The sequence below is a fragment of the Pelagibius sp. 7325 genome (assembly GCF_037652055.1).
Lineage (GTDB): Bacteria > Pseudomonadota > Alphaproteobacteria > Kiloniellales > Kiloniellaceae > Pelagibius.
This window is the reverse complement of sequence record NZ_JBBKAH010000003.1, coordinates 336,417-790,946: the sequence shown is the minus strand read 5'-3', so window position 1 is coordinate 790,946 and position 454,530 is coordinate 336,417. Positions and strand designations below refer to the sequence as shown.

At 66.6% G+C, this 454,530-nt stretch carries 412 protein-coding genes, 3 tRNA genes, 1 riboswitch and 1 other annotated feature (2 of these 417 running past the window's edge); of the genes, 246 read left to right on the top strand and 169 right to left on the bottom strand.

Annotated features, from left to right (window positions below; translation table 11 throughout):
- From WDC82_RS12750 to WDC82_RS12685, 14 genes are all read left to right on the top strand, one after another.
- On the top strand, positions 1-92 hold the 3' end of the coding sequence (locus WDC82_RS12750) for a glycosyltransferase family 4 protein (protein WP_340117699.1). The gene continues 1,069 nt to the left of window position 1, outside the view; only the last 92 of its 1,161 coding nucleotides appear in the window; its start codon lies beyond the left edge, outside the window; the stop codon is at positions 90-92.
- Positions 92-1,195 carry a glycosyltransferase gene (locus tag WDC82_RS12745; RefSeq protein WP_340117698.1) on the top strand — a complete coding sequence of 368 codons (1,104 nt, stop codon included), beginning with the start codon at positions 92-94 and terminating at the stop codon, positions 1,193-1,195. Before WDC82_RS12750 ends, WDC82_RS12745 begins: the two co-directional genes overlap by 1 nt.
- A gap of 1 nt (position 1,196) precedes the next feature.
- Complete coding sequence (locus WDC82_RS12740) at positions 1,197-1,763, top strand: class I SAM-dependent methyltransferase (RefSeq protein ID WP_340117697.1); 567 nt, start codon at positions 1,197-1,199, stop codon at positions 1,761-1,763.
- Positions 1,760-2,563 (top strand): glycosyltransferase family 2 protein, encoded by an 804-nt coding sequence (locus WDC82_RS12735; RefSeq protein WP_340117696.1) that lies wholly within the window; start codon positions 1,760-1,762, stop codon positions 2,561-2,563. Before WDC82_RS12740 ends, WDC82_RS12735 begins: the two co-directional genes overlap by 4 nt.
- 177 nt (positions 2,564-2,740) lie before the next feature.
- Positions 2,741-4,060, top strand: coding sequence for an extracellular solute-binding protein (locus WDC82_RS12730; RefSeq protein ID WP_340117695.1), 1,320 nt, complete (start codon positions 2,741-2,743; stop codon positions 4,058-4,060).
- A gap of 106 nt (positions 4,061-4,166) precedes the next feature.
- Entirely contained in the window at positions 4,167-5,114 is a 948-nt protein-coding gene (locus tag WDC82_RS12725; protein ID WP_340117694.1) for a sugar ABC transporter permease, read from the top strand.
- Positions 5,111-6,049 (top strand): carbohydrate ABC transporter permease, encoded by a 939-nt coding sequence (locus WDC82_RS12720; protein WP_340117693.1) that lies wholly within the window; start codon positions 5,111-5,113, stop codon positions 6,047-6,049. The genes WDC82_RS12725 and WDC82_RS12720 overlap by 4 nt, the downstream gene beginning before the upstream one ends.
- Positions 6,050-6,069: 20 nt before the next feature.
- Positions 6,070-6,234 carry a hypothetical protein gene (locus WDC82_RS12715; protein WP_340117692.1) on the top strand — a complete coding sequence of 55 codons (165 nt, stop codon included), beginning with the start codon at positions 6,070-6,072 and terminating at the stop codon, positions 6,232-6,234.
- Between the two features lie 3 nt (positions 6,235-6,237).
- Positions 6,238-7,335, top strand: coding sequence for an ABC transporter ATP-binding protein (locus WDC82_RS12710; protein ID WP_340117691.1), 1,098 nt, complete (start codon positions 6,238-6,240; stop codon positions 7,333-7,335).
- A complete protein-coding gene (locus tag WDC82_RS12705; protein ID WP_340117690.1) occupies positions 7,328-8,326 on the top strand; it encodes an ABC transporter ATP-binding protein in 999 nt (332 codons plus the stop codon). Before WDC82_RS12710 ends, WDC82_RS12705 begins: the two co-directional genes overlap by 8 nt.
- 13 nt (positions 8,327-8,339) lie before the next feature.
- Complete coding sequence (locus WDC82_RS12700) at positions 8,340-9,971, top strand: dihydroxyacetone kinase subunit DhaK (RefSeq protein WP_340117689.1); 1,632 nt, start codon at positions 8,340-8,342, stop codon at positions 9,969-9,971.
- Positions 9,972-9,978: 7 nt separating this feature from the next.
- Entirely contained in the window at positions 9,979-11,034 is a 1,056-nt protein-coding gene (locus WDC82_RS12695) for a LacI family DNA-binding transcriptional regulator (protein WP_340117688.1), read from the top strand.
- Positions 11,035-11,058: 24 nt separating this feature from the next.
- Positions 11,059-12,114: a sugar phosphate isomerase/epimerase gene (locus WDC82_RS12690; protein WP_340117687.1), complete on the top strand. Its 1,056-nt coding sequence runs from the start codon at positions 11,059-11,061 to the stop codon at positions 12,112-12,114.
- A gap of 59 nt (positions 12,115-12,173) precedes the next feature.
- Complete coding sequence (locus WDC82_RS12685) at positions 12,174-13,334, top strand: Gfo/Idh/MocA family oxidoreductase (protein WP_340117686.1); 1,161 nt, start codon at positions 12,174-12,176, stop codon at positions 13,332-13,334.
- A 9-nt stretch (positions 13,335-13,343) separates the two neighbouring features.
- On the opposite strand, the gene betC is transcribed toward WDC82_RS12685, so the two are convergent.
- Entirely contained in the window at positions 13,344-14,936 is a 1,593-nt protein-coding gene (betC, locus tag WDC82_RS12680) for a choline-sulfatase (RefSeq protein WP_340117685.1), read from the bottom strand.
- 134 nt (positions 14,937-15,070) lie between these two features.
- Between betC and WDC82_RS12675 the strand changes: the two genes are divergently transcribed.
- The 6 genes from WDC82_RS12675 (at position 15,071) to WDC82_RS12650 (ending at position 23,570) form a co-directional block, all read left to right on the top strand.
- Positions 15,071-15,991, top strand: coding sequence for a LysR substrate-binding domain-containing protein (locus WDC82_RS12675; protein WP_340117684.1), 921 nt, complete (start codon positions 15,071-15,073; stop codon positions 15,989-15,991).
- A 460-nt stretch (positions 15,992-16,451) separates the two neighbouring features.
- Positions 16,452-18,041, top strand: a complete 1,590-nt coding sequence (locus WDC82_RS12670) for an ABC transporter substrate-binding protein (protein WP_340117683.1) — start codon at positions 16,452-16,454, stop codon at positions 18,039-18,041.
- A gap of 2 nt (positions 18,042-18,043) precedes the next feature.
- The gene (locus tag WDC82_RS12665) at positions 18,044-19,135 is read left to right on the top strand and encodes an ABC transporter permease (protein ID WP_340117682.1); all 1,092 of its coding nucleotides are present in this window, start codon (positions 18,044-18,046) and stop codon (positions 19,133-19,135) included.
- Positions 19,132-19,959: an ABC transporter permease gene (locus WDC82_RS12660; RefSeq protein ID WP_340117681.1), complete on the top strand. Its 828-nt coding sequence runs from the start codon at positions 19,132-19,134 to the stop codon at positions 19,957-19,959. The genes WDC82_RS12665 and WDC82_RS12660 overlap by 4 nt, the downstream gene beginning before the upstream one ends.
- Positions 19,952-21,583 (top strand): ABC transporter ATP-binding protein, encoded by a 1,632-nt coding sequence (locus WDC82_RS12655; protein WP_340117680.1) that lies wholly within the window; start codon positions 19,952-19,954, stop codon positions 21,581-21,583. Before WDC82_RS12660 ends, WDC82_RS12655 begins: the two co-directional genes overlap by 8 nt.
- 1 nt (position 21,584) lies before the next feature.
- Positions 21,585-23,570 carry a CocE/NonD family hydrolase gene (locus WDC82_RS12650; RefSeq protein WP_340117679.1) on the top strand — a complete coding sequence of 662 codons (1,986 nt, stop codon included), beginning with the start codon at positions 21,585-21,587 and terminating at the stop codon, positions 23,568-23,570.
- Positions 23,571-23,579: 9 nt separating this feature from the next.
- Here the strand turns inward: WDC82_RS12650 and WDC82_RS12645 are convergent, their stop codons facing one another.
- Positions 23,580-24,563, bottom strand: coding sequence for an alpha/beta hydrolase (locus WDC82_RS12645; RefSeq protein ID WP_340117678.1), 984 nt, complete (start codon positions 24,561-24,563; stop codon positions 23,580-23,582).
- Positions 24,564-24,783: 220 nt separating this feature from the next.
- Here WDC82_RS12645 and WDC82_RS12640 point away from each other — a divergent pair, with 220 nt between their 5' ends.
- Positions 24,784-25,728, top strand: coding sequence for a methyltransferase domain-containing protein (locus WDC82_RS12640; RefSeq protein ID WP_340117677.1), 945 nt, complete (start codon positions 24,784-24,786; stop codon positions 25,726-25,728).
- 49 nt (positions 25,729-25,777) lie between these two features.
- Here WDC82_RS12640 and WDC82_RS12635 read toward each other — a convergent pair whose 3' ends face one another.
- The 5 genes from WDC82_RS12635 to WDC82_RS12615 form a co-directional block, all read right to left on the bottom strand.
- Positions 25,778-27,061, bottom strand: coding sequence for an ammonium transporter (locus WDC82_RS12635; protein ID WP_340117676.1), 1,284 nt, complete (start codon positions 27,059-27,061; stop codon positions 25,778-25,780).
- 209 nt (positions 27,062-27,270) lie between these two features.
- Positions 27,271-28,002, bottom strand: a complete 732-nt coding sequence (locus WDC82_RS12630) for a response regulator (RefSeq protein WP_340117675.1) — start codon at positions 28,000-28,002, stop codon at positions 27,271-27,273.
- 55 nt (positions 28,003-28,057) lie between these two features.
- Positions 28,058-29,683 carry an ATP-binding protein gene (locus WDC82_RS12625; RefSeq protein WP_340117674.1) on the bottom strand — a complete coding sequence of 542 codons (1,626 nt, stop codon included), beginning with the start codon at positions 29,681-29,683 and terminating at the stop codon, positions 28,058-28,060.
- 115 nt (positions 29,684-29,798) lie between these two features.
- Positions 29,799-30,914 (bottom strand): glutamine synthetase beta-grasp domain-containing protein, encoded by a 1,116-nt coding sequence (locus WDC82_RS12620; RefSeq protein WP_340117673.1) that lies wholly within the window; start codon positions 30,912-30,914, stop codon positions 29,799-29,801.
- A gap of 268 nt (positions 30,915-31,182) precedes the next feature.
- Complete coding sequence (locus WDC82_RS12615) at positions 31,183-31,584, bottom strand: DUF1127 domain-containing protein (protein WP_340117672.1); 402 nt, start codon at positions 31,582-31,584, stop codon at positions 31,183-31,185.
- A 519-nt stretch (positions 31,585-32,103) separates the two neighbouring features.
- Between WDC82_RS12615 and WDC82_RS12610 the strand changes: the two genes are divergently transcribed.
- From WDC82_RS12610 to WDC82_RS12580, 7 genes are all read left to right on the top strand, one after another.
- Positions 32,104-32,433, top strand: a complete 330-nt coding sequence (locus WDC82_RS12610; protein ID WP_340117671.1) for a DUF1127 domain-containing protein — start codon at positions 32,104-32,106, stop codon at positions 32,431-32,433.
- A gap of 14 nt (positions 32,434-32,447) precedes the next feature.
- A complete protein-coding gene (locus WDC82_RS12605; RefSeq protein ID WP_340117670.1) occupies positions 32,448-33,011 on the top strand; it encodes a YgjV family protein in 564 nt (187 codons plus the stop codon).
- A 262-nt stretch (positions 33,012-33,273) separates the two neighbouring features.
- Positions 33,274-33,399 (top strand): type B 50S ribosomal protein L36, encoded by a 126-nt coding sequence (gene ykgO / locus WDC82_RS12600; RefSeq protein WP_340117669.1) that lies wholly within the window; start codon positions 33,274-33,276, stop codon positions 33,397-33,399.
- 263 nt (positions 33,400-33,662) lie between these two features.
- Positions 33,663-35,150 carry an FAD-linked oxidase C-terminal domain-containing protein gene (locus WDC82_RS12595; RefSeq protein ID WP_340117668.1) on the top strand — a complete coding sequence of 496 codons (1,488 nt, stop codon included), beginning with the start codon at positions 33,663-33,665 and terminating at the stop codon, positions 35,148-35,150.
- 14 nt (positions 35,151-35,164) lie between these two features.
- Positions 35,165-36,391, top strand: coding sequence for a glycolate oxidase subunit GlcE (gene glcE, locus WDC82_RS12590; protein WP_340117667.1), 1,227 nt, complete (start codon positions 35,165-35,167; stop codon positions 36,389-36,391).
- Between the two features lie 17 nt (positions 36,392-36,408).
- Positions 36,409-37,707, top strand: coding sequence for a glycolate oxidase subunit GlcF (gene glcF, locus WDC82_RS12585; RefSeq protein ID WP_340117666.1), 1,299 nt, complete (start codon positions 36,409-36,411; stop codon positions 37,705-37,707).
- Between the two features lie 77 nt (positions 37,708-37,784).
- Positions 37,785-38,228, top strand: a complete 444-nt coding sequence (locus tag WDC82_RS12580) for a hypothetical protein (RefSeq protein WP_340117665.1) — start codon at positions 37,785-37,787, stop codon at positions 38,226-38,228.
- A 17-nt stretch (positions 38,229-38,245) separates the two neighbouring features.
- Here the strand turns inward: WDC82_RS12580 and WDC82_RS12575 are convergent, their stop codons facing one another.
- Complete coding sequence (locus WDC82_RS12575) at positions 38,246-39,328, bottom strand: M14 family metallopeptidase (RefSeq protein ID WP_340117664.1); 1,083 nt, start codon at positions 39,326-39,328, stop codon at positions 38,246-38,248.
- Between the two features lie 81 nt (positions 39,329-39,409).
- Here WDC82_RS12575 and WDC82_RS12570 point away from each other — a divergent pair, with 81 nt between their 5' ends.
- Together WDC82_RS12570 and WDC82_RS12565 are read left to right on the top strand one after the other, a co-directional pair.
- The gene (locus tag WDC82_RS12570) at positions 39,410-39,979 is read left to right on the top strand and encodes a hypothetical protein (RefSeq protein ID WP_340117663.1); all 570 of its coding nucleotides are present in this window, start codon (positions 39,410-39,412) and stop codon (positions 39,977-39,979) included.
- A gap of 73 nt (positions 39,980-40,052) precedes the next feature.
- Complete coding sequence (locus tag WDC82_RS12565) at positions 40,053-40,820, top strand: methyltransferase domain-containing protein (protein WP_340117662.1); 768 nt, start codon at positions 40,053-40,055, stop codon at positions 40,818-40,820.
- A gap of 7 nt (positions 40,821-40,827) precedes the next feature.
- On the opposite strand, the gene WDC82_RS12560 is transcribed toward WDC82_RS12565, so the two are convergent.
- From WDC82_RS12560 to WDC82_RS12540, 5 genes are all read right to left on the bottom strand, one after another.
- On the bottom strand, positions 40,828-41,607 hold the full coding sequence (locus WDC82_RS12560) for a M48 family metallopeptidase (RefSeq protein WP_340117661.1): 780 nt from the start codon (positions 41,605-41,607) through the stop codon (positions 40,828-40,830).
- A 141-nt stretch (positions 41,608-41,748) separates the two neighbouring features.
- The gene (pyk, locus tag WDC82_RS12555) at positions 41,749-43,167 is read right to left on the bottom strand and encodes a pyruvate kinase (RefSeq protein WP_340117660.1); all 1,419 of its coding nucleotides are present in this window, start codon (positions 43,165-43,167) and stop codon (positions 41,749-41,751) included.
- A gap of 54 nt (positions 43,168-43,221) precedes the next feature.
- The gene (locus WDC82_RS12550; protein WP_340117659.1) at positions 43,222-44,532 is read right to left on the bottom strand and encodes a glycerate kinase; all 1,311 of its coding nucleotides are present in this window, start codon (positions 44,530-44,532) and stop codon (positions 43,222-43,224) included.
- A 20-nt stretch (positions 44,533-44,552) separates the two neighbouring features.
- Positions 44,553-45,317 (bottom strand): FadR/GntR family transcriptional regulator, encoded by a 765-nt coding sequence (locus WDC82_RS12545; protein ID WP_340117658.1) that lies wholly within the window; start codon positions 45,315-45,317, stop codon positions 44,553-44,555.
- 220 nt (positions 45,318-45,537) lie between these two features.
- Positions 45,538-45,990 (bottom strand): NUDIX hydrolase, encoded by a 453-nt coding sequence (locus WDC82_RS12540; protein WP_367576128.1) that lies wholly within the window; start codon positions 45,988-45,990, stop codon positions 45,538-45,540.
- A 74-nt stretch (positions 45,991-46,064) separates the two neighbouring features.
- Here WDC82_RS12540 and WDC82_RS12535 point away from each other — a divergent pair, with 74 nt between their 5' ends.
- A complete protein-coding gene (locus WDC82_RS12535; protein ID WP_340117657.1) occupies positions 46,065-46,967 on the top strand; it encodes a dihydrodipicolinate synthase family protein in 903 nt (300 codons plus the stop codon).
- Positions 46,968-46,972: 5 nt separating this feature from the next.
- Positions 46,973-47,470, top strand: a complete 498-nt coding sequence (locus WDC82_RS12530; protein WP_340117780.1) for a GNAT family N-acetyltransferase — start codon at positions 46,973-46,975, stop codon at positions 47,468-47,470.
- A gap of 90 nt (positions 47,471-47,560) precedes the next feature.
- Here the strand turns inward: WDC82_RS12530 and WDC82_RS12525 are convergent, their stop codons facing one another.
- The 3 genes from WDC82_RS12525 to WDC82_RS12515 all read right to left on the bottom strand — a co-directional run bounded on the left by WDC82_RS12525 (position 47,561) and on the right by WDC82_RS12515 (position 50,351).
- Positions 47,561-48,304, bottom strand: coding sequence for a DUF6683 family protein (locus WDC82_RS12525; protein WP_340117656.1), 744 nt, complete (start codon positions 48,302-48,304; stop codon positions 47,561-47,563).
- 80 nt (positions 48,305-48,384) lie between these two features.
- Complete coding sequence (locus WDC82_RS12520) at positions 48,385-49,311, bottom strand: cation diffusion facilitator family transporter (RefSeq protein WP_340117655.1); 927 nt, start codon at positions 49,309-49,311, stop codon at positions 48,385-48,387.
- Between the two features lie 5 nt (positions 49,312-49,316).
- The gene (locus WDC82_RS12515; RefSeq protein ID WP_340117654.1) at positions 49,317-50,351 is read right to left on the bottom strand and encodes a 4-hydroxyproline epimerase; all 1,035 of its coding nucleotides are present in this window, start codon (positions 50,349-50,351) and stop codon (positions 49,317-49,319) included.
- 149 nt (positions 50,352-50,500) lie between these two features.
- Between WDC82_RS12515 and WDC82_RS12510 the strand changes: the two genes are divergently transcribed.
- From WDC82_RS12510 to WDC82_RS12495, 4 genes are all read left to right on the top strand, one after another.
- Positions 50,501-51,328, top strand: coding sequence for an N-formylglutamate amidohydrolase (locus WDC82_RS12510; protein ID WP_340117653.1), 828 nt, complete (start codon positions 50,501-50,503; stop codon positions 51,326-51,328).
- Between the two features lie 38 nt (positions 51,329-51,366).
- A complete protein-coding gene (locus tag WDC82_RS12505; RefSeq protein WP_340117652.1) occupies positions 51,367-52,527 on the top strand; it encodes a carboxylate-amine ligase in 1,161 nt (386 codons plus the stop codon).
- Positions 52,528-52,610: 83 nt separating this feature from the next.
- Positions 52,611-52,907, top strand: coding sequence for a DUF1244 domain-containing protein (locus WDC82_RS12500; protein ID WP_340117651.1), 297 nt, complete (start codon positions 52,611-52,613; stop codon positions 52,905-52,907).
- 170 nt (positions 52,908-53,077) lie between these two features.
- Complete coding sequence (locus WDC82_RS12495) at positions 53,078-53,326, top strand: DUF2312 domain-containing protein (protein ID WP_340117650.1); 249 nt, start codon at positions 53,078-53,080, stop codon at positions 53,324-53,326.
- Between the two features lie 27 nt (positions 53,327-53,353).
- On the opposite strand, the gene WDC82_RS12490 is transcribed toward WDC82_RS12495, so the two are convergent.
- The gene (locus WDC82_RS12490; protein WP_340117649.1) at positions 53,354-53,890 is read right to left on the bottom strand and encodes a hypothetical protein; all 537 of its coding nucleotides are present in this window, start codon (positions 53,888-53,890) and stop codon (positions 53,354-53,356) included.
- 231 nt (positions 53,891-54,121) lie between these two features.
- Here WDC82_RS12490 and WDC82_RS12485 point away from each other — a divergent pair, with 231 nt between their 5' ends.
- The 3 genes from WDC82_RS12485 to nthA are packed head-to-tail and all read left to right on the top strand — an operon-like array spanning position 54,122 to position 55,496.
- The gene (locus WDC82_RS12485; protein WP_340117648.1) at positions 54,122-54,517 is read left to right on the top strand and encodes a nitrile hydratase; all 396 of its coding nucleotides are present in this window, start codon (positions 54,122-54,124) and stop codon (positions 54,515-54,517) included.
- Positions 54,514-54,801, top strand: coding sequence for an SH3-like domain-containing protein (locus WDC82_RS12480; protein ID WP_340117647.1), 288 nt, complete (start codon positions 54,514-54,516; stop codon positions 54,799-54,801). Before WDC82_RS12485 ends, WDC82_RS12480 begins: the two co-directional genes overlap by 4 nt.
- Positions 54,798-55,496 (top strand): nitrile hydratase subunit alpha, encoded by a 699-nt coding sequence (gene nthA / locus WDC82_RS12475; RefSeq protein ID WP_340117646.1) that lies wholly within the window; start codon positions 54,798-54,800, stop codon positions 55,494-55,496. Before WDC82_RS12480 ends, nthA begins: the two co-directional genes overlap by 4 nt.
- A gap of 6 nt (positions 55,497-55,502) precedes the next feature.
- Here the strand turns inward: nthA and WDC82_RS12470 are convergent, their stop codons facing one another.
- Positions 55,503-56,129, bottom strand: coding sequence for a glutathione S-transferase family protein (locus tag WDC82_RS12470; protein ID WP_340117645.1), 627 nt, complete (start codon positions 56,127-56,129; stop codon positions 55,503-55,505).
- Between the two features lie 193 nt (positions 56,130-56,322).
- Here WDC82_RS12470 and WDC82_RS12465 point away from each other — a divergent pair, with 193 nt between their 5' ends.
- Positions 56,323-57,087, top strand: coding sequence for an SDR family oxidoreductase (locus WDC82_RS12465; RefSeq protein WP_340117644.1), 765 nt, complete (start codon positions 56,323-56,325; stop codon positions 57,085-57,087).
- Positions 57,088-57,239: 152 nt separating this feature from the next.
- Positions 57,240-58,304, top strand: a complete 1,065-nt coding sequence (locus WDC82_RS12460; RefSeq protein ID WP_340117643.1) for an alpha/beta fold hydrolase — start codon at positions 57,240-57,242, stop codon at positions 58,302-58,304.
- 15 nt (positions 58,305-58,319) lie between these two features.
- Here WDC82_RS12460 and WDC82_RS12455 read toward each other — a convergent pair whose 3' ends face one another.
- On the bottom strand, positions 58,320-61,826 hold the full coding sequence (locus WDC82_RS12455) for an indolepyruvate ferredoxin oxidoreductase family protein (protein ID WP_340117642.1): 3,507 nt from the start codon (positions 61,824-61,826) through the stop codon (positions 58,320-58,322).
- 449 nt (positions 61,827-62,275) lie between these two features.
- Between WDC82_RS12455 and hppD the strand changes: the two genes are divergently transcribed.
- Both hppD and phhA read left to right on the top strand, forming a co-directional pair.
- A complete protein-coding gene (gene hppD / locus WDC82_RS12450) occupies positions 62,276-63,394 on the top strand; it encodes a 4-hydroxyphenylpyruvate dioxygenase (RefSeq protein WP_340117641.1) in 1,119 nt (372 codons plus the stop codon).
- A gap of 136 nt (positions 63,395-63,530) precedes the next feature.
- The gene (phhA, locus tag WDC82_RS12445; RefSeq protein ID WP_340117640.1) at positions 63,531-64,334 is read left to right on the top strand and encodes a phenylalanine 4-monooxygenase; all 804 of its coding nucleotides are present in this window, start codon (positions 63,531-63,533) and stop codon (positions 64,332-64,334) included.
- A gap of 26 nt (positions 64,335-64,360) precedes the next feature.
- Here the strand turns inward: phhA and WDC82_RS12440 are convergent, their stop codons facing one another.
- The 5 genes from WDC82_RS12440 to WDC82_RS12420 all read right to left on the bottom strand — a co-directional run bounded on the left by WDC82_RS12440 (position 64,361) and on the right by WDC82_RS12420 (position 72,430).
- Positions 64,361-68,797 carry a protein kinase gene (locus WDC82_RS12440; RefSeq protein WP_340117639.1) on the bottom strand — a complete coding sequence of 1,479 codons (4,437 nt, stop codon included), beginning with the start codon at positions 68,795-68,797 and terminating at the stop codon, positions 64,361-64,363.
- An 8-nt stretch (positions 68,798-68,805) separates the two neighbouring features.
- On the bottom strand, positions 68,806-69,276 hold the full coding sequence (locus WDC82_RS12435; protein WP_340117638.1) for a hypothetical protein: 471 nt from the start codon (positions 69,274-69,276) through the stop codon (positions 68,806-68,808).
- Between the two features lie 234 nt (positions 69,277-69,510).
- Positions 69,511-69,735: a hypothetical protein gene (locus tag WDC82_RS12430; protein ID WP_340117637.1), complete on the bottom strand. Its 225-nt coding sequence runs from the start codon at positions 69,733-69,735 to the stop codon at positions 69,511-69,513.
- 186 nt (positions 69,736-69,921) lie between these two features.
- Complete coding sequence (locus tag WDC82_RS12425; protein WP_340117636.1) at positions 69,922-70,443, bottom strand: acyloxyacyl hydrolase; 522 nt, start codon at positions 70,441-70,443, stop codon at positions 69,922-69,924.
- 178 nt (positions 70,444-70,621) lie between these two features.
- On the bottom strand, positions 70,622-72,430 hold the full coding sequence (locus WDC82_RS12420) for a long-chain fatty acid--CoA ligase (RefSeq protein WP_340117635.1): 1,809 nt from the start codon (positions 72,428-72,430) through the stop codon (positions 70,622-70,624).
- A 187-nt stretch (positions 72,431-72,617) separates the two neighbouring features.
- On the opposite strand from WDC82_RS12420, the gene WDC82_RS12415 reads away from it, so the two are divergent.
- The 3 genes from WDC82_RS12415 (at position 72,618) to WDC82_RS12405 (ending at position 77,901) form a co-directional block, all read left to right on the top strand.
- Positions 72,618-74,432, top strand: a complete 1,815-nt coding sequence (locus tag WDC82_RS12415) for a M3 family oligoendopeptidase (protein ID WP_340117634.1) — start codon at positions 72,618-72,620, stop codon at positions 74,430-74,432.
- A 116-nt stretch (positions 74,433-74,548) separates the two neighbouring features.
- Entirely contained in the window at positions 74,549-76,429 is a 1,881-nt protein-coding gene (locus tag WDC82_RS12410; RefSeq protein ID WP_340117633.1) for an alpha/beta fold hydrolase, read from the top strand.
- A gap of 71 nt (positions 76,430-76,500) precedes the next feature.
- A complete protein-coding gene (locus WDC82_RS12405; protein WP_340117632.1) occupies positions 76,501-77,901 on the top strand; it encodes an AarF/ABC1/UbiB kinase family protein in 1,401 nt (466 codons plus the stop codon).
- A 6-nt stretch (positions 77,902-77,907) separates the two neighbouring features.
- Here WDC82_RS12405 and WDC82_RS12400 read toward each other — a convergent pair whose 3' ends face one another.
- From WDC82_RS12400 to WDC82_RS12385, 4 genes are all read right to left on the bottom strand, one after another.
- Entirely contained in the window at positions 77,908-79,440 is a 1,533-nt protein-coding gene (locus tag WDC82_RS12400) for a pyridoxal-phosphate dependent enzyme (RefSeq protein WP_340117631.1), read from the bottom strand.
- A 208-nt stretch (positions 79,441-79,648) separates the two neighbouring features.
- Positions 79,649-80,083 carry a hypothetical protein gene (locus WDC82_RS12395; protein WP_340117630.1) on the bottom strand — a complete coding sequence of 145 codons (435 nt, stop codon included), beginning with the start codon at positions 80,081-80,083 and terminating at the stop codon, positions 79,649-79,651.
- 71 nt (positions 80,084-80,154) lie between these two features.
- Positions 80,155-80,760 (bottom strand): DNA polymerase III subunit epsilon, encoded by a 606-nt coding sequence (locus WDC82_RS12390; protein ID WP_340117629.1) that lies wholly within the window; start codon positions 80,758-80,760, stop codon positions 80,155-80,157.
- Complete coding sequence (locus WDC82_RS12385) at positions 80,760-81,662, bottom strand: sulfotransferase (protein WP_340117628.1); 903 nt, start codon at positions 81,660-81,662, stop codon at positions 80,760-80,762. Before WDC82_RS12385 ends, WDC82_RS12390 begins: the two co-directional genes overlap by 1 nt.
- Before the next feature lie 386 nt (positions 81,663-82,048).
- Here WDC82_RS12385 and WDC82_RS12380 point away from each other — a divergent pair, with 386 nt between their 5' ends.
- The 14 genes from WDC82_RS12380 to WDC82_RS12315 all read left to right on the top strand — a co-directional run bounded on the left by WDC82_RS12380 (position 82,049) and on the right by WDC82_RS12315 (position 99,653).
- The gene (locus tag WDC82_RS12380) at positions 82,049-83,254 is read left to right on the top strand and encodes a Re/Si-specific NAD(P)(+) transhydrogenase subunit alpha (protein WP_340117627.1); all 1,206 of its coding nucleotides are present in this window, start codon (positions 82,049-82,051) and stop codon (positions 83,252-83,254) included.
- 5 nt (positions 83,255-83,259) lie between these two features.
- Positions 83,260-83,670, top strand: coding sequence for an NAD(P) transhydrogenase subunit alpha (locus WDC82_RS12375; protein WP_340117626.1), 411 nt, complete (start codon positions 83,260-83,262; stop codon positions 83,668-83,670).
- 15 nt (positions 83,671-83,685) lie between these two features.
- On the top strand, positions 83,686-85,086 hold the full coding sequence (locus WDC82_RS12370) for an NAD(P)(+) transhydrogenase (Re/Si-specific) subunit beta (RefSeq protein ID WP_340117625.1): 1,401 nt from the start codon (positions 83,686-83,688) through the stop codon (positions 85,084-85,086).
- A gap of 158 nt (positions 85,087-85,244) precedes the next feature.
- A complete protein-coding gene (gene cobW, locus WDC82_RS12365) occupies positions 85,245-86,294 on the top strand; it encodes a cobalamin biosynthesis protein CobW (protein WP_340117624.1) in 1,050 nt (349 codons plus the stop codon).
- Between the two features lie 6 nt (positions 86,295-86,300).
- Entirely contained in the window at positions 86,301-90,056 is a 3,756-nt protein-coding gene (gene cobN / locus WDC82_RS12360; RefSeq protein ID WP_340117623.1) for a cobaltochelatase subunit CobN, read from the top strand.
- Positions 90,056-90,691 (top strand): cob(I)yrinic acid a,c-diamide adenosyltransferase, encoded by a 636-nt coding sequence (gene cobO, locus WDC82_RS12355; protein WP_340117622.1) that lies wholly within the window; start codon positions 90,056-90,058, stop codon positions 90,689-90,691. Before cobN ends, cobO begins: the two co-directional genes overlap by 1 nt.
- A 19-nt stretch (positions 90,692-90,710) precedes the next feature.
- Entirely contained in the window at positions 90,711-92,225 is a 1,515-nt protein-coding gene (locus tag WDC82_RS12350) for a cobyric acid synthase (protein ID WP_340117621.1), read from the top strand.
- 74 nt (positions 92,226-92,299) lie between these two features.
- Positions 92,300-93,424 (top strand): sirohydrochlorin chelatase, encoded by a 1,125-nt coding sequence (locus tag WDC82_RS12345; protein ID WP_340117620.1) that lies wholly within the window; start codon positions 92,300-92,302, stop codon positions 93,422-93,424.
- Positions 93,425-93,554: 130 nt separating this feature from the next.
- Positions 93,555-94,193: a precorrin-8X methylmutase gene (locus tag WDC82_RS12340; protein WP_340117619.1), complete on the top strand. Its 639-nt coding sequence runs from the start codon at positions 93,555-93,557 to the stop codon at positions 94,191-94,193.
- Between the two features lie 5 nt (positions 94,194-94,198).
- Entirely contained in the window at positions 94,199-95,416 is a 1,218-nt protein-coding gene (cbiE, locus tag WDC82_RS12335) for a precorrin-6y C5,15-methyltransferase (decarboxylating) subunit CbiE (protein WP_340117618.1), read from the top strand.
- Positions 95,413-96,120 (top strand): precorrin-2 C(20)-methyltransferase, encoded by a 708-nt coding sequence (locus tag WDC82_RS12330; RefSeq protein ID WP_340117617.1) that lies wholly within the window; start codon positions 95,413-95,415, stop codon positions 96,118-96,120. Before cbiE ends, WDC82_RS12330 begins: the two co-directional genes overlap by 4 nt.
- Positions 96,114-97,946, top strand: a complete 1,833-nt coding sequence (cobJ, locus tag WDC82_RS12325; RefSeq protein WP_340117616.1) for a precorrin-3B C(17)-methyltransferase — start codon at positions 96,114-96,116, stop codon at positions 97,944-97,946. Before WDC82_RS12330 ends, cobJ begins: the two co-directional genes overlap by 7 nt.
- Positions 97,943-98,707 carry a precorrin-4 C(11)-methyltransferase gene (cobM, locus tag WDC82_RS12320; RefSeq protein WP_340117615.1) on the top strand — a complete coding sequence of 255 codons (765 nt, stop codon included), beginning with the start codon at positions 97,943-97,945 and terminating at the stop codon, positions 98,705-98,707. Before cobJ ends, cobM begins: the two co-directional genes overlap by 4 nt.
- Before the next feature lie 142 nt (positions 98,708-98,849).
- Positions 98,850-99,653 (top strand): MBL fold metallo-hydrolase, encoded by an 804-nt coding sequence (locus WDC82_RS12315; RefSeq protein ID WP_340117614.1) that lies wholly within the window; start codon positions 98,850-98,852, stop codon positions 99,651-99,653.
- Between the two features lie 47 nt (positions 99,654-99,700).
- On the opposite strand, the gene WDC82_RS12310 is transcribed toward WDC82_RS12315, so the two are convergent.
- From WDC82_RS12310 to WDC82_RS12295, 4 genes are all read right to left on the bottom strand, one after another.
- Complete coding sequence (locus WDC82_RS12310; RefSeq protein ID WP_340117613.1) at positions 99,701-100,774, bottom strand: adenylate/guanylate cyclase domain-containing protein; 1,074 nt, start codon at positions 100,772-100,774, stop codon at positions 99,701-99,703.
- An 8-nt stretch (positions 100,775-100,782) separates the two neighbouring features.
- Positions 100,783-101,145 (bottom strand): group 1 truncated hemoglobin, encoded by a 363-nt coding sequence (locus WDC82_RS12305; RefSeq protein ID WP_340117612.1) that lies wholly within the window; start codon positions 101,143-101,145, stop codon positions 100,783-100,785.
- A 120-nt stretch (positions 101,146-101,265) separates the two neighbouring features.
- A complete protein-coding gene (locus tag WDC82_RS12300) occupies positions 101,266-102,549 on the bottom strand; it encodes an NAD(P)/FAD-dependent oxidoreductase (RefSeq protein WP_340117611.1) in 1,284 nt (427 codons plus the stop codon).
- Between the two features lie 11 nt (positions 102,550-102,560).
- Positions 102,561-102,872 (bottom strand): c-type cytochrome, encoded by a 312-nt coding sequence (locus WDC82_RS12295; RefSeq protein ID WP_340117610.1) that lies wholly within the window; start codon positions 102,870-102,872, stop codon positions 102,561-102,563.
- A gap of 244 nt (positions 102,873-103,116) precedes the next feature.
- On the opposite strand from WDC82_RS12295, the gene mscL reads away from it, so the two are divergent.
- Both mscL and WDC82_RS12285 read left to right on the top strand, forming a co-directional pair.
- Entirely contained in the window at positions 103,117-103,563 is a 447-nt protein-coding gene (mscL, locus tag WDC82_RS12290; protein WP_340117609.1) for a large conductance mechanosensitive channel protein MscL, read from the top strand.
- 64 nt (positions 103,564-103,627) lie between these two features.
- Positions 103,628-104,101 (top strand): GreA/GreB family elongation factor, encoded by a 474-nt coding sequence (locus WDC82_RS12285; protein ID WP_340117608.1) that lies wholly within the window; start codon positions 103,628-103,630, stop codon positions 104,099-104,101.
- A gap of 267 nt (positions 104,102-104,368) precedes the next feature.
- On the opposite strand, the gene corA is transcribed toward WDC82_RS12285, so the two are convergent.
- The 5 genes from corA to WDC82_RS12260 form a co-directional block, all read right to left on the bottom strand.
- Positions 104,369-105,340, bottom strand: coding sequence for a magnesium/cobalt transporter CorA (corA, locus tag WDC82_RS12280; protein WP_340117607.1), 972 nt, complete (start codon positions 105,338-105,340; stop codon positions 104,369-104,371).
- Positions 105,341-105,469: 129 nt separating this feature from the next.
- On the bottom strand, positions 105,470-106,324 hold the full coding sequence (locus WDC82_RS12275) for a universal stress protein (protein WP_340117606.1): 855 nt from the start codon (positions 106,322-106,324) through the stop codon (positions 105,470-105,472).
- A gap of 8 nt (positions 106,325-106,332) precedes the next feature.
- Complete coding sequence (locus tag WDC82_RS12270) at positions 106,333-107,817, bottom strand: SulP family inorganic anion transporter (RefSeq protein ID WP_340117605.1); 1,485 nt, start codon at positions 107,815-107,817, stop codon at positions 106,333-106,335.
- 67 nt (positions 107,818-107,884) lie between these two features.
- Positions 107,885-107,940 (bottom strand) — a sequence feature (sul1 is cis-regulatory element that is thought to sense ions involved in sulfur or methionine metabolism; They are found in Alphaproteobacteria).
- Positions 107,941-108,033: 93 nt separating this feature from the next.
- Positions 108,034-108,813 (bottom strand): cobalt-precorrin-6A reductase, encoded by a 780-nt coding sequence (locus WDC82_RS12265; protein WP_340117604.1) that lies wholly within the window; start codon positions 108,811-108,813, stop codon positions 108,034-108,036.
- Positions 108,810-109,919, bottom strand: a complete 1,110-nt coding sequence (locus WDC82_RS12260; protein ID WP_340117603.1) for a cobalt-precorrin-5B (C(1))-methyltransferase — start codon at positions 109,917-109,919, stop codon at positions 108,810-108,812. Before WDC82_RS12260 ends, WDC82_RS12265 begins: the two co-directional genes overlap by 4 nt.
- A gap of 71 nt (positions 109,920-109,990) precedes the next feature.
- Here WDC82_RS12260 and cobA point away from each other — a divergent pair, with 71 nt between their 5' ends.
- The 6 genes from cobA (at position 109,991) to WDC82_RS12230 (ending at position 117,050) form a co-directional block, all read left to right on the top strand.
- Positions 109,991-110,830: a uroporphyrinogen-III C-methyltransferase gene (cobA, locus tag WDC82_RS12255; protein ID WP_340117602.1), complete on the top strand. Its 840-nt coding sequence runs from the start codon at positions 109,991-109,993 to the stop codon at positions 110,828-110,830.
- Positions 110,827-112,179, top strand: a complete 1,353-nt coding sequence (locus WDC82_RS12250; RefSeq protein WP_340117601.1) for a cobyrinate a,c-diamide synthase — start codon at positions 110,827-110,829, stop codon at positions 112,177-112,179. Before cobA ends, WDC82_RS12250 begins: the two co-directional genes overlap by 4 nt.
- Before the next feature lie 337 nt (positions 112,180-112,516).
- Positions 112,517-113,362 (top strand): mechanosensitive ion channel domain-containing protein, encoded by an 846-nt coding sequence (locus WDC82_RS12245; RefSeq protein ID WP_340117600.1) that lies wholly within the window; start codon positions 112,517-112,519, stop codon positions 113,360-113,362.
- Positions 113,363-113,509: 147 nt separating this feature from the next.
- A complete protein-coding gene (locus WDC82_RS12240; protein ID WP_340117599.1) occupies positions 113,510-115,540 on the top strand; it encodes an AsmA family protein in 2,031 nt (676 codons plus the stop codon).
- An 80-nt stretch (positions 115,541-115,620) separates the two neighbouring features.
- Complete coding sequence (locus WDC82_RS12235; protein ID WP_340117598.1) at positions 115,621-116,088, top strand: LEA type 2 family protein; 468 nt, start codon at positions 115,621-115,623, stop codon at positions 116,086-116,088.
- 185 nt (positions 116,089-116,273) lie between these two features.
- Positions 116,274-117,050, top strand: a complete 777-nt coding sequence (locus WDC82_RS12230; RefSeq protein ID WP_340117597.1) for a DUF2189 domain-containing protein — start codon at positions 116,274-116,276, stop codon at positions 117,048-117,050.
- Positions 117,051-117,074: 24 nt separating this feature from the next.
- Here WDC82_RS12230 and ccoS read toward each other — a convergent pair whose 3' ends face one another.
- The 8 genes from ccoS to ccoN form a co-directional block, all read right to left on the bottom strand.
- A complete protein-coding gene (gene ccoS, locus WDC82_RS12225) occupies positions 117,075-117,257 on the bottom strand; it encodes a cbb3-type cytochrome oxidase assembly protein CcoS (RefSeq protein ID WP_340117596.1) in 183 nt (60 codons plus the stop codon).
- On the bottom strand, positions 117,254-119,626 hold the full coding sequence (locus WDC82_RS12220) for a heavy metal translocating P-type ATPase (protein ID WP_340117595.1): 2,373 nt from the start codon (positions 119,624-119,626) through the stop codon (positions 117,254-117,256). Before WDC82_RS12220 ends, ccoS begins: the two co-directional genes overlap by 4 nt.
- The gene (locus WDC82_RS12215; protein ID WP_340117594.1) at positions 119,614-120,135 is read right to left on the bottom strand and encodes a FixH family protein; all 522 of its coding nucleotides are present in this window, start codon (positions 120,133-120,135) and stop codon (positions 119,614-119,616) included. Before WDC82_RS12215 ends, WDC82_RS12220 begins: the two co-directional genes overlap by 13 nt.
- Positions 120,132-121,631 (bottom strand): cytochrome c oxidase accessory protein CcoG, encoded by a 1,500-nt coding sequence (gene ccoG, locus WDC82_RS12210; protein ID WP_340117593.1) that lies wholly within the window; start codon positions 121,629-121,631, stop codon positions 120,132-120,134. Before ccoG ends, WDC82_RS12215 begins: the two co-directional genes overlap by 4 nt.
- A 69-nt stretch (positions 121,632-121,700) precedes the next feature.
- Complete coding sequence (ccoP, locus tag WDC82_RS12205) at positions 121,701-122,570, bottom strand: cytochrome-c oxidase, cbb3-type subunit III (RefSeq protein WP_340117592.1); 870 nt, start codon at positions 122,568-122,570, stop codon at positions 121,701-121,703.
- A gap of 3 nt (positions 122,571-122,573) precedes the next feature.
- The gene (locus WDC82_RS12200; RefSeq protein WP_340117591.1) at positions 122,574-122,723 is read right to left on the bottom strand and encodes a cbb3-type cytochrome c oxidase subunit 3; all 150 of its coding nucleotides are present in this window, start codon (positions 122,721-122,723) and stop codon (positions 122,574-122,576) included.
- Between the two features lie 11 nt (positions 122,724-122,734).
- Positions 122,735-123,463 carry a cytochrome-c oxidase, cbb3-type subunit II gene (gene ccoO, locus WDC82_RS12195; RefSeq protein WP_340117590.1) on the bottom strand — a complete coding sequence of 243 codons (729 nt, stop codon included), beginning with the start codon at positions 123,461-123,463 and terminating at the stop codon, positions 122,735-122,737.
- Positions 123,464-123,478: 15 nt separating this feature from the next.
- Positions 123,479-124,969 (bottom strand): cytochrome-c oxidase, cbb3-type subunit I, encoded by a 1,491-nt coding sequence (gene ccoN, locus WDC82_RS12190; protein WP_340117779.1) that lies wholly within the window; start codon positions 124,967-124,969, stop codon positions 123,479-123,481.
- Between the two features lie 587 nt (positions 124,970-125,556).
- Between ccoN and WDC82_RS12185 the strand changes: the two genes are divergently transcribed.
- The gene (locus tag WDC82_RS12185) at positions 125,557-127,677 is read left to right on the top strand and encodes a S9 family peptidase (protein WP_340117778.1); all 2,121 of its coding nucleotides are present in this window, start codon (positions 125,557-125,559) and stop codon (positions 127,675-127,677) included.
- A 5-nt stretch (positions 127,678-127,682) separates the two neighbouring features.
- On the opposite strand, the gene WDC82_RS12180 is transcribed toward WDC82_RS12185, so the two are convergent.
- On the bottom strand, positions 127,683-129,662 hold the full coding sequence (locus WDC82_RS12180; RefSeq protein WP_340117589.1) for a methyl-accepting chemotaxis protein: 1,980 nt from the start codon (positions 129,660-129,662) through the stop codon (positions 127,683-127,685).
- Positions 129,663-129,876: 214 nt separating this feature from the next.
- On the opposite strand from WDC82_RS12180, the gene WDC82_RS12175 reads away from it, so the two are divergent.
- Positions 129,877-130,566, top strand: coding sequence for a glutathione S-transferase family protein (locus WDC82_RS12175; protein WP_340117588.1), 690 nt, complete (start codon positions 129,877-129,879; stop codon positions 130,564-130,566).
- 15 nt (positions 130,567-130,581) lie between these two features.
- On the opposite strand, the gene WDC82_RS12170 is transcribed toward WDC82_RS12175, so the two are convergent.
- Positions 130,582-131,088 carry a helix-turn-helix domain-containing protein gene (locus WDC82_RS12170; RefSeq protein WP_340117587.1) on the bottom strand — a complete coding sequence of 169 codons (507 nt, stop codon included), beginning with the start codon at positions 131,086-131,088 and terminating at the stop codon, positions 130,582-130,584.
- A gap of 131 nt (positions 131,089-131,219) precedes the next feature.
- Between WDC82_RS12170 and WDC82_RS12165 the strand changes: the two genes are divergently transcribed.
- Positions 131,220-131,696 carry an SRPBCC family protein gene (locus tag WDC82_RS12165; RefSeq protein WP_340117586.1) on the top strand — a complete coding sequence of 159 codons (477 nt, stop codon included), beginning with the start codon at positions 131,220-131,222 and terminating at the stop codon, positions 131,694-131,696.
- A 78-nt stretch (positions 131,697-131,774) separates the two neighbouring features.
- Here WDC82_RS12165 and WDC82_RS12160 read toward each other — a convergent pair whose 3' ends face one another.
- Positions 131,775-132,812 (bottom strand): cytochrome-c peroxidase, encoded by a 1,038-nt coding sequence (locus WDC82_RS12160; RefSeq protein ID WP_340117585.1) that lies wholly within the window; start codon positions 132,810-132,812, stop codon positions 131,775-131,777.
- 256 nt (positions 132,813-133,068) lie between these two features.
- Entirely contained in the window at positions 133,069-135,429 is a 2,361-nt protein-coding gene (locus tag WDC82_RS12155) for an outer membrane beta-barrel protein (RefSeq protein ID WP_340117584.1), read from the bottom strand.
- Positions 135,430-135,667: 238 nt separating this feature from the next.
- On the opposite strand from WDC82_RS12155, the gene WDC82_RS12150 reads away from it, so the two are divergent.
- Positions 135,668-135,949 carry a hypothetical protein gene (locus WDC82_RS12150; RefSeq protein WP_340117583.1) on the top strand — a complete coding sequence of 94 codons (282 nt, stop codon included), beginning with the start codon at positions 135,668-135,670 and terminating at the stop codon, positions 135,947-135,949.
- Positions 135,950-136,111: 162 nt separating this feature from the next.
- Here WDC82_RS12150 and WDC82_RS12145 read toward each other — a convergent pair whose 3' ends face one another.
- The 4 genes from WDC82_RS12145 to WDC82_RS12130 all read right to left on the bottom strand — a co-directional run bounded on the left by WDC82_RS12145 (position 136,112) and on the right by WDC82_RS12130 (position 139,963).
- On the bottom strand, positions 136,112-137,269 hold the full coding sequence (locus tag WDC82_RS12145) for a hypothetical protein (protein ID WP_340117582.1): 1,158 nt from the start codon (positions 137,267-137,269) through the stop codon (positions 136,112-136,114).
- A 399-nt stretch (positions 137,270-137,668) separates the two neighbouring features.
- On the bottom strand, positions 137,669-138,811 hold the full coding sequence (locus tag WDC82_RS12140; RefSeq protein ID WP_340117581.1) for a hypothetical protein: 1,143 nt from the start codon (positions 138,809-138,811) through the stop codon (positions 137,669-137,671).
- 6 nt (positions 138,812-138,817) lie between these two features.
- Positions 138,818-139,384, bottom strand: a complete 567-nt coding sequence (locus tag WDC82_RS12135) for a sigma-70 family RNA polymerase sigma factor (RefSeq protein WP_340117580.1) — start codon at positions 139,382-139,384, stop codon at positions 138,818-138,820.
- 315 nt (positions 139,385-139,699) lie between these two features.
- On the bottom strand, positions 139,700-139,963 hold the full coding sequence (locus WDC82_RS12130) for a hypothetical protein (RefSeq protein WP_340117579.1): 264 nt from the start codon (positions 139,961-139,963) through the stop codon (positions 139,700-139,702).
- A gap of 464 nt (positions 139,964-140,427) precedes the next feature.
- Between WDC82_RS12130 and WDC82_RS12125 the strand changes: the two genes are divergently transcribed.
- Together WDC82_RS12125 and WDC82_RS12120 are read left to right on the top strand one after the other, a co-directional pair.
- Positions 140,428-141,717: a CHASE2 domain-containing protein gene (locus WDC82_RS12125; RefSeq protein WP_340117578.1), complete on the top strand. Its 1,290-nt coding sequence runs from the start codon at positions 140,428-140,430 to the stop codon at positions 141,715-141,717.
- A gap of 85 nt (positions 141,718-141,802) precedes the next feature.
- A complete protein-coding gene (locus WDC82_RS12120; RefSeq protein ID WP_340117577.1) occupies positions 141,803-142,102 on the top strand; it encodes a hypothetical protein in 300 nt (99 codons plus the stop codon).
- A gap of 7 nt (positions 142,103-142,109) precedes the next feature.
- On the opposite strand, the gene WDC82_RS12115 is transcribed toward WDC82_RS12120, so the two are convergent.
- The 3 genes from WDC82_RS12115 to WDC82_RS12105 all read right to left on the bottom strand — a co-directional run bounded on the left by WDC82_RS12115 (position 142,110) and on the right by WDC82_RS12105 (position 145,435).
- Positions 142,110-142,697: a queuosine precursor transporter gene (locus WDC82_RS12115; protein WP_340117576.1), complete on the bottom strand. Its 588-nt coding sequence runs from the start codon at positions 142,695-142,697 to the stop codon at positions 142,110-142,112.
- A gap of 96 nt (positions 142,698-142,793) precedes the next feature.
- Positions 142,794-143,987, bottom strand: coding sequence for a DUF1501 domain-containing protein (locus WDC82_RS12110; RefSeq protein ID WP_340117575.1), 1,194 nt, complete (start codon positions 143,985-143,987; stop codon positions 142,794-142,796).
- Between the two features lie 11 nt (positions 143,988-143,998).
- Positions 143,999-145,435 (bottom strand): DUF1800 domain-containing protein, encoded by a 1,437-nt coding sequence (locus WDC82_RS12105; RefSeq protein ID WP_340117574.1) that lies wholly within the window; start codon positions 145,433-145,435, stop codon positions 143,999-144,001.
- Positions 145,436-145,670: 235 nt separating this feature from the next.
- On the opposite strand from WDC82_RS12105, the gene WDC82_RS12100 reads away from it, so the two are divergent.
- Both WDC82_RS12100 and WDC82_RS12095 read left to right on the top strand, forming a co-directional pair.
- A complete protein-coding gene (locus WDC82_RS12100) occupies positions 145,671-146,228 on the top strand; it encodes a hypothetical protein (protein WP_340117573.1) in 558 nt (185 codons plus the stop codon).
- 191 nt (positions 146,229-146,419) lie between these two features.
- Positions 146,420-146,893: a GcrA family cell cycle regulator gene (locus WDC82_RS12095; protein WP_340117572.1), complete on the top strand. Its 474-nt coding sequence runs from the start codon at positions 146,420-146,422 to the stop codon at positions 146,891-146,893.
- A gap of 72 nt (positions 146,894-146,965) precedes the next feature.
- On the opposite strand, the gene WDC82_RS12090 is transcribed toward WDC82_RS12095, so the two are convergent.
- Positions 146,966-148,555 carry a gamma-glutamyltransferase gene (locus tag WDC82_RS12090; RefSeq protein ID WP_340117571.1) on the bottom strand — a complete coding sequence of 530 codons (1,590 nt, stop codon included), beginning with the start codon at positions 148,553-148,555 and terminating at the stop codon, positions 146,966-146,968.
- Between the two features lie 222 nt (positions 148,556-148,777).
- Between WDC82_RS12090 and WDC82_RS12085 the strand changes: the two genes are divergently transcribed.
- Positions 148,778-149,335 carry a TIGR02281 family clan AA aspartic protease gene (locus WDC82_RS12085; protein ID WP_340117570.1) on the top strand — a complete coding sequence of 186 codons (558 nt, stop codon included), beginning with the start codon at positions 148,778-148,780 and terminating at the stop codon, positions 149,333-149,335.
- Positions 149,336-149,344: 9 nt separating this feature from the next.
- Here the strand turns inward: WDC82_RS12085 and WDC82_RS12080 are convergent, their stop codons facing one another.
- Positions 149,345-150,757: an amidase gene (locus WDC82_RS12080; protein ID WP_340117569.1), complete on the bottom strand. Its 1,413-nt coding sequence runs from the start codon at positions 150,755-150,757 to the stop codon at positions 149,345-149,347.
- A gap of 232 nt (positions 150,758-150,989) precedes the next feature.
- Here WDC82_RS12080 and WDC82_RS12075 point away from each other — a divergent pair, with 232 nt between their 5' ends.
- Complete coding sequence (locus WDC82_RS12075; protein ID WP_340117568.1) at positions 150,990-151,337, top strand: hypothetical protein; 348 nt, start codon at positions 150,990-150,992, stop codon at positions 151,335-151,337.
- Positions 151,338-151,388: 51 nt separating this feature from the next.
- Complete coding sequence (locus WDC82_RS12070) at positions 151,389-152,669, top strand: amidase (RefSeq protein WP_340117567.1); 1,281 nt, start codon at positions 151,389-151,391, stop codon at positions 152,667-152,669.
- A gap of 9 nt (positions 152,670-152,678) precedes the next feature.
- On the opposite strand, the gene WDC82_RS12065 is transcribed toward WDC82_RS12070, so the two are convergent.
- Both WDC82_RS12065 and WDC82_RS12060 read right to left on the bottom strand, forming a co-directional pair.
- Entirely contained in the window at positions 152,679-154,880 is a 2,202-nt protein-coding gene (locus WDC82_RS12065) for a PAS-domain containing protein (RefSeq protein ID WP_340117566.1), read from the bottom strand.
- A gap of 202 nt (positions 154,881-155,082) precedes the next feature.
- On the bottom strand, positions 155,083-155,598 hold the full coding sequence (locus WDC82_RS12060; RefSeq protein ID WP_340117565.1) for an adenine phosphoribosyltransferase: 516 nt from the start codon (positions 155,596-155,598) through the stop codon (positions 155,083-155,085).
- Positions 155,599-155,848: 250 nt separating this feature from the next.
- Here WDC82_RS12060 and WDC82_RS12055 point away from each other — a divergent pair, with 250 nt between their 5' ends.
- Positions 155,849-157,183: an aspartate aminotransferase family protein gene (locus WDC82_RS12055; RefSeq protein ID WP_340117564.1), complete on the top strand. Its 1,335-nt coding sequence runs from the start codon at positions 155,849-155,851 to the stop codon at positions 157,181-157,183.
- The gene (locus WDC82_RS12050) at positions 157,180-158,040 is read left to right on the top strand and encodes a 3-keto-5-aminohexanoate cleavage protein (protein WP_340117563.1); all 861 of its coding nucleotides are present in this window, start codon (positions 157,180-157,182) and stop codon (positions 158,038-158,040) included. Before WDC82_RS12055 ends, WDC82_RS12050 begins: the two co-directional genes overlap by 4 nt.
- Positions 158,041-158,145: 105 nt before the next feature.
- On the opposite strand, the gene WDC82_RS12045 is transcribed toward WDC82_RS12050, so the two are convergent.
- Both WDC82_RS12045 and WDC82_RS12040 read right to left on the bottom strand, forming a co-directional pair.
- Positions 158,146-158,715: a copper chaperone PCu(A)C gene (locus WDC82_RS12045; protein WP_340117562.1), complete on the bottom strand. Its 570-nt coding sequence runs from the start codon at positions 158,713-158,715 to the stop codon at positions 158,146-158,148.
- A 101-nt stretch (positions 158,716-158,816) separates the two neighbouring features.
- Positions 158,817-159,278, bottom strand: a complete 462-nt coding sequence (locus WDC82_RS12040; protein WP_340117561.1) for a hypothetical protein — start codon at positions 159,276-159,278, stop codon at positions 158,817-158,819.
- Between the two features lie 445 nt (positions 159,279-159,723).
- On the opposite strand from WDC82_RS12040, the gene WDC82_RS12035 reads away from it, so the two are divergent.
- The 5 genes from WDC82_RS12035 to WDC82_RS12015 all read left to right on the top strand — a co-directional run bounded on the left by WDC82_RS12035 (position 159,724) and on the right by WDC82_RS12015 (position 166,288).
- Positions 159,724-160,704: a TAXI family TRAP transporter solute-binding subunit gene (locus WDC82_RS12035; RefSeq protein ID WP_340117560.1), complete on the top strand. Its 981-nt coding sequence runs from the start codon at positions 159,724-159,726 to the stop codon at positions 160,702-160,704.
- A 167-nt stretch (positions 160,705-160,871) separates the two neighbouring features.
- Positions 160,872-163,505 (top strand): TRAP transporter permease, encoded by a 2,634-nt coding sequence (locus WDC82_RS12030; protein ID WP_340117559.1) that lies wholly within the window; start codon positions 160,872-160,874, stop codon positions 163,503-163,505.
- Between the two features lie 18 nt (positions 163,506-163,523).
- Positions 163,524-163,952 carry a universal stress protein gene (locus tag WDC82_RS12025; protein WP_340117558.1) on the top strand — a complete coding sequence of 143 codons (429 nt, stop codon included), beginning with the start codon at positions 163,524-163,526 and terminating at the stop codon, positions 163,950-163,952.
- Positions 163,953-164,199: 247 nt separating this feature from the next.
- Complete coding sequence (locus WDC82_RS12020; RefSeq protein ID WP_340117557.1) at positions 164,200-164,946, top strand: hypothetical protein; 747 nt, start codon at positions 164,200-164,202, stop codon at positions 164,944-164,946.
- Positions 164,947-165,202: 256 nt separating this feature from the next.
- On the top strand, positions 165,203-166,288 hold the full coding sequence (locus WDC82_RS12015) for a DUF2336 domain-containing protein (RefSeq protein ID WP_340117556.1): 1,086 nt from the start codon (positions 165,203-165,205) through the stop codon (positions 166,286-166,288).
- Positions 166,289-166,357: 69 nt separating this feature from the next.
- Here the strand turns inward: WDC82_RS12015 and WDC82_RS12010 are convergent, their stop codons facing one another.
- From WDC82_RS12010 to WDC82_RS11995, 4 genes are all read right to left on the bottom strand, one after another.
- Positions 166,358-167,728: a TRAP transporter large permease subunit gene (locus tag WDC82_RS12010; protein WP_340117555.1), complete on the bottom strand. Its 1,371-nt coding sequence runs from the start codon at positions 167,726-167,728 to the stop codon at positions 166,358-166,360.
- Positions 167,728-168,351 (bottom strand): TRAP transporter small permease subunit, encoded by a 624-nt coding sequence (locus WDC82_RS12005; RefSeq protein WP_340117554.1) that lies wholly within the window; start codon positions 168,349-168,351, stop codon positions 167,728-167,730. Before WDC82_RS12005 ends, WDC82_RS12010 begins: the two co-directional genes overlap by 1 nt.
- A 151-nt stretch (positions 168,352-168,502) precedes the next feature.
- Positions 168,503-169,564: a TRAP transporter substrate-binding protein gene (locus tag WDC82_RS12000; protein ID WP_340117553.1), complete on the bottom strand. Its 1,062-nt coding sequence runs from the start codon at positions 169,562-169,564 to the stop codon at positions 168,503-168,505.
- Positions 169,565-169,827: 263 nt separating this feature from the next.
- Positions 169,828-170,889, bottom strand: coding sequence for a TAXI family TRAP transporter solute-binding subunit (locus WDC82_RS11995; RefSeq protein WP_340117552.1), 1,062 nt, complete (start codon positions 170,887-170,889; stop codon positions 169,828-169,830).
- A 296-nt stretch (positions 170,890-171,185) separates the two neighbouring features.
- On the opposite strand from WDC82_RS11995, the gene WDC82_RS11990 reads away from it, so the two are divergent.
- A tRNA-Pro gene (locus WDC82_RS11990) sits at positions 171,186-171,262 on the top strand.
- Between the two features lie 159 nt (positions 171,263-171,421).
- Here WDC82_RS11990 and WDC82_RS11985 read toward each other — a convergent pair.
- From WDC82_RS11985 to WDC82_RS11965, 5 genes are all read right to left on the bottom strand, one after another.
- A complete protein-coding gene (locus WDC82_RS11985) occupies positions 171,422-172,678 on the bottom strand; it encodes a 2Fe-2S iron-sulfur cluster-binding protein (RefSeq protein WP_340117551.1) in 1,257 nt (418 codons plus the stop codon).
- 44 nt (positions 172,679-172,722) lie between these two features.
- A complete protein-coding gene (locus WDC82_RS11980) occupies positions 172,723-174,402 on the bottom strand; it encodes an ethylbenzene dehydrogenase-related protein (RefSeq protein WP_340117550.1) in 1,680 nt (559 codons plus the stop codon).
- 32 nt (positions 174,403-174,434) lie between these two features.
- Positions 174,435-176,108 (bottom strand): ATP-binding protein, encoded by a 1,674-nt coding sequence (locus tag WDC82_RS11975; RefSeq protein ID WP_340117549.1) that lies wholly within the window; start codon positions 176,106-176,108, stop codon positions 174,435-174,437.
- 64 nt (positions 176,109-176,172) lie between these two features.
- Positions 176,173-176,604: a rhodanese-like domain-containing protein gene (locus tag WDC82_RS11970; RefSeq protein ID WP_340117548.1), complete on the bottom strand. Its 432-nt coding sequence runs from the start codon at positions 176,602-176,604 to the stop codon at positions 176,173-176,175.
- A 228-nt stretch (positions 176,605-176,832) separates the two neighbouring features.
- The gene (locus WDC82_RS11965; protein ID WP_340117547.1) at positions 176,833-177,336 is read right to left on the bottom strand and encodes a pentapeptide repeat-containing protein; all 504 of its coding nucleotides are present in this window, start codon (positions 177,334-177,336) and stop codon (positions 176,833-176,835) included.
- 470 nt (positions 177,337-177,806) lie between these two features.
- Between WDC82_RS11965 and WDC82_RS11960 the strand changes: the two genes are divergently transcribed.
- Positions 177,807-178,064: a hypothetical protein gene (locus WDC82_RS11960; RefSeq protein ID WP_340117546.1), complete on the top strand. Its 258-nt coding sequence runs from the start codon at positions 177,807-177,809 to the stop codon at positions 178,062-178,064.
- 31 nt (positions 178,065-178,095) lie between these two features.
- Here WDC82_RS11960 and WDC82_RS11955 read toward each other — a convergent pair whose 3' ends face one another.
- Complete coding sequence (locus WDC82_RS11955; RefSeq protein WP_370661548.1) at positions 178,096-179,118, bottom strand: polyprenyl synthetase family protein; 1,023 nt, start codon at positions 179,116-179,118, stop codon at positions 178,096-178,098.
- 296 nt (positions 179,119-179,414) lie between these two features.
- On the opposite strand from WDC82_RS11955, the gene WDC82_RS11950 reads away from it, so the two are divergent.
- From WDC82_RS11950 to ppdK, 7 genes are all read left to right on the top strand, one after another.
- On the top strand, positions 179,415-179,633 hold the full coding sequence (locus tag WDC82_RS11950) for a DUF2007 domain-containing protein (RefSeq protein ID WP_340117545.1): 219 nt from the start codon (positions 179,415-179,417) through the stop codon (positions 179,631-179,633).
- Entirely contained in the window at positions 179,630-180,421 is a 792-nt protein-coding gene (locus WDC82_RS11945) for a methyltransferase (protein WP_340117544.1), read from the top strand. Before WDC82_RS11950 ends, WDC82_RS11945 begins: the two co-directional genes overlap by 4 nt.
- A gap of 144 nt (positions 180,422-180,565) precedes the next feature.
- Positions 180,566-181,453, top strand: coding sequence for a S49 family peptidase (locus WDC82_RS11940; protein WP_340117543.1), 888 nt, complete (start codon positions 180,566-180,568; stop codon positions 181,451-181,453).
- A gap of 66 nt (positions 181,454-181,519) precedes the next feature.
- On the top strand, positions 181,520-181,771 hold the full coding sequence (locus tag WDC82_RS11935) for a hypothetical protein (protein WP_340117542.1): 252 nt from the start codon (positions 181,520-181,522) through the stop codon (positions 181,769-181,771).
- Between the two features lie 179 nt (positions 181,772-181,950).
- The gene (locus WDC82_RS11930) at positions 181,951-182,862 is read left to right on the top strand and encodes a glycine--tRNA ligase subunit alpha (protein ID WP_340117541.1); all 912 of its coding nucleotides are present in this window, start codon (positions 181,951-181,953) and stop codon (positions 182,860-182,862) included.
- The gene (glyS, locus tag WDC82_RS11925) at positions 182,862-184,952 is read left to right on the top strand and encodes a glycine--tRNA ligase subunit beta (protein WP_340117540.1); all 2,091 of its coding nucleotides are present in this window, start codon (positions 182,862-182,864) and stop codon (positions 184,950-184,952) included. Before WDC82_RS11930 ends, glyS begins: the two co-directional genes overlap by 1 nt.
- An 81-nt stretch (positions 184,953-185,033) precedes the next feature.
- The gene (ppdK, locus tag WDC82_RS11920) at positions 185,034-187,703 is read left to right on the top strand and encodes a pyruvate, phosphate dikinase (RefSeq protein ID WP_340117539.1); all 2,670 of its coding nucleotides are present in this window, start codon (positions 185,034-185,036) and stop codon (positions 187,701-187,703) included.
- 84 nt (positions 187,704-187,787) lie between these two features.
- Here the strand turns inward: ppdK and WDC82_RS11915 are convergent, their stop codons facing one another.
- From WDC82_RS11915 to WDC82_RS11900, 4 genes are all read right to left on the bottom strand, one after another.
- Positions 187,788-188,627 carry a peptidoglycan-binding protein gene (locus tag WDC82_RS11915; RefSeq protein ID WP_340117538.1) on the bottom strand — a complete coding sequence of 280 codons (840 nt, stop codon included), beginning with the start codon at positions 188,625-188,627 and terminating at the stop codon, positions 187,788-187,790.
- 183 nt (positions 188,628-188,810) lie between these two features.
- On the bottom strand, positions 188,811-189,641 hold the full coding sequence (locus WDC82_RS11910; protein WP_340117537.1) for a class I SAM-dependent methyltransferase: 831 nt from the start codon (positions 189,639-189,641) through the stop codon (positions 188,811-188,813).
- A 108-nt stretch (positions 189,642-189,749) separates the two neighbouring features.
- Positions 189,750-189,977, bottom strand: a complete 228-nt coding sequence (locus WDC82_RS11905; RefSeq protein ID WP_340117536.1) for a hypothetical protein — start codon at positions 189,975-189,977, stop codon at positions 189,750-189,752.
- A 331-nt stretch (positions 189,978-190,308) separates the two neighbouring features.
- The gene (locus WDC82_RS11900; protein WP_340117535.1) at positions 190,309-190,809 is read right to left on the bottom strand and encodes an Hsp20/alpha crystallin family protein; all 501 of its coding nucleotides are present in this window, start codon (positions 190,807-190,809) and stop codon (positions 190,309-190,311) included.
- Positions 190,810-191,032: 223 nt separating this feature from the next.
- Here WDC82_RS11900 and meaB point away from each other — a divergent pair, with 223 nt between their 5' ends.
- A complete protein-coding gene (meaB, locus tag WDC82_RS11895; RefSeq protein ID WP_340117534.1) occupies positions 191,033-191,953 on the top strand; it encodes a methylmalonyl Co-A mutase-associated GTPase MeaB in 921 nt (306 codons plus the stop codon).
- A gap of 5 nt (positions 191,954-191,958) precedes the next feature.
- On the opposite strand, the gene WDC82_RS11890 is transcribed toward meaB, so the two are convergent.
- The gene (locus tag WDC82_RS11890; RefSeq protein WP_340117533.1) at positions 191,959-192,864 is read right to left on the bottom strand and encodes a folate-binding protein; all 906 of its coding nucleotides are present in this window, start codon (positions 192,862-192,864) and stop codon (positions 191,959-191,961) included.
- Positions 192,865-193,005: 141 nt separating this feature from the next.
- Here WDC82_RS11890 and WDC82_RS11885 point away from each other — a divergent pair, with 141 nt between their 5' ends.
- The gene (locus WDC82_RS11885) at positions 193,006-193,962 is read left to right on the top strand and encodes a glycosyltransferase family 9 protein (protein ID WP_340117532.1); all 957 of its coding nucleotides are present in this window, start codon (positions 193,006-193,008) and stop codon (positions 193,960-193,962) included.
- Here WDC82_RS11885 and WDC82_RS11880 read toward each other — a convergent pair.
- Positions 193,959-194,885: a glycosyltransferase family 9 protein gene (locus WDC82_RS11880; RefSeq protein WP_340117531.1), complete on the bottom strand. Its 927-nt coding sequence runs from the start codon at positions 194,883-194,885 to the stop codon at positions 193,959-193,961. The two genes, WDC82_RS11885 and WDC82_RS11880, sit on opposite strands and share 4 nt — an antisense overlap.
- Before the next feature lie 135 nt (positions 194,886-195,020).
- Between WDC82_RS11880 and WDC82_RS11875 the strand changes: the two genes are divergently transcribed.
- The 6 genes from WDC82_RS11875 to WDC82_RS11850 all read left to right on the top strand — a co-directional run bounded on the left by WDC82_RS11875 (position 195,021) and on the right by WDC82_RS11850 (position 203,242).
- On the top strand, positions 195,021-195,818 hold the full coding sequence (locus WDC82_RS11875) for a hypothetical protein (protein ID WP_340117530.1): 798 nt from the start codon (positions 195,021-195,023) through the stop codon (positions 195,816-195,818).
- Between the two features lie 31 nt (positions 195,819-195,849).
- Positions 195,850-196,899 (top strand): glycosyltransferase, encoded by a 1,050-nt coding sequence (locus WDC82_RS11870; protein ID WP_340117529.1) that lies wholly within the window; start codon positions 195,850-195,852, stop codon positions 196,897-196,899.
- Between the two features lie 27 nt (positions 196,900-196,926).
- Positions 196,927-198,276 carry a dihydroorotase gene (locus WDC82_RS11865; RefSeq protein ID WP_340117528.1) on the top strand — a complete coding sequence of 450 codons (1,350 nt, stop codon included), beginning with the start codon at positions 196,927-196,929 and terminating at the stop codon, positions 198,274-198,276.
- A 149-nt stretch (positions 198,277-198,425) separates the two neighbouring features.
- A complete protein-coding gene (locus tag WDC82_RS11860) occupies positions 198,426-200,033 on the top strand; it encodes a hypothetical protein (protein WP_340117527.1) in 1,608 nt (535 codons plus the stop codon).
- A gap of 114 nt (positions 200,034-200,147) precedes the next feature.
- Entirely contained in the window at positions 200,148-201,323 is a 1,176-nt protein-coding gene (locus WDC82_RS11855) for a hypothetical protein (protein ID WP_340117526.1), read from the top strand.
- Between the two features lie 188 nt (positions 201,324-201,511).
- A complete protein-coding gene (locus tag WDC82_RS11850) occupies positions 201,512-203,242 on the top strand; it encodes a hypothetical protein (protein ID WP_340117525.1) in 1,731 nt (576 codons plus the stop codon).
- A gap of 22 nt (positions 203,243-203,264) precedes the next feature.
- Here the strand turns inward: WDC82_RS11850 and WDC82_RS11845 are convergent, their stop codons facing one another.
- Complete coding sequence (locus WDC82_RS11845; protein ID WP_340117524.1) at positions 203,265-204,329, bottom strand: lipid A deacylase LpxR family protein; 1,065 nt, start codon at positions 204,327-204,329, stop codon at positions 203,265-203,267.
- A gap of 307 nt (positions 204,330-204,636) precedes the next feature.
- Here WDC82_RS11845 and WDC82_RS11840 point away from each other — a divergent pair, with 307 nt between their 5' ends.
- The 10 genes from WDC82_RS11840 (at position 204,637) to WDC82_RS11795 (ending at position 212,252) form a co-directional block, all read left to right on the top strand.
- Positions 204,637-205,806, top strand: coding sequence for an acetyl-CoA acetyltransferase (locus WDC82_RS11840; protein ID WP_340117523.1), 1,170 nt, complete (start codon positions 204,637-204,639; stop codon positions 205,804-205,806).
- Positions 205,807-205,827: 21 nt separating this feature from the next.
- Entirely contained in the window at positions 205,828-207,411 is a 1,584-nt protein-coding gene (locus tag WDC82_RS11835; RefSeq protein ID WP_340117522.1) for an acyl-CoA synthetase, read from the top strand.
- The gene (locus WDC82_RS11830) at positions 207,408-207,941 is read left to right on the top strand and encodes a PCC domain-containing protein (RefSeq protein ID WP_340117521.1); all 534 of its coding nucleotides are present in this window, start codon (positions 207,408-207,410) and stop codon (positions 207,939-207,941) included. The genes WDC82_RS11835 and WDC82_RS11830 overlap by 4 nt, the downstream gene beginning before the upstream one ends.
- Positions 207,938-208,324 (top strand): PPC domain-containing DNA-binding protein, encoded by a 387-nt coding sequence (locus WDC82_RS11825; RefSeq protein ID WP_340117520.1) that lies wholly within the window; start codon positions 207,938-207,940, stop codon positions 208,322-208,324. Before WDC82_RS11830 ends, WDC82_RS11825 begins: the two co-directional genes overlap by 4 nt.
- Before the next feature lie 32 nt (positions 208,325-208,356).
- Entirely contained in the window at positions 208,357-209,343 is a 987-nt protein-coding gene (locus WDC82_RS11820) for an MDR family oxidoreductase (protein ID WP_340117519.1), read from the top strand.
- Positions 209,312-210,022 carry a methyltransferase gene (locus WDC82_RS11815; protein ID WP_340117518.1) on the top strand — a complete coding sequence of 237 codons (711 nt, stop codon included), beginning with the start codon at positions 209,312-209,314 and terminating at the stop codon, positions 210,020-210,022. Before WDC82_RS11820 ends, WDC82_RS11815 begins: the two co-directional genes overlap by 32 nt.
- Before the next feature lie 6 nt (positions 210,023-210,028).
- The gene (locus WDC82_RS11810; protein ID WP_340117517.1) at positions 210,029-210,958 is read left to right on the top strand and encodes a lipid kinase; all 930 of its coding nucleotides are present in this window, start codon (positions 210,029-210,031) and stop codon (positions 210,956-210,958) included.
- Positions 210,942-211,376 carry a hypothetical protein gene (locus WDC82_RS11805; protein WP_340117516.1) on the top strand — a complete coding sequence of 145 codons (435 nt, stop codon included), beginning with the start codon at positions 210,942-210,944 and terminating at the stop codon, positions 211,374-211,376. The genes WDC82_RS11810 and WDC82_RS11805 overlap by 17 nt, the downstream gene beginning before the upstream one ends.
- A 65-nt stretch (positions 211,377-211,441) precedes the next feature.
- Entirely contained in the window at positions 211,442-211,945 is a 504-nt protein-coding gene (locus WDC82_RS11800) for a DNA starvation/stationary phase protection protein (protein ID WP_340117515.1), read from the top strand.
- Positions 211,946-212,072: 127 nt separating this feature from the next.
- Positions 212,073-212,252 carry a PLDc N-terminal domain-containing protein gene (locus WDC82_RS11795; RefSeq protein WP_340117514.1) on the top strand — a complete coding sequence of 60 codons (180 nt, stop codon included), beginning with the start codon at positions 212,073-212,075 and terminating at the stop codon, positions 212,250-212,252.
- A gap of 63 nt (positions 212,253-212,315) precedes the next feature.
- Here WDC82_RS11795 and WDC82_RS11790 read toward each other — a convergent pair whose 3' ends face one another.
- Complete coding sequence (locus WDC82_RS11790) at positions 212,316-212,705, bottom strand: response regulator (RefSeq protein WP_340117513.1); 390 nt, start codon at positions 212,703-212,705, stop codon at positions 212,316-212,318.
- A 145-nt stretch (positions 212,706-212,850) separates the two neighbouring features.
- Positions 212,851-214,437, bottom strand: coding sequence for a short-chain fatty acyl-CoA regulator family protein (locus WDC82_RS11785; RefSeq protein WP_340117512.1), 1,587 nt, complete (start codon positions 214,435-214,437; stop codon positions 212,851-212,853).
- 234 nt (positions 214,438-214,671) lie between these two features.
- Here WDC82_RS11785 and WDC82_RS11780 point away from each other — a divergent pair, with 234 nt between their 5' ends.
- The 7 genes from WDC82_RS11780 to WDC82_RS11750 all read left to right on the top strand — a co-directional run bounded on the left by WDC82_RS11780 (position 214,672) and on the right by WDC82_RS11750 (position 221,325).
- Entirely contained in the window at positions 214,672-216,015 is a 1,344-nt protein-coding gene (locus WDC82_RS11780; RefSeq protein WP_340117511.1) for a substrate-binding protein, read from the top strand.
- Between the two features lie 115 nt (positions 216,016-216,130).
- The gene (locus tag WDC82_RS11775) at positions 216,131-217,147 is read left to right on the top strand and encodes a branched-chain amino acid ABC transporter permease (protein ID WP_340117510.1); all 1,017 of its coding nucleotides are present in this window, start codon (positions 216,131-216,133) and stop codon (positions 217,145-217,147) included.
- Between the two features lies 1 nt (position 217,148).
- On the top strand, positions 217,149-218,300 hold the full coding sequence (locus WDC82_RS11770; RefSeq protein WP_340117509.1) for a branched-chain amino acid ABC transporter permease: 1,152 nt from the start codon (positions 217,149-217,151) through the stop codon (positions 218,298-218,300).
- A gap of 10 nt (positions 218,301-218,310) precedes the next feature.
- Complete coding sequence (locus tag WDC82_RS11765; protein ID WP_340117508.1) at positions 218,311-219,066, top strand: ABC transporter ATP-binding protein; 756 nt, start codon at positions 218,311-218,313, stop codon at positions 219,064-219,066.
- Positions 219,063-219,824, top strand: coding sequence for an ABC transporter ATP-binding protein (locus WDC82_RS11760; protein WP_340117507.1), 762 nt, complete (start codon positions 219,063-219,065; stop codon positions 219,822-219,824). The genes WDC82_RS11765 and WDC82_RS11760 overlap by 4 nt, the downstream gene beginning before the upstream one ends.
- 248 nt (positions 219,825-220,072) lie before the next feature.
- Positions 220,073-220,318 (top strand): hypothetical protein, encoded by a 246-nt coding sequence (locus WDC82_RS11755; protein WP_340117506.1) that lies wholly within the window; start codon positions 220,073-220,075, stop codon positions 220,316-220,318.
- Positions 220,297-221,325, top strand: a complete 1,029-nt coding sequence (locus WDC82_RS11750; RefSeq protein WP_340117505.1) for a proline racemase family protein — start codon at positions 220,297-220,299, stop codon at positions 221,323-221,325. The genes WDC82_RS11755 and WDC82_RS11750 overlap by 22 nt, the downstream gene beginning before the upstream one ends.
- Positions 221,326-221,543: 218 nt before the next feature.
- On the opposite strand, the gene WDC82_RS11745 is transcribed toward WDC82_RS11750, so the two are convergent.
- From WDC82_RS11745 to WDC82_RS11680, 14 genes are all read right to left on the bottom strand, one after another.
- A complete protein-coding gene (locus WDC82_RS11745) occupies positions 221,544-222,995 on the bottom strand; it encodes a calcium-binding protein (protein WP_340117504.1) in 1,452 nt (483 codons plus the stop codon).
- Positions 222,996-223,163: 168 nt separating this feature from the next.
- Complete coding sequence (locus WDC82_RS11740) at positions 223,164-223,379, bottom strand: hypothetical protein (protein WP_340117503.1); 216 nt, start codon at positions 223,377-223,379, stop codon at positions 223,164-223,166.
- Positions 223,380-223,530: 151 nt separating this feature from the next.
- The gene (locus tag WDC82_RS11735) at positions 223,531-225,117 is read right to left on the bottom strand and encodes an AAA family ATPase (RefSeq protein ID WP_340117502.1); all 1,587 of its coding nucleotides are present in this window, start codon (positions 225,115-225,117) and stop codon (positions 223,531-223,533) included.
- 116 nt (positions 225,118-225,233) lie between these two features.
- A complete protein-coding gene (locus WDC82_RS11730; RefSeq protein ID WP_340117501.1) occupies positions 225,234-225,827 on the bottom strand; it encodes a peroxiredoxin in 594 nt (197 codons plus the stop codon).
- Entirely contained in the window at positions 225,785-226,891 is a 1,107-nt protein-coding gene (locus tag WDC82_RS11725; RefSeq protein ID WP_340117500.1) for a hypothetical protein, read from the bottom strand. Before WDC82_RS11725 ends, WDC82_RS11730 begins: the two co-directional genes overlap by 43 nt.
- A 112-nt stretch (positions 226,892-227,003) precedes the next feature.
- A complete protein-coding gene (locus WDC82_RS11720; RefSeq protein ID WP_340117499.1) occupies positions 227,004-227,795 on the bottom strand; it encodes an enoyl-CoA hydratase-related protein in 792 nt (263 codons plus the stop codon).
- A 147-nt stretch (positions 227,796-227,942) separates the two neighbouring features.
- Positions 227,943-228,620 (bottom strand): hypothetical protein, encoded by a 678-nt coding sequence (locus WDC82_RS11715; protein ID WP_340117498.1) that lies wholly within the window; start codon positions 228,618-228,620, stop codon positions 227,943-227,945.
- Between the two features lie 287 nt (positions 228,621-228,907).
- Complete coding sequence (locus WDC82_RS11710; protein ID WP_340117497.1) at positions 228,908-229,675, bottom strand: hypothetical protein; 768 nt, start codon at positions 229,673-229,675, stop codon at positions 228,908-228,910.
- A 145-nt stretch (positions 229,676-229,820) separates the two neighbouring features.
- A complete protein-coding gene (locus WDC82_RS11705; protein WP_340117496.1) occupies positions 229,821-230,747 on the bottom strand; it encodes a DMT family transporter in 927 nt (308 codons plus the stop codon).
- Positions 230,748-230,900: 153 nt separating this feature from the next.
- On the bottom strand, positions 230,901-231,365 hold the full coding sequence (locus WDC82_RS11700; protein ID WP_340117495.1) for a hypothetical protein: 465 nt from the start codon (positions 231,363-231,365) through the stop codon (positions 230,901-230,903).
- A gap of 148 nt (positions 231,366-231,513) precedes the next feature.
- Positions 231,514-232,302 (bottom strand): NAD(P)-dependent oxidoreductase, encoded by a 789-nt coding sequence (locus tag WDC82_RS11695; protein WP_340117494.1) that lies wholly within the window; start codon positions 232,300-232,302, stop codon positions 231,514-231,516.
- A 63-nt stretch (positions 232,303-232,365) separates the two neighbouring features.
- On the bottom strand, positions 232,366-233,661 hold the full coding sequence (locus WDC82_RS11690; RefSeq protein ID WP_340117493.1) for a TRAP transporter large permease: 1,296 nt from the start codon (positions 233,659-233,661) through the stop codon (positions 232,366-232,368).
- Between the two features lie 6 nt (positions 233,662-233,667).
- Positions 233,668-234,210 carry a TRAP transporter small permease gene (locus tag WDC82_RS11685; protein WP_340117492.1) on the bottom strand — a complete coding sequence of 181 codons (543 nt, stop codon included), beginning with the start codon at positions 234,208-234,210 and terminating at the stop codon, positions 233,668-233,670.
- Positions 234,211-234,311: 101 nt separating this feature from the next.
- Positions 234,312-235,316: a TRAP transporter substrate-binding protein gene (locus tag WDC82_RS11680; RefSeq protein WP_340117491.1), complete on the bottom strand. Its 1,005-nt coding sequence runs from the start codon at positions 235,314-235,316 to the stop codon at positions 234,312-234,314.
- 197 nt (positions 235,317-235,513) lie between these two features.
- Here WDC82_RS11680 and WDC82_RS11675 point away from each other — a divergent pair, with 197 nt between their 5' ends.
- From WDC82_RS11675 to WDC82_RS11655, 5 genes are all read left to right on the top strand, one after another.
- Positions 235,514-236,263 (top strand): FadR/GntR family transcriptional regulator, encoded by a 750-nt coding sequence (locus WDC82_RS11675; protein ID WP_340117490.1) that lies wholly within the window; start codon positions 235,514-235,516, stop codon positions 236,261-236,263.
- Between the two features lie 146 nt (positions 236,264-236,409).
- On the top strand, positions 236,410-237,315 hold the full coding sequence (gene kdgD / locus WDC82_RS11670; protein WP_340117489.1) for a 5-dehydro-4-deoxyglucarate dehydratase: 906 nt from the start codon (positions 236,410-236,412) through the stop codon (positions 237,313-237,315).
- 26 nt (positions 237,316-237,341) lie between these two features.
- Entirely contained in the window at positions 237,342-238,469 is a 1,128-nt protein-coding gene (locus WDC82_RS11665; protein WP_340117488.1) for a mandelate racemase/muconate lactonizing enzyme family protein, read from the top strand.
- Positions 238,466-239,323 carry an amidohydrolase family protein gene (locus tag WDC82_RS11660; RefSeq protein ID WP_340117487.1) on the top strand — a complete coding sequence of 286 codons (858 nt, stop codon included), beginning with the start codon at positions 238,466-238,468 and terminating at the stop codon, positions 239,321-239,323. Before WDC82_RS11665 ends, WDC82_RS11660 begins: the two co-directional genes overlap by 4 nt.
- A gap of 75 nt (positions 239,324-239,398) precedes the next feature.
- Positions 239,399-239,683: a YrhK family protein gene (locus tag WDC82_RS11655; RefSeq protein ID WP_340117486.1), complete on the top strand. Its 285-nt coding sequence runs from the start codon at positions 239,399-239,401 to the stop codon at positions 239,681-239,683.
- A gap of 10 nt (positions 239,684-239,693) precedes the next feature.
- Here the strand turns inward: WDC82_RS11655 and WDC82_RS11650 are convergent, their stop codons facing one another.
- The gene (locus WDC82_RS11650; RefSeq protein WP_340117485.1) at positions 239,694-240,458 is read right to left on the bottom strand and encodes a PRC-barrel domain-containing protein; all 765 of its coding nucleotides are present in this window, start codon (positions 240,456-240,458) and stop codon (positions 239,694-239,696) included.
- A gap of 190 nt (positions 240,459-240,648) precedes the next feature.
- Here WDC82_RS11650 and WDC82_RS11645 point away from each other — a divergent pair, with 190 nt between their 5' ends.
- Positions 240,649-240,858: a dodecin gene (locus tag WDC82_RS11645; RefSeq protein ID WP_340117484.1), complete on the top strand. Its 210-nt coding sequence runs from the start codon at positions 240,649-240,651 to the stop codon at positions 240,856-240,858.
- A gap of 3 nt (positions 240,859-240,861) precedes the next feature.
- Here the strand turns inward: WDC82_RS11645 and WDC82_RS11640 are convergent, their stop codons facing one another.
- On the bottom strand, positions 240,862-242,103 hold the full coding sequence (locus WDC82_RS11640; RefSeq protein WP_340117483.1) for an MFS transporter: 1,242 nt from the start codon (positions 242,101-242,103) through the stop codon (positions 240,862-240,864).
- A gap of 466 nt (positions 242,104-242,569) precedes the next feature.
- Between WDC82_RS11640 and WDC82_RS11635 the strand changes: the two genes are divergently transcribed.
- Positions 242,570-243,427, top strand: coding sequence for an OmpA family protein (locus WDC82_RS11635; RefSeq protein ID WP_340117482.1), 858 nt, complete (start codon positions 242,570-242,572; stop codon positions 243,425-243,427).
- Between the two features lie 33 nt (positions 243,428-243,460).
- Here WDC82_RS11635 and WDC82_RS11630 read toward each other — a convergent pair whose 3' ends face one another.
- The 5 genes from WDC82_RS11630 to WDC82_RS11610 form a co-directional block, all read right to left on the bottom strand.
- On the bottom strand, positions 243,461-244,627 hold the full coding sequence (locus WDC82_RS11630; protein WP_340117481.1) for a mechanosensitive ion channel family protein: 1,167 nt from the start codon (positions 244,625-244,627) through the stop codon (positions 243,461-243,463).
- A gap of 178 nt (positions 244,628-244,805) precedes the next feature.
- On the bottom strand, positions 244,806-245,669 hold the full coding sequence (locus WDC82_RS11625; RefSeq protein WP_340117480.1) for a hypothetical protein: 864 nt from the start codon (positions 245,667-245,669) through the stop codon (positions 244,806-244,808).
- Complete coding sequence (locus WDC82_RS11620) at positions 245,669-246,556, bottom strand: hypothetical protein (protein WP_340117479.1); 888 nt, start codon at positions 246,554-246,556, stop codon at positions 245,669-245,671. Before WDC82_RS11620 ends, WDC82_RS11625 begins: the two co-directional genes overlap by 1 nt.
- Positions 246,553-246,759: a hypothetical protein gene (locus WDC82_RS11615; RefSeq protein WP_340117478.1), complete on the bottom strand. Its 207-nt coding sequence runs from the start codon at positions 246,757-246,759 to the stop codon at positions 246,553-246,555. Before WDC82_RS11615 ends, WDC82_RS11620 begins: the two co-directional genes overlap by 4 nt.
- A 133-nt stretch (positions 246,760-246,892) precedes the next feature.
- A tRNA-Thr gene (locus WDC82_RS11610) sits at positions 246,893-246,967 on the bottom strand.
- Between the two features lie 260 nt (positions 246,968-247,227).
- Here WDC82_RS11610 and WDC82_RS11605 point away from each other — a divergent pair.
- From WDC82_RS11605 to WDC82_RS11540, 14 genes are all read left to right on the top strand, one after another.
- A complete protein-coding gene (locus WDC82_RS11605) occupies positions 247,228-247,467 on the top strand; it encodes a hypothetical protein (RefSeq protein WP_340117477.1) in 240 nt (79 codons plus the stop codon).
- Between the two features lie 139 nt (positions 247,468-247,606).
- A complete protein-coding gene (dcd, locus tag WDC82_RS11600) occupies positions 247,607-248,161 on the top strand; it encodes a dCTP deaminase (RefSeq protein ID WP_340117476.1) in 555 nt (184 codons plus the stop codon).
- Between the two features lie 20 nt (positions 248,162-248,181).
- Positions 248,182-249,471, top strand: a complete 1,290-nt coding sequence (murA, locus tag WDC82_RS11595) for a UDP-N-acetylglucosamine 1-carboxyvinyltransferase (protein ID WP_340117475.1) — start codon at positions 248,182-248,184, stop codon at positions 249,469-249,471.
- Positions 249,472-249,574: 103 nt separating this feature from the next.
- Entirely contained in the window at positions 249,575-250,114 is a 540-nt protein-coding gene (locus WDC82_RS11590) for a DUF2948 family protein (protein WP_340117474.1), read from the top strand.
- A gap of 186 nt (positions 250,115-250,300) precedes the next feature.
- The gene (gene hisG / locus WDC82_RS11585; RefSeq protein WP_340117473.1) at positions 250,301-250,978 is read left to right on the top strand and encodes an ATP phosphoribosyltransferase; all 678 of its coding nucleotides are present in this window, start codon (positions 250,301-250,303) and stop codon (positions 250,976-250,978) included.
- Positions 250,968-252,275, top strand: a complete 1,308-nt coding sequence (hisD, locus tag WDC82_RS11580) for a histidinol dehydrogenase (protein WP_340117472.1) — start codon at positions 250,968-250,970, stop codon at positions 252,273-252,275. Before hisG ends, hisD begins: the two co-directional genes overlap by 11 nt.
- Positions 252,276-252,296: 21 nt before the next feature.
- Entirely contained in the window at positions 252,297-252,833 is a 537-nt protein-coding gene (locus tag WDC82_RS11575) for a UPF0262 family protein (protein ID WP_340117471.1), read from the top strand.
- Between the two features lie 6 nt (positions 252,834-252,839).
- Positions 252,840-253,283 (top strand): arsenate reductase ArsC, encoded by a 444-nt coding sequence (locus WDC82_RS11570; RefSeq protein ID WP_340117470.1) that lies wholly within the window; start codon positions 252,840-252,842, stop codon positions 253,281-253,283.
- A 220-nt stretch (positions 253,284-253,503) separates the two neighbouring features.
- Positions 253,504-253,722, top strand: a complete 219-nt coding sequence (gene infA, locus WDC82_RS11565; RefSeq protein WP_340117469.1) for a translation initiation factor IF-1 — start codon at positions 253,504-253,506, stop codon at positions 253,720-253,722.
- A 16-nt stretch (positions 253,723-253,738) separates the two neighbouring features.
- Complete coding sequence (locus WDC82_RS11560) at positions 253,739-254,392, top strand: nucleoside triphosphate pyrophosphatase (RefSeq protein WP_340117468.1); 654 nt, start codon at positions 253,739-253,741, stop codon at positions 254,390-254,392.
- Positions 254,393-254,399: 7 nt separating this feature from the next.
- Positions 254,400-255,587, top strand: coding sequence for a ribonuclease E/G (locus WDC82_RS11555; RefSeq protein WP_340117467.1), 1,188 nt, complete (start codon positions 254,400-254,402; stop codon positions 255,585-255,587).
- Between the two features lie 4 nt (positions 255,588-255,591).
- Positions 255,592-255,822 (top strand): DNA gyrase inhibitor YacG, encoded by a 231-nt coding sequence (locus WDC82_RS11550; RefSeq protein WP_370661545.1) that lies wholly within the window; start codon positions 255,592-255,594, stop codon positions 255,820-255,822.
- A complete protein-coding gene (locus WDC82_RS11545) occupies positions 255,823-256,785 on the top strand; it encodes a trypsin-like peptidase domain-containing protein (RefSeq protein WP_340117466.1) in 963 nt (320 codons plus the stop codon).
- A gap of 221 nt (positions 256,786-257,006) precedes the next feature.
- A tRNA-Phe gene (locus WDC82_RS11540) sits at positions 257,007-257,082 on the top strand.
- A 116-nt stretch (positions 257,083-257,198) separates the two neighbouring features.
- Here WDC82_RS11540 and WDC82_RS11535 read toward each other — a convergent pair.
- A complete protein-coding gene (locus WDC82_RS11535; RefSeq protein WP_340117465.1) occupies positions 257,199-257,435 on the bottom strand; it encodes a hypothetical protein in 237 nt (78 codons plus the stop codon).
- Positions 257,436-257,896: 461 nt separating this feature from the next.
- Here WDC82_RS11535 and WDC82_RS11530 point away from each other — a divergent pair, with 461 nt between their 5' ends.
- The 11 genes from WDC82_RS11530 (at position 257,897) to WDC82_RS11480 (ending at position 268,217) form a co-directional block, all read left to right on the top strand.
- Positions 257,897-258,616: a response regulator gene (locus WDC82_RS11530; RefSeq protein WP_340117464.1), complete on the top strand. Its 720-nt coding sequence runs from the start codon at positions 257,897-257,899 to the stop codon at positions 258,614-258,616.
- Between the two features lie 41 nt (positions 258,617-258,657).
- Positions 258,658-260,112 (top strand): ATP-binding protein, encoded by a 1,455-nt coding sequence (locus WDC82_RS11525; protein ID WP_340117463.1) that lies wholly within the window; start codon positions 258,658-258,660, stop codon positions 260,110-260,112.
- A 245-nt stretch (positions 260,113-260,357) separates the two neighbouring features.
- Positions 260,358-260,825, top strand: coding sequence for a (2Fe-2S)-binding protein (locus WDC82_RS11520; protein ID WP_340117462.1), 468 nt, complete (start codon positions 260,358-260,360; stop codon positions 260,823-260,825).
- A gap of 13 nt (positions 260,826-260,838) precedes the next feature.
- The gene (locus tag WDC82_RS11515; RefSeq protein WP_340117461.1) at positions 260,839-263,013 is read left to right on the top strand and encodes a molybdopterin cofactor-binding domain-containing protein; all 2,175 of its coding nucleotides are present in this window, start codon (positions 260,839-260,841) and stop codon (positions 263,011-263,013) included.
- 1 nt (position 263,014) lies between these two features.
- Complete coding sequence (locus WDC82_RS11510; protein ID WP_340117460.1) at positions 263,015-263,389, top strand: hypothetical protein; 375 nt, start codon at positions 263,015-263,017, stop codon at positions 263,387-263,389.
- Positions 263,355-264,641 carry an NAD(P)/FAD-dependent oxidoreductase gene (locus WDC82_RS11505; RefSeq protein WP_340117459.1) on the top strand — a complete coding sequence of 429 codons (1,287 nt, stop codon included), beginning with the start codon at positions 263,355-263,357 and terminating at the stop codon, positions 264,639-264,641. Before WDC82_RS11510 ends, WDC82_RS11505 begins: the two co-directional genes overlap by 35 nt.
- 44 nt (positions 264,642-264,685) lie before the next feature.
- Complete coding sequence (soxX, locus tag WDC82_RS11500; protein ID WP_340117458.1) at positions 264,686-265,114, top strand: sulfur oxidation c-type cytochrome SoxX; 429 nt, start codon at positions 264,686-264,688, stop codon at positions 265,112-265,114.
- 3 nt (positions 265,115-265,117) lie between these two features.
- Positions 265,118-265,609: a SoxY-related AACIE arm protein gene (locus WDC82_RS11495; protein ID WP_340117457.1), complete on the top strand. Its 492-nt coding sequence runs from the start codon at positions 265,118-265,120 to the stop codon at positions 265,607-265,609.
- Positions 265,609-265,926 carry a thiosulfate oxidation carrier complex protein SoxZ gene (gene soxZ, locus WDC82_RS11490; RefSeq protein ID WP_340117456.1) on the top strand — a complete coding sequence of 106 codons (318 nt, stop codon included), beginning with the start codon at positions 265,609-265,611 and terminating at the stop codon, positions 265,924-265,926. The genes WDC82_RS11495 and soxZ overlap by 1 nt, the downstream gene beginning before the upstream one ends.
- Positions 265,923-266,711: a sulfur oxidation c-type cytochrome SoxA gene (gene soxA / locus WDC82_RS11485; protein WP_340117455.1), complete on the top strand. Its 789-nt coding sequence runs from the start codon at positions 265,923-265,925 to the stop codon at positions 266,709-266,711. The genes soxZ and soxA overlap by 4 nt, the downstream gene beginning before the upstream one ends.
- Positions 266,712-266,858: 147 nt before the next feature.
- A complete protein-coding gene (locus WDC82_RS11480) occupies positions 266,859-268,217 on the top strand; it encodes an adenylate/guanylate cyclase domain-containing protein (protein WP_340117454.1) in 1,359 nt (452 codons plus the stop codon).
- A 110-nt stretch (positions 268,218-268,327) separates the two neighbouring features.
- Here the strand turns inward: WDC82_RS11480 and WDC82_RS11475 are convergent, their stop codons facing one another.
- The gene (locus WDC82_RS11475; RefSeq protein ID WP_340117453.1) at positions 268,328-269,089 is read right to left on the bottom strand and encodes a DUF72 domain-containing protein; all 762 of its coding nucleotides are present in this window, start codon (positions 269,087-269,089) and stop codon (positions 268,328-268,330) included.
- Positions 269,090-269,432: 343 nt separating this feature from the next.
- Here WDC82_RS11475 and WDC82_RS11470 point away from each other — a divergent pair, with 343 nt between their 5' ends.
- From WDC82_RS11470 to WDC82_RS11455, 4 genes are read left to right on the top strand one after another with little or no spacing between them, the layout of a single operon-like run.
- On the top strand, positions 269,433-270,719 hold the full coding sequence (locus tag WDC82_RS11470; RefSeq protein WP_340117452.1) for an NAD(P)/FAD-dependent oxidoreductase: 1,287 nt from the start codon (positions 269,433-269,435) through the stop codon (positions 270,717-270,719).
- A 26-nt stretch (positions 270,720-270,745) separates the two neighbouring features.
- Positions 270,746-271,162 carry a RidA family protein gene (locus WDC82_RS11465; protein WP_340117451.1) on the top strand — a complete coding sequence of 139 codons (417 nt, stop codon included), beginning with the start codon at positions 270,746-270,748 and terminating at the stop codon, positions 271,160-271,162.
- A gap of 17 nt (positions 271,163-271,179) precedes the next feature.
- A complete protein-coding gene (locus WDC82_RS11460; protein ID WP_340117450.1) occupies positions 271,180-271,854 on the top strand; it encodes a DUF1028 domain-containing protein in 675 nt (224 codons plus the stop codon).
- Between the two features lie 46 nt (positions 271,855-271,900).
- Complete coding sequence (locus tag WDC82_RS11455) at positions 271,901-272,869, top strand: LysR substrate-binding domain-containing protein (RefSeq protein WP_340117449.1); 969 nt, start codon at positions 271,901-271,903, stop codon at positions 272,867-272,869.
- 3 nt (positions 272,870-272,872) lie between these two features.
- On the opposite strand, the gene WDC82_RS11450 is transcribed toward WDC82_RS11455, so the two are convergent.
- Positions 272,873-273,838 carry a DUF4340 domain-containing protein gene (locus WDC82_RS11450; protein ID WP_340117448.1) on the bottom strand — a complete coding sequence of 322 codons (966 nt, stop codon included), beginning with the start codon at positions 273,836-273,838 and terminating at the stop codon, positions 272,873-272,875.
- Between the two features lie 237 nt (positions 273,839-274,075).
- On the opposite strand from WDC82_RS11450, the gene WDC82_RS11445 reads away from it, so the two are divergent.
- The 7 genes from WDC82_RS11445 (at position 274,076) to WDC82_RS11415 (ending at position 282,868) form a co-directional block, all read left to right on the top strand.
- Positions 274,076-274,936: a MurR/RpiR family transcriptional regulator gene (locus WDC82_RS11445; RefSeq protein ID WP_340117447.1), complete on the top strand. Its 861-nt coding sequence runs from the start codon at positions 274,076-274,078 to the stop codon at positions 274,934-274,936.
- A gap of 184 nt (positions 274,937-275,120) precedes the next feature.
- Positions 275,121-276,680 (top strand): ABC transporter substrate-binding protein, encoded by a 1,560-nt coding sequence (locus WDC82_RS11440; protein WP_340117446.1) that lies wholly within the window; start codon positions 275,121-275,123, stop codon positions 276,678-276,680.
- Between the two features lie 204 nt (positions 276,681-276,884).
- The gene (locus WDC82_RS11435) at positions 276,885-277,805 is read left to right on the top strand and encodes an ABC transporter permease (RefSeq protein ID WP_340117445.1); all 921 of its coding nucleotides are present in this window, start codon (positions 276,885-276,887) and stop codon (positions 277,803-277,805) included.
- On the top strand, positions 277,805-278,698 hold the full coding sequence (gene nikC / locus WDC82_RS11430) for a nickel transporter permease (RefSeq protein WP_340117444.1): 894 nt from the start codon (positions 277,805-277,807) through the stop codon (positions 278,696-278,698). The genes WDC82_RS11435 and nikC overlap by 1 nt, the downstream gene beginning before the upstream one ends.
- A 10-nt stretch (positions 278,699-278,708) precedes the next feature.
- Complete coding sequence (locus WDC82_RS11425; RefSeq protein ID WP_340117443.1) at positions 278,709-280,442, top strand: ABC transporter ATP-binding protein; 1,734 nt, start codon at positions 278,709-278,711, stop codon at positions 280,440-280,442.
- Positions 280,443-280,455: 13 nt separating this feature from the next.
- Entirely contained in the window at positions 280,456-281,439 is a 984-nt protein-coding gene (locus tag WDC82_RS11420; protein ID WP_340117442.1) for a hypothetical protein, read from the top strand.
- Positions 281,440-281,452: 13 nt separating this feature from the next.
- Positions 281,453-282,868 (top strand): D-aminoacylase, encoded by a 1,416-nt coding sequence (locus WDC82_RS11415; RefSeq protein ID WP_340117441.1) that lies wholly within the window; start codon positions 281,453-281,455, stop codon positions 282,866-282,868.
- Between the two features lie 123 nt (positions 282,869-282,991).
- Here the strand turns inward: WDC82_RS11415 and WDC82_RS11410 are convergent, their stop codons facing one another.
- Positions 282,992-283,882, bottom strand: a complete 891-nt coding sequence (locus tag WDC82_RS11410; protein WP_340117440.1) for a MurR/RpiR family transcriptional regulator — start codon at positions 283,880-283,882, stop codon at positions 282,992-282,994.
- A 189-nt stretch (positions 283,883-284,071) separates the two neighbouring features.
- Here WDC82_RS11410 and WDC82_RS11405 point away from each other — a divergent pair, with 189 nt between their 5' ends.
- From WDC82_RS11405 to WDC82_RS11375, 7 genes are all read left to right on the top strand, one after another.
- Positions 284,072-284,590, top strand: coding sequence for a TRAP transporter small permease (locus tag WDC82_RS11405; protein ID WP_340117439.1), 519 nt, complete (start codon positions 284,072-284,074; stop codon positions 284,588-284,590).
- A 1-nt stretch (position 284,591) separates the two neighbouring features.
- Positions 284,592-285,872 (top strand): TRAP transporter large permease, encoded by a 1,281-nt coding sequence (locus WDC82_RS11400; protein WP_340117438.1) that lies wholly within the window; start codon positions 284,592-284,594, stop codon positions 285,870-285,872.
- Between the two features lie 42 nt (positions 285,873-285,914).
- Positions 285,915-286,958: a DctP family TRAP transporter solute-binding subunit gene (locus tag WDC82_RS11395; protein ID WP_340117437.1), complete on the top strand. Its 1,044-nt coding sequence runs from the start codon at positions 285,915-285,917 to the stop codon at positions 286,956-286,958.
- 79 nt (positions 286,959-287,037) lie between these two features.
- On the top strand, positions 287,038-288,279 hold the full coding sequence (locus tag WDC82_RS11390) for a diaminopropionate ammonia-lyase (protein WP_340117436.1): 1,242 nt from the start codon (positions 287,038-287,040) through the stop codon (positions 288,277-288,279).
- Positions 288,276-288,524 (top strand): hypothetical protein, encoded by a 249-nt coding sequence (locus WDC82_RS11385; RefSeq protein WP_340117435.1) that lies wholly within the window; start codon positions 288,276-288,278, stop codon positions 288,522-288,524. Before WDC82_RS11390 ends, WDC82_RS11385 begins: the two co-directional genes overlap by 4 nt.
- Before the next feature lie 5 nt (positions 288,525-288,529).
- Positions 288,530-289,468, top strand: a complete 939-nt coding sequence (locus WDC82_RS11380) for an N-carbamoyl-D-amino-acid hydrolase (protein WP_340117434.1) — start codon at positions 288,530-288,532, stop codon at positions 289,466-289,468.
- Entirely contained in the window at positions 289,465-290,946 is a 1,482-nt protein-coding gene (locus WDC82_RS11375; protein ID WP_340117433.1) for a hypothetical protein, read from the top strand. Before WDC82_RS11380 ends, WDC82_RS11375 begins: the two co-directional genes overlap by 4 nt.
- Before the next feature lie 15 nt (positions 290,947-290,961).
- On the opposite strand, the gene WDC82_RS11370 is transcribed toward WDC82_RS11375, so the two are convergent.
- From WDC82_RS11370 to WDC82_RS11355, 4 genes are all read right to left on the bottom strand, one after another.
- A complete protein-coding gene (locus tag WDC82_RS11370) occupies positions 290,962-291,930 on the bottom strand; it encodes an MBL fold metallo-hydrolase (RefSeq protein ID WP_340117432.1) in 969 nt (322 codons plus the stop codon).
- A 187-nt stretch (positions 291,931-292,117) separates the two neighbouring features.
- Positions 292,118-294,352 (bottom strand): tetratricopeptide repeat protein, encoded by a 2,235-nt coding sequence (locus WDC82_RS11365; RefSeq protein WP_340117431.1) that lies wholly within the window; start codon positions 294,350-294,352, stop codon positions 292,118-292,120.
- 209 nt (positions 294,353-294,561) lie between these two features.
- Positions 294,562-296,175 carry a DEAD/DEAH box helicase gene (locus tag WDC82_RS11360; RefSeq protein ID WP_340117430.1) on the bottom strand — a complete coding sequence of 538 codons (1,614 nt, stop codon included), beginning with the start codon at positions 296,173-296,175 and terminating at the stop codon, positions 294,562-294,564.
- A 277-nt stretch (positions 296,176-296,452) separates the two neighbouring features.
- Positions 296,453-297,367, bottom strand: a complete 915-nt coding sequence (locus WDC82_RS11355) for a DMT family transporter (RefSeq protein ID WP_340117429.1) — start codon at positions 297,365-297,367, stop codon at positions 296,453-296,455.
- Positions 297,368-297,497: 130 nt separating this feature from the next.
- Here WDC82_RS11355 and WDC82_RS11350 point away from each other — a divergent pair, with 130 nt between their 5' ends.
- A complete protein-coding gene (locus WDC82_RS11350; protein ID WP_340117428.1) occupies positions 297,498-297,758 on the top strand; it encodes a hypothetical protein in 261 nt (86 codons plus the stop codon).
- 10 nt (positions 297,759-297,768) lie between these two features.
- On the opposite strand, the gene WDC82_RS11345 is transcribed toward WDC82_RS11350, so the two are convergent.
- Complete coding sequence (locus tag WDC82_RS11345; RefSeq protein ID WP_340117427.1) at positions 297,769-298,632, bottom strand: DUF2189 domain-containing protein; 864 nt, start codon at positions 298,630-298,632, stop codon at positions 297,769-297,771.
- A 225-nt stretch (positions 298,633-298,857) separates the two neighbouring features.
- Here WDC82_RS11345 and bluB point away from each other — a divergent pair, with 225 nt between their 5' ends.
- Complete coding sequence (bluB, locus tag WDC82_RS11340) at positions 298,858-299,520, top strand: 5,6-dimethylbenzimidazole synthase (protein WP_340117426.1); 663 nt, start codon at positions 298,858-298,860, stop codon at positions 299,518-299,520.
- 7 nt (positions 299,521-299,527) lie between these two features.
- On the opposite strand, the gene WDC82_RS11335 is transcribed toward bluB, so the two are convergent.
- Positions 299,528-300,376, bottom strand: coding sequence for an amino acid ABC transporter substrate-binding protein (locus WDC82_RS11335; RefSeq protein WP_340117425.1), 849 nt, complete (start codon positions 300,374-300,376; stop codon positions 299,528-299,530).
- 261 nt (positions 300,377-300,637) lie between these two features.
- On the opposite strand from WDC82_RS11335, the gene WDC82_RS11330 reads away from it, so the two are divergent.
- A complete protein-coding gene (locus tag WDC82_RS11330; protein ID WP_340117424.1) occupies positions 300,638-301,039 on the top strand; it encodes a DUF4168 domain-containing protein in 402 nt (133 codons plus the stop codon).
- On the opposite strand, the gene WDC82_RS11325 is transcribed toward WDC82_RS11330, so the two are convergent.
- Positions 301,011-301,934: a LysR substrate-binding domain-containing protein gene (locus tag WDC82_RS11325; RefSeq protein WP_340117423.1), complete on the bottom strand. Its 924-nt coding sequence runs from the start codon at positions 301,932-301,934 to the stop codon at positions 301,011-301,013. The genes WDC82_RS11330 and WDC82_RS11325 overlap by 29 nt on opposite strands.
- 74 nt (positions 301,935-302,008) lie before the next feature.
- Here WDC82_RS11325 and WDC82_RS11320 point away from each other — a divergent pair, with 74 nt between their 5' ends.
- From WDC82_RS11320 to WDC82_RS11310, 3 genes are all read left to right on the top strand, one after another.
- The gene (locus WDC82_RS11320; RefSeq protein WP_340117422.1) at positions 302,009-302,236 is read left to right on the top strand and encodes a hypothetical protein; all 228 of its coding nucleotides are present in this window, start codon (positions 302,009-302,011) and stop codon (positions 302,234-302,236) included.
- Between the two features lie 112 nt (positions 302,237-302,348).
- Complete coding sequence (locus WDC82_RS11315; protein WP_340117421.1) at positions 302,349-302,930, top strand: permease; 582 nt, start codon at positions 302,349-302,351, stop codon at positions 302,928-302,930.
- Positions 302,927-303,439, top strand: a complete 513-nt coding sequence (locus tag WDC82_RS11310) for a hypothetical protein (protein ID WP_340117420.1) — start codon at positions 302,927-302,929, stop codon at positions 303,437-303,439. The genes WDC82_RS11315 and WDC82_RS11310 overlap by 4 nt, the downstream gene beginning before the upstream one ends.
- Positions 303,440-303,442: 3 nt before the next feature.
- Here WDC82_RS11310 and WDC82_RS11305 read toward each other — a convergent pair whose 3' ends face one another.
- Complete coding sequence (locus tag WDC82_RS11305; RefSeq protein ID WP_340117419.1) at positions 303,443-303,703, bottom strand: ParB N-terminal domain-containing protein; 261 nt, start codon at positions 303,701-303,703, stop codon at positions 303,443-303,445.
- Between the two features lie 218 nt (positions 303,704-303,921).
- Between WDC82_RS11305 and WDC82_RS11300 the strand changes: the two genes are divergently transcribed.
- Positions 303,922-304,542 (top strand): LysE family transporter, encoded by a 621-nt coding sequence (locus WDC82_RS11300; RefSeq protein ID WP_340117418.1) that lies wholly within the window; start codon positions 303,922-303,924, stop codon positions 304,540-304,542.
- 13 nt (positions 304,543-304,555) lie between these two features.
- On the opposite strand, the gene glpK is transcribed toward WDC82_RS11300, so the two are convergent.
- The 3 genes from glpK to WDC82_RS11285 all read right to left on the bottom strand — a co-directional run bounded on the left by glpK (position 304,556) and on the right by WDC82_RS11285 (position 308,638).
- The gene (gene glpK / locus WDC82_RS11295) at positions 304,556-306,049 is read right to left on the bottom strand and encodes a glycerol kinase GlpK (protein WP_340117417.1); all 1,494 of its coding nucleotides are present in this window, start codon (positions 306,047-306,049) and stop codon (positions 304,556-304,558) included.
- Positions 306,050-306,569: 520 nt separating this feature from the next.
- Complete coding sequence (locus WDC82_RS11290) at positions 306,570-306,827, bottom strand: HNH endonuclease (protein ID WP_340117416.1); 258 nt, start codon at positions 306,825-306,827, stop codon at positions 306,570-306,572.
- A 50-nt stretch (positions 306,828-306,877) separates the two neighbouring features.
- The gene (locus WDC82_RS11285; RefSeq protein ID WP_340117415.1) at positions 306,878-308,638 is read right to left on the bottom strand and encodes an acyl-CoA dehydrogenase; all 1,761 of its coding nucleotides are present in this window, start codon (positions 308,636-308,638) and stop codon (positions 306,878-306,880) included.
- 177 nt (positions 308,639-308,815) lie between these two features.
- Here WDC82_RS11285 and WDC82_RS11280 point away from each other — a divergent pair, with 177 nt between their 5' ends.
- Complete coding sequence (locus tag WDC82_RS11280) at positions 308,816-310,003, top strand: Xaa-Pro peptidase family protein (protein ID WP_340117414.1); 1,188 nt, start codon at positions 308,816-308,818, stop codon at positions 310,001-310,003.
- On the opposite strand, the gene WDC82_RS11275 is transcribed toward WDC82_RS11280, so the two are convergent.
- Positions 310,000-310,908, bottom strand: coding sequence for a LysR family transcriptional regulator (locus WDC82_RS11275; protein ID WP_340117413.1), 909 nt, complete (start codon positions 310,906-310,908; stop codon positions 310,000-310,002). The two genes, WDC82_RS11280 and WDC82_RS11275, sit on opposite strands and share 4 nt — an antisense overlap.
- A 95-nt stretch (positions 310,909-311,003) precedes the next feature.
- Here WDC82_RS11275 and WDC82_RS11270 point away from each other — a divergent pair, with 95 nt between their 5' ends.
- The gene (locus WDC82_RS11270; RefSeq protein WP_340117412.1) at positions 311,004-311,633 is read left to right on the top strand and encodes a pyridoxamine 5'-phosphate oxidase family protein; all 630 of its coding nucleotides are present in this window, start codon (positions 311,004-311,006) and stop codon (positions 311,631-311,633) included.
- 78 nt (positions 311,634-311,711) lie between these two features.
- A complete protein-coding gene (locus tag WDC82_RS11265; protein ID WP_340117411.1) occupies positions 311,712-312,665 on the top strand; it encodes an alpha/beta hydrolase in 954 nt (317 codons plus the stop codon).
- Between the two features lie 72 nt (positions 312,666-312,737).
- Here WDC82_RS11265 and WDC82_RS11260 read toward each other — a convergent pair whose 3' ends face one another.
- Positions 312,738-313,031: a hypothetical protein gene (locus tag WDC82_RS11260; RefSeq protein ID WP_340117410.1), complete on the bottom strand. Its 294-nt coding sequence runs from the start codon at positions 313,029-313,031 to the stop codon at positions 312,738-312,740.
- Between the two features lie 600 nt (positions 313,032-313,631).
- On the opposite strand from WDC82_RS11260, the gene WDC82_RS11255 reads away from it, so the two are divergent.
- The 4 genes from WDC82_RS11255 to WDC82_RS11240 all read left to right on the top strand — a co-directional run bounded on the left by WDC82_RS11255 (position 313,632) and on the right by WDC82_RS11240 (position 317,737).
- Complete coding sequence (locus tag WDC82_RS11255; RefSeq protein WP_340117409.1) at positions 313,632-315,332, top strand: methyl-accepting chemotaxis protein; 1,701 nt, start codon at positions 313,632-313,634, stop codon at positions 315,330-315,332.
- Between the two features lie 494 nt (positions 315,333-315,826).
- Positions 315,827-316,450, top strand: a complete 624-nt coding sequence (locus tag WDC82_RS11250; RefSeq protein ID WP_340117408.1) for a response regulator — start codon at positions 315,827-315,829, stop codon at positions 316,448-316,450.
- A gap of 121 nt (positions 316,451-316,571) precedes the next feature.
- Complete coding sequence (locus WDC82_RS11245) at positions 316,572-316,778, top strand: DUF4169 family protein (RefSeq protein ID WP_340117407.1); 207 nt, start codon at positions 316,572-316,574, stop codon at positions 316,776-316,778.
- Positions 316,779-316,813: 35 nt separating this feature from the next.
- Positions 316,814-317,737, top strand: a complete 924-nt coding sequence (locus tag WDC82_RS11240; RefSeq protein WP_340117406.1) for a DMT family transporter — start codon at positions 316,814-316,816, stop codon at positions 317,735-317,737.
- Between the two features lie 49 nt (positions 317,738-317,786).
- Here WDC82_RS11240 and WDC82_RS11235 read toward each other — a convergent pair whose 3' ends face one another.
- On the bottom strand, positions 317,787-319,229 hold the full coding sequence (locus tag WDC82_RS11235; protein WP_340117405.1) for an FAD-binding oxidoreductase: 1,443 nt from the start codon (positions 319,227-319,229) through the stop codon (positions 317,787-317,789).
- Between the two features lie 95 nt (positions 319,230-319,324).
- Positions 319,325-320,308, bottom strand: a complete 984-nt coding sequence (locus WDC82_RS11230; protein ID WP_340117404.1) for an L-threonylcarbamoyladenylate synthase — start codon at positions 320,306-320,308, stop codon at positions 319,325-319,327.
- Positions 320,309-320,471: 163 nt separating this feature from the next.
- Between WDC82_RS11230 and WDC82_RS11225 the strand changes: the two genes are divergently transcribed.
- The 9 genes from WDC82_RS11225 to WDC82_RS11185 all read left to right on the top strand — a co-directional run bounded on the left by WDC82_RS11225 (position 320,472) and on the right by WDC82_RS11185 (position 329,975).
- On the top strand, positions 320,472-321,665 hold the full coding sequence (locus WDC82_RS11225; RefSeq protein ID WP_340117403.1) for an aminotransferase class I/II-fold pyridoxal phosphate-dependent enzyme: 1,194 nt from the start codon (positions 320,472-320,474) through the stop codon (positions 321,663-321,665).
- A gap of 64 nt (positions 321,666-321,729) precedes the next feature.
- Positions 321,730-321,887, top strand: a riboswitch (FMN riboswitch).
- An 89-nt stretch (positions 321,888-321,976) separates the two neighbouring features.
- Positions 321,977-322,492 carry a 6,7-dimethyl-8-ribityllumazine synthase gene (locus WDC82_RS11220; RefSeq protein ID WP_340117402.1) on the top strand — a complete coding sequence of 172 codons (516 nt, stop codon included), beginning with the start codon at positions 321,977-321,979 and terminating at the stop codon, positions 322,490-322,492.
- A 140-nt stretch (positions 322,493-322,632) separates the two neighbouring features.
- Entirely contained in the window at positions 322,633-323,391 is a 759-nt protein-coding gene (locus WDC82_RS11215; RefSeq protein WP_340117401.1) for a sulfite exporter TauE/SafE family protein, read from the top strand.
- Positions 323,392-323,702: 311 nt separating this feature from the next.
- The gene (locus WDC82_RS11210; protein WP_340117775.1) at positions 323,703-324,671 is read left to right on the top strand and encodes a tripartite tricarboxylate transporter substrate-binding protein; all 969 of its coding nucleotides are present in this window, start codon (positions 323,703-323,705) and stop codon (positions 324,669-324,671) included.
- A 119-nt stretch (positions 324,672-324,790) separates the two neighbouring features.
- Positions 324,791-325,297, top strand: coding sequence for a hypothetical protein (locus WDC82_RS11205; RefSeq protein WP_340117400.1), 507 nt, complete (start codon positions 324,791-324,793; stop codon positions 325,295-325,297).
- Between the two features lie 2 nt (positions 325,298-325,299).
- Positions 325,300-326,835 (top strand): tripartite tricarboxylate transporter permease, encoded by a 1,536-nt coding sequence (locus tag WDC82_RS11200; protein WP_340117399.1) that lies wholly within the window; start codon positions 325,300-325,302, stop codon positions 326,833-326,835.
- A 2-nt stretch (positions 326,836-326,837) separates the two neighbouring features.
- Positions 326,838-328,118 (top strand): hypothetical protein, encoded by a 1,281-nt coding sequence (locus WDC82_RS11195; RefSeq protein ID WP_340117398.1) that lies wholly within the window; start codon positions 326,838-326,840, stop codon positions 328,116-328,118.
- Positions 328,119-328,308: 190 nt separating this feature from the next.
- Complete coding sequence (locus WDC82_RS11190; protein WP_340117397.1) at positions 328,309-329,253, top strand: alpha/beta hydrolase; 945 nt, start codon at positions 328,309-328,311, stop codon at positions 329,251-329,253.
- Positions 329,254-329,333: 80 nt separating this feature from the next.
- On the top strand, positions 329,334-329,975 hold the full coding sequence (locus tag WDC82_RS11185) for a DUF2238 domain-containing protein (RefSeq protein WP_340117396.1): 642 nt from the start codon (positions 329,334-329,336) through the stop codon (positions 329,973-329,975).
- 6 nt (positions 329,976-329,981) lie between these two features.
- On the opposite strand, the gene WDC82_RS11180 is transcribed toward WDC82_RS11185, so the two are convergent.
- From WDC82_RS11180 to WDC82_RS11160, 5 genes are all read right to left on the bottom strand, one after another.
- Positions 329,982-331,742 carry a sulfate permease gene (locus WDC82_RS11180; RefSeq protein ID WP_340117394.1) on the bottom strand — a complete coding sequence of 587 codons (1,761 nt, stop codon included), beginning with the start codon at positions 331,740-331,742 and terminating at the stop codon, positions 329,982-329,984.
- A gap of 30 nt (positions 331,743-331,772) precedes the next feature.
- Entirely contained in the window at positions 331,773-333,455 is a 1,683-nt protein-coding gene (locus WDC82_RS11175) for a TIGR01244 family sulfur transferase (protein ID WP_340117393.1), read from the bottom strand.
- A gap of 53 nt (positions 333,456-333,508) precedes the next feature.
- Positions 333,509-334,372 carry an MBL fold metallo-hydrolase gene (locus WDC82_RS11170; RefSeq protein ID WP_340117392.1) on the bottom strand — a complete coding sequence of 288 codons (864 nt, stop codon included), beginning with the start codon at positions 334,370-334,372 and terminating at the stop codon, positions 333,509-333,511.
- Positions 334,373-334,413: 41 nt separating this feature from the next.
- A complete protein-coding gene (locus WDC82_RS11165; protein WP_340117391.1) occupies positions 334,414-334,614 on the bottom strand; it encodes a DUF2892 domain-containing protein in 201 nt (66 codons plus the stop codon).
- Between the two features lie 159 nt (positions 334,615-334,773).
- Complete coding sequence (locus tag WDC82_RS11160; protein WP_340117390.1) at positions 334,774-335,436, bottom strand: Crp/Fnr family transcriptional regulator; 663 nt, start codon at positions 335,434-335,436, stop codon at positions 334,774-334,776.
- A 424-nt stretch (positions 335,437-335,860) separates the two neighbouring features.
- Here WDC82_RS11160 and WDC82_RS11155 point away from each other — a divergent pair, with 424 nt between their 5' ends.
- Positions 335,861-336,586: a hypothetical protein gene (locus tag WDC82_RS11155; RefSeq protein WP_340117388.1), complete on the top strand. Its 726-nt coding sequence runs from the start codon at positions 335,861-335,863 to the stop codon at positions 336,584-336,586.
- Between the two features lie 15 nt (positions 336,587-336,601).
- A complete protein-coding gene (locus WDC82_RS11150) occupies positions 336,602-337,081 on the top strand; it encodes a GFA family protein (RefSeq protein ID WP_340117387.1) in 480 nt (159 codons plus the stop codon).
- A 148-nt stretch (positions 337,082-337,229) separates the two neighbouring features.
- Here the strand turns inward: WDC82_RS11150 and WDC82_RS11145 are convergent, their stop codons facing one another.
- A complete protein-coding gene (locus WDC82_RS11145; protein ID WP_340117386.1) occupies positions 337,230-337,475 on the bottom strand; it encodes a hypothetical protein in 246 nt (81 codons plus the stop codon).
- A 458-nt stretch (positions 337,476-337,933) separates the two neighbouring features.
- Between WDC82_RS11145 and WDC82_RS11140 the strand changes: the two genes are divergently transcribed.
- Together WDC82_RS11140 and WDC82_RS11135 are read left to right on the top strand one after the other, a co-directional pair.
- Positions 337,934-339,286, top strand: a complete 1,353-nt coding sequence (locus tag WDC82_RS11140) for a hypothetical protein (protein WP_340117384.1) — start codon at positions 337,934-337,936, stop codon at positions 339,284-339,286.
- A 191-nt stretch (positions 339,287-339,477) separates the two neighbouring features.
- Positions 339,478-340,464, top strand: a complete 987-nt coding sequence (locus tag WDC82_RS11135; protein WP_340117382.1) for a DUF4142 domain-containing protein — start codon at positions 339,478-339,480, stop codon at positions 340,462-340,464.
- A 175-nt stretch (positions 340,465-340,639) separates the two neighbouring features.
- Here the strand turns inward: WDC82_RS11135 and WDC82_RS11130 are convergent, their stop codons facing one another.
- Positions 340,640-341,821, bottom strand: a complete 1,182-nt coding sequence (locus WDC82_RS11130) for a cytochrome c peroxidase (protein WP_340117381.1) — start codon at positions 341,819-341,821, stop codon at positions 340,640-340,642.
- Positions 341,822-342,062: 241 nt separating this feature from the next.
- Between WDC82_RS11130 and WDC82_RS11125 the strand changes: the two genes are divergently transcribed.
- The 3 genes from WDC82_RS11125 to WDC82_RS11115 all read left to right on the top strand — a co-directional run bounded on the left by WDC82_RS11125 (position 342,063) and on the right by WDC82_RS11115 (position 343,470).
- Positions 342,063-342,503: a RidA family protein gene (locus WDC82_RS11125; RefSeq protein ID WP_340117380.1), complete on the top strand. Its 441-nt coding sequence runs from the start codon at positions 342,063-342,065 to the stop codon at positions 342,501-342,503.
- A gap of 81 nt (positions 342,504-342,584) precedes the next feature.
- Positions 342,585-343,097 (top strand): hypothetical protein, encoded by a 513-nt coding sequence (locus WDC82_RS11120; protein WP_340117379.1) that lies wholly within the window; start codon positions 342,585-342,587, stop codon positions 343,095-343,097.
- On the top strand, positions 343,066-343,470 hold the full coding sequence (locus tag WDC82_RS11115; RefSeq protein WP_340117378.1) for a PRC-barrel domain-containing protein: 405 nt from the start codon (positions 343,066-343,068) through the stop codon (positions 343,468-343,470). Before WDC82_RS11120 ends, WDC82_RS11115 begins: the two co-directional genes overlap by 32 nt.
- Before the next feature lie 114 nt (positions 343,471-343,584).
- Here the strand turns inward: WDC82_RS11115 and WDC82_RS11110 are convergent, their stop codons facing one another.
- Positions 343,585-344,553 (bottom strand): aldo/keto reductase, encoded by a 969-nt coding sequence (locus tag WDC82_RS11110; protein WP_340117377.1) that lies wholly within the window; start codon positions 344,551-344,553, stop codon positions 343,585-343,587.
- Between the two features lie 254 nt (positions 344,554-344,807).
- Here WDC82_RS11110 and WDC82_RS11105 point away from each other — a divergent pair, with 254 nt between their 5' ends.
- Positions 344,808-345,023 (top strand): DUF1127 domain-containing protein, encoded by a 216-nt coding sequence (locus WDC82_RS11105; protein WP_340117375.1) that lies wholly within the window; start codon positions 344,808-344,810, stop codon positions 345,021-345,023.
- Positions 345,024-345,281: 258 nt separating this feature from the next.
- Here WDC82_RS11105 and WDC82_RS11100 read toward each other — a convergent pair whose 3' ends face one another.
- Complete coding sequence (locus tag WDC82_RS11100; RefSeq protein WP_340117374.1) at positions 345,282-345,905, bottom strand: LysE family translocator; 624 nt, start codon at positions 345,903-345,905, stop codon at positions 345,282-345,284.
- Positions 345,906-346,685: 780 nt separating this feature from the next.
- Entirely contained in the window at positions 346,686-347,516 is an 831-nt protein-coding gene (locus WDC82_RS11095) for a hypothetical protein (RefSeq protein ID WP_340117373.1), read from the bottom strand.
- A 428-nt stretch (positions 347,517-347,944) separates the two neighbouring features.
- Here WDC82_RS11095 and WDC82_RS11090 point away from each other — a divergent pair, with 428 nt between their 5' ends.
- From WDC82_RS11090 to WDC82_RS11075, 4 genes are all read left to right on the top strand, one after another.
- Positions 347,945-348,937, top strand: coding sequence for a hypothetical protein (locus tag WDC82_RS11090; protein WP_340117372.1), 993 nt, complete (start codon positions 347,945-347,947; stop codon positions 348,935-348,937).
- Positions 348,819-350,480, top strand: a complete 1,662-nt coding sequence (locus WDC82_RS11085) for a DNA polymerase Y family protein (protein WP_340117774.1) — start codon at positions 348,819-348,821, stop codon at positions 350,478-350,480. Before WDC82_RS11090 ends, WDC82_RS11085 begins: the two co-directional genes overlap by 119 nt.
- A 170-nt stretch (positions 350,481-350,650) precedes the next feature.
- Positions 350,651-350,983 carry a DUF559 domain-containing protein gene (locus tag WDC82_RS11080; RefSeq protein ID WP_340117371.1) on the top strand — a complete coding sequence of 111 codons (333 nt, stop codon included), beginning with the start codon at positions 350,651-350,653 and terminating at the stop codon, positions 350,981-350,983.
- A 192-nt stretch (positions 350,984-351,175) separates the two neighbouring features.
- Positions 351,176-354,418: an error-prone DNA polymerase gene (locus tag WDC82_RS11075; protein WP_340117370.1), complete on the top strand. Its 3,243-nt coding sequence runs from the start codon at positions 351,176-351,178 to the stop codon at positions 354,416-354,418.
- Positions 354,419-354,451: 33 nt separating this feature from the next.
- Here WDC82_RS11075 and WDC82_RS11070 read toward each other — a convergent pair whose 3' ends face one another.
- Entirely contained in the window at positions 354,452-354,970 is a 519-nt protein-coding gene (locus WDC82_RS11070) for a PAS domain-containing protein (protein ID WP_340117369.1), read from the bottom strand.
- Between the two features lie 282 nt (positions 354,971-355,252).
- On the opposite strand from WDC82_RS11070, the gene WDC82_RS11065 reads away from it, so the two are divergent.
- Positions 355,253-356,188 (top strand): hypothetical protein, encoded by a 936-nt coding sequence (locus WDC82_RS11065; RefSeq protein WP_340117368.1) that lies wholly within the window; start codon positions 355,253-355,255, stop codon positions 356,186-356,188.
- 7 nt (positions 356,189-356,195) lie between these two features.
- Here WDC82_RS11065 and WDC82_RS11060 read toward each other — a convergent pair whose 3' ends face one another.
- The 8 genes from WDC82_RS11060 to WDC82_RS11025 form a co-directional block, all read right to left on the bottom strand.
- Positions 356,196-357,626, bottom strand: a complete 1,431-nt coding sequence (locus WDC82_RS11060; RefSeq protein ID WP_340117366.1) for an aspartate aminotransferase family protein — start codon at positions 357,624-357,626, stop codon at positions 356,196-356,198.
- A 186-nt stretch (positions 357,627-357,812) separates the two neighbouring features.
- A complete protein-coding gene (locus WDC82_RS11055) occupies positions 357,813-359,630 on the bottom strand; it encodes an ATP-binding protein (RefSeq protein WP_340117365.1) in 1,818 nt (605 codons plus the stop codon).
- A 323-nt stretch (positions 359,631-359,953) separates the two neighbouring features.
- Positions 359,954-360,628 (bottom strand): hypothetical protein, encoded by a 675-nt coding sequence (locus WDC82_RS11050; RefSeq protein ID WP_340117364.1) that lies wholly within the window; start codon positions 360,626-360,628, stop codon positions 359,954-359,956.
- Between the two features lie 240 nt (positions 360,629-360,868).
- Positions 360,869-361,408 (bottom strand): hypothetical protein, encoded by a 540-nt coding sequence (locus tag WDC82_RS11045; protein ID WP_340117363.1) that lies wholly within the window; start codon positions 361,406-361,408, stop codon positions 360,869-360,871.
- A gap of 76 nt (positions 361,409-361,484) precedes the next feature.
- Complete coding sequence (locus tag WDC82_RS11040) at positions 361,485-362,207, bottom strand: amino acid ABC transporter ATP-binding protein (RefSeq protein WP_370661547.1); 723 nt, start codon at positions 362,205-362,207, stop codon at positions 361,485-361,487.
- A gap of 240 nt (positions 362,208-362,447) precedes the next feature.
- Positions 362,448-363,338, bottom strand: coding sequence for an amino acid ABC transporter permease (locus tag WDC82_RS11035; RefSeq protein ID WP_340117361.1), 891 nt, complete (start codon positions 363,336-363,338; stop codon positions 362,448-362,450).
- Positions 363,339-363,348: 10 nt separating this feature from the next.
- Entirely contained in the window at positions 363,349-364,095 is a 747-nt protein-coding gene (locus WDC82_RS11030; RefSeq protein ID WP_340117360.1) for an amino acid ABC transporter permease, read from the bottom strand.
- Positions 364,096-364,327: 232 nt separating this feature from the next.
- Entirely contained in the window at positions 364,328-365,164 is an 837-nt protein-coding gene (locus WDC82_RS11025) for a transporter substrate-binding domain-containing protein (protein WP_340117359.1), read from the bottom strand.
- 360 nt (positions 365,165-365,524) lie between these two features.
- Here WDC82_RS11025 and putA point away from each other — a divergent pair, with 360 nt between their 5' ends.
- Positions 365,525-368,680, top strand: a complete 3,156-nt coding sequence (gene putA, locus WDC82_RS11020; RefSeq protein WP_340117358.1) for a bifunctional proline dehydrogenase/L-glutamate gamma-semialdehyde dehydrogenase PutA — start codon at positions 365,525-365,527, stop codon at positions 368,678-368,680.
- 102 nt (positions 368,681-368,782) lie between these two features.
- On the opposite strand, the gene WDC82_RS11015 is transcribed toward putA, so the two are convergent.
- From WDC82_RS11015 to WDC82_RS11000, 4 genes are all read right to left on the bottom strand, one after another.
- Positions 368,783-369,847, bottom strand: coding sequence for a Glu/Leu/Phe/Val dehydrogenase dimerization domain-containing protein (locus tag WDC82_RS11015; RefSeq protein ID WP_340117357.1), 1,065 nt, complete (start codon positions 369,845-369,847; stop codon positions 368,783-368,785).
- A gap of 220 nt (positions 369,848-370,067) precedes the next feature.
- The gene (locus WDC82_RS11010; protein WP_340117356.1) at positions 370,068-371,270 is read right to left on the bottom strand and encodes an iron-containing alcohol dehydrogenase; all 1,203 of its coding nucleotides are present in this window, start codon (positions 371,268-371,270) and stop codon (positions 370,068-370,070) included.
- 270 nt (positions 371,271-371,540) lie between these two features.
- Positions 371,541-372,866 (bottom strand): TRAP transporter large permease subunit, encoded by a 1,326-nt coding sequence (locus WDC82_RS11005; RefSeq protein WP_340117355.1) that lies wholly within the window; start codon positions 372,864-372,866, stop codon positions 371,541-371,543.
- Positions 372,863-373,486, bottom strand: coding sequence for a TRAP transporter small permease subunit (locus WDC82_RS11000; RefSeq protein WP_340117353.1), 624 nt, complete (start codon positions 373,484-373,486; stop codon positions 372,863-372,865). The genes WDC82_RS11005 and WDC82_RS11000 overlap by 4 nt, the downstream gene beginning before the upstream one ends.
- A gap of 709 nt (positions 373,487-374,195) precedes the next feature.
- Between WDC82_RS11000 and WDC82_RS10995 the strand changes: the two genes are divergently transcribed.
- On the top strand, positions 374,196-375,239 hold the full coding sequence (locus tag WDC82_RS10995; protein ID WP_340117351.1) for a hypothetical protein: 1,044 nt from the start codon (positions 374,196-374,198) through the stop codon (positions 375,237-375,239).
- Between the two features lie 85 nt (positions 375,240-375,324).
- On the opposite strand, the gene WDC82_RS10990 is transcribed toward WDC82_RS10995, so the two are convergent.
- Positions 375,325-375,924 (bottom strand): 2-hydroxychromene-2-carboxylate isomerase, encoded by a 600-nt coding sequence (locus WDC82_RS10990; protein ID WP_340117350.1) that lies wholly within the window; start codon positions 375,922-375,924, stop codon positions 375,325-375,327.
- Positions 375,925-376,114: 190 nt separating this feature from the next.
- On the opposite strand from WDC82_RS10990, the gene WDC82_RS10985 reads away from it, so the two are divergent.
- Positions 376,115-376,660 (top strand): hypothetical protein, encoded by a 546-nt coding sequence (locus WDC82_RS10985; RefSeq protein WP_340117349.1) that lies wholly within the window; start codon positions 376,115-376,117, stop codon positions 376,658-376,660.
- A 118-nt stretch (positions 376,661-376,778) separates the two neighbouring features.
- The gene (locus tag WDC82_RS10980) at positions 376,779-377,711 is read left to right on the top strand and encodes a cyclase family protein (RefSeq protein ID WP_340117348.1); all 933 of its coding nucleotides are present in this window, start codon (positions 376,779-376,781) and stop codon (positions 377,709-377,711) included.
- A gap of 274 nt (positions 377,712-377,985) precedes the next feature.
- Here WDC82_RS10980 and WDC82_RS10975 read toward each other — a convergent pair whose 3' ends face one another.
- On the bottom strand, positions 377,986-379,590 hold the full coding sequence (locus WDC82_RS10975) for an acyl-CoA synthetase (protein ID WP_340117347.1): 1,605 nt from the start codon (positions 379,588-379,590) through the stop codon (positions 377,986-377,988).
- Between the two features lie 112 nt (positions 379,591-379,702).
- Here WDC82_RS10975 and WDC82_RS10970 point away from each other — a divergent pair, with 112 nt between their 5' ends.
- Entirely contained in the window at positions 379,703-380,536 is an 834-nt protein-coding gene (locus WDC82_RS10970; protein WP_340117346.1) for an SDR family oxidoreductase, read from the top strand.
- A 21-nt stretch (positions 380,537-380,557) separates the two neighbouring features.
- On the opposite strand, the gene WDC82_RS10965 is transcribed toward WDC82_RS10970, so the two are convergent.
- Positions 380,558-381,226, bottom strand: coding sequence for a TetR/AcrR family transcriptional regulator (locus WDC82_RS10965; protein ID WP_340117345.1), 669 nt, complete (start codon positions 381,224-381,226; stop codon positions 380,558-380,560).
- Between the two features lie 117 nt (positions 381,227-381,343).
- On the opposite strand from WDC82_RS10965, the gene WDC82_RS10960 reads away from it, so the two are divergent.
- Together WDC82_RS10960 and WDC82_RS10955 are read left to right on the top strand one after the other, a co-directional pair.
- Positions 381,344-382,396, top strand: coding sequence for an efflux RND transporter periplasmic adaptor subunit (locus WDC82_RS10960; RefSeq protein ID WP_340117344.1), 1,053 nt, complete (start codon positions 381,344-381,346; stop codon positions 382,394-382,396).
- Between the two features lie 2 nt (positions 382,397-382,398).
- Positions 382,399-385,482 carry an efflux RND transporter permease subunit gene (locus tag WDC82_RS10955; RefSeq protein WP_340117343.1) on the top strand — a complete coding sequence of 1,028 codons (3,084 nt, stop codon included), beginning with the start codon at positions 382,399-382,401 and terminating at the stop codon, positions 385,480-385,482.
- Positions 385,483-385,493: 11 nt separating this feature from the next.
- On the opposite strand, the gene WDC82_RS10950 is transcribed toward WDC82_RS10955, so the two are convergent.
- Positions 385,494-386,033, bottom strand: coding sequence for a PAS domain-containing protein (locus WDC82_RS10950; RefSeq protein WP_340117342.1), 540 nt, complete (start codon positions 386,031-386,033; stop codon positions 385,494-385,496).
- A gap of 303 nt (positions 386,034-386,336) precedes the next feature.
- Here WDC82_RS10950 and WDC82_RS10945 point away from each other — a divergent pair, with 303 nt between their 5' ends.
- Together WDC82_RS10945 and WDC82_RS10940 are read left to right on the top strand one after the other, a co-directional pair.
- Positions 386,337-386,759 (top strand): PACE efflux transporter, encoded by a 423-nt coding sequence (locus WDC82_RS10945; protein ID WP_340117341.1) that lies wholly within the window; start codon positions 386,337-386,339, stop codon positions 386,757-386,759.
- Between the two features lie 97 nt (positions 386,760-386,856).
- Entirely contained in the window at positions 386,857-387,858 is a 1,002-nt protein-coding gene (locus tag WDC82_RS10940) for a lysylphosphatidylglycerol synthase transmembrane domain-containing protein (RefSeq protein ID WP_340117340.1), read from the top strand.
- A 7-nt stretch (positions 387,859-387,865) separates the two neighbouring features.
- Here the strand turns inward: WDC82_RS10940 and WDC82_RS10935 are convergent, their stop codons facing one another.
- Positions 387,866-389,137 carry a lipopolysaccharide biosynthesis protein gene (locus WDC82_RS10935; protein ID WP_340117339.1) on the bottom strand — a complete coding sequence of 424 codons (1,272 nt, stop codon included), beginning with the start codon at positions 389,135-389,137 and terminating at the stop codon, positions 387,866-387,868.
- A gap of 23 nt (positions 389,138-389,160) precedes the next feature.
- On the opposite strand from WDC82_RS10935, the gene WDC82_RS10930 reads away from it, so the two are divergent.
- The 8 genes from WDC82_RS10930 to pgmG all read left to right on the top strand — a co-directional run bounded on the left by WDC82_RS10930 (position 389,161) and on the right by pgmG (position 399,943).
- On the top strand, positions 389,161-390,525 hold the full coding sequence (locus WDC82_RS10930) for a hypothetical protein (protein ID WP_340117338.1): 1,365 nt from the start codon (positions 389,161-389,163) through the stop codon (positions 390,523-390,525).
- Positions 390,526-390,601: 76 nt separating this feature from the next.
- On the top strand, positions 390,602-392,365 hold the full coding sequence (locus WDC82_RS10925) for a hypothetical protein (RefSeq protein WP_340117337.1): 1,764 nt from the start codon (positions 390,602-390,604) through the stop codon (positions 392,363-392,365).
- A gap of 69 nt (positions 392,366-392,434) precedes the next feature.
- Positions 392,435-394,525 carry a molybdopterin oxidoreductase family protein gene (locus WDC82_RS10920; RefSeq protein WP_340117336.1) on the top strand — a complete coding sequence of 697 codons (2,091 nt, stop codon included), beginning with the start codon at positions 392,435-392,437 and terminating at the stop codon, positions 394,523-394,525.
- Positions 394,526-394,616: 91 nt separating this feature from the next.
- Positions 394,617-395,327, top strand: a complete 711-nt coding sequence (locus WDC82_RS10915) for a VWA domain-containing protein (protein ID WP_340117335.1) — start codon at positions 394,617-394,619, stop codon at positions 395,325-395,327.
- A gap of 23 nt (positions 395,328-395,350) precedes the next feature.
- Positions 395,351-396,085, top strand: coding sequence for a hypothetical protein (locus tag WDC82_RS10910; RefSeq protein ID WP_340117334.1), 735 nt, complete (start codon positions 395,351-395,353; stop codon positions 396,083-396,085).
- Between the two features lie 184 nt (positions 396,086-396,269).
- Positions 396,270-397,148 (top strand): UTP--glucose-1-phosphate uridylyltransferase GalU, encoded by an 879-nt coding sequence (galU, locus tag WDC82_RS10905; RefSeq protein WP_340117333.1) that lies wholly within the window; start codon positions 396,270-396,272, stop codon positions 397,146-397,148.
- 46 nt (positions 397,149-397,194) lie between these two features.
- Entirely contained in the window at positions 397,195-398,517 is a 1,323-nt protein-coding gene (locus WDC82_RS10900) for a UDP-glucose/GDP-mannose dehydrogenase family protein (protein WP_340117332.1), read from the top strand.
- A 4-nt stretch (positions 398,518-398,521) separates the two neighbouring features.
- A complete protein-coding gene (pgmG, locus tag WDC82_RS10895) occupies positions 398,522-399,943 on the top strand; it encodes a phosphoglucomutase/phosphomannomutase PgmG (RefSeq protein ID WP_340117331.1) in 1,422 nt (473 codons plus the stop codon).
- On the opposite strand, the gene WDC82_RS10890 is transcribed toward pgmG, so the two are convergent.
- Positions 399,924-400,799 (bottom strand): 23S rRNA (adenine(2030)-N(6))-methyltransferase RlmJ, encoded by an 876-nt coding sequence (locus WDC82_RS10890; protein ID WP_340117330.1) that lies wholly within the window; start codon positions 400,797-400,799, stop codon positions 399,924-399,926. The genes pgmG and WDC82_RS10890 overlap by 20 nt on opposite strands.
- Positions 400,800-400,939: 140 nt before the next feature.
- Positions 400,940-402,208: a D-alanyl-D-alanine carboxypeptidase family protein gene (locus WDC82_RS10885; protein ID WP_340117329.1), complete on the bottom strand. Its 1,269-nt coding sequence runs from the start codon at positions 402,206-402,208 to the stop codon at positions 400,940-400,942.
- A 287-nt stretch (positions 402,209-402,495) separates the two neighbouring features.
- On the opposite strand from WDC82_RS10885, the gene WDC82_RS10880 reads away from it, so the two are divergent.
- Entirely contained in the window at positions 402,496-403,251 is a 756-nt protein-coding gene (locus WDC82_RS10880; RefSeq protein WP_340117328.1) for a hypothetical protein, read from the top strand.
- 33 nt (positions 403,252-403,284) lie between these two features.
- On the opposite strand, the gene WDC82_RS10875 is transcribed toward WDC82_RS10880, so the two are convergent.
- Positions 403,285-404,052, bottom strand: a complete 768-nt coding sequence (locus WDC82_RS10875) for a peptidase (protein ID WP_340117327.1) — start codon at positions 404,050-404,052, stop codon at positions 403,285-403,287.
- 483 nt (positions 404,053-404,535) lie between these two features.
- On the opposite strand from WDC82_RS10875, the gene WDC82_RS10870 reads away from it, so the two are divergent.
- The 4 genes from WDC82_RS10870 to WDC82_RS10855 all read left to right on the top strand — a co-directional run bounded on the left by WDC82_RS10870 (position 404,536) and on the right by WDC82_RS10855 (position 409,384).
- The gene (locus WDC82_RS10870; RefSeq protein WP_340117326.1) at positions 404,536-405,132 is read left to right on the top strand and encodes a phasin family protein; all 597 of its coding nucleotides are present in this window, start codon (positions 404,536-404,538) and stop codon (positions 405,130-405,132) included.
- 354 nt (positions 405,133-405,486) lie between these two features.
- Positions 405,487-405,810, top strand: a complete 324-nt coding sequence (gene clpS / locus WDC82_RS10865) for an ATP-dependent Clp protease adapter ClpS (protein ID WP_340117325.1) — start codon at positions 405,487-405,489, stop codon at positions 405,808-405,810.
- 7 nt (positions 405,811-405,817) lie between these two features.
- The gene (clpA, locus tag WDC82_RS10860; protein WP_340117324.1) at positions 405,818-408,139 is read left to right on the top strand and encodes an ATP-dependent Clp protease ATP-binding subunit ClpA; all 2,322 of its coding nucleotides are present in this window, start codon (positions 405,818-405,820) and stop codon (positions 408,137-408,139) included.
- Positions 408,140-408,295: 156 nt separating this feature from the next.
- The gene (locus tag WDC82_RS10855) at positions 408,296-409,384 is read left to right on the top strand and encodes a metal-dependent hydrolase (protein WP_340117323.1); all 1,089 of its coding nucleotides are present in this window, start codon (positions 408,296-408,298) and stop codon (positions 409,382-409,384) included.
- Between the two features lie 18 nt (positions 409,385-409,402).
- Here the strand turns inward: WDC82_RS10855 and WDC82_RS10850 are convergent, their stop codons facing one another.
- Positions 409,403-410,170 carry a DUF1194 domain-containing protein gene (locus tag WDC82_RS10850; protein ID WP_340117322.1) on the bottom strand — a complete coding sequence of 256 codons (768 nt, stop codon included), beginning with the start codon at positions 410,168-410,170 and terminating at the stop codon, positions 409,403-409,405.
- 494 nt (positions 410,171-410,664) lie between these two features.
- On the opposite strand from WDC82_RS10850, the gene WDC82_RS10845 reads away from it, so the two are divergent.
- The gene (locus tag WDC82_RS10845; RefSeq protein ID WP_340117321.1) at positions 410,665-411,714 is read left to right on the top strand and encodes a HAMP domain-containing sensor histidine kinase; all 1,050 of its coding nucleotides are present in this window, start codon (positions 410,665-410,667) and stop codon (positions 411,712-411,714) included.
- Positions 411,711-412,514, top strand: a complete 804-nt coding sequence (locus WDC82_RS10840; protein WP_340117320.1) for a response regulator — start codon at positions 411,711-411,713, stop codon at positions 412,512-412,514. The genes WDC82_RS10845 and WDC82_RS10840 overlap by 4 nt, the downstream gene beginning before the upstream one ends.
- A gap of 94 nt (positions 412,515-412,608) precedes the next feature.
- Here WDC82_RS10840 and WDC82_RS10835 read toward each other — a convergent pair whose 3' ends face one another.
- The 3 genes from WDC82_RS10835 to WDC82_RS10825 form a co-directional block, all read right to left on the bottom strand.
- Positions 412,609-413,796, bottom strand: coding sequence for a GNAT family N-acetyltransferase (locus tag WDC82_RS10835; RefSeq protein WP_340117319.1), 1,188 nt, complete (start codon positions 413,794-413,796; stop codon positions 412,609-412,611).
- Positions 413,797-413,887: 91 nt separating this feature from the next.
- A complete protein-coding gene (locus tag WDC82_RS10830) occupies positions 413,888-415,264 on the bottom strand; it encodes a glutamine synthetase family protein (protein ID WP_340117318.1) in 1,377 nt (458 codons plus the stop codon).
- A gap of 49 nt (positions 415,265-415,313) precedes the next feature.
- Positions 415,314-415,781 carry a RidA family protein gene (locus tag WDC82_RS10825; RefSeq protein WP_340117317.1) on the bottom strand — a complete coding sequence of 156 codons (468 nt, stop codon included), beginning with the start codon at positions 415,779-415,781 and terminating at the stop codon, positions 415,314-415,316.
- Positions 415,782-416,164: 383 nt separating this feature from the next.
- Between WDC82_RS10825 and WDC82_RS10820 the strand changes: the two genes are divergently transcribed.
- On the top strand, positions 416,165-417,988 hold the full coding sequence (locus tag WDC82_RS10820; RefSeq protein WP_340117316.1) for an ATP-binding protein: 1,824 nt from the start codon (positions 416,165-416,167) through the stop codon (positions 417,986-417,988).
- A gap of 172 nt (positions 417,989-418,160) precedes the next feature.
- The gene (locus WDC82_RS10815; protein ID WP_340117314.1) at positions 418,161-419,960 is read left to right on the top strand and encodes an SLC13 family permease; all 1,800 of its coding nucleotides are present in this window, start codon (positions 418,161-418,163) and stop codon (positions 419,958-419,960) included.
- 155 nt (positions 419,961-420,115) lie between these two features.
- Here the strand turns inward: WDC82_RS10815 and WDC82_RS10810 are convergent, their stop codons facing one another.
- Complete coding sequence (locus WDC82_RS10810) at positions 420,116-421,489, bottom strand: ATP-binding protein (protein ID WP_340117313.1); 1,374 nt, start codon at positions 421,487-421,489, stop codon at positions 420,116-420,118.
- Entirely contained in the window at positions 421,486-422,187 is a 702-nt protein-coding gene (locus tag WDC82_RS10805) for a response regulator (RefSeq protein WP_340117312.1), read from the bottom strand. Before WDC82_RS10805 ends, WDC82_RS10810 begins: the two co-directional genes overlap by 4 nt.
- A gap of 320 nt (positions 422,188-422,507) precedes the next feature.
- Between WDC82_RS10805 and WDC82_RS10800 the strand changes: the two genes are divergently transcribed.
- The 3 genes from WDC82_RS10800 (at position 422,508) to WDC82_RS10790 (ending at position 425,411) form a co-directional block, all read left to right on the top strand.
- Positions 422,508-423,287: a MipA/OmpV family protein gene (locus WDC82_RS10800; RefSeq protein WP_340117311.1), complete on the top strand. Its 780-nt coding sequence runs from the start codon at positions 422,508-422,510 to the stop codon at positions 423,285-423,287.
- 137 nt (positions 423,288-423,424) lie between these two features.
- Positions 423,425-424,567 carry an amidohydrolase family protein gene (locus WDC82_RS10795; RefSeq protein WP_340117310.1) on the top strand — a complete coding sequence of 381 codons (1,143 nt, stop codon included), beginning with the start codon at positions 423,425-423,427 and terminating at the stop codon, positions 424,565-424,567.
- Positions 424,568-424,685: 118 nt separating this feature from the next.
- On the top strand, positions 424,686-425,411 hold the full coding sequence (locus WDC82_RS10790) for a hypothetical protein (RefSeq protein ID WP_340117309.1): 726 nt from the start codon (positions 424,686-424,688) through the stop codon (positions 425,409-425,411).
- 223 nt (positions 425,412-425,634) lie between these two features.
- On the opposite strand, the gene WDC82_RS10785 is transcribed toward WDC82_RS10790, so the two are convergent.
- The gene (locus WDC82_RS10785) at positions 425,635-429,342 is read right to left on the bottom strand and encodes a vitamin B12-dependent ribonucleotide reductase (protein WP_340117308.1); all 3,708 of its coding nucleotides are present in this window, start codon (positions 429,340-429,342) and stop codon (positions 425,635-425,637) included.
- A gap of 416 nt (positions 429,343-429,758) precedes the next feature.
- Positions 429,759-430,802, bottom strand: a complete 1,044-nt coding sequence (locus WDC82_RS10780; protein WP_340117307.1) for a DUF6352 family protein — start codon at positions 430,800-430,802, stop codon at positions 429,759-429,761.
- A gap of 318 nt (positions 430,803-431,120) precedes the next feature.
- Between WDC82_RS10780 and WDC82_RS10775 the strand changes: the two genes are divergently transcribed.
- From WDC82_RS10775 to WDC82_RS10745, 7 genes are all read left to right on the top strand, one after another.
- The gene (locus tag WDC82_RS10775; protein ID WP_340117306.1) at positions 431,121-431,645 is read left to right on the top strand and encodes a PAS domain-containing protein; all 525 of its coding nucleotides are present in this window, start codon (positions 431,121-431,123) and stop codon (positions 431,643-431,645) included.
- Positions 431,620-432,936: a methyl-accepting chemotaxis protein gene (locus WDC82_RS10770; RefSeq protein ID WP_340117305.1), complete on the top strand. Its 1,317-nt coding sequence runs from the start codon at positions 431,620-431,622 to the stop codon at positions 432,934-432,936. The genes WDC82_RS10775 and WDC82_RS10770 overlap by 26 nt, the downstream gene beginning before the upstream one ends.
- Before the next feature lie 81 nt (positions 432,937-433,017).
- Positions 433,018-434,490, top strand: coding sequence for a HAMP domain-containing sensor histidine kinase (locus WDC82_RS10765; protein WP_340117304.1), 1,473 nt, complete (start codon positions 433,018-433,020; stop codon positions 434,488-434,490).
- A 134-nt stretch (positions 434,491-434,624) separates the two neighbouring features.
- Complete coding sequence (locus WDC82_RS10760; RefSeq protein ID WP_340117302.1) at positions 434,625-435,002, top strand: NADH:ubiquinone oxidoreductase subunit NDUFA12; 378 nt, start codon at positions 434,625-434,627, stop codon at positions 435,000-435,002.
- Positions 435,003-435,078: 76 nt separating this feature from the next.
- Complete coding sequence (gene mlaD / locus WDC82_RS10755; RefSeq protein ID WP_340117301.1) at positions 435,079-435,561, top strand: outer membrane lipid asymmetry maintenance protein MlaD; 483 nt, start codon at positions 435,079-435,081, stop codon at positions 435,559-435,561.
- 134 nt (positions 435,562-435,695) lie between these two features.
- A complete protein-coding gene (locus WDC82_RS10750; RefSeq protein ID WP_340117300.1) occupies positions 435,696-435,944 on the top strand; it encodes a hypothetical protein in 249 nt (82 codons plus the stop codon).
- 76 nt (positions 435,945-436,020) lie between these two features.
- Complete coding sequence (locus tag WDC82_RS10745) at positions 436,021-436,425, top strand: DUF2155 domain-containing protein (RefSeq protein ID WP_340117773.1); 405 nt, start codon at positions 436,021-436,023, stop codon at positions 436,423-436,425.
- A gap of 41 nt (positions 436,426-436,466) precedes the next feature.
- On the opposite strand, the gene WDC82_RS10740 is transcribed toward WDC82_RS10745, so the two are convergent.
- The 7 genes from WDC82_RS10740 to WDC82_RS10710 form a co-directional block, all read right to left on the bottom strand.
- Complete coding sequence (locus WDC82_RS10740; protein WP_340117299.1) at positions 436,467-437,774, bottom strand: hypothetical protein; 1,308 nt, start codon at positions 437,772-437,774, stop codon at positions 436,467-436,469.
- Positions 437,775-437,907: 133 nt separating this feature from the next.
- Entirely contained in the window at positions 437,908-438,558 is a 651-nt protein-coding gene (gene aat, locus WDC82_RS10735; RefSeq protein WP_340117298.1) for a leucyl/phenylalanyl-tRNA--protein transferase, read from the bottom strand.
- A gap of 19 nt (positions 438,559-438,577) precedes the next feature.
- Positions 438,578-439,921 (bottom strand): acetyl-CoA carboxylase biotin carboxylase subunit, encoded by a 1,344-nt coding sequence (gene accC / locus WDC82_RS10730; protein WP_340117297.1) that lies wholly within the window; start codon positions 439,919-439,921, stop codon positions 438,578-438,580.
- 15 nt (positions 439,922-439,936) lie between these two features.
- A complete protein-coding gene (locus WDC82_RS10725; RefSeq protein WP_340117296.1) occupies positions 439,937-440,383 on the bottom strand; it encodes an acetyl-CoA carboxylase biotin carboxyl carrier protein subunit in 447 nt (148 codons plus the stop codon).
- The gene (gene aroQ, locus WDC82_RS10720; RefSeq protein WP_340117295.1) at positions 440,383-440,841 is read right to left on the bottom strand and encodes a type II 3-dehydroquinate dehydratase; all 459 of its coding nucleotides are present in this window, start codon (positions 440,839-440,841) and stop codon (positions 440,383-440,385) included. The genes WDC82_RS10725 and aroQ overlap by 1 nt, the downstream gene beginning before the upstream one ends.
- A 99-nt stretch (positions 440,842-440,940) precedes the next feature.
- On the bottom strand, positions 440,941-441,726 hold the full coding sequence (locus WDC82_RS10715) for a DsbA family protein (RefSeq protein WP_340117294.1): 786 nt from the start codon (positions 441,724-441,726) through the stop codon (positions 440,941-440,943).
- A gap of 150 nt (positions 441,727-441,876) precedes the next feature.
- Positions 441,877-443,148, bottom strand: a complete 1,272-nt coding sequence (locus tag WDC82_RS10710) for a M48 family metalloprotease (RefSeq protein ID WP_340117293.1) — start codon at positions 443,146-443,148, stop codon at positions 441,877-441,879.
- Positions 443,149-443,338: 190 nt separating this feature from the next.
- Between WDC82_RS10710 and WDC82_RS10705 the strand changes: the two genes are divergently transcribed.
- On the top strand, positions 443,339-444,922 hold the full coding sequence (locus WDC82_RS10705) for a gamma-glutamyltransferase (protein ID WP_340117292.1): 1,584 nt from the start codon (positions 443,339-443,341) through the stop codon (positions 444,920-444,922).
- A gap of 54 nt (positions 444,923-444,976) precedes the next feature.
- Positions 444,977-446,128 carry an aminotransferase class I/II-fold pyridoxal phosphate-dependent enzyme gene (locus WDC82_RS10700; protein WP_340117291.1) on the top strand — a complete coding sequence of 384 codons (1,152 nt, stop codon included), beginning with the start codon at positions 444,977-444,979 and terminating at the stop codon, positions 446,126-446,128.
- A gap of 4 nt (positions 446,129-446,132) precedes the next feature.
- Here WDC82_RS10700 and WDC82_RS10695 read toward each other — a convergent pair whose 3' ends face one another.
- Together WDC82_RS10695 and WDC82_RS10690 are read right to left on the bottom strand one after the other, a co-directional pair.
- Positions 446,133-446,864, bottom strand: a complete 732-nt coding sequence (locus tag WDC82_RS10695) for a hypothetical protein (RefSeq protein ID WP_340117290.1) — start codon at positions 446,862-446,864, stop codon at positions 446,133-446,135.
- A 147-nt stretch (positions 446,865-447,011) separates the two neighbouring features.
- Entirely contained in the window at positions 447,012-449,882 is a 2,871-nt protein-coding gene (locus WDC82_RS10690; protein ID WP_340117289.1) for a ribonuclease E/G, read from the bottom strand.
- Between the two features lie 801 nt (positions 449,883-450,683).
- Here WDC82_RS10690 and WDC82_RS10685 point away from each other — a divergent pair.
- Entirely contained in the window at positions 450,684-451,973 is a 1,290-nt protein-coding gene (locus tag WDC82_RS10685) for an N-acetylmuramoyl-L-alanine amidase (protein WP_340117288.1), read from the top strand.
- 377 nt (positions 451,974-452,350) lie between these two features.
- Positions 452,351-454,530, top strand: partial view of a penicillin-binding protein 1A gene (locus tag WDC82_RS10680; protein WP_340117772.1) — the 5' portion only. 214 nt of this gene lie beyond the right edge of the window; the window shows 2,180 of its 2,394 coding nt (coding positions 1-2,180); its start codon is at positions 452,351-452,353; its stop codon lies beyond the right edge, outside the window.

Here is a 454,530-nt window from a genome sequence, read left to right as displayed (position 1 = left end):
GGAGCTTGGGGGCGGCCGGACACGCCGACTACGCGGAGCACCACACTTGGACGGTCCGCGCCAAGCGTATACTGGAGGCGGCGGGGGCCTGATGCGCAAAATCTTCATCCTGGTGCCGTCGTTCAGTCCGACCGGCCCCGTGAAAGGGGCCGTGGCCCTGGCCAATGCGCTGGCAACGGAGCGGCCGACGACGCTGGTGGCGGTGAAGCCCGGTCCTGGCGTCGAGGCTCCGATCAATCCGGCCGTCGCGGTGCGGACATTGGGCGGTGGCGTGCGGGCGGTGCGCGCCTACCGGGCGATGCTGGAGGAGGCCGGCGGGCGCTCTTCCGTCGCGTCCATTTCCTATTGTCTGTCCGCCGACGCGGTGAACCTGATGTGTCGCCGCGCGGCCGTTACCTGCTCCAGCGTGCGCGGCAATTTGCCCCGCAACTACCGCATGGACTATGGCCCCAAGGGCCTGCCCTTGGCACTGGCCCATCTGACCGCACTGCGCGGACTCGATCACGTTGCCGCCATGACCGCCAGCATGGCGCGGCAGGTCGCTCCGTTCTGCGGCCAGATGCCCGTGGTCATCGGCAACTTCATCGACGAGCCCGCCGTGGAGCGCTTCCGCGCCACAGAAGCCAGGGCAGGGGAATGGCGCTTCGCCTTTGTCGGCAGCCTGTCGCGGCGCAAGCAGGCCCACCTTGTGTTGCATGCCGCCGCCGCCCTGCTGAGCGCTGGGCACGACGTCCGGGTGGACCTGATCGGCGAAGGCCCCTTGCGGGCGGATCTGCAAGCGGAAATCCGCAGCCTGGGCCTCGGGGATCGTGCCGTCCTGCACGGCCACCTCGCCGAGCCCTGGCCGCTGCTTGCGGCTGCCGACGCCATGGTCCTGCCCTCGTTATCGGAGGGCATGTCGCGCGCGGTGCTGGAGGCTTTGCATCTGGGCGTTCCCTGTGTCCTGCGCAATGTAGACGGCAACGCCGAGGTCGTGACGCCCGGAGTCAACGGCACCCTGTTCACCGATGATGCGGAGTGTGCCGCCGCCATGGAGCGGGCGGCAATCCTCTCCCGTTCGTTGCCGCCGGGCCGCAAGAGTCTGCTGCCGGCGAACTGCCGCCAGAGCGAGGCCGCCCGCCGCATGCTGGCTTTGGTCGAGACCGGCCACGGCGCCGCCGCCGAGGCCGCGGAAACCGAAATTCGGAAGGCCTGACGTGACCGACTCTCAACTCGACTACGCCGACTATCTCAAGCAACGCAGCTGGAAGGGACTGCTATACCGCCGGTATGTCCTTTACCCCCGCCTCTGCCGCCAGTTGACCGGGCATGTTCTGGATATTGGCTGCGGCATCGGCGATATGCTGGCCTTCCGCCCGGATACCGAAGGCGTCGACGTCAACCCGCACACCGTTGCGCTGTGCCGGAAGCGCGGCCTGCACGCGCGGGAGATGGCTCCCGACCGCCTGCCTTACGCCGACGCGGCCTTCGATGGCGCGATGATGGACAACGTTCTGGAGCACATCGCCGAGCCCGGTCCGATCCTCGGCGAGGTCCGCCGCGTACTGGCACCCAGCGGCACGTTTGTTTGCGGGGTCCCGGGCCGGCGGGGTTTCGCCGCCGATCCGGACCATAAAGTTTTCTATGACGAGGGGGCACTGCGCCGCACGGTCGAGACCTATGGCTTTACCACCCGCACGGTCTTCCATATGCCTTTTCGCAGTAGTTGGCTCGAAGCGCGCATGAGCCAGTACTGCGTCTATGGGGTGTTCGAGCGAGCATGACACCGGAAAGGGAACGTCTGACCATAGGCATCGTCACCTACCGCAGCGCTGGCCTGGTGGAAACGGCGGTTTTGTCGGCCCTGGCGGCAATGCCGGAAGACGTAGACGGGCGAGTGATCCTGATCGACAACCAAAGCCCTGACGACACCGCGCAGGTCAATGCCCGGCTGGCGGCGGGCGATCCGCGTGTCACGGCGGTGGTGAACGACAGCAACGCGGGCTTCGGCGGAGGCCACAACAAGATCCTCGCTATGGTCGACAGCACATGGCATGTCTTCTGCAATCCCGACATCACGGTCATGCCGGGGGCGCTCGACGCCTTGGTCAACGTCCTGCGGCACCAGCCGGACGTGGCCATCGTTAGTCCGCGTGTGCATTTCGAGGATGGCCGCCTGCAACCGCTGAACCGGCGCCCCCCGACCTTGTGGGATCTGTTCCTGCGCCGCTTCATGCCCCGCCCCTTGCGCCCGGTCTTCCGGAAGCGGATGGAGCGGTACGAGATGCTGGATGTCGGCTACGACAAACCGTGTGACGTGCCGTTCTCCAGCGGTGCCTTCATGGCGTGCCGTACGGGCGCTCTGAAGGCCGTCGGCGGCTTCGACGAGCGCTATTTCCTTTACTTCGAGGACGCCGACCTGTCACGCGCGCTGCAGCGGGCGGGATGGCGGACCATCTACTGCCCGGATGCTCTGGTGCTGCATGGCTGGCAGCGGGAGGCTCACAAGAGTCTCAGTGGCGTTCTGAACTTCATCCGCTCGGCTGCTCGATATTTCAATAAGTGGGGCTGGCGCCTGTTCTAATCCGACGTTTCCATTGGGCAATCTTCCCGATGTCTTCCTGAAACGGTCTCGGGCCGGCTTGCCCCAGCTGCATTCTGATGTACGCACCTCAAAAGTTCGTTGACTTGAGGTACGTAACGCATTTAACGTCTCTGGGATGAGCGCAGGAAACACATGCGCCGCAACAGGGAGGAAATGATGAAAAGAATGGAAGCCGCCGGTCTCGGCGCGCTGCTTGCCGTTTCCGTAGCCTTGCCCACGGCCGCCTCGGCCGACACTCTCACGCTGTGCTGGGCAGCCTGGGATCCGGCCAATGCCCTGGTCGAGCTTTCCAAGGAATTCGAGGCCGAGTCGGGCCACACGATGAACTTCGAGTTCGTGCCCTGGCCGAACTTTGCCGACCGCATGCTCAACGAACTGAACTCCGGCGGAAAGCTCTGCGATCTTCTCATCGGCGACAGCCAGTGGATCGGCGGCGGCGCCGAGAACGGCCACTACGTCAAGCTGAACGATTTCTTCGATGCCAGCGGCATCAGCATGGACGACTTCGCGCCGGCCACCGTCTATGCCTATTCGACCTGGCCCAAGGGGACGCCGAACTACTACGCACTGCCGGCGATGGGCGATGCCAACGGCTGGTTCTACCGCAAGGACTGGTTCGCGCGCGACGACATCCGCGCGGCCTACAAGGAAAAGACCGGCCAGGACCTGCGCGAGCCGCAGTCCCAGAAGGAACTCCTGCAGATCGCGCAGTTCTTCCAGGGCCGCGAGATCGACGGCAAGACCGTCTACGGGGCAGCCATCTTCACCGAGCGGGGTTCCGAAGGAATCACCATGGGGGTGACTTCCGCGCTCTATCCCTGGGGCTTCCAGTACGAGTCCGAGCCGGGCACCTACAAGATGGAAGGCGCGGTGAACTCGCCCGAGGCGGTCGAGGCACTGGAATTCTACAAGGAGTTCTATAAGACCGCGACGCCGCCGGGCTACACCAACTCCTACATGGGCGAGTCGCTCGACGCCTTCAAATCCGGCCAGGTGGCGATGGCGATGAACTGGTTCGCTTTCTTCCCCGGGCTCTATGCCGATCCCACAACCGGCGGCGACAAGATCGATTTCTTCGTCAATCCGCCGCAGAACGTGGCCGGCAGCACCCTCGGCGGGCAGGGCATCTCGGTCGTCACCTACTCCGAAAAGAAGGATGCGGCCCTCGAGTACATCAAGTGGTTCGCTCAGCCCTCGGTGCAGGCCAAGTGGTGGGAACTCGGCGGCTATTCGGCCCACAACGCCGTGCTCAACGACCCCGGCTTCAAGGACAGCGCCCCCTTCGCCGGCGACTTCCTGGTGGCCATGAATGACGTAAAGGATTTCTGGCAGGAGCCAGCCTATGCCGAACTGCTTCTGGCCATGCAGAAGCGCATCCATGACTACGTCGTGGCCGATCAGGGCACCGCAAAGGAAGCCTTGGACAAGCTGATCGAGGATTGGACGGAAGTCTTCGAGGACGAAGGCAAGCTGTAGCACCGATCCTGGCAAGGCCGGGTCCGCCGGGTCCGGCCTTGCCCCTTCTCCTCCGGGGACGCGATTTCCCCGGGAACTGATCGAAACCGGGAAGCGGATAGACGAGATGTCCATCGGAGCCTTCGATCGCGTCGCCGCGGCGACGCCACAGCGGGTCGCGCGCCGCATTCGCGGATTGTCGGATCGTGCGATCGCCTGGATCTTCGTGGCGCCGACCATCGGCCTGCTGCTGGCGATCAACATCTTTCCGCTGATTTGGACCATCCAGCTCAGCTTCACCGACTACAAGGCGAACCGGCTGGGCCGCGAAGTCGAGAATGTCGGCCTGCGCAACTACGAGCGCATTCTCACCGACAGCGACGTGTGGCTGAACATGCAGGCCACCGCCCACTTCCTGCTGTGGACGATCGTCCTGCAGGTGCTGCTCGGCTTCGCGCTGGCCTGGCTGATCCACCGCAACTTCAGAGGCAATGCCTTCTGGACGACGATGATCGTGCTGCCGATGATGCTGTCCCCGGCGGTCGTCGGCAACTTCTGGAAATTCCTCTATCAGCCGCAGATTGGCCTCTTCAACTACGTCGTCGCCTTCTTCAGCGGCGCCGAGCCGTCGAGCTTCGAAATGCTGGGCCAGGTCAACCTGGCGCCCTGGGCCATCGTGATCGTCGACACCTGGATGTGGACGCCCTTCGTGATGCTGATCTGCCTCGCGGGCCTGCGGTCGATCCCGAACTACATCTACGAGGCGGCCGAGATCGACCGCGCCTCAAGGTTCCGGCAGTTCTGGACGATCACGGTGCCGATGGTGCTGCCCTTCCTGATGCTGGCGGTCCTGTTCCGGGGCATCGAGAATTTCAAGATGTTCGACCTCGTGGTCCAGCTGACCGGCGGCGGTCCCGGCTCCACGACCGAGCTGACCTCGATCAACCTCAAGCGCGAGGCCTTCGAAAAGTGGCGCACTGGCTACGCCAGCGCCTATGCGATCATCCTGTTCGTTACCGTCTTCGGTCTCGCGAGCATCTATGTCAAAGCACTCAACCGGGTGAAGCAGCGATGAGCGGCCATTCTATCACGCAAGCGTCGGGGCGCGCGAAGTGGACCGCCGGAACGCTGGTCGTTCTCTACGCGGTGATCACCCTCGCCCCGCTGCTCTGGATCCTGATGACGGGCTTCAAGTCACCGTCGGACGCCATCGCCTATCCGCCCAAGCTGGTGTTCGAGCCGACGCTGGAAGGCTACGTCAATCTCTTCACCCAGCGCACGCGGCAGACCGACGATTTCCTCGCAAGCAATCCGCCGCAGACATGGTATGACGAGATCGTCCGCCAGTACGACATGGTCATCGTCGGGCCGTCAAAGTTCGGCGAACGCTTTCTCAATTCGGTCATCATCGGTTTCGGATCGACCTTCCTCTCGATCTTCCTAGGAACACTCGCGGCCTATGCGTTCAGCCGGTTCAAGATTCCCCTGGCGGACGATCTTCTGTTCTTCATCCTCTCGACCCGAATGATGCCGCCGATCGCGGTGGCCATCCCGATCTTTCTGATGTACCGCCAGCTCGGACTCTCCGATACGCATCTGGGTATGATCCTGCTCTATACAGCGGTGAACATCTCGCTGGCGGTGTGGCTGCTCAAGGGCTTCATCGACGAGATCCCGCGGGAGTACGAAGAGGCCGCGCTGATCGACGGTTACACGCGGTTCCAGGCCTTCTACAAGGTGGTGCTGCCCCAGGCGGCGACGGGTATCGCCTCGACCGCGATCTTCTGCCTGATCTTCGCCTGGAACGAATATGCCTTCGCGGTGCTGCTGACCTCGGCCACGGCGCAGACCGCGCCGCCCTTCATTCCGACGATCATCGGTGTCGGCGGCCTGGACTGGCCGGCGGTCGCGGCCGGCGCCACCCTGTTCCTGCTGCCGGTCATGATCTTCACCATCCTGTTGCGCAAGCACCTGCTGCGCGGCATTACCTTCGGCGCGGTGCGCAAATGAGCGGCTTTATCCGAGGCTTGTTGCGGCTGCGGCGAGGACCGTGGGAGATCGTTGCCACCATCCTGATCGCGCTTGGCGTATTCATGCTGATGCAGTCGTTCGTGCTGTGGGCCTTCACCTACTCGTTCTTCGTCACGCTGCTGGGCACGGTGATGTTCATCGTCGTCAGCCATTTTCGCGAGTAGGCCATGGCGCAGATCGTCATAAAGAATCTCAAGAAGCAGTTCGGCGACTTCACGGCCGTGCGCGAGAGCTCGTTCACAATCGAGGACGGCGAGTTCTTCATGCTGCTCGGGCCGTCCGGTTGCGGCAAGACGACGACGTTGCGGATGATTGCGGGCCTGGAGCTTCCCACCAGCGGCGAAATCTACCTCGACGGCGAGGAAATCAGCCAGAAGCGGCCGCGCGAACGCGACATCGCCTTCGTCTTCCAGATGTTCGCGCTCTATCCGCACATGAACGTGCGCAAGAACATCTCCTATCCTCTCGTCAGTCAGGGAATGCCGCGGGCGAAGATACGAGAGAAGGTGGCCGAAGTGGCCAGGATACTCGGTATCGAGGACATCCTGGACCGCCCGGTAGGAGGGCTTTCCGGTGGCGATCGCCAGCGCGTGGCGCTGGGCCGGGCCATCGTCCGTGAACCGAAGGCCTTCATGATGGACGAACCGCTCGGGGCGCTCGATGCGGAGTTCCGTGAGCAGATGGCCGAGGAGCTGCGCGCACTGCACGACCGCATGGGCGCCACCACGGTTTACGTGACGCACGATCAGCTCGAGGCCATGCAGATGGGTGACAAGATCGTCGTTATGAACAATGCGGTGGTGGAGCAGTTTGGGCCGCCGCAGGAGATCTACGACAAACCGGCGACGGTGTTCGTCGCCGACTTCATCGGCTCGCCGCCGATGAACTTCCTGCCCTTCAGCGGCCGGCTCGCGGCGGGCGCCGACAGGGTCGCGCTGAATGGCGCCAGCTTTGCCGTGCCGGTGCTGCGCGAGGGCGCCCAGGGGGATCTGCTGTTCGGCGTGCGGCCGGAACACATTCGCCTGGTTGACGACGGCGGCTACCGCGCGGAGGTGCTGGCAACGGAGTACCTCGGCACCACGCAGATCGTCACTCTGCGGTCCCACAATGGCGATCTCAAGGCGCGGATCAGTTCGGACCAGCCCGTGCGGACCGGCGAGACCGTTGGCCTCAGCTTCAATGCAAGGACTATATCGCTCTTCGAGGCGGCCACGGGACGCGCCCTGCGTTCCGAACTGAATGAAGGGGTGCTGGGCGATGGCTGAAGTCGTGCTCGCTGGCGTCAGCAAGTCGTTCGGCCAGACGCAGGCAATCAGTGACGTCGACCTGACGGTTCCCGACGGCAGTTTCGTGGTGCTTCTGGGGCCGACCGGCGCGGGCAAGACGACGACCCTGCGGCTGATCGCGGGGCTCGAGAAGGCCGACGCGGGCGACATCAGCATCGGCGGCCGGCGGGTGAACCGGAAGACGCCGGCGCAACGCGACGTGGCGATGGTGTTTCAGCAGTATTCGCTCTATCCCCACCTGAGTGTGCGCGAGAACCTCGCCTTTCCCCTGAAGTCACCCGTGCTGAGGACCCCGGCCGCCGATATCGCCCGCAAGGTCGCGGAGGTGGCCGAGGTGCTGCACATTTCCCACAAGCTCGACAACAAGTCGACGGAGCTTTCCGGCGGCGAAATGCAGCGTGTCTCCATCGGGCGGGCGCTGGTACGCGATCCGGCGGTCTACCTGATGGACGAGCCGCTTTCCTCCCTCGATGCGAAACTGAGGGCCGACCTGCGGATCGAACTGAAGCGGATCCATGCGGAGATGGCGGCGACGCTGCTGTATGTCACCCACGACCAGATCGAGGCGATGACCATGGCCAGCCATGTCGGCGTGCTCGATCACGGGCGGCTGGTGCAGTTCGGCACGCCCCGTGAAGTCTACGAGAGCCCCCATACGACCTATGTCGCCGCGCGCCTGGGCCAGCCGCGGATCAATCTGTTGCCGGCAGGGCTGTTCGGCGAGGCGGCGCCGCCGGGGGCGGTGCAGATCGGCCTGCGGCCGGAGCACGTCGGCATCGGTGACGGCAAGGACGCGCAGATCGTGCGGGTCGAGCACCTGGGCGATCAGACGCGCCTGCACTTGAAGTTCGCAGGATACGACGTGGTGACTCTGACGGATCCGCATACGTCGCTCGAATCAGGGCAATCCATCGCCATCGCGCCGAAGAACCCGCTGTTCTTCGATGCCGACGGCCTGAGAATTCGGTGAGGGAGGGGAGAGAATGGCGCAGTTCGTGAATGCCAAGGAAGCGCTGGTAACCGAGGCGCTCGACGGCCTTCTCGCCACTGCGGGCGGCAAGCTGGCCCGGCTTGACGGCTATCCGCACATCAAGGTGGTCTATCGGGCGGACTGGGAGCGCACGAAAGTCGCGCTCGTCTCCGGCGGCGGCTCCGGCCACGAGCCGGCCCACGCCGGCTTCGTCGGCCCCGGAATGCTGACGGCCGCGGTCTGCGGCGAGGTCTTCGCCTCGCCGTCGGTGGAGGCGGTGCTCGCCGGTATCCTGGCGGTGACGGGCGAAGCGGGGTGCCTGCTGATCGTCAAGAACTACACCGGCGATCGGCTGAACTTCGGGCTGGCGGCCGAGCGCGCCCGCGCCCTTGGCCGCAAGGTCGAGATGGTGGTGGTGGACGACGACATCGCGCTGCCCGATCTGCCGCAGCCGCGCGGTGTGGCGGGGACCCTGTTCGTACACAAGATCGCCGGCGCCGCCGCGGAGGCCGGGGAAAGCCTGGGGCAGGTCGCCGCCAAGGCGCGGGCGGTCGTCGCCAAAATCGCCTCCATCGGCAAGAGCCTGGACACCTGCACGGTCCCCGGCTCGCCGAAGGAGGACAGGATCCCGAAAGGCAAGGCTGAGCTGGGCCTGGGCATTCACGGTGAGCCGGGCGTGGAGCAGGTGGATTTCACCGGCGCCAAGTCAGCGGTGGACATCGTGCTCGAGAAGCTGCGTCCGTATCTCGACGGCGCGGGCGGGGGAACACGGGTGGCGCTGCTGAACAATCTCGGCTCCACCACGCCGCTCGAGATGGCGGTGCTCGCCCATGCCCTGGCCGAGGCTGGCGTTGCGCAGCAGGTCATCGGGCCTGCCCCGATGATGACGTCGCTCGATATGCACGGCTTCTCCGTCTCCATCATCGAAGCCGACGATGCCGAACTTGCAGCGCTGGCTGCCCCCGTGCCGATGGCGGCGTGGCCGGGCATGAACAAGGTAGTCGCCGTGCCGGTCGCTCCGCTGCCGGACGGCCTGACGCCGATCGAGCCGATCCCTTCCGTCAACCCCCGCATCCGCGCCACCCTGGAGCACGTGGCGGATCTGCTGATCGCGGCCGAAGCAAAGCTGAATGAACTTGACGCCAAGTCCGGTGACGGCGACACCGGCAGCACCCTGGCCACCGCCGCGCGCGCGCTAAAGGGCAGTCTGGACCGCATGCCGCTGGCGGATCTGACCCAACTCTTTCCGGCGCTCGGCAATGAGCTGAGCCAGACGATGGGCGGATCGTCGGGCGTCATTCTGGCGATCTACTTCAATGCGGCCGGGGATGCCTGCGCCAACGGCCAGACGGTTCACCAGGCCTTGCGCGAGGGGCTGCGCCGTGTCAGCGAAGTGGGCGGCGCCCAGGTCGGCGATCGGACGATGATCGATGCCCTGGCCCCGGCGCTGGAGGCGTTGGAGCATGGCCTCTCCGCTGCCGCCGCTGCGGCGCGGACCGGCGCCGACAGCACGGCCGCGATCCACCGGGCCAAGGCCGGACGGGCGGCTTATGTGCCCGAGAAGAACCTGCAGGGTTACAACGATCCGGGCGCCGAGGCCGTCGCTCTGCTGCTGGAAGGTCTTGCTGAGAATATGAGGGTTTGAAGCCGTCTTGGATCCAGCCGATCTGAAAACCTCCGACAAGCCGACGGTCAACGATATTGCCCGTGTGGCCGGGGTCAGCCTTGCGACGGTAGACCGCGTCCTGAACGCCCGGCCCGGCGTGCGCTCGGCGACCGTCGAAAAGGTCCAGCGGGCGATCGCCGAGCTGGGCTACATCCGCGATACGGCCGCCGCCAACCTTGCCCGGCGGCGGGTATACAACCTGCTGTTCGTTCTTCCGGCGACCGATAACGAGTTCGTCCTCGCCTTGCGTGACCAGATCCTGCTGCAGGGCCAGAAGCTCGCGCATGACCGGACCATCCTGCACACGATCACCGCGACTCCCTTCGACCCGCAGGCGATCGTCGCCATCCTCGACCGCTTGGCGCCCGCCGACACCGACGGCGTCGCGGTGTTCAGTCCCGAAACGCCGGCCGTGCGCGACGCGGTCCGGCGCGTGCGGGACAAGGGTATTGCCATTGTCGCGCTGGTTTCCGACCTGCCGAGTTCCGCGCGCGATCACTTCGTCGGCATCGACAACGTCGCGGCCGGGCGCACGGCGGCCCGCCTGATGGGCCGCTTCGTCCGACGGGCGGGCCAGATTCTGGTGATCACCGGATCCCGCCTCGCGCGCGACCACCTGGAGCGCCGCCACGGTTTCGATCAGGTCATGCAGGAGGCCTACCCGGAACTGGAGGTCGTCGCCTCGATCGAGGGGCGCGACGACCCCGGCCTTATCCACCGGCTGCTGCCCGACGTCTTCGCCAGCTACCCTGACCTTTGCGGCATCTACTCCTCGGCGGCGGGCAACGCCGGCCTGGTCCGTTTCCTCGAGGAAGCCGGGGTCCCCAAGGATCTTGTGGTGATCGCCCACGAACTGACGCCGATGACGCGCGCCGCGCTCAGCGCGGGCACCTTCGATGCCCTGATCTCGCAGGACACCGGCCATCTGGTCCGCTCGGCGGTGCGCCTGCTGAAGGCGACCGCCGACGATGTCCCCTACGATCCCACGCAGGAACGCATTCGCATCGACATCTATCTGAACGAAAACTTGCCCCCGGAGTAACGGGCGCGGAGAGGGAGGAAAGAGATGAAAACGATCAAAGGCCCTGCGCTGTTTCTGGCGCAGTTCGCCGGTGACGCGGCGCCGTTCAACACCTGGGACAGCATCACCAGATGGGCGGCCGACTGCGGCTACAAGGGCGTTCAGGTGCCCAGCTGGGACCGGCGCCTGTTCGATCTCGACAAGGCTTGCGAGAGCAAGGACTACTGCGACAGCTTCAAGGGCAAGGCGCGTGAGAACGGTATCGAGGTCACGGAGCTTTCGACCCACCTGCAGGGCCAGTTGGTTGCCGTGCATCCGGCCTATGATGCGGCCTTCGACGGCTTTGCCGATCCCTCGGTGCGCGGCAATCCCAAGGCGCGGCAGGCCTGGGCCGTCGACCAGGTGATGAAGGCCCTGACGGCTTCGAAGAACTTGGGGCTCAGTGCCCATGTGACCTTTTCCGGGGCACTGGCCTGGCCCTACGTCTATCCCTGGCCGCAACGCCCGGCCGGCCTGATCGAGACCGCCTTTGACGAGCTGGCCGCGCGCTGGCGCCCGATCCTCGATCACGCCGAGGACTGCGGCATCGACGTCTGCTACGAGATTCACCCGGGCGAGGACCTGCATGACGGGGTGACCTTCGAGATGTTCCTCGAGCGGCTCGGCGACCATGCGCGCTGCAACATGCTCTACGATCCCTCGCACTACATGCTGCAGTGCCTCGACTATCTCGATCACATCGACATCTACAAAGACCGCATCAAGATGTTTCATGTGAAGGACGCGGAGTTCAATCCGACGGGCAGGCAGGGTGTCTATTCCGGCTATCAGTCCTGGGTGAACCGCGCCGGGCGATTCCGCTCGCTGGGCGACGGACAGATCGACTTCGGCTTGATCTTTTCGAAGATGGCGGCCAATGATTTCGAAGGCTGGGCCGTGGTCGAATGGGAGTGCTGCCTCAAGCATCCCGAGGACGGCGCGCGCGAAGGCGCACGCTTCGTCGCCGATCACATCATCCGCGTGACGGAGCGCGCCTTTGACGACTTCGCGGATGGCGGTGCGGACGAGGCCGCCAACCGGCGCGCCCTGGGCATCGGCTGACGCCGGCGCCGGCCGGTCCATCGGGGAGCAGTGCGCGGAAAGCCAAGAGGAGGTACCGAATGCCGATCGCAGGCAGCACAGAAGACCGCGGGCGCCGCATCCGTCTCGGCATGGTGGGCGGGGGCAACGATGCCTTTATCGGCGCGGTGCACCGGATCGCCTCGCGCGTCGACGATAAGTACGAGTTGCTGGCCGGGGCGCTCAGTGCGACGCCCGAGAAGTCTCAGGCCAGCGGGGCGGCGCTCGGCCTTCCGCGCGTTTACGACGACTTCAAGCAGATGGCGGTGCGCGAGGCCCGGCGCAAGGACGGCATCGAAGCGGTCTCCATCGTGACGCCGAACCATGTGCACTTTGCCGCGGCGCGCGAGTTCCTGAAGCGCGGTATCCACGTCATCTGCGACAAGCCGCTGACGTCGACGCTGGCGGATGCCAAGAAGCTGGTGAAGGCGGCGGAGGCTTCGGGCGCCCTCTTCATTCTGACTCACAACTACACCGGCTATCCTATGGTGCGCCAGGCACGCGCGATGGTGCAGGAGGGTGAACTCGGCAAGATCCGCGTGATTCAGGTCGAGTATCCGCAGGACTGGCTCACCATCGAGCAGGACTTCAAGCAAGCCAATTGGCGCACCGATCCGGCGCAGTCCGGGGCCGGCGGATCGACGGGCGACATCGGTACCCACGCCTTCAATCTGGCCTGCTTCGTCTCCGGCCTGGAGGTCGAAAGTCTCGCCGCGGACTTGCAGGCCTTCGTGCCGGGGCGGCGGGTCGATGACAATGCTCACGTGATGCTGCGTTTCGCGGGGGGCGCACGGGGCATGCTGTGGTCGTCCCAGGTGGCGCCCGGCAACGAGAATGCGCTGCGCATCAGGGTCTACGGCGAGAAGGGCGGGCTCGAGTGGGCGCAGGAGGATCCAAACTACCTCTGGCACACGCCGTTCGGCGAACCCAAGCGGCTGCTCACCCGCAACGGTGCTGGAGCGGGTGCCGCGGCCGCGCGGGCCAGCCGCATCCCGCCGGGTCATCCCGAAGGCTACCTGGAAGCCTTCGCGACGATCTACAGCGAGGCTGCCGCGGCGATCCTGGCGGCCCGCGACGGCAAGCCAACACCCGACGGCATCATCTATCCCAGCGTGCGCGATGGCCTGAAGGGCGTGCAGTTCGTTTCGGCCTGCGTGAAGTCCGCGAAGCGTAATGCGGCCTGGGTGCCACTGGATCACTAGCGCCAGGCATCACGGAAAGCGGGCCTCTTCCTCGACCACGTTGAGGTCCATGTGGTTGCGCATGTAGCGCTGGGCGGCGTCCAGCTCCGGCTGGTGGTCCCAGGGCTGGTAGCGGCCCTGGCGCAGGGCGTCGTAGACCACCCAGCGGCGCGCCTGGCTCCGGCGCACCTCGGCATCGAACTGTTTCAGGTCCCAGCGCGCAAGCACCTGATCCATGTAGGCGGCGACGCGCGCCGCCTGGTCCGGGTCGCGGGCGAGGTTGGTCAGCTCCTGCGGATCGTTCTCCAGGTCGAAGAGCTGCGGTGGGTCGAGCTCGCAGTGATTGAACTTGAAGCGGGCGTCGCGGATGGAGACCAGCGGCGCGGAGGAACCCTCGCCGGCGTATTCCATCGTCACCGGATGCTTGCGCGGGCTGCCGGCGGCGATCGGCAGCAGTGATTCGCCGTCGAGATCGCCAGCATCCCGCTCCACCGGCACGCCGGCCATCTCGCAGAGCGTCGGCAGCAGGTCGAGGGTCGAGACCGGCGTGTCGATGCGCCCCTGGCCGAGGCCAGGTCCCGCCATCATCATCGGGATGCGCGCCGAGCCCTCGAAGAAGCTCATCTTGAACCACAGGCCGCGCTCGCCCAGCATGTCGCCGTGATCGGCGCAGAAGATCACCACGGTGTCGTCTTCCAGGCGGCAGCGCTTCAGCGCGGCGAGGAGGCGGCCGATCTTGTCGTCGAGATAGGAGATGTTGGCGAAGTAGGCGCGCCGCGCACGGCGCACATGGTCTTGCGTCACCTCGAGCCCGCGAAAGTCGACGGCCTCCAGCAGGCGCTTGCTGTGCGGATCCTGGTCCTCGTAGGGAATCGCCGCGACCTCCGGCAGCAGCGCCGGGCAGTCCTCGTAGAGATCCCAGAATTCCTGACGTGCGACGTAGGGATCGTGTGGATGGGTGAAGCTCACCGTCAGGCACCAGGGCTGCGCGCCCTTCAGGCGTGCCAGGCGGTAGAGCTCGGCCTCGCCGTGAAAGGCGACCTCGTCGTCGTATTCCAGCTGGTTGCTGATCTCAGCGACCCCGGCACCGGTAACGGAGCTGAGGTTGTGGTACCACCAGTCGATACGTTCGCCCGGCTTGCGGTAGTCCGGCGTCCAGCCGAAGTCGGCAGGATAGATGTCGGTGGTGAGGCGCTCCTCAAAGCCGTGCAGCTGGTCTGGACCGACGAAGTGCATCTTGCCGCTCAAGACGGTGCGGTAGCCGGCGCCGCGCAGATAGTGCGCAAAGGTCGGCAGCGAAGCCGTCACCTCGGCGGCGTTGTCGTAGACCCCCGTGCGCGAGGGCAGCATGCCGCTCATGAAGGAGGCGCGCGAGGGCAGGCAGAGCGGGCTCGGCGTATAGCCGTTGCGGAAGCGGCGCGAGCGCGCGGCCAGCGCCTTCAGATGCGGGGCGTGCAGAAAATCCGCCGGCCCGTCGGGACAGAGCGTGCCGGTCATCTGGTCGACCATCAGGATCAGGAAATTGGGCCGCCGGGTCATCTCTGCCTCGCTCTGTCGGGGAAATTGCAGCGCCGCATCGCCGCAGGGGGCCGCAGCCGGATCGCAGGCGACGCCGAGAGCCACTCAATCCGCTTATGGCTTGAGTGGCGAGGCACGCTGTCCGAATACCGGCGGGAGCCGATTTATACGAGACTCTATGGAGGATTTTGCCTTACTGTAAAGAGGTGTCCGGCTGATGACAGATATAAAGAGCATTTATGTCTCGTAATCCCCTCGATATCGGCTGCCTGCGTTCCTTCGACGCCGTGGCCCGCCACCGCAATCTGTCGCGGGCCGCGGAGGCGCTGGGCACGACCCAGCCGGCGCTGTCCTACCGGATCCGCCAAATGGAGGAGCAGCTGGGCGTGGCGCTGTTCCGCCGGCGGCCGCGCGGGCTGGAGGTGACGCCGGAGGGGGAGGTGCTGCAGACCGCGGTGCGCCAGGGGCTGGAGCGCATCGACGAGGCGGTGCAGTCGATCGCCCGGCGCGCCGGCACGCCGACAGTGCGCCTGGCCACCGACTTCGCCTTCGCCGCTTTCCGCCTGATGCCGCATGTCGCTGACTTCCGCCGCGCCCATGCCGGGGTCGACATCCACATCGTCGCCACCCAGTCGCTGGACCCCGAGATTGCCGACGACGTCGACCTGGCGGTGCTGTTCGGCGACCGCGACGACTTCGCGGAGTCGTTCGCCGGCGGCATGAGCCTGCTAATCCCGGAGCGCGCGACGGCGGTCTGCGCGCCGGGATTCCTCAAGCGTTACGGCCCCTTCGAGCGCGTCGAGCAGCTGCTGGACGTGCCGCTGGTCCATCTCGACAGCGACAGCGACAGCGGCGGGCGCTGGTTTACCTGGGAAAGCTGGTTCGACCAGGCCGGGGTGAGGCGGCACCCGACCGCCAGCGCCCTCAGCTTCAACACCTATACCCTGGTCATGCAGGCGGTGCTGGCCGAGCAGGGCGTCGCGCTCGGCTGGATGGGGCTGGTCGACGATCTGCTGGCCTCCGGCGCCGTGGTGCGGGCCTGCGACTGCACTCTGGGCAGCCCGCGCGGCTACTGGCTGCTGCGCCGCAAGGGGCAGCAGCGCGCCGAAGTCGATCTCGTCGCCGAGTGGCTGAATTTGCCGCGGGACCGTGCCGCATGAGCCTCGCCATCCGCATATCGCCGCCCGCGCCGGCCCGCCGGATGCTGTCAGGAGGTTGTCGGGATTTCGCAAATTGTGGCCGTTCCGGGATATCTCGGCCGCCGCCGGAGCGTGCCACAATGCAAATAACGACAAGAACGCGGGGAACAGGGACCGCGGTGAAACAGGGCTCGCAGGATTCCAATCGGATCGCGTGCATGGCCCCGGCTGCACTCTCGCGGCCGGGTGGTGTCCGTTTGACGCTGGCGGCGACGGCTGCTATTCGACGTCCCCTCAGACACATAGACAAGATTTTCGGCGGCACGATTCTGGATGGCGGCGCAGGCGGCGCGCCGTTGCCGTCGCGTCCTGTTTCGCGCCTGCGTGGGAGCAGGGCGCGGAACACATCAGTTTCACTGAATAACCGGGAGCCTTCCCGGCAGCAACGACCAACAGCAGGGAACAGAGAGGCAGTAAAAAAATGGACAGCTATCTGAAATATCTTGGCCGCGAGGCGGCGCTCGGGCGGCTCTCGCGCCGCGAATTCATGGGCCGCGCCGCGGCACTGGGCGTGACCGTGCCGCTGGCGAGCAGCCTGCTCGGCAGCAGCGTCCTGGCGGCGGGCCCGCAGAAGGGCGGCCACCTGAAGTGCGGCCTGCAGGGCGGCGCCAGCAGCGACGTGCTGGATCCCGCCAAGTGCACCTCGCAGGTCTGTTTCATGACGGGGCGGAACTGGGGCGACACCCTGGTCGAGAGCCATCCGACGAGTGGCCAGCCGGTCGCCTCACTGGCCGAGTCCTGGGAGGCTTCGCCGGACGCCAAGGTATGGACCTTCAAGATCCGCAAGGGTGTGCAGTTCCACAACGGCAAAGAGGTGACCGTCGACGACGTGGTGGCGACCCTGAAGCGCCACAGCGACGAGAACTCGCAGTCCGGCGCCCTCGGCATCATGAACTCGATCAGCGAGGTCAAGGCCGACGGCGGCAACCTCGTGGTCAGCCTGCCGGAAGGCAATGCCGACCTGCCGCTGCTGCTCTCCGACTACCATCTGGTCATCCAGCCGAACGGCGGCAACGACGACCCCAATGCCGGTATCGGCACCGGTCCCTACAAGGTGGCGAGCTTCGAGCCGGGCGTGCGCGTGACCTTCGAAAAGAACACGAACGACTGGCGTGACGACCGCGGCTACGTCGACTCGGTGGAGATCGTCGTCATCAACGACGCCACCGCACGCACGGCGGCGCTGTCCTCCGGCCAGGTGCACTTCGTCAACCGCATCGACCCGAAGACCGTCGACCTGCTGAAGCGCGGGCCGAACATCAAGATCGAGAACACCTCCGGGCGCGGCCACTACGTGTTCATCATGCATTGCAACACGGCGCCCTTCGACAACAACGATCTGCGCCTGGCGCTGAAGTACGCCATGGACCGCGAAGCGATGGTCTCCACGATCCTGCGCGGCTTCGGCAAGGTCGGCAACGACTTCCCGATCAACGAAACCTACGCACTGTTCCCCGAGGGCATCGAGCAACGCAGCTACGATCCCGAGAAGGCTGCCTTCCACTTCAAGAAGTCCGGCCACTCCGGCTCGGTGCTGCTGCGCACCTCCGAGGTCGCCTTCCCGGGTGCCGTCGACGCCGCCGTCCTGTACCAGGAGTCGGCGAAGAAGGCCGGCATCGACATCGAGATCAAGCGCGAGCCGGGCGACGGCTACTGGTCCAACGTGTGGAACGCGCAGCCCTTCAGCACGTCGTACTGGGGCGGCCGTCCGACCCAGGACCAGATGTACACCACGGCCTACTATTCGAAGGCGGACTGGAACGATACGCGGTTCATCCGGCCCGACTTCGACAAGCTGCTGCTGGAGGCTCGTGCCGAGCTTGACCAGGCCAAGCGTGCCGACATGTACCGCGAGATGGCCCTCATGGTGCGTGACGAGGGCGGCCTGATCCTGCCGATGTTCAACGACTTCATCAACGCCCTCGGCAAGAACGTGGAAGGCTATGTCCACGACATCGGTAACGACATGTCCAACGGCTACGCGGCGACGCGAGTCTGGCTGACGGCGTAACCATGGTGCAGGACAGCGGGCCGGCGGTAGGCGACCGGCAACCGCAGGCGGGCATGGCGGCGGGCTACTCCGGCCCGCCGCCGGCCAACCGCCCCTCCGCCGCCTCCGGGCCGGGCGGTTGGGCCGGCCTGCGGCGGCGCATGCCCCTGGCGACCCTCATCGGCCAGCGCCTGGTTCTCAGTGCGGTGCTGCTTTGGGCCGTCTCCGTGGTCGTCTTCCTCGGCATCGAGGCATTGCCCGGCGACTTCGCACAGACCTATCTCGGCCAGTCGGCGACGCCCCAGGCGGTCGCCAACATCCGTGCCGAACTGGGCCTCGACCGTCCGGCTCTCGCCCGCTATGCCGATTGGCTGGGCGGCGTGGTTCAGGGCGACTTCGGCAATTCCTGGGCCAGCGGCACTTCGGTCACCGAGCAGATCGCGCTGCGGCTCGGCAACACCCTGTTCCTCGCCTTCTGGGCGGCGCTGGTCTCGGTGCCGCTGGCCGTCGGCCTCGGCATGCTGGCAGTGCACTTCCGCAACCGCTGGCCGGACCGGCTCATCAACGTGATATCCCTCGGCGCGATCTCGCTGCCGGAATTCTTCGTCGGCTATATCCTCATCCTCTTCATCGCCGTGCAGGGCGGCTGGGTGACCTTCCCCTCCACCGTTTACGCAGGCATGTCCTTCGGGCAACGCCTGGAAGCCATCATCCTGCCCTGCGCCACCCTGGTGCTGGTGGTGCTGGCGCACATGATGCGCATGACCCGCGCGGCGATCCTCAACGTCATGGCATCGGCCTACGTGGAGACCGCCGAGCTGAAGGGCCTCGATACCCTGCGCATCATCGCCAAGCACGCGGCGCCCAACGCGCTGGCGCCCATCATCAACGTGGTGGCCCTGAACCTCGCCTACCTCGTCGTCGGCGTGGTGGTGGTCGAGGTGGTCTTCGTCTATCCGGGAATGGGACAATACATGGTGGATGCGGTGACGGTGCGCGACATGCCGGTCGTGCAGGCCTGCGGCCTCATCTTCGCGGCGGTCTACATCCTGCTGAACATGACGGCAGACATCCTGGGCATCCTCGCCAATCCGCGCCTGAGGCACCCGCGATGAAGTGGCGAGCGATTCCCCTAAGTGCCTGGATCGGCCTCGCCGGCATCGCCGCGGCGCTGATCTGTGCCCTCTTCGCGCCCTGGATCGCCCCCTTCGGCGAGCGCGAAGTGGTCGGCGACATCTGGCTGCCGATGGGCGGTGACTTCATCCTCGGCACCGACAATCTGGGCCGCGACCTGCTGTCGCGCCTCATCTACGGCGCGCAGACGACGATCTTCGTCGCCCTGGCCGCCACCATCCTGTCGTTCTCGCTGGGCGTGATGCTGTCCTTCACGGCGGCGGTGGTGGGCGGCTGGACCGACCAGGGGCTGTCGCGCCTGAACGACCTGATGATGGCGATCCCGACCCTCATCTTCGCCCTCATCGTGCTGGCGGTGCTGCCGCAGGAGCTGTGGATCCTCGTTCTGGTGATGGCGGTGCTGGATTCCACGCGCGTTTTCCGCCTGGGCCGCGCCGTCGCGGTGGACGTCACGGTCATGGAATTCGTCGAGGCGGCACGGCTGCGCGGCGAGGGGCGCATGTGGATCATCTTCCGCGAGATCCTGCCCAACACCCTGTCCCCGCTGCTTGCCGAGTTCGGCCTGCGCTTCGCCTTTGCCGTGCTGTTCCTCTCCACGCTGTCCTTTCTCGGCCTCGGCATTCAGCCGCCGGAGGCCGACTGGGGCGGCATCGTGAAAGACAACAAGGACGGCATCATCTTCGGCATCCCGGCGGCGCTCATTCCCGGCGGGGCCATCGCCGGCCTCGCGATCTGCGTGAACCTGGTGGTCGACTGGCTGATGAACCGCACCTCAAGCCTGAAGGGAGGGCGCGGCGATGGCTGATCTGCTCGACGTTCGCAACCTGAAGATCGGCGCCACCGCCTATCCACCGGGTGAGCCGCCGCAGGACATCACCATCGTCCACGGCGTTTCCTTTACCCTGGAGAAAGGCAAGGTGCTGGGCCTGATCGGCGAATCGGGCGCCGGCAAGTCCACCATCGGCCTCGCCGCCCTGGCTTACGGGCGCGGCGGCGTGCGCATCACCGGCGGCGAGGTGCTGCTGGACGGTGAGAACATTCTGGCGTTCGGCGGACGCGGCATCCGCGACGTCCGCGGCCGGCGCGTCTGCTACGTGGCTCAGTCGGCTGCGGCGGCCTTCAATCCGGCGCACCGGCTGGGTGACCAGGTGATCGAGGCGGCGCTACGCCACGGCGTTATGAGTCGCAGCGAGGCCTGGGAGCGGGCCAAGTATCTGTTCAGCGTGCTTGGCCTGCCGGATCCGGACAGCTTCGGCCAGCGCTACCCGCACCAGGTCTCCGGCGGCCAGCTGCAGCGCGCGATGACCGCCATGGCGCTCTGCCCGGGGCCGGAGCTCATCGTGTTCGACGAGCCCACCACGGCGCTGGACGTGACGACACAGATCGACGTGCTGGCGGCCATCAAGCGCGCCATCGAGGAAACCCACACCGCGGCGCTCTACATCACCCACGATCTCGCGGTGGTGGCGCAGATCTCCGACGACATCATGGTCCTGCGCCACGGCAACACCGTGGAATACGGACCCGTGCAGCAGATCATCGAGGCACCGCAGGAGGACTACACCCGCGAGCTGGTCTCAGTGCGCCAGATTCAGAAGCAGGAGGCGCCCGAGCAGTCGGACGCCGTGATCCGCATCGACGGCGTGGACGCAGCTTACTCCGGCCACTTCAAGGTGCTGCACGACGTCAGCGTTCATCTGCCGCGCGGTCAGACCCTGGCGGTGGTCGGCGAGTCGGGGTCCGGCAAGTCGACACTGGCCCGCGTCATCACCGGCCTGCTGCCGCCGTCCAAGGGGGCGGTGACGTTCAAGGGAGAGACGCTGCCGCCGAAGTTCGCCGAGCGCAGCAAGGAGCAGCTGCGTAAGATCCAGATGCTCTACCAGATGGCCGATACCGCGATGAACCCGCGCCAAACGGTGCGCGACATCGTCGGCCGTCCGCTGACCTTCTACTTCGGTCTACACGGTGGTGAGAAGACCCGGCGCGTCGCCGAGCTGCTGGAGCAGATCGAGATGGGCAAGGGCTTCATCGACCGCTATCCGGCGGAGCTCTCGGGCGGCCAGAAACAGCGCGTCTGCATCGCCCGCGCGCTCGCCGCCGAACCCGAAGTGATCCTCTGCGACGAGCCGACCTCGGCGCTGGATCCGCTGGTCGCCGCCGGCATCCTGAAACTGCTGATGCGCCTGCAGAAGGAGACCCAGCTCTCCTACCTCTTCATCACCCACGACATCGCGACGGTGCGCGCCATCGCGGACTCCATCGCGGTGATGTACCAGGGCCGCGTGGTGCGCTTCGGGCCGAAGTCCCAGGTATTGTCGCCGCCCTTCGACGACTACACCGACCTCTTGCTGAAGTCGGTACCGGAGATGCGCATCGGCTGGCTGGAAGAGGTGCTGGCGACACGGCGCATGGGCAGCGCGGGCCACTGATTTGAGCGATACCGGTTTCCGCGTTCTCGAGCACGAATGGATCGTGCTGGCCGACGGCACGCGGCTGGCGGCGCGCATCTGGCTGCCGGACGCGGCCGAGACGGTGCCCGCGCCCGCCGTGCTGGAATTCCTGCCGTACCGCAAGCGCGACGGCACGGCGCCGCGCGACGAGAGTACCTACCCCGTCTTCGCCGCAGCGGGCTATGCCGGCGTACGGGTGGATATCCGCGGCTCTGGTGAATCCGAAGGCGTCATCGACGGCGAGTACACCCCGCGAGAACTGGCCGACTGCTGCGAGGTGATCGAGTGGATCGCCGCGCAGCCCTGGTGCAGCGGCGCGGTCGGTATGATGGGCATCTCCTGGGGCGGCTTCAACGCGCTGCAGGTGGCGGCGCTGAAACCGGCGGCGCTCAAAGCCGTGATCTCCATCGCCTCGACAGTCGACCGCTTCGCAGACGACATTCACTTCAAGGGCGGCGCGCAACTCTCGGCCAATCTCTCCTGGGCGGCGACCATGCTGGCCTACCAGTCGCGCCCGCCCGACCCCGAGCTGGTCGGCGAGCGCTGGCGCGACCTGTGGATCGAGCGGCTGGAGGGCGAGCCGTTCTTCCTGGAGGCGTGGCTCGCCCATCAGCGCCGCGACGCCTTTTGGAAACACGGCTCGATCTGCGAGGACTTCGACGGCTTCGATGTGCCGGCCCTGATGCTGGCCGGCTGGGCCGACGGCTACCGCAACACGCCCTTGAAAGCCGTCGCGGGCCTGGGCAGCAAGGCGAAGGCGATCATCGGCCCCTGGGTCCACAAGTATCCGCACTTCGCCTGGCCGAAGCCGCGTATGGATTTCCATCGCGTGGCGATCCGCTTCTGGGACCGCTGGCTGAAAGGCGTCGAGAACGGCGCCGAGGATGACCCGCAGGTCACCGCCTACATCCTGGAGGCACCGCGCCCGGCGCCGCGGCGCGAAGCGGACCCGGGCCGCTGGATCGCGATCGACCGTTGGGCCGGAGGCCCGGTGCGCCGTCTTGCGCTGCGGGACGACGGGCGCCTGGCGGCGGAAGGCCAGGCTGGCAGCAGGACCATTGCGTCGCCGCCGGACACCGGAATCATGGGCGGCGAGTACTTCACTCTTAAGCCGGGTGCCGAGCTGCCCGCCGACCAGCGGCCCGACGACGGCGGCAGCATCGTCTTCGAAACGGATATATTGCCCGAACCGCTGGAGCTTCTGGGCCAGGCGGTACTGACGGCGACCGTGAGCGTGGCAGCGGAGACCGCGCTGCTCGCCGCGCGGCTGGTGGACGTGCATCCCGACGGCACGGCGACGCGCATTGCCCTTGGCGTCCTGAACCTCGCGCACCGCGGCGGCAGCGAAAATCCCGGGCCGATGCCGCCGGGCAAGGGGGCCGCGGTGAGCCTTGCGCTGGATGCCTGCGGCTACCGTCTGCCGGCGGGCCACAGACTACGGCTTTCGCTGTCGAACGCCTACTGGCCGCAGGTGCTGCCGACGCCGGGGGCGGCGCCGGTTCAGCTGCAGCTGGAAGGCGCTGTCCTGACGTTGCCGCTGCTGGGCGGGCACCAGAATATCGCGGTGCCGGAGCCGGGCAATCCCGATCCGCTGCCGACCTACATCGAGCACACGGCCATGGCGACGCGCCACGCCGTGGCGCGCGACCTCACCGCCGGCGAGACGCGCTACAGCATTCTGGAGGACACCGGCGCTTTCGAGCATCCGGATACGGGCCTCACCACGCGGCAGGTCCGCGAGGAGACCTGGACCCTGCCGCTCGGCGATCCCGACAGGGCCTCGGGCGAGTGCCGCTGGACGACCGAGATGTCGCGGTGCGCGTGGTCGGTGCGGACGCAGAGCGTCGCGACGCTTCAGTGTAGCGCGGAGAGTTTCGCGATCAGCGCCGAAGTCGAAGCCTTCGAGGGCGATGAATCGATCCACCGCAAGACCTGGCGCAAGGTAATTCCCCGCGAGCTGATGTAGGTGCTTTGGTCAGCAGCGGTCGAGCAATTCCCCCAACCCCCGACACAGCGCCTCGAAGCCCGTTTTGGCGCCGGGGCTGCGGTGGCGCGCGCGCAGCCAGGCATGCACCATCTGCGGCTCTTCGCGGTAGGCGACGTCGACCCCGGCTTCAGCGAGGCGGGCGGCGTAGTGGCGGCCGTCGTCGCGCAGCGGGTCGAAGTGGGCGGCGGTGATGTAGGCCGGCGGCAGGCCAGCCCAATCCGATGCCGTCAGCGGGTGACCGTAGGGATCGCCCTCCGGCGCCGCGAGGATCTCGCGGTAGAAGCGCACGTCGTGGGTGGTGAGGCCCGGCGCCTCGGCCATCTCCAGGTAGGAGCCGGCGTCCAGGGCGCCACCGAGGACGGGGTAGATGAGCGCCTGGCCGACGATGCGGGGCAGGGGGGCGCCCTGGCGCCAGCCGGCCGCCTTCAACAGGTCCATGGCCGCCGGGCCGCCCCGGCCGGCGTCGCGCAACGTCATGGCCACCCCGGCGGCGAGACTGCCGCCGGCGCTGTCGCCGGCCACAGCCAGGGGGGTGACCCCGTCCGCCCCGTCTGCCAGCACGGCGGCGAGGCAGTCGGTCAGCGCCAGCGGAAAGCGATGCTCCGGCGCCAGGCGGTAGTCGACGGCGGTGAGCACGGCTCCAGTGGCCTGCGCCAGCTCGGCGCAGACCGCGTTGTGGCTGTCGAGGCCGCCGACCACGAAGCCGCCGCCGTGGAAGTAGACGATGGCGGCCTGATGGCGCAGCACGGCAGGGCGGTAACGGCGCAGGGGCACCGGGCCCGCTGGATGGCGGGCGACAGCCGCTTCTGCCGTCAGCCCGGCCGGCGGCGGGACGTCGAAGTTGCGGCAGAGGGCGTCGTACCACTGGCGCTGCTGGGCGACCGGGGCATCCGCGGAATCCGCCGGGTAGAAGCGCTCCACCTCGGCGATGAAGGCGAGAATCTCAGGTTCTTGAGGGCTGGGCGAAGGCATGGTGTCCGGTTCTTGGGCTTGAGGGGCCGGCGGGCTCGGGCAAAAGACGGCGACGGCCGCGGTCCCAGTCGCGACTCACTATCAACTAAATGATTATACCGATTTCCGCCATTAAGCGATTGTTTGTCATTTCGCGTTAACGATATTGCTGCCCCGGCCTGTAACCACGCCGCAGCAGGTGGGCGCATCGTCGAGTGAGAACGATAAGAGAAAGGTGCCTATGGCTCTGCCCTCCAAAGCAGCTGCCAAGCCGGGCAAGAAAAAGATCCCTTTCTGGGTGCGCTTGAAGGCGTGGTGGGAAGGCTACGATCTGGCGATCCGGCAAAAGCAGAAGACCTTCGCGGATGTCCCCGACTTGCCGCAGGATGAACCCGTGGCTGATGCGATGTCGCGGCGCCTGGAGGTCATGCAGGACATCTGGGGCAAGGGCATGTCCGGACCGGGCGACGAGGACTACATCCTGCGCCTGGTGAAGCCCTTGGGCCTCAACCCGGCCCATACCGTGATCGATGTGGGCGCTGGCCTGGGCGGCGCGACGCGGCTGATTTCCGAGAAATTCGATATCTGGATGACCGGCCTGGAGGCCGACCGCGAGGTCGCCGAGGCGGGCATGGAGCTCTCCACCATGGCCGGCTTGGCCAAGCGGGCGCCGATCCACTACTTCGACATGGACAAGTACGAGTTCCGCGAGAATTCGACCGACTGCGTGTTCTCCAAGGAAGCCCTCTACATGGTGGAGGACAAAGATCGCCTGCTGAAGGAGATCGTCCACATGATCAAGCCGCGCGGTCAGATCCTCTTCACCGACTACGTGCTGTCCGAGAAGGCGGACGAGCGGGCGGTCTATGCCTGGGCCGAGGGCGAGCCGAAGAAGCCAACGCCCTGGACCATGCGCGACTACGAGGTGGCGCTGACCGAGCACCGCCTGGACATCCGCATCAAGGAAGACATCACCGAAGAGGTCTACGGCATCATCACCGGCAGCTGGGCAAGGTTCCTGTCCAGCCTGAAGGGCAAGACGGTGGACAAGAAGACTGCCGAGGCGGTGACCGAGGCGGTCGAGCTGTGGACCCGGCGGACCAAGGCGATTGATGCCGGAGCCCTCAGAATCTGCCGATTCCACGCTCTCAAGAAAGAAGCGGAGAAAATGCTCTCCGACTGGTAGGAAAGCGGCCCGGCGGAGGCGTCTGCGCCGCCACCGGGCGTGATCCGATCTAGGAACGCAACATCGCTTCCGCCCCTGCCTTTCGAGTCTCCGGGTAGGCCATGGTGCCCAGTTCGACCCTGTCTATGCCCAGGGCTTCTTCGGCCTGGCTGAGGCGCAGGCCGATCGTGAACTTCAACAGCAGCCAGGCAGCACTGCTGAGCACGACCACGAAGGCCCCCACGGCGCCCACGCCCAGCAGCTGAGTGAGAAAGCCCGCCTCCGGATGCGTGAGCGGCACGGCCAACGTGCCCCAGATGCCGGCGAAGAGGTGCACCGGGATGGCGCCGACCACGTCGTCGATCTTGCAGCGGTCGAGCAGCGGCGAGGCCAGCACGACGAGACAGCCGCCCACCGCGCCGATGAGGATCGCTTCGCCGACCAGGGGTGTGTCCGGACCGGCGGTGATGCTGACCAAACCGGCGAGCGCGCCATTCAGGACCATGGAAAGGTCGATCTTCTTGCCGATGACCTGGGTCAGGATCACAGCTGCCAGCACGCCGCCGGCCGAGGCCATGGTGGTGTTGGCGTAGATGTTGGCGATGGCAATGGCGTCCGCGCCGCTGCCAAGAGCGAGTTGCGAGCCGCCGTTGAAGCCGAGCCAGCCGAACCACAGGATGAAGGTGCCGAGCGTGGCCAGGGGCAGGGAAGAGGCGGGGAAGCGCTGAGCCTTGCCGGCTGCGTCGTACTTGCCCCGACGCGCGCCGAGGACGATCGCGCCCGTCAGGGCCGCCCATCCACCGGTGGAGTGCACCAGCGTCGACCCCGCAAAGTCGGTGAAGCCGAGCGCACTGAGCCAGCCGCCGCCCCACGCCCAGGCACCCTGAATCGGGTACACCAGGGTTGTGAAGAAGGCGATGAAGGCGAAGAAGGCCCAAAGGCGGATGCGCTCCGCCAGTGCGCCGGAGATGATCGACGCGGACGTGGCGACGAAGACCATCTGGAAGAACCAGTCGGAAGACGCGGCATAGCCGGCCGAGAAGTCGCCGGCCAGCGCCGCAGCATCGTCCGCCCGCCAGACGCCGAACGACCCGATCACACCGCCGTCGACGCCGTCGTACATCAGCTTGTAGCCGGTCAGGTAGAAGGCGACCCCGGCCACCGCGAACAGCACCACGTTCTTCAGCAGGATCGTGGTTACGCTTTTGGCTCGTACAAGGCCGGACTCCAGCATGGCGAACCCCGCGGCCATCCAGAGCACCAGGAATCCGTGCACCAGGAAAGAGAAGGTGTTGAAGATGAAGCTGGCTTCCGCCGAGACCGCGGCCTGGGCCGGCAACGCGGCCGCCGTCATGAGAAGGGCCGCTCCCACGATCCCCGCGGGCCGCATCCAGAACGGGCCCGGAAGCCCTTTGCGTAGATTCCGCATTGCTTGTGTTTCCTTTCGTGCGGCCTTTACGGAACCGCGTGCAGAGCTTTTTCCGAACCCCGGCTGACTAAGACCCTGAGGTATCCAATGGATTTCTTCTGCGCGGCTATTCGGTTTCTAATGTTTCCAAGTCCTCAGCACGGCTGGCTGCAGAAGACGTAGCCGATGCCGCGCACGGTCTTGATGACTTCAGGCCTGCCCGGATCGGCCTCGATCTTGCGGCGAAGGCGGGCGATGCGGATGTCGATGGAGCGGTCGAGGGGGTGCCAGCTCCTGTTGTGCGCCAGCTCCAGCAGCTGGTCGCGGTTGAGGACCCTATTGGGCCGGCTGGCGAAGAGCTTCAGCAGATCGAATTCCATCGCCTTCAGTGGAATTTCCTGGTTGTCCTCGTCGAACAGCTTGTGCGAGTCGAGATCGAGACGGCAGGTCCCGAAGGCGACGATGCGGCGCGGCTCTGCCTCCGCCTTCGCCTCGGGTGTGGCGCTGACGGATTCGCGACGGCGCCGGACGATGGCCTTGATCCGGGCCAGAAGTTCGCGCGGGTCGACGGGTTTGGGCAGGTAGTCGTCGGCACCCAGTTCCAGGCCGACGATGCGGTCCGTGGTGGCGCCTGAGGCGGTCGCCATGACGATGGCAATGCGTGTCTCGTCGCGCAGATAGCGCGCCAGCGACAGGCCGTCCTCGCCCGGCATGGTGATGTCGAGGATGGCGAGGTCGATCGGCATCGCGGTCTCGACCAGGCGCCGCATCTCGGCGGCATCCTTCGCCACCGTCACCTCGAAACCGCGGTCGTCGAGGTAGTCCTTCAGCGTTTCCCGCACGTCTTCTTCGTCATCGACGACGACGATATGGATTTTCTTTTCCATCTCTTCTCTCATTCGGTTTGGCGGCGCATTGAGCGCCGCGGACGCTGCGTCAATTTCAGCGCGATTGCGATCTCAGGATCAGCTCAACCACCTGGCGCACGTCGCGCGGTGTAAAGGGCTTGTCGATACAGGGCCGCTCGGTGGAATCGATGAAGTCCTTCAGCTGCGGCGTGAGAGTATCCCCCGTGATGAAGGCGAAGCCGCGCAGCTGGTCGGGATACCGGTTGCGCAGCGTGCGGAAGAAGCTGGGTCCGTCGATGCCCGGCATGCGGATGTCGCTGAGGATCACCTCGTAGCGGTGGCGCTTCAGCTTCTGCAGGGCGATGCTGGCCGAGGTGACGTAGTCGACGCAGTGTCCGTCATGTTCCAGGGTCTCCGAAAGGCTGAGGCCCAGATCCTGCTCATCGTCGACCACCAGAATGCGGCAGACCGCGGAGCAGTCCCAGACGGCCGCGCGGGCGGGCGGCGGCGGTGCGATTTCGGCGCAGGGCAGCTTCAGCACGAAGACCGCGCCGCGGTCGTGCCCCTGCCCCAGCGCGATGCTGCCGCCGTGGCCTTCCATGATGCGATGGCACAGGCTGAGGCCCATGCCGGTGCCGACGCCCACTTCCTTGGTGGTGAACAGCGGCTCGAAGATCCGCGAGTGGATCTCCGCAGGAACGCCCGGCCCGTTGTCTTTCACTTTGACGATGACCTTGCCGTCCTGTTTGCGGCAGCACGAGGTGATCGTCAGGCGGCGCGGGCCATCGATGCCCTGCAGCGCGTGGTGGGCGTTGACCAGGAGGTTGGTCAGTACCTGGCGAAGCTGATCGGCATCGCCGCGCACCGGCGGCAGGTTCTTCGCCAGGCGCGCGGTGACCTCGATGCCCGAGGTGCGCAGGGAGTAGGCGGTGACCTCCAAGGCATCTTCAACGACCGCGTTTAGATCCAGGGGCAGCATCTCCGCCGGCTCCTGGCGGGCCATGGCGAGGAACGACTTGACGATGCGCGCGCATCGGTCGGCGGCCCGGGCGATGCGCGAAGCCCTGCGCGCACTGCGTTCGTCGGCGGCCGACTCCTCCATCGCGGCCGCCTGCATGACCAGGACCGAGAGGGGGTTGTTCAGCTCGTGGGAGATGCCAGCCAGCAGCTCGCCCATGGCGCTCAGCCGGGCGCTCTGCTCCAGCAGTTCGCGCTGCTGCGCGACTTCGGCCTGGGCGGTGCGCAGCTCGGTGAGGTCGAAAAGCCCGGAGACGATAACCTCCTCGCTGCGGAACTTTAGAAGACGCGATGAAACCGCGCAGGGGAACACCGTGCCATCGGCTTTGCGGAAGCGAACTTCGAGTGCCTCTACCGCGCGTGCTTCACGCAGGCGGTGCAGGTAGGTCTGCCGGTCAGTGGGGTCGGCCCAGCGGTCCAGCACGCTCTGCGCGGCGCGGGGGCCCTTGTACCCCAGGAGCCGGGCCGTTGCGGGACTCTCGTAAAGGATCCGGCCGTCATCGACGCGGTTCAGCGTGATGGGAACCGGGCAGCAATCCAGGACATAGCGCAAGAGGTCTTCACTGCTGGTGCCGCCGAGCGGGGCAGCGGCTGACTGCGCAGGCTCTACCCGGCTCCCGTTGGGCTCCCGCTCGGCCAGTCCCTGATCGCTGGAGCGCCGCCATTTCGCCTGCACCCCCGTGAACGTCTGCAAAGGAGCCATCGCTGCAATCATCCATTTCCACCGGCCAGCCGAAGCCCCTGGCCTGTTGCATTAGCTCCGGTTTGCGGAAGAACTCGGGGCCGGGTGACAGGAATGCTTCCCGGCCTCGAAGACATCAGGCTGCGACCGATAAGCCGTGCACCGAGTCGAAGACCTCCTCGACCCCAAACACGGTCGCGATGAGCGAGCCGGCGACGACGTAGGGGTCCGCGTTGGCGCCCGGCCGACGGTCTTCCAGATAGCCGTAGCCCTTGGTGGCCACGGGCTTGGGCACCCGGATCGACGCACCGCGATGGGCGATGCCCCACTTGAAGGTGTTGATGTCGCACGTCTCGTGCAGTCCCGTCAGGCGCTCGGCCAGCTTGTCGCCGTAGTGGCGGATGTGCTGGACATGCCGCCGCTCCAGGCGCTGGATCGCCGTCTCGATGGCCGCCATGCCGATGGCCGGGTCACGGGTCTGCGCGGTCGAGAAGTTGGTGTGCATGCCGGCACCATTCCAGTCACCCTTCACCGGCTTGTTGTCGAAGGAGACCTCGACGCCGTGGCGCTCGCCGAGACGGTGCAGCAGCCAGCGCGCCAGCCAGGTGTGGTCGCTGATCAGCAGCGCGTTGCCGGTCTCGCCCTCGATGCCGCGGAAGCCGACCTGAAACTCCCACTGGCCCGGCATGACCTCGGCATTGATGCCGTAGATCTGGATGCCGGCTTCGAGGCAGGCGCGGGCATGCTCTTCGACGATCTGCCGGCCGTAGATGCGGTCGGCGCCGGCGCCACAGTAGTAGGGGCCCTGCGGCCCGGGGAAACCGTTCGCCGGAAAGCCGAGCGGCCGTCCGTCGCGGTAAAGAGTGTATTCCTGCTCGAAGCCGACCCAGGGATCAGTCTTCTCGCCGCTGCCGGCGGCGGCAACACCGGCGTCGGCAGCCGCCATCACGCTGCGCAGCGTGGCGCGCTGGTTGGACGCATGGGGGCTGCCGTCGGGATTCTGCACTTCGCAGAGCACCAGGTAATTCCCGGCACCGCGCAAGGGGTCGCGCACGACGCAGACCGGCTCCAGCAGGCAGTCGGAATCGTCGCCGTTGGCTTGCTCGGTCGAAGAGCCGTCGAAGCTCCAGGCCGGGAAGTCGCTCGCACGAGGTGTCTCCGGCACACTCACAACGCGGGATTTCGAACGGGTGCGCTGGATGGGGTGGCCGCCGTCCAGCCAGATGTACTCAGCGTAGCTGAGAGCACTCATAACCAATTTCCTTTCGTCGAATTTTCAATCGAAGTCGCTCGGCGCGTCGCCCGAACCGGCTGACTGTCCGCAGATCTTTCGAATCATACGGGCATCTGGCGGCATGGGTTTCGCGCCCGGCAGTTGGCTATGCCCCCCACGTTTCCGGGAGGTGTCGGCAATTCGGCAGAATTGTTTCCATTGTTGATATGCCGAAGGACGCAGAGTGCCACTTTGGGGAAGCGCGCCCGAAGCGCCGCACGACGGACGCGCTTCCCCGGGCTGCCGATCACCGCGCAGTGCGGTGTCCGGCAACCAAGGCGGCGTGGCGGGCGGCCCACAGGATTCGGGTGCGGTCGAGCCCGATGTCGTGCAGGACAGAATCGTCGAGGGCCGACAGGATGCGGGTCGTCCGATAGACGCGGTACTTGCAGACGATCCGCGCGAGCGCCGTGGCAACGGTGGTTCGCCAATCGGCCGCGGTGGCGGGCTTGGTGTTTGGGAAAAGGGTTGCTGCTGAATAGGCCATGGTCTTCTCTCCGTTTGCTGTCGTCTCCGCCGCGGCATGCGAACGGAAAGTCAATTCATCGACGTTTGTGTTCCCCGATAGCGGCGCCGGGCGGGCGAGGTAGCGCTTTTGCCCGGTCACGCACAGGGGTGGAACGCGGGCCACCAGGCCCTGCTGCATCATGAGCCGTGCCGGCTTTCTCGCCGGTGCGGCGTCCGAAGATTCTCGTGCTTGCTGATCGGTCGTTCAGGGTCCTGCGGCGTCCCAAGAACAGTCGGCAGCGCCCCCAGGCCGCGTCCTGGTCTGCGTCTGACCGGCTCCTGCGGTTGGCGGTGCATTGCCCGTGACGCTGACTCTGCCGCCCGTGCGTTGTAGCCAGCGTTGTAGCGCCGGTGGCAATGACGCCGCCGAAGCGTTGTTTTTTTACCGCCGAAACTATCCCTGCCGCCGGATCTGTCCGGGAAAGCTCAGCTGTATCGAGCCGAACTGCTCATGATTTCAAGAGGATCGGCGGTCCAGCTGCCCTTTGTCGGACAAGCCGCGCGCCCGCCCCGCTCGCCTGGCGCGGCTGAAACAACGGAAACCCAAAACCTCTCTGTGTGAAGCCGCCTGGAAACGTTGCGGGCTCAATTAGTGGGGCATTACCGGAGCGCGCCCGAAGTGGGCTGGTGCCCGGCAACCACAAAACAAGAGGAAAACGCCATGACCTATTCTTCTGAGAACTTCTCGCCGGCTATGGAGGCCCGCAGACACTCGATCCGCCGTTCGACCGAGGGCGGCCCGGCTTTCGCGGTCGCTTCCCGCAAGGCGACGGCGGCGGTCGAGCGTGCGCGCTGGACGGCCGGGTCGCTGGTGGAAACCTACGCCTACTGGCGCAGCGTACGGGAAACGACCCGTCAACTGTCCCTGCTGGACGATGCGGCCCTGCGCGATATCGGGCTGGACCGCGGTCAGATCCCGTCCGTCGCACGCCGTCTTGCCCTGAAGAAGCAGCGGCCCGCGACCGGTCGGGTGCCGCATCGCGCCGGCTAGCGGGAGATCGGACAATGTCCATGCTCGACGCTGGCCTGCTGCAGGATCTGCCCGCGACGCTCACGGGCGTTGCCGCGGCGCTCTGCCTGACCGCTGCGCCGGCATTCCGGGACCGGCGGATGATTCTGCTGGCTCAACTCGCGGCCGGAATCTGCTTCTCTGCGCACTATGTCTGTCTCGGCATCTCGGTCGCTGCGGCGGCCAACATGCTGGGCTCGGTGCAGACCGCCGCGGCTTTGTTCTCCGCCAGAAGTGCGGCAATGAACCGGCTGGGATATGCGTTGATCGGCCTGATGGCACTGGCCGGCCTGTTTTTCTGGCAGGGGTCGATTTCCGCATTGAGCATGGCCGCGATGATCCTGATCGCCTTGGCGCGCATGCAGATGAATGAACTCCACCTGCGCGTTCTGCTGCTGGCCGGCGGCTGCTTCTGGATGATGCACGACTACCTCGGGGAGGCATGGATCGCGCTGGTTGCCGATGTCGGCGCCTTCACGATGGGGGCAGCCGCCCTGTTCGCTCTGCTGTTCCGGGTCACCATCGAGTGGCGGGCGGCGGCGCCCGTCTCCCAGGCCTGATCGAGAGCAGAGGGAGCTTAGAAATGCCGCAATCTAGGAAATTATCCCCCTTTGGGGAGGGGCGGCCGGGCGACCGCTCCATCCCCCGCGGCGGGCGACCCCAGGGGGGCGCGACACGATCCGAAAAAAGGCTGTTTTCCACCGTTCTCGACAAGGTTGACAGGTACCGCGGCGATGCCTATCTTCCCGGCTTTCCGCGTGCCGGGGCAAGTCCGGCCCGGCCCCTTCGATTGGCTGCGGGGCCGGCAAAGAGGATAGAGAAATGAAGGTCGTTAACTCTCTGAAGACCGCGAAACTGCGCGAAAAAGGCTGCCGCATCGTGCGCCGCAAGGGTCGCGTCTACGTCATCAATAAGAAGAATCCGCGCTTCAAGGCCCGCCAGGGCTGAGGGTCCGCGCCGGGCCCAGGTCAGGGCCGCGGCGCAACCGACCGGAATCGACGTGATTTGGGCCGCGCTCCCTCAAGGGAGCGCGGCCTTCCGTTTGCCTGCCTTCAGGGCTCCGGCCGAGCCTTTTGCGATCTTCAGAGGCGGCCCGAGCCTCTAAGGATTGACCCCGCAGGCCCATCGGGCCATAGTTTCCCAAAAATTGGTAATACCAATTATGCCGCCCTTCGGTTCTCAAGCGGGGCAGGCCAGGGAGAGAGATGCCGATGCAAATGCCCGAGCCGGACCGGCAGGTCATCGCCGCCAAAGCCGACATCGTCGCCGCCTTGCGGGCCATCGTGCCCGGCGAGGGGGTGATCGTCGATGAAGACGAACTGCGGGCCTACGAGACCGACGGCCTCACCGCCTACCGTCAGCTGCCCCTGATCGTCGTGCTGCCGGAGACCACCGCGCAGGTCTCCCAGGTCCTCAAGGCCTGCCAGGCGCGCGGGGTGAAGGTGGTGCCGCGCGGGGCCGGCACGTCGCTCTCCGGCGGCGCCCTGCCGCTGGCCGACGGCATCATCCTCGGCCTCGGCAAGTTCAACCGCGTGCTGGAGATCGACTTCGACAACCGCTGCGCCGTGGTACAGCCGGGCGTCACCAACCTCGCCATCTCCAAGGCAGTGGAGGCGGAGGGCTTCTACTACGCGCCCGACCCGTCGAGCCAGATCGCCTGCACAATCGGCGGAAACGTGGCGGAAAACTCCGGCGGCGTGCACTGCCTGAAGTACGGCCTCACCACCAACAACCTGTTGGGCCTGGAAATGGTGCTGATGGACGGCACCATCCTGCGCCTGGGCGGCAAGCACCTGGACGCCGAGGGCTATGACCTGCTGGGCATCATGACCGGCTCGGAAGGGCTGCTCGGCGTGGTGACCGAGGTGACGGTGCGCCTCCTGAAGAAACCGGAGACGGCGCGCGCGCTTCTGCTCGGCTTTCCGACCAACGAGCAGGCCGGCGACGCGGTGGCGGCGATCATCGCCCACGGCATCATCCCGGGCGGCATGGAGATGATGGACAAGCTGGCGATCCACGCCGCGGAGGATTTCGTTCATGCCGGCTACCCGCGCGACGTCGAAGCGCTGCTGATCGTGGAACTCGATGGACCGCAGGCGGAGGTCGATTACCTGATCGGCGAGGTCTCCCGGATCTGCGATGACAAGGGTGCGGTCACCAGCCGCATCAGCGAGAGCGAAGAGGAGCGTATGACCTTCTGGGCCGGCCGCAAGGCAGCCTTCCCGGCGGTCGGGCGTATCTCGCCGGACTATTACTGCATGGACGGCACCATTCCGCGCGCGCAGCTGCCGCTGGTGCTGAAGCGCATGCGCGAACTCAGCGAGCACTACGGCCTGGGCGTCGCCAATGTCTTTCACGCTGGCGACGGCAACCTGCATCCCTTGATCCTCTACGATGCCAACAAGCCGGGCGAGCTGGAAAAAGCGGAGGACTTCGGCTCCGATATTCTGCGGCTCTGCGTCGAGGTCGGCGGCGTGCTGACCGGCGAGCACGGCGTCGGCGTCGAGAAGCGCGACCTCATGGGTACGATGTTCAACGAAATCGACCTAAAGCAGCAGCAGCGCGTGAAATGCGCCTTCGATCCAGACGCGCTCTTGAACCCCGGCAAGGTCTTTCCGCAGCTGCATCGCTGCGCCGAGCTCGGCCGCATGCACATCAGCGGCGGCAGGCTGCCGTTCCCCGACCTTCCCCGCTTCTGATGCCCGCTAAGACCATGACGGCAGACAAGGGAACGGTTTTCACACCGGAAACCACCGATCAGGTGGTGGAGGCCGTCCACTGGGCAGCGAACGCGGGCGAACCGCTGGAGATCGTCGGGCGCGGCAGCAAGCGCGGCCTCGGCCGCCCGGTGCAGGCGGGGCACGGCGTCGATCTTTCGCGCCTCGACGGCGTCACGCTCTACGAGCCTGAAGAGCTGGTGCTCTCCGCACGCGCCGGCACGCCGCTTGCCGCCATCGAGGCGCTGCTGGAAGAACATCGCCAGATGCTGGCCTTCGAGCCGGCGGATCTCGGCCCGCTGCTGGGCGGCGCGCCCGGTGCCGGCTCCATCGGCGGCATGCTGGCTTGCAACCTCTCCGGCCCGCGCCGCATCAAGGCCGGCGCCGCGCGCGACCATTTCCTCGGCGTCTCCGCCGTATCCGGCCGCGGCGAGCTCTTCAAGTCCGGCGGCCGCGTGGTGAAGAACGTTACCGGCTACGACCTCTGCAAGCTGCTCTGCGGCTCCTACGGCACCCTCGGTGTGATGACCGATGTAACGGTGAAGGTGCTGCCGCGCCCGGAGAAGACTTACACGGTGCTGCTGCTGGGCCTCGATGACGCGACGGCGGCCAGGGCCATGGCGCGCGCCCTGGGCTCGCCGCACGAGGTCTCCGGTGCGGCCCACCTGCCGGCGGCCCTGGCGGCGAAGTCAGGCGTCTCCTATGTCGCCGGCGCCGGGGGCGCCGTCACCGCGATCCGCGTGGAAGGGCCCGGGCCGTCCGTGGAATACCGCTGCGCCGCGCTGCGCCGCGAGCTTGGCGACCTCGGAACGACCGAGGAACTGCACAGCCAGAACTCGCTGACCTTGTGGCGCGAGCTGCGCGACGTGAAGCCTTTCGTCGACGTCTTCGATCATGCGGTGTGGAAGATTTCCGTGGCACCGACCTCGGGCGCGGGCGTGGTCGCGGAGATCGCGCACGGCGCGGCGTTTTACGATTGGGGCGGCGGGTTGATCTGGCTGGCGCTGCCCTCGGGTGGCGACGGCGGGGCCCAGCGCGTACGCGATGCGGTCGCCAAGGTGGGCGGCCATGCGACCCTCGTGCGCGCGCCGCTGGAGCTGCGCGCCGCCGCAGCGGTGTTCCAGCCGCAGGATGCCGCTACTGCTGCGCTTACTCAGCGCCTGAAGGACGGCTTCGATGCCCAGGGGATTCTCAATCCGGGCCGCATGTACCCCGGGCTATGAAGGGCGGTCTCTAAGGCATGCAAACGAACTTCTCCCTGACCCAGCTGGCCGATCCCAATATCGCGGAAGCAGACAGGATCCTGCGCGCCTGCGTGCACTGCGGCTTCTGCACCGCGACCTGCCCGACCTACACCCTGCTGGGCGACGAGCTGGACAGCCCGCGCGGGCGCATCTACCTCATCAAGGACATGCTGGAGAACGACCGCGATGCTTCGGCCAAGGTCGTCACGCACATCGATCGCTGCCTGTCGTGCCTTTCCTGCATGACCACCTGTCCGTCCGGCGTGCACTACATGCACCTGGTCGATCATGCCCGCGTGCACATCGAGAAGACCTACCGCCGGCCGTTGCCGGACCGCCTGCTGCGCGGATTGCTGGCCGCGGTGCTGCCGTATCCGACGCGCTTCCGCTTCGCACTGCTCGGCGCCTACTTCGCCAAGCCGTTTGCCGCGCTGATGCCAGGGCGCCTGAAGGGCCTCATCGCCATGGCGCCGAACGAGACGCGGCCGCCCAGCGGCGTCGACCGCCCGCAGGTCTTCAAGGCCGTGGGCCCGCGCCGTGCCCGCGTCGCGCTGATGACCGGCTGCGCGCAGAAGGTGCTGGCGCCGGAGATCAACGAGGCGACGGTGCGCCTCTTGACCCGCCACGGTGTCGAGGTGGTGGTCGCCAAGGGGGCAGGCTGCTGCGGCGCGCTCGTGCATCACATGGGCAGGGAAGAATCGGCACTGGATTCCGTCCGCGCCAACGTCGCCGCCTGGACGCGCGAGCTTGAGGGTGAGGGGCTGGATGCCGTCATCATCAATGCTTCGGGCTGCGGCACCACGGTGAAGGACTACGGTTTCATGCTGCGCGAGGACGCTGGCTGGAAGGACAGGGCGGCCAAGGTGTCGGCCCTCACCAAGGACATCACCGAGTACATGGACGGGCTCGGCCTCATGGGCGTGAAGGACGTGCGGAGCCTGACCGTCGCCTATCATTCCGCCTGCTCGATGCAGCACGGCCAGCAGATCCGCCGCGAACCCAAGGCACTTCTGGCGGCCGCGGGCTTTGCGGTGAAGGAGGTGCCGGAGGGTCATCTCTGCTGCGGCTCGGCCGGCACCTACAATCTGCTGCAGCCCGAGATCGCCGAGCGGTTGAAGGCGCGCAAGGTCGCCAACATCGAGAGCACGCGGCCCGACCTCATCGCCACCGGCAACATCGGCTGCATCACCCAGATCGCCGGCGGCACCGGCATCCCGGTGGTGCACACGGTGGAACTGCTCGACTGGGCGACCGGCGGCCCCAAGCCGCGGGCGCTGGAGCAGCAGACCGGCTGACAAAAGTCGGGCGATGGCCTATCTTCAAGTCAGCCGGTGACGTCTGCCGGATCCTTCGCGACCAGAGGGAGCTTGCCATGCGGACGAGTCTTGCCTTCATCGGGTTGGCCCTTGCCTTGGGGCTGGCCGCCTGCGCCGGATCCTCCGCTGATCCGCTGGAGCCGAACCGGATGCGGTTGACCGAGATCACGGTCGCCGACGATCCCAAGACCGACGTACGCTATCCCGTATTGCTGTCCTACGAAGCGACCGGCGACGTGCGGATCATCCACAGCTGCTTCACCTGGCTGGACGAGAACGGTGTTTCCAGCTGGCTCGATGACTGGACGGGGCTCGGCGACGGGCCCTATTGCCTCGGCCCGGAGAGTGCGGAAATCCCTGGTGCGGTGACGACGATGCTGGTGAGCGGTTATCCCGGCACCTACCGGCTGCGCGCCTATGTCCGTTATGAGGGCGGCGGCGAGGTCTTGATCTCGAACGCCGTGTCGCGTGAGGTGATTTTGACGCAGCGCAATCCATAATTGGTTGAGGGACGCCCTTAGCCCGCCAGCCCCGCCAGTGCCAAACGCTGCGTTTCGACCGCGCGATCCCAGATCATCTGCTTCCAATCGTCGGCGTCCTGATAGAAGGCCTCGCGCAATTGCGCCTTGATCGCCTTGCCCTGGGCCGAGGCGGGATCGCCGTGGAGATGCAGCCAGTTGTCGGCGCGCAGCGCCAGCTTCACCTCCTCGCTCGGCTGGGTGCCGTACTCGAGCGCGATGGCGGTCACTTCCGCCTGGGGAACGGCCGCTTCCATGCCGATCACGTTGAAGCCGCGCACCTCGGTCGCCGACGAGGTGCCGAGCCCGGGACAGGTGAAGTCGTCACCGTACCAGTCGCGCACGCGCGCCATCATCGGCGAGCCCGGACTGGCCGGGCAGATGCGCTCGCCGTGGCCGCGCGGGCCGAGGCCGGTGTGATAGTCGATCACCGCCACCCGGCCGGCGTTGCTTAGGTGGCGGGCGAAGATCCGCTTCAGGGTGTGGTGCGACCAAGTCGGCTGCCGCCCGCCGTAGAAGATGCCGCCGGGATGCTTGTACTGGCCGTTGGTGATTGCCGCCTGCAGGCCGCCCGCGCCGTGCTCCTCCGCGTAGGCCGCCAGCACGGCGCCGGTGGCGGCGATGGTGGCATCGTCCCAGGTCGGCGGGCAGAGCGCCTCGGCCAGTGCGTCGTAGCCGGGGTTCTCCGGCAGCGGGCCGGAGAAGTCGGCGAAGTTGCGGTTGAGGTCGACGTTGTCCTCGGTGACGCGGCGCAGCCAGGCAAAGCCATGCGGATTGATCGCGTGGATCGCCAGATAGGCGATGCCGCTTTCCAGTTCGCCGGCGAGGCCCGTCTCGAACCATCCGGTCTGCACGCCGGAACCGCAGAAGCCCTCGACTCCGTGAGTGCCGGCGACGGTGACGAGCACGCGCTCGGCATCCTGCGGACCGAGCCAGGCGACGTCGGTGGCGAGATCCTCGCCGTTCGGCCCCTGCGCGGGGTGGGGGTAGCTGAATAGCGCGGCGCCGGCCGCCGCGGCCGCCGCGGTGAAACGGCGGCGGGCCTCGGCGTAGTCGGCGGAGAAACAAGCGGCGGCGGACATTCTTCGCCCTCAATTACTTGTGATCTATCGACATTTCCGGTGAGCTTTGGTCCCAGCAACAATTGCGTCATAATCCACAGTATGAAGCGCCTGCCAATCACAGCCTTCGCAATTTCCCTGCTGCTGGCGGCCACCCTCAGCGGGCCATCCTCCGTGCGGGCCGACCAGAACGACGGCCGGCTGGAGGCTTTGTTCGTACGCCTACTGGAAGCGCCGGCGCCCGCCGAAGCGCAGACAGTGGAGGGCCAGATCTGGCGCATCTGGCTGGAGTCCGACGACGGCGCGGTGCGCGCGCTGATGCACGACGGCCTCGATGCGATGTCACGCGGCGACTACCGCCACGCGCTCGCCAAGTTCGACCAGATGGTGCTGATCGCGCCGGACTTTGCCGAGGGCTGGAACAAGCGCGCGACGGTGTACTACCTGCTGGGAGACTACGCGGCGTCGCTGGGCGACATCGCCAAGACTTTGAAGCTGGAGCCGCGCCATTTCGGTGCGCTCGCCGGCAAGGGCCTAGTCTACACGGCGCTGCAGGACGAGCGCCGTGCGCTGGAGGCCTTCGAGGCGGCACTGGCGATCCATCCCAATCTCATCTCGGCGGCGCTGAACGCCGAGCAGCTGCGCAAGATCATCCGCGACCGCGAGATCTGACCGCTTCCGTGTTGGTCGGTCTTGCCGCGCTTGCTATCGTGCGGTCGACGCACAAACCAAGCGGAGGCGGGGCGTGGGCCAGTACCCCGACGAATTCATCGATCGGCTGCACCTCGTCTGGGGCATGGGCTTTCTTTCGCCGGGCGGGCCGGAGGAAGTCGCCGCCATCGTGCGGGGCCTCGACCTCGCGGGCGCGGCTTTGCTGGATATCGGTTGCGGCAGCGGCGGGCCGGCTATGGTGCTGGCCCGCGAGAAGGGTGCCGAAGTCATCGGCATCGACGTCGAGCCGCAGCTCATCGAACGCAGCCGCCGTCTGGCAGAGGAGGCGGGGCTGGGCGGCAAGGTTTCCTTCAAGCTGGTCGAGCCCGGTCCGCTGCCCTTTGCGGCGGAGCGCTTTGATGTGATTTTCAGCAAGGATGCGCTGCTGCACATTCCTGACAAGCAATCGCTCTACAAGGAAGTGCTGCGGGTGCTGAAGCCCGGCGGCGTCTTCGCGGCCAGCGACTGGCTGGCCGGCGAAGGCGCGGCGCAGGACGCGGCCTTGCTCAGCTACATCGAACTGGTGGGGCTGGACTTCACCATGGCGACGGCGGCGGAAACCGCGGCGGCGATGCGCGATGCGGGCTTCGAGGCGGTTTCCACCGTCGACCGCAACGCCTGGTATGCCGAAGTATCGGCCCGGGAGGTCGCCGCCATCGAAGGACCGCTGCGCGACGGGATCATCGCGGTGTCCAGTCCGGAGATCCATGCGCGCTGGCTGGCGGCGCGACGGCAGCTCGCCGAGGCGACCCGCCGCGGCGCGCTCAGGCCGACGCACCTGCGTGGGCGCCGGCCGCTTTAGGCGCTAGTCAGATGTTCGCGCGGTAGACCGGCATGACCTCGGTTAGCGCCGCGCGGATGTTCTCGATGCGGTGTTCCGGGTTCGGGTGTGTGGAGAGGAACTCGGGCGGCTGGCCGGCCTCAGCCGTGGCCGCTGCCATGTTCTGCCACAGCGCGATGGCGGCTTCCGGGTTGTAGCCGGCGCGCGCCATGTACTGCAGGCCGATGCGGTCGGCCTCCGCCTCGGCGGCGCGGGAAAACGAAAGCTGGCCGACACCTGTGGCCATCTGCACCAGCTGGCCCACGGCCTCGTCGCCGATGCCGCTTGCACCCAGCGCGGTCTGGATTGCGGCACTCTGGGACATCTGTTCGGAGGGATGGCGGGCGACGACATGGCCAACCTCGTGAGCCAGCACCGTGGCCAATTGGTCGTCGGTCCTGGCGATCTTCAGCATGCCGCTGTTCACGCCGATTTTGCCGCCCGGCAAGGCGAAGGCATTGGGCGTTTCGTCTTCGAACAAAACGAACTCCCAGTCGATGCCTTCGGCGCCGCTGGCGGCGGCGATCCTCTCACCCATCCGCTGCACCCGGTTCTGTGCTGCGCTGTCCTGGGAAACGGGCGTCTCTGCCTTGATCTGTTGCCAGGCCTCGGCCCCCAGCTGGTTGGCCTGCTCCTCGCTGATCAGCATGAGCTGCTCACGACCGGTGACGGGCGCCTGGGCGCAGCCGGCTACGACAGCGGGAACGAAAGCAAGGCCAGCCAGCACAGCAGCGCGCGCCAACGGCCTCCGGATAACGGCAGCAGCCATTCTGTCAACTCCTCGCCCGTGATGGCGTTAACGGGAACGCTTTTCGGCGTTCCTCAAAACGACAACCACGTCAAGCGCGGGGAGTTCCTTAAGTGGAGCCGGTTTCTCACCGACGGCGGCCCGCTGTGCCGGGCGGTTCGGCTACTGCCGGACTCGCGCGATGCGCAGCATGTTGGTGGTGCCCGGGGTCTTGAAGGGCACGCCGGCGGTGATCACCAGCGTGTCGCCGAGGTTGGCGAAGCCCTCACGCACGGCGAGGCGGCAGGCCTTCTCGACCATCTCCTGGGTGTTGGAGACATCGTCGGTCTGCACACAGTGCGCGCCCCACAGCACCGCCAGGCGCCGCGCGGTGCTGCCGTTGTTGGTCAGCACCATGATCGGCACGTTGGGGCGCTGGCGCGCGGCGCGCAGCGCGGTGGAGCCGGACATGGTGTAGTTCACGATGGCGGCGGTGGAGAGCGTCGAGGCGACCTGCGAGGCGGCGGCGGAGATGGCGTCGGCGCCGGTCGCCTCGGGCTCGCCGTCGCGCGCGTGCAGGATGCCGCGATAGGCCGGGTCGGCCTCGGTCGAGCGGATGATGCTGTCCATGAAAGCGACGGCCTCGCGCGGATATTTGCCGGCGGCGGACTCTGCCGAGAGCATTACCGCGTCGGCACCATCGTAGACGGCGGTCGCCACGTCGGAGGCCTCGGCGCGGGTCGGCGCCGGCGCAGAAATCATCGATTCCAGCATCTGCGTGGCGACCACCACCGGCACGCCGGAAAGGCGGCAGGCGTGGATGATCTGCTTCTGGCGGCTGGGGATGGTCTCCGGCGGCATCTCGACGCCGAGGTCGCCGCGCGCCACCATGATGGCGTCGGACAGCGCGATGAGCTGAGGCAGGCAGTCCAGCGCGGCAGGCTTTTCCACCTTGGTCATGATCGACGCACGGTTGTCGACCAAGCGGCGCGCTTCGGTGAGATCCTCCGGGCGCTGGATGAAGGAGAGCGCGATCCAGTCGCAGCCGAGCTGAAGGGCGAATTCCAGGTCGGCGCGGTCTTTCGTGGTAATCGGCGAGATCGGCAGGATGACGCCCGGCAGGTTGACGCCCTTGTGGTTGCGCAGCGGGCCGCCGGTGACCACCCGGGTTTCGGCGTAGTCGGGCGCGCAGTCCAGGACCTCGAGGCGCAGCTTGCCGTCGTCGATCAGCAGCGCCGTGCCCGGCGAGATCGCCGCGAAGATCTCCGGGTGGAGCAGCGGCGCGCGCTTGTCGTCGCCCGGCGTCTCGTCGAGGTCGAGGCGGAAGGACTGGCCCGCCTTCAAAGTCACCTCGCCGTCCTTCACCGTGCCGATGCGCAGCTTGGGGCCCTGCATGTCGGCAAGGATGCCGATGGGCCGCTCGACCTCCGCCTCCACCTCGCGGATGGCGGTGTAGGTTTTGCGGTGGTCGTCGTGGGTGCCGTGGCTGAAGTTGAGGCGGAACACGTCGGCCCCCGCGCGGAACAGTTCGCGGATCATCTCCTTGGAGGAGCTGACGGGGCCGAGGGTGGCTACGATCTTTGCTTTTCTTTGGCGTCGCATGGCGCGGAGTCTACCCAGGATTCGGTGTCGGCCTAATCGAATTTTTCGTGACCATCAGGCGCAGGTCGGGTCGGAGGCGATCAGGATGGCACGGAAGTCGTTCACATTGGTGAGCGTGGGCCCGGTGACGACGAGGTCGCCGAGCGCGGAGAAGAAGCCGTAGCCGTCGTTGTCCGCCAGCATGGCCTTGGCGTCGAGCCCGGCGTCGGCGGCGCGGGCCAGGGTGCGCGGGCCCATCAGGGCGCCGGCGTTGTCCTCGCTGCCGTCGATGCCGTCGGTGTCGCAGGCGATGGCGTGGATGCTGTCCATCCCTTCCCCCGGCGTGCTTTCCAGGGCGACGGTGAGGGCGAGGAGGAATTCAGCGTTGCGTCCGCCGCGGCCGTTGCCGCGCAGGGTCACGGTGGTCTCGCCGCCGGAGAGGAGGACGCAAGGCGGTTTGGCCGGCTGACCGAAGCGAGCCGCCTGGCGGGCGATGCCCGCCATCACCTGGGCCACCTCGCGGGCCTCGCCCTCGATGGAATCGCCCAGGATGACCGGCGTCACGCCGGCCGCGCGCGCGACCGCGGCGGCGGCCTCCAGCGAGTCCTGCGGCCGTGCGATCAGGTGGGTTTCGCAGGACGCGAGGCGCGGGTCGCCGGGCTTGGGAGTCTCCTCGGCGGCGGCCTGCAAATGTTTGCGTACCGATGACGGTGCGTCGATGTCGTACTTGTCGAGGATTGCCAGGGCGTCGGCGAAGCTGGTCGGGTCGGGCACCGTCGGGCCGGAGGCGATCACCGCCGGGTCATCGCCCGGCACGTCGGAGATGAGGAGGCTCACCACCCGGGCCGGCGCCGCGGCGGCGGCGAGGCGCCCGCCCTTGATGGCCGAGAGGTGCTTGCGCAGGCAGTTCATCTCGTCGATGGCGGCGCCGGAGCGCAAGAGCGCCTTGTTCACGGCCTGCTTTTCTTCCAGGGAGATGCCCTCGGCGGGCAGCGACAGCAGCGCCGAGCCGCCGCCGGAGATGAGACAGAGCACGAGGTCGTCGGGGCCGAGGCCCTGGACCATCCGCAGGATGCGGCCGGCGGCGTCGAGCCCCGCCTGGTCGGGTACCGGGTGGGCGGCCTCGACCACCTCGATGCGCCGGCAGGGCACGGCGTGGCCGTAGCGGGTCACCACCAGACCCTGCAGATCACCATCCCAGTTGTCCTCCACCGCGCGGGCCATGGCACCGGCGGCCTTGCCGGCGCCCACCACGATGGTGCGTCCCCCTGAACCTTTCGGCGGCGGGGGCGGCAGGAACCGCGGCACGGCCTTGGCCGGGTCGGCGGCGGCCAGAGCCGCGTCGAACAGCCGGCGCAGCAGGGCGCCGGAATCGAACTCCGTCATGATACGGCCCTGTGCCGGGGTCAGCCTTGGGCGGCAGCTTGCGGCAGCGCGGCCGCCGCGGCGGCGGCCTCGCTCTCGCCCTCATCCTCTTCGTAGCGCGACAGCACGGTGTTCAGGTGCTCGCGCATGGCCTCCTCGGCGCCGTCGCCGTCGCCACGCTGGATCGCCGCCCAGATGGCGCGATGCTGTTCCATGAAGCGGCGGTCGTCGGCCGGGCTGGCATACAGGCTGTAGCGGTGGAAGGCGAACATCTGCTCCAGGATATCGCCCAGCACCGACATCAGGTGCATGAAGACCGCCGAGTTGGAGGCCTTGGCGATGGCCAGGTGGAAGTTCAGGTCGTCCTCCGCCTTGGCGCGCGAGGGACGGTCGGGGCTCATGATGATGGCAAAGCAGCGCTCGATCCCCTCCAGCTGTTCCGGCGTCGCCCGCTCGGCCGCGCGGCGTGCCGCCCAGACCTCCAGGTTGGCGCGCACCTCGGCGAGGTCGTGCAGGTTGTTGCGATTGGCGCGCACCAGGCGGGCCAGCGCCGAGTCGAGCTGGTCGGCGGCCGCGGTGATGCGGGTGCCGCCGCCCTGTACGGCGGTGACGAAGCCCTGCGCCTTTAGCTGCTGCAGGGCGGCGCGCACGGAAACACGGCTGACGCCCATCATGTCGGCCAGCTGGCGCTCGCCGGGCAGGCGTTCGCCGGGCGCCAGCTCGCCGCTGGAGATCATGCGCAGCAGCTCGCCGGCAATGCGGTCGGCCACGCGCTCGCGGGGGATTTCCTGAAATCGACGGTCCATAGCTTTTTACCGGTCCTGCGGCGTCCGTGCGGCAAGGCGGTCCTATGGACTGCCCAGTGGCGGACTTGACCGGCCTCCCTCTTCGTGTGTTGGCTGCCTTATTGGCATTTTGGTATGACCACTTTGGAACCTATTAAAGCGGCATTCGGCCCACCCCGTCAAGCGGCCGGTGGAAAGGCATTCCGAAAATTTGCGGAGTAGGGGTAGAAACTCCAAAGAGTCAGCGCGTTAGCGCTAAAGCCCGGGCGATGACATCGGTGACGCCGGGGCACAGCGGCTGCGGCAAGGCGGTGGGGTCGGCCCAGCAGGCTTCCAGGGCGTCGTCGCGGGCCTCGGCCTCGCCCGAGCGCCAGTCCAGCCGAATGGCGATCATGACGTGGTGGTGATTGCCCTCGACCAGGTCGACCGCCTCGATGACCCGCGGATTGGTGCCGATGACGCCGGTTTCCTCGTAGAGTTCGCGCAGCGCCGCGAGCGAGACGGCCTCGCCCCATTCAACCTTGCCGCCGGGAAAGCCCCAGTGGCCGGCCTGCGGCGGGTTGGCGCGGCGCACCAGCAGCACCTCAAGCGTGCCGGCCGGGCGCGCGCCGTGGTGAACTGCGGCGTCGCGCGTCATCACCGCCAGCACCGAAAGGCGGGGCCCTGGTGCGGCGGAACGGGAGGGTCTGTCCATGGTACTTCCCAGATCGGCGGGGCCGCGCCATGCTAGGAGCCCGGCGTGTTTCAGGCAATCGGAGGCGAAGTACCATGACGGTTGAATGGCAGGGCGTGTTCCCGGCGGCGACGACGCAGTTCACCACGGCGGGTGCCGTGGATATGGAGGCGACCACGGCGCATCTCGACCGGCTGATCCGTGCCGGCGTGCACGGCCTCGTCATGTTGGGCACGGTGGGCGAGAACTGCTCTCTGACGGCGGAGGAAAAGCGCGCCGTGGTGAAGGCGGCGGTGGAGAAATCGGCCGGCCGCGTGCCGGTCATCGCCGGCGTCGCCGAGACGACGACGGCAGAGGCCTGCCGCTATGCCGCTGACGCCGAGGCGCTGGGCGCCGACGGACTGATGGTCTTGCCGGCGATGGTCTACAAGGCCGACGCGCGCGAGACCATGGCCCACTACCGCAGCGTCGCGCGCGCCTCGGCCCTGCCGGTCATGTGCTACAACAATCCCGTCGTCTACGGCGTCGACATCACGCCCGAGATGTTCGCCGAACTGGCCGACGAGCCGACCCTCGCCTGCATCAAGGAATCCTCCGACGACCCGCGCCGCCTGACCGACATCGTGAACGCCTGCGGCGAGCGCTACGTGCTGTTCGGCGGGGTCGACGACCTGGTGATGGAATCGGTGATGCTGGGCGCCGCCGGCACCGTCGCCGGGCTGGTGAACGCCTTCCCGGAAGAAACGCTGCGCCTGTGGACGCTGGCGAGCGCCGGGCGCTATGCCGAGGCACTGGACCTCTATCGCTGGTTCACGCCGGTGCTGCACCTCGACTGCCACCCCAAGCTGGTGCAGTACATCAAGCTGGCCCAGGCCCTGTGCGGCTACGGCACCGAGGACTGCCGCCCGCCGCGCCTGGCGCTGGAGGGCGAGGAGCGGGCACGCATCACCGCGCTCATCCAGCGCGCCATCGACACAAGGCCGAAGCTGGCGGCGTGACGGCGATGGAGGTTTCGCCCACTGCCGATGAACGCATCGAGATCATCGCCCGGCCGGAACGATTCGACGATTGGGAAGGCCTGCTCGCTCTCCTGCGCGAGGCCTTTGCCTATATGGACGGGCGTATCGACCCGCCGTCGTCGCTGCACAGCTTTGACGCGGCCAAGCTGGCCGCGAAGGCGGCGGAGGAAGACCTCATACTCGCCTTTCTGGACGGCGACCTCGTCGGCTGCCTCTTCGCCGCGCCGCGCGGCGACGCGCTCTATCTCGGCAAGATCGCGGTGAAGCCCGGCCTCAGGGGCAGGGGCATCGCCCGGCGCATGTTCGAGCTGGCCGAGGCGAGTGCGAGAACGCGGGGTTTCGCGGCGCTGGAGCTGCAGGCGCGCATCGAGCTGGTGGAGAACCACCGCACCTTCACGGCGCTGGGCTTTCGCAAGACCGGCGAGGGTTGCCACCCCGGCTACTCCCGGCCGACCGACGTGAACTTCCGCAAAGCGCTTTAGCGGGACGCAAGACGCCGCCTTGCGCTGCCGTCTCGGGACGAGGTCAATTTTTTCAGTGTGAGCCGTAAAGCGGGTGCCGTTTCAGGCAGCCTAGCGTTCGACGAAACCCTGGTCGGTCAGCCGCAGGCGGTCGAGGTCGACGCCGACGGAGAGGAAGACGGCGTGCAGGTGTTCGCGCAGGCGGGCGAGGGCCTCGTCGTTGCCGGTACGCCGCAGCTCGTTCGCGCTGTTCGCGGCGACGGTGGTCATGTACGCCATGACGGAGGCCGCCTGCTGTTTCTCCGCATTGCTCATGCGCGCGACCTGCCCCTGTGCCGCCATGCCGGCGGCGATGCTGTCGCGCACCGCACGGATTGCGCCGGCGCCGGCGCCGACGTCGTTGCTGTTCACCACCTGCCAGGAGATCAGATAGGTGGCGGCGGTGATGTCGGCCATGTTTTCGATGGAGAGCTCGGCCTGGTTCAGGACCTCGGTGAACTGGAGCCACAGGTCATCGCTGCGGATCGTCAGCCGGACTTGTTCTTCCAGCTGTTCGCCCTCGGTAACCGCCAGCACGCTGGCCAGCAGCTTCTGCCGCGTCGCGCGCTCCACCTCCGGTGACGGCACGAAGGACAGGCTGTCGAGGATTCCCTGGGGCACCGCCGGGGGCAGGCCGACCAGCGTCGGCTTGCCGACGGCCGCGAGGCTCTGCTGGAAAATATCGGCGCGGTAAATTGCGGTGAGGCCCAGGGATCCGGCACCGCGGTTGTCTGACGAAGTCTGGGCGGTCTGGAATGCGGCTTGAGCGGGTGCTGCCAGCAGAGCGGCGATCAGCGCAAGAAAGAGGAAACGCATGGGCTCTCCGAGGGTGACAAGTCGTGGTTCATCATTTGACGCTGCCGAGGCCGTCTGCAACCTTTCAGCACGGTGAATTCTCAATCATCGCCGCAGTGTCCGCGCTCGATCTGCACGGTGGAGTGGTCAATGCCGAAGCGGTGGGACAGCACCTCCTTGATGCGCAGCAGGGTTGTTTGAGGATCGGCGGCCTCGGTCATCTTTGCATGAAGGGTCAGCAGCGGCATCTCCGGGGTCAGAGACCAGGCATGGATATGATGCACGTCCTCCAGGCCGGGTACGTCGTCCAGGAGGGCCCGGCGCAGGTCCTTCGGCTCGATCTGCGTCGGCGTGCCTTCCAGCAGGATGTGCACCGACTCGCGGACCACCAGCCAGGCGCTGCGCAGGACCAGCAGGCCGACCAGCATCGATAGAAGGGGATCGATGGGCATCCAGCCGGTCCACAGGATCACCAGCGCGCCGGCGATGGCGGCGGCCGAGCCGAGCAGATCGCCCAGCACGTGGGCGGCGGCGCCGCGCATGTTCAGGTTCTCGCGGTCGCCGCCGTGCAGCACCCAGAAGGCGGCGATGTTCACGACCAGGCCGAGGGCGGCGACCCCCAGCATGAGGCCACCTTCCACCGCGACCGGGTTCATCAGCCGCTGGATGGCCTCGATGAAGATCCAGGCCACGATGGCGACCAGGACGGCGCCGTTCACGAAGGCGGCGAGCACCTGGCCGCGGTGGTAGCCGTAGGAGCGCCGCGGGTCGGCCGGGCGCCGCGCGATGCGGAAGGCACACCAGGCGAGCGCCAGGCTGGCCGCATCGGTCAGCATGTGCGCGGCGTCGGCAAGCAGCGCCAGCGATCCGGAGATCAGGCCGCCGGCGACCTCCGCTCCCATGAAGCCGGCGGTGAGCAGGAAGGCACAGAGCACGCGCGTCTCGTTGCTGGCGCCGTGCGCGTGGCCGTGAGCATGGCTGTGACCGTGACCGTGACCGTGGCTGTGACCGGCGTGATGGTGGCCCATGGGAGTCACACCACCTGGAAGCCGTGCGCGTAGGGATCGCGCGCGTCGATGGTGATGGTGTTGAGGCCGGTCATGCGCGCCCAGCCCTCGATGGAAGGCACGATGCCCAGATGATTGCCCACCCGCGTCTCGGCCTCGACGCGGCCGGTGAAGAGGCTGCCGATGATGCTCTCGTGCACGAAGCGGTCGCCGGTTTTCAGGCGGCCCTTGGCGTGCAGCTGCGCCATGCGCGCCGAGGTGCCGGTGCCGCAGGGGCTGCGGTCGATCGCCTTGTTGCCGTAGAAGACGGCGTTGCGGGCGTCGGCTTCCGGCTTGGTCGGCTTGCCGGTCCACAGGATATGGCTGACGCCCCGGATGGTGGGGTTGTCCGGGTGGACGACCTCGATCGTTTCGTTCAGCGCGCGGCGCAGCAGCGGCGAGAGGCGCAGGATATCGCCCGGCGTCAGGTCGGCGAGATCGTTGTAGTTCGGCTGCGGCTCGACGATGGCGTAGAAGTTGCCGCCGTAGGCGATGTCGACGGTGAGGCTGCCCAGCTCCGGGCAGTCGGCAGTGATCCCCTCGGCGGCCAGATAGGAGCCGACGTTGGTGAGGCGTACCGAGTCGACGTAGCCGTCCTTGAGGAAATAGCGCGCCTCGACCAGGCCGGCCGGAGTCTCCAGGCGCAGCAGGCCGGGCTCGCGGGGCTGCACGAGGCCGCGCTCCACCGCGAAGGTGACGGTGCCGATGGTGCCGTGGCCGCACATCGGCAGGCAGCCGGAGGTCTCGATGTAGAGCACGCCGATATCGCAGTCGGGGCGGCCGGGGGGGTAGAGGATGGCGCCGGACATCATGTCGTGGCCGCGCGGTTCGAACATCAGGCCGGTGCGGATCCAGTCGTAGCGGGCGAGAAAGTCCTGGCGCTTCTCGCTCATGCCCGCGCCGGCCAGTGACGGGCCGCCGGCGGCGACCAGCCGCACCGGATTGCCGCAGGTGTGGCCGTCGATGCAGAAGAAGGTGTTGGGACGGATGCCGGCGTCGCCGGCTGCGGGCGCTTCGCTCATGGCCGGCAGTATCGGGGCGGCCCCCCTTCTTGACAATGGGCCTTTGCCGGGCGGCAACCTTATGGTTGACGCGCTGTTTACCGCCTCCGCGGCGCCGTTCGCGGCGGGGCTTTTCCTGACAGCGGCCCGGCGGCTATAGTCAGCGCCTTATGTCGACCGCAGAGATCACCACCTCTTCCCTCGAAGAACCGCAGGAATCCGGGCTTCTGGCGCCGGACGAGCCGCGCCCTTTTGAGCTCTTCAACGGCGCCGGCGCGGCGCCGGTGCTGCTGCTGTGCGACCATGCGACGCGCTTCATCCCGCGGGCGCTGGAGTCCCTCGGGCTCGACGAGGCGGCGCTGACGCGCCACATCGCCTGGGACATCGGCATCGCCGAGGTGACCCGCCAACTGGCCCGGCGGCTCGATGCACCGGCGGTGCTCAGCCATTTTTCGCGCCTTATCGTCGACCCCAACCGCCCGCTGGACAACCCGACGCTGATGCCGGAGGTCAGCGACGGCACCGTGGTGCCCGGCAACCGCGGCCTCGGCGAGGCGGCGCGCAGGGCCCGCGTCGAGACCTTTTTCCGGCCCTACCACGGCGCCATCGCGGCGCAGATCGACGCCATGATGGACAAGGGCAGGACGCCGGTGCTCGTCTCCATGCACTCCTTCACGCCGATCATGCACGGCCTGCAGAGGCCATGGCAGATCGGCATTCTGTGGAACCGCGATCCGCGCCTGCCACGGCCGCTGATGGACCGTCTGCGCGCCGACGGTCTGACGGTGGGCGACAACGAGCCCTATTCGGGCGCCGACGGCCACGGCTACACCCAGCACACGCACGGCGACCGCCGCGGCCTCGCCAACGTGCTGATCGAGGTGCGCCAGGATCTGATTGACACCCAGCACGGTGCCGCCGACTGGGCCGAGCGCCTCGCCGCGGCGCTGGAGTCTGTGCTGGACGATCCGGCGCTCTACCGCATCGGGCACGACTGAACCGGCGGACGGCGCCTGACAGAGGGGGAGGCGGGGGAATGAGCAGCAGTCTGCGCCGGGAGCCGAGCTTCACCGTCGGCATGGAGGAGGAATACCTCCTGGTCGACCGCGAGACCCGCAACCTGGTGGTCGACCCGCCCGACAGCCTGATGACCCGTTGCGAGCAGGAACTGGGCGAGCGGGTCGCCCCGGAGTTCCTGCAGTCGCAGATCGAGGTCGGCACCAGCAAGTGCGAGACGGTGGCCGAGGCCGGCGCCGAGCTGGCCGAGCTGCGCCGCACCATCGCGCGCATCGCCGGCGATTACGGTCTCGCCCCCATCGCCGCCTCCACCCATCCCTTCGCCCAGTGGGACACCCAGAAGCACACGCGCAAAGAACGCTACGATGACCTGGCGCGCGACATGCAGGCGGTGGTGCGGCGCCTCGTCATCTGCGGCATGCACGTGCACTGCGGCCTCGACGACGACGAGCTGCGCATCGACCTGATGCAGCAGATCAGCTATTTCCTGCCGCACCTTCTGGCGCTCTCGACCTCCTCGCCGTTCTGGCGCGGCGAGGTGACCGGCCTCAAGTGCTACCGCCTCTCGGTGTTCCACGAGCTGCCGCGCACCGGCCTGCCGGAGACCTTCGACAGCTTCGGCGAGTACCAGCGCCACCTCGACGTCATGGTGCACGCCGGCCTGCTGGAGGACGGCTCCAAGATCTGGTGGGACATCCGGCCCTCGGCGCGCTTTCCCACCCTGGAGATGCGCATCGCCGACGTCTGCACCCACCTGGAAGACGGCGTCACCATCGCCGCGCTCTACGTCAGCCTGCTGCGCATGCTCTACATCCTGAAGCGCAACAACCAGCGCTGGCGCAAGTACTCCAACATGCTGATCGACGAGAACCGCTGGCGCGCGCAGCGCTATGGGCTCGACGAAGGCCTGGTCGATTTCGGCAGGGGCGAAGTGGTGCCCTACGATACCCTGCTGGAGGAGATCATCGGGCTAGCGGGCGAGCATGCCCAGGCGTTGGGCTGTCTGACCCAGGTACAGCACGCGCGTGAAATCCTGCGCCGCGGGACCTCGGCGCACCGCCAGCTCGCGGTCTATGCCGAGGCCACGGCCGGCGGCGCGGACAAGCACGAAGCCCTGCGCCAGGTCGTCGACTACCTCATCGAGGCCAGCGTGCCGGCGGCCGCCCCCGCAACGGTGTAAGCCCGCAACCTGGAAATTGGGCCGACAGCGCCCCAGATTCTCCTTATGTCAGAAGCAAGAAGTCAGTAGGAAAGAGGACCGTTATGGACGACAAGACCCGCACCGAACTGGAGGCCGCCGCCTTCCGCACCCTGGTCGAGCACCTGCGCGAGCGCACCGACGTGCAGAACATCGACCTGATGAACCTCGCCGGCTTCTGCCGCAACTGCCTGTCCAAGTGGTACCTGGCCGCCGCCGAGGACAAGGGCATCGAGATGGACTACGCCAAGGCGCGCGAGATCGTCTACGGCATGCCCTACGAGGCCTGGAAGGACAAATACCAGACCGAGGCGACGGCCGAGCAGAAGGCCGCCTTCGTCGACAGCCACAAGCACGGCTAGCCGTCCGGTTCCGCTGGCGCCGGGCCGCGCGGCCGGACGGGTTATCCCCGCTTTTCCCGTCGCCGGCGGGCCGATCCGGCGTTGTCAGGCCGCGCTTCGGGGGCTAGTCTCGCGACCCTTCAAGAGGGTCGAATCCCGCAGGACCCCAGTAGAAATCTAGGAGTTTATGCATGTCTGATGTTGGCGGCATCGGGGCGGACCGGCTGCGCACTTTCATCGAGCGCATCGAGCGCCTGGAAGAGGAAAAGGCGGCGCTGACCGCCGATATCCGCGAAGTCTATTCCGAGGCCAAGGGCGAGGGCTTCGACACCAAGGTGATGCGCCACGTCATCCGCCTGCGCAAGATGGACACCGGCGACCGTCAGGAGCAGGAAGCCATTCTCGACCTCTACAAGCAGGCCCTGGGCATGCTGGGCTAGGGATGAAGGGCTGAGGAAGGGCCGGTTCTACAGCAGGCCGCTGGTCTGCGACTTGGCGAGATCCTCGGCGCTCTTTTCGGCCACCTTCTGCTTCACGAACTCCTTAAATTCCTGCAACAGGGCCTGCTGGTCGTCGGGCGACATCGCGTCGAAGTCTGCCTGGGTCATGCCTTTCGACCTGAGGAAGGAGTCGAGATAGCGCTCCTCCGGCGTCTGGGCCATGTACTCCAGGAAAGCCCGGACAGCGCCTGAGGTCTCTTCCTCGTCTTCCTCGAGGCTGACCGAGGCGACGGCCTCATCCTCCGACGCGCTCTCGGCGCGTGCGGCGTCCTTGGCCGACTCTTGTGCCAGCTGCTGGGCGATGAAAGCGGTATTCACCGGCGCATCGGTCCGGTCGCCCTGAACCGCCCGGGCGGCCGCGGCTTTCTGCTGTTTATGCTCTTCCAGCCGCAGCGCCATCTTGTCCAGCACGTCGCCATAGTCCGTGGCACCGCTGGCCGGCGCGGCGTTGGTGAGGCCCCAGCTCAAGTAGCTTTGGGAATAGGTGCTGCTGACGGCGGTCATGGCTTCGGCCCTCGTTTGCCGGTCTGTAGGGGTCAAAACGCTTGCGGGAAGGAGGTGCAACTTTCGCGCCAGCCGCTGGTCGCGCCGGCGCCGCGGAGTTCCGCGTGGCCCGACGGGCGGTTCTTGCCGGTGACCCGGCAAAACCTGCCGGGAGGGGGAAAGCCTTGCCCCCTTGGCACCTCTTTTTGCTGCCCGTTGACGCTGTCGCCCGGCCCGGCCGATACTGGCGGCATGAGCAAGGAAAGAGACGACGAAGAGGTGCTGCGGCGCCACCATGACATGGGCGGGCTGCCCGCGGGCCCCGTTGACCCATACAAGCCTGGGGCGGAACACGACTACGCCCCCTGGGAGAAGCGGGTCGACGCCATCCTGCGCCTGCTGGGCGATCCCAAGCGCGGCGTCATCAAGACGGATGAGCTGCGCCGCGGTATCGAGGAACTGGGCCCCGGTGCCTACGACGCGATGAGCTACTACGAGCGCTGGATCGCCTCGATCACCAACAACCTGCTGGAAAAGGGCGTCATCACGGTGGACGAGTTGGGCCGCCGCATGGCCGCCATCAGCGAGGCCTGGCCGGCCGGGGTGGAGGCCCCAAAGACGTCCCGCGATGAGGAGAACAAGCGGTGACGGCGCGCTTCCGGGTCGGCGAGACCGTGACGGTGCGCGCCGCTTTTCCGCCGGGCCACGTGCGCACGCCTTTCTTCCTGCGCGGCAAGACGGGCCGTGTCACCGAGGTGCTGGGTCCCTACCGCAACCCGGAGGAGCTGGCCTACGGGCGCAGCGGCGAGCCGGCGTTGCCGCTCTACCGCGTGCTGTTCCCCACGGCGTCGCTGTGGGACGGTTACGACGGGCCGCCGCAGGACACGACCGTGGCCGACATCTATGAAAACTGGCTGGAGGTGTTGCCGTGAGCCACGACCACGACCACGATCACGAGCACGGGCATGGTCATGACAATGCGCACCAGCCGCACCCCTTCCAGCCGGACCTGGAGGAGGCGCCGCTCACCCACTACCAGGCGATGACCCAGGCGGTGGCCGAGCTGCTGATCGAGAAAGGCCTGTTCTCCGCCGACGAGCTGCGCGCGATGGTCGAGGCGATCGACGCCAAGAGCCCGGCGGCCGGCGCCCGCATGGTGGCGCGCGCCTGGGCCGACCCCGCCTTCAAGGAACGCATGCTGGCCGACGTGAACAAGGCGGCGCGGGAACTGGACATCGACGCCGGCGGTATCCCGATCCGCGCGGTGGAGAACGCCGAAGGGGTGCACAACGTTATCGTCTGCACCCTCTGCTCCTGCTACCCGCGCCTGCTGATCGGCCTGCCGCCGGACTGGTACAAGTCGCGCGCCTACCGCAGCCGCACGGTGCGCGAGCCGCGCAAGGTGCTGGCGGAATTCGGCACCACGATCCCCGACGAGGTCGAGGTGCGCGTGCACGATTCCACCGCCGATTTGCGCTACATGGTGCTGCCGGTGCGCCCCGCCGGCACGGAGGGCTGGGACGAGGCGGCGCTGGCCGATCTCGTCACCCGCGACTGCATGATCGGCGTCACGCTGCCGAAGAGTCCTGGGTCGAAAACTCCCGGGCCGAAAGGGCCTGCTGCCTAAGCGCGATCAATCCGCTTCCGCGGGCATGTCCGCGTCGTCGAGTTCCGTGGCGCGGCGGTGCGCCGGACGGTCGCCGACGCGGGCGTAGTATTCGGCGAAGCCGGGGCGCTGCTCGATCGAACCAAACTGCAAGCCCCAGCCGATCTGGGCGCCGAGGTAGAGGTCGGCGGCGGTGAACTGTTGGCCGCAGATGTAGCCCTCGGCGGGGAGCAGTTTTTCCAGGGCATCCAGGGTGCGCGCGTAGCTGCCGTAGCCGGCGAGGCCCTGGTTGCGCTCGCCCTGCGGCTCGAATCCCATGGTGTGGTTGGTCGTCGCCTGCTCCAGCGGCCCGGCGGCGAAGAAGAGGGCCTGGTAGTAGGTGTCGCGCCGGTCCGGCGGCGGGGCGAGGCCGGCCTGCGGGAAGGCGTCGGCGAGGTAGGCGCAGATCGCCGCGCACTCGGTCACCACCCGGTCGCCGTGGCGCAGCACCGGCACCTTCCCCATGGGGTTCAGCGCCAGGAACGCCGGCGTGCGCATGGCCGGGCCGAAGTCGGCCACCTTCGCCTCGTAGGGGCAGCCGACCTCCTCCAGCATCCAGCGGACGATGCGCCCGCGCGACATCGGGTTGGTGTAGAGGATCACTTCTGGGTTCATCGAGCGTCTCCAGCGATTGGCGACCGGGAGCCTAACCGCAAGCGCGCGAACCGTCATCTTGACAGGCTCCTGCCGTTTCACCGTGCGCAAGATTCGGACACAAGCTCCGGATAGAGGGAGCCCTCCGCCAACTGCTCTTCTCGCTCCGGGCCGTTCGATGGGGTTCGGCCAAGACTGATGTTAGGAGCAAGTCATGAGTGCATTGGCAGATAAAGTCGCCATCGTCACCGGTGCCAGTTCGGGGATCGGCCGGGCAGCGGCATTGCTGTTCGCTGCCGAGGGAGCCAAGGTGGTGGCCGCGTCGCGTCGCAAGCCGGAGCTCGACCTTCTGGTGAAGGAAATCGTCGAACAAGGCGGCCGGGCGGTCGCTGTTGCCGGCGATGTGAAGGATCCTGCGCATGCCGAGAGTCTGGTCGCGACGGCCAGGGAGCAGTTCGGCGGGCTCGACATCGCCTTCAACAATGCGGGAACGCTGGGGGAGATGGGGTCCGTGGCGGAAGTCTCCCTGGACGGCTGGCGCGATACCCTGGAGACCAACCTGACCAGCGCATACCTGGGCGCCAAGCACCAGATCCCGGCGATGAGCGAGCGCGGCGGAGGGTCGCTGATTTTCACGTCCACCTTCGTCGGACATACGGCCGGCATGCCCGGCATGGCGGCCTACGCGGCCAGCAAAGCGGGGCTGATCGGCCTGACACAGGTGCTGGCGGTAGAGCACGGGGCGGCGGGGATCCGCGTCAACGCGCTGCTGCCGGGCGGCACCGACACGCCGATGGGCCGCAGCGTCGCCAATACACCGGAGATGAAGGCTTTCGTCGAAGGGTTGCACGCGCTGAAACGCACGGCGTCGCCGGAAGAGATCGCTCGCGCGGCGCTCTACCTGGCATCGGACGGCGCCAGCTTCATGACCGGCACCGCGATGCTGATCGACGGCGGCGTCTCGATCTGCCGGACCTAGAGCTGAGCGCGATCCGCCGGTAGGCCGGGCGGGGCAGCGTCAGTATACCCCGCCCGCACTACCCCCTTCGTCCGTCTGCCGCCGCGTTGGCGATCCTGCTAGGCTGCGACGCCGCATGGGCGTTTCGACGCCCGCAACAGGGGAGGCGGGGCATGGCCGTCAACATCTACTTCGCGACCAACCGCAAGGTGCTGAAGGACGGCGACGACGCCGAGATCGGCGAGACCTTCCACGAGAATTTCGACGAGCTGCGCTTCGGGCGCGCCAGCTTCACCGGCAGCGAGCTCTACAAGAAGGATCTCGACTCCTTCATCGGTAAGGCGAAGGTCCACGTCCCCAAGGAGAAGCTAAGCCTGGAGGACGCGGCGAAGTCGAAGCTGGGCAGCACCGCGATCTTCGACGAGGTGCGCCAGGAGATGCTGAAGAAGGGCGATGCCCTGATCTTCGTGCACGGTTACGACCACAAGTTCCGCGAGGCCGCAGGCCGCGCCGCGCAGTTGCAGCAGTGGCTCGCCGCCGGCGGCAAGGACATGGCCGTACTGCTGTTCACCTGGCCCTCGGCGGGCGCCGGCGTGTCTCGGCGCACTTACGCCGACGACCGCAAGCGCGCGGAAATTTCAGGCCCGGCGCTGGGCCGTGCCTTGCTGAAGGCAACGGACTTCATCCGCAACACACCGCGCAACGACCGCTGCAACGGGCGCATCCACCTCCTCTGCCACTCGATGGGAAACTGGGCCCTGCGCGGCGCGGTGCAGGCGATGCGCACCTTCGTCGGCAACAACATTCCGCCGCTGTTCGACGAGGTGATCCTGGCGGCGGCCGACGAGGACGACGACACCCTGCAAAGCAACTACAAGGTCGCGCCGCTGCTGCGCGGCTGCCGGCGGATCACGGTGTACTACAACCACCAGGACCTGGCGCTGAAGGCCAGCGACTACGCCATGGGCAATCCGGACCGCCTGGGCCGCAGCGGACCCTGCCTGACGCCACAATGCCCCTCGAAGGTTGCGGTGGTGAACGTCTCGCCGGCAGTCGTCTGGCAAGCCAAGGGTGCCGCCGCCTGGACCGCCGATCCCACCGGCCACCAGTACTTCCGCAACAACACCCGTGTCCGCCAGGACATCCTGCAGGTGCTGGGCGGCAAGCTGGACGAGGATTTCGTCGCCGACAAGGAGCGACGCAGGAACGATATCGGCGACTACTGGCGGCTGGTGTAGGCGGCTGTCGGCCCTCTACTCCGCCGCCACGGCGGCGCGGCGTTGGGGCAGGGTGGGGTCGCGGAAGGCGGCCAGCAGGTCGGCCTCGCAGGCCTTGGCGGTCTTCAGGTGGGCTTCCTTCACGTGTCCGAAGCCGCGGATCTTCTCCGGGATCTCGGCAAGCTCCACCGCCAAGGCGTGGTTGTCCGGCGTCAGCTTCACCAGCACCTCTTCGATCAGCGCCTCATAGTCGGCGATCAGCCGGCGCTCCATCCTGCGCTCGGCGCTGTAGCCGAAGATGTCGAAGGCGGTGCCGCGCAGGCCTTTGAAGCGGGCGAGCACGCCGAAGGCGGCGAGCAGCCAGGGGCCGAAGCTCTGCTTCTGCAGGTGGCCGGTCTCAGGATCGCGCTTGGCCAGCAGCGGCGGCGCCAGGTGGAAGGAGAGCTTGTAGTTCCCTTCGAACTGCTGGCGCAGGCTGTGCTTGAACTCCGGCCGGCTGTAGAGCCGTGCCACCTCGTACTCGTCCTTCACGGCCAGCAGCTTGAAATAGTAGCGCGCGACCGCTTCGGCGAGGCCGCTGAAGCCCGCTGCCTTGCCCGCCTCGGCCCGGCGCACCTTCTCGACAAGTGCCTTGTAGCGTTCGCCCAGCGCAGCGTTCTGGTAACCGGTGAGGAAGTTCACGCGGCGGGCAATGAGCTCGTCCAGGCTCTGGGAGAGCTGGTGCGCCTGAGGTGCGGCGCCCGCGGACTGCTTGGGCGTCACCGCCTTTTCGACGGCGGCGAGGTCGTGGGCCGCGCGGCGGCCCCACAGGAAGGCGGCCTTGTTCGCTTCGACGGCCACGCGGTTCAACTCGATGGCCTGCTCGATGGCGGCGGCGGAGAGCGGCACCAGGCCCTTCTGCCAGGCGTAACCCAGCATGAAAAGGTTGGTGGCGATGGAATCGCCGAGCAGCGCCGTGGCGATGCGCGTGGCGTCCAGGAAGTCGGCCTGGCCGGGCCCGGCGGCCTCGCCGATGAGACGCTGCATCTCGGCGCCGGGGAAGGCGAGGTCGGGGTTGCGGGTGAAGTCGCCGGTCATCACCTGGTGGCTGTTGATCACCGCACGGGTCCGCCCGGTGTTCATCTTGGAGAGCGCCTCGTAGCCGGCGGCGACGACGAGGTCGCAGCCGAGGATCAGGCGGGCGCTGCCGGCGGAGATGCGCACGGCATGGATATCCTCCGGCTTCGGCGCCAGGCGCACATGGCTGACCACCGCGCCGCCCTTCTGCGCCAGGCCCGCCATGTCGAGCACCGAGCAGCCGCGCCCCTCAATGTGCGCGGCCATGCCGAGCAGGGCGCCGATGGTGACCACGCCGGTGCCGCCGACCCCGGTGATGACGATGCCGTAGGGGCGCTCCAGCGCCGGCACCTGCGGCTCGGGCAGGGCCTCCCAGACCGCCTCGGCCTTGCCGCGCCCGCCTTCGGGCTGCTGCTTGCGGATCTTGCCGCCGTGCACGGTCACGAAGCTGGGACAGAAGCCCTTCAGGCAGGAGAAGTCCTTGTTGCAGGATGACTGGTCGATGGCGCGCTTGCGCCCGAACTCGGTCTCGACGGGCACGACGGAGACGCAATTGGACTGCACCGAGCAGTCGCCGCAGCCTTCGCAGACCGCCTCGTTGATGAAGGCGCGCTTGGGCGGGTCGGGATAGCGTCCGCGCTTGCGGCGGCGGCGCTTCTCCGCGGCGCAGGTCTGGTCGTAAAGCAGCACGGTGACGCCTTCGACCTCGCGCAGGTCCTTCTGTACGCGGTCCAGGTGGTCGCGGTGCTCGACGGTGACGCCGGGCGCCCAGTCGACGCCGAGGGGATATTTCTCCGGCTCGTCGCTCACCACCACGATGCGCTTCACGCCCTCGGCGGCGACCTGACGGGTGATCATCGCCGGGTCGAGCGGGCCGTCGACCGACTGGCCGCCGGTCATCGCGACGGCATCGTTGTAGAGGATCTTGTAGGTAATGTTGACGCCGGCGCCGACCGCGGCGCGGATCGCCAGGATGCCGGAATGGAAATAGGTGCCGTCACCCAGATTGGCGAAGACGTGCTTCGTCTTGGAGAAGGGCGCCTGGCCGACCCAGGGCACGCCCTCGCCGCCCATCTGGGTGAAGGTCTCGGTATGGCGGTCCATCCACTGCACCATGTAGTGGCAGCCGATGCCGGCCAGCGCGCGGCTGCCCTCGGGCACCTTGGTGGAAGAATTGTGCGGACAGCCGGAGCAGAAGTAGGGCACGCGCGCCATCGGCGTCTTGCCGCCCTCCATCGACTTTTCCTTCTCGGCCAGAAAGCGCAGGCGCTGGGCGATGTCCTCGCTGGTATGGAAGCGGGCGATGCGCTTGGCGATGGTGCGCGCGATGCGCGCCGGCGTCAGCTCGCCGATCGACGGCAGCGCCCATTCGCCTTCCTCGTCGAACTTGCCGACCACGCGCGGGCGCACGTCGGCGCGCCAGTTGTAGAGCTGCTCCTTCACCTGGTTCTCGATGACAGCGCGCTTTTCCTCGACCACCAGGATCTCTTCCAGGCCCTCGGCGAACTTGCGGATGCCTTCGCGCTCCAGCGGCCAGGACATGCCGACCTTGTAGACGGCCAGTCCGATCTGCTTGGCGCGTTCCTCGTCGATGCCGAGGTCGTCGAGCGCCTGGCGCACGTCGAGGTAGGCCTTGCCGGCGGTGATGATGCCGAAGCGGCGCTGGTTGTCGCCGATCACCATCTTGTCCAGCTTGTTGGCGCGGGCGAAGGCAAGGGCGGCATAGACCTTGTAGCGGTGCAGGCGCTCTTCCTGCTCCAGCGGGCTGTCGGGCCAGCGGATGTGGAGGCCACCCGGCGGCATCGCGAAATCCTCGGGCAGCACGATCTGCGTGCGCTGGGGGTCGACATCGACGCTGGCCGACGACTCGACCGTCTCGCTGATCGTCTTGAAGCCGATCCAGCAGCCGGAGAAGCGGCTCATCGCCCAGCCGTAGAGACCGAGGTCGAGGAACTCCTGGACACCCGCGGGATTGAGCACCGGGATCATGAGGTCCTTGAACGCCAGCTCGCACTGGTGGGCGGTGGTCGAGGACTTGGCGGTATGATCGTCGCCGGCCAGCAGCAGCACGCCGCCGTGCTTAGAGGTACCGGCCATGTTGCCGTGGCGCAGCACGTCGCCGGAGCGGTCGACGCCGGGGCCCTTGGCGTACCACATGGAGAACACGCCGTCGTAATTGGAGTCGCCGAAGAGGTCGAGCTGCTGGGTGCCCCAGATGGCGGTGGCGGCCAGGTCTTCGTTCACCCCGGCCTGGAAGTGGATGTGGTGCTTCTGCAGGAACTGCCGGGCCTGGGCCATCTGCTGGTCGACGCCGCCCAGCGGCGAGCCTCGGTAGCCGGTGACGTAGGCGGCGGTGTTGAGGCCGGCGGCGAGGTCGCGCTGGCGCTGCATCATCGGAAGGCGCACCAGCGCCTGGGTGCCGGTCAGGAACACCCGTCCGCGTTCCAGGGCATACTTGTCGTCGAGGGAAACCGCCTGCAAAGCCATCGTCAGAAGTCCTACCCTCCGTTGCGGCACTCGGTTTTTTCGGTCCGCGTCCACATTTCAGTCAAAGGTTGCGGCCGACACAGTAAATAAAAAGGTAATTCATACTGACCTACCGTACAATTTCACAAAGCGATTACTCCGCAGAAAGCAAGGAAAGGCCGGAATGTCGGTCGTTACGAATCATATCGTAAGCAAAGCCGGTGCGGCGACGAAAGATTAACGCCGGCGCCTTTGTCGACTCCTGCCTCTGTTGCGCTGCAACACGTCATGCGGGCGTTGCGCGGCGCCGGTACTGCGTCCTAGCATGGGGTGGAACGACAGCCAGCGAACACCGTTGATGGTTACAAGCTGGCGCATTAAGGGGGGCTTACGTTGTGGCAACGGCGCGGCCCCGTCGGCCGGAGGTCCGCGCAGCTTGAAGGGTTCCAGGCCCAAAAGGGATGCGAGACATGGCACAGGCAGCACAGTCGTCGAACCAGGGTTCCGACAATCTCTCCGGCGGTCTGTGGGACAATCCCATGCAGACCGACGGCTTCGAGTTCGTGGAGTTCACCTCGCCGGAGCCGCAGGCCCTTGGGCGCCTGTTCGAGACCCTGGGCTTCACCGCCGTCGCGAAGCACCGCTCCAAGGACGTGACGCTCTACCGCCAGGGCGACGTGAACTTCATCCTCAATGCCGAGCGCGAGGGCTTCCCCCAGGCCTTCACCCTGCTGCACGGACCCTCGGTCTGCGCCATCGCCTTCCGGGTGAAGGACGCGGCGGCGGCCTGCAAGCGCGCCCGGCAGATGGGCGCCTGGGTGGTCGAGTCGACCGCCGGACCGATGGAACTGAACATCCCGGCCATCAAGGGCATCGGCGATTCGCTGATCTACCTGGTCGACCGCTACGGCGACAACGGCTCGATCTATGACGTCGATTTCAAGCCGATTCCCGGCGCCGAGCAGCAGCCGGCCGGCGCAGGTCTGACCTACATCGACCACCTGACGCACAACGTCTACCGCGGCCGCATGAAGGAGTGGGCGGACTTCTACACCCGCCTCTTCAACTTCCGCGAAATCCGCTACTTCGATATCGAGGGCAAGCTGACGGGGTTGAAGTCCAAGGCGATGACCAGCCCCTGTGGCAAGATCCGCATCCCGATCAACGAGAGCGCCGACGACAAATCGCAGATCGCCGAGTACCTGGACGAGTACAAGGGCGAGGGCATCCAGCACATCGCGTTGGGCACCGACGACATTTTCCGCTCGGTCGAGAGCCTGAAGCAGAAGGGCGTCGCCTTCCAGGACGGCGTGCCGGACACCTACTACGAACAGGTCGACCAGCGTCTGCCGGGACACGGCGAGGACCTCGCCCGGCTCGCCGCCAACAAGATTCTCATCGACGGCGCGCCCACGGAAGACGGCGGGCGCCTCTTGCAGATCTTCACCAAGAACGTGGTCGGTCCGGTGTTTTTCGAGTTGATCCAGAGGAAGGGCGACGAGGGCTTCGGGGAAGGCAACTTCCAGGCCCTCTTCGACTCCATCGAGGAGGACCAGATCCGCCGCGGCGTCCTGAAGGCCGAAGGCTGATCTTCCTAGCTAAAGGGGAAGGGGATTTAAAGGTTCGGTAAGGGCCGGGCTGGCATGCTTGGTTTCCAAAGAATGGATCGGGGTCGGTACCGTTTCGGGGGTCGTTGCTTCCCATTGAAAGGGAAGGAGAGAGACCATGGCCAAAACGACCACATACGAGTCGAAGATCCCCGACGCTAATGGGATCATCCCCTATTCCCGCGACGAGAACGCCGTCTGGCGCGACCTGCGCACACGCCAGGCCAGGCTCCTGCCGGGCCGCGTCTGCAACGCCTTCTTGAAAGGCATCGACGCCCTGGAATTGCCCCATGACAGGGTGCCGCAGTTGAAGCAAGTGAACGCGCGTCTCGAGGAGATCAGCGGCTTCGGCGTAGAGCCGGTGCCGGCGCTGATCTCGCCCAGGCGCTTCTTCACCCTGCTGGCCGAGCGCAAGTTTCCGGCCGCCACCTTCATCCGCCGCCGCGAGGACTTCGACTACCTGCAGGAGCCCGACGTCTTCCACGAGATCTTCGGCCACTGCCCGATGCTGACGCTGCCGACCTACGCCGACTTTCTGCAGAAATACGGAGAGGCGGCATTGCGGCTCGACAAGTCCTATCTGTGGATGATGCAGCGCCTGTTCTGGTTCACCGTGGAGTTCGGCCTGATCAGGACGGAAGAGGGCATCCGCATCTACGGCGCCGGCATTGCGTCCTCGGCCGGTGAGACGCCTTATGCCGTGGAGAGCGACAAGCCGGAGCGCCGTCCGTTCGATGCGTTGACCGTGTTCCGCACGCCCTACCGCATCGACATCTTCCAGACCGTCTACTACGTGATCGACAGCGCCAGGCAACTCTACGACCTGGTGTCGAGCGACCTCGTGCCGATCATGGACGAGGCCAAGCGCCTCGGTTCCCTGCCGCCGACCTTCCCGCCGAAGGAAGAGGCAGGCGCGGCTTAGCGGCGCGACGGTCAGAGTACCGCTCGTCAATTCAAGCGGCAGGCCCGGGACGGTTCGCCGGCGCCGAGGTACTGCGTGCGCAGCGCCTGGTCGAAGGAGGTACCGGCGATTTCGCAGGCCCGAGCGATGCTCAACTGATCCCACAGCTTGACCTGGCCGTCGTCACCCGCTGTCGCGAAGCGCTGGCCGTCAGGGTGAACGGCGATACGCCAGCTAGCACCTTGATGGCCGGTCTGGCTTTCGGTCAGGCGACGCCCCGTCGGGGTGTCCCAGAGGTGAAGGCGGCCCTTGCGGTCGGTGACGACAAGCGTGATACCATCCGCAAGGAACGTCAGATCGGTGGCCCCGCCGCTGTGCCCGGTCATCGTCGCCAGCTGCTTACCATCCCGCAGATCCCACATCGTCACGATCTCTTCGCTGGAGGCCGTTGCCAGCCGATCGCCGTCCGGGCTGAAGGCGACGCTCCAGATGACGCCGCTATCCGCCGCAAGCTCCCGCCTCAGGGTGCCGGCGGCCAGGTCCCACAGAAAGACACGGCTATCCGTGCGCGCGACCGCCAATGCCGCCCCGTCCGGCGACAGCGCGGCTCGGGTCACTTGGCCGCCCGGGGGTAGCGGGAGCGCAGCCCCGGCGATGCCGTCCTCGACGGTCCAAAGGCGCACGCCGTCATTGCTGGCGGTGATCAGCCGGCGGCCGTCGTCAAAGAAGGCCAATGACCAGACCGAGCCCTGGCCGCCAGGAGCCGACCAGAGCAGCGTGCCGCCAGCAGCGTCCCACATTCGGACCTCGCCGCTGCGGTCACCAGAGGCCAGCAACGTGCCGTCCGGGGAGAAGGCGACGGCCCAGACCTGGCCGGCATGGCCTGAGAGCAACTGGGGATCGTGCTCACTACCGAGCTGCGATAGCCGGATGATGCCGGCATCGTCGCCGATCGCCATCCGTTTGCCGTCTGGACTGATCGCGACTCCTTTGGCCGCCTGTCCGGAAACCCAGTACTGCTGCGCCAGCGGGTGCTCGCGAGCCATGGTCCAGAGGCGGATCAGTTGGTCACGGCCGAGGGTCGCGACGACCCGGCCGTTCTGGCTCAGTTCGACGTCGATGATCGGCTGGCTGTGCCCGCTAGCCGTCGTATTCAGCAGGCGGTCGTGGCTCAGGTCCCAGAGATGCAGGGCGCCATCGGAGCCGCCGCCGATGAGGATTACTCCATTCGGTGTGAAGGCGATGTCATTGATGCCGCCGGCACCGGTGAAGGCCTGCCCTACAATGTGGCCGCTCGGATACTCCACCACCATGGAAGTGGCGTCGCTGCTTGCGGTGGCGAAGCGGTCGCCGCGCGGGCTGAATTCCAGCCTCCAGATGTCACTTGTATGGGCGCCGCGGATCGGCTTGAAAAGAGGAGTGGCCGAAGGCAGCGCCCAGCCGAAGATATCGCCTTCACCATTGCCGGCGATCAGGCCTTTGCCATCGGGGGCGAAAGCGACGCTAAGAAAGTCGCCGACTCGCTTTATCAGCGGCGTTTGAAGCGCAGCGCCGGGGTCGACCCCCCAGAGCTGCACGGTGCCGTCTTCTCCGGCAGACGCGAGGGTCTTGCCTTGCGGGTCGAAGCGGACGCCCCAGACCACGTCTGCGACCTGCCCGACATCCCTTTCGCTGCCGCCGAGGCCGTCGGCTACTGTCCAGTAGTGTATTGCGCCGTCGTCACCCGCCGAAACCAGACCGTGACCGTCGGGGGAGAAGGCGAGATCCTGCACGCCTCCCTTGTGTCCGTCCAGGCTGGGGCCGATCGGGTGCCGAGCCGCGGCATCGATCAGGACGATGGTGCCGTCCCGCTGTCCTGCAGCCAGCAGGGACCCATCCGGAGACATGGCGAGCGACAGGGCGTCCCCTACGGAGATCGGGCTACCGAGCAGGAAGGGGCCGCGGCCGGATAAGACCCGCCGCGCCGCGATCATCGATGCACGGGCGTCGAAACCCGGGTGCGCGATGCCACTCCGCACTACCGACTCCGACGCCAGGGACAGGGCAAGCAGCGGATCAATGTTGATCAAGCCGTGGGCCGCTGCGCCGAGAGCTCCGGCGAATCGAGCCGTGGCGACACCCCGCGCCGTCTCGGCAATCTCTTCGTTCCGCTGTGCTTCCTGCAGTGCCACAATGGCCACCAACGATGCGCCGGAGGCACCGACGGCCAGTGCGATCAGCACCGCGATGCCAAATCGCCGACCGCGCCGCCGCCGTCGGTCCCGCTCTGTAGCCGCGGCCTCCTGCTCTGCTTTGGCGGTGGCTGAGGCCTGCAGGAAGGTTGACTCCGGCTCGCCCGCCAGATCGGGATTGCGCGCCAGCCATTCCTGCGCGGTGAGCAGGGGTGTCCCCCGATACAGCAAGTCCGAGTCCCGCGCCGCGAGTTCCCACTCGGCCGCTGCCCGGGCAATGCGCTGGCGCATCCGCAGGTCGTCACGGCTCTCCTCGATCCAGCCGCGCAGGCGGGGCCAGGTCCGCAGCAGTGCCTCGTGGGCGATCTGTATTGACCGGTTATCGACTGTCAGCAGACGAGCATCGGTCAGTCGTTCGACCACCCTTTGCATGACCTCCGGCTCCGGGTCGTGCTCGATGTCGGCACGCGCCATGATCCTGCGAACGTCGGAAGTTCCCTCACCAGGGGCGACGAGGCGCAAGAACAGTCGCTTGGTCGCGTTGCGCTCACGTGGTCCGAATGCCTCCTGATAGGTTGCATCGGCGGTTTGGCTGATGGCGCCGGCAACCCCGCCGGCCTTGCGGAAACCATCCAGTGTCAGGCGGTTTCCCTGGCGGCGAATCCATGTCTCCACCAGAGCATGGGCGACCAGCGGCAGTGAGCCGGCCTCATCGCCGGCTTCGTCGACGATCGCTTCGGTCAGGTTGCGCTCGACATAGAGGCCAGCACGCCGCGCCGGCTCGCAGATGGCGCGGCGCAACTCCGCGCGCGTCATCGGTCCAACCAGCACCTGATTGTCTGTGATGCACTGGGCCAGCCACGGCACCTGTGCACATGCGGCGTAGAAATCGGCGCGCACGGCAATGACAACACGAACCTTGCTGTCGGCCGGGTCGGTCATGGCGGAGAGCGCGGCAATGAAGCCGTTGCGCTGGCGTTCCGTTGCCAGGGTGAACAGCTCCTCGAACTGATCGATGCAGAGCAGCAGCGGTGTCTGTGCCTCGCTTGAGTCGCCCAGGTGTCGCGCCAGGGTCGGTCGCACCAGCAAGTCTTCGATGGAGACGGCGGAGCGGCCGGACGGCAGGGATGCCGCGACGCGGTAGTGCAGCTCGACCAAGGGATCGCGGCCGGGGGTGAAGAGGACCGAGCGCCAGTTCTCGCTGCCGGTTAGTGCCCCTGCGGATAGGGCAGGAATCAGCCCGGCGCGCACTAACGACGATTTGCCGCTGCCAGAGGGGCCGCCGACGACCAGGACCCGATCACGCTGTAGGCGACGGACCAATTCGTCGATCAGAGCTTCACGGCCGAAGAAGCTCGCTGCGTCCTCGGGCTGGTAGGCTGCAAGTCCCTTGTAGGGGCAGCACGGCGAATGCCCGACGGTGATGTCGAAGCGTTCGACCTGGCTTGTGGACATTTCACCGGCGAGCGCATCGTGGGCCGCCGAGCGCCAGCTTTCGATGGTGACAAACCTGTCTTCGGGACTGAGCGCCATGCCTTGCTCGACTACAGGGTGCCAGGCAGCGGGCAGGGTGGGCAATTGACTTGCCAGGTTCTCGGCCTTCGGCGGCTGACGCGCGGTCAGCACATGCCACAGCAAGGCCGTTAGCGAATAAATGTCCGAGGCAGGCCCGATTCCGGCGGTTCCGTCGCGCTGCTCCGGAGCTTCATAGAGTGGCGTGCCGCCAAGCAAGGTGGCCATCGGTCCGTGCTTTATCAGGTCCTTGGCGATGCCCAGGTCGCCGATCAGGATGCGCTCATCGGGATCGACAAGGTGAACCTCACGCCTGACATTTTCGACGAGCGTTGCCGCGGCGTCGACCGGACTGCGACGCACCGATTGAAATAGAATGTTTTCAGGCTTGATGTCACGGTGGACGACCCCGGCTTCGTGAATCGCGCCGAGTCCGTCTGCCAGCGCATCGATGAGGATCGTGAGTTCACGGGGGTCCGGCCCGGCACCTTGTTCCGGTCGGATTCTCCCGGCGAGGGTGGCGCGGTCGGCAAAATCCATCACGATATAAGGCCGGCCGTCGTTCAGCCTCCCGACGTCGTGGACGGTGACGACGTTGGGCGAGCGAATGCGTCGCAGGAGGCGGGCCTCCTCCACGAAGCGCATTTGCACATCCGCGTCGTTCGCGAGGTTGGGGTGTAGAATCTTTATGGCAACGAAAGATTCGAGCTCTTCATCCCAGGCGCGAACGACGCTGGCGAAGCCGCCTCGCGCTATTTCATCGCGAATGCGATAGCGGCCGACGTATGAAGGCAGCGCCATCCGTGCCGCTACAGATGATCACCGACATCGACGCACTGGTAGGCCTTCGGATCGAGAATGTCGTGGTTCCTATCCGCGGCACAGACGCACAGCGTATGTGCGCCATTCCGCGCCGATACCGACGCCGCGCTCTGCGTCACATAACCGGGAAACTCGTCGGTCGGATGCCAATCGCCCTGCTTTACGCCGTAGGTCGGCTCGGCGTTGTTGCTGACCTGCTCGATCGTATAAAGCTCACCCCACCAGACATGAAAATGGTTCTTCGACATGTCCGGTTTGAAATTGGCTTCAAGGGTGAGTCGCAACTCGTCGCCGACCTTGTCGACGGCGGCGATCTTCACTTCGCAGCCGTCCACCGGGCAGGCGTTGGGAAGGTCTTCTTGCGCCTTTGCGCCGACACCAGCCAGGGCAAGAAGAACTATACCGAATGCCGCACAACCGAGCTTTGCGCGACACGTCGCGGAATCGCCACTCGTCATAGAACCGCCTCCGGGATTGACGGAGCAGTATTCGCTCCTGTCCGGATAGGGTTCTTCCCCTAGCGGAGGGGAGTCAAGGGCCCTGCGTTACGCGTTCGAGGGTGTGTCGGTTCTTCAGTGGTAGCGCCCGTCAGGAGCACAACCTTCCGATGTGTCCACACGCGGCTAACTGGCGCGCCCGGCTCGGTGCGGATCGAAGCCGCGCTCATACCTGCAGGGGAAGGATGCTGCGCCTCAGCCGACCGTCGGGCCGATTGCGGTGCGCGAACACTTGATTTTCACGTACTCGTCCTCGCGGTGGGTGGCGAGCGAGGTGCCGGCGAGGTAGGCCTGCCCGTTGAGGCCGCAGAGCAACTCGTTGGCGGCATCCGGGCCGTTGATGACGGCCGCGGCGCTGTTGATCTGGCAGTCCTGCGGCGCCAGGGAGACGGAACACACCAGAATCAATACTTTGAACATCGTTTCAACTCCTGGAGCCCTGCCTGAGTTGAGCGTCGGCGGTGCAATCCACCGGGGCCGAATCGGACAGGCATAATCTCAAGTATGAAACAGCGCTGCCTGTTCAAGGTTGCCAAATGCCACCCAAACGCCACAACCGGCCGCGGCGCCTTCTCGGCGGGGCAGACCTTCCAGCGTACCCCCGGCTCAGAACAGCACGTCCAGCGGCAGGTGATAGTAGAGGTTCAGCACCTCGGTGCCGGGGTTGTCGTCGCCCAATTCGGCATTGGAGATGTGGCTGAAGGCGAGCGAGAGGCGCGACCGGTTTTCGAACTGGTAGCCCAATTCGATTTGGCTGCGGAACTCGACCGTGTGACCCAGATCCTTGCCGCCACCGTCTTCGTAGAGGCCGGGCGCGAAGCTGCCGGTCAGGACCACGGCATCGAAAAAGGTGATGTCGACCAGCACGCCGATGCCGCCCCAGACGCTGCCATCGGAGGTAACCTCGACGCCGCCCCAGGGCTTCAGGAACAGGAAGTCGTCGCCGTGGCGGTATTCCAGGCGGAAGTCCACTGCTTCGTCGTCCGAAAGGTTGAAGTCGTACCAGCCGACGCCCGCGCTGATTACCGCCGGGGTCTCGTTGAGGGCAATCTGCGCGGCCGCGCGATCGCTTGCCGAAAACAGGGCAGCGCACAGCAGCGCGGCCAGAAGCGCCAGACGTATTATCACCGTTGATTCCCCCGAATCAGAGACGACTTTTGAAGACGATCTATTGGGACAGAATTCTTGCCGAATTTGCAACGGAGGGCAAGGCCGACATCCGAAGGGCACAGCGGATTGGGCCCAGGTCGCGGCCGGGGGAAGAGATGTGACTCTTTCGAGACTCTGCACGGCCTCGAAAGATCGCCTAGTAGAGGTTCTCCAGCACCTCGCCGTAGGCCGCCTTGATCTTGTGGCGGCGGATCTTCATGGTCGGCGTCATCATGCCGTTCTCCACCGTGAAGGGGGCGTCGAGGATGGCGAAGCGGCGCACCTTCTCCAGAGAGGAGAGGTTGGCGTTCACGCGGTCGACCACCTGGGAGAGGGCGGCGCGGAACTCCGGGTCTTCGCGCAGCCGGGCAAGGTCGGACGGCTTGCCGTTGCCGCGGCACCAAGTGGCGGTGAACTCGTCGTCGGGTACCAGCAGCGCCACCAGGTGCGGGTGTTTGTCGCCGTAGACCATGGCCTGCTGGATTTCCCGTTGCAGGGTGAGGAACCCCTCGACGCGGGCCGGCGAGACATTGTCGCCGCCAGAGAACACGATGATGTCCTTCTTGCGATCGGTGATCTTGAGGTAGCCGTCGGCGTCGAACTCGCCGATGTCGCCGGTGTGCAGCCAGCCGTCCTTCAGCACTTGGTAGGTCGCGTCCTCGTCGTTCCAATAGCCGGTCATCACCAGCTCGCCGCGCACCAGGATCTCGCCGTCCCCCGCAATCTTCACCTCGACGCCCTGCAGCGGCGGGCCGACGGTGTCCAGCTTCACCTTCCACGGCGGGTTCACGGAGACCACGGGTGCCGACTCGGTCTGCCCGTAACCCTGCAAGATCGGCAGGCCGAGCGCGGTGAAGAACAAGCCGATGTTGTAGTTCAGGGCGGCGCCGCCGGAGACGATGGCCTTCACGCGCCCGCCGAAGCGGCGTCGGATCTTGTCGCGCACCAGGCGCTCCAGCGCAAAGTCCTGCAGGCGTTCCCACAGGGTGAGGCTGCCGGGGTCGTGGTAGCGCTTCTCGCCCAACGCGACCGCCTTGTAGAACAGCTTTGCCGAGAGGCCGCCTTTCTTATCGATGCCGCGGCGGATGCGCAGGTGCATCGACTCGTAGAGCCGCGGCACCGCGGTCATGATGGTGGGCCTCGCCTCGCCGAGGTTCTTCAGCAGGTGGTCGACGCCCTCGGCGTAGTAGATCTCCGCCCCGATGGTGATGGGGAAGAATTGCCCCGCCGTGTGCTCGTAGGAGTGCGACAGCGGCAGGAAGGACAGGAAGATCTCGTGGCCGAGCCCCAATCGCTCCAGGACCTTGTAGGCACCCATACAGTTACAGATGATGGCACCGTGGCTCAGCATGACGCCCCGCGGCACGCCGCCGGTGCCCGAGGTGTAGATGATGCACGCGGTATCGCCGCGCTGGGCCCGGGCGGCGACCTCCTCGACGTCGTCGCCGGCTTCCTGGAGCAGGGCTGTGCCCTTTTCTTGGACCGCCTCCCAGCGATGCAGCGGCACGGCACCGGCGTGGGCGCGCCGCGGCTCCTCGACGGCGATGACCCATCGGCAGGCCGGGGCATCCAGCACCGCCGGCAGCAGGCGATCCGCCAGCGCCGTGGTGGAGACGATGGCACCAACCGCGCCGCTGTCGGTCAGCACGTGGCGATGATCGCTGGTCAGCGCCGTGGTGTAGGCCGGCACGGTGATGCCCCCCGCGGCCATGATGGCGAGGTCCGCGACCAGCCATTCCGGGCGGTTCTCCGCCACCAGGACGACGCGGTCGCCGGGCTGCAGCCCCAGGTCGCGCAGGCCGCGCGACATCGCCTTCACCTGACCGGCGATCTCCGCCCAGCTCTGCGAGACGTAGCGGCCGCCCTTTTCGCCCGGCACCTTGTGCCACAGAAAGGGGGCCTTGCCTCCCGCGGCGGCCTGGTCGAAAAAGGCCGCGGTCAGCGATCGGCAGGCGTCGAAATCCATTGTTTCTCCCCGAAAGCCGCCGCTGATTGGGCGGATTCTTGATGGCGCGGCTTTGGTCCCTCGGGCCGGCGTGGCCCTTGGCGAAGCAGTATTTGCGGCCTATATCGCAAGGGGTCAAGATATAGACTGTTTCCGGTTTCCCGAGGCGGGGCCGGATCGCCCCTTTCAGACAGACAGGTGTTCTATCGTGACCGCGACCCCCCACGCGCAGCCCGATTCCAAGTCCGTTGTCGACGAAACCCTGGGTGAGCTGCCCATCTGGAACCTCGCCGATCTCTACCCCGCCCCGGATTCGCCGGTCCTGAAGGGCGATCTGGAGGCCAATGCGGCCAGGGCCAAGGCCTTCCATGCGCGCTACGCCGGGCGTCTGCAGGAGCTGAACGGTTCGGCGCTGGGCGCGGCCATCGCCGAATACGAGGCGATCCAGGAAACGCTGGGGCGCATCATGAGCTTCGCCCAGTTGGTCTACTCCGGCGACATGAGCGACCCCAAGGTCGGCCGCTTCTTCCAGTCGATGCAGGAACGCTGTACGACGATCTCGACCGAACTGGTGTTCTTCACGCTGGAGCTGAACCACCTGGACGAGGCGGCCCTGGAGGACAAGCTGCAGGCGCCGGAGCTGGCGCGCTACCGGCCCTGGCTGCGCGACCTGCGCGCCATGCGCCCGCACCAGCTCTCCGACGAGATCGAGCGCCTGCTGCACGAGAAGTACGTTGCCGGGCGTGCCGCCTGGACACGGCTTTTCGACGAGACCATGGCCGGCTTGCGTTTTCCCTTCCGCGGCGAGCAGCTGACCTCGGCGGAGATTCTCAACCGCCTCACCGAGCGCGATCCCGCAGCGCGGCGCGAGGCGGCCAAATCGCTGGGCTCGGTGCTGGGCGGCAACCAGCGCACCTTCGCGCTGATCACCAACACCCTGGCCAAGGACAAGGAGATCGAGGACAAGTGGCGCGGCTTCGCGCGGCCGGTGTCCTCGCGCAATCTCGCCAATTTCGTCGAGGACGAGGTGGTCGATGCCCTGGTGTCGTCGGTGCAGGCCGCCTATCCGCGGCTCGCCCACCGCTACTACGCCTTGAAGGCGAAGTGGTTCGGCGGCGACACCCTGCCTTACTGGGACCGCAACGCGCCGCTGCCTGATGACGACGACCGCGTCATTCCCTGGAAGGATGCCCGGCGCCTGGTGCTGGACGCCTACGGCGAGTTCTCGCCGGCGCTGGCCGCCATCGGCCAGCAGTTCTTCGAGAAGTCGTGGATCGACGCGCCGGTGCGCCCCGGCAAGGCGCCCGGCGCTTTCGCGCACCCGACGGTGCCCTCGGCGCACCCCTACCTGCTGCTCAACTACCAGGGCCGCACCCGCGACGTCATGACCCTGGCGCATGAGCTGGGGCACGGCGTGCACCAGGTGCTGGCGGGACCGCAGGGGCATCTGATGGCGGACACGCCGCTGACCCTGGCGGAGACCGCCTCGGTGTTCGGCGAGATGCTGACCTTCCAGGCCATGCTGCGCGCCGAGAAGGACGCGAAGCGGCGCAAGGTGATGCTGGCCTCCAAGGTGGAGGACATGCTGAACACCGTGGTGCGGCAGATCGCCATGCACGAATTCGAGACCCGCGTGCACGCGGAGCGGCGCGAGGGCGAGCTGCTGCCCGATCGCCTCGGCGAGATCTGGCTGGAGACCCAGCGCGAGAGCCTCGGGCCCGCCATCGCCTTCGACGACGACTACCGGAACTTCTGGGCCTACATCCCGCACTTCGTCCACGTGCCCTTCTACGTCTACGCCTATGCCTTCGGCGACTGCCTGGTGAACTCGCTCTACGCGGTCTACGAGGGCGCCCAGGCGGGCTTCGCGGAGAAGTACCTGGACATGCTGCGCGCCGGCGGCAGCAAGCGCCACAAGGAGCTGTTGGCGCCCTTCGGCCTCGACGCCTCGGACCCGGCGTTCTGGCAGCGCGGCCTGGGGGTGGTGGAAGGCCTCGTGGCCGAGCTGGAGGCGATGGACTAAGGCCGTGGCCTGGTTCGATCATCGGTGTTTTTGATCTGGCTCAGGGCAACGCTGGCCGGGCTGTCATTTACTGCGTGTAGCCTGTCACCCGGCACGGCGACTTCCAGGAGGCCGTCATGGCGGCAAAGCAAAAACGCCTGAAACTGGCGACAAGAGACGGCCAGGCGGTCGTTGTGGCCAACGGCGCCACCGAGGCGCCCGACGTCGGGCGCCTGCCGGACGTTTCCGGCCACGCCACCGGCGGTGAGGTCGCGCCCTCACCGCCACCCTTACCGGGCCTCTTCGGCGGCGAGGCGCTGGACCGCATGCTGCACGCCGGCATGGCGCGTGCCACCGCCGGCATCTCGCCCGCGGCCCTGGGTCTTGCCTATGCGGACTGGGGAATGCACCTCGCCGCCGCGCCGGGCAAGCAGGCACAGCTTGCGCAGTCGGCCTGGTCGTCGGCCTTGCGGCTGGGGCTCAATGTCGCGCGGCGCGCGGCCGGCGGCACCTGCGCGCCCTGCATCGAGCCCGCGCACGGCGACAAGCGCTTCCAGGATGAGGCCTGGTGCCGGCCGCCCTTCGACCTCTTCGCGCAGAGTTTCCTGCTGACCCAGCAGTGGTGGCAGGAGGCGACCACGGGTGTGCGCGGCGTCTCGCGCCACCACGAAGCCGTGGTGTCCTTCGCCACGCGACAGCTGCTCGACGTCTTCTCGCCATCGAATTACGTCCCGACCAATCCGGAACTGCTGCAGGAGACGCAGGAGCAGGGTGGTGCCAATCTCTACCGCGGCTGGCTGAACGCGCTGGAGGACGCGGAGCGGCGCATCACCGGGCGCGGACCGGCCGGCACTGAGAACTTCCGTCCCGGCGAAACCCTGGCGGTGACGCCGGGGCGCGTGGTGTACCGCAACGACCTCATCGAGCTGATTCAATACAGCCCGCAGACCGAGACGGTGCATCCGGAACCGGTGCTGATCGTCCCGGCCTGGATCATGAAGTATTACATCCTCGATCTCTCGCCGCACAATTCGCTGATCAACTACCTCGTCGGCCAAGGCCATACGGTGTTCTGCGTGTCGTGGAAAAACCCCGGCGAGGACGACCGCGACCGCGGCATGGACGACTACCGGCGCCTCGGCGTCATGGCGGCGCTGGACGCCGTCAACGCCATCGTGCCGCAGCAGAAGGTGCAGGCCGTCGGCTACTGCCTGGGCGGCACGCTGCTGTCGATTGCGGCGGCGGCCATGGCGCGCGACGGCGACGACCGCCTGAAGACGGTGACGCTGCTGGCCGCGCAGACCGATTTCACCGAGGCCGGCGAGCTGATGCTGTTCATCGACGAGAGCCAGCTCGCCTACCTGGAAGACGTCATGTGGTCGCAGGGCTACCTCGATACCACGCAGATGGCCGGCGCCTTCCAGCTGCTGCGATCCAACGACCTCATCTGGTCACGCCTCATCCACGACTACTACCGCGGCGAGCGGGCCAGCCAGACCGACCTGATGGCATGGAACGCCGATGCCACGCGCATGCCCTATCGCATGCACGCGGAATACCTGCGCCGCCTGTTCCTCAACAACGACCTCGCGCAGGGCCGCTACGAAGTGGAGGGCCGGCCGGTCGCATTGACCGACATCCGCCAGCCGATCTTCGCCGTGGGCACCGCGAAGGACCACGTGGCGCCCTGGCGCTCGGTCTACAAGATCGCGCTGCTGACCGACGTGCCGGTGACCTTCCTGCTGACCAGCGGGGGGCACAACGCCGGCATCGTCACGCCGCCGGGCCATCCCCGGCGCATCTACCAGATCGGCGAACTGCACGATCACGAGGGCTACGTCGACCTCGACCGCTGGCGCGAGGCGGCGCCGGTTCACAAGGGCTCCTGGTGGCCGGCCTGGCAGGCCTGGCTGGCGAAGCATTCCGGCACGCCGGCAGCGCCGCCCGTCCTGGGCAATGCCCAGGCAGGCTATCCGCCGCTGGACGCCGCGCCGGGGCGCTACGTGCATCAGGCTTAACGGGAGTTAGCCAAACCCCGCCTCAATTGCGTCTCTGGACTTCCGGGGCGGGCGGGCCCACCTTCTAGGGCATGTCACAGCAGGACAGTGAACTCCCGGAAGACGACGAAGCGGCGGACTTTGGCAGGGAGGGCGATTCCCGCCTTTCCGGGCGGGTGCGCCGCTACGCCAAGGTCGGCTCCTCGGTCGGCGGTCTCGCCGCCCAGGTGGTCGGCGCGCGCTACCTCGGCCTCGGATTCGACCGCGGCAAGCATTCCTCGGATCTGAAGGCGGCGCTCGGCGGGCTCAAGGGGCCGCTGATGAAGGCGGCGCAGATCCTCGCCACTATTCCCGATGCGCTGCCCAAGGAGTATGCCGAGGAGCTGCGTCAGCTGCAGTCCAACGCGCCCTCCATGGGCTGGCCCTTCGTGAAGCGCCGCATGCGCAGCGAGCTGGGGGCGGACTGGGAGAAGCAGTTCAAATCCTTCGAGCGCGAGGCGGCGGCCGCTGCCTCCCTGGGACAGGTGCACCGTGCCGTCGCTCTCGACGGGCGTAAGCTTGCCTGCAAGCTGCAATACCCGGACATGCTCTCCGCCGTGGAGGCGGACCTGCAGCAGCTGAAGATCCTCTTCGGCATCTACCGGCGCTACGACCGCGCCATCGATCCCTCGAACATCTACCACGAACTGGCCGAGCGCCTGCGCGAGGAGCTCGATTATGAGCGCGAGGGCCGCCACATGCAGCTGTACCAGGACATGCTGCGCGGTGAGAAGGGCGTTCACGTTGCTGACCTGGTGCCGGAGCTTTCGACCCGGCGCCTGCTGACCATGACCTGGCTGGAAGGCCGGCCCCTGCTCGACTTCGTGAAGGACGACGTGACGGTGCAGCAGCGCAATGCCGTCGCCATGAACATGTTCCGCTGCTGGTACGTGCCGTTCTATTTCTTCGGCATCATCCACGGCGACCCGCACCTGGGGAACTACACCATCCGCGAAGACGGCACGGTGAACCTGCTGGACTTCGGCTGCATTCGTGTCTTCCCGCCGACGTTCGTGAAGGGGGTCATCGATCTCTACTTCGCCCTGGAGCGCGACGACCCGGAGCTGGCGGTGGAGGCCTACCGGATCTGGGGCTTCACCAACTTGAGCAAGGATCTGCTGGCGGCGCTGAACCTCTGGGCCGCCTTCCTCTACGCGCCGCTGCTGGAAGACAAGCCGCAGAAGATCATGGGCGACAACGGCAGCCTCTACGGCGCCAAGGTGGCCGGCGAAGTGCATAAGGAACTGCGCCGCCTGGGCGGCGTGACGCCGCCGCGCGAGTTCGTGCTGATGGACCGCGCCGCCGTGGGGCTGGGTTCGGTCTTCATGCACCTGGATGCCGAGATCAACTGGCACCAGATGTTCCACGACCTCATCCGTGACTTCGACGTCAAGGACCTGGAAAAGCGCCAGGCCAAGGTGCTGAAGGCCCGCGACCTGCCGCTGCCGAAATAGGGCGGCTCAGGCGGCCGGCTTTCTTTCCGTCGCTTGCGCCACCGTCTGGCGGGACTGCAGCCAGGCCGGGAAGAAGCCGTAGGGGTCGAGCTTGGCTTCGGCATCGAAGGCGATGCCGCTCGCGATCAGCAGCTTCTGCAGTTTGCCGCTGCGATAAGCGTCGAAAGTCTCGGTGCAGCCGCCGACGAAGGTGCCGCCGACGAAGACCTGCGGGATGGTGCGGATGCCGGTCCGCGCGCTGAGGGCGGCGCGGACACGCCCGCCCATATCGTCCCGTTGCAGAGGCACCGAGTCGATGTCGATGGAGCGGTATTTGATGCCGAGGCGTGCGAAGAGCTTACGCACCGACCAGCAGAACTCGCACCATTCCAGGGCGAACATGATCACCGGCTGCTCCGCATCGCTGAGGGCCTGGGTCAGGTAGGCCACGGCCTCGACATCGGGTTCGCGGGCCGGGGCCGCTGCCGCTGCCGGCTGTGGCGCGGGAACCGGCGCCGGCAGGTCGAAGCGGCAGCTGGGAGTCGAGCGGGAAATCTCCATCTCCTCTTCGCTCATGTCGACGCCGACGTGCTCGAACAGCACGGTGCTGAGGTAACGCTCTCCCGTGTCCGGGGCCATGAAGAGGATGTTGCTGCCCTTCGGCGCGGTGCGGGCGACTTCCAGGGCGCCGGCCAGCGTCGCGCCGGCGGTGATGCCGGTGAAGATGCCTTCCTTCAGGGCCAGCGCGCGGGAGAGGCGCAGGGCCTCGCTACCGTTTACCGGGACGATACGGTCGGCGTGACTCGCCGACAGCGCGTCCTCGGTCAGCTTGGGGATGAAGTCAGGGCTCCAGCCCTGCATGGGATGCGGCCGCGCCGTCGGGTGGCTTTCGCTCGGTGCGCCGCCCGTGCCGCGCGACTGGCCGATGCCGCTGCCCAGCACCTGGGCATTGTCCGGCTCGCAGAGGATGATCTGCGTCTTCGGGCTTTTTTCCTTCAGCACGCGGGCGACGCCCTTCAGCGTGCCGCCGGTGCCGGCGCCCGTCACCCAATAGTCCAGGCCGATGTCCGCGAAGTCGGTGAGGATCTCGCGCGCCGTGGTGCGGGAGTGAATCTCCGCGTTGGCCTCGTTTTCGAACTGGTTGCAGACGAACCAGCCGTGTTTCTTGGCCAACTCGTTCACCTTCCTCAGCATGCCCATGCCGCGCTCCGCGGCCGGTGTCAGCACCACCTTGGCGCCGAGGAAGCGCATCAGCTTGCGCCGTTCGATGCTGAAGGCCTCTGCCATGACGATGACCAGCGGGTAGCCCTTCTGCGCACAGACCATGGCAAGGCCGATGCCGGTGTTGCCGCTGGTTGCCTCGATCACCGTCTGGCCCGGCTTCAAGAGGCCGCGCCGCTCGGCGTCCTCGATGACGCCGAGGGCCAGGCGGTCCTTCACCGAGCCCATCGGGTTGAAAGCCTCCAGCTTGGCGTAGAGGTTCACACCCTCGGGCGCCAGATTGTTGATGCGCACCGCCGGCGTGCCGCCGATGGTTTCCAGGATGGATTCATACCGCATGGTGATGTTCTCCGCTGATTCAGCAAGGCCGCAGCGGCGGGCGCGATCATGGTCGCGCAGTCGTCGGCCGGGCGGGCCTTCTAGCGCTATTTGCTGCCGGTCGCGGCAAAGAGACAAGGTTTCAATTGAAACAGTTTGTCTGAAACGATTGAGATGTTTGTTGCCGCCGGTGCCGGTCGGCGTAGTGGGCCTGGCCGCAGCGAGGCGGCTACAGCCCCGTCTCCACCACCTCGCAGGCGTGGCCGGTTTGCTTGCCCTTGGCGTCGAAGTCGATGGCGATGAACTCGTCCGACTCGACGAAGGTCGGCGAGGCGGGATTGCTTTTGCTCTCCGCGCTCGGTTCGCTGAACACGACGGAGCAGGCGGGTGATTCCTTGCGCGGCTTGCAGTCGGTCGCGCCGATATGGTCGGTGTTGACGTCGACCTCGCCCTCCGCCGCGGCGGGCGCGGTGCGGGCGTCGAAGACCGCGTAGTCGATGCCTTCGCTCTGCAGGTATAGGACGGTGTCCTGGAAGGTCATCTCCGGCTTCAGCCAGCCCTGCACCTTCTTCCACAAGGCGCCTTTGCAGGCTTTGCCCTCCTGGGCCACCGCGGGGGAGGTGGCGAGGAGGCCCAACAGGGCAATCAGCAGAAGGCGGTGCATGAACCCGTCCTTTGATTGAATAGTATTGAGCCCATGGTGCCATGGGTTGAGCGGCGGGGGAACCCCGCGTGTCATTCGCCCTCCGCCGGCGCCTTCATGTGCAGGAGGGTGCGCAGCAGGTTGGCGTAGCCGCGCGCGTCGTCGATGGAGAAATGGCTGTGCGGCACGTGGCCCAGCCACTCCGGCGGATAGCCGCCGGTGAAGCAGGCGCTGAAGTCCCAGCCCGTGCGCCCGGCGGCGAAGGCCTGGATGCAGAGCCCGGCGGTGTAAAACAGCCGCTCGCCCTCCCACGGTCCCTTCAGCATGCGCACATCGAGGAAGCGCCGGAGGTAGTAGTCGATCCAGGCGCCGTCGAAGGCGAGGGGATGGGCCGCGAAGATCGGCTGGCCCGGCAGGCCCCGGACCCAGTCGACGTAGCGCTCCATGACGGCCTGCGGCGGCTGCGGGTTCGTGGTGGCCGCCGCCCAGGCCTCGGGAAAGCCTTTGAACCATTCGATGGTGACGGGGTTCTCGCCGGCCTCGGGCAGGGTCTCCAGCACCGCCTCGAAGCTGTCGATCTCGCCGCCGCCCGCATCGACCGCGACCGAGGCGAAGGCCAGCATGGAGTGCTCGCCGGGCGTCGGCCCGTTCACCTCGATGTCGGTGACCACGTAGACGGGATTGGGGAGGGGCGGCATCACACCTCATACCCGGCGGCGGTCAGCGCCTCGCCGGCGATTTCGCAGTAGAGCCGGTTGCACTCCTCGTCGAAGTGGTTCTTCCAGTCGCCGGCGATGCCCTTGCGGACGAAACTCGTCGGATCGGCCTCGCCGGGCCGGCGGCCACCGGAGGCGACGGAGAAGGCGTTCTGTTCGACGACCTTGGATACGGTCGCCGCGGAGGCGTCGCAGCCGAACCACTGGAACAGCTTCCTCATCTCGCCCTGCGCGTCATCCAAGAGACTCTCGTAGCGGATGGCGAAGTGGCGTCCCGGGTGCTCGGCGTCATCTTTGCGGAACTTCGCCATGGTGTCGCGCCAGGTGGCGGCGTGGCCTTGGATGCGGGCCAGGAAGTCGGCGCGGTTCTCTTCGGCCAGCGGCTCGCGGTCCGGGTAGAGGTGGAACCACAGCGAGACGAAGCAGTCGCGCCCGTCGCGGGTGGTGGAGACCACGCGGGCCTCCGGCAGGATGCGCCGCCAGGAGGCCAGCTCGCGCTTGTAGTCCGGGTCCTTGTCGCCGATCCATTTCGGGGCCGTCTTGCCGGCCGTCGCCGCGTGGCGCTGCACGGCACCCAGGCGATCCAGGAAGAGGTATTGCATGACGGCGACGGCCTGGGTCTGGCCGAGCGGCTGGTAGACGGCCGCTTCCTTGTAGATCTTGTCGTTGGTCTTGGTCAGTGCCTCGTTATAGGCGCGCAGAGCCGGGCCGAGCTGGGTGAGGAAGGCGTTCAGCTTGCTCTCGCCGCCGCAGGCGATCTCCGGGTGGCTGTCCAGCATGCGCTGCAGCCATGTGGTGCCGGACTTGGTGACGCCGGTGACGATGAAGCTGCCGGTGCCGGCCAGCAGCCCCTGAAGCGCTTCGGTTTCGGATAGCAGCTTCACCCGATCGGTCCCCGCTTGCGATTCGCCCCCTTCTTGCCGGGGACGTGGTCTTTTCGCCGTCCCTCTTATCGGCGCTTGCCCGCGATGTCTACCGGGCGCGGGCCGTGGCGGACCTTCTCCGGTCTGGCTCCGGTCTGGCGCTCAGTCCGCGGATGCGTCAAGTGGTCGCTAAAGTGGTCTGATCCGTCGTCCATGCGCAAAATAGGGTTGAAACCGGCTGGCGCGCCCGTCATTAACATGCACACTAGGTCAAACGGCCAATTGCGTTGACCTTTTCGGATTTCATACTATTTTCTTCCACTTAAGTCCTAATCTGGAATCGTTCTGGAAAGTATCGGGGAAACTCTCGGGGCATACCACGGGGCAGTAAGAGGGACATCCAAGGCATGAAGATCGCTATTCCCAAGGAACAGCGCCCGGACGAAGCGCGCGTCGCGGCCTCGCCTGAGACGGTCAAGAAGCTGATCAATCTCGGCTTTGAGGTCGCCGTCGAATCAGGCGCCGGGGTCCGTGCCGCCATTCCCGACGAGGCCTATGAAAAGGCCGGCGCGAAGATCGCTGCCGACGCCACCGTCGCCTTTGGCGGTGCCGATGTGGTCGCCAAGGTGCGCCGCCCGCTGCCGGGCGAAACCAAGGGCCTCAAATCCGGTGCGCTGGTGATCTGCATCCTCGATCCCTTCCGCGCTGGCGACGAACTGGACCCGCTGGCCAAGAGCGGCGTCACCGCCTTCGCCATGGACCTCATTCCGCGCATCACCCGCGCGCAGTCGATGGACGTGCTGTCCTCGCAGTCGAACCTGGCCGGCTACAAGGCGGTGCTGGACGCTGCCTCCGTGTACGGCTCGGCCTTCCCGCAGATGATGACGGCGGCCGGCACCGTGCCGCCGGCCAAGGTGCTGGTCATGGGCGCCGGCGTCGCCGGCCTGCAGGCCATCGCCACCGCCAAGCGCCTGGGCGCCATCGTCTCGGCGACCGACGTGCGTCCGGCCTCCAAGGAGCAGGTGCAGAGCCTGGGCGGCAAGTTCGTCGCGGTCGAGGACGAGGAGTTCAAGCAGGCCGAGACCGCCGGCGGCTACGCCAAGGAGATGAGCGAGGAGTACAAGAAGAAGCAGGCCGCGCTGATCGCCGAGACCATCGCCAAGATGGACATCGTCGTCACCACCGCGCTGATCCCCGGCCGCCCGGCGCCGAAGCTGATCACCCGTGAGATGGTCGAGTCCATGAAGCCCGGTTCGGTCATCGTCGACCTGGCGGTCGAAACCGGCGGCAACTGCGAGCTGTCGCAGCCCGGCAAGGTGGTCGACCACAACGGCGTGAAGATCGTCGGCCATCTGAACGTGCCGAGCCGGCTCGCCGCCGATGCCTCGGCTCTCTATGCACGCAACATCTACAACTTCATCGAACTGCTGGTCGACAAGGAGTCGAAACAGCTGAAGGTAAACTGGGAAGACAAGATCGTCGCCGACACCTGCATCATCCGCGACGGCAAGGTGGTCCATCCGGCGCTGGCGCCCAAGGAGGCGGAGCCGGCACAGGAACCGGCGCCCGAACCCGAGAATACCGATAATTCCAGCGACGGACAGGGAGGCTGACGTCCATGGCCAACGAGACCTTCTCTGAACGCGCCGCAGAGATTGCCAACCAGGCGCAGTCGCTTGCCAACGACGTTGCCTCGCTGGCCGTCGAGGCGAGCCGCATGACGGCCGAGAGCGCCGCGGGCCATGGCTCGGCCACTCTGGTGGTCGGCCTCACGGTCTTCGTGCTGGCGGTCTTCGTCGGCTACCATGTGGTCTGGCGTGTGACGCCGGCGCTGCACTCGCCGCTGATGGCCGTCACCAACGCCATTTCCTCGGTGATCATCGTCGGCGCCCTCATCGCCGCCGGCCCGGCCGACGTCGGCTTCAGCGAGATCATGGGTCTGCTCGCGGTGATCCTCGCCTCGGTGAACATCTTCGGCGGCTTCATCGTGACGCAGCGCATGCTGTCCATGTTCAAGAAGAAGAAGTAGGGGGCCTGGACAATCATGAACGCTGATCTCGCAGCGCTGCTGTATCTCGTCGCCGCCGTCTGCTTCATCCTGGCTTTGCGCGGCCTGTCGCACCCGACCACCAGCCGGTCGGGCAACCTCTACGGCATGGTCGGCATGGCCATCGCCATCTTCACCACCCTGGCGACGCCGGGTGTGGTCAGCTACTGGCTGATCGTCGTCGGCATCCTCATCGGCGGTACCATCGGCACGGTCATCGCCCTGCGCATCCAGATGACGGCCCTGCCGCAGCTGGTGGCCGCCTTCCACTCGCTGGTCGGACTCGCCGCGGTCTTCGTGGCCGCCGCCGCCTTCTTCCGGCCGGAAGCCTACGGCATCGGCGTGACCGGCGACATCAACGTGGCGAGCCTCATCGAGATGTCGCTCGGTGTTGCCATCGGTGCCATCACCTTCACCGGCTCGCTGGTTGCCTTTGCCAAGCTGCAGGGCTTGGTCAGCGGCCGGCCGCTGGTCTTCCCGATGCAGCACCCGCTGAACGCGCTGATCGGGATCGCGCTGCTGGCGCTCGTCGTGTGGCTCTGCGTCGGCCAGTCGCCGCTGGTGTTCTGGCTTATCGTGCTGCTGGCGCTGGCGCTCGGCTTCCTGCTGATCCTGCCGATCGGCGGCGCCGACATGCCGGTGGTCGTCTCGATGCTGAACTCCTATTCGGGCTGGGCAGCCTGCGGCATCGGCTTCACCCTGCACAACAACCTGCTGATCATTACCGGCGCGCTGGTCGGTTCCTCGGGCGCCATCCTCAGCTACATCATGTGCAAGGGCATGAACCGCTCGATCTTCAACGTCATCCTCGGCGGCTTCGGTGGTGAGACCGCCGGTGCTGCGGCCGGAGGCGGCGATGACGATCGCCAGGTGAAGTCCGGCGCGGCCGACGATGCGGCCTTCCTGATGGGCAATGCCGAGAAGGTCATCATCGTCCCGGGCTACGGCATGGCGGTCGCCCAGGCCCAGCACGCCCTGCGCGAGATGGCCGACCTCCTGAAGTCCAAGGGCGTGGACGTGCGCTACGCCATCCACCCGGTGGCGGGCCGCATGCCAGGGCACATGAACGTGCTGCTGGCCGAGGCCAACGTGCCCTATGACGAGGTCTTCGAGATGGAGGAGATCAACCGCGAATTCTCCTCTACCGACGTCGCCTTCGTCATCGGCGCCAACGACATCACCAACCCGGCGGCCAAGACCGATCCGGCCTCGCCGATCTACGGCATGCCGATCCTCGACGTCGACAAGTCCGGGCAGGTGCTGTTCGTGAAGCGCTCCATGGCCAGCGGCTACGCCGGCGTGCAGAACGAGCTGTTCTTCCGCGACAACACCATGATGCTGTTCGGTGACGCCAAGAAGATGTGCGAGGACATCGTCAAGGCGCTGGAAGCGGATTGAGCCGCTAGGCCGGAATCGGTCGCTGCCGGGACAGCCCGGCGGCGGCTCCCGGTGCCTAATCTGACGGGCTGAAGGCGGCCCCGGATCGGCCCGTTCGGGGCTTGATCCGGGGCCGCTTCCGGTTCACCCTCCGGGCGATGCGTCAAAACAGGTAGGCCATGTCAGAAAATCCCAGAATTCCGGCGGGAAAGATCCCCGCAACCGTGATCACCGGCTTCCTCGGGGCCGGCAAGACCTCCGCCATCCGCCACCTGCTGCAGAACGCCAATGGCCGGCGCATCGCCCTGGTGATCAACGAGTTCGGTGACCTCGGGGTCGACGGCGAGATTCTGAAGGGCTGCGGCATCGAGAGCTGCGGCGAGGATGACGTGGTGGAACTGGCCAATGGCTGCATCTGCTGCACCGTGGCCGACGACTTCCTGCCGACCATTCAGGCGCTGCTCGACCGTCCGCAGCCGCCCGATCACATCGTCATCGAGACCTCCGGTCTGGCGCTGCCCAAGCCCCTGGTGAAAGCCTTTGCCTGGCCGGAGGTGCGCACCCGCACCACGGTCGACGGCGTCATCACGGTGATCGACGGCCCGGCCGTCGCCGACGGCCTCTTCGCCGGCAATCCCGACGCCGTGGCCGCCCAGCGCGCGGCCGACGAGACCCTGGACCACGACACGCCCCTGGAGGAGCTTTTCGAGGAACAGCTGGCCTGCGCCGACATGGTGGTCATCAACAAGGCCGATCTGCTGGACGAGGCTCGCCTCGCCGAGGTGGAGGCCGTGGTGGCACGCCACCTGCGCCCGGCGGTGAAGATCCTGCGCGCCAGCCACGGTGCCATCGACATCGCCGTGCTGCTGGGCCTCGACGCGGCGGCCGAGGACGACCTCGACAGCCGCTGGTCGCACCATGACGCATCAGGCGAGCACGACCACGACGACTTTACCTCCTTTTCCGTCGAACTCGGCGAAACCGACACGCCCGATGCCCTGCTGGCGCGCCTGCGCCCGGTCATCGCCGCCCACGACGTGCTGCGCGTGAAGGGCTTCGCCGCGGTCACCGGCAAGGCCATGCGCCTCGTCGTGCAGGGTGTCGGCGAACGCCTGCAGCACTACTACGATCGCGACTGGCGCCCGGAGGAGACCCGCGCCACGCGCCTCGTGTTCATCGGCGAGACCGGCCTGGACGAGGCGGCGATCCGCGCGGCCGTCGCCGGCTAGCCGGCCATGCATCTTCTCCAGGCGACCCCCGGCAGCATCACCGACGGTTCGGAAGCGGTCGACCTGGGCCAGGACCCCGGCGACATCGTCTTCCTCTCGGCGGCGGACACCGAGCTGGCCGCGCTCTCCGCGGCGCAAGCGACGCTGGATGAAGGGGCACCCAGCCTGCGCCTCGCCAATCTCATGCAGCTCGGCCACAACATGTCGGTCGACCTCTATGTAGAGCAGGTCATCTCCGGCGCCCGGCTGGTGGTGGTGCGCCTGCTGGGCGGCGAGAGCTACTGGCCCTACGGCGTCGAGCAGGTGAACGCGGCCTGTCGCGCAAAGGGCATCAAGCTCGCCGTGCTGCCGGGCGACGAGCAGCCCGACCCGGCGTTCTCGGCCTATACGACGCTGGAAGAAGAGGCCGCCTTTCGCCTGTGGCGCTACTGCATCGAGGGCGGGCCGGAGAACGCCCGCCACTTCCTGCTCTATGTCGCCAGCCTCATCGGCCGGGACACCGACTGGCAGGAGCCGCGCCCGCTGCTGCGCGCCGGACCCTATTGGCCGGGCAAGACGCAGCCCGGCCTCGACGACCTGCGCGCGGAGTGGAAGACGGCGGCGCCGGTGGCGGCCATCGTGTTCTACCGGGCGCTGCTGCAGGCCGGCAACCTGGCTCCCGTCGATGCGCTGATCGTCGCCCTGAAGCAGCAGGGGGTGAACGCGCTGCCGCTCTACTGCAACTCCCTGAAGGACGTGCAGAGCGCCGAGGTGGTCCGCGGCCTGCTCACGGAGTCCTCCTGCGAGATCATTCTGAATGCCACCGGCTTCGCGCTCTCGGTCCCCGGCGCGGCGCGGGCCGAGACGCCCTTCGATGCCTGCGACGGCCCGGTTCTGCAGGTCGTGTTTTCCGGCGGCAATGCGAAATCCTGGGCGGCGGGCACCACCGGCCTCTCCGCCCGCGACATCGCCATGAACGTGGCGCTGCCCGAGGTCGACGGCCGTGTCCTGACCCGCGCGGTCTCCTTCAAGGGCGAGGCGCGATTCGACCCGGCGACGCAGACTTCGGTGGTTGCCTATGAGCCGCAGGCCGACCGCATCGACTTCGTCGCCGCGCTGACCGCCAACTGGCTGCGGCTGAAGCGGATGCCGATCGGCAGACGCAGCCTTGCCATCGTGATGGCCAACTACCCGAACCGGGACGGACGGCTCGGCAACGGCGTCGGGCTGGACACGCCGGCGGGCACCCTGAACGTCTTGCGGGCGCTGAAGGCCGAAGGCTACGACACCGGTGACCTGCCCGCCGACGGCCAGGCCCTCATCGAACGTCTGGCGGCAGGGCCGACCAACGACCTCACCGACCGTGCCGCGCGGCCAGGCGGCGAGCGCTATGCGGTGAAGGCTTACAAGCGCTTCTTCGGGACGCTTCCCGAGAGCGTCCGCGCGGCGGTCACCGCCCGCTGGGGCGAACCGGAGAGCGATCCCTTCGTCGAGGACGGTGCCTTCCGCCTCGCGGCCTTCACGTTGGGTAAGGTCGTCATCGGGCTGCAGCCGGCGCGCGGCTACAACATCGATCCCGTCGCCAGCTACCACGATCCGGGCCTGGTGCCGCCGCATGGCTATCTCGCCTTCTACGCCTGGCTGCGCGAGGCGGCGGGTGCGGGAGGGGGCGTGCAGGCGGTGGTGCACATGGGCAAGCACGGCAACATGGAGTGGCTGCCGGGCAAGGCGCTTGCGCTCAGCGAGGACTGCTTCCCGGAAGCCGTCTTCGGCCCGCTGCCGCATCTCTATCCCTTCATCGTGAACGATCCCGGGGAGGGCACCCAGGCCAAGCGCCGCGCCCAGGCGGTCATCGTCGACCACCTGACGCCACCGCTCACCCGCGCCGAGAGCTACGGCCCCCTGGCGGAGCTCGAACGGCTGGTCGACGAGTACTACGACGCCGCCGGCCTCGACCCGCGCCGCTTGAAGGTGCTGCGCGACTCGATCCTGGAACTCTCCGCCACGACGGGCCTCGACAAGGACTGCGGCATTGGTGCCGAGGACGACCCGGAGACGGCGCTCGGCAAGCTCGACAATCATCTCTGCGAACTGAAAGAGCTGCAGATCCGCGACGGCCTGCACATCTTCGGGCAGTCGCCGGAGGGCGGCCAGCTCACCGACCTGCTGGTGGCCTTGACCCGCCTGCCGCGCGGCAAAGGGGAGGGCGGCGATGCTTCGCTGATCCGCGCGCTGGCTAAAGATCTCGGGCTGGAGGGCTTCGATCCCCTGGACTGCGTCCTGGGCGAGGCCTGGAACGGTCCGCACCCGGTGGCACTGGGCGATGCGAAAGGCTGGCGCACCCTGGGTGACACGGTGGAGCGCCTGGAAGAGCTGGCGCAGGCCCTGGTGGCGGGTGAACGCTCAGCCGATCCGGCCTGGACCCGCACCACCGCCGTGCTGGCGAAGATCGACAGCGTCGTGCGCCCGGCCGTCGCCGCTTCCGGCAGTGCCGAGATCGCCGGACTGCTCACCGGCCTCAAGGGCTGCTTCGTCGAGCCGGGGCCCTCCGGCGCGCCGACGCGCGGGCGCCTCGACGTGCTGCCGACGGGGCGCAATTTCTACTCGGTCGATACCCGCACGGTACCGACGCCCGCGGCCTGGCAGCTCGGCTGGGCCTCTGCGGAAAGACTGCTGCTGCGCCACAGGCAGGAGGAAGGCGCCTGGCCGCGCCGCCTCGCGCTCTCGGCTTGGGGCACCGCCAACATGCGCACCGGCGGCGACGACATCGCCCAGGCGCTCGCCCTCATGGGCGTGAAGCCGACCTGGGAGACCGCGTCGCGCCGCATCACCGGCTTTGAGATTCTGCCCCTGTCGGTCCTGGACCGTCCGCGCGTCGACGTGACCCTGCGGGTTTCCGGCTTCTTCCGAGACGCTTTCCCGGCGCAGATCGATCTGGTCGACTCGGCGGCGCGCGCCGTCGCCGCGCTGGACGAGCCGGCGGAACAGAACCCGCTGGCCGCGCAGGTCGCTGAGGACAAGGCCAAGATGATCGCCGAGGGTGCGTCGGACGACGAAGCAACGCGGCGCGCCGGTTTCCGCGTCTTCGGCTCCAAGCCCGGCGCTTACGGCGCGGGCCTGCAGGCCCTCATCGACGAGCGCGGCTGGCAGGAGGCGGCGGATCTCGCCAAGACCTATCTCGCCTGGGGCGGCTATGCCTACGGCGCGGGCGCCGGCGGGCAGGCGGCGCAAGGGCTGTTCGAGGACCGCCTGAAGAAGGTCGAGGCGGTGGTGCACAACCAGGACAACCGCGAGCACGATTTGCTGGACTCCGACGACTACTACCAGTTCGAAGGCGGCATGACGGCGGCGGTGGAGCATCTCTCCGGGGCGCGGCCTGTCGTCTACCACAACGACCACTCGCGGCCCGAGAGCCCGAAGATTCGCACCCTGGAGGAGGAAATCGCCCGCGTGGTGCGCGCCCGCGTGGTCAATCCCAAGTGGATCGCCGGCGTTATGCGCCATGGCTACAAGGGCGCCTTCGAGATGGCGGCGACGGTGGACTACCTCTTCGCCTTCGCGGCGACCACCCGTGCGGTGGCCGACCACCACTTCGATGCCGTCTATGCCGCTTACCTGGAGGACGAGAGCGTGCGAGACTTCCTGGAACGCCACAACCCGTCGGCGCTGAAGGAAATAGCCGAGCGCTTGAGCGAGGCGCAAGAGCGCGGCCTGTGGCGCCCGCGCTCCAACTCCGCCGCCGCAGAGCTGAACGCGATGAGACAGTTGGAGGTTGCCGAATGATGACCGACTTGAACGAAGAGGAAATCAACGCCCGCGCCAACGAGAAGGCAAAGAAGCGCAAGGCCGCGCGGGAGAAGATGCTGGCCGACAAGACCAGGGAAAAGGGCCTGCTGATCGTCCATACCGGCAAGGGCAAGGGCAAGTCGACGGCGGCCTTCGGCCTGGTGTTCCGGGCGCTGGGCAACGGGATGAAGGTCGGCATCGTGCAGTTCGTGAAGGGCAAGTGGGAGACCGGCGAGCGCCATGCGCTGGAGAAGTTCGCCGATCAGGTGACCATCAAGGCGATGGGTGAGGGCTTCACCTGGGACACCCAGGACCGCGCGCGCGACATCGCCGCCGCGAGGGGTGCCTGGGACATGGCCAAGCAGATGATCGATGCCTGTCGCGGTGAAGACCGTCCCTACGACATGATTCTGTTGGACGAGCTGAACATCGTGCTGCGCTACGACTATCTGCCGCTGGAGGAGGTCGTCGAATTTCTGAACGGCCGGCCGGAGATGCTGCATGTCATCGTGACCGGGCGCAACGCCAAGCAGGAACTGATCGATGCCGCCGACCTCGTCACCGAGATGACCCAGGTGAAGCATCCCTTCCGCGAGCAGAACGTGAAGGCCCAACTGGGAATCGAGTTTTGACTCTCGGGGTCGAGTTCTGATGACGAAAACCCCGGCCATCATGCTGCAGGGAACCGGCTCCGACGTCGGCAAGTCCCTTCTGGTGGCCGGACTCTGCCGCGCATTTACAAAGCGCGGCCTCACGGTACGCCCCTTCAAGCCGCAGAACATGTCGAACAACGCTGCGGTGACGGCGGACGGCGGCGAGATCGGCCGCGCCCAGGCGCTGCAGGCGCGCGCCTGCGGCGTCGCCCCCACCACCGACATGAACCCGGTGCTGCTGAAGCCGCAGAGCGAGATCGGCGCGCAGGTCGTCGTTCAAGGAAAGATCCGGGGCAACGCCAAGGCACGCGAGTACCAGGCCCTGAAGGTCGAGCTGCTGCCCAAGGTGCTGGAGAGTTTCCAGCGTCTCGGAGAGCCGGTGGACCTGGTTATCGTCGAAGGCGCCGGCAGCCCGGCGGAAGTGAACCTCCGCGCCGGCGACATCGCCAACATGGGCTTTGCCGAGGCGGCCGACCTGCCGGTGCTGCTGGTGGCCGACATCGACCGCGGCGGTGTCATTGCCGCGCTGGTCGGTAGCCATGCGGTGCTGAGCGAGGCCGAGGCGCGCCGCGTTGCCGGCTACGTGGTGAACAAGTTCCGCGGCGACGTCAGCCTCTTCGATGACGGTCTCGCCATCATCACGGCGCGCACGGGCTGGCCCGCGCTGGGCGTGGTGCCGTTCTTTCCCCAGGCGGCGAAGCTGCCGGCAGAGGATGCGGTTTCTCTCTCTCGGGCGGAAGTTGCCGAGGGCCGCGCGCTCAAGATCGCGGTGCTGCAACTGGCGCGCATCGCCAACTTCGACGACCTCGATCCGCTGATCGCCGAGCCCGACGTGGCGGTGGACTTCGTGGCGCCGGGCAGGGCGCTGCCGGGGGATGCCGACCTTGTCATCCTGCCGGGCTCCAAGGCGACGCTGGCCGACCTCGCGTTCCTGCGCGACCAGGGCTGGGACATCGACCTTGCGGCGCACCTGCGCCGCGGCGGCCGCGTGCTCGGCATCTGCGGCGGTTACCAGATGCTGGGGGAGACGGTCAGCGATCCCGACGGTATCGAAGGCCCGGCCGGGGAGGCTGCCGAAGGGCTCGGCCTGCTGGATGTCGAGACGGTGCTGACCGGCGACAAGGCCCTGAAGGACGTGCGCGGCATCCACCTGGAAAGCGCCACCGCCATCCGCGGCTACGAGATGCATGTGGGCGTGACCACGGGCCCGGGCCTGGCGCGCCCTTTCGTCGATCTCGACGGGCGCTGGGAGGGTGCGGTGTCCGCCGACGGTAAGGTGGCCGGCTGCTACCTGCACGGGCTTTTCGCAGCCGACGGCTTCCGCGCGGCCTTCCTCGCCGGCCTGAAGGACCGCGCTGCCTCGGGCCTGGCCTATGACGCCCAGGTGGAGACGGTGCTGGACCAACTCGCGGCGCATCTGGAAGCGCACCTGGACCTCGATCGGGTGCTGGATATCGCAAGGGGTGTCAAGACGGCGCATTTCCCTTTGCCCCGCCCCCAACGGGCCCCGTAAAGTCCCGGCCAAGCAAAAGGTCCTTTCCCAGGCAGGTTTCGGGCAGGCAAGGGCAGGCGTTTAAGGAGAGCGAAGTGGAATTGATTGGCGAGAAGATCGGCGTGATGGTCTGCGGGCACGGCAGCCGCGACGAGGGCGCGGTGCGCGAGTTCGAGGCCGTGGCCCGCGGCATCCGCGAACGCCTGCCGCAGTACCCGGTGGAAAGCGGATTCCTGGAATTCGCCACGCCGATCATCCGCACGGGGCTCGACAAGCTGCGCCAGCAGGGCGTCACCCGCTGCCTCGCCGTGCCGGGCATGCTGTTCGCCGCCGGACACGCCAAGAACGATATTCCCTCGGTGCTGAACACCTACCAGGCGCAGCACCCGGAGATGACCATCGACTATGGGCGCGAGCTGGCGATCGATCCCAAGCTGCTGCAGGCGGCCGCCGCGCGCATCGAGCAGGCTTTGCAGGCGGCAGGCGGCGATGTGCCGCGCCACGAGACCATGCTGATGGTGGTCGGGCGCGGCGCCTCCGATCCCGACGCCAACTCCAACGTCGCCAAGGTCATGCGCCTGCTGTGGGAGGGCTTCGGCTTCGGCTGGGGCGAAACCTGCTATTCCGGAGTCACCTTTCCTCTGGTCGAGCCCGGCCTGGAGCATGCCGCGCGCCTCGGCTACAAGCGCATCGTCGTGTTCCCCTACTTCCTCTTTACCGGCATTCTGGTGCAGCGCATCTACGACCACACCGACCTGGTGGCCGCGCGCCATCCGGAGATCGAATTCGTGAAGGCCGGCTACCTGAATGACCATCCGGCGGTGCTGGATGCCTTTGCCGAGCGGGTGCAGGAGATCCTGGACGGCGAGAACCTGATGAACTGCAAGCTCTGCAAGTACCGCGCCCAGGTGCTCGGTTTCGAGGCGGAGGTCGGCCTGGCCCAGGAAAGCCACCACCACCACGTGGAGGGCGTCGGCACCGGCGTGGCGGAGCACCACCATGATCATGGCCATGACCATGATCATGGAGACGGTCACGGGCATCACCACGACCACCACCAAGATCATGACCACGGCCATTCGCACGGCCACGGCCACGGCCACGGCCATGACCATGGCCATTCCCACGATCACGGCCATTCCCACGATCATGGCCACCACCCCTATCCGCATGCCGACCATCCTCTGGGACCGGTCAGCATGAAGAAGAAGACGGCGTGACCACGGTTGCCGCATTGTCATGCCCGGGCTTGACCCGGGCATCCATGGCGATACGGGGTGACGTGGCGCAATGGACCCGCGGGTCAAGCGCGAAGGCGACAGGTTTTCTGTGTTGTGGAGCCGTGCTCCTATGACCACCACACTCCACGATTACATCCGCGACCCGCAGGAGATCATCCGGCGGTCGTTCGAGATCGTGCGGGCGGAGACCGATCTCTCGGCGCTGCCTGCCGATGTCGCCGAGATCGCCCTGCGCGTGGTGCACGCCTGCGGCATGCCGGAGATCGCGCCGGACCTCGCATACGGCGGCGACCTCGCCGGCGCCGGGCGCGCCGCTTTGCAGGCCGGCGCTGTTGTGCTGGCCGACTGTGAAATGGTGGCCGACGGTGTCACCCGCGCGCGCCTGCCTGCCGGCAACCGCGTCGTGTCCACCCTCAATGATGCGCGCACGCCTGACCTCGCCAGACAGCTTGGCACCACGCGCTCGGCGGCGGCCGTCGATCTCTGGCGCGACGACCTGAAGGGCGCGCTGGTGGCCATCGGCAATGCACCGACGGCGCTTTACCACCTGATGGAAATTCTCGCGGCAGGTGCGCCGCGTCCGGCGGCGATCCTCGCCTTTCCCGTCGGTTTCGTCGGCGCGGCCGAGTCGAAAGAAGCGCTTATTCACGCCGATCTCGGCGTGCCCTACCTGACGCTGCGCGGGCGGCGCGGGGGCAGCGCAATGGCGGCGGCGGCGGTAAATGCGCTGGCCCGCGCGGGGCTTTGAGCGTCATGTTGGATCGTTCGGCACCCTGGCTTTCCATCGTCGGCATCGGCGAAGACGGTCTTGCCGGCCTGACGCCGGCGGCGCGCGCGCTGGTTGACGACGCGGAAGTTTTCGTCGGCGGCGAACGTCACCTGGCGATGCTGCCGCAGGACCATCGCGAACGTCTTGCCTGGCCATCACCTCTTGCAACACTGCTCGACGAAATTGAATCGCGTCGCGGAACCCGCGTCTGCGTACTAGCATCCGGCGATCCACTGTGGTACGGCGTTGGTGTCTCGTTGCTGAAGCGAATCCGGCGCAGCGAGATAACCATCCTGCCCGGGCGGTCGTCATTCACCCTTACGGCCGCCCGGATCGGATGGCCCCTGGCAGAAGTCGACTGTCTGACGCTGCACGGTCGCCCCCTCTCGCTGCTGCATCCTCATATCCAACCGAACGCCAAACTGATCGTCCTCAGCGAGGATGCCACGACGCCGGCGGCGGTTGCCGCGTTGCTCACCGCTCGCGGTTTCGGCGCCAGCCGCATGACCCTGCTCGAGCATCTGGACGGCGAGAAGGAACGCTGCCTAGAAGGAATCGCAGCGGAATGGTCGGCCAATGACGTCGCCGATCTCAACACCATCGCCATCGAATGCCTTGCCGGTGCCGAAGCCGTGCTGCTGCCGCGCACGCCCGGCCTGCCGGATGACGCCTTCCGCCATGACGGCCAGATGACCAAGCGGGAAGTGCGCGCGGCGACGCTGGCCGCCCTGATGCCTGTCGCCGGGCAACTGCTGTGGGACGTCGGTGCCGGCTGCGGTTCGATCGCCGTCGAATGGATGCGCGCCGCGCCGCGCGCCCGCGCGGTTGCCATCGAACGCAAGGCCGAGCGCCGCGCCATGATCGCCGACAACGCCGAGAACCTCGGCACGCCGCAGCTGCAGATCGTCGGCGGCGAGGCGCCGGACGCACTCTACGGACTGGAGGCGCCGGACGCGGTCTTCATCGGCGGCGGTGCTTCCAAACCCGGCCTCATCGAGGTGTGCTGGACCGCGCTGAAGCCGGGCGGCCGCATGGTTGCCAACGCCGTCACCCTGGAAGGCGAGGCGGCGCTGCTCGCCTGGCAGAAGCAGCACGGCGGCGCACTCACCCGTTTCGCGATCTCCCGCGCCGAGCCGGTCGGCCCCTTCCAGGGCTGGCGGCCGATGATGCCGGTGACCCAGTATCAGAGCATGAAATCATGACCGGAACCCTCTACGGCCTCGGCATCGGGCCGGGCGATCCCGACCTCATCACCTTAAAGGCACTACGCCTCTTGCAGGCGGCGCCGGTCGTCGCTTATCCGGCGCCGGACGACGGTGACAGCCTGGCGCGCGCTATCGTGGCTCCGCACCTGCCCGGCGGGCAGACCGAGATCGCGATCCGCATGCCCATGGTGGCGGCACGCTTTCCGGCGCAGGAGGTCTACGACCGCGCGGCGGCGGAGATCGGCGACCATCTGGCCGCCGGCCGCGACGTGGCGGCGCTCTGCGAAGGCGATCCCTTCTTCTATGGCTCCTTCATGTACCTCTTCGGCCGCGTCGCCGAACAGCACAAGGTCGAGGTGGTGCCCGGCGTTTCGTCGCTGACCGCCTGCGCGGCGGTGCTGGGCGCGCCACTTGCCGCGCGCAATGACGTGCTGACCGTGGTCCCGGCCCCGCTGCCGGCCAATGCGCTGTCACATATCCTGCGTGACACCGACGCGGCGGCGATCATCAAGGTCGGCCGCCACCTGGCAAAGGTGCGCAAGGTGCTGCGCATTCTCGGCCTCTTGGACCATGCCCGCTACGTGGAACGGGCGACGCTGAGCGAGCAACGCATCCTGCCGCTGGCTGAAGTGGCGGAAGACAGCGCGCCCTACTTCTCGATGATCCTGGTCCACCGCCGCGGGGAGGCCTGGACATGCTGAAGCTCGCCCCGGCCTTCATCGTGCTGACGCCGGGTGGCGCCGCGCTCGCGGAGCGTCTCAAGGACGCCTGTCCACAGTCCCTGATACACGGCAAGCGCGGGCGTGTCGATGCCGCCGACGTTCTCTTCGACGACTTCACGGCGACCGTGCAGGCAGTTTTCCTGCAAGGCCGGCCTGTCGTCGGCTTCGCCGCGGCGGGCACGCTCATTCGTGCGCTGGCGCCGGTCATCGCCGACAAGCAGGGCGAACCACCGGTCATCGCTATCGCCGAGGACGGCGCCGCAGTGGTGCCGCTGCTGGGCGGCCATCGCGGCGCCAACGCCCTTGCAACGACCTTGGCCGGGATCCTCGGAATCGACGCGGCGGTGACCACCGCCGGCGACCGCCGCTTTGCGGTGGCGCTTGACGCTCCGCCCGCCGGGTGGCGCCTCGGCAATGCGGAAGACTACAAGGCCTTCACCGCCACCCTGCTGGGCGGCGAAGCGGTGAGCCTCCAAGGTGAGGCGCCCTGGCTGGCGGAAAGCGGTCTGCCCTTCGCCGACGATGCGGCGCTGAGGCTCGAAGCGACCGAACGGGTCGGAACACCCGCCGCCGATTGCCTCGTCTACCACCCGGCGCGGCTCTGCCTCGGCGTCGGCTGCGAACGCAACGCCGATCCGGCAGAATTGCAGACCCTGGTGCGCTCGGTGCTGACACAAGCCGGGCTCTCGCCGCTGGCGGTCGCCGGGGTCTTCTCCATCGACGTGAAAGCGGACGAAGCGGCGGTGCTGGCGCTGGCGGAGAGCTTGGGCGTGCCGGCGCGCTTCTTCGATGCCGCGACGCTGGAAGCGGAAACGCCGCGCCTTGCCAATCCCTCCGACCTGGTGTTCCGCGAGGTCGGCTGCCACGGCGTCGCCGAGGGCGCCGCGCTGGCCGCCGCCGGACCGCAGGGGGAGCTGATCGTCGCCAAAACCAAATCGCAGCGCGCCACCTGTGCCGTCGCCCTCGCACCCACCATTGTTGATGCGAAGAGGGTCGGGCGCGGGCGCGGCACCTTGAGCGTCATCGGCACCGGCCCGGGCGATCCTGTCTGGCGCACACCGGAGGCGGAGGCCGCGGTGCTGCGCGCGACGGATCTCGTCGGCTACGGTCTCTATCTCGACCTGCTGGGGCCGCTTGCTGCCGGCAAGGCGCGCCACGGCTACGAACTGGGCGAGGAGGAAAAGCGCGTGCGCGTGGCCCTCGACCTCGCCGCCGAGGGGCGCGACGTGGCGCTGGTATGCTCCGGCGACCCCGGCATCTACGCCATGGCGACCCTGGTGTTCGAGCTGCTGGAGCGCGGCGGGCGCGAAGATTGGTCTCGTGTCGGGGTGACCGTGATGCCCGGCGTCTCGGCGCTGCAGGCGGCGGCGGCGCGCGCGGGTGCGCCCATCGGCCATGACTTCTGCACCATATCGCTCTCGGACCTGCTGACCCCCTGGGAGGCCATTGAGCGGCGCCTCAAAGCCGCTGCCGAAGGCGATTTCGTCATCGCCTTCTACAATCCGGTCTCCAAGCGGCGCACGCGGCAGCTCGCCGCGGCGGTGGAGATTCTGAAAGGTCACCGCCCGGCCGACACCCCGGTGGTGCTGGCGCGCAACCTGGGACGGGAGGGGGAGACCTTCACCGTGGTCGATCTCGCCAAGCTGACGGCGGACATGGTCGACATGCTGACCGTGGTGCTGGTCGGCTCCAGCGAGACGCGGCGGGTCGCGCGGTCGGATGGCACGGCCTGGGTCTACACGCCCAGGGGTTACGCCGGCAAGGCGGTAAAGGATTCGGAAAAGATTGCGGGGAACGCGGCATGACCGTCTATTTCATCGGTGCCGGTCCGGGGGCCCCCGATCTCATCACTCTGCGCGGGCGCGACCGCATCGCCGCCTGTCCGGTGGTCCTCTATGCTGGTTCGCTGGTGCCGGCGGAGGTCGTCGCCTTTGCCCCGGAGGGAGCGAAGGTGATGGATACCGCGCCCATGACCCTCGACGAGATCATCGCCGAGATCGAGGCGGCGCACGTAGCGGGCCATGACGTGGCGCGGGTGCATTCGGGTGATCCCTCGCTCTACGGCGCCATCGCCGAGCAGATCCGCCGGCTTCGCGCGGTCGGCATTCCCTTCGAGATCGTGCCGGGCGTACCGGCCTATGCGGCGGCGGCGGCTGCGCTGGAAAGCGAACTGACCCTGCCGGAGGTGAGCCAGACGGTGATCCTGACGCGCACCACCATGAAGGCCTCGGCGATGCCCGAGGGCGAGGACCTGGCCACCCTCGGAAAATCGGGAGCCACGCTGGCCATCCACCTCTCGATCCGCAACCTGAAGCACATCGAGGCCGAACTGACGCCCCACTACGGCGCCGACTGCCCGGTGGCGGTGGTCTACCGCGCCTCCTGGCCGGACCAGCAGATCATCCGCGGCACCCTCAGCGACATCCGTGAAAAGGTGCGTGCCGCCAAGATCACCCGGACGGCCCTCATCCTGGTCGGCCGTGTGCTGGGCGAGACCGACTTCATAGACTCCAAGCTCTACGACCCCAACCACGTGCACGTGCTGCGGCCCAAGCGCAGCGCATAAGGACCCGGGCGGCTTCCGGAAAGTCCCTGGCGCGTCGCGGGCGCTGCTGACACAATGCCTGCCTTGGCGTGACCGCCTATTCCACTGTCTACGAACGATGCCTTGCCGGCTTCTACCGGCACGCGCGCGTGGGAGGAATGGTATGGCCCGGATTCTTGTCAGCATCGTTCTGTTCTTTGGCTTCCTGCCGTCCCTGGTGCTGCTGCCCAACGCGGCGCGGGCGAGCCAGTGTGTCGCCTATGTCGAGCGACAGCCCGGCGTCGTGCCGGTCCGCTTCGAGACGGCACAGACCTCCGGTGCCGTGGAGATCACCTACATCACCCACTCGACCTTCCGTCTGAAGACGCCGGCGGGCGTGGTGATCGCGACGGACTATGCGGGCTATGCCGGGCCCGGTCCTGTGCCGACGGTGGCCACCATGAACCACGCCCACGAGACGCACTTCACGCCGTTTCCCGATCCGGGCATCCGGCATGTACTGAAAGGCTGGAACCCGGAAGGCGGGCCGGCGGTCCACAAGCTGACGGTCGAGGACGTTTACATCCGCAACGTCCCGACCGATATCCGGTCCTGGGGTGAAGCGGTCGAGCCCTTCGGCAATTCGATCTTCATCTTCGAGGTAGCCGATCTCTGCATCGGGCACCTGGGGCACCTGCACCACAAACCGACGGCCGAGCAACTGGCCCTGATCGGCCGCCTGGACGTGGTCTTCGCCCCCGTCGACGGCAACATGACGCTGGATCTGCCGTCGATGATCGAGGTGCTGCAGGACCTGCGGGCGAGCCTCGTCATCCCCATGCATTACTTCGGCAGTCACACCCTCAACGTCTTCCTGGCCGGCATGGCCGCGGACTTCGACATCAGGGCATCGGCCAGCGCCACCATCGAGGTGTCTCTGCGCAACCTCCCGAAGCAGCCGACGGTCCTGGTGCTGGGCGGAGGTTGAGACACCCTCCCGCATGATGTCTCCGGCGTTTGCCGGTGACAATCGGATCAGTCGCCAAAGGCCGCGGCGTCGACCTGGAGGTTTTCGGCGCCCAGCAAGTGGTAGATCCGACGGCGACCGAAACCGCGGAGCTCGACTTCGCCGCGTTCCTCGATCTGGAAATGGGCGCGCAGGCGCGGGTGCATCTCCTCGCTGAGCAGCACTTCCATCGGTCCGGCGAGGGCCTCCAGGCGAGAGGCCAGATTTATGCCGGGGCCGAAGATGTCGTAGACGTACTTCTGGATACCGACGACCGAGCCGATCACCGGGCCCGGTGCTAGCCCGATGCGGCAGCGCCAGGTGATCTTCTGCGTTTCGTTGCGACGCTTCAGATAGCGCAGGCACAGAAGGGCGAGACGGGCAATCGCCGGGGCATGGTCCGGATTGGGCTCGGGCAAGCCGGCGACGGCCACGTAGGCATCGCCCATGGTCTTGATCCGTTCGCATCCCTGGTGCTCGGCGATGCGGTCGAAGGCCGTGAAGATGTCGTTCAGCTCGGAGACGATGGTGGCCGGGTCGTGCTCCACAGACATCTGGGTGAAGCCGACGAAATCCAGCATGAGAATTGAGGCTTCGTCGAATCGCTGTGGTGTGGTGACGCCGAAGGTCTTCAATTCGTGGTAGACGGACTCGGGCATGATGTTTAGCAGCAGCTTTTCGGCGCGCTCTTTTTCCTTCTTCAGCAGCCGGTTCTGTCGCTCAACCATGCCGGAGTAGGAGGAGATCATCGACTCCAGTTCGTGCACCTTGGTGACGTTGTGCAGTTCGATGATCACCCAGTCCCCTTCCAGCAACACCGCCCGCGTCGCGACCAGGGAGAGCGCATGAATGCGCCGACGTACCTTGACCTCCATGTTCGCCTTGTAGGTCTCGCCTGCATCGAGTGCCGTGCGCAGGGCCGCGGCATCGAGCCCGGCGATGCCGCCATCCAGGCTGCCCTCGCCGGCGTCGAACTCGGGCAGCCAAGCCAGTACGAGGCTGTTGCGAAAGACCACGCGCAGGTCGGGGTAGCTGGCGATGATCAGCCCCACGCCGACAGTTTCCAGCAACATCTTGTTGAAGGTGTCGAGCTGAAAGGCCATTGCCGGGCCTAGGTTCGGGAGACGATGTAGGGTTGGCGGCTTTTGATATCAGCAATAACCGCCTGGACGTCCTCGCTCTTGAAGTCGAACTCTTCGAGAGTCTGCTGCAGCAGGCCAGCCATGGTGTCGAAGGCCTCCTGGCTAACGCCTATGTTGCGATGGACCTGCTCAAGCACTTCATTGGTGTAGGAAGCGGGGCCGCCCATGACCTGCGAGATGAACTTGGTCTGGTGATCGACGAGAGTTGCCATGTCGACGTCGTCGAAGTAAGGCCCGACCACGTCAGAATCCAGCATCTTGCCATAGAATGACAAGACTACCTGGTGCACGGTTCCGAAACCACCGTAGCGCTCAAACATCGTGGATTTCATGCGCATCCCCCCGGATCAGCAGCGGCCAGGCAAAGCCTAGCACGCTTTGCCACCCCACACGATAAGAGTGAGGCGGATTGTACAGGCGGCGGCCGGGCCCGGGCGGCTGCAGAAGCTCGCTCAGCCAAAAATATCCTGCGTGATGCTGTCGTACCAGCCGCGGGCGTAGTCGGCCTCCCTCTGGCGGAAGCTGTGGTCGGCGTCTCCGGGGCTGAGGCCCCCGGCACCTTCCAGTTCGACAATCTTGCCGTCCTGCACGTTGTAGACACCGGCAACGGAGATGCCGTAGTCCGGCGCCACCAGGCTGTAGCAGGTGTTGACGAACTTCGGTGCTGCCGGATCCTGGCCGTTCAGTACCGAAGCGATGGCTGCGGCGGCGACCTTGGCCTGGGTCGAGGCGGCGAAGCCTGACTTCGGCATCGGCGCGGCGATGGTGGCGTCGCCGATGACATGGATGCCGGGCACCAGCGCCGACTCGAAGGTCGCCGGCTGCACGGGGCACCAGCGGGTGTTGTCGGCAAGGCCGGATTCCTGTGCGATCCTGCCCGCCTGCTGCGGCGGGATGAAGTTCACAACGTCGCCGGCCACCTCGCCGAAGTCGGTGTGCAGCGTCATCGTGTCCGCATCGACCCGCACCACGCGCCCGTCGTTCTCCAGGTTGCGGTAATCGATCATACCGGGATAGAGCTGCTCCCAGCCCTGCTTGAAGAGGCCCTGCTTCGAGAAGCTCTTCTTGGGGTCCAGGGCGATGATCTTGGACTTCGGCTTATGGGTCTTGAAGTAGTGGGCGACCATGCTGATGCGCTCGCCCGGGCCCGGCGGGCAGCGGAAGGGATTGTCCGGCGGCGAGATGACGAAGACGCCGCCGTCCGGCATGGCCTCCAATTGGCGTCGCAACAGGGTGGTCTGTGCCCCGGCCTTCCAGGCGTGCGGGATCTTCTCGACGATGGATTCATCGGCGCCCTCGATGGCACCCCACTTGAAGTCGATGCCCGGCGAGACAATCAGGCGGTCGTAAGGCACCGCGCTGCCGCCGGCCAGCCGGACTTCTTTTCTCTCGGCGTCGATGGCCGCGGCCAGGTCTTGGACCACAGTGACGCCGTGGCGGCGCAGCCCGTCGTAGCCGTGGGTAATGCGCCCGATGGGGTTGACGCCGCCAATCACCGTGTTGCTGAAGGGGCAGGTGACGAAGGTCTCGTTGGGCTCGATCAGCGTGACCTCGAGTCCGCTGTCGAAGCGGCGCAGGTACTTCGCGGCGGTGGCGCCGCCGAAGCCGCCGCCGATGACCACCACTTTCGCGGTGGCGGCCTTGGCGACGTAGGGCGCAGCGAAGGGAGCGGCTGCCGCGGCGGCCAGCAGGGTGTTGAAGCGACGGCGGCCAATGCGGATGCTTGTCTTGGTCATGGCTCTCCCCCTCACTTGCCACCGCTGAAGTAGGCGGCGAGCATCCTGATTTCCTCATCGGTGAAGCCCTTGGCGATGCGCACCATCACCGTCGACGGCTTGGAACCGTCGCGGAAGCGCATCAGGGTCTCGACGATATAGTCGGCCGACTTGCCGTCGATCGACGGCATGGCGCCGGCACTGTGGCCGTCGGTGCCGTGACAGGAAAAACAGGTGTTGGCCAGGATGGCGCCGCGGCGCTCGTCCGCCATGGCATTGCCGGCGCTGAACAGCAGTGCCGCCGCTAGGGCAAGCACCACCGGTCCCGCAAATTGGGTCTGCATGATTGGTCTCTCCCCACGTCCTTTTCGTTGTTCCGGGTCTTCATGACCGTACCCAGCGCGAAAATAGTGGCCCAAATAATTTTACGGCGCAATGTGGGAGAATAGCGTCAGTCTGGCCGTACTTCCTATTGTCCCTTCCGGTTCCTAGCCTAAGGATTTAATCTCAGCGATTATCGCCTGCGTCCCTGCCGTGCCGGGGGCGCCGGACGGGGGATGGTCGCGCAACCTCTTGGGGGACCAGGGAATGTTGAAAGAGTTCAAAGAATTCGCCATGCGGGGCAATGTCCTGGACATGGCGATCGGTATCGTCATCGGCGCCGCCTTCGGCAAGATTGTGACTTCATTCGTATCCGACATCCTGATGCCGCCCATCGGTCTGCTGCTCGGGGGGGTCGATTTTTCCAACATTTTCATCGTGCTCGGCGGCGGCGACTACGACTCGCTGGAAGCTGCCAAGGAAGCCGGTGCGGCGACCTGGAACATCGGCCTCTTCATCAACACCGTGATCGACTTCCTGATCATCGCCTTCGCCATCTTCCTGGTGGTCAAGGCGGTGAACAACATGAAGCGCAAGGAAGAGGTCGTGCCGCCGCCGGATCCCACGGAGAAGCCCTGCCCCTTCTGCGTCACGCCGATTCCCATCAAGGCGACGCGCTGCCCCCACTGTACCTCGCAGCTTGAACCGGCCTGACGACGATGGAAGGATGCCGCCTCGCTGGCATCCTTCCCTCTCTTCCGGAACCAGAAACCTATCGATGACGCAGGATATCCGCACCCTCATCACCCCTGAGGGCCTCGCCCGTTTTGAGCAAGAACTGAAGAAGCTGCAGGAAGAGCGCCACGAGGTCTGCGCCATCGTGTCCTGGGCCGCCGGCAACGGCGACCGCAGCGAGAACGGCGACTACATCTACAACAAGCAGCGCCTGCGCCAGATCGACAAGCGGTCCGGCTGGCTGGCGCGCCGCCTGAAGAACGCGACCGTCGTGCGCCCGCAGGAGCAGAGGGCGAACGGCAAGGTGCGCTTCGGCAGCTGCGTCACCTACATCGACGAAGATGACGTGAGCCACAGGGTGCGCATTGTCGGCTACGACGAGGCGGATCTGGCGCGCGGTGAAATCTCCATCGGCTCGCCGGTCGCCCGCGCCCTCATGGGCAAGAGCGCCGGCGAGGGCATCGAGGTGGAGACGCCTCAGGGCGTGAAGTACCTCGACATCGAGGCGGTGGAGTAGGCTAACCCGGATTTCTCAAACTATCGCGGGCGTCACGGAGGCGAATTTGACGACAGGCCAGGAGAGACGCGAAGAGCGTATCGGGAATACGGTCGAGCGGCTCGACGCCGCCTGTCGTCAAATTCGCCCCGCCCTTCGGGTCGCATCAGCAAGCGGGCGCGCGGCGTCCAAGCCCTCAACCGTAGTCCCTGCTACGCTTTTCGGGCTTCTCCTGGTGCGCCCGCTTGCTGATGCGATGACGCTCCGTGATAGTTTGAGAAATCCGGGCTAGAGCCAGCCGCGGCGCCAGAAGTACCACAGCGGCAGGGCCGCCGAGATGACCATCAGCAGGATGGCAAGGGGATAGCCCCAGGGCCACTCCAGTTCAGGCATGAAGTGGAAGTTCATGCCGTAGACCGATGCGATCAGCGTCGGCGGCAGGAAGGCGACCGCGGCGACCGAGAAGATCTTGATGATGGCGTTCTGCTCAATGTTGATCATGCCGAGCGAGGCATCCAGCAGGAAGGTGATCTTCTGGGACAGGAAGCTGGCGTGATCGGTCAGCGAGCGCGCATCGCGCGCGAGGGTCTTCACCCGGGAGCGGATGTCCTTGTCGCTTTTGCGGTGGGTGGTTGCCTGACCCAGGAAACCGATGAGCCGCTCCAGCGTGACCAGACTGTCCCGGATGTTCGAGATGAGATCGCCCTTGCGCCCGATCGCTTCGAGTACGGCCTGGAAATTGCGGCTGGTGGTCCGCATCACCTCCTTGTGCTGGAAGACGTCGTGGGAGATGCCGTCGATGTCGCGGCCGGCCCGCTCCAGGATGTCGGCGATGCGGTCCACGATGGCCTCGAGCAGGGCGACGAGCACCACTTCGCCGTTGGTGCAGCCCATCGCGACCTTCTCCGCGCGCATGGGAAAGGTCTGAAACGCGCGCGGTTCGTGGTAGCGGATCGTCACCAGCCGGTCCGCCGCCAGAACGAAGGTGACCGGGGCCATCAGCGGGTTGTCGCGGTCGGCCTGCGCGGGCAGCGTCGCCGTCATGAAGGCCGCGCCGTCCTCGTAGTAGAGCCGGGAGGAGACCTCGATCTCCTCCATCTCCTCGCGGGTCGGCAGGTCGACCCCGAGTTTCGCTTCCAGCCCGGCGGCTTCCTCGGCCGTCGGGCTCAGCAGATCGAACCAGACAATTCCGTCAATCGCATCGCCCGGCCGGTCGTCCAGCCGCAGGCGGCCGTCGGCGTTCAGGTATCGACGGATCACCGGTTGGGTCCTCCTGGTGTTGGCTCGGGTCGGCTCGGTCGTCGCTGTGCCGGCGGATCGGCGTCAGTCGAGGGGAGCCTAGCCCAGCTCTTGCCGGCAACCAAGTCGCCCGCCCGACCCTCGCAGGGCTCAGCGGAACAGCACGACGGGAACCTTACAGGAGCGGATCATTTCGGTCGTCGTCGAGCCGATGATGAGGCTGCGGATGCGTGAATGGCCGTAGGCGCCCATCACCAGCAGGTCGATCCCTTCGGACTCCACGGCCTGGGCAATGGCGGTCTCCGGCTGGCCCGGCAGAATGGCTGCATCGACGCGGTAGCCGCCGGCCTCCAGCAGCGCCTTGGCATCGTCCAGGCGCTTGCGGTTTTCCGGGCTGTCGGCGCCGGCGGTGATCAGGCGGCACTCCAGGCCGGCGAAGAGGTCGCTGCGGGCGATATGGTCGACCGCCTTCATGGCGCTGGTACCGCCGTCGTAGGCGATGAGGAACCGCCTGATCGGCCTGAAGGCACGCGCAGCGACGAAGACCGGCTTGTGGCTGGAGCGGATCACCCGCTCGAGGTTCGAGCCCAGGTGCAGCCTGGCGAAGTCGGCTGCCTCGCCGCGCTTTCCGACCACGATCATCGCGGCCTCCGCCTCCCATTCGGCGACGGTTTCCACGACGTCGCCGATGCGGAGTTTCGAGCTGACGCCGGCGCTGCCGTCGGCGGCAAGGCGCGCCTCCGCGTCTTCCAGGATCGCGCGGCCACGCCGCTGCGCCAGCTTGGCGCGCTGCTCGTCGAGGGCGCTCAATTCCTCCAGCAGGGCGGTGCGGGCACCCAGGGTGATGTTGCCGCTGAGGTTGGCCGGGGCGCTGGCGGTCTCGCGCCGCCCCAGGACGTGCAGCAGTTCGACCGTGGCGCCGGTGCGCCCGGCGATCCAGGCGGCGTGGTCGCACACACTCTCGGAATAGACCGAACCGTCGACCAAGGCGATGAGTTTGGTCATGCTTCCCCCTAGTGCCCCATCAGGCGTTCCAGCGCCCCGGGCCTATCGTGGACCGCGAGCCTGTCGACGATGGTCTCGCTGGCCTGGTTGAGGCCGATGATCTCGACCTCGGCGCCTTCGCGGCGGAATTTCAAGACGATCATATCCAAGGCGGCGACGCTGGAGATATCCCAGATGTGCGCGCGGCTGACGTCGATGGTGACCCGTTCCAGGGCTTCCTTGAAGTCGAAAGCGGCCGTGAAGTCGTCGGCCGAGGCGAAGAACACCTGCCCCTCGACGACATAGGTTCGCGCGGTGCCGTCTTCTGAGAGAGCCGAGGTGACGCGGAAGATCTGCGCGATCTTCCAGGAAAAGAAGATGCCCGACAGCAGAACGCCGACGAGCACGCCGATCGCCAGGTTATGGGTCAGCACGACGCAGACCACCGTCGCCAGCATGACGACGGAGGAGCTGCGCGGATGAAGCTTCAGGTTCTTGATCGATGACCAGCTGAAGGTGCCGATGGAGACCATGATCATAATGGCGACCAGCGCCGCCATGGGAATTTGCTTCACCCAGTCGCCCAGCACCACGATCATGAACAGCAGGAAGACCCCGGCACAGAAGGTCGAAAGGCGTCCGCGGCCGCCGGACTTCACGTTGATCATCGACTGGCCGATCATGGCACAGCCCGCCATGCCGCCGATGAAGCCGGTCGCGGTATTGGCGATGCCCTGGCCGATGCACTCCTGGTTCCGGTTGCTGGGGGTGTCGGTGAGGTCGTCAACGATAGTTGCCGTCATCAGCGATTCCAGCAGGCCCACCGCGGCCACTGCCGCCGAATAGGGCAGCACGATCATCAGGGTCTCAAGGTTGAGCGGGACGTCCGGCACCAGGAAGACCGGCAGTGTGGAGGGCAGCTCGCCCATGTCACCGACGGTGCGGACCTCGAGCCCGAGGGCCATGGCGGCGGCGGTCAGGACGATGATGCAGACAAGCGGAGAGGGGATCGACCTGGTGATGTAGGGGAAGAGGTAGATGATCGCGAGCCCGGCGGCGACCAGAACGTAGGTCAGCCAGGGAACACCGATCAGCTCCGGCAGCTGGGCCATGAAGATGAGGATCGCCAGGGCGTTCACGAAGCCGGTGATGACCGAGCGGGAGACGAAGCGCATGAGATAGCCGAGTCTCAGGAGCCCGGCGGCGATCTGCAGCACGCCCGCCACCACGGTCGCCGCCAGCAGATACTGCAGCCCGTGTTCCTTCACCAGGGTCACCATTAGAACCGCCGTCGCGGCGGTGGCGGCCGATATCATGCCCGGCCTGCCGCCCGTGATGGCCGTGAGGACCGCAATCGAGAAGGAAGCGAAGAGCCCGATCTTGGGGTCGACGCCCGCGATAATCGAAAAGGCGATGGCTTCGGGGATCAGAGCCAAGGCAACGACCAGCCCGGCCAGGACATCGCCGCGAATGTTGCCGATCCATTGATCGCGGTAGGCGAAGAAGACGTTCATGGAATTCCGCGGAAAGAGGGGCCGCACGGGATCGATGGATCCGCTGGATTGAGTATTGGTTTTGGAGTGTTTTCCGGCGGATCAGCGGCCGGCAGAGCCACCCGGGATCTCACCGGGTCCGTGCGTATCCGCCCTCTATAGGCGGAAAGTTGCTGCACCGCAACATAATAGGGCTTTTTTTGGCGGGAACGGGCGGTTCTCCGCGCCTGCAGAGGCTTACAGGCGGCCCTCGATCCAGCGCAAAGCCTCCTCCACGGTGCCGACGGTCTCCTCGGCCTCGTGCGGGGGGCGGTCGATCATGATGACCGGCAGGCCGAGTTCCCGCGCCACGGCGATCTTGGCGTAGGTCGCCTCGCCGCCGGAATTCTTGGTGACCAGCGCCTGGATGCCGTGTAGCGCAAAGAGCGCGCGCTCGCCGTTCACCTCGAAGGGGCCGCGGCCCAGCACCACTTCGTAGCGCTCCAGCGGCAGCTTTTCACGCGGTGAGTCCACCGTGCGCACCAGGAACCAGATGCCCGGCAAACCGGCGAAGGCGTCCAGTTCGCCGCGGCCGACGGCGAGGAAGACGCGCTCTGCGAGGCCCGGCAGCGCCTCGGCGGCGGCCTTTGTGTCGGCGACGTGGATCCACCTGTCGCCTGCGGTCGCGCGCCAGGGCGGGCGGGCAAGATGCAAACGCGGTGTGCCGCTGTCGCGGCAGGCGGCCGCCGCGTTGGCGGAGATGCGCGCGGCGTAGGGGTGGGTGGCGTCGACCACGAGGTCGATGCCTTCGCGCGTGAGATAGTCGGCCAGGGCCGTGACCCCGCCGAAGCCGCCGACCCGCAGGCCGCCCGGCAGGCTCGCCGGCTGCTCGGTGCGTCCGGCTAGCGAGGAGATCACCTCGACATCGTCGCGGCTGGCGAGATGCTCGGCCAGCTCCCGTGAATCGCCGGTGCCGCCCAGCAGCAGGATGCGGCGCGGTTTCGTTCCGGCCTGGTAGTGCGCAGTCTCTTTCGTCATGCGGGCCAGCCTGCCGCCTTGCCGGCGAGATTGCCAGTGCGATCGAACACCAGCACCTCGACCGCGGTTTCGGATGCTTCCCCCTTTTCAGCCAGCAGGCTGAGCGCGACGTGGCGCGCGCGCGCCGCCACCGCATCCGCCAGCGGCAGCCCGGCCGCGGTGGCAGCGTCGAGCACTTGCTTGGCGGTGTTGGCGCCGCGTGCCTCGGCGACCAGCGCCTCGGGCGCGCCAAGCTCGACGAGAATCAGGGCCAGGAGGTCGAAGTCCACTTGGCTCCTGCCCGAGTGCAGGTCGAGCGCCCCGGCGGCCAGCTTACAGAGCTTGCCGAAGCCGCCGGCCAGGGTGAGGCGGGGCAGGGGATGGCGGCGCAGGTATTTCAACAGGCCGCCGGCGAAGTCGCCCATGTCGAGCAGCGCCCCTTCCGGCAGACCGTAGAGCTTCTGCACAGCGGCCTCGGAAGTCGAACCGGTGCAGGCGGCAGCGTGGTCGATGCCGGTGGCGCGCGCCACGTCGATGCCTCTGTGAATCGAGTGGATCCAGGCCGCACAGGAAAACGGCACCACCACGCCGGTGGTGCCGAGAATGGAGAGGCCACCGAGAATGCCGAGGCGCGGGTTCCAGGTTTTCTGCGCCAGGGCCTCGCCGCCGTCTACCGAGATCTCGATCTCGACGTCGCCCGGGTCGCCATGGGCGGCGGCGATCTCGGCTATCACGCCTTGCATCATCCGGCGGGGGACGGGATTGATGGCCGGCTCGCCGACCGGCAGCGGCAGGCCGGGCTTGGTAACGGTGCCGACGCCGGGGCCGGCCGTGAAGGCAACGCCCGAGCCTGCCGCGCCGCGCCGCAGCGTCGCCTGCACGGTGGCCAGGTGGGTGACGTCGGGGTCGTCGCCGGCGTCCTTCACGATGGCCGCGCTGGCCCAGCCGTCGCCGAGGGCTTCGCGGGCCAGGGCGAAGGCCGGCTGCTCGCCCTTAGGCAGGGTGATGCTCACCGGGTCCGGGAAGCGGCCGGTCAGCAGCGCGGTATAGGCGGCCTTGGTCGCCGCCGTGGCGCAGGCTCCTGTGGTCCAGCCGCGCCGCAACGCGCCTTCCGGTTTGCGAGTCATGTCGCTATTCTACAATTTCAGGCTTTTCACTGACTAGGACAGCCGGACCCCCGGCGTCTAGAGTGCTCTCCATGGAACCTACCGATCTTTCTCTGCCGGCCTTCGAGCCGGGAAGCGTGTGGCTTGTCGGCGCCGGGCCGGGCGACCCGGGCCTGCTGACCCTGCACGCCGTGAATGGCCTCCAGCAGGCCGATGTGGTGGTCTACGATGCGCTGGTCGGCGCCGCGGTGCTGGACCTCGCGCGTCCCGATTGCCAGAAGATCCATGCCGGCAAGCGCGGCGGCAAGCCCTCGCCGGTGCAGGCCGACATTTCCCAGCGTCTGGTGCGCCTCGCCAAGGAGGGCAAGCGGGTGCTGCGCCTCAAAGGCGGCGATCCCTTCGTCTTCGGGCGTGGCGGCGAGGAAGCGCTGGCGCTGGTCGCCGCCGGGGTGCCCTTCCGCATCATCCCCGGCATCTCCGCCGGCATCGGGGGGCTCGCCTACGCCGGCATCCCGGTCACCCACCGCGACACCAACTCGACCGTTACCTTCGTCACCGGCCACGGCGTCGGCGGCGAAGTGCCCGACGGCATCGACTGGGCGGCGCTGGCCAAGGGCGCGCCGGTCATCGTGCTTTACATGGCGCTGAAGCACATCGGCACCATCGCGCAGAGACTGCTGAAGCACGGCCGAGCGGCCGTGGAGCCGGTCGCCGTGGTCAGCCAGGCGACACTGCCGGAACAGGTGATCCTGGAGACCACGCTCGGCACCTGCGCGGCCGATATCGCCGCCGCCGGTATCGAGCCGCCCTGCATCGTGGTGATCGGCGAGGTGGTGCGCCTGCGCAACGGCCTCGACTGGCAGGGCCTTGCCCACGGCCGTGTGCTCGACCCCAATCCCCTGGGACTTGCCCGGCAGCGCGAGACGGGATGATCCCCGGCCTTCTCCTCGCGGCCCCGGCATCGGGCAGCGGCAAGACCACCCTGACCCTCGCGCTGCTGCGGGCGCTGAAGGACCGGGGTATCGCCGTCTCCTCGGTGAAGGCGGGCCCGGACTATATCGACCCGGCCTTCCATCATGCCGCCGGCGGACGGCCCTGTCTCAATCTCGACGGCTGGGCGATGCGCCCGGAGACTCTCGCCGCCGCCCTCGCGCAGGCTGGTGAGGGCGCCGAGCTGATCCTTGGCGAGGGTGTCATGGGATTGTTCGATGGCGCGCCGGTCGCCGGCGGCCTGGCGGGGCTCGCCGCCGGCTCCACCGCCGAACTCGCGGCGCTGACCGGTTGGCCGGTTTTCCTGGTCATCGATTGCAAGGGCATGGGGGCGTCGGTTGCCGCTCTGGCGCGCGGCTTCGCCGGTTTCCATGAAGCCGTCGAGGTTGCCGGCGTGATCCTGAATAATGTTGCCAGCCCCCGCCACGAGGCCCTGCTGCGCGCCGCCTGCGAGGCCGCCGGGCTCAGGGTGTTCGGGGCGGTCGCCCGCAATGCGGCGCTCGCACGGCCGTCGCGCCATCTCGGCCTGGTGCAGGCCGGCGAGGATGTCGCCCTGGACGACTTCCTCTTGGCGGCAGCAGGCATCATCGCGGCTCAGGTTGACCTGGACGCTTTGCGCAGGGTGGCACGGCCCGCACGCCTCAGTGGGGCGACCACCTCGCCGCCAGCCCCGCCCCTGCCGCCGCTGGGCCAGCGCATCGCCGTCGCCCGCGACATCGCCTTCGCCTTCACCTATCCGCTGCTGCTGGAGGGCTGGCGCCGTGCCGGCGCGGAACTCGTGCCTTTCTCCCCGCTGGCCGACGAGGCGCCCGACGCGGCGGCAGATGCGGTCTACCTGCCCGGCGGCTATCCGGAGCTGCACGCCGGCCACCTTGCCGGTAGCCCTTGCTTTCTCGCCGGGCTGAGAGGGGCTGCGCGGCGCGGGGCCGTCATATACGGCGAGTGCGGCGGCTACATGGTGCTGGGGCAGGGGCTGGAGGACGCCGAGGGACTGCGCCACGCCATGGCCGGGTTGCTGCCGCTCGAAAGCTCCTTCAAGTCACCGCAGCGCCACCTCGGCTACCGTCGGGGCGTAACCCGGGCGGCGGGGCCACTTGGTCCGGCCGGTACCGCCTACCGGGGGCACGAATTCCACTATGCCTGTGTGCTGGGCGCCGAGGGGCCGTCGGAGACCGCTTTGTTCGACGCTGCGCCCGCTACGGCTTCGGCCGGGCCTAGCCTCGCCGTCGGCCAGCGTAACGGCGGCGTCTTCGGCTCCTTCCTGCATCTCGTCGACCGAGAAGCCTGTTGAGGCCGGTCGCGCGGAGATTTGGAGCGACTCTTCACCCTGGGTTGCAAGACGACACAGTTTTGTTTTTGGTTCGCAGGGGCCCGCTGGGCTGTAGTTCGGGCTCGATTCGGGGCGGATCAGGCAAAAACTCCTAGGACAACCTACGCAGACCATTCAATTTCCGCGGGTTGCTGTCTAGAATGACCGTCGAGCATCCGGCCAGCGCCGACTGACCGAAGCGATTCCCGCGCGGGTCCTGGGTCCGCCTGGCGAGAGAGGACGCGAATCGACAGCGGCGACCATGGCCGCGCCAAGCGGAAGCAACAGGCCAAGCGGAAGCAACAGGAAGGAAGGGTGGATGGATATCGGAGTGGGGGAGCAGTCTTTCGAGGAACTTTGGACGATGGTCGTCGCCTTGGTGACCAGCTACGGTCTCAGCGTCATCGGCGCCATCGTCATCCTGGTCGTCGGCTTCGTGATCGCCGGTTGGGTCCGTCGCAGCGTCGAGAAGGGGCTCAGCAAGTTCCGCAAGGTCGACGAGACGCTGCGCAGCTTCTTCTCCAGCCTGGCCTACTACGCCGTCATCGTCTTCACCATCATCGCCGTGCTGTCGCAGTTCGGCGTGGAGACGACCAGCTTCATCGCCGTTCTCGGCGCCGCCGGCCTGGCCATCGGCCTGGCGCTGCAGGGGACGCTCAGCAATGTTGCCGCCGGTGTCATGCTGCTGCTGTTTCGGCCGTTCAAGGTGGGCGACTACATAGACGGTGGCGGCCTCGCCGGCACGGTGAAGAGCATCAGCCTCTTCGTGACCGAGCTGGCGACACCGGACAACGTGCAGATCATCGCGCCGAACTCTCAGCTGTGGGGCTCGGCGATCAAGAACTACTCCTTTCATCCGACGCGGCGTGTCGACATTGCGCTGGGTATCGCGTACGAGGACGAGATCGACAAGGCCCTGGCCGCCATCGTGGAAGAGGCAAAGAAGGATTCCCGCGTGCTGGGTGATCCGGAGCCGATGGCCGCGGTGACCGACCTGGGCGACAGCTCGGTGAACTTCACCGTGCGCGTCTGGTGCAACGCCGCCGACTACTGGCCACTGAAATTCGACCTGACGAAGAACCTGAAGAACCGAATGGATGCCGAAGGCATCACCATCCCCTATCCGCAGCGCACCGTCCATACGGTCGGTGCCATGGTGGATTGATGGGGCGGCAAGGCTCTGAATGACCAACGGGAACGGCAGGCAGCCGCAGGCTGCTGAAACGGAACACTGGGTGGGACGACGCGTTATCGGGGGATAACGGCGCGGCTGCTGCGGTAGCGCGCGCTTCGATCGGAGGTTTTACAAGACATGAAGAAGCTGCTCATCGGCCTGGGCGTCCTCGTCGTGCTGCTGCTGGTGGCCGTCGTCGTCGTTCCCATGCTTATTCCCTTGGACAGCTACAAAGGCGAGATCCAGGCGCAGGTGAAGGAGAAGACTGGGCGAGACCTGCGCATCGACGGCGACATCTCCCTCTCATTGCTGCCGACGCTTGCGGTGTCTGTCGAGAACGTCGGTTTCGCCAATGCTCCCGGCGCCACCACGCCGGAGATGGCGACTATCGACCGCCTCGACGTTGCCCTGCAGATCCTGCCGCTGCTGAGCGGCGAGGTGGCGATCGACCGCTTCGTCCTGGAACAGCCGGTGATCAACCTGGAGGTCGACGCCGAGGGCAGACCGAACTGGCAGTTGCAGATGGCCGACGGCGCCGCGGCGCCCGCCGGCGGGACGGGCGGCGGTAGTGCCGCCGGCGACAGCGGCGCCGCGGTCGGCGAATTGCGCCTGGGCGACGTGCGCCTGATCGACGGCACACTGAACTACGTCGACCGCCGAAGCGGGCAGGAGCTGACGGTCAGCGAGGTGAACATGGAGCTGTCGCTGCCGTCGCTTGCCGAACCCTTCACGGCCGACGGCTCGGCCGTGTGGAACGGCAAGACCGTATCGCTGGAGGTCGATGCGGAGAACCCGCGCGCCCTGATGAACGGTGAGACCACCAACCTGGCGATGAACGTGGAGTCCGAGCCGGTGAACTTCACCTTCGACGGGGCCGCGCGCAACGCCGAGGCGCTGGGTCTGCAGGGCAAGCTGGCACTCGATGTGCCGTCGATCCGCGAACTGGCCGCCTGGACCGGCAATCCGCTCGATTTCCCCGGCGACGGGCTCGGGCCTTTCAATATCGCCGGCGACCTGGAAATGACGGGTGCCAAGGTGGCGCTGACCCAGGCGACGATCAAGCTGGACGAGATCAACGGCAATGGTCTCTTCGCGGTCGATGCCACCGGCGCCAAGCCGATGGTGAAGGCGGAGCTGACGGTCGATCAGCTGAACTTCAACCCCTACCTGCCGGCGGAACAGGAAGGTGCGGCCAGCGACGGCGGCCAGGCGGCGTCGGGCTCATCCGGAGGCGGTAATGGCGGCGCCGGCGGCGGCGAGTGGAGCGACGAGCCGATCGACGTCTCGGCGCTGGGCATGGCGAATGCCGACCTCGCCTTCAACGCCGGCGGCATCCAGTTCAAGGACGTAAAGATCGGCCAGAGCCAATTGACCGTCGTGCTGCAGGACAGCAAGCTGACCGCGGACCTCGCCGAGATGCAGCTCTATGACGGCGCCGGCAAGGGTAAGGTCGTGGTCGACGGCAGTGCTGCCAAGCCGTCCATCACCGCCGATTTCGATCTGGCGAACTTCCAGGCCGGGCCGTTCCTCAACGACGTTGCGAAGTTCGACCGCATTCTCGGCACCACCGAGAGCAAGGTGTCGGTGAAGACCACCGGCGCCAGCCAGCGCGAACTGGTCTCGAATCTTGCCGGCAATGGTGCGGTGGTGTTTCGCGATGGTGCCATCAAGGGCATCAACCTTGCCGCCATGATGCGCAACATTTCCACGACGGCCATCGAGCAGTCTTTCGACGATGCCGAAGCGACGGACTTTGCCGAACTGTCCGGCAGCTTCACCATCGAGAAAGGCATCGTCAGCAACAAGGACCTCTCGCTCATCGCGCCGCTGGTGCGCATGACCGGCGAGGGCACCGTGCCGCTGCCGCCGCGCACCGTCGACTATGTCGTGAAGCCGAAGCTGGTCGGCAGCATCGAGGGTCAGGGCAGCACCTCCGATCTGGCTGGTGTCGGCGTGCCGATCAAGGTTTCCGGACCTTGGAGCGACATCTCCTACAAGCCGGACCTCGAAGGGCTGTTGAAGGATCAGCTCAAGGATCCCTCGGCCGTCATCGAGCAGCTGCAGGACGGCGAAGGCGCCAAGGGCCTGCTGGAAGGTCTGAAGCCAGGCGGTGACAGCGGCGAGAGCACGTCGCCGCTCGATCTGAAGAAGAAGCTGTTCGGCAATTGACGGCGCCACGGCAGCGCGCCCCAAGGGCGGACACCGCAGAAGGTCATCCAGCCCGCTGGGGCCGCCGCCGTGCGGTCGCCTTGGCCGGTGCGGCCCTTGCCGCACCGCTGCTGCTGGCGACCTGCGGCGTCACCGGAGACCCGGTGCCGCCGCTGGTGCGCCTCGCCGATCTGCGGCTGGTGGAGAGCAGCGTCTTTGAACAGCGCTTCGAGATCGACCTCAGGATCGGCAACCCGAACGACTTCGCCCTGCCGATCGACGGCCTCACCTTCGACCTGGAGGTCAACGGCGAGTCATTCGTTCGTGGCTTCAGCGACCAGCGGGTTACCATTCCGCGCCTGGGTGACGGGCTGGTCTCGGTGGCGGCTTCGACCACCCTGATCGAGGTTGTGCGCCAGCTGCTGCTGCTGTCCCAGCGTGGCGACCTGACCTACCGGCTGAGCGGCCTTGCCTATCTGCAAAGCTTCGCCCGCCGCTCGGTGCCCTATCAGTCAGAGGGCACCTTCCGTCTCGGTGGCCCCGGTGACGGTTCAGAACGATCGATCTAGACCTGTTAACCTTTTGGTCTGGCAGGGATTCGGCGGATTTCAGAACGCTTCCGAAGCCTGCGTCACTGCGCTATTCTGTAGCTGGGCTTGGTAGGGCGCCCATGACGGCACGGGGGAAACTCTCGGCCGAAGCAATGACGACGCGGGGTCAACCCCGCGCGCAACCGGTGTCCGGAGGAAAGCCTATGGCAGTTACCGATAGTCCCTTAAATGCATTCCCGCCGGTGAACCGGCTGGCGACTGACCGGCCCTGGGCTTGGCTCGCCGCCGGCTGGGCGGACATCAAGCGCGCGCCTGGAGTCAGCCTGGCTTACGGCGCCATCTTCACGGCCATCAGCTTCGCGATCACCGCGGGGGTGTTCTTCGCCGGCATGGAATACCTGCTGTTCCCGCTGGCCGCTGGCTTCATGCTGGTCGGCCCGATGCTGGCAGTGGGGCTCTACGAGACCAGCCGGCGTCTGGAAAGCGGCCAGCCGGTATCGCTGTTCTCGGCGCTCTTCGTCGCCACCCGCTCGCCCATGCGCCTCGCCTTCGTCGGTGTAACGCTGATGGCGCTGCTGCTGATCTGGATGCGCGCGGCGCAGCTGCTGCTGGCATTGTTCCTCGGGCCGAGCGAGTTTCCGCCCCTGGCTGAGGCAGTGCCAACCTTGCTGCTGACGCCGGAGGGTGTCGCTCTGTTGGTCGTCGGGACCTGCGCCGGGGCGGTGCTGGCGGCTTTGGTCTTCTCGATCAGCGTGGTCTCCGTGCCCCTGCTGATGGACCGCGACATCGATTTCGCCACGGCGGTATTCACCAGCCTGCAGGCGGTGATCCGCAATCCCAAGCCGATGCTGATCTGGGCCTGGCTCGTCGCCCTGCTGACCGGCATCGGCCTGGCGACCTGCTACGTCGGTCTTATCGTCACCTTCCCGCTGGTCGGCCACGCCACGTGGCACGCCTACCGCGAGACGGTCGGCCGCTGAACCTTACTACGTACCGAAAACTTCCTACTGCTGCCTGCCGTTCGCTTCGCGCGGCGGCAGTGGCTTGTCTTCATCGTCCAGCAGGATGCGGTGGGCGGCGCCGTCCAGGTCGTCGAACTGGCCGCTCTTCAGCGCCCAGAGGAAGCCGGCGAGACCGAGCAGGCCGAGGAAGAGGGCGGCCGGGATGAGGTAGATCAGCGCGCTCATTCGGCAGCCTCCAGCCGGTGTCGCTGCGGCGCTTTGATGCCGCGCAGCTTCACGCTGGCGAGGTTCAGCCTCAAGGCATTGGCCGTCACGATGATCGAGGAGCCGGACATGGCGACCGCGGCGATCAGCGGGGTGACGAAGCCGGCGACGGCGATGGGTACGGCGATCAGGTTGTAGAGCATCGCCAGCCCGAAGTTCTGCAGCACCAGGCGGCGCGCGCGGCGGGCGGTATCCAGCGCCTCGACCAGCGGCGTCAGGCGCTCGCCCTGGAAAATGATGTCGGCGGCAATCTGGCTCACGTCGGCGGCGTCGGCCGGGGACAGCGAGGCGAAAGCGGCGGCGAGCGCGGGCGCGTCGTTGAGGCCGTCGCCGATCATCGCCGTCTTGCGGCCCTGGGCGGCCAACTCTTCCAGCCGTGCGATTTTGTCGGCGGGGCGGCAGTCGCCGCGCCAGGTGGCGATGCCCAGGCGCTGTGCGAGTTCGGCGACCACCGGAGCGCGGTCGCCCGACAGCAACTCCACGGCAAAGCCGCGCTGCTGAAGGTGGGCGATGACCGACGCGGCATCGGGGCGCGGGGCGTCATGGAAGGTGAAGCGCAGGGGCCGGCGGTCGTTCCCGCTCAGCCACAACTCCATGGCGGCGGTCCCTTCCTCGTCCGCGTCTTCGGCGATGCCACACCAGGCGCGGCGGCCGAGGCGAAGGGTCGTCCCGCCCAAGCGCGTTTCGAGGCCGTCGCCGGGATGCTCGGTCACCGCGGCATCGAGCGCCTTGGACTCGATCTCCGCAGCGGCAGCGGCGCGGCAGAGGGCGCGGGCCAGCGGGTGGCGGCTTTCGGCGGCGATCGCCGCGGCCAGCGCCAGTTCATCGGCGGGGATCGCCTTCAGGTTCTGCAGCTCCGGCCGGCCGGCGGTGAGAGTGCCGGTTTTGTCGAACACCAGGGTGTCGACCGTGGCGAGACGCTCCAGCGCGTCAGCGGATTTAACCAGCACGCCGCGTTTCATCAGGCGCCCGACCGCGGCGATCTGCACGGCCGGGACGGCGAGGCCCAGAGCGCAAGGGCAGGTAATGATCAGCACCGCGATGGCGTGCATCAGGGAACCCTGCCAGGGCAGGTCGGAGAAGGCGAGCCAGCCCAGGAGGGTGCCGCCCGCGAGAATGTGCACGGCCGGGGCATAGAGCCGCGCGACGCGGTCGGCCAGCCGCACGTAGCGGTCGCGGCTTTGCTCGGCAGTCTCCATCAGACGCACGATCTCGGCCAGCAGGCTGGCGTCGGCGGACTTGGTGACGGTGATCCTGAGAGCGCCGCCCCCGTTCACGGTGCCGGCGAAAACCTCGCTGCCGGGCAGCGCCGGACGCGGCAGGCTCTCGCCGGTCAGCAAAGAGGTGTCGATCTCCGAGCGGCCGAGCGAGACTAGGCCGTCGACCGGGATCCGCTCGCCGGGCGCAACCGCCACGGTCATGCCTGGCTCAAGGCGGTTGATCGGCAGGCTCAGCAGGTGGCCGTCGCCGTCCACCACCGTTGCCGCGGTGGCGCGCAGGGCGGTCAGGTTCTCTGCCGCCGAGCGCGCGCGCCCGCGCAGTTGCAGGTCGAGGAAGCGGCCGATCAGCAGGAAGAACAAGAGGGTGATCGAGGCGTCGAAATAGACATGCTCGCCGCCGCGCAGCGTCTCGGAGAGGCTCATGCCGGATGCCAGGATGACGGCCAGCGAGATTGGCACGTCCATGTTCGTGGCGCCGCCGCGCAGGGCGCCCAAGGCAGAGCGGAAGAACGGCCGCCCGGCGTAGGCGACGGCGGGCAGGGCGATCAGTGCCGAGACCCAGTGCATCAGCGCGCGGGTCGCCGGACCCATGTCCTCGGCGAGGCCGCTCCACACCGAAACGGACAGCAGCATGACGTTGCTGGCGGCAAAGCCGGCGACCGCCAGCGCGCGCAGCAGCTCACGGCTCTCCCCGGCCTCGGCGCTCTCCATATGCTCAGGGTCGAGGGGAACGAGGCGGTAGCCGCGCGCCGCGACAGCGGCCAGCAGCGGCTCGGCGGTGGTGACCTTGGGGTCCCACTGCAGCCTCAGGCGGCGGGTGCCGAGGTTCACGCGTGCCTTGGCGAGGCCGGGCAGGCCCTCGACGGCGCCCTCGATGGTGCGGATGCAGCTCGGGCAGTGCAGGTTCTGCACGATGAGCGTCAGTGCGTCGCAGCCGTCATGCTGGTGGACAATGTGGTCGGCGAAGTCGCTCAGGCGCAGGCCGCCGCCGAGCGCGCCGGCAGCCTCCGCCGTCGCGCCGCCGGGACAGCAGCCGAGCGCCAGGGGGCTGACCGGGCCGCAGAGCGCGCCCGCCGTCTCCTGGCTGTCGCGGGTCCTTATTTGAGCCATAGGCGCGCCTTCATTTCGAAGGGGGCGTTGCGGCCGTCGGCGGCGCTGACCACAAGGTCCCAGTTGCCGCGCTCCGGCAGGGCGACCACGGTGCGGTAGCTGCCGGGAGCGGCCTCCTGCCAGACCAGCGGCTGGTCGACGCCCTCGTGGGTCGGACGCCGCAGGGTGCCGCTGAGGACGAGGCCGCTGAGCGGCGCGCCGTCCTTGCCGGTCATCGTGACGGTGATGGAGTCTTGCGTGGCGGACAGCGGACCGGCGCTCACGCTGCCCTGCCAGCCGAGATCGCGCTGCGCGTCGCGGGCGGCCAGCACCTGGTTGTAAGCAAGGCCTTCCTTGAAAGGGTTTGCGGTGGTCACGCCGGTGAAGGTGTCGAGCGCGAGGACAACGAAGACCACGTTCACCGCGATGACGATGCCGAACATAGCCAGCATGGCGAAGAGGACATGCCTGCCGCGGATCACCCGCCCGCTCGGGTTAAGTCCTTCGGGATTGCGATCTTCCATAGTCATCTGTCCGGTCCCCGGAACACCGAGTCATAGCTGACTGCGGTGCCGCTTGCCTTGTCAACCACCTGGAAGCGGATATCGGTGGAATCGCCTTCCAGAGCGGCCGGCGGGGCCGCGACGAAGACGCGGTAGCTCTCCAGGCTGTCCGGTCCGACCGGCAGGTCGTCCGCCGTCACGTCGGCGCCCACGACGTCCAAGGTGGCGCCCGCCAGCCCTTCCAGGCGCAGCGAGAAGACGCGCGCGTCGTGCTGCTTGTTGATGATCTTGACCGTATAGCCGTTGCGGATCGAACCGTCGGACAGCGCCACGAACAGCGGATTGCGGTCGCGCAGCACATTCACATCGAGGTCACTGCGCGTGGCCAGGGTGAACAGCATGATCAGGCTGACGACGACAATGATCGCCGTGTAGACGACGGTGCGCGGGCGGATCAGTCGCAGGCGTGGCTTTTCGCCGGCACGCGCCCGCTCCACGTTAGCCAGGGTATCGTATGAGATCAGGCCGCGCGGCAGGCCGACCTTGTCCATGACCTGGTCGCAGGCATCGATGCAGAGCGCGCAGGTGATGCATTCCAATTGCTGACCGTCGCGGATGTCGATGCCCATGGGGCAGACGGCGACGCATTGGTTGCAGTCGACACAGTCGCCCAGGCCGGTGTCCGTCACACCCTTTTTGCGGGCGCCGCGCGGCTCGCCGCGGTCCTCGTGGTAGGTGATGACCAGGGACTCTTCGTCCAGCAGGCCACCCTGGATGCGCGGCCAGGGGCACATGTAGGTGCAGACCTGCTCGCGGGCGAGGCCGCCCAGCAGATAGGTCGTGAAGGTGAGGGTGCCGATGGTGACGTAGGCGATGGCCGGCGCTTCGAAGGTCGCCAGCTGGGTCGCCAGGGTCGGCGCGTCGGCGAAGTAGAACACCCAGGCACCGCCGGTGAGGGCGCCGATCACCAGCCAGGTGACATGGGTCGCCCCCTTGCGGACGATCTTGTTGACGCTCAACGGCATCTTGTCGAGCCGGATGCGCGAGGCGCGATCGCCCTGGAAGAAGCGTTCGACGGCGATGAAAAGGTCGGTCCAGACGGTCTGGGGGCAGGTGTAGCCGCACCACACCCGCCCGGCCAGCGAGGTGACGAGGAACAGGCCGATGGCCGCCAGGATCAGCAGACCGGTCAGGTAGTAGACCTCCTGCGGCCAGATCTCGATGAAGAAAAAGTAGAAACGGCGGCCCGGGAAGTCGATCAGCACGGCCTGATCGGGCGCGTTCGCCCCGCGGTCCCAGCGCAGCCACGGGGTCACGTAGTAGACGGCAAGGGTCGCCGCCATGACGATCCACTTCAGACGCCGGAAGCTGCCGCGTGCCAGGCGCGGATAGATCTTGATCCGCTTCTGGTAGAGGGAGCGCCGTTCCTTCTTGTTGACCGGTTCAGCGTCGGAGCGTTCTACGCCTTCTCTTTGGGCTGCCGGCTTCGCGGTGGCGTCCTGCACAACCGCTTGATCGACCATTCTCGTTTCCCAATCCTACGAAAGAAGCCCAGGAGCGGGGAGCCCCACGGCTCCCCTTCATCCAGGGCGTTATTGGCCGCCGCCCAGCGAGTGGACGTAGACGGCCAGCTGCTTGATGGTGGTCTCGTCCAGCCGGTTGGTCCAGGCCGGCATCATGCCGGAGCGGCTGTGGGTGATCGTCGCGACCACGTCGGCCTTGCTGCCGCCGTAGAGCCAGATCGCGTCAGTCAGGTTGGGTGCCCCCAGATCCTCGATGCCCTTGCCGTCCTCACCGTGGCAGGCGCTGCACTGCTCGGCGAACACCGTCTCGCCGCGCGCCGCCGCCGCGGCATCGGTTGCAGAACTCGACAGCGAGAGCACGTACTCGGCGACGTCATTGATCTGGTCGCGTTCCAGGATCTGGTCGGCGCCGAAGGCCGGCATCTGGTTGAAGCGGGTTTCGTCGTGCTCCGAACGGATGCCGTAGTGGATCGTCTGGCTGATCGCCTCCAGGCTACCGCCCCAGATCCAGTCGTCGTCGTTCAGGTTGGGGTAGCCGGTGGAACCGGCCGCACCGAGGCCGTGGCACTGCGAGCAGTTCACGGCGAAGGCCGAGCCGCCGCCGGCGATGGCGAAGTCCAGCAGCTCGCGGTCGTTGGTAATCTGCTCCAGCGAGGCCTGCTCGATGCGGTCGAGATATTGCGCCTGTGCCGCGCGGGCCGCCTGCATCGACTCTTCCAGCTTGGCGCGGGAGGAGTAGCCGATGACGCCGGTGGTGAAACTGTTGATCAGCGGCCAGGCTGGCATGACGACCCAGTAAGCCAGCGCCCAGAGGCAGGAGACGTAGAAGGTCCACAGCCACCAGCGCGGCAGGGGGTTGTTCAGCTCTTTGATGCCGTCCCACTCGTGGCCGGTGGTTTCGATGCCCGAAACCTGATCCACTTCCTTCTTGTGTGCCACGACTCAGTCCTCCTCGAGCGGCAAGCGCGCCGCCTGTTCAAACTTTTCCTTGTTCGACGGCCAGAAGGCGTAGGCCAGGGCGCCGGCGAACAGAATGACCAGGTAGATCAGGCCGTAGGTGGCGGCGAAGTGTGCGACTTGTTCGTAGTACATTTCACGTCCTCCTAGCGGTAGTTGGCTTCGGGCTCATAAGCCTCGAAGTCCACCAGGGTGCCGAGTACCTGTAGGTAGGCGATCACCGCGTCGAGCTCTGTCAGCTTGGCGGCATTGCCGTCGAAGTTGGAGACCACGGCGCCGGGATAGCGCTCGGTCACCGCCTCGGCGCCGTCCGAATCCGGATCCGCCTGGGCCACGATGTCCTGCCTGGCCATTTCAATCATGGCGTCGCTGTAGGGGACGCCGATCAGCACGTTGGTGCTGAGGTGCGCCGCGATGTCGTCCGTCCGCAGCGGGGTTTGCGCCAGGAAGGGATAGCCGGGCATGATCGATTCCGGCACCACGCTGCGCGGGTCCGCCATGTGGGCGACGTGCCAGCCGTCCGAATAGCGGCCGCCGACGCGGGCGAGATCCGGGCCGGTACGCTTGGAGCCCCACTGGAAGGGATGGTCGTACATGCTCTCCGCCGCCAGGGAGTAGTGGCCGTAGCGTTCCTCTTCGTCGCGCAGGGGGCGCACCATCTGGCTGTGGCAGTTGTAGCAGCCTTCGCGGATGTAAATGTTCCGCCCGGCCAGCTCCAGCGGGGAGTAGGGGCGCATGCCCTTCACCTTCTCGATGGTGCTTTCCAGGTAGAACAGGGGGGCGATCTCGACCAGACCGCCGACGGACACCACCAGCAGGATGAGAACCAGCAGGAGGATCGAGTTCTTCTCGATGACGTCGTGCTTGAATGCCATTGTCGGGTTCCTCCCTTACTCGGCAGCCGCGACGGCCGGGCGGCCGGCGGGGGCGCCGATGCGGCCTTCCTCGCGGATGTCGCCGCGGATCGTCCGCCAGCAGTTGTAGACCATGATCAGCGCGCCGATCAGGTACAGCAGGCCGCCGAGGGCACGGATGACGTAGAAGGGGTGCATCGCCTCGACGGTTTCCACGAAGGAGTATTCGAGGAAGCCGAGGGTGTCGTAGGCGCGCCACATCAGGCCCTGCAGGATGCCGGAGACCCACATCGCGGTGATGTAGAGCACAATGCCGATGGTGGCGACCCAGAAGTGCAGACTGACCAGAGCCAGCGAGTAGAGCCGCTGGCGGTTCCACAGCTTGGGTACCAGGAAGTAGAGGGCGCCGAAGCTGACGAAGCCGACCCAGCCGAGCGCACCGGAGTGCACGTGGCCAACGGTCCAGTCGGTGTAGTGGCTGAGCGAGTTCACCGCCTTGATCGACATCACCGGGCCTTCGAAGGTGCTCATGCCGTAGAAAGCGACCGAGACGGCCAGCATGCGCAGGACCGGGTCGGTGCGCAGCTTGTCCCAGGCGCCCGACAGCGTCATCAGGCCGTTGATCATGCCGCCCCAGGACGGCATCCACAGCATGATCGAGAAGGTCATGCCCAAGGTCTGCGCCCAGTCGGGCAATGCCGTATAATGAAGGTGGTGCGGCCCGGCCCAAATGTAGAGGAAGATCAGCGACCAGAAGTGGACGATCGACAGGCGATAAGAATAGACGGGGCGGTTCGCCTGTTTCGGCACGAAGTAGTACATGATGCCGAGGAAGCCTGCGGTCAGGAAGAAGCCGACCGCGTTATGGCCATACCACCACTGGGTCAGCGCGTCCTGGACACCGGCGAAGAGCGCATAGCTCTTGGTGCCGGACAGCGATACCGGCAGGGCCAGGTTGTTCACGATGTGCAGCATCGCGATGGTCACGATGAAGGCCAGGTAGAACCAGTTCGCCACGTAGATGTGCGGCTCGCGGCGCTTCATCAGGGTGCCGAGGAAGACCAGCAGGTAGACCACCCAAACGACGGTCAGCCAGAGATCGACATACCACTCGGGCTCGGCGTACTCCTTGGACTGGGTGACACCCAGTACGTAGCCGCTGGCCGCCAGCACGATGAACAGCTGGTAGCCCCAGAACACGAACCAGGGCGCCCAATCGCCGGCCAGCCTTGCGCGGCAGGTTCGCTGCACCACATAGAACGAGGTGGCGATCAGCACGTTGCCGCCGAAGGCGAAGATCACCGCCGAGGTATGCACCGGCCTGAGGCGGCCGAAATTGGTCCAGGGCAGATGGAAGTTGAGTTCGGGAAAGGCGAGCTGGGAGGCAATCACCAAGCCGGCGAGGAAGCCGACCACGCCCCAGAACAGCGAGGCGATGGTGCCGGCCCGGATCACCGCATTGTTGTAGCGGGTGCCGTCCTCGACTTCCGCCGTGCCTTCCGCTTCATCGTAGTGCCGCTTGATCATCCAGAAGATGCCGAGCGCGCAGAAGGCGACGAAAAGGTAACCGTGGAACGCGATGGCGCCGTCGTGCGCATTCGCGACGAGGAACAGCCCCATAATGCCGGCCAGCGCCAGTACCAGGCCCGCCAAGAGGGTCATGGGCGTTGTGCCGGATGCCTCGGTTGAATTGCTCATCTGATGCCCCAGTCAGGTTCGAGACCATTTGTCAGTATTGCAGGTGCCGCATGGCGTTCAGCCCAGGTTGCGCTGCCGCGACAGTCCCGGGGTGGTCGCCGTCCTTTTGGCAGCCCCTTACGGCCCTTCTCATGGCAGGTCCCCGGGAGGGTGCCATTGATCCAGGTCAAAACCCGGAAAAGCCTTGCCTTCTATGGGCTTCGCGCTCAGCGCTCTGCGGCGTCTGGACTCCATGCTTTGCGCGGAGTCCTTATAGAATGCTAAACCCTGAGCCACTCTGCGACAGAAAGACGCGTGTTTCCTGGGATACCAGGGGTTTATTTGCGCCCGACTAGAAAGAAAGACCCAAATCTGTGCCGTCCAATAGAGCCCCCGAAGCCGCTCCCCCCCAAACGCCGGCCCCGACTCCGGGCCAGCTGCGGCCACCCGTCGCACCCCGCAAACCCGTCAGCGTCGCCCTGCACGGGGTGACCCGGGAAGATCCCTATGCCTGGCTGCGCGACGACAACTGGCGCGAGGTCATGCGCGACCCCGCCGTGCTGGGCGCGGAGATCCGCGCCTACCTGGAGGCCGAGAACGCCTATACCAAGGCGGCGATGGCGCCGACCGAGGCCCTGCAGCGGCAGCTCTTCGCCGAGCTGAAGGGCAGGATCAAGGAAGACGACAGCACGGTACCCAGCCCGGACGGGCCCTTCGCCTACTACCAGCGCTACGAGACCGGCGGCCAGCATCCGGTGTTCTGCCGCTGCCCCACGACCGCGAATCGAGCTGCCGGGAACTGGGCCGCCACTGACGGGGCGGAGCGCGACAGCGAGGAGGTCCTGCTGGACGGCAACCGCGAGGCCGAAGGCACCAGCTTCTTCAGCGTCCACGCCTGTCAGCACAGCCCGGACCACCGGTTGCTGGCCTACGCGATCGACCGCAACGGTTCGGAGCGCTGCCGCATCAACGTGAAGGACCTGGAGAGCGGCAGCCTGCTGCCCGACGAGATCGAGGAGGCGCAGGGCGCGCTGGCCTGGGCCAACGACGGCAAGACGCTGTTCTACGTCACCCTCGATGCCGAGCACCGCCCCTCCAAGGTCTTCCGCCACCGCCTGGGCGACGAATCCTCCGCCGACGCGCTGATCTACGAGGAGCCCGATCCCGGCTTCTTCGTCGGCCTCGGCAAGACCGAGAGCGACCGCTTCATCGTCATTTCGACGCACGACCACACCACCTCCGAAGTGCGGGTGATCGACGCCGACAGGCCGGACAGCGCGCCGCGCCTCATCGCGCCGCGCGAGCGCGACCTCGAGTACGAGGTGAGCGACCAGGGCGACCGCTTTCTCATCCTCACCAATGCCGACGGCGCCATCGACTTCAAGATCGTCGAGGCACCGCTCGACGCGCCGGGGCGCGAGAACTGGCGCGACGTGGTGGCGCACAAGCCGGGCTGCCTGATCCTCGGCCTCGAGTCGTTCAAGGACTACTTCGTGCGCTTGGAGCGCGAGAACAGCCTGCCGCGCCTCGTGGTGACGGCGCTGCCTTCGGGCGAAGAGCATGCCATCGCCTTCGACGAGGAGGCCTATTCTCTCGGCCTGGTGCCGGGCTACCTCTACGACACCACTCGCCTGCGTTTTGCCTATTCATCGCTGACCACGCCGCAGCAGGTCTTCGATTACGACATGGCCAGCCGCCAGCGGGTGTTGCTGAAGGAGCAGGAGGTGCCGAGCGGCCACGATCCCGACGACTACGAGGCGCGGCGCATCCTGGCGCGCGGCCACGATGGCGAGGAAGTGCCGGTGTCGCTGGTTTACCGCAAGACGACGCCGCTCGACGGCTCGGCGCCGCTGCTACTCTATGGCTACGGCTCCTATGGCATGTCGATTCCGGCGGCCTTCTCGACGAACCGCTTCAGCCTGGTCGACCGCGGCTTCATCTACGCCATTGCCCATATCCGCGGCGGCACCGACAAGGGCTACGGCTGGTATCTGCACGGCAAGCGGGAGCATAAGGTCAACACCTTCAAGGACTTCATCGCCGCGGCCGAGGGACTGATCGACCTCGGCTTGACCCGTGCCGGGCATATCGTCGGCCATGGCGGCTCGGCCGGCGGCATGCTGATGGGCGCGGTCGCCAACATGCGCCCGGATCTCTTTCGTGGCATCATCGCCGAGGTGCCCTTCGTCGATGTACTGACGACGATGTGCGACAAGGACCTGCCGCTCACTCCGCCGGAATGGCCGGAGTGGGGCAATCCGCTGCAAAGCGTCCAGGCCTACAATATCATCGCCGCCTATTCGCCTTACGACAACGTCGAGGCCAAGGCCTATCCGGCGATCCTGGCGACCGCGGGTCTCACCGACCCGCGCGTCACCTACTGGGAGCCGGCCAAGTGGGTCGCCAAGCTGCGCGCCACCAAGACCGACGACAACCTGTTGCTGCTCAACACCATCATGACCGGCGGTCACGGCGGCGCCTCGGGCCGCTTCGACAAGCTGCACGAGGTGGCCTTGGCCTACGCCTTCGCCCTGCTGGTCTGCGGCAGGGCCGACTGATCGCGTCAGGCGGCCTTGACAGAGGTGAGGAAGCTTTCGATCTCCTTGCGCAGCTTTGCCGCTTCGCTAGAGAGGTCGGAAGCGAGGGTGGTTACTCGGCTCGCCGCCTCGGTGGTGTCCTTGGTCGCAGTATCGACCTCTGCGATGTTGACAGTCACGCCCTCGGTGCCGCTGGCGGCCTCCTGAACGTTCTTGGCAATCTCCTGGGTCGCTGCGCCCTGTTCTTCCACGGCGCTGGAAATCGACGTGGCGATCTCGGCGATCTGCTCAATTGTGCCGTTGATGTCTTTGATGGCGCCGACCGCCTGGCCAGTGGAGCCCTGCATGCTGGCGATCTGCTGACTGATCTCCTCGGTCGCCCTGGCGGTTTGCGTTGCCAGCGATTTCACCTCACCGGCCACTACAGCGAAGCCCTTGCCCATCTCACCAGCGCGCGCCGCTTCAATGGTGGCATTCAGTGCCAAGAGGTTGGTCTGCTCGGCGATGTCCTGGATCAGGTTGATCACGGTGCCGATCTTGTCGGCGGCGCCCGCCAACTCGGTCATCGTCTTGCTGGTATTGGTGGCCTGACCCATAGCCTTTTGTGAGACGTCGTTCGAACGGGTCACCTGGCGGCCGATCTCGGCGATCGCGCTGTGCAGTTCTTCGGACGCCGCAGCCACCATCTGGACGTTTGAGGAGGCCCGCTGCGCGGCGATGGAGGCGGCGCCCGAGCGCTCCTTGGTCAGTCGTGCCGTTCCGCTCATGGTCTCGGCCGTCTCATGCAGCTGGCCGGCGGCGGCAGTCACAGTGCCGAGGGCATTGCCGACCATGTGGTCGAAGTCGGAAATGAGCTTCTCGATCAGCTTGGACCGCTTTTGCTGAGTAGCACGCTGTTCTGCCTGCTCGGCCTCCAGCCGCTGGCGCTCGATTGCGTTTTCCTTGAACACAAGCACGGCACGGGCGATGTCGCCGACCTCATCCCGACTCTCCGTGGACGGGACCGCAACGGTGGTGTCGCCCTCGGCGAGGCCTGACAGGGTTTCGGTAATGCGCAGCAGCGGACGGCTAACACTGCGACCGATGATGACCCCGAAGGTGATGGCGACCGCAAGGACCGCGATCCCAGCGATTGCAAAACTCCAACGGGTCATGTCGCGGGCAGCCTGCAGCGATTCCTCCGCTGCCGCGGCACCTTCCGTCGCAACGGCGAAGGTACGGTCGAAGTCTGGCTGCATCTTGGCGAAGATATCGCTCAGCGCGGCCGTCTCAGCGACTAGTGCGCCCGCCGTTTCGGCCCATGTATGCATATCTTTCTGATACTCGTCCATCAGCGCCGAGACCTCCTGCTTGAAGGAGTCGGAAAGAACCGCCTGAGCGAGCAGGCTGTCGAACTCCTGACGGCGCTCGTCGATGCTGGCGATGTACTTGGGATCGCCACGCAGCATGAAGTCTTTCTCGTGCCTGCGCATCATCAGCATCTTCACCGTGAGGGGGTCCAGGTTCGCTTCGGCCAGCTTGGTCTCGACAGCATGGACTGCGGCGCGGAGCGTTCCCTGCAGTCCGCTTTTCTCGTCCAGGCCCATTTCCTGGTGACGGCGCACTATCGCATCGAACTGCTGCTGGTGGGCGCTCACGCCCTCGCGCAGACGGGCGATCTCGTCCTTGATCGGCGCCGAGACAGCCATGTTGGCAACCTGTGTCAGGGCGTCGAGGACGTCTGCTGCCGCGGTCGCGTATCGTTCAGCATACTTCATTTCGCGTCGGATAATGAAGTCCTTCTCGCTGCGGCGCAGCTGCAGCGTGCCGTTTTCGATCTGCTGGGACAGTTGGGCGAGGAGGGCCTGGTCCTGCTGCTTTTCGAAGGCACGGCCCATCTGTAGGTCGCCGACCAGATAAGCAATGCCGAGAGCGATGACGGCAATGGTGCTGATGGCGGAGAGCAGGCCGATGCGTGCCGCAATGCGCAGGTTGCTAAGGACAGCAGAAATTTTCGATAAGGACATGATGATTGCGACACCGTCGGCGTGTGGGAGAAGAAGGGTGCGCAAATTTGCAGTTGAATCATTGGCAATCTATGAAGATCGCCACGAAGCCCGGAGGCTATGGGCAACTTTCAATTTTCCGTTGAATGCGCCAGGCGTTAACTTGTTCATATTCGGCAAGAGATGGACTGGCGGCAGGTTTGTCGGCAAAAACTATAGGGAGATGATTTTGAAGATGTACGACCTCGCGGGGGCGGATCCGCTCCTGCGCTTCAGTCCTTATTGCTGGCGCACCAGGATGGCGCTGGCGCATAAAGGCCTGGACGTCGAAACCGTTCCCTGGCGCTTCACGGACAAGGACGCCATCGCCTTTTCCGGCCAGACGCGCGTGCCGGTGCTGGTCGACGGCGAAAAGGCCATCTCCGATTCCTGGGATATCGCCTGCTATCTGGACGCGGCCTACGCCGACCGCCGCGCCCTGTTCGGCAGCGCCGATGCCAAGGGCGCCGCTCTTTTCATCAAGCGCTGGTGCGAGGGACAGCTGCATCCGGCGCTGGTGCGTCTCATCGTCGCCGACATCGTGAAGGTCATCGATCCGAAGGACGTCGCCTATTTCCGCGAAAGCCGCGAGAAGGCCCTGGGCGCGACGCTGGAGGACTACTGCGCGGCAAAGGCCGAGAACCTGAAGCACCTCCACGCCGTCCTGGCGCCGCTGCGCTTCACGGTGAAAGACCAGCCCTTCATCGGTGGTGATGAAGGACCGGCCTACAGCGACTACATCGTCTTCGGCGCGCTGCAGTGGGCGCGTTGCTCCTCACCGCAGGACCTGCTGGCGGAGGATGATCCGGTCGCCGCGTGGTTCGACCGCCTGCTGAACCTCTACGGCGGGCTCGGCGCCAAGGCGCCGCGGCCTCAGGTGCGTTAGGGCGGCTTAGCGCGGCTATCGCTCCGCCTGTTCGGCGCAGACTTCCTCGTAGGCTGCCTGCAGCCGCTCGCGCACGCCCGGGCCGCGGAGCTTGCGTGCCGGGGCGCTGCCCAGATGCGTCTCGCGCAGCTCTGCCATGAAGTCCTGCCACAACGCCGGGCCGCCCTGGGCCAGCAGTTCGGCGCGGATGCTGAGCTCCGGCGTGACGGGCAGATGGCGCACGCCCCAGGCGCCGATCTGCGCGAAGACCGGCAGCAGCTCGATGGCTTTTTCGGTCAGCGAGTAGATGGCCTTCTGCTTGTGGCTGGGGTCGTCGGCCTTGGTGATCATCCCCTCGTCCTGCAGCATCTTGAGCCGGTCGGCCAGGATGTTGGAGGAGATGCCTTCCTGCGAGCGCAGCATCTCGCGGAAGTGGCGCCGGTTGCCGAACATCATGTCCCGCAGGATCAGCAGTGACCAGCGATCGCCGATGATTTCGAGCGTGAGGTTGATCGGGCAGCCGGAACGGTGCTCGCCGGGCATGGTCGTGTATCCTCCAAAAACTGATTGCAATATTGCATCAGTTTCTCTAGCCTACAACTGATTGCAAAATGAAAGCAGTCTGGTGCGGCGGTGACGCTGGCGCCGGGTCACAAGAGCAGGAGGAAAGGACGATGGCCGAACGCTCTGTGAAGCACGCAACTTTCGTGATTGAGCGCGACTACGCGGCGGCGCCGCACGCCGTATTCGCCGCCTGGGCCGAGACTGCCGCCAAGAAGGCCTGGTTCGCCGGGGAAGACGAAGGCTGGGATGACGTGGAGCATGCCATGGACTTCCGCGTCGGCGGGCAGGAGCGGGCCACCGGCCGGCAGCCGGGCGGCCCCCTGCATGTCTGCGACGCGGTCTACCAGAACATCGTGCCTGACCGGCGCATCGTCTGGACCTACAGGATGTCGCTCGACGACAAGCTGATCTCGATGTCGCTGGCGACGGTCGAGTTTCTGCCCTCAGCCAAGGGTACGCGGCTGATCTATACCGAGCAGGTCACCTTTCTGGATTTGCTGGATGACACGGAATCGCGCGAGGCCGGCTGCGCCTGGCTGATGGATCAGCTGGGTGAGCATCTCGCCGCGGCGACGGCGACTGTGTGAGTGCTGCAAAGAAAAACCGGGGCCCCGCAACGGGGCCCCGGTTTCCTTTCCTCCCGGATCGGGACAGTCAGTCCTGCGCTACGGCTTCGGCCGTGGCGTGTCGGCTGCGCTGGGCGGCAGGATCGGATAGCTCACCTGGGGCTGATCGCCGGTCAGGGCGTGCAGGAAAGCGGTGATCTTGTCGACCTCCTCATCGCCGAGGTCGGCACCGAGCTGAGTCGAGCCCATGACCGCCACAGCCTGGCGCAGATCCCACGCCTTGCCGGTGTGGAAGTAGGGCGGTGTCAGCGCGATGTTGCGCAACGTCGGCACCTTGTAAACGTACTCGTCGTCGACCGACTTGGTGACCTCGAAGCGTCCCTTGTCGGTGGGCGGCAGGAAATCGGCGCCGGGCCGTTCGACCACGCCGAAGGGCTGGTACATGCTGCCGCCGATGTTGATGCCGTTGTGGCAGGAGGCGCAGCCCTGGTCGATGAAGAGACGCAGGCCCTCCTTTTGCTCCGCCGTCATCGCATTTTCCTCGCCGCGCAGGTAGCGGTCGAAGGGGGCATGCGGGGTGATCAGCGTCGCCTCAAAGAGAGCGATGGCCTTCAGCATGTTGTCGAGGTTGATCGGGTCCGGATCATCCGGGAAGGCGACCTTGAACGTCTCGGCGTAGCCAGGAATTGCCTTCAGCATGCCGACGGCGTGTTCGTGGCTGGATGCCATTTCCATCGGGTTGATGATCGGGCCGCCGGCCTGTTCTTCCAGGTCCTTGGCGCGACCGTCCCAGAACTGGGCGGTATTGAACACCGAGTTCAGCACCGTCGGTGCGTTGCGGCCGCCCTGCTGCCAGCGGTGGCCGACCGAGGTTTCCAGCATGTCCACACCACCCAGGCCGATGGCGTGGCAGGAGTTGCAGTTGATGGTATGGCTTTCCGACAGGCGCGACTCGAAGTACAGCATCTTGCCGAGTTCGACCTTTTCGGGTGTCGCCGGATTGCCTTCCAGTTCCGGCGCGCCGACCGGAATGGGTTCGAACAGTCCCCTGGCTTCCTCCAGAAGACCGTCGTCCGCCAGCGCCGCCGTTGCGGTGACCAACGCGCAACAAGCGACCAGCGCGGTACGAATAAGCATTGGAGCCCTCCTCTCGCTTATACCCAGGACAGACATTCGCGAGCGTTGTTGCATCGTTTGAACCGGCGGGCTGACCGGGGCCGTTGACCCGGCCCTTTGCAGGTGGCGTCTTGTCTGTCTGGAACTGGAATTACTCGAAAGCGGGGGCGAAAGCTTTGACCCAGGTCAAGCTTTTCCCGAAATCGCAGTTTTTGTGATCTTTCGCGCCTTTCTGGCCACGCGTCGTTTAGAGCCAAATGAAATTCGGCCCGACGCTTCAGAAGCGGATGCCGATGGCGGCGCGAAACAGGCTCTCGCTGTTCTCGAAGGACTCGGTGCCGCCGCCGACCTGCAGCGAATTGTTCTCGTAGTCGGTGTAGCTGTACTCCATGCGGGCGAATACACTCTCCGAGATCGGCAATTCGAGCCCCCCGCCGAAGCGGGCACCCAACAGAATTTCGTCCTCTTGGGCCGATGTACCTGTGGTCGCCACACTGGTGCTGAACTGGCTCGCTATCACGCCAGCGCGGGCATAGGCGAGGGCCCCGCCCGGCAGTACATAGCCGGCCCTGAGGGCAGCACCGAGGCCGGCCTTCTTTTCGATCTTGAAGATGCGGCCCGTCGGCTGGCGTTCGCGGTTCCAGGTAACGTCGCTGACCTCACCCTCGACCTCGCCACCCAGGTAGATGCGCCGCCAGACCGCGCCGTAACCGGCAAAGACGCCGCCACTGGCCCCTTCGTCGCCCGAGTCGGCGTTGGTGAAGGCCCCCGCCTGGCGCGGGCCGCCCTGGTGGCTGTGCAGGGCGCCGTGCCCTGCCCCGAGGCCGACATAGAAGCCGCCGACGTCGGGTTCCGGCTCCGGCTCGAGCTTCTCGTTCTTGGCGCCGCTAGGAAAGCGGTAGCCGATCCCGAGCCGCACCATGCTTTCGTTGTTGGCGAAGTTGTCGCGGCCGCCGGGGTAGGTGATGTCATAGTCCTTGTAGGAGGTGTAGCTGTAGTCGAGGCGCAGGAAGAAGTCGTCCACCACCGCGGTTTCGGCACCGAGGCCGATGCGCAGACCGGTAATCGCATCGGAGTCGTCGTAACTGTCGCCGCCTTCGCTGTAGTTGGTGTCGAAGTAGGTTTCGACAACGCCGAAGCGGCCGTAGATCATGGAGTAGTCGTTCAGCCAATAGCCGATGACCGGGCCGGCGGAGAGAGAGCCGTCTTTCTGCACCGAGAAGACCCGCCCGTCGGGTGCATTGGTATGCTCCCAGTGCGCTTCGCTGAACTCGGCGTCGACCTCGAGGCCGAACTGCCAGTCGCCCGCCCTCAGGGCATAGCCGGCAAAGAGGCCGCCGCCGAAGCCGCGGTCGGAGAAGTCGGCGGTCTGGCTGCCGCCGCCGCCGCGAGGGCCCTCCAGTTCCGTGCCGACGTTGGGAAAGCTTCCCTGCAGGCCGAAGTAGAGGCCGCCGAGATCGGCAACCAAGTCGGGACCGGAATCGGGAGCGTCGGGATCGTAGGCCGGCACCAGTTCCGCGCCCAGGGTGAAGAACACCCGGTGCTCGTCGTAGTCCTCGTCGGGGTCGCTGGAATCACGCTGCACGAAATCGTAGCTGGTATCGAGGAAGATATTAGGCGTCACATGATAGCGGCCGCCGAGCCCCGCCTGCAGGGTATTGTCGTCGCGCGACACGCCCTCGTACTCGGCCTGGTAGTAGGAGAAGGAAGCGTCGATGCTGAGATCGCGGCGCAACTGCTGGGTCAACGAAGCACCGAGCCCGGTGCTGAGGTAGCCGGAAGCGCCGAGAAGTGTGGTCTCCTGCACCGTGCGGCTGACGAACGCCTCGACCGTGGTGGTGCCTCGCGGGCGCCATTCCAGGCTGAAGCCGAAGTCCGGTGCGGTAACGCTCTCAAGCGCCGGGTCGTCGTAGTACTGCCCGAGCAAACCGAAGAAGCCTTCGACGTCGAGCATCGGGCCCGGCCGGTAGCGTAGGCCAAAGGCGGCGCTGAAGCCGTCGGAATCGCGGTCGAAGCCGGCGTCGTCGCGTGCCGTGTCGTAGTCGCGCAAGTCGAAGACGCCCTGGGTGAAGACCTCGTAGCCGGGGCTGACGATGTAGCCGGCGCGCAGGCCGGCGGTGTAGAGGTCGCGGTCGCGGTCGTCGTTGTTTATCTCGCCGCCAGCCGCGTCGATGTCGCTGAAGTCGATCCGCCCGTAAGTGCCTCCGACACGCAGCGTCACGTCGTCGAAGCGGTTGAGGCTGCCGATGTAGGCCTGCGTATCGTAGTAGAGTGTCGGATCGTCGCCGTCCACGTCGTCGGGAGACTGCCGCTCCTCGTGGTCGCGCCCGAAACTGACGCCGCCGAACACCATGTTCTTCGGTGCGATGCGGTAGCTGGCGTCGAATCCGAAGGAGAAATCCTCGTAGTCCTCGCTGGTTTCATCCCAGTAGCGCCCAATTTCGGCCGAGCCGAAGAGCTCTAGGCTGAGCAGTTCGTCCGCGCCGGTGGTCAGCGATACTTCAGGCGTGATGACGGTAATGCCATCGCCAACTTTGTCGTTGCGCGTGGCGTAGACGTTGTCGCTGTAGCCCTGCGAGACCGAAAGGCCAGCGTCCAGCGCGAAGGGTCCGACCTTGACGGCGTCGTCTTCCGCCATGGCACTCTGCGTAGAGGGCGTGCTCTGCGGAGAAGGATCGCTCTCAGATTCTTGCGCCAGAGTGGCGCCCGCGGGCCATAGGAGGCCCGGCAGCAGCCAGACTCCTACGACCAACGAAGAATAGCGCACCAACATACTTCCCCCCGCTCTGATCTCGGAATACATCCCACGGGTTGCCGGCTCGGACGGTTCCCGCTTGCTTGACACCAAAGCCAAGCTCCGTGCCAGGGCCTCAGGGATGATCGTCAGCGCCTTCTTGGTCACTATGGCCGTGGTCGTCGACAGCGCTGTCGGGCCGGTGGAAAACGCGGTCTTCCACCGAATGGCCGCTGCCGGGTGTGCTCCGGTCAGCGTGGCCGCGGCCCTTGCCTGTGCCGTCCGGTCCGCCACCCCTTTCCCCGCCGGAATCGTGGCCTGTGGCGCTGTGGCTGTCGCCGCGGCCGCCACCTCCGCCTCCGTGGCCGCCGCTGTGTTCCTGCGCGATGAGTGCCGCGGCGGCAGCCGGCGATTGCCCGATTGACGGGACGAGTGCAAAAGTAGCGAGCGCTGCCGCAAGCGGGACGGTTAGATACGACTTTGCCGGTAAGCAGCGGATCTTGCTCATTGAGCTGTCCTTCGAAAGACGCCGCCCGCCCGACAGGCGCGATGTTGCCGGGCGGTACGAAAGGCTTGGCCCTCGGAGTCAGTTCATTGCCACCGGTACCGGAACCGCGTGGAGGAATTCGATGACCGCGCGGGAGTCATCGGCCGACTGCAGGAAATCGTCGGCACCCCCGGCGGTGCTATCGGTCCAGTCCTGACCGTCGAAGACGGCGTCCATCACCGACTGCGTGACGGTCTCGTAGGTACCGTCGCCGTCCGGATCGGCAAGATAGGTAAGGGTGACGCCGTCATAGGCGACGGCTCGGCTGTAGTCGTAGCTGGAGAAATCGTAGTAGTCGATGTTGCCGGTCGCGACGTCCACCTGGTTGATGCCAAGGATGGAGTTCAGATAAACGATCTCGTCGAGAGTGAGCGCCGAGGTCTTGTCGGTGGAGGCAGCCAGCAGCGAGGCGACGTCGAAACCGTCGGGAAGGTTGCTGACCGTGCCGCCGGTCATGATGAAGGTATAGAGCGCGAGATTTTCCAGCGGCGAGTCGATGGCCACACCGTCGACCACCAGCCGCCCAGCCTCGTCCAAAGTGACGACGCTGCCGTCGGTCAACTTGGTCAGGGCTTCGTCAAGCGCGTGCGTGAGGACTTGTGTTGGGGCACGACTGACGCTGGTGCGGCCGAGTTCGACCTCGACCACGAGGTCCTCGTACTGCTCCGGCAGTTCGCCGTCCTCGGTGAGTTGGACGACGGTGCCGTCGGCCAGGATCGGCTGTACATGGCCGTTGGCGTCTAGGAGTGGTTCGCCGTTCTCATCGCGCAAAATGATCCAGAGGTCCCCGTAGAGGTCGCCCTTTGTGGTGCCCGCGCCGGAGGGCTGGCCGCCGCCCCTCGAATGGGGGTTCAGTTCGCGGTTGCCCTGTGCCCAGGCCGGCCGGTCCGAATCCTCCTCGCCGTCTTCTTCAAGGATGATGATGATCCGCTTGCCTTTGCCGCGGAATATCTGCTCCTCCAGCACCGACATGATGTCGTCGCTGCCCCGGCGCTGCCCCTGGCCGGTGGTGGGACCGCCCTGGCCACTGCCGCTGCCCGCGCCAGCGTACTTGCCCTGCGCGGCTGCTGCCTTACCGGCCACGGACGGCGTGCCGTCATCAGCCGGGGTAAAGGTGAAGGGTAGCAGGATCAACGCCGTGGCCAGTGCGGTGGTGGCCAGGACAGTTGAGTGGAAGGAACGGGGGTTGGGGCTCATAGCGCATCCTTTCGGCGTGTTTGTTGTTTTCCCGGCTCGTGGGCGCATCCAGACGCTCCGCTACGACGCTTGGCCGGATGGAGATCCTTATGGCGCTGCATGATCCCAAAGGGTCAATTTGGCTAGCTCGAGTATAAGCAAACCGATTATTGTGTCTGTGCGTATCTAGCTCCCATGATGCAAATCAATCCTGCAATGGAATGTAGGTTTTTGATCATTTCTCCTGCCGGCGCACGGTGACGTGTCCCTTCGCCTGGACCGGCGGTGGGCCGGCCAGCATGGCGGCCTGTCAAAGAAGTCGATTTAGGGGGAACTTGGATCGTTGTTCCTGGAGGAAGGCCCAGGATCCGGTCGGAAGCCTGTTCGCGATCGACGGCGCCGACCAAGGAGCGCGGCGGCTCAGGTTTCCTTGGCAGTGTCGCCCGCTTCGGGCAGCGGTACCGGGATCAGCGGGCTGCGCTCGATGGCGGGATCGACGCCCGGCAGCGGTGCCGCCGGTGCGCTTTCGGTCGGTGCGCTGGGTACCGTGGACTCCGTTGCCTCGGTGCCGGCCGTCGATCCGGCTGGCGCCGCCACCGTTCCCCCTGCGGGTGCCGCTTCGTGGCGCAGGCTGTCGCTGACCGCCTCGGCGAGGCGCAGCAGCTTGTCCTGCTCCATCTGGCCGACCAGGCTGTAGGCCATGTGGGCGTCCTGCCACATGAAACGCGAGGCTGCACCATCGCGCGCGAAGGTGAAGCTGGTCTGCCCGGCCTTGCCGCCGGCACGCATGGTGAGAGTGACGCGCTGACCGGCGTCGTCCTGGTAAAGCAGCTGCGCCGCCGGCGGCCCGCCGGCGGTGGTGATTACCCGCTCACCGATCAGCTCGAAGCCGAGAGCCGCAAGGTCCGGGAGGGTGGCCGGTGCAGCACCGGAGGCGGTGGTGTTGCCGGTCTGCGCGGCCAGCCAGGCGGCCACTTGCCGCTCGCTGGCCTTGCCTCCGGCGGCAACTGGGCCTCCGGTGGCGACTGGCGTCGCGGCTGACAGTGCCGGTCCCAGCTTTTGGGTTGTCTGAGGGGATGCCGGCGCCGTCTGCGCCGCCTGACGGGTGAAGGCGACGAGAGGATCGTGGTTCCAGCCGTTCTGTTCCAGCGCAATCCAACCAGCCGCGCCCGCGCTCACCAGCAGGGCAATCGAAGCGGCCAGGCGGGAAAGGCGGCGCGCGGTCGTTCGAGCTTTGGGCTGCGTCACGGCGCGCCGGAGGTCGAGCTGCGCCTCGACCTCATGCGCCAAAGCGGTCAGACCCGGGGGCAGTGCGGCGGCGCTGCGCGCGGTGGGGTCTCCCAGCTCGTCCAACGGATCGAAGAGCGCGTGCAGGCCGATGTTCTGGCTGCGGTAGGCGGCGAGCCGCGCCGCTTCGTGCGGCGCGGCGGCGAGATAGGCCTCGACGGCCGCGCGACGGCGGTTGTCGAGCTGACCGTCGACGTAGGCCTGCAACTCGTCTTCGCCGACGGTGCTACCACCGTCGCAGAAGCTGGAATTGGATCGGTTCGAAGCGACACCCACGGGACGTCATTGCACCTTTCGTAGATTGGCTGCGATTGCGGGGCGCGCCGGCGGCACCCGGCGCAGGTCGGCCAACGGCGCGCCGTTCATCAAACGGCGCAAGGCCTCGCGGCCGCGCGACAGGCGCGACATTACGGTACCGATCGGCACGTCCAGGACCGCGGCGGCATCCTTGTAGGTCATGCCCTCATAGCCAACCAGCAGCACCGCCTGGCGCTGTTCCTCCGGCAGGCGAGTGAGCGCGTCCGCGAGGTCGTGCAACTCCATCTGTCCGTACTGCGGGGCAGGGCGCGCCATCAGGTTGTCCAGTGCTTCTTCGGGCAGCGCATAAGACCAGCGGCGACGCTCATTGAGACGGTCGATATGTGCGTTGTGCAGAATGGTGAAGAGATAGGCCCGCAGATTGCGGATGTCATCCGTCTGTCCGCCGTTCAACTTACGGCAACGCGCCAGGACGCGGCTGAGGCACTCCTGCACCAGATCGTCGGCTTCCGCCGTGTTGCCGGTCAAGGCGCGCGCGTAGCGCCTGAGACCCGGAATGTGCTCAAGCACCGTCGTTTCCGCTTTTGCCACGCTCTTTGCCTCCTGCCTTCTTGCCTTTGGCGCTAACGGCCGAATACCGTTGCGCAGGAGTCGAAGGTAGGCAGGCTGAGTCAGCCTGTCTTGGAACCTTAACGGGTCCGATTTGTGGCGAATTGTGGTGGCTGCTGCCGCATTCATGACAAAACTCGCGGGCTTCCAATTCTACCGCAGGTGAGGCGCCGACGTCGCGAGGATGGCCCGGCGGGCCGTCGTCGCGCCAGGGCGCAAAGGGGCCCGCCGGTGTTTCCGGCGATCGCCCGGCGCAGGCTTGTCGACCTGCCGCCGGGCGAAGCTAACCGGCATCGCCTATTGGCTGCTGCCCGGCATCGTGCTGTCGGGAGCGCTGCCTTCGGGCTGCTCCATTTCCGGCGGCGCGGCGGACGGTCCACTGCTGTCCGGGGCCATCGGCGTGCTGGTGCTGCCGGTGCCGCTGCCGCCTTCGGGCACTGCGCCCTGCTGCTGCTGCATCGGCGCGGACGAATTCTCTGAGGCCTGCTGCTCGTCGCAGGCGGCGAGGCCAAGGGCCAGCGCCGCGGCGGCGAAGGTGGTGAAAAGAACGGACTTGGACATCGGTCAAACCTCCAAAGGCATGAATCGAAAACGCATAATGGGAGGTGAAGGGGCGGCGGCCGGCGCTAGGGGAGAGAGCTGCGCCGACCGCCTCTACGGGCCGTGAGGGAAGAGCACGCCCGTATTTCATCGACTCGGGCACCTTGTGAAGACATCGCCAGACACAGTCGATCTTCACCGTTATCGGCGCCTTCGCGCGGCGCAAGGCGCCGCCGTTCCCAAAGGCGCTTTCCCATAAAGACCCATGGTTCTCGGCTTTATTCCCCCTGCATCCTAGAGGCCGGCCTGCTTGGCGGAGGCAAAAGTGGGGCGCGACCGGTAACGCTTCGCTAAGCTCCCCGACGGCATCTTGGGGCCAGATAGGTGCGCGACTTGACCGCGCTCGGATTATTGGGGTTCGCTGAGACATGGGGACGGGGAAACAGACCTGCGTTCCGACAACGGGCGAGGGGGTACGGCGGACAATGCGCTGGTTTGACGGGCTCGCGGCGGTGGCGGTCGCTGCCCTGGCGGCCTACCTGGTTTCGCTGCCGCCGCTCAGCGCCCTCGAGGGTCCGGCCTTCGATCTGCTGCTGCGCGCGCGCCAGGAACTTTACGGACCGGAACTATACGCCCGACTGCCGCCCGCCAACGGCGCCACTGCGTCGGCCTCACCCGTTATCGTGGTGGCGCTCGATCAGGAAACGGCCCTGCGGCCGCCCTTCGACCGCCTGCCGCAGGAACTTTGGACCCCGCAGATGGCCGAGGTCATGCGCTGGGTGCTGGATGCCGGCGCCCTGGTGATCGCCCAGCAGGAAGCCTTCGTCGCTTCGGCAGAAAGCGCCGTTGCGGGCTATGATGCCGACTATCTTGAGCTGCTGCGCAGCGCCGGCGCCGAGGGGCGCATCGTGCTGGGGCGCCGGGCACCGGCGCCGGACCGGCTCGGCCCCACGCCGGCACATGCCGACGCCGTCGGCGGCGACCGCAACGTGCGTCACATCGCGCTCCATTCGGATGCCGATGGCGTGCTGCGTCATGCCGCGCTCTACGAAAGCAGCCGTGATCGCAGCGGCACGGTCAGTCTGAACCCGTCTCTGGCGCTGGAGCTGGCCGCACGCGTGATCGGCGAACGTCCGCACCTGTTGTACGGCAGCGACCTGATGCTGGGCCGCTACGCGATTCCCGGCTCTGACGTCAACGCCATGCTGCTGAACTTCCAAGGCGGCGACGGTGGCATTCCGGTGTTCTCGCTCGGCGATCTCTACGCTTGCGCCGAGGCTGGCGATGACGGGTTCTTCCGCAAGCATTTTGACGACAAGGTGGTGGTCTTCGGACGCACCGACCTGCCGCGGGTGCGCCGGGTGACGGCAGCGCGTTTCCTGGATCTGCATCTCGCCGATCGTTACGCGCCGCGCTGCCGACTGGATGTCATCGAAAGCCTCGTCGGCCGCGACAACGCGGCCACGACGCCCGAGGTGGTGGTGACCGCGACGGCGGTGCGCAACCTGCTGCAGCGCGAGGCAGTGAAGAGCGTGCCGCCCGCCGTGGTCGTCGTCATCGCGGCGCTGCTGGCGCTGGCGACGGTGTGGGCGGTATTCCGGCATGCATCCTATCTCGCCGGCGGGGCCATCGTGCTGCTGCTCGCGGGCTGGGGCTATCTCGCTGTGGTGATGCTGGCGCGGGAAACCTGGCTGATACCGTTGGCCCAACCCGCCGTGGCGGTCGCCACCGCTTTTGTGGCCGCGTGGCTTTACAAGGCCGTGAGGCGGTTGTAGCCCGGATTGAGGCAGGTCAATGCCTCCCGGCGGCTCTGCGCCGATCCTGCTTCCCCTGGACCGCAGCAGTAAGGGAGCCGCAGGCATGGCACGTAAACCGATCGCGCCGCTCGCAGCGCTGGGCATCGCCCTGGTGGCGCTGTGGCCTGCGCAGCCCGTTCCGGCGCAGGAATGGCAGGCGCAGCTGAACGAGCAGATACTGCGCGAGTACGACTGCGAGGTGGCCTTTCTCAGCCAGGTGGCCGAGCGCATGGTGAACGGTGACCTGGTGGTGCTCGCCAAGGTGCACTGCATCGACAAGCGCACCTTCGATGCTTATCGCGACAGTGCCTTCGAGCCGTTCGAGATTCACCCCTGCGAGAACCCGGACAACCGGGTCTGCTGAACGTCCCTTAACGCGTCGCCGTCGGCAGGTCGCCGTTCGCCAAGTGCGGGCGCAGCGCCGGCATCAGCAGGCGGAAAGGCACCAGCATCAGCGCCGCCATCGCCATTTTGGCGCCGAAGTCGCCGAGCGCCCACTGATGCCAGGGCAGGCCGGTGCCGGCGAAGGCGATGGAAAAGAACAGCAAGGTATCGACGATCGAACTGAGGGTGGAGGACGCCAGTGGGGCTTTCCACCAGCGCGCCTGGCGCAGCCGGTTGAAGATGGCGACGTCCAGCAGTTGGGCGCTCAGGAAGGCGGTGCCGGAGGCGATCGCGATGCGCGTGTCGACCAGCAGCGACAGGGCCACCGCCAGCGCGAAGCCGGCCGCGATGACGATGCGGGCGGCCTTGGGCCCCAGGCTGCGGTTGGTCAGGTCCGTCACCAGGAAGGCGATCGGATAGGTGAAGGCACCCCAGGTCAGCCAGTCCTCGGTCCTGTAGCCCTCGATGAAGACCGGGAACTGCACGGCATAGTTCGACAGCACGACCACGGCCGTCATGGCGACGATGCCGGCAACGATGCCGGGGGTGGAGAGCTTGAAACGCGGTTCGCTCATGGCAGGGCCCTGATGTTCCTGGGTGTGGCGGCGCTGTCGTAGCAGATGCGGACGGCCGAGGCCAGGGCCAAGCAGAACTGCCGAGAATCCCTGAATTCAGCCGAAAAGCGGCAGCGGCGCGTGGCGCCCGAGACTGCCGGGGGCCGGCGGCAGGCCGAGCCAGCCCTGGGCCACGGCGGCATAGAGCCGGCGGAAGTCCAGGCGGGGCGTGAGGTCGCCGCCCTCGAGATCGTCGAGCCGGGGCTGCTCGCCGTAGAAACCGCCGCCGAGGCGGCCGCCCAGTAGGAAATGCGGCGCCGCCGTGCCGTGGTCGCTGCCGCCGCTGGCGTTCTCGGCCGCGCGGCGCCCGAACTCGGCATAGGTCACCACGAGGACCCGGTCCCACGCGCCGACCTCGATCATGGCCTGGCGAAAGGTGACGAGGGCCTCGGCGAGGTCGCCCAGCAGGGCGGCATGGCGCGGCGCCTGCTGGGCATGGGTGTCGTAGCCGCTGTGCTGGAGTTTGAAGAACGAGGCAGGCACGCCGGCGGCGATCAGATCCGCGGCAAGTTCGAATTGCCGCCCCAGCGCTGATTTCGGGAACGTCGTGGTGATCGGCGGCGCTTCTTTCAGGCGGCGGGCGACGTCGAGCGCGGCGCCGTGCATCCTTGCGCGCGTGGTCAGAATGTGGGCGAGCGCGGGGTTGCCGGTCGGCGTTTCTTGCCCATCCAGAAGACGCACGGCCTGGCCCAGTTGGCGCGGATCGCGCATCACCACAGGGGCGAGGGCGCTGCCGGCTAGCGGTCCCTCCGGCCCGCCCAGGACGATGCCCTGAGCGTCAAAGGCGGGATCCTCGATGGCGGATTGCGCTGTCCCGTCGATGCCGGTCTCCGTCAGGACCCGGTGCAGCCAGCCGTCCTGCAGCGTCTCCTCGGCGGTGGACGCGCTGTTCCAGATCTCGATGGAGCGGAAGTGGGAACGGTTGGTCGGCTTGTAGCCGACACCCAGCGCGACACCGAGATTCTTTGCCTGCCAGAGCGGCATCAGCGGCGCCAGCGCCGGATGCAGGCCCAGGCGCTCGTCGAGTTGCAGCACCCGGTCGCGCGCGATGGCAAGCGTCGGCCGCGCGGCGGCGTAGTGCGCATCGGCATAGGGGATGACGGTGTTGAGGCCGTCGTTGCCGCCGTTCAGTTCCACCAGCACCAGGATGCGCGGCGCCGGTGCCGAGCGCGCGAAGGCCCGCGGCAGGGTGCCGATGAAAGGAGCGATGGCCGCGGCGGTCAGGAGTTGGCGTCGCGTGAGGGCGGGCATCAGTGCCTTTCCTACTTCAGGTGATAGGCGGGATCGGCGAGCAGGCTGCGCGCCAGCGCGCCGCTTGCCCGGCGGTCCAGCACGGCGGCATCGACCGGCGGGATCGCCAGCATCAGCGTCGTCATCGCCTCGGCGCCCTGCCAGGGGGCGGGAAGGCCGGCGACCCAGGTGTCGAAGAAGGCCGCGCGGTGCTGGGCGTTGCTCTCGACGGGGCGCTCCATGCCCGCGGCTGCCGGTGTGGCGGTTGCCGCCTCAGCGCTGCCGGTGAGGCGCGCCAGCAGGGTTTGGCGGTCGAGCAGGCTGGCGCCGGTGATCCATGCCGTGCCGCCGGGCCAGCCCTTCACGTCGGGCGGATCGAAGAGGTCCTGGCCGAGGCGCCTGGTCAGCCAGGCGAGGTCGCGGTCGTCGTTCACCGGCAGGTCGAAAAGGCGCAGACTGCCGACGACGAGGTCGACCGGCGACTTGACGAGGCGGCCGCGGTTCTCCGGCGCCCAGAAGGCATCGCTGGTGAAGATCGCCGCCAGCAGCGGTTTCATCTCGTAGCCGCCGTCGCGAAAGATCGCGGCGAGGCGTCGTACTTCCGCCGCGTCGGGGGCCTCCGAGACGAACTGCCGCCATAACTTGACGACGATGAATTCCGCCGTCTCGGGACGATCGAGCAGGAGCGCAATGACGTCGTCGCCGTCGAAGGTGCCGCGCCGGCCGAGGATTTCCTTTTCGCCGCCGTCGTGCCAGGCGGCGCGAAAGCGGAACGCATCCGTTTCGCGGTCGAGGCTCCAGCCGGTGAAGGCGCGCGCCGCTTCTTTCAGATCGGCCTCGCTGTAGCGGCCTTCGCCGAGGGTGAAGAGCTCCATCAGCTCGCGCGCGAAGTTCTCGTTGGGCGCTCCTTTGCGGCTGCTTGCGTTGTCGAGGTAGATCAGCATCGCCGGATCGCGCGCGATGGCGTGCAGCAGCGCCGCGAAGTTGCCGAGCGCATGGCGGCGCAGCAGTACGTTCTGGCGATAGAGCAGGGCGGGCGCCTTCACCTTGGCCAGACTGGAGGTGAAGTGATTGTGCCAGAAGAGGGTCATCACTTCGGTGAGCGGGCTGGGCGTCGTGCGCATCTCGGCGAGCCACCAGGCTTTCAACTCGCGGCCCTGCTCGCGCTGCGTATCGCGCAGGGCGAGGCGCTCGGCCTCGCTCATGCTGCCGCGTTTCGGCGGCAGCCAGTCGGCTTCCCATGCGGGCGGCGGCGTAACGGCGGTGCTGCCGGCGCGTGTCAGGATCGCGGCCGCTGCCTCTTCGCGTGTCAGCGGGGCGAGCGCTTCGATCTCCGCCGCGGAGCCGCCGAAACCGCTGCGCGCCAGGAGGTGACGGGCCTCGGCAGCGTCGAGGGCCGGCGCGGGGGCGGGGGCCGTCACAGCCGCCAAAATCATCATGCCGCAGAGCAGGGTTCGAATCACAGGCATGGCCGTCGCTTCCGCCGCTGTCTCATTGTTACACCCATTGCGAGGCTTTCATCCCCGGCGGCCTATGGGCTAGTCTCCAGCCGCCGCGGCCCGCTTGTCGCTCTCTGGAGCATCTACGCAATCCGGCGGCGGCAAGCTTCGGGGAGTTGTCCTGCCTTTGCAATCAGAGTCCCAACGAGCTCTCTTAGGGCGGTCCCTTTGCGGGCGCAGCCTTGCGGGGCTCCGCCACGGCCTTGTGCTGGCGCTGGCGGTGTTTGCCCTGCTGCTGGCCGCGCTGCCTGCGCGGGCCGAGCCCCTGACGCTGCCGCCGGCGCCCTTCAAGGCGCTGCCGGAGGGCACCTTCATGGTGTGGGAGAACCTGGACAGCGGCAAGCGGGTCGAGGGCGTCGTCGGGCGCACCAACGGCCTCATCGTGTCGTGGATCTGGGAAGGCCGCAGTTTCTCCAGCTTCGCCCACATCTGCATGGACTGTGTCGCCGCCGGCGTGTCGCCGGACGGCGGTGTCCTCGGCCAGCTGTTTCCGCTGGAGGTCGGCAAGGCGGTAGGCTTCACCCGACGCTGGGCCGGGCAGGCCTGGCGCGACCGCATCGAGGTGCTGGGCGCCCAGCGGGTGACCGTTCCGGCGGGCACCTTCGATACCTACGTGCTCCTGCGTCGCTCGGAACAGGTCGGAAGCGACTGGCGCGCCGAGCAGCGGGTCTGGTACGCCCCGGAATTGGGCTGGGTGGTGAAGTTCGAAGGCTACAACAACCAAGGCGCCGGCGAACGCTGGCAGGCCGTCAGATTCGACTGATCCGCGCAACCGCCGCGCGGATAACCGCTTGGGATGAAACGCCGCGGGCGGTTGATTCACAGAAAACGGCGGTTTTCCACAGATTTCAGCCTAGACTCTCTGCGGCCCCCGCTATATTGTGCATCATGTCGTCATCTAGACGACATATAGTATATGCCGCAACATGTAGCCAAAAGCATAGAGGCAATCGCATGACTTGGACTGAAGAACGAGTTGCGGAACTCATGCGGCTCTGGGAAGCAGGACGGAGCGCGTCGGAGATCGGCCGCCTGCTTGGGGTTTCGAAGAATTCCGTCGTCGGCAAGGCCCATCGGATGAAGCTGAAGGCCCGCCCGTCGCCCATTAAGCGCGGTTCCGCGCCGCAGGTGCGGCGTCCTGCCGTCGCCCAGATCGCCAAGCCCGCCGTTCCGGCGCAGTCCGCGGTTCAGGCGGCACCGAAGCAGGTTGGGGCGCGTGCCGCTCGGCCCGCTCCGGCTCCGACCCCGCGGCCGACGCGCACGGTGGCTCGCGGCAAGGGACCGAACTGCTTGTGGCCGATCGGCGATCCAGGCGACCAGGACTTCCATTTCTGCGGGGAACCGGCGGTGCCCGGCAAGCCGTATTGCGACGAGCACTGCGCGCGCGCCTACATCGTGCGTCACCGCAACGAATCCGAAGCGGCCTGACCTTTCAGCGGATCCTTCCGGCACCTGCAGGCTGCGGGTGCCGGCAGACCGCACCCGGCTCCGCCTACCGGATCAGGACGGAGCGTTGACCAGCGCGGCACCGCCGCGCCTCGGATCGCCCGCCGCCGAGAGTTCTCCCGCGGCGCTGAGCGCCACCCCATGGACGCCGCCGAAAAACAGGTTGTGCATCGGCCAGGCGACGGCCTGATACCCCTGGTCCTGCAGCAGCGTCAGCCTGTCGGGCAGGCTGACGCCCTGCGCTTCGGCGCCTTCCAGGTTGGCGACATTGCCCTCGACGTGCAGCCGCGGCGTCTCGATCGCCTGCGCAATCGGCAGGCGGTGGTCGAGCAGATTGATCAGCACCTGCAGCACCGCGGTGCGGATGCGGTTGGAGCCGCCCGAGCCGATGGCGTAGAGATCGCCTTGCGCCGAGGTCGCCAGGGTCGGCGCCATCATGGAGGACAGGCGGCAATCCTGCGGCCAGCGGTGAAAGCCGCCGTGGTTGAGATCCTCCTCGCCCAGCATGTTGTTCAGCATGATGCCGCTTCGCGGCAGCGGCGTGCCGCAGCCTTCGCCGTTGGAAAGGCTCATGGCCGCGAGGTTTCCGTCGCCGTCGACCACGCTGATGTGGGTGGTGCCGCGGGTGAAGGCGGCCTTGCCTTGAACCTCTTGCTTGTAGCGTTCCAGCAGCGCCGGATCGAAGAGGCGCTCGGCCGCTGCCGCGATGCCATCTTCCAGGCGCGCTTCGATGCGTGCCTTGTTGGTGAGTGCCATCACCCGCGCCATCTGCAGCGTCGCGGCGTCCGTGCCGCTGCCGTGGCATGCAGGGGACTCCGCGGCCAGCAGCGCCAGCGCGAAGGCGATCAGCATGCCGCCGCAAGACGGCGGCGGGTTGGTCACCACGCGGTGGCTGCGGTAGTCGCAAACGAAGGGCGCGCGGCGGATGACCGAGTAGCCGGCGAGATCCTCTTCGCTCACGAGTCCTCCGGACTCGGTGCAGAGGCGCACGAGGCGCCGCGCAAAGTCGCCTTCGTAGAAGAGACGCGCGCCTTCGCTGGCGAGCGCTTCCAGGCTGTCGGCCAGTTCCGGTTGCTTCAGTTGCGCGCCCGGACGCAGCAGCGCGCCGCCGGCGTCGAGGAAGAGGTCGCGCGAGGCCGCGCTGGCCTGCAGGATCGGCGCCACGATCTCGAAAAGGTAGCCGTCGATAGGGCGCAGCTCGACGCCGTCGCGCGCGAGCCGCACCGCCGGCTGGACGATGCGCGCCATCGGCAGGCGCGCGAGGTCGTCGTGGATGGCAAAGAGGCCCTTCACGGCGCCCGGCACGGCGACGGCGCCGATGCCGATATGAAACTCCTGCGTCGCGGTGCCGAAGTCGGCGAGGATCGGATAAAAGTCAAGACTGGCGAGATCGCGGCGCTGCTTCGGTGTCTGCACGAAGAAGTCGTAGAGCAGCGGGCCGCGCCCCGCCGGCTGCGCCAGCAGGAAGCCCCCGCCACCCAGAGAGGCGAGCACCGGCTCGGCCACCGTGGCGGCACAGAAGGCGGCGAGCACGGCGTCGAAGGCATTGCCGCCCTCGGCCAGAATCTCAGCCGCGGCCTCGGCCGTCGCCGGATGGCCGCAGGCCACCGCGCCGCGGCGTTGCCGACTACTCTCGTTGCCCATGTGCCTGTTCCGCGCGCTTCCGCGCATTTTTAACAGTTGAGCGCAGAGGGTGGCGATTTTCCGCCGCTCTTGCAACGCTGCGGGCCAAATCGGACCTGCGTTTTAACCAAGAAGCTAAGAAAAGCGTTAAGCCCCCGCGGGGCACCATTGGGGCAGGGCGGCGCAACAGGCACCGGCCTTGCGATGCGGTATCGGGAAGCACACGACTGGGCGAAGCGAGCGATGTCCGGCTATCACGACGACAGCGTGCCGCGATCGAGCGGCCTCATCGGGCACAGCCTGCGCATGGGTGCGGTGGTGATCGCCGGCGGTCTGCTGCTGGTGTCCTTCATCGGCCACGATGACGCCGTGCTGCTGTCACCGGCCGCCGAAACGCTCAGCGCCCGGCAGGCCCCGCGGCCAGCCGCGCCGGTCTCCGAGCTGGTCCTGCAGGCCGGCCCGCACGGCCACTTCATCGTCGACGCAGCCGTCAACGGCAAGACGATCACTTTTCTGGTCGATACCGGCGCCAGTGCGATCTACCTGACGCCTGAGGATGCGAAGCGCCTCGGCTGGCCGCCGCAGCGCCTTACCTTCAGCGAGCGCTATAGTTCCGCGGCGGGCGAGGTGCGGGCCGCCCCAGTCACACTGCGCACGCTGCGCATCGGCCAGCTTGAACTCTTCGACCTGCCGGCCTCGGTGGGTGAACAGCGGAGTGAAATTTCGCTGCTCGGCATGACTTTCCTGAAGCGCCTCGAGAGCTATCAGGTGCGCGGCAACCGGCTCATCCTGGCCTGGTAGCGTTCGCCGTCATTCCTTCAATGTTTTCTCGAGATCGGGGAAGGGCCAGGGCGCGGCCTTCTCGTAGGCGCGCGCCGCGCGCAGCACCAGAGCGTCGGCAAAGCGCGGCCCGACGATTTGGAAGCCCGCCGGCAGTCCCGCTTTGGTGAGTCCGCAGGGCACGCTGGCGGCCGGCTGTTGCGTCAGATTGAAAGGATAGGTGAAGGGCGTCCATTCCGGCCAGCGCGTCATGCCGCTGCCGGGCGGCACCTCGTGTCCAGCTTCGAAGGCCGCAATCGGCAGGCTGGGCGTCACCAACAGGTCGTAGGTCTGGTGGAAGCTGTTGGCGGCGACGACCAGGGCCTCGCGGCGTGCCATGGCGCCCATGTAATCGAGCAGCGTGTAGCTGCGTCCCTCTTCGGCGACTGCCTGCAGGCCCGGATCCATGCCGGCGATCGCGGCGGCGTCGAAGCGTTGCAGCAGCTTTGCGGCGCCGGCGAACCAGTGCATGCGGAAGACCTCTTCCGCTCCTTCGGTGTCGGGCTCGGCTTCGATGATCTCCGCACCGAGGTCCGCCAGCGTCCGCACGGCCTTGGCGACCAGGGCGGCGATCTCCGGGTCGACCGGACGGCCGCGCAGGGTGGGGGCGAAAGCGATCTTGAGGCCTTCGATACCTTCGTCCAGGCCGTGCAGGTAGTCGGCGCCATCGTAGGGCAGGCTGTAGGCGTCGCGCGGGTCCGGCTCGCTCATCACGTTCAGCAGCAGGGCCGCGTCGGTGACGCTGCGCGTCATCGGGCCGACATTGGAGAGGATGCCGAAGGGGCTGGCGGGGTAGGCGGCGACGCGCCCGAAGGTGGCCTTCAAGGCAAAGGTGCCGGTGAAGGCGGCGGGGATGCGCACCGAGCCGCCGGCGTCACTGCCGGGGGCCAGTGTGCACAGGCCCGCGGCCAGGGCGGCCGCCGTACCGCCGCTGGAGCCTCCCGGCGTCTTGCTCGGGTCCCAGGGATTGCGGGTTATGCCATCGAGCGGCGAGTCGGTGACGCCCTTCCAGCCGAACTCCGGCGTCGTCACCTTGCCCAGCATGACGGCACCGTGCTCGCGCAGGCGCGCGACCGAGGGGGCGTCCTCGTCCCAGCGCTGGTCGCGGGCGATCGCCTTGGAGCCGCGCAGCGTCGGCCAGCACTTGGTCAGAAGCACGTCCTTGATGGCCGTGGGCACGCCGTCCAGCGGGCCGCGCGGCGCGCCCAGGCGCCAGCGCTCTTCCGATTCCGCGGCACTGGCCAATGCGGTTTCGGCGGCGACGAGGTTGAAGGCATTCAGCTTGCCGTTGTAGCGCTCGATGCGATCAAGCATCGCACGCGCCGCCTCTACCGGCGACAGCGCGCCGCTGCGGTAGAGTTTCACCAGGCGGCTTGCCGTCATCATGGCGATATCGTCGCTCATGCCGTCTCCCACTGTGTTCTTCATTGCAAGAGGTTGCACGGCACGCCAGGTAAGGACGTGCCGCATCCCGGAAATCCCCGGCGACTGCCCAGGCCGGCTATTCCTGGCACGGCGCCCTCATTCTGTCGAGGCCGTGGCCTGTCGCCGTGGGGGCGGATCTGCCGCAAAGCGGACATGATTGACGGCTAGTTTGGACGTAATGTTTAAGGCCATGCGAGCGAGGAGCAGAGCAATGAGAATCCGAACCGAACTCAAGCGGCCGGCCCGGTTTCTGGCCATCGGCTTGCTGGGCCTTTGCCTGGCCGTGACGCCGCTGCCGCTGCTCCTGGGGCAGGCGCAGGCACAGAGCGCCACCCCGGCCAAGCCTGAGGACGCGCCCGATGGATCACCGAGCGAGCTGGCGCGCGAAGGCCTGGAGCAGATGCTGCGCGCACTGCGCTTGCTGGTGCAGAGCATTCCGCAGTACGAATTGCCTGAGGTTCTGGAGAACGGCGACATCATCATCCGGCGTAAGCATCCTCAACCCGATTCTGATCGGCCGGAGAACGCGGAGCCGAACATCGACGAGACGGCGACCTGAGCGCCGCCCTGGAAAGAGATACCGGGAGGGGAAGCCGAAAGTGGGGAAGCGATGAACGATCAGAAGCAGGCCGCCGAAACCGACGGCGCCAATCCATTTGCCGCGCTGGATGCCGGCCGTCCGCCGTGGGACGCCCTGGGCGCATTCGTGCCGGCACCGCAGCCGCAGATCGCCGGTTCCGCGACGGGACCGCTGGCCGGCTCCACCTTTGCCGCCAAGGACATCTTCGATGTGGCCGGTTTCGTTACCGGCTGCGGTAATCCCGACTGGGCGCGCGGGCATGCGCCGGCCGAGCGCCACGCGCCGACGGTGCAGACCCTGCTCGACGCGGGCGCGGAACTGGTCGGCAAGACCATCACCGACGAACTGGCTTACAGCCTCAACGGACAGAGTTTCCATTACGGCACGCCGACCAATGTGAACGCGCCAGGGCGCATTCCCGGCGGCTCGTCCTCCGGCTCCGCCGCGGCAGTTGCCGGCGGCCTTGCGGATTTTGCGCTGGGCAGCGACACCGGCGGCTCGATCCGCGTTCCCGCCAGCTACTGCGGGCTCTACGGCCTGCGGCCGACGCATGGGCGCATCACCCTGGAAGGCGTCATGCCGCTGGCGCCGGGCTTCGACACCGTCGGCTGGTTCACCCGCGACGCGGCGCTGCTGCGGCGCGTCGGCGGCGTGCTGCTTGGCGGCCCGCAGGCCGAGAGCCTGGGCAGCGCCGGGCGCTGGAAGCGCCTGCTGCTGGCCGAGGATGCCTTCGCCCTGGCGACACCGGCGGCCCAGGCCGCGCTGGCCCCCTTCGTCGGGCGGCTGGAACAGCGTCTGCTGCCGGCAGAGAAGATCGCGGCTGCCGAGACCGGCACCTTGGCGGATTGGATGTGGCGCTTCCGCCATATTCAGGCGCGCGAGATCATGGCCACGCACGGAGCCTGGATCGCTGAGACCAAACCGTCTTTCGGGCCGGAAACTCAGGAGCGCTTCGATTGGGCGGCGACCATAACGGAAGACCAGGGCGCGTCGGCGCGCGAAGCCCGTGAGGGCTTCGCCAAGCGGCTCGCCGAGCTTCTGGGCGACGATGCGCTGCTTTGCCTGCCGTCGGCACCCGGCATCGCTCCGCGCACCACCAGCACGGCGGAGGAACTGGTGGCCCACCGCGGCGCAGTGCTGAGCCTCACCTCCATCGCCGGCCTGGCGCGTCTGCCGCAGGTATCACTGCCGCTGGCGAAGGTGGAGGGCTGTCCGCTGGGGCTGTCGCTGATCGCGCCGGCCGACTGCGACGAGGACCTGCTGGCCTTCGCCGAGGCCTTCTGCGCGACGGAAGAGCGCCTGGATATTTGACGGGGCGCCCTACGCCGCGTCGACGGTCTTTTCGCTGATGCGGTTTTCCGGCAGCGTGACGGTGATGGCGGTGCCCTTGCCGAGTTCGCTCTGCAGCGTCAGCGTGCCGCCGTGCACTTCGATCAGGGCGCGGCACAGGGGGAGACCCAGGCCGGTACCCTCGTGCTTGCGGCTGAGCCCCGATTCCACCTGGGTGAAGGGCTCCAGCATGCGCGCCTGCTCGTCCTTGGCGATGCCGATGCCGGTGTCGATGACTCGGAAGCCGGCGCCCATGCCGGGGCCGCCCCAAGCCTCGACGGTGATGCTGCCGCCGGAGGGCGTGAACTTCACGGCGTTGGACAGCAGGTTGATGAGGATCTGCTTCAGGCGGCGCGCGTCCGCCGTCACCAGGGATAGCGGTTCGGCGTAGTCGGTCTCGAGGGTGATGTTGTTCTCCCGCGCGCGCGGGCCGATCAGGCGCATGCCCGAAGCGATCACCTCGCGCAGATCGACTTCTTCCTCGTAGAGGTCGATCATGCCGGCTTCGGCCTTCGATACGTCGAGGATGTCGTTGATGATGGTGAGCAGGTGGTTGCCGCTCTCGTGGATGTTCTGGATGTAGTCGCGGTAGTTGTCGTGGCCGATGGCGCCGAAGACCTGCTGCAAGATCAGCTCCGAGAAGCCGATGATGGCATTTAGCGGCGTGCGCAACTCGTGGCTCATGGTTGCCAGGAACTCGCCCTTGGTGCGGTTCGCCATTTCGGCGGCTTCCTTGGCGCGCAGCAGTTCCTGCTCGGCCAACTTGCGCTGGGTGACGTCGCTGAGCGAGCCGGCCATGCGGTAGACGTGGCCGCTTTCGTCTCGCACGCCGAGACCGCGCGAGTGAACCCAGCGGTATCTGCCGTCGTCGCCGCGCATGCGATACTCGTGGTCGTAGTACTCGGTCTTGCCGCGCAGGTGCTGGCGCATGCGTTCGCGCATCACCTCGACGTCGTCCGGATGGATGCGGCCGATCCACTCGTCTGCGTTGACCACCGGTTCGCTGCCTTCGATGCCGACGATCTCGCGCAGGCGGCGCGACACGTAGACGCCGTCGACCTTGTCACCCCATTCCCAGATGCCTTCATTGGCGCCGCTGAGGGCGAGGGCATAGCGCTGCTCGCTCTGGCGCAGCGCCGCTTCAATGCGCTTGGTCTCAGTGATGTCGGTGTAGACCATCACGTAACCGCCGTTGGGCAGGCGGCGGTTGCGGTTCTCCAGCACAGTGCCGTCGGGGCGCACCCGCTCCATGCGCGCCTGCAGGTTGGTCAGCAGAATCTCGGTGCGGCGCTGGACTTCTTCCTCGGTCATCCCGGCACCGTATTCGCCGCGCTGGGCGTTGTACCGGACGAGATCCTGGAAGGTGGCGCCTTCTTCCAGCATGTCGCGCGGAATGCCGAGCAGCTTTGTGAACTCGCTGTTGAAGGCGACCAGCTTCAGGTCCTTGTCGAACAGGCAGACCCCGACCGGAATGTTCTCGACGATCGCGTTCATCAATCGGGCCTGCCGCTCGGCCTTTTTCTCGGCCGCGGCCTTTGCCTGCTGCGCGGCGCTCAGGGCGGCGAAGATCATGCAGATCATGCAGGATAGCACCAGGCCGGTGTGCAGCACGACGCGCCAGTCGCCGTTCGGGTCGAAGGCACTCATGTGCGGATCGAACAGCTGGCGCAGCATCTGGGTCAGCAGGTAGGTGCAGAAGATCAGCAGGGTGCCGGCGCAGACGATGGAGATCGGCCGCTTGTGCGGGCGATAGTGGCGCCAGAACAGAATGCCGGCGCATCCGACGCCGCCCGCCGCGCCGAGGCTGAGCAGCACCAGCACCGGCAGCGGTACCTCCGGGTTGATCAGGCAGGTCGAGGTTCCGGCCAGCACCAGGGTGCAGGCGACCAGCAGAAGTTGCAGGTGATCGCGCAAGCCGAAGAAGCGCAGGGTGCCGCCCAGCAGCAGCAGGGCGATGATCGTCTGGCCACCCTCGTGTATGGCCAGGAAGCACGCAGGGTCGAAGGTCGAGGCGAAGGCCAGGGCGCCGAGGCGCAGGGCCTCCATGCCGAGACTGGCCGCCCACCAACTGAGCGCCGGGTTGCCGTCCGCCTGGCGCGCGGAGGTCAGCGCCATGACGGCCAGCATCGCCGGGGCCATGGCGGCGACCAGCATCACCGCGGCGAAGGAGAAGGTGGTGGCCTCGACTGGCATGACCTCGGCAAAATCCCGTTACAGCCCGCGGGCGATCGAGGTGGGACTGCCGGCCGGACGGGTCGCGTCCGGCCTGGGTACCCCTCGCTCGCCTATAGCGCGCAAACAGGGATTGATAGCCGATTAGAGTTAATTGAACCTAAAAATCTCAGGATTTCCGCAGGTTTGGCCGGGAAAGCCGGGGGAGCGGCGCTCCGCCGCTTCAGCTGTCGTAGGCAATCAGCGTTTCGACCGGGATATCCAGATTGTCGCGCCCGTTGAGAAAGGTCAGCTCAATGATGCAGGCGGCCCCGGTCACGTCGGCGCCGGCCGAGCGCAGCAGCTGGGCGGCGGCGTTCATAGTGCCGCCGGTGGCCAGCAGGTCGTCGACCAGGAAGACCTTCTGGCCCGGCTGCACGGCGTCAGCCTGGATCTCGATGGTGTCGGTGCCGTACTCGAGGTCGTAGGTGTAGGGCAGGGTGGCGCCGGGCAGCTTGCCTTTCTTGCGCACCATGACGAAACCCTTGTTGAGCCTGAGAGCCAGGGGGGCGGCGACCAGGAAACCGCGCGATTCGATGCCGGCCAGGACATCGGGCTCGTGCCGGTGGACGATCTCGGCCAGCCGCTCCACCGTCGACTGCCAGGCGGCGGGATGCGCCAGCAGAGGCGAGATGTCGTAGAACAGGATGCCCGGCGTCGGGAAATCCGGAATCCCGCGGATGTGCTCTTTCAGGTCCATGGCCCCTCGCGCTCCCTGCTCGATCGTACGGTGCCGGGTCATACCCTCAAAGGGGCCCGGCCGGGCGGCATCCTACTGGCCGCTCTCCCTGCAGGCAACGCAAGGGAGCCTTTCGGGAACCGCGCGGCCGCGTGCCGTGACAGAAGGTTCCAAGCTGGCCTAGACTGATTTCCCACCCGCGGTTTCCCATGACTGAAGTTCCGCCGCACCGCCAGCCCCTTTTCACCACCAGGCCTTGAGAGCATCTGCCGTGAGCTACGTCTTCCCGCGCCACACCAAAGCCCGTTATCCGGTCGCCGTCGCCGGCGAGGGTCCCTACATTACCGACAGCACCGGCAAGCGCTACATCGATGCCTCCGGCGGCGCCGCGGTATCGTGCCTCGGCCATGGCCATCCGGCGGTGGTCCAGGCGATCAAGGATCAGGTCGACAAGATTGCCTATGCCCACAGCGGCTTTTTCACCACCGAAGCCTCCGAGCAACTGGCCGAGCACCTGATCCAACGGGCGCCCGAGGGCATGGCCCGGGTCTACTTCGTCTCCGGCGGGTCCGAAGCCAACGAGACGGCGCTGAAGCTGGCGCGCCAGTTCCACCTGGAGAACGGCGAGCCGCAGCGCTCCCACTTCATCGCCCGGCTGCAGAGCTATCACGGCAACACCCTGGGTGCCTTGTCGGTCGGCGGCAACGCGGCACGGCGCGCGCCCTATCAGCCGCTGTTGAGCCCCGCCAGCCACATCGATCCCTGCTATGCCTATCGCCACCGGCGTCACGACGAGAGTGAGGAGGCCTACGGCCGCCGCGCCGCCGACGCCCTGGAGGCGGAGATCCTGCGCGTCGGACCCGAAAAGGTCGCCGCCTTCATCGCCGAGCCGGTGGTGGGCGCCACCCTGGGCGCGGTGCCCTCGGTGACCGGCTACTTCAAGCGCATCCGCGAGATCTGCACCCAGTACGGCGTGCTGCTGATCCTCGACGAGGTGATGTGCGGCATGGGGCGCACCGGCAGCCTCTTCGCCTGCGATCAGGACGGCATCGCGCCCGATATCCTCACCTGCGCCAAGGGCCTGGGCGGCGGCTACCAGCCGATCGGCGCGGTGCTCTGTTCAGGGCGCATCTACGACGCCATTGCCGGCGGCTCCGGCGCCTTCGAGCACGGCTTCACTTACATCGGCCATGCCACCGCCTGCGCCGCGGCGCTGGCCGTGCAGCACACCATCGAGGGCGAGGACCTGCTGGCCAACGTCCGGCGCCAGGGCGACGCCCTGCGCGAGGCGCTCGAGTCGCGCTTCGGGAATCACCACCACGTCGGCGACATCCGTGGGCGCGGCCTCTTCATCGGCCTCGAACTGGTCGCCGACCGTGCGACCAAGGAGCCCTTCGATCCGGCGCTGAAGCTGAACGCGAAGATCAAGCAGCGCGCGATGGACGAGGGCATGGTGTGCTATCCCGCCGGCGGTACCGTCGACGGCAAGCGCGGCGACCACGTGCTGCTGGCCCCGGCTTTCATTGTGCAACAGGGGCATCTCGACGAGATCGTCGACAAGCTGGGCCGCTCGATCGATGCCGTGCTGGCGGGGGCCGGCGCGTGACGGATGCAAGTTTGCAGGTCGACTGGACGCCGATGATCCTGGCGGTGGCGCCCAACGGCGCGCGCAAGACCCAGGCCGACCATCCGGCAGTGCCGATTTCGCCGGCGGAACTGGCGGCCACGGCGGCGGCCGCGCAGGCGGCCGGTGCCTCGATGATCCACCTGCACGTGCGCGACGGCGCGCAGAAGCACAGCCTCGACGTTGGCGCCTACAGGGAAGCGACGGCGGCGGTGCGTGAGGCCGTCGGCGAGCGCATGGTGATCCAGGTCACCAGCGAGGCCGTTGGCATCTACAATGCCAACCAGCAGCGTGCCATGGTGCGCGCGCTGGAGCCGGAGGCGGTCAGTCTCGCCATCCGTGAACTGATCCCCGACGAGTCCGAAGAGGATGCCTCGCGCGAATTTCTTGCCTGGCTTACCGGCACCGGCATCCTGCCGCAGTACATCCTCTACGCGCCGGAAGACGTGGCCCGCTTCGGGCGGCTGCAGGCGGAGGGCGTGGTGCCGCCGGGGCCGGCGTTCCTGCTGTTCGTGCTGGGGCGCTACACCCCGGGCCAGCGCTCGGTGCCCAACGACCTGCTGCCCTACCTCAGCGAGATCGCGGCCTGGCCGGAGGCGGAGAAACTGCCCTGGGCGATCTGCGCCTTCGGCCCCAAGGAGACCGCCTGCGTCACCGCGGCGGCGACCCTGGGCGGCCATGCCCGCGTCGGCTTCGAGAACAACCTCTACCTGCCGTCGGGGGCGTTGGCGCAAGACAACGCGGCGCTGGTTGCCGCCGGCGCGGCGGCGGCCGCGGCGATCGGCCGTCCGTTGGCCGACGCCGCCACCGCGCGCCGCATCATGACCGGCGGCGCCTAGATCGGATCACGCCAAGACGGAACCGCTGAGTGGTTCCGTCTTGGCGTGAGTCTTGGGGATCACCTTCGGCGATTCCATTCGGCCCTGACCTGCTCCAGCGTCCGCTCAGTTGGACGATCCAGGGGTGCCGTGGTTCATGCCGCCGTGGCCCATGCCACCTTGGGCGCCGCCCATGCTGCTGATCGCTTCAACCGCGACTTCGACGGTGATCTCGCCGGCGTTCTGGAAGGTGAGGGTGAGGGGGAAGTGGTCGCCTTCCTTCAGCGGCGCCTTGAGGCCGATCAGCATGACGTGAAAGCCGCCGGGCTGCAGTTCGGCCATGGCGTTCGCCGGCACATCGACGGCCTCGACTTGGCGCATCTTCATGACGTCGCCTTCCATCATGTGGGTATGGAGTTCGACACGCTCGGAGACGTCGGCCGCCACGGCCACCAGGCGGTCGCCCCCGCCCGCATTGTGGATGGTCATGAAGGCGGCGCTGTTGCGGGCCGGACCGGCGGAGGCGCGTGCCCAGGGATGATCGATCTTCAAGGCCCCCAGGGTGAACTCGTGGGCGCGGGCACCGCTGCCGAAGGCGGCCAGGGAAACGGTGACGGCGGCAGCCAGCAGAATGGCGCCGATAACCGTCTGGCGGCGGGTGGCGGCTGCGGGAAAGCAGAAAGCGTTCGAAGTCATTGGAATGGATCCTCATGGCGGCATGGCATCGCCCGCTCTTGGCGGCGGCCACGATCTCTGAAAAGGCGTCAGGGGTGGCGAAGAGCGCTTCGCCGATGCGCTCAGGCCGCCGGTGGGCCGCGGGAGAGCGCGCTGAGGCCGTCGCGGCCGGCGCGGGCGGCAGCCGCCGTGGGCTGCGAGGCAGGGGCGCCGACGGCGCGCACTGCCAAGACCACCGGCGTCGGCAGGTCGGCGAGGCCGTTCTGCGCGAATGCGGTGCAGACCGGGCAGGCGTTCAGGTGCCCGGTATCGTGGTCTGCCGGGTGCGGGGTGGCGGGGGCTTGCTCCGCCGGGATGCCGGCCGGGGCCAGGCGGATCTCGCCGTCGGCGGCGCAGATATCGAGATAGGCCGGATATGGGGCTGCCGGGACGCCGGCTTCCGCGTCCGGCGGCCCCGCCAGGGCCGCGACCAGCAGCATGGCAAGGCCATGTCCGAGCAGGCCCAGGCCTGCAAGCGCGCTGGCGACCAGCGTGCCGACTCGGGGCCGCTGGGGGCAGCGGGAAAGGGGGCGGCGTCGAAGCATCGTGGGCGGACCATAGAGCAGTCCTTGCGGGCGTTCCAGCGTCTCCGGTGAGCCGGTGGGCCTGTTGAGGGTCGGTTCAGTGTGCGCCCTCGGCTGACCAAAGGCACCGGGCCAAGGGGAGCGGAACAACGGGGGTAGACATTCCGGCGCCGGGAAGTGTTCAATAGGCTGAAAAATAACGGTGGTCTAATCACCGAACCAAAGACACAGGGAATTGCGTTCTGACAAGCCTTGCTTTGCACGTCGAGCCGGGAAGGCATGACGACCCTCATTGTTCGGGGGGCGTGGTTGCCGCCTTGCCGCTTGGCCGTCAGCAATCGTGCCTGTGCCTTCCGGACTGACAGATGCCGGACAAACTGATTCTGGGGGAATACCGCGCGTCGCCGCGAGGGCACGCGTCTCACGAATTCGATCCACAGACGAAAGAATTGGGAGCAATCAACCCATGAAATTGATTTCCTTGAAATCCGCCATGCTGGGCTTCTCCGCGGCGGCGATGCTCGCCGGCGGTGTGACGACGGCCCACGCGCAGGAGAAGTTCGTCACCATCGGCACCGGTGGCCAGACCGGCGTCTACTACGTGGTCGGCCAGTCGATCTGCCGCCTGGTCAACCGCGGCTCCGGCGATCACGGCATCAAATGCACCGCGCCGTCGACCGGCGGCTCGATCGCCAATCTCAACGCCATCGCCGCCGGCGAGCAGGACATGGGCGTCGTCCAGTCCGACTGGCAGTACCATGCCTACAACGGCACCAAGCCGGACACCTTCCCCCAGGCCAACAAGGACCTGCGGGCAGTGTTCTCCGTGCACCCGGAGCCCTTCACCGTCGTGGCCCGCAAGGATTCCGGCATCAAGTCCTTCGAGGACCTGAAGGGCAAGCGGGTCAACGTGGGCAACCCCGGCTCCGGCGCCCGCGGCACCATGGAAGTGCTGATGGAACGGCTCGGCTGGCAGATGAGCGACTTCAGCCTGGCCGCCGAACTTCAGTCGGCCGAGCAGGCTTCGGCGCTCTGTGACAACAAGATCGATGCGATCGTGTTCACGGTCGGCCACCCGAGCGGCACCATCAAGGAAGCCACCACGTCCTGCGAATCGGTGCTCGTCGAGGTGACCGGGCCGGAGGTCGAGAAGCTGATCAGTGAGAACGCCTACTACGCCCAGGCGACCATTCCCGGCGGCACCTACGACGGCACCGCCGAGGACGTCGTGACGTTCGGCGTCGGCGCGACCTTTGTTTCCTCCACCAAGGCGGACGAGGAAACCATCTACCAGGTGGTCAAGGCGGTGTTCGACAACTTTGACCGCTTCAAGAAGCTGCATCCTGCCTTCGCCAACCTGAAGGAACAGGACATGATCACCAACAACCTCTCTGCGCCACTGCATCCGGGCGCCGAGCGCTACTACAAGGAGCGCGGCTGGATGTAGGATCGAGCCGGCGGGCGGGAGACCTCTCCCGCCCGCTTCCTTTCTTCGCTGGCTTCACGAAAGTGCATCGCGAGCGTTTCCGATAAGCCCGATCGAACGGGACGAGACGCTGGCTTTCGGGGGAACAGCAGCCGCCGGCCGGGGGGCTGCGAGACTGGGGACTATCAATGGCTGACGATTCCAAGCCCGGTGCGGCGGGACAGGCAGGCGGCGGGCGCCCGCTGAGCGACGAGGAACTTCAGGATCTCGTTGCCTCAACCGACACCGGCGGACGCTCGCCGACCGGCATCCCTCTTCACATCATCCTCTGGGTCGCCGTTGCCTGGTCGCTGTTCCAGATTTGGATCGCCTCGCCGCTGCCCTATGTCCTGTCCGCACTCACCGGCTGGCAGGCCGTGCTGAACAGCACCGAGTCGCGCGCGATTCACCTCGCCTTTGCGATCTTCCTGGCATTCCTTGCCTATCCCGCGTTGAAGCGCTCGCCTCGGCACTACATTCCGATCCAGGACTGGGTGCTGGCGCTGGTCGGTGCTTTCTGCGCCAGCTACCTGTTCTGGTTTTACGATTCCATCGCGCAGCGTCCGGGCATTCCCAACACGCAGGATATCGTCGTGGCCTGCATCGGCATGGTCATCCTGCTGGAAGCGACCCGCCGCGCGCTGGGGCCGCCGCTGACGATCATCGCATCGATCTTCCTGATCTATACTTTCTTCGGCCCTTACATGCCGGCGCTGATTTCCCACCAGGGTGTCTCGTTGTCCGGCGTCGTCTATCACCAGTGGACGTCCACTTCGGGCGTCTATGGTACCGCGCTGGAGGTCTCCACCAGCTTCGTGTTCCTCTTCGTGCTGTTCGGCTCCTTGCTCGACAAGGCCGGCGCCGGCAACTACTTCATCAAGGTCGCCTTCTCACTGCTCGGCCACTACCGCGGCGGCCCGGCGAAGGCGGCGGTGGTCGCCTCGGCGATGACCGGACTGATTTCCGGCTCCTCCATCGCCAACGTGGTCACCACCGGCACTTTCACCATCCCGATGATGAAGCGCACCGGTTTCTCGTCCGAGAAGGCGGGGGCGGTTGAGGTCGCATCCTCCGTGAACGGCCAGATCATGCCGCCGGTGATGGGCGCCGCCGCTTTCCTGATGGTCGAATATGTCGGCATCTCCTATTTCGAGGTGGTGAAGCACGCCTTCATCCCGGCGCTGATCTCCTACATCGCTCTGGTCTACATCGTGCACCTGGAGGCGATGAAGGCGGATATGCAAGGCCTGCCGCGGGCCGAGGCGCCGAAGCCCCTCGTGCGCGTCGCTATCGGCGTGCTGCTGGGATTCCTGATCACGGCGGCGCTCTCGATGGCGTTCTACTACGGCCTCGGTTGGGTCAAGCCGCTGCTTGGCGATGCCACCCCCTGGCTCGTCGCCGTGCTGCTCACGGCCGTCTATGTGGGCCTCATCCGCTTCTGCGCCCGCTATCCCGAACTGGAGCTTGACGATCCTTCGTCGCCGGTCGTCTCGTTGCCAAAGGTTGGGCCGACGGTAAAGTCGGGCCTGCATTTCCTGCTGCCCGTCGTCGTGCTGATCTGGTGCCTGATGGTGGAGCGGATGTCGCCCGGCCTTTCCGCCTTCTGGGCAACGGCTTTCATGGTCTTCATTGTGGTGACGCAGCGCCCCATCTTCGCCTTTTTCCGCGGGACGGAACTGACCGCTACCTTCGGCCGCGGCTTTTCGGAGCTGTTTGACGGCCTGGTGACCGGCGCCCGCAACATGATCGGTATCGGTATCGCCACGGCGACCGCCGGCATCATCGTCGGCTCGGTGTCGCAGACGGGCATCGGCCTGGTGCTGGCCGACCTGGTGGAGATTCTGTCGCTCGGCAACATCATGCTGGTGCTGCTGTGGACGGCGGTCCTCAGCCTCATTCTCGGCATGGGCCTGCCGACCACGGCGAACTACATCGTGGTATCGGCGCTTATGGCACCGGTCATCGTGCAGCTGGGCCAGGATGCGGGTCTCATCGTGCCGCTGATCGCCGTCCACCTCTTCGTGTTCTATTTCGGCATCATGGCCGACGTCACGCCGCCGGTCGGCCTCGCCTCCTTCGCTGCGGCGGCGGTATCCGGCGGCGATCCCTTGAAGACGGGCTTCATCGCTTTCTTCTATTCGCTGCGTACCGCGGCGCTGCCGTTCCTCTTTATCTTCAATACCGACCTGCTGCTGATCGACGTCGGATGGCTGGGCGGCATCGGTGTATTCATAGTGGCGACCGTGGCGATGCTGCTGTTCGCGGCGGCGAGCCAGGGCTACTTCCTGACGCGAAACCGCATCTACGAGACGGTGCTGCTGCTGCTCATTGCCTTCACGCTGTTCCGCCCGGGCTTCTGGATGGACATGATCTCGCCGCCCAACCGCGACGTCGCGCCAAGCAACATCATTGCGGTCGCCGACCGCATGACGGCGGGGGAAATCCTGCGGCTCCGCGTCGACGGCGTCGACTCCATCGGCAATCCGCGCAGCTTCGTCGCGTTGCTGCCGCTGGGTGAGGGCGAGACCGGCGAGGAGCGTCTCAGTTCTGCCGGCCTGGAGCTCTACATGGACGGCGACAAGGTGCTGATCGACAATGCCGCCTTCGATTCGCCGGCCCAGGCCGCCGGCCTGGAGTTCGACCAGGAAATCGTCACCGTGAAGGAGCCGCTGGACCAGTTGCCCAAGGAGTTGATGTACATCCCGGCGCTCCTGGTGCTGGGGCTCATCGTCTTCATGCAGCGCGGGCGCCGGGAGCGCCGGCCGGCGGCGGCGACCGCCTAGAGGGGGAATGTGACCAAGATGTTCAAGGATATCCTGCTGCCGGTCGACATCGGCAATCCGGACACGCAGGCAAAGGCCGTCAGCACTGCCGTCGAGATGGCGAAGGCCTTCGGCTGCCGCCTGCATGTCATGACCATCGTGCCGACCTTCGGCGAGGGATTCGTCTCTTCCTTCTTCCCGGCGGATTACCAGGAAAAGGCGTTGGCGGTTGCGGACGAGCATCTGCACGCCTTCGTGCGGCAGCGTATCCCCGAAGATCTTCCGGTACAGCACGTGGTCGCCTGCGGCACGATCTACGAGGAAATCCTCGGTTTTGCCAAGAAGCACGACGTCGACCTCATTGTCATGGCCTCCCACCGCCCGGAACTCAGCGACTACCTGCTTGGCCCCAACGCCGCCCGGGTCACCCGCCACGCCAACTGCTCGGTCCTGGTGATCCGCCCTTAGCGGGGGGGGCAGCGTCACGCCAGGCCAAGGACAGCGCCCGGGATGCGTGTGGTTGTGCGGGCGTCAGGTGGCCGGCAGGCGACGCTTAAACATATTCTCATCGACTTTCGGCTAGTCTTAGAATGACGGGCCGTGGCGGCCCTCACGGCGACGTGATGGAATCCGGCTGGCGGCAGCGGGGCTCGCTGCCTAGGTTACTGCTGGCGGCCCGGCCGCTGTTTGGGTTGGCGATGCTATGCGAAGTGACGTGAAAATTCAGGAGGCTGCGCTCGACGCCGATTTTCCGCTGGAAGATCTGCCGACTGCGCAGTTGGAGGACATGGCCGAGGCGGGTGCCGAGGTCATGGATGTCCACCGTGTTCTCGCCAAAACCGGCGACAACATCGTCGGCGAGTTGCTGAAGCACAACGGCACGTTTTACGAGTGGGACCACTATCCGCCGGGCGACGTCTACGACCATGAAACCCACGGCCAGTTCTACTACCATGCCCACGCTTCCGATCAGCGCTTCCAGGGCGAGCACGGCCATTTTCATACCTTCGTGCGCCCGCGGGGCATGCCGGCGGGCATCCAGCCGGCCAAGGTGCCTGGCTATGTCGCGCCAGAGGACCCCAATGACGCCCTCAGCCACTTGATCGCCATCGCCATGACGCCCGCGGGGCTGCCGTTTCGCCTGTTCACCGTGAACCGCTGGGTCACCGGCGAGGTGTGGTACAGGGCCGATGACGTCATTCGCATGCTCGACGTCTTCATGATCGACCACGCCCAACCCTCCTGGCCGGTGAATCGCTGGATCGGGGCCATGGTCCGCCTGTTCAAGCCGCAGATCGCCGATCTGCTGCACGCGCGCGACCGCAAGGTGGCCGCCTGGCTGGACCTGGCGCCCGACAGCGACGTCTTCGAAGACCGCGACCTCGAAGTGACCTCTTTCCTGGACATCTCCATCGACCGCCAGGTCAGCGGCGTTGCCGCGGCGCTGCTCGCCCGTCGCTAGCTGCTTAGCGGCCTGATTAGGTTACCCGCCGGTTAACGCCGGCAGCGGCCAGGTGCCGCGAGGCCGGGCGGGTTGCCGCTTGATGGGGTAGGGCCGGTAAATTTTAAGCATGAATTAACGTCAGGCCCGGATAATCCGCCTGTTGAGGCACCGCGCAAGCCCGATCGGTATGGCGCTTGCGGGGTACCGCGTTCGTCCGGGCTTGACCGAGAGAGACATGACAGGAAGCCTTTCCCAGGAAGACGTTGCCCGATTGATGGCGGATCCCTCGCCGGACGTGCGGGCCGAGACGACCTCGAAGATCGCGGCACAGTACGATCGCAAGTTCCCGCGCATGACCGAGGCGGAGCGCAAGCTGGCGGAGGAAATCTTCCGCCGGATGGCGCGTGATGCCGAGGTGCTGGTGCGCGAGGCCCTGGCCGCCAATCTGAAGGCGACGCCGGATCTGCCCCGCGACCTGGCCGTGGCTCTGGCCAAGGACGTCGACAGCGTGTCCCTGCCGGTGCTGAAGTATTCCGAGGTGCTGACCGACGACGACCTTATCGAGATCCTGCGCAGCGAGAACGCCGCCGCCAAGCAGGTCGCCATCGCCCAGCGCCCGACGGTGTCGACCGCCGTCGCCGACGCTCTGATCGATACCGGCAACGAGACCGCGGTCGCCCGCCTGGTCGCCAACGAAGGCGCCGAGCTGACCGAAGCCGCGCTCGGCCGCGTGATGACCGAATACACCGGTAGCGAGGCCGTCGCCGAATCGATGGCGCGCCGTCCCAGCCTGCCGGCGACAATTTCCGAACACCTGGTATCGGCCATGGCCAAGAAGCTGGAAAGCTACCTGGTCAGCAAGCATGATCTGCCGGCCGATGCCGCCGCGAACCTGATCCTGCAGACCCGCGAGCGGGCGACCGTGAGCCTGCTGAGCCGTGGTGCCCAGGGTGCCGATCTGGAGGAACTGGTCTTCCAGATCCACGTGAACGGGCGCCTGACCCCGACCCTGATCATTCGCGCGCTGTGCGTGGGCGACATCGCCTTCTTCGAGGCGGCGATGGCGCGCCTTGCCAACGTACCGATGAAGAACGCCAAGAAGCTGATCCACGATGGCGGCGACCTCGGCCTGCGCTCGATCTATGAGAAGGCGCGCATGCCCGAGCGGCTGTTCAGCGCGGTGCGCGCTGCGGTCCAGATATGCGGAGAAGGTGAGTACGACGGCGGGCGCAACGATCGCGAGCGTTTCGTCGCGCGCATTATCGAGCGCCTGCTGACTCAGTTCGAGGACCCGGCGTCGAAGATGACCCAGGACGACATCGATTACCTGATGAACAAGCTGCGCCAGCTCGCGGCCTGAGATTTCGGTAGGGGAGTGCCAGAACGGCGCCGGTCCTGAGGGGCCGGCGCCGTTTTCTATTGTCCGGCTTCAGTTCAGCAGCACCCGGGGCAACCAGAGCGCCAGGTCGGGGAAGGCCATGACCAGCCCGAGGCCCACAAGCTGCAGCAGGACGAAGGGAATGATTCCCTTGTAGATCTGCTGGATCCTCACCTCCGGCGGCGCGACGCCTTTCATGTAGAAGAGGGCGAAGCCGAAGGGCGGCGTCAGGAACGAGGTCTGCAGGTTCACCGCCAGCAGGATGGCGAACCAGTAGACGACCTCGCGCTGCGGCACGTGATCGCCGAAGTCCAGGCCGGCGACGATCGGTGCAAACACCGGCAGCACGATCAGCGTGATCTCGATCCAGTCGAAGAAGAAGCCGAGGAAGAACACCAGCCCCATGATGACCAGCAGCAGGCCCCAGGGGCCGAGGCCCATGTGCTCGATCAGGTCGGTGACCAGGAAGTCGCCGCCCAGCACCCGAAACACATAGGAAAAGCAGGTGGCGCCCAGGAAAATGCCGAACAGCATGCCGCCGGTCAGGGCCGAGCGTTCCACCACGTCCTTCAGCACGGAAAAGCTCAGCCGCCGCTTCAGGATCGCCAGGAAGATCGCCCCCGCGCCACCGACGCCGGCCGCCTCGGTCGGCGTGGCCCAGCCGAAGAGAATCGAGCCGAGCACCAGGAAGACCAGAAACAGCGGCGGAATGAAGGAGCGCAGCACCATCGCCGCGATGCCGCCGGCCGTGCTCGGCCCCTCATCTTCGGGCAGCGGCGGCGCCAGCTTCGGCTTCCAGCTGCAGAGGATCAGGATGTAGAGCATGTAGAAGCCGGCCAGCAGGAAGCCGGGAATGATCGCTGCGACGAAGAGATTGCCGACGGAGCGCGCCAGCAGCTCGGCCATGATCACCAGCATGATCGACGGCGGGATCAGAATGCCCAGGGTGCCCGAAGACGCGATGGTGCCGGTTGCCAGCGGGATGTTGTAGTTGCGCTTGATCATCTCCGGCAGCGCCAGCAGCGTCATCATCACCACCGACGCGCCGATGATACCCGTGGTCGCCGCCATCACCGTGCCCATGATGGTGACCGACAGCGCGAGGCCGCCGGGTACGCGGCGCAACAGTACCTGCAGACAGTGCAGCAGGTCGCTGGCGACGCCGCTGCGTTCCAGCATCGTCCCCATGAAGATGAACATCGGAATCGCCGTCAGTACGAGGCTTTCGGCGATGCCGCCCCAGATGCGCGACTGCAGGCTGAAGAACTGGATGAAGGAAAAGGCATCCAGCATCATGCCGATGAAGCCGAAGGTGAGGCCGACGCCGCCCAGTACGAAAGCGACCGGATAGCCGCTGAACAGAAGGATGCCCAGCGCCGCGAACATGAAAAGGGGCAGGTAGTAGACGAGATCGAACGCCATTACCGGGTCTCCCCGTTGCGCGGGGGGCTATCCTGGTCGCGCAGGACGGTCGGCACGATTTCGTCGAGGTGCTCGACCTCGGCTTCCTCGATCTCGTGAACTTTGCGGCGCAGGTCCTCGGGCCCGAACAGCTCGACGACCTTGCGCAGCAGGGTGGCGATGCCGGCCAGCGCCAGGAGTGTGAAGCCGAGGGGGATGGTCGACTTGATGAGCCAGCGGTGGGTCAGGCCGGTCGCCGAGGCCGAGATTTCATTGGTGCTGTAAGCGCGCTCGACGAAGTCGATGCCGAACCAGATGACAAGGCCGCAGAACGGCAGCAGGAAGAAGAGGCAGCCGAGGATCTCCAGCCACCACTGGGTGCGCTCCTTGAGGTTCTCGCGCACCAGATCGATGCGGACGTGGGCATCCTTCAGATAGGCATAGCCGAGGCAAAAGACGAAGAGGATGGTGTGCAGGTGCCATTCCGCTTCCTGCAGCTTGGTCGATCCCAAGACGAAAAAGCGCCGGGTTATCACGTCGAAGATGGTGACCAGAATCAGGGCCAGACCGGCCCAGGCCGCGATCTTGCCGATCTTGGTAATGACGCGGTCCAGCCCGTCGCTGACCCTTATCAGCAGTTCCATAGCCGATTCCCCTCGTCCGGAATGCAGCCGCCTCCAGGGCGGAAACCAAAAAGGAATAGCGCCGGAGCTCGTTGCCGAGTCTCCGGCGCTATCCCATCAAAGTTCTTTGAGCCAAAGACCTATGACAGGTCCGGAACGCCAGGCATCCCGATCACAGGTAGCCCAGGTCGCCCCATACCTTGTACTGGGTGCGGAACGCGGAGAGCGAATCCCACACCTTCTTGAAGTTGGGATTCGATGCGGCCAGATCCGCGGCCACCTCGTTCCACGCTTTCTCCAGTTCGGCAAGAATTTCCGGCGACCAGCGGTGGATCGTGACGCCCTTTTCCTGCAGTTCGGCCAGCGCGGCACCCTGGATGGCTTCGCCCTCGGCCAGGCCGGCACGGATGTTGTCACCGCACACGGCTTCGATCTGCGCCTTCTGGGTGTCGGACAGGGCGTCGTACTTGTCCTTGTTCATCATCAGGTCGAACAGCGTCGACTGCTGATGCCAGCCCGGGAAGTAGTAGTGCTTGGCGACCTGGTAGAATCCGAGGTCGAGGTCGATGGCTGGCATGGAGAACTCGGTCGCGTCGATCGAGCCGCGCTCCAGCGCCGGGAAGATGTCGCCGCCGGCGAGCAGCTGCGTCGAGACGCCCATCTTCTCCATCACCTTGGCGCCGAGGCCGAAGAAACGCATCTTCAGGCCTTTGAGGTCGTCGATGCTGTTGATCTCCTTGCGGAACCAGCCGGAAGCCTCCGGCGCGATGACGCCGCACATCACACCTTTGATGTTGTACTGGGCGTAGAGCTCGTCGAAGAGCTCCTTGCCGCCGCCATGGTAATACCAGCCCAGGTACTCGCCCGCGCGCGGGCCGAAAGGCACGGCGGCGAAGAGGGCGAAGGTCTCGTCCTTGCCGGTCCAGTAGCCGGGCGTCGACCAGCCGGCGTCGACCGAGCCGGCGGAGATGGCATCGAACATCTCGAGTGCCGGCACCAGGGCGCCGGGCTCGTAGAGCTTGAACTGCAGTGAGCCGCCGGAAACCGTCTCCATATGGTCGGCGAGACGCACGCCGAGGGTGCCGAGTTGCTTCAGCTTGCTGCCGTAAGCGCTCGCCAGGTTCCAGCGGACGGTCTTGTCCTGGGCCTCGGCATCGCCGGCGACGCCGAGAGCCATCACGGCCCCGACCGTCAGCGCCGAGACGGCGAGCTTCATCGTCTTGCGGATGCGCATTAGAAAAGTCCTCCCGTTCGTTTCGCACCCGCCGGCACGGCTGGCGGGCATCGTTAATTTCCCCCTTCGATGCCCTCGCAAGTTGTTGCCGCTGTAGGTTCACCGAAGCGGTCCGAAGCTAGCCCATGGCTCTGAGGCTCACAAGCTCAAACCACAGTAAGTTGAGGTATTTAGATTCATTACAGAGTACGACTTTACAGCATAGAGATTTCAGACAGGAAGGGCTGCAGACGAACGATCTGCGCGTTCAGCCCGCGGCGCGCTCAGCCGGGCGCGCGGTCCGCTGCTCTCTGCCGCTCAATCAGCCCTATATCCTGATAGAATTGCAGCGCACCTTCGTGCAGCGGCAGGCCGATGCCCTCCAGCGCGGTATCCAGGCGAATGCTGCGTCCCTTGGCATGGCCGCGGTCGAGCAGGCGCCGCGCGTCGCTGCGCCACAGCGCATCGAGGATGCCGTAGATGGTCTCGGCGCTGACGTCGTTGCGGGTGATCCACTGGGCAGCGACCGACAGCGTCTCCACCGCTCCGACGCCGCCGTAGACCCCGGCGGGAATGCTGTCCTTCTGCAGGAACGGATTGAGCTTTACCAGGGTGGCGGTCTCGGGGCCGCTGATCGGCACCAAGCTGATCTCCATCTGCTCGCCGGCCCACTGCACCACCTTGGCGGGATATCCCGCGATCAGAAAAAAGGCGTCCAGCTCGCCGGCCGCCAGCTTGTCCATCGCGTCGTCCGATTTCAGGTAGGAGACTTCGAGGGTCTGCTCGGTCAGGCCGAAGGCCTCCAACACCAGCCGCGCGCCGACCAGGGTGCCGGATCCTGCCTGGTCCAGCGCCACGCGCTTGCCGGCGAGGTCCCCGACGCGGCCGATGCCGCTGTCGCGCCGCACGACCAGATGGAAGGATTCGGGGTAGAGGTTGGCGATGGCGCGCAGGGAGTTGAGGCGGCCTTCGTCCGCGAAGGCATTTGTGCCGGCATAGGCCCAGAACGCCACGTCGGACTGCACGAAGCCGGACTCGATGCGGCCGGCGGCGATGTCCTTCACGTTGGCGACCGATCCGCTGGACGACTGGGCGACCGCGACTAGCCCGGGCACGCCGCAGGTATCGCCCGACTCGCAGGTGCCGGCCGGGTTGCTGATGGCCTGGGCCACCAAGCCGGCGATGGGGTAGTAGGTGCCGCCGATGCCGCCGGTGCCGATGCGGAACAGGGACAAGTCTTCAGCAGCAGCCGGCAGGACGGCGAGGCCGCCGCCCAACCAGCCCAGGCCGGCGGCGCAGATACCCGCAATGACGGCGGTGGCCACCGCCCGTCGAATCGCCCTCATAACTTCCTCACAAAAAGGACGGCAGTAAAAGGACCGCGGTGCGATCGGCGGCATGAGTGCGCGGCAGCGGCGCCTGACACCGGGGCCGAAGCGGGGTGCATCCCGCCCCATTCTCGCTCCCAGGTCAACAGGACAGTACCGGCACTAACCAGAAAGTGCTGCGCGGGGAATCCCCATGGTTAATACCGGGTAAAGCGCGGCGGTGGCCGGCATTTCCGCAGTCCGGCGACAGCCTGCCAGAAACCCTGTTCGCCAGGATTGCAAAGCGTCTGGGGAGCCGCTATAACGCGCCGCGCCGGGGAGTAGCTCAGCCTGGTAGAGCACTACGTTCGGGACGTAGGGGCCGGAGGTTCGAATCCTCTCTCCCCGACCAATCTTTCCAAGGACTTGGCAGTGTCAGCCACCTCAGGAGATTGGTCCGGCGCAACAGACGGCAGCCCACCCGGGCAGGCCGTCCTCATACCCCCAAAGATAACGCCGGAAGCCGCAGCCAGTTGGGCGCGGCATCGCGCCTGGATGGCGGTCAGCCGACTTACCGGCGGTCGGCCGCTCGCCCGATGACGGCCGGAGCCGCGCCGGTGACCTGACTCAATCCTTGCCCGTTGGCGTGGCCATCGTCGGGCTGGCCGTTGGCGGCGGCCGGTAGCGCCCCCAGAGGGGCCGCCTCCGGCAACACCGTGGCCGGCAACAAGGCCTCGCGGCTTTTGGGGTGGCGCAGGCGGCCCACGCTCAACAGGCCGCGCATGCCATCCAGCAGCTTGTTGAAGCTGCCGGGCCGGGCAGCCGCGTCGTCTGCCTGCGGGCCGGTCACGTGGAAGGGATCGGCGTGCACCTGCGCGCGGGCGACGCCGGCGTCCGTCAGTGCCTGCGTGACCGCGTCGACCATCTCCGGCGGGCCGGCCACGTAGAACTGCGCGTCCATATTGCGCTCCAGGTCCGCCAGCACCACCTCGGCCAGGTTGCCGCGGCGCCGCGTCGTCTCGCCCTCGGGCTCCGACAGCACCGTCTCGACGGTGCAGTTCCTGTGGTGCGCCGCCAGCAGTTTAAGTTCGCGCTCGTCGTAGACATGGGCTTCGCCGCGCACACCGAAATAAAGCCGCACCGAGCGGTCCGGCTGGCTGTTGAGCGCCGTGCGGGCAATCGACTTGGCCGGGGCGAGGCCGGAGGAGCCGGCGACCAAGACCAGCGGCCCCTCGTCGTCGGGACGCAGATGGGCGCTGCCGTAGGGGCCCTCGATCTGCACCGGGTCGCCTGGCTTCAGCTGGCGGTCGATGTGCTCGCTGACCCGGCCGCCGGGAATCACGCGGACATGGAACTCCAGCACCTCGTCGCCGGGTACGCTGGCCATGGAGTAGGCCCGCGCGGGCAGGCCGGCGAACTTCAGGCGCGCGAACTGGCCGGCGGCGAATTGCAGAGGCTCCTCCGGCCAGAGATAGATCCGCTTCACCAGCGGGCTGACCTGCTCGACGTTGGTCACCTGGGCACTGAGGCGGCGCACCGGCAGATCGACGGCAACGGTGCCGCCCAGCCAGGCGACGTGCACGTCGCTCTGCGGCCGGGCGCGGCAGGCGAGGACGAAGCCGGCGGCCTTCTCGGCGCTGCTCAGCACGGCGCTGTCGTAATTCTTCATCGCCACGTCGCCCGACAGCAGCAGGCACTTGCAGGTGCCGCATTCTCCGGTGCGGCAGCCGTGCGGAAAGGGCACGCCGCCGTCGAGGGCGGCATCCAGGATGGTTGCCTTGCCGGTTTCGATCGGAAGCGGCCACTGGCGGATGGTGAGTTTCGGCATGGTCGTCTTTCCGGCTGTTCCCCTGATGCTGCCCCGGACCGTCCTTAACGAAGCTCGATCTGCAGCGGACGCAAATGAAACGAGTGGCGGGTCTGCGTGTGGTCGAACACCGAAACCCAGAGGTAGGTACCGTCGGCGATGGCGACATCGTAGTCGGACGCTGTCGACAGCCGGCGTTTCACCTCCATGCGCCACCAGCCGTCGCGCCACTCGGCAACCGCCGCTACATCACCGCGGTCGCCCTCGAAGGGTGCTTCGGCGATGACGCTGGGCATCACCGTGCCGACGGGGAAGAGGGCGTCGAGTTCCGGCGTCGCATCGACCACCAGCGCGCGCGGCAGCCACCAGGCCCCCTCGTCGCTGGCCGCGGGGTCGAGATCGATGGTTCCCATGCGCTGCTGCAGGATCTCCGGCGAGCGCGGCAGCCAGCGTGGCTCGACGATGCCGTCGTCGAACTTCCGCCAGTTCATGGTGAAGCCGCCGGCGGTTTTGGGGTCCTGAGTGTAGCCCCCCGTATAGCGTGTCGCCGGATCGTCCGGCGGCGACAGCGGCGGCCCGAAGTGGTTGTCGTCGATCTGCTCCAGCGGGCCGCTGCGCACCGATTTCCAGTGCCACACATCGACCAGGGTGCCATCGGTGGTGTAGTGCAGGCCGCGCCCGTTGGGGCCGCCGGGGCGCCCGTCCAGCGGCTGCTGGCCGAGATGCGAAGTGCTAAGCGCTGCGAGGTGCGAATCACGCGACAGCATCACCGCGAACTTGTCCTCGTAGTAGACGTTCTCGTCCTGGCGCGCATAGTCGCTCTGCAGCACGCGCCAGCCCTCGGCCGTTTTCTGCAGTGGAAGGTGCTTCTGGCTGCGCGTGGCGTCGGGCCATTCGAACAGCAGGTAGACGTACTCGCCGTCGTGTACGCCGCTGATCAGCACCGGGATACTGCCCTGCGGCAGGTTCTGCCCATTATGGGTTTCGACGCGCGCCGTTGCCGCGCTCTGCCATACGGCCTCATCGCGCAGGCCGTCCAGCCGCGGCGGGCTGTCGGTCTTGGCGATGACCAGCGCGGGCAGGGTCGCCTGGTCGACGGCGACGATCGCCGCGGCGACGGCACTGGCGGTGACCACGGCGATACAGGCGGCCGCCACGTAGGCGATGCGCGGCGTGATGATCTTCAGCAGGCCGCGCCAGCCGGCCATGGCCCATTGGGCGGCGATGTGCAGCAGCACGTAGGCGACCAGGCTCCAGGCCAGGACGCGGTGCAGCGTGGTGAGGGTCTGCTGATCCAGTGGCGCGATGTTGAAATAAAGCAGGCTCCCGGAGACCACCGCGGCGCCGATCAGCAGGAAGGCGATCCAGTACACCAGCACGTTGATCGCCTGCCAGCGGGTGCGGCGGTCGTGCGACTTGAGCGCGCGCAGCCGGCTGCCATCGATGGCGACGCGCGGTGCCAGCTGGGCGAAGGCCAGGAAGGCGATGTAGCCGATGCAGAAGGCGGCGAGCGCCCAGGCGGACCACAGATGGAGGATGTAGACGTTGCCCTGCGGCAGCATGCCCGACAGCGCGTGCGACCAGCTCGCGTCGGTGGCATCGCCGGCGATGCGCAGGCCGGTAACAAGGTTAACGAGGAAGAGTGCGACGATGGACCAGTGGAGAAGGGCGGTAGCGAAATCGCTTCTCAGACGTTGACGCCAAGTTCTCTCGGGCGAGAGCCCTGGCGATTCCCTCTCTTGCACTGTCTGCCCCCCTGCAAGTTCGATCCCCCTGGTCAGCGACTTGCCCGGGCCAGCTGGGCCGGGGGCGCCGCTTTCATTTCTGGCGGGTGCGCCTGCGCTTCTGCGGTTTGGCGTCCTTCTCCTGCCGGTTGCGGTAAACGGATGCTGGCTGTGGTGCCAACGCCCCGTTCGCTGTTCAACCTTAGCTCACCTGAATGCAGTTCTACTAGCGCTTTTGTCAGGGGAAGCCCCAGGCCGGTGCCCTCGAAGCGTCTCGACAGGGAGTTGTCGATCTGGGTAAAGGGTTGCATGGCCAGGGAAATTTCCTGCTCGGTCATGCCGATGCCGTTGTCGACGATGTGCAACTCGCAGCTGCCGTCGTCGGCCTGGCTGGCGCGCATTACCACGGTGCCCCCGCTGGGGGTGAACTTGATGGCGTTGGACAGCAGGTTGAGCAGGATCTGCCGCACGCGGGTATCATCGGCCAGCAGCAGGGGGACCTCCCGCGGAGGCTCCACCACCAGGGCAACCCCGGCGGCCTCTGCGCGCTCGGCCATCAGGCGGCTGCAGGAGTCGAAGAGTTCGTCCACGCGGATCGGCAGGTGGCGCAGTTCCAGCTTGCCGGCCTCCACCTTGGCGATGTCGAGGATGTCGTTGATGATCTCCAGCAGGTGGCGGCCGCTCTGGTGGATGTCGCGGGCGTAGTCGTTATAGCGGTCGCTGCCCAGGCTGCCGTGCAGCTCGCGCAGCATGATCTCGGAAAAGCCGATGATGGCGTTGAGCGGCGTGCGCAACTCGTGGCTCATGTTGGCGAGGAACTCCGACTTTGCCCGGTTGGCCGTCTGCGCCTGGTCGCGGGCGTTGGCCAGTTCGGCGCTGCGCCGGGCCTCTTCATGCTGCAGGACCTGGTTCTCGATCGACTTCTCTTTGAACACTTGCACTGCGCGCGCCATGTCGCCGACCTCGTTGGCGCGGCCGAGGTTGGGCACGGGTGCCGTGGTGTCGCCGGTGGCGATGCGCCGCATCGCACCGACCAGATGGGTCACCGGCCGGCCGATGAGGAAGACAAGGATGTACCAGGTGATGCCGAGCGCGACGAGACCGCTGAAGAAGGCCGCTGCCGACCAGATGGAGAGCTTGGCCTGGATCGCCTTCAACTCGACGAAATTAGCGGCGGAATGTTCGGCCACGCGATGGCGCACGGTTTCGGCGAAGATCGCGAGTGCCGTGCGGTAGTCGAGCCATTCGTCGTGGTTGTGCTCCAGCAGCAGCAACTCGTCGGGCGTCGGCACCGGGCCGATCTCTTCGAACAGGCCGCGGGTGCGCTCCAGGAAGGCGGGCAACCCGGCGATTGCGCGCGCGGCGCGCTGACGCGTTGCGTCATCCGAAAAGCTCGATAGCCGGCTTTCCACCCGATTCCAGCCGGAAATCAAGCGCTTGCCGAAATCAGGCAGCTCGTAAGCGATGCTCTGGGCGGCATAGATGCCGCCGCTGACTCCGATGATTCGATAGCTGAGCGAGGCAAGGTCGTCGGAAAAGGTATCGATGGTCCGCCGTGAGGACTCGTTTTGCTCGACGATGTCCTGCATGAGGGCGTGGTCGCGCTGCAAGGCATAGGAGAGGGCCGCGAACTGGGCGACAAGAACCACCAGGAAAACCAGCAGGGCGATCTGCGCCTGGGTCCTGATGCGTCCAAACCAGCCCCAACCTCGAGCACGGCCAAGCACCTGCCAGTCCTCTCCTCGGCAACGTCAAAGGACGAAAACGGCGACGATAGGGACGGCGCCCGCGTCAGCGGGCGACAGGATGATCCCCCGCCGCCCAGTCGGCGTAACCGCCGCGCATCCACATCACGTTGCTGTAGCCGGCCTCGGCTGCCCGCAGGGCGGCCCAATAGCTCTTCCAGCCGGTCGAGCCATGGCTGTAGAAGACGATGCGGCCGTTCTTGTCGGGCCCCAGGAAACGGGTGTCCAGGGTGGTGGCCGTGGCGTCGTAGTGGTCGGCGGCGTACTCGGCGCCCGGCACGTGGCCATCGGCGTAAGACGCTTTCTTTCTCAGGTCGTAGACCCGGACGCCCTGGTTGAGCAGCGGACGCAGCTCGTCGGGCGTTACGATGGTCACACCATCCAGGTGTGTCGGTGTTTCCTCGGCAGCGGCTGCCGGCTCGGCGGCAGCCAAAACCAGACCGAAGCAGAGCATAAGTGCCGTCATAACCCAGCGCATGGAACCTCACTCCGAATTGTTAACCATTCTTTAGGCAACAATTTAGGGCTGGGACGCTAACGAGACATTAACGCCGGCTGACATTTGCCAACCGCAGGTTTATTCAAAGGCTTAGCTGTCTCATCGGCAGGCGCAACAGTGGCGTGCATAGCGGCGGCGGGAACAAAGCCCGCCGTTGAGGGTTGCGTGCACCGCCTCCGCACCCCCCGCCTTTTGTGGGCAGCCCGCTTAGTGCCGCCGCCGCCGTTCGATCGCCCGGTCGAGGATCCGGGTATCGATGTTGGTCGGCAGGCCGGTTTCCGGGCTTTCGCCCAGCAGGGCGTTCTCCAGACGGGTGTCGGTCAGCTTAGCCTCGCTGAAGTCGGCGCCGCGCAGGTCGGCCATGTGAAAATCTGCCCGCGTCAGGTCGGCGCCCGAAAAGCGCGTGCCGTTCAGCAGACTGTCGGCGAATCGGCAGCCGCTCAGGGTCGCCCCGTCCAGGCGGGCGCCGGTCAGATTGCTGCCCGCAAAGTCACATTCGACGAGGTCGGCCCCGCTGAGGTCGACGCCGCGCAGGTCGAGCCCGCTCAGGTCGCAGCGCAGCAGCACCGCGCGCCGCCCGTCGGCGCGGCCGGCTTGGAAGCGGGCATGGGCATCGAGCAGCGGCCGGAGCTGCATCTCGGTCAGGCGGGCACCGATCAGCACCTTCTGCGGCGGCCGGTCCCGGGTCAGCGTCTCGGAAAGCTTGGTCATTACCTATGTCCTCACCCCCAATGGAAATCTGCGGCGAAAGTGCGGTCGCTCGTCGTAACTCCAGTCAAAAAAAGGGGGTCGAATAAATCGACCCCCAGTTCTTGAATATGCGATGTCGGTCGGCGTGGAATGCGAGACAAAAGGTGCGATGCGGAGTACTTAGATCAGGAATGCGATATGGGTTTGTCTCTCTGTCCGAACGATGACTAGAATATACGCCGCCGCAGTCAGCTCGTCAATGAAAAAATACATCCGCCAGAAAATTTACTTCATGTCATCACCGCATATTCTCAAAAACTAGGGCATAATAGCCGAAATAGGGATTAGATCGCGCATTTCGCGCCAATAAATAGGGCATTATGTCCAATTCAGTTTTCTGGGCTCGGACAAAATGCCCTGTATGGCTTGTCTGTCTGGGCAAATTGCCCTATACTCTTGGGAATGCGACGCTGAAATGAGGACGGATCGCGGTGCCCGAAACCACGGATGACGAAGAGGCCATGACGGCCGAGCAGCTGCGCGAGCTTTGCACCCGCCTCTACGGAGCGGGGCGCTGGCAAACCGCGCTGTCGAAGGAGCTGAGGGTGAACGACCGGACGGTGCGCCGCTGGGCCTCGGGAAAGGCAAGGATCCCACACCCGGTGGCGCTGTGCGTGAAGCTCATGGTTTTCCTCGACGAGCTGTCGTGGCTCGGCGAGTGGCGGCAGACCATTCAGGAGGATTTTTAGGGCTTATTGCCCTAGAGATTCGGCCGGCCGGTCAGTAGGCCCGGTCGACGCAGAAATCGACCACCTCGAGCAGGGCCTCCTTGGCCGCGCTGTCCGGGAAGCTCTCCAGGGCCTGGCGGGCCGAGGCACCGTATTCGCGGGCCCGCGCCATGGCGTCGGCCAGCGCGTCATGGCGCTGCATGTAGTCGATGGCCTGCTCCAGGTCGCCGTCGCGCTGGTCCTGGTCCTCCAGGCAGCGCCGCCAGAACGCCCGCTCGGCCTCGTCCGCCCGCTGGACGGCCAATACCACGGGCAGGGTGATCTTGCCGTCGCGGAAATCGTCGCCCACGGCTTTGCCCAGTTCGGCCTGCAGGGCCGAGTAGTCCAGCACGTCGTCGACCAGCTGGAAGGCGATGCCGAAGCCGCTGCCGAAGCGCTCCAGGGCGGCTTCCTCGGCCGCCGGGCGGTCGGCCACCACGGCGCCGATACGGCAAGCCGCAGCGAACAGGGCGGCGGTCTTGGCCTCGATCACCTGCATGTACGCGGTCTCGTCGGATGAGATGTCGTTGGCGGTCATCAGCTGCAGCACCTCGCCCTCGGCGATCACCGCCGAGGCGTCCGAGAGGATGCGCAGGACGTCGAGGGAGCCGTCGGCGGTCATCAGCTGGAAAGCCCGGCTGAACAGAAAGTCGCCGACCAGCACGCTCGGCTTGTTGCCCCAGACGGCGTTGGCTGTCGCGAGGCCCCGCCGCAGGTCGCTGGCGTCGACCACGTCGTCGTGCAGCAGCGTCGCGGTGTGGATGAATTCGACGCAGGCGGCGAGGCCCAGATGGCGCTCGCCCGAATAGCCGCACAGGCTTGCCGAGGCGAGGGTCAGCATGGGGCGCAGCCGCTTGCCGCCGGCGGCGATGATATGGCTCGCCAGCTGGGGAATCAGCGCCACGGGTGAATGCATATGGCGGACGATCAGGCGGTTGACCGCCTGCAGGTCGTCCGCCACCAAGCGGCTCAGCGGCTCCAGGCCGCCGTTCGCCGGCCCTTTCGCCTGTTTGTCGAGTTCGGCGGCCAGCGCCAAGACACACCCCTCACGCTTTTCCAGGGCCTTGGGCGCGCGGCCCACGGCGCCCTCCTGCCCGCACCTCTTGGCCGGCTTGAACGGGCCAAGTCTGAACTACGCCGGCCTCCAATTGAACTAGGCCGGGGCTGCGGTTTGCCCAGCGCAAGTTCGTCGCACCGGCCATGGCCGGCAAACTGCAAGCACCCGGCAAACCTTTGTGGCAGCATAGGTTGAACCGCGGAACGGTCAAGCCCGATACCCCGCTGCGACGATAGGCAACAGCTGCGACGAAACGCGCTATAAGAAACCCCACGATGAAAGAATTGCTGCGCACCAACGATGTCGTGAAGCTCTCCTGGGTCGAAGCCTTGCTGGCGGACGCCGGGATCGGCTGCGTGGTGTTGGATCTCCACACCAGCATCCTGGAGGGCTCGATCGGTATCCTGCCGCGCCGCCTGATGGTGGCGGATGAAGACCTGCCGCGCGCCCAGGGCGTGCTGCGCGATGCGGGAGAGGGGGCGTTGATCCAATGACCCTGCTGCCGCCCCGCGACGCCGCTGGCCGGAATACCGGTGATTTCGCCGACGCCGCGCTCACCGAGGATGCTTTCCTGGGCGGGCGTCTGCGGTTGCGCCAGCCGGCCGCAGGTTACCGTGCGGCCATCGACCCGGTGCTGCTCGCCGCCGCGATCCCGGCTGCGGCCGGCGACAGCGTCGCCGACCTCGGTTGCGGCGTGGCGACCGCCGGTCTTTGCCTCTTGGCGCGGGTGCCGGGGGCCCGGGTGAGCGGACTGGAGTTACAGGCGCCGCTCGCTGATCTGGCCATCCAGAATGCCATCCTCAACGGATGCAGCGATCGCCTGGCAGTGGTGCTGGGTGACGTGACGGCGCCGCCTGCCGCGCTAATTCCCGGCGGCTTCGACCACGTCATGCTGAACCCGCCCTATCTGGAATCCGGTGCGGCGCGGGTTTCGGCCCACGAGATGCGTCGGATTGCCACGGTGGAGGGGCCTGCGAACCTCGCCGCCTGGATCACCTGCGCCCTGGGCCTGCTGCGCCCGCGCGGCAGCCTGACGGTGATCCACCGCGCCGACCGGCTGGACCGCCTGCTCGCCCTGCTGCCGCCCGCCTGTGGTGACCTCGCCGTCTTTCCGCTGTGGCCGCGCCAGGGGGAAAACGCCAAGCGGGTGCTGGTGCAGGCCCGCAAGGGCAGTGCCGGACCGCTGCGCTTTCTTGCCGGGCTGGTTCTGCACGATGCCGGCGGCGGCTTTACGCCGGCTGCCGAGGCCGTGCTGCGCGACGCCCGGGGGCTCGATCTTTGACGGTCAGGCCCCTAAGTAATACACGACCATAAGTAATGGGGCCCGCATACGGCGGGCTGGCCTCAGCTTATCGTGGAATGTTATGCAGTCCGCGGGGTCCAACCCGATAACAGGTAAGTAATTGAGAAGGACGTTTCTCCCGGCATGTTTCGTACGATCTGGAGCCTCCTGACCTTCGAAGGGCTGCGCCGGCCGCGGCCGGAGGTCGCCGTGCTGCGGCTGACCGGCACCATCGGCGGCTTCGGCCCGCTGCGCAGCGGCATGAGTCTGGCCAGCGTCGAACCGCTGATCGAGCGCGCCTTCGTCCAGAAGCACTTGAAGGCGGTCGCCCTGGTGGTGAACTCGCCGGGCGGTTCGCCCGCACAGTCGGCCCTCATTGCCAAGCGCATCCGCGACCTCGCCCGGGAAAAGGAGATTCCGGTGCTCGCCTTCTGCGAGGACGTGGCGGCCTCCGGCGGTTACTGGCTGGCCTGCGCCGCCGACGAGATCTTCGTGCAGCCGACTTCCATCGTGGGCTCGATCGGGGTCATCACCGCCGGTTTCGGCTTCACGGGGCTGATGGAGAAGGCGGGTATCGAGCGGCGCCTCTACACCGCGGGCGAGCGCAAGTCGATGCTCGATCCCTTCCGCCCGGAAGATCCGGAGGATGTTTCCCGCATCAAGGCATTGCAGCAGGATCTGCACACGGTCTTCAAGGACATGGTGCGCGACCGCCGCGGCCACCGCCTGAAGGCCGAGGAGTCGGTACTGTTCAGCGGCGAGTTCTGGGCCGGCGGCAAGGCCGTGGAACTGGGGCTTGCCGATTCCGTAGGTGAACTGCGCCAGGTGCTGCGTGACCGCTTTGGCAAGCGCGTGCGCCTGCGCCGCATCCAGGGTCCCAAGCGGTTGCTGCGGCGCCTTGGGATCGGGCGCGGGCGCAGCGACAGCGGCCTTGTGCCCTGGGCGGGCGGCTTCCCGGCGCCGGAAGACTGGGCCTCCGGAGTCATCGCCGCGGTGGAGGAGCGCGCGTTGTGGTCGCGCTTCGGCCTCTAGGTTTAGCCGGCTGTTGACCTCACCCCTCCCGCCACGCTTAATGCCGCCATGTTCGGACTGCCCTCCATGCAAAAGCTGATCGTTCTCGCCGCCATCGTGGCCGCGGTGTGGTACGGCTTCAAGTTCCTCGGCAGGCTGCAGAAGCAGCGCGCGGAGGAGGCGAAGCTGCGCGAGGCGCAGGGCGCCCGCCCGGCCAAGAAGGCCGACAAAGGCGCGCAGAAAGGCGGCAAGGTCGCCGTCGAGGACCTGGTCCCCTGTCCCTCCTGCGGCGCTTACGTGCGCGCCGGCAGCACCTGCAGCTGCGGCCGCAAGGTCTAGGTCCACCGCCACTCCAGACTCCATGAAGGTTAATGGCGCGGGCCCGGCTTCGGGCGGCACCGGCCTTGTTTGTATGCCGATCCCTTTGCTTGATTCAGGGTAGGGGCCCCGCTAAGGTGCGGCCCGCGTTTCGCGCTGCAGCATGCTGCGAGACCTCAAGAAAAACGCCCGAACCCCCGATGTCCCACGCCGATCCGGAAACCTGCTTTCAGCGCCTCATCCTCCGCCTGCAGGACTTCTGGGCGCGGCAGGGTTGCGTCATCCTGCAGCCCTACGACCTGGAGGTCGGGGCGGGCACTTTCCATCCGGCGACGACCCTGCGCGCCCTGGGTCCGGGCAGCTGGAAGGCGGCCTATGTGCAGCCCTCGCGCCGGCCCACCGACGGGCGCTACGGCGAAAACCCCAACCGGCTGCAGCACTACTACCAGTTCCAGGTCATCCTGAAGCCCTCGCCGCCGAACAGCCAGGAGCTCTACCTGGACTCGCTGAGGGCGATCGGCATCGACCCGCTGGCGCACGACATCCGCTTCGTCGAGGACGACTGGGAAAGCCCGACGCTGGGCGCCTGGGGCCTGGGCTGGGAGGTCTGGTGCGACGGCATGGAGGTCAGCCAGTTCACCTATTTTCAGCAGGTCGGCGGCATCGACTGCAATCCGGTCTCCACCGAGCTGACCTACGGCCTGGAACGCCTCATCATGTATGTGCAGGGCGTCGAGAACGTCTACGACCTCGACTGGGACGGGGTCCCAAAGGACCAGGGCGGCAAGACCTACGGTGACGTCTACCTGGCCTCCGAGCAGCAGTTCTCCGCCTTCAACTTCGAGATCGCGACGACCGACATCCTGTTCCAGCACTTCAAGGACGCCGAGGCGGAATGCCAGGCGATCCTGAAGTTCGGCGCGGACAAGGGGCGACCGATGCCGCTGCCGGCCTATGACCAGTGCATGAAGGCGAGCCACGTCTTCAACCTGCTCGACGCGCGCGGCGTGATCTCCGTCACGGAACGCCAGGCCTATATCGGGCGCGTGCGCGCGCTGGCCAAGGCCTGCTGCGAGGCCTGGGTGGCGACGCAAAACGGCGGGACCAGGTGATGGCCGAACTGCTGATCGAGCTGTTCTCCGAGGAAATCCCCGCGCGCATGCAGGCGCGCGCCGCCGACGACCTGAAACGCCTCGTCACCGAGGCGTTGAAGGCTGCCAACCTCTCTTTCGACGCGGCGCAAGCCTACGCGACGCCGCGCCGCCTGGCGCTCGTGATCGGCGGCCTGCCGACGCAGCAGCCTGACGTGACCGAAGAGAAGAAGGGTCCGAAGTACGGCGCTCCCGCCCAGGCGATCCAGGGCTTCATGAAGGCCAACGGCATCAAGTCGCTGGATAAAGAAGCCGAGCTGCGCGAGACCGACAAGGGGCCGTTCTATTTCGTCGTGCGCAAGGTCGCCGGCCGTGCGACCGCCGAGGTGCTGCCTGAGACCCTGAGCAAAATCTTTGCCGAGCTGCCGTGGCCGAAGTCGATGCGCTGGGCCGGCGACAGCCAACGCTGGGTGCGGCCGCTGCACGGCATCGTCGCGGTCTTCGACGGCAAGCCGCTGAAGGGCAGTCTCGCGATGGGTGAGGGACGCGCGGTGGTATTCGGCAATTCAACGCAAGGCCACCGCTTCCTGGCGCCGGATGCGTTCGAGGTGTCGGGCTTCGCCGACTACAAGCAGAAGCTCGCCGCCGCAAAGGTGATCCTCGAGCCCGCCGAGCGCCGCCGTATGATCGCCGAGCAGGCGGCGGCGCTGGCCAAGAGCGCCGGCGTGACGGTGAAGGACGACCAGGGTCTCTTGGACGAGGTGACCGGTCTCGTGGAGTGGCCGCAGGTGCTGATGGGCCGCATCGGCGAGACCTTCATGGATCTGCCGGGCGAGGTGCTTTCCACCTCGATGCGCAGCCATCAGAAATACTTCTCGACGGAGCGGGCCGAGGGCGGCCTCGCCGACCGATTCCTCTTCGTCGCCAACATGGAGGCACCGGAAGGCAGCGCGCGGGCCAAGACCATCGTCGCCGGCAACGAGCGCGTGCTGCGCGCGCGCCTCGCCGATGCCCGTTTCTTTTGGGACCAGGACCGCGAGAAGCCGCTGTCGGCACGGGTGCCGGCGCTGAAGGACATCGTGTTCCACGCGAAGCTCGGCACTGTGGCCGACAAAGTTTCGCGCCTCGAGACTCTGGCCGCCGAGATCAGCAAGTACGTGCCCGGCGCCGACCGCGACGAGGCGCGCTCCGCCGCGCGCCTGGCCAAGGCGGATCTCACCACCGGCATGGTCGGCGAGTTCCCTGAGTTGCAGGGCATCATGGGGCGCTACTACGCCCTCAATGACGGCGAGGCGCCGGCAGTGGCCGACGCCATCGCGCAGCACTATCAGCCGCTTGGGCCCAACGATGCCTGTCCTTCGGCGCCGGTCAGCGTCTGCGTCGCCCTGGCCGACAAGATCGACACCCTGGCCGGCTTCTGGATGATCGACGAGAAGCCGACCGGCTCCAAGGACCCCTACGCGCTGCGCCGCGCCGCCCTGGGCGTCATCCGTCTCATCGTCGAGAACAAGCTGCGCCTGCCGCTGACCAAGGTCTTCGCCGCGGCCCAGAGCGAATACACCGGTCTCTCGGCCCCAGACATCTCCGGCAGTCTCCTGGACTTCTTCGGCGAGCGCCTGAAGGTGGTGCTGCGCGACCAGGGCGTGCGCCACGACCTCATCACCGCGGTGATGGCCACGGGGGCGGAGGACGACCTCTTGCGGTTGCTCGCGCGGGTCGAGGCATTGCGCAGCTTCCTGGAAACGGACGATGGTTCCAATCTGCTGGTCGCCTATCGGCGTGCCGCGAACATCGTCCGCATCGAGGAGAAGAAAGATAAGCGTGCCTACGACGGCGGCGTCGCGGCGGCGGCGCTGCAGCAGCCCGAGGAGAAGACACTATTTTCTCACCTCGGCGATGCATCCAAGGGTGCGCAAATCGCGTTAAGTTCCGAGGACTTTACCGCCGCCATGGCGGCGATCGCGCAGCTGCGCCAGCCGGTCGATGCCTTTTTCGACCATGTGACGGTGAACGCGGAAGCCTCGGAATTGCGGGAGAATCGGCTTCAGCTGCTGAGTGCCATCGGTGCGACGCTGGCAGAAGTCGCGGATTTCTCCAAGATCGAAGGCTAAGGTGAAGAGGCGGCGTGGAAGCAGCCCGTATTGAGCAGGCGAGTCTCGATTGAGCAACTGGCAGGGATCGGAAGGCAGACAATGACGAAATGGGTGTACAGCTTCGGTGGCGGGACTGCCGACGGCCGCGCGGACATGAAGGAACTGCTCGGCGGCAAAGGTGCCAATCTGGCGGAGATGTCTTCGCTCGGCCTGCCGGTACCGCCCGGCTTCACCATCACCACGGAAGTCTGCACCTACTTCTACGCCAACGACCGCAAGTATCCGGCGGATCTGGAAAAGCAGGTAAACGACGCCCTCGCGCAGATCGAAAAGACCGTCGGCGCCAAGTTCGGCGACACCAGGAACCCGCTGCTGATCTCCGTGCGTTCGGGCGCGCGCGCCTCGATGCCTGGCATGATGGACACCGTCCTCAATCTCGGCCTCAATGACGACACGGTCGAAGGACTCGCCAAGGCCGCCGGCGACCGCCGCTTCGCCTACGACAGCTACCGCCGCTTCATCCAGATGTTCGGCGACGTGGTGCTGGGCGTCGACCATCACCACTTCGAGGAAATCCTGGAACTGGCCAAGGAGGACCGCGGCTACCTGCTCGACACCGAGATGTCGGCCGACGACTGGGCCAAGATCATCGAGGACTACAAGGCCAAGGTGTTGGAAGAGACCGGCAAGCCGTTTCCGCAGGAGCCCAAGGACCAGGTCTGGGCCGCCATCGGCGCCGTCTTCGGCTCCTGGATGAATCAGCGCGCCAACACCTATCGCCGTCTCAACAACATCCCCGCTGAATGGGGCACTGCGGTGAACCTGCAGGCCATGGTGTTCGGCAACATGGGCGACGACTGCGCCACCGGCGTCGCCTTCACGCGCGATCCCTCGACCGGCGAGAACGCCTTTTACGGCGAGTACCTGGTGAACGCCCAGGGCGAGGACGTGGTGGCCGGCATCCGCACGCCGCAGAACCTCACCCTGCGCGGCAAGGAGCGCAACAACTCCAAGCTGCCGGCGATGGAAGAGGTCATGCCCGATGTCTTCCAGCAGCTCGACGAGGTGCGCCACACGCTCGAGAAGCACTACAAGGACATGCAGGACATCGAGTTCACGGTGCAGCGCGGCACGCTCTACATGCTGCAGACTCGCACCGGCAAGCGCACCGCGCCGGCGGCGCTCAAGATCGCCGTCGACATGGTGAACGATGGCCTCATCACCGAGGCCGAGGCGGTCAAGCGCCTCGACCCCAACTCGCTCGACCAGCTGCTCCACCCGACGCTCGATCCCAAGGCCGAGCGCAAGGTCATCGCGCGCGGGCTGCCGGCCTCGCCGGGCGCCGCTTCGGGCAAGATCGTGTTTTCCGCCGATGCCGCCGAGGCGCAGGCGGCCGACGGCGCGCGCGTCATCCTCTGCCGTACCGAGACCTCGCCGGAGGATATCCACGGTATGCATGCCGCCGCTGGCATCCTGACCACGCGTGGCGGCATGACGAGCCATGCGGCGGTGGTCGCGCGCGGCATGGGCCGCGCTTGCGTCGCCGGTGCCGGCGAATTGCGCATCGATCACAAGAGCGGCGTGATGCGCGTGCGCGATCTGGAGCTGAGGGAAGGCGACCTCATCACTCTGGACGGTTCGACCGGCGAGGTGATGGAGGGCGCCGTGCCGACGGTGCAGCCCGAGCTTTCCGGCGACTTCGCCCAGGTCATGGAGTGGGCCGACAAGTTCCGCACCATGGGCGTGCGCGTGAACTGCGACACGCCGCAGGAGGCGAAGGTCGCGGTGAAGTTCGGTTGCGAAGGCATCGGCCTGTGCCGCACCGAGCACATGTTCTTCGACTCCAGCCGCATCGTCGCCATGCGAGAGATGATCCTGGCCGATTCCAGCGAGCAGCGCCGCCGGGCGCTCGACAAGCTGCTGCCCTACCAGCGCGAGGACTTTATCGCGCTGTTCAAGGAGATGGCCGGGCGACCGGTGACCATCCGCCTGCTTGATCCGCCGCTGCACGAGTTCCTGCCGCACGAGGATGCTGCGGTCGCCGAGGTCGCCAAGGCTTCCGGCCTGTCCGAGGAGCAGGTGCGCGCCCGCTCGCTGAAGCTGGTCGAGACCAACCCCATGCTCGGCCACCGCGGTTGTCGCCTGGGCATCACCTATCCGGAAATCTACGAGATGCAGGCCCGCGCCATCTTCGAGGCGGTCGCCGCCGTGGAGAAGGAGTCCGGCAAGACCGTGAAGCCCGAGGTGATGATCCCACTGATCTCCGTGAAGAAGGAGTTCGAGGTGCTGCGCGAGCTGATCGACAAGGTCGCTGAAGCCGTGCGCAAGGAAGAGGGCGTCGCCATCGACTACATCGTCGGCACCATGATCGAGCTGCCGCGCGCCTGCCTGCGCGCCGCCGAGATCGCAGAAGGTGCCGAGTTCTTCTCCTTCGGCACCAACGACCTGACGCAGACCTGCTTCGGGCTATCGCGCGACGATGCCGGCAACTTCCTCGGTGCCTACGAGCAGCGCGGCCTGATCGCGCAGGATCCCTTCATCTCGCTGGATACCGAAGGCGTCGGCGAGTTGATGCTGATCGGTGCCGAGCGCGGCCGCTCGACGCGTCCGGACATCAAGCTCGGCATCTGCGGCGAGCACGGCGGCGATCCGGCCTCCATCGCCTTCTGCCAGACGGTGCCGCTCGACTACGTCTCCTGCTCGCCCTACCGTGTGCCGATCGCCCGCCTGGCGGCGGCCCAGGCGGCGCTGGCCAGAAAGAACGCTTAGCAGCAACACTTCACCCCCGCGCTGCCGCCGGTCCCGCCCTCTCCCCAAGGGGAGAGGGCCGGGGCGCGGGGGGTCAGCCGCGACTCAGGCGATCTCCGCCAGTCCGTTCCGCCACATCTCGGCTTCCTTGTCGCGGCGCTTGCGCAGGCCCTCGCTGCCGGGCCACAGGCGCTTCATGCTCTCGAATTCCGCGGCCACCCTGTCCAGGTTGCCGGCATCGATGTGGTCGCGGATCGCTTTCATTTCGCGCCGCGAGTCGCCGGTCAGCTTGGTGCCGCGGTTGTAGACCAAACTGACCAGGGCGCCGCGGCACAGCGGCGGCAGCCGCGACAGGTCGCCGTAGCAGTTCTCGGTCTGCTGGATGCCGCGCGGCAGGGCACGCTTCACGAAGACCCGCCAGGCTGCGTGAAAGGGGATGCGCAGATCGCCGAGCGCCGCGACGGCGGCGGCGCTGCCCGCCTTGCCGATGTGCGGGCGCAGGACGGCCATCTGCTGAGGCGTCAGGATGCCCTCCCAGTCCGCCTCGAAGTCGTCGGGTTCCTGAAAGCGCAGGTCATAGCCCACGCCGATGGTGACGCCGCTCGCCTCGCCGGGAAAGTGCGGCACGGCAACGTTCTTGTCGTAGAACTTCCGGCCGCCGACCTCTTCGCTCACGATGAAGGTCACCGCCTCGACGGGGATTTTGTCCGAGGGATCGGGCTGGTTTTCCAGCCAGGCCCAGGTATCCGCATCGGCGATGCCGGTGACCGGCAGGCCGGCCAGAAGCTGCGCCTCTACGACCGCGGATTCGGTGCCGCGGCCGAAGTCGCCATCGCAGTCGAGCAGGGCGCCGATCCGATTCAGACGATGCTGCAGGATCTGGACCTCGACGCCCTGGGCGCCGCGCTGCAGGAAAGGGCGGGTTTCATGTGCGGGCAGGGCCATGATGCGGTCCCCCTTTTCAAGGCGAGGATGAGTAAGCGGTGGCAAGGCGCTCATTCGACACGTTCATTTAGCGCCCGATGTTGCCGTTTCCGCAATAGAGAGGAAGAGGAAGCGGCGGAGAAGAAGGGGTATCCCCTTCGGGCCTAACCGCCCGCCCAACCGCCCCGCCCAACCGGCCCCGGCCTAACCGGCTTTATCGAACACCGCCTGGACGATGGTAATGCGGTCCTCGAAGAGGCTGCGCCGCAGATTGGCGATCATTTCGATGAAACCGGGGCCGAGGATGAGGGCCGGGCCGGACAGACTCCGGCTTGCCTGTTGCGAGGCGACGGCCTTCTCGCTCCAGGCCTTGGCCTCGGCGGTGAGGTCGCGCCAGTGGCGTTCCTTCAGGCCGGTGGCGAGGATCGCCTCACGCACGGCGGCCGGGTGCATCAGGTGGCTCCACTCGGGCGCGCTGGACCACGGCACCGGGAAGTGCGGCGCCCCGGCCTCGCCGGCCATGACGTCGTACAGCCCGAAGCGGCCGCCCGGCTTCAGCACCCGCGAGACTTCCCGGTAGAGCCTTGCCTTGTCGGCGATGTTCATGGCGGCGTGCTGGGTCCACACCAGGTCGAAGCTGGCCGAGGCGAAGGGCAGGTGGAGGGCGTTGGCGCAGACGAAACGGGTCTGCTTTTCCAGCCGCACCCGCGTGCTGAGTTCCCGGGCGGTGCGGCAGTAGACCTCGGTCAGGTCCAGGCCGACCACCTGGCAGCCCCTCTCACTGGCCAGCCAGCGCGCCGGACCGCCGATGCCGCAGCCGAGGTCGAGCACCCGCTGGCCCGCCTGCGGGCTCAGCAGCGCGGCAAGCTCTTCCGTCGCCTGGTGGCCACGGCTGTGAAACTGGTCGTAGGGAGCGATGTCGCCGGCGGTGAGCCGGTCGAGGTCCTTACCCGCGGCCGTAAGCGCGGAAAGGATTCGGGCGGTCAGCTCGCCTTCCCGGGCGTAGTGCGATGCGACGGAGGGTGACGGGCTCATCGGTGAGACGAGCATTGCACCGGCGGGGCTGCGGCTGCAAGCCCTGGCGGCGCGGGCGGGGCATCTGGTCGCGGCGCATCGTTTGTCTTCCTCCGGTCGGCCTTGGCCTCAGATGACTTCGGTCAGCTTCTTGGTGTTGGCCTCGGCCAGGTGGATGGCGTCGGTCAGCAGCTGGGCGATCTTCAGGTTGTTCTCCATCACCGCCTTGGCCTCCGGGCGCGGATCGTCGCCGTAGGTCGCCATGCGGACCAGGATCTCGGCGCGGATCTCGGCGAGGATCTCCTCGCTGCGCTGGCCGTCCGGGTTGTCCTGCGAGACCAGGTGCTTGAACTTCATGGGGGCGTCCCCCTCGGGTGTAAGAGCCATGTGCTGCCGCAGTATCGCGCGGGAATGCTTAACAAAGATTAACGGGATAACGGATTTCCGCGCGCCTTTCCGTGCTGCGCGCAACCTCGCGCCATCAACGCCTATCGTCACCCCGGCGCTGGCCGGGATCCATGGCGCCGCTTGGCGCCCGGCTCGTCCGTGGATCCCGGGTCGTGCTCGCGGACGCTCGCTTGCCCGGGATGACGATCGAGAAATGCAGACGGAACACAAAATCAGGGCCGCCCTGATGGGCGGCCCGTGGCTTGAGGGACTTCAATAAGAACAGGGGAAACCGTACTTCCTACTTCCCGCGCGAGATGGTGATCTTCTTTGCCTGTTTCTGCGCGGTCGCGGACTTCGGGAGCTCGATGGTCATGACGCCGTCCTTGAAGGTGGCGGCGATCTTCGCCTCGTCGATCTCGACCGGCAGGGTGAAGGAGCGGCGGAAGCTGCCGAAGGACCGCTCGCGGCGGTGATAGTCCTTCTCCTTCACTTCCTTCTCTTCCTTCTTCTCGCCGGAAATCGTCAGCGTGTTGTCGGCGAAGGTGACCTCCACGTCTTTTTCGCTCATGCCGGGCAGCTCGGCGGTGACGTGGTAGGCCTTGTCGTCCTCGCTGGTGTCGACGCGGACATCCATGGCCAGGCCGCCAAGCCCAACGGCGCCATTGTCACGCAGCAGCGAGGGCATGCCGAAGCCGCCCCAGAAGTTCTCGAAGACGCGGTCGACCTCGCGGTGCAGTTCGGAGAGCGCAGGGGTGGTGCCGCCCTTGCTGTGCCAGGGGGCCAGATCCTTAAGAGCCATTCCTAACCTCCATTGTCTCTTGTGGACGTCTTTGGATGACGTTTAACGACCCTAAAGCCCGCAGCCGGGAGATGCCTTGAGACAGATCAACCCTGCCGCGCGGCGCTCCCGCAGCAGTGCCGGACGCGATTCCGCGGCGGCAAAGCTCGGGTTTTTAATATCTTCGGGCTTGACCCGCCGGGGAAGACACGGCCAACTTGACCCTATGAGCCTCGGGCGCACCATGACCCTCAAGGACCTCACCGACGGCGGCAAGGGCGCCATGGCGGAGGCCCTCGCCGTGCTGGAGTCGGCGCCCGACGCCCCACAGACCATCGGCCTGCTGGACGCCGCCTATTCGGCGCCGCGCGGACGCGTCATCGGCATCACCGGTCCGCCGGGCGTCGGCAAGTCGACGCTCCTGGGTGCGGTGATCCCGCGGCTGCGCGAGGTGGGGCAAAGCGTCGGCGTCATCGCCGTCGATCCCTCGTCGCGGCAGACCGGCGGCGCGCTGCTGGGCGACCGCCTGCGCCTGATGACCGATCCGGAAGACAACGGTGTCTTCGTGCGCTCCATGGCCGCGCGCGACCGTCTTGGCGGGCTCGCCGAACTGACCGTCGGCGGCATGCTGCTGATGCGCGCGGTCTACGACACCGTGCTGATCGAGACTGTCGGCGTCGGGCAGTCGGAAACCGACGTCGCCTGGGTCGCCGACACCGTGGTGTTCTGCGTGCAGCCGGGCTCCGGTGATTCCCTGCAGTTCATGAAGTCCGGCATCATGGAGATCCCCGACATCGCGGTGGTCACCAAGGCCGACAGCGAGACGGCTCAGCGCACCCAGGCGGACTTGCGCTCCGCCATGAGCCACCAGCGCCGGCGCGACGGCTGGACCGTGCCGATCCTGCCGGTCTCCGCCCAGAAGGGCACCGGCGTGGCGCCGCTGATCGCCGCGCTGGATCGCCACGGCGACTGGCTCGACGAGGCCGGCCGCCTGGAGGCCCGGCGCCTTACCAATGCAAAGTTGTGGTTCCGCGAGGCGCTCTCCACCCGTTTCGGCCGCGAGGGCGTGAAGCGCGCCGAGATGCTGGGCTGCCGCATGAACCTCGACCGCGGCGACGCGCCCTACGAGCGCCTCGCCGACCTCGCCGCCGCCATCGTCGACTGAAGACTCTAGAAGTTCGCCCAGGCGGGCTTTTTGAGGGTGACGGCGGACTCGCCGGCCATCAGCGGCGCGCCGTCTTCCAGCGCATCGAGACGCAGCAGCGCCAGCCCCAGGCTGCCACCGTTGTGGGCTACCGCCGAGCGCAGGATGCCGGCCTCCTTGCCGTCGCAGGTGATGGGCGTACCGGCCTCCGGCGCAGGGCCGGCGATTTCCACCGGCACGAGGCGCTTCTTCACCAGGCCGCGGTACTTGGTGCGCGCGGTCAGTTCCTGGCCCATGTAGCAGCCCTTGTCCCAGTCGACGCCGTGTAGTTCGTCGAAACCACTTTCCAGCAGTGTGGATTTTTCCACTTCCAGATCGCGGCTGCCGTCCGGCGCGCCGGCGGCGATCCGGAGGGCGTCATAGTCGGCGAGATTGCCGGCGGCGAAACCCGCTTCGCTCAGCACCTGCTGAGCGGTCGCCTTGGGCAGGATCGCGCGGATACCCAGCGCGGCAAGACGCGGGTCGACGAAGGCGAGCCCGCCGCCAAAGAGCGTGGTGCTGCCCGGCTCGGCGGGCAGACCCAGCTTTTCCAGCGCGCCCGCGCCGAAGAGCGCGGCGACGGCGAAATCCTCGAGCGGCTCGACGGTCACCCGGGCGCGCAGCTTGTAGAGCTTCAGGCGCCGGGCAAGATCGGCTGCGCGCTCAGCCTCGCAGTCCAGCAGGAAGGCGCCGGTCTCCCCTGGGCCCTGTTCGGCGAGGAAGAATTCGTGCAGGAACTTGCCCTGCGGCGTCAGGAAGGCGGTCCAGATCGCGGAGTTCCGGCTCGCGCGCTCGACGTCGTTGGAGACGATACCCTGCAGGAAGGCGACGCGGTCGGCGCCTGCGACCCTGAGGACACCGCGGTGTTGGAGAATGACTGCCGTTGCCGTCACGTCGGTCCGATCCCTACCAATCCAGGACCCTAGAGGTGGCATTCCCGGCGCGCGAGCGCAAGGGCAGGGGTGCCGCAAGCCTTTGCCAAGCGGGCCAGGCGCCCCTATAAGGCGGGAAGCACCCGTCAGCCGGAATTCTGGATGCGCCTGCTTTTCATCACCGCGACCCGCATCGGCGACGCCGTGCTCTCCACCGGGCTGCTCGGCCGCCTGATCGAGGACAATCCGGGCATCGAGGTGACCGTGGCGGTGGGACGGCTCTCGGCGCCGCTCTTTGCCGCCGTGCCGGGGCTGGAGCGCATCGTCATTATCGACAAGCAGCGCTACAACCGTCACTGGCTGCGCCTCTGGCGGCGGACGGCCTTCAGATACTGGGACATCGTCGTCGACTTGCGCGGCTCGGCGATCTCCTACCTCATCCCGGCGGGCAAGCGCATTGTCATCGGCAAGCGCCGGCCGGGACGCCACCGGGTCGAAGAACTGGGCGACCTCATCGGCATAGCGCCGCCACCGCCGCCGCGCCTGTGGCTGGCCGAGGCGGTGAAGGCGCGGGCGGCGGAGAAGATCCCGGACGGATCGCCGGTACTGGCCGTTGCCCCGGCGGCCAACTGGATGGGCAAAACCTGGCCGGCCGAGCGTTTTGCCGAACTGGTGGAGCGCCTGACCGCGCCGGACGGCATCCTGCCCGGCGCCCGTGTTGCCGTGGTGGCGGCACCGCACGAGGTCTTCCAGGCCCGCCCGGTGCTGCAGGCGGCGGGCGCCCGCGGCATCGATCTGGTCGGCTCCGGCGACCTGCTGGTGGCCGCCGCCTGCCTGCAGCGTGCCGACTTCTTCATCGGCAACGACTCCGGCCTCATGCACCTGGCCGCCGCGGCCGGGACGCCGACCCTGGGGCTCTTCGGGCCCAGTCCGGAGGCGCGCTATCGCCCCTGGGGGCCCAAAGCGTCCTTCGTGCGAACGCCCGAGAGCTTCGAGCAACTGACTGGGGCGCCGGACTTCGACTTCGCTGCCCGCCAGTGCTTCATGGAGAGCCTCACCGTCGACGCGGTGGAGGCGGCGGCACGCCGCCTCTGGGGCTGGGTCAATCGCGCGGGCTAGACCGGCAGGGCCGCCAGCACCTCTTCCATGCTGAGGTCATTCAGGTCGTCGCGGCGCAGGGTCTTCACCACGGGCCCGCGCGGGGCGATCTTGGCCGGGTCCGATTCCTTCGAATAGAGCACCAGCGACGGGGCGCCGGCGGCGGCGATGAGGTGCATGGGGCCGGTATCGTTGCCTACCGCCAGCGCCGCTTCTCGCCCCAGCGCAGCCAGTGCCTCCAGGCTGGTCTGGCCGCAGAGGTCGCGGGCGCCCGGCACCGCGCCGGCGATAGCGGCGATCTCGTTGCGCTCCGCCTCGGCGCCCAGCAGCAGCGGCACGACGTTCCGCTTCAGCAGACGGTGGGCGAGGGCGGCGTAGTGCTCCGCCGGCCAGCGCTTGCCCGGACGGTGCGCCGAGCCGCCGGGCACCAGCAGGGCAAAGCGCGGCGGCAGGTCCAGGCTATCGAGGTCGGCGGTGAGGAAGGAGAGGTCGGGCAGGCCCGGTCTGGGCACGCCGGCGAGAGCCAGCTGCTGGGCCTCGCGCTCGCAGATGTGAAGGATCTTGCCGGCAGGCGGCTTATAGCGGTGCGAGCAGCCGGCGACGACGCCCACCCATTCGGGCTTGGGCGCCGGCAGCAGGCGAAAATAAGTTCCGCTGCGGTCGGAACGCTGCAGGTCATAGACCAGTTGAAAGGTGCCGGAAGCCAGTTGCCGCCGCAGCGCAAGCCAGCCGCCGGCTTGCCACCAGGCGGGGCGGCGGTCGATCCACACCCGGTCGAAGCAGCCGCTGGCCTCAGCCATGCGCTGATAGGGCTTGGTGGTCAGCAGCGTGATCGCGGCCTCAGGGTGGTGGGCGCGGATCGCCTGGAAGCCGGCGACCGACAGCACGAAGTCGCCGAAGGCCGAGAGCTTGATGACGAGGATGCGTTGCAAGGAAACCGGCATGGACCATCCGCAGCGGTGCCGAGAGGGGGCTGGCAGCACCATAAATCCGCCGCGCCGCGCCGCAAGGGCCTAAAGCCGTCCGGCCTGTCATGCGTTTGAATTTTTTCCTCCAGATGACATATTGACGAACGAATCATGACGCAGTCGGACACCATGACACACACCAGCGACACCACGACGCGCGGCGCCGAGGCGCAGACGACCCTGCAGCTGCAGGATGCCGAGCGGCTTCCCGCGCTGCTGTACCTCTGGCTGCCGCTGGTGATTGCCGCCGTCCTGATGCTGACCTGGCAGATGACTCCGGCCTTCTACAAAGCCTACGTGGTCGGCGAGATCGGCATCCTGGAGGGAACCCACGTCCTGGTGCCGCTGGTCTCCGCGGTGGTTGCCCTGCGCATCCTTCTGATGCCGGAGACCCGCCGCGATCGGCTGGTCCAGATCTGGATTCTGCTCGGCCTTCTCGGCTGCCTTTACATCGCCGGTGAAGAGGCAAGCTGGGGCCAGCACTACGCCGGCTGGCTGACGCCGGAGAATTGGCAGGCGATCAACGACCAGGGCGAGACGAACCTGCACAATACCTCGTCCTGGCTGGACCAGAAGCCGCGCACCCTGCTGGAACTGGGGGTGATCGTCGGCGGCATCCTCATACCGCTGCTGGCGTTGAAGTGGCCGTCGGTCCGCCGGGGGCGCTTTGCGCTATTCCTGCCGCCGGCAGTGTGTTTTCCCGTTGCGGTGATCGGTGAGGTGGCGAAGTTCTGGGAGCGCCTGGCGGGCCTCGGTCTGTGGGACTGGCTGCTGTTCTACAACGCCAGCGAGGTGCAGGAGCTTTACATCTATCTCTTCATCCTTTTCTATCTGATCGTGTTCCGCAATCGGGTGCTGGCCCGGCGTGCGGCCGGATTGCCTGCGCGCCCCGTCGGAACCGCGCACTGAATCCTGTCTCTTGAGGAGTTCCACCGGTCCCATGCCGCGCTTGCTGCAGGCCCTGGCGGGCGCCCCGCAAGGCGGCGCCGAGATGCATTTCCTGCGTCTCTGCCTGGCCTTGAAGCGTGCCGGGGTGGAACAGCGGGTCGTTATCCGCCCGCATCCCAAGAGCCTGGAGGTCCTGCGCGCAGGCGGCATCGAGCCGGTGACCGCCCCTTTCGGCGGCGTCTTCGATTTCCAGACCGGCCGCATCCTGAAGCGCGCGATCGCCGATTTCCAGCCGGAGCTGGCGCTGACTTACATGAATCGCGCCTCGGCGGCGATGCCCAAGGGCGATTTCCTGCACCTGGCGCGGCTCGGCGGTTACTACAACATGAAGTACTACCGTCACTGTGACCACCTGGTCTGCATCACGCCGGACATCAAGGCGCACTGCGTGAAGCACGGCTTTCCCGAGGCCTGTGTGCACGTGATCCCGAACTTCGTCGAGGACTTGAGCGCGACGCCGCCGGCCGACCGCGCGGCCTTCGACACTCCCGCTGACGCACCGCTGGTGTTCGCGCTGGGCCGGCTGCACGAGAACAAGGCCTTCGACGTGCTGCTGCAGGCAATCGCGCAGGTGCCGCGGGCCTATCTCTGGCTGGCCGGCGACGGCCCCCTGCGGACGGCCCTGGAGCGCCAGGCCGAACAGTTGGGTGTCGCGGCGCGCGTGCGCTTTCTCGGTTGGCAGCACGACGCGGCGCCGTATTTCCAGGCCGCCGATCTCTACGTCGTGCCGTCGCGCCATGAGCCCCTGGGCAGCGTGGTTCTGGAAGGTTGGATGCACTGTCTGCCGATGGTGGCCGCGGCGAGCCAGGGCCCGAAGTGGCTGATGGCCGATGACGAGAACGGCCTGCTGGTGCCGATCGACGATGCCGGCGCCATGGCGGCGGCGCTGCAACGCCTCATTGACGATCCGCAGACGGCGGAGCGCCTGGCGCAGAACGGCCGCGAGACCTTCGAAAAAAGCTATACCGAAGAGGTCGCCGTCAGGCGTTACCTCGAACTGTTCGACCGCCTGCTGGCTGCTCGGCGCGCGGCGGCCTCCTGACGACGACGCAGAAAAGGTACGGGAATCATGGCGAAGGACTGGGATCTCATCATCACGGGCGGGCGGGTGTTCACACCATCGGGCCTGGTCGAGGCGGACGTGGCGGTGGCCGGCGGCAGGATCGCCGACATCGGCAAGCTGGATGCGGCCAAGGCCGACGAGGTGTTCGACGCCAAGGGCCTGACGGTACTGCCCGGCGTCATCGACACCCAGGTGCACTTCCGCGAGCCCGGCCTGGAGCACAAGGAGGACCTGGAGAGCGGCACCCGCGCGGCGGTGATGGGCGGAGTCACCGCGATCTTCGAGATGCCCAACACGTCGCCGGCGACCATAGATGCCGCGGCGTTGAACGAGAAGCTGACGCGCGCCGAGGGACGCGCGTGGTGCGACCACGCCTTCTTCATGGGCGCCTCTGCCGAGAATGCTGAAAATCTGGGCGAGTTGGAACGCCTGCCCGGCTGCTGCGGCGTCAAGATCTTCATGGGGTCATCGACCGGCTCGCTGCTGGTGCCTGACGACGACACCCTGCGCCGGGCGCTGCGCAGCATTCGCCGCCGTTGTTCCGTGCACTCCGAGGACGAGCCACGGCTGAAAGAGCGCTTCGAACTGGTGCGCGAGGGCGGCAAGGTGGCTCAGCATCCGGAGTGGCGCGATGTCGAGACCGCCGTGCGCTCGACCAAGCGCCTGCTGCGCATCGCCCGTGAAGTCGGCCGCCGCGTCCACGTGCTGCATGTGACCACGGCAGAGGAGGTACCTCTGCTGGCTGCCGCCAAGGACGTCGCCACCATGGAGGTGACGCCGCAGCATCTCACCCTTGCGGCCCCCTATTGTTACGAGGAACTCGGCAGCCTCGCGCAGATGAACCCGCCGATTCGCGAGGCGCGCCACCGCGAGGCCTTGTGGGAAGCCATCCGCCTCGGCATCGCCGACGTGGTCGGCTCCGACCACGCGCCGCATACGCTGCAGGAGAAGCAGGCCCCCTATCCGCGCTCGCCCTCGGGCATGCCCGGCGTCCAGACCCTGCTGCCGCTGCTGCTCGACCACTTGAACGCCGGCAAGCTGACGCTGGAGCGGCTGGTCGATCTCACCTCGGCCGGCGCCCAGCGGATATTCAACATCGCGGGCAAGGGGCGGATCGCCGTGGGCTACGACGGCGACTTCACCCTGGTCGACCTCAGGGCCAAGAAGACCATCGAGCACGACTGGCTGCAATCCAAGAGCGGCTGGTCGCCCTTCGAGGGCAAGCCGATCACCGGCTGGCCCATGGCCACCATCATCCGAGGCCACGTCGCCATGCGCGACGGAGAACTGCTGGGCGGCCCGACGGGCCGGCCGGTACGCTTCATGGAGACTCTGCCGCAGGGCGCCGGCGCCTGAGGCCGGGCCCGGGGGCTCAACGCCGCCATGGTTCACGATAATTTACGAATTGAGATGCAATCCTGGATGGCTGGGGCCAGGATTCGCCGCAGGGGTATCGTCGCGGCGGCCGAGCTCGCAATCGGGTATTTCGGAACACGATCGTTGCAATGACTGGCGACTGGATACGGTCCGGGAATGGCGGCCGGTATTCACGGACTCTGGAAGTCTGTGCCTACGGCCTTGCGTTCGCCATTGTCGCGGCGATCGGCGCCGCCAATCTCTTCTATCCCTTCGGCCCCGATCAGGCCGTCATCTTCGATGGCGCCAAGCGGATGGACCAGGGCGCGATCTACTACGCCGGCTACTGGGACAACAAACAGCCGGGATTGTATTGGTTCTACCTGCTTGCGGGACGTCTCTTCGGGTTCTCCGAATCAGGCATTCATCTGCTGGAACTGCTCTACCTGCTCGCCTTCGCTGTCGTGACGATGGCGGCACTGCGGAATGCCTTCAAGCTGCGCTGGCTCTCCGCTTTCGTGCCGGTTGCGACCATCGGCGTCTACTACGGGAGTTCGACTGAATTTGAACTGACCCAGCTGGAATTCCTGGTCTCGTTCCCGCTGTTCGTCTTTATTCTGTGCCTGCTCGCCGCCCATCGCCGCCCGCGCGCCATGGCCGGGCTGTATTTCTTGAGCGGACTGCTGGCGGGTGTCGCGGTTCTCTTCAAGCTGATTCTCGCACCGCTGTGCGTGGGGCTATGGCTGGTGGCACTGGCCTATCATCTCAAGGAAAGGAACGCGGGCCTCATCGCACTCGGCTTGCGCGCGGTACTGCCGGCGAGCGTCGGAGTGGTCCTCGTTCTTGGCAGTGTCGTCCTTCTCTACGCCCATTGGGGATATCTGGATGCACTGATCTGGACGTCCTTCGTCTATCCGCCCGAGGCCCTTGCCGTCGCGCCGCACGCCAGCAAGACCCGCCTGATTACCGCCTTCGCATTCTTCATCTCGGGCTTCGCACCCTGGGCGCTCTTCGCGATCTTCGCCGTTGTCGCCTGGGCGTGGCGCCGGCGCGATCTCTTGGGCGCGCTCATGCTCGCGTGGCTTGTGATCGGTGTGGGGCTGTTCCTCGTGCAGCGGTTTTCCTGGTGGCACTATCACACCTTGCTGATCCTGTTTCCGGCCGGTTTCTTCGCGATCGCCGGAATCGACCGGATCTGTGCCTGGTTGGGCGAGGTGCCGGCGGTGTCGGCCTTCCGCGCTTCCGTCATCGCCGGGCTGCTGGCGGTAACCGCGGGTGCGCCGCTGGCCGAGGATTTCGTCCATAAGGCCCAGCCCCTGTTGTCCAGTGTTGCCGTCTCCGGCAAGGGCATCCGCTCCTATCAGTCGCTGCCGAAGTTTAGCTCCTACTACGCCAATTGCCTGCGGGCGGTCCGCTTCCTGCGGTCACCGGAAGCGCTGCCGGGCCCGATCTATGTCTTCGGCAGCGCGATCGTCTACGAGTTCTCGGGGCGCGTCTCGCCGCACCCGACGAACGGATGGTCCTGGGAGTACTACCTTCCCGAACAGATCGACGACATCCTGACGACGCTGGACCGTCAGCAGGTGCCCTATGTCTTTGTCGGCCGCGAAGGCCACTATACCAACCGCGATCCCCTGACGCTTTTCCGCACCCGTCCCAAGATTGCCCGGTTTCTGCGGGACCACTACGTTCTCGCTGACGAAGGGCCGGGTGGTGCCTGGTACCGGCGGGCCGGGCTGGCTGGTTCGGGCTCGTGATACCTTTGCGCGGGGCAGCCCCAACGCGTGGCGGTACCAAATCCGGGCGGTTGCGGCTAGACTTGACGAAAGAGGAGAGTATCGGGCCGGGACCGCGCAGGAACGGGGGTAGGCATGCGCCAGGACCAGATCAACGCACTGACCGAAGCCGTCTACGACGCGGCGGTCGACCCGGGTGGCTGGCTCGATGTCATGGCCCTTGCCAAAGCGAGTTTCTCGACCTCGGCGGAAACCTTGTACGCCCTCGACTACGCCCAACGCAGCATGCGGCCGGTCCAGGTCTGCGGCATCACCGAGCGCTATATGCGCTCTTTCGAGGCGAGTTTTTTTACCGACGACAATCCCTGCACGCAGTCCCTGGCGCTGCACAGGCCCGGCGTCATTCGCACCGATCAGCGTCTGGGCGAATACTTCAGCGATGCCGGCATCCTGCGCCGGTCGCGCTACTACAATGAATGGCTGCGGCCGCAAAACCTCGGGCACAGCATGGGCATGACGCCGCTGATGGAAGGCGGGGTTGTCTTCAACCTTTCGTTGCTGCGCCCGCTGGAGATCGGCCCCTTCCGCCCGGCGGAAGTCGACAGCTTCGAGAGACTTCAGACCCACTTCCGCCGGGCGCTGCGCGTGGCGGTTCGGCTTGAGACCCTGAGCGAGAGCCGGGCGGTTTCCACCGAGGCACTCGATCACCTGCCGCACGGCGTGGTCTTTGTGACGGCTCTGGGCAAGGTTCTGCACTGCAACGGCGTCGCGGAAAGCCTGTTCCGCTCGAAACGGGAACTGGCGATTCGCTCAGGCCACCTTGTCGCCGTCGACCCGCCAACGCAGCGCAAGCTCTGCGGCGCCTTGCGGCAGGCCTACGATTTCGCCACCGATGACGAAGGCGGCGGCCCATCGTGCATCACGGTCCCCCGCCCCGCGCCGTCACGGCCGCTGACTCTCAGTGCCGTCCGGCTCTCCGCCGGACAGAGCCGCTTTGCAGCGCTGCAGCCAACCCTGATGGTGCTGATCGTGGATCCGGACACACCGCATCCGCTCTCGGCCGAACTGCTGCTTGATCGCTACGGGATGACCCCGGCGGAGGCGCGGCTGTCGCAGGCGCTGGTCGCCGGCACCGGGTTACGCCAGGCTGCCGCGGCGGCCGGCATGACCTATGAGACGGCCCGCTGGTACCTGAAGATTCTGTTTCAGAAGACGCAGACCGGCCGCCAGTCTGAACTGGTCGCCCGTCTGCACAGGGATCTCGCCGGGGTGGCGCGACCGGGCCGCGGCAGTTCGTTCCGGGGCGAATGAGCTTTCTCTGAAGCGGTGTGGTCTCTGAACCGGTGTAGCTTGCTTGCCGCGGCCGTTTGCCGTTGCCCCCCAATTGGGAGGTTCGGCGGCGCCTCGGCCCTCCTATCCTTTCGCGGACAAAGGGGGGATCGCTCGCGATCCCTCCGAGACCATGCATGATGTCCACAGTGCAGAGGAACTGTCCGCCGATGACGATCCGGTCCCTGATTCTTGGGTTTTCGCTGGTGCCCTTGGCATCCATGGCCGCTCAGGCTTCGTTCACCCTTCCCGATTGCGCGGCGATGACGGCCTGGGCCGGCAGCGTCGACCTGAGCGATCGTCAGGCGCTCAATCCCTCGACGGTGCTGGGATTCCCGACCGACTTCCTGGGTTCCGAAATGGTCGCGCTTTACGGCAAGGCCGCGGCGGACTTCACCGTGGAGGAGGCGGCCGCGGCGCGGCAGGCGGCAAAGGACTGCGGCAAGCAGGCCAGCGACAGGGCGGAAAAGAAGCTGCTGGCGGGGCTGGAAAAGGAGTTCTCGCGCGGCACCGGCGGCACCCTGGAGGCCATGGCGAAGGCTGGGGTGGCCCTGGATGAGGCGCTGGCCGACTTTACGGCCGCCCCGGCAGGCCTCGACAAGATGAGTTCGATCGCCGGTTTCCGCGCCATGGCCAATTGGGATCGCGACGGATTCAGCGCCGCCGTCCGGCGGGTCGGTCGCGACTTCAAGAAGATCAACGACCGCATCGGCCGCGCGCTGGCGAGCCTGCCCCAGGCGGCAGTGACCGAGCGCGTGCTGCCGGTCCTGGACCCGCAATACGATACCTCCCGCGGCATGGTGTTGACCGACGTGCGCGAGCAACTGGCCGCCCTCGACAGCAGCGAGCGGGGGCTGCGCAGCTTCGACCGGGACGCCGGCAAGATCGTCGAGCCTGTTCTGCCGCTGCTGCCATCCGACGACGGTGCCGTCCTGGCGCAGGAAGTCGCCGCGCGCAAAGCCGCCATCGAACAGGCGCTGATCGGCGATGCCATGGCCGGCTTCGAGGAACGGCCAATCAATCTGGCCACGCTTCGGGATGTCGAGGCGGCGACGAGCCGAGGACTGGCCGGCGCACTGTCACCGCAAAACAAGGACGCCTTCACGACAGCGCTCAGCGCGCGCCGCCAGGCGGTCGCCTTGGCATTGGTCGAGTCGGTGTCCACCGATTTCCGCGGCCTGCAGATCCTGCCGCAGCTGCGCGAGGAACTGCTCAAGGCGCCGATGGGGTTCGCTTCCGAAACCGACCTCGCCGCCATCGAGGCGGCCGTCGCGGAAAAGCAGGCAGCCCTTGGCGGCAAGGTCACGCAGGACCTGCTGGTGCAGATTGAGGCGGTGCCGTTGGAATCGAAAGCCTTTGCGGCATTGGACGGCCTTGCCGACGAGCGGGCTCTCAGGTTGCTGAGCACGGAGGATGTGGCAAGGATCCGTGAGGCCGCGGGCGAACGCCGGTCGGAAGTGGGCGAGGAACTCTTCGACCTGCTGACCGATGAGTTGGACGGCTTCGACGACAGCGAGCAGTCGCTTGCCGTCATCGACACCATCCTGCTGCCCGACATCAACGGCTGGCCGGCTTCCGCGGCGGAGTACAAGGATCGCTTCCGCCAGCCGGTGCTGGAGAAGCGCGGCGAGATCCTGGCGGAGCTGACCGAGGCGGAAAGCGGCCCCCTGCGCGGGCGTGTCTACGCCGACCGCGGCGGCTCCCTGAAGCTCGAGTTCGCCGACGGCGGCAAGGTCTACGTGTCGGCGGCCGGCAGCCAGACCATCGTGGCAGCCTACGAGGAGGACGGCGAGACCCGCGTGCTGGTGACGCTGCCGCAGGGAACCCTTGTGTTCACCCGCGAAGCCCGCTGGCTCACGGGCGGGCCCGCGCCGCTGGAACGCATCGACAACCGGTCCTGAGAATGCTGGTTCCCGCATCCGATCAGAACCGTACCGAGAGGCTCAGGGTGCCGAACTGGTTGGGCGCGTCCTGCTCGCGGAACTCCTTGCTGCGCCAAAGGTGGGTGTAGGCGATGCGCACGCGCTCGCCTAGCATGATCGCAAGGCCGGCCTGGAGGTCCGCCACCAGCGGGTACTTGTCGACGCTGTGGCTGTCCTTGAAGGTATTGCCGTCCAGAAAGATGTTGCGCAGCACGGCGCGGCCCTCGATGCCGGCGAAGAAGTACCAGCCGAACCAGTCGTCCGGGCGGAAGTAGTCGGATCCGGGCAGGGAGGGGCGCAGGCGCGGCGGGCCGTAGTCGTCCGGCAGATCCTCGCCCAGGCGCAGAGTGACGCCGCCCGCCCCGTAGGTGTAGACATTGCCGAGCGCGCCGCCGAGGTGCGGCGTCAGGTCGAGCGCCAACTCGTCCAGCACAGGCAGGTCGCTGAGCGTCACGCCCCAGAGGTTGCGCCACTTGCGCTCGTAGTACAGCACCACGCCCGGTTCGTTCTTCAGCTGGTTCTCCCAGCCTTCCGGCACCTGCACATTGATCAGTTTGTGGTATTCAATCTGCGTGTTGTCGGCCAGTGAGGCCGGCCCGATCATGCCGACGTTGAGTTCCAGGTTGTCGAGCCGGTCGCCGTTCTCCGACACCAGCCCGACGCCGAGGTAGGTCCAGCCAGCGTAGGGACGGTCGTCCTCGATCAGTTCACGTTCCTCAATGCGCTCCGGCGTGAACATTTCCTGCCCCAGGCTGTAGGTGACGCGCAGGTTGCCGTCATCCGGGAAGAGGGGCAAAGCCTTGGCGGCGTCCTCGATGAAATCCGGCACGACCCCGTCCGGCGACAGAGCGCTGAAACGCGTGCCATGGGTAAAGTGGCGGTCGGAGCCGCCGAAGATGTCGTTGCTGAACTGGAGCGAAACGATCCAGGCCGGATCCGGCCCCGGGTCCGGGTTGGTGTTGTCGCCCCGCGTGTCCGTGCTGGGGCCATCGGTGACAGGGTCGCTGGCCGCTGCATCGTCGCCGCTCTGCGCGGCGGCGGGATTCGTCAACGAAAGAGCTGTCATGAGCGCCGCCAGAAGAGCCGCACGCTTCATTTCGCCCCGGAAAACGCTCAAAATTACCCCCGATCGGGAACGTAGCCGCGCTTATAACGCGGGGCTGGCGGGATGGTTCCCCGCAGCCTGGAGAATCGTCGTTTGCAGGGCCCAGAAAGCCACGGACGGCCACTGCGATCCAGGGTTTTCGTTGGGAAATTTCCAGTGTTTTCGGCGCCTGTACGGGCGAGGGCAGCTTTGCTACTCTCGCGCCCAATATCTATCCAATGAGGGGCGGCGGCGACCGTCCGGAAGAAACGTCCAAGGGAGACCGCACATGACCGCCTGCATCGTCGGCTGGAGCCACACGCCGTTCGGCAAGCACGAAAACGACGACGTGGAATCGCTGATCGGCAAGGTCGCGCTCGCCGCGCTGGAAGACGCCGGTGTCGGCCCGGACGAGGTAGACGAGATCTTCGTTGGCCATTTCAACGAGGGTTTCTCGCGCCAAGCCTTCCCGTCGTCCCTGGTGCTGCAGGCCGACGAGCGCCTGCGCTTCAAGCCGGCAACGCGGGTGGAGAACGCCTGCGCCTCCGGCTCGGCCGCCGTCTACCAGGGTCTGCGGGCCATCCAGTCGAAGGCCGCGCGCTTCGTGTTGGTGGTCGGAGTCGAGAAGATGACCGGCATTCCGGGCGACGAGATCGGCAACACCCTGCTGAAGGCCTCCTATCTGAAAGAGGACGGCGAGATCGAGGGCGGCTTCGCCGGTGTCTTCGGTCTCATCGCGCAGCAGTACTTCCAGAAGCACGGCGACCAGTCGGATGCGCTGGCAGCCATCGCCGCGAAGAATCACCGCAATGGCGTCGCCAATCCGCTGGCGCAGATGCGCAAGGACCTCGGCTACGACTTCTGCCGCAACGTCTCGGACAAGAACCCGCTGGTGGCCGGCCCGCTGAAGCGCACCGACTGTTCGCTGGTCTCGGACGGCGCGGCGGCGCTGGTGCTCTGCGACGTCGAGTCGGCGCTCGGCCTGAAGAAATCGGTGGTGTTCCGCGCCGCCCAGCAGGTCAATGACTTCCTGCCCATGAGCAAGCGCGACATAACCCTCTTCGAAGGCTGCGAGCAGGCCTGGAACCAGGCATTGGAAGCCGCCGGCGCGACACTCAAGGATATCAGCTTCGTCGAGACTCACGACTGCTTCACCATTGCCGAGCTCCTGGAGTACGAAGCCATGGGGCTCACCAAACGCGGCCAGGGTGCCCGCGCCATCGCCGAAGGCTGGACCGAGAAGGACGGCAAGCTGCCGGTCAATCCCTCCGGCGGCCTGAAAGCCAAGGGCCATCCCGTCGGGGCCACCGGCGTTTCCATGCATGTGCTCAGCGCCATGCAGCTGACCGGCCAGGCCGGCGACATGCAGGTGAAGGACGCCAAGCTCGGCGGCATCTTCAACATGGGCGGCGCCGCCGTCGCCAACTATGTCTCGATCCTCGAACCCCTGCGCCGCTGAACGCCGTAAAGGACCAGGGTCATGGGAAACGCGATGAACCTGGGACGGCTGCTGGCCGACACGGCCCGCCGCCTGCCGGATGCGCCTGCCCTGGTGTGGGGCGACAAGACCTGGACCTGGGCCGAAACCTCCCGGCGCGTCGATGCGCTGGTGGCGGCGCTCAGAAAGCGCGGGCTCGGCAAGGGCGACGCCATTTTGGTGCAGGCGCGCAATTCGAACCAGATGTTCGAGAGCATGTGGGCCGCCTTCGCGCTGGGCGGCATCTGGGTGCCGACCAACTACCGCCTGACACCCGCCGAAGTGGCGTACCTCGGTTCGTCGTCCGGCGCGAAGGCGATGATCGTCGACGACGCCTTCCCGCAGCATGCCGACGCGGTGAAGCAGGCATCTGCCGCCCTGCGGCTCACCGTTGTGGTCGGAAAACCGCGCGAAGGCGAGTTGGCTTTTGAGGACCTGATCGCCGAAGGGGTGGGGGAAGCGGTGGAGCCGGCGGAAGTCGATGGCGCCGATCCCTGCTGGTTCTTCTACACCTCCGGCACCACGGGGCGGCCCAAGGCGGCGGTGCTGACCCATGGCCAGCTCACCTTCGTCACCAACAATCACCTGGCCGACCTGATGCCGGGCACCACCCACTGGGGGGATGCTTCTCTGGTGGTGGCGCCGCTCAGCCACGGCGCCGGCGCGCACGCCCTCTCGCAGGTGGCGCGGGGCACCAGGTCGGTGCTGCCGGCCTCGGAGAAGTTCGATGAGGAGGAGATCTGGCGCCTGGTCGAGCAGCATCGCATCACCAACATGTTCACCGTGCCGACCATCCTGACGCGCATGGTGCGCCACCCGGCGGTCGACCGCGTCGATCATTCATCGCTGCGCTACGTCATCTACGCCGGGGCGCCGATGTACCGCGCCGACCAGAAGGAGGCGCTGCAGAAGCTGGGCAAGGTGATCGTGCAGTACTATGGCCTCGGCGAGGTGACCGGCAACATCACTGTGCTGCCGCGCGAAGATCACAGCCTCGACGACGACGCGATGCCGGTCGGCTCCTGCGGCTATGCGCGCACCGGCATGGAGATCGCCATCAAGGACGCCGAGGGCAATCGCCTGGCTGCCGGCGCACAGGGCGAAATCTGCGTGCGCGGGCCCGCCGTTTTCGCCGGCTATCACGACAATCCCGACGCCAATGCCAAGGCGCTGAAGGACGGCTGGTTCCACACCGGCGACCTTGGGCGCCTAGACGACAAGGGGTTCCTCTACATCACCGGCCGCGCTTCGGACATGTACATCTCCGGCGGCTCCAACGTCTATCCGCGCGAGGCGGAGGAGGTGCTGCTGACCCATCCGGCGGTGGCGGAGGTGGCCGTGCTCGGCGTTCCCGATCCCGAGTGGGGCGAGACCGGCGTCGCCGTCGTGGTGCTGGAAGACGGCAAAACGGCGAGTGCCGAGGAGCTGCTCGGCTTTCTGAAGGACAAGCTGGCGCGCTACAAGCAGCCGCGCCGCGTGTTCTTCTGGCGCGAGCTGCCGAAATCCGGCTACGGCAAGGTGCCGAAGCACCTCATCCGCAGCGAACTCTACGCACGTGGCGACCTGGCGGAGACTGCGGCGCAATGAGGACGCTGACCCAGCCGGGCGCTCCGTTGCAGCCGCGCCGCCTGCTGGAATGGGCGGCCCCGGCTGAGGATCTGCGTGTGCGACTGGCGGGCGGGCAGGACCTGCTGCGCGGCCTCGTGGCGGCGCTGGCTGGGCACGCGGTAACTCACGCCGCCGTCCAGGTCGTTGCCGCCGAGATCGCGCGCATGGCCTACCTGACGGGCGCCGAGGACCCGAGCGGTCAGCGCGTCGCCACCTACGGTCCGCCGACCTGGCTGGAAGGGCCGGTGACCCTGCTGGGCGCCAACGGCATCGTCGGGCCGGGCCCGGACGGCGATACCCTGCTGCACTGCCACGCTGTGGTGGTGGATTCTGCAGGACGTCTGCACGGCGGCCATCTGCCGCCGGGCGACGTGCTGCTGGGGGACGCTGGTGCGGTTGCCGTGGTGACGCCGCTGCGCGAGGCGGCCTTCGCCGCGGCCTACGACAGCGAGACGAATTACCCGCTGTTCCAACCGACCCGGATCACCAAGGGCGGGAGCAACGTATGACCGGCGAGGCGACGTTCGAGGCAGGCCGGCTGGGCCGCATTGCCGTGGTGCGCCTGCGGCCCAACCAAGACCTGGTGACGGCGGTCGAGGCGGCCTGCCGCGAGCACGGGATCTCCCACGCCCTGGTACGTTCGGCGGTCGGCAGCCTGGTCGACGCGGTGTTGGAGGCCGGCAACCACACCATCCAGGTGCCGGGGCCCGGGATCGAAATTCTGACGCTGAGCGGCGAGGTGCGCTCGGGCGCGGCGGGTCATCCTGGCGCCGACTTGCGCGGCACCATAGCCGACGGTAAGGCGCAGGTTTACGGTGGCCGCTTCCGGCGCGGCGCCAATCCGATCTGCATTACGCTGGAGCTGGTCCTGCAAGAATGGCTGCCGGCCTAGCGTTTCAACGGTAATAGAGAGGAAGACGGACGATGTTCCGAGCAATCCTGCTGGAGGAGAGCGACGGCAAGGTGAGCGCGCAGATCACCGAACTGGACGAGGCCGAACTGCCCGAACAGGAGGTCACCGTCGCCGTCGAGTACTCCACCCTGAACTACAAGGACGGCATGGTACTGAACGGCCTGGGGCGGCTGGTGCGCGAGTATCCGCATGTGCCCGGCGTCGACTTCGCCGGTACCGTCGAGGCCAGCAGCGATCCCGCCTTCAAGCCGGGTGACAGGGTGGTTCTCACCGGCTGGCGGGTTGGCGAGCAGCACTGGGGCGGATACGCCGAGAAGGCCCGGGTGAAGGCCGACTGGCTGGTGCCGCTGCCGGAGGGCCTCACCACCAAGCGCGCGATGGCGATCGGTACGGCGGGCTTCACGGCCATGCTGGCGGTGATGGCGCTGGAGAAGCACGGCGTGACGCCGGAGAAGGGTGAGGTGCTGGTGACCGGAGCGGCGGGCGGTGTCGGCTCGGTCGCCATCGCCGTTTTGCACGCCGCCGGCTATCGGGTTGCGGCTTCCACCGGCCGCGCCGAAACCCACGACTATTTGAAGGGCCTGGGCGCGACGACCATCATAGCGCGCGACGAGATCGCCACGCCGAGTGGCCGCCCGCTGGACAAGGAACGCTGGGCGGGCTGTATCGATTCCGTTGGCGGCTCGACGCTTGCCTGCGTGCTGCCGCAGATTGCCTATCGTGGTTCGGTTGCCTCGGTGGGGCTTGCCGGGGGCAACAAACTGGAAACCACCGTGATCCCGTTCCTGCTGCGCGGCGTCAGCCTGCTGGGCATCGATTCCGTGATGAGTCCACCGGAAGAACGCAAAGAAGCCTGGACGCGGCTCGCCCGCGACCTGCCGATGGAGAAGCTCGACGCCATGATCCACGACGCAACGCTGGAGGACCTGCCGGCGCTCGCCAACGATATCCTGGAGGGCCAGGTCCGTGGCCGCGTCGTGGTCGATGTCCGTGGCTGAGCCGGCGGAAACTCTGCCACAGGTTTCGGATGCCTGGGCGGGGCAGGCAGTCTATACGCACCGCACGCTGAGGCTCTATGATGCGGTGGTCCTCGGCTTCTCCAACCGCTTCCTGTGGCGCTGCCCGACGGCCGCGCTGCTGGCACTTTACGATGCCAACGTCAGCGCCAACCACCTGGACGCCGGCGTAGCTACAGGATACTTCCTCGACCGTTGTCGATTTCCGACTGAATCTCCCCGTCTCGGCCTGCTCGACCTGAACCCCTTGTGCCTGGAAACCGCGGCGTCGCGTGTCGCCCGCTACGGGCCTGAGCGCTACTGTGCCAACGTGCTGGAGCCCATCGATCTGCCGGTGGAACCTTTCGACTCCCTGGGGATTACTTACCTGTTGCACTGCCTGCCCGGGCCGCTGTCCCGCAAGGCGGCGGCTTTCGCATATCTGAAGCCGCTGCTGAGCGACGGCGCCCGGGTATTCGGCGCCACTATCCTGGGCCGCGGCGTGCCCCACAATGCGCTGGGCCGTCGGGTGATGCGTTTTTATAACGAGCGCGGGATTTTCGGAAACGAAGCGGACGATGTCGACGGCCTGCGCGCGGCACTGGCGGCGCAGTTCGCTGACGTCGACGTTCGCCTGATCGGCGCGGTTGCCCTGTTCAGCGCCCGCCACAGCAGGAGTTGATCAGCCGTGGTGCAAGTCCGCCGTCCAGCGCTGCTCCTCACCAACAAACATAGCGGCGGCGCCGATAGCGACCTGGCGCCGGTTATGGAGCGCTTGGTGGACGGCGGTCTCGATGTGCTGCACGAAACACCCGACTCGATCGACGATCTGTGCCGCCATATCCGTGACGCCGGTACGGCGACGGTGATCATCGGTGGTGGAGACGGCACCCTGAATGCCGCTGCGCCGGCGCTCATGACTTTGGAGCGGCCCTTCGGGCTATTGCCGCTGGGTACCGCCAACGACCTTGCCCGCAGCCTCGGCATTCCCTTCGACCCGCTTGAGGCGGCCGACGTGATCACGGCCGGCGTCAGCCGGCGCATCGACCTCGGGCTGATCGACGGCAAGCCCTTCTTCAACGTCGCCAGCGTGGGACTCAGCGCTGAGGTGGTGCGCGAACACGAAGGCGAAGGCGCACGCAAGCGCCTGCTCGGCGTGCTGAATTACCCCTTGAGTGCGTGGTCCGCCTTTCGCCGCCACCGTCCCTTCGCCGCCGAACTCGTCATCGACGGTGAACGCCGGCGCATTCGCTGCACCCAGATTGCTGTCGGCAACGGACGCCACTACGGCGGCGGCATGACCATGGACGAGGCGGCCGAAATCGACGATGGCTGGCTCAGGGTCTACTATCTGCGCCCGGCAGGCTTTTTCGCCATGCTATCGATGCTGCCGGCGTTGCGCTTCGGCTGGCTGCGCCGCACGGCGGAGGCGGAGGTGAAGTGGGCCAGGCGGGTCGAACTGCGCACGCGCCGCCCGCGCGACGTCGATGTCGATGGGGAACTGAACGGCCGCACGCCGGTTGTCATTGAAATACTGCCCGGTGCTCTGGAGGTCTTCGCACCGCTCCGCGAGGTGCCAGCTGCCGAAGAGGAGGCAATGCGTGAGCATTCTGCGTGACGATCGTCTGATTGCCCTGCACGACCTGGTGGCGGCTTGCCGGTCTTCAGCGAGCCACGCGGCGCTCGCTGCCGAGCTGATCGCCGACGATCCGCGTGCGCCGGACCTGCAGGCACTTGCGGACCAGCGCTCCGCTGACGCCGATTTCTTCGCTGAGCGGATGATCGCCGAAGACGACATTCCGGGTGGTCCGCCGGAAGAGCGCAGTCTGCTGGATGCTGCATTGGCGCGCGCGCGCGCAGCTTTCGAAGATGACGGTTGGAAGACACTGCTGGACGACTGTCGCGAACAGGAGCAGGTGGTGTGCCGCCAGGCCGAGGCGGCGCGGAGCGCACCGCTGCGCGACGACGAGAAGATCGCAGCCGAGGCTCTCGCCAGCCGGGCGCGGGAGGCCCTCGCGCATATTTGGCCTGATTGACGTTGGGGAACGATTTCCTCTGCTCGCCGTTGTTTCATTAGAACCGACAGCGAGAAAGGAGAACCATGTCCAGCTCAGTGCTGCAGATGAAGACCGATGTCGAGAACCCGGAAACCGGACTCGAAAACCGCAAGCGTCTCGCCGGCAATTTGACCGGCATTCTCGCCGACACTTATTTGTTGCTGGTGAAGACCCAGGGTTACCACTGGAATGTCGTGGGCCCGCTGTTCGTCTCCCTGCACCGCCTGACGGAGGAGCAATACCGCGATCTCTTCGAGGCGGTCGATGACTTGGCGGAGCGCGTCCGAGCTCTCGGCCATCCGGCCCCGTCCAGCATCACCGAAATGATCGCGCTGACCCAGATCGCCGAGGATACCGGCAACGCCTCCGCCGAGGAGATGGTGGTCAACCTCGTTGCCGATCACGAGCGCATCGTGCGCCGTTTGCGCGAGGCGGCCATCATGGCCGAAGAGCAGCACGACGTGGTGACCGCCGGGATGTTGACTGACCGCATGGCGTTCCATGAACAGGCAGTGTGGATGCTGCGCGCGGTGATCGCCGGCAAGTGAGGCCGACCATACGTCGGTGGCATTGGATTCGGCACCGGCCGGCAGGACTTCCCTGCCGGCCGGTGCCGTGCCATAAGCATGGCGTTCCATAAGAATCTGGGACAAGTTTCCTGAGAAAGGCCTGTGCATGGGAATTGAAATTGGTGGCCTCTTCGGCCTTTTGCTGCTGATCGCGAACATCTGGGCTATCGTGAAGACGGTGCAGAGCGGCGCCTCGACCGGCGCCAAGGTCCTGTGGATCTTACTGATCCTCGTTCTGCCGCTGCTCGGCTTCCTGCTCTGGCTGCTGTTCGGCCCCAAAGGCTAGAGCGGAGTGTGACCGGGTGGATTCGTGACGATATGCCACCCGGCCATCATTCGGTCTAAGCCGTCACGCGCCGCCGCCGCCGGCGCCTTGCTTGCTGGCGGCCAGATCACGCACCTGCTGCACGATATCGCGGTTGGAGAACGGCTTGGTGACGAAGGCGTCTGCCCCTAGCCGCAGGGCCGTATGCCGGTCCTTCTCCTGGCCTTTGGCGGTCAGCACGATGACCGGCAGGTGCTTCAGGCCGGGTTCGCTGCGCACGCGCTTCAGCACCTCGAAGCCACTGTGCGGCGGCAGCATAACGTCCAGGACCAGGATATCAGGCGCTTCGCTCAGCAGGCGCTCGATAGCCGTGTCGCCGTCCAGCGCCGCCGTAACCTGCCAGCCTTCGCGGCTGAAGATGAAGCTCAAAGACTCGACGATATTCGGCTCGTCCTCGACAATCATCACCCGCATCGGGACCATTTCCCCATGAAGATCATTTCCCTGTCTATGGCGGCATCTGCCCCGGACCTTGGGGACGGCCGCCTTATTGTTGGTGTGCCTCCCTTAGCACGCCATGGCGTGGGAGGGTCAAGCCTCGTCGGGCAGGGGGCTGCCCTCAGGCCGGAAGGACCTGCCGCTGAATGATCACATCTTCCTGGCGCTGCGGGCAATCGTTGCGTGCGCAGAGGCGGCAGGTGGCCCCGATATGGTCTGCCGGAGCGCCGGCGGTCAGGTCCAGGCGGTCACCGTAGACCGTCTGATCGGCGTAGAGGGCATCGCAGGCCAGCATGATCGAGAACAGCGGGCGCGGCTGCCCGTAGCCGGCCTCGCCCTTCATCACTGCCCGGGCGACGAAGAGAAAGCGCTCGCCGCTGGGAAACTCCGCCAACTGCCGCACGACCGTCTCCGGCGTCTGGAAAGCTTGATAGACGGCCCACAGTGGACAGGCACCGCCGTAGCGGGGCAGTGGCAGGTTGGCCAGCGGGAAGCGTTTGGTGACGAAGCCGGCGGGATCCGAGCGCATGAAGGCAAAGGGAATGCCTTCGTTGCCCGGCCGGCGCAGCGTCACCAGCCGGTGGCAGACCTGCTCCACACTCGCGCCATGAGCGCGGCGCAGCAGATCGACGTCATAGCGTGCCTTCACTGCGTCCTCAAGGAAGCCGTCGTAGGGCATCAGCAGCGCGCCGGCCCCGTAGGACTGCAGCGCCCCGGCGGCACGGCCGCGTGCGGCCGGGGTGGTCAGGGTCGTGCTGGCGTCGACGATCTCCTCGATTTCCGCGGCGAAGCTGAGGCGCGCCAGCAGCCGGGCGACGGCGAAGCGGCGTGTCGCCGCCGCCCCGCTGTCCAACAGGATCAGCCGCTTGCCGTGTGGGCTGTAGTGCAGCGGGGCGCGGGCGGAAAGCAGGCGTTCCTCCGCCGGCCCGGCGCGACTGACGGTGAGGCGGTGGTCGGTGGCGAGCCGTTCCAGCATGCGGTCTTCCAGCTCACGCGGCGTTGCCGCCAGCGCCGCGCGCAGGTCTTCGGCCGCGCTCTCCAGGGCAGGAAAATAGTTGTGATGTTCCAGCACGAAGTCATCGACCTCCTCGGCCGGGGTCGTCGAGCGGGTCGCCGTGTGCGCCTTGTCGAAGAAGGTGGAGAGCCCCTGTGCGGCGGTGGACAGCCGCGCGCTCTCCTCCGAGAGGATGCTGTGAAAGCGGTGCTGCTGCTCGGCATCGACGTCGTCGACCGACGTGAGGATCTCCGAGATCGAGCGTATCGCCGAGATGTTCGTGAGAATGCGGTGAACGGCGTCGCCCAGGAAGGGGTCCTGGTTCAGCCGGTCGGCCAGGGCGTGCATGGCCTGGGATCGATCCAGGAAGGCACGGTGCAGTGTCACCAGCGCCTGGGCCCAGCCCGTATGGCGGCCGACCAGATCGCCGACGCCTTGCGGATCGAGGCGGATATGGTCGAGCAGCGGGTCCGCCAGCACATCGTTGAGGTCGCTGGCCAGGCGCTGCTCGGTGGCGCCGTCCAGTACCTCCAGGCCGACGTTCAATTCGTCGGCGACCTGCTTAAGGAGTCGACCGCCGATGCTGCGCTTGTTGTGTTCGATGAGGTTCAGATAGGAGACCGAGATGCCGACCCGTCCGGCGAGTTCGGTCTGGGTCAGGCCGATCTCCTTGCGGCGCTCGCGGATCTTCAGGCCGATGAGGGGGCGGGCCATGGCGGTAAGTCTCTCAATTCGCGGCATCTTGTGCGCCGCAATGTAAACTTTTCACACATTCACGCTCAGTCAGACTAATATTTTTACAGAAAATCCCATTTATAACAAGGATTTATTGTCCTCTTGACTGTTTTCCGGTAGTTCTCTTTACGGAACACCCGCGCGTTTGCCCCGCGCAACGCCCGCCGGAAACGTCCGGCGGGGCACCCAAGAAAAACAAATGGGAGGAAATCTATGGTCAAGTTCCCCACCGGCTTTAATCGCCGTACGGTGCTGAAGGGCGGTGCCGCCCTTGGCGGCGCCGTCGCAGTCCCGACGTTCTTCATGCGCCACGCTTTCGGCGCCGAATTCCGCAACAACCCGGGTAACAGCGCGACGGTGCCCTTCGGCTTCAACGTGCCGCAGACCGGTGCCTACGCCGACGAGGGCGCCGACGAACTGCGCGCCTATCAGCTGGCCGTGAAGCACATCAACGGCGAGGGTGACGGCGGCATGCTCAACACGATGACGCCGAAGTCCCTGAAGGGGAACGGCGTCCTGGGCAAGAAGGTCACCTATGTGACCGGCGATACCCAAACGAAGTCCGATGCGGCCCGCGCCTCGGCCAAGCGCATGATCGAGAAAGACGGCGTCATCATGTTCTCCGGCGGCTCGTCCTCCGGCGTCGCCGTGGCGGTGCAGTCGCTGGCGCAGGAAATGGGCGTCGTCTTCATGTGCGGCCTGACCCACTCCAACGACACCACCGGTAAGGACCGGCGCCGCTACGGTTTCCGGCACTTCTTCAATGCCTACATGTCCGGTCGCGCGCTAGGCCCGGTGCTGGAGAAGGAGATGGGCAAGGATCGCCGCGCCTACCACCTGACCGCTGACTACACCTGGGGCTGGACCCAGGAAGAGTCTATGAAGAACACCACCGAGGAAATGGGCTGGCAGACCGTCGCCGCAGTCAAGACGCCGCTCGGCGCCGGTGACTTCTCGCAGTACATCACGCCGGTGCTTGATTCGGGTGCCGACGTGCTGATCCTGAACCACTACGGCAATGACATGGTCAACTCGCTGACCCAGGCCGTGCAATTCGGTCTGCGCGACAAGCAGGTGAACGGCAAGAACTTCGAGATCGTCGTGCCGCTGTTCTCGCGCCTTATGGCGCAGGGCGCGGGCGACGCAATCAAGGGCATCCTCGGTTCGACGAACTGGCACTGGTCGCTGCAGGACGAGGGCTCCAAGGCCTTCGTCAAGTCCTTCGGCCAGGAGTACGGCTTCCCGCCGTCGCAGGCCGCGCAGACCTGCTATGTCCAGGCCATTCTTTATGCCAACGCCTGCGAGATGGCCGGCACCTTCTATCCGCCGGAAGTCATCAAGGCGCTGGAAGGCTTCAATTTCGACGGCATGGGCAACGGCCCGACCGAATACCGCGCCGCCGACCACCAGTGCTTCAAGGACGTGCTGGTCGTGCGCGGCAAGGAGAACCCCTCCAGCCAGTTCGACCTGCTCGAGGTTGTGCAGGAAGTGCCGCGCAGCCAGGTCGAGTACGATCCGTCGCTCTTCGGCGGCGAGCTCGGCCCGTACGAGGTCTAAGGTCCTTTAGCGTTGTCTGTGCCGGCTGCCCAACGGCAGCCGGCACAGATCGTATCTTGTTCCCCTTCCTGGCAGCTGCCCGCTGGGGAGGGGACAAGACACTGGAAGAGCCGCAATGGATGCAATCCTTCTTCAAGTTCTGAACGGGCTCGACAAGGGCGGTGCCTACGCCCTCATCGCGCTCGGCCTGACGCTGATCTTCGGCACCCTGGGCGTGGTGAACTTCGCCCACGGGGCGATCTTCATGCTGGGTGCCTTCTGCGCGGTGACGCTGCAGAAGCTGCTGACCATTTCCAAGCAGGTGAAGGATGAGAGCATCACCTTCTTCGATGCCTACAAGGAAATTCCCTATCTGGAGATCTGGTTCGGCGATCTCGGCACGACGCTGATCGACTTTGCCGTCCCGCTGGCGATTCTGCTCGCCATTCCGGTCATGCTGCTGATCGGTCTGGCCATGGAACGCGGCCTGATCCGGCACTTCTACAAGCGCAGCCACGCGGAACAGATTCTGGTGACCTTCGGCTTGGCGATCGTGCTGCAGGAGATCGTCAAGGCTTTCTTCGGTGCCAACCCGATCCCCACGCCGGCACCCGAGGCGGTCGCCGGCAGTGCCGCGGTGGGCGCGCTCTTCGGGCTCGGCGACGCGGTGGTCTATCCCTGGTGGCGCCTGGTCTATCTCGCGTTTTCGCTGGTGGTTATCGCCCTGGTCTTCGCCTTCCTGCAGTTCACCACCTTCGGCATGGTAGTGCGCGCCGGCATGCAGGACCGCGAGACCGTCGGTCTGCTGGGCATCAACATCGAGCGGCGCTTCACCATCGTTTTCGGCATCGCTGCGGTGGTCGCCGGACTGGCCGGCCTCATGTACACGCCGATCCTGCCGCCCAACTACCACATGGGTATGGACTTCCTTGTCCTGTCCTTCGTCGTCGTCGTTGTCGGCGGCATGGGCTCGCTGCCGGGCGCCGTGCTGGCCGGGTTCATGCTCGGCATCCTGCAGTCCTTCGCCTCGATGAACGAGGTGAAGAGCATCCTCCCCGGCATCGACCAGATCATCATTTACCTGGTTGCCGTGGTGATCCTGCTGGTTCGTCCGCGTGGCCTGCTGGGCCGCAAGGGCGTGATGGAGAGCTGACATGCAGTCAAGCAATACAAAGCAGGACCTCTTCCTGGTCGCCGCCTTCAGCGCCGCCGTGCTGACCATGCCAATCTGGCTGGCGCCGATCGGTGCGGCCTACCCCGATCTGATGCAGAAGTTCGCTATCTTCGGGCTCTTCGCGATCGGCTTCAATATTCTCTTCGGCCTGACGGGCTACCTCTCCTTCGGCCACGCGGCCTTTCTGGGGGTCGGCTCCTACGCCGCCGTGTGGTCGTTCAAGCTGTTCAGCATGAACGTGGTCCCGGCGATTCTCTTCGGCACATTGATGGCCGGCGTATTCGCCGCAGCCATCGGCTACGTCAGTCTTCGCCGCAGCGGCATCTATTTCTCCATCCTGACGCTTGCCTTCGCTCAGATGTCGTACAACCTCGCCTATTCGGTGCTGACGCCGATCACCAACGGCGAGACCGGTCTGCAGCTCGCTCACCAGGACCCGCGTATCTTCGACCGCGCAATCGGGGTGGAGCCGACGGCCGGCCTGCCGACCACCAGCCTTTTCGGGCTGGAGATGTCCGGTTATAGCGGCTTCTACGTCTGCGCCGTGCTGTTGATCCTCGGATTTATCGTGGCCCTGCAGATCACCCGGTCGCCTTTCGGGATGATGCTGAAGGCCATCAAGTCCAACCAGAACCGCCTCAACTACATCGGCGTGCATACGCGGCCCTATGCGCTGACGGCCTTTATCATTTCCGGCATGTACGCCGGCCTCGCCGGATCGCTAATGGCGGCGACCGACCCGCTGGCGGGCGCCGAGCGCATGCAATGGACGGCCTCCGGCGAGGTGGTGCTGATGACCATCCTGGGCGGCGCCGGCACGCTGCTTGGTCCGGTGCTGGGCGCGGCCATCATCAAGTACTTCGAGAACATCTTTTCGTCGATCCATGAGGCGGCCCTGCGCAGCATCTTCGACTTCCTGCCCGACTGGCTGGCCGATCCCCTCGCCGGGGTGCTCAGTCTCTTCGTCGGCGAGGGCTGGCACCTGACGCTCGGCGCCGTCTTCATGCTGATCGTCATCTTCATGCCGGGGGGCGTGATCGAGGGCCTGACCCGCCTTTCAGGCGTGTTCCGCCGTGGCACGGGCACGACCAGGGTGTCGTCGGCGGTGCAACAGCCGCACAGCGCCGAGTGAGGGCCGGATCATGAGCATTCTGCAAGTCAAGAACGTCAACAAGAGCTTCGCCGGCCTGCGTGCCCTCAATGACGTCAATCTGACGGTGGAGCAGGGCAGCGTCCATGCGATCATCGGCCCCAATGGAGCCGGGAAGTCGACCCTGCTGAACTGCTTCGTCGGGCGCCTGGTGCCGGATACCGGCAGCGTCGACTTCGACGGCACGTCGCTGCTGGGCCTCGCCCCGCACCAGATCAACCAGACCGGCGTCTGCCGCGTGTTCCAGACGCCGGAGATCTTCGGCGATCTCTCTTTGCTGGAGAACATGCTGATCCCGACTCTCGCCAAGCGCGACGGCGCCTTCAAGATGAACGGCTGGCGGCGCGTCGACCGTCAGGCGGAGGTCACGGAGAAGGCGGAGCACCTGCTGGAAGAAGTCAACTTGATCGACAAGAAGGACATGAAGGCGGAACATCTCTCGCGCGGCGACAAGCGGCGCTTGGAATTGGCCATGTGCCTGGTGCAGGACCCGAAGTTGCTGTTGCTTGACGAGCCGACCGCCGGGATGTCGCGTGCCGACACCAACGACACCATAGACCTGCTGAAGCGCATCGGCGAGCGCGGCATCACCAAGATCGTCATCGAGCATGACATGCACGTGGTGTTCTCGCTGGCGCACCGCGTGTCGGTAATGGCGCAGGGGACCATCATTGCCGAGGGCGCGCCACAAGAGATCAAAGGTGACCAGCGTGTGCGCGACGCCTACCTGGGAGGAGCCCACATATGAGCGCACTCGGCGAGTTCCAGTCGGCGGCGCTGGCTTCGCGCGCCGCCGCCCAGCCAGCCTACTTCTCCGCTTGGGGCCTCAAGGCCTACTACGGCGAGAGCTACATCGTGCAGGACGTCAGTTTCAACGTGCACGAAGGCGAGATCGTCGCCCTTCTGGGCCGCAACGGTGCCGGTAAGACCTCGACCCTGCGCACCATCGCGCGGCTGGCCGATCCGCGCCTCACCCATGGCGAGATCTGGCTCGACCACCAGCCGCTGCACGAGATGCAGGCCTATCAGGCCGCGCGGGTCGGCGTCGGCTTGGTGCCGGAGGACCGGCGCATCATCGCCGGCTTGACGGTAGAGGAAAATCTCCGCCTGGCGCAGATCGAGAAGCCCCACGGCTGGAGCATCGAGCGCCTTTTCGAGCATTTCCCGCGCCTTGCCGAGCGCCGCAAGCAGGAGGGCATAACGCTTTCCGGTGGCGAACAGCAGATGCTTGCGGTGGCCCGTACGCTGGCGCGCGATGTGAAGCTGCTGCTGCTGGACGAACCCTATGAAGGGTTGGCGCCGGTCATCGTGCGCGAGATCGAAAAGATCGTCGAGGAGATCAAGTCGCTGGGGCTCACCACGATCATCGTGGAGCAGAACGCCATTGCGGCTCTGCACCTGGCCGACCGGGCAATCATTCTCGACATGGGCCAGGTTGTCTTCGACGGGACCGCCCAGGCGGTGCTCGACGACGAGGATCTGCGCCACCAGTACCTGGCGATCTGATGGAGGCCTTTTAGGGTCCATGGCGCGCCGGCCGGCGGCTCTGCGGAGTGCCGGACCCAGGTTTTCACTTGGGAGGACGCGACTTGGGGGGAGGGTGAGGCGTACCGGGCAGGATGCACGGTGCGCCTCACTCATTTTTGCCCTCCGGTTCGAACCCCGCCGATTTCGCCGCTTGCCCCTCCTTGCCCGGATTGGGCTATGCTGCTGGGAAAGCTGATCGAACAGCGGGGCGAAAAGGAGAAAGAACGGTGGAGAGGCGAAAATTCCTGCGCGCGGGCGCGGCCCTCTCGGTCCTGCTGCTGACGGCGGGCGCCCTGGCCGGCTGCGCCGATCCCTTCCCGACGCTGATTTACGCCGAGCGGCCCTGCTACCGCACCCTGGGCGCCGTCGACTGTCATGCCGCCCCGCTGCCCGGCGAGGAAAGCCGTCGGGTCGGCTTCTACGACCGGCCCGTGGCGGTGGAAGAAGAGCCGTGGCCTCAACGCCTTTTCTAGCCGGCGCCTTCGAAGTCACCACCATCGAGATGCATACCGGCGGCGAGCCGCTGCGCATCGTGACCTCGGGCTACCCGAAGCTCGCCGGCCGACGGCTGCTGGACAAGCGGCGCGATGCGCTGGCTAACCACGACACCTTCCGCCGCCTGCTGATGCACGAGCCACGCGGCCACAGCGATATGTACGGGGCCGTGCTGGTGGAGCCCGACCATCCGGAGGCCGATCTTGCGGTGCTGTTCCTGCACGGTGAGGGCTATTCCACCATGTGCGGCCACGCCATCGTGGCTCTGGGGCGCTGGGCGGTGGACTCCGGTCTCGTCACGGTGCGCGAACCCGAGACCGAGGTCGCCATCCAGGCGCCCTGCGGGCTGGTCCGTGCGGTGGTGTCGGTGCAGAACGGCAAGAGCGGACGGGTGCGCTTCCGCTCGGTGCCGTCTTTCGTCTTCGCGCGCGAGCTGATGGTCGATACCGCCGAGTGGGGCCCGCTACAGCTGGACATTGCTTACGGCGGCGCGTTCTACGCAATCCTCGCGGCGGACAGCATCGGCCTCGACGTCCACAAGTCGCCGGCACACCTTCTCGCCGACGCCGGTGCGGCAATCACCGGGGCTGCCGCAGCGCAGGTGAGACTCAGTCATCCCGAGGACGATGACCTTGCCTTTCTCTACGGGACCATCTTCACCGACGGCCGCGACGCCTATGACGAGGCGCCGACGCGCAACGTGTGTGTTTTCGCCGGGCGCCAAGTCGACCGTAGCCCGACCGGCTCCGGCGTCTCTGCGCGCATCGCCCTGCAGTGGACGCGCGGCGAGATCGCCCTCGGACGGACGCGACGCTTCGAAAGCATCGTCGGTTCGCGCTTTGACGGGACCGCCGTGGAAGAAACCCGTGCCGGCCCCTACCGCGCCGTCGTCGTCGAGGTCTCCGGCCAGGCGCATTACCACGGTGAGGCGCGCTTCACCCTGGAAGCGGAAGATCCCCTCGCCAACGGCTTTCTGCTGGACTGAACTGGCCCGCACGAAAAGAAATGCCCCGGCGCCTGGGCGCCGGGGCAGTCGTTAAGCAGGGAGTGTCTGGCAAATAGGACACGCCGATGAAGGTGTTCGATGAGGTCATCGAGTCGGCGTGAGAAGCACTTTGACTTTGCGGCCGCTGCGCGGCAATCCGGGCAGAGGGAGTAGCCCGGAGAGGACGGATATCCCTCGAAAGAGTGACGGCCGTCTGGTCAAACGAGATCGATGTTCACTTTGGCCTGGCTGCTGAGGGCCCCAAAGGAGTCGATGCCGGTGCCGTCCAGTCCGGCCAGCGTGATGCTGGTTCCGCTGTCGAAGGTGATGACGATTCCTCCGTCGGCGCCGGTCACGCTGCCGCTGGCATCCAGATCGGCGGTGTCGATCCTGCCGTCACCGTTCATATCGATAAGGTCGGCGATCGCCAGGGTGTCGCCACCCTTGCCGGATTGGAAGTCGGTGATCGTGTCGTTTCCTTCGTCGGTCGTCAGCGAATAGACGAAGTCGTCGCGGCGGAGACCGCCGGTAAGGCTGTCGTCGCCATCGCCGCCGTAGAGTGTGTCCGAGCCGTTGCCGCCAAGCAGTGTGTCATTGCCGCCGCCGCCGACCAGAAGGTCGGGGTCATTGCCACCGTCCAATAAATCGTTTCCGGCCCAGCCATTGAGGATATCGCTCTTCGCCCCGCCGAGGAGCGTGTCATCACCGTCGCCGCCGATCAGAAGGTCTCTATTGCTGCCGCCGTCGAGCAGGTCGTTGCCCGAACCGCCGTCGAGAGTGTCCCTCTCCGATGCGCCGATGAGCGTGTCGTCGCCGGCACCACCGATGAGGCTGTCGTCGCCGATGCCACCGTCGATCCGATCGTCGAGTTCACCACCGGTGATCTGGTCGTTGCCTTCTCCAGCGAGAAACAGGGTTCCTACGGTGAAGCCAGCGGCCTGTGCCGTTGCTGCATTTGGCGGCAGAATGACGATGTCGTCGCCATTTCTCGCGAAATAGTGAGTGCCATCGAGGTACCCGCCTGCGTCGACCAAGGTGAAGTCTATCGTGTCGAAGTGCACGGTGAACAGCGCTCGATCCGCCCCGGGGCCGGCCGGTGTCCTGCCCAGGACGGCGTCCGAGTCACTGCCTTTGATGTCCGTGCCCTCGCTGCCGGAACCGGAGTCTTCGCCACCTAAACCGTTGTCGCCGCTGTTGGGGCTAGTGATGACGGTGCCCGAAGTGCGGTCGATGGTCGCACCCCGGCCCGCACCGGGAGCCGGTATGCCGGAAACGGCCCTTGGCAAGGTGAGCGAGAGCGGCGCTCCCTCATCGTCGACGAACAGCCGCAAGAAGACGGGCGGCACCGGGGAGGCGGTGCCGGTGATTTCGCTGGCCTCCAGGCCGGCGATTACCGCGCTGAAGTCGCTGTCGTAGCGGCTGCCGCCTCCGCCGGCCGTGCGCGGTACGGCCGCTGTCTCCAAGGGACCTTCGGCGGTGGTTGCCAGGGCGCCCTGCAGCAGCGGCAACGATGGTGCTTCGTCGAGCACCATCTGCGCCAGCACCGCGGAGGGGAAGGGGTCGGGAACGTCGGGTAGGAGAGGATTTTCGTGGGCGAGCGTCCCGATGTCGCGACCGCCGTCAGCGGCCTGCCGGGGGTTGAGGCCTACCCGGCCCATGGCGTCGGTCATCGGCATGTCCCTTGATAAGCGCCGCGGCTCCGACTGTCGGACGGGATGGCTCTTGCGCGCCACGACCCTCTCAGGAAATGCTTAACAATCCTTTTCGATTAAGCGGTATGACTATGGGTGTCTGGCATGGATAGACAGCCGCCCACGCTGCCTTTGCGTGACGGCGATCTAGGAGCGCTGCGAGCGCAGCATCTCGACCTGGCGCAGCACACCGCCCCAGCCCAGGCTGTGGCAATATCGCATGGCGCCCTCAATGCCGACTTTGTCGACCAGGTCGCGGGCGAGGGTTGCCAGATCGCCCTGGGCCCAGCGCTTGGTGCTGCTGGCCTCTTCGCGAACGTTGTTCTCGTAAACCGACTGGGAACCGATGGGATCGGGGGTCATCCGCCCGTTGCCTCCTTGGCACTGTTAATCTCTACCTTGTCGACGGGCGGGCGGCTGAATGGTTCCATGACCGGGGCCTGCCGGACCGTCTGGCAAAACGCCGCGCGGGATAGCACGCGGAACCTTAACAAGCCACAAAGAATCGGCTGAATTAGGGCGAATTCTTGATGATTTCGCCTGCTTCGTCGCGCAGCTTTGCCACACGCTGGCCGGCCGCGATTGGATGCCAGGAAACGACACCAAGATCATAGGTCAGCTGCTGTTCAACCACCGCGGCAGTGGCATCCGAGGCATCGCCGCTGCGTGCGCTGACTCGGGACTTCAGCACGGCCGGCGGGGCCTGCAGCCACAGGCCGGTGAACTCGACGCCAGCGGCCCGGGCCACCGCTTCGACCGTCTCGCGCTCCTCGGGCCGGGCGAAGACAGCATCGAGGATGACCGCATGCCCGGCGGCCAACGCCTGGCAGGCCCGCGCGACGAGAGCGGCATAGACATCCGCGCTGGCTTCGGCGCTGTAGGCCTCGGGGGGCAGGTGCTCCAATTCGTCGACGCCGGCCAGTTGCTTGCGCAGCACATCGCTGCGCAGGTGCAGGGCGCCGGGGGCCGCGCCGAAGTCCGGCGCCAGGGCGCGTGCGAGGGTGGTCTTGCCGGTGCCGGACAGCCCGCCGACGGCGACCAGGCGGGGCGGCGGGGGATCGAGGTAGCGCCCGGCCAACTCGAAGTAAGCCGCGGCCTCCGTGCGGCGCGCGACTTTGTTTTCGTCGCCGTCATTGCCGGCCACGGCCTCCAGGCTGGCGGCGACCTTGGCGCGCACGGCGGCCCGCGCGGAGAGGAACAGCGGCAGCAGCGCCAGCGCCTCCGCTTCGTCGCGACGCTGCAGGTAGCGGTTCAGCACCAGGTTGGCAAAGGGCCTGAGGTCGCGGTGCTCAAGGTCCATCAACAGGAAGGCGAGGTCGTAGATGACGTCGATGCAGGCGATGGCGTCGTTGAACTCGATGGCGTCGAACAGGGTCGGCTTGCCGTCCAGCAGCACGACGTTGCGCAGGTGCAGATCGCCATGGCAAAGGCGGACCTTGCCGTCGGCGGCACGGGCGTCCAGCAGCGCGGCGTGACGGTCGAGCTGCGCCAGGGCGGCTTCGGTCACGCGCCGCACCGCGTCCGGGTCGAAGAGGTCGGCGCGCTCGGCGAATTCTTCGCCGTTCTCGCTGATCACCCAGCGCATCGCCTTGGCGCCGGCGGCGATATCCTGGCGTGGCTCGGCAGCGTCGTGGAAGCGGGCAACGGCGTCGGCCAGCGCGGTCATGGTCTGCGCCGTCAGTTGGCCTGCCGCCGCCCGACGGCTGAGCAGTTGGTCCTGGTCGAAGCGGCGCATCACCAGGACCCATTCGACCGCCTTGCCTTCGCCGCCCAATGCCAGGCCCGACGCGGTCTTAGTGACCGGCACGACGTCGAGATAAAGATCCGGCGCCGTACGGCTGTTGATCTCCTGCTCGCGCAGGCACAGAACGCGCCGCCGCTCCAGGGTGGAGAAGTCCATGTAGGGATAGGCGACAGCCCGCTTCACCTTGTAGGCGCGGTCTCCGGCCAGGAAGACGATGGCGCCGTGCGTGTCGATGCGCTGGACGTCATCGACCCCGGCACCGTAGGTTGCCGGATCGGCGAGCAGCGCCAGGACTGCCGCTTGGTTCTGGGTGTCGTCGTTGTGGCCTGAGACCGGCTCGGTCGGTTTGCTCGACAAGGGGCCATCCTTCGCGCTGGTTGCCCAAGGGCGTCACACTGCCTGGACAAGGCAGCCTAGCGCAACCGGCCAGAGCCTCCTTGAGATGGCTCAAAGCGGCGCAATGGAAAAGAGCGTTACTCGGCGACGGCGCGCGGGGACTGGTGGTCGAGGAAGTCGAGCAGGGTGATGGCGTCGCTGACCTCGAAGGCATCGGCGCCGCGCCGCGGATCCTCGGCGAAGAGGGCGTCGATGATGCCGTTGCGCACGATCATGGCGTAGCGCCGGGAGCGCTGACCGAAACCCAGGTCGTTGCGGTCTTCAAGCATGCCCATGGCGCGGGCGAAATCGCCGTTGCCGTCGGGCAGCAGGGTGACCTCGCCGTCGATGCCCTGGTCGCGTGCCCAGGCGTTCATCACGAAGGCGTCGTTCACGGCGACACAGAAGATCTCATCGATGCCCATGGCCTTGATGTTCTTGGCAAGCGCCACATAGCCCGGCAGGTGCCGGGCGGAGCAGGCGGTCGAGAAGGCGGCGGGGACGGCGAAGACCACCACCATACGTCCCTTGAATAGGTCCTCGCTGGACTTCTCCAGCCAGACACCGTCGCTGCGCAGGCGGAAGATGACGTGGGGCACAGGATCGCCGGGCTTGCGCATGGCCTGCATCTCCTTGCCCGGGGCGTGCATCAGTGCAGCGTCGGTGTCGCCGGTGTGCGACTGTCCTGCCATTGCGCTTCCTCGCTTTGCTCGGTGCCGGTTCCGGCGGTGACGGCGGGGCCCGGCTCGGCCGCGGCGCCAAGCGCCGCGAAGTCCCAGTCGCGCAGCGGCAGGATTTCCTCTGCCGCTAGGAGAGAATGGGCTAGACCACGCGCTGCGCTCATCGTCAGTCGCAGCGCCGCCGGCGGCAGCCAGTCGCTGAGCGCGGCCTGCGCCGGTTCGCCGATGTCGCGCTGCAGCCAGGCGACGGCGTCGAGCAGGCGCGCTTCGTCGGGTGACAGGCCGGGGCAGTTCGGGCAGCGCACATCGACCGGGCGCGTTGCGGCTAGTGTGGTGTTGCGCAGCACCGCATGCAGGCTCAAGCCCGCGTCGCCGCCACTGCGCCGGTCGCCCCACAGCGCTTCGGAGCTGTTGAACTGGCGCTCGAAGTGATGGCGGGCCGCGGCCAGGCTGTCCTCCTGCTGACGGAAGGCGGCAACCCACAGGCGCAGGGCCGTCACCAGGCCGCGCTCGACGGGCTGCAGGCCGGCGATGTCGGCCGCCGACGGCAGCGTCCTGTCGCTTCCGGTTTCCCCTTCCAGCGCGAGGCGGCGCCGGCGCGGCATTTCGTAAGGAATGACGTGGCCGGCTTCGCGCAAGCTCAGCGCCAGGCGGCGGGCACCGGCGATGAACCCGGCACGGCCGGCGGGCAGCAGACACCATTCGCCGAGTGCCTCGGCCTGGGCGTCCTCGCCGTGCTGGAAGGCCGCCAGGGTGGAGAGCACGGCCTCCTCGCTGGCGTTGATGCGGTCATCCTCGACCGCGGACAGCGCTTGCGGCAGGCGGGCCGCCTTCGCCAGGCAGTCGGCCAGGTCGGCAAAGGTGGTGAGGTTCTCCTCCAGGCGCGCCAATCCCAGGGCGCGCGAAAACTCCGGCGCGATGATCGCGGTGCGCGCTTCCCGGCCCAGGCGGCAATTTGTGTAGCGGCGCAGCGCCCAGATCACCAGGATCTCGGCGAAGGCGAGATTGGCGACACTACGCGGGGCGGTCCCGCGGGGGCGGGGCAGTGCAGGAAAGGCGGAAAGGGCAGAATCCATCGCATCGGCATCCATCAGCGTCTCGGATGAGAATGAGAATGACTCGCAATACTGCCGAGGTCAAGCGAGGGCTGCGGGTGCGGCGAGGATTTCTGGTTGCGGGATGGGGGCCTCAGGCTCCGGTGAAGCGGGCCGGGCGCTTGGCGACGAAGGCGCGGACGCCCTCCTGGCCGTCTGCGCTAGCCCCGGCGGCGGCGATGGCGCGGGATTCCAGTTCCATCTGCGTTTCCAGGCTCTCCGTGGCGGCGCTCTGCAGCAGGGCCTTCACCGCGCCGAAAGCACCGGTCGGCCCCGCCGCCAGCTGGCGGGCCAGTTCGGCGGCCTCCCCAGCCAGCGCCGCGGCTGGCACCACCCGGTTCACCAAGCCCCATTCCAGGGCCTCGTCGGCGGAGAGCACCCGATTGGTGAGGTAGAGCTCCATGGCGCGGCGCGGGCCGACCAGGCGGCTGAGGAAGTGGGTGGAACTGCCGTCGGGGGCAAGGCCGATGCGGGTATAGGCGCTGGTAAAGGTGGCGCTGTCCGCGGCGACGACCAGGTCGCAGGCGGTCACCAGGCTGAAGCCGGCTCCGGCCGCCACGCCGTTCACCGCGCCGACTAGCGGCGCGCGCATGCGCGCGAAGCGCGACACGGCCGCGTGCAGGTAGGTGGTCATCTCTCTCACCAGCAGCTCGACAGTGTCCAGGCGCTCGGCAAAGACCGACACGTCGCCGCCGGCACAGAAGGCCTGGTCGCCGCTGCCGGTCAACAACACTGCGCGCACTGCGCGGTCGCTGCTGCAGCGGTTGGCGGCGTCGCAGAGCTCGCGCGCCATGAGCGGGTCGAGCGCATTGAACCGCTCCGGCCGCCTAAAGGTGATCCGTGCGAGGCCGTCGCTGAGGTCGTAGTCGAGCGTGCTATAGGGCATCTGGGCGCTCCCGCGTTTGCCGCTTGGATCGTGCCTTTCTAGCGCGAAGCCGTGAGCGCCGGAAATGGAAAGAAAAATGGCGGGGCCGAGGCCCCGCCATCAATCATTCTATGCCGACGTATTCCGACAACGAACCTTATTACCGCACTACTGAGCCACCGGCTCTGCCCCGCTTTTGCCGAGCAGTTCCTCGGCGGCGGCGGTGATTGCGCCGTCCTCGGTTGTCGTCGAGGGCGCGTCGTCGCTACTGCCATCGGTCGTTTGCTCTTCGCCCGGTTCGCTCTCGGTTTCGCCGGGTTCCGCGGTGCGCGCCGCCTCGGCCAGGGCGGCGACCTCTGCCTCTTCCTCCGGCGTCGACTCGATATCCATATTCCTGTTCACCGCAGCGACGGTTTCCGGTGAGATTTCCTTGTTGGCGGCACTGGCAAGGGCTGCGGCAGCAGCGGCGAGGTCGCCGGCAGCCAAGGCGTTCTCATAGTCGCCCAACTGGCCGACGGGGGAGTTGCGCGACGCGTTTGCTCGCGCCGTCGGCGACGCATTGCTGGCGTTCAGACTGCCGAGGTCGGCATTGGACGCCGCGGTTCCGGTTTCCGACTTGTTGTGGCCTGCGGCGGAAGCACTGTTGCCTCCCGAGCCGCCCTTGCCGCCGCCCTTGTCGTTGCCACCACCCTTGTCGTTACCCCCGCCCTTGTCGTTACCACCACCCTTATCGTTGCCCCCACCCTTGTCATTGCCCTTTGCCAGGGCGCTCGACGGGTCGAAGGTTAGGTCCCTTTGCAACTCGAATGGCAATGCCGACAGGCCGGCAGCGACGAAGCCGGCCAATAGCAGCCTACCGGACATTGCGACACCCTGACGTCTGCGCATCACATAACTCCCGATGAGGATCTCCGCATGCAAGCAACAGGCGTTCCCCTTGTGGGAATCCCGGCTCGCACTCCAGCTTGCCACTATGTGACTTAAGACGCAGCTAAGCTTCGGTCCAATTCGTGACAAACTGCGGCTACGTCAGGTACGGCCTATACTTCCCGGCATTTCAGGCTATTACCGGCAGAAAGAAGGCGACGGGTGGGAACCCGCCGCCATCTTGATGCAACCTGTGCCTGCGTGGATCAGTAGGTTTCGTCCTGCTTTTGGGAAGCAACCTCGGCCACCTGACGGGCCGTCAGCGTCGTCTCGACGCCGAGGTCGCGGTTCACGAAGAGCACGAAGCCTTCGGTAATGGGATGCTCGGTCGCTTCGGCCAGCGCCTCGGCGGCGGCATCCAGGTTGCCCTGCGTCGCCTCTTCCTCGTATTCGTTGAACGCCCGGGTGTTGGTGTTCAGCGGCTGCATGCTGTCGCTGCCGTCGCCGATATAGGGGATCATCACGATCAGGTCAGGATCCTGGCGCTCAAGCCCAGCGTCCGCGACCTGCTTGGCGGTCAGTCTCGACTCGACACCCAGCGAGTTATTGAGGTCCAGCACCAGCTTCTCCGTGATGAGCCGGTTGGAAGCAGAGGCCAGAACGCGGGCGGCCGCATCGAGGTTGCCGTCGCGCATGGCGCTTTCGTACTCGGCCAGCGGTCCGGCGTCGGCATTGGCAGAAACCTGGTCTACCTCTGAACGCACTTCTTCGGCCGTGGTACCGAGAATGAGATAGACATTCTCGTGGACGTCGGTGGTTGCACCGGCACCGCCGTCAACGAACTCCTCGGCCGCGCCTTCACCTCCCGTCGAGGCGCCCGGTGTCGCATTCTGCGCCGCAACGCTGTTCGGGGTCAGCAGGGAAGCGCCGCTCAACGCCACGGGAGAGGCGGCCATACCGGTGGCGACAATGGCCGCGAGTGTCAGCTTCGGAGCGAGATTCAGGGAGAGGAGATTGTTTCTCTTCTCAGACATCATGTTTCCTTTCGTTCGCTGTGATGCGTAGCTTTGCTTCTGGACGGCCAACGGGACCCCGCCGGGTGAAGTTCCAGAAAAACTTCGGCCCGCCGGGGCGAGGCGCGTCCCGAGGCCGTCAGCGAACGAAACGGGGTGGCAGTTGTCAGCCGAGCGGGCCGCTGCCCGGCGGCGGCGTGGCCGAAGGCATCTCCGGGCGAGGGCGCTTGTGCTCGTAACGCAGGCTGAAGTAATTGCCGGAAAAGATGATCGCCGCGCCCAGCAGGGTCCACAGCTCGAAGGGCTCTGCGTAAAGCAGGAAGCCGGCGAGCGCCATGACCGGCAGGCGTAGGAAATCCAGCGGCATGATGAAGGTGGCATCGGCCGCGGCCAGGGCGGAGGTCAGGCAATAGTGCGCGGAAAGGCCGGTGATCGCCATCAGCGCCAGCCAGGGCGCGTGCTCCCAAAGGACGGGCTGCCACACGAAGAGCGATGCAGCCGCGCCGAGGACGGCCTGCATCAACACCATGTAGAAGGTGATCGCCAGCGCCGTTTCACGCCGGGTCAGCCACTTGGTGGTCGCCCCGGTGGCGCCGAAGAAGAGGGCGCAGACCAGCATCAGGATGACGCCCTCGCCGACATCGGCCAGGCCCGGCCGCACGATCACGAGGATGCCGAGGAAGCCCAGCGCGAAAGCGGCGACGCGCCCGCGGTTCATGCGTTCGCCGAGGAACAGCACCGCCAGCGCGCCGGCGAACAGCGGTGACGTGAACTCGATCGCCATCACGGTGGCCAGCGGCAACAGGGCGATGCCGAAGATCCACAGAACCTGGCCGGTGAAGTGGATCACGTTGCGCAGGCCGTGGCCGGCCAGATAGGTCGGGCGGATCTGCCTCCAGCCACTGCCGTGCTGCGTTCGGCGCGTCAGGATCGGCAACAGAATCAACACGCCCAGGCCGCTGCGGATGAACAGCATCTGGAAAGCATGCATTTCCCCGGTCAACTCGCGCACGGACACCGCCATGGCTGCAAAGGACAGCAGCGAGCCGATCATCCAGGCGATTGCCTTGAAGGGGCTGGCGGGGGCGTGCATGGGCCGGGAATCCGGAACCTGACTGGGTGCGGGCGCGCACCATGCCACGCACGCGCCCTTGCGGGCCAGCGGAATGACACCCGCTGGGGCGCAAGGGAGCCATGCGCACGGCTCAGACTTGCGCGCCCACGCCGGCTGCCCGGAACGCGACCGCTATCGTTGCGGGCTTTGCTGCGCTGCACCCTCTGCGCGGTCCGCCGAGCCCATTGCGCCTGCCCGCGTGGCGAACTGCTCGCGGTTGCCGCTGTTGACGATCAGGCTGGCGGCACGCGCACCACAGGTGACGCTGAGCGTTCGCCCCTCCTCGCTGTCCAGCCAGGCGATCTCGCCTGGCGCCAGGGCCAGCCGGAGGCGCGCGGCGTTTTGCATGGTGGGAAATGCCGGATCGCTTTTCTCCGCCACGTGGAGGGCGACCTGACACTGGTCGTTGCGACGGATGAAGTACCCGGTGATGGATTTCGAGCCGAAGTCCTGATGGATACCTTGAACCGGTCTGTAGCGGATCTGGCCGTCGCCGGCAGAGCGGTCGCCGGCGGAGACGATGGTGCCCCACGCCAGCAAGGCCACGACCAGCGCGCCCGCTGCATAAGGGACGAGTTGCGATTTTCGGCAAACCATCGAGGTCTCTCCTGTCGAAGCGGCCCCGCCCGGACTGAGCAGGGCCGCGAAGCGGCGACGCGGACCGAGGGTAAGCATCGCCGCCGGCACGCACTGTGCTGAAAATCACAGGCCGGGACAGGTTCTCTTTAGGTGTAAGCGGTTCGCCTCAGTCCAGCCGCGCGATGGCGAAGGCGCCGCCGTGGTAACGGTTCACCGGTGCGTCCGACTCCGGTTTCTCGCAGGTGGCGTCGATCTTCTCGCGGAACGGCTCGGAGCTGTCCTTGGGGCGCCAGCCGAGGAAGCCGGCGCAGCGGTTGTCCCACCACTGCTCCTCGTTGTCGGAGGCGCCGAACACCGTGACGTAGCCCAGCTTGGCGGCGGTGAACACCCGCTCGATAAGGGAGACAAGATCGTTTTCGCTGAGCCAGGTTGCCATCATGCGGTGGTCCTTGGGCTCCGGGAAGCAGGAGCCGATGCGCACCACCGCCGTCTCGACGCGGTACTTGTCGTAGTAGTAGCGCGCCAGCGCCTCGCCGAAGCACTTCGAGACGCCGTAAAGGCTGTCAGGGCGTACTGGGTCGGTGGCGTCGATGCGGGTCTCGCGCTTATAGAAACCGATGGCGTGATTCGAGCTGGCGAAGAACACCCGCTTCACGCCGGTGAGACGCGCGGCCTCGTAGATGTTGTAGGTGCCGGCAATGTTGGCCGGCAGGATCTTTTCCCAGGTGTTCTCGACCGAGATGCCGCCGAAGTGGACGATGCCGTCGCAGCCCCCGACCAGCGATTTCACCTTGGCGAAGTCGCTGAGCTCGCAGGGCACCAGTTCCTCGTGCGGGGCGGCTTGCCCCAGGTCGGCGATGTCGGAGAGGCGCAGGATGTCGGCCAGGCCGGCCAGGCGGCGGCGGGCCAGCGAACCGAGGCCGCCGGCGGCACCGGTGATGAGAAGTCGTTTCATGAGAACTGCTCCAACAACTGAAGGGCGGGCGGTGTCACCTCACCCTATTTTACCCTCTGCCGCCTACGGGTCCATGGTGCGCGCCCACCAGTCCGGCAGGGCCAGGGAGGCGTCGGGGACGAAGGTGACGATGGCCAGCGCGACCAGAATCGCCAGGTAGAACGGCCAGATGGTCCGCACCGCCTTGTCGATCGGCACGTTCCCGATGGCGCAGCCAACGAAGAGGCACGCCCCGACCGGCGGCGTGCACAGCCCCAGGCCGAGGTTCATCATCAGGATGATGCCGAACTGTACCGGGTCCATGCCGAAGCTCTTCACCACCGGCAGGAAGATCGGCGTGCAGATGAGGATCAGCGCCGCCATGTCCATGATCATGCCGAGCACCAGCAGCATGACGTTCAGGATGATGAGGATGATGATCGGGTTGTCCGAAATGTAGAGCAGCATCGAGGTGAGCTGATCCGGCACGCGGTAGAGCGCCAGCAGGTAGGCGAAGGCGGTGGCGCTGCCGACCAGGATCATCACCATCGCCGTCGTGCGCACCGACTGGCCGACGGCGGCGCAGAAGTCCTTGAAGGAGAGGCTGCGGTAGGCCAGCACGGTGATCAGCAGGGCGTAGATGACGCCGAAGGCGCCCGACTCGGTGACCGTAAAGACGCCAGACAGTGCGCCGCCGACAATGATCACGGCGGTGAACAGGCCCGGCACGGCGGCGATGGCCGTGGCCAGCAGCGCCGTAAAGCCGGGAAAGGACTCCTTCGGATAGTTCCTGCGCGCCGCGACCCAGTAGGCGGCGACGGCCAGGCAAAGGCACATGATGAATCCGGGCAGGAAGCCGGCCAGGAACATGCGCTCCACCGAGATGCCGCCGCCGGCCGCGACCACATAGAGGATCATGTTGTGACTGGGTGGGATGACGATGCCGGCGATGGAGGAGGTGACGGTCACGTTCACCGCGTAGTCGGCGCCGAAGCCCTTGCGCTTCATTACCGGAATGAGCAGGGAGCCGAGCGCCGAGACGTCTGCCACCGCCGAGCCGGAGATGCCGCCGAAGAGCATCGAGGAGGCGACGTTCACCACACCCAGGCCGCCGCGCATCCAGCCGACCGCGGCGGCGGCGAGGTTGATGAGGCGCGTGGCGATGCCGCCTCGCAGCATCAGTTCGCCGGCAAAGATGAAGAATGGGATCGCCAGCAGCGAGAATACCGAGATGCCGGAAACGATCCGCTTGAAGCCGATCAGAAGCGGCAGGCCCTCGTAGGCGAAGGTGGCGATGGCGGCGATGGCGAGCCCGAAGGCGACCGGTACGCCGATGGTCACGCAGAGCGCGAAGATCCCGAGAAGCAGGAGGAGACCCATGGACCGTTACTCGAGCCCCTTGACCGGCGCATCGATCTCTCCCGACGGTGGCGTTTCACCCTCGGTGAAGCGCTTCCCGGCGTTGACGCTGCAGAATAGCGCCAGCAGGCCGCCGCCGACCGCCAGGGGCAGGTTGCGCAGCCCTTCCGGCACGTTGATCAGCGGAACCTTGGTCGACCACGCAAAGACGGTGAGGTCGTAGCCCTTGACGGCCATCAGCAGGCCGAAGCCCGCGAGCGTCAGGTCGATGAAGGCGAGGAGCCAGCGCCGTCGGTGCCACGGCAGCATCAGCGGCACAATGTCGACACTGAGGTTCACGCCTTCGCGTGCGTTGGTCGCCGTGGAGAGGAAGGCGATGGTCACGACCAGCAGGAGGGCCACCTGTTCGACCCAGGTCGGCGTGGCGTTCAGGACGTAGCGGCCGAAGACCAGCCAGCCGAACGAGAAGACGAGAAACACCAGGCATAGCCCCGACAGCACCGCGACCAGCTTGGCGAGCGGCGTCAGCAGGCGGTCGAGCTGGCGGATGGCGTTTGCGAAGGAGGACATGCCGGCAGGTTCCGTGAAGGCAGGACGGCGCGGGAACGGGTGTCAGAAGAACGGCCCGGCCTGCCGCTGCGCGGGGCCGGGCCGGTCTGTTCGGAAGGGTCTCAGTCGACGGCCTGGATTGCCCGCACGAGGCTCTCCAGGTCGGGATTGGCGGCGATGAACTTGTCGTAGACCGGCGTCATGGCCGCCTGGAAGGGGGCCTTGTCGGCGATCTCGTTGTACTTCACGCCGGCGGCGATGACCTTGTCCCGGCTGGCGTTGGAGCGTTCGGCCCACAGCTTGCGCTGCAGCGTGGCGCTGTCGCGGGCCGCAGACTTGACGATGTTCTGGTCTTGGGCCGACAGGCTGTCCCACAGCGTCTTGCTGATGCAGAAGCACTCCGGGATGATCAGGTGTTCCGTGCTGGAGTAGTAGCCGGCCACTTCGTAGTGGGCGGTCGACTCGTAGGACGGCCAGTTGTTTTCGGCACCGTCGACCACACCGGTCTTGATCGACGAGTAGACTTCGGAAAACGCCATTGGCGTGGCGTTGCCGCCCATCGAAGCAATCATGTCGACGAAGAGGTCGTTGTTCATCACGCGGACCTTCATGCCCTTTACGTCCTCGGGGGTCTGGATCGGATGCTTGGAATTGTAGAACGAGCGGGCGCCGGAGTCGTACCAGGTCAGCGCGACGATGCCCTTCTCGGCCATGGCGTCGCTCAACTGCTGGCCGACCGGGCCGTCCAGCACGCGGTGCATGTGGTCGAGGTTCTTGAAGATGAAAGGCAGCGAGACGACGTTGGTCGCCGGGATCACCTGACCCATGGGCCCGAGGTTGAAGACGGCATAGTCGATCGAACCCAGACGCATCTGCTCGATGGCGTCGGGCTGACTGCCCAGCACGCCGTTGTGATAGGTCTTTGCTTCCAGGCGCCCGCCGGTCTTCTCGGCGATCTCGGCGGTGAACTGGTCCATGCCGAGCGAGACCGGGTAGTCCGGCACGTGGATGTTCCAGCCGCGCCATTCGGCCTGCGCGGCGCCCGGCAGACCGGTCAGGCCGGCGAGCATGAGGGTTGCGGTCGCCGCGGCGGCGGCGAAACTCTTGATCCGGAGCGGGCGTGTCATGGTTTCTCTATCCTCCCAGGGGCCGGGACAATTGATATGATGTCCCAGGTTGTAATCGCGCCTATTGTCATATAATTGATATGATGACTGGTCAACGAATTTTCGGAGCACGAGCTCCGGATGCGTTGCGCCGCTTTGTGAGGAGCCCCGAATCGCGGGATATTGGCCGCAGAGATTTTGGGGGAAATGGTAGGACCATGGAGCAGACTGAAGAAGGCCGGCCGCGCCAAGGCCTGACCCAACGGGTGATCGCGGAACTGCGCCGGCAGATCGATAGCGGCGCCCTGAGGCCGGGCGACAAACTGCCGACCGAGCAGGCCCTCATCAGGCAGTTCGGGGTGAGCCGCACGGTGATCCGCGAGGCGGTGGCCGGCCTGCGCGCCGACGGTCTGCTGGAGCCGCGCCAGGGCGTCGGCGTCTTCGTGCTGGAGCCGACCGCACCCGACACGGAACTGCCGCTGCTTACCCTGCCGACGCGCAAGATCTCCGACATTATTGAGTCGCTGGAACTGCGCACGGCGGTTGAGGTCGAGGCCGCGGGCCTTGCCGCGGCGCGCTGCTCGCCCGCTCAGGAGGCGGAGATCCACAGCCGGCTCAAGGATTTCGAGGCGCGGGTGGAGTCCGGCGAGTCCACCGAGGCGGAAGATTTCGCGTTCCACGTCGCCGTCGCCGAGGCGGCCAACAATCAGCGCTTCAAGGAATTCCTGGCCTTCCTCGGTCGGCGCACCATCCCGCGCTCGCAGCTGCGTCAGGCCGCCGGCATGGCGATCGAGCCGCTGGCCAGCGACGAAAAGCTCTATCAGGAACACTGCGCTATCTTCGAGGCCATTCTGGCGCGCGATCCCGAAGCCGCGCGCGAGGCCATGCGACGCCACCTGGCCGGCTCCATGGCGCGCTACCGCGCCCTCATGCGCCCGGTCGCCCCGGCATCGCGGGCGGCTTCCTAAATCGTTGCAAGCGGTCAAGTCATATGATGAGTTGACACGGAAGCCCGCCTTCATATGATGGGCGCTCGGTGCCGGCGGTCCTTCGCCGGCTTCAAGAAGCATCCGTCAAATCCCCAATTCAGATCCCAGTATGGCTAGACCCCCGCATGACCCCGCAAGACATCAAGGCCAAGATCGGCTCCGGCCTGCTTTCCTTTCCGGTGACCACATTCGACGCGGCCGGCGACTTCGACGCCGGCAAGTACCGTGAGCACGTTTCCTGGCTGGCCGACTATCCGGCCGCGGCGCTCTTTGCCGCCGGCGGCACCGGCGAGTTCTTTTCGCTGACCCGCGGCGAGATCGTCGAGGTGATCCGTACCGCCAAGCAGGCCGCTGGCGCGCTGCCGATCATTTCCGGCTGCGGCTACGGCACCCGCATGGCCATCGAGATCGCCCGCGATGCCGAGGCCGCCGGCGCCGACGCCCTGCTGCTGCTGCCGCACTACCTGATGAAGGTGCCGCAGGAGGGTATCTACCAGCACATAAAGGCGGTGTGCGATTCCGTTGCCATCGGTGTGATCGTCTACAACCGCGACAACTCGCAGGTAACGGCAGAGACGCTGGAGCGGCTCTGCGAAGCCTGCCCAAATCTCATCGGCTTCAAGGACGGCAGCGGCGACATCGCCACGGTACGCGAGATCACCACGCGCCTGGGTGACCGGTTGGTCTACGTCGGCGGCATGCCGACCCACGAACTCTATGCCGAGGCCTACGACGGCGCCGGCGTTTCCACCTATTCCTCGGCGGTATTCAACTTCGCGCCGCAGGCGGCGCTCGCCTTCTATGCCGCGCTGCGCGCCGGCGACAAGGCGAGGATGCAGGCGATCCTCACCGACTTCTTCTATCCCTTCTCGCGCATCCGCGACCGCCGGCCGGGCTACCCGGTGTCCATCATCAAGGCGGGCCTGCGCCTCATCGGGCGCGATCCTGGCCCGGTGCGGGCGCCGCTCACCGATCTCACCGACGAGGAGATGGAGATGCTGGGTCCGCTGGTCAGGAAGTTCGCCGCCTAGGCCGCGATTGCGCTAGGATCGCCGCCATGAAGATCGTCGCCGTCCGCACCCACGTCCTGCGCCATACGCTGGACCGGCAGTTCCAGTCGGCCTTCTCGACTTTCACCGACCGCTGGGCCTGCCTGGTGGAGGTGGAATGCGACGACGGCACGGTCGGCTGGGGCGAGTGCCTCGGCCCGTCCACCGCCAATGCCGCGGTGGTCCAGGCCATGGCGCCGCTCATCATCGGGCGCGACCCGCTGGAGATCGAGCCGATCTGGCTGGAACTCTATAACCAGTTCCGCGACCAGGGCCAGAGAGGCCTCACGATCACCGCGATCAGCGGCATCGACATCGCTCTGTGGGACATCGCCGGCAAGCATTTCGGCGTGCCGGTGCACGTGCTGTTGGGCGGCGCCTTCAGGAAGCGGATCCCGGCCTACGCCACCGGCGGCTTCCGTCCGCTGGGCGAGGACCGCCGGGCGGCGCTGGAAGCGGAGACCGCCGGCTACATCGCGGAGGGCTTTTCGGCGACCAAGATCAAGATCGGCTTCGGCGTGGAAGAAGACGCCGAGGTGATCGCCGCGGTGCGCGCCGCCATCGGGCCCGATGCGCAGCTGATGATCGACGCCAACCACGGCTACGACGCCATCGAGGCGGTGGCGCTGGGCAACCGCGTCGCGGACCTCGGTATTGACTGGTTCGAAGAGCCGGTGACGCCGGAATTGCTGGACTCCTACTGCGACGTGAAGGCCGGCCAACCGATCCCGGTCGCCGCCGGTGAGACCTGGCACGGCCGCTGGGCCTTCGCGGAGGCGATCGCCAAGCGTGCCGTCGACATCCTGCAGCCGGACGTCTGCGGCTGCGGCGGCTTCACCGAGATGAAGAAGATCATCTCCATGGCCGAGGTCGCGGGGGTCCGCCTGGTGCCGCACGTCTGGGGCACGGCCGTGCAGATTGCCGCCTCGCTGCACGTCCATGCGATCCTGCCGCCCAGCCCGCCGCGCCACGAACGCTACCAGCCGCAGCTGGAGTTCGACCGCACCCACAACCCTTACCGCCAGGCGATCATCACGAAACCGATCGAGCACGTGGAAGGCGTGGTAGCGGTGCCTGAGGGGCCGGGCCTGGGTATCGAAATCAATCGCGGCATGATCGAAAAGTACAGCGTATGAAGGTTCGTAAGCTTTCCGGTGAGCCGCCGCGGTTGAAGCTGCCGCCCAAGGCCACCGATACCCACATGCACATCTACGACGACCGATTCCCCGGCCGCGAGGGCGGGCCGCCGAAGCCGCCGCTGCCGGCGAGCCTGGACGACTACAGGAATCTGCAAAGCTGGCTCGGTTTGGAGCGGGTGGTCTTCGTGCAGGGTGCGGCCTACCAGTTCGATAACGCCTGCCTGCTGGACGCACTGGGGCGTTTTGAAGGCGAGGCGCGCGGCATCGCGGTGGTCGGCTCGAACGTGGACGACGCGACGCTGGAGGATCTGACGGCGCGCGGTGTGCGCGGCGCGCGCATCATGCACCTGCCGGGCGGCGCCGTCGGCATGGGCGACCTTCTGGCCATCGACGCGCGCACGCGGCCTTTCGGCTGGAAGCCCATCGTGCAATTCGACGGCCGCGACATCGCGGATTACCTTGCAATGCTGGAGGCGTTGCCGGGCGACTACGTCGTCGACCACGCCGGCAAGTTCCTTGAGCCGGTCGGCGTCGACTCGCCCGAATTCAAAGCGTTGCTGAGGCTGATCGACCGCGGCAACTGCTATGTGAAGATATCGGCCTGCTACGAAACCTCGAAGGTCGGCCCGCCGACTTACGCTGACGTCGGGGCTCTATCCAAGGCGCTCATCCAGCATGCGCCCGAGCGCATGCTCTACGCCACCAACTGGCCGCACGTCTCCAAGCCCATCGATGCCCAGCCCGACGATCGCGGCCTGCTCGACCTCATGCTCGACTGGGCACCGGACGAGAAGGTCCGCCAGCTCATTTTCGTCGACAACCCGGCCCGCCTCTACGGTTTCCCAGCCTGAATCCCGCTTGGTTTCATGCAACCTCACGGCAGCCTCATCGTTGGTCCGCAAAGCAGGTCCAATGGAGGCAAGCTCGTGCAACATCCTATCAAAACGCTCGTTCAGGAATTCGGCTGGGTCCACACGGGGATCGGCCTCATCGGTAACGCCACTTTCTTGGCCGGCAGCGTGTTTTTCCTGCCGGCCTTTGAGCCGTGGAAGACCTTTGGCGTTTGGCTGTTCATTGTCGGCGCCGGCCTGATGCTCGTAGGGTCGCTCGGCGACCTGATGGTGAAGGTCTACGAAGCGCGCGCCAGAGCACGGCGTAAGACGCGGCAGGATGACGAAAGACGGCGGCCCGAAGAACGGGCCGCCGCCTGATTTTACCGGCTTACTCCCAATAGGGCTGCTTGCCGTAGTGCTCGAAGATGCGACGCTCAAGTGTCTCGTCGAGAGTCATGCCGCTCTCGTATTCCGGTGCGGCCTTGATGGTCTCGCGTTTGGCGTCGACCAGCATCTTCTTTTGCGACCAGTCAATGCCGCGCGTCCAGGCGGGCCCAATCAGCACCTTCTTGCCCGGCCACCAATTGCGCGTGGCGACGACGATGTAGCGGATCGTCCAATCGCTATCGCTGACCAGGAAGTCGTCGATGTGGCCGATCTCGCCGTCCTGGGCGGCGACGTGATAGCCTTCTACCTCGGTGGCGCTGCGCAGGTTGGGGTCGCCCTGCGGCTTGATGTCCTCGCGCCCGCCACCACGGACGTCGGCGGTCGCCGGTGCATGCTGTAGGCTGGGGATCATCGGCGGCACGCCGACGCCGCTGGCGTACTGGTCCCAGTAGTAGGGCCAGCGGAAATGGTCGGCCAGCGCGATCTCGAACTGACGCGACACCGGCTCATCCGTATGGATGCTGGGGCTGTTCTTGATGTCGTCCTTGCTCAGCGCGACGGCAACCTTGTCGCCGTCACCGTCGACACGCCCGATTGCCTCCGGCGAGACCAGTACCCTCCGGCCTGGGAGCCAATTGCCGGTGTCGATCACCAGATAGCGCAGCTTCCAGCTGTGGTCGTCGAAGAAGAAGTCGTGGACGTCGCCCAGGGTGCCGTCCGTGGCGGCGATGTCGTCGCCGCGCAGGTGTTTCATGCTGCGGATCATCGCGCGATCCTCCGTTTTCGTTGAACTGCGCGGAACGCCGCGCATCTGAGGGGTTAACGCGGGCCGCAATGCTGTGTTCCTTGCGGCTGTGTGAAAGCGCTGTAACCTCTGGGCGTTCAGCGGTGGAACCGCTGTTGCGCCGCACCGTTGTCGCGGTGGACGATCGAGAACGAAAGCAGAGGAGAACTTTATGTCGGACCACGTCTATTCCGTTACAGAAGTCTACGGATCCTCGAAAGACTCCCTCGACGGGGCGATTCGCAATGCCGTCACGACGGCATCCAAAAGCCTGCGCAATCTCGAATGGTTCGAGGTGACCGAGATCCGCGGGCACATCGACGGGGAGAAGGTCGGCCATTTCCAGGTCGGCGTGAAGCTGGGCTTCCGCTACGACAAGTAGCCGTCACTCCTTCGCCGTGCGCTTGCCGTTGCTCGTACCCTTGAACATGCGGCCCAGCAGCATGGAGGTGCGTGGGATGTAGCGGTAGGGTGTGCGCGGCGACATCGCGCGCCGCCGGGTCATGCGGAACAGCGTAAAGACGATCAGGGCGGCGTGGACACAGGCCATGAAAGTGAACATCGCCTCGGGACCGGCCAGGGCGATGAGCCAGGCGGAGATCACCGGGCTGACGATGGCGCCGATGGAGTAGATGAAGATCAGGGCCGCGTTCAGCTCGACGATGAAGTCCGGCTCGGCGAGGTCGTTGGCGTAGGCGGCCGAGACCGAATAGATCGGATAGGCGGTCAGGCCGAAGACGAAGGCGCCGACGTAAAAGCCGTTCACGTTGCCGGGCTGCAGCAGCGTCGCGATACCGAGGCAGCTGCCGGCGGCCAGCACCGAAAGGCCCAGCAGCACCAGACGGCGGTCGGTCTTGTCGGCGACCCAGCCCACCGGATACTGCGCGGCTACGCCGCCAAGCACGGCCGATGCGAGGAAGATAGCGATCTGCGGCTGGGTCAGCGCGTTCTCCACGCCGTAGACCGGTCCTACCATGCGGAAGCTGGCGCCGGTGATGCCCGCCACCACGATACCCAATGCCGCCGCCGGCGAGAGCAGTGCCGCCTTGAGGGGCCTGAGGCGCGGGGCCTTGGGCGTCACCGGCGCCACGCGCTGGGAGAGAGCCAGCGGCAGCAGGCAGAGGCAGCAGAACATGGCGACGATGTTGTAGGCAGCGTAGGTCGCCGGCTCCAAGATTGCGATGATGCCCTGGGCGGAAAGGGCGCCCACCAAATCGACAACGCGGAACAGGCCATAGACCCGGCCGCGGTTACGGTTGTCGGTCTGGGCGTGCAGCCAGCTTTCCACCACGGTGTAAGCTGCGGCGATGGCGAGACCGGTCAGCACGCGCAGCAGCGCCCAGACCAGGGGTCCCTCCAGGATCGGGTGCAGCAGAGCGCCGATGGCACCGATCGCCGCCGCCGCCGCGAAGGCGCGTGAATGGCCGATGTCGCCGATCAGGCGCGGCGTCACGTAGCAGCCGATGATGTAGCCGACGAAGTGAGCCGATCCGAGCAGGCCGATCTCCTCGGTGCTGAAGCCAATGGCCGCGCCGGAGAGCGCATCGAGCGGGCCTAGCGAGCCGGAGCCGAGCTGCACCAGGTAGATCGAAGCGAAAAGAGCGGTAAAGGAAAGCAGGGTTCCCATGGCATTCCGGGCGTGGCAGGCGGGCGCAAGCGCACCGCCTGGGCCGTGCGTGGCGTCACGCTAGTACCATAGTCCTATTTTTGTCTCCGCTCCGGAAAGCCTTTTTCCTTGGGTAAGGCACATTTTCTAGCCAATAATGCGCGCCAGGGATTGGAAGGTGAAGTGAAGACGGGGAGCAGACTGTTCGCAGCACGTTTGTGCCAAAAGGCTGAACGAGGCGTCGGGATATGCAACCGAAAAGTCAAAGGGCAAAAATCTGCCACATAAACAGCCCGGATGACGGCCGGAGCCGAGGCGCTTGGCATCGCGGCGGTCTTCCGATGCCGAACTCTTTACATCATGATGGAACACCAGGACGGGGTCTTGCCGCCCGGGTCCACCCAGTGCGGACCATCGCCGCACGGGATAGGGCCGGAACGACTGCCGCCGTGCGTCTTCGAGAAGATACAATCAAGGGAGCAAAAAGATGAACCGACACCTGCGCGTATTCCTGGCTGCGGCCGCGATGGCCCTGCTGTCCGGCTGCGCCGGCTTCGGCTTTGGAGAGGCGGAAATGACCGCGCCCCAGGGCAACGCTCACGACCGCGCTCTGCAGTCCGGCTATTTGGAATTGTCGCGGTCCGAGTTCAACGAGGGCGACTACATCGACTCCGACAAGTTCGCCGAACGCTCGATGGCCGCGGCCCGGGGCGAGAGCGTGGCGCCGGAGGCAATCTCCGAACGCGATCTGCCGGCCGACAGGATCGGCACCTTGACCGGCGCGCGCGCGCGGTTGGCGACGGCGCTGGCCGGCGGCGCGGCCCAGAACAATCCCTCCGCGGCGGCCGAGGCGCAGGTCGCCTTCGACTGCTGGATGCAGGAGCAGGAGGAGAACTTCCAGCCCGACGACATCGCGGCCTGCCAGGAGCGGTTCATCGCGGCCATGGAGGCGCTGGAGCCACGGCCGGTTGCCGCCGTGCCGCCGCCCCCGCCGCCGGCGCCTGCCCCGATGGCTGCACCCGGTCCTTTCACGGTCTACTTCGACTTCGACCGGGCCGAGCTGACGCCCGCTGCACGCACCGAACTGGCCGACGTGATCCAGGCGGCGCAGGGCTTCGATGAGGGGTCGATCGACATTACCGGTTACACCGATCTCTCGGGTGCCGAGGCCTACAACCAGGTGCTGTCGGAGCGGCGAGCGAACTCGGTCATTGAGTTCCTTGTCAACGGCGGTGTCGACGCTTCCAGGATCGTCGGCCGCGGTCTCGGCGAGTCGAATCCGGTCGTCAACACCGAGGCGCCGGAACAGCGCAATCGCCGCGTTGAGATCGACTTCCAGCCGTAAAGAGACACGGCACGCCTGACCGGCCGCGCGGCATCACTCGTGGATGTCGCGCGGCTGGCGCAGGCGGTCTGGCTCACTCGTCTGGCCGTCGCTCGGCAGGGCTTCGTCGCGGTCCTCGGCGACCTCGGCGCGGATACGCGGCAGCGCCTGCGGGTGGTTTTCCTGCAGCCAGATGATCATCTTCTCCCGCACCTCGCAGCGCAGGTCCCAGGCGCGTGGAGAGGTGCGCGCGCTCATCAGGCCGCGCAGTTCAACGGTCTGCCCGTTCGCCTCTGTCACCTGCAGCGCGACGACCTGTCCGTCCCAATACGCCGAGGCAGCGACGACCTCCTTCATTTTCTCGCGAAAGGCTGCGATCGGTACCCGGTAGTCGGCGTGCCAGAACACCGAGCCGATGATCGAGCCCGACTCGCGGGTCCAGTTCTGGAACGGCTTTTCGATGAAGTAGGACAGCGGCACGATGAGCCGCCGCCAGTCCCAAATGCGCACCACGACATAGGTGCTGGCGATCTCCTCGATCCACCCCCATTCGCCCTCGACGACCACGGCGTCCTCGATGCGGATCGGCTGGGTGACGGCGATCTGGATGCCGGCGATGAGGTTGGCCAGCACCGGGCGGGCGGCGATACCCAGCACCAGGCCCACGACTCCGGCCGAGGCGAAGAGGCCGGCGCCGTACTCCTGGACGCTCTCGAAGGTCATCAGGATCACTGCCAGGGTGATGACACCGACGAAGACCACGGCGGTGCGCTGCAGCACGCGGATCTGCGTCAGGAACTTGCGGGCGGTAAGGTTGTCCTCGACGTCGATGCGGTAGCGCCGCGCACGCAGGTCGCTCATCAGGGTGATGATGGCGATGACGGTCCAGCCGACGAGGGCGATGAGCAGGATCGAGAGACCGTGCCGCAGGTAGCCCAGCGACACCTCGCCGAATTCCAGGACCGGCAGCACGATGACCGCGGCGACCAGCACGGCGGCAAGCCGGGTCAGGCCCCGCACGCGGTCCAGCACGGCACTGACCGTGGGCTTTTGGAAGAGCGGGGTGCGGCGCGCCGCGACCAGCGCCAAGTGGTGCAGCAGCAGCGCCAGCAGGATGACGCCGAGGAAAAGCAGCAGGCTGACGGCGGGCGCCGGCAGCAGCAGCCCTGCCTCCGCAGTCACTTCCGCAAGCAGTGCGCGGATGTCGTCGAGCGGGTTCACGGGCAGGCGCTCCGCAAGGTTGCGCGCTGGCGGCAGGCCTCAATGCGTGTCACGGGCAAAGAACGTCTCGCGGCCATGGCGGTTCCCCTTACCGTGACAGCGCGCGCAGCAGATAACAATTTGTCGGCAAATGAAAAGCGGTAACGCCGCCGCCGGCCATTCGGCAGCTACTCGCCAGTTACTCGGCGGCTGCCCGGCGGCCGAGCCGCTCCAGGATGTCTAACTGGAGGGTGAGCAGGCGATATTCGGCGCTCACCAGCGCGTCGTGCAGCAGGGTGGCATCGCGATACCGTTCTTGTAGTGTGGCCGTGCCAACCTGGCCAATTTCGTACTGTTTGCCGGTTGCCCGGGCGAGGTCCGCGGCAAAGGCCTGCATCGGCTGCAGCAAGTCATAGTCCCGCCGGGCCGCTTCGTAGTCGATCCAGAGATGCTTGAGCGCAGATTGCGCTGCGGGCTGGTCTTTTTCCGGGATGGTTTCCCGCTCGGCCAAGGCCATCAGGGCGACGGTTTCGTCCGCGGGCCAGGCCGAAGGCGGCACGTCCGGCCGGATGAAACCCGAGGGCTCACTGTCCATCACGGTGCTGAAAAAATACTCGGCATGCAGCACAGCCGAGGTCAGTTGGGTCTCCCGGCGCTGCCAATACTTCATCTCGATTTCGGCCAACAGGGAGTCGCCGGAGCGGGAGATGCCGGCCTCGACCTGCCGTTGCACCGCGGCAAGCAGATCCCGCTGCCGCGTGATCGTCGCGCGGACAATCTCCAGGCGTTCGCGGTCGCGTAGCAGATCCAGATAAATCGCGGCGATGATATTGGCAGAGCAGGGCCCGTGCGGCCGTTCGCCAGGCACCGCAACCGCTGGTGTCGGGAAGATACAGGGCGCGCTGCGGCCGGCGCCGCCGTCGGCCCTCTTCAGGACTTGCGCCAGGGTTTCAGCTTTGGCGGCGGGCAGGCCGAGGCCGGCCGTCAAGCCGATCAGCAGGGCCCCGCAGAACTGGAAGATCCCCCTATACCGCACACCTTGCTTTCCTCTTGGCCGGATCATCAGTTGTTTCCAGCGGCCGGGCTTTCGGGTTCCTCGAACATCCCCGCGACCGCCGTCTTGGTGATGGCAAAGGCCTCTGCCAGCACTGCGATCCGGGTGCGCAGGTGGAGGGCGAGGCGTCGCAGCTGCTCCGGCGACTCGGTGGCTTCCTGCACCACTTGGCGCTTGAACTCGTCGACCCACAGCGCGACCAGCTCGGGCGGTACGCCGGTGAGGTCCTGCACCAGGAAGGCGTCGTCCCGCGGCACGGCTTCGCGGGTGAGGGGGCGCAGTACCGATACGATATAGGGGCCGTTGCCGCTCAGCTGCAGCCGCGCCATGAGCACGTCGGCGCGGGCGCGGTCGTAGTGCTTGTGCAGCAGGGCGACTTGGTCGGCCGCATCGCGCTGGGCGAAATGAAGGCGCAGGTTCTCCGGCGTGGTGTCGGCGAAGTAGGCGCGCATCGGTGCATAGAAAATATTGATCTCCGCCCGGGTTGCGCCGGCGGCCTCCAGCGCATCGGTGCTGCGGACCTGACCGATGAAAGCCTCGACTGCCGCGAGGAAACGCGCTTGCTCCTCGCGGTCGCCGTCGCGGCCGCCGGCGAAGAGGAGATAGCTGTAGAGCGGATGGCCGGGGCGTTCCGTTTCACCCGGAAACAGCAAATCGCGCCCGGTGGTGCGCAGTCCGGCGAGGTCCGGTTGGCCGGGGTCGCTACCGGCATCGGTATCGGCGCCTGCTGCCGGTTCCGGTTCCCCGTCTGGATCTGGTTCGATGCTCGTCACGGGTGGCACCGCGTCGGTTGTATCGTCGGTTCCATTTTGCTGATCGCAACCGGTCATCCAGACCACGACAACGGCACAGAGCAGGAGCCTGCTCCAGAGCGCGGTGGACGGCACGACGGTCATTTCGGGTCTGTCTTTCCGGGCATCAGGGCCGCTCCCCAGCGGTTCCAGGCCCAATGGCCGAACTTGGTGAGGCCGAACAGCACCACCAGCACGAAGATCGTTTCCATGGCGCTGAAGGGCTCACTGGGAAAGGTGAAGTAGAAGGCGCTCCACACCACGACGGTCAGCGCCACGGCGATCCCCAGATCCTGGCTCCACTTCACCCTGCTTTCCTCCCCATAGCGCCGCCCCAGCGGTTCGTTCGCGAGCCTAGCATGCGCATAGCGCTCCGCGGACGGGCAAAGAGGGTAAGCCGCCAGCGTGGGCGGAGGAGACGGATACGATTTGGAAGGGAAATGGTGCCGCCGGGGTGAATCGAACACCCGACCCCACCCTTACCAAGGGTGTGCTCTACCCCTGAGCTACGGCGGCACAAGGCAGGCCGACGGGACGTCGGACTGCCAACGGGGGCGGAACATGCCACCGGCGGGCGCCGATGGCAAGGCGATTTCCGGCCCCAAACCGGCAAAATCTGGCGGCAAAACCGATCTGCTGCTGAAGCCCGGCGATCCACCCGCGAGCCGGCGGCCGGACAGGTCTTAGCGTAGCCGGCCTTAAAGCCCGTTTAACGGCGGAAAACCGCCCTCGTGCGGCCTTGACCTCGCCACAATGGGGGGGCAGTGTCGCGGGCCATGTCGTCCGGCACCAAGTCTCCCAGCGAATCGCCGCCCGAGGCTCCCAAATCCCCCGCCACAGGGGCTGATTCGGGAACCGCAGCGCGGCCCGAGCCGCGCCCCAGCCCGCGTGAACAGCGGCTTGCCCAGGCCCTGCGCGACAACCTGCGCAAGCGCAAGGCCCAGCAGCGCGAGCGCAAGGATGAGCAGCGCGAGCGCAAAGATGAGGACCGCGAGCGCAAGGACGGCACGTCTTGACCAGGGGGACGGCCTTGAGAATCGCCGGGCGGCCCAGTAGAAACGCGCGTTCGGTCCCGGGTTGTTCTGGGGGCGGCCGGTACCGTCAACGCCGATACCATCAACGCCGATACTATCAACAAGGGGGAGCGTGACGGCCATGTCCATCATGCCGGACAGCTGGATTCGCGAAATGGCCACCACCCAGGGCATGATCGAGCCTTTCGTGGAAGCGCAGCGCCGCGAGGGGGTGATTTCCTACGGCGTCAGTTCCTACGGCTACGATGCCCGCGTCGCCGAGGAATTCAAGATCTTCACCAACGTCGACAACGCCATCGTCGACCCGAAGAACTTCTCCGACGACAGTTTCGTCGAGCGCGACACCAAGGTCTGCATCATCCCGCCGAATTCCTTTGTGCTGGCGCGCACCGTCGAATACTTCCGCATTCCGCGCGACGTACTGGTGATTTGCCTCGGCAAGTCGACCTACGCGCGCTGCGGCATCATCGTGAACGTGACGCCGCTGGAGCCGGAGTGGGAGGGCCACGTGACCCTGGAGTTCTCCAACACCACGCCGCTGCCGGCCAAGGTCTACGCCAACGAGGGCGCCTGCCAGTTCCTGTTCCTCAAGGGCGCCACGCCGCCCGACGTTTCCTATGCCGACCGCGCCGGCAAATATATGGGCCAGCGCGGCGTCACGCTGCCCCGGCTGTAAAGCTTCAGAAAAGAGATCGCATGGACCAGATCGTCATCCACGGCGGCCGCCGCCTCGTCGGCGAGATTCCGATCAGCGGCGCCAAGAACGCCGCCCTGCCGCTGATGGCGGCGAGCCTGCTGACCGGCGAGACCCTGCGGCTGTCCAACGTGCCGCATCTGGCCGACATCACCACCATGGCGCGCCTGCTGGCCCAGCATGGTGTCAGCCTGCACATGAACGGCGACGCCGAGAAGGGCAGTGGCGGCGGCGTGCTGGAGATGCGGGCTGAGACCATTTCCTCCTTCGTCGCGCCCTACGATCTGGTGCGCAAGATGCGCGCCTCGGTGCTGGTGCTGGGGCCGCTGGCCGCCCGGGTCGGCGAGGCCAAGGTTTCGCTGCCCGGCGGCTGCGCCATCGGTACCCGCCCCGTCGACCTGCACCTGCATGGCCTGGAGATGCTGGGCGCCGAGATCCGCCTGGAGGAAGGCTACGTCCACGCCCTGGCACCCAAGGGCCTCGTCGGTGCGAAGGTGGTGTTTCCCAAAGTCTCAGTCGGCGCCACTGAGAACCTGCTGATGGCCGCCTGCCTGGCCAAGGGCGAGACGCAGCTGCTCAACGCCGCGCGTGAGCCGGAGGTCGCCGATCTCGGTGAATGCCTGGTCAAGATGGGCGCGCAGATCGAGGGCTTGGGAACGGACCGCATCACCGTCCAGGGCGTTGACAGCCTGCACGGCGCCGAGCACAGCGTGGTGCCCGACCGCATCGAAACCGGCACCTACGCCATGGCCGCGGCGATCACCGGCGGCGAGCTGGAACTGATTGGCGGCCGCGCCGACCACCTGAGCGCGGTCATCGAGGTGCTGCACGAAGCCGGCATCTCGGTGAAAGAAACCCCGCGCGGCCTGAAGGTGAAGCGCGTGAGCGGCCCGGTGAAGGGCGTCGACGTGATGACCGAGCCCTACCCGGGGTTCCCGACGGACTTGCAGGCCCAGATCATGGCGCTTATGTCCACAGCCGACGGGGCGGCGATGATCACCGAATCGATCTTCGAGAACCGCTTCATGCACGTGCCGGAGCTGACGCGGATGGGGGCCAACGTGAATGTGCACGGCGCCTCGGCCATGGTGCGCGGCCAGCAGCGCCTGACCGGTGCCGAAGTCATGGCCACCGACCTGCGCGCTTCGGTGTCGCTGGTGCTGGCGGGCCTGGCGGCGGAGGGCGAGACGGTGTTGAACCGCGTCTATCACCTGGACCGCGGCTATGAGCACCTGGAGCAGAAGCTGGCCGCTTGCGGTGCCGACATCGTCCGGCGGCGCTCCCAGGAATAGCGCCCCGCAAGAGCCCTGCGGGGCAAAAGTCTGCCGGCATGGGATGGTACGAATTTGGGGTTATAGTGGGATACCGGAGAAGCATTGCGAGGGTAAGGCCGTCATGAGCGACGACAAGCCGCTGAAACTGCGCGCTCGCGACCCTGCGGACATGGACGTGGTTGCCGCCCTGCTGCAGGACGCCCTGGTCCCCCTGGGCGACATGAAGTATCTGGCCAAGGAAAAACGCTTCGTCCTGGTCGCGAACCGCTTTCGCTGGCACGGAGACCCTGCGGAGGACCCTCGCCCAGCGGCGCCCGAGCCGCAGCCCGAGGGCGAGGACGCCGCCTTCGCCGACGAAGCGGGCACGGCGCCGCCATTCGAGCGGGTCAACAGCGGCCTCTGCTTCGATAAGGTGGCGCGGGTGCGCTACCGGGGGCTGGCGCCCGGCAGCAAGGACGAGATCCTCAGCCTGCTCACCATTACCGCCCAGCCGGACGCCATCACCTTGATCTTCGCCGGCGAGGCCGCGGTGCGCCTGGAGGTCGAGGCGATCCGCTGCCACCTGGAGGACATCGGCCATCCCTGGCCGACCCGCTGGCGCCCCCAGCACGACTGGGAGCCGGCGGTGGCTGAAAAAGCCTCGGAAAACGAGCGCTCTTAGCCGTCCGGCTGCGCCGCGGCTGGCCCGCTAGCGGCAAAAGCCAGGGCCGGTCACGGCAAAAGCCCGGGCCGGTCACGGCAAAAGTGAGTGGCAATTCCGGGGAAAAATCGCCATACCAAGGGCCGCCGCGGCCCGCTCCCGTGCGGGCGGTCGCCTCTAGCAGTTCTTGAGAAGCGGAGCCCTGTCTTGTCCCCCCCGAATGCCTCGCCAAACGAGCCTTTGATCCTGGCTGTCCCGAAGGGCCGGATCCTGAAGGAATTAAGTCCGTTGCTGGCGCATGTCGGCATCGAGCCGGAGGCGGCTTTTGACGACGATGGCGCCCGTCAGCTCCGCTTTGCCACCAATCATCCGGGCCTCGACATCATCCGCGTGCGCAGTTTCGACGTGGCCACCTTCGTGGCCTTCGGCGCCGCCCACCTGGGCGTTGCCGGCAACGACGTGCTGATGGAGTTCGACTATCCGGAGCTCTATGCCCCGGTCGACCTCAAGATCGGCCACTGCCGCCTCTCGGTTGCCGCGCCGCGCCGCTTAGCCGAGAGCGACGACCCGAGCCGTTGGAGCCACATCCGCGTCGCCACCAAGTACCCGGGGATTACCCGGCGGCATTTCGCCGCGCGCGGCGTGCAGGCCGAGTGCATCAAGCTGAACGGCGCCATGGAACTGGCCCCGGGGCTCGGCCTGTGCCGGCGCATCGTCGACCTGGTCTCCACCGGCTCGACGCTGAAGGCCAACGACCTTGTCGAGGTGGAGACCATCGCGGAGGTGACGTCCCGCCTGATCGTCAACCGGGCAGCGTTGAAGACGCGCTCGGAAGAGCTGACCGGCTGGGTCGAGCGTTTCCGTGAGGCCGCCGATGCCGCTTAGGCTCGACTCTGCCGCCGCGGGCTTCGAGGCCGACTTCACTGCGCTGCTGAACAGCAAGCGCGAAGCCTCGGCAGATGTCGACGCCACCGTGGCGGCGATTGTTGCGGACGTGCGCGACCGTGGCGATGCGGCCCTCCTCGACTATACCCGGCGCTTCGACCGGCTCAGCTTGACGGCGGCCGAATTGCGCATCCCGCAGCGCGACCTCGACAAGGCGGTTGACGCCTGCGACCGGGAGACCGTTGCCGCGCTGGAACTCGCCGCCGAACGCATTACCGACTACCACCGACGCCAGAAGCCCGAAGATCTCGACTACCACGATGCGGCGGGTGTGCGGCTCGGCCACCGCTGGAGCGCGGTGGAGGCCGCCGGCCTCTATGTGCCGGGCGGCACTGCGGCCTATCCGTCCTCGGTGCTGATGAACGCGCTGCCGGCCAAGGTTGCCGGCGTCGAGCGCCTGGTCATGGTGGTGCCGACGCCCGACGGGGTAGTCGTGCCGCTGGTCCTTGCCGCCGCCAAGCTCGCCGGCGTCACAGAAGTCTACCGTGTCGGCGGCGCCCAAGCGGTGGCGGCGCTCGCCTTTGGCACCGCGACCATCGGCAAGGTCGACAAGATCGTCGGCCCGGGCAACGCCTACGTCGCCGCCGCCAAGCGCCAGGTCTTCGGCACCGTGGGCATCGACATGATTGCCGGCCCCTCGGAGATCCTAGTGGTGGCCGACGCCGACAACCGGCCGGACTTCATCGCCGCCGACCTGCTGTCCCAGGCAGAGCACGATGCCGCCGCGCAGTCGATCCTCATCACCGACGATGCCGGTTTCGCCGATGCCGTCGCCGCCGAGGTGGAAAAGCAGTTGCAGACTCTGCCGCGCACCGCCATCGCGCGGGAGAGCTGGGCGGCGCACGGCGCCATCATTGCCGTCGCCACGTTGGACGAGTCGGTGGCGCTGATCGACCGCGTGGCGCCGGAGCACCTGGAGCTGGCGGTCGCGGATCCCGATGCCCTGGCCGCCAAGGTGCGCAACGCCGGCGCCATCTTTCTTGGGCGCTATACGCCGGAGGCAATTGGCGACTATCTGGCGGGACCGAACCACGTGCTGCCCACCGCGCGTTCGGCGCGGTTTTCATCGGGCCTCTCGGTGCTGGATTTCATGAAGCGTTCTTCGCTGATTGGCTGCACGGCCGAGGCGCTGGCCGTGATCGGTCCGGCTGCCGTGCGGCTGGCGCAGGCCGAGGGTCTCGATGCCCACGCGCACTCCGTGGCGCTCCGCCTCGCGGCCAACCCGGAGCCCTCCTGACGAAAGAGCGAGTTAGCGGGGATGACCGAAAATTCCGAGAATGGCGACGCCGAAGAAGATGACGCCCGGCCGGAAGAAGTTCAGCCGAAGGGCAGTGAACGGCTGACCAGCATCACGCTGGACGACAGTGCGGTGATCCGGCGCAGCCCAGAGGTCGAGCACGAGCGGGCAGTCGCCATCTACGATCTGCTGGAGGACAATGCCTTCCGCCCGCAGGGCGACTACAACGGCCCCTATCACCTGCACCTCTCGATCGCCGAAAACCGCCTGCAGATGGAGATCCTCACCGAGGCCGACACCCCCCTGGAAACGGTCGCGCTGCCGCTGCTGCCGTTCCGCCGCGTGGTGCGCGACTACTTCGCCATCTGCGAGAGCTATTACGAGGCGATCAAGACGTCGAGCCCTGCCAAGATCGAGGCGATCGACATGGGCCGGCGCGGCCTTCACAACGAAGGTTCCGAACTGCTGCGCGAGCGCCTCGACGGCAAGATCGAGATCGACTTCGACACCGCGCGCCGGCTGTTCACGCTGATCTGCGTCCTGCATATCCGGGGTTAGGATCACGTGGGCGATCTTCCCGAAGCCGTCCTCTTCGCCTGCACGATGAATTCCGTGCGCTCACCGATGGGCGAGGCGCTGTTGAAGCATCTGCTCGGCCACCGCATCTACGTCGACTCGGTCGGGGTGCGCGCCCGCGAGATCGACCCCTTCGCCGTGGAGGTGATGGACGAGATCGGCATCGATCTCTCCAGGCACCGGGCCAAGTCCTTCGACGACCTGGAGGACACCTCCTTCGACCTCATCATCTCGCTGTCGCCGGAGGCCCAGCACCAGGCGGTCGAGCTGACCCGCACCATGGCCTGCGACGTCGAGTTCTGGAACACCTTCGACCCCAGCCTGGTCGAGGGCAACCGCGCGGCCCGCCTGCAGGCCTACCGGGATGTGCGCGACCAGCTGAAAAAGCGCATCGAGGAGCGCTTCACCTTGGACCTGAAGCCGGCGCACTGACCGCTCCAAGGGAAAGTTGCAGTAAAATCAAAGACTTTCGCTGCTTCTTGGTATCTAACAGGGGTGTTTGTCCTCTCCGGCGGTTTTCTGTATGATCCGCGCGCTCTCCCGAAAAGCGCGAAAACTGCCTTGGGGGGCGGAGACGAACCGGGCCGGCGCGAGAAGCCGCGGCGGCGGCGCGACCATGAGTCGCCGAGATTAGGCAAGATAAGAAGGACAGATGGCCAAGGAAGATCTGCTGGAATTCCAAGGTACCGTCGTTGAGCTGCTGCCCAACGCGATGTTCCGCGTGAAGCTGGACAATGACCATGAAGTGCTGGCGCACACCGCCGGCAAGATGCGCAAGCACCGCATTCGCGTTCTGGCGGGCGACCGCGTGAACGTCGAGATGACGCCCTATGATCTGAGCAAGGGCCGCATCACCTTCCGCTATAAGTGAGCGGACGGGCCAGGGCATGGCCGCCGTCCGACCGGAGCAATCCGCTGTAAGAGCGCTGCAGGCCCAGATCGATCCTGGACCTGAACCGGCGCCGCTGGTGCTCGCCTCGGCCTCGCCGCGGCGTCTGCAGTTGTTGCAGCAGGTCGGCTTCATGCCTGCCGACGTGGACCCCGCCGACATCGACGAGACGCCGCGGAAACGCGAGCTGCCGCACCTCTATGCGCGCCGCGTTGCGGCCGGCAAGCTGGACGCCGTCGCGTCGCGCCATCCGGGTGCTTTCCTGCTGGCCGCCGACACCGTGGTCGCCGTCGGCCGCCGCATCCTGCCGAAGGCGGAGACGCAGGCGCAGGCGCGGCACTGCCTGGAACTGCTTTCCGGCCGCCGCCACAAAGTCCTGGGCGGTGTTGCCGTGCAGGCGCCCGACGGCCGGCGCGCGCAGGTGCTGGTCACCACCGCGGTTTTCTTCAAGCGGCTCTCGGAGGAAGAAATCCGCGCTTACCTGGCCAGCGGCGAGTGGCAGGGCAAGGCAGGCGGCTATGCCATCCAGGGCAAGGCGGCAGCCTTCATCCCAAAGATCATCGGATCCTATCCCAACGTGGTCGGGCTGCCCCTGGTGGAGACCTGCAATCTCCTGAGCGGCCTCGGCTACCGTCCCGGTAGTCGGACGTGATCCGACGATGGCCGAACTCTTCGTTTCCGCGCTGCCTGGTGAGATCCGTGCCGCCGTCCTTCGCGACGATCTGCTGGATGACTTGCTGATCCTGCGCGACGCGCCAGGAGAGAGCAAAGGCGTTGAGGCCGGCGACGTTTTCCTGGCCAAGGTGCAGCGCTTCGACAAGGGCCTCGACGGTGCCTTCGTCGACCTCGGCCTGGAGCGTCCCGGGCTGCTGCCGCGTAAGGAGATGCCCGGTGCAATCTCCGGCGGTGCGGTGCCGCCGGAAGGAACGCCTGTCGCCGTAAAAGTCCTGCGCGCGCCCGCCGACGATAAGGGCGCGCGGGTCTCCGCCAAGGGCATCGACGTCGATGTTAAGGGTCTGAAGGCTCCGGCGCGGCTGGCGGCCGGGCAGGGCGCCTTGGCGGGTCTCGTCGCGCGGGCGCAGCCGCAGGGGATCGTCTGCGACGACGCGGCGCTGCTGCGGCAACTGAAGGAACATGCCGGCAAGGACTGCGAGGCGGCGCTGCATAGCGCCGCGACACCCCTGTTCGAAGCCAAAGGCCTGGAAGAAGAGATCGACGCGCTGCTGGCGCCGGGCGCGGCGTTGCCTGCCGGCGGATCCCTGCTCTTCGAGCCGGGGCAGACGCTCACCGCCATCGACGTGAACGCGGGACGGAGCGACGCGCGCGGCGGTTCGGCCGCCCAGGCCAGGGCGGTCAACCTCGCCGCCGTGCCGGTCATCGCGCGCCACTTACGCCTGCGTGCGCTGTCCGGCCTCATCGTTATCGACTTTCTCACCATGAAGTCTCCCGATGACCGCAAGGCGATCGCCGCCGCGCTGCGCCAGGCGGTGGCGGACGACCCGGAGCCCTGCCAGGTCTTCGGCGTGTCGCCTTCGGGCCTCCTGGAGATGACCCGGCGGCGGGGCCGCCCGCCGCTGCACGAGTTGCTTTGCCGGCCCTGCGGCATCGCCGGCTCCGGGCGCGTGAAGACGCCGGAGACGCTGGCCTACGAGGCGCTGCGCGCGGTGGCGGCCGGGGCTTTTGGACGGGTGGTGACGACGATCACCCTCAAGGTCGCGCCGGAAGTGGCGGTGGCGCTGCGAGGTGCCCAGGCGGCGGCGCTCGTTGCCGTGGAGCAGCGTCTCGGCCGCGCCGTTCATGTCGCGCCGGACCCCTTGGTCGAGACTTGCGAGCTCGTGTTAAACTAAATCTATGAGCAACGACGATTCCGATAGCAGGGTGGTGCCGATGCCGCGCAAGGGCGGCGGCCCGCGTAAGTGCCCGATCTGCCAGAAGCCGGCGGTACACCGCTTCCGGCCCTTCTGTTCACAGCGCTGCGCCGACATCGATCTCGGGCGTTGGGTGAAAGGCATCTACGCCATCCCGACGAACGAAGCCCCCGAGGCCGAACCCGCCGCCGAAGACGCCGAAGAGGATCTCTAGATGGTGCGCCGCTGGGCGGTTTTGAGCCTCGCCGCTCTCGTCGTCATCTCGGCGCCCGCCGCTGCTTTCGAGGCGCCCTTCAGGGCCGGGGTCCTTGATTCCGTCGTCTCGGTGCTGCCGCTGTGGCCGGGCCAGCCTCAGGGCGGCCAGCCGGACCTGCCGCCCGGCACGGCGCCCGAGGGGACGGCGGTGGCCATCGCCCCCGGTGGCTACCTGGCGACGGCGCTGCACGTGGTCGATCAGGCGGTCGCGGTCACCGTGCGCCTGCCGGACGGCCGCCATGCCGCCGCCGAGGTGATCGGCAAGGACGCCGCCAGCGACCTCGCGCTGCTGAAGATCGATAGCGACCTGCCGCCCTTGCCCTACGCGCCGGAACCGGAGCTGGGCGCGCCGGTCTGCGCTGTCGGCAACCAGTTCGGCCTCGATCTTTCGGTCAGCTGCGGCGTGGTTTCGGCGCTCCACCGCGCCGGCACAGGTTTCAACACCGTGGAGGACTTCGTGCAGACCGACGCCGTGGTGAACCCGGGTGCTTCCGGCGGCGCTCTGGTGGACGGCGAGGGGCGCCTGGTCGGCCTGCTCTCGGCCATCTTCACCATGGAGAGCGATGCCAACATCGGCGTGAACTTCGCCGCCTCGGCCGCCTTGGTGCGCCGGGTGATGGAGGATCTGAAAGACCACGGCCAGGTTCGCCGCGGCAAGGCGGGGCTCGGCCTCGATGACCTGGACGAGGCCGAGCGTTTCCGCCACGCCGGCGTCAAGGTGCGCGGCGTGCTGCCCGGTGGCGCCGCCGAGGCCGCCGGGGTCAAGGCCGGCGATTTCCTCACTGCCGTCGACGGCCGACCGGTCCGCAAGGTGGCCGAGGCCATCGCCGCCATCCAGCTGAAGAAGCCGGGTCAGGCCGTCGTCCTGGCTCTTGAGCGCGCCGGCCGGCCTTTGACCGTAAGCCTGATCCTGGCGCCCTGAGGGGACTTGGGGGCGCGTTCACGAAGGCCGCAGGGTCGCTGGGCCGGCGCGGGCAAATCCCCGGAAAATCAGCCCGAAATCCACCAAGAAATCCGCCCCGAAGGGCTGGACAGAGCCGGCCCCAGGGCCTATAAGCCTGCGTCGCTGCTGATGCAGCCGATGGACGGGCCGCGGCGGTACAGATGACCGCCCCATACCAACGCGAAGGCCCGCTCTCCAGTGCCCAGGTAGCTCAGTTGGTAGAGCACATGACTGAAAATCATGGTGTCGGTGGTTCGACTCCGCCCCTGGGCACCACTTTCTTTTTATGAACAATTTCAATAACTTAAGGCGCAAGAATCGGGTTCGAATTGGCCCGACTTATCTGTGCCGCAGGTGCCCGTCGGGCGGCGGCCAGGAACGGCTGGTCTGAGTCAGCCGCGGCAGGGGAAAGGCACTGCTTCACCGTCATTTGCGACCTGCACTGCATCCAGGTCTGCCGGAAGGTTAGCGGGGAGCGAAGCCGTTCGCTGATCGTCATGGCCGCCAGGGAGCGACCCCAGGCTGCCGATGGAGAAGAGAACGGCGAAGACGAACGTCAATGCCAGGTCAGCGCGCCGGCGATGATGGTCCGGGGCATGATCCTGCCAGTGGTAGTTCTCGTAGTGCATGGAGATCTCCTGTTGGATCGGGCTGGCTGTCCCTACCCCCGGACGGCGAGCCCTTGGACGGCAGCGGACAATTTTCCTTCCCGGTACGGTCGCGGCTAGCGATGCCGGCCCAAGCAGCGCAGCAGCAGGCTTGCGCGCAGCTGGCGCCGCAGCGCCGTCCGCCAATGGCCGGGGCAGACTTGGACCCGGTCGCTGCAGCGCCGCGCCGGGACAGGGCATGCCCGGGTGGGGCACAGGCGGAACGGAGTGGTCATCGGTCGGTCCCTTCTGTTCGCTTTTGACGCTGCACAGGATCCAAGCTTGACGTCGGGGTGTCGCAGAAGTTTGCCGAAAGGAAAGGGCAAACGCCGCGAAGGGTCGCAAGGGGGCACCCTGACATAGTTTGATACAAAAAAACCCGGCACAGCTTCAAAGCGCTTGTGGTATCGATAGGTGAGATCGATAGGGCGTGAAGACATCAGATGGAACCGACGCCTCATATCGCCATCGTCGACGATCACAAGGACATCCGCGAGTTGGTCGCCCGCTACCTGGGCGAACATGGCTACCGCGTGAGCGTCGCCGAAAGCGCGGTCGCTTTGCGGCGCCTGCTGCAACGCAGCGCGCCGGATCTCATCGTGCTCGACATCATGATGCCGGGCGAGGACGGCCTGTCGGTCTGCCGCGATCTGCGCACCACGGGCAACCTGCCTATAATCCTGCTGACGGCGGTAGCCGAAGACACCGATCGCATCATCGGCCTGGAGATGGGCGCCGACGACTACGTCACGAAGCCCTTCAACCCGCGTGAACTGCTTGCCCGCGTGAAGGCTGTCCTGCGCCGCGTTCAAAGCCTGCCGCCGCGACAATCCCTGCCGCCAGGAAAGGCGATCCGCTTCGATCGCTGGACTCTCGAGGTCGGCCGCCGCGAACTGGTCAGCGCCGACGGCGTGGCGGTGCCGCTCAGTACGGCTGAGTTCCGCTTGTTGTCCGCGCTGCTCGATCACCCGGGCATGGTGCTGACGCGCGACCAGCTTCTCGACCTGACGGTGGGGCGCGCGGCCGACGTCTATGACCGCAGCATCGACAACCAGGTCAGCCGGCTGAGGCGCAAAATCGAGCTGGATCCGAAGAATCCCCTGCTGATCAAGACGCACTGGGGCGGTGGATACAGCTTCGCGGCCGAGGTCACACCGGCATGAAGCAAGGCGCCGGCAGAGCATGCTCGTGGAGCCGTCGTCTGTTGCCGAACAGCCTGACCGGTCAGCTCATCGGGTTCATGCTGCTCGCCCTGGTGTTGTCCCAGGGCATCAGCTTCCTCATCTACTGGGACGAGCGCGGCCATGCGCTGCGGGAGGTGCTGAAGGAGGAATTCCTGGTTCGCAGCGCTTCGGTCGCCCGCCTGTTGGAGAGTTCGCCACGGGTGTACCATGCCGGCATCCTTCAGGCCGTCGGCACCAATTACACGCGCTTCTGGCTGACAGACGAGAACCCCGATGACATTGTGACCTGGCAACAGGAGGCCTGGCGTCGGCTGAAGCAGCCGTTGCCGGCCGGACCGGCTCAGGAGGTTGCTCCTCCACAGCCGGACACGATGGCGGGGCGCGACGAAGGGGCGCGTAGCGGCAGCGGCATTGTCGGCCGGCCGGCCATCGCTGCCGAAGCCGCGTCCTGGAGTGCATTGTCCCCGGCGGCGTGGGCGCTGCACCGGCCGGCCCGCTATGTGCGGCTGGACGACACCTATGGGTCCGGCCTCACGGTGCGCTTGTCGAACGGACAATGGTTGAACGTTGCCTTTGCGAAGCCCACCGGCGGGTCGGCCTGGCTGTCGCAGTCCAGCGTCTCTCTCGCCATCACCGCGATACTTCTCTCGCTGATCGCGGTTCTGGCGGCACGCCGTATCGCGAGGCCGCTGCGTCGGCTGGCTTATGCCGCGGAAGCCTTCGGCCGCGGCGAGGAGACCGTCCATCTGCCGGAGGAAGGCCCCAGCGATGTCCGCCGCACCGCGGAAGCCTTCAACCGCATGCAGGATCGCCTCCGGCGTTTCGTTGCCGACCGCACCAGTATGTTGGCTGCCATCGGCCACGACCTGCGCACGCCGATCACATCGCTGCGGCTGCGCGCGGAATTCGTCGCCGACAAGGAGATGCGCGACAAGATTCTCACCACCCTAGATGAAATGCAGATGATTACCGAGGCGACGCTCGCCTTCGCGCGCGAGGACGCCGTCGGCGAGACCACACGGCTGGTTGACCTGGCGGCACTCGCCGAAAGCCTCTGTAGCGACCTTGCGGACCTTGACTGGGACGTCACCTTCGTCGAGTGCGAGAGGACGCCCTACCGGTGCAGGCCGGCCGCGCTGCGCCGGGCGCTCCGTAATCTGATCGAAAATGCGGTGCGCTATGGCGCCGCGGCCAGCGTAGCCGTGCAGCCGTCGCAAGAGTGGCTGGAAATCATCGTCGACGATAACGGCCCGGGCATTCCTGATGCCCAGCTCGAGCAGGTCTTTGCGCCGTTTGCGCGATTGGAAAGCTCGCGCAGCAGGGCAACCGGCGGCGTCGGGCTGGGCTTGTCTATCGCCCGCACTATGGCGCGCAGTCACGGCGGCGACATCGTCCTCGTCAATCGCCAGGCCGGCGGCCTGCGGGCGGTGATCCGCTTGCCGCGGGACCGCGTGCCCTTGGATCGTCCGCAGTAGTCCGGCCGGCGCCATGGCGCCGATGTCGGGTCGCAACTTTGTATCAAAGTGTGCCGCTGGGCCGTCCGGTGAGAATTCACCACAATTTCCGGGCGGCTGGACATACTTCGGGGACAGTTGGCGCCTAGGCTGCACTCCTGCGTCACCGGGACCGACCGGAGTCGAAGGCGCCCTTGGGTGCCGTCCGTTGCCGATTGATGCTGCGCATGAAAACAGCAGGGAAATCGAAAGGAAAGGGAACAGCCATGGCTCGCTTGACTATCAACGGAGCGCCGCGCGATGTCGAGGTGGATCCGGACACACCGCTCCTTTGGGCGCTGCGCGAACAGTTGGGCATGACGGGGACGAAGTTCGGCTGCGGCATCGCGCAATGCGGCTCTTGCACCGTGCTCGTCGACGGGGTCGCAACACGGTCCTGTGTCCTTCCGATCGGCGCCATCATGCCGGAGCAGGAGATCGTCACCATCGAGGGGCTATCGCCTGACGGCTCGCATCCTGTGCAGAAGGCCTGGCTGGCCCTGGACGTGCCGCAGTGCGGCTATTGCCAGTCGGGCATGATCATGGCGGTCGTCGGGCTTCTGCAGCAGAACGGCAATCCGACGGATGCGGATATCGATGCCGAGATCACAAACATCTGTCGCTGCGGAACCTATAACCGCGTCCGTGCCGCCATCAAGATGGTGGCCGACAACGACGAAACCCAGGCCGGGTGAGGGGGAGACAACAATGCTTAGCGCACCAACCGTAACTCGCCGCAACTTCATCGTCGGGTCTGCCGCCGCCGTAGGCGGCCTTTCTCTCGGTTTCAGCGTTCCCTTTCCCGGCGGGGCACAGGCCGATGCCATCGCGCCCGAGATCAACGCCTGGGTCGTGGTCCGGCCGGATGATACCGTCGTCATCCGTATCGCCCGTTCCGAGATGGGACAGGGGACTCTTACCGGCCTTGCTCAACTCGTTGCCGAGGAATTGGAGTGCGACTGGTCGAAGGTCACCACGGAGTATCCGACGCCAGGCGAGAACATTGCCCGTAACCGCGTCTGGGGCAGCTTCTCGACCGGCGGCAGTCGCGGCATCCGTGAGTCCCACGACTACGTGCGGCGCGGCGGCGCGACGGCGCGCGAGATGCTAATTGCCGCCGCCGCGGATGAATGGCAAGTCCCGGCGGCCGAGTGCTCCGTGGCCAAGGGCGTGATCACCCATAGTCCGAGCGGCCGCAGCGTCACCTATGGTCAGGTGGCAACGGCCGCCGCCGCGATGACACCGCCGGCCGAGGTGGCGCTGAAGGATCCGAGCGAGTGGATCATCGCCGGCAAGCCGCTGCCGCGGCTCGATACCGCCGACAAGCTGACAGGCAAGCAGATCTATGGCGTCGACATGGTGCGCCCGAACATGCTGAATGCCGCGATCCGCGCCTGCCCGGTGTTCGGTGGCCGCGTTGCCAGCTTCGATGCTGCCGCGGTTTCAGGCATGCCGGGGGTCCGGCAGGTGGTTCAGGTCGATGACACATCGGTTGCCGTCGTTGCCTCCACCTGGTGGCAGGCGAAGACGGCGCTCGACAACCTCCCGATCGAGTGGGACGACGGGCCCAACAGCGGCGTCAGCAGTGACACAATCGCCGCGATGCTGGCCGAGGGACTGGAGGCGGATGAGGCCTTCATTGGCAACGAGGCCGGGGACGCACGCGGCGCCCTTGCCAATGCCGCGCAAACCGTGACGGCGGTATACGCCTTTCCCTTCCAGAACCACGCCACCATGGAGCCGATGAATGCGACGGCGGTCTATACGGACGATCGCTGTGAGGTCTGGTGCCCGACGCAGAACGGTGAGGCGAGCCTGGCCGCGGTAGCGGAGGCGTCGGGCCTGCCCGTCGAGCGATGCGAAGTCTACAAGCTGCACCTGGGCGGTGGCTTCGGCCGGCGCGGCAACTTCCAGGACTATGTGCGCCAGGTGGTCAGCATCGCCAAGCAGATGCCGGGCACGCCGATCAAGCTCATCTGGTCGCGCGAAGAGGACATGCTGCACGGCGCCTACCACCCGATAACCCAGTGCAAGCTTACCGGCGGCCTGGATGCCGACGGCAACCTGTCCGCCCTGCATATGCGTATCTCCGGCCAGTCGATTCTCGCCGCCGTGCGCCCGCAGGCCATGCAGGGCGGGCGCGACCCCGTGGTCTTCCAGGGCCTGCATGCCGGCGGTGACGAGTATACGCTCGGCTATTCGATCGACAACCTGCTGATCGATCACGCCATGCGTAACCCGCCGATCCCGCCAGGCTTTTGGCGCGGGGTAAATCTCAACCAGAATGCCATCTACATGGAATGCTTCATGGACGAGTTGGCGCATGCCGCCGGCCAGGATCCGCTGGCCTTCCGGCGCAAGTTGATGGCCAATCATCCAAAGCACCTGGCGGTACTGGAGGCCGTTGCCGAGCGCATCGGTTGGGAAACGGCGCCGCCGGAGGGCGTACACCGCGGTCTTGCCCAGATCATGGGCTTCGGCAGCTACGTGGCCGCGGCCGCGGAGGTGTCCGTGACTGACGGGGTGCTGCGGATGCACCGGATTGTGGCCGCGACTGATCCCGGCCATGTGGTCAATCCGGCCCAGGTCGAGCGCCAGGTCGAGGGCTCCTTCGTCTATGGGCTTTCCGCGTGCCTCTATGGTGAGTGCACGGTGGACGGCGGTCGCATCGAGCAGGAGAACTTCGACACCTACAACGTGCTGCGTATGGCAGAGATGCCGGCGGTGGAAACCATCGTCATGCCATCGGGCGGATTCTGGGGCGGGGTTGGTGAGCCGACCATCGCCGTGGCCGCGCCAGCCGTATTGAACGCCATCTTCGCCGCCACCGGAAAGCGCATCCGCCGCTTGCCGCTGATGAACCACGACCTGCGGTCAACCTGAGATGATTGTGGCCGCCTTGCCTCATCCCGAGCGCCCTCTGAATTTGTACGGGTGGCTTTCGATGGGGTGGGGCGGCCTCACCTTCGTCGCCGTGGCCGTGGCTTTGTGCTGCCCGGCGATGGCTCAGCAGGCGCCATCGGGCGCGGTCTCCTGTTCCGGCTGCCATGCTTCCGCGGGCAGCGGCGGCCCGGTGGCCAGCCTGGCCGACCGTCCTGCCGAAGAGATCGTCACCGCGCTGCTTCAGTATCGTTCGGGCGAGCGCACGGCCACAGTCATGGATCGCATCGCCAAGGGATTTTCAGATGACGAGATTCACGCGATCGCGGAGTGGTTTGCCGCAGGTGGCGAGCAGTCCGCGCGGCGCAGCCAGCCGTAGGTGGTTTCTCAAGGGTCTGGCGGCGAGTGGCGCTGCGGCGCTTTATGCTCCGCGGGTACGGGGCCAGCAGCCGGCCCACGTCGTGGTGGTCGGTGGTGGTTTCGCGGGTGCGAGCTGCGCACGGACCCTCAAGCGGCTGGGCCCGGAACTGGCGGTGACGCTGATCGAGCCGTCTCTGCGCTTCACCGCCTGTCCGTTCAGCAATCCGGTGATCGCCGGGCTGCGTGAGATGGATGCCCAGCAGTTCGGCTACGACGCGCTCAGGCGCGACGGCGTCGCCGTCGTGTCGCAGGCGGCGGTCGCGGTGGATGCCGAGTCCCGCCACGTCACTATCGCTGATGGCACGGTCTTCAGCTACCAGCGCCTGGTGATGGCTCCTGGCATCGATCTGCGCTTCGACGCCACTCCCGGCTACGATGCCGTCGCAGCGGAAGCCATGCCGCATGCCTGGAAGGCCGGAGCGCAGACCCTTCTCCTGCGCCGGCAGCTTGAGGCCATGGACGACGGCGGCGTTGTAGTGATGTCGGTCCCGGCCAGTCCCTATCGCTGTCCGCCCGGACCTTACGAACGGGCCAGCCTCATTGCGCATTACCTGAAGACACATAAGCCGCGCTCCAAGCTGATCGTGCTGGATGCCAAGGACCGTTTCTCCAAGCAGGGGCTGTTCGAAGCGGCCTGGCAGTCGCTCTACCCGGGCCTGCTGGAATGGGTGTCGCTTTCGTTCGGCGGGCAGGTCACCGAGGTTCAGCCCGCCTCGATGATGCTAGTCACCGACTTCGCGCGCCATCGCGCCGATGTCGCCAACGTCATACCACCACAGCGTGCGGGGGCGATCGCGACGGCGGCCGGCGTCGCCGACCAGACCGGCTGGTGCCCCATCGACCCGGTCACCTTCGAATCCCGCCTGCAACCGGGCATTCACGTTATCGGGGATGCCGCCATCGCAGGCGCCATGCCGAAATCGGCCTTCGCCGCCGACAGCCAGGCCAAGGTCTGCGCCGCCGTGATCGTCGACCTTCTGCGCGATCAGGTGCCGTCCGCGCAGAAGCTGGTGAACACCTGCTACAGCCTGGTGGCGCCGGACTATGGGATCTCGGTCGCCGGCGTGTACCACCCGCGCGGTGGCTTGCTGGCGGAGGTCGAAGGTGCCGGCGGCACCAGCCCCGCGGATGCGGGGCCGGCCTTCCGGTTGCAAGAAGCACGCTATGCGGAGGCGTGGTTTGATACCATCACCACCGCCGTATTCGGTTAGGAAAGCCCGGGTGGATGAGAGGTCGGATAAGGTGCGCGACAGCCATGACGGTGCTGGCCATCGCGGTCGGCGCGCCGGCCGCGGCGGAGGGCGTCCTGAGGGACTACCGGGTGGATGGCGACGCCATCGAGCGTCCGCTGACCGGCCGGCCGGGCGACGCGGCGCGCGGGGAGGCGCTGGTCGCCGACCGGCGCCGAAGCCTGTGCCTGCTCTGTCATACCGGGCCGTTTCCGCAGCCCCATGCACAGGGAACCCTGGCGCCGGACCTGCGTGGCGTCGGCGCCCGCCTGAGCGAAGGCCAGTTGCGATTGCGCGTGGTGGATATGCGGCGCCTTGCGCCGTCCAGCATCATGCCCTCCTACTACCGGGTCGATGGCCTCACGCGTGTCGGTCGCGCGTGGCAGGGCAGGCCGGTGCTCACCGCCGAGGAGATCGAAGATATCGTCGCCTTTCTGATGACATTGAAGGAATGAGGCATGAGCGCCGAACCCGATACAGTTCATAGAGTGGCGCTGCGGGGCCGCCTGGGTCGCCGCGCATTGCTGGCCGGCGCCATCGGCATTACCGCTCTGGCGATGGTGCGCCCGGCGCAGGCGCGACCCGGTCTGGATGCCGCGGTCGCAGACTTTGCCGGCGGCAGGGAAGTGCAGGCCGGGCGCGTGCGCTTCGACATCCCGCCCCTGGTGGAGAACGGCAACGCCGTGGGCGTCTCCATCGCCGTGGAGAGCCCGATGACCCAGCTGGATCACGTGACGCGGATTGCCTTGTTTAACGAGAAGAATCCGCAGGCCGATATGGTTGTCTTTCACCTCGGCCCGAGGGCGGGGCGCGCGGCGGTATCTACCCGTGTCAGGCTGGCTACGTCGCAGACGATTGTCGCCTTGGCGGAAATGAGTGACGGCAGCGTGTGGTCTGCCAGAGCGAACGTAGTCGTGACCCTGGCGGCCTGCATTGAGGATTTGCTGTGATGCGCAGTATGATCAACGTTCCCAAAACGGCGAAGGCGGGCGAGATCATCGAGATCAAGACGATGATCGCGCATCCGATGGAGACCGGCTATCGCACCGGCACGAACGGCACGACGATTCCCCGCAACATCATCACCCGCTTTGTCTGCACCTACGATGGCGAAGAGGTGTTCTCGGCGGATCTGTTCCCGGCGGTGGCCGCCAATCCGCTGATCGCCTTCACCACCGTGGCCCTGCGCTCCGGGACACTGACCTTCGCATGGACCGACGACAGCGGCGCGACGCAGAGCGAGAGTGTGGAGATCGTGGTGGCATGAACCGCTGGGTGCAGGGTTTTCTGGCTGTCTGCGCTGCACCGCTCGCTGGGGTTCTGTGGATAGAAGCCGACGCTGCGTCGCCAGATGACAAGCGATCCGGCGTCGAATTCGTCTCGCCGCAGACGCGTCAGCTGCAGGAGGACGATACCAGCAATCCAGGGATGCTATGGGTGCTGGAGGGGGAACAGCTGTGGCAAGAACCCGCAGGCTACCGCGCTACGGCCTGCGCAGACTGCCATGGTGCCGCCGAAACGGTCATGCGCGGCGTTGCCACGCGTTATCCGCAATTGGACGAACAGAGCGAACGTACCGTCGACCTGCAAGGGCGGGTCAATCTCTGCCGGACCAGGCACCAGGAAGCGGCGGCGCTGGCATTCGAGAGCCAGGAATTGCTCGCCCTGACGGCCTTTATAGGCTACCAGTCGCGCGGCATGCCACTGACCGCGTCCGAGGACGAGCGGCTCACGCCTTTCATCGATAGCGGCCGTCGGCTCTATAGCCGGCGCATGGGGCAGCTCGATCTCGCCTGCGCGGACTGTCACGATGCGCGCTGGGGTCAGCGGCTCAGCGGCAGTCTCATCCCGCAAGCGCACCCGACCGGCTATCCGGTCTATCGGCTGGAATGGCAGACGGTCGGCTCCCTGCAGCGACGGTTCCGCAATTGCATGGTCGGCGTGCGTGCGGAACCTTTCGACTACGGTGCGCCGGAAATGGTCGACCTGGAACTGTATCTTCGACAGCGCGCAGCCGGCCTGCCGATCGAGACGCCGGCAGTCCGGCCTTGATCCCGCTGCCTGCCCTGGCAGGCGTCATAGGGCGGCGCAGATGGGTCTGTCAGCTGTTGAAACGCTTCGGTACCGACATCACCTAGAAGCACGTGCCGCAACGCTTCTGCCCTTTGGGGGCGCGAACCGGCGGCGGGCCAAGGGACCATGTGGACAGCACGCCCTCCGGAACACGTCGAGATCAAGGAGGCTTTCGGCCGCGAGGAAGCGGCTGGTCTGCTTTTCTCCTGCCGCCTGCGCGTGACGGTGCTGCTCGTCATCGGCGCGTGGCTCGCCTACAGCGTGCCCATGCCGCGGGTGCTCTACTACTTTGGCTTGATCGCCCTCTTCATCATCCTGGGTATCGTACCTCTCGTGCTGCGTCGCTATGGGCGCTGGGGCGTTGGAGCCATTGCGGTCATCGCTCTCTTGGATGCCGGGCTCCTGGCTTACACCTTGCTCGCACCCAATCCATTCGTTGAGACGACCTGGCCGCCGCAGATGATGCTGCGCTTTCACAACTTCCTTTACTTCTTCGTTTTCCTTGCCGGCGCGGCACTCAGCTATTCGCCGGGGCACGTGCTGTGGAGTGGGAGCGCCGCGGCGGCGGCTTGGAGTATCGGGGTCTATCTGATCTGGGCGCGCCCGGACACCGTCGTCGGGTCAGGTAGCGGACCTACCGACCCGGACGGATTCCTCAGCCCCTACTTCGTCAACGTGGTTACCTGGCAGAACGAGGTGGTATTGATGATGATCGTCGCCGCGCTGCTCGCGGCGGCTGTGTGGCGTTCACGGCGCCTTGTATTGCGCCAGGTTGCGGCGGAACAGGCGCGCTCCAACCTGGCGCGCTACTTCTCTCCCAATCTGGTAGACCGCCTGGCCCGCGCCGGTCGGCCGTTCGACGAAGCGAGCACGCAGAATGCCGCCGTGCTTTTCGTTGACATCATCGGCTTCACCAGCATTGCCGAGGGGATGCCGCCCGAAAAGGTGATCGCCCTGCTGCGCGGCTTCCATCAGCGGATGTGCCGGGTTGTGTTCGCTCATCACGGGACCCTCGACAAGTACATCGGCGATGCCGTTCTGGCCACCTTCGGAACACCAAAACCGGGTGACAGGGACGCAACGAACGCCTTGAATTGCGCTCTTGGGATGCTGCGGGAGATCGAGCGCTGGAACGCCAAGCGGGCCCTCCGTGGCGCTGCGCCGCTGCAGGTGGGCATCGGCATCCATTACGGGCCGGTGGTGGCCGGGAACATCGGCGACGAGCGCCGGCTTGAATTCACGGTCATCGGTGACGTCGTCAACGTGGCGAGCCGCATAGAACGGCTGACGCGGCAGTATGATACGCCGCTCATCGTGAGCGGCGACCTTGTCGCGGCGGTACGGCAGGAGGGCCACGACGATAACCTGCTGGCCGGCTTCACCGAAAGCACCTCCTCTGAAGTGAGGGGCCGGCGCGCGCCGGTTGCGATCTGGCAGTATGATGCCGGCGCCGGGCAGAGCGCCGCGCCGGCGATCATAGCCTGAGACCTACCGGGGCTTCGTCACGCAAGCTGGCTAAATCCCGTGAAGCGGAGTCCCGGCTGCGGCCGTGGCGCCGCGGCGGGCAGTCCATTGAATTCCGTCCCTGGGCACCACTACTTCCCTACCTTCTCCATGAACGCCACCGCCGCGGCCGGGTTTTTCACCTTCGCGCCTGAGATGAAATAGGCGTAGACGTCGCCTTTCTTGGCCCAGTCCTTCACGCGCTTGGCCCATTGGCCGAGATCCTTCTTGCTGTAGCCGGTTTCCTCCTCCGCGCGGGATTGCATCAGGCGCGCGTAGGTGAAGTCGGCGGTCGGCTCGTCGATCGCCGGGAAGCGTTCGTGATCGGCGTAGACGATGGCGGCGTTGTGCTTGCGCGCGAGGGCGTAGAAGGCCGGATCCTGGAAGGACGGGTGGCGCACCTCCAGGGCATGGCGCAGCGGCACGCCCTCGATCTCCTTGGGCAGCAGTTTGAAGAAGTCGGCCATGTCTTCGGCGTCGAATTTCTTGGTCTCCATGAACTGCCAGTTCACCGGCCCCAGGCGGTCGGCCAGCAGGTGCAGGCCCTGCCCGAGGAACTTTTCAATCGAGTCCCTGGCGGCGGCGAGCTGCTTGCGGTTGGTGCAATAGCGCGAGGCCTTCACCGAGAAGACGAAGCCCTCTGGAGTCTCGTCGCGCCATTTCATCCAGCTGGGTGGCTTGAAGCTGGAATAGTAGGTGCCGTTGATCTCGATGGAGGAGAGCGCGCGGCTGGCGTACTCCAGCTCGCGGCGCTGCACCAGGCCGTCGGGATAGAAGGTGCCGCGCCACGGCTCGAAGGTCCAGCCGCCGATGCCGACGAAGATCTTTCCTTCAGAGTCTTTGCCCTTCGCCACCGCCTGATCTCCCGCTTTCAATGGTGCCGCAACCCTCCTGCGGCGAGGGGCGGATTGCAACGGCCAAATCCACCGCCCCATGGCAATTGGAGGACATTCCTGAAGTTGTCCTGACAGGCAAGGTCTCCTCGGATGACAGCCATGCCTCTCGCGGCCGATTCGGCAAGCTGCCGCCGCAGCGGCTCCAGCTGGGAGAGTCGGTGCCATTGATTTTGTTTTATTGAAGCAATAGCTCCAAAACGGATACTTTTTCTGAGGCTGGCTTCGGCGCGATGATCCGAGCCGTGAGCCGCCCGCCGCCAGGGCGTGAGAACGCGAAGGCACGTCAGCAAGGGACCCGGAGATGCCCATTGAAAAGCCCATTGAGACGATAGACACACTCGTCGTCGGCGCCGGTCAGGCCGGCGTGGCCGCCAGCGAGCACCTCGGCGCCAACGGCATTCCGCACCTTGTCCTGGAGCGGGACCGCATCGCCGAACGCTGGCGCAGCGGCCGGTGGGACTCGCTGGTTGCCAATGGTCCGGCCTGGCATGACCGCTTTCCGGGCCTGGAGTTCTCCGATACCGATCCCGATGGCTTCGCCTCCAAGGAGAGAGTCGCGGACTATTTCGTCGACTACGCAAAGCGGATCGATGCCCCCATCCGCTGCGGCGTCGAGGTCCGGGCCGTGGAACGAAACCTGGGCGGCCCCGGCTTTCGCGTGGAAACCTCCGAGGGGGTGATCGAGGCGATCAACGTGGTGGCGGCGACCGGGGCGTTCCAGCACCCGGTCATCCCGCCGGTCGTGCCCCCGGGGGCGCCCTTCACCCAGATCCATTCCTTCGACTACCGCAATCCGGACCAGCTGCCCGAGGGGGCGGTGATGGTCGTCGGGGCGGGGTCGTCCGGCGCGCAGATCGCCGAGGAACTGATGGGCGCTGGCCGGCGTGTCTATCTGTCGGTAGGGCCGCACGATCGCCCGCCGCGCGCCTATCGCAGCCGCGACTACTGCTGGTGGCTGGGGGTGCTCGGCCTGTGGGACGTCGAGGCCCTGGAGCCCGGCAAGGAACACGTCACCATCGCGGTGAGTGGTGCCCAGGGCGGCCATACGGTCGACTTTCGGCGCTTTGCCGCCCAGGGCATGACGCTCGTCGGCCGCACGGAGGGCTACAAGGACGGCGTGCTGTCCTTCGCGCCGGATCTCGCGGACAATATTGCGCATGGCGATGCCTACTACCTCTCGATGCTGGAGCAAGCCGACGCCTGGATCGTTCGCAACGGCATGGACCTTCCGGAAGAGCCGGAAGCCCACGTCATCGGTCCGGCCCCGGACTGCGTCACCGATCCGATCCTAGCGCTGGACCTGGCCGAGGCCGGTGTGACCTCGATCGTCTGGGCAACGGGATACAGCCGCGATTACAGCTGGCTGAAGGTCGACGCCTTCGATGAACAGGGCGCGCCCAAGCACCAGCGCGGTGTATCCTCCGAGCCGGGGATCTATTTCCTCGGGCTGCCATGGCAGTCGCGCCGGGGGTCCACTTTCATCTGGGGCGTCTGGCATGACGCCAAGCACGTGGCGGACCACATCGCCACGCAACGCAGTTATCGGCAATACCGCAGTCGGGCGGAGCGCCGGGCAGAAAGCGCATAGTCATCGAGAAAGAGACTGGGACCAAGATGGTGCATACCCGAATTCGCAAGTTCAATACCAAGGAAACCTATCCGGAGCAGAAGCTCGACAACGACCTCTGCCAGGCCGTGGTCACGCAAGGCGGGCGGACGATCTATCTGCGCGGCCAGTGCCCGCAGAACCTGGACGACGCAAAGAACATCGACAGTCACGATCCGGTCGAGCAAACCCACAAGGTCATGCAGAACATCAAGCAGCTGATCGAGGAGTGCGGCGGCAGGATGGAGCACCTGGTGAAGGTCGTCGTCTATATCACCGACGTGCGCCACCGCGAGGCCGTCTACCGCACGATGGGTGAATACATCAAAGGCGTGCATCCGGTTTCCACCGGTCTGGTCGTCTCGGCACTCGCGCGGCCCGAATGGCTCGTTGAAATCGACGGTACCGCCGTCATTCCGGACTGACGCCTTAAGGGGGTAGCATGACCTTCTCGATCGCCGCGCGCTGTGCGGAGACCGGCATGTTCGGGCTCGCCGTCTCATCGTCCTCGCCGGCGGTTGCGGCGCGCTGCGCCTTTGCCCGTGCCGGCGTCGGCGCGGTGGCGAGCCAGAACATCACCGACCCGGCACTGGGTCCTTGGATCCTCGACCTCATGGCCGGCGGTGTCGGCGCCGAGGAGGCGATCCGGCAGGTCGTGGCAGGCGCGCCGCACATACAGTTCCGCCAGCTGACCGCCATCGACCGCGCCGGGCGCACCGCCGTCTTCGAGGGCGCGCGGACGTTGGGCGTGCATGCGGCCGCACAGGGACGCGACGCCGTGGCTGGCGGCAACCTCCTCGCCAGCACCGACGTGCCCGAGGCCATGGTAGCGATCTTCGAAGGCTCCAGCGGGCACCTGGGCGACCGCCTGATTACGGCGATGAGAGCGGGCCTCGCCGCGGGCGGCGAGGCGGGCCCCGTGCATTCGGCGGGCTTGCTTCTGGTGCGCGAGGTCGCCTGGCCCGTCGCCGACCTGCGCGTCGACTGGCAGGAGACCGACCCGATCGGCGCGCTGGCCAAACTCTGGCAGATCTACAAGCCGCAGCTCGACGACTATGTCACCCGCGCCATTGACCCGACCCGCGCGCCCGGTTTTGGTGTTGCCGGCGATCCTTAAGCCGCGCTTGCTTTCCAAGCTCCCGGCGCTGGAGTAAACCTGGGCGATGCGTTTCACGCTTCGCCAGCTGGAATACTTTGTCGCCGCCGGGGAGACCGGCAGCATCACGCTGGCATCCGAGCGCATCGCCATCTCGCAGCCCTCAATCTCCACTGCAATCTCCCACCTGGAGAAAGAACTGGGCGTGCAGCTCTTCGTGCGCCACCATGCCCAGGGGCTGTCGCTGACGCCGGCGGGCAAGCGCCTGCTGCGCGAGGCCAAGGGGCTGCTGCAACAGGCCGAGGCGCTCTACGACGCGGCGGGGGAAGCGAGCGGTCAGATCCGCGGACGCTTGACCGTCGGCTGCCTCATCACCTTGGCGCCCATGGTGATCCCCGAGCTGTCGCATTCCTTCATGGTGGCCTTCCCCGATACCTTCGTGCATCAGGTGGAGGACGACCAGGAGCGCCTGCTGGACGCCCTGCGCAAGGCGGAGACCGATATCGCCATCACCTACGACCTGCAGCTCAGCGACGACATCGCCTTCGAGGCGCTGGCGACCCTGCCGCCGCATGTGGTGGTGAGCGAGAGTCATCCTTTCGCCGGTAAAGCGAAGGTTGGCCTCGTCGAACTGGCCGACGAGCCGATGATCCTGCTGGACCTGCCGTTCAGCCGGGAATACTTCCTGGCGCTCTTCATGGCCGAGGGCCTCGCACCCAACATCCAGGCACGCTCGGCGCATCAGGACGTGGTGCGCACCATGGTCGCTAACGGTTACGGCTACAGCCTGTTCAACGCCTTCCCGCGCTCCGACCAGGCGCTCGACGGGCGCCGGCTGGTGCGCGTGCCGCTGGCGGGCAAGCCGCGCCCCATGCGGCTGGGCATGGCGACGGCGACCCAGGTGAAGCCCTTGCGCCTCGTCGAGGCCTTCCAGGCGCACTGCCGCAGCGTTGTGTCGGATAGCTACATTCCCGGCATGGTGCCGCCAGTCGCCGGCAACAAGGGCAAGAAGGCGACGGAAAAGCCCCGCCGCTGAAGGCTACGGGGCGACGCGCGCGGCGGCGTGCTGTTCCGGCTTGGCCAGCAGCACCTCGCGCCGTGCCGCTTCGATCAGCTGATGCGCGACATAGGCCGACAGCTGGAAGTGCTCCGGCCAGTTCGAGACTTGCAGGGTATAGAAGCCGGTCAGCTCGGCCTGGCCGAGGCGGTAGTCGATGCGGCTCCCGTCCTTCAGGGTGACGCTGAGGCGCAGCTTCGGTGCGTCGAGGCCGTCGCCAGACACTGCCTCACGGCCCAATACCTGCTCGACCCGTAGCCCGGCCAGGCGTTCGGCCAGACGTGCGGCGGCGTTGACGTTCAGCGTCTGTTGCGGTCCGCCGTCCCGCAGCTGCCACGGGGTCTTGCCGGCGGGGTCGATGGCGGCAACCAGGTGCAGGCCATTGATCTGGATATCGGTGATGCTGCCTTCGGCCAGGTGCAACACGCCCTTGTCGGTCCAGTCGTCACTGTCGGACGGGGCATCGAACAGTCCGAAGGCGACCGCGTAGGCGGTGTCCTCGCCGGCGCGGCGGGCATGGGACTGTCGCGGCCCTTCCGGGCTGCCGAGGTAAAGCGTCGCCAGGACCTCGCCCGCGTTGGCCAGCGTGATCCGGCGCTCGAAATCGTCGTCGGCCAGTTTGAAGCGGATCAGCGCGTCCGGGTCCGATTCCGTGGGAAAGTCCTCACGGATCGCCAGCAGGCGTTGCAGCATGTCGTCGACCTTGCGGGCGTCGGCGGGAAAATCGCCGCGGTCCGGCAAAACCCAGCCGTCGCCCCGGCGCAGCAGGTCGGCGGTGTCGTAGTCGGGCCCCTCGATGGTGATGCGGTCGACCTGCGCGGCCTCCAGGGCGAACATGGCCGCGCCCTTCTTGGCGTCGCGCTGCCCCGACTCGTAGCTGGTCAGGACCACGGCCAACACGAAAATCAGGGCCAGGACGATCCCGATGATCCCGAGTATCTTTTCCATCGATATGCCTTCCAAACCGGCGTTGCCTGAAAAGGGGACGCCGAGGCCCCTGCGCCGGGTTTGTCCGCGACTATTTCAGAAATCGGGCAGCAAAGCGTTAATGTACAATGCGTTTTGCGCCACGCTGGGTTGTCCCCATAACAGGCGGCGGCCGCGCTTGGGCGGGCGAGGAATTGACAGTCCGGCGGCGCTCCGCCAAAGATGTTTCAGAAATGAAACGATAGTGGAGCGAAGCGGATGGCGGTCGGCGGCCCCCTGCACAAGCGGATACTGGACCTCTACGAAGATCTGCCGCGCGGCGAGCGGCGTCTCGCCGACCTGATCCTCAAGAACGGCGCCACCCTGCGCAACGAGGCGGCCACCGATCTCGCCCGCGATGCCGGGGTTTCCAAGGCGACGGCGGCGCGCTTCTTCAAGCGCCTCGGCTACGCCAGCTTCAAGGCGGCCCAGCAGGAGGTCCGCGCCCAGGCCGCGGCGCCGGCGGCGGAACGGGCCAGCGCCCTGCCGGGGTTCGGCAGCGGCGGCGTCAGCATCTCCGCCCATCTCGACAACGAGGTCCAGAACCTCATCCGCACGGTGGAGCAGCAGCGCTCCGACGAGTTGGCCTCTGCGGTCAAGCTGCTGCTGAACGGAGAGAAGCTCTGGGTGGTGGGCTTTGGCGACAACTATCCGCTGGTGCACTTTGCGCGTGCGCAGCTCATCAAGGTGCGTCCCGACATCCGCATCATCCCCTTGAGCGGCTTCTCCGTGCCGGAGGAGTTCGCCTCGATTTCCTCCGCCGACGTCATGCTGGCCTGCGGCGTCGGCCGCCGCACCCGGGCTTTCCGCAACATCACGCTCTCGGCCAAGCGGGCGGGCGCGCGGGTCATCCTGCTGACCGACACCGCCAGTCCCGGCGATGCCGCCAACGCCGACGTGATCCTGCGCTGCCGCTCCATCGGCGTCGCCATGTTCGATTCCATGACCGCGGCGGTCAGCCTCCTGACCTACCTCTGTGCCTCGCTGGCGGCGCGCATCGGTGATGCCGCTATCGAGCGTATGCGATTGATCGAGAACATACATGCGGACTGGGGCGACGTGATCGCCGGAGACCTTTAGGCCGGAATCGCGAATCGGAACTGACCCTAGATCGGTGACAGGCAACAGCGGTTTGGTTCAAAAATGAAATTAAAAATTTAGTTTTTCAAATTTTGTTGCACGAAAATTCCGCATCTGATCCCCTTGTTGCACTGCGATCCGAACCGGTGGCCTGAAGACCACCGTCTGCAACAGGGGAACCATCATGAGGCTGCACCATCAAAGCATTCGCCTGGCCGCGGGGCTGTCGGCGGCACTGGCCGTCGCAGGCGCCTTCACCAGTGCGCAGGCCAGCGAGCTGGTCTGGGCGCGTTACGGCGACATCGACTCGCTGGACCCGCACCGCGCCACCTCGACGCTGTCGATGCAGGTCTGGGACCAGATCTACGACACCCTGCTGGCCTTCGACGAGGACGGCAAGCCGCGGGCGAACCTCGCCAAGTCATGGACGGTCAGCGACGACGGCCTGTCTTACACCCTGGCGCTGGAGGACGGCGTGCTCTGCCACGACGGCTCTCCGTTCAACGCCGAGGACGTGAAGTACACCATCGACCGCGCCTTCGACGGCGCGAAGCCCAGCCTCACCAAGACCAGCTGGGGGCCGATCGAAGCGGTCGAGGTGGTCGACCCGCTGACCGTGAAGGTCTCCATGACCTCGCGCTTTGGCGCCTTCCTGCCGTTCCTGGCCGACAGCTTCTCCTCGATGGTCTGTGACACCAACACCGCCGATACCTTCGGCAGTTCGACGGCCATCGGCACGGGCCCCTTCAAGCTGGTCGAGTGGGTGAAGGGCAGCGCGGTGACCCTGGAGAAGAACCCCGATTACCGGAACTTCGGCAAGCCGGTCGCCAACAAGGGCGCGCCCTATATCGACCGCCTGGTGGTGCGCACGGTGCCGGAGCCGCAGACCCGTCTCGCCGCCTTGCGCACCGGCGAGGTGCACATCGCCGAGCCGCCCTTCGACGACATCCCGGCAATCAAGGAGGCCGGCGAACTCGACATCGTGGTGGCCGACAACACCGGCCAGAACGTGTTCTGGGAATTCACCATCTCGCGCCCGCCCTTCAACGACATCCGCGCCCGCCAGGCGGTCGCCTACGCCACCGATGCGCAGATGGCGATCGACATCATCTACGGCGGGCTCAGCCAGCGCGAGTGGTGCCCGGTGTCGCGCGGCGTCTTCGGCAACGACCAGGAGTTCTGCAAGCAGTACGGCTATCCCTACGACCCGGAGAAGGCCAAGGCGCTGCTCGCCGAAATGGGCTACGGCCCGGACAAGCCGCTGGAGACCACGATGTTCGTCTGGACCGGCGGTAACCGCCACAAGCTGGCGGAGATCTTCCAGGCCCAGCTGGCCCAGGTCGGCATCAAGGCGGCCATCGAGATCATGGACATCGGCACCATGAACGCCCGGGTGAAGGAGCAGAACGAGATGACCGAAGGCGGCCCGGGCACCTTCGACATGATGACCTGGGGCTGGTACGACCCCGACATCCTCTATGCCCTGTGGCACTCGCCGGGCGCCTACTCGGGCTTCCAGACCCCGGAGCTTGACGCCATGCTGGAGAAGACCCGCACCACCATCGAGCCGGAAGCCCGTCTGAAGGCCGTGCAGGACGTCATCAGGTACCTGATGGAGAATGCCGCCCACATCGGCCTCTACACGCCGGGCTGGGAATGGGTCTTCGCCGTCCGCCCGGAGGTCGAGGGCTTCAAAGTCGGCGCCTTCCTGCATCCGATGTTCCAGGACGTGAAGTTGAAGTAGGTACAGGGTTTGCCGGAGTTGCACAGCGTGAGCTATGAACCTGCAATGGCAATACCTATGTCAATGTCACCCCGGGGCTTGACCCCGGGGTCCATTGGCGCTGGCCGCCTGTGCCGCCCTTCAAACGGGAGCACCCGTCGTGGCGGCGAGGGCATTGGGTCCCGGGATCAGGTCCCGGGACGACAGCGTCGCTAGGTCGCTCCGATGCTCCGCTTCATCATCCAGCGCCTGATCGCCGCGGCGGTGACCATCTGGATCACCACCATCGCGGTCACCCTGCTGATCCACGCGGTGCCGGGCGACCCGGTGCGCATCATGTACGCCAAGTTCCAGTCGACGCCGGAGCAGATCGAGGCGATCCGCACGTCGCTCGGGCTCGACCAGCCGATCCACCTGCAGTACCTGAGTTATCTCGGCCGCCTGTTCCAGGGCGATCTCGGGCGCTCCATCGTTGGTGACCAGCCGGTGCTGGACGTGCTCCTGACCCGCTTCCCGCCGACCCTGGCGCTGGCCAGCGCCAGTCTCGCGATTGCCATCGCCATCGGCATGTCGTTGGGATTCTTCGCGGCCTACAAGCGCGGCACCGCGAGCGACGCCGCCGCCATGGTGACCGCCATCATCGGCGTCTCCATGCCGCACTTCTGGCTCGGCCTGCTGCTCCTGTTCTTCTTTTCGCTGCAGCTGCAGTGGCTGCCGGTCGCCGGCAACGACTGGCGCAGCCTCATCCTGCCGGCCATGACGCTGGGTCTTGCCAACGCCGCGGTGCTGGCGCGGCTCACGCGCTCGGCGATGATCGACATCTTCGATCAGGACTTCGTGCGCACGGCCAACGCCAAGGGCCTGCCGAAGTCGCTGGTGCTCTACCGCCATGCCTTGCGCTCCGGCCTGGTGCCCATCGTCTCCATGATGGGCCTGCAGTTCGCCTACATGATGGGCGGCGCCATCGTGGTGGAGAACGTCTTTGCCTGGAACGGCGTCGGTCGGCTCGCCATCGAGGCGGTCTTTGCCCGCGACTACCCGATGATCCAGGGCTTCATCCTGTTCTTCGCCAGCGTGGTGGTGATCGTCTCGGTGATCATCGACGTGCTCTATGCGGTTCTCGATCCGCGCATCCGGTACGGCTGATGGCGAGTGCGGCGGAAACCCAGGCCGTGGACCGCGGCCGTCCGGCGGCAGCGCGGCCCTTCACCGCCTTCCTTGCCAGCCTGCTGCGCAGCCCCAGCGGTTGCATCGGCTTGTTCATCGTCGGCCTGCTGGTGGTGACCGCGATCGCCGCGCCGCTCATCGCACCCTACGACCCGCTGCGCATGGCCGCGGGGCCGCGACTGCAGCCGCCTTCGCTCAGCCACCTCATGGGCACCGACGACTTCGGGCGCGACGTCTTCAGCCGCATCGTCTACGGCGCGCAGCTCACCTTGCAGATCGGCGTCATCGCCGTTGGCATCTCGCTCACCCTCGGCCTGCTGCTGGGCCTCGTCGCCGGCTACGGCTCCAAGTGGGTCGAGCGCATCCTCATGCGCCTGGTCGATGTGCTGTTCTCCTTCACCGAGATCGTCATCGCGCTGGCCTGCCTCGCCATCTTCGGCATCGGCCTTACCAACGCGATGATCGCCATCGGCATTGCCTCGATCCCCTTCTACGCCCGTGTCACCCACTCGGTGGTGCTGGTGGAGAAGAACAAGCCCTATTTCGAAGCGGCCGTCTCCGCCGGCGCCGGGCGCCTGCGCCTCATTTTCCTGCACCTGCTGCCCAACGTGATGCCGACCCTCATCGTCGTCGGCACCCTCGGCGTCTCCACCGCGGTGCTGGCCGCGGCGGGCCTCAGCTTCCTGGGACTCGGCGCTCAGCCGCCGCAGCCGGAGTGGGGCTTCATGCTGTCGTCCAGCCGCGACCTCATCTCGCGCGCACCCTGGATGATGATCTTCCCGGGCCTTGCCATTGCGGTCACCGTGCTGGGCTTCAACCTGCTGGGCGACGGCATCCGCGAGGTGCTCGACCCACGCCAGCGGCAGCGCTAGGGGCGAGGTTATGGCGGACGACCACACCATCCTCCAGGTACGCGACCTGTCGATTTCCTTTGGCAAGGGCGAGGGGCGCAACCGCGCGGTGAAGAACCTCTCCTACGACCTGAAGCGTGGCGAGACCCTGGCCATCGTCGGTGAGAGCGGCTCCGGCAAGAGCGTCTCCAGTCTTGCCTTGCTGGGCCTACTGCCGCCGCGCAGCGCGACCATCGAGAGCGGCAGTGCCCACTTCCATGGCCGCGACCTTCTGACCTTGCCGCCGGCCGCGCTGCGCCGGCTGCGCGGCAACGAGATCACCATGATCTTTCAGGAGCCGATGACCTCGCTGACGCCGGTGCTGCGCATCGGCCTGCAGCTCACCGAGGGTCTCGTCGAGCACCAAGGCATGTCCCAGGCGGAGGCGGAGGTCCGCGCGGTAGAGATGCTGACCCTGGTCGGCCTCGACCGCCCGAAGGAGCGGCTGCGCCAGTTTCCGCACGAGCTTTCAGGCGGCATGCGACAGCGCGTGATGATCGCGATGGCGATGGCGAGCGATCCGGCGATCCTCATCGCCGACGAACCGACGACAGCCCTCGACGTGACCGTGCAGGCGCAGATCCTCGACCTCATGCGCGACCTCAAGAAGAACTTCGACACTGCGATAATCCTCATCACCCATGACATGGGCGTGGTCGCCGAGATGGCCGACCGCGTGGTGGTGATGAAGGAAGGTCAGAAGGTGGAGGAGGGGGCTGTTGCCGATCTTTTCGCCAAGCCCAAGGCCGATTACACCCGCCGCCTGCTGGCCGCGGTTCCGCGCCTCGGCGCCTTCGCCGCGACGGCGGCGCCGCGCCGGGTGGTCGAGCAACCGAAGCCGGTGGGCGCCCCGCTTGTCGATGTCCGCGGGCTCTGCAAGACTTTCCGTGAGCAAGGTTTTTTCTTTGCCAGGGGCGGCGGCACCATCGCCATGGACGATGTCTCCTTCGACTTGCGGGCCGGTGAGACCTTGGCGCTGGTCGGCGAGAGCGGCTCGGGCAAGTCGACCACCGGGCGCGCCGTGCTGCGCCTGCTGGAGGTCGATTCCGGCGAGATCGACGTTGACGGCATCGATCTGCGCAAGCTCGGGCCGCAGATGCTGCGCAAGGTGCGCCGCGAAATGCAGATGATCTTCCAGGACCCCTTCGCAGCCTTGAACCCGCGCATGAGTGCCGGCCGCCTGGTCGCCGAGCCGATGGTGATCCACGGCGTCGCCTCGGGCGGCGAGCTGGACGATCGCGTCGAGATGCTGTTCCGCCGCGTCGGCCTCGGCAGCGAGCACATCCGGCGCTACCCGCACGAGTTCTCCGGCGGCCAGCGCCAGCGGCTCTGCATCGCCCGGGCGCTGGGTGTCGGGCCGAAGCTGATGGTTGCCGACGAGCCGACCTCGGCGCTCGACGTCTCGGTGCAGGCCCAAGTGCTGGAACTGCTGCTGGAGTTGCAGCAGAGCCTCGGTCTCGGCTACCTCTTCATCAGCCACGACATGGCGGTGGTGGAAGAGGTCAGCCACCGCGTCGCCGTCATGCACAAGGGCCGCATCGTGGAGATCGGCCCGCGCCAGGCGGTGCTGAACGACCCGCGCCACCCCTACACCCGGGCGCTGCTGGCCGCCGTACCGGTGCCCGACCCGGCGCGGCTGCGCGGCGCCTTGCCGGAACCCGACGTTGCCAGCCTGCCGCGCGGCCCCCTGGCCGAGGTGGCCAAGGGGCACTTCGTCGCTCAATGATGTCAGGTAGAACATGACCATCGGTATCGCCGTTTCCGGCCCCATGGCGGGTCTTGCCACTTTCATGGCCCTGCGCGCGGTCGAGCGCGTCGCGCGCGGCGCTCTCGGCGGCTTCGTCAGCTTCGTGGTGCTGACCGACGATGGCCGCGCGCTCCACGCCGACACCCAGCGCGGCGGTACCACGACCCTGTTCACCGACGCGGAGTCGACGGGTGTCTTACCGCCGCCGTCCTTCGCCACGGCGCGCCTGGCTGCCCTCATGTCGAGCGGCCCGAACCGGCCGGAGCCGCTGTTGCAGTTCACCCCGGCCGATCCCGCCGTGGGCATCGTCACCGGCCACCGCCTGCCCAACATGCCGGGTGCTGGTGGTGGGCCGATCAACGCCGCCGTGCTGGAGCGGCTGAAGCAGGGCGAGACCCCGCGCCAGGCGGTGGAGGCGGAGCTTGCCGCGCATCCCCGTGCCGACGCCGGGCTCATCGCCCTGGCGCGCGACGGCACGCTCTTTGCAGCCGACAGCGAACTGGTGCAGCAGCGCACGGACTGCGGCAGCTTCCTGGGCGAAGATCCGGCGGTGGGCGGGCGCTGCGCCGTGCTGCACAACTCGATCTTCCCGGTCTCGCCGCTGGCTCAGCTCGCCGCGGCCGTTGCCTTCGACACCATGGCGCCGGTCGATGGCGCCGACTTTCACGTCGCCGTGCACGCCGGCACGCGCCTGGAACTCGGCCACGAGGCCTGCCTGCACCTCGGTACCGGCGACCGCGTCACGCACATCTGCGTGCAGGACAAGGTGTGGATGATCGGCAGTCACCACGGTGCCGCGCTGCCTCACGGGGCCGCGGTGCGGCGCAATGGCAAGCTGATCGGCCGGGTGATCTTCGAGCCCTACTGCGTGGCCGAGAACGCCGTTCTGGTTTCCCTCAGCGGGCTGGACGAGGCTATCATCTCCGTCCGGGCCGACAGCATTGAGGGAGTGAAGGACCATCGCGCGCTGGGATAAGCTGTTCAAGGAAGTGACCGTCGTCGACGGCAGCGGGGCCGCAGGTTTCGTCGCCGACGTCGCCGTCGCTGATGGTCGCATCGCCGCAGTTGGGACGGGGCTGGACGGCGAGGCTGCAGCCGTGATCGACGGTAGCGACCGCGTGCTGGCGCCGGGCTTCATCGACGTGCACACCCACGACGACCGCGCGGCCCTGGCTGCCGACACTATCCTGCCGAAGGTGAGCCAGGGCGTTACCACCGTGGTGGTCGGCAACTGCGGCATCAGCCTGGCGCCGGATCCGGTGCTTTCTGATGGTGAAGTCATCGCGCCGATCAACCTGCTGGGCAAGGCCACCGATTTCGCCTATCCGCGCTTCGCCGACTACCGCCGCCGGATCGAGCAGACTCCTGGCGCGGTGAACGTCGCCGCGCTGGTCGGCCACATGACCCTGCGCGTGCGGGCGATGGGGCACGACCTCGACCGCCCGGCGACGGAGACTGAGATCGCTACCATGCGCGAAGATTTGGCCGAGGCGCTCGATGCCGGCGCCCTCGGCGTTTCGACGGGGCTCGCCTATCCGCCCTCGCGCTACGCCCCGACCTCCGAGGTGGTGGCGCTGGCCCGCGACGTTGCCGCCGCCGGGCGCCTCTTCACCACCCACATGCGCGACGAGGCGGGCGGCGTGGTATCCTCCGTTGCCGAGACCATCTCCATTGCGCGGGAAAGCGGCGTGCGTACCCTGATCTCCCACCACAAGTGCTGTGGCGAGGGCAATTTCGGCCTCTCGGCGACGACGCTGGCGATGATCGCCGAGGCGCGCGAGACACTGAACATCGACCTCGACGTCTATCCCTACACCGCCAGCTCCACTGTGCTGCTGGAGCGCGTCGTCAAAGAATCGCGCCGCGTCACCGTCTCGTGGTCCGATAGCCACCCGGAGATGGCCGGGCGCGACCTTGATGACATCGCGGCCGCGTGGGGTACCGACGCCATGACCGCGCTCCACCGCCTGCGCCCCGGCGGCGCCATCTACTATCAGATGGACGAGCCGGACCTGCTGCGCATCCTGACGTTCCCGCCGACCCTGGTCGGCTCCGACGGCCTGCCGCACGACAAGCGCCCGCACCCGCGCCTCTGGGGGACTTTCCCCCGCGTACTCGGCCACTTCGTGCGCGAGCGCGGGGTGTTGGGCTTGGAGGAGGCCGTCGCCAAGATGACCGGCCGGACGGCGCAAGTGCTGGGCCTGAAGGACCGCGGCTTCGTGAAACAGGGCTATCATGCCGATCTCGTGTTGTTCGATCCTGAGACGGTGATCGACCGCGCCGACTACGACGACCCGGAGCAACCCGCCGCCGGCATCGACAGGGTGCTGGTGAACGGCGAAGTGACCTACGAAGGTATCAGAATGACTGCTAACCGGCCGGGCCGGTTTCTTGCAGTACCGTAAGTGTCGGACAGCGGCCTCGTTCTTCGAGACGGCCCTCCGGCTGTCCTCCGGCCGAGGTCTTTGGTTTGGTCCTCATCCCGAAGAGTCGCGACAGGCGGCGTCTCGAAGGATGAAGAAAACTTCTCAATCGAAGTCGTGCAGATCTTCGTGGAGGGTTTCGATCCGCTGCAGGCGCGTGCGGCCTTCCTTGCCCAACTCTTCGACGATGGCGACGCAGAGGAAGTGCAGCAGGGACATCGCCGCCGCGTAGCGGTCGAAAAGATCCATGCCGCGCACAGCGCAGGGCAGCGTCCAGGTGGCGTGTGGTGAAGGCGCAGCGGCGCGGTCGGTGATGTAGACGATGCGCGCGCCGGCCGCGGCGGCCGCGGCCATCGCCTGCGGCACCTGGGACAGGCGGCGGCGGAAGCCGACGACGATCAGTACATCCTCGGCGGTGAAGTCCGCGATCTCTTCGGCGATGGTCTCGCCGGCCGCCGGCAGCAGGTAGACGTCGCCGCGCCCCTGGATGATCTGCCAGCGCGCGTATCCGGCCAGGTAGTGGCTGTTGCGGTAGCCCAGCAGGAAGACGCGCCGCGCCTGGCAGATCGACGTCACCATCTCATTGAAGGAATCGCCGCGCAGTCCCTCCAGGGTGAAGGCGATGTTCTGGACGTCCTGCTCGATGTGCGCGCGCACCCGGTCGCTGAACCCGGTCTTCTTGGTCTCCCGCGCCATGAGGTAGAGCGGGGATCCCCAGCTCTGGGCGTCGCGGGCGGCGCGGCGCGCCTCGTCGTAGGTGGCAAAGCCGATGCGCTGGACCAGGCGGGTGACGGCGGCCTTGGAGCCGCCCGAGAGTTCGGCGAGCTCGGTGGCGGAATAGGCGGCCATCTCGCCGGGAAACTCCAGGATCAGGTCGGCGATGCGCCGCTCGCTCTCCGGCAGTTCGGGATAGCTGGCCTTGATGCGGCTTTCGACCGAGGCGGGCAGGGCCGTCTTGGCCTTGCCGTTGTTCCGAGGGGATTTCTTGGCGGGCATCCTGCTTTTCTCCGGCCGGCAGGCGACCACGTTAGTCAGCCGATGGTTGAAACGCAAGTTTCAGGTTTCTTGACTTTCCAAAAAATGAATTTCAGAGTGGCGGCGGGGCAGGCGGAGGACCCCAAGGCGAGACGGCCGAAAAGTCCCGGCGGCAGACCGGGCGGGTGGCCACCACAGGGGGCAAACAGGGTGCAGGGTCTCGACAGGAAGGCTATCCGTGCGAGCCGCCGGCTGAACTGGCTGGTGGAGCGCTTCTGCGTGTTGCTGCTGGTGCTGCTGATTCTTGACGTCTGGCTGGGCGTCATCGTGCGCTACCTCATACCGATCGGCTGGACCTTCACCGAGGAACTGGCGCGCTACCTGATGATCTGGGCGGCGCTTCTCGCCGTCTCCAGCGGCATCAGCCACCGCGAGCACATCGGCATGCTGGTGATCTTCGATCAGTTCCCGCGCCGGGTGCAGAAAGGGCTGGCGGTTGCCTTCGACATCATCGCCTTCGGCTTCTTCGCCATCATCTTCTTCTACGGCCTGGGCTTCGTGGAGCGCGGGTTTTCCCGTTTCACCATGATCGAGAACATCCCCAAGGCCTATCCCTTCATGGGCGTGCCGCTGGCCGCTGGCTTGGCTTGTGTCCAGCTCTTCCTCGTCGCCATCCACGACTTCTTTTCCGAAGACGGCATCACCGCCGCCGAGCGGGTGGAGATCTGAGATGATCTGGGTCGCCCTCGCCTTCTTCGGACTTCTCTTCCTCGGCATGCCGGTCGGTTTCGCTCTCGGCATCGCCGGATTGGTCGGCATCTTCGATATGGGAGGCGGCCGTTTCCTGATGATGGCGCCGGACCGCATGTTCGCCGGGCTCGATCTCTTTCCTTTTCTCGCCATGCCCTTCTTCATCCTGGCCGGCGAGATCATGAACCGCTCGGGCATCACCACCAACCTGGTGCTTTTCGCCTCGACACTGGTCGGCTGGATGCGCGGCGGCATGGCCCACTCCAACATGCTGGCCTCGGTGATGTTCGCCGGTATCACCGGCGCGGCAACGGCCGACGCCGCCGCCTTCGGCAACACTCTGGTGCCGGCCATGGTGAAGCAGGGCTACACCAAGCCCTTCGCCTGCGCGGTGACGGCGGCGGGTTCGATCATCGGGCCGACCATTCCGCCCTCGACTCTCATGGTGATCTACGGCTCCCTCATGGGGGTTTCCATCGCCGGCCTCTTCGCCGCAGGCATCGTGCCGGGCCTCTTGATCTGCGCCATCTGCATGGCGGTGATCGCCGCGCTCGGCAAGCGCCTCAACCTTCCCAAGGCCGAGGGCGGCCCGAAGCTCCGCGAAATTCTCTACGCCTTCCGCAAATCGATCCTGGCACTGGTGCTGCCGGTCTTCATCCTCGGCTCGATTCTGGGCGGCATCGCGACGCCGACCGAGGCGGCCTCCATCGCCGTCGCCTATGCGCTGGCCATCGGCGGACTGGTCTACCGCAATCTCACCTTCCAGGATCTCTACGAGATGTGCGTGCGCACCGTGCGCATCACGGGGGTGATCTTCCTCATCATCGCCTCGGCCTCGATCCTCGGCTGGTGGATGACCTTTAACCAGATTCCCCAGGCGGTCGCCAACGGCTTCCTCGCGCTGTCCAGCGACCCCAACATGATCATCGCCATGATCATCGCGCTGCTGCTGTTCATCGGTCTTTTCATGGACATCAACGCGACGCTGATCATCCTGGCGCCGGTTCTCGCGCCGCTCACTCTGAAAATCGGCATGGACCCCGTGCACGCCGGCATCATGATCGTGCTGGCTCTAAACATTTCGCTGATGACTCCGCCGGTCGGCGCCTGCCTCTTCGTGCTGGCCTCGGTCACCAAGGAGAAGATCGAGAACATCACCCGCTCCCTCTGGCCCTTCCTGTTGGCGGAGGTGGCGGTGCTTATCCTGGTTTCCTACTGGGAAGACATGACGCTGGCGGTGCCCCGCTGGCTCGGATTCTGAACCCCGCAACTGTCAAACAAAGCACTGAACAAGGAGGCAACCATGACAGTCCTGAAGAAACTGACCACCGCCGCTGCGGGCGCGCTGCTCGCCGCGTCGCTGGCCACCCCCGCGTCGGCCGCGGAGGTTACCATCCGCGTCGGCCACCTGAACCCGGCCGATCCCTTCGAGAGCCACTCCGGCGCAATGGCCGCGATCTTCAAGTCCCTGGTCGAATCTGCCAGCAGCGGCGAGATCGAGGTGCTGCTCTATCCCAACGGCCAACTGGGCAAGGACAATGAGGTCATCCAGCAGGTGCGCGACGGCATCGTCGAGTCGACGATCTCATCGGCCGGCGGCATCGCCCAGCACTATCCGCTGGTCGGCGTCTTCGACATTCCCTTCGCCTTTCCGAATATCGCCGTGGCCAGCCGCGTGATCGACCAGCGCAGCGATTTCGGCAAGAAGTTCACCGGCGACCTGGAGGCCAAGACCGGTCTGAAGGTGCTGGGCATGATCGATTCCGGCGGCTTCTTCGCCTTCTCCAACTCCGAGCGTCCGATCGAGACGGTCGAGGATATGAAGGGCCTGAAGATCCGCACCATGACCCTGCCGACCCACAAGGCCATGGTCGACTCCCTGGGCGGTCAGGCCACGCCGCTGCCCTGGGCGGAGGTCTACACCTCGCTGCAGACCGGCGTCGCCGACGGCCAGATGAACCCGATCCCGATCATCGCCTTCGCCAAGTTCGATGAGGTCCAGAAGTACCTGTCGATCACCAATCACGTGATCACCCCCTACATCTGGACCATGAACAAGGACTTCTACGAGGGTCTCAGCCCCGAGCACCAGAAAATCGTCGCCTGGGCCTCCGAGGTCGCGACCGAGGCCGGCCGCGGCGTTTCCCGGGTCATCGAGGCCTCCGAGCGCGGCCTGCCCAAGCTGGCCGAGAAGATGGAAGTGAACGTCGTCACCCCCGAGGAGCAGCAGAAGTTTGCCGCCGCCGCCCAGCCGGCGGTGCGCAAGCTGATCGAGGAGAGCCTCGGCACCGAGGGCGTCGACATGCTGAACGCCATGCTGGACGCCATCGACAAGGCCTCCATGTAAGAAGACCGGTACGGCGGGTCGGGCGTTGCGGCGTCCGGCCCGCCTGCCGCAATAAGCAACGAACGAAGTTCCCGAGGAAATGCCGCTCTCGCCTCCCAAGTTCCCCTTCAAGCTGGCATTCAATTCCGGCGCCACGTCGGATGCCCCCTACGGCACGCGCCAGTCCGCCGTGCTGAACGCCGCGGGCCTGGCCGAGGCGCGGCGGTGTATCGCCGCCTGGCCAGGCTATCAGCCGACACCGCTGGTCGATCTCCCCGGGCTCGCCAAGACGCTGACCATCGGTCGCATCTCTTACAAGGACGAGGCGGCGCGCTTCGGCCTGCGCAGCTTCAAGCCGCTGGGTGGCGCCTACGCGGTTGAGCGCTGCCTCATGCGCGTGGTCGCGGAAAAGACCGGTCGCCGGGATATCGATCCGGCGGAGATTCTCGACGGCAGCCACGCCGCCATCGTCGCGCAGGTCACCGTTACCGCCGCGACCGACGGCAATCATGGGCGCTCGGTCGCCTGGGGCGCGCGGATGTTCGGCTGCCGCTGTGTCATCTACATCAATGAGGCGGTGACCGAAGCGCGCGAGCACGCCATCGCCGCTTACGGCGCGGAGGTGCGCCGCAACCCGGGCAGCTACGACGACGCGGTGCGCGAGACCTTCGCGGTCGCCCGCCGCGAGGGCTGGCATGTCATTCCCGACACGCCCGGAGATGGTCAGGAGGACGGCGTCGCCCTCGATGCGCCGCGCGAGGTAACGCAGGGCTATGCGGTCTTGGCCGCTGAGGCTATCGAGCAGCTGACAGAGGGCGTCGTCCCCAGCCACCTGTTCCTGCAGGCCGGGGTCGGCGGCATGGCGGCAGCGGTCTGTGCGGGGTTCTGGGAAACCTTCGGCGCGAAGCGGCCTAAGACGATCCTGGTGGAGCCAGAGCAATGCGCCTGCTGGTTCGCCAGTCTGAAAGACCAGCGGCCGACGGCGATCACCGGCGATACCGATTCCTTCATGAGCGGGCTTGCCTGCGGCGAGGTCTCGCAACTGGCCTGGGAGATCCTGCAGCCCGGCGCCGCCGCCGCCATGACCTTGCCCGATGCGGCGGCGAAGGAGACCATGTGTCTGCTGGCTGACGGCATCGAAGGCGATCCCCCGCTGGTCGCCGGGGAATCGGGCGTCGCCGGCGTGGCGGCGCTGATTGCCGCCGCACAGGACGAAACCGCGCGCAGCGCGCTCGGCCTCGGCCCGGACTCCCACGTGCTGGTTATCGGTAGCGAGGGTGCCACCGACGAGGCGCTATACCGCGAGGTGGTTGGCCGCTCCTGGCAGGAGGTCGCCGCATGACCCGCTCCTCCTTCAACAATCCGCGCATCAGGCATTGGGTGAGGCGCATGCCCTCGGGCGCCGGCCGCGATGCCCAAATGGTCGCGCCGAACCGCCCGTGCGCGATGATCGCCGTGCCGTCGAAGGGCGGTATCAGACACAATGTCAGGGAGTACACCGCGCCGGCGGAGATCGCCGCCGGTGCCAACTTGCTGCTGCAGGTCATGCTTGCGGCGGCTACCAGCCAGCCAGAACCAGCCAGATAGAGATCATGTCCCGCACCCTTACCGTTGCCGCCGCCCAACTCGGTCCCATCGCCCGCGACGAATCGCGGCAGTCCGCCGTTGCCCGTCTGTCAGCCATGATGCGCGAGGCCAAGACGCACGGCGCCGATCTCGTGATCTTTCCAGAGCTGGCTCTGACCACCTTCTTCCCGCGCTGGTTCTTCGCAGACCAGGCGGAGGTCGACGCGTTCTTCGAACGCGCCATGCCCAACCCGGCGGTGCAGCCGCTGTTCGACCTTGCCGGCGAACTCGGTATCGGCTTCAACCTCGGCTATGCCGAACTGACGCCGGAGGGGCGCCACTTCAACACGTCGATCCTGGTGAACCGGAAAGGTGAGATCGTGGGCAAGTATCGCAAGGTGCATCTGCCGGGGCACCGCGACAACGAGCCCTGGCGACCCTTCCAGCACCTGGAGAAGCGTTACTTCGAGACCGGCGACCTTGGCTTTCCTGTCTTCGAGGCCTTCGACGGGCGGCTCGGCCTTTGCATTTGCAACGACCGCCGCTGGCCGGAGACTTACCGCGTCATGGGTCTGCAGGGTGTTGAGATGGTGCTGCTGGGCTACAACACGCCACAGCACTACGCGCTGGCGCCGGAGCAGGATCACCTGCAGGATTTCCACAATCACCTGGTCATGCAGGCCGGGGCCTACCAGAACGGTACCTGGGTGGTGGGCGTCGCCAAGGCCGGAAGCGAGGAGGGCTGCGCGCTGATCGGCGGCAGCTGCATCATCGCCCCGACCGGTGAAATCGTGGCACAGTGCGAAACCCTGGACGACGAGGTCGTCGTGCATGCTTGCGACCTGGATGCCTGCCGGCGTATCCAGGATAACATTTTCAATTTCGCCCTCCACCGCGAGCCGCAAACCTATGGCTTGATCACGGAAACTAAAGGCAAGGTGGCGGGCCTGGGAGGAAAGACATGAGCCTCGGTCTGGAACGAGAAATCGTTGACAAGGCGACCTACGACCGCAACGTCGCCCGCTTCCGCGACGCCAAGATCACGCTGCCGCGCCTCGGCGACCTCGCCGATCCTCCAGCACGCCTGAAGGAGAAGGCAGCGGCGCTGGCCAACGTCGACCCCGACGCACCGGACGCTGGAAACCTGTTTCGTGTCCACTGGCACAACGGGCCGGACCGGCGCAGCCTCGCCGCGGTACCGGAGCACATCGTACTGCCGCCGGCACTGACCGGTGTCGATGCCAAAATCATCGTCGCCCTGGGCGACCGCTTCCCCATGGTCCAGTGCCACAAGGTTCTGGCGGCCTACGGCTGCTTGGTGCCGCGCCTGCTGTCGGGAAAGTTCGATGCCGGCCACCACCGCGCGGTCTGGCCATCGACCGGCAACTACTGCCGCGGTGGCGTGGCGATCTCACGCATCCTGGGCTGTCGCAGCGTCGCGGTGCTGCCGGAGGGGATGAGTGCCGAGCGCTTCCGCTGGCTGGAAAGATGGGTCGCCGATCTCTCGGACATCGTGCGCACACCGGGCACCGAGAGCAACGTGAAGGAGATCTACGACGCCTGTCATACGCTGGCCAAGGATCCCGATAATGTCGTCCTTAACCAGTTCGCGGAGTTCGGGAACTACATCGTCCATCGTACCGTCACCGGTCCGGCGCTGGCCCGGATCTTCCAAGCGGTGAAGGGCGGCAGCGCTCTTGCGGCGCGCGCCTACGTCTCGGCCTCCGGGTCGGCCGGCACGCTGGCCGCCGGTGACCACTTGAAAGAGACGCTGGGTGCCGACATCTGTGTGCTGGAAGCAGTCGAGTGCCCGACCTTGCTCTACAACGGCTACGGCGAGCACAACATTCAGGGGATCGGCGACAAGCACGTGCCGCTGATCCACAACGTGATGAACAGCGACTTCGTCATCGGCGTTTCGGACGAGGCCTGCGACAATCTGAACCTGCTGTTCAACACCACGGTGGGGCGTCAGTTTCTCGCCCGCCGCCTTGGCCTCGACCAGCAGACGCTGGCGGCGCTGGGCGATCTCGGCCTCTCCTCCATCGCCAACGTCATCGGCGCCATCAAATACGCGAAATACATGGACCTCGGTCCGGACGACGCTGTCCTTACGGTGGCGACCGACGGCGCGGCGATGTACGAGACCGAACTGGGCATTGCCGAGAAGCGCCTTTCTGGGCAGGCTTTCGACGACCTGACGGCCGCCGAGGTCTTCGGCCGCTACCTGCTGGGCACGGCGACCGACCACACGGTCGAGCTGGACCGCCGCGGACGTCAGCGCATCTTCAATCTTGGATATTACACCTGGGTCGAACAGCAGGGCATCGCACTCGCCGACTTCGACGCGCGCCGCGACCAGGCCTGGTGGGACGGCCTCATGGGCCTGGTCCCCGTGTGGGACGGCATGATCGACGATTTCAACGCGGCGGCGGCGGCTTAGGCGCGCCGCGGCCCCCTAACACCCCGCGACGCAGGTGCCGCCGGCGTCGAACTCCATCGTGCGGTCGCTGAGCGGCAGCAGCACCGGCACATTCGAGGCCGCCGCGAAGGCGGCCGTCTTGGTGCCTTCCTTCAGCTTGCCGCCGGAGGTTGCCTCCTCGTTGGCGTGGGAGGCGATGACGGACGTCGGCTGTACCAGTTCGTTGATGACGAAGGCTGCCTCGGTCGGCCCGGTGGTGAAGACGCCGCCTATGTTCATGACGGCCAGTTCGGCGCCGAAGCGGCGGCGCACCACCGTCTCCTGCTCGGCGGTATGTCCGGTGTCGCCGGAGAGGTAGACCGTGAGGCCGTTGGTGAACTCCACTACGTAGCCGCCCGGCGGGCCGAGATAGGCGGTGAGGCCGCTTTCCTCCAGGGCCTTGGCATGGTCGCCGTCCAGGAAGGCGGGGCTGAGGCCGTTGGAGTGCACCGCCGGCACGCTGTAGACGGTGACGCCCTTCACGTCGCGCTCGCCGCCGAAGCGGGCCAGCTGCACCTGGCTTGCCTCGCCGCCGGCATTGGCGACCTTCTTGGCGAAGAAGGATGCCATCTCGCCGCCGACGATCAGCGTGGCCTTTTTTGCGACGGTGATCTTCACGGTGCCCGACTCCGGTGTGTCGGCAACGGAAACGTCCGGTTTTCCGCAGGTGCCGGCATTGGGGCTCGGCTGGTGGCGGTCGCCCAGATGATCGCCGTGCACGTGGCTCAGCAATACCGCGTCGATGTTGCCGAGGCGGGGGTCATCGGCGCCGCGCACCGTCCGCCCGGCGTCGTACAGCAAGCGCGTGCCGTTGGGGTCCTCCAGCACCAGGGCGCGGTCAAAGGCGCAGAACTCGCCGGCGTGGCTGCCCAGAGGAGTGATCTTCACCGTCTGCGCGCTGGCCGTGGAGGCCAGCAGTCCCGCCGTCACTGCCGCGGCAAAGCAGGGAAATAGGGGTAGTTTCATGCGCTTTCCTCCCGCTCGATGCGGCCCGTGGACCGAGCCTGTTCTGTTGGGCCTTTATATTGTCGACAAAGCCTAACATATCGGCGGGATGCGTCTACGCGGCGACTGGTCCGCGCTGCAGTCCGGCCGATCACGGAATGGTGAAGTCGGCCACAGATGTGTTGCGGATCTCGGCGGAGAAGATGCTTCAGCGTGCCGCGGCCTTGCCGCAGTAGCGCAGGGATAGCGCGATGCTGCCCTGGCCGACCAGGGCAGTGCAGGTGGAGACCGCCATGTCGTCGCGCCCGGCGCCGCTCAGTTCCAGGGCGCGGTCGAGGTCCTGCCGCGCGGCATCGCTGTCGTTCAGCTGGGCGTAGGCAAGGCCCCGCTGCCACAGCGCCCAGGCGGCGCTCTCGTTCAGTTGCAGTCCGGCGCTGTAGTCGTCGATGGCCAGGCGGTATTCGCCCATGTCGTAGTGCACGTCGCCGCGCGCGAAGAACACGTCGGGGTCGTCCGGCTGCAGCTTGGCCGCTTGGTTGAAGTCGGCCAGCGCCTCGGCGAGATTGCGCAGTTCGTGGTAGGCGAGGCCGCGATTGTGGTAGGCCGGGAAGTAGCCCTTGTCGCGCTGGATGGCGGCCGAGTAGTCGACGATGGCGCCGTCGTAATCGCCCTTGTCCGCAAGGGCGAGGCCACGGTTGTTTAGCGGCCAGGAACTGCGCGGCGCCAGCACGACGGCGCGGTCGAAGTCGGCCAGCGCTTCGTTGAATAGCTGCTTCTCGGCATAGGCCTGGCCGCGGTAGATGAAGGCGTCGGCATCGTCGGGATTGCGGTCGATGGCGCCGGAGAGGTCTGCGATGGCGGCATCGTAGCGCGCGAGAGCGGTCTGCGCGCGCCCGCGCTGCAGCAGGAAGACGCGGTCGTTGGGGTCGAGCGCCACTGCCTTGGAGTAGCTTTCGACCGCCTCCTCGTAGCTGTGCCGCAGGAAGAGGGCACGCCCGAGGTTGTAGTGGGCGATATCGTAGTCCGGCGCCTGATCGACTGCCGCCCGCAGCACCGCCACGGCCTCGTCGAAGCGCGCCATGTCGGTCAGCACGCGGCCCTTGTTGTTCATCGCCCAGATCGAGTCCGGCGCCAGGACGAGGGCACGCTCGTAGTCCGCCAGCGCGGCGGCGTGCTCGCCGTTCTCGTGCAGCACCAGGGCGCGGGCGACCAGGGCCTCATCGTCCCCTGGGTCCCTCGCGATGACCTTGGAGAAGTCGGTCAGTGCCGCATCATTGTGGTCGAGGAAGTAATGGGCGCGGCCGCGCATATAAAGGGCCGAGAGGTCGTCGGGCGTCAGCCGCGTGGCCGTCTCGAAGTCCGCCAGCGCCGTCTCGAAGCGGTCGAGCCGGAAATGGGATAGGCCGCGGTTGAAGAAGGCGGCGCTGTATTCGGGGTCGAGGTCGATCGCCCGGTCGAAGACCGCGATGGCCTCGTCGTAGCGGCTCTCGTCGAAGAGGACATTGCCGATGTTGTTGAAGGCCCAGGCGTTGTCGGGGTCGAGGCGCAGCGCCTCCTCGAGCGCCGCGTCCGCCTCTTCCAGGCGTCCAAGTTCCATCAGGATAATGCCGCGCCGCACGTGATCGCCGGAGGTGTCGGGCTTGAGGCGCAACGCGATGTCGATCGCGGCCAGCCCGTCGTCCAGCCGCCCGAGTTCCAATAGGGCCTCGCTGCGGCGGCTGTAGCCCGCCGGATGCTGCGGATCAATGAAGATCATCTCGTCGTAGTCGAGCAGGGCACGCGCGTACCGCTGTTGCTCGGTGAAGGCATCGCCGCGGCTGGCGAGGGCCCAGAAGTCGTCGGGGTAGAGTTCGATCGCCTTGTCGAAGCTGGCGATGGCCTCGTCGAGGCGGCCCAGTTCGCTGAAGCTGTGTCCGCGGTAGTAGTAGGTTTCCGACCACTCCGGCTCCAGCGTCGCCACCTTGCCGAGGGCGACCAGGGCTTCGTGATAGCGTTCCAGCGCATAGAGCGTGATGCCGCGGTAGTAGAGCGCGTCGGCACTTTCAGGGTCGATTGCGACGGCGCGGTCGAAGTGGGAGAGGGCAATCTCGTTGTCGTCGGCGTGGTAGTGGACCCGGCCGAGGTCGATCAGAATGTCGAGATCCGGGCCGCCGAGCGCCAGCGCCGCCTCGTAGTCGGCGACCGCAGGATCGTCGGCATCCAGCATGAAATGGGCCTCGCCGCGCCGGGCCAGCGCCTCGACGCGCTGCCGTATCGTCAGGCCGTCCAGCGCCAGGCAGACGTCGAGCCGCAGCAGGGCATCTTGGTAACGCTCCTGCCTCAGCGCCACCGATCCTTGGGCGCAGCTCTGCGGCACGGCGGCCTCGGCCACGGCCGAGAGCAGCCCGACGGCAAGCGCCCCGACGATGGCGGGGGCGATATGACGGAGAACAGACGCGGACATCCGGCCCGGCTTCCCTGCAAGCGGTCTTCCCTGATGCGCGGCGGGCTTGTTCACCGCCCGCGATCACGCCGGATGAGTTTAGCCTGGAAGTTGGGGATCGCCAATGCCGCGCGCCCCGGACAGCGGTTATGCTGCCTGGGGCGCGGGATTTCTGGACAAGGATGGTTAAAGCCGTCGGCCCGGCGCTGCCGGACCGACGCGTTTCAGGTTCAGGCGGCCGAGGAACGGCCCTGGCTGGACGGACGGCGCGGCCCCTTGAAGGGACGCTGGCCGCCGTTGCCACCGGACTTGGCCTTGTGGGCGGGCTTGCCTGCATGCGCGCCGCCATTGGACTTGCCGCCGGACTTGCTGCCGGAGTCCAGACCCTTGTAGCTGCGCTTCTGCTGACCCTTCTGGTCCTGCCGCTGCTGGCCATCACGAGCCTGGCCATCACGACCCTGGCCATCACGACCCTGGCCATCACGACCCTGCCCGTCGCGGGCTTCGCCGCTCCGGCCTTCATTGCCGAAGCGCGCACCGCGGTTGGGGCCCCGGTTGCCGTCGCGATAGCCGTTGGAGCCTTGCTTCTGGCCCTGGCGCTGGCCGGGGCGCTGCCCCTGACGTTGGCTCGGCCGCTGCGGGCGGTCGTCGTTGCCGGGGGCGGCAATGCTCAACGCGTCGGTGACCACGTCCATGCGCTGCTTAGTCAGCCGCTCGATGTCGCGCAGGTAGGCGCGCTCGCTGATGTCGCAGAACGAGATCGCCGCACCCTCGGCGCCGGCGCGCGCGGTGCGGCCGATGCGGTGGACGTAGCTCTCCGGCTCGTTGGGCAGTTCGTAGTTGATGACATGGGTCACGCCAGACACGTCGATCCCGCGCGCGGCGATGTCGGTGGCGACCAGCACGCGGGCCCGGCCCGAGCGAAAGGCGTCCAGCGCCTTCTGGCGCGCATTCTGCGACTTGTTGCCGTGGATGGCATCGGAGCTGATGCCCGCCTTCTCCAGCTGCTCGGCCACGCGGTTGGCGCGGTGCTTGGTGCGGGTGAAGACGATCACGCGGTTCAGCGCCGGATCTTCCAGCAGCTTCTCCAGCAGCGGACGCTTCTCCGGCATGTTCACGTGGTAGACCGACTGGGCGATGCGCTCGACGGCGATCTTCTTCGGCGTCACCTCGACACGCAGGGGGTTCTGCAGCATCTCATGGGCGAGCTTCGAGACTTCGTCCGGCATGGTGGCCGAGAACAGCAGCGACTGGCGCTTCTTGGGCAGCGCGGCGACGATCTTCCGCACGTCGCGGATGAAGCCCATGTCCAGCATGCGGTCGGCTTCGTCGAGGACGAGGTGGGAAACCTGGTCGAGGCGCAGGTGGCGCTGGTTCAAGAGGTCCATCAGGCGGCCCGGCGTGGCGATCAGGATGTCGACGCCGCGGGAGACGGCACGCACCTGCGGGCCCTGGGAGACGCCGCCCAGGATGACCGCGTGGCGCAGGCGCAGGTTACGCCCGTAGGTCTTGATGGAGTCACCGATCTGCACCGCCAGCTCGCGGGTCGGCGCCAGGATGAGGGCGCGCACCGACTTCGGTGCCGGGTTCTCTTTGACGGCGGCGAGGTGCTGCAGCAGCGGCAGCGCGAAGGCGGCCGTCTTGCCGGTGCCGGTCTGCGCCAGGCCCAGCATGTCGCGGCCGTCCAGCAGCGCCGGGATCGACTGCGCCTGGATCGGGGTCGGGGTGGTGTAGTTGGAGGCCGCCAGGGCCCGCAGCAGGGGCTCGGCGAGGCCGAGGTCGGCAAAAGTCACGGCCGGGGTATCGTTGGCGGCCGGGGTATCGGTAAGGGTAGCGGTATTCACGAACAGAGTCCTTCTGCGCCGGGCGCTGGTGCCTTTCGGGCACGCCAAAACGCCGGTGAGCGCGTTGCCGTCATCCACGCGCACCTGGAGCAAACGGAAATCATGGGGATATGAGGGGACTTCATGATGAGGGGCCGCCTCTCCCAAGGAAGAAGCCACCCTTCGCGCGATCACGAAGCACCGATGGCCGCTAGATGCGCTTTTCCAGGACTAAAGTCAAGAAGTGTTATGTTGCATTGCACCTAGATCAGAAGAAAATGGCGGAAAACCTCGCCTTTTATAGCGCTGTCCGACGTCGCCGAGGCAGGTTGATGGCGGCGACGCCCAGGATGACCGCCGCCAGACCGAAGCCGACCGACGGACGAAAGCTCTCGCCGAGCAGAACGACGCCCAGAACCACACTGACGCCGGCGCGTAGGTAGGCTTGGCTGGCGACCCCCATGGAACCCAGGGTGCGGACCAGCCGGAAGTACAGCAGCAGGGCGAGCGCCGTGCAGAAGACGGCCAGCGCCGCCGCGGCTGTGAGGGCCTGCGGCGCCGGCCGCAGCGTCCAGGGCCGATCCACCACAAGGGCGAGGGGCAGCAGCACGGCCGTCGCTGAGAGCATCACCGCGGCGGCGGTAACCGTGGCCGGCAGGTGGCCGAGGCGCTTGCCGTGGACGGCGGCGCAGCCGTAGAGGAAGGCGCCGAGCAGGACAGCGGCCTGCGCCGCGACCTGCCGGCCGAGGCCGCCCAGCACGTCGACGCCGACGATCAGGGCGACGCCGGCGACGCCCAGCAGGGCGCCGGCCAGCTTCAGCGGCGTCAGCGCCTCGTGCCGCGTCACCGCCAGGGTGAGGAAGAAGACGAAGACCGGCGACGTGGAATTGAGGACGCCGGCAAGGCCGCTGTCGACGTACTGTTGCCCCCAGGCGAGCAGCAGCCAGGCGCCCCACGCATTGCAGAACGACTGCAGGAACAGCAGGCGCCAGCTCGCCGCGTCGCGCGGCAGGCGGTGGCCCTGCCAGCGCATCACGGCCAGCAGGATGACGGCGGCGAGGCCGACGCGCAGCGCCATCAGGCTGGCCGGCGGCAGGCCGTCCAGGGCGACGCGGATCAGGGTGTAGCTCGCGCCCCACAGCAGGGCGAGCAGGCCGAGCAGCAGCAGTTCGGGCAGCAGGGCCGCGGAGGTCTCTTTAGTGATGTCGGTCATAGGGCGGGCGGAAACAGGGAGCAGGTCACGCGACGCTACGCCCCTGCCATGGGCAGAGGTTTCGCTGGTGATCGAAATGTGGCAGCGCGTGCTATACTGGGGTTGTCGCGTTCATTCCCAAGGAGCCGTCATGGCCGCAGAACACGAACCGCTGATCCTCGACCTTGTCGAGTGGGTGGCCGCCAAGCCGCGCCGCTATACGGAGGTGATGGAGGCTTGGCGCACCTCCTGTCCCCGCCTGCCGGTGTGGGAAGACGCCGTCGACCGCGGCCTCGTAGAGCGTCGGGTCGAACGCCAAGCGGATGGCTCCGGTGACCCGCTGGTCGCGGTGACACCGGCCGGGCGCGCCTACCTCACGCGCCACGGCCGCGACCTGCGGAGAGCGGGTTAGGACCGCTCTTTCAATCCGCCACCAGCTTCCGGTAGAGATGCCATGTTGCGTGGCCCAGCACCGGCAGCACCAGGACCAGGCCGAGGAAAGCCGGGAGCGAACCGATGAACAGGCCCGCCGCGACGATTAAACCCCAGGCGGCCATGGGGAGCGGGTTGGCGGCGACGGCACGCAGCGAGGTGCCGACGGCGATGGCGACGCCGACCGGGCGGTCGATCAGCAGCGGGAAGGAGACCACGCTGATGGCCAGCACCACGGCGGCGAAGACGAACCCGACACCCATGCCGAGGACGATCATGGTCCAGCCCGCTTCGGTGGTGAGCACGTCGGAGAGGAAGCTGCCGAGCGACACCGGCGTCGCGGGCCCGAGGGTCGCCAGGTAGATCGTCTGCGCGGCGGCGAGCCACAGCAGGAACAGCAACAGCAGGATTACGGCCAGCGCCAGGATCGGCCCGAAGGAAGGGGCACGGATCATGGCGAAGGCGCTGATCCAACTGGCTTCCAGCCCGCGCTCGCGCCGGCGGCTCATTTCATAGAGCCCGATGGCGGCAACGGGTCCGACCAGCGCGAATCCGGCGGCCAGCGGGAACAGCAGGGCCAGCATACCCTGGTGGAAGATGATCTGGATCAGCACCGCGCTGATCACGGGATAGATGATGCAGAGGAACATGACGTCGGTGCGGTAGGCGGCGAAGTCCTCGACGCCCTTCTTCAGCACATCGCGCAGGTCGGCAAGGCCGATGCGCCTGACGGCGGGATGCACCGTGGCCTGACTGTTGGCTCCATGGATGGAGCCGCCGGCCGTCTCCATGGCGCTGCCGGCCTCGCGCAGCTTGTCCATGCTCCATTCGATGGGATTGCGGATGGTGTCCATAGCGCTTCCTCACGTGTCACCGTTGTTGGGGGCACGGCATCTGCCTGGCGGAGCGCCAACACCGGTCGACGGCCGCTAGGGAGCCGAGACCTCATCGTTGCGTTCAGGATAAGCCCTTCTATCAGCGGCGTCTCTTCACAAATGGTTGTTTTTCGACGCTGTATCTTTGCCTCTTGGTAACAGGCGGGTTGCGTCCCGGGAGGCGGCGGATGGATAGTGCCTGCCATGGTTTCGGAGTCGGACACACGCTGCCTGCCGCCGCGCTTCGGGGCGGCTTTCCAGGCGGAGCTGGAAACGCTGCTGGCGTGGCGGCGCGACGTGCGCCGCTTTCGCCGCGATGCCTTGCCGGCGGGCATGCTGGAGCACCTGCTGGCGCTGGCCGAGTTGGCGCCCAGCGTCGGGCTCAGCCAGCCCTGGCGCTTCGTGCGGGTGGCGAGTCCCGAGGCGCGGGCGAAGGTGCGCACCAACTTTGCCGCCGCCAACGCCGAGGCGCTGGGCGACTACGCCGGTGAGCGCGCGGCCCTCTATGCGCGCCTCAAGCTCTCCGGCCTCGACGACGCCCCGGAGCAGCTCGCCGTCTTCGCCGAGGCGGAGCCCGAGCAGGGCCATGGCCTCGGCCGCCGCACCATGCCCGAGACCCTGCAGTATTCCACCGTCTGTGCGGTACACACCCTGTGGCTGGCGGCGCGCGCGGCTGGCGTCGGCCTCGGCTGGGTCTCGATCCTCGATCCCGAGAGTCTCGGCGCCGACCTTGACGTGCCGGAAAGCTGGTGCTTCGTCGCCTACCTCTGCCTCGGCTATCCGCAGGAAGAGCACGAAGACCCGGAACTGGCGCGGCGCGGCTGGGAGACGCGCCGCGGCGACAGGCCTCTTTTCGTCACCCGTTGACGCCCTTTTATTCGGGCAGTGCCTGCAGGGTGAAGGTGGCGCGCAGCAGGTCGCTCATCTGCGAATTGCCGAAGTTCGCCCGGTAGATCTTGGCAATCGCCTGGGAACGGTAGAGGCGCGCCAGGGTCGTGTCGACCAGCAGGCGGAACGCGCTGTCGCCCAGCGGCAGCGCCAGGGCGTAGGGCTCATAGGAGAAGAAGCGGTCTGAGAGGACGAGGTTTGCCGGATTCTCGGCCTTCGACCCCAGCATCGCCAGGATGGCGCGGTCGCCGAAGTAGGCGGCGATTTCACCCGTTTCCAGGGCGTGCAGCCCCGCTTCGTGGCTCTCGAGCGCGACGGTCTGTGCTTCGATGCCTTCCTCTTTTAGGGCGCGCTTCAGACCTTCATCGGTGGTGGTCCCGGCGCGCACGCCGACTTTCTGGCCGACGAGGTCGAGGAAGTTGGCCGGCCCGTCCTTGCGGTAGAGGACGCTGGAGCCGGTGACGAAGGTGATGAGGCTGAAGTCGACTTCCTTGCGCCGTTCCAGCGTGACGGTGCTGGCACCGCACAGCAGGTCGATGTCGTCGGATTGCAGCGCAGCGAAGCGGGTCTCCGCGGTGACGAGTATGTACTTGATCTCGATGGCGTCGTTCTGAAGCTGCGCCCGCACGGCGTTCACCACGGTCTGGCACAGCTGCACGGTATAGCCGGCCGGCAGGCCCGTCTGATCGGCGTAGGAGAAGGGCGCCGCATCCTCACGGTAGCCGAGCCGGATGACGCCGCTGTCGCGGATCCTGTCCAACGTTGCCGCTTCAGCTGCAGCGCTGAACAAGAGGGCAAAGGCACTGAGAAACAAAGCGGTCCTGCGGCGTCCCATTGTGGCCCTTCCTTCCTCATGGCGGCGCTCGGCGGTACGTACCGGCCGCGTTCCGTCTCAATCGGATCATAGAAGGCCGATGTTGACAACGTCCCGAACGGGGCAAGGCGCAGAAATGCGGCATTTCCGGGGGCGTGACATTTGACGGTCGGGGGAATACGGCGCCCGGCGGCGGCGTCTGTTGCTGGAGAACCTTTGCGGCGCTTCGCGCGTTGTTCGCGCAACGGCCCGCTCCCTCACCGTCCACGAAGGAATCCGACCATGTCACGCAGCTTTTCTCTCGCCCGCCGCTTCGCCTTCCTCGTCATGCCGCTGGCGCTGGCCGCCGGCTTTCTGCCGGGACAGGCCGCCCGCGCGATGCAGGGCGACCTCCTCAGAACGGCGCAGGCGGATGTCGGAGGCTTCAGCCAGTCGCAGTTGGAGGCCTACGCTAACGCGGTGCTGAAGGTGCAGCAGATCGACCAGACCTGGTCGCCCAAGATTCAGCAGGCGCCCAGTAAGGCGGAGGCCGAGACGCTGACCGCCCAGGCCACCGACGAGATGGTCGGTGGCATCGAGGAAGAAGGCCTTTCGGTTCAGGAGTACAACGCCATCACCCAGGCGGCCCAGCAGGACGACCAGCTCTACGAACGGATCATGACCCTGCTCGCCCAGGCGAAGTAGGGGACGAAGCGAGGTGTGTCCGGAAAGCGTCGCGAATGGCGTCGGCCATCGCGTCGACGGCGGCATGGGTGGCGTTCTTGCGCCGGTACATGACTACAGTTGACGAATCGATGGCGCCGAATCCTTCGGCCCCGGTCAACTCGCGGCAGCCGGGCGGCATGCTGCTTCGTGAGAGCGGTGCAATCGCAAGACCCGAGGATACGGCAATCTGGAGCCCTTCCTTGGTGTCGCTTCGATAGGCGATACGGTAGGGGTGGCCACGACTCTCAAGCGACCGGATGGCGAAGTCCTCGCACCAGCCCGGGCTTTCGTACAGCGCGATCGGTATCGGATCGCATTCGTGTTTCCTGTGCACTTCTGAAGTGGCCCAGACGGTCGGGTCAACCATGAGGATATCGCCTTCCGGCGACTGCCACTCGAATACGACGGCGAGATCCAGGTCGCCGCGTCCCAATGCCGCCTTCTGCACGGCAGAGCGCGCGTAGCGGACCAGGATCTCGACGTTGGGATGGACCTTGGTGAAGGCGCTGAGCGCGCGCGACAGCACCGATGCGCTGTACTCCTCGGGAATGCCGATGCGCACCTGACCCGCCAGGGCCGGGGCGGCGAGGGCGGCAGCCGTGTCATCGAGCAGATCGACGATCCGCCGGGCATTGACCAGCAGTTCGCTGCCCTTGCGTGTCAGGGCGACGCCACGAGGACCGCGCTCGAACAGCGGCGTGCCGACCAAAGCCTCCAGCTTCTTCATTTGCATGCTGACGGCGGACTGGGTGCGTCCCAGCGCTTCCGCAGCGCGGGTGACGTTCGCACAATCGGCCACGGCGACAAAACTGCGCAGCAGATCGCTTTCCAAGGCTGCGGGCATCTCTACATCAGTAAAATTGATTTCTGTCATAATGGATATTCGTTTCTCAAATGTCAAAGCTCCCGCGTATCGTGGACTCCTGCAATCCATGGAGGATCCGGGATATGGCGATCCCGAGCGCGTGGTTCGGCCGCGCCCGTATTTGGGGGTGCGCAGCACGGGAGCGGGCCGCGCGCAAGGAAGCGCCGGCCGATCCGGCGCTGAAGCTGCTGCTGGACAGGGGAGACGAGCGCCTGCTGCGCGATGCCGGCCTGACGCGCGACGACGTGCTCGGGCCGGCGGGGATCTTCTGGCACGATTGGATGCGCCGGCTGCGTCATCGGATGCTGTAGGGCGTCGCAGCAGCGTCACGGGCCGGTAACTGGCGCGGGGCGGACGGCCGGTGTTAGGATGCCGTCCCTGTTCTGAACTCTCTGGGCCGCCGGGCCCGCTGGACGTCCCTCGATGCCGGATCCCGCGCACGCAGGGCGCCGCCCAAAAGGCGACGTCGGCTTGCTGGTCGTCGCCTCGGTCGCCATTACGGCCGGGGCACTGTGCTATTTCCTGAAGGGGCCGGAGGTCTTTCTCGCCACCCTCGGCGACGATCTCGACCTCTTGCTCTCCATCCTGCCCAAGGTGCTGGCCGGTGTGCTGCTGTCCGGCCTGCTCACCGTGCTGCTGCCGCAGGACAAGGTGGCGCGCTGGATGGGCGCGCGTTCGGGCTTGCGCGGGCTGGTCTTGGCGGGCCTCGCCGGCGCGCTGTTGCCCGGCGGGCCGATGATGGCGTTTCCGCTGACCGTCGCGTTGGGGGTCGCCGGCGCCGACATCGGCACGGCGACCGCCTTCATCGCCGGCTGGTCGCTGCTGAATCTCAACCGCACCCTGGTGTGGGAGATGTCGTTCTTCCCCCACGACTTCGTCTATCTGCGCTACGGCCTTTCTCTTCTGGTGCCGGTGCTGCTGGGCCTTTCCGCGCGGGCGATCTTCGCGCGGACCAAGGCCGAAGCGCCGCGCAAGGATTCTGCCAGCGAAGGCAATGCGGAATGAACATCGTCATTGCCAGTCTGCTGCTGTACGGCGCCGTCTTCGTGCTCGGGCGCATCGCTTGGCAGCGTCACGACGGCAGCGTTCGCCGTTCGCTCGACCTCGCGCTGATCCAGGCGCGCCTGGTTGCCCCGCGCATCTTCTTCGCGGTGCTGGGCGCCGGCTTCATCGCCGCGCTGGTGCCGCCGGAACTGGTCGCCGCGATCATCGGCGGCGACACTGGCTTTCTCGGCCTGCTGATCGCCAGCGCACTTGGCGCGGTCACTCCGGGCGGGCCGATGCTGGCCTTCGCGGTCGGCAGCGCGGCGCTGGAGGTCGGCGGCGGCACGCCGCAGATCATCGCCTTCGTGACCGCCTGGGGTCTCTACAACCTGAACCGCACGACGGTATGGGAAATGCCGATCATCGGCCGCCGCGCCACCCTGCAACGCATCGCCGTGGCGCTGCCGGTGCCGCTGCTGCTGGGGCTCGCCGCCGGCGAGATCGCCCGGCTGGCAGCGTCTTTCGGCTAGGTCTCAGTGCTGGCGCGCGCGGACGATAATGCAGGCAATGGTCTCGTCGCCCAGAGCGCGACAGGCCTCCATCCGGTGCAGGCCCTCCTGCAGCACGTAGCGCCCGTTGCCCTTGCGTATGGTGATCGGCCGCTGCAATCCGTTCTCCATGATGCTCTGGGCGAGGGCGTCGACTTGGTCCTGGTTCAAGGTCTGCCGGCGCTTGGCCGGTACGTAGATCTCCGCGATGGGGACCTCGACGCTCTCCATGGTACGCTCAACCATTCACCTCTCCTGCACAACCCTTGCCCGATCGTAGCGGCAAGGCAGTAAGGGAATCCAGCCCCGTCGAACCGGCCCGTGCCGGCGGCGTCCGGCGGCGGGCTCGGCAGAAGCCCGCGGTGCCAAAGATTGCGTTTTGACGGCCTCGCCGTGCTAGTTTCGACCTCGGGGTGCCGTTCCGCGCAGCGCCCGCCGCTGACGGAACTTCGGGTACTGGGCCTTTGCTTGCCTTGGATTGTCTGCTGATTCTGCTGAAAGGTCTGGCCATCGGCTTCGCCATGGCGATGCCGGTCGGTCCGGTCGGCATCCTCTGCATCCAGCGCACCTTGAACCACGGCTTTCGCGCCGGCCTGCTGTCGGGCCTGGGAGCGGCGCTGGGCGATGCCGTCCTGGGTGGGGTGGCGGCAGCCGGTCTCTCGCCGGTGACGGACTTCCTGCTCGGCATCGAAACCGAGCTGAGATTTGGCGGCGGCATCTTCCTGGTGGCCTTGGGTCTGTGGACCTGGTTCCGCCGTGGCGATGTCTCCTCGGCGCCGCGGCGCAGTCACGGCGTCATCGCCACCAGCTTCTTGCTGGTGGTGACCAATCCGATCACCATCCTCGCTTTCCTGGGCTTTTTTGCCAGCTTCCGCATCGTCGCGGTGACCGGAGCGACGCTGCAGATCGCCGCGCTGATCCTGGGCGTGTTTCTCGGCTCCGGGCTGTGGTGGCTGCTGCTTTGCGGCGGCACCAAGCAGCTCAGCCGCCGGCTCGACAGCGGCTTCCTGGTCCTCATCAACCACGTCTCCGCGGTCGCCATCGGCGGCTTCGGGCTCTACGTCCTCGCCGACGCGCTGCTGTAGGGCCCTGGCGCCCTCAGCGTCCGCTGCGGGTGCGCGCCACCGCATCGCGCCAGCCGGCATAGCGCACATCGCGCTCGGCGGCCTCCATGCGGGGTTCGAACCTGGCATCGCTCTGCCACTGAGCCGCCACCGCGTCGAGGTCGGCGAAAAGCCCCTGGTTGAGGCCGGCCAGGTAGGCGGCGCCCAGGGCCGTGGTCTCCGCCACCACCGGGCGTTCCACGGCGACGCCCAGGATGTCGGCCAGCATCTGCAGCATCCAGTCGTTGGCCACCATGCCGCCGTCGACGCGCAGCGCCTCCAGTCCGCTGGCACCGTCGGCTTTCATCGCTTCCAGGAGGTCGCGGGTCTGGTAGCAGACGGCCTCCAGGGTGGCACGCGCGATCTCGGCCGGACCAGTGGCGCGGGTCAGGCCGAACACGGCGCCGCGCGCCTCGGCATCCCAGTAGGGCGCGCCCAGGCCGGTGAAGGCCGGCACCAGATAGATGCGCTGGCCCGGGTCGGCCTTTTCGGCCAGCGCCGCGGTCTCTCCGGCGGATTCGATGATGCCGAGGCCGTCGCGCAGCCACTGCACCGCCGCGCCGGCGACGAAGATGCTGCCCTCCAGGGCGTAGGTCGTCTTCCCGCCCAGCCGGTAGGCGATGGTCGAGAGCAGGCGGTGCTGGGAGTGCACCAGTTCGCTGCCGGTGTTGAAGAGGGCGAAGCAGCCGGTGCCGTAGGTCGATTTCATCATGCCGGGCTCGAAGCAGGCCTGGCCGACGGTGGCGGCCTGCTGGTCGCCGGCGATGCCGCCGATGGGCACGGCGCGGCCCAGGATGTCCGCCTCGCTGGTGCCGAAATCGGCGTCGCAGTCCTTCACCTCCGGCAGCAGGCTTTCCGGGATGCGCAGCAGCGCCAGCAGTTCCGGGTCCCAGGCCTGTTTCCTGATGTCGAAGATCAGCGTGCGCGCCGCGTTGGTGGCATCGGTCGCGTGCACCTTGCCGCCGGTGAGGCGCCACAGCAGGAAGCAGTCGATGGTGCCGAAGGCCAGCTCGCCGCGCTCGGCCCGCTCGCGCGCGCCCGGCACGCACTCCAGCAGCCAGGCGATCTTGGTGCCGGAAAAGTAGGGATCCAGCAGCAAGCCGGTGCGCTGGCGGAAGACCTCCTCGGCGCCGTCGGCACGCAGCTTCTGGCAGAACTCCGCCGTGCGGCGGTCCTGCCAGACGATGGCCTTGTGGATCGCCTCGCCGGTCTTGCGGTCCCAGATCACCGTGGTCTCGCGCTGGTTGGTGATGCCGATGGCCGCGACGTCCTCCGCGCGCTTGCCGGCGTCGGCCAGCGCGCCGCGCATGACCTCCACGGTGTCACGCCAGATGTCCTCGGCGTCGTGCTCGACCCAGCCGGACTGCGGGAAGTGCTGCGGCAGTTCCTTCTGGGCCTGGCCCAGGCGGCGGCCGTCGCCGGAGAACAGGATGGCACGGCTCGAGGTGGTGCCCTGGTCGATGGCGAGAATACTGCGTTCGGCGCTCATGCCGGCTCCCCCCGGAAAGAAACTGGAATTGTTCTTATTTGGACGGCCGAGTCGGCCGCACTTTATTCCACGGCTCTTTCGGCCGCCGGCTGAGAATGTCGGGAGCGGCGGCCAAGATCAACCCGCAGATAAGAAGGACCGAAGGGACGGCAATTTGATCTGGCTCAAAGACGCCGGGAGACGGCGGCTCTATCGTTCGATCATTCGCTGCGGCGCGGGGGTGGTCCCCACCATAAAGGCCTCCGCGTGGCGGTACCGGCCTTGCCCAGTCAGGCCAAGGCGGATGGTCTGGTCCTCACTCCCAGACCTTTCGCCCATCTGCAAATCGCCCGGCACCGATCATTCCCGGTGCCGGGCGTTTTTTGTCCGCGCGCCCGGCGCTCGGCCACGGGCAGGCTTACCCAGCCTTCGCCAATGTTGGAATTCACAAACTACTGCCGCTCCAGGGCCTGACTCTGGGGACGACAGCCTTTGGGTTGGTAGGGCGAGACACCGCTCCATGCGATGTGAGGGGGATGCATTACCGCCGCTTCCCAGCGCGCGGCTCTTTCGGCCAGTCGACGTAGTCCGCCGGTTTGCGGCGTACCCAGGTCACGAAGCGCGCGATCTCCGGATGCGCGCGCACCGCTTCTGGGTCGGCATAGTCCGTCGCCAGTGCGCGTTCGTCGAACACTCGGTGGATCATGCGGTGGCACACCACGTGGATGCAGTCCGTCTCGCGCCCGCCTTCGCTCTTCGGCACCCAGTGATGCCGGTCGACGCTGGCTCCCGCGATCATCGCCCGCCCACAGATTGGGCAGGGACCGAGGTTGCCTTCGCCGGACATGTTCAGAACTCGTCGTCCTCAAACGCCAGCGTGGACTCCGCGCCGCGCATGACCGCATCGGCAAGGCCCTTGACCTCACCCAGCAGGTTGTCGGCGTAGAAGCGCGCGGTCTTCAGCTTGGCGGCGGCGAAGGCCTTGTCGTCGCCCTTGGCCGCTTCCACCGCGCTGCGCGCCAGGAGCCAGGCGCCCAGGGTCGAGGCGGCGAGGGTCTGGTAGGGCGTCGCTGCCGCCGCACCCCGACTGATGTCCTTGCCGCCTTCCTCCAGCAGCCAGGCCGTGGCGTCGTCCAGCGTCGCGATGGCCTCGGCCAGCGGCTTGCGCAGGCTGTCGTCGTCGGGCAGGCCGGCGCGCAGCTCCAGGATCAGCTGGGTCATCGCCGCGCCCTTGTCGCGCAGCAGCTTGCGGCCCAGGAGGTCGAGCGCCTGGATGCCGTTGGTACCTTCATAGATCGGCAGGATGCGGGCATCGCGGTAGTACTGCGCGGCGCCGGTCTCCTCGATGAAGCCCATGCCGCCGTGCACCTGCACGCCGATGGAGGCGACCTCGCAGCCGACGTCGGTGCACCACGCCTTGGTGAGCGGGATGAGAAGATCGAGGCGCGCCTGCGCCGCCGTGCGCTTCGTTTCGTCCGGCTCGCGCTTGGCGCGGTCTAGTGCCGCCGCCGCCCAGTAGGCCAGCGCCCGTGCCGCTTCCGTGCGCGCCTTCATGGTCGCCAGCATGCGACGCACGTCGGGATGGCGGATGATCTTCACCGACTCCCCTTTAGCCCCTGGGCCGCCGTCGATCGCTTTGCTCTGGGTGCGCTCGAAGGCAAAGGCGCGCGCCTGCTGGTACGCACGCTCGGCGATGGCGACGCCCTGCAGGCCGACGGCGAGGCGCGCGTTGTTCATCATGGTGAACATGCAGGCCATGCCCTGGTTCTCTTCGCCGACCAGGTAGCCGACGGCGCCGCCTGAGTCACCATAGGACATGACGGCGGTGGGCGAGGCCTTGATACCCAGCTTATGCTCCAGCGAGACGCAGCGCAGATCGTTGTGCGAACCCAGCGTGCCGTCCTCGTTCACGACGTACTTCGGCACCAGGAACAGGCTGATGCCCCGGGTGCCTTCCGGCGCGTCGGGCAGGCGGGCGAGGACCATGTGCACGATGTTGTCGGCGCAGTCGTGCTCGCCCCAGGTGATGTAGATCTTCTGCCCGGTGATGAGGTAGTGGTCGCCGTTCGGCACGGCGCGGGTCTTCAAGGCGCCGACGTCGGAGCCGGCCTGAGGCTCGGTCAGGTTCATGGTGCCGGTCCACTCGCCGGAGACCATCTTGGCGAGATAGTCGGTCTTCTGCTGCTCGCTGCCATGCGCCTGCAGCAGTTCCACCGCGCCGGCGGTCAGCAGCGGACACAGGCCGAAGGAGAGGTTGGCCGCCTGCCACATCTCCTGCACCGCGGTGGCGAGGCTCCACGGCAGGCCCTGACCGCCGAAGTCCGGGTCGAAGGGCAGGGCGTTCCAGCCGCCTTCGACGAACTGGCGGTAAGCGTCCTGGAAACCGTCGGGGGTGCGCACCACGCCGTTCTCGAAGACCGATCCCTGGCGGTCGCCGGGATGATTCAGCGGCGCGATGACCTCGCCGGCCAACTTGGCGGCCTCCGCCAGGATGGCGCTTACCAGGTCGGGCGTTGCCTCCTCATAGCCCGGCAGCCGGGCGATCTCCGGCAGCCCGGCGATGGCGTCCAGCGCGAAGCGCATCTCGCTGATCGGCGCCGCATAGGTCATCTCGTCTGGCCTCCCGGGATTTGGCTCTGGGCTCGTTCTCGCCCCTTTGGCGGGCAAGATGGAACAGCCGCCGCCGGAAGGCAATGGACCCTGTCGCCAAAGGGCCGGCGGGGCTATCGCTCGTGCCGGCAAGACTTTAGCATGGCGGGAAAAGGGCTTGCAGGAGACGAGAGGGGCATGATCGCAGCAGCGAACCCGCCGCCGCGTGGCTTTCCGGAGGCGGAGTTCGCCGCGCGCACCGAAAAGGCGCAGGCGGCCATGGCAGCCGCCGGGCTCGATGCCCTGCTGCTGACGACGGAACCGGAGGTGCGCTACTTCACCGGCTTCCTGACGCAGTTCTGGCAGAGCCCGACGCGGCCGTGGTTCCTGGTGGTGCCGGCCGCGGGCAAGCCGGTGGCGGTGATCCCCACCATCGGCGTCGATTGCATGAGCCGGACCTGGCTCGACGAGATTCGTTCCTGGTCTTCGCCGCAACCGGACGACGACGGCCGCACGCTGCTCGCCGCGACGCTGACCGAAGTGGCGGGCAAGGCGGCGCGCATCGGCATCCTGAAGGGCAAGGAGACCCACCTGCGCATGCCGCTCGGCGATTTCGAGCAGCTCGCCTGGATGCTGCCCGATGCGACCTTCCACGATGCCACGGCGATTCTGCGCGGTCTGCGCATGGTGAAGTCGGCAGACGAGATCGCGAAAATCTCCTACGTCTGCGATGTGGTCTCCGGAGCCTTCGAGGCAGCGCCGCAACTCTTCGCCGCCGGGCAAAGCGACGTCGAGGTGTTCCGCCGCTTCAAGATCGAATGCCTGACGCGCGGCGTCGATGACGTCTCTTACCTGGTCGGCGGTGCCGGGCAGGGCGGCTACGGCGACATCATCTCGCCGCCCTCGGGGCGCGCGCTGCGTGCGGGAGACGTGCTGATCCTCGATACCGGCTGTCTCTTCGACGGCTACTTCTGCGACTTCGACCGCAACTTCGCCATCGGCCGCGCCGACGATGCCGTGCGGCGCGCCTATGAGGTGGTGTGGCGGGCGACCGAGGCGGGGCTGCAGGCTGCGCGTCCCGGCGCCACCTGTGCTGAGCTCTTTGCCGCGATGCAGGCGGTGTTGGAGGAAGGTGGTGCGCCCCGGAGTCCTCGGGGCAACGACGTCGGCCGCATGGGTCACGGCCTCGGCATGCAGCTCACGGAATGGCCATCGCACACGCCGTGGGACCACACGGTGTTGCAAGAAGGCATGGTGCTGACCCTGGAGCCCGGCATGGCCTTTGCCGAGGGCAAGATCATGGTGCACGAGGAGAACATCGTGGTGCGCGCCGGCGGCGCCGAGCTGTTGACCCGCCGCGCCGCGCCGGAGCTGCCCGTTATCTAGCGCGCCAGCATCCGGGCGCTCTCGCCGCGCAGGCGCTCGGCGGCGAAGTCCATGAAGCTGTGGATCTTGGCCGCCGCGCGGCGGCCCTCGGCATGCAGCAGGTGGACCGGCAGTGTGCGGTCCTCCTGGTCGGTCAGCAGTTCGACCAGGCGTCCTGCGGCCAGGGCATCCGCGACCTGATAGGACAGCACGCGGGTGAGGCCCCAGCCTTCTTCCGCCGCCGCGATGGCCGCCTCCAGCGTGTTCAGGGACAGCGTCGGGGCGAGTCGCTGGGTCTGCTGCCGTCCGTCTCGGCTGAAAGTCCAGGCTGGCCGCTGGTCGATGGTGGACGGGAAGATGATGCGGTGCGCCGCGAGGTCGGCGAGGTTCTCCGGACGGCCATGACGCGCAACGTAGGCGGGGGAGGCGATGACCATGAGCCGCACCGCGCCGACCCGCCGCGCCACCAGGGAGGAATCCTGCAGCTCGCCGATTCGCACCGCGAGGTCCAAGCCCTCGTCCAGCAGGCTCACGTTGCGGTCGAGGAAGAGAGCCGAGGCGGTCATGTCCGGGTGCGCGTCCAGGTAGGCGCGCAGAATCGGCGCCACGACGCGCTGGCCGAACAGCAGCGGCGCGGTGAGGCTCAGGTGGCCGCGCGGCACCGCGCGGGCGCCCGTTGCCGTGGTCTCCGCTTCCTCCAGCTCGACCAGGATGCGCTGGGCATCCTCCCGCAGCCGGGCGCCGGCCTCGGTCAGTGCCACCCGTCGCGTCGTGCGGGTGAACAGCTGCACCCCCAGGCGCTCCTCCAGCCCGGTGACCAGCCGGGTGACCGCCGGCGGCGAGAGGCGCAGGCGACGGGCGGCGGCGTTGAAAGCGCCGGCCTCGGCCACGGCCAGGAAGGTTTCAAGTTCGCGGAAGCGATCCATTATTCCAATATACGGAATAGTAAACTAATGAGATAGCCTATTATTATCCCCGCGTCGGCGTGCCACCTTCCGTGAGAGACAGAAAGGAGGCCGCCATGGCCCGCGCATTTGCAGAGATCGCTTTCACCCCCGGCGTACTGGCCGAGCAGACCCGCCAGGGCACGGCGGACAGCTATGGGAAGTTCCTGACGGACGAGGCCGAGCCGCGCGACAGCCTGGGCCCCAACGAAGCGGCCTTCATCGCCCAGCGCGACGGCTTCTACCAGGCGACGGTTGCCGAGAACGGCTGGCCCTACGTGCAGTTCCGCGGCGGGCCGGTCGGCTTCCTGAAGGTGCTGGACGAGAAAACGATCGCCTACGCCGACTTCCGCGGCAACCGCCAGTACATCAGTGTCGGTAACCTGAAGGCCGACGACCGCGTCGCCCTCATCCTGGTCGACTACCCCAACCGGCGGCGTGTGAAGATCTGGGGCCGCGCGCGCATCGTCGAGCGCGGCGACGACCCGGCGCTGGTCGCGCGCCTGCACGATCCGGACTACCGCGCCAAGCCGGAGCGGGCGGTGGTCATCACCGTCGAGGCTTTCGACTGGAACTGCCCGCAGCACCTGCCGCAGCGCTACACCTTGGAAGAGCTGGAACCGGCCTTGGCGAAGATCCGCGCCGAGATGCAGGCGCTGCGGGAAGAGAACGCGGCGCTGAAGGCCGCCGCCGATCCGCGCGGCTGACGTCCGATCTTCCTTCGTACTCCCGGCTTTCCACCGGCTTTTACCCGTCCACCAGCATTCACCAGAAAGGAGACTGCCATGCACGACTCTATCCGCAATCTCGCCGGCGCCGCCGCCTTCGGCCTCGGCTTGGCAACCGCTCCGCTCGCCGCCGTAGCGGCGGACGTTCCCCAGGTCCGTTACGAAAGCCTCGTTATCGACGGCGTCGAAGTCGCCTACCGTGAAGCGGGCGATCCGGCGCGCCCGACCGTGCTGCTGCTGCACGGCTTTCCGACGTCCTCGCAGATGTTCCGCAACCTGATTCCAGAACTGGCGGCGCGCTACCACGTGCTGGCACCGGACTATCCAGGTTTCGGCGCCTCCGGCATGCCGCCGGCCGAGACTTTCGACTACAGCTTCGATCACTTCGCGGAGATCGTGACGAAGCTGATCGATGCCAAGGGTGTCGGGCGCTACGCCGCCTACGTCATGGACTACGGTGCGCCCGTCGGCTACCGCATGTTCGCCGCCGACCCCGAGCGCGTCACCGGCTTCGTCATCCAGAACGGCAATGCCTATGAAGAGGGCCTGGAGGAATTCTGGGATCCGATCCGCGTCTACTGGGCTGATCCCTCGGCGGCGAACGGCGACAAGCTAAGACCTTTCCTCGGCCTGGAAGGCACCAAGTGGCAATACCTGACCGGAGCGAAGGATCCTTCGAAGATCAGCCCGGACAACTTCTGGAACGTGCAGTATCTGCTCGACCGCCCGGGCAACCAGGAGATCCAGCTCGCCCTATTCTATGACTATCGCACAAACCTCGCGCTCTATCCGCAGTGGCAGGCGCTGTTCCGCGAGTTTCAGCCGCCCGCGCTCATCGTCTGGGGCAAGAACGACCCGATCTTTCCGGCCCTGGGCGCCGAGCCCTACAAGCGCGACCTGAAGGATCTCGAGTTCCACCTGCTCGACACCGGCCATTTCGCCCTGGAGGAGGAGGGACCCTTCATCGCGGAGCGGATGCTTGCCTTCCTTGACCGCGTGACACAGCCATAACGGCAAGCGCGCAGTATTACGCCGCCACGCTTCAGCGTGGCGGCGTGGCCGCGTCTCCGGTCCGGCAAGGACCTATTTCGTGGTGACGAGGCGGTAGCCGGCGTCGTAGGCATCGAGATCCAGCAGGTGGCCGTAGCGCGCGGCCCAGGCGCCGGAGTTCAGGTCGCCGGACAGTCTTTCCAGGGCCTCGCTCACGTCGCCCAGCGCCCAGAAGGAAGACATGGCCGCGCGGACTTTGGGATCGAGATAAGCCGCAGGCCGCAGCCAGTAGGCATAGAGGAATCCGTCCACGCAACCGTGTGGCACCGCAACGGCGGAAATCTCGACGGGCCCGAGCCATTCTTCGTAGTTCGTCAGGCGGGGCATTTGCCCCTCATCCAGGGTCACCAGATCCGCGGGCCGGGATTGCGGAGGTCCGCATAATTGACCCCGATGGTGTCGTAGGCAGCGCGCATGGTGCCGGCGACGATAGGGCGGGAGGGGGCTTGCCGCAACTTTGGTCGGGGGGCGCCGCGCGCCCATAACAGGTGCCGCCGGCTGAAGCGGCATTGCCCCACATTCCCGATCGCGCGGTTCTTCCACCATTCAATTGCAGTATTTTTTCTTGTCTAAAGAGACAAATTATATGTCACTCTGACATTTTTATTGTCTTATGTAATTAAAAAAACGTCATATACTTAATATGACTAATTATAAATCGATCATCAAATATAATTAATGCAGTTAATATTGATGATTACTATTCAAAATACTCAAATTTAAGATAATTTTCATAATAACCGCCAAGTATATCCCTTAGAGGGCGCGCTTGGCGTGTTTGAGATCGCTGGGGACGCTGCGAATCCCGGCTGAGACCAGTCCGGTTGCCCCCGAGGAACCTGCGCTGCAGCTCCTGCATGAAATTTCGACCCAGTGGGCTGGCATGCGGCCGACCCAGGCGGTCACAGCAACTAGGGAATGAGGAAAATGAAGTTCTCCCTGGCCGATTGGCCGATCGCACAAAAAATCCTGGGTCTGGTCGTATTGCTTGGCGTGGTTTCGACGGTGATCGCTGGAACCGGTGTTTTCTCCGTCAATGCGCTTGGGGATTCCACGGCCGAGCTTGATATCTCGGCAACCGAGATCAAGCTGGGCGGCCAGCTGAATACCCGGGTCGTCGCCTTGAGCCGCGCCGAATACAACCTCGCCGCCGATCCGAGCCAGCTCGCTGAACTGCGTCCGGAGATCGAGCGCATCCGGCAGGAAGCGCGCGAGCTATTGGCCACGGCCAGGCAGACGGCAGGTGAGGAGCGCGCGGCTATGCTGGCGGAGATCGAGTCGGCCCTCGACGACTACGTAGGCGAACTCGAAGGCACCATCGAGACGGCTGAGCGAGTCGGTCGTGTGGAAATCGGGGCCGGCCAGCAGTCAATCCTGACTTCCGTTCAACAGTCACGCCTGCTTTCTTCGGCACTGCGCGAGAAGACACGGGCTTACGTTGCTTACGTGGAAGAACGCGGATCCGATATTGCTCAGGAAGCTTCGGCGACCGCCAGCAGCACGCTGATAGTGATCGTTGCGGTCGGCGTGCTTGGGGTTCTTGGCGGAATCGCGATTGGTTTCTTCGTCTCGCGTCAGGCCATTGTCCGCCCGCTTGGCTCGGCCGTTGCCACACTCCGCCAGCTTGCTGAAGGCAACCTGGAGGTCGAGGTCGATGGCCAGCAGCGCAAGGACGAAATCGGCGACATCGCGCGTGCGCTGTTGATATTCAAGGACGGTGCGGTGGAGCGCCGTCGCATGCTTGCCGAGCAGGAAGAAGAGGCTCAGCGCAAGGCCGCGCGGGCCGAGCAGATCCAGAACACGACGGCGCGGTTTGAAAAAGGTGTCGATGAAATCCTGGACACTCTCAGTTCGGCGGCCACGGAGCTGGAAGCGACCGCCCAATCGATGTCGGCGACAGCTGAAGAGGGAGCCGCCCAGAGCACTTCGGTGGCTTCCGCCTCCGCCCAGGCGGCAGCGAGCGTCCAAACCGTCGCCGCGGCGACCGAGGAGCTCACCGCGTCGATCAAAGATGTCAGTCAGCAGATCCACCGGACCTCCAACATCGCCGGCCAGGCCAGCGAAAGGGCGAGTTCAGCCATTGAACAAATTGACGTCCTGCGTCAGAGCGCCGGCAAGATTGGCGAGGTTGTCAGCCTGATCACCGACATCGCCGAGCAGACAAACCTGCTGGCGCTGAACGCAACCATCGAGGCCGCCAGAGCTGGCGAAGCCGGCAAGGGATTCGCCGTTGTGGCCTCCGAAGTGAAAGCCCTGGCAAATCAGACATCGCAGGCGACCAAGGAGATCGCGGCCCAGATCGAGGCCATGCAGCAGGGCGTCGAGTCGACTGTCCCGGTGATCCGCGGTATCTCCGAAGTCATTGAGGAGCTCGATAAGATCAGCACCACCGTGGCTTCGGCGGCGGAAGAGCAGGCGGCGACGACGACGGAGATCAGTCGCAGTGTTGCGGAGGCCGCCCAAGGCACCGAAGAAGTCTCGAAGAACGTAGAGGGGATGAAGGAAGCCGCGCAAACGACCAGCGCCGCCTCGTCTCAGGTGCTGACGTCGGCACAGTCGGTCGCCGAGAAGTCGGAGATTCTCAAGAAAGAAGTCGGCGATTTCCTTCGCGAGGTTCAGGCGGCGTAACTACGTCAGCGAGGATACGGGCCGCGCGGGGGGGCGATGCGACAGAGCACCGCCCCCCCGCCGCTGACCGGGGTGCGCCGCAAACTGTTTGCGAGCGAGCGAGTCGAGAGATGCCCTCGAGCGCCCGTCAGGTAGAACACGCAGGCAACCGCGCTTTGATGCTAGTGCTCCAACAGCGTCACCTCTCACGTGAGGGGACTTGCTTCAGTTCGCCGGGTGATCGGAAATGATCGCCGATGTCGGGGCCGCGGAGCAGCGGCAGGAGAAGGTTCGAGCTTTTACCGGGTTACCGCGGAGCTGGAGCATGCAAATAAAGGTGATGGCCCGGTACTGCCGGTCGCGGACAACCTGATGCTGCTGCGGGTGAACACGACCGCGGACATCAGCGTTTGATCGGAATTGCCGAAGGCTTCCGCTTGGCGGGAACGGTAGTCGGCGATTCAAGGGATCGCGCCGGACTGGAGGGCCGGACCAGGTTTTGGGGGTTGTCAGTTGTGGGTAGCGAACTGTGCGATGACGGTGTGGTCGTGGTCGTCGATGATGACGTCGCGGTACGTAACGAGGTCCGCAGCCTGTGCGAATCTGTCGGCCTCGTCGTGCTGTCCCACGCGAACCTGGGCTCACTTGAGAGAGGTGTGCATCATTCAACGAGAGGCTGTGTCGTTCTCGACATGAGGCTCCCGGGGCTTAGCGGCGTGCCCGCCGTACAGCGGCTGAGCCGCCTCTACCCCAATCTGGCAATCATTGGCATCAGCGAATTCGTCGATGCGCGCACCGTCATGAGAAGCCTGCGCGCCGGGGCCGTGGACTTCTTCGACAAGCCTTTCTCCACGAATGAGCTTCTGGAATCGATCCAACTGGCAATGCAGTGCCAGTTGGCGCCTCCAGTCCGAGATCCGGGCGGGCGGAGTGAAACCGAATTCCGACGGCTGCTGAAGACACTGACGCGGCGCCAGAGGGACGTTCTCGCACAGTACGGCGCAGGCGCGGATGAGCGGGAAATCGCGCGCCGGCTTGGGCTTCATCTGCGAACGGTGCAAAGGCATCTGAGAAACGCGCTGGCGGTTCTTGAAATATCGCGCGACGATCGGGACGTGGTTCGAAGGTTGCACCAATAGGCCCGGCATGGTCGAACGGCTGCGTTGATCCGATCTGCCTTCTCGGGCCTGCAGCCGGCGGCCGCCCCGCCGAAAGCGTTTGCCTGCTGACAGCCTGTAGGGGATGCCCTAACATCGGGGTATGAGCGAGATCGTCAACCTGCGCCAGGTGAAAAAACGCCGGGCGCGCGAGGAAAAAGAGGCTGAGGCGGCGGCCAACCGGACAAAGTTCGGAAGGACCAAGGCCGAGCGCAGGAAGACCGATGCCGACCGGAACAAGGCTGCGCGCGACCTCGCCGGCAAAGAACTAACGGGCAAAGACTTGACCGGCAAGAAGCTCGACCCTTAAGCCGCCATCCTTTCTCCAGATATTCCGGTCTTCCCTTGTCCTCATCGTCAAGTCATAGCGCCTCGCCGCTGGCCGCCGCCCTGCTGCTGAGCGTCTCTTCGGCCTGTTGGGGTGGCAACTTCATCATCGGCCGCGCGGTGCATGCCGAGGTGCCGCCGGCGGGACTCAGCTTCTGGCGCTGGCTGCTGGCTCTGGCGATCCTGCTGCCCTTCGCCTGGCCGAAGGTGAGGCGCGACTGGCCGGAGATCCGGCGCCACTGGAAGAGCCTTGCTGTGCTCGCTTTCTTCGGCATGGCGCTGTTCCACACCGCGCTCTATCTCTCGGTGAACTACACCACGGCGACCAATGCCGCCCTGTTGGTCGCCATCTGCCCGGTGCTGGTACCGCTGCTGTCCTGGGTGCTCCATCGCGAGCCGGTGACTGGGCGCATCCTGCTGGCGATTGCGGTTTCGGTCGGCGGCGTTGCTGTGGTGATCCTGCGCGGCGATCCGGCACAGCTTGCCACCTTGTCCTTCAACAGGGGTGACCTCATCATGCTGGTCGCCGTCTTCGCTTGGTCGATGTACACCGTTCTGGTGAAGCGCCGGCCTGCTGCTTTGCATCCGCAGTCTCTGCTGGTCGCGACCATGGCCTTCGCCACCGCCTTCCTGCTGCCGGTCTACCTCTGGGAGAGCGCCTTCGTGCGGCCGATGCCGGTCTCGCAGGACTCTCTGCTGGCCGTCGCCTACGTGGTGGTCTTCGCCTCGCTCCTGGCCTACGTCTGCTTCAACCGCGGCATCGAGGTGCTGGGCCCCAACAAAGGCGGCCTCTTCCTGCACCTCGTGCCCGCCTTCGCGGCGCTGCTGGCCTTCGTCTTTCTCGGGGAGCGTCTGCAGGGCTTTCACGCCGTTGGGATTGCCGCCATCGTGGTGGGAATCGTGCTGGCGACCACGGCGAAACCGGCGCGGGGCGTGACCTAGAGAATGCTCTCCCCGCGGTGGGCGACGCTGGGGTAAGGGGCCTGCGCCGCTAGCGCTCCAGCACCTTGCCCGGGTTCATGAGCCCGTCGGGATCGAGCGCGTGCTTCACGGCGCGCATCAGATCCATCTCGACATCGGATTTGAAGCGCGCGTTCTCCGCCGCCTTCATATAGCCGATGCCGTGCTCAGCGGAGATCGAGCCGCCCATCGACACCACCAGTTCGTGCACCGCCTCGTTCACCGCGTCCCAGCGCGCGAGGTAGGCTTCGCGGTCGGCGCCTTCCGGCTGCGAGAGATTGAAGTGGATATTGCCGTCGCCGACATGGCCGAAGGGCACCGGGCGGATGCCGGGCACCATCTCCTTCACCAGCGCGGTTGCGCGCGTGATGAACTCCGGCGTCTTGGAGACGGCGACGGAGATGTCATGCTTGATGGAGCCGCCCTCGAATTTCTGCGCTTCGACGATCCCTTCGCGGATCGCCCAGAATGCCTGGGCCTGACGCTCATTGGCGGCCAGCGCCGCGTCGCTGACGAGGCCGTCTTCCACGGCGGTGCCGAGGAACTCCTCCAGGCTTTCGCGCAGGGAGCCGTCGGCGCGCCCGGAGGCGAGCTCGACCAGTGCGTACCAGTCGCTCGGCTCGCTGAGCGGATCCTCGATGCCCTCGACGTGCTTCAAGGCGAAGTCGAGGCCGATGCGCGGGATCAGCTCGAAGGCGTTCACCCGGTCGCCGGTGGCAGCGCGCGCGCGGCCCAGCAGTTCGACCGCGGCGGCGGGATCGGTGACGGCGACGAAGGCGACCTCGGTTTCGGCCGGGCGCGGAAAGAGCTTCAGGCAGGCGGCGGTGATGATCCCGAGAGTGCCCTCGGCGCCGACGAAGAGATGCTTCAGCGCGTAGCCGGTGTTGTCCTTGCGCAGCGCCTTCAGACCGTCCCACACCCGCCCGTCCGGCAGCACCACTTCCAGGCCCAGCACGAGGTCGCGCATGTTGCCGTAGCGCAGCACGTGCACGCCGCCGGCATTGGTGGAGAGATTGCCGCCGATCTGGCAGGAGCCCTCCGCGCCGAGGCTTAGCGGGAACAGGCGGTCCGCTTCCGCTGCCGCCTCCTGCACTTTCTGCAGGATGCAGCCGGCCTCGACGGTGATCGAGTAGTCGGTGGCGTCGAGGTCGCGCACCCTGTTCATGCGCTCGAGGTTCACCAGCACGGCCGGCGTTTCCGCGAAGGGAATGCCGCCGGCGACGAGCCCGGTGTTGCCGCCCTGCGGCACGACGGGTACCCCGGCCTCGCGGCAGAGCGTCACCGTCGTGGCGACCTCCTCGGTGGAGGCCGAGCGCACCACGAAAGGCGCTGCGCCCTGATAACGGCGGCGCTGCTCTGCCAGGTAGGGCGTCATAGCCTCGGCGGAGTCGACGATCGCCTTGGCGCCCAGCGCATCGGCAAGTCGACGCTTCAGGGTATCGAAATCGGTGGTTTTGGGAGAACGAGCATCCATGCCAGGCAATTTAGTGGCACGCGCCTGCCGTGGCGAGTCCGCTGCTTTCACCGCTGCTCTACGCGTTAAGCCCGCGTATGACAGTCATTGCGAAGCTAGCCCCGCGGGGCGGCCGCGCGCCGGAGGCGGTCGTTGATGGCTGCTCCCAAGCCGGTTTCGGGAATCGGCATGACGGCGATGGCCTGCACCGCGAGCGCATCCAGCCGGTGCAGGTAGGCGAAGAGGTGGGCCGCGGCCTCGGTGACATCGCCCGCCGGGCTGAGGTTCAGGGAGTCTGCCGCACCAGCCGGCACCTGGGGACCGAAGGCGAGCAGCGCCTCGTCGGCAGCCACATCGGTGGCGTTCAGGCGGACCGGGTGGCCCGGGGCGTAGTGACTGCTTAGCATGCCGGGACCCTTTAAGCCGCCGTTTTCGGGGCTTTCAGCGTTCCCTGGGGCCTCCACCACCTCTCCGATGATAGGGGTCAGGTCTTGCGCAGTCACGGCACCGGGGCGCAGGATCGCCGCCTGTGGGCTGGAAAGATCGAGTACCGTCGACTCCAGACCGACCGCGCAGCGCCCGCCATCCAGGATCAGCGGCACGCGGGGGCCGAGGGAGGCGGCGACATGGGCCGCCTCGGTCGGGCTGATCTTGCCCGAGGCATTGGCGCTGGGCGCGGCCAGCGGCAGCCCGCTTTCTGCCAGCAGCCGGTGGGCGAGGGGGTGCGCCGGCACCCGCACCGCCTGGCTGTCGAGGCCGGCGCTGCACAGCAGCGAGATCCGGCTGTCCTTGCGGCGCGGCAGCACCAGGGTGAGCGGGCCGGGCCAGAAGGCTCTCGCCACCTGCTGCGCGCGCGCGTCGAAGACCACTTCCCGGGCGGCGGCCTCGGCGTCGGTGAAATGGACGATCAGGGGATTGAATTGCGGGCGGTCCTTGGCGGCGAAGATGCCGGCCACCGCGGCATCGCTGGTGGCATCGGCGCCCAGGCCGTAGACCGTCTCGGTCGGGAAGGCGACGAGGCCGCCGGCGCGCAGCAGCGCGGCGGCGCGCGCCAAGGCGGCGTCGTCGGGCGGCAGGATCTCGGGGCTCCTCGGAGTCATGGCGGCGCAGTCTAGTCGCTCGTCCGGGAAATGCATCTCTTGGTTTCGTGCCGGTTTCAGGCCGGTTTCAGGCCTCGACAGGTCGTGGCCCCGGGCGTAGAGAGGGCCATGCCTCCCGCCACAGTCGCCGGCGCCGCGGGGCGGAACCGGGAGGATCGAGACAATGAGCGCTGTCGTTTCGGATCGCGTGCTCGCAGCCACGGCCAGCATGGCGGCGGTTCAGGATTTCTACTTCAACTCCCGCTATGCCGAGCGCCGTGGGCAGCCCGGCGTCTGCGATTTCACGTTCGGCAATCCCCAGGAGGTCCCGCTGCCCGGCCTAGTGCGGGCGCTGCAGGCCCACGCGGTTCCTCAGAACAACAGCTGGTTCGCCTACAAGACGAGCGAGGACGAGCCGCGCGCTTTCCTGGCTGACGCTCTGTCGCGCGAGCTCGGGCTCGCCTTCGAGCCGGAGGACATCGCTTTGACGCCCGGCGCCTTCGGCGCCATCGCCCTGGCCTTCCGGATGCTGCTGTCGCCCGGCGACGCGGTCCTCATCCCGCTGCCGGGCTGGTTCTGCTACGGCTCCATGCTGGCCGCCGAGGGCATGGAGGCGGTGCAGGTGCCGCTCGTGCCGGGCAGCTTCGACCTCGACCTCGACGCGATCGATGCGGCGATCGGGCCGAACACCCGCATCGTGGTGGTGAACACGCCGCATAATCCGACCGGGCGCATCTATCCGCGCGCTCAGTTGGAGGCCCTGGCGGAGCTGCTCGAACGCGCCTCGGCGCGGATCGGGCGGCGCCTCTTCCTGCTGTCCGACGAGCCCTACCGGCGCATCCGCTTCGACGGTATGCCCTTCGTCAGCCCCGCCGCCGTCTATCCCTGGACGCTCATCGACTACAGCTACGGCAAGGTGCTGCTGGCGCCGGGCCAGCGCATCGGCTACCTCGCGCTGTCGCCGCTGATGCCGCGGGAGGACCGGCAGGCCCTGCGCGACGCCTTCTTCGGCGCCCAGGTGTCGCTGGGCTGGAGCTTTCCCAATGCCCTCATGCAGTACGCCCTTCCCGACCTCGAGTCCCTCAGCCTCGACATGGCGGCGCTCACCGGCCGGCGCGACCGCATGGTCGGCGCCCTGCGGCAGTGGGGCTACGAGGTGCTGCAGCCGGAGGGCACCTTCTATCTCTTCGCGCGGGCTCCCGGCGGCGACGGCAGCCGCTTCTTCAATGCCCTGGCGGACCGCGACGTCTTCGTGATGCCGGGCAGCGTGCTGCAGACGCCGGAATACTTCCGAGTCTGCCTGACCGCCACCGATGCCATGGTCGAGCGCGCGCTGCCGGTCTTCGGCGACGTCGCCGCGGGCCTCGCCGCCGCCTAAGGCCATCGACAGGCCCGACATTCCGGGCTAGGTAAGGATCGGTCTCACGCCTGCGGGCGGGGGATCGCGTTCTCAGGGCGGGGTGCAAGTCCCCACCGGCGGTATGATCCCCTTCAAGGGTTCGAGCCCGCGAGCGCTTCTTCGGCCGCAAGCCGAAGGAGGTCAGCAGATTCGGTGCGAGGCCGAAGCCGACGGTAACAGTCCGGATGGAAGAGAGCGCAGGAGCGGCGAACCCGGCACAGCGCGCAGGGGCAAGCGCCGTTGCTTGCAACGCCCTGATTCCTGTTTTCGTGCCAACGAAGGAGCACAGCATGAATCAGAGCCATCCCCAGATCACTCCGCAAATCTCCAGCGAAACCTTGAAGGCCAGGCGCATCGCGCTGGTGAAAGCCCGCTGGCATGGCGAGATCGTCGACCAGTGCCAACGCGGTCTTGAACAGGAACTGGCCCACGCCGCGTCGCAAGAGGGCGCCCCGGCCTACACGGTCGACGTCTTCGAGGCGCCGGGTGCCTTCGAGATCCCGCTCCTCGCGCGCGATCTTGCGCGCAGCGGGCGCTACGCCGCCATCGTTGGCGCTGCCTTCGTGGTGAACGGGGGCATCTACCGTCACGAGTTCGTCGCCGATACCGTGGTCGGCGCCCTGATGCAGGTCCAGATGGACAGCGACGTGCCGGTGCTCTCCGCCGTGCTGACGCCGCACCACTTCCATGATTCCGAGGAGCACCGCCGCTTCTTCTTCGACCACTTCAAGGTGAAAGGCGCCGAGGCGGCGCGCGCCTGTCTCGCCTTGCTGGAGACCCGCCTGGCCATCCGCGCCGCGGCTTAGCCGGCCATGCGCTCCGGTCCGGTCAGGATTGCCGACAGTTGACTATGGTCAGGCCGCCGAAGGCTGCTATAAGTTCCAGGTAGGTCTCCGGGGGGACCTATCCCTTTGCGGTCTAATCATTTTCTCAGGTTCTGGCAGAGATGATCGAATGGCTGGTTCCCGCCGACGTCGGGTTTTCGGCGTCGATGGGGCTGATTGCGCTCAGCGCGGCGACCTCCTTCCTCACCGCGGCGGCCGGTATCGGCGGCGGCATCGTGCTGATCGCCGTGATGGCGGTGCTGATGCCGGCCCAGGCGCTGATCCCGGTGCATGGTGTGGTGCAGATCGGCTCCAACGCAGGGCGCGCGGGAATCATGCTGCGGAACGTCGAGTGGAAGGTCATGGCGCCGTTTTGCGTCGGCAGCCTGATCGGTGCGGCGATCGGCGGCATGACGGCGGTGCAGTTGCCGCCCGCGGTTCTTAACATCGGTCTCGCCTGCTTCATTCTCTACTCGGTTTGGGGGCCGGCGGTAACGGCGCCCGGGCGCTTCAAGGTGATCATCACCGGCGCCTTCTCCTCTTTCCTCACCATGTTCTTCGGCGCCACCGGCACCTTCGTCTCGGCGATGGTGAAGTCGATGCGCCTCGGCCGGCTGGAGCACGTCGCCACGCATTCCGCCTGCATGGTCGCGCAGCACTTCATCAAGGTCATCGCCTTCGGCCTGCTCGGCTTCAACTACGCGCCCTATGCCGGCCTCGTCGTCGCCATGATCGTCAGCGGGTTCATCGGCACGGTGATCGGCAAACACGTCCTGGTGAAGATGAACGACATCGTCTTCCATCGTGTTCTTGCGGTGCTACTGTCGCTGCTCGCACTGCGCCTGCTGTACGAGGGCGTCGCGCTGCTCGGCCTGTTCTGAGTCGTAGCGGTGCCCGGCACACGCCCCGAGTCGGTTAGGCCTTCGGGGGCGGGCATAAGCTCTCACCGCTTTTCAATTGGTGAAGCCAATTCAGGGTAATTGGTTGACCAATCCGCGCGCGGGCGGTCAGGAAAACGACTCATTTGACTTATTTTTCAAGATGGTCAAAGCTTTAACCAATAACGGCGGATTTACCGCCTTGTTCGGCCGGAACAACCGGTCAAATCAGCCTGGGAGGAGGCAACCCGACAATGCACACGTCTTCGCGAAATTCTTTGATCTCAAGTGTTTCGCGGCGGTCCCTGTTGAAGGTGGGGGCCGCTGCTGCAGTTCTAGGTGGTAGCGCGGGCCTGGTTTCGCGCGCCTGCGCGGCCGGGTATCCGGAGCGCAATATCGACGTCATCGTGCCGACCGCCGAGGGCGGCGGCGCCGACCGCAACATGCGCGCCTTCAACGCGATCTGGAAAAAATACCTCAACACCAATTTCGAGCCGGGCTTTTACCCGGGCGCCTCGGGCCGTGTCGGCTACGAGGTCTACATGGGCAAGTACGAACCCGATGCCTACAGCCTGATCTTCGGCAACATGGGGCCGGAGGTGCTGAATTGGGTGGTGCAGGAGCCAAGCTTCAACATCGACGACTACATCTACTGGGGCCGCGTCGACGTCGATCCCGGCTGTCTCTTCGTCGGTGTCGAGAGCAAGTTCAAGACGCTGGACGACATCATCGCCGAGGGCAAGAAGCGCAAGCTGAATGTCGGCACCAGCCGTCTCGCCCACCCGGCCTCCATCGGCATGCTGGCCCTGGCCGAGCATACCGGCATCGAGGTGAACCTCATCCCGCTTGCCGGCGGCAAGAAGACCGTCTCCGGTGCTGTCACCGGCGAGGTCGACTTCTCCGTGCTGACGTCCGGCTCGGTGGCCGCCGCCGGGGACGCGGTGACCACGCTGCTGATCTTCGACGACCAGAACGCTCTGGGCGAGGCGCTCGACAACGCGCCGACCATGAACCAGGTCTATGGCACCAACCTGCCACCGATGCTGTCGTCGCGCGCCTACGGCATCCATAAGGCGGCGGTCGACAAGTATCCCGACCGCTTCAAACTGCTGCAGACATCGTTCCGCAAGGTCTTCGACGATCCCGAATACAAGGACTTCGTGATCAAGAACAAGGGCCACTGGGAGTACGTCCAGTACGGCGGTGTCGAAGAGTGTGCCAAGTTCAAGCAGGCCATGCTGGAGTTGGGTGCCAAGTACAAGGCCTACCTGACCGGCAGCTGAGCCGCTCTGCACCACAGCGATCGGGGGCTGAAGGCGCCAGGCTTTCGGCCCCCGTCCTCTCTTCCCGCTGACGCCGGCACCGGCCGGCGCAGCGCCTTGGCTACAGGAACCTGTTCAACATGGCGTCGATGCGCGACAGCGGCGAGAAACGCCAGATCGGGGGTGAACTGATCATCCCCGTGATGGCGCTGATGTTCACCCTCTACTACATCTACAGCGTCATCGACTCGCCGTGGTCGGCGCAGCTGAACGCCTTCATGATCGGCACCGTGCTGATCGCCCTGGTGCTGGCTTTCCTCGGCTATGCCGCATGGGAGGTCCTGAAGGGCCGCGCGACGCTCGGCATGTCCGACCTCCTGGCACCCTACGACATCCTGCCGCGCCGCCTTGGTTTCATGGTCCTGACCATCGGCTACCTGATCGTCATGCCGTGGCTGGGCTTTACGCTGACCACCTTCGTCTTCATGGCCGCTTCTATGCTGCTGCTCGGCGGCGGGCGGCGCCCCATCGTCGCGGTCGTGTCGGGGCTGGTTATGGCGGCCGTTGCGCTCGGTGTGTTCGTCATCCTGTTCCAGAAGCGTTTTCCCAAGGGTCCCATCGAGTATCTCGTGCAGGTGTTGAGCTAGCCATGGAAACCACGCCTATCGATGCCGCGTTCTTCGGCGAACTCTTCCTGCACAGCCTCTCGCTCTGGTGGGTGATCGTCCCCTCGATCTTCCTGGGCCTCGTGGTCGGCGCCATTCCCGGCTTCAGTGCTGCCAATACCATCATCATCCTGCTGCCCTTCACCCTGGTGATGGATGTCGAGGTGGGCCTCGTCTTCATGGTGGCGCTCTACTGCGCCTCGCGTATGGGCGCCGGCATTCCCGCCATCCTGGTGAACATCCCCGGCACGGCGGGCGCCGCGGCGACGCCGCTGGACGGCTATCCCATGGTGAAGAAGGGGCAGGGCCAGCAGGCACTCGCCATCTCCTTCACCTCCTCGACCCTCGGCGGCCTGCTGACCACGGTCATCGCCCTGGTTTCAATGCCGGTGCTGGCGCGAGTCGGCTTTCACATGCACTCCGCCGAGATGGTGGTGGTCATGCTGTTCGGCATCTCGCTGATCGCCACCATCGCCGCCAAGAACACGCTGAAGGGCCTCATCGCCGGCTTCTTCGGCCTGATGATCGGCTCGATCGGTGCCGACCACGTCTACGCGACGCCGCGCGGCACCATGGGCTTTCTGGAACTCTACGACGGCATCCCGCTGATTCCGGCGCTGGTCGGCCTCTTCGCCATCTCCGAGGCCTTCCTGGTCATCGAAGGCGAGAGCATCCTCTCGAAGCACGCCCAGGACCGCCTGGTCACCGGCTCATGGCAACAGACCTTCCAGGGCGTCAGGCTGACCTTGCGCAAGTGGTGGCACGTCACCTGGACCAGCCTCATCGGCCTCGTCATCGGCGTCACCCCCGGTGCTGGTGCGGCGATCGCCGCTTTCGTCGCCTACCAGCAGTCGCGTGCCTTCTCGAAGACGCCCGAACTCTACGGCACCGGCCATCCGGAGGGCCTCATCGCGCCGGAGTCGGCCAACAACGGCGTGACGGCTGGCACTCTCATTCCGCTGCTGGTGCTCGGCATCCCCGGCGGTGCCACGGCGGCCATCATGCTGGTCGTCATGCAGTACCAGGGGGTCAACACCGGACCGCGCCTCTTCATGGAACAGCCGGAGCTCGGCTACGGCATCTTCATGGCGATGTTCACCACCTACCTGCTGATGGCTTTCACCATCCTGCCGATGTCGCGCTACATGTCCCGCGTGACGCTGGTGTCGACCACTTACATGTCGCCGCTCATCATCGGTTTCACGCTGGTCGGCTCCTTCGTGCCGCGCGAGTACATGTTCGACATGTACCTCGCCTTCGCCTTCGGCATTCTCGGCTATATCGCGCGCAAGACCGGCTACCATGTGGCCGCGATCCTGATCGGTGTCATCCTGGGCCCGCTGATGGAGCGTTACATGCTGGTCGCTCTGCAGAAGGCCGACGGCAGCTTCACCGCGCTGTTCTCGACGCCGCTGACCAACATCCTCTGGGTCGCCCTGGCTGCCTCGCTGGTGCTGCCGATCTTCATGAAGCACCGCCAGCGGCGGCGCGAAGGCGTCTTCGCGGAAGGGGAGGGATAACCATGGATGCTCCTGTTAACCGGCTCGCCCGCAACATTCGCCGCGTCGCCCATCTGGACCTGCCGGGCGGCGGCCAGGTGGTGGTGCAGGACGGCTATGCCTACATCGGCCACATGAAGCCGCCCTACGGCACCACCATCCTCGACGTGCGCGATCCGAAGAACCCGCGCATCGCCGCGGAGATCAGGCTCGACGACGATTTTTCGCACACCCACAAGGTGCGCGTCGCCGGGGATCTCATGGTCACCAACGTGGAGCAGAACCGCCGCCACTTCCTGCGCAAGGGCGCCGCCCTGCCGGAGTTGCGCGCGAGGCTCGCCGGCGAGCTGGGACGCAAGCCAAGCGACGCCGAGGTGGCGGCAGCCGCGGGCGTCACGCCCGAACAGGTGGCCGAGCTGGACGCCGCGCGCGAGCGCGGCTACCGCGATGGCGGCTTCAAGGTCTGGGACATCTCCGACAAGACCAGGCCACGGCTTTTGACCCACCACCGCACCTTCGGCTTCGGCACCCACCGCTTCGACATGGATGCGGACTACGCCTACATCTCGACCGAGATGGAGGGCTATCTCGGCAACATCCTGGTGATCTACGACCTGAAGGACCCGGCAAACCCGCAGGAGGTGTCGCGCTGGCATCTGCCGGGCCAGCACATCGCCGGCGGCGAGACGCCGGCCTGGAAGGGCTACAAGAACCGCCTGCATCACGCCATGCGCGTCGGCAACGAGATGTGGGCCGCCCTCTGGCACGCCGGCTTCCGGGTGCTCGACGTCAGCGACATCACCCGGCCGCGGGTGGTGGCCAGCCATGACTACCATCCACCCTTCCCGGAGCCCACCCATACCATTCTGCCGGTATCCGGCCTGGTCGCCGGCAGGCGTATCGCCGTGGTGATGGACGAGGAGCACGATCACCGGCCCGGGCGGCTGCATGCCTTCCTCTGGGTCTTCGACGTCACCGATTTCGACAACATCACCGCGCTCTCGGCCTTCGACGTCAGCGAGCTCGACTCGCCCTGGGCGCGCGCGCCCGGGCGCTTCGGTGCCCATCAGTTCCGCGAGAAGCTGGACGAGCCGCTGGTCTTCGCCACCTGGTTCGCCGGTGGCCTGCGCGTGGTCGACGTGTCCGATCCCTTCGCGCCGGAGGAAACCGCTTTCTTCATCCCAGAACCGGTCGGCGACGAGGCGAGCCCGCAGTCCAACGACGTCGATGTCGACGAGAACGGACTCATCTACCTGCTCGACCGCAACCGCGGCTTCGACATTCTCGAGATGACGAATCGGTGAATTTTCTGGCGGCGTCGATCCATACACCGCTGTCGTCCCGGGGCTTGTACCCAGGACCCATTGGCGTCAGGGCGTAGCGAGGGCATCGGGTCCCGGCATCAAGTGCCGGGACGACAGCCTGGGAAATGGCAAGGCCGAGCGACTCCTGTTAGTGACTTGATGTAGCACGCAACGAAGGAACCATATTCTTATGCCAAACGATGTCATGGAAAAGACCGCCAGCGAGAAGGACGTCGTCGGCGAGGAGCACTGGACGAAGAAGGGCGAGGATGTCGACCTCTTCCTCTGGAACAAGTACCTCGGCAAGCCTTCAGGCAAGAAGGGGACGGTGCTCTTCGTGCACGGCTCTTCCATGGCTTCGACGCCGACCTTCGATCTGCAGGTGCCGGGGCGGCCGTTCAGTTCGGCGATGAACTACTTCGCCTGCCAGGGTTACGATACCTGGTGTGTCGACATGGAGGGCTACGGCCGCTCCACCAAGACGCGGGACATCTTCTGCGATATTTCCAACGGCGCCGACGACCTCGCCGCGGCCAGCGCCTACATCGAGAAGCTGCGTGGCGCCGGGCCGCTGCTGGTCTACGGCATCTCTTCCGGCGCCCTGCGTGCGGCAATGTTCGCCGAGCGTCATCCGGAGCGGGTGAAGCGCCTCGCCCTGGACGCCTTCGTGTGGACCGGAGAGGGCAGCCCGACCCTGGAGCAGCGGCGCAAGAAGCTGCCGGAGTTCTCGGCGTCCAAGCGCCGGCCCATCGACTATGCCTTCGTGCAGTCGATCTTTGCGCGCGATCATCCGGGCTGTGCCGAGCAGAAGGTGATCGATGCCTTCGCCGAGGCGATCTGCGCCCTCGACGATTCCATGCCCAACGGCACTTACATCGACATGTGCTCCAAGCTGCCGCTGGTCGATCCGGCGAAGATCACGGTGCCGACCATCGTCATGCGCGGCGAGTACGACGGCATCGCCGGTTTCGAGGATCTGACGGCGTTCTTCGAGAAGCTGCCCAACCCGGACAAGACCTTCGCGGTCATGTCCGGCATTTCCCACGCCAGCTTCCAGCAGAAGAACTATATGCTCGTCTACCACATCCTCGGCGGTTTCTTCGCCCAGCCGGAGCCGCTCTACCGTGGTGACTAGCGGGAGGCTGCTCGACATCGCCGCATCTGGGCCGCGGTCCGTTGCGCCCCTCGTTTTCAATAGCGGAGGGTAGAGGCCGCGTGCTCACGACTGCTGGCGGACCGGTCGCCGCCAACTTCCGGCGCAACCGCCTGCTCCAGGGTCTTGCCGGCGCCTATGCTCTGTGGTGGCTGGCGCTGGCGGTGGCGCCTTACGATCGCTTCGACTGGTTGCTGGAGAACCTGCTGGTGTTCGCGTTCGTCGGCCTGCTGACGGCGACCTACCGGCGCTTTCCGCTCTCCGATCTCTCGTACCTGCTGATCGCGGTGTTCCTGGCCTTGCACGCTGTCGGTGCCCATTACACCTACTCGGAGGCACCGGTTGGCGGGTGGATGACCGATCTGCTGGGTGGAGAGCGCAATCACTACGATCGCGTGGTACATTTTCTTTTCGGATTTCTCTGCGCCTATCCCCTGCGCGAAGCGGTGATGCGGGGTTGCGGTGTGGCTGGATGGCGCTCCGGGCTGCTGGCCTTCGCGGTGGTGCTCGCGTTTTCCAGCGGCTACGAGATGCTGGAGTGGGGCGCCGTCCTGGTTCTCAGCCCGGAGGAGGGCATGGCCTTCCTCGGCGCCCAGGGCGACGTCTTCGATGCCCAGAAGGATACCGCGCTCGCAACGCTGGGCGCAGCCATTACTCTGCTTGTCGCCGGCGTGCTGGAGCGCCGAAGGCGCCCCTTGAGTTGACGATCTCTACACCGTCGCCGCCGAGTGTTCCGGGCGGCAGGCGTTAACGGCGTGCCAGGTGGTCTCGGGGTCGAGCGTCACCAGGGCGTCGTACTGGCTGAGGAAGACCTTGCCGGTGACGTCGTCGAGAAAGTGGGAGCGCCGCAGCTTGTCCATCACCGGGCCCTTCACCTCGGAGAGGTGGAAGGAGACGCCGGCGGCGTTCAGACGCTCGTTCAGCGCCTCCAGGCTTTCCAGCGCGCTGGCATCGATGTCGTTTACGGCCGAGCAGATCAGCACCACGTGCTTCAGCGCCTTGTCGGCCACCGCCATGTCGTAGAGCCTGTCCTCCAACCAGCGTGAATTCGCGAAGTAAAGGCTCTCGTCGACGCGCACGCAGAGCACCGCCTTGCTGGTGACGACGCGGTGGCGCTTAACATTGCGGAAGTGTTGGGTGCCCGGCACCTGGCCGACGACGGCCATGTGTGGCCGGCTGGAGCGTACCAGGAACAGCAGCACGGAGAGCGTCACGCCGGTGATGATGCCGGCTTCCACGCCGCCGCCCAGCACCACCAAGATGGTCGCCGCCATGGCCGCGAAGTCGGCCTTGGAGTAGATCCAGGTGCGCTTCACCGCCTTGAGGTCGACCAGCGACAGCACGGCGACCACGATGGTGGCGGCCAGGGTCGCCTTGGGCAGCTGCTGGAACAGCGGCGTCAGCAGCAGCGCGGTGAGACCGATCCCCACCGCGGTCATCACACCGGCCATCGGCGTGCGCGCGCCGGCGTCGAAGTTCACCACCGAGCGGGCGAAGCCGCCGGTCACCGGGTAACCGCCGGTGACGCTGGCGGCGAGGTTGGCGGCGCCGAGGCCGACCAGTTCGCGGTTGGGGTCGATGCGCTCGCGCCGCTTGGCGGCGAGCGTTTGCGCCACCGAGACGGATTCGACGAAGCCGACGACGGAGATCAGCACCGCCGAGGGCAGCAGTTCCTGCCACAGCGCCAGGTCGAAGGGGGGTAGAGTGACCGGCGGCAGCCCGCGCGGGATCTCGCCGACCACTTTCACGCCCGCCTGGTCGAGGGCGAAGGCCTGCACCAGGACGATGGTGGCGATGACGGCGACGACCGGCCCCGCCTTGGCGAGGCTGTCGGCGACCCGCGGCCCGAGCCCGGCGCGCATCAGCAAGGGCTTTAGGGACTTGCGCACCCAGAACAGGAAGGCGGTGGCGGCGGCGCCGATGATCAGCGTCGGCAGGTTCACCGCGTCGAGATGACGGGCGATCGAGTCCACCATCTCGATCAGGGTATGGCCGCCGGCCTCGATGCCCAGGATATGCTTCAGCTGGCTGGTGGCGATGAGAATGCCCGATGCGGTGATGAAGCCGGAGATCACCGGATGGCTGAGGAGACTGGCGAGGAAGCCCAGGCGCAGCAGGCCGAGTGCCACCAGGAAGAGGCCGGAGAGCAGCGCCAGCGCGATGGCCGCGCCCATGTACTCCGGGGTGCCGACGCTGGCGTAGTTGCCGACCGCCGCGGCGGTCATCAGCGAGACCACGGCGACCGGGCCGACGGCGAGCGACGTGGAGGTGCCGAAGAGGGCGTAGCCGACCAGCGGCAGCATCGAGGCGTAAAGACCGACCTCAGGCGGCAAGCCGGCCAGCAGCGCATAGGCCAGGCTCTGCGGGATCAGCATGATGGTGACGATCACCGCGGCCAGGGCATCGCCATGGAGGGCAGTGCGGTCGTAGCGGCGCATCCAGGCGATGCCCGGCAGCAGGCGTTCGATCATCAACTCAGTCCAACACTGTCAGGTTTGCGCTCAGTTCAGCACTTCCGGCTTCACGGGGCCGGGCTTGGCCAGCCACTCGCGGCCGCGCAGCATGGCCTGCCAGTAGATCGGCGGCAGGATCTTCTCCTTCAGCAGCCAGGCGAGGCGGCTCGGCCGCTTGCCGTTGATCAGCCAGGCCGGGAAGCTCGGCAGCAGCTTGCCGCCGTAGCCGAACTCCGCCAACACGATCTTGCCGCGCTCCACCGTCAGCGGGCAGGAGCCATAGCCGTCGTAGTGGCCGACCGCCGCGTTGCGGCCCATGTCGGCCAGCAGGTTCTGCGCCACTACCGGGGCCTGCTTGCGTGCCGCCGCCGCCGTCTTGGCGTTGGGCGCGTTCATCACATCGCCCAGGCTCCAGATGTTCTCGAACTTCTTGTGGCGCAGGGTGTTCTGGTCGACATCGACCCAGCCGGCCTGGTCGGCCAGCGGGCTCACGCGGATGAAGTCCGGCGCGCATTGCGGCGGGCAGACATGGATCATGTCGAAGCTGCGCTCGACGCGGGTTGTCTTGCCGTCGGCATCGGTCTGGTCGAACCAGGCCTGCTTGGCCGGGCCGTCGATGGCGACCAGGTTGTGGCTGAACTTCAGCTCGGCCTTGTACTTCTCGACGTATTCCATCAGCGCCGGCACGTAGTCCTTCACGCCGAACAGCACGCCGCCGGCGTTGTAAAAGGCGATGTCGATGTGGTCGAGCACGCCCGCGCGGAACCAGTGGTCGGCGGAGAGGTACATCGCCTTCTGCGGCGCGCCGGCGCATTTGATCGGCATCGGCGGCTGGGTGAAGAGGGCGGTACCCGCCTTCAGGTTCTTCACCAGCTGCCAGGTGTAGGGTGCCAGGTCGAAGCGATAGTTGGAGGTGACGCCGTTCTTGCCGAGCGTATCGATCAGGCCTTCCACCTTGTGCCAGTCCAGCTTCAGGCCGGGGCAGACGACGAGACGGTTGTACTGGATGGCGCGGCACCCCTCCAGCAGCACCACGTTGCGCTCCGGCTCGAAAGCGGCGACGGCGGCCTTGATCCAATGCACCTCTTTGGGCAGCACGGAGGAGAGCGTGCGCACGGTCTCGTCGGCCTCGAAGACGCCGCCGCCCACCAGGGTCCAACCCGGCTGGTAGTAATGGATGTCGGCGGGGTCGATGATGGCGATGTCGAGATCGGGCGCGCGCGACAGCAGCGAGGAGGCGACGGCGATACCCGCCGAGCCGGCGCCGATCACCACGATGTCGAACTTGGCGTCGATGGCTTCGGTCGGCGTCTTGCCCTGGTTGGCGATGCGCCGCACCACGGCGGACATGTCGTAGCCGGCGTTTTTGGCGGCGACCAGGATATCGGCCAGCGGCATCTTGCCGGCACGGCTCAGCGACCACAGGGTGATCGAGCGGGTGCCCGTGCGGCAGTAGGCGAAGACCGGCTTGGGCGCCGCCTCGAAGGCTTCCGCGAAAGCCTCGGCATCGGCATCGCTCACCTTGCCGCTTTCGACCGGCCGGTAGACCGCCTGCAGTCCGGCGCGCCTGGCGGCCTCCTCGATCTCGTGGAACAGCGGCTGGTCATTGCCTTCGCCGTCCGGGCGGTTGCAGATGATGGTCTTGTAGCCCGCCGCTGCGATTTCGGGGACCTCCCCCGGCAGGATCTGCGGCGCCACGCCAAAACTCTTGTCGACTCGTCTGATTTCCATGATTTCCTCCAGCCCCGCCCGTTATTGTCCGCGTTGTTCTGCGGGCGCCGGCGTTACAGCGCGTCGAGGGGGATTTTCAGATAACGCACGCCGTTGTCCTCGGCCGGCGGCATTTCGCCGGCGCGCATGTTGACCTGCACCGACGGCAGGATCAGCACGGGCATATCGAGGGTCTTGTCGCGCTCCGTGCGCATTTTCACGAAGGCGTCTTCGCTGATGCCGTCGTGCACGTGGATATTGTTCGCCTTTTCGGCTGCCACGGTGGTTTCCCAGACGAAGCTGTCGCGGCCGGGGGCCTTGTAGTCGTGGCAGAGGAACAGGCGGGTCTCGGGCGGCAGCGCCAGGATCTTCTGAATCGATTTATAGAGCGTACGCGCGTCGCCGCCGGGAAAGTCGCAGCGTGCAGTGCCATAGTCGGGCATGAAGAGAGTGTCGCCGACGAAGGCGGTATTGCCGATGACATAGGTCGAGCAGGCCGGGGTGTGGCCCGGCGTGTGGATGGCCTTGGCCTCCAGCTTGCCGATGGTGAAGGTCTCGCCGTCCTCGAACAGCCGGTCGAACTGCCGCCCGTCGGTGGCGAAGTCGTCTTCCACGTTGAAGACCTTCTTGAACACGCCCTGAACCTTGTCGATGCGGGCGCCGATGGCGATCTTGCCGCCCAGCTTGGCCTTAAGATAGGGCGCGGCGGTCAGGTGGTCGGCGTGGACATGGGTCTCCAGAATCCACTCGATGCTCAGGCCCTCCGCCTTCACGAAAGCGATCACCGCGTCGGCCGAGGCGGTCCGGGTACGACCGGACTTGGGATCGTAGTCCTTCACCGAGTCGACGATGGCGGCCTGCCGGGTTTCGGGGTCCCACACCACGTGGGTCGCCGTGAAGGTCGCCTCGTCGAAGAAAGTCTTGATTTGCGGGTTCATAGCGCTCCTCTTGCCTCTGCGTTTTCCTCGGCCTTTGTAGCTCAGGCCTGTTTGCTTTTCTTGCCCGTCGTGCAGATCCCCAGCAGGCGGTAGGCCGGGCAGAAGCCGATGAAGGCCGTCGCCAGGGGGATCACGCCGATCCAGCCCCAGGCGGTCTTTGGGCCGACGAACACCAGGGCGATCAGCACGACGCCGACGATAACCCGCAAGATGCGGTCGATGGTTCCAATGTTGCTCTGCATGGCGGACTCCTCGCTGGAAAAGGCTCGCATTCCGATGCCTTCTCCGGAGCATAGGGGCGGGGCAAGCATCATTATGTGATTTAGTCACCGTGCGGGGGCGAATTGCCTTGCGGCAGATCAAAACCGCGGCGATCCGCAGTTTTCTGCGGCGTTCCGGTCTCAGTCCCCGGCGGCGAGGCGCTCCAGGCTCCGGCGATCCGTCACGTGAACCAGGCCGCGGGTCAGCGCCAGCCAGCCGCGCCGCTGGAACTCCTTCAGGTGGCGGCTGACCACCTCGCGGGCGGTGCCCAGTTCGACGGCCAATTCCTGATGGGTCACGCCCAGCCTGCCCTCGGCGTTGGTGAGGTCCAGCAGTCTCTGGGCGAGGCGCTTGTCGATACGTTCAAAGGCGACCTCCTCGACCACGTGCAACAGGTCGGTGATGCGGCTGGCATAGTGGGAGAACACGAAGCGACGGAAGTCGGCCGAGCGGGCCATCAGATCCTCAAAGGTCGCCTTGGGCACGGCGACGGCTTTGACTGGCGTCTCGGTGACGCCCTCTGCGTTGTAGGTGTCACCCGACAGCAGGCAGGCGGTCGTCATGATGCAGCTCTCTCCGCCGGCGACGCGGTACAGCACGATCTCGCGGCCGTTCGCTGAAACCTGCTGCACCCGCACGGTGCCCTCCAGCAGCAGGAGGAAGTTCTCCGCCGGCAGGCCGGGGGCGAAGACGGTCGTCTGCGCGGGCAAGGAGACGATCTGTGCCCGCTCGGTGATCAGTTTCTGCTCCGCCGGCGTCAGCGGCGCCAGTTCGGGAAAGCGGGTGATCCAGTCGGGCGGCATTGCGGCGGCGGATCCTCGATTTTGCGCCGTTGTCGGGCTGTTGTCGCGGCCCTGAATTCGGACGCCGGGGGGCTAGTTTTAACCCGCAAGGTTAGCGGGGGCGGCCCCCCGCGTCCATGCGTCATGCGGGAGATTGGGCGCTGCGAAGATGTGGGGAATCCCATAGAGCCTCGCCCCGCCCTGCGCCAGACTCCCGTTTGACGACGATACGGGAGCGGCCCCTCTTTGGCCGTGAAGTGGGAGTACGAACCATGCAGCGCCTGCGCCTTGTCTACTACAGCCTCCTGGTCATCGCGACCGCCTTGATGGTGAGCGCGATCGCCAACGCCTGAGCGCTTAGCCAGGCAGTTGCCTCCTTGCGTCGGGGGCGCCATGCTGGACGGGTCTGTCACCTGGAATCCCGGCAAAAGGCCCGTCCGTTCTCTTGCCCGTTCTCCCTGCCGACCTGCTGCTTGCCATCGTCTGCGCCACGCTTGCCGGCGCCACCATGCCGCTCGGCGGCTTCGTCGCCCGCTTCGAACATGTCCGGCCGGCCTGGTTGGAGACCGAACTCCGGCACTGCGTGATCGCTTTCGGCGGCGGCGTGCTCTTCGCCGCGGTTGCCCTGGTGCTGGTGCCGGAGGGGCGCGCCGCGCTGTCGGCGCCTGCGGCACTGGCGGCTTTCGGGGCGGGCGGCCTGTTCTTCTTTTTGGTCGACCGGCTGATCGAACGGCGCGGCGGTGGCGGCGCGCAGCTCATGGCGATGCTGCTGGACTTCGTGCCGGAGTCCCTGGCGCTTGGCGCCACCTTCGCCGCCCAGCGGTCGGTCGGCCTGCTGCTCGCTGTGCTCATCGCGCTGCAGAACTTTCCCGAAGGCTTCAACGCCTACCGCGAACTGCGTGCCGCCGGGCATCTCCGTCCACAGACGATCCTCGCCGCCTTCTGCTTCCTGGTGCTGCTTGGCCCGCTGGCTGCCGTGGTGGGGCATGTCTGGTTGCGCGATCTGCACGAGCCCCTGGGCGTCCTGATGCTGTTTGCCGCCGGCGGCATCTTCTACCTGATCTTCGAGGATATCGCGCCGCAGGCAAAGCTGGAGTATCACTGGGCGCCGCCGCTCGGCGCGGTCGCCGGCTTCATGCTGGGCATGGCGGGCGACGCGCTGGTGAATTGACGGGAGGTCTCAAGGATGTCTGATAAATTTTCCCTGGAAGGCGGCTGCACCTGCGGGTCGGTGCGCTACCGCATGACCACGCCGCCGATGTACGTCCACTGCTGCCACTGCCGCTGGTGTCAGCGTGAAACGGGCTCTGCCTTCGCCATCAATGCGATGATTGAGGCCGACCGGGTGGAGGTGCTGCAGGGAACGCCCGACGTGCTGCTGACGCCGACCCTCAGCGGCAAGGGCCAGAAGATCGCCCGCTGTCCGCACTGCCGCGTCGCGCTGTGGAGCAATTACGCGGGCGCCGGCGACAAGGTGCGCTTCGTGCGGGTCGGCACGCTCGACGATCCCGACCGCCTGCCGCCGGACATCCATATCTTCACCGCTTCCAGGCAGCCCTGGGTGGTGCTGCCGCAAGATGCGCTGGCGTTCGAGGAATATTACGACCGCGAAGCCTGTTGGCCAGTGGAGAGCCTGGAGCGCCGCCGCGTCCTGCTGGGCGGCTGAAGACGGGAGACGAGCAGACGGAAAAAGCAAGACCCGCCGGCGGGGGCGGCCGGCGGGTCTTTACCATCCCGGAAGGGGGAGCCCGGTGGGGAGAGGCGCTCGGGGGAGCGGGGAAGCCGGGGCAGCTTCCGGGTGGGTGCTTGTGTTTCTAGTCCCAGACAGGATCGCCGAGGTCGATGTCGTCTTTGTCGGTCAGCGCGCCCGTCGCGCCGCCGACGACACCGCCAATCGCGGCGCCGCTGAGCGGTGCGCCCACGATTGCCCCGCCTACGGCACCGGCACCGGCGCCGATCGCGGCACCACTGAGGCCGCGGTCGCCGGTGCTGCTGCCGCAGGCCGCCAACGCCAGCAGAGCTACGGCGGCGGCACTCATTTTCAGGGCTGTGCGGTGCATGACGTTTCCTCCCTCATGTCGGGCACAGGTGGATATCTGTTGTATCGAGCGGTTAACGGGCGTTCCCGCTCCTGGTTCCCACACCACTCGGTGACAAAAATGAGCAGCAACCGCTGCGACATTCTCTGATGCCGGCGATACCCTGCAGCACGCCGATTTCGAAGTAGCGGCATCGCGGAGGAGGGACGCCTTGCGGCGCAGAGGGAGGATCCTGCGGAATATCACTGCGTCGCAGGCCCCCTTGCGTGATATCGGATGGCTGTCTGCCGGGCGTATCGGTCCGGCAGTTCAAGAGGAACGCGAGGGAACGCGTGACCGCTGCGGTCGAAGCGCAAGCCCGCAAGACCGCTCCCAGCCGCCGTTTCCGCCAGACGCCACTTAGGCTGGTCGCCACTTAGGCAAAGTTGACCCAACAGCCACGTACCGCACGCACCCGCGTGCGGGCGAGAGGAGGAATCATGCCCGCTACCCAGGAGAAGTCGATGAAGGCCAGTGCCGTTCCCTGCTGCCCGGAGCTATCGGCGGAGCCTTGTTGCGACCGCCTGACCTTCGACTACCGCCTCGTCAATCGGGTCGGAGACATCCCGGTTGAAGTGAAGATCAGCGTCCTGTTCGAACGCTGCCCTGGGCCGCTGTCGCTCGGCGACCTGGTCTACTCGACCACCCTGCTGCCGGGCGAGACGGTGCGGCTGTTCAGTTCCAGCCGCAAGAACCGCTTCACCTTCGACAGCGAATCCCAGGTCAGCTACCGTCACGAGCAGACCTCGGAAGAATCCTATTACATGAGCTCGATGAGCCGTTTCATGTCGGACCTCTCGATCCGTGAGGACGTGGAGGCAGACAGTTCCAGCTCCGGCTCTTTCAAGACCGACGGCAGCGTCTCCGGCGCGGTGGAATCCTTCTTCGTCGGACCCTCCGCCAGCGTCAGCGGTTCCTACAACGCCGCGTCGTCCTTCGATTTCCTGCGCGAACTGTCTAGCCACGCCGAGTCCTCGCACCAGCGCGCGGAGCAGGGCACGCGCGCGGCCAGTTCCGTGTCGGTCGGCGAGGTGCAAAGCCGCAGTCATGCCGAGGGCGAGTCGGAGAGTACCTTCGAGTCCGCGACACGCACCATCTCCAACCGCAACCGCTGCCACGCGGTGACCTACTTCGCCTACCAGATCAACAAGACGCAGATCGTCCGCTTCAAGATCCTGGCGATTACCCGCCGCGTCATAGATCCGGCCGGCGACAGCAAGGTCGCCATCGTACCGCCGCGCTTCACCGGCGAGGTCTCGGTCATCCCGCAGGCCGTGCTGGCGACCGACACCAGGCGCGTGGGGGTTGAATCGGTGGCGCGTGCCAGCGGCGTGGCGGACCGCGCCGGCATCATTTCCGGCGGCGGCGACGCCGCGCAGACGGTTCAGGCACCGCTGCAGGGTCAGCTCTTCGCCACCCGCGTCGCGGCAGCCCAGCGCCTCTCGACGGCGCAGCCGATCGCCGCGGCGGCGCGCCAGCGCGCGCTGGAGGCGGTCGACAAGGAACTGGTCGCCGCCGGGATGCTGGACAAGGTCGGCGGCAGCGTCAGCCCGCAGTTGGTGGCCGAGCTTTCCTTCGAGCGTCAGTCCTGCCTGCCGACGCCGGCGATCCTGGTGAAGGGCTGCCTGGACGACTGCGACGTCTGCGAGGACGGCCGCAAGGAGGAGATCAAGCTGGACCTGGAGCGCAAGGCGCTGGAGAACAAGTTGCTCGCCAAGCAGATCGAACTGCTGGAGCAGTCGCAGGAATACCGCTGCTGTCCCGCCGGTGAGATGGAAGAAGAGCCCGCCTAACCACCTCCTCCGGCGCCGGCTGGCGCCGGGCAGACATCACGCTTTCCTTATGCCGGTCATCCGATCAGGGGCGCGTCCGCAATGCCGGGCGCGCCCCATTTTCTTGGCGCGGGGCAACCTTCCTCGCTCGTTCGCGTTGTTTGTCCAGAAATCACTTTTGCAATCCCACATTCAACCGAAGGGTAGACACCATGAAACAGCAGTTGCTTCGGGCGACCGCGATCGCGGCCCTCACTCTCGTGCCGACCGTCGTGATGGCGCAGAGCTCCGGCACCAGCACGCAGCCTCAGCAGCAGTCGGACTCGCCGGCTCAGGCTGAGCAGATGCAGGTCAGCCAGCAGGACAGCGAATTCGCCAAGCAGGCGGCCGGCGGTGGCCAGGCTGAGGTCGAACTCGGCCGTCTGGCGACGGAACAGTCGCAGCATGAGGCGGTCACCCAGTACGGCGAGACCCTCGTCGATGAGCACACCGAGGCGAACGAGAAGCTGAAGGAAATCGCCGAGGAAAAGGGAATCGAGTTGCCTGGCGACCTCCCCGCCGAGGCGCAGGAGGCCAAGAGCCGGTTGTCGCAGATGACCGGCCTCGACTTCGACCGCGCCTTCATCGAGCAGATGGTCTCTGACCACCAGCGCACCATCGAACTCTTCGAAACGCAGGCACAGGACGGGCAGGACGCCGAACTGAAGACCTTCGCCGAGAACACCCTGCCGACCCTGCGCGAGCATCTCGATGAGGCGCAGCGGATCGAGGAGGAACTGAGCCAGCAGTCGACCATGCAGACCGCGGACAGCGCGCCGACGGCTGGTGGGACGATGGCGGACAACACGGCGGGCGGTATGGCCGCCGGCAAGGATCCGGGCGATCCGACGACGCGCTTCCAGGCGGCGCTGGGTGACGTGACGGCCAAGGACCTCATCGGCAAGACCGTCGTGAATGCCTCCGGCGACGAGGTCGGAGAGATCCAGAACCTCGTGATCGATCAGTCCGACGTCGTCAGTGCGATTATCGAAGTCGGCGGGTTCCTGGGGATCGGTGCCAAGCAGGTCGCCGTGCCGTTCGACGAGCTGCAGACCGGCGAAGACGAAGCCGTGTGGCAGACCCGCGCCACCGAGGAGGAGCTGGAAAACCTGCCGGCTTACGAAGAGGACAGCGAGGGCTTCCTGAGCTTTCCAAACTAATGGTCTGACGGACGTAGCGCCTGCCGCCGGGGTACTCCGGCGCCAGCGAAGGCTGCGACAGTCTAGAGTAAAGCGGCGGCGGACCGGCGACAGGCCTGTTCGCCGCCGTTACGTTTAGGGACCGGCGCGCGATCAGCGGATCAGGCGTCGCGGACCAAGCCGCGCGGAACAGGCCTCATGGCTCTGTCAGCAAGTGTTCGTAGCGCTGGTCGGTGAGGGTCTTCAGGAAGGCGACCAGGGCGTCGATGCGCTTGTCGTCCAGGGCGGGCCCATGGGTCAGTTCCTCCAGGGAGAGGTTCTGCGGCACCTCCGGGTCGCCCCAGGTGTCGCCGGTTTCCGGGTTGATCTGGCGCTTGGCGCTTTTGCTGTTGTACTTGTTGTAGAACAGCACCGCCGTGCGCAGATCTTTGAACACGCCGTTGTGCATATAGGGCCCGGTCACGGCGACGTTGCGCAGGCTTGGTACCTTGAACTTGCCGTCCTCGGCGGGGTCGTCGACGGCGGGGTTCTGCAGCAGGCCGTGGTCGATGAAGTCCTCCGCGCTGCCGTTCAGCCGGCGCACCGCGGCGTTCTTTGGAATGCCGATGTTGTGGTACTGGTAGTTGGAGAAGGTCTCCTGCGGATCGATCGCTGACGTGCGCAGTTGGTGGCAGAGGTTGCAGTTGGTGAACTGCTGGGAAAAGAACAGCAGCCGCCCCAGTTCCTCCTGGTCGCTCAGCTCGGCCTCGCCGCGCAGGAAGCGGTCGTATTTCGAATCGAAGGGCGCAAAGACCGGCGTCTCCTCGAAGGCGGCGATGCTCTGCGTCATCGCCTTGTAGGCGGCATCCGTCTCGCTGAAGACATTCCCGCCATAGAAACTCTTGAAGGCTTCGACGTAGCGCGGGTTCTCGCGCAGCCGCGCGACCACGCTGTCCTTGTCCGCCATGCCCATCTCGATGGGGTTCAGCGGCGGCCCGCCGGCCTGGCCCGCAAGGCCCGGCTCGCGGCCGTCGAGGAACTGGCCGCCGACGTAGCGGCCCTCGGCGTCGCGGTGGAAGGGTGGCGAGAAGCGCGCGTAGGCGGCGCTCGGCGCGTTGCGGTCGCCCAGGGAGCGGCCGTCGTCGCCTAGGGAAACCGCCAGGCCGGCTTCGGTCTCGCGCGGATCGACGAAGGCGAAGTCCGGGTTGTGGCAGGTGGCGCAGGACTGGCTGCGGTTCTTGGAGAGATTGGGGTCGTGGAACAGCGCTTCGCCCAAGGCCTCCACCGAAGGGAAGGGCTTGCCGGCGTCGGCGGCGCGGCCGCTGTCGAGCACGGCCAGCCCGCCCGCGGCCAGGGCGCAGGCGGGAAGGAGGATCAGCAGGAACGGGCGCCGTTTCATCGGTTTCGCGATCAGTGTTTTCGGTAGCGGCGCCGTGGGGCGCCATGTGGTGCGAATGCGTATCATCTTCATATCGCAGGCGCCTTGATGTGGGTCAAGGGGGCAGGCCCCGGCCTGAGCCCGGCCGGTCCGGGCGTGAGCCCGATTAATCCGTCCTATGAAACTTCGTCGTTTGTCAGCGCCGCCGCGGTGTCCCAGCTTCTCGGCAGGTTTCAATCCACGACAGCCCAGGAGACAATCCATGACGCAGCGACAGCCCCAGCCCGGCGAACGCCCCGCCTTCGTCCTCAGCAACCCGGCGGGGCTCTACGATCCGGCGCCCAACGGCTACTCGCACCTGGCGGCTCTGCGGCCCGGCGCGCGGCTGGTCCTGCCGGCCGGGCAGGGTGGCGAGGACAGGGAGGGCAGGCTACCCGCGGACTTCCGTGGCCAGGTCCGCCAGGCCTTCGCCAACCTGCTGGTGGCGCTGGAGGCGGCGGGCGCGGGCCCCGCAGACATCGCCAAGCTCACCGTGCTGGTGGTCGATCACAGCGAGGAGCGGTTGCATATCTTCGGTGAGGAGCAGGACCGCGCCCTTGGCAAGGACAGCATGAAGCCGGCCTGCACGCTGATCCCGGTGCCGCGGCTCGCCCTCGACGGCATGCTCTTCGAGGTCGAGGCGGTGGCGGTGCTGAATTCCTGATTGCGACGAAACATTTGGCGCGGTGCCACGTTGGCCTACACAGCAACGCGATTCGAGACAACGCAAAGGAGGAGAGAGACCATGACAAGACTCGCAATGCTTTCCAGCTGTGGCTTGGCCAGCGTCGCCCTCGTCGCTGGCCTTGCGGGGGCTCCCGCGATGGCTCAGCAGGACCAGACACAGACCCAGATGCAGAATAGGCAGGGCGAGATGCAGCAGCCTTCGCAGGAAGGGCGCGCCTGTCTCGACCGGCTTGAGCAATTGGACCAGCGGCTCGCCGGGGCCGGCTACGGCCAGCCCGGGCCGCGCGGTTACGGCGCCTACGGCACCGCCTATCGCACGATGGCACCCGCGGCGACCGATGGAGCCGGGACCTCTGCCGCACTGACGCGTCCGCTTCGCACGACTCCGCGCGCGGACATGCACGCCTTGATGCGTGCGGGCTTCGTCATGGCGCAGACCGGCTATGATCAGGGCTGTCAGCAGGTTGCGGCGGCCGTCGAGGACATGGCCAAGCGTTACGAAACCGCGATGCGCAGCGGCGAATGCCGACCGCGCCGGAATGGCGCAGTGGCGCGAGACCTTCCTCTCTGACGCCACCAAGGTTACGGCGCTCGATCAGCCCCTGCGCGCCGGCGAGATCATCGGCGGCGATCTGCGCAACATGCGTGACGAGGATCTCGGCGACATCGAGGACGTCGTCATCGGCGCGAGCGGCGAGATTCGCTACGTGATCGTCTCGACCGGCGGCTTTATCGGCTTCGGCGAGGAAGAGGTGCCGGTACCCTGGAGCGACCTCAAGGTGACCGCCGCGCCCTATCGCGACACCTTCGTGCTGGACGTGAGCAAGGAGGCCTTCAGCGACGCGCCGCGCGTCGACGACAGCCTGCGCTCGCAGCTCGCAACCGGCGAGCGTAACGACGAGGTCGAGGGCTTCTGGGATGATGCCCTTGGCGAGGCCTCGTAACGCGCACGCCGTTTATTCGGCGGAGTCCCGCCTCTCGGGGCGGTGACGACAGGAACGCCCGGCAGTGCAAACGCGCTGCCGGGCTTCTTGTTGTTTTAAACCTTGCCGTTCCCTCTAGCAGTAGCGCTCCGGCCCGATCCACTGCGCCTCGCTGTAGCGGTCGCCGTGGGCCCAGCCGACCGGCAGCACCGTCTCGATGCGGTCGAGGTCGGCTTCGGTCAGCGCCAGGGCGCCGCCGGCGGCCAGCTGTTCCAGGTGCGCGACCGAGCGGGTGCCGGGGATCGCGATGACCGCCGGGCTGCGGTGCAGCAGCCAGGCGATGGCCAGCGCCGCCGCGCTCGTGCCCAGCTCCGCCGCCAGCCTGCGGAAGCTCTCGGTGATCGCCAGGTTGGCGGTGTAGTTCGGCTCGGTGAAGCGCGGGTTCGCCTTGTAGAAGTCGGCGCCGGCGATCTTCTCCGGCGTCGGCGGCGTGTCGGTCAAGAGGCCGCGGCCGACCGGCGAGAAGGCGACCAGACTCGCCCCCAGCCGCTCGCAGCTCTGCACCAGGCCGAGTTCCGGCGAGCGGGTCTGCAGCGAGTATTCCGACTGCACCGCGGCGACCGGATGCTCCACCGCCGCGCGGCGCAGCGAGGCCGGCGCGATCTCGGAGAAGCCGAAGGCGTGGATCTTGCCGGCGGCGATGAAGCCGGCCAGCGTGCCGGCGACCTCCTCGATGGGGATGCGCGGGTCGCGCCGGTGCACGTAGAACAGGTCCACCGCCTCGACGCCCAGGCGCTGCAGGCTGGCGTCCAGTTCCGCTTCCAGGTGTTCGGGCGAATTGTCGAAGCCGCGCTTGCCGGTTTCCTTGTCGCGCCGGATGCCGGCCTTGGTGGCGATGCGGAAGAGGCCGTCCTTCGCCTTGCCCTGCTTGGCGAGGAAACTGCCGATGACGCGCTCGGAAAGGCCCATGCCGTAGACGTTGGAGGTGTCGAGGTGGTCGATGCCGAGATCGAGCGCGGCCGTCAGGATGGCGTGCGACTCTGCCTCGCTGGTCGGGCCGTAGAAGCTGGTGAACGACATGGCGCCGATCCCGACGGCCGACACGCTCGGCCCCCCGGGCCCAAGCTGGCGTTTCTGCATGGCTGGCACTTCCCCTGCGGTGGATTTTTTCTGCGCGGGCGAAGATAGGCGAAACCGCCGTGCCGCGCGAGCTTCTGTGATCGCCCGTCAAGCCTGTCACCGTCGGGCAACAATTGAAACCCTGATGGCCCTGAAGCGACATCACGACGCAACGCAAAGCGTCTAGAGGAAGAGCCTGGATCCCTTGCACTGCGCCCGCGTGGCGAAAGAAGGCAATCATGGCGACGTTCAATCCCGGTCTCTCGTCCCGCACCGCCGCGGCAGGCACCTTCCCCGGCGGCCTGCGCGGCCTGTGGCACGCGCTGCTCCGCTGGCACCGGCGCCGCAACGAGCTGCACCACCTCATGGAACTGGACGACTACCTGCTGCGGGACATCGGCATCACGCGCGAGGACGTGGCGCGTTCGCTGGGCCGGTCCTTCCCGCTGCAGTGAGCGGGCTGTCCGGTGTATCTGGGCGGGACGTAAAATCGCGTCCTCGTGATTATCTCGAAGTCTATACACACCGTTGTCGCCCCGGGGCTTGACCCCGGGGCCCATTGGCGTCGCTGCGTGATGATGGGGTGTAATGACCGCACCCCGCCAGCCGCAAGAACGGAGAGTTTTCTGCCGACAATTGATTGATCGGCTAAGGCATTGGGTCGCGGGGTCAAGCCCCGGGACGACAGCCTTGAGTGTGGCAGGGGCGAGTCCCTATCTCTCCGCCAGCGCCAGCCGCACGCCCAGCACGCCGAAAGCGCCGGCAAAGCCGCGCCGCAGCCAGCGCATGACCCGCGGCCGCGAGATCACGTAGCGACGCGCCGCCGAGGCAAAGGCGCCGTAGCCGACGAAAACGACGAAGGTGAGCGCCATGAAGACGCCGCCCAGCTCCAGCATGGTCGCTGTGGGGTGCAACGCCGTCGCCGGCACGAACTGCGGCAGGAAGGCGAGGAAGAACAGCGACAGTTTGGGATTGAGGATGTTCAGCAGGAAGCCGTTTGCGACGATGCGCGCGCCTGACGTGCCCGCATGCCGTGCCGCGCTCTCATCACTGACGTCCAGCGCGCCGCCCTCGCGCGCGATGGACCAGGCCATGTAGAGCAGGTAGGCGACGCCGACATACTTCACCACCTGGAACGCCAGCGCCGAGCTGTGCAGCAGCGCCGCCAGCCCGACGACGCTCGCCCCGATGTGCGGCAGGATCCCCAGCGTGCAGCCGAAGGCCGCGATGACGCTCGCCCGCCACCCGCGCGAGAGGCCGAAAGTCAGAGTGTAGAGCACACCGGTCCCCGGCAGCAGAATGACGACGATGGACGTGGCGAGGAATTCGGGGGTCATGGGGGTGAGGCTCCGAAGGGCTGAAATGCCCGCGAGGTTAGCCCAGACCGCCACAAGGACCAAAGCCTTCTCCCCACACGCCTGCTGTCATACCCCCGCTGTCCTCACGCTCCCGCTGTCATCCTCGGGCTTGACCCGAGGATCCATCCCTCCGTTCGCTGGAACCGGAGAAGCGTCGCCATGGATTGCCGGATCAAGTCCGGCAATGACAGCGGAGGAAGGTGGCGGCGGTCGTGCATTCTTTCCTTCGCCCCATTGGGGAGAGGGACGCGGAGCTTTGCGCGAACGCCGCTCGCGCTTAGGCGAAGCTGGGTGAGGGGGATGCTCCCATCTTGATTTTTAGATCAGAGCAGTTGTGCAGGTGCCCCGTTTCTGAGGCACCTGCACTCTACCTCTGCCCCACTCTGGGAAAGAGCTACTTTCGCTGCCCTTTCGTTTGGTCTTGGCCTAGAGCAGTTGCCGCTAGGGTTTTGATCTGCTTTGGCGTCGGTTTGACGCTTCCGGACAGGACCTTGGAGGCTAGGGTGGATACTTTCGGTGACGTTTGTTTTGGGGTTGGCCTCTTAGCCATGATCTGTGTTCCAACTTTGACTTGTTAAGCTTTGGGGCGTAGAAATTGGAACCGTGGGCGAGCCGCAAAGCGACCCGCCCCCGGTCCTTAGCTATGCGCTAATGTCCGGGCCATGGACCACATGGCGCACCTCCTTTCCTCCGGGATGGGCTTCACGCGATCCGGCCAAGGATTGCCGCGTGAGCCAGGGAGTTCGAAACGGCGGTCGATCATTGATCGGCCGCCGTTTTTTTAGTCGTTTGAATCACCACCGACGATGAAGTGCCGGTATAGATCATGTCGAAGATTGAAGCGGCCATTCTCAGCCACGAGGCCCGGCCCTCTGCGTCCCAGTTCTCTCCGGGTTCAGGTAGGGTCATGAGGAGGCCTTGGATTAGAGGATGGTTTTTGCCGGTGGTGACCTCCCCACTGTTCCTTCCATTGTTGCCATCGACAGCTACCGTCGTTTCGGCATGGCTTGAAGGTTCGTTATTCTTTTCACCAAACTTTTCCTGCCCGGGGCCCATGCGTGGTCGAACAAGCCGGTCGTCTCCTCCTTCGAAATAGCCGGCTTGTCTGGCGGAACGTTCAAAGGCTTGTCGTGCCTTGTCGGTCTGCTTTCTTGCAACGCCCAGGCTTTGCATCTCCCGCTCAAGGGCTTTGGCCGGGGGAAGGAGGTGTCCTTTGTACTTTTCGTAGATTTCGGCGTATAGCGGCACACGCAAGAAGGCTTCCGCTCTAGCCGCACGTTCAGTGTCGGCCATAACGATTTGTCTTCCTAGGTTGGTGAGCTTGACAGTGCTTTTGCCTTCTCGCTCCACCAGTTCAAAAGTTCTCGCCGTGCCGGTCTTAAGGCGAAAAGCGCCGCTCATGGTTTGCTTCATTTCGGCGGCAAGTTCGTCGAGGTCGCATCCGCTTAGGCCGCTACGATTATAGACGGCGTTCGCCACTTCTACTGCTGCATCCAGGTCGAGATAAGGGAAGGCAATCGTCGATTGCTCGCGTCTATTGTCGCTGGCCTCATTGGCAGACGTTTCACTTTTGGTCTGTTCTTCCGTCATTGGAGGTCCCTCCTCGTGCTGGCATGCCGGCATGATAGGGGCGATTCGCCGCCAGGTCAAAAAATGTTTTCTTGTTTCCGCAAACAAAACTGCGGGCTGCCTTTTTTTATGAGGAATCCTCATTATGGCTAGGCTTGGCATTGTGAGCTCTGATAAATATCTATGTAAATCAATGCTATATGGTTATCCTCCAAATCTTGTACCGCCTTTTTGGTGCGGACGTTCCTTCCTTCTAGGCGAATTGGAGGCCGGCTCTTTGTGGTCGTGGCGTAGGTATATGTTCTGCATACGGGGTTGCCTTCGGGACTTAGTGCCGGCTCCATGCTGTAATGGCTGATTGGGACTCCCCAACCTTGACTCTTCGCCTAGGGTTCTTTAGAACAAAACAGGAACAAACCTCCTGTTTCCCTTAGGTTGAAGAGTCGCCGATGTCGCTCCTTTTCCGCGAGAAAGGCCGGGTTTTCTCGGCTGCCGCGCCGGTAGCCGGCAGGGCGGCGGCTTTGCCCGAGTCCGGGGCTCGGATTCCCCCGGGGGAAGGACTCTTTTCCGCAGAAGCCGGCCCCATCGACGGCCTTACCGCCCTCCGTGGCCCCGGCGGCTTGGCCGCCATAAGAGAACAAGTCCGCCGCATCGAGCGCGGCGGCCTTTCCGGCCGGGCGCGCCCCGTCGCACCCCTGGGCCTTGCCGCCCTCGACGCGGCGCTGCCGGGCGGCGGGCTGCCGCTGGGGGCGCTGCACGAGATCGAGGGGGAGCGGGCGGAGTGGGACGACGGCGTGACGCTGGGCTTCTGCCTGGCGCTCTTATCGCGCCTGGAACGTGCCGTTCCCGGCGGAGCCCCCATCCTCTGGATCTCGCGCCAGGGCGATCTCTACCCGCCGGCGCTGGCGGGCCAGGGGCTCGCCCCCGCGCGCTTCCTGCTGGTGCGCGCCCGGTCCGACGCCGAGGTTCTCTGGGCGATGGAGGAGGGGCTGCGCTGCCGCCGCCTCTGCGCCGTGGTGGGCGAGGTCGAAGGGCTCGACCGCCTCGCCGGGCGGCGCCTACAGCTCGCCGCCGAGGCGAGCCTGGGAGCCCAGGGAGACCAGGGTAAAGGCGTCACCGCCTTCGCGCTGCACCGACGCTTCCGCCCGCTGCGTCAGGGCCGCGCGGCCAGCGCCGCGCTCAGCCGCTGGCGCGTGACGGCGGCACAGTCACAAGACGATCTGGGGGAGACATTCATCGGCCGCCCGCGCTGGCGGCTCGACCTGCTGCGCTGCCGCGGGGCGGCGCCCGGGTCCTGGCAAGTGGAGTGGGACGATGCGGCGTGTGGTTTCTCTTTGGCTTCCGCGCTTTGCGACCGACCGCTGGACGCGCAGCCGCGCCGCGAGCCGCGCGGCCCGGAAGGGGCAGGGGGAGAGCTGGTCGGCTTCCGGCACGCGGTCTGAGTCATGTACCCGGTCTGACGAGACGCGTCAGCCGCTCGCGCTGGTCGCCGACGACGTCACCCGCCTGGTCCTCGCGGCGGTGAACGCAGCGGCCGAGCGCGGCGGGCTGGAGCCCGGCCTGCCGCTGGCCGAGGCGCGCGCGCTGCTGCCCGGTCTCGTCACCGTGCCGCACGCGCCGCAGGCCGACGCCCGCGCGCTGGCCGCGCTCGCCGCCTGGTGCGCGCGCTACACGCCCTGGACGGCGCCCGACAGTGAGCACGATGCCGGCCTGTCCGTGTGGGGCGGCCCGTTCAGCGGCGGGGCGGGCGTGCTGCTGGATGTCACCGGCTGCGCCCACCTCTTCGGCGGCGAACGCGCGCTGCTGGAGGACCTGCAGGCGCGCCTTGCCGGCTTCGGCTACACGGCGCGCGCGGCGCTGGCCGACACCATCGGCTGCGCCTGGGCGATGGCGCGCCACGCCGCCACCACCGATCACCCCTGCGTGGTCGTGATGCCGGGGCATCAGCGCGCGGCGCTGGCACCGCTGCCGCCCCGGGCCCTGCGCCTCTTGCCGAAGACGGTGGAGCTGATGGACCGTCTCGGCCTGCGCCGTGTGGAAGATCTCTATCCCCTGAATGCCGCCGTCATGACGCCGCGCTTCGGCGCGCTGGCCGTGCGCCGCCTCGCCCAGGCGCTGGGGCAGGAGGCCGAGGCGCTCTCGCCGCAGTCCCCGCCGGCGGCCTGGCTCTCGCGGCAACTCTTCGCCGAGCCGGTGAGCGATCCCGAGGATATCGGCCGCGCCGTCACCCTGCTGCTGGCGCACCTCTGCGGCGAGCTGGCGCGCGCCGGGCGCGGCGCCCGGCAACTGGAGCTGACCGCCTACCGCAGCGACGGCAGCCTGCAGCGCCTGACGCTGGGCACCAGCCGGCCCAGCCGCGACGCGAAACATCTGCGCCGCCTCTTCACCGAAAAGCTGCCGCGCCTCGACCCCGGCTTCGGCATCGAGGTGATGACCCTCGGCGCCACGCTGACCGCAAAGCTCGCCGACCAGCAGATGACGCTCAGCCACGAGGGCGGCACGGCGGGCCAAGCGGCTGCAGAAGGAGCGAAGGACATTCCCGAGCTGGTCGACCGCCTTGCGGGACGCCTTGGCAACGGCGCCGTGCGTGCGCCGCGGATGGTCGAAAGTCATGTGCCGGAGCGCGCCTTCGCGCTCGCCCCCGCCGGTGGCGATGACGCAAACGACACCAGGGCGAATGATGACTGGCAGAAGACACCGCATCCGAAGCTGCGTCCCTTGCGCCTGCTCGCGCGGCCGGAACCGGTGGAGGCGCTGTCGCTGCTGCCCGACTATCCGCCCGCGCAGTTCCGCTGGCGCCGCGTCTTGCACCAGGTGGTGCGCGCCGAGGGGCCCGAACGCCTGCTTGGCGAGTGGTGGCGTACGGACGAGGAGGAGAGCGCCGCCCCGCCGCGCGACTACTTCCGCGTCGAAGACGCCGACGGCCGCCGCTACTGGCTCTACCGCGCCGCCGGCGACTGGTACCTGCACGGGCTGTTCGGGTGATGAAGTTCCCCGTCACCCAGCTCCGGCTAGGCTCGTTTCACTCGCCAAGCCTTCGCAACCCTCTCCCGCGAGGGGAGAGGGTTTGTTGTTTCCCTCTCCCCTCCGTGGGAGAGGGATGCGCAGCGTTAGCGCGTTCCACGCGATTACGCGAAGCTGGGTGAGGGGCAACGATGTCGCAAGCACGTGCACTGAGACGCAGCCAGACGACAGTGGAGCAAAAGCTTTGGTCGCGTCTGCGCAACCGCCGGCTGGAAGGGCACAAGTTCCGACGCCAGGTGCCGCTGGGGCGCTACATCGTTGACTTCTGCTGCTACGACGAACGCCTCGTGGTCGAACTCGATGGCTCACCGCACGGCGACGACCAGCGCCGCGCACGCGACCAGGAGCGCACGCTCTGGCTTGAAAGCCGCGGCTTCCGCGTGCTGCGTTTCTGGAACTTCGAGCTGCTGGAAAACATGGAGGGCGTGTTGATGCGGATTCTCGAAACATTGGAGAAACCGTGATCCCCCTCACCCAGCTCCGCCTAAGTTCGGTCTTCGACCTCACTAAGGCTTCACAACCCTCTCCCACAGAGGGGAGAGGGGATTTTGATTTGCCCTCTCCCCTGGAGGGAGAGGGCTACGAAGTCTTGCGCGAACAGCGTTCGCGCTTAGACGAAGCTGGGTGAGGGGGATGTCGCCGCAACCACACCGCCCATGAAAAAAAGAACACCGCCCCCCGACTACTTCCCGCTCGAAGTGACGAGCAACTTCTCCTTCCTGCGCGCGGGCTCGCATCCGGAAGAGCTGGTGCTGGCCGCCGCCGCGCTGGCGCTGCCGGGCATCGCCCTTGCCGACCGCAACTCGCTGGCCGGCGTGGTGCGCGCCCATGTCGCGGTGAAGGAGCTGGTGGCACGCGGCGAAAGCTTCCGCCTGCTGGTCGGTGCGCGCCTCGTTCCTGCAGCCGGCCCCGAACTGCTGTGTTTTCCGACTGACCGCGCCGCCTACGCGCGGCTCTGCCGCCTGCTCACCCTCGGCAAGCGGCGGGCGGCGAAGGGCGATTGTATTTTCTCGCTGGACGACGTCATTGCCCACGGGGGCGGCCAGGTCTTCGTCGTGCTGCCGGACGGCGATGTGGCGGAGGGGCTGCATGAGCTTGCCGCCGCCTTTCCCGGCAGCGTCTATCTCGGTGCCCGCGCGCTTTACCGGGGCGATGACCACCGCCGCCTCGCCGCGCTGGCCGCCCTTGCGAAAGAGGCCGGCGTCGGCCTTGCCGCCTGCAACGACGTGCGCCTGCACGTGGCCTCGCGCAAGCCGCTGCTCGATGTCGTCACCTGCATCCGCGAGCACTGCACCATCGATGCCGCGGGGTACCGCCTGGACGGCAATGCCGAGCGCCATCTGAAAAAGACAGAGGAGATGGCACATCTTTTCCGCAGCTATCCGGAGGCGCTGGCCAACACGCTGGAGATCGCCGAACGCTGCCGCTTCTCGCTCGACGAACTGTCCCACGACTATCCGGAGGAGCTGACCAGCGGTGGCCGCACGCCGCAGCAGGAACTGGAACACCTCACCTGGGAAGGCGCCGCGCGCCGCTATCCGAACGATCGCTATCCGGGGGGCGTGCCCGAGGGCGTGCAGCGGGCGATCCGCCACGAGCTCGGCCTCATCGGCCGCCTCGACTACGCGCCTTTCTTCCTCACGGTGGAGGACGTGGTGCGCTTTGCCCGTTCGCAGGACATTCTTTGCCAGGGGCGCGGCTCGGCGGCCAACTCGGCGGTCTGCTTTTGCCTGGGAATCACCGAGGTCGACCCGGCGCGCATGGATCTGCTGTTCGAGCGCTTCGTCTCCGCGGAGCGGCAGGAGCCGCCGGACATCGACGTCGATTTCGAGCACGAGCGCCGCGAGGAGGTGATGCAGTACATCTACGCCAAGTACGGGCGCGAGCGCACGGCGCTGACCGCCACCGTCATCTGCTACCGCACCCGCGGGGCGATGCGCGAGGTCGGCAAGGCCATGGGGCTTTCCGCCGATACCGTCGCGGCCCTGGCCGGTGCCATCTGGGGCTGGAGCAAGGAGGGCGTCGAGGAGGCTTCGGTGCGCGAGCTGGGGCTCGACCCGAACGATCGCCGCCTCGCCCAGGCGCTGGCGCTGACCCACATGCTGGTCGGTTTTCCGCGCCACCTCTCGCAGCATGTCGGCGGCTTCGTCATGACCCAGAGCCCTTTATGCGAAGTGGTCCCCATCGAGAACGCGGCGATGCAGGACCGCACGGTCATCGAATGGGACAAGGACGACCTCGACGCGCTGGGCATTCTCAAGGTCGACGTGCTGGCGCTCGGCATGCTGACCTGCCTGCGCAAGGGCTTCGAGCTGTTGCGCCGGCATTACGGCCGCGACCTCACGCTCGCTGCGGTGCCCGCCGAAGACCCTGCAGTCTACGAGATGCTCAGCCGCGCCGATTCCATCGGCGTATTCCAGGTCGAAAGCCGCGCACAGATGTCCATGCTGCCGCGCCTGAAGCCGCGCGAGTTCTACGATCTCGTCATCGAGGTCGCCATCGTGCGGCCGGGACCGATCCAGGGCGACATGGTGCATCCCTACTTGCGCCGGCGCGACGGCAAGGAGAAGGTCGAGTATCCCTCCGATGCCCTGCGCCGCGTGCTGGAAAAAACCTTGGGCGTGCCGCTGTTCCAGGAGCAGGCGATGCAGATCGCCATCGTCGGCGCCGGTTTCGCGCCGGCCGAGGCCGACCGGCTGCGCCGCGCCATGGCGACCTTCAAGCGCCTCGGCACCATCCACACCTTCCGCGACAAGTTCATCGCCGGCATGGGGGCGAACGGCTACAGCGAGGACTTCGCCGCGCGTTGCTTCAAGCAGATCGAGGGCTTCGGCACCTATGGCTTCCCCGAGAGCCACGCGGCGAGCTTCGCCCTGCTGGTCTACGTCTCCGCCTGGATGAAGCACCACTATCCGGCGGTCTTCGCCGCCGCGCTGCTGAACAGCCAGCCCATGGGTTTCTACGCGCCGGCACAGCTCATCCGCGATGCCCGCGAGCACGGCGTCGAGATCCGCGCGCCCGACGTGAACTTCAGCGCGTGGGACTGCACGCTCGAACCCGCCAGCGACCGCCAGGGCTACGCGCTGCGTCTGGGCCTGCGCCAGGTGAAGGGGCTTTCCGAAGACGATGCCAACGCGCTTGTCGCACAAAGAGACGAGGGCTATCCCGATCCCTTGTCGGTCTGGCGCCGCGCCGGGCTGAAGCCCCTGGCGCTGGAGGCGCTGGCGCGCGCCGATGCCTTCCGCTCGCAAGGACTTGCGCGGCGCGAGGCGCTGTGGGCGGTGAAGCGCCTGCCCGGCGAAAAGAAGAAAAGCGCACCGCTGCCGCTCTTCGCCGCTGCCGGCATCGAGGACCGCGGCGCCGAGCCGGCCGTCGCCTTGCCGAAGATGGCCTTGAGCGAACACGTCGTCGACGACTATCTCTCGCTGCGCCTTTCTCTGAAGGCGCATCCGCTCGCCTTTTTGCGCGAAACCCTGGCGCAGGAAGGTGTCGTGGAATCCATGCAGCTGTCCGAGCTGAAGCCCGGCAGCCGCGTGCGGGTGGCGGGCCTCGTGCTGGTGCGCCAGCGTCCGGGCAGCGCCAGCGGCGTCATCTTCGCGACCCTGGAGGACGAGACCGGCGTCGCCAACGTCATCATCTGGCCCCAGGTCTTCGAGGCCTACCGCGCCGTCGTTCTGAAATCGAGTTTGCTCGCCGTCAGCGGCCGGCTGCAGCGCGAGGGCTTGGTGATCCACGTCGTCGCCGAGGATCTGGTCGACATGACCGACCGCCTCGCCGGCCTGAAGTCCGACGCCGCGCGCGCCGACGAGGTGAAGCGCCCGACCCGCGACCAGCGCCCGGATATCCGCCGCCACCCGCGCGACGTGAACCCGATGCCCAAGTCGCGAGACTTCCACTGAAGGGTCGCGACATTTCTAAGAAGAGGCGCCGCGCTACCGCCGCGGCGGATCGCCCTGGTAGAGGGTCATCACCAGGATGATGTCGACGGTCCTGCCGTCCTCGGCGAGCGGCAGGTAGAGGCGCTCGGCCTCCACGAAATCGCGTCCCGGGTTGGACAGCACGCCGCTCCTGCGGTAGCCGGGTTCGCCGTTCTCGGCCACCGCGCGGTGGAAGCGGAAGGCCTCGGTGTTGGGGTAGTCGGGATAGACCGCATCGAGCGGCTTGCCGGTGGCGTCGCGCCCCGTGAACTTCACGATCTCCGTGCCGATCAGGCGGAACCGGAAGCGCGGGATATCGCCACCCTCGGGCTCGCGCAGCACGTCGATCATCCAGATGTTGGGCAGCAACTCGGGAATGTCGATGGGATCGAGATGCTGGCGCCCCGGCAGGAGCCTGGGCAAAGATCCGCCTCCTCCAGCCGGCGCCGGATGGATCGATCGCCAATAGTCGAACAGCGCCTTGATCTTGGGCGCCGCCTCCTTCGGCAAGGAAAAGACAGCCGTTGTCGGCATTCAGAAGCCCCGGGTGAAGCTCTGGGAGAAAGCATTAGCACCGTAACGTCTAAACTTCGCTAGCAGTTGCGGCGATTCTTTGACGGAAGCGAGGCAAAGAAGAGGTGTTTCCTACCGGGGGTAGAGCGCCGTTAACGCTTGACACCTCCGCGCGCCGTCCCGGTGCCGCCCGGGCTGCGGGATCACGCCGCGCCGGCCTCGGCCTTGAGACCATTGGCGGGCGAAGGGACAAGGCCCGGACGGGAAAATTTGCTAAGCTGGGACGATGCGTGACGGGAAAGCATGACAAGCGCACCGCTAGCCCAAGGGTCCGGATTTCTCGCCGGCTATCTGCGTGCCCACTGGCAGGGGCGGCATTCGCTGGCCTGGTCGTTCTGGATCAACCTGGTTCTGCTGCGCGTGGCAATTCTGAAGCTCGAGCCGTTCACCCGTCCGCCCTTCCTCGAGGATCCGGCTGTGGTGGCCGTCGCGACCGTTTCCTTCGCGCTGCTCTTCCATGGCGTCGTCTTCGCCTGGCAGGTCATCGGCGTGGTGCGGGCCTGCGACGCCTACCAGAACGATGCCGGCACCGGCGGTGTGACCATCATTACCTACATCGGCATCGTCGGGGCGATCGCCGTCACCCTGACCAGCGCGATCGGCGCTTTCCTGGTTCTGTTCCAGGGGCCGGCGGACGAGCCGGCATACCTGGCGCGGGAGCGTGACCGCGCCGCCCGCTACGTGCTGGCGCCTGATCCCGGCGACTCGACCCTGCTGCGTTTCGCGGGCACTTTGGAACTGGGCGCGACCCGGAAGCTGACGGCTCTGCTGCAGGACAACCCCCAGATTCGCGGCATCGTTCTCGACGGTCCCGGCGGCCACGTCTACGAAGCGCGCGGCATGGCCAGGTTGATCCAGCGCCACGGTCTCGACACTTTCGTTTTCGGCCAGTGCAGTTCGGCCTGCACCACCGTCTTCATCGCCGGCAGGACTCGGGTCTTGGGGCCTCAGGGGCGGCTCGGGTTTCATCAGCATTCGATGAATGCCGGATATCCGGCGTATCTCGGCGACGAGGCGGCCGAGATGAGCAAGGATCTCGCCTTCTACGAAGCCCAGGGCATCTCGGCCGGGTTCCGTGCGCAGGTCTTCGTCACCCCGCACGACGGCCTGTGGTTCCCCACGATCCAGGAGATGCTCGCCGCCGGTGTCGCCCACCGCGTCTCGGCGGTGCCTGAATAAACAGACGTCAGCCGGCCTTGTTCTTGAGCCCGTGCTTCGCGAGCGAACGGCCGAGGTCCCACACGGCGCCGCCGATCTGGTGGCAGTCGCCGATCACGTCGTCGAAGGCCTCGACGATCCACCGCCGGTCGGCCGCGTCGATGGTCAGCGTCGGCAGCAGCTTGATGATGTAGTTGTCGTCGCCGGAAACCTGGCAGAGGACCTGGTGATCGCGCAGCAGCGGGATCAGCACCATCTGGCAGAACAGGCCGCGCCGGGCCGTGTCCAGCAGGTGCCAGGCGGCTTTCAGCTTCAGGCCGCCCGGCTTCAGCGACGAGGGCGGGCCGAATTCCAGACCGATCATCAGGCCCTTGCCGCGCACGTCCTTCAACAGCTCGTACTTGTCCTTCAGCGCGGTCAGCTCGCTCATCAGCGCCTTGCCGGTGGTGTCCGCCTTCTCGACCAGCTTCTCCGCGTCCAGGGTCTCCAGCGTGGCGATGCCGGCGGCCATGGCCATGTCGTTCTTGCCGAAGGTGGAGCCGTGCACCAGCGCACGGTCCATGCGGTCGAACAGCTTGGCGAAGATCCAGTGCTTCATGGCGACGGCGCCGACCGGCACGAAGCCGCCGGAGAGCGCCTTGGCCAGCAGCACTATGTCCGGCTCGACGTTCCAGTGTTCGCAGGCGAGGAAGCGCCCGCTGCGTCCCAGCCCGGTCTGGATTTCGTCGGCGATGAAGAGGACGCTATGCCGCCTGCACAGGCGCGCGGCCTCGGCCAGGTAGGCGTCGTCGGGCATGTAGACGCCCTTGCCCTGGATCGGCTCGACGATGAAGGCGGCCACACCGCCTTCCCGGGCACCCTGCTTCAGCGCCGCCTCCAGGGCCGGCAGGTCGTTGAAGGGAACCTTTACGCACTCCGGCAGCAGCGGGCCGAAGCCCTTGCGGAACAGCTCGCTGCCGTTCAACGACAGCGCGCCGGTGGTGAGCCCGTGGAAGGCGTGGTTGCAATAGAGGATGCGCGGCTTGCCGGTCGCCATGCGGGCGAACTTGATGGCGGCCTCGACCGCCTCGGTGCCGGAATTGCAGAAGAACAGGCGCTCCAGCCCCGGCATCTTCGCCAGCAGCTTCTCCGCCAGCACGCCGGCCAGCAGCGAGACGTCGAGCTGCACCAGCCCGGGCAGCTGCGCATCCAGGACCTGGTGCAGTGCGGCGACGACGGCCGGGTGGTTGCGCCCCAGAGCGAAGACGCCGAAGCCGCTCAGCAGGTCGAGGTAGCGCCGCCCGGCCGCGTCGTAGAGGTGCGGGCCTTCGCCGCGCACGAAGTTCACGTCGTAGCCCAGGGTCTTCAGCACCCGCACCAGCTGCGCATTGAGGTAGGTCTCGTTCAGCGCATACTTTTCTCCCCGGCGTTCGGCCAGGATGGCGGCGAGATCGAAGGTTCCGGATGTGCCAGATGACATGGGGGGAGGTGGCGCCTTTCGAACGACGAAGCGATGTCGATGGTGTGCAACGTAAGCGCGAGTTCCGGAACTCTAGAGCAGATCAGGGCCGGATGGAATCGCCGAAGGTAATCCATCGCGCGAGGATCGGAGATGAAGCTTACGGTTGCCTGAAGCGCGGCCCGCGGCGGCGAGAAAAATAGGGCCTCAGGCCGAGGCCCCGGGAGCGGCGGCCGGGCGCGACGGCAGGCGACGGGTGGCCGGCAGCTGCACCACGGCGGTGGTGCCCTCGCCCGCTGTCGAATGGATGGCGAGGCGGCCGCCGTGCAGCTGCGCCAGCGCCTGGGTCACGTTGAGGCCCAGGCCGGTGCCCTCGACCGTGCGGGTGTGGGCGGAGGCGGCCTGGCCGAAGGGCTGCAGCGCGCGGGCCAGGTCTTCCGCGCTCATGCCGATGCCGGTGTCGCTGACGGCGATGCGGATGCCCGCACCGTCGCCGCCGGCGCTGAGCTCGACGCGGCCGCCCGGCCCGGTGAACTTGATGGCGTTGGACATCAGGTTGAAGACGATCTGCTTCAGCGCGCGCGCGTCCGCCCACAGGCGGATGTCGGTCTGCGGGCAGGCGAGGATGACGCCGCGCGTCGCGGCGCGCTCGCGCAGCAGGGCGACGCAGCGTCCCAGCAGGTCGCCGAGCTCGATCTCTTCCTCATGCAGCTCGTAGCGCCCGGCCTCGATCTTGGAGAGATCGAGGATGTCGTTGATGATCGACAGCAGGTGGCTGCCGCTCTCGTGGATGTGTTCGGCGTAGTTGCGGTAGCGGTCGTTGACGCCCTGGCCGAAGGCCTGGGTCGCGATGCTTTCCGAGAAGCCGAGGATGGCGTTCAGCGGCGTGCGCAGTTCGTGGCTGACCAGGGCCAGGAATTCCGACTTGGCGCGGCTGGCGGCGACGGCGCTGTGGCGCAGCTCGGCCTCGGTGCGGTGCTGCTGCTCGGCGCGGTCGCGCGCGCCGGCCAGGGCGGCGGCCTGCTGCTGCAGGGCCGCGTGGCTGGCCTCCAGCTGGCGCATGGTGTGCGCTGTGCGGCGGATGACGACGCCCAGCAGCCCCAGCCCGATCAGGGCGGCCGCCGTGCCGGGCAGCAGCAGCGGGTGCAGCATGAGGAAGCCCGGCTGTTCGGCCGTCCAGACGAGGCGGGCGAGCGGCCGGCTGTCGTAGGAGAACAGCGTCACGCTGGCCGTGTCGGCGGCGGCGTCGGCTTGGGCGGTATCGGCTGTCGTGCCGGGGCCGGTCAGGTGCAGGCCGGTCAGCAGGAAGCTCTCTTCCAGGGCCGCGAGGGTGCCGCTGTCCAGGCGCTGCAGGTAGACCAGCACGCTTTGCGCACCGCCGCGCTGGGTCGCCCGGCGCCCGTCTTGCCACGAGATCGGGGCGGCGGCCGCCAGCGCGATGGCGCCGTCGAACACCACGTAGCCGCTCAGCGCGACGCCGACACTGCCGGGGTCCGCCACACGGGCCGCCTCGGTAAGCGGGCCGAGGCCCTCGCTCACCCGCTGCAGGATCTCTGCGTCCAGCCGCTCGCCGTCCGCCATGGCGTAGACCACCCCGCCCTGGCCGTCCAGCAGCAGGGTGGCATCCATCTCCAGGCCCTCGTAGGCCCAGGTGCCGATGTTGGCGTCGGCCCAGGCCTCGTCCAGCGTGAGCACCAGCTTGTCGGCCGCGTCGTCCCAGAAGGCATAGTCACGCGTATTGCTCTCGATGTCGGCGCGGCCGCTGTTCAGCGCGGCCGTGGCCAGGTGTTCGGAGGCCTTGCGCGCCAGCTCGTTCTGCTCGCGCGCGGCGAACAGCAGCAGCACCAGGATGACGGCGACCAGCCCGGCGGTCAGCAGCCCCAGCGGCCACAGCAGGCCGCGCAGGGTCGGCCGTTTCGGCGTGGCCGGGTGCTCCTGCTGCATGTGCTGCGCCGGCGCCTCTTCGTTCGCGGGGCGCTCGTGCGGCACGCGCTGCGGCGCAGGAGGGCAGGGCAGAACGGTCATGGTCTCTCGGGTGTAGCTCAGGTCATCCAGGCGCCGCGGCTCCCCACGGCGGTCGCGCGGGCCGGCGCCGGTTCGTCCGGCATCCCCAGTCTCTCATTTCTTGGGTTAAGCCCCCGTGAAGGCGGCTGGGAAGGGACGCACCGAATATCGTCACGGCGCGCAGCAAAAGCAACTATGCCGCCCCCCTTGCCTCCGTTTCACCCGTGACAAGGGATGAAACGAACCGCTGGCGCGAAGAAGGCGGGCTCACACCCGCCGCTGCGGCGAGAAGGAGGATTATGCTCACAGAATCCGGCCGGCGACGGCGTGCTGCGAGAAGGGTTTCAGTTGAGACGGCGGCAGTCGCTCAGCGCGGTGTCCGCCTGGCCGAGGTTCTTCGGCACCAGCATGCACAGAGCGTGGCTCTTGCCGTTGCGCAGCAGCAGAGTGTAGGCGCCCGAGGCCCCGGCCGCCTGGTCCAACTGCCAGCCCTCCGACAGCAACTGCTCCAGGCTCCGGTTCAGCGGTTCGAAGCGGGTGGCGACCCCGTAGGGCACCAGCGCGGCGGTCAGCTCGTCCATCACGCTGGCGACGCTCTCTCCGGTGCCCTCGCCGGCGCCAGGCGCCGCGGCGTCGCTGCCGGCCGGGCCGGCCGCGGTCGCCGCCGGTGCCTCTGGCGCGCGAACCAGCGCGATGGTCGGCCCGCCGGGGATGGCCAGCTCGGCGTTGTCGGCATCGCGGAAGGTGAAGCGGGCCGGCGGATTGCCCGGCCCACCGATGAAGATCTCGTAGAACCCGCCGCTGCCCTGCGCGGTGTAGGGGATCTCCGGCTCATCGGCGCCGAACTGCAGGGTATTGGCCGTGATGATCAGCTGTTCCTGCTGGCCGGTTGCCGGGTCCTCGGCCGTCCAGGTGCCAACGAGTGGGCTGGCTTGGTTTGATGTTGCTTGGGCGCCCGCCGCATCGCTCCACCCGACAAGACAGAGCGCGAGGGCGAAAAACAGAACGGAAGCGCGCATGAACCGGGTCCCCCTCTCAAAAAGGTTGTGGAGAGCAAGGAACTGCTCTCAACCGCATGGGCCGGCACGGGCACGGCCGCGCTGAACAAGGAGGGAAACAAACCCGGCGAGGGGATCGGAGTATAGCGCACACCCGAACCGCGCGGCAGCGCGATTGCGGGGTGGGTGGTGGAAACGAGATCCATTTTGGGACTCAGCCTTCCAGCGCGATGTTTCAGAACGCGAGCGTCGCTCCCGTCCTCACCCCTGCGGCTCGCGCAGCCATTCGACGCCGGGCGGCGGTACGCTCGGGGAGACGCCCGCGTCGCGCGGGCGGGCGAAGTCCTTCAGGGGATCGGGCAGGTAGCTGTAGCGCTCGTCCGGGGCGAAGAGCCGCAGGCGGCCGTCGTGCAGCAGGCCGGCGCGGACGCTGCCGTCGTAGATCTTCACCAGCACCATGGCCTCTTCCTCGCCGCCCTGGTGCGGGGCGAGGCCGCGCAGCACCAGGTGGCCGCCGACGAAGTCGATCGGTCCGGCCACTGCGAGATTCGCGACGATGACGGGCAGGTCGGCGCCGGCCAGCTTTTCCAGCGCCGCCTTCACCGCCGGGTCGCCGAGCACGGCGTCGTAGCGGTAGGTGCCGATGTGCGGTGCCAGGTGGCCGAGCGTGCCGTTCTTCCAGTCGATCTCCTCGGCACGGGCCGGGCCGGCAAGCGCGGGGCAGAACGCCGCGCATGCGAGGGCTGCGAGGAACGCGCGGCGCCCAGCGCTATCGGAGACAATTAAAGACGGCAGGGGCATGGCGTCTGGCTCCACGATGGTTCCCGGATCGCGCGCGCTTTCCTCGTTTGTCCGGGATGCCGGCGAGGGGAGGCGGTCACAAAATCTGGCTCAAAAACTCCCGTGTCCGCGGGTCCTTCGCTTCCTTGAAGAAGGTCGCGGGCGGGCCGTGCTCCACGATCACGCCGCGGTCGGTGAAGTAGATGTGGTCGGCCAGTTCGCGGGCGAAGCCCATTTCGTGGGTGACCAGGATGCAGGTCATGCCTTCCTCGGCGAGCTGGCGGATGGTGACCAGCACCTCCTTCACCGTCTCGGGGTCGAGCGCCGCGGTCACCTCGTCGAACAGCATGACGTCGGGGCGCATGGCCAGCGAACGGGCGATGGCGACGCGCTGCTGCTGGCCGCCGGAGAGCTCGCCGGGGTAGGCGTCCTCCTTGCCTTCCAGGCGCACCTTGCGAATGAGCGCGCGGGCACGCTCCTCGACCTCGCGGCGGTCCTCTTTCAGCACCTTGATGGGCGCCATCATCACGTTCTGCAGCGCCGTCTTGTGCGGGAAGAGGTTGTACTGCTGAAACACCATGCCGACCTTGCGGCGCAGCGCCAGCTTGTCGAGCCGGGGGTCATGGACCTCCTGGCCCTCCACCTTAATGGAGCCCTTGTCGATGGGGGTGAGCGCGTTGATGCAGCGGATGAAGGTCGACTTGCCGGAGCCCGAAGGCCCGATGACGCAGACCACGTCGCCCTTCATGAGGTCCAGCGAGATGCCCTTCAGCACCTCCAGCGTGCCGAACGACTTGTGCACGTCGCGGCAGGAGACGATGGGCTGCTCGGGGGTCCAGGCGGTGGCGGGGGCGGTGGTCATGGGCATTCTCTCAGGCTTCGCAGGCGCTGGCGACAGCGCCGCCGCAACAGAAAGTCCTCTCCCCTTGTGGGAGAGGATTTAGGTGAGGGGGCTTTGCCGGCGATCGACTCTTATTCATGCATCGAGAGTCACCCTCACCCCGACCCTCTCCCATCAAGGGAGAGGGGGGAACTGCCTCCATTATCACAGCTTCCCTCATCACAGCTTCACCTGGTAGCGGCGCTCCAGGCGGCGAGTCGCCACGGCGATGGGGTAGCAGTAGGCGAAGAAGCAGACCAGGACGAAGCTGTAGAAGGGGATCAGCAGCTCCGGCCGGTTCTCGGCGGCCAGCGCGCGGCCCGTCTGGGTCATCATCTCGGAGACGCCGACGATGGAGGCCAGCACGGTCGCCATGGTGAGGATGGCGTAGAGGTTCATCCACGGCGGCAGCATGCGTTTCACGCACTGCGGCAGGATGATCTCCCACAGCGTCTGGCGCCGCGAGAAGGCGAGCGATTCGGCGGCCTCCCACTGGCCCGATGGCAGCGACTGCACGGCGCCGCGCACGACCTCGGAGACGTTGGCCATGACCGGCAGCGAGAGCCCCAGCGTCGCCTTCACCCAGTCGGGGAAGGGGATCACCACGAAACCGAGGTCGAACTCGAAAGGCAGCAGGAACATGCAGAAGAACAGCAGCACCAGCCAGGGCGCGTTGCGGAAGAACTGGGTGACGAACCACGAGCCGAAGCGCACCGGCGGCAGCAGCGAGACCTGCATGAGCCCCAGCACGGCGCCGACGGCGGTGCCCCCCGCCATGGCGAGGAAGGAGATCGCGATGTTGAAGAGGAATCCATCCAGCAGCAGCGGCGCCCAGTCGATGAGGGCGGCAAAGGCGCTGCGCCGGGCTTCGCCGCCGGCCCCCGTTCCCATCTGGGCGTCAGCGACGCCGGCGGAGAGCAGGCAGAGGGCGGCGAGCCACAGGCCGTGGCGTGCCCTCAGGCGCGGCAGCGGGCCGCCGGCCTCTCTGTCCCGCCTGGCGGCTGCCTGAAGACGCGCGGCCGCGGGCAGCAGCACGGGCAGGTCGGTGGTGCCGAAGGGGATGCGCTTCATCTCCCGGCCCTCACGATCCGAACCCGGGCAGGCGCATCGAGCGCTCCCAGCGGTTCATGCCCCACACCAGCACGCCGACGAGAAACACGTAGGCGATCAGCAGGAAGGTCATCATCTCCGGCACGTTCACCGAGTCCGACCAGATCTGGTTGGCCTGGTACAGCATCTCCGGCACGGCGATCGCATAGGCCAGCGTGGTGGTCTTAACCAGGTTCACCAGGTTGTTGTTCAGCGACGGCAGGCAGACGCGGAAGGCCAGCGGCAGCACGATCTCCAGGTAGGTCTGCAGCCGCGTGTAGCCCAGCGCCTCGGCGGCCTCCTTGGTCGACTCCGGCACCGCCTCGATGCCGGAGCGGAAGATCTCCACGTTGAAGGCGCCGGCGAAGAACGACAGCGAGATGATCGCCCAGGCGACGTTGTTCAGGACCGGCTCTTCCAGGCCGAAACGGTTGGTCGTGGTCGGCATGATCGAGCCGATGGCGAAGTAGAAGAAATAGAGCTGCACCAGCGGCGGCGTGTTGCGGAAGAATTCGATGTAGGCGGCGACGCACCAGCGCAGCGCGCGCGAGCGCGCGCCCTGCGCCCAGGCGCCGATCACGCCGATGACGACCGAGAGCGCGAGGCAGACCAGCGACAGCCACACCGTCGTCCAGAAGCCGGCGAGCAGGCGGTTCCGGTCGTAGCTGTCGTAGATGAAGGTGAGGTTGATGCCGGTGTCCTGGTAGAACACCCGGAACCATTCGTAGACGGCTTCCACCCTTGCCTCGGGCCCCCTAAGTTTCTTTTTCTGTCATGCCTGGGCTTGACCCGGGCATCCGTCGTTCCGCCGCTGCGGACCGCGTCCTTGAAGCACGGGACTCGGGTATCATTGCAACGGCATCCGGGTATCGGGCCAGCGGCCCCATGGACCCCCGGGTCAAGCCCGGGGGTGACAGGTTACCTGCGCAACCCTCTCCCGCCCAAATGGCATTGGGGGGAGAGGGGAACAATCAGCGCTCGATCTTCGGGTTCACGCCAACGAACGTCTCGTGCATCTTCTTGGCGAAGGGTGTCGGCTCCAGGCCGTACTTCTGCTCCAGCTCGACGATGCGGCCGGAGAGGTGCCACTTCACCACCATGCCGGACATCAGCGCCGCAAAGGCGTCCTGGCCCTTGGCGACGGCGAGGCCCCACGGCGCGTCGTCGATGGTCGGCAGCGGCATCTTCCAGCCTTCCCAGTCGGCCTCGGCCAGGCGCGAGACGATGAAGCTGTCGTCGTAGACGAAGGCGACGCAGCGGTTCTGCTGCAGGGCCGTCAGCGCTTCGGCCGTGCCCTTGAAGGCGACGATCTCGGCGCCGAACTCCTCCGAGGTCTTGCGGTTGTAGAAGGCGCCCTGGATGCCGCAGACCGGCGCCCCTTTGAGGTCCTCCCACTTGGCGAAGTTGCCCTTGGTCAGGATGTTGGTGCCCGAGGAGTAGTAGTTCGGATCGACGATTTCGACCACGCCGCGCCGCTCGGCGGTATCGGTCATGGTGGCGATCATCAGGTCGATCTTGCCCTGCTCCAGGAACTGCATGCGGTTGGAGGAGACCACCGGCACCAGCTCCAGCGACACGCCCAGCACGTCGGCCACGTCCTGCGCCAGGTCCGGCTCCAGGCCGACGATTTTGCCGTCGCTGTTGAGGAAGCCGTAAGGCGCGTAGTCCGCCTTCACACCGACGATCAGCTTGCCGCGCTTGCGGATGTCGTCGATCGCGTCGGCCGAGGCCGCCGATGCCATCGCCGTCGTCGCCAGCACCGCGATGCCCGTCGCGGCCGCCAGAGCCTTGAAGCGACCTGTATTCATCCACCTTGCCATGAGTCTCCCTTTCTTCTTCCCTGTGATAGGCCTGCAACGCGCCCTACTGCGCGACAGCCGGCGGCGTAAAGCCGCGCTCTCTTCCGGCCGGCGGCGGAAAGCCGCGCTCCCCGCCGGATGAGGCCGGTAAGACTAGAGCGGCGCGGCGGGGCTGTCCATGCACGGCATGTCTAGGCAGGCCGGTGCGGTTGAGTGGCCGTCAAGGGCTGCAACCCGGCGGCTCGGCGTGCTATCAATGCGCTCGCGCCGCTTTGCTAGAGCCCGCTTTTCTTGACGGGCCCGGGAATCGGCGGGACAGTCGCGCAAGGCCTCACGAAGGCGGGAAACAGGGTGATGGGGAGCCGGGACATGATTGTCGACAAACAAGCCTCGGCGGTGGACCCGCTGCGCGCCAAGCTGCGCGATCACCTGCGCAAGGACGAGGCCGCGGTGGTGCGCGCGCTGCTCGATGCCGCCGCGCTGCCGCACGACGCGCAGGACCGCATCGCCGACGCGTCGCGGCGTCTGGTCGCCGCGGTGCGCCGCGAGCGCGTGGGGCTCGGCGGGCTGGACGCCTTCCTGCATGAGTTCGAACTCTCCAGCCGCGAGGGCGTGGTGCTCATGTGCCTTGCCGAGGCGCTGCTGCGGGTGCCCGACTCGCTGACCGTCGACAAGCTGATCAAGGACAAGATCGCCGACGCCGACTGGGAGGCGCACCTCGGCCATTCCGACTCGCTGTTCGTCAATGCCTCGACCTGGGCCCTCATGCTCACCGGCCGGGTAGTGAAGCTGCGCCGCGACGACGTGCGCGACCTCACCGGTACCCTGCGCAATATGGTGCAGAAGTCGGGCGAGCCGGTGATCCGCCGCGCGGTGACCCAGGCCATGCGCATCCTCGGGCGTCAGTTCGTCATGGGCCGCACCATCGAGGAGGCGCTGGAGCGCGCCAAGGCCAACGAGAAGAAAGGCTATCGCTACTCCTACGACATGCTGGGCGAGGCCGCCCACACCATGGCCGACGCCAGGCGCTACTTCGAATCCTACCGCAAGGCCATCGCCGCCATCGGCAAGGTGGCGGCGGGAAGAGGACCCATCGATGCCCCGGGCATCTCGATCAAGCTCTCGGCGCTGCACCCGCGCTATCTCTTCGCTCAGCGCGAGCGGGTGATGGCCGAACTGGTGCCGCAGCTGAAGGCGCTGGCGCTGGAGGCCAAGGCGGCGGACATCGGCCTCACGGTGGATGCGGAGGAGGCCGACCGCCTCGATCTATCAATCGACGTCATCGAGGCTGTGTCCGGCGATCCGGACCTCGCCGGCTGGAACGGCTTCGGCCTCGCGGTGCAGGCCTACCAGAAGCGCGCGCTGCCGCTGCTCGACTGGCTGGCGGACATGGCCAAACGCCACAAGCGCCGCCTCATGGTGCGCCTGGTGAAGGGCGCCTACTGGGACAGCGAGGTGAAGCTGGCGCAGGAGCTTGGGCTCGACGGCTATCCCGTGTTCACCCGCAAGGCCGCGACCGATCTCTCCTATCTCGCCTGCGTGAAGCGGCTGTTATCTGATCCAGACGCCTTCTATCCGCAGTTCGCGACCCACAACGCGCACTCGGTCGCCTGGATCCTGGAAGCCGCGGGCAACAGAAAGGACTATGAGTTCCAGCGCCTCCACGGCATGGGCGAGGCGCTCTATCAGCAGATCGTCGGGCCGGAGAAGCTCGATCATCCCTGCCGAATCTACGCGCCGGTCGGCAGTCACGAGGACCTGCTCGCCTACCTCGTGCGCCGTCTGCTGGAGAACGGCGCCAACTCCTCCTTCGTGAACCGCATCCAGGACGAGAAGCTGCCGATCGACGAGATCATCGCCGACCCCGCCCTGAAGCTGCGCAGCGTCAGCCAGATTCCGCATCCGGGCATTCCGCTGCCGGCCGATCTCTTCCAGCCGGAGCGCAAGAATTCCGAAGGCGTCGACCTGAACGACCCGCGCAGCCTCGAGGCGCTGCAGCAGGCCATCGACTCCGCGCGCGCCGAGCCCTGGGAGGCGGGGCCCGTGGTCGGCGGCGCGCCGCTGAAAGGCGAATGGCGCGACGTCACCAACCCGGCGGACCGGCGCGAGGTCGTCGGCCATATCGCCTGGGCCGATCCGGCGCAGGCGGAGGACGCGCTGGCCCGTGCCGCGCGCGCTGCGGCGGCCTGGGACCGCACCCCGGCCGCCGAGCGCGCCGCCTGTCTGGAGCGTGCGGCGCAGCTGATGACCGCGCAGATGCCGCGCCTCATCGCCTTTTGCCAGCGCGAGGCCGGCAAGGCGCTGGGCGACGGTGTCGCCGAGGTGCGCGAGGCGGTCGACTTCCTGCGCTACTACGGTGCAAGAGCCAGGGCCGACTTCGGCCCGCCGACGCCGCTGCCGGGCCCGACGGGAGAGCGCAACGAGCTCTCGCTGCACGGGCGCGGCGTCTTCCTCTGCATCTCGCCGTGGAACTTCCCGCTGGCGATCTTCACCGGCCAGGTTGCGGCGGCGCTGGCCGCCGGCAACGCGGTCATCGCCAAGCCCGCCGAACAGACCGGGCTCATCGCCGCCGAGGCGGTGAAGCTGCTGCACCAGGCCGGCGTGCCCGGCGACGTGCTGCACCTGCTGCCCGGTGACGGCCCGACCATCGCCGCGCCGCTGGTGCGCGACCGCCGTGTCGCGGGTGTCGCCTTCACCGGCTCCACCGAGACCGCGCGGCTCATCAATAAGGCCCTGGCCGAGCGCGAGGGGCCCATCGTGCCTCTGATCGCCGAGACCGGCGGGCAGAACGCCATGCTGGTCGACTCCACCGCCCTGCCTGAGCAGGTGGTGGAAGATGTGTTGACCTCGTCGTTCCAGAGCGCTGGGCAGCGCTGCTCGGCGCTGCGCGTGCTCTTCGTGCAGTCGGACGTCGCCGACAAGATGCTGAAGATGCTGAAGGGCGCCATGGAAGAACTCGTCGTCGGCGATCCCGCCCTGCTGTCCACCGACGTTGGCCCGGTGATCGACGAGGACGCGAAGAAGGTGCTCGAGGCCCACAAGGCGAAAATGGCGCGCGAGGCGACGCTCATTTACGAGGTCGCGCTGCCCAACGCTTGCGCGCACGGCAGCTTCATTGCGCCGGCGGCCTACGAAATCGCCGGCATCGACGTGCTGGAGCGCGAGGTCTTCGGCCCGATCCTCCACGTGGTGCGCTACCGCGCCGACCGCCTCGACCAGGTGCTCGACGCCATCGCCGATACCGGCTACGGCCTGACGCTGGGCGTGCACAGCCGTATCGACTCCACGGTGGAGCAGGTCTTCCGCCGCTTGCCGGTCGGCAACACCTACGTGAACCGCAACATGATCGGCGCCGTGGTCGGCGTGCAGCCCTTCGGCGGGCAGGGCCTGTCTGGTACCGGACCCAAGGCCGGCGGCCCGCGCTACCTCTACCGCTTCGCGACGGAAAAGAGCCTCTCCATCGACACGACCGCGGCCGGCGGCAACGCGTCGCTGATGTCGCTGCAGGAGGGGGTGTCGCGCTAAGAAGAACCCTCTCCCCACCGTGGGAGAGGGTTGCGCAGTCTTAGCGAGGCGAAGCCGAGCTTAGATGAAGCTGGGTGAGGGGGAAGCGGCGCCGGAGGTGACTTAGGCCGCCGCCGTCCGCCTTTCCCTTACCGGCGACTTCCTGAAGCGTTCCTCCGCCAAACGGTCGGCGGCTTCAGAGGTCGCGACCTTGTGGGCGTCGGCGCGGCGGAAGATTTCCAGCAGGGTGTCGTGGATCTGTGCCACGTGGGCGAAGGCTTTCGATTCGTCGTAGGCGGGGCCTTCGTGGCTGATGACGATGACGCCGCCGGCATTGATCACGTAGTCCGGCGCGTAGAGGATGCCGCGCTTGCGCAGTGCTTCCCCGTGGCGTGCCTCGGCGAGCTGGTTGTTGGCCGAGCCGGCGACGATCTTCGCCTTCAGCTGCGGCAGGCTCGCGTCGTTGATGGTGGCCCCCAGCGCGCAGGGTGCGTAGATGTCGACCGCCGCGGCGGCGATGGCCTCGGGCGCCACAACGTGAGCGTCGAACTCGCGCACGACGCGGTCCAGCGAGTCCTGGGCGATGTCGGCGACCACCAGCTCGGCGCCTTCGGCGGCCAGGTGGCGGCAGAGGTAGTAGCCGACGTGGCCGACGCCCTGCACGGCGACGCGCAGGCCGCGCAAAGTATCGACGCCGAGGCGGTGCTTCGCGGCGGCCTGGATGCCCTTGTAGACGCCGTAGGCGGTGGCGGGGGAGGGATCGCCGACGCCGCCGGCGGCGACACCGGCAACGTGCGCGGTTTCTTTGGCCATGATCTCGACGTCGGGCACCGAGATGCCGACGTCCTCGGCCACGGTGTAGCGCCCGCCGAGGCTGTCGACGTAGCGCCCCATGGCGCGGAACAGCGCGTCCGACTTGTCCCGGCGCGGATCGCCGATGATGACCGACTTGCCGCCGCCGTAGGAAAGGCCGGCCAGGGCCGACTTGTAGGTCATGCCGCGTGAAAGCCGCAGCGCGTCGGTGACCGCCGCTTCCTCGCTGGCATAGGGCCACATGCGGCAGCCGCCCAGCGCGGGCCCGATGTTGGTGTTGTGGATGGCGATGATGGCCTTCAGGCCGCTCGCGGGGTCGTGACAGAAGACGACCTGCTCGTGGCCGTCGAATTCCCGGTGCTCGAAAACAGACATGACAACCTCATCAATGGTGCCCCGTTCTCGGCGCCTGCCTTGTTGCGCAGGTCTTGCCTGTCTTCAAACCTCGGCCGTTGTGTTTAAGTATTCAATAAGAAGATCAGGGCCCCGGCAAAATAGACGGATCGTTAAAAAGGGCGCCTCCGCCGTTTTCGGAAGAGACGCCCCTGCTGCTTTCCAGTGAAAGAAAATTACCGGCCGGACTCGGCCCGAAATTTCAGACTCGGCCCTCCAGGGCCGCTTCGAACATCTGGCGCATCTCCGCCGCGCCCGCGGGAATGGGATTGGTCGGCGCCGTCGGGTCCTCGGCGGCCATCTCCGCGATCTCGTCGATGCGGGCGCCGTCGACGCCCAGGCCGTCCAGCTTGGCCGGGATCTTCAGTTCCTCGCGCAGCGCCAGGATCCAGTCCTGCACCGCGTTGAACGAGGGGTTCTTGAGGCCCAGGTAGGCGGCCAGGCGGACCATGCGGTCCTCGATGGCCGGGCGGTTGAAGGCCAAGACGTAGGGCATGAAGACGGCGTTGGTGAGTCCGTGGTGGGTGTCGTAGAGCGCGCCCACCGGGTGGCTCAGGGAGTGGATCGCGCCGAGGCCCTTCTGGAAGGCGGTGGCGCCCATGGAGGCCGCGGCCAGCATGTGGGCGCGCGCGGCCAGGTCCTTGCCGTCCTTCACCGCCTTGGGCAGCCAGTCCTTCACCAGCCTCATGCCTTCCACGGCGATGCCCTCGGCCATCGGGTGGTAGCCCGGCGCGCAGTAGGCCTCGATGCAGTGGGCGAGGGCGTCCATGCCGGTGGCGGCGGTGATGTGCGGCGGCAGGCCGACGGTCAGTTCGGGGTCGGAGATCACCGTGGCGGGCAGCATCTTCGGGTGGAAGATGATCTTCTTGGTGTGGGTCGCCTCGTCGACGATGACCGAGGCGCGGCCGACCTCAGAGCCGGTGCCGGCGGTGGTCGGCACGGCGACGATGGGGGCGACGCCCGCCGGATCGACGCGCTTCCAGTTGTCGCCCTTGTCCTCGAAGTCCCACAGCGGACGGGACTGGCCGACCATCAGGGCGACCGCCTTGGCGCAGTCCAGGCCCGAGCCGCCGCCGAAGGCGATGACGCCGTCGTGGCCGCCGTCCTTGTAAGCCGTCACGCCCTCGTCGACGTTCTTGCCGACCGGGTTCGGTTTCACCGCCGAGAACAGCCCGGTGGGCAGCCCCTCCGCCTCGTTGGCGGCGACCGCATCCTTCACCATCGGCAGGCCGGCCAGGCCCGGATCGGTGACCAGCAGCGGGCGGCTCATGCCCAGCGCCTTGCAGGCCTGGCCCAGGTTCTTGATGCGGCCGGGGCCGAAGATCATCTGGGTCGGATAGTTCCAGTTGCCCTTCAGGTTTTCGGCCAGGGTCTGGGCTTTGTCGAGCGAGCTGTCGGAAGGCATGAGCGGAAACCTCGGTCAAGTGGGCGCCCTGGACCGAACTCTCGGAAGCGGGGCCGCCGGGCAGGAAAATCGAAGGCCGCAGTGAGGCAAAATTCCGTGGGGCGGTCAATGGGCGAAAGCGCCGCGGGGGCGGGGTGAATAGCAGCTATGCGCCCGCTGCCGTGCTACGCCGGATCTTTGCGAACGCGGCAGTTGTGGCCCGCCTTTGCCTCACCCCGAGGAGGCGCGAAAGCGCCGTCTCGAAGGGTGAGGCAAGAGCACGCGGTTTTGCTAACCCGCCAGCCGGAACGACTGCGGCAGCCAGAGGGCGATCTGCGGGAAGGCCATGACGATGATGAGGCCCAGGATCATCACCGCGACGAAAGGAACGATGGAGCGGTAAATGTCGATCAGCGTCACCTCCTTCGGCGCCATGGCGCGCATCAGGAAGAGGTTGTAGCCGAAGGGCGGCGTCATGTAGGCGATCTGGCAGGTGATGGTGTAGAGGATGCCGTACCAGATAAGGTCGAAGCCCAGCACACCGACCAGCGGCACGTAGAGCGGCGCGACGATCACCAGCATGGCGGTGTCGTCCAGGAAGGTCCCCATGATGAGGTAGCTGAGCTGCATCAGGATCAGGATCTCCCAGGGCGTCAGGCCCAGGCGGTCGACGAAGAAGCCCTCGATGGCCTTCACCGCGCCGAGGCCGTCGAAGACGGCGCCGAAGCAGAGCGCGGCGAGGATGATCCACATGAACATGCAGGTGATGCCCAGCGTCTTGCGCAGGGTTTCCTCCAGCACGCGCATCGTCAGGCGGCGCTTGTAGAGGGCGGCCAGCGTCGCCGCCAGGGCGCCGACGGCGGAGCTCTCCGTCAGGTTGGTGTAGCCGAGCAGGAAGAGGCCGGTCATCGAGAAGAAGATGAACAGCGGCAGCAGGCCGGCGCGCAGCAGGGCGATCTTCTCGCGCCACGGCAGGTCGCGCTCCTCCTTGGGCAGCACCGGGCCGAGGTGCGGCTGGAAGCGGCAGCGCACGACGATGTAGAGAATGAACAGCCCGGCCATCATCAGGCCTGGCAGCACGCCGGCCAGCCATAACTGACCGACCGGCTGGCGCGCGATCATGCCGTAGAGCACCAGCACCACGCTGGGCGGCACCAGGATGCCGAGCGAGGAGCCCGCCTGGATGACGCCGGTCACCATGATCTTGTCGTAGCCGCGGCGCAGCAGTTCGGGCAGTGCGATGGAGGCGCCGATCGCCATGCCGGCAACGCTGAGGCCGTTCATCGCGGAGATCGCCACCATCAGCCCGATGGTGCCGACCGCAAGGCCGCCGCGCAGTCCGCCGAACCAGACGTGGAACATGCGGTAGAGGTCACCGGCGATGCCCGACTCCGACAGCATGTAGCCCATGTAGATGAACAGCGGCAGCGTCAGCAGCGGATACCACTTCATCAGCTTCATGGCCGAGGCGAAGGCGAGTTCCGATCCGCCGGTGCCCCACAGGGCGAGGGCCGCGACGACGGCGACGAAGCCGATGGCGCCGAAGACGCGCTGCCCGGTCAGCAGCATCAGCATCATCGACGAGAACATCAGGACGGCAATGAGTTCGTAGCTCATGTGCGCTGCTCCCCGTTGGCGGCCTCAACCGCCGCGGCGTCGCTGCTGGGCGTTTCCGGATAGCCCCATTGCTCGCCCCTTATTCGGGCGATGTCCTTGATGAGGGTCGCGGTGGCCTGCAGCAGCATGAGAAAGATGCCGACGCACATGATGATCTTGATCGGCGCCATCTGCGGGCGCCACAGCGACGGGTTGATCTCGTTGTACTGGATTGCGTACTGGGTGCTGGAGATGCCGCCGTACAGCAGCAGGACGAGATAGAAGATCAGGAACAGCACGGTGAGGACGTCCATCGCCGCCTTGGTGCGGTCGGACCACATGCCGTACAGCAGATCCATGCGCACGTGGTCGCCCAGCTGCATGGAGTAGGCGCCGCCCAGCAGGAAATAGGCGACCATCATGAACTGCGAAACCTCCAGCGGCCACCACGAGGGCAGGATCACCGGCCACCACCAGCCGTCCGGCCAGAATTCCGGCGCGCGCATGCCGGTCGTGACCTTGTTGATGGAGGACCACAGCAGCACCCCCATCATGGCGAAGATCATCAGCATGGTGATGCGCCCGACGCCGCGGTTGAACGTCTCGACGACGGTCACGTAGGTTCTGAAAAAGGTTCGCAACGTCAAATTCCTGTTCGCTCGATCACGCCCCGATCATGCTCTCATTCATGCGCCTTAGGGCGAAAGAGCTGTCGCTCGGGGCGGGGATGGCCCGCTCGGGGGGACCGGGTAGGGAAGGCTTTCTGGAAGAAAAGATTGGTCTCGGCGCGGCACGCACGGCAGCGGCCGCGGCGCGGCGTCACGTCATCGCGGGCCGGTCGGTTCGGCGCCGGCGAAGCGCTTCGGACCCTGCCGCTCCAGATAGAGCGCGCCCGCGCCCGCCCCCGTCTTGCCCGACTTGGCTTTCTTGCTCATGATCCGCTTTCCCCCAAACGCCGGTCCCTGCATCTGTCTTGGCATTTGTCGTGCCGGCCCGGTGCGTTGCCGGGCATTCCCTTCTTTCCCGGGGGCTGGTCCCCCGTTTGGGCGGCCATCTTAGGCGCCCCGCCGGGGGCGATCAATTTTCCTGACGCCGGCAGCGCTTGCTGCGCGGCCTTTGCTGCCGCCACGCGATAGGTCCGCGGTCGCGCGGCAGCCTGCGGTTGCCGGCGGTGGGCCGGCCCCGGAAATCCGGAAAAACCCTGTGCTAACAATTCCTTCACCCTCGATCCCTAAAATCCGAGCTAATTGGATCACCCATTACGGCTCACAGGGTGCAGCGGAGGGCAGGAAGTCCCTTCCCGTCAGGGCCCGGAAACGGCCCGGCGCGCCGCCTCAGGAGGAGGATTTCATGCTTTCCTCACTGCAAGACCTTTCCGGCCTTTTCCCGGGCCTTTTCCAGCGCGGCGAGAGCGCCTCTGCCGAGCAGGCCGCCAACCAGGCCGCGCGCGGGCTGGGCGAAGGCCGCGGCCAGCGCCACCAGGTCGACCGTCATCACCTCGACCAGGGTCACGGTCGCGACCGCGTCAGCCTGTCACCCCAGGCCCAGGCAGTCGAGGAGGCCGTGGCCCAGGACGACGGCGAGACGGCCAGCGATGTCGCCGAGAGCGGCAACGGGTCCCTGCTGGGCCAGGCCGGCGGCTTTATCCGTCAGGCGCTGGAGACCATCCGCACCGATCTCGGCAAGGCGCTGAAGGCTTTCGGCTTCGATAGCGCTGCCGTGCAGGAGTTCACCCAGGCCTTCGTCGAGCCGGTGCTGGCGGCTCTGAAGGAAGGCGTGAACTTCACCGCCGAGCTCAGCTTTGCCGCCTTCAGCCAGGTAACCAAGACGTCGTCCAACGGCGACTTCAGCCAGTCGACCGCGCTGGTCGCACAGTCGCTGGAAATCGCGGTGAACCAGGACACCGGCGAGGTTTCCGTCAGCGTCGCCAAGATCTCCTTCGAGCAGCAGATCCAGTCCACAGGCGGCGGCGCGCTTGCCGGCGGCGGCCAGACGCCGCTGCTGGTGATCGATCCGGATGACCTGGCAACCCCGCAGGAACTCGCCGCCAAGATTCTGGCCAGCGGTGATGCCGCGGCGATCGCCGCTGCCGAAGCCGCCGACGCGGCTGCCGCCGAGGAGACGGCCGAAACCATTGAGGGCGAGAAAACCCCGGCCACCGGCGAACCAGACAAGGCGCTCGCCCAGCTGCGCGAGAAGCTGGCCGAGGATGCGCTCAGCTTCCAGACCCGCCTGACGATCTATTCCGTCAGCACCTACCAGAACGACAAGGGCGAGACGATCACCAAGCTGCTGCTCGACGCGCAACTGAAGATCGCCGGCTTTGCGGGCGACACCCAGAACAACGATGCAACGGCTCAGGAGGAGGCAGAAAGCCTCAATCTCACGGCCTAAAGGCCGCGAGGGTCGGAGCAGGAAAGGGGCCTCCCACGAGGCCCCTTTTTCCGTTTTAGCGGCGGCGCGGTACCGTTCTCGACTTTCACCCCTTCGCCAGGGCGCGGTCGAGGAAATCGAGGCGGTCCTGGCCCCAGAAGATCTCGTCCTTGTAGACGTAGCTGGGCGCGCCGAAGACGCCGCGTGCGAGAGCTTCCTCGGTCAGTGTCGCGTGGCGCGCCTCGCTGGCGGCTTCCTCCGCCTTGGCGCGCAGCGCCGCACCGTCGTGGCCGGTTTCCGCCGCGATGGCCTCACAGGTCGCCGCATCGCCGATGTCGCGCTCCTCTTCCCACACCGCCTTGCCGACCGCCTGTGCCAGTTCTAGCGGCTTACCGCCGCTCTCACCCGCCGCGATCACCATGCGGGCAGCCAGCGCTTCCGGCGCCGGGAAATGCTTGGGCTGCAGATGGATCGGAATGTCCAGGTATTCGCTCCACCGCTTCAGTTCGACCAGGCGGTAGGCCTGGCGCTCCGGCGCGCGCTTGGCCAGCGGCAGGCCGCCGGTGCGCGGAAAGATCTCACCGAAGTTTACCGGCTTCACGCGGACCTCGGCGCCGTGGCGCTTGGCGATCTCGGCAAATCGCTGGCTGCCCAGGTAGGCCCAGGGCGAGATGAGGGTGAGATAGTAGTCGATGACCTTGCTCATGGCGGCGGACGCTTCCTCTTTGTCGTTTGTCGAGCGGACGCGCTGCGGCCCCGCTGCCCGTTCAATACCCGTCATGCCGCGCCCGGTCCAGTGCTCCCGGTCGGCCGGACAGGGCAATGTCTCTCGCCCCGCCCGGCCTGATTTGCTAGGGTCGCGGCGTTGCGGCGATCATAAGAGTGGCAGTGGAATAATGCGGTTCACGACTGCGAGAGCGGGAAGGATAGCGGCGCTGGCGCTCGCCGGCTGCCTGGCGGCGTTGCCGGTGCGCGCGGCGGACCAGGCGCGCGAGGCAGTGGGCCTATTCGTGCAGTCCTGCCTGAAGCACGTCGAGGATCCGGCTGACCTGCGGGCCTGGATTGCCGCCACGCCGCAGCTGCGCAGGTTCGCACCGGAGCAGGCGCAGGCCTTCCTGGACGGCAAGAAGGGAGATGTCTGGTCGGCGGAGAACAAGGCAGGCCTTTTCGCGTTGGTGGTCTTCGCCGACTACAGCTGCTCGGTGCTGGCGCAGCAGGCGAGCGCCGACCAGGTCTCGCTGGTGTTCTCCGAGTACGTGCGCCGCAAGGGCCTGCCGTTGAACAAGATCGGCGACAAGCGGGACTACGTGCGCGGCATCGACGAGCGCGAGGAGATCTGGCGCACCAGCGGCACCGACTTTCCTTACGAGGTTGTGGTGACGACGTCCAAGTCGCCGCGTGCCGATGCCCAGGCCATTCTCACGACGCTGCCGAACCGCTAGCGCAGATCGCCGGTCACGGCGAAGCCCCTTCTGCGCGATCGCTTTCCTGCGCTATCGTGACGCTGCGTAACGGGAAAAACCGTTCGTGCCATCACAATCCAGCAGGGAGCATTCGAAAATGAACAGCCTCCGGACCGCCGCCGTCGCCGCCGCGATCGGCCTCTTCGCATCACCGGCACTCGCCGAAGACCATCCGCTCTGGCAGCTCTACGAAAACACCTTCAAGTCAGCGAAGTACATTGACCTGACGCACGCCTTCGAGCCGGTGCAGCCGGTCTGGCCGGGCTTCGGGGGCGCCGAGTTCAAGCCGGCGACGGCGGGCCGGGACCTCGGCGACTACGCCAAGAAGGGCGACGAGTTCACCTACGCGCAGCACGGCTTCATCGCGACCGCCTACACGCTCACCACCGATCAGTACGGCACCCAGCTCGACCCGCCGGCGCACTGGGACGAGTATGGCGCCACCATCAGCGACATCCCGGCTTCCTTCACGCTGCGGCCGCTGGTGGTCGTCGATGTGCACGAGAAGTCGATTGCCGATCCCGGCTATCAGGCGACCGCCGACGATGTGAAGGAATGGGAGGCGGAGCACGGCCCGGTGCCGGAGGGCTCGGTCGTCATGTTCCGCTCCGACTGGTACAAGAACTGGGGCGATCTCGAGAACTTCGCCAAGGCACCGTTCCCCGGCGTGCGCCTCGATGCGCTGAAGTACCTGCACCTGGAGCGCAAGATCCTGTTCCACGGCCACGAGGCGCTGGACACCGACACCACGCCGACCCTGGAGGGCGAGTACTGGCTGATGCACAACCACTTCGCCCAGGCCGAGGGCGTTGCCAACCTGGATAAGGTCCCGGAGGCCGGCGCCCTCATCGCCATCGGCTTCGCCAAGCCCAAGGGCGGAGTCGGCGGCTATGCCCGCTACATCGCCATCGCGCCGGCGGACTGGCCGCACGGCGTCTCGGTGCTGGACGCGCCCGGCGCGCCGCTGCCCAAGCAGGACTACCCGCTGAAGCGCGACGCCAACGGCGTGCTGCGGCCCGCGAAGCCTTGAAACGGCGCGGTCGAGCGACAGACTCGCTCTCGCCACCTGCACCACTGTCGTCCCGGGGCTTGACCCCGGGACCCATTGGCGTCAGCGAGTGGCAATACCGAGCCGATTGACGTCCAAGGTCGTTCGAGCGGACAGGGCCATGGATCCCGGCATCAAGTGCCGGGATGACAACGGTGAGTGTGGCTATCACATCCGGCATTGTCGGCGCACAGATGGAAGCCCGAATAGTTTCCGGTACTCGGGGTATAGCGCCAAAAAAGGATCCGGCAGTCCGTCATCCCTGCTCCCGCAGCGCCTTGCGGATGACCTTGCCGGTGGCGGTCATGGGGAGGGCGTCGACGAAGGCGACTTCGCGCGGGTATTCGTGGGCGGCGAGGCGCGTCTTCACGAAGTCCTGGATCTCGCGCACCAGGGCGTCGCTCCCCTGCTCGCCTTCCTTCAGCACGATGAAGGCCTTCACGCGCTCGGTGCGGACGGGATCGGGCACGCCCACCGCCGCGGCCATCGCGACGGCTGGATGCTTGATGAGGCAGTCCTCGATCTCGCCCGGGCCGATGCGGTAGCCGCCGGAGGTGATGACGTCGTCGTCGCGCCCGACGAAGCGCAGATAGCCGTCCGCGTCCATCACGCCCTGGTCGCCGGTCATCAGGAAGTCGCCGCGGAACTTCGCTGCCGTCGCCTCTGGATTGCGCCAATATTTCAGGAACATGACCGGGTCGGGGCGCTTGACGGCGATGGTGCCGGCCTCGCCGCGCGGCAGCTCGTCGCCGTCGTCATCGACGACGGCGACGCGGTGGCCGGGCACGGGGCGGCCCATCGAGCCGGGCTTTACCGGCATGATCTCCGCGCAGTTGGAGACCACGAGGTTGCATTCGGTCTGGCCGTAGAACTCGTTCACCGGGGTGCCGAATGTTTCCTCGGACCACGCGAGCATCTCGGCGCCGAGGGTCTCGCCGCCACTGCCGATGGAGCGCAGCGCCAGGCTCCAGCGCTCGGCGGGGCGTTCGACGGTGCGCATGATCTTCAAGGCCGTCGGCGGCAGGAAGGCATTGCGCACGCCGAAGTCGGCCAGCAGCTGGAAGGCCTTTTCCGGATCGAACTTGGCGAAGCGGTGCGCGACGACGGGCACGCCGTGGTGCCAGGCGGGCAGCAAAACATCCAACAAGCCGCCGATCCAGGCCCAGTCCGCGGGGGTCCAGATGAGGTCGTCCGGCCGCGGCAGGAAGTTTTGCGGCATCTCCACGCCCGGCAGGTGGCCGAGCAGCACGCGGTGGGCGTGCAGCGCGCCCTTGGGCGGGCCGGTGGTGCCGGAGGTGTAGATGATCAGCGCCGGATCGTTGGCGAGGGTATCGACCGGCAGGAAACCGTCGGAGGCACGCTCCAGGAGGTGATGCCAGTCCAAAGCATTTCCGCCATCGACAGAGATGATACTCTCTAGCGCCGGCAGCCGGTCGCGGATCGTCTCCAGTTTTGCGAGGCCCGCGCGGTCGGTGATGACGACGCGCGCGGCCGAGTTGGCGAGGCGATATTCCAGAGCCTCCGCGCCGAAGAGGGTGAACAGCGGCACCGCGATGGCGCCCAGCTTGTAGGTCGCGAGGTGTGCGACGGCGGTCTCCGGCCCCTGGGCCAGCAGGATGGCGACGCGGTCGCCTTCCTCGACGCCCTGGGCCTCCAGCACGTTGGCGCAGCGGTTGGAAAGCCGCTGCAGATCCTTGAAGGAGTAGCGGGCTTCCTTGCCGTCGTCGGTAAGGTGAATGAGCGCCAGCCTGTCGCTGGCGGCCCACTTGTCGCAGGCATCGACACCGATGTTGTAGTGTTCCGGGATCTGCCAGCGGAATTGCGCCGTCAGCTCTTCGTAGGTTGCCGCCTTGGGAAGCATGCCCGACCGTTCCGCCCTGTAAGGTTCTTTGTTGATTGCCGCCATCATAGCCAAAGCGCTTGCGGGGCGGTACTAAGTCATCTCGATTGTGTGCAACGCGGGGTCCCTTTCCATGTTCCAGAACGATCTGCTGCAAGGCAAGCGCATCCTCATCACCGGCGGCGGCAGCGGCCTCGGCAAGTCCATGGGCCGCCGGGTGCTGGAGCTGGGCGCGACGCTTGTGATCTGCGGCCGCCGTGAAACCGTGCTGGCGGAGACCCGGGCCGAGTTCGACGCCGATTTTCCGGGCCGCACCCGCGCGATCCCCTGCGACCTGCGCGATGCGGCGCGGGTCGACGCCCTGGTCGAGGCGATCTGGGAAGAGGGGCCGCTCGATGCCCTGGTGAACAACGCCGCCGGCAACTTCCTCGCCCGCACGGAGACCCTCTCGCCGCGCGCCGTCGATGCCGTGCTCGCCATCGTCATGCACGGCACCACCTACGTGACGCTGGCCTGCGGCAAGCGCTGGCTGGCCGGGCAGCATCCCGGCAATGTGCTCTCTATCGTCGCCACCTATGCGGAGACCGGCTCGCCCTACGTGGTGCCCTCTGCGATGGCCAAGGCGGGGGTGCTGGCGATGACGCGTTCCCTGGCGGTGGAGTGGGGCGGGCGCGGCATCCGCCTGAACGCCATCGCGCCCGGTCCTTTCCCGACCGAGGGTGCCTGGTCGCGCCTCGTGCCCAACGAGGCGATGGACCGCGCCTGGATGAACAAGATCCCGCTGGGCCGCGTCGGGGAGCACCGCGAACTGACCGACCTCGCCGCCTTCCTGCTGGCCGACGGCTCGGCCTACATCAACGGCGAGGTGGTGGTCATCGACGGCGGCGAGTGGCTGAAGGGCGCCGGACAGTTCTCGCTCATGGAAGCCCTCAGCGACGACGACTGGGCGGCGATGAAGGGAAGGTAGCGCCCGGCCGGCGCCGTGCGCCTACCCGGCCGCAAGCCCGGCCCCGGCACCAGCTTGTGGCCGGCGGATCGTATAAATCGCGAGAAAGCATTCCACCGCCTTCGCCGCGCGGCGCTCCAGTTCCGCCCGCTCGGGCAGCGGCTCGGCGCCCAGCAGGGCACGCAGCTGCATGCGTCCGGTCAGGATGCCGAGGAACTGTTCCGCGGCCAGCTCCGGGTCGTCGACGCTGAGACGGCCGTTGCGGGTCTCCCACGCAAGGTATTCCGCGAGCGCCGCCAGCATCCGCCCCGCGCCCACGGCATAGATTTCCGCGCCAAGCTCGGGAAAGCGCGCCGATTCAGCGACGATCAGGCGATGAAGCGCGAGCGACGAGGGTTGCAGCATGAGGGTCAGGAGGTCCAGCCCCAGGGCGCTGAGCCGGCTCGCCGGCGTCGCTTTCCCGTGGGTGTGCAGGGCCAGCGGCGCCATCAAGCCTGCGGTGAGGTCGGCGATGGTCGCCTTGAACAGCCGGTCCTTGCTTAAGAAATGATTGTAGACGGTCTGTTTTGAGACGCCGGCGCGGGCCGCGATCTGCTCCATGGTGGCGGCTTCATAGCCGAGTTCGAGAAAAACGGCGGTGCCGGCTTCCTGGATCGCGTGCCGCTTGTGCGCTGAGCGCGCAGAGGCCGATTTCATCGCAGCTGTCGCCATTTGGCCTTGCTTTTTGTCCCGCTCCAACGGCTAGATTGGACTCGTTAGTCCACTTTAGGATTGACTGAAGTAACGGAACTGTCAATGGGCCGGGCATCGTTTTGGATCGCGCTGGGCATGGTTGCGCTCGCGACCGGTGGCGCCGTCTACTATTTTCAGACAGAACAGAACGCGCCGGGCGGGCCGCTCGCGCAAGCCGCTGTTCCTGCCAGCGAGCGGGTCATCACCGTCGAGGCGGCGGAGGTGATCGTCGACATGGTGGTCGAGGACATCGGCGCGGTCGGCACCTTGGAGCCGGACGAGTCGGTGGTGATCGCTCCGGAGATCGCCGGCCGCGTCGACAGCATCCACTTCGGCGAAGGCGACGCGGTGTCGGCTGGCGACGTGCTGGTGGAGCTGGACGCAGCCACGCTGCGTGCCGAGTTGGACAAGGCGCTATCCGACCTCACCCTTGCCGAGGCCAATCTCGAGCGGGCCAGGACATTGGCGCAGCGCGGCACCGGCACGCTGCGCGCGCGCGATGAGGCCGTGGCCGCTCACTTGGCGGCGCAGGCGAATGCCGCGCTGTCCCGCGCCCTCCTGGAGAAGGCCACCATCAAGGCGCCCTTTCCCGGTGTCGTCGGCCTGCGCGCCATCAGCGCCGGGGCCTACGTGACTCCCGGCACGCGCATCGTGGAACTTGCCAACATCGACCCGATCAAGGTCAATTTTCGGGTTCCCGAACTCGTGCTGTCCAGCCTTCGCCCCGGCCAGGCGATCAGCGTCACCGTGGACGCGCTGCCGAACCGCAGCTTCGAGGGCGAGATCTACGTCATCGACCCCATCGTCGACGAGAACGGCCGTGCCGTGCGCCTGCGCGCGCGCATCGCCAATCCGGATCGCGTCCTGAAGCCGGGTCTCTTCGCCCGCGTGCGCATCGTCGTGGAGCGCCGGGCGAATGCCGTGCTGGTGCCCGAGTCCGCCGTTTTCGCCGAGGGGCAGAAGCGCCTGGTCTACCGGGTGGTGGACGGCCGGGCGACCCAAACGGAGGTCCGGCTCGGTCATCGCCGCCCGGGCGAGGTCGAGGTGTTGAGCGGCCTCAGTCCCGGCGAACGGGTGATCACGGCGGGCCATCAGCAGGTTCGTGACGGCGCTCGGGTCGAGGTCGTCGAACGCAGCGCGGGGAGCTGACCTTGGGAGTCTTCGACTTCTTCATCCGCCGGCCGGTCTTTGCGACCGTGATGAGCCTTATCGTCATCCTGGTCGGCCTCGTCTCCTATATGCAGCTCACCATCCGTGAGTATCCCAACATCGACGAGCCGATCGTCTCCGTGCGGACCGACTATCCCGGCGCCAGCGCGGAAATCATCGAAAGCCAGGTGACGCAGGTCCTGGAAGGCTCGATCGCCGGCATCGAAGGCATCGAGACGCTCACTTCCAGCAGCGAGCCGGAAGAGAGCCGCATCTCCGTGCGCTTCCGCCTCGGCACCGACCCCGACGTCGCGGCCAGCGACGTGCGTGATCGCGTGTCGCGCGTGCGCGGCCGTCTGCCCGACGAGATCGACGAGCCGGTGATCGCCAAGGTCGAGGCCGACGCGCAGGCGATCATCTACATCGCCTTCACCAGTACCCGCCACACCCCGCTGGAGATTTCGGACTACGCCGACCGCTATGTGCGCGACAGGCTGCAGAACCTGCCGGGCGTGGCCGAGGTGCGGATCTTCGGCGAACGCCGCTACGCCATGCGCATCTGGCTGGATCGCGCACGACTGGCGGCCTACCGACTGACCACCGACGACGTCGAGCTGGCCCTGCGCCAGCAGAACGTCGAAGTGCCTTCCGGCCGCATCGAGAGCCTGGACCGCGAGTTCACCGTGCTCTCGCGCACCGGCCTGGTCACGCCGGAGCAGTTCGAGCGGATCGTCATCAGGGATGCCGACGGCTTCCCGGTGCGCATGCGCGATGTGGCTCGCGTCGAGGTCGGCGCGGCTGACGAGCGCAGGGTGACGCGATTCAACGGCGACAACTCCGTGACTCTCGGCATCGTCAAGCAGGCGACGGCCAATCCTCTCGACGTCTCCAACGCAATGCGGGAGGTCATGCCGGAGCTGTCGCGCGACCTGCCCGAGGGAATGGCCGCCAAGATCTCCTACGACAAGTCGATCTTCATCGACGAGTCGATCAATGCGGTCTACACGACCATCGCAGAGGCGGTGGTGCTGGTGGTCATCGTCATCTTCTTCTTCCTGCGCACCATTCGCGCGACCATCATTCCCCTGGTGACGATCCCGGTGTCGCTGGTCGGTTCCTTCGCGATCATGAGTCTGCTCGGATTCTCCATCAACACGCTGACACTGCTGTCGATGGTGCTGGCGATCGGCCTGGTCGTCGACGACGCGATCGTCGTGCTGGAGAACATTCACCGGCACATCGAAGACGGCATGAAGCCGCTCAAGGCTGCGACGGTGGGCATCAGCGAGATATCGGGCCCGGTCATCGCCATGACGCTGACCCTTGCCGCCGTCTATGCGCCGGTGGCCTTCGCGCCGGGGCGCACCGGGACCCTCTTTGCCGAGTTCGCCTTGACGCTTGCCGGCGCGGTCCTGGTTTCCGGATTCGTCGCCCTGACCCTCAGCCCGATGATGTGCTCGCGGCTGCTGAGCGAGCACGAGTCGCATGGCCGCATCTATACCGTGCTGGAACAGGGGTTGCTCGCCCTCAACAATGGCTACCGCCGGCTGCTCGAGCTGACGCTGCGCGTGCGGCCGCTGGTGATCCTGGTGGCGGTGGTGGTTGCCGGGGCGAGCTACGTTCTCCTCACCGGCCTCAAGTCTGAACTGGCGCCGGTGGAAGACCGCGGCGTGCTCTTCACCGCGGGCAACGCGCCGGAGGGCTCGACGATCGACTTCACCGCCCGCTACGCGGCCGAGTTCGAAGAGCTGCTGAGCGAGATCCCGGAGGTGAGGCACTATTTCATCATCGCCGGCGCGCGCTCGGTCACCGAACTGATCTCCTTCTCTCAGCTGCTCCCCTGGGACGAGCGGGAGCGAACCCAGATGGAGATCGTGCGGGAGATCCAGCCGAAACTGGCCCGCATCACCGGCGTGCGCGCCTTCGCGAACAATCCCGGCTCCTTCGGTCAGAGCGCGCGCAGCAAGCCGGTTGAGTTTGTGATTCAGACCTCCGAAAGCTACGGCCGGCTGAACGAGTACGTCGACCGGTTCCTCGCAGCGGCGGAGCAGAACCCGGGGCTGATCAATCTCGACAGCGATCTGCGCCTGAACAAGCCGCAGATCGACGTCGATGTGGATCGGGAGCGTGTCGCCGATACCGGTGTGGGCGTGCTGACGCTGGGCCGAACGCTGGAGACGCTGCTCGGCGGACGGCAGGTGACGCGGCTCAACCAGAACGGCGAGCAGTACGATGTGATCGTTCAGGTCGCACCGGACGACCGCCGGACGTCCAGCGATCTCAACGACATCTACGTGCGGGGCCGCGACGGTGCCAACATTCAGCTTTCCAACCTGGTACGGCTGCGTGAAACGGTGGCGCCGAAGGAACTGAATCGATTCAACCAGTTCCGCTCGGCAACGATCACGGGTAACCTCGCGCCCGGCTATTCGCTCGGCGAGGCGCTGGACTTCCTGGCCGCCACCGCCGAGCAGGAGCTGCCCGACTCGGTGCGCTACGACTACGCGGGCGAGTCGCGCGAGTTCAAGGAGGCCGGCAGCAGCCTGGTGTTCGTCTTCGTCCTGGCCCTCGGCTTCATCTTCCTGGTGCTGTCCGCCCAGTTCGAGAGTTTCCGGGATCCCCTCATCATCATGCTGACGGTGCCGTTGTCGATGACGGGCGCCCTGCTCGCGCTGGAGCTGAGCGGCGGCACCCTCAACATCTACAGCCAGATCGGTCTGGTGACCCTGATCGGTCTGATCAGCAAGCACGGCATTCTCATCGTCCAGTTCGCGAACACCCTGCAGGACGAAGGCAAGCCGTTGCGTGATGCGGTTGTCGAGGCCGCCGCGCTGCGGCTGCGGCCGATCCTGATGACGACCGGTGCGATGGTTTCCGGCGCGGTCCCGCTTGCCCTCGCAGCCGGCGCCGGTGCCGAGAGCCGCCAGGAGATCGGTTGGGTGATCGTCGGCGGCATGTCTTTCGGGACGGTTCTCACGCTTTTCGTCGTGCCGACCGCATATACCTTCCTGGCGCGTGACAGGAGCCGGTCCCGGACACTCGATCAAGCACCGGATGCCCAGCGGGTTCGCCAGGCGGCGGAGTAACGCGCTACGGCCTACTTGCCGCCGATGCGTTCCAGTTCGGGCTCAAAGTCGGCCTGAACGGCGAGCACCGTGTTCGACAGCCTGGCGGAGCGAAAGAAGACCTGTGCCGCGAGAACCGTGTCGACCTGCAGGCCGTCGCTGCTGAGCGGCAGCATCAGGCGCTTGGTCTGCAGGACGCGGTCGTCGTAGGTGCTGGCGGAATAGACCGGGCTGCGCCGCTCGACCAGCCGGTCGTAGAGACCCTCGATATAGCTGCGATAGCTGCCCTGCATCAGGGTGTCGATGTAGCAGCCCCGCATGGCGATGCCGAAATGCTCCTCCACTTCGGTGCCGCACAGACGGTAGCGGTAGCGCCGGCCCCGCGGCGTCGCCTCGACGTCCGTCACCAGCAGGTAGCGCAGCAGCCGGGGAATGTCGATCGGATCAATCTCGGGATAGCTGGGCGCGAAGCGGGTGCCGCGCAGCCCGTCCCAATAGCGGTAGACAGCGACCAGCCGCGGGTCGTCGACCTGCTCGAGGAAGCGTTCCGCCGTCTGGGCCTCGGCAGCCATGTCATTGGGCCATGTCATTGAGCGACGCGGTCGTCGTGGATTATCTCGCGCTCGGCGCCGCGATATCCCTGGCGGGGCGCGGCGGAGGTTTGCGCTAGCTTGGAAGTCTACGACGGGTATCTTAACGAGGCGTGAAAGCTGCGAAAATGCGGCGGACGATGCCGCCGGCCGCTCGCGGGGCTTCGGTCCGCGCTTCAGGGGCACGGCTTTCGCCGACTCGTGCCTGAAGAATCGTTGAAGGCGACGGGGGATCCGGCATAGGGTCGCTACCTTGATGCGCTTCTTGTGAGGCTGTTGCCAGCCATGTCCCCGGTCGTCCGCAGAATCGTCTATGCAGTGCTCTACGAGCTGGTCGGCATCGTGATCGCGAGCCTCGGCCTGACGCTGCTCTCTGGCCATGGGGTGGTCCAGACCGGCTTCGTCGCCGTCGCGTCGTCCCTCATCGCCGTCACCTGGAACTACCTCTTCAATACCCTGTTCGAGGCCTGGGAGGCGCGCCAGGCCGTGCGCGGGCGGAGCTTCCTGCGGCGGCTCGCCCATGCCTGCGGCTTCGAGGTCGGGTTGACGGTGCTCCTCGTGCCGCTGCTGGCCTGGTGGCTCGAGGTATCGCTCCTCGTAGCCTTTCTCTATGACGCGACCCTGATCCTCTTCTTCCTGATCTATACTTTCGTCTTCAACCTCGGTTTCGACCGGGTCTTCGGCCTGCCGGCCTCCGCCCGCCCTTAAAAACGGCGGCCATTCAACGGCTCGTTTACGATCCCCTTACCTTGGCGGGGCAGGATGACCGCGGGCGGGATGCCGCCCGCAGCTCGGGAACCTTCACGTGTGCCAGCCGACCCTTGACGAGGCCGAGAGCCACCGCACCGCCGTCGCCCCGGTCGAGGCGCGCGGCGGCCGGCTGCGGACCGTCCTGGTCGCCGGCAAGATCCTGGTTTCGCTCGGCCTGCTGGCGGCGGTGGCGGCGGCCGGCGAACTCGGCGCCATCGGCGACCTGGTCCTTCGCCTGCAGCCGCTGGCGGCCCTGGCGGCGGTGCTGCTGCTGGCGGGCATCGCCTTGGTTTCCGGTCTGCGCTGGTGGCTGGTCGGCCGCGCCATCGCGGCCCCGCTCGCCCTGCGCGACTGCATTTCCCTGATGTTCGTCGGCATCTTCTTCTCCCAGGTGCTGCCGACCTCGATCGGCGGCGATGCCGTGCGCATCCTCTATGCCGGGCGGCGGGGGCTGCCCTACGGCCGCGCCTTCAGCGGCGTGATGCTGGAGCGGATCGGCGGCCTCCTGGCCCTGGTCCTCATGGTGGCCGGCGGCGCGCTGTGGCTGGGCGAGCGCATCGATCCGCCTCTGCTGCGCCTGGCGCTCATCGCGGCGCTGCCTGGCCTGCTGGTCGTCCTGGCGATGCTCTGCTGTCTTGACCTGATGCCGCTGCCGCGCGGCCTGCTGCGCGTCGGGCGGCCCTTTTTCGCGCTGGCCGCCGATGCGCGCAAGGTCCTGTTGGCGCCGCTGGGCTCACTGATCCTGCTGGCGCTTTCTGTGCTTTCCCATCTGCTGACCGTCGGGGCCGTGTTCGTCCTGGCCATCGGCCTGGGCGTCGGGCTCGAATTCAGCGCGGCGCTGGCGGCGGTGCCGGCCATCGTGCTGATCACCTTCATCCCCCTGTCTTTTGCCGGCTGGGGGCTGCGCGAGGGCGCCGCCGTGGTGATGCTCGGCTTCGTCGGTCTGGCCCCGGAGGAAGCGGTGGCGCTCTCCGTGCTGCTCGGTGTCGCCACCTTGATCGCCGGTCTGCCAGGCCTTGCCTTCTGGCTGGGCGGCGGAGGCCGCGGCCGGACCTAGCCGGCGCTCAGGCCTCGCTTCGGCGGGGCAGGGCGAAGATATTGTAGTGGTAGGTGATGAAGAGTCCGCTGATCACGGCGGAGGTGAGGAAGGCGACAATCGTCGCCGCCAGCACGCCGGTGGTACCATAGTGAATTGCACCGTAATAGCTGAGGTAGAGATTCAGCACGATGCAGTTCAGGCTGCTGATGGACATCGGCAGCACCGCCTTCTTGAAGTGCAGGAAGGCCTGGTTGTGATAGAAGTACCCCATCGCGACGGTGCCGGCGATCGCCCAGGGAATGAGCGGAAAGGATTTCTCGAAGGACGCGCCGATCAGGAAAGGCGCAGTGATCGCGGCAACCATGTAGAAGGCCACGCCGGCAATCGGCAGCAGCGCCAGGAAGCCGAGCGATACGACGGAGATGTCGCGGCGGAAGGCATCGGAGCGCGGCTCGCGCAGATGCTGAAACAGCCACGGCATCCAGGCATGCAGGAAGCCGTTTATGGCGACGAAAAGCGCCGCGCCGAACAGCGCGGCGACACCGTACAGCCCGTTCTCCGCAAGGCCCAGGACGTGCGCGATGATCAGGCGGTCGGTCAGCGGCACGGCGACGAGACCGAATCCCGCCGGCAGATAGAGCAGCCCGAACTTGACGAGATCTTTGATCTCCTTCCGGCAGTCGAGCGACAGCTTCAGCTCCAGATCGCGGGACAGCCACACGAAGCCCGCGACGCAGGCGATCGCCAGGCCGGCAATCTTTCCGATCACGACGCCCTGCCAGTTCCAGCCGGCGAAGACCAGGACGACGATTGCCGCAAAGCCGAAGAACGACTGCAGCAGCTGCAGCACGATGAAGCGGCCGCGCTTTTCGGCGAACTGGTTGAAGGTCAGAAAGAAGTAGAGGTTCACGTAAAGATAGGTCGCAACCACGACCGCGATGATCCAGGGCGCGGGGAACTTCACCGCCAGCGACAGCGGCTCGGCGAAGACCACGGCGGCCAGGCCGAGCACCAGGGCGGTGGCGCCCGAGATGTAGAAGGCGGAGAGGACGAAGGTCGCCTGGCGTACCCGGTCCATGTCGTAGAAGTGCATCTTGAGGGCGTCCTGGATGGTCAGATTGACCACCGGGCGCAGGAAGGCCACCAGCGAGAGAAAGAGCACCCAGATGCCGTACTCCTCCGGCAGCAGGAATCGCGTCAGGATCAGCGCCAGGAAAAACGGCGACAGCGCCTCGATGCTGTTGGCGAAGGAATAGAAGACGGAGATCCCGGCCAAGCGCTTTAAGAGTTTGTACATCGTCGCCTTCCTAGAGTTTGCCGATGAGCGCTTATTCTCTGGGCAGGGCCTGTTGGATTGTCAGAAAGCTCGACGGTGCCGCCGGGCGCCGGGCCGTCTTCGAGGACGTCGTCAGGAAGAATCCGATAGTTCGATTTTTCTACGTTCTCTACGGGAAATCGCCGGAATTTCTGAAGTCGCTCCTGCTGTTAATGTATGGCCTCAAATCTTATCTTTCGGTTAAGTGGGCCGATGGCCGGAATGCCGATATCGCCTTCTTTGCCTCGTACCCCAACGAGCATGTCGTCCTCGGCCACCTGCGCCAGGGCCTCGGCGTTCATCTGCGTGGGCTGGACGACGGCACGCTGAGCATCGCCCGCGCCAACTGCTTCAGCCTTCAGTCCCTGCGCGACCTGCCGTCCTTTCTTGCCCAGCTGCCGCGGCTGTATCGCCTGGCCGGGAAATTCGTGCGCCGCTTCCATTTCATGCCGGCATGCCGGATCTTCAGCACCCTGGCCTACTATGCCCGTTTCCGCCGCCTCCTGGCGGCCAGCGGCGCGCGGGCCGTGTTCATCGCCAACCACTATTCGCCGGAATGCCTGGCGCTCGCCGTGGCGGCCCACCGCTCGGGCCGCCGCGTGCTGTTCACCAACCACGCGAACGCGACCTGGAACACCGGTTTCGTGCCGCCGCTCTACTGCGACCTCGCCGCAGTGACCAGCCAGGCGGTGCTCGATGTCTACCGCGCGCACAGTCATAAGCCGTTCGCGTCCGTCTTCCTGCCGCAGGTCGTGCCGCAGCGGCCCATGCTTGCCCGCATCAATCGCCACAAGCCGATCACCGTCGGCATCTTCCTGACCGGTCTGGCCAACCGGGACCGTCTCCGGGCGCTGGTCGCGCAACTCGAAGCCAATCCGCACATCGGCCGCATCCTGATCCGCCCGCACCCGGTGAAAGCGATCAGAGAGGATCTCTCCGGCCTGTGCTCGGCAGCCACCCGCACCAGCGATTCAGGCAGCCTCGAGCTGAGCGACAATATTGCCCGCTGCGACCTGGCGATCTGCGGCAACAGCAGCGTCACGGTGGCGGTTCTGCGGGGCGGTGTGCCGGTGTTCTACGATGCCGGTCTCGACGCGGGCCCTGACGACGCCAATCGCTACGTGGCGCAGGGGCTGATCCCCTCGATGCCGGCGCGTCTTGATGAGGCCGCCTTGCGGTTGCTGGAGAATTTCTATGACGCCCCGGCGTGGCAGCGGGCCATGCACTACTTCGATGCCGGCTACCGGCAGGACGAGGCGGTCCTGTTCCAGCGTCTTGCCCGCGCCGTCGAGGCGGCAGTGCGGCCGGCGCCTGCCGGCAGTTCTGAAACGGCCCCCGGGGAGACCGGAATCGCCCTGCCGGCCTCCTGAGGCCGCTTAAGCCTTCGTTTACATTTTGCTCACCATCGCGCGATAAGGTTCGGGCTTCGCGACGCGGAGACGAAACGTGCTGGATCACAGCGTGGACAGGGGCATGACGATGCCGGGCGGCACCCGAGCCGTCGGCGGGCCGGGCCGCCTCGGGCGGCTGGCCGTTGCCGGCTTCCTGCTCTACATCCTTGCCGTCTTCGTGCTTCAGGCCACGGTCGTGCTTGGCGGCGACTACTTCCACGAGGAGTTCCGCTCGCTGTTCCGCTACCACCAGGTCGGCGACCCGGTTCTTTTCGCCGGCGACTACCTGGCGGACTATGCCGCCGCCTTCCCGCAGCCGCTTCTCTACGAGGCGGCGACGCGTCTGTGGATGCAGCTTGTCGGCGACCTTCTGCTGCTGCACCGGGCGATGATCCTTGGCTGCTGGCTGCTCTTTGCCGCGGGCATTGTCCTTGCCGCACGTCGCCTGGCCGGCGGCATCGCCGCGGTAGCGGTCCTCGGTCTCGCGGTGGCGCAGCCGATGTACCTCTACCAGATGGGCTCGGCACTGCCGCACGCCTTTGCTTTTCCACTGCTGGCCTGGGGGCTCGTCGCGGGATTCTACGGCTCCGCGCTCGGCCTGGCCGGCGTCGTGATCCTCTCGGGTCTGCTCTATCCGGTGTTCTCGCCGCTGCTCGGGCTTTGCCTTGTGTGGCTGGTCTTCGTCCGCCAGCGCGCCTTCAGCCGGCCGCGTGCCGAAATGGTCAAGTCCGTGCTGCTGGTTGGCGTCACCGGTCTTGTCGCGCTGTGGCTTCTCTACGGCATACTGGCGACACCCGAACAGTTCGGGCGTGCGCTGCAGCCATTTCAGGAAGCCGAGACCTTTCCGGAGAACGGCGCCGACGGCCGTCATTTCGGCGGCATCGTCCATCCGGTGAAGTTCGTCATTGGCAAGATCGGGCTGCAGTTCCATGACTTCTTCGGTCCCTATTGGCTGCTGGTACTGCTCGCCTATGCGCTGGTCGCCTTCTACGGCCTCTTCGTCCTGCCGCGGCGCGAAGCCGCCGCCCGATTCTTTATGGTGTTCATCGGCATAGCGGTTCTGCTCGGCGCGGCGGCCTTTCTGCTGCGCCCCTTCCATGCCTATCGCTTCCTGCTCTATCCGCTGCTCATGGTGCTGCCCCTGCTGTTCGTCGTCGGCGTGCAGCAGCTGTTCCGCCGCTTCCGGGCCGCCGCCGGGGTCGGCGCCGCCGCGGCGCTGATCGCGGCGGCGCTGGTGGCGCTGGCGTCCGACAGCCTCAACGCCCACAAGCTGGGATTCTGGTGGCGGCTCGACGCCGACACGCGCCGGGTGATGGACTTCGCTGCAGAGCAGCCGCCGCAGACCGTCTTTGCCGTGTGGCCCGATATCGAAGGACCGCTCGAACTGCTGCCCTATATCGCCCGCCGGCCGCTGCTGGTCATGGAGAAGCTCCACTATCCCAGCTTCGAGCGGCATGCTCTGGAAATGCGGGCGCGCGCCAATGCCCTCGTCGATGCCTATCTGGCGACCGACGAGGCCCCGCTGCGCGACCTCCACTGCCGCTGGGGCGTCGCCTACCTGGTTGCCGAGAAGGCGCATTTCGCGGCTGAAGGCACGCCACCCGACTATATTCCGCCCTTTAAGGCCCGCATCGAGGCGATCCGGCAGGGGCGCCGGCCGGAGGAATTCCTGCTGCAGGCGCCGCCGGCCCGGCTGGTGGCGCTGGAAACCGAGGCTCACTTCGTCCTCGACCTCGCGGCCACGGCCCCGGCCTGCGGGGGCGACGCTCCGGCGGCCCAACAGGCCCCGGCCGGGATCCCCCCGGAGGCTGCCGGCTGAATTGAAGCGGCCGCCGTGGCGCGGTAGGATCGTGCTTCGCCGCCTCCTGCCACGACGGATGTTCCCCGCATGCCCCTCGACCGTTCCACAGTGCCCGCCTCGGGGCCGGTCTTCGTCCATTCGACCTGCCCGCACGACTGCCCCAGCGTCTGTGCCCTGGAGGTCGAGCGGCTGTCCGAGACGCGAATCGGCAAGGTGCGCGGCGCGCGCGGCAACGACTATACCGACGGCGTGGTTTGCGCGAAGGTCGCCCGCTATGCCGAGCGGGTGCACCACCCGGACCGCCTGACGGTGCCGCTGCGCCGCGTGGGCGAGCGTGGGCGGGGCCGCGAGGCCTATGAGGAAATCACCTGGGACCAGGCGCTCGACGCGGTGGCCGAGGGGTTGCTGAAGGCCGAGCAGCGCCTTGGCAGCGAGACCGTGTGGCCCTACTTCTACGCCGGCACCATGGGGCTCGTGCAGCGCGACGGCATCGAGCGCCTGCGTCATGCCAAGCGCTATTCGCGGCAATACTCGACCATCTGCACCAAGCTGGTGGCAACCGGCTGGAACGCCGCCGTCGGCATCCGCATGGGTCCCGACGCGCGGGAGATCGTCGACTCCGACCTCGTCGTGGTGTGGGGCGGCAATCCGGTCTCGACCCAGGTCAACGTGATGACCCACATCGCCAAGGCGCGCAAGGCGAGGGGGGCGAAACTGGTGGTGGTCGATCCCTACCGCACCGGCACGGCGGAGCAGGCGGACATGCATCTCGCCCTGAAACCAGGCACCGACGGGGCGCTGGCGGCGGCGGTGATCTCAGTGCTGCTGGCAGAGGGCTATGCCGACCGCGCCTATCTGGCGAAGTACAGCGACTGGGACCCAGCGCTGGAGGCGCACTTCGCCGCCTGCACGCCGGCCTGGGCGGCCGCGATCACCGGCCTGCCGGAACAACAGATCGTCGCTTTCGCGCGCCTGTACGGCGGGACGAAGCGCAGCTACATCCGCGTCGGCTACGGCTTCTCGCGGGCGCGCAACGGTTCGTCCTCGGTCCACGCCGTCGCCTGCCTGCCGACGGTGACCGGCGCTTGGCAGTATCCCGGCGGCGGCGCCATGCAGGGCCAGTCCGCGGTCTACGGCCTCGACGAGACGCTGATCCAGGGTCTCGACGTCTGCGACCCGGCAACGCGCCTGCTGGACCAGTCGCGCATGGGTCCGATCCTGACGGGCGACAAGCGCGATCTCGGCGACGGCCCGCCGGTCACGGCGCTGTTCATCCAGAACACCAATCCCATGGTGGTCTGCCCGGAGCACGCCAAGGTGGCCGAAGGCTTCGCGCGCGCGGACCTCTTCACCTGCGTCCACGAGCAGTTCATGACCGAGACGGCGGCGATGGCGGACATCGTGCTGCCGGCCACCACCTTCCTGGAGCACGACGACATCTACGTCGCCGGCGGCCACACCTACCTGCAGGTGACCAAGGCGGTGATCGACCCGCTGGCGGATTGCCGCAGCAACCACGAGGTCATCTGCGCGCTGGCAAGGCGTCTCGGCGCAGAGCATCCGGGCTTCACGATGAGCGCCTGGGACATCGTCGACGCCACCCTGAAGGCCTCCGGCCTGCCGGATGCCACGACGGTCTACGAGGCCCACTGGCACGACTGCGCCAAGTCCTTCGAGGAGATGCACTTCCTCAACGGCTTCGGCCACGCCGATAAGCGCTTCCACTTCCGTGCCGACTGGGCGGCCTACGGGCCCGACTTCGCCGAAGTGCCGGATCTGCCCGGTCACGATGCCGGCTACGACCAGGCGGACGCGGAACGGCCGTTCCGCCTGGTGGCGGCACCGGCGCGCTCCTTCCTCAACTCCACCTTCACCGAGACACCGGGTTCGCTGAAGCGCGAGGGGCGGCCCACCGTGCTACTCCACCCGGACGCCGCGGCCGGGCTCGGCATTACCGACGGCGGGCGGGTGCGCCTTGGCAACCGGGCGGGCTCCCTGGTCGTCCACGCCCGCCTGTTCGACGGCCTGCAGCCCGATGTGGTGGTTGTCGAGAGCATCTGGCCCAACAGCGCCTTCGAGGAAGGCCGTGGCATCAACCTGCTCACCAGCGCCGATCCCGGCCGCCCGGCCGGCGGCGCGGTGTTCCACGACACCGCCGTCTGGGTGCGCGCGGCCTGAGAAGCGGGCCGGAAAGGCCCCTTGCGTTGGACTCCTTGAGGCGGAACACTACCTTTAGGGTAGGACGAACGATCGCGCCGGAAGGGGCTCGATGGCTAAAGGACCGAAACTTCCGCAATCCGCCCCAACCTCGGAGGTCGATGCCTTCCTGCGCAAGCTGGCGGTGACGCCGGCACCGGCGCCGGGCGCGGCGGGTGCGCGCGGTCGCCTCATCTTTGCCATGGACGCGACGGCCAGCCGCGAGCCGACCTGGGACCGCGCCTCGCACCTGCAGGCGGAGATGTTCCGGGAGACCGAGACGCTTGGCGGGTTGGAGGTTCAGCTCATCTACTATCGCGGCTTCGGCGAGTGCAAGGCGAGCCCCTGGGTGACCGAATCCGACAAGCTGCTGCGTTTCATGACCGGCGTGTTCTGCCTCGCCGGGCGCACCCAGCTTGGCAAGGTGTTGAAGCGTGCCGCCAAGGAGACGCGGCAGAAGAAAGTCTCGGCGCTGGTTTTCGTCGGCGACGCCATGGAGGAGGACATCGATCACCTCGGCCATCTCGCGGGCGAACTGGGGCTGCTCGGCGTGCCCTGCTTCATGTTCCACGAGGGCGGCGACCCGGTCGCCCGCAAGGCCTTCCAGCAGATCGCACGCTTGAGCGGCGGGGCCTTCTGCACCTTCGACGCCAACAGCGCCCAGCAGCTGCGCGAACTGCTCTCCGCCGTCGCCGTCTTCGCCGCCGGCGGACGCCGCGCGCTGGCCGACTACAGCAGGAAGACGGGCGGCTTGGTGCCTCAGCTGACCCACCAGGTCAAATAGGCGCGGGGCGAGCGGCCGACGACATGCAGTATTTCATTCTCGGCATCGCCTTGCTGGTCGCCCTGCTGTTTCTCGGCCGCTGGTTCGTCGACGCGGATCCGCGCAAGGTCGCCCGTGCGTTGAAATGGGGCGGCATCGCCCTGGCCGCCGTTGTGCTGCTGTTGCTGGTCGTCGGCGGACGCCTCGGCCTCTTGATGTTCGCGCTGCCGGCGGCGTTCTGGCTGTACCGCCTGTTCCTCCGCGTCAAGGCGTCGCAGGGCCCCGCCGCCGGGCAGGCATCGGAGGTACGCACCCGTTTCCTGCAGATGACCCTCGATCACGATACCGGCGAACTCGACGGCCGCATTCTTGATGGGCGCCATGAAGGCCGCCTGCTCTCGGAGCTCGACCTGGCGGCATTGCTGGAACTTCTGCAGGACTACAGCATTGCCGATTCGCAGTCGGCGGCAGTGCTGGAAGCCTATCTCGATCGCACTCAGGACGCGGATTGGCGCAACGGCGCCGAAAGCGGAGCCCAGGGCGGTCCCGACGGCGAAGCGGCCGGCCGGTCCGGCGGGCAGGGCGCCCGCGGCCGGGCCAGCGGTGGGATGACCCGCGCCGAGGCGCTGGAGATTCTGGGCCTGGAGGAGGGGGCCGAACCCGAGGCGATCCGCGAGGCGCACCGCCGGCTTATGCAGAAGCTGCATCCCGACCACGGCGGCTCGAACTACCTGGCGGCCAAGCTGAACGAGGCGAAGGATCTGCTGCTGCGTCATTAAACTGCAAACGTTCCAAGGCAATCAGGGGCTTGCGAGGCGCCATTTGTGTCACTTGTCGCGGCACGCCGCGCTGTGGCAATACAACCCCCAAGCGGACTGCCCCCAGCCGGACCGCTCCGGCAAGACAGTCCAGACGTGACACCCCGCCCCGCCCGATCCCCACATCCGTGAGGTAACTCTTTTCATGACAGGTCCCATACGCAAGGCGGTGCTGCCCGTCGGTGGACTCGGCACGCGCTTCCTGCCGGCGACCAAGGCGATTCCCAAGGAAATGCTGCCGGTCGTCGACAAGCCGCTGATCCAGTACGGCGTCGAGGAGGCGCGCAAGGCCGGCATCGAGGAGATCATCTTCGTCACCAGCCGCGGTAAATCGGCGCTGGAGGATCATTTCGACTATCACTTCGAGCTGATGAAGACGCTGGAGGCGCGCGGCAAGACGGCCGAGATGAAGCTTGCCACGGCGATGTCGCCGGCCGCCGGCAAGATCAGCTACACCCGTCAGCCGGAGGCCCTCGGCCTCGGCCATGCCGTGTGGTGCGCGCGCAACCTGGTGGGCCGCGAGCCCTTCGCGGTGATCCTGCCGGACGACCTGGTGTTGCACCCAGAAGGCTGTCTCGCCCAGCTCGTGGCCGCTTACGAGCAGGTCGGCGGCAATCTTGTGGCTGTCGAAGACGTGCCGCGCGAGCACACGAATCGCTACGGCATTCTGGACGTAGTCGAAGATGACGGCCGCCTCGCCAAAGCCAAGGGCCTGGTTGAGAAGCCAGATCCGAAGGACGCGCCCTCGACGCTTTCCATCATCGGCCGCTACATCCTGCAGCCCGAGATCTTCGACGAGCTCGACCGCCAGGACAAGGGCGCCGGCGGCGAGATCCAGCTGACCGACGCCATGGCGCGCACCATCGGCAGCCAGCCCTTCCACGGCCTGCGCTTCGAGGGCCGCCGCTACGACTGCGGCAACAAGGCCGGCTTCCTGGAAGCCAACATCGCCTACGCCCTGGAGCGCGACGACCTGCGCGAGACGGCACGCGACATCATCCGGCGTTACGGCGCCACTTCCTGATTAAAGTCGGGGCTCCTGGGAGCCCGGTCCTGCTGGAGAACGCGCTATGCGGATAGCAATGGTTGGCACCGGCTACGTCGGTCTCGTCTCGGGCGCCTGCTTTTCGGAGTTCGGTACCGAGGTCGTTTGCATCGACAAGGATGCCGCCAAGATCAAGCGCCTGGAGGCGGGTGAGATCCCGATCTTCGAGCCCGGGCTGGAGGTGCTGGTCGCCAACAATCGCGCCGCCGGCCGGCTGACCTTCACCACCGACCTGCAGAGTGCCGTGGCCGAAGCCGATGCCGTCTTCATCGCCGTCGGCACGCCGACCGGGCGTACCGGCGGCGAGGCGGACCTCACCTACGTCTACGATGCGGTGCGCGAGGTGGCGGCAGCCTTGAACGGCTACACCGTGGTGATCAACAAGTCGACGGTGCCGGTCGGCACCGGCCGCGCGGTCGAGCGCCTCATCCGCGAGACCAATCCTGTTGCCGAGTTCGATGTTGTCTCCAATCCGGAGTTCCTGCGCGAGGGTGCGGCGATCAACGATTTCATGCGTCCCGACCGCGTCATCATTGGCGCCGAGACCGACCGGGCGCGCGAGGTCATGCGTGCACTCTACCGCCCGCTGTACCTGATCGAGACGCCGATTCTCTTCACCACTCTCGAGACCGCCGAGCTCACCAAGTATGCCGGCAACGCTTTTCTCGCCATGAAAATCACCTTCATCAACGAGATTGCCGATCTCTGCGAGAGGGTGGGGGCCGACGTGCACGACGTGGCGCGCGGCATCGGCCTGGACGGCCGCATCGGGCGCAAGTTTCTGCATCCCGGGCCGGGCTACGGCGGTTCCTGCTTTCCCAAGGATACCCTGGCGCTGGTTCACACGGCGCAGAAGGCAGGGACCCCGGTGCGCATCATCGAGACCGTCATCGACATCAACGACAAGCGCAAGCGCGCCATGGCCGCGCGCATCGTCGAGGCCTGCGGCGGTTCGGTCAACGGCAAGACCGTGGCCATCCTGGGCGTCACCTTCAAGCCCAATACCGACGATATGCGCGACGCGCCCAGTCTGCAGATCGTGCCGGCGCTGATCGGCGCGGGCGCCAAGGTGCGCGCCTTCGATCCGGAGGGCATGGCACAGGCCGAGTCGTTGCTGCCGGGCGTCTCCTGGTGCAAGAATGCCTATGAGGCCATGACCGGTGCCGACGCCGTTGCCATCCTGACGGAATGGAACGAGTTCCGCGGCCTGGACGTGGACCGCATCAAGTCGATCATGAAGGCGCCCGTGATGGTGGACTTGCGCAACGTCTACAATCCTACCGACATGCTGGCGGCAGGCTTCGACTACAGCTCCGTCGGCCGCCCCCTTTCGCTGCCGGACGCCTAGCGCCGTGGCGCGGGATGCGTCTTTCGATCCGGGCGCGTTCGATCCGCTGAAAGCGCATCGTTTCGCCCCTTCGGTGCTGCGCGAATACGATGTACGGGGCGTCGTCGGCGACACCATTACCGCGGCCGACGCCTATGGTCTCGGGCGTGCTTTCGGCACCCTCGCCCGGCGGCGCGGGGCGCGGGCGATTGCCGTGGGCTACGACGGACGCCATTCCTCGCCGATGCTGGCCGAAGCGCTCACCCAGGGCCTCGCCGCCTGCGGCCTCGACGTCCGGCTCGTCGGCCGCGGGCCGACGCCGATGCTCTACTTCGCCGCCTACACCACCGATGTCGATGGCGGAGTGATGATCACCGGTTCCCACAACCCGCCGGACTACAACGGCTTCAAGCTGGTGCTGCACAAGGCATCGGTGTTCGGCCCCGACATCCAGGAACTGGGCCGCCTCGCGGCGGCCGCCGACTACGAGAGCGGCCAAGGACGCATCCAGGAGATCTCGGTCTTCGACGCCTACGTGGCGCGGCTGCTGCAGGACGTGAAGGGCGAGCGCCGGCTGAAGGTCGCGTGGGACGCCGGCAACGGCGCGATGGGGGAGGCCATGGCCGCCGTCACCGCGCGCCTGCCGGGCGAGCACTTCCTGCTGAACGCTGAGATCGACGGCAGTTTTCCCAACCACCACCCGGACCCGACGGTGGCGGAGAACCTCGAGCAGTTGCAGGAGACCGTGCTGCGCGAGGGCTGCGACCTCGGCATTGCCTTCGACGGCGACGGCGACCGCCTGGGCCTGGTCGACTCTCAGGCGCGCATCGTCTGGGGCGACCAGATCCTGCTGTTCCTCGCGCGCGACATTCTGAAGCGCCATCCCGGGGCGACCATCATCGGCGACGTCAAATGCAGCGAGGTCCTCTTCGACGGCATCGCCGCGGCGGGCGGCAGGCCGCTGATGTGGAAGACCGGCCACTCGGTCATCAAGGCCAAGATGAAGGAGATCGGCGCGCCCTTCGCCGGCGAGATGGCGGCCCACTTCGTCTTCGCCGACGGCTTCTACGGCTACGACGACGGCCTCCACGCGGCGATCCGGGTGCTGGCCATCCTGCAGTCTTCGGATCAGACCCTGGCCGGATTCCGCGACGGGCTGCCGCAGCTGGTGAACACGCCGGAGCTGCGCGTGCCCTGTCCGGAGCACCGCAAGCAGGCGGTGGTCGAGGAGGTCAAGGCACGTCTCGCCGCCGAGGGGGCTGAAGTCACCGCGATAGACGGCGTGCGGGTGAAGGAGAAAGAGGGCTGGTGGCTGCTGCGCGCCTCCAACACCGAGGACGCGCTGACCCTGCGCTGCGAGGCGGCCGACGCCGACGGCCTCGCGGCGCTGACCGCAAGGCTCGCCGCCCAGCTCACCGCCAGCGGGCTCACGCCGCCGGCCTTTTAGACTCCGGCACCAGCCATTCCACGCGCGCCCCGCCGCCTGCCTCCGCGCCCAGAATCTCGGCCAGCGCCGGCAGCAGGCTGCGCAGCTGGTCCTCGATCGGCCACGGCGGGTTGACCAGGATGAGGCCGCTGCCGTTCAGTCGTCGGGGGTCCTCGGCCGGGCGCAGCAGCAGCTCGGCAGCCAGGATGCGCGCGATCCCCGTCGCCTTCAGCGCCTCGTGAAAGGCCGCCACCGGCGCACGCTGCTTGATCGGATACCAGATCACGTAGTGCCCGGTCGCCCAGCGGCGGTAGGCCTGGCGCAGGCCCCGGACCACCTGCTCGAACTCGTCCGCCGCTTCGAACGGCGGATCGATGAGCACGAGGCCGCGCCGCTCCCGTGGCGGCAGCAGCGCCTTCAGACCCACATAGCCGTCGCCTTGCCGCACCTGTACCTGGGGATCGCGCTGGAACAGCGCGGCCAGCGTCACGGCGTCCTCCGGGTGCAGCTCCAGCGCCATCAGCCGGTCCTGCTCACGCATCAGCGCGCGCACCAGCCGCGGGCTGCCGGGATACCAGCGCAGGCCGCCGTTTCCCTGGGCACCGCCGTTCAGCGCCGCCACCGCGCCGAGGTAGGGCTTCAGTTCGGCCGGCAGTTCCCGCGGATCGCGGGCCAGCAGGCGTCCGATGCCGGTCTCGTACTCGCCGGTCTTGCGCGCCGTCGTCGTGGCGAGGTCGTAGCAGCCGGTCCCGGCGTGGGTGTCGAGGACGCAGAAGGCCGCGTCCTTGGCCTTCAGCCGCTCGACGGCCAGCGCCAGCACGGCGTGCTTCACCACGTCCGCAAAGCTTCCGGCGTGATAGGCGTGGCGGTAGTTCATGGCGGGCGCTCCTGTGCCCGCTTGCTTTGCTGCATTTTGCCGCGGCGCGCAATGCCTCTTGCGCGTGCGGGCCGCCCTACGGCGGAGACTGGACTTTTGGGAAGGCCCTCCCCGGGCCCGTGGAAGCGGCCCGGGACGCCTTAGTTGGAGCCCTGGGCCATCGGCTGCACCACCACGCAGTTCAGATCGGCGGCGATCAGCGTCTGGCAGGCCTCGCGGGCCTGCTGCTCGTAGAGGCCGGTGAGCTGCGAGCGGTAGAGCACGCCGGCGGAGGCCGACTGGATCTTCTCGATCGCGAGCCTGGCGCCTGCCAGAACGCCCGGCGCCGTCTCCAGCGCCGCCCGGGCGCTGCTGTGGGCCGCCTTGAAGCGGCTGAAGGCGCCGACCTGCACCGTCCAGTCGTTGGTGATCTCCTCGCCCTCGACCGCCAGGTCGCCGCTGTCGACGGCGGCGATCTGCGACGATGCCGCGACCGGCTTCACCGGGCGGGTGCGCAGCGGCGCCGGCACCGGCTCGGCGGCGGCGACCTCGATCGACGTCGCGGCCGGATTCTGGAACGGATTGCGGTCGGGCACCGCCGGAATGGTCTTCACGCCCATGGAGGCCAGCTTGGTGAAGCCGCGGTCGAGCAGCTTGACCATGTGGAGGTCGCGCGACTTGGCGGTCTTGCCGCCCAGCACCACGGCGATGACGCGGCGGCCGTCGCGCTGCACCGAGCTGACCAGGTTGAAGCCGGAGGCGCGGGTGTAGCCGGTCTTGATGCCGTCGGTGCCGTTGTAGCTCTTCAGCAGGCGGTTGTGGTTGCGGTAGCTGCGGCCCTGGTAGCTGAAGCTGGTGGCCGAGAAGTAGTGGTAGTACTGCGGGAAATCCTCCATCAGCGCCTTGGCGAGGCGCACCATGTCGCGCGCCGTGCTCTTCTGGCCGCGGTTGGGCAGGCCGGAGGCGTTGCGGAAGGTGGACCGCGTCATGCCGATTTCCTGGGCCCGCTCGGTCATCAGCTTGGCGAAGTTGATCTCCGAGCCGCCCAGCGCCTCGGCGACCACCACGGCGACATCGTTGGCGGATTTGGTCGTCAGCGCCAGGATGGCGTCCTCGACCTTGATGCTGCCGCCCTGCTTGAGGCCCAGCTTCGAAGGGGGCATGCCGGCGGCGCGCTTGGACACCGGCAGCGCCTGGTCGAGCGTCATCGCGCCCTTCTCCAGCTGCTCGAACAGCATGTAGAGGGTCATCATCTTGGTCAGCGAAGCAGGATAGTTCCGCGTATCGGCGTTGACCGCGTGCAGCACCTGGCCGCTGTCGGCGTCGACGACGATGGAAGCATAACGCGCGGTTGCCTCGGAAGGCACCACGGCGACGCCGGCCCCAAAGGCGACGACCATCATGAGCAACACGGCGATCTTGCGGAACATCGGCACTCGCTTTGCAGTCGAAAAAACGCACTGTGACGCGACGCGGGCACCGGCGTCCAGGTCACATTAACTATCTTCGGTAATCCCCCGAAAACGTTACCGATTCTAAGGCATCACCTGATTCGCTGTCCAGTCTAATGCCGCAGCAATTACAATGTCGTTAAAATCTCTTCATTTCAGCGGCTTGAGTCCGCAGAATCCGAAACCCGGCGCGCTGCCGAGCCGCCGGCTCTCTACCGTCGCGTGCTTAGGACAGCGTTAATTTGCGTAAACCAAGGAGCAGCTTTTTGCGAACTCACAGGTTTTTCAGGGAAGGCGCGTTCGCGGAACGCTTTGCGGCGCCGCTGCTGGCGGCGGCGGTGGCCGGCAGTGTCCTCGCTGGCTGCAGCTACCGCGGCGACATCGACAATCCGGCGACCATCAAGGCGACCTGGTTCAGCTATCTGAACGGCGACGATATCCGCAGCACCTGCGTCGAAGGGGCCCCGCTGCACTACCGCCTCATCTACAATGCCGACTACGACAAGCAGGTCCGCAGCTACGAGGTGATCGGCGACACTTCGGGCGGCGGCGCGCAGCTGACCGTGCGGGTGGCCGGCGAGAGCGGCCTTGACGTGACCAAGCTGAGGTTCGACGACCCGCTGGCGTTCGCGCGTTGGACCCGCAGCGACGCGCCGCTCGGCGCCTCGGTGGTCGAGCGGCTGGATCGTGAACTGGAGGCCAGCGGCGCCTTCGCGCCGGCGCCCGAGGGGCTGCAGCTGTTTTCCAAGGAAACCTACTGGATCTCGAACCTCTGCCGCGACGGCGTCTATTCGTTCAACGCCTGGCGCTATCCCTCCGAGCGATTCGACGCGATCCGCTTCGACGACCTGCTGTTCGCTCTCGACGAGACCGGCGTTGCCGTGCGCGAACCCGTTGCCGTGCCGCTCGGCACCGCCGCGCGGCTGCGCTCGCCGCAGGGCCGGCAAGCCGAGGACGCCACGGGCAATTTTTTCAACGTGAAGGTCGGCGACAACGGCCTGATCGGCAATCTCGCCTTGTGACCCGCGCCGCCGGGCCGGCGGGCTGCCTTGGTCTCAGCTCTTGTCTTCGGAGACGATGGTGAGATGGGCGGTGTTGGAGCCGGGCCTGAGCTCGCTGTTCCAGGGGCCGTCCGGCATCTCGACCGCCAGCTTCTTGATGTGCTCGTTCCACCAGATGCGCTGCTCGCGCAGGTCGTCGTAGTCGTAATTCGCCTTGCGCCAGCGCTTTTCCGCCCGGCTGTAGGTCGCCAGGTCGATGGGAAAACCGACGTCGGCGGAGGAGAACCGCGACGAATCGAACGACAGGTAGGCCAGTTTCAGCGCCGTGGCGATCGAGGTGTCGTACGTCAGCGCCCGGTCCAGGATCGGCTTGCCGTAGGCGGTGGCGCCGATGGAGAGGTAGGGTGTGCGGTGGTCGACCTCGATCCAGTTGCCCTCCGGATAGACCAGGAAGATGCTCGGTTCGCTGTCGTCGGGCAGCGCCCCCACCATCAGGGTGTGCAGATTGAAGGTGAGATCTGAGCCTTCCAACTGCTCGCGGTCTTCCTTGGCGACCTCGCGCAGGCAGCGGCAGAAGGCGGTCACCGCGTCCAGCATGGTCCGGTAGCCGCGGGGCTGGTTCTTGCGCATGTCGCGCTCGAGGTAGGCCAGCGCCTTGTCGCGCACGGAGCGCAGGCCGGAGGTCATGATGGCGAACTGGGCGCCGGGGCCGCCGTGCATGGAGAGCTTCTGGGCGTTGGTTACCTGGTTCCCGCTCGTGATGCGGCCGTCCGCCAGGCAAATGAGTCCGTCGGCAACCTTGATTCCCAGGCAATATGTCATTCGGTGTCCGTTGCAACTCCGGCGGGGTTTCTCAGCCGTGACTCCACGGTCGCAGGGATAGTGACAGAGCCCCTTTAGGCCAGCAAGCGGCCTGTCGCTGCGGTGCGGCGGGCGCCTGGTCGGCATCGCGGCAGCACCCCCGGCGCTACGCCGCCCGCTGCCGGGGCGGCTATGCCGGTGACACCGCCGTTGCGGTTATGTTGCACTGCACAAAAATTCCTTGACTCGGCAAAGAAGGTTAATACATTAAGGCCTGATGCTGCGGTGCAGCATGACGCGTCGGTTGCGCGCGACACCCCCGGACCCCGCTAGGCTCGACCTTCTCGGCAACGCTTGAAAAGGATCTCCTCGCGGAGCGATCGGGTGAGGACGCCGCAACGGGCCGCCTGGAGCGGTCGCCGACGCATCGCGAGGGGCGCGCAGGACCCGTCCCATCCGTTTTCCAGCTCAACCCTTTTGCGACAGCAGTCCGGGAGATTTTCGATGCCCACCAAGAAGTCCGCTACCAAGTCCACCGCCAAGAAGCCGGCAACCGCAGCCGCCGCGAGCGCTGCCGTCACCGAGAAGGCCGTCACCGAGGCGATTGAGCCCGTCGAGACCGCCTTCGCCGCCAACCAGGAGACCATGGAGACCGTTCTCAAGGCCGGCAGCCAGGCTGCCACCAAGGGCTACGAGCAGGCCATCGCGCTCGCCCAGGAGCAGGTCGAGAAAGCCTCCGAGACCCTCTTCAAGCGCTATGACGATTTCGCCGGTCTCGGCAAGGACAACGTCGATGCTTACGTCCGCTCGACCGCCGCGCTGACCAAGGGCATCGAGTCCTTGAACAAGGAACTGATGAGCATTGCCCAGAGCGCGGTCGAAGCCAACGTGGCGACCACCAAGGCGTTGTTCGGCGCCACCACGCTGCGCGAACTGGTCGACCTGCAGACCGAGTTCTCGCGCAGCCGCTTCGACAGCGCCGTCGCCGAGAGCGCCAAGCTGACGGAGATGACCATGGCGCTGGCCAATGACGCCATCGAGCCGATCCAGATCAGCATGAACGCCACCGTTGAGAAGTTTATGAAGCCGGTGGCGGCCTGACCGCAGCAGCCTTTGCCGATGCAAAGAGGGCCCGGCGCCGCTGCGCCGGGCCCTTTTCATTGGTGCGCTCACAAGCGGGCGGGCATGAGTATAGGACAAAAAGCCCATACTCATCTGCACCCTTCGGCGCGGCCGTGGGTCATGGCATAGTATTGATATTGTTGAGCGGGTGTCGCGCCGGGACCGACTCGGGAATCGGCAGGGCCGGCGCCCCGGATGTTTCTCGGCGGCAGGGGACGCCCGATTTGTCCCCGGATGGCCCTGGGGCCTTTTCCCGCCGGGAATGCACCCAATATGATTGTCGTGGCGTGACGACGCAGTTTGGTAACTAAGTTTTGGGTCTGACACCGTAGCATGAGTGAAGATAAGCGGAGCGGCGGAGGCACATCGACCGGCATCATCGTCAAAAGCAAGCCGAAGACGAAAAAGCCCTCGATGTACAAAGTCCTGATGCTGAACGACGACTACACACCGATGGAGTTCGTCGTCCATGTGCTTGAACAGTTCTTCAGCAAGAATCGCGAGGAGGCGACCCGCATCATGTTGCACGTCCACCAGCGTGGCGTCGGCGTGTGTGGCGTCTTCACCTATGAGGTTGCGGAGACCAAGGTCACGCAGGTCATTGACTATGCGCGCCAGCACCAGCACCCTCTTCAGTGTACTCTAGAGAAGGAATAGAGCCCGGATGCTATCGGCGAACTTAGAGCAGACGCTTCACCGTGCACTTGCCGGCGCCAACGAGCGGCGCCACGAGTACGCAACGCTCGAACATCTGCTGCTGGCGCTGATCGACGATCCCGACGCCATGGCGGTCCTCAGGGCCTGCAGCGTCGACTTGGAACGCCTGCGCGCCGACATTCTGGACTACATCGACAACGAGCTCTCCAGCCTGATCACCTCGCAGCTGGGCGACGCAAAGCCGACCGCCGGCTTCCAGCGGGTGCTGCAGCGCGCCGCCATCCACGTGCAATCCTCCGGCCGCGAGGAGGTGACCGGCGCCAACGTGCTGGTTGCGATGTTCTCGGAGCGCGAGAGCCACGCGGTCTACTACCTGCAGGAACAGGAGATGAGCCGCCTGGACGCGGTGAACTACATCTCCCACGGCATCGCCAAGGCCAAGGGCCACGAGGAGGCCCGCACGGTCGATGGCGCCGAAGACGATGCGGAGGCGGAGAAGGTGGTGCGCAAGGGCCGCGAGGCGCTGGATGCCTACTGTGTCGACTTGAACCGCAAGGCGCGCGACGGCCGCATCGACCCGCTGATCGGCCGCGCCAACGAGATCGAGCGCACCATCCAGGTGCTGTGCCGGCGCACCAAGAACAACCCGCTTTATGTCGGCGATCCGGGCGTCGGCAAGACCGCCATCGCCGAGGGCCTCGCCCGTCGCATCGTCGACGGCGACGTGCCGGAGGTTCTGCAGGGCGCGACCATCTTCGCGCTCGACATGGGCGCGCTGCTGGCCGGCACCCGGTACCGCGGCGACTTCGAGGAGCGCCTGAAGGCCGTCGTCTCGGAGATCGAGGCGCAGGACAACGCCATCCTCTTCATCGACGAGATCCACACCGTGATCGGCGCCGGCGCCACCTCGGGCGGCGCCATGGATGCCTCCAACCTGCTGAAGCCGGCGTTGCAAAGCGGCCTGCTGCGCTGCATCGGCTCGACCACCTACAAGGAATACCGCGGCTACTTCGAGAAGGACCGCGCGCTGGTGCGCCGGTTCCAGAAGATCGACATCATGGAGCCCTCGATCGAGGACACCGTGAAGATCCTGCGCGGCCTCAAGCCCTACTACGAGGATCACCACAACGTGCGCTTCACCAACGAGGCGATCCGCACGGCGGTGGAACTCTCGGCGCGCTACATCGGTGACCGCAAGCTGCCCGACAAGGCGATCGACGTGATCGACGAGGTCGGCGCCTCGCAGCGCCTGCTGCCGGAATCCAAGCGCAAGAAGACCATCGGCGTGAAGGACGTCGAGGCGGTGGTGGCGAAGATCGCCCGCATCCCGCCCAAGAGCGTCTCCAAGGACGACCGTGCCGCGCTGAAGAATCTCGAGCGCGACCTCAGGACCATGGTGTTCGGCCAGGACAAGGCTATCACCGCTCTCTCGGCCGCCATCAAGCTGGCCCGCGCCGGCCTGCGCGAGCCGGAAAAGCCGATCGGCTGCTACCTCTTCTCCGGCCCGACCGGCGTCGGCAAGACCGAGGTTGCGCGCCAGCTCGCCCATTCGCTGGGCATCGAGCTCACCCGCTTCGACATGTCGGAGTACATGGAGAGGCACTCGGTCTCGCGCCTGATTGGTGCGCCCCCGGGCTACGTCGGCTTCGATCAGGGCGGCCTGCTGACCGACGCCGTCGACCAGCATCCGCACTGCGTGCTGCTGCTCGACGAGATCGAGAAGGCGCATCCGGATCTCTTCAACATCCTGCTGCAGGTCATGGACTACGGCAAGATGACCGACCACAACGGCAAGACGGTGGACTTCCGCAACGTCATCCTGATCATGACGACGAACGCGGGCGCCGCCGATCTCGCCAAACCGGTGATCGGCTTCGCTCGCGACGTGCGGACGGGCGACGACACCGAGGCGATCAACAAGCTGTTCACGCCGGAGTTCCGCAACCGCCTGGACGCGATCATTCCCTTCACGCATCTCGACACCGAGGTGATCTCCCGCGTCGTCGACAAGTTTATCATGCAGCTGGAGGCACAGCTGGCCGACCGCCAGGTGACCATCGAGCTGACCGATGCGGCGCGTGAGTGGCTGGCCGGCAAGGGCTTCGACAGGCAGTTCGGTGCCCGCCCGCTGGCCCGCGTGATCCAGGAGCACATCAAGAAGCCGCTGGCCGAGGAACTGCTGTTCGGCAAGCTCTCCAAGGGCGGCGTGGTGCGGGTCGATATCGAGGACGGCCTGCCGGTCTTCACCTACCCCGAAGGCGGCACCCCGCCCAAGGGCAAGGGCCCCGGAAAGGGCGGCAAGAAGAAGGACGCGGCGCTGGCGGAGTAGTCTCCGCGAGGCTTGCTGAAATGCGAAAGGCCCGGCGAAAGCCGGGTCTTTCTCGTTGAGCCTGGCGCGGCGGTGACAAGCCCGCCGCCGGCCCTATATCGTTAGGGCGGGACTTCTCCCCGTCTCCCGTCAACCCGCCGGTGCAAAGAGCCCCCGATGGATTCCCTGACCCAGTTCGTGCTCGGTGCCGGTGTCGGCGCGGCCGTCCTCGGCCGCCGCATCGGGCCGCGTAAGGCCGCCATTGCCGGCGGCTTGCTTGCCACGCTGCCGGATCTCGACGTGCTGTTCCCCTTCGACGATCCGATCGACTCCTTCACCCTGCACCGCGGCGCCAGCCATTCCTTCGTCGTGCAGGCGGTGGTGACGCCGCTGTTCGGCGAGGCGCTGGTGAGATTGTTCAAGGGTCTGCGCGACCGCCGCCTGCAGACCTATATCGCTGTCTTTCTGATCTTCGCCACCCACGCCGCGCTCGACGCGCTGACCATCTATGGCACGCGCATTCTCTGGCCGGTGGTCCCGGAGCCGTTCGGTGTCGGGTCGGTCTTTATCATCGATCCGCTCTACACCCTGCCGCTGCTGCTCGGGGCGGTTTGGGCCCTCGCGCTGGGGGCCTGGACGGCGCGCTTCGGCAAGGTGCTCGCCGGCGCTCTCGTGATCTCGACCGCCTATCTGGGCTGGAGCGTCGCGGCGCAGCAGGTGGTGGAGAAGCGGGCCACGGCGCTCCTGGCGGACGCCGGCGTCGCGCCCGAGCGCCTGCTGGCAACGCCGACGCCCTTCAATACGCTGGTGTGGAAGGTGATCGCCGTGGAGGGCGACCGCTACGTCAATCTCTACATGCCGCTGTTTGGCGGCGATGACCGGGTGACGGCCTATGTGCACGCGCGCGGCACCGAGCGGCTGGCCTGCCTCGGCGCCTCGGACGCCCTCGACCGGCTGGCGGCGTTCAGTCACGGTTTCTTCCGCCTGGACCTGGCGGAGGACGAACTGCGCGTGTCCGATCTGCGGATGGGCATGACGCCGAACTACGTCTTCAGCTTCGCGATCGCCCGGCGGGCGGGGGAGGGATTCCAGCCGATGGCGCCCGAGCGGCGCTCCGGCGCGCGCAGCGCCGAGGGTGATGTCGACTGGCTGATCGCCAACCTGACCGGCGAGCCGGCACGCCGCGCGGCCGAAGCCCTGGCCGGCGTCGATCTGCTTGCACCCTCGCAGCTTGCCCGGGTTGCCGCGCCGCCGGCCGCGTGCTGATTTTGGGGCGGGAGCGGCTCAGCCGTCCGCGGCCAGAGTGAAGATGTCGCCGTCGGCGTCTGCCGGTGGCTCGGCGATGAACTCCAGCAGCAGTTTCCTTTTCAGCGCTTCGCCGAAGACCGCGTAGCTGCGGGCCTCGACGGCGAAGCCGCCGGGACCGCCGACCACGGTGCGCAGGTAGAATTCCATGATGCTCTCACTGCCCCAGCGCGCCTCGGAGTAGCCCAGCCGGCCATCGATGGTGCCGATCTGCCGATCGTCGATGATGGGAAGGGCGTTGATGGTGATGCCGGCGGCCACGGCAGCGTCGCGGATCGGCTCGCAGCGCCCGCCGTCGTGGGGATGGTCGCTGGCGATGTCTATGACCTGCCGGGCGGCGCCGAAGTCGCTGTCCTGCAGCATCCGCGCCGCCGCGGCGAGGCCGCCGGCCAGGGAGGTATTGCCGGCGCTGCTGCGCGGCGCCGCGGCGACCGCCTCGCCGAAGGCGTGGGCCGAGGCGGCGTCGCTCAGCACCTGCCAGTCCAGCACCCGCTGGATCTCGTCGCGGCCGGAAAATTCGACGTAGGTCACGGCAATGCCGCCGGTGTTGCCGAGCAGCGCGGCGATCACCTCGGGGTCGGAGAAAGCCGCGCGGTAGCCGTCCTTCACCAGGGCGTATTCGCCGTCGTCCATGCTCTTGGAGACGTCGTTCAGCAGCACCAGGGCCAGATCGACCGCCGCGGCGGGACGGGGCAGCGCGGCGACGGCGGCGAAGCCGGCAGCCAGAGCCAAGGATTTCCAGCGCATGAGGCATTCTCCGCAATCGTGGTTGCCTGACGATCAGGGCAAGTAGGTGACATCTTAGCCGAAGTGCGCGGACTCACACGACAGCCCTGCGCGGGCTGGGTTTTTCCTAGCCGGATGGCCGACCGCCTTGCGGGGCGGGTGGGCGGCTGTGCGGCGGTATCCAGAGGAAAGGCTGGCGACCGGCACAGTTCATTCTGCTCAAGTTTGATCGGCTTGATCGCGAGTCTCTAAAGTGGAAATTCCTATTTCCCTCCGCAATCTATGGAGACTTCCTGCTAATGACTTCATGCTAAACGTATTTTAGTAGTCATTAACCATTTTATCCTACTTTAAGCCAAATGACGGTTTGATCAGGGTTCTTGGTAATTTTGGCTGATCAAGCCCCGTCGTTCCTTTGTGGCCCGAAGGTACCCGAACAGCCTTGAGGTTCCCGAAGAGACGCTGCCCAGTGCTTCCTGCCGCTTGCCACCCTGCTTGGACCGACTAGACGCTCGATGCCCGAATCCTTTGCAAAGCGCCTCCCGAAGGACGCACCGGCACAGCTGCCCCGCGGCATCGTGGTGGAACTGCTCATCTACGGCATGGTCTGCATCGCGCTGTATCTCGTGCTGGTCCACATCGATGCCTTCGACATGGTCTATGTATTGTCGCGCGATCACGAGGCCTGGGATTTGGACGAGGCAATCCTGGCGATCGCGAGTGCCGGCCTCACGAGTTTCATCTTTGTCGTGCGGCGCTGGCGCATTGAGCACAAGGACAAGCTGCAGATTGAGGCGTTGACCAAAGACCTGCATCAAGCGCTCAAATCGGCGACGGCCGCGCACAAGGCGAAGTCCGCCTTCCTTGCCAGCCTGAACCATGAACTGCGCACGCCGCTCAACGCTATCAGCGGCTATGCCCAGCTCATCGAATCCGGTTTCATGGGGCCGATCGACGAGCGTTACGCCGGCTATGCCAAGGATATACGCGAGAGCGGTGAACACCTGCTGGCCATCGTCAACGACATTCTCGACATGACGCGCATCGAGGCGGGCAAGGTCCGGCTGTACCGCGAGAACGCGAACCTGTTCGAAGTGACCAGGGAATGCTTCAAACTGTTGTACCTGCGCGCTGAAAAGGGCGGCATCGCACTCGTCAATGGAGTGCCCAACGATCTTCCGCTGATCAATGTTGACGTCAAGCGGCTGAAGCAGATTATCATCAATCTCGTCGGAAATGCGGTGAAGTTCGCTCCGCGCGACTCGCAGGTGTCGGTGACGGCCTGCACCGAAGGCGAGGCCGTCGTGATCAAGGTTTGCGACCAGGGCATCGGTATGGACCCGAAGGACCTGGAGCATGCACTGGAGCCCTTCTCGCAGATCGATTCCGGGCTTTCCAGGAACCACGAGGGAGCGGGCCTTGGCCTGGCAATCGTGAAGTATTTCGTCGAATTGCATGGCGGCACCCTGGCGTTCGATACCGCGCCGGGCCGCGGCACCACCGTGATCGTCACGCTGCCGCAGACCGCGACGGCGGGAAGTGAGAACGAAGGGCCGACGGGATGAGCACGAGGCCGGTCATCCTGGCCGAAGACAATGAAAAGTTGCGGCATCTCTACTGCGATGTGCTGGAGGCTGCCGGCTTCAATGTCATGGCAGTGGACAGCGGTGAGAAGGCAATCTCACTGCTTCACAAAGTGCAGAACCCGGAACTTATTATCCTGGACATCATGATGCCGAAATTGAACGGCATCGACACTTGCGCGCGCATCCGCAAGATGCAGGGTGACAACACCTGCCCGATCGTTTTTCTGACCGCCCTTGACCAGCCGGAGACGTTGCTTGAATGCCTGCGCGCCGGCGGCGACGATTATGTGATGAAGTCGGAACCGGTGCTCGGGATTCTGGAGCGGGTGAAGTACTGGTCGCGCAAGGGATATCATGAAGGCGCCATTGAGCGACGCGAGCGGGCAATCAAGGAACTGGAATCGATTATCGGTGAGTATGCTGATCACGACTCTCCGGAATCGCCGGAAGAGGATGCGGACGAGCAGACCAAGCTCGAACTTCTGGCCGGAGTTCTCAGGAAGTGTGACGATCACATCAGCGAGGAAGACAACATACTGATCCGCTTTGGCTATCTCGTCGGTTTGATGGAGGGTGTATTTCCAAGTGTTGTTGCCAAGGGTCGGGACAATAAGCGCTTCCTGCGGCACCTCATCTACAGAACCGGCTTCGTACAACGCAGCGAGGTCGACTCGTTATTGGAAAACTATGATCGCTTGATCACCCAGAGTCAGTTCCGAACCGGCTGGACCCTTGGGCACGACCACGCCAAGAGCGTCGAGGGCGCTCAGAAGTTTTAGCTGGAAATTATTGATCTCATGCGCGGGAGAGGGCGCAAGCGAGCGCCTCGAAGCGCGAGATCAATCAGGTCGTCATACTTTTCTCAGTAGCCTGCTAAGTGCCCTCCGGGCCCCCGCAGTCGTCTTTGAACGGGCTCCAGTCGCCCAGCGCGGCGATCTCGTGCTGCATGGCGCGGCGTTCGCGGATCAGGAATTCCTCGACTGCGGCGGAAAGGCCAGCGTCCGCGATCCAGTGGGCGCTGTAGGTCGGCGTCGGCAGATAGCCGCGCTGGATCTTGTGCTCGCCCTGGGCGCCGGCCTCGACATATTTCAGCCCGTGAGCGATGGCATAGTCGATGGCCTGGTAGTAGCAGGTCTCGAAGTGCAGGAACCTGAAGCGCTCCAGGCAGCCCCAGTTGCGCCCGAAGAGGGTGTCGTCTGATTTCAGGTTGAGGGCGCCGGCGACCAGTTCGTCGCCGTGGTCGGCCATCACCAGCACCACCTTGTCGGCCAGGCGCTCGCCCAGCAGGTGGAAGAACTCGCGCGTCAGGTAGGGTTGGCCCCACTTGCGGTCGGCGGTCGTCCTGTAGAACGCAAAGAAGGCGTCCCAGTGGCGCGGCTCGATCGCATCGCCCGACAGCGCCGTCAGGCGGATGCCGCTCTCCGCCACCTTGCGGCGCTCCTTCTTGATCGCCTTGCGCTTGCGCGAGGCAAGCTCAGCAAGGAAGGCGTCGAAGTCGGCGTAGCCGCGGTTGGCCCAGTGATACTGCACGCCCAGGCGCTGCAGCAGGCCGAATTCGCCCAGGGTGTCGTACTGCGCCTTCGTCGGGAAGGTGATGTGCAGAGACGAGGCCTGGTGACGCCGGGCCAGCTCCAGCATGGCGGCGGTGAGGCCGGCCTCGACCTCGGCGCGCTCGGCCCCGGGGTTCACCAGCAGGCGGGGGCCGGTCGCCGGGGTGAAGGGCACCGAACACTGCAGCTTCGGGTAGTAGCGCCCGCCGGCGCGCTCGTAGGCGTCGGCCCAGTTCCAGTCGAAGACGTACTCGCCGTAGGAATGGCTCTTCAGGTATAGCGGCGCGCAGCCCAGCAGGGTATTACCCGGGCCGCCCTTGGGGTTCTCCAGCACCAGGTGCTGCGGCAGCCAGCCGGTCTCGGCGGTGGCCGAGCCGCTTTCTTCCAGCGCGTTCAGGAAGGCATGGCTGACGAAAGGATTGCCGCCGGCGCAGGCATCCCATTCGGCAGCGGGCACCTCGGCGATTCGGCTGACGACTTTGACGGCCAGGCTGTCGCTTCCGTCCGGCATCGCGCTGCTCCCGCCTCCTGCGTCGCTTCGGCTCATCCCCTATGAGATGACATCAGCGCCGCGGGAGACAAGGGGCAACGGCGGCAAAGGCTCAATCCGCCTGCAGGAACCAGATGTATTCCAGCGGCGAGATCTGCGTTTCGAAGCTTTCGAGCTCGGCGTTCTTGCACGCTGCATAGGCCCGCAGGTAGTCGGCGCCGAAGTAGTCGGCCAGGCCGCAGGTCTCGGTCAGTTTGTCGTAGGCGCGCGCCGGCCGCCACGGCAGCTCGTCGTCGAACTCCATGGCCGCGTTGCCGTCCCAGGGCGTGCCCGGGTCGATCTTCTCGACGATGCCCTTGTGGATGCCGGACAGGAGGGTCGCCAGCGCCAGGTAGGGATTGGCATCGGCGCCGGCGATGCGGTGCTCGATGCGCCGGGCATCGCCGCCGCCGGCCGGGATGCGCAGGGCGACCGAGCGGTTCTCGAAGCCCCAGCTGCGCTGCGTCGGCACGAAGATGTCCGGCAGGTAACGGCGGTAGGAGTTGATGTTGGGCGCCAGGAAGGCCATCGACTCCGGCATCACCTCCAGCACGCCGCCGATGGCATGGCGCAGGGTATCGCTGGCGATCGCCTTGCCCCCGTCGAACACGTTGCGGCCGTCCCGGTCGAGCAGGCTGACGTGCATGTGCATGCCATTGCCGGCGCGCAGCACGTAGGGCTTGGCCATGAAGGTGGCCTGGAAACCGTGCTTCTGGGCGACGCCCTGCACGATGCGCTTGAACAGGATGCAGTCGTCGGCGGCCTGGATCGGATCGTCGACGTGCTCCAGGTTGATTTCGAACTGGCCGGCGGCGTACTCCGCCGTCACCGCGCCGGTTGGCACTTCCTGGATGGCGCAGGCCTTGGTGATGTCGTCCAGCATGGCGTCGTAGGCGTCCAGCGTCTTCATGCCGTAGACCTGGGTGCCGAAGTCGCGCCGCCCGGTGGCCGGGGAGATCGGCGGCTGCGGCGACCCCTCCGGCGTACGCTCGCGGTCGATCAGGTAGAACTCCAGCTCGAAGGCGACCACCGGCTTCAAGCCCAGGTCGTCGAGCCGCTGGGCGACCCGGCGCAGCACGTTGCGCGGCTCGTAGTAGTAGGGCTCGCCGTCGTCGTCGACCAGGGTGACCATGACCTGTGCCAGGGGGCGCTGCGCCCAGGGCACCGGCAGCAGGGTGCCGGGAATGACCTTCGCCTGGTAGTCTGGATCGCCGTCGGAAAAGCCGATGCCGTCCGGGTCGTGGCTCTCGCCCATGGTGTCGAGCATGAAGACCGATCCGGGCAGGGCAAAGCCGGACCCCATGACCTGTCCGAGTTCGGCGATGGGGTAGCGCTTGCCGCGAATCACGCCGGAGAGGTCGGGGAAGATGGCGTCGAGCGAACCGGTATCGGGATAACGGGCGAGGAATTCCGCTGCCTCGCTGGGCAGCTTGCTGGTTGTGTCTGGCATGATGTTTCTTTGCCGGGGCAGTTGCCCCGGCGTTTTGTCTCTTTCTGGTTCAGCCGATTTCCACCACGGCCTCGACCTCGACGGCGACGCCGGCGGGCAGGGCGGCGGCGGAAACCGCGGCGCGGGAATGGCGGCCCTTGTCGGCGAAGACCTCGACCATCAGGTCGGAGGCGCCGTTGACCACCTTCGGCTGGTCGGTGAAGTCGCCGGTCGAGTTCACGAAACCGGTCAGCTTGACGACCCGCCTGACGCGGTCCAGGTCGCCGCCGCAGGCGGCCTTCACCTGGGCGATGACGTTGATGGCGCACAGCCGGGCGGCCGCCTGGGCGTCCTCCAGCGAAATGCTCTCACCCAGCTTGCCCTGGTACTGGAACTTGCCGTCCTTGAGGGGGACCTGGCCGGAAACGAAAACCAGGTTGCCGGTCTGCACGTAGCCGACGTAGTTGGCCACCGGGGCGGCGGCCTGCGGCACTTCGATGCCGAGTTTGGCGAGCCGGGCGTCCACTTCTCCTGCCATTGGGCGGGTCCTTCCTCTATCTAAATTCAAGGTCTTGGCCAAGCGGGCGGAGCATAGCCTTGCCCCCCGCGGGGCGACAAGCCCGGCGAGCGACCTTTTCCTGCCGGTCCGCGCCGGCCCGGCGACCTTGGGTGGGGGCGGGGTTGGGGGTGGGGGCGGCGGCGGGGCCCTCCGGGCTGACCCCTCCGGAATTTCGCCACGCTGCTGTCACGAAAGGAAGAAGTTCCCGCAAAAGGCCTCTATAGTAGGTCAGGAGGGAGGGCCTCGGAACTGGGCAAACTGGCTCACAGACTGAGAGACGCCGGCCCTCGGCTGTGCCCGGGGGAGAGCCGGCTGGGCGCCCTGGGCCGAGCCCCGGGGGACGCCGCCGGGCAGGTGCCGGCATGAAGCTGCGCTACCTGCTGCTGGCTATTTTCGGCCTGGTGACCGCGGTGCCGCTGGTCCTGTTCTGGGTCTGGCCGCATTCCCAGTCGATGACGAACGAGGTGGAGGACGTCCGCGAACGCCACCTGCTCATCGCTGAAACCCTGGGTCTGGCGCTGAAGAGCTACCACCGCGACGTCACCGCGACCTTCCGTCTGATCCACGGCAATCTGCTCGGCCAGGACGGGATCGAGGGCGCGGACACGCTGCTGCAGGAGCTCCGTTTTCGCAACGTTTGCGTGTTTGACGCCCTTAGCGGCGATCTGAAGCTGCGCGTCGACAGTTTCGACAACCGCTGTCCGGAGGTGCTCGAGGCGGCCGACTTCGCGCGGTTTCACGAACTGGCGGCGCAGCGGCCGGCGGCGGTCAGCCCGGTGACGGCGGGTCCCGACGGCGCCCCGACGCTCTATGTGGCGGAGGACCGCGATGGCTTGCTGGCGGTGGGGGCGCTCAACACCGGCTTTTTCGTCGAGCTGGCGGATACCATCGCTTTCGGGCGCAAGGGCTACGCCGTCATCTTCGACCAGACGGGCCGCGTTCTGGGGCACCCCAATGCCACCTGGCGCCGTGAGATGCGCAGCATGGCCGGCCTCGCCCCGGTGCGCGAGGTGCAGATCGGCCACGCCGGCGTGACCGTCTTCGAGTCGCCCCTTCTGCAGACCGAGGTCATCGCCGGTTACACCCGGGTGGACGGGCCGGGGTGGGGCGTCATGGTCGTCCAGCCGGTCGACGAATTGCGCGAGCGCGCCGCGCGGGTCAGCAGATCGGCGCTGATTGTCGTCGGTGTCGGCATGCTGGCCGCCCTCGCCATCGGCTACCTCGTGGCCTTCTACATGACCCGGCCGCTGCGCGGCGTCTCGCAGGCCGTGCGCCGCATGGCCGCGGGCAACACCAAGGCGCGCACCGAGGTCAGCACGGGCTTGCTGGTGCCGGAGGAACTGCGCGACCTGCAGATCTCCTTCAACGCCATGGCCGAGGCCATGGAGCGCTCCAAGCGCGACGAGCACGAGGCGCGGCTGCGCGCGGAGGAGGCCAACCGCTCCAAGTCGGCGTTTCTCGCCAACATGAGCCACGAACTGCGCACGCCGCTGAACGCCATTCTCGGATTCTCGGAGGTCATCCTGGCGGAGACCTTCGGCAAGATCGGCTCCGCCCGCTATGCCGAGTACCTGCAGGACATCCGGGTCAGCGCGCGCCACCTGCTGGCTCTGATCAACGACCTGCTCGACCTGTCGCGCATCGAGGCCGGCGCAGTGAAGCTGAAAGACTCCTGGATCGTGCTGGCCGATGCGCTGGAGGAGAGCGCCTCCATGTTCCGCGAAAACTGTTCCAGCAAGGGTGTCGCCCTGCGCATCGAAAATCCCGGCGCGGCAAAGGGCGGCAACTTCATGATTCTCGCCGACGAGCGGGCGCTGCGCCAGATCCTCATCAACCTGCTGTCCAACGCGGTGCGCCACACCCCGTCGGGCGGCGAGGTGGTGTTGGGAGGCAAGGCGATGCCCGGCAAGGCACTCGGCATTTTCGTCGCCGACACCGGCTCGGGCATTCCCGCCGCCGACCTGCAGCGCGTGCTGCAGCCCTTCGAGCAGGTCCACCGCGACCAGACCCGCCAGCAGGAGGGCACCGGCCTCGGCCTTTCCATCGTCAAGCAGCTGGTCGAGCTGCACGGCGGCGAGCTGAAGCTGGAGAGCGAACTCGGCAAGGGTACCCGCGTCACCTTCATCCTGCCGCCCGAACGGACGCGCAGCGGCAGCCGGCCGCCGCGGGAGAAGCGGAAAAACTGAGCTTTCCCGCGGGTCGCCCGGCAGGTCGCGGCGCGGCTTGCGACAGGGCCTTCCCGAGACTTCAAAAAGCCTTCATTTTGATCCCCCGCACGGGGCCGGGCACGATGGATGCTCGCCCCCCGATTTGGGTGCGCGTGCCGGGGTGGATGTGGCAACTGCTGGGTGATGTCATATGCATTTCATCGATTGGCCGACGTTTGAGATCGTCATCGTTCTGGCGTTGGTCGTGGTGGTGTTCTTCGGCTTCGTGCGCGAACGGATGCCGCCGGACATCGTCGCCCTTCTCGCCGTCGCCGTGCTGCTGGTCTGCGGCATCCTCACCACCAGCGATGTGCTCAGCGTTTTCAGCAATTCCGCTCCGATCACCGTCGCCGCCATGTTCGTGCTCAGTGCGGCCTTGGAACGCACCGGCGTGATCGACACGCTCGGCCGGCTTGTCGGCAAGGCGGGCGGACGCTCGCCGCTGCTGTCGGTCGCCTTGCTGATGGTTGGCGTCATGGTGATGTCGGCCTTCATCAACAACACTCCGGTCGTCGTCATCATGACGCCGGTGGTCATCAGCCTCGCCCGCACCATCGGCATGATGCCGTCGAAGCTGCTGATCCCGCTTTCCTTCGCCAGCATTTTCGGCGGCACCACCACGCTGATCGGCACCTCCACCAACATCCTGGTCGACGGCGTCGCGCGCGAGCAGGGCCTGGAGCCCTTCGGCATGTTCGAGATCACCGGCGCCGGGGTCATCATGGGCGCGGTGGGACTCACCTATCTGCTGCTGGTCGGGCGCTGGCTGCTGCCCAAGCGCGAGATCCTGACCGAACTCCTGCCGCGCTCGGAGGACCGGCACTTCATGGCCGACGTGCTGATCCCGCTCGGCTCGCCGCTGATCGGCAAGCGCCTGAAGGACGCCGGCTTCACCGAGGCGCGCGGCCTCCGGGTCATCGACCTGGTCCGCCGCGACCTCTCGCTGCGCCCGGTGATCGGCGAGGCGGTGCTGGAGGCGGGCGACCGCCTGGTGGTGCGCAGCAAGGTCGGCGACATGCTGGGCCTGCGCGAGGCCGGCGACGTCGCCTTCGGCCACCGCGACGTCCACGCCATCGAGCCGATCGGCGCGCGCGAGAGCGTGGTGATGGAAGGCGTGCTCGGGCCGCAGTCGCGCTTTCTCGGGCGCCGGGTCGCCGACCTCAACCTGCGCCGCCTCTACGGCGCTTACATTCTGGCCATCCACCGGCGCGGCGAGGGGCTTTCCGGCAACTTCGACGAGGTGCGCCTACGCATGGGTGACACCCTGCTGCTGGAGGGCTCGGCCGAGAGCATGAAGCGGCTGTTCGACTACAAGGAGTTGGTGAACCTCACCCATCCGACCGCCCGGCCGCTGCGCCGCGACAAGGCACCCCTCGCGATCGTCGCGGTGCTGCTGGTGATGGGGCTGTCGGCCTTCGAGGTGCTGCCCATCGCCGCCTTGTCGCTGATGGCCGCCACCGCCGTCGTCGCCCTGCGCTGTCTCGATGCGGAGGAAGCCTACAGCGCGGTCCGCTGGAACATCCTGATGCTGATCTTCGGCATGCTGGCGATCTCCATCGCCATGGAAAAGACCGGCGCCGCCATGCTGATCGTGCAGAGCCTCGCCCAGGTCGTCGGCATGCTGGGGCCGCTGGCGGTGCTCTCGGCGGTCTACTTCGTCACCTCCGCCTTGACCGAGGTCATGAGCAACAACGCGGCGGCCATCCTGCTGACGCCGATCGCGGCGGGCCTGGCGGTGCAGATGGGCGTCGATCCGCGGCCTTTCGTGGTGGCCGTGATGTTCGCCGCCAGCGCCTCCTTCGCGACGCCCATCGGCTACCAGACCAACACCTTCGTCTATGCCGCCGGCGGCTACCGCTTCGCCGATTTCATCAAGATCGGCCTGCCGCTGAACTTCATCCTCTGGGCCACCGCCACCATCGTCATCCCGATCTTCTGGCCGCTGGGGTAGGAGGCGCTCCAGGGCGGAACGGGGCAGGCCGCTATGTCCGGTCCAACCCCCGTTGCCGCCAAGCCCGTCGGCTAAATGAATGTCGGAATGTGAGTCGAAGCGGAAATCAATCTCAGCCTGATTGGCAAGCCTGCTAAAACCAAGGAAGATGGCGTCTACGAATTCTCCTGGCCTGGCAACCAGATTCTCAGTTTCAACCCGCTGAGCACGTTGGTCGCCCGTATGGTGCCACCGTGCTTATGGACGATCGTGCGCGCAATCGCGAGCCCGAGACCTACATTCCCGGTTTCCGTGTTCCTGGCTTCGTCGACCCGGAAGAATGGCTCGAAGATATCGTCGAGCATCTCATCCGGTACACCAGGCCCCTCGTCGACGATCTCAATCGAAACGCCATAGTCATCTGAATCGAGGGTTATATGGGCTCTATTTCCGTAATTAACGGCGTTTTCGAGCACATTTCGAATTGCACGTCGCAGTGAGACCGGTCGGCAGAGGTATCTGTAAGCCTTCAGATTTGTCGAAAAAGCTACCCCCGGGAACTCTCTAGCGAGAATCGAAAGGGTCTCGACGAGATTGATGGTTTCACTTTTCTCTTTCTGGGCTTCCTGTTTAGCAAAGGCCAGGCAACCTTCGACCATCGAATCCATGTCCTCCAGTGTCTTGATCACGTCGGACTTCAGTTCGGGATCCTTGATGAATTCCGCTCTTAATCGTAGGGAGGTGATGGGTGTCCGTAGATCGTGGCTGACGGCCGCCAGCATTTTCGTTCGATCTTCGACAAATCGGCGAAGACGCTCTTGCATGGTGTTGAACGCGGCCGTCATGGATCTGAGCTCGTTGGGCCCCTCCACCTTAACGTAGCCGACGGCATCACCTTGACCAAACCGTTCGGCGGCCAAAGATAGAGTCCGCAACGGCGCTGTGAAGCGTTTGACGATGATCGTGACGACCAACAAGATCCCAAGGAGCGTAAGGCCAGCGGACAGAATTACCGGCAGAAGAATCACCAGTTCATCTACCGGCGACGAAACTCTGGCGTTGAGCCACTCCTTCTCATTCAATTGTATCGAAACGTAGTCAATCGGACAGGCGTCTCCTTGATCGGATAGCTCTTCTAAAACAAGACAATCCTCGATTCCATCCGCGAACCAGAACTCCCATATACTCAAGGACGACACCGTATTATCAGTGGCGAATATAGGCCTTCCGGACAGGATTTCAGGCATGTTGCCAATGTGGTCATCCGGAATATCGAACCTGTTTTGAGTAAGTGGTAGATCATCAATATAGAACCGAATGTCCGGATCGCTTGTTGCCCGTATGAGTCTGTCACGTTCGGCGCCTGACGTCGTGCGACCAATCTCATAAGCGGTAGCGACCTCCTCGATGATCTTTCTGACCTGTTGTTCTTGAAGGCGTCCATCCGTCTTAACATAGAAGACGACGAGAATGATGACCTGAGACAGTAGGACAGTCCCGATGATAAGAATCATCAATTGACCCGCGATCGTGTTGTGAAGCTTTCTCATCGGCGGGCTACGTCCAAAGTGAACATGTAACCGCCGCCCCAAACCGTTTTGACGATTTCCGGAGTCTTGGGATCCGCTTCGATTTTCTTGCGAAGTCTGCTGACCTGATTATCGATGGACCGGTCGAACACAGTGGCGGCACGACTACTGACCATATCGAGCAACTGATCGCGGGAGAGAACCATCTTCGGATGGCGGAGAAATGTCATCAAGAGCCTGAACTCTACCGTACTAAGCGCCGTCTCCTGATCGCCGCCCCCCTTCCTGAGTACCTGCCGGTCCACGTCCAGGACCCAGTCACCGAAGCCAATCTGACCCGCTTCAATTCCCGAATATTGCTTAGGTAGGCTATGTACGCGTCGCAGAACGCCTTTGATCCGCGCCAAGAGCTCGCGTGGACTGAAGGGTTTTGTCAAGTAATCGTCCGCGCCGATCTCCAGTCCGACAATTCGGTCTGTCTCGTCAGCAACGGCCGTTAGCAGAATGACCGGTATGTCACGTGTCTCTCGTATACGCCTGCAGATTGCCAATCCGCTTTCGCCAGGCATCAGGATGTCGAGAACGATCAAGTCGATCGACGCGGCTTTCACGACAGCATCCATTTCTGCACCATTGGCCGCCATGGAAATTCGAAACCCATTCTCGCCGAGATACTTCGCCAGGGGCTCCCGGATACTCCTATGGTCGTCGACGACCAAGATGTGAGGATTCTTCGGCGGCATTGCGTCCAAAATCTCCAATTACCTCGACGCTTCGGGTTGCAGACATCCGGATAATCAATTTTGCCGCGTCTAAGAAGCGGGAAGGTGTAAAAAAGTATGCCAAGACGCCCACCGGATGGTGACCGAAGCCCAGAACCGCTGTCACACTTTTTTACAGAATAACGTCTTGTCGGGCACACGAGTGTGAAATGTCGCCCCCAGGCTGCGCAACGCCGAGACATGAATGGCGCAGCTGAATGAGGGGCTAGGATATGAGTTACATAGTTTGTCGCAAGGGCGTTGCATCGGGACTGGTGATGGCGATCGTTGCATTCCCCGGGATCGCGGCGGCCGGGGACGAATGGGAGTTCGAGATCGGAGGCGGCGTCGGATATGAGTCCAAGTACGAGGGGTCCAATGAAATGGAGGTCATGTTCCTCCCGGTCTTGGGCGTTACATGGAACGACAGGGTCTACCTCACGACGGAAGATGGATTGGGCGTCGTCGCTTACGACGACTATGATCTTACTGCGGAGGTCAGCGTCAACTATGACTGGGGCCGCGACGAAAGCGACAGTTCCGACCTCGATGGGCTGGGCGACATCGATGGCGCGCCGACTTTGAACTTGAGCCTCGAGTATGAGATCGGCCCTGTGAGCCCGTTCGTCGAGCTGACCCGATTTCTCGGAGGTAGCGACGGACTGGAAGTGTCTTTCGGTATCGAAACCATGATCCCCGTGAGTGCCTTGATAGGCGAAGGTTCTGCGTCAGGTATGGCGGAATCGGACGACGAGGACGAGAGTGGCCCAGCGATCCTGGCCGGAGTCTCCACGACGTGGTCCGATGACAAGTACATGGACAGCTACTTTGGCATCAACTCGACGCAGTCGACGCGCTCCGGCCTTTCGCGGTTCAACGCGAAATCGGGCTTTAAAGCAGTCGGTGCGGAGCTCGGCTTCGTATATCCCGTCTTCGAGAGCTGGGAGGTTCGCACGATGATCGAATACACTCGATTGGTCGGTGACGCGGCGGACAGCCCGATCAGCAAGGACAACAACGTTCTCTTTGGCGGGCTGGCCGTTTCCTACAAGTTCTGAGCGATCGTTGAGGGCCAACGCTTGGCCCATTGATCCGCCCCCGATCAGCAACGACACCCAACATTCCCTTATGGAAGTCTTTGCCAAGCGGACGCGGCGCCCAACGGCCCAACGCAAACATCGGAGCATAAGCTGACATGAAACAGATCGAAAAACCCCAAAAGAACCTGGTGATGGGACGCCGCAACTTTCTAACTGGCGCGACTGCATTGGGTGTCGGTGCCGGACTATCCGCACCCGCCATTGTCTCCCGCGCCGCCGCCGCAGAGCCATCGGTCATCGCGTTGCGAGACCAGGATCTGCAATTTATCGCCACGGAAGAGACCTATACCACCGACGAGTTGATCGCGCTGAACGCGATTAACGACGATCACGTAGAGTACCTCAAGGAGACGGGTCTTGCCGAACTGGGCCCTGGCCGCCTCGGCGCAATGGATGAGGCGGGGATCAATGTTCAAATCCTCTCCGCACATACGCCGGGCGTGCAGAATCTCCCGGGACAGGAAGGCATCGATTTTGCCTACCGTCTCAACAAGATGATTGCCGATGGCCCGATGGTCACCTATCCGGGGCGGTTTCAGGCCTATGCGACTTTGCCGCTGCAGGAACCGGAGGCATCAGCGGATGAACTCGAACGCGCCGTTCGGGAAGATGGCTTTGTAGGCGCCATGACCAATGGATTCGTTGGCAAGAAATTCCTCGACCACCCGGATTTTGAGCCCGTTCTGGCGCGCGCCGAGGCACTTGGTGTGCCGATATACCTGCATCCAGGCTTCCCGCCTGAAGAGGTCTTCGAGATTTACTACCGCATTACCCGGCCGGGATATAACGAAGAGTACCAGGACTACATTTTCAGCGGCTCAGGATATGGATGGCACCAGGAAGTCCTTACTCAATCCCTTCGGCTGATCATGACTGGGGCGTTCGACAGATTCCCTAAACTGCAGATGATTATCGGCCACATGGGAGAGGGGCTTCCGTTCTTCTACGAGCGTATCGTGGGTGATATGGGCGACGTGACCGAAAATGCTCTGAACAAGCCTCTCGGGCAGTACTTCAACGACAATTTTTGGTACACAACCAGCGCCTTCTTCCAGGATGAACTACTCCATCTGCTGCTGAGGTACATCAGTGTAGATCGAGTGATGTTTGGAACCGATTACCCCTTTGCAGACATGAAGCAGGGAACCGACTGGTTTCGGGCAGTCGATCTGCCCCGTGAAGCCAAGGAAAAAATCGCGTTCCGAAATGCAGAAAAACTGTTCGGCATAAAGGTCTGACGCCGCCGTCCCGCCCGGCGCTGCAGACAGGCGTTCCCTCTTTCATCCGTCGCTGGGCTGCGCCGCAAAGGCGCATTAGTGCCAATTCATACCAACCGTCTTTGCTAGGAGCGAAGCCATGATACATCGCCGTGAAGCAGGTCGGCGGCAGCAGCTTGCCGTTGCCGCCGCCCTGCTGGCCGGGCTTACCGCCTGCAGCTACCGCGGCGGCATCGATAATCCGGCGACGATCAAGACGACCTGGATCAGCTACCTGAACGGCGACGATATCCGCGCCGCCTGCACCGAGGGCGCGCCGCTCAGCTACCGGCTGATCTACAATTCCGATTACGACGTCCAACTGCGCAGCTATGAGGTTGCCGGCGATGGCGCCGGCGGTGCCACGATGACGGCGCGGGTGCAGGGGCCGAGCGGTCTGGTGGTGAACGAGGCGATCTTCTCGGACTCGCTCGGCTTTGCCCGCCGGATCGAGCGCGAACGGCCCCTCGACGCTGCGCAGCGGGACGCCCTAGACGCCGCGTTGGAGGCCAGCGGTGCCTTTGCGCCGGCGCCGCGGGGCCTGCAGCTGTTTTCCAAGGAAACCTACTGGATCACCAGCCTGTGTCGCGACGGGACGTTCCATTTTAACGCCTGGCGCTACCCCTCCGACCGCTTCGACGCAATCAGCTTCGACGAGTTGCTCTTTGCCCTCGACGACACCGGTATCGCCGTGCGCGCGCCGGTGGCGGTTCCCAGCACCGCCGCGGCTAACGTGCCAAGGCGTCGGGAGAGCAGTGACGAGCGCGGCAACTACTTCCTCGTCAAAGTGGGAGATAACGGCTTTACGGATCGGTTGACGTTCTGAGGCTCTGGCCTTCCAGATTGCCTCTGGGCCAAGGCGGGTGTCTGGCTTCGGGCTTGAGAGCCGAACTCCCAATGCTTGCCCGATCCGCCGTTCCCAAAAAGAAGGGGGTGCCACCGCCGTGGCACCCCTTCAGTTCACAGGGAGAACTCAGACGTGAGTCGTACAGGTAGGAATACTGATACTACGGGTACCTACTCTACGTGAGTTACTGTCCTGCTACTCTTCATGAGCAGCCGCTGGTGCCGCCGCAGGTGGCGCACTTCAGGCATGTGCCGTTGCGGACCAGCGTAAAGTTGCCGCACTCGCCGCAGGAGTCGCCTTCGTAGCCCTTCATGCGTGCTTCGCGCATGCGTTCCAGGCGGGAGTCGACTTGGCGCACGACTGTGGCCTCGACGGCATAGGCTTCGGCGGAGCCTTGCGAGCCGACGAGCTCTTGGGAGACGCCGCTGGCACTCACGGTGGTGGTCGTCTGGGACACAGGTCCCAGCGGCATTCCCGTGGTGCCGTTGGCGGCGCCGCCGTTCACGACCAGAAGCTGGTTGCGCACGTAGCCCTTGGAGGCATAGCGGCGCACCGTGGCGGCCACCGATTCCTCGGGCAGGTCCCCCTGGCCGTCGCCGGTGCCCAGGCTGTCCGGCATGATGTCAGCCGGTTCCACGTGGGCCAGGTCGTTGCGGCCGAGGTAGGAGATCGCAAGCTCCCGGAAGATGTAGTCGAGCACGGAGGTCGCCATCTTGATGGCGTCGTTGCCGTCGACCATGCCCGAAGGTTCGAAACGCGTGAAGGTGAAGGCCTCGACGTACTCTTCCAGCGGCACGCCGTACTGCAGGCCGATGGAGATGGCGATGGCGAAGTTGTTCATCAGGCTGCGGAAGGCGGCGCCTTCCTTGTGCATGTCGATGAAGATCTCGCCGACCGCGCCGTCCTCGTACTCACCGGTGCGAAGATAGACCTTGTGGCCGCCGACCACGGCCTTCTGGGTGTAGCCCTTGCGCCGCTGCGGCAGGCGGCGGCGGCCCTGGGCGCGTTCGACGACACGCTCGATGATGCGCTCGGCGACGATCTGCGCGCGCTCGGTCTGGCTGGCCGCGGCGATCTTGGCGGCCAGCGGCTCCTCGTCCTCGTCGGTGATGTCGTCGAGGATGCTGGAAGCCAGTGGCTGCGACAGCTTGGAGCCGTCGCGGTAGAGCGCGTTGGCCTTGATGCCCAGGCGCCAGGACAGCATGTAGGCGTCCTTGCAGTCCTCCACCGTGGCCGTGCCCGCCATGTTGATGGTCTTGGAGATGGCGCCGGAGATGAACGGCTGTGCCGCCGCCATCATGCGGATGTGGCTCTCGACCGAGAGGTAGCGCTTGCCGTGCCGCCCGCAGGGGTTGGCGCAGTCGAACACCGGCAGGTGCTCGTCCTTCAGGCCCGGCGCGCCCTCCAGGGTCATGGCGCCGCAGCAGTAGGCATTGGCGGCGTCGACCTCGGCCTTGGTGAAGCCCAGCGAGGCCAGCATGTCGAAGGATACATCTTCCAGCTCGGCCCGGGTGAAGCCCAGCGCCTTGATGCAGAAGTCCTCGCCCAGGGTCCACTTGTTGAAGGCGAACTTCACGTCGAAGGCGCTGGCGAGGCCGGCCTCGAGGGCCTGCAGCGCGGCCTCGGTGAAGCCCTTGGCCTTCAGGCGCTCGTGGTTGATGCCGGGGGAGTCCTCCAGGGTGCCGTGGCCGACCGCGTGGCGGATGATCGCCTCGATCTCGCGCTCGCCGTAGCCCATGGTGCGCAGCGCTTCCGGCACCGTGCGGTTGATGATCTTGAAGTAGCCGCCGCCGGCCAGCTTCTTGAACTTCACGATGGCGAAGTCGGGCTCGATGCCGGTGGTGTCGCAGTCCATCACCAGGCCGATGGTGCCGGTCGGCGCGATCACCGTGGTCTGGGCGTTGCGGTAGCCGTGCTTCTCGCCCAGCTTCAGCGCCTTGTCCCAGGCATCCTTGGCCGCCTTGATCAGCGCCTTGTCGGGGCAGTCGCGGGCTTCCAGCGGCACCGGCGCGATGGAGAGTTCCTCGTAGCTGGCCCGCTGGCCGTAGGCGGCGCGGCGGTGATTGCGGATGACCCGCAGCATGTGGTCGGCGTTCTCGCTGTGGCGCGGGAAGGCGCCCAGCTCCTCCGCCATCTCGGCGGAGGTCGCATAGGCGACGCCGGTCATGATGGCCGAGAGCGCCGCCGCCAGGGCGCGGCCCTCGTCGGAATCGTAGGCGACACCGGAAGCCATCAGCAGGCCGCCCAGGTTGGCGTAGCCGAGACCCAGGGTGCGGAAGTCGTAGGAGCGCTGGGCGATCTCCGCCGAGGGGAATTGCGCCATCAGCACGGCGATTTCCAGCGTCAGCGTCCACAGCCGGACGGTGTGCTCATAGGCCTCGATGTCGAAGGCGTCGGCGCCGCGGCGGAAGGCCATGAGGTTCAACGAGGCCAGGTTGCAGGCCGTGTCGTCGAGGAACATGTACTCCGAGCAGGGATTGGAGCCGTTGATGCGGCCCGACGCCGGGCAGGTGTGCCACTCGTTGATGGTGGTGTCGAACTGCACGCCCGGATCGGCGCAGGCCCAGGCGGCGTAGGAGATCTGGTCCCACAGCTCGCGCGCCTTGACCTTCTTGTGCACCAGGCCGTCGGTGCGCCGGATCAGGCTCCACTTGTCGTCGTTCAGCACCGCCTCGATGAAGGAGTTCGGCACCCGCACGGAGTTGTTGGAGTTCTGGCCGGAGACCGTCAGGTAGGCGTCCGAGTCCCAGTCGGTGTCGTAGGTCTTGAAGTCGATCGAGGTGTAGCCCTGCTTGGCGAACTGCACCACGCGGGCGATGTAGTTCTCCGGCACCAGGGCGGCGCGCGCGGACTTCATCGCCGCCTTCAGCGCGAAGTTCAGCTTCGGATCGAAAGCGTCGGTCTGCTCGGCACCTTCCACGCCTTTGAAATCGTGGCAGGCCTTCATGATCAAGTTGAGGTGCTTGTCACAGGTCTTGGAGCCGGTCACCAGCGCGGCGACCTTCTGCTCCTCGACGACCTTCCAGTTGATGTAATCCTCGATGTCCGGGTGGTCGAGGTCGACCGTCACCATCTTGGCGGCGCGCCGCGTGGTGCCGCCGGACTTGATGGCGCCGGCGGCGCGGTCGCCGATCTTCAGGAACGACATCAGGCCGGAGGAACGGCCGCCGCCGGACAGCGACTCGCCGGACCCGCGCAGGGCCGAGAAGTTGGTGCCGGTGCCCGAGCCGTATTTGAACAGGCGCGCCTCGCGCACCCACAGGTCCATGATGCCGTTCTCGTTCACCAGGTCGTCGCCGACCGACTGGATGAAGCAGGCGTGCGGCTGCGGGTGCTCGTAGGCGCTGGCGGCGCGCGTCAGCTCGCCGGTCGAGAAGTCGACGTAGTGATGGCCCTGGCTCGGACCGTCGATGCCGTAGGCCCAGTGCAGGCCGGTGTTGAACCACTGCGGCGAGTTCGGCGCGGCCATCTGCTTGGCCAGCATGTAGCGCATCTCGTCGTAGTAGGCGCGGGCGTCCTCCTCGGCGTCGAAGTAGCCGCCCTTCCAGCCCCAGTAGGTCCAGGTGCCGGCCATGCGGTGGAACACCTGCTTGGCCGAGGTCTCGCCGATGAAGCGCTCGTCCTCGGCGATGTCGGCCATGGCGTCGTGATCGGGCTCGGACCGCCACAGCCAGGCCGGGACGTTGTCCTCGGCCACGCGCTTGGACTTCAGCGGCAGGCCGCGCTTGCGGAAGTACTTCTGGGCCAGGATATCGCAGGCGACCTGCGACCAGGAATTGGGAACCTCGATGTCCTCGGCGCGGAACACCAGCGAACCGTCGGGGTTGCGGATCTCACTCGAGGTCCGGCGAAACTCGATCTTGTCGTAAACTTCGGTGCCAGCTTCCGTGAAACGACGCGCAACCCGCATTCGGACTTCTCCAATTCGCTACTGTCTGTTAATGCCGCATCGCGTCAAAGACGAAGGGGCAGGGCCTGATGATGTCCTGCTTGGACTCTCGGCCTGGATGCTCTTCCGCTGCCCCCGAAACCCGCGCAAATCCTCATGATTTGCTGCATCTTGTGACGCCATGTAATTAAACCACAACATATGGCTGAGGTCACCACATTTTGGGTTAAAAATTCCTTAAGCGACGACGTCTGGGGGTGGACAACTCGGGGGAAGCGCGGGATGCCGCGGCTTCCGGCTGGTGTCCCAGCGGAAGAAATTTTTATGACCGCTCGGCGCGCCGGCCGCGGACGGGCGGGACTCGCGGAAACGGCCCCTTATGCCGGGGTGCTGCGGCGGCGGGAGTCGCCGCCCGCCCGGGGTGGCCAAGCGGGAGGCTAGGCGCGCTCGGCGAGCGGCAGGTTGACCAGCAGGTTCTGCGGTTTGAGGCGCAGCTGCTTGTCCTCGGTCATCGCCATGGCGAGGTATACCGGGCGGCCGGCGATGTGGGGTGCCACCACGGAGGGGTCCAGGAACTCCATGCGGAAGAGCGAGAGCAGGCGCGCGAGGCGGCCTTCACCGACCTCGATGCCGTTGTAGAGGTCGTTCAGCATCGCGCTGCCTTCGGCATCCAGGCCGATATGCCAGACCCAGCGCTCGTCGCTGATCTTCTGCACCGGCTGGATCGAGACCGCGACGTCGTAGAAGTGCGCGATCCATCGCTCCAGCACGCGGCTGAGCGCGTCGAGGCCCGCGCTGGCGAAGTTCAGGCTCAGAACGGTGTCGTAGCGGCTGTCGCGGCTCCAGTAGATCGCCGCGTTGTCCTCGGTCAGCACGTCCAGCTCGACGGTGCGCAGCGGTGTCTGTGCCTCGGAGACCAGGCGGCCGAGGCTGCCGAAGCCGCCGGAGCTGGCGTACATCTCCACCGTCTCGGCGTCGGCGGCCATGACGGCGCCGTCATTGATGGTGACCGCCTGGGCGCGGAACAGCAGCTCGGCGGCGCGAACCTTCAGCGGGTCCTGTTCGCCCTCCAGCATCGACCGCGCGATGACGTGGGCCAGCTGGTCGACGAACAGCGGCGGGACCCCCACGCCCTTTGCGATCCCCCCGGGGTCAAGGAACAGCTTCACGTAGGCGTCCTCGAGGCTCTCGGCCGACAGCAGCCGCTCGCGGAAGCCCAGCACCACCTGGTAGTTCTCGATGGCGTCCGGATCGGCCATGGCGGCCAGGCGCTCGCCGCTCACCGCCTCGCGCGGATTGCGCAGCAGCGCGGCATGCAGCGCCCGCTCGGCCGCGTTGGACTCCTCGACCGGGCGCACCTCCGGGCGATTGAGATAGGCGCGCAGGAAATCGTCGGTCACCGTGAGGTGACCGGCCGTTCCCCGTTCGGGGGCGCGCCGCTCGAGAAGGTGATAGCCGGAATCCCGCCAGAAATCGTGCATGGCCGCTTCTATAGGGGGCGCCCGGCGGACTGTCCAGCGGTGCCCGCAGGGCCGGCCCCCCGGTCTGGCGAGATCGTTTACCAGGTAAACGAATTTTACGGGGCGGGGGCGCCCCCTGCGGCTGCGGCGTTGCGCGCAACCCTCGTGCGAACTGCGCCGCGGACAACCTCGCCGATCGCGCACCCTTGGCTTGACGCAGATCAATTCGTGCAAGCGCTTCAGCGTAATGGGAAATTTTCGCGCTCGTGGGCGCGCCGAATTTTCCTTTCGGTAAGCATTTTCGCTAAGGATGCCCTGGAAATTCGAACGAGAGCAGCGATGTCACGACCCACAGTCTCCCCGACCGGCCGCGAGAGCCGCTACGACACCGAAGAGATCATCGTCTCCAAGACCGACCTGCAGGGCAGGATCACCTACGCCAACGACGTCTTCCTGCGCGTGGCCGGCTTCTCGGAAGACGAGATCATGGGCCAGCCCCACAACATCATTCGCCACCCGGATATGCCGCACAGCGTCTTCAAGCTGCTGTGGGACACGCTGGCGACCGGCGAGGAGATCTTCGCCTATGTGATCAACATGGCGCGCAACGGCGACCATTACTGGGTCTTCGCCCATGTGACGCCCAGCTTCGACGCCTCGGGCGCGATCACCGGCTATCACTCCAACCGCCGCAAGCCGGACCCGCAGCAGATCGAAAAGATTCAGCCGATCTATCGTAAGCTCTGTGAGATCGAAACCGGCGCGCCGCGTCTCAAGGACGGCATGACGGCCGCCATCGAGTTCCTGCAGAACACCTTGAAGTCCCAGGGCACGACTTATGAACGCTTTGTTTTCTCTATCTAACGGGCAGCGCCTGAACGCCGTTGCGGTTCTCGTCCTGATGGCCGCGATCGCCTGGGAAGTGGCGACTGGCCACGTCGAGCCGGTTGCCCTGAGCGCGGAAGTCGTCGCGCTGGCGATCTGCGGCGTCTCGATGCTGATCCAGCATCGCGTCGGCCGCTCCGTACGCGCCGTCGCCACGGCCGCCGACGAGATCGCACGCAGCGGCGACTTCAGCCGGCGGATCATGAAGGGCAAGAGCAGCGCCGATGCTGAAGTTTTGCGCCATGCCATCAACTACCTGGTCGATGTTACCGACGCCTTCGTTCGCGAAGCCGGCGCCTCGATGCAGCACGTGGCGGCGGGCAAGTACTTCCGCAAGATCATCCTGCGCGGCCTGCCGGGCGATTTCCGCTCCAGCGCCAACCGGGTCAACGAGGCCATTGCCGAGATGTCCGGCAAGTCGGAACGCTTCTCGGCGCTGACCGGGACCTTCGAGAAGGAAATCTCGGCGACGATCGAAACGGTCGAGCGGGCCGCCAGCGCCATCGGCTCGCAGTCCAAGGCCCTAAACGGCTGCGCAGCGGACTCGAACCACCGGGCGACCGCCATGGCCGCCGCGGCGACCGAGGCCTCCGCCAACGTGCAGACCGTCGCCAGCGCGGCCGACCAGCTCTCCGCGGCGATCCAAGAAATCACGTCGAAGGTCGAGCGCCAGGCCGCCATCACCCAGCAGGCACGCGAAAACGCGGAGACGGCGAGCGATCGCATGCGCGAACTGGTCGAAACCTCCGAACAGATCGGCCAGGTGCTGGGCCTGATCCGGGACATCGCCGAGAAGACCAACCTGCTGGCGCTGAACGCCACCATCGAGGCGGCGCGCGCCGGCGAGGCGGGCAAGGGCTTTGCCGTGGTCGCCAACGAAGTGAAGGCCCTGGCCAATCAGACCGCCTCCGCCACCGGCCAGATCGCCCACCAGGTGCAAAGCATTCAGGAGACCACGCAGCGCACCTTCGCGGCCAACGAGCAGGTCACCCGGATGGTCGAGACCGTCAGCGAGATCGCCGCGGCCATCGCCGGTGCCGCCGAGCAGCAGAGTGCGGCCACCCGCGAGATCGCCAACTCCATCGGCCAGGCCTCGGCCGGCGCGGCGGAGATCGCCGAGAACATCACCGGCGTGACGGCGGCGGCGACCCAGACGCAGAGTTCGGCCGAGCAGCTCAGCAAGTCGGCCGACGACATGGCCGCGCAGGTCGGCACGCTGGAGCGCTCGGCCCAGGGCTACCTCACCGCGGCGCGGGCGATCGCAGGCTAGCATCCAGGGGGTAGGCTCGTTGCTCTATCCCGCGTTGCCCGGTTAACGCTTTGACAAGGCGGACCCTCTAAACCCTGGACGATGGGTGGGGACCAACAGCCAGCAGACCGGCCGGGCCCGGCGGTAGCGGTCGATCCCGTGGAGATCGACGCCGCGATGATTCGCGGCCTCTACCACCGCGTCCGCCCCCTCATCATCGCCAACTTCGGCGCCCTGATCCTGCTGACCTTCGCGCTGTGGGACCAGGCCCCGCGTCTGCCGCTGACCTTATGGGCGGCCGGCCTCGCCTCCTGGACCATGCTGCGCTTCGTCCTGGCGAAGATCTACCTGCGCCGTGAACGCCCCCTGTCGGAGACCTGGCGCTGGACGCTGGCCTTCGCCTGCGGCTCGACGGTCGCCGGCTGCCTGTGGGGCAGCTCGGTCGTGTTCGTCGGCGACCTCGCCAGCGACAACGCCAAACTGGTGACCGCCTTCCTGATGGCCGCGCTCAGCGCCGCGGCGATCGCCGGCTACACCAACAGCCTGCTCGCCTTTGCCGGCTTCATCACCCCGGCGCTGCTGCCCTATGCCTACCGGCTGATCAACCTCAGCGGCTCTCCCAGTCTCGTCGTTGCCCTCTTCGTGATGTTCTGGGCGCTGCTGCTGTGGGTCATGGCCCGGCATCTGAACGACGGCTTCCGCGAGAGCCTGGCCCTGAGCTTTCGCAACAGGAACCTCGCCGAGCAGTGGCGCTTCCAGCGCGACCGCGCGGAGGAAGCCAGCCAGGCCAAGTCGCGCTTCCTGGGCCACATGAGCCACGAACTGCGCACGCCGCTCAACGCGGTGATCGGCTATGCCGACATGATGGCGCGCAAGATGCTGGGGCCGCTCGGCCACGATGCCTACGAGGGCTACGCACGCGACATCCGCGACAGCGGCCGCCACATGCTGGCTATGGTCGACGGCATCCTCGACCTCAGCGCGGCCGAGAGCGGCCGGCTGGAGGTCGCCCTGAGGCCGACCGAGATCGGCGTCATCGTGACCAGCGCGGCGGCGCTGGCCGAGGAGATTGCCCGCACCAAGGACGTGACCGTCGAGGCCGCGATCGCCGAAGACCTGCCGCTGGTGAACGGCAACGCCGACCGCCTGTTGCAGGTGGTGATGATCCTGGTTGACAACGCGGTGAAGTATTCCGCCCCGGGCCGCCGGATCACGATCGCGGCAAACGAGGAAGATGCTGCCCCAGGCGATGCAACCGAAGAAGGCGGCGGTTGGATCACGCTGACGGTCGGCGACGAGGGTCCCGGCATGGACGCCGGCCTGGTGGCCGCGGTGCAGCGGCCCTTCGTCCAGGCCGAAGGCGAAAACCACCTGGTGCGCTCGGCCGACTCCCGGGCGCCGGACGGGCGGACCAGCCCGCGTCTCAGCCTGCCGCTGGCCAAGCTGCTGGTCGAGGCCCACGGCGGCACGCTGACCATCGACAGCGCCCCCGGCCACGGCACCCGGGTGACGCTCCGCCTGCCGGCCCTGGCGCCGGTGCCGGCGCGCGCGGCGGCGGTGCAGGCCGCCGAATAGCCGCCTTTTTGGCGGCTGCGGGCCATGCCCCGGAGGCTGGACTGTTCGCCGCCGGGGTGCCATAGTCTCGCCGCCGCCGCCGGCCCGTTCGGTGGCGGGAATCCTGGTTTTTTCGAAGGGGATACGGCTCGGGCATGGGCACCACGATCGGCACTCGGCTTTTCACCTGGCTGCGCGGCGAACTGGTCGGCCGCGACCAGCAGGGCAACCGCTACTACCGCGCCAAGGGCGGCGGCCGCACCCACAAGGATTCCCTGCGCAAGGAACGGCGCTGGGTGATCTACAATGGGGAGGTCGAGGCGAGCCGCGTGCCGCCGGAATGGCACGTGTGGCTGCACCACACCACCGACGCGACCCCGCCGGAGGGTGGCCCCGCGCGGCTGCCCTGGCAGAAGGATCACCTCCCCAACCTGACCGGGACGGACCTCGCCTACCGGCCGCCGGGCCACACCCTGAAGGGAGGCCGCCGCGACGCCGCCACCGGGGACTACGAGCCCTGGACACCCAACTGATTCGCCCGGTTGATTCGCCCAATTGACCCGCCGCGCCGCCGCCGGGCGCCCGGCTGCTTAGTTTAGGATCCGACTGATGCGCAGAAACATAATCGAGACGGTGATGGGCGGCGTGGTGCTGTTCATCGCCGTGGCCTTCGTCGTCTTCGTCTTCCGCACCACCAGCCTCAGCAACGCCGGCAGCGACGGCTATCACGTGCAGGTCAGTTTCGACGACGCCTCCGGCCTCACCACCGGCACCGATGTGCGCATGGCCGGGGTCAAGATCGGCACCGTGACCGCCCAGCGCCTCAACCCGGATACCTATTTCGCCGAGGTCACTCTCGGCATCAGCAACACCGTGCGGCTGCCGAGCGACAGCTCGGCGCGGATCATTCCCGACGGCCTGCTGGGCGGCAACTACGTCGCCCTGGAGCCGGGCGGTGCCGACGACTACATCGCCGACGGCGGCGCGATCCAGTTCGCCCAGGGCTCGATCAACGTGGTCGACTTGCTGGGCCGCTTCATCTTCTCCGCCGCCGACGCCGCCTCCGACCAGACGCCGGACGCGCCGCAATGAGCGCTGCTCCCGCCGATGCTCTCATTGGGGCCGCCCGCTACAGGGCGTGAGGGGACGTAAGGGGGCCGCGAGGTTGCGGCACGGCCCGTCAGACCTTAAATCTTTTGCAGTGAATTTCTGCTGAGGTTCTTCGCGTGACCGCATCCGCCCCCAAGAAGTTCGAAATTCCGGTCTGGAAGCAACCCAACGGATCGCCGCTTTCCTGCCGCGAAAAGATCAAGATTCTCAACGAGAATCTGGAGGAGATCCGCGAAATGGCCCAGGACGCCCTGGAAGACGGCATCCTGATGGGCTGTGACGAGGCGCAGCTGCGCCAGGTGCTGCTGGCCCTGGTCGACTCGCTGGAAAACCCCTACGGGGACCGGAACACAGAGGACCGGTGAACGCCGACCAAAGCCGGCCGAAGCCGGCCAAAGCCGAGCCAAAGCCGGCCAAAGAAGGAACAGACGGTTGAGTTTCGTGATCCGGGCGATCCCGCTTTCCCTTGCATCCTGCCTCGTCTCGGCGGCCCTGGCCGGGCCGGCGGGCGCCATTGCCGGCGACATCGCCGTCTTGCAGGGCCTCGACAAGATCACCGCCCGCATCTCGACCTTCGAGGCGCCGCTGAACCAGCCGGTCCGCTTCGGCTCGCTGGAGATCATCGCGCGGTCCTGCGACAAGAAACCGCCGGAGGAAACCCCGGAGAGCACGGCTTTCCTGGAGATCGTCGACGTCCGCCCGGACTCGCCTTCGGTGGAACTCTTCAAGGGCTGGATGTTCGCCTCCAGCCCCGCCATCTCGGCGCTGGAGCATCCGGTCTATGACGTCTGGGTGGTCGACTGCAAGAAGGCCTCGAGCTCGTCCTCCGAGACCGCTCCGGAATAGAACTCGGCCTGGCCGGAGACCGCCCTTGTGAGCAGCTAAAGCTAGCTGGATAGAACCTTAACTGTAAGGTTATTGGCCTTGATCACATCTTTCAGTGTGTACCGCTTTGACAGTTGTAGCTCGTCAAAGGTACCTTTCTTACAGTACGTGAGTCTTCGATAGTTCGCGCCTACTCCTCTAAACGGAACAGGAAACAAGTTTAGGAATCGCATGTTGGATGTCGATGTAGGGCCGCGGAACCAGCCACCGTCTGTCGGAAATAACAAGTCGTAGCATTCAAGGGCGCGCTGAACCTGGTTTGGTGGTATGCGGGACTTCTCAGCTAGAAGTGCAATCTCCTGCTCTTCGTAGTCGCACAGAAAAAATCCGCCAAAAACCCACATGAACCACTGCCACAGAATTGGATATCTGTGGACGAATGGGTCGTCCTTAATTTCATCTAGTCCCGACCGAAAAGAGCCGGGAAGTGCTTCAAACCAGTCATATGTTGATCCGAAGATTTCCCACTCTTTCTTCGTCCGCTCTTCATCACCCATCCTACTGTACAAGACATAGTCGACCGCAGCTTTTAGAATGGATAAGCGAGCCATATGCTCCACAAAGCACGAAATTTGTAAGTCGTTGTATTCGCAATCGTAGAAGGTACGGTTGAAGTGGTCATTTTCTATCTGGGAAGCGTCGCCGTCAAAGTCCTTTCCAGACATTTCAGCGGAACAACGGGCGCTGAGGCGTGGATACTTCGCATAGAGATCGTAGAGTGATTCAAGTCTCGAAACTATATTTCTGGTAAAGAAAATTCCGCTGGTGAGTTCGTAAAAGTAGTTCCACATCGCATCATATCGATGAGCGTTACCTGGAGATTTTTGAGATGCTTTTAGCTTCTTAAGGAGATTCCGTTCCACCCAGTAGGAAAATCGCCACGTGGATACATCTCTAGAGTCAAGCGGATTGCCATCGGTGTGAGCGGCCAATTGCATTGGTGCTTTCTTAAGGTTTTCCAAAGGCTGTAGGTCGATCCCGAGCGCTTCGGCCCTCTTTTGGATTCGGTCGATGTGGTCTCGATTGCTGAGCGTCACCAACAGTCCATTTGGAATGTTGAGGTAAGTCATCCAGCCGCAAATCTTGAAGACGTCGGAACTGCCCCAGCTGCCAGATTTAGCTTCGACGAGCTTCAAATTTGGAAGCTTATCGTTGTAGTCGGTGGAAATTATGTCGAGCTCAAGAATGTCCACTTTGTCGCGCTCGATGATCTTACGCTCAGTGAAATTTCCACCTGTCTGCAATATGCCGGCGACGAGTTCCTCAAACTCGCTTCCTTTCGGCAATTCTGGTAGTTTAGCCCCTGTCATTCCGATGCTCCCTGTTGGTCGCGAGGGTGGAGAAATCGACAACCGTTGATAGATTGCCAGATTGCCCCATGCAACGGCAACTAGTAGTCATTCCGTGCAAGCGATAGTTGAGATAAGTGCTTGTATATCCGGTCTATGACGTCTGGGTGGTCGACTGCAAGAAGGCCTCCAGCTCGTCCTCCGAGACCGCTCCGGAATAGAATTCGGCCTGGCCGGAGACCGCCTTGGTGAGCAGCCGGCGGTAGTCCTCGCGGGGGATTTCGTAGACCCCGAAGCGGCTCAGGTGCGGCGTGGTGAACTGCGTGTCGAGCAACAGGAATCCACCCTTGCGCAGGCGCAGCACCAGATGGGCGAGGGCCACCTTGCTGGCGTCGGTCGCGCGGCTGAACATCGACTCGCCGAAGAAGGCGGCGCCCAGCGAGACGCCGTAGAGGCCGCCAACAAGCTCGCCGTCGCGCCAGCACTCCACCGAGTGGGCGAAACCCATCTCATAAAGCTCGTTGTAGAGCTGCTCGATCACCGGGTTGATCCAGGTATCCGGGCGGTTCGCCGCCGGCTCGGCGCAGCCCAGGATGACGTCGTGGAAGGCGGTATTGCAGCGCACGTCGAAGACGCCGCGTCGTATCCTGGCGCGTAGCTTGCGCGGCAGGTGGAGGCCGTCGAGCGGCAGGATGCCGCGCATGTCCGGGTCGATCCAATGCAACTCCGGGTCGACACGGCTCTCGGCCATCGGGAAGATCCCGATGGCATAGGCGCGGAGCAGAAGGTCGGGCGTCAGCTGCATGACGCCGAATCATATAATTCTAGGCGGCGCCGGCGACAAACTTTTCCAGCCAGTGGATATCGTAGTCGCCGTTGATGAAGTCCTGCGCCACGATCAGCCGCTGGTGCAGCGGGATCGAGGTGTCGACGCCCACGATGACGAACTCCTCCAGGGCGCGGCGCAGGCGCATCAGGCACTCGTTGCGGGTCTGGCCGTGGACGATCAGCTTGGCGATCAGGCTGTCGTAGGTCGAGGGGATGCGGTAGCCGGCGTAGAGCCCGGAGTCGACGCGCACGCCGAGGCCGCCGGGGGCGTGGTAGTCGGTCACCAGGCCCGGCGAGGGCATGAAGGTCTGTGAATTCTCAGCGTTGATGCGGCACTCGATGGCGTGGCCGGAGAAGGTGATGTCTTTCTGCTTGAGGTCCAGCGGCAGGCCGGCGGCGACGCGGATCTGCTCGCGCACCAGGTCGACGCCGGTGATCGCCTCGGAGATCGGGTGCTCCACCTGCAGGCGGGTGTTCATCTCGATGAAGTAGAACTCGCCGTCTTCATAGAGGAACTCGATGGTGCCGGCGCTGCGGTAGCCGAGATCACGCATCGCTTCGGCGACGCGCGTGCCGATCGCTTCGCGCTCGGCGGCGTTCAGCGCCGGCGAGAGCGCTTCCTCAAGGACCTTCTGGTGGCGGCGCTGCAGCGAGCAGTCGCGCTCACCCAGATGGATCGAGCCGCCCTGGCCGTCGGCCAGCAGCTGGACCTCGATGTGGCGCGGCTTGCCGAGATACTTCTCCATGTAGACTTCGTCGTTGCCGAAGGCGGCCTTGGCTTCCTGGCGGGCGAGGCGATAGGCGGTCTCCACCTCGCCGGCGTTCTGCGCCACCTTCATGCCGCGCCCGCCGCCGCCGGCGGAGGCCTTGATCAACACGGGATAGCCGATGTCGTCGGCGATCCGCCGCGCGTCCTCGGCGGAGATCACCGCCCCGGGCGAGCCGGGGACGACGGGAATGCCGAGTTCCTGCGCGGTCTTCTTGGCGACCACCTTGTCGCCCATCATGGCGATGTGCTTGGGCGAGGGGCCGATGAAGACCATGCCGTGCTCTTCGACCATGGCGGCGAAGTCGGCATTTTCCGACAGGAAACCCACCCCGGGATGGATGGCGTCGGCACCGGTGATGGTGGCGGCGGACAGGATCGCCGGGACGTTGAGATAGCTGTCCTTGCTGGGCGCCGGGCCGATGCAGACCGACTCGTCGGCCAGCCGCACGTGCATGGCGTCCGCATCGGCGGTCGAGTGCACGGCCACCGTCTGGATGCCCATCTCACGGCAGGCCCGGTGGATCCGCAGAGCGATTTCGCCGCGATTGGCGATGAGGATCTTGTCGAACATCGCGCTCAGGCGGGCCTACTCGATGACCAGCAGAGGCTCACCGTACTCCACCGGCTGGCCGTCGCTGATCATGATCTGCTTCACGGTGCCGGCGCGCGGCGAGACCAGCGGATTCATCACCTTCATGGCCTCGATGATCAGCAGGGTCTGGCCTTCGCGGATCTCGTCGCCAACCTTCACAAAGGGCGGCGCGCCGGGCTCGCCGGCGACGTAGACGGTGCCCACCATCGGCGCCGTGATGGCGCCGGCGGGAATCGCCTCGGGCCCGCCGGCGGGCGCGGCCGACCCCGGCGCCGCAGGTGCCGCTGAAGCCACGGGCGCGGCGACGGTGGTCACGCCGGCGTTCTTGGCGACGCGGATGCGGTGGTTGTTGACCTCGTACTCAATCTCGTTGAGTCCGGTTTCCTGCAGCAGGTCCGCCAGCTTGCGGACCAACTCTTCATTGACTTCGAACTTTGCCATCACGTCTCTTGCTCAGCGTTCAGGCGCTGCGCCATCGCGTCGAGAGCCATCAGGTATCCCTGGGACCCCAGACCGCAGATGACGGCGTCTGCTACCTTCGACACATAGGAATGATGCCGGAAAGCTTCGCGCCGATGGATGTTGGAAAGGTGCACCTCGATCAACGGCAGTTCGGCGGCGAGGAGGGCGTCCATGATCGCCACCGAGGTGTGCGTGTAAGCGGCCGGATTGATGACGATCGCGTTGTGACTGTCGCGCGCGTCCTGAATCCAGCCGACCAGCTCTCCTTCGCTGTTCGACTGGCGGAAGGTCACGGCGAGCCCCTTGCTCTTCCCATGGCGGCGGCAGCTTTCCTCGATGTCGCTGAGGGTTTCCCGCCCGTAGACTTCGGGCTGGCGGCTGCCGAGCATGTTCAGATTGGGGCCGTTGAGGATGAGAACTTTCGGCGCCTTGGCCACTTGCGCGTCCCCGTTGATCCAGACCGACAAGCGTTAGCATAGGCGGACCGGCGGGCGCAACGCGCCATTGCCTGCGTCGGGGCGGACAACGGCACGGACTCAGCTCGCCTTGGCACGGATCTCGGCGATCTGGGCGCGCAGCGCCTCCAGGCTGGTGGCGCCGGGGATCATGGTGTCGCCGATGACGAAAGCCGGCGTGCCGGTGATGCCGATGCTCTCGGCCAGCGCGTTGGTGCGCTGCAGCGCCGCCGTAATCGATGGATCCTGCATGTCCTTCTGCAGCGCCTCGGCATCGAGGCCGACCGATTCGGCGACCGCCAGGATTTCGTCGTCGGTGAAACTGCCGCCGTTTTCCATCAGCGCGAAATGGAAAGCCTCGTATTTGCCCTGGCGCTCAGCAGCCAGGGCGGCGCGCGCCGCCTGCACCGACTCGCGGCTGAGGATCGGAAATTCCTTCATCACCACGCGCAGGTTGGAATCTTCCTTGATGAGTGCGGCCAGGGTGTCGGTCATGCGCTTGCAGTAGGGGCAGCGGTAGTCGAAGAACTCGACCAGGGTGACGTCGCCGTCGGGGTTGCCCAACACCGGGTCGGCGGGGTCGGCGACCAATGCCGGACCCGCCGCGTCGAGGGCTTCCTTCAGGCGCTCGGCCTCCAGGGCCTGCTGCTGCTGCTCGTAGCGCTGCAGGGCCTCGACCACGACCTCCGGGTGGGCCAGCAGGTACTCGCGGACCAACTGCTCCACGGCCTCCTTTTCCATGCCGGCCAGGGGACTTGCGGCCTCCTGGGCCCGCGGGGCCTGCGGCAGGGCTGCCAAGCCGAGCGCCAGCGCCATGGCCAGCAGCGGGATCTTCCGGGAGCGGAGAAAGGCGTTTGTTTTCAGCATATTGAAGTTAGCCAGCTTGGGGTTTCGGGGGGCTGCACGCGCTCGCTGGGCGTTGATCCCCTTGCCGAGGTTCAGTGATAGCGGAAAGCGACGGCGTTGCGCAAATCACAGGATGGTCAAGCGAGGGGCCGCAAAATCCGATGGACGCCGTCAGTTCTGCTTTTTCAGCCGGCGCTCCGCCTCATTCTTGAGGTCCTGGGCGCGCAGCCAGGAGGCGGTGTTCTCGGGCAGCAGGCCGGCGGCGTGGTCGGCCCGGTCGCGCGCCTCGACGTACTTGCCGCGCGCCAGGGCGCTCTCGGCAAGGGAGAGGGCGGTCATCGCCTGGTCCCCGAGGCGGCCGTAGGCGATGGCGGAAAGCCGCCAGGCGCCGGCGTTGCTGGGCTCTCGGGCCAGGGTGACGGTCAGGTTCTCCAGCGCCGCCCGGTCCATCTCGCGGCTGTCCAGGGCGATCTGGGCCCTGGCCAGGGCCAGGCGAATCTGCGACGAATCCGGCAGCGACAGCACCGCCGACTGGTACTCCGGCACCGCTTCGGCGACCCGGCCGTGCTCCAGCAGCATCTGGCCCTTCAGTTCACGGAAATAGGGATCGTCGGGCTGCTCGGCCAGCAGGGCGTCGATCTCGGCCAGCGCCTTGTCGATGTCGGGGACCCGGTAGTAGGCGATGGCCCGGGCGTAGCGCGCCGGCAGGTTGGTGTCGCTCAGCGGATACTGGCGCAGCACCTGGTTCAGCGGCTCCAGGAAGCCGATCAGCTTGGCCCGCATGCGATTGTGCAGGACGACCAGTTCGGGGTCCGGCGGCTTGTTGGCGTAGGGCGACTCGCGCATCGCCTGACGCAGGAAGTCGATGCGGTCCTGGGTCAGCGGGTGAGTGCGCAGATAAGGGTCCTGGTTGTTGGTCAGCAGCACTTCCTGGCCGCTCAGCGATTCCATGAAGTTCATCAGGCCCTGGGGCGACTGCTCGGTGGCGCGCAGCAGGTTGACCGCCGCCTGATCGGCCGAGGTTTCCTGGGTGCGGGTGTACTGCAGCAGCCCGCGCAGGGCGATGTCCTGGCCGCCGCTCAGAACCGCCGCGCCGACGCCGGCTTCCCCCGTTGCCAGCGCGGCGCCCAGGCCCAGCAGGTAGGTGGCGATCAGGGTCGCGTAGGTCTGATCCAATGCGGCGCCGCTGCGCGCCAGATGGCCGCCGGAGATATGGCCGGTTTCGTGGGCGATCACGCCGATCACCTCGCCCGGCTCCTTGGTCTCGATTAACAGGCCGGTGTTGATGAACATATTGAGGCCGCCGGCAACAAAAGCGTTGAGTGCGCGGTCCTTTACAAGGTAGAGCGTGATGCCCTGGGGGCTCAGCCCGGCGGCTTGGAACAGTGGCGTGGCATAGATGCGGATGGTATTTTCGATCTCCGCATCGCGAATCAGCTGCATCTGTTCGGCGGCCGCCCGCTGCGGCAGCAGAGGGCCGAACAAGAGCAATAACACGCAGAACAAAGGAATGGGCGGTTTGCGCAAGGGTTTTTTCTCGCCTTTCATCACCATACCTAGCCATCTCTTACGGTTTTTTCAACGTAAGGTATCCCCGCAAGGCCTAAAGGTAGCAGCTCTCCTGGGCATAAGTGTGACGGCCCTGGCCGCCTGCGACGGCGTGCGCGAACCCGGCGTGCTGGCCCCGGTCGAGGGATTCGCCGGCCTGGTCGCCGGCGACGAGCCGCGCGCGGTGACCATCGGGCGCGACGTCCTCGGCAACGGCGGCACCGCCGCCGATGCGGCGGTGGCCATGTACTTCACCATGACCGTGACCCTGCCGTCACGCGTCGGCATCGCCGGGGGCGGCGCCTGCCTGGCCCACAACAGCGGCCTCGGCTTCCAGGAGGGCGATCCCTTCGACGAGGCCTACCTGTTCCTGCCGGATCCGGCCGCGCCGGGCCGTCCGCAGCTGGCCGGGCCGCGCGCCATGGCGGTGCTCCACGCCCGCCATGGCGCCCAGCGCTGGGAGCTGCTGCTCAGCGACGCCGAGCGTCTCGCCCGCGTCGGCACCGGCGCCAGCCGTGCCTTTGTGACCGACCTCGACGCGGCGGCCACCTTCGTCTCGGCCAGTCCGGACCTCAAGGCCGCTTTCTCGAACCGGGCCGGGACGCTGGCCAGCGAGGGCGACGAGATCGTCCGCGCGGAGCTGTCGGGCCTGATCTCCGGGCTGCGCCGCCAGGGCGCCGGCTATCTCTATACCGGCGCCTTTGCCAACCGCTTCGTCGAGGCGGCCAACGGGATCGGCCTGCCGCTGACCGTCCAGGACCTGCGCGAGACGGTGCCCACCGTCACCGCGCCGCTGGCCGTTCCCTACGGCGACAACGTCGCCTACTTCCCGCCGCTGCCGGGCAGCGGCGGGCTGCTGACCGCGCAGATGTGGGGCATGCTGACGGAGGTCGAGAACTACTCCGGCGCCGGGCCGGCGGAGCGCGCCCACCTGCTGGCGGAGGCCGGCCAGCGCGCCTTTGCGGCACGCGGCGGCTGGCTGGGCGGCAGGGGCAATGCTGACGGCGGCAATGCTGACGGCGGCAATGCCGGCAGCGGCGGCGAGCTGGTGTCCGAGGCGGCGCTGGAGCGGCTGATGGCCGGCTACAGCGCGCGCCAGCACACCCCGACCGCAGCCGGGGCGGCGGCGGTGCCCGCGGTTTCCAACCCCTTCACCGCCGGCTTCGTGGTGGCCGACGCGTGGGGCTCGGTGGTCACCTGCAGCTTCACCATGAGCGGCCTGTTCGGCGACGGCCGCACGGTGCCCGGCACCGGCGTCATCCTGCCCAAGGTGGCGGTGCCCGGCGCGGACAACCTGAGCACCGCGATCATCGGCAATCCCTTCAACGGCACGGTGTATTTCGCCGGCACCGCCAGCGGCGGCCTGGCCGCCCCGGCGGCGCTGACGCGCGTCATGCTGGACAGTGTGGAAGGCGGCGGCGACCTGCAGGCGGCGGTGGCGGCGCCACGGGTGGTGAACGTCGGTTCGCCGGACGTTACCTACCACGAGCCGACTCTCGACCCGGCGGTGCTGGCGGGCCTGCGCGAGCGCGGCCACGATCTGCGCGCGGAGTCCGGCGTCGGCCGGGCCAACGCGCTGTTCTGTCCGGAGGGATTGCGCGTCGCGCCCGGCGGCTGCCTGGTCGAGACTGACAAGCGCGGCCACGGCCTCGCCGTCGTCGCGCAGTAGCGGCGGGTCGGGCCCAGTGACGACGGAAGCGCCAATGACGGAAGCGATTCCGCCATGGCGCTGAAGGTCGCCGGCCGCGGCCGCGTGCCGCCCTTCATCGTGATGGACGTCATGCGCGCGGCCAACGAGCGCGAGGCGGCCGGCGGCGACGTGCTGCACCTGGAGGTCGGCCAGCCCGGCACCCCCGCGCCGGACGGCGTGCTGGCGGCGGCCAAGCAGGCCCTGGACGGCCACCTGATCGGCTACACCGATGCCATGGGCATGCCGTCCTTGCGCCGGCGCATCGCGCGGCACTATGAGGACTGGTACGGCACCGCGGTGGATCCCGCCCGCGTCATGGTCACCACCGGCTCCTCGGCGGGCTTCCTGGTCGCCTTCCTGGGCGCCTTCGACCCCGGCGACCGGGTCGCCCTGGCGGCGCCGGGCTATCCGGCCTACCGCAATATCCTGACCGCGCTCGGCGTCGAGCCGGTGCTGCTGCCGGCCGAGGCCGAGCACCGTTTCCAGCCGACGCCGGCGCTGCTCGACCGTCTGCCCAAGCCGCCCGACGGCCTCATCGTCGCCTCGCCGTCCAACCCGGCGGGCACCATGGTCGGGCGCGATGAGATGCGGGCGCTGGTCGACTACTGCCGCGACCACGGCATCCGCCTGGTGTCCGACGAGATCTACCACGGCATCTGCTTCGCCCAGCCCGGCGTCAGCGCGCTGGAGCTCAGCGACGACGCCATCGTCATCAACTCCTTCTCCAAGTACTTCTCGATGACCGGCTGGCGGCTCGGCTGGATGGTGCTGCCGCAAGACCTGCTGCGCCCGGCCGAATGCCTGGGCCAGAACTTCTTCATCTCGGCACCCTGCCTGTCGCAGATCGCGGGGGAGGCGGCCTTCGACTGCGGCGACCAGCTCGACGGCTACGTCGCCGCCTACGCGCGCAACCGCGCGCTGCTGCTGGAGCAACTGCCCAAAGCGGGGCTCGACCGCCTGGCGCCCGCCGACGGCGCCTTCTACATCTACGCCGACGTCTCCGCCCTGACCAACGACAGCGAAGAATTCTGCAAGCGCATGCTCGCCGAGATCGGCGTCGCGGCGACCCCGGGCATCGACTTCGATCCCGACCGCGGGCGGCATTTCGTGCGCTTCTCCTTCGCCGGCCGCGAAGCGGCGATGGCCGAGGCGGCGAAGCGTCTGCAGGGTTGGATCAAGGGCTAGCCTTTCAGCCCTTGGTCCAGATGCGCAGCGGACCGGCCGACTGGAAGCCGGCACGCAGCGCTGCCGTCAGTTCATCGCCGGATTCATATCCGACGACGGGCAGGCCGGGGAAGCGCCGCGCCGCCTCGCGAGGGAGTTCCCGCCAGACGATTTCCGGATCGATCCCGGCGTGAAACACGTTGGACAGGCCGACAACGCCCGCGCCTTCGTTCAATATGCCGCCGCACAGTGGACCGGCGTCGGCGGGTGCGAAGAGAAAGCTCACATCGGGGCGCGCTACCAGGTCTGCGGTGAAGAAGCGCGATGCCTCGGCGGCGGTTGCATCGCCTGCCCAGGCCCGGTGCCAGATCTGCAGATCGGCTTCAGAACGCGCCGTTTCCCAGGACAGCTCTGCCTGGCGTTCCCCCGCATCATCGGCTGGCAGCGGCCACAGGATCCATTCCGCGTCGAACAGGACGCTAAAGCCCAGCCGGTGCAGGTCAAGGCACCGGAAGCTGTCTTTCACCGACCAACCCGAGTGTCGAGGCGATGCGACCAGCGCGGCAATTGCTTCGACCTGCTCCGTGGCCGCTTCGGCGGGCGCCAAGGTGACGACGTCGGGATAGAAGGGCGGCGTGCCGAACCGATTCAGCCAAAGCGTTTCCCCGAACTCGCCAGGAACGCCCTGAGCACGGCAGACGGCATCGCACCACAGGGCGTTGTTCCGTGCCGCCTTCAGAAGCGTTCGTCTCATCATGCGCGCTCAGTCGGGTCGCTCATGCGCACCGCGGCGACGGTGCTTTGCGAGTGCGATGCCGCCGCACAATCATGAAGCTTCCACACACAAAGAAAACGGCCCCCTCCAAGTGAAGGGGGCCGTTCATTGTTTCAGGCTGTCGCGACGTCAGACGAAGCGGTTCCACCAGCCGCGGCGCTTGGGCTGGTCGTCCTCGGCCTTGTCGCTGTGCGGCGGCTCGAGGGTATCGACCTCCTCGCCGGCGGCCTGTTCGGTGGAGGGGGAAGTCCCCGGCGTCGCCGACTCGATCACCACCTTGGGGTCGGTCGCGCTGATGTCGGGCGGCGGTGTGGTCGCGGTCGGCGCAGCGGCGGCCGGCAGCGGTTCGGCTACGTGCTCGGCATGGCTGCCGTTGGTGAAGCTTCCGAACTCTTCGGCCTCTTCCGTGTCCGCCTCGGCCTGCGCTTCCTCGCTTGCCTGAGACACCGCCTCGGCGGGCTCGGAGGCGTCGCCCGACTGGCCGCGGCCACGGCTGCGGCCGCCCCGGTTGCCGCGACTGCGCCGGCGGCCGCGCGGCTTTTCTTCGTCGCCGCCGCTTTCAGCCCGGGCGCCATCCCCGGCGCCGTCGCCGTCGTAGCCTTCACCGTCGGCCGTCTCGGCCGTCTCGGCCTCGTAGGCGTCGCCGCCTTCCGACTCACTGGTGGCTTCGCGGGTCTCGCCCGAGGTTTCGTCGTCGCGGCGGCGCGACCGGCGGCGGCCGCCGCGCTTGCCGCGGCGCTTGCGCTTGCGCTCCGCCTTCTGCTCGTCCTCGCTGGCCTCGGCATCCACGCCGCGCTCGGCTTCCGCCTCGAGCTCGACGTCGGTCTCTTCCTCGTCCACCTCGGTGACGCTGTCGCGGCCGCCCCGGCCACGCGAGTCCGATCCCCGCGCCTCCTGGGGGCGGTCCTCGCGCTCGCCGCCACGATCGTCGTCGCGGCGCCGGCGGCCGCGGCGGCTGCGGCGGCCCCGGCGGCGTTCGCCGTCCTCGCCCTCGGCATCGCCGGCGGCTTCACGCCGGCCCTCGCCACGGCCCTCACTGCGGCCCTCGCTGCGGCCTTCACCACGGTCGTCGCGCCGGCCCTCGCGGCGGTCGTCACGCCGCTCCTCGCGCCGCTCTTCACTGGGCGCGGCGACGCGGCGCTCGGCGATCACGCCGTCACGCTCGATGGTGAAAGCGTCGGTCGCCAGGTGGTCGTCGGTTTCCACCGAGACCTTGAAGTCGTAGCGCTCCTCAATGGCGACCACGTGGTGCCGCTTCTTGTTCAGCAGGTAGAGCGCGACCTGGGTCGGCACGGTCACGCTCATCTCGCCGCCGGGCTCGCGGATGCCTTCCTCCTCCAGCCGGCGCAGCACCTGCAGGGCCAGCGATTCGACGGTGCGCACGCGCCCGTCGCCGCGGCAGTGCGGGCAGGTCTCGGTCGAGCTCTCGAAGAGGCTGGGACGCAGCCGCTGACGCGACATCTCCAGCAGGCCGAAGGGCGAGATGCGGCCCAGCTGGATGCGCGCGCGGTCGTTCTTCAGCGCCTCCTTCAGGCGCCGCTCGACCTCGCGGTTGCGCCGCGATTCCTCCATGTCGATGAAGTCGATGACGATGAGGCCGGCGAGATCGCGCAGGCGCAACTGGCGGCCCACCTCGTCGGCGGCTTCAAGATTGGTCTTCAGCGCCGTTTCTTCGATGTGCCGTTCGCGGGTGGCACGGCCGGAGTTCACGTCGACGGCGACCAGCGCCTCGGTCTGGTTGAACACCAGATAGCCGCCGGAGCGCAGCTGCACCGTGTTGGAGTGCATGGCGTCGAGCTGGCTTTCCACCTGGTAGCGCTGGAACAGCGGGTGGTTGATGTCCTTGTACTGCTGCACCTTCTTGGCATGGCTGGGCGTCAACGACTTCATGAAGTCCTTGGCGGCCTTGTAGCCTTCCTCGCCGTCGACCAGCACCTCGTCCATGTCGCGGCTGTAGAGGTCGCGGATGGCGCGCTTGATGAGGTTCGCTTCCTCGTAGATGAGGGCAGGGGCCGTCGACTGCAGAGTCGACTGGCGGATGCTGTCCCACAGGCGCAGCAGGTACTCGTAGTCGCGGCGGATTTCCAGCTTGGTACGCTGGCTGCCCGCGGTGCGCACGATGACGGCGATGCCCTCCGGGATGTCGAGTTCGGAGAGGATGCCCTTCAGGCGCCGGCGGTCGCTGGCGTTGCTGATCTTGCGGCTGATGCCGCCGCCCTTGTTGGTGTTGGGCATCAGCACGCAGTAGCGGCCCGGCAGCGACAGGTAGGTGGTCAGCGCCGCGCCCTTGTTGCCGCGCTCCTCCTTGGTCACCTGCACCAGCAACACCTGGCGGCGCTTGATGACCTCCTGGATCTTGTAGCGGCGCAGCAGCTGCGCGCGGCGGCGCTGGGCCTCTTCCATCTCGTCGCCGCCGACGGTATCGACGCGCTCCTCGGTCTCGACCTGCTCGGGGTCGCGCGGCGCCTCGGCAGCGGCCGCAACCTCCTCACCGTCTTCGGCTTGTTCTTCGGCTTCGCTACCGTCGTTCCCGGCGGCGGCCTCTGCGGCCTGGGCGTCGTCTTCGGCGCCGTCGGTCGTCTCGGCGCCGTTGTCGTCGTCCTGCTCGGACGAGGCTTCGCTGCGGTCCGCCGCGCCGGCATCTTCCGGCGCCTCGATGGCCGGCAGTTCGTTATCGCCGTAGTCTTGAATCTCGTCGGCCGGTTCGGACTTCAGCGCGGCCTCTTCGGCCAGCAGCGCCTCGCGGTCGGCGATGGGGATGCGGTAGTAGTCGGGATGGATTTCGCTGAACGGCAGGAAACCGTGGCGGTTGCCGCCGTAATCGACGAAGGCCGCCTGCAGGGAGGGTTCTACCCGCGTAATCTTGGCGAGGTAGATATTGCCTTTAAGCTGCTTCCTGGAACTTGTTTCGTAGTCGAAATCCTCAAGTCGATTGCCAGATTGAACCACCACCCGGGTTTCTTCCGGGTGGCTGGCATCGATAAGCATACGTTTGGCCATAAAGGGACAACTCCGGAACGCGCAACGCGGGAACCACGGGGACAGCCTTTCTGTCTCCCGGCCGCGGCGCGAAAGTCTGGGGAACTCGTTTGGTCGACAATTGCGTTGTCTGGACCGTCATCGGAACGAGCATGCTCTCTTTTCCGAGGTCATGGACGGTGCGGCCCGTTTGAACGCGAAGCCGCCGTCAGCGCCTCGACGGCCTGGTCGCTACACATGAAATGAGGGCCAGGCCGTGAATTTGGGGGAGCCACGTAACTGCTATCGTGTCGCTGCTGTCGAAGATAATGAGCTAGCGAGAGCGGCCACGCGGCCCGGTTGTCTGCAATCCCTTGCCCGGAGTCGGCCGCTTGCCCCTTATAGGGGGACCGCGCTCCGCCGACTGCGCGGCTACCACGAAGGGAGCGCCGCAGCCCCGTTGCCACGCCACTAATCAGGGGAAAGGCTCGGGAGGCGAAGAGATTTGCGAGGGCAATAATATCAGGCAACTGCATGGCATACCACCCTCTATTCGCAACGGCGCCCGCAAGGGGCGCGGGGTCGCAACGGCGCCCGCAGAGGGCGCGCTGGCGATGCGGGGGGCGATGCGGGGGCGGATCGCGGCCTTTTGAGCCTCTCCGAGACCCCGCGAGGTTGCGGCGGCGGCCGATACCGCCCATTTTTGCGGGGGTCCTCTCCGCGGGGAAGACGGCGGCTTGGCACCGGCGGCGCGACCGGTTCTAAGGGGCTTGGCCGCGCGGCGGCGATTCGCGTATATCTGGTAGCGTAACCTTAAGCTGCCGCAAAATGTAGGAAAACACCTTGAAGCTTCGGCCTCTCCTGCTGCTTTTGGCCTCCCTCCTAGTACCGGGGCTGATGGGCCTGACGGGCAGCGCGCTGGCGCCGGGCGCGGCCTGGGCTAAGCCGGAAGTGGTCGCCGCCCGCCTCGGCGAGACGCCGGAGCGCACCCGCTTCGTGCTGGAACTGAGCGAGGACCTGCCTTACCGGGTGTTCACCCTGCCGGACCCCTTCCGCGTGGTGCTGGACCTGCCGGAGGTCGCCTGGACCCTGCCGCAGGGCCAGGAACCGCAACCCACCGGCCTGATTACCGGCCTGCGCTTCGGTCTCTTCGCCCCCGGCACCAGCCGGGTGGTGCTGGACGTCAGCGGCCCGGTGCTGCTGCAGAAGGTTTTCGTCATCCCGCCCCGCGAGGGCAAGCCGCACCGCCTGGTCATCGACATCGAACAGGCGACGCGCCAGCAGTATTTCGCCGCCGACGGCAGCGCCACCGGCGAGGCCACCGTGTCCGACGAACCGCTGCCCTCCCTGGGCGACCGGGCAGGCGATGGGGCGGGCGGCCAGCAGGCGACCCTGCCGCCGGGGGTGCCGCCGCTGCCGCAGCCCAAGCCTTCCGATGCCCGCCCGGTCGTGGTGATCGATCCCGGCCACGGGGGCGTCGATCCCGGCGCCGTGGGGGTGTCCGGCGTCTACGAGAAGAACCTCACCCTCGACTACGGCCTCGCCCTGAAGCGGGCGCTGGAGGCCACCGGCCGCTACCGGGTGGTGATGACACGCGACAAGGACCTGTTCCTGAAACTGCGCGAGCGCATCCGGGTGGCCCAGGAGGCCAAGGGGGACCTGTTCCTCTCGCTGCATGCCAATGTGCACGCTTCCGGCCAGATCCGCGGCGCCTCGATCTATACGCTGTCGGAGACCGCCTCGGACCAGGAGGCCGCGGCCCTGGCCGCGGCGGAGAACGCCGCCGACGTCCTGGCCGGCGTCGATCTGACCGACCAGACGGGCGATGTTAGGAATATCCTCATTGACCTGGCCCAGCGCGAGACCATGAATCTGTCCAAGAAGTTCGCCAACGACCTGGTGCAGGAGGTCGGGCAGGAGACCAAGCTGCTGCGCAACACGCACCGCTTCGCCGGCTTCGCGGTCCTGAAATCCCCGGTGGTGCCGTCGGTGCTGTTCGAGATCGGCTACATGTCGAACCGCCAGGAGGAGCGCCTGCTGCGCGACCCGACCCACCGCAGCAAGATAATCGACTCGATTATTCGGGCCACTGACGGCTATTTTGAACGGCAGAAGGCGGCCAGCCGGACCTGACGGGGCCGGCCCTTGAGGTCCGGTTGCGGCCGAGGGAACCGCTGCGGCGCCAGGGGGTTACCTCCGGAGCGCGCGCAGCGGGGAACCACAGGACCGCCACATTTGGGTGCCATAGTGCGTAATTGGGACCGCAGCCGGACCGTTATCCTGGCGGATCGCCCGAGACGGAGCGTGGCGGCTGAACGGCGACATTCAGGGTTGCATTCGCGGTTGAGGTTCCTTAACGCCTCTTGCCGTAGCATGCCGGCCCTGAACGGGGCGGCCCTGAGCGCGGAATCCGGGGCGGGCCGAAGGGCCCGGCAGCGTTGGCCGGCGGAGATCAGAGCGTGAGAAGAGCTTTCAAAGTACTGGGCGTCGTGCTCGGCCTTTGCGTGGTCATGGCGATCATCGGGGCCGGTGGCCTGGTGTACGTCTTTTACCACTTCGGCCGCGGCCTGCCGGAGTACAGCCAGCTCGCCGACTACGCGCCGCCCACGGTGACCCGCGTCCACGCCGGCGACGGCAGCCTGCTGGCCGAGTACGCGACGGAAAAGCGCGTCTTCGTTCCGATCGAGGCGATCCCGCGGCGCGTGGTCAACGCCTTCCTCTCCGCCGAGGACAAGAACTTCTACGAACATCCCGGCGTCGACTTCACGTCGGTGGCGCGCGCGGTGGTCACCAACATCGCCAATCTGGCCACCAACCGCCGGCCGGTCGGGGCCTCGACCATCACCCAGCAGGTCGCCAAGAACTTCCTGCTGACCAACGAGGTCTCCTACGAGCGCAAGATCAAGGAGGCCATCCTGGCCTTCCGCATCGAGCAGGCCTTTACCAAGGAAACGATCCTCGAGCTGTACCTGAACGAGATCTACCTCGGCTTCGGCTCCTACGGGGTGGCCGCGGCGGCGCTCAACTACTTCAACAAATCGCTCGACGAACTGACCATCGCCGAGGCCGCTTACCTGGCGGCGCTGCCCAAGGCGCCCAACAACTACCACCCCGTCTACAAGCACGAGGCGGCGGTGGCGCGGCGCAACTGGGTTGTCGGCCGCATGGCCGAGGACGGCCGTATCGGCGCCGCCGATGCCGAGGCGGCGATTGAAGAGCCGCTGATCGTGCACCGGCGCGACGAGGCCGAGGTGGTGAAGGCGGAGTACTTCGCCGAGGAGACCCGGCGCGAGCTGGCGCGGCTCTACGGCGATGAAAGCCTCTACACCGGCGGCCTCTCGGTGCGCACGACCCTCGACCCGCACCTGCAGGACATCGCCAACCGTGTGCTGCGCGAGGGCCTGATCGACTACGACCGCCGCCACGGCTGGCGCGGCCCGCTGCAGCAGATCGCCATCGGCGAGGGCGTCGACCTGATGTCGCGCCTGCAGGAGATCGAGCGGCCGGTCGGCATCGACGGCAGCTGGCAGCTCGCCGCCGTGGTGTCGACCGACGCCAAGCAGGCGGAGATCATGCTGTCCGACGGCAACGCCGGCCACATCCCGATGGACGCGCTGAAGTGGGCGCGCAAGTGGATCGAAGGCCAGCGCATCGGCAACGAGCCGAAAAAGCCGGGCGAGGTGCTGCAGGCCGGCGACGTCGTGCTGGTCGAAGCCCTCCAGGCTGATAGCGAAGAAGGCGACCAGGCGGCGGCGGCGGACAGCTACGCGCTGCGCCAGATCCCCGACGTGAACGGCGGCCTGGTGGCGCTCGACCCGCATACCGGGCGGGTGCTGGCCATGGCTGGCGGCTTCGCCTATGACCGCAGCGAGTTTAACCGCGTGACACAGGCCAAGCGGCAGCCCGGCTCGGCCTTCAAGCCCTTCGTTTATCTGGCCGGGCTCGACAGCGGCTTCACGCCGGCGACCCGCATCCTCGACGCCCCCTTCGTGCTCGACCAGGGCCCCGGCCTCGGCAAGTGGAAGCCGTCGAACTACTCCAAGGAATTCTATGGCCCGACGGCGATGCGGGTCGGCATCGAGAAGTCGCGCAACCTGATGACCGTGCGGCTGGCGCAGACCATCGGCATGGAGAAGGTGGCCGAGTACGCGCGCCGCTTCGGCGTCATCGAGAACCTCGAGCCGGTGCTGGCGATGTCGCTCGGCGCCGGCGAGACCACCCTCATGCAGATCACCACGGGCTACGCCATGATGGTGAACGGCGGCAAGCGCATCGCGCCGACCCTGATCGACCGCGTACAGGACCGCCACGGCCGCACCATTTACCGGCACGATACGCGCGAATGCCCCGACTGCCGGGTCGAGGCCTGGCACGAGCAGGCGCCGCCGGCGCTGCCGGACGAGCGCGAGCAGGTTGTCGATCCGGCCTCGGCCTACCAGATCGTCGGCATGCTGCAGGGCGTGGTCCAGCGCGGCACCGGCCGGCGCATCGCCGAACTGGGCATGCCGCTGGCCGGCAAGACCGGCACCACCAACGACAACTACGACACCTGGTTCGTCGGCTTCAGCCCGGACCTCGCGGTCGGCGTATTCGTCGGCTTCGACGAGCCGAAGACCCTGGGGCCCAACGACACCGGCTCCAACGTCGCCGCGCCGCTGTTCAAGGACTTCATGGCCGAGGCGCTGACCCA

Excerpts from the sequence above, each read along its gene's own strand:
- WDC82_RS12745 (WP_340117698.1), top strand. The coding sequence starts at position 92 with ATGCGCAAAATCTTCATCCTGGTGCCGTCGTTCAGTCCGACCGGCCCC.
- WDC82_RS12735 (WP_340117696.1), top strand. The coding sequence starts at position 1,760 with ATGACACCGGAAAGGGAACGTCTGACCATAGGCATCGTCACCTACCGC.
- WDC82_RS12730 (WP_340117695.1), top strand. The coding sequence starts at position 2,741 with ATGAAAAGAATGGAAGCCGCCGGTCTCGGCGCGCTGCTTGCCGTTTCC.
- WDC82_RS12725 (WP_340117694.1), top strand. The coding sequence starts at position 4,167 with ATGTCCATCGGAGCCTTCGATCGCGTCGCCGCGGCGACGCCACAGCGG.
- WDC82_RS12720 (WP_340117693.1), top strand. The coding sequence starts at position 5,111 with ATGAGCGGCCATTCTATCACGCAAGCGTCGGGGCGCGCGAAGTGGACC.
- WDC82_RS12710 (WP_340117691.1), top strand. The coding sequence starts at position 6,238 with ATGGCGCAGATCGTCATAAAGAATCTCAAGAAGCAGTTCGGCGACTTC.
- WDC82_RS12705 (WP_340117690.1), top strand. The coding sequence starts at position 7,328 with ATGGCTGAAGTCGTGCTCGCTGGCGTCAGCAAGTCGTTCGGCCAGACG.
- WDC82_RS12700 (WP_340117689.1), top strand. The coding sequence starts at position 8,340 with ATGGCGCAGTTCGTGAATGCCAAGGAAGCGCTGGTAACCGAGGCGCTC.
- WDC82_RS12690 (WP_340117687.1), top strand. The coding sequence starts at position 11,059 with ATGAAAACGATCAAAGGCCCTGCGCTGTTTCTGGCGCAGTTCGCCGGT.
- WDC82_RS12685 (WP_340117686.1), top strand. The coding sequence starts at position 12,174 with ATGCCGATCGCAGGCAGCACAGAAGACCGCGGGCGCCGCATCCGTCTC.
- WDC82_RS12675 (WP_340117684.1), top strand. The coding sequence starts at position 15,071 with ATGTCTCGTAATCCCCTCGATATCGGCTGCCTGCGTTCCTTCGACGCC.
- WDC82_RS12670 (WP_340117683.1), top strand. The coding sequence starts at position 16,452 with ATGGACAGCTATCTGAAATATCTTGGCCGCGAGGCGGCGCTCGGGCGG.
- WDC82_RS12665 (WP_340117682.1), top strand. The coding sequence starts at position 18,044 with ATGGTGCAGGACAGCGGGCCGGCGGTAGGCGACCGGCAACCGCAGGCG.
- WDC82_RS12660 (WP_340117681.1), top strand. The coding sequence starts at position 19,132 with ATGAAGTGGCGAGCGATTCCCCTAAGTGCCTGGATCGGCCTCGCCGGC.
- WDC82_RS12655 (WP_340117680.1), top strand. The coding sequence starts at position 19,952 with ATGGCTGATCTGCTCGACGTTCGCAACCTGAAGATCGGCGCCACCGCC.
- WDC82_RS12645 (WP_340117678.1), bottom strand. The coding sequence starts at position 24,563 with ATGCCTTCGCCCAGCCCTCAAGAACCTGAGATTCTCGCCTTCATCGCC.
- WDC82_RS12640 (WP_340117677.1), top strand. The coding sequence starts at position 24,784 with ATGGCTCTGCCCTCCAAAGCAGCTGCCAAGCCGGGCAAGAAAAAGATC.
- WDC82_RS12635 (WP_340117676.1), bottom strand. The coding sequence starts at position 27,061 with ATGACGGCGGCCGCGTTGCCGGCCCAGGCCGCGGTCTCGGCGGAAGCC.
- WDC82_RS12630 (WP_340117675.1), bottom strand. The coding sequence starts at position 28,002 with ATGGAAAAGAAAATCCATATCGTCGTCGTCGATGACGAAGAAGACGTG.
- WDC82_RS12625 (WP_340117674.1), bottom strand. The coding sequence starts at position 29,683 with ATGGCTCCTTTGCAGACGTTCACGGGGGTGCAGGCGAAATGGCGGCGC.
- WDC82_RS12620 (WP_340117673.1), bottom strand. The coding sequence starts at position 30,914 with ATGAGTGCTCTCAGCTACGCTGAGTACATCTGGCTGGACGGCGGCCAC.
- WDC82_RS12615 (WP_340117672.1), bottom strand. The coding sequence starts at position 31,584 with ATGATGCAGCAGGGCCTGGTGGCCCGCGTTCCACCCCTGTGCGTGACC.
- WDC82_RS12610 (WP_340117671.1), top strand. The coding sequence starts at position 32,104 with ATGACCTATTCTTCTGAGAACTTCTCGCCGGCTATGGAGGCCCGCAGA.
- WDC82_RS12605 (WP_340117670.1), top strand. The coding sequence starts at position 32,448 with ATGTCCATGCTCGACGCTGGCCTGCTGCAGGATCTGCCCGCGACGCTC.
- ykgO (WP_340117669.1), top strand. The coding sequence starts at position 33,274 with ATGAAGGTCGTTAACTCTCTGAAGACCGCGAAACTGCGCGAAAAAGGC.
- WDC82_RS12595 (WP_340117668.1), top strand. The coding sequence starts at position 33,663 with ATGCAAATGCCCGAGCCGGACCGGCAGGTCATCGCCGCCAAAGCCGAC.
- glcE (WP_340117667.1), top strand. The coding sequence starts at position 35,165 with ATGACGGCAGACAAGGGAACGGTTTTCACACCGGAAACCACCGATCAG.
- glcF (WP_340117666.1), top strand. The coding sequence starts at position 36,409 with ATGCAAACGAACTTCTCCCTGACCCAGCTGGCCGATCCCAATATCGCG.
- WDC82_RS12580 (WP_340117665.1), top strand. The coding sequence starts at position 37,785 with ATGCGGACGAGTCTTGCCTTCATCGGGTTGGCCCTTGCCTTGGGGCTG.
- WDC82_RS12575 (WP_340117664.1), bottom strand. The coding sequence starts at position 39,328 with ATGTCCGCCGCCGCTTGTTTCTCCGCCGACTACGCCGAGGCCCGCCGC.
- WDC82_RS12570 (WP_340117663.1), top strand. The coding sequence starts at position 39,410 with ATGAAGCGCCTGCCAATCACAGCCTTCGCAATTTCCCTGCTGCTGGCG.
- WDC82_RS12560 (WP_340117661.1), bottom strand. The coding sequence starts at position 41,607 with ATGGCTGCTGCCGTTATCCGGAGGCCGTTGGCGCGCGCTGCTGTGCTG.
- pyk (WP_340117660.1), bottom strand. The coding sequence starts at position 43,167 with ATGCGACGCCAAAGAAAAGCAAAGATCGTAGCCACCCTCGGCCCCGTC.
- WDC82_RS12550 (WP_340117659.1), bottom strand. The coding sequence starts at position 44,532 with ATGACGGAGTTCGATTCCGGCGCCCTGCTGCGCCGGCTGTTCGACGCG.
- WDC82_RS12545 (WP_340117658.1), bottom strand. The coding sequence starts at position 45,317 with ATGGACCGTCGATTTCAGGAAATCCCCCGCGAGCGCGTGGCCGACCGC.
- WDC82_RS12540 (WP_367576128.1), bottom strand. The coding sequence starts at position 45,990 with ATGGACAGACCCTCCCGTTCCGCCGCACCAGGGCCCCGCCTTTCGGTG.
- WDC82_RS12535 (WP_340117657.1), top strand. The coding sequence starts at position 46,065 with ATGACGGTTGAATGGCAGGGCGTGTTCCCGGCGGCGACGACGCAGTTC.
- WDC82_RS12530 (WP_340117780.1), top strand. The coding sequence starts at position 46,973 with ATGGAGGTTTCGCCCACTGCCGATGAACGCATCGAGATCATCGCCCGG.
- WDC82_RS12525 (WP_340117656.1), bottom strand. The coding sequence starts at position 48,304 with ATGCGTTTCCTCTTTCTTGCGCTGATCGCCGCTCTGCTGGCAGCACCC.
- WDC82_RS12520 (WP_340117655.1), bottom strand. The coding sequence starts at position 49,311 with ATGGGCCACCATCACGCCGGTCACAGCCACGGTCACGGTCACGGTCAC.
- WDC82_RS12515 (WP_340117654.1), bottom strand. The coding sequence starts at position 50,351 with ATGAGCGAAGCGCCCGCAGCCGGCGACGCCGGCATCCGTCCCAACACC.
- WDC82_RS12510 (WP_340117653.1), top strand. The coding sequence starts at position 50,501 with ATGTCGACCGCAGAGATCACCACCTCTTCCCTCGAAGAACCGCAGGAA.
- WDC82_RS12505 (WP_340117652.1), top strand. The coding sequence starts at position 51,367 with ATGAGCAGCAGTCTGCGCCGGGAGCCGAGCTTCACCGTCGGCATGGAG.
- WDC82_RS12500 (WP_340117651.1), top strand. The coding sequence starts at position 52,611 with ATGGACGACAAGACCCGCACCGAACTGGAGGCCGCCGCCTTCCGCACC.
- WDC82_RS12495 (WP_340117650.1), top strand. The coding sequence starts at position 53,078 with ATGTCTGATGTTGGCGGCATCGGGGCGGACCGGCTGCGCACTTTCATC.
- WDC82_RS12490 (WP_340117649.1), bottom strand. The coding sequence starts at position 53,890 with ATGACCGCCGTCAGCAGCACCTATTCCCAAAGCTACTTGAGCTGGGGC.
- WDC82_RS12485 (WP_340117648.1), top strand. The coding sequence starts at position 54,122 with ATGAGCAAGGAAAGAGACGACGAAGAGGTGCTGCGGCGCCACCATGAC.
- WDC82_RS12470 (WP_340117645.1), bottom strand. The coding sequence starts at position 56,129 with ATGAACCCAGAAGTGATCCTCTACACCAACCCGATGTCGCGCGGGCGC.
- WDC82_RS12465 (WP_340117644.1), top strand. The coding sequence starts at position 56,323 with ATGAGTGCATTGGCAGATAAAGTCGCCATCGTCACCGGTGCCAGTTCG.
- WDC82_RS12460 (WP_340117643.1), top strand. The coding sequence starts at position 57,240 with ATGGCCGTCAACATCTACTTCGCGACCAACCGCAAGGTGCTGAAGGAC.
- WDC82_RS12455 (WP_340117642.1), bottom strand. The coding sequence starts at position 61,826 with ATGGCTTTGCAGGCGGTTTCCCTCGACGACAAGTATGCCCTGGAACGC.
- hppD (WP_340117641.1), top strand. The coding sequence starts at position 62,276 with ATGGCACAGGCAGCACAGTCGTCGAACCAGGGTTCCGACAATCTCTCC.
- phhA (WP_340117640.1), top strand. The coding sequence starts at position 63,531 with ATGGCCAAAACGACCACATACGAGTCGAAGATCCCCGACGCTAATGGG.
- WDC82_RS12440 (WP_340117639.1), bottom strand. The coding sequence starts at position 68,797 with ATGGCGCTGCCTTCATACGTCGGCCGCTATCGCATTCGCGATGAAATA.
- WDC82_RS12435 (WP_340117638.1), bottom strand. The coding sequence starts at position 69,276 with ATGACGAGTGGCGATTCCGCGACGTGTCGCGCAAAGCTCGGTTGTGCG.
- WDC82_RS12430 (WP_340117637.1), bottom strand. The coding sequence starts at position 69,735 with ATGTTCAAAGTATTGATTCTGGTGTGTTCCGTCTCCCTGGCGCCGCAG.
- WDC82_RS12420 (WP_340117635.1), bottom strand. The coding sequence starts at position 72,430 with ATGGATTTCGACGCCTGCCGATCGCTGACCGCGGCCTTTTTCGACCAG.
- WDC82_RS12410 (WP_340117633.1), top strand. The coding sequence starts at position 74,549 with ATGGCGGCAAAGCAAAAACGCCTGAAACTGGCGACAAGAGACGGCCAG.
- WDC82_RS12405 (WP_340117632.1), top strand. The coding sequence starts at position 76,501 with ATGTCACAGCAGGACAGTGAACTCCCGGAAGACGACGAAGCGGCGGAC.
- WDC82_RS12400 (WP_340117631.1), bottom strand. The coding sequence starts at position 79,440 with ATGCGGTATGAATCCATCCTGGAAACCATCGGCGGCACGCCGGCGGTG.
- WDC82_RS12395 (WP_340117630.1), bottom strand. The coding sequence starts at position 80,083 with ATGCACCGCCTTCTGCTGATTGCCCTGTTGGGCCTCCTCGCCACCTCC.
- WDC82_RS12390 (WP_340117629.1), bottom strand. The coding sequence starts at position 80,760 with ATGCCGCCCCTCCCCAATCCCGTCTACGTGGTCACCGACATCGAGGTG.
- WDC82_RS12380 (WP_340117627.1), top strand. The coding sequence starts at position 82,049 with ATGAAGATCGCTATTCCCAAGGAACAGCGCCCGGACGAAGCGCGCGTC.
- WDC82_RS12375 (WP_340117626.1), top strand. The coding sequence starts at position 83,260 with ATGGCCAACGAGACCTTCTCTGAACGCGCCGCAGAGATTGCCAACCAG.
- WDC82_RS12370 (WP_340117625.1), top strand. The coding sequence starts at position 83,686 with ATGAACGCTGATCTCGCAGCGCTGCTGTATCTCGTCGCCGCCGTCTGC.
- cobW (WP_340117624.1), top strand. The coding sequence starts at position 85,245 with ATGTCAGAAAATCCCAGAATTCCGGCGGGAAAGATCCCCGCAACCGTG.
- cobN (WP_340117623.1), top strand. The coding sequence starts at position 86,301 with ATGCATCTTCTCCAGGCGACCCCCGGCAGCATCACCGACGGTTCGGAA.
- cobO (WP_340117622.1), top strand. The coding sequence starts at position 90,056 with ATGACCGACTTGAACGAAGAGGAAATCAACGCCCGCGCCAACGAGAAG.
- WDC82_RS12350 (WP_340117621.1), top strand. The coding sequence starts at position 90,711 with ATGACGAAAACCCCGGCCATCATGCTGCAGGGAACCGGCTCCGACGTC.
- WDC82_RS12340 (WP_340117619.1), top strand. The coding sequence starts at position 93,555 with ATGACCACCACACTCCACGATTACATCCGCGACCCGCAGGAGATCATC.
- cbiE (WP_340117618.1), top strand. The coding sequence starts at position 94,199 with ATGTTGGATCGTTCGGCACCCTGGCTTTCCATCGTCGGCATCGGCGAA.
- WDC82_RS12330 (WP_340117617.1), top strand. The coding sequence starts at position 95,413 with ATGACCGGAACCCTCTACGGCCTCGGCATCGGGCCGGGCGATCCCGAC.
- cobJ (WP_340117616.1), top strand. The coding sequence starts at position 96,114 with ATGCTGAAGCTCGCCCCGGCCTTCATCGTGCTGACGCCGGGTGGCGCC.
- cobM (WP_340117615.1), top strand. The coding sequence starts at position 97,943 with ATGACCGTCTATTTCATCGGTGCCGGTCCGGGGGCCCCCGATCTCATC.
- WDC82_RS12315 (WP_340117614.1), top strand. The coding sequence starts at position 98,850 with ATGGCCCGGATTCTTGTCAGCATCGTTCTGTTCTTTGGCTTCCTGCCG.
- WDC82_RS12310 (WP_340117613.1), bottom strand. The coding sequence starts at position 100,774 with ATGGCCTTTCAGCTCGACACCTTCAACAAGATGTTGCTGGAAACTGTC.
- WDC82_RS12305 (WP_340117612.1), bottom strand. The coding sequence starts at position 101,145 with ATGAAATCCACGATGTTTGAGCGCTACGGTGGTTTCGGAACCGTGCAC.
- WDC82_RS12300 (WP_340117611.1), bottom strand. The coding sequence starts at position 102,549 with ATGACCAAGACAAGCATCCGCATTGGCCGCCGTCGCTTCAACACCCTG.
- WDC82_RS12295 (WP_340117610.1), bottom strand. The coding sequence starts at position 102,872 with ATGCAGACCCAATTTGCGGGACCGGTGGTGCTTGCCCTAGCGGCGGCA.
- mscL (WP_340117609.1), top strand. The coding sequence starts at position 103,117 with ATGTTGAAAGAGTTCAAAGAATTCGCCATGCGGGGCAATGTCCTGGAC.
- WDC82_RS12285 (WP_340117608.1), top strand. The coding sequence starts at position 103,628 with ATGACGCAGGATATCCGCACCCTCATCACCCCTGAGGGCCTCGCCCGT.
- WDC82_RS12275 (WP_340117606.1), bottom strand. The coding sequence starts at position 106,324 with ATGACCAAACTCATCGCCTTGGTCGACGGTTCGGTCTATTCCGAGAGT.
- WDC82_RS12270 (WP_340117605.1), bottom strand. The coding sequence starts at position 107,817 with ATGAACGTCTTCTTCGCCTACCGCGATCAATGGATCGGCAACATTCGC.
- WDC82_RS12265 (WP_340117604.1), bottom strand. The coding sequence starts at position 108,813 with ATGACGAAAGAGACTGCGCACTACCAGGCCGGAACGAAACCGCGCCGC.
- WDC82_RS12260 (WP_340117603.1), bottom strand. The coding sequence starts at position 109,919 with ATGACTCGCAAACCGGAAGGCGCGTTGCGGCGCGGCTGGACCACAGGA.
- cobA (WP_340117602.1), top strand. The coding sequence starts at position 109,991 with ATGGAACCTACCGATCTTTCTCTGCCGGCCTTCGAGCCGGGAAGCGTG.
- WDC82_RS12250 (WP_340117601.1), top strand. The coding sequence starts at position 110,827 with ATGATCCCCGGCCTTCTCCTCGCGGCCCCGGCATCGGGCAGCGGCAAG.
- WDC82_RS12245 (WP_340117600.1), top strand. The coding sequence starts at position 112,517 with ATGGATATCGGAGTGGGGGAGCAGTCTTTCGAGGAACTTTGGACGATG.
- WDC82_RS12240 (WP_340117599.1), top strand. The coding sequence starts at position 113,510 with ATGAAGAAGCTGCTCATCGGCCTGGGCGTCCTCGTCGTGCTGCTGCTG.
- WDC82_RS12230 (WP_340117597.1), top strand. The coding sequence starts at position 116,274 with ATGGCAGTTACCGATAGTCCCTTAAATGCATTCCCGCCGGTGAACCGG.
- ccoS (WP_340117596.1), bottom strand. The coding sequence starts at position 117,257 with ATGAGCGCGCTGATCTACCTCATCCCGGCCGCCCTCTTCCTCGGCCTG.
- WDC82_RS12220 (WP_340117595.1), bottom strand. The coding sequence starts at position 119,626 with ATGGCTCAAATAAGGACCCGCGACAGCCAGGAGACGGCGGGCGCGCTC.
- WDC82_RS12215 (WP_340117594.1), bottom strand. The coding sequence starts at position 120,135 with ATGACTATGGAAGATCGCAATCCCGAAGGACTTAACCCGAGCGGGCGG.
- ccoG (WP_340117593.1), bottom strand. The coding sequence starts at position 121,631 with ATGGTCGATCAAGCGGTTGTGCAGGACGCCACCGCGAAGCCGGCAGCC.
- WDC82_RS12200 (WP_340117591.1), bottom strand. The coding sequence starts at position 122,723 with ATGTACTACGAACAAGTCGCACACTTCGCCGCCACCTACGGCCTGATC.
- ccoO (WP_340117590.1), bottom strand. The coding sequence starts at position 123,463 with ATGGCATTCAAGCACGACGTCATCGAGAAGAACTCGATCCTCCTGCTG.
- ccoN (WP_340117779.1), bottom strand. The coding sequence starts at position 124,969 with ATGATCAAGCGGCACTACGATGAAGCGGAAGGCACGGCGGAAGTCGAG.
- WDC82_RS12180 (WP_340117589.1), bottom strand. The coding sequence starts at position 129,662 with ATGTCCTTATCGAAAATTTCTGCTGTCCTTAGCAACCTGCGCATTGCG.
- WDC82_RS12175 (WP_340117588.1), top strand. The coding sequence starts at position 129,877 with ATGTACGACCTCGCGGGGGCGGATCCGCTCCTGCGCTTCAGTCCTTAT.
- WDC82_RS12170 (WP_340117587.1), bottom strand. The coding sequence starts at position 131,088 with ATGCCCGGCGAGCACCGTTCCGGCTGCCCGATCAACCTCACGCTCGAA.
- WDC82_RS12165 (WP_340117586.1), top strand. The coding sequence starts at position 131,220 with ATGGCCGAACGCTCTGTGAAGCACGCAACTTTCGTGATTGAGCGCGAC.
- WDC82_RS12160 (WP_340117585.1), bottom strand. The coding sequence starts at position 132,812 with ATGCTTATTCGTACCGCGCTGGTCGCTTGTTGCGCGTTGGTCACCGCA.
- WDC82_RS12155 (WP_340117584.1), bottom strand. The coding sequence starts at position 135,429 with ATGGCGGAAGACGACGCCGTCAAGGTCGGACCCTTCGCGCTGGACGCT.
- WDC82_RS12150 (WP_340117583.1), top strand. The coding sequence starts at position 135,668 with ATGATCGTCAGCGCCTTCTTGGTCACTATGGCCGTGGTCGTCGACAGC.
- WDC82_RS12145 (WP_340117582.1), bottom strand. The coding sequence starts at position 137,269 with ATGAGCCCCAACCCCCGTTCCTTCCACTCAACTGTCCTGGCCACCACC.
- WDC82_RS12130 (WP_340117579.1), bottom strand. The coding sequence starts at position 139,963 with ATGTCCAAGTCCGTTCTTTTCACCACCTTCGCCGCCGCGGCGCTGGCC.
- WDC82_RS12125 (WP_340117578.1), top strand. The coding sequence starts at position 140,428 with ATGCGCTGGTTTGACGGGCTCGCGGCGGTGGCGGTCGCTGCCCTGGCG.
- WDC82_RS12120 (WP_340117577.1), top strand. The coding sequence starts at position 141,803 with ATGGCACGTAAACCGATCGCGCCGCTCGCAGCGCTGGGCATCGCCCTG.
- WDC82_RS12115 (WP_340117576.1), bottom strand. The coding sequence starts at position 142,697 with ATGAGCGAACCGCGTTTCAAGCTCTCCACCCCCGGCATCGTTGCCGGC.
- WDC82_RS12110 (WP_340117575.1), bottom strand. The coding sequence starts at position 143,987 with ATGCCCGCCCTCACGCGACGCCAACTCCTGACCGCCGCGGCCATCGCT.
- WDC82_RS12105 (WP_340117574.1), bottom strand. The coding sequence starts at position 145,435 with ATGCCTGTGATTCGAACCCTGCTCTGCGGCATGATGATTTTGGCGGCT.
- WDC82_RS12095 (WP_340117572.1), top strand. The coding sequence starts at position 146,420 with ATGACTTGGACTGAAGAACGAGTTGCGGAACTCATGCGGCTCTGGGAA.
- WDC82_RS12090 (WP_340117571.1), bottom strand. The coding sequence starts at position 148,555 with ATGGGCAACGAGAGTAGTCGGCAACGCCGCGGCGCGGTGGCCTGCGGC.
- WDC82_RS12085 (WP_340117570.1), top strand. The coding sequence starts at position 148,778 with ATGTCCGGCTATCACGACGACAGCGTGCCGCGATCGAGCGGCCTCATC.
- WDC82_RS12080 (WP_340117569.1), bottom strand. The coding sequence starts at position 150,757 with ATGAGCGACGATATCGCCATGATGACGGCAAGCCGCCTGGTGAAACTC.
- WDC82_RS12075 (WP_340117568.1), top strand. The coding sequence starts at position 150,990 with ATGAGAATCCGAACCGAACTCAAGCGGCCGGCCCGGTTTCTGGCCATC.
- WDC82_RS12070 (WP_340117567.1), top strand. The coding sequence starts at position 151,389 with ATGAACGATCAGAAGCAGGCCGCCGAAACCGACGGCGCCAATCCATTT.
- WDC82_RS12065 (WP_340117566.1), bottom strand. The coding sequence starts at position 154,880 with ATGCCAGTCGAGGCCACCACCTTCTCCTTCGCCGCGGTGATGCTGGTC.
- WDC82_RS12060 (WP_340117565.1), bottom strand. The coding sequence starts at position 155,598 with ATGGACCTGAAAGAGCACATCCGCGGGATTCCGGATTTCCCGACGCCG.
- WDC82_RS12045 (WP_340117562.1), bottom strand. The coding sequence starts at position 158,715 with ATGACTTCGAACGCTTTCTGCTTTCCCGCAGCCGCCACCCGCCGCCAG.
- WDC82_RS12040 (WP_340117561.1), bottom strand. The coding sequence starts at position 159,278 with ATGCTTCGACGCCGCCCCCTTTCCCGCTGCCCCCAGCGGCCCCGAGTC.
- WDC82_RS12035 (WP_340117560.1), top strand. The coding sequence starts at position 159,724 with ATGAAATTGATTTCCTTGAAATCCGCCATGCTGGGCTTCTCCGCGGCG.
- WDC82_RS12030 (WP_340117559.1), top strand. The coding sequence starts at position 160,872 with ATGGCTGACGATTCCAAGCCCGGTGCGGCGGGACAGGCAGGCGGCGGG.
- WDC82_RS12025 (WP_340117558.1), top strand. The coding sequence starts at position 163,524 with ATGTTCAAGGATATCCTGCTGCCGGTCGACATCGGCAATCCGGACACG.
- WDC82_RS12015 (WP_340117556.1), top strand. The coding sequence starts at position 165,203 with ATGGCGGATCCCTCGCCGGACGTGCGGGCCGAGACGACCTCGAAGATC.
- WDC82_RS12010 (WP_340117555.1), bottom strand. The coding sequence starts at position 167,728 with ATGGCGTTCGATCTCGTCTACTACCTGCCCCTTTTCATGTTCGCGGCG.
- WDC82_RS12005 (WP_340117554.1), bottom strand. The coding sequence starts at position 168,351 with ATGGAACTGCTGATAAGGGTCAGCGACGGGCTGGACCGCGTCATTACC.
- WDC82_RS12000 (WP_340117553.1), bottom strand. The coding sequence starts at position 169,564 with ATGCGCATCCGCAAGACGATGAAGCTCGCCGTCTCGGCGCTGACGGTC.
- WDC82_RS11995 (WP_340117552.1), bottom strand. The coding sequence starts at position 170,889 with ATGAGGGCGATTCGACGGGCGGTGGCCACCGCCGTCATTGCGGGTATC.
- WDC82_RS11985 (WP_340117551.1), bottom strand. The coding sequence starts at position 172,678 with ATGCCGAAACTCACCATCCGCCAGTGGCCGCTTCCGATCGAAACCGGC.
- WDC82_RS11970 (WP_340117548.1), bottom strand. The coding sequence starts at position 176,604 with ATGCGCTGGGTTATGACGGCACTTATGCTCTGCTTCGGTCTGGTTTTG.
- WDC82_RS11965 (WP_340117547.1), bottom strand. The coding sequence starts at position 177,336 with ATGACCAAGCTTTCCGAGACGCTGACCCGGGACCGGCCGCCGCAGAAG.
- WDC82_RS11950 (WP_340117545.1), top strand. The coding sequence starts at position 179,415 with ATGAAAGAATTGCTGCGCACCAACGATGTCGTGAAGCTCTCCTGGGTC.
- WDC82_RS11945 (WP_340117544.1), top strand. The coding sequence starts at position 179,630 with ATGACCCTGCTGCCGCCCCGCGACGCCGCTGGCCGGAATACCGGTGAT.
- WDC82_RS11940 (WP_340117543.1), top strand. The coding sequence starts at position 180,566 with ATGTTTCGTACGATCTGGAGCCTCCTGACCTTCGAAGGGCTGCGCCGG.
- WDC82_RS11935 (WP_340117542.1), top strand. The coding sequence starts at position 181,520 with ATGCAAAAGCTGATCGTTCTCGCCGCCATCGTGGCCGCGGTGTGGTAC.
- WDC82_RS11930 (WP_340117541.1), top strand. The coding sequence starts at position 181,951 with ATGTCCCACGCCGATCCGGAAACCTGCTTTCAGCGCCTCATCCTCCGC.
- glyS (WP_340117540.1), top strand. The coding sequence starts at position 182,862 with ATGGCCGAACTGCTGATCGAGCTGTTCTCCGAGGAAATCCCCGCGCGC.
- ppdK (WP_340117539.1), top strand. The coding sequence starts at position 185,034 with ATGACGAAATGGGTGTACAGCTTCGGTGGCGGGACTGCCGACGGCCGC.
- WDC82_RS11915 (WP_340117538.1), bottom strand. The coding sequence starts at position 188,627 with ATGGCCCTGCCCGCACATGAAACCCGCCCTTTCCTGCAGCGCGGCGCC.
- WDC82_RS11910 (WP_340117537.1), bottom strand. The coding sequence starts at position 189,641 with ATGAGCCCGTCACCCTCCGTCGCATCGCACTACGCCCGGGAAGGCGAG.
- WDC82_RS11905 (WP_340117536.1), bottom strand. The coding sequence starts at position 189,977 with ATGAAGTTCAAGCACCTGGTCTCGCAGGACAACCCGGACGGCCAGCGC.
- WDC82_RS11900 (WP_340117535.1), bottom strand. The coding sequence starts at position 190,809 with ATGGCTCTTAAGGATCTGGCCCCCTGGCACAGCAAGGGCGGCACCACC.
- meaB (WP_340117534.1), top strand. The coding sequence starts at position 191,033 with ATGACCCTCAAGGACCTCACCGACGGCGGCAAGGGCGCCATGGCGGAG.
- WDC82_RS11885 (WP_340117532.1), top strand. The coding sequence starts at position 193,006 with ATGCGCCTGCTTTTCATCACCGCGACCCGCATCGGCGACGCCGTGCTC.
- WDC82_RS11880 (WP_340117531.1), bottom strand. The coding sequence starts at position 194,885 with ATGCCGGTTTCCTTGCAACGCATCCTCGTCATCAAGCTCTCGGCCTTC.
- WDC82_RS11875 (WP_340117530.1), top strand. The coding sequence starts at position 195,021 with ATGACGCAGTCGGACACCATGACACACACCAGCGACACCACGACGCGC.
- WDC82_RS11870 (WP_340117529.1), top strand. The coding sequence starts at position 195,850 with ATGCCGCGCTTGCTGCAGGCCCTGGCGGGCGCCCCGCAAGGCGGCGCC.
- WDC82_RS11865 (WP_340117528.1), top strand. The coding sequence starts at position 196,927 with ATGGCGAAGGACTGGGATCTCATCATCACGGGCGGGCGGGTGTTCACA.
- WDC82_RS11860 (WP_340117527.1), top strand. The coding sequence starts at position 198,426 with ATGACTGGCGACTGGATACGGTCCGGGAATGGCGGCCGGTATTCACGG.
- WDC82_RS11855 (WP_340117526.1), top strand. The coding sequence starts at position 200,148 with ATGCGCCAGGACCAGATCAACGCACTGACCGAAGCCGTCTACGACGCG.
- WDC82_RS11850 (WP_340117525.1), top strand. The coding sequence starts at position 201,512 with ATGACGATCCGGTCCCTGATTCTTGGGTTTTCGCTGGTGCCCTTGGCA.
- WDC82_RS11845 (WP_340117524.1), bottom strand. The coding sequence starts at position 204,329 with ATGACAGCTCTTTCGTTGACGAATCCCGCCGCCGCGCAGAGCGGCGAC.
- WDC82_RS11840 (WP_340117523.1), top strand. The coding sequence starts at position 204,637 with ATGACCGCCTGCATCGTCGGCTGGAGCCACACGCCGTTCGGCAAGCAC.
- WDC82_RS11835 (WP_340117522.1), top strand. The coding sequence starts at position 205,828 with ATGGGAAACGCGATGAACCTGGGACGGCTGCTGGCCGACACGGCCCGC.
- WDC82_RS11830 (WP_340117521.1), top strand. The coding sequence starts at position 207,408 with ATGAGGACGCTGACCCAGCCGGGCGCTCCGTTGCAGCCGCGCCGCCTG.
- WDC82_RS11825 (WP_340117520.1), top strand. The coding sequence starts at position 207,938 with ATGACCGGCGAGGCGACGTTCGAGGCAGGCCGGCTGGGCCGCATTGCC.
- WDC82_RS11820 (WP_340117519.1), top strand. The coding sequence starts at position 208,357 with ATGTTCCGAGCAATCCTGCTGGAGGAGAGCGACGGCAAGGTGAGCGCG.
- WDC82_RS11800 (WP_340117515.1), top strand. The coding sequence starts at position 211,442 with ATGTCCAGCTCAGTGCTGCAGATGAAGACCGATGTCGAGAACCCGGAA.
- WDC82_RS11795 (WP_340117514.1), top strand. The coding sequence starts at position 212,073 with ATGGGAATTGAAATTGGTGGCCTCTTCGGCCTTTTGCTGCTGATCGCG.
- WDC82_RS11790 (WP_340117513.1), bottom strand. The coding sequence starts at position 212,705 with ATGCGGGTGATGATTGTCGAGGACGAGCCGAATATCGTCGAGTCTTTG.
- WDC82_RS11785 (WP_340117512.1), bottom strand. The coding sequence starts at position 214,437 with ATGGCCCGCCCCCTCATCGGCCTGAAGATCCGCGAGCGCCGCAAGGAG.
- WDC82_RS11780 (WP_340117511.1), top strand. The coding sequence starts at position 214,672 with ATGGTCAAGTTCCCCACCGGCTTTAATCGCCGTACGGTGCTGAAGGGC.
- WDC82_RS11775 (WP_340117510.1), top strand. The coding sequence starts at position 216,131 with ATGGATGCAATCCTTCTTCAAGTTCTGAACGGGCTCGACAAGGGCGGT.
- WDC82_RS11770 (WP_340117509.1), top strand. The coding sequence starts at position 217,149 with ATGCAGTCAAGCAATACAAAGCAGGACCTCTTCCTGGTCGCCGCCTTC.
- WDC82_RS11765 (WP_340117508.1), top strand. The coding sequence starts at position 218,311 with ATGAGCATTCTGCAAGTCAAGAACGTCAACAAGAGCTTCGCCGGCCTG.
- WDC82_RS11760 (WP_340117507.1), top strand. The coding sequence starts at position 219,063 with ATGAGCGCACTCGGCGAGTTCCAGTCGGCGGCGCTGGCTTCGCGCGCC.
- WDC82_RS11745 (WP_340117504.1), bottom strand. The coding sequence starts at position 222,995 with ATGACCGACGCCATGGGCCGGGTAGGCCTCAACCCCCGGCAGGCCGCT.
- WDC82_RS11740 (WP_340117503.1), bottom strand. The coding sequence starts at position 223,379 with ATGACCCCCGATCCCATCGGTTCCCAGTCGGTTTACGAGAACAACGTT.
- WDC82_RS11730 (WP_340117501.1), bottom strand. The coding sequence starts at position 225,827 with ATGGCAGGACAGTCGCACACCGGCGACACCGACGCTGCACTGATGCAC.
- WDC82_RS11725 (WP_340117500.1), bottom strand. The coding sequence starts at position 226,891 with ATGGATTCTGCCCTTTCCGCCTTTCCTGCACTGCCCCGCCCCCGCGGG.
- WDC82_RS11720 (WP_340117499.1), bottom strand. The coding sequence starts at position 227,795 with ATGCCCTATAGCACGCTCGACTACGACCTCAGCGACGGCCTCGCACGG.
- WDC82_RS11710 (WP_340117497.1), bottom strand. The coding sequence starts at position 229,675 with ATGTCTGAGAAGAGAAACAATCTCCTCTCCCTGAATCTCGCTCCGAAG.
- WDC82_RS11705 (WP_340117496.1), bottom strand. The coding sequence starts at position 230,747 with ATGCACGCCCCCGCCAGCCCCTTCAAGGCAATCGCCTGGATGATCGGC.
- WDC82_RS11700 (WP_340117495.1), bottom strand. The coding sequence starts at position 231,365 with ATGGTTTGCCGAAAATCGCAACTCGTCCCTTATGCAGCGGGCGCGCTG.
- WDC82_RS11695 (WP_340117494.1), bottom strand. The coding sequence starts at position 232,302 with ATGAAACGACTTCTCATCACCGGTGCCGCCGGCGGCCTCGGTTCGCTG.
- WDC82_RS11690 (WP_340117493.1), bottom strand. The coding sequence starts at position 233,661 with ATGGGTCTCCTCCTGCTTCTCGGGATCTTCGCGCTCTGCGTGACCATC.
- WDC82_RS11685 (WP_340117492.1), bottom strand. The coding sequence starts at position 234,210 with ATGTCCTCCTTCGCAAACGCCATCCGCCAGCTCGACCGCCTGCTGACG.
- WDC82_RS11680 (WP_340117491.1), bottom strand. The coding sequence starts at position 235,316 with ATGACACGCCCGCTCCGGATCAAGAGTTTCGCCGCCGCCGCGGCGACC.
- WDC82_RS11675 (WP_340117490.1), top strand. The coding sequence starts at position 235,514 with ATGGAGCAGACTGAAGAAGGCCGGCCGCGCCAAGGCCTGACCCAACGG.
- kdgD (WP_340117489.1), top strand. The coding sequence starts at position 236,410 with ATGACCCCGCAAGACATCAAGGCCAAGATCGGCTCCGGCCTGCTTTCC.
- WDC82_RS11665 (WP_340117488.1), top strand. The coding sequence starts at position 237,342 with ATGAAGATCGTCGCCGTCCGCACCCACGTCCTGCGCCATACGCTGGAC.
- WDC82_RS11660 (WP_340117487.1), top strand. The coding sequence starts at position 238,466 with ATGAAGGTTCGTAAGCTTTCCGGTGAGCCGCCGCGGTTGAAGCTGCCG.
- WDC82_RS11650 (WP_340117485.1), bottom strand. The coding sequence starts at position 240,458 with ATGATCCGCAGCATGAAACACCTGCGCGGCGACGACATCGCCGCCACG.
- WDC82_RS11645 (WP_340117484.1), top strand. The coding sequence starts at position 240,649 with ATGTCGGACCACGTCTATTCCGTTACAGAAGTCTACGGATCCTCGAAA.
- WDC82_RS11640 (WP_340117483.1), bottom strand. The coding sequence starts at position 242,103 with ATGGGAACCCTGCTTTCCTTTACCGCTCTTTTCGCTTCGATCTACCTG.
- WDC82_RS11635 (WP_340117482.1), top strand. The coding sequence starts at position 242,570 with ATGAACCGACACCTGCGCGTATTCCTGGCTGCGGCCGCGATGGCCCTG.
- WDC82_RS11625 (WP_340117480.1), bottom strand. The coding sequence starts at position 245,669 with ATGATCCGGCCAAGAGGAAAGCAAGGTGTGCGGTATAGGGGGATCTTC.
- WDC82_RS11620 (WP_340117479.1), bottom strand. The coding sequence starts at position 246,556 with ATGACCGTCGTGCCGTCCACCGCGCTCTGGAGCAGGCTCCTGCTCTGT.
- WDC82_RS11605 (WP_340117477.1), top strand. The coding sequence starts at position 247,228 with ATGTCGTCCGGCACCAAGTCTCCCAGCGAATCGCCGCCCGAGGCTCCC.
- dcd (WP_340117476.1), top strand. The coding sequence starts at position 247,607 with ATGTCCATCATGCCGGACAGCTGGATTCGCGAAATGGCCACCACCCAG.
- murA (WP_340117475.1), top strand. The coding sequence starts at position 248,182 with ATGGACCAGATCGTCATCCACGGCGGCCGCCGCCTCGTCGGCGAGATT.
- WDC82_RS11590 (WP_340117474.1), top strand. The coding sequence starts at position 249,575 with ATGAGCGACGACAAGCCGCTGAAACTGCGCGCTCGCGACCCTGCGGAC.
- hisD (WP_340117472.1), top strand. The coding sequence starts at position 250,968 with ATGCCGCTTAGGCTCGACTCTGCCGCCGCGGGCTTCGAGGCCGACTTC.
- WDC82_RS11575 (WP_340117471.1), top strand. The coding sequence starts at position 252,297 with ATGACCGAAAATTCCGAGAATGGCGACGCCGAAGAAGATGACGCCCGG.
- infA (WP_340117469.1), top strand. The coding sequence starts at position 253,504 with ATGGCCAAGGAAGATCTGCTGGAATTCCAAGGTACCGTCGTTGAGCTG.
- WDC82_RS11560 (WP_340117468.1), top strand. The coding sequence starts at position 253,739 with ATGGCCGCCGTCCGACCGGAGCAATCCGCTGTAAGAGCGCTGCAGGCC.
- WDC82_RS11555 (WP_340117467.1), top strand. The coding sequence starts at position 254,400 with ATGGCCGAACTCTTCGTTTCCGCGCTGCCTGGTGAGATCCGTGCCGCC.
- WDC82_RS11550 (WP_370661545.1), top strand. The coding sequence starts at position 255,592 with ATGAGCAACGACGATTCCGATAGCAGGGTGGTGCCGATGCCGCGCAAG.
- WDC82_RS11545 (WP_340117466.1), top strand. The coding sequence starts at position 255,823 with ATGGTGCGCCGCTGGGCGGTTTTGAGCCTCGCCGCTCTCGTCGTCATC.
- WDC82_RS11535 (WP_340117465.1), bottom strand. The coding sequence starts at position 257,435 with ATGCACTACGAGAACTACCACTGGCAGGATCATGCCCCGGACCATCAT.
- WDC82_RS11530 (WP_340117464.1), top strand. The coding sequence starts at position 257,897 with ATGGAACCGACGCCTCATATCGCCATCGTCGACGATCACAAGGACATC.
- WDC82_RS11520 (WP_340117462.1), top strand. The coding sequence starts at position 260,358 with ATGGCTCGCTTGACTATCAACGGAGCGCCGCGCGATGTCGAGGTGGAT.
- WDC82_RS11515 (WP_340117461.1), top strand. The coding sequence starts at position 260,839 with ATGCTTAGCGCACCAACCGTAACTCGCCGCAACTTCATCGTCGGGTCT.
- WDC82_RS11510 (WP_340117460.1), top strand. The coding sequence starts at position 263,015 with ATGATTGTGGCCGCCTTGCCTCATCCCGAGCGCCCTCTGAATTTGTAC.
- soxX (WP_340117458.1), top strand. The coding sequence starts at position 264,686 with ATGACGGTGCTGGCCATCGCGGTCGGCGCGCCGGCCGCGGCGGAGGGC.
- WDC82_RS11495 (WP_340117457.1), top strand. The coding sequence starts at position 265,118 with ATGAGCGCCGAACCCGATACAGTTCATAGAGTGGCGCTGCGGGGCCGC.
- soxZ (WP_340117456.1), top strand. The coding sequence starts at position 265,609 with ATGCGCAGTATGATCAACGTTCCCAAAACGGCGAAGGCGGGCGAGATC.
- soxA (WP_340117455.1), top strand. The coding sequence starts at position 265,923 with ATGAACCGCTGGGTGCAGGGTTTTCTGGCTGTCTGCGCTGCACCGCTC.
- WDC82_RS11480 (WP_340117454.1), top strand. The coding sequence starts at position 266,859 with ATGTGGACAGCACGCCCTCCGGAACACGTCGAGATCAAGGAGGCTTTC.
- WDC82_RS11470 (WP_340117452.1), top strand. The coding sequence starts at position 269,433 with ATGCCCATTGAAAAGCCCATTGAGACGATAGACACACTCGTCGTCGGC.
- WDC82_RS11465 (WP_340117451.1), top strand. The coding sequence starts at position 270,746 with ATGGTGCATACCCGAATTCGCAAGTTCAATACCAAGGAAACCTATCCG.
- WDC82_RS11460 (WP_340117450.1), top strand. The coding sequence starts at position 271,180 with ATGACCTTCTCGATCGCCGCGCGCTGTGCGGAGACCGGCATGTTCGGG.
- WDC82_RS11455 (WP_340117449.1), top strand. The coding sequence starts at position 271,901 with ATGCGTTTCACGCTTCGCCAGCTGGAATACTTTGTCGCCGCCGGGGAG.
- WDC82_RS11450 (WP_340117448.1), bottom strand. The coding sequence starts at position 273,838 with ATGGAAAAGATACTCGGGATCATCGGGATCGTCCTGGCCCTGATTTTC.
- WDC82_RS11445 (WP_340117447.1), top strand. The coding sequence starts at position 274,076 with ATGGCGGTCGGCGGCCCCCTGCACAAGCGGATACTGGACCTCTACGAA.
- WDC82_RS11440 (WP_340117446.1), top strand. The coding sequence starts at position 275,121 with ATGAGGCTGCACCATCAAAGCATTCGCCTGGCCGCGGGGCTGTCGGCG.
- WDC82_RS11435 (WP_340117445.1), top strand. The coding sequence starts at position 276,885 with ATGCTCCGCTTCATCATCCAGCGCCTGATCGCCGCGGCGGTGACCATC.
- nikC (WP_340117444.1), top strand. The coding sequence starts at position 277,805 with ATGGCGAGTGCGGCGGAAACCCAGGCCGTGGACCGCGGCCGTCCGGCG.
- WDC82_RS11425 (WP_340117443.1), top strand. The coding sequence starts at position 278,709 with ATGGCGGACGACCACACCATCCTCCAGGTACGCGACCTGTCGATTTCC.
- WDC82_RS11420 (WP_340117442.1), top strand. The coding sequence starts at position 280,456 with ATGACCATCGGTATCGCCGTTTCCGGCCCCATGGCGGGTCTTGCCACT.
- WDC82_RS11410 (WP_340117440.1), bottom strand. The coding sequence starts at position 283,882 with ATGCCCGCCAAGAAATCCCCTCGGAACAACGGCAAGGCCAAGACGGCC.
- WDC82_RS11400 (WP_340117438.1), top strand. The coding sequence starts at position 284,592 with ATGATCTGGGTCGCCCTCGCCTTCTTCGGACTTCTCTTCCTCGGCATG.
- WDC82_RS11395 (WP_340117437.1), top strand. The coding sequence starts at position 285,915 with ATGACAGTCCTGAAGAAACTGACCACCGCCGCTGCGGGCGCGCTGCTC.
- WDC82_RS11390 (WP_340117436.1), top strand. The coding sequence starts at position 287,038 with ATGCCGCTCTCGCCTCCCAAGTTCCCCTTCAAGCTGGCATTCAATTCC.
- WDC82_RS11385 (WP_340117435.1), top strand. The coding sequence starts at position 288,276 with ATGACCCGCTCCTCCTTCAACAATCCGCGCATCAGGCATTGGGTGAGG.
- WDC82_RS11380 (WP_340117434.1), top strand. The coding sequence starts at position 288,530 with ATGTCCCGCACCCTTACCGTTGCCGCCGCCCAACTCGGTCCCATCGCC.
- WDC82_RS11375 (WP_340117433.1), top strand. The coding sequence starts at position 289,465 with ATGAGCCTCGGTCTGGAACGAGAAATCGTTGACAAGGCGACCTACGAC.
- WDC82_RS11370 (WP_340117432.1), bottom strand. The coding sequence starts at position 291,930 with ATGAAACTACCCCTATTTCCCTGCTTTGCCGCGGCAGTGACGGCGGGA.
- WDC82_RS11365 (WP_340117431.1), bottom strand. The coding sequence starts at position 294,352 with ATGTCCGCGTCTGTTCTCCGTCATATCGCCCCCGCCATCGTCGGGGCG.
- WDC82_RS11355 (WP_340117429.1), bottom strand. The coding sequence starts at position 297,367 with ATGACCGACATCACTAAAGAGACCTCCGCGGCCCTGCTGCCCGAACTG.
- WDC82_RS11350 (WP_340117428.1), top strand. The coding sequence starts at position 297,498 with ATGGCCGCAGAACACGAACCGCTGATCCTCGACCTTGTCGAGTGGGTG.
- WDC82_RS11345 (WP_340117427.1), bottom strand. The coding sequence starts at position 298,632 with ATGGACACCATCCGCAATCCCATCGAATGGAGCATGGACAAGCTGCGC.
- bluB (WP_340117426.1), top strand. The coding sequence starts at position 298,858 with ATGGTTTCGGAGTCGGACACACGCTGCCTGCCGCCGCGCTTCGGGGCG.
- WDC82_RS11335 (WP_340117425.1), bottom strand. The coding sequence starts at position 300,376 with ATGGGACGCCGCAGGACCGCTTTGTTTCTCAGTGCCTTTGCCCTCTTG.
- WDC82_RS11330 (WP_340117424.1), top strand. The coding sequence starts at position 300,638 with ATGTCACGCAGCTTTTCTCTCGCCCGCCGCTTCGCCTTCCTCGTCATG.
- WDC82_RS11325 (WP_340117423.1), bottom strand. The coding sequence starts at position 301,934 with ATGACAGAAATCAATTTTACTGATGTAGAGATGCCCGCAGCCTTGGAA.
- WDC82_RS11320 (WP_340117422.1), top strand. The coding sequence starts at position 302,009 with ATGGCGATCCCGAGCGCGTGGTTCGGCCGCGCCCGTATTTGGGGGTGC.
- WDC82_RS11315 (WP_340117421.1), top strand. The coding sequence starts at position 302,349 with ATGCCGGATCCCGCGCACGCAGGGCGCCGCCCAAAAGGCGACGTCGGC.
- WDC82_RS11310 (WP_340117420.1), top strand. The coding sequence starts at position 302,927 with ATGAACATCGTCATTGCCAGTCTGCTGCTGTACGGCGCCGTCTTCGTG.
- WDC82_RS11305 (WP_340117419.1), bottom strand. The coding sequence starts at position 303,703 with ATGGTTGAGCGTACCATGGAGAGCGTCGAGGTCCCCATCGCGGAGATC.
- glpK (WP_340117417.1), bottom strand. The coding sequence starts at position 306,049 with ATGAGCGCCGAACGCAGTATTCTCGCCATCGACCAGGGCACCACCTCG.
- WDC82_RS11290 (WP_340117416.1), bottom strand. The coding sequence starts at position 306,827 with ATGATCGCGGGAGCCAGCGTCGACCGGCATCACTGGGTGCCGAAGAGC.
- WDC82_RS11285 (WP_340117415.1), bottom strand. The coding sequence starts at position 308,638 with ATGACCTATGCGGCGCCGATCAGCGAGATGCGCTTCGCGCTGGACGCC.
- WDC82_RS11280 (WP_340117414.1), top strand. The coding sequence starts at position 308,816 with ATGATCGCAGCAGCGAACCCGCCGCCGCGTGGCTTTCCGGAGGCGGAG.
- WDC82_RS11275 (WP_340117413.1), bottom strand. The coding sequence starts at position 310,908 with ATGGATCGCTTCCGCGAACTTGAAACCTTCCTGGCCGTGGCCGAGGCC.
- WDC82_RS11270 (WP_340117412.1), top strand. The coding sequence starts at position 311,004 with ATGGCCCGCGCATTTGCAGAGATCGCTTTCACCCCCGGCGTACTGGCC.
- WDC82_RS11265 (WP_340117411.1), top strand. The coding sequence starts at position 311,712 with ATGCACGACTCTATCCGCAATCTCGCCGGCGCCGCCGCCTTCGGCCTC.
- WDC82_RS11260 (WP_340117410.1), bottom strand. The coding sequence starts at position 313,031 with ATGCCCCGCCTGACGAACTACGAAGAATGGCTCGGGCCCGTCGAGATT.
- WDC82_RS11255 (WP_340117409.1), top strand. The coding sequence starts at position 313,632 with ATGAAGTTCTCCCTGGCCGATTGGCCGATCGCACAAAAAATCCTGGGT.
- WDC82_RS11245 (WP_340117407.1), top strand. The coding sequence starts at position 316,572 with ATGAGCGAGATCGTCAACCTGCGCCAGGTGAAAAAACGCCGGGCGCGC.
- WDC82_RS11235 (WP_340117405.1), bottom strand. The coding sequence starts at position 319,229 with ATGGATGCTCGTTCTCCCAAAACCACCGATTTCGATACCCTGAAGCGT.
- WDC82_RS11230 (WP_340117404.1), bottom strand. The coding sequence starts at position 320,308 with ATGACTCCGAGGAGCCCCGAGATCCTGCCGCCCGACGACGCCGCCTTG.
- WDC82_RS11225 (WP_340117403.1), top strand. The coding sequence starts at position 320,472 with ATGAGCGCTGTCGTTTCGGATCGCGTGCTCGCAGCCACGGCCAGCATG.
- WDC82_RS11220 (WP_340117402.1), top strand. The coding sequence starts at position 321,977 with ATGAATCAGAGCCATCCCCAGATCACTCCGCAAATCTCCAGCGAAACC.
- WDC82_RS11215 (WP_340117401.1), top strand. The coding sequence starts at position 322,633 with ATGATCGAATGGCTGGTTCCCGCCGACGTCGGGTTTTCGGCGTCGATG.
- WDC82_RS11205 (WP_340117400.1), top strand. The coding sequence starts at position 324,791 with ATGGCGTCGATGCGCGACAGCGGCGAGAAACGCCAGATCGGGGGTGAA.
- WDC82_RS11200 (WP_340117399.1), top strand. The coding sequence starts at position 325,300 with ATGGAAACCACGCCTATCGATGCCGCGTTCTTCGGCGAACTCTTCCTG.
- WDC82_RS11195 (WP_340117398.1), top strand. The coding sequence starts at position 326,838 with ATGGATGCTCCTGTTAACCGGCTCGCCCGCAACATTCGCCGCGTCGCC.
- WDC82_RS11190 (WP_340117397.1), top strand. The coding sequence starts at position 328,309 with ATGCCAAACGATGTCATGGAAAAGACCGCCAGCGAGAAGGACGTCGTC.
- WDC82_RS11180 (WP_340117394.1), bottom strand. The coding sequence starts at position 331,742 with ATGATCGAACGCCTGCTGCCGGGCATCGCCTGGATGCGCCGCTACGAC.
- WDC82_RS11175 (WP_340117393.1), bottom strand. The coding sequence starts at position 333,455 with ATGGAAATCAGACGAGTCGACAAGAGTTTTGGCGTGGCGCCGCAGATC.
- WDC82_RS11170 (WP_340117392.1), bottom strand. The coding sequence starts at position 334,372 with ATGAACCCGCAAATCAAGACTTTCTTCGACGAGGCGACCTTCACGGCG.
- WDC82_RS11165 (WP_340117391.1), bottom strand. The coding sequence starts at position 334,614 with ATGCAGAGCAACATTGGAACCATCGACCGCATCTTGCGGGTTATCGTC.
- WDC82_RS11160 (WP_340117390.1), bottom strand. The coding sequence starts at position 335,436 with ATGCCGCCCGACTGGATCACCCGCTTTCCCGAACTGGCGCCGCTGACG.
- WDC82_RS11150 (WP_340117387.1), top strand. The coding sequence starts at position 336,602 with ATGTCTGATAAATTTTCCCTGGAAGGCGGCTGCACCTGCGGGTCGGTG.
- WDC82_RS11145 (WP_340117386.1), bottom strand. The coding sequence starts at position 337,475 with ATGCACCGCACAGCCCTGAAAATGAGTGCCGCCGCCGTAGCTCTGCTG.
- WDC82_RS11140 (WP_340117384.1), top strand. The coding sequence starts at position 337,934 with ATGCCCGCTACCCAGGAGAAGTCGATGAAGGCCAGTGCCGTTCCCTGC.
- WDC82_RS11135 (WP_340117382.1), top strand. The coding sequence starts at position 339,478 with ATGAAACAGCAGTTGCTTCGGGCGACCGCGATCGCGGCCCTCACTCTC.
- WDC82_RS11130 (WP_340117381.1), bottom strand. The coding sequence starts at position 341,821 with ATGAAACGGCGCCCGTTCCTGCTGATCCTCCTTCCCGCCTGCGCCCTG.
- WDC82_RS11125 (WP_340117380.1), top strand. The coding sequence starts at position 342,063 with ATGACGCAGCGACAGCCCCAGCCCGGCGAACGCCCCGCCTTCGTCCTC.
- WDC82_RS11120 (WP_340117379.1), top strand. The coding sequence starts at position 342,585 with ATGACAAGACTCGCAATGCTTTCCAGCTGTGGCTTGGCCAGCGTCGCC.
- WDC82_RS11115 (WP_340117378.1), top strand. The coding sequence starts at position 343,066 with ATGGCGCAGTGGCGCGAGACCTTCCTCTCTGACGCCACCAAGGTTACG.
- WDC82_RS11105 (WP_340117375.1), top strand. The coding sequence starts at position 344,808 with ATGGCGACGTTCAATCCCGGTCTCTCGTCCCGCACCGCCGCGGCAGGC.
- WDC82_RS11100 (WP_340117374.1), bottom strand. The coding sequence starts at position 345,905 with ATGACCCCCGAATTCCTCGCCACGTCCATCGTCGTCATTCTGCTGCCG.
- WDC82_RS11095 (WP_340117373.1), bottom strand. The coding sequence starts at position 347,516 with ATGACGGAAGAACAGACCAAAAGTGAAACGTCTGCCAATGAGGCCAGC.
- WDC82_RS11090 (WP_340117372.1), top strand. The coding sequence starts at position 347,945 with ATGTCGCTCCTTTTCCGCGAGAAAGGCCGGGTTTTCTCGGCTGCCGCG.
- WDC82_RS11080 (WP_340117371.1), top strand. The coding sequence starts at position 350,651 with ATGTCGCAAGCACGTGCACTGAGACGCAGCCAGACGACAGTGGAGCAA.
- WDC82_RS11075 (WP_340117370.1), top strand. The coding sequence starts at position 351,176 with ATGAAAAAAAGAACACCGCCCCCCGACTACTTCCCGCTCGAAGTGACG.
- WDC82_RS11070 (WP_340117369.1), bottom strand. The coding sequence starts at position 354,970 with ATGCCGACAACGGCTGTCTTTTCCTTGCCGAAGGAGGCGGCGCCCAAG.
- WDC82_RS11065 (WP_340117368.1), top strand. The coding sequence starts at position 355,253 with ATGACAAGCGCACCGCTAGCCCAAGGGTCCGGATTTCTCGCCGGCTAT.
- WDC82_RS11060 (WP_340117366.1), bottom strand. The coding sequence starts at position 357,626 with ATGTCATCTGGCACATCCGGAACCTTCGATCTCGCCGCCATCCTGGCC.
- WDC82_RS11055 (WP_340117365.1), bottom strand. The coding sequence starts at position 359,630 with ATGACCGTTCTGCCCTGCCCTCCTGCGCCGCAGCGCGTGCCGCACGAG.
- WDC82_RS11050 (WP_340117364.1), bottom strand. The coding sequence starts at position 360,628 with ATGCGCGCTTCCGTTCTGTTTTTCGCCCTCGCGCTCTGTCTTGTCGGG.
- WDC82_RS11045 (WP_340117363.1), bottom strand. The coding sequence starts at position 361,408 with ATGCCCCTGCCGTCTTTAATTGTCTCCGATAGCGCTGGGCGCCGCGCG.
- WDC82_RS11035 (WP_340117361.1), bottom strand. The coding sequence starts at position 363,338 with ATGAAGCGCATCCCCTTCGGCACCACCGACCTGCCCGTGCTGCTGCCC.
- WDC82_RS11025 (WP_340117359.1), bottom strand. The coding sequence starts at position 365,164 with ATGAATACAGGTCGCTTCAAGGCTCTGGCGGCCGCGACGGGCATCGCG.
- putA (WP_340117358.1), top strand. The coding sequence starts at position 365,525 with ATGATTGTCGACAAACAAGCCTCGGCGGTGGACCCGCTGCGCGCCAAG.
- WDC82_RS11015 (WP_340117357.1), bottom strand. The coding sequence starts at position 369,847 with ATGTCTGTTTTCGAGCACCGGGAATTCGACGGCCACGAGCAGGTCGTC.
- WDC82_RS11010 (WP_340117356.1), bottom strand. The coding sequence starts at position 371,270 with ATGCCTTCCGACAGCTCGCTCGACAAAGCCCAGACCCTGGCCGAAAAC.
- WDC82_RS11005 (WP_340117355.1), bottom strand. The coding sequence starts at position 372,866 with ATGAGCTACGAACTCATTGCCGTCCTGATGTTCTCGTCGATGATGCTG.
- WDC82_RS10995 (WP_340117351.1), top strand. The coding sequence starts at position 374,196 with ATGCTTTCCTCACTGCAAGACCTTTCCGGCCTTTTCCCGGGCCTTTTC.
- WDC82_RS10990 (WP_340117350.1), bottom strand. The coding sequence starts at position 375,924 with ATGAGCAAGGTCATCGACTACTATCTCACCCTCATCTCGCCCTGGGCC.
- WDC82_RS10985 (WP_340117349.1), top strand. The coding sequence starts at position 376,115 with ATGCGGTTCACGACTGCGAGAGCGGGAAGGATAGCGGCGCTGGCGCTC.
- WDC82_RS10980 (WP_340117348.1), top strand. The coding sequence starts at position 376,779 with ATGAACAGCCTCCGGACCGCCGCCGTCGCCGCCGCGATCGGCCTCTTC.
- WDC82_RS10975 (WP_340117347.1), bottom strand. The coding sequence starts at position 379,590 with ATGCTTCCCAAGGCGGCAACCTACGAAGAGCTGACGGCGCAATTCCGC.
- WDC82_RS10970 (WP_340117346.1), top strand. The coding sequence starts at position 379,703 with ATGTTCCAGAACGATCTGCTGCAAGGCAAGCGCATCCTCATCACCGGC.
- WDC82_RS10965 (WP_340117345.1), bottom strand. The coding sequence starts at position 381,226 with ATGGCGACAGCTGCGATGAAATCGGCCTCTGCGCGCTCAGCGCACAAG.
- WDC82_RS10960 (WP_340117344.1), top strand. The coding sequence starts at position 381,344 with ATGGTTGCGCTCGCGACCGGTGGCGCCGTCTACTATTTTCAGACAGAA.
- WDC82_RS10950 (WP_340117342.1), bottom strand. The coding sequence starts at position 386,033 with ATGGCTGCCGAGGCCCAGACGGCGGAACGCTTCCTCGAGCAGGTCGAC.
- WDC82_RS10945 (WP_340117341.1), top strand. The coding sequence starts at position 386,337 with ATGTCCCCGGTCGTCCGCAGAATCGTCTATGCAGTGCTCTACGAGCTG.
- WDC82_RS10935 (WP_340117339.1), bottom strand. The coding sequence starts at position 389,137 with ATGTACAAACTCTTAAAGCGCTTGGCCGGGATCTCCGTCTTCTATTCC.
- WDC82_RS10930 (WP_340117338.1), top strand. The coding sequence starts at position 389,161 with ATGAGCGCTTATTCTCTGGGCAGGGCCTGTTGGATTGTCAGAAAGCTC.
- WDC82_RS10920 (WP_340117336.1), top strand. The coding sequence starts at position 392,435 with ATGCCCCTCGACCGTTCCACAGTGCCCGCCTCGGGGCCGGTCTTCGTC.
- WDC82_RS10915 (WP_340117335.1), top strand. The coding sequence starts at position 394,617 with ATGGCTAAAGGACCGAAACTTCCGCAATCCGCCCCAACCTCGGAGGTC.
- WDC82_RS10910 (WP_340117334.1), top strand. The coding sequence starts at position 395,351 with ATGCAGTATTTCATTCTCGGCATCGCCTTGCTGGTCGCCCTGCTGTTT.
- galU (WP_340117333.1), top strand. The coding sequence starts at position 396,270 with ATGACAGGTCCCATACGCAAGGCGGTGCTGCCCGTCGGTGGACTCGGC.
- WDC82_RS10900 (WP_340117332.1), top strand. The coding sequence starts at position 397,195 with ATGCGGATAGCAATGGTTGGCACCGGCTACGTCGGTCTCGTCTCGGGC.
- WDC82_RS10890 (WP_340117330.1), bottom strand. The coding sequence starts at position 400,799 with ATGAACTACCGCCACGCCTATCACGCCGGAAGCTTTGCGGACGTGGTG.
- WDC82_RS10885 (WP_340117329.1), bottom strand. The coding sequence starts at position 402,208 with ATGTTCCGCAAGATCGCCGTGTTGCTCATGATGGTCGTCGCCTTTGGG.
- WDC82_RS10875 (WP_340117327.1), bottom strand. The coding sequence starts at position 404,052 with ATGACATATTGCCTGGGAATCAAGGTTGCCGACGGACTCATTTGCCTG.
- WDC82_RS10870 (WP_340117326.1), top strand. The coding sequence starts at position 404,536 with ATGCCCACCAAGAAGTCCGCTACCAAGTCCACCGCCAAGAAGCCGGCA.
- clpS (WP_340117325.1), top strand. The coding sequence starts at position 405,487 with ATGAGTGAAGATAAGCGGAGCGGCGGAGGCACATCGACCGGCATCATC.
- clpA (WP_340117324.1), top strand. The coding sequence starts at position 405,818 with ATGCTATCGGCGAACTTAGAGCAGACGCTTCACCGTGCACTTGCCGGC.
- WDC82_RS10855 (WP_340117323.1), top strand. The coding sequence starts at position 408,296 with ATGGATTCCCTGACCCAGTTCGTGCTCGGTGCCGGTGTCGGCGCGGCC.
- WDC82_RS10850 (WP_340117322.1), bottom strand. The coding sequence starts at position 410,170 with ATGCGCTGGAAATCCTTGGCTCTGGCTGCCGGCTTCGCCGCCGTCGCC.
- WDC82_RS10845 (WP_340117321.1), top strand. The coding sequence starts at position 410,665 with ATGCCCGAATCCTTTGCAAAGCGCCTCCCGAAGGACGCACCGGCACAG.
- WDC82_RS10840 (WP_340117320.1), top strand. The coding sequence starts at position 411,711 with ATGAGCACGAGGCCGGTCATCCTGGCCGAAGACAATGAAAAGTTGCGG.
- WDC82_RS10835 (WP_340117319.1), bottom strand. The coding sequence starts at position 413,796 with ATGCCGGACGGAAGCGACAGCCTGGCCGTCAAAGTCGTCAGCCGAATC.
- WDC82_RS10830 (WP_340117318.1), bottom strand. The coding sequence starts at position 415,264 with ATGCCAGACACAACCAGCAAGCTGCCCAGCGAGGCAGCGGAATTCCTC.
- WDC82_RS10825 (WP_340117317.1), bottom strand. The coding sequence starts at position 415,781 with ATGGCAGGAGAAGTGGACGCCCGGCTCGCCAAACTCGGCATCGAAGTG.
- WDC82_RS10820 (WP_340117316.1), top strand. The coding sequence starts at position 416,165 with ATGAAGCTGCGCTACCTGCTGCTGGCTATTTTCGGCCTGGTGACCGCG.
- WDC82_RS10815 (WP_340117314.1), top strand. The coding sequence starts at position 418,161 with ATGCATTTCATCGATTGGCCGACGTTTGAGATCGTCATCGTTCTGGCG.
- WDC82_RS10810 (WP_340117313.1), bottom strand. The coding sequence starts at position 421,489 with ATGAGAAAGCTTCACAACACGATCGCGGGTCAATTGATGATTCTTATC.
- WDC82_RS10800 (WP_340117311.1), top strand. The coding sequence starts at position 422,508 with ATGGCGATCGTTGCATTCCCCGGGATCGCGGCGGCCGGGGACGAATGG.
- WDC82_RS10795 (WP_340117310.1), top strand. The coding sequence starts at position 423,425 with ATGAAACAGATCGAAAAACCCCAAAAGAACCTGGTGATGGGACGCCGC.
- WDC82_RS10790 (WP_340117309.1), top strand. The coding sequence starts at position 424,686 with ATGATACATCGCCGTGAAGCAGGTCGGCGGCAGCAGCTTGCCGTTGCC.
- WDC82_RS10785 (WP_340117308.1), bottom strand. The coding sequence starts at position 429,342 with ATGCGGGTTGCGCGTCGTTTCACGGAAGCTGGCACCGAAGTTTACGAC.
- WDC82_RS10780 (WP_340117307.1), bottom strand. The coding sequence starts at position 430,802 with ATGCACGATTTCTGGCGGGATTCCGGCTATCACCTTCTCGAGCGGCGC.
- WDC82_RS10775 (WP_340117306.1), top strand. The coding sequence starts at position 431,121 with ATGTCACGACCCACAGTCTCCCCGACCGGCCGCGAGAGCCGCTACGAC.
- WDC82_RS10770 (WP_340117305.1), top strand. The coding sequence starts at position 431,620 with ATGAACGCTTTGTTTTCTCTATCTAACGGGCAGCGCCTGAACGCCGTT.
- WDC82_RS10765 (WP_340117304.1), top strand. The coding sequence starts at position 433,018 with ATGGGTGGGGACCAACAGCCAGCAGACCGGCCGGGCCCGGCGGTAGCG.
- WDC82_RS10760 (WP_340117302.1), top strand. The coding sequence starts at position 434,625 with ATGGGCACCACGATCGGCACTCGGCTTTTCACCTGGCTGCGCGGCGAA.
- mlaD (WP_340117301.1), top strand. The coding sequence starts at position 435,079 with ATGCGCAGAAACATAATCGAGACGGTGATGGGCGGCGTGGTGCTGTTC.
- WDC82_RS10740 (WP_340117299.1), bottom strand. The coding sequence starts at position 437,774 with ATGACAGGGGCTAAACTACCAGAATTGCCGAAAGGAAGCGAGTTTGAG.
- aat (WP_340117298.1), bottom strand. The coding sequence starts at position 438,558 with ATGCAGCTGACGCCCGACCTTCTGCTCCGCGCCTATGCCATCGGGATC.
- accC (WP_340117297.1), bottom strand. The coding sequence starts at position 439,921 with ATGTTCGACAAGATCCTCATCGCCAATCGCGGCGAAATCGCTCTGCGG.
- WDC82_RS10725 (WP_340117296.1), bottom strand. The coding sequence starts at position 440,383 with ATGGCAAAGTTCGAAGTCAATGAAGAGTTGGTCCGCAAGCTGGCGGAC.
- WDC82_RS10715 (WP_340117294.1), bottom strand. The coding sequence starts at position 441,726 with ATGCTGAAAACAAACGCCTTTCTCCGCTCCCGGAAGATCCCGCTGCTG.
- WDC82_RS10710 (WP_340117293.1), bottom strand. The coding sequence starts at position 443,148 with ATGCAGCTGATTCGCGATGCGGAGATCGAAAATACCATCCGCATCTAT.
- WDC82_RS10700 (WP_340117291.1), top strand. The coding sequence starts at position 444,977 with ATGGCGCTGAAGGTCGCCGGCCGCGGCCGCGTGCCGCCCTTCATCGTG.
- WDC82_RS10695 (WP_340117290.1), bottom strand. The coding sequence starts at position 446,864 with ATGATGAGACGAACGCTTCTGAAGGCGGCACGGAACAACGCCCTGTGG.
- WDC82_RS10690 (WP_340117289.1), bottom strand. The coding sequence starts at position 449,882 with ATGGCCAAACGTATGCTTATCGATGCCAGCCACCCGGAAGAAACCCGG.